We start from the raw sequence: 362,346 nt of genomic DNA, 5'->3' as shown, positions 1-362,346 counted from the left end.
GTCCGGAAGGGATAAACGCTGAAGGCATCTAAGCGTGAAGCCCCCCTCAAGATGAGATGTCCCATTCGAAAGAAGTAAACCCCCTTGAAGACGACGAGGTAGATAGGGCAGGGGTGGAAGTGCAGTAATGCACGGAGCTGACTGTTACTAATAGGGTGAGGGCTTGACCAACTAGTGAGAAAGCGGTCAAGACAGTATGGGAACTGACCGGAGCAAGTTTACTTGCAGAGGGAAGTTCACAGGCTGGCTTGAACATTTGCGAGCAAATGTCACTGAGCAACGGAGTTGCGAAGTGACCGCATTCGAACGGACGCATGGTAAAATGATTCCATTAGGATGTAGCATGTATGTAGTTTTGAAGGTACAGTAATGAAGACGGTAGCCGGTTGGTTATCGTTTTTTTTATTTAAAAATTTCCAATCATAAAAGCCAATCATTATAATGTAAGAAATCCCAAAGAATGTCAATTTAGGTTGCCTGTAAAATGGATTTGTAATATAATGGGAACGTTGAAAAAAGAAAAGCTGCCATTGTCACATATTGATACAATTAATACACTGGCAGAAAAGAGGATGAGAAATGAGCAGATTATCAGTGGTTCTGCCAGCTTATAATGAAGAATTGATGGTAGGTAAAACATGCAGGGTCCTACATGAAATTCTTTCAGAAGCTGGTATTTCTTATGAATTGGTTGTTGTAGACGATGGTTCAAAAGATAAAACCTGGGAAGAAATAACGAAAGCCGGAACGAGAGATGAAAATGTACTTGGAGTTCATTTTTCTAGAAATTTCGGAAAAGAAGCGGCAGTATACGCAGGCTTGGCACAGGCAACAGGAGATGTGGTTGCAGTTATGGATTGTGATTTGCAACACCCTCCGGAAACTTTGGTTGAGATGTATCATCTCTGGGAACAGGGATGGGAGGTAATTGAAGGAATTAAGAAATCAAGGGGAACAGAGAGCTTATTGCATAAAGAAAGCGCAGGATTTTTCTATGGAATTATGTCAAAAGCAACTGGTGTAAATATGCAGAATGCTTCCGACTTTAAAATGATGGATCGCAAGGCAGTGAAAAGCATACTTTCCATGCCAGAGCGTAATATGTTTTTCAGGGCGACATCTTCCTGGGTGGGATTTAAAACTACATATGTAGAATTTGAAGTTCATGATAGAGAAGCTGGACAATCCAAATGGTCTACCTGGTCTTTGATTAAATATGCATTTACGAATATTGTTGCATTTACTACAGTACCCCTGCAGTTTGTAACAATTGTAGGTGGATGTTGCTTTGGATGCTCGTTGATTCTGATAATATATTCCCTGATCCAGTTTTTTGGAGGCCGGGCAGTGGAAGGTTATACCACAACTTTAATTGTACTTCTACTGATTGGAAGTGCTATCATGCTGAGTCTTGGAATTATTGGATACTATATTGCAAAAATATATGAAGAGGTGAAGCGGCGTCCACGTTATATTATTTCTCAGATTGTCCGTGGAAAACGGGATGTTTATGAGGAGGTTAATCATGACAGCGCTCATTAAGAAATTATATGCCAGTGATGTGGTACGCTATGTATTTTTCGGAGGTTGTACCACATTGGTAAATCTGATCAGCTTTTTTATTTTACGGAAAGCTGGAGTGCAAAGAGATATTGCGAATGTTATATCCATTATTCTTGCAATTCTTTTTGCCTATGTAGTGAATTCGAAATTCGTTTTTCAGGATAAATGCGAGACTTTAAGAGATCATATCCAGCCATTTTGTAAATTTGTAGGAGCAAGACTTGTTACTATGGTTGTTGAAGTGGGTGGTGTATGGTTCTTTGCTGAAATCATGCATATGAATGATATGGTGGGCAAATTTATAACTCAGTTTGTGGTTCTGGCATTAAACTATATATTTAGCAAATTTCTGGTATTTACCAGTGGGAGAAAGTAATGACATTAGAAGAAACCGTGAAAAAGATAAAACCTTTGGATGAAGAAAAAATGGAAACTGCCAGAAGACGTTGGGACAGTATAGCCAAACCTCTTCATTCCCTGGGGAAAATGGAAGACCTGATCACACAGATCGTTGGAATTACTGGCGAGATTAAAGTAGACATCAGCAAAAAAGCTTTGGTTGCCATGTGCGCCGATAATGGCGTGGTAGAAGAGGGAGTTACCCAGACAGGTCAGGAAGTTACCGCAATTGTTGCAGATAATTTTGTAAAAGAAACCACTACAGCATGTGTGATGTGCCACCAGTGTGGTGTGGCTGTGAAGCCAGTGGATGTAGGGATGGTAAGAAACACTACAGCACGTACTGATCTTAAAGTGATGTATGGAACCCGTAATATGACAAAAGGTCCTGCCATGACAAAGGAAGAGGCTATAAAGGGAATCGAAGCAGGAATCGCTATGGCAGAAGAGTTAAAAGCAGAGGGATACCGTTTACTGGCTACTGGAGAGATGGGGATTGGAAATACTACCACAAGCAGTGCGGTGGCGTCTGTTCTTTTGAAGCAGCCGGTGGAAACCATGACCGGACGTGGAGCTGGGCTTTCCAGTGATGGGCTTAACCGCAAAATCGAAGCAATAAAAAAAGCAATTATTATAAATAAACCAGATGAGGAAGATCCTGTAGATGTACTTGCAAAAGTGGGTGGTCTTGATATCGCTGGAATGGCTGGTGTATATCTTGGAGGTGCCGCTTTACAGATTCCTGTTCTGATCGATGGATTTATTTCCGGAGTAGCCGCTCTTGTAGCTGCTGCAATCTGTCCGGCATCTGTAGATTATATGATTGCAAGCCATGTATCCAAGGAGCCGGCAGCACATCTTATTCTGGAAAAATTAGGAAAAGAAGCAATACTTCATGCGGATATGTGTCTGGGAGAAGGCACCGGTGCCATTGCGCTCTGCCCGTTTTTGGACATGGGAGCGACTCTTTATAATACCTTAAGTACCTTTGAGGATATTCATGTAGATCAGTATGAGGAGCTGAAATAATATGATGACGGTTGTGACCGGAGGCAGCGGAAGTGGCAAGTCTGCTTTTGCAGAGGATAAAATTCTATCATTTGGTCCTGGAAGGCGGATTTATATTGCTACTATGCATCCTTATGATGAAGAAAGCCATAGACGTGTGGCACGCCACCGCCAGATGCGCGCCGGAAAAGGCTTTGAAACAGTGGAATGCTATACCGGACTAAAAAGTCTGGATTTTCCAGAGGATGCGGTGGTTCTGCTGGAATGTATGTCGAATCTTGCTGCAAACGAAATGTTTGAGGAATATGGTGCCGGGGAGAAAACAGTAGAAGCAATTCTGGAAGGCGTAAAGAAGCTGAAAAATCAGGTACGTCATCTGGTAATTGTTACAAATGAGATTTTCTCCGAGACAGCTTCTTATGAAGGAGATACAGTGCGCTATCAGAAATATCTGGGAAAAATCAATCAGAGCATTGGTAAAATGGCAGATGAGCTGGTGGAGGTTGTATATGGAATCCCGGTCTGGTACAAAGGAGGAAAAAGCGTTGAAAATGCTGTGGAATAATTTTAAGGTTGCGTTTGCCATGTACTCGAAAATTCCAATGCCAAGAGCTGACTGGAATAAGGAGAATATGAAATATACCTTCTGCTTTTTTCCGTTTATAGGTCTTGTGATAGGTGCATTGTCCTGTCTGACTGGCTGGATCGGAAGCAGCTTCCAGTTCCATCCCTCTTTTATATCCACAGCGTTGGTCCTACTGCCAGTGTTTGTGACAGGGGGAATCCACGTGGATGGGCTTCTTGATACATCAGACGCATTAAGCTCCTGGCAGGAGAAAGAGAGAAGATTGGAAATCCTGAAAGATTCCCATGCAGGAGCATTTGCAGTTATCACAGCCTGTGTCTATTTTCTGGCCTGGTATGGTGCTTACAGCCAGCTGTGGACAAACAGACCGGCTCTTTGGATCATGGCGCTTGGTTTCATGGTATCCAGGTGCTTTTCAGGAATCAGTGTTATGACTTTTCCAAAAGCACGGAAAGATGGAACGGTGGCAGAATTTTCCAGGAAGGCAGAAGACTTAATTGTAAGAAATGTGCTGATTGTTTATCTTGGAATCCTTTTGCTGTTAATGATATGGATTCAGCCAGTACTAGGGCTGCTGGCATTTGGTACGGCGATACTTATTTTCCTTTATTATCATCACAAAGCCATGAAATATTTCGGTGGCATCACAGGTGACCTGGCAGGTTATTTCCTCTGCCTTTGTGAGGTGGGAATGGCTGTGGTACTGGCAATTGCTTCTGTGTGGATTTAAGTGCTGAAAATCAGGGAGGAATACACGGATGGAAATGATTATCGGAGGTGCTTTTCAGGGGAAAAGTGCTTATGTAAAGGAACAGTATTCGGAAATTGTCTGGAAAAATGGAGCGGATATAGAGAAAGAAGAACTTATGACTGCAGAAGGTGTTCTTGATTTTCAGGAGTTCATTCGAAAGGAATTAAAAGCCGGGAATGATCTTTCAAATTTTGCAGAGGAACTTGCAGTAAATAATCCAGATATTATTCTGGTCAGCCTGGAAGTAGGATATGGAGTTGTTCCAATGGATGCTTTTGACCGGAAATATAGAGAAGCAGTAGGAAGAATCTGTACCAGTCTGGCGGCGAAGAGCCAGAAGGTGATACGGGTTGTCTGCGGAATCGGGATGGTGATAAAAAATGCTTAAGCTTTTATTGATCCGCCATGGTGAGACAGAAGGGAATAAACGAAAAAGATACATTGGAAAGAAGACAGATGAGCCGTTATGCCAGGAAGCAGGGGAAATGCTGGAAAAATTGAAATATCCAATGGTACAGGCTGTTTATGCAAGCCCTATGATACGCTGCACCCAGACGGCAGGAATTCTTTTTCCAGAGAAGAAACTGAACATTATAGATGAGCTTGCAGAATGTGATTTCGGGGAATTCGAAAATAAAAATTATCTGGAACTGGATGGAAATGAAAATTACCAGGCATGGATCGATTCTGGTGGGCTTCTTCCCTTTCCTGGTGGGGAAAGCCGGGAAGAATTCAAGCGGCGTAATGTGATTGGTTTCCAAAAAGCAGTAAATAGCTGTATCCGTAAGGAGATTAAAAGTGCAGCACTTGTGGTGCATGGTGGGACGATCATGAATATTATGGAAGAGTACGCAGACGAAAAACGTCCGTTTTATGACTGGCATGTACAAAATGGACGGGGATTTGAAGTAGAAATTGATACAGAATCATGGAAAAAAGGCCAGAAGGCTTTGCATATGACACGGGAATTATAGGAAAGGGCAGTCCACGTAAGCGGGCTGCTTTTTTATGCTATAGGAAATTCCGTTGGAATTCCCTATAGCATAAAAAGCCCTGCCGGGCAGGATCGCACTGCGGCGGAAAGGTAGATGTCGCTTATAGCGACCCGCCGCAGGCGGAGAATTGATAATAGTGAATTTAAAAGTGCAGTGGTTAGTTTTGATGAACAAAAAAATTAGAGCACCAAAATCATTTTTTGAATTTCTATTGAAATTTGTATAAGATTATGGTACATTATCTGTATAAAATATCCTAAAAAACGAGAAATTGTGTCTTTTGTTTCAACAATTTGAACAAGTGAAGGAGGAATCCATATGCTTATTATCGGGAATGGAAGAATGATCACGCGGGATGCATCCAATGCATTTATAGAGAATGGTGCAGTTGCAATAAAGGATAACACCATAACTATGGTGGGAACTACCGATGAGGTAAAGCGGGCATATCCAGATGGAGAATTTGTGGATGCCAGAGGCGGAGTGATCATGCCGGCATTTATCAATACGCATGAGCATATCTACAGCTCCTTTGCCAGAGGTTTAAGTATCAAGGGGTATCATCCCCAGGGATTTCTGGATATTCTGGATGGACAGTGGTGGACCATTGACCGTCATCTCACTCTGGAGCAGACCAGACTTTCTGCAATGGCAACCTATATAGACAGTATCCGAAATGGTGTGACCACAGTATTTGATCATCATGCAAGCTTTGGACATATTACAGGATCTCTGGAAGCGATAGAATCTGCCGCGAAGGCGCTTGGTGTCCGTACCTGCCTTTGTTATGAAATTTCTGACCGTGATGGCATGGAGAAGTCCAGGGAATCTGTAATGGAGAATGTGAATTTTATCCGGCATGCATTGGAAGACGACAGCGATATGATCGCTGCCATGATGGGAATGCACGCTTCTTTTACCATTTCCGATGAGACTATGGAATTATGTAATGAATTAAAGCCGGATGGTGTTGGTTATCATATCCATGTTGCAGAAGGAATTTATGATCTCCATCAGTGTCTGAAGGAACATAGCAAACGGATCGTGGACAGACTCTATGACTGGAATATTCTTGGTCCGAAGACGCTTCTGGGACATTGTATTTACATAAATGAGCATGAAATGGACCTGATAAAAGAAACAGATACTATGGTTGTCCATAATCCGGAATCTAACATGGGGAATGCCTGTGGCTGTCCGCCTACCATGGAGCTGGTACATAAAGGAATCGTTACCGGACTTGGAACTGACGGATATACCCATGATATGCTGGAGTCCTGGAAGGTGGCCAATATTCTTCATAAACATCATCTCTGCGATCCCAATGCTGCATGGGGAGAGGTTCCGAAGATGTTATTTGAGAACAATGCCATTATTGCCAATCGGTATTTTAAAAAGTTACTTGGTATTCTGAAGGCTGGTGCTGCGGCAGATGTGATCGTGCTGGATTATAACCCGCTGACACCTATGAATGCAGATAATGTAAATAGTCATCTTTTGTTTGGAACTACAGGGCATGATGTAGTAACTACCGTATGTAATGGCAGAATCCTTATGAAAGACAGGGAAGTGCTGGTATGCGATGTAGATAAGGTTATGGCCGACTGCAGACAGTCTGCCAGGGAACTGGCTGATGATATTAACGGAGGAAAATAGATATGAGTGATATTATGACGTGTATGCCATTCGGGCAGCTGATGGACTGGGTCCTTCAGGAGAAGAAAAAACAGGACACTGTATTTGGGGTACACCGTCCTTATACAGCTGATGGGAAGAAGGCACTGCAGATTTTTGGAAGAAATCTGGAGACACCTGTAGGCCCGGCAGCTGGTCCTCATACCCAGCTGGCTCAGAATATTATTGCTTCTTATTATGCAGGAGCACGATTTTTTGAGCTGAAGACGGTTCAGAAGATGGATGGGGCAGAACTTTCTGCCTGTGTGAATAAACCCTGTATCCTCGCAGAGGATGAGGGTTATAACTGCGAATGGTCTACGGAGCTGACCGTTCCGGATGCTATGGGGGAGTACATTAAGGCGTGGTTTATCCTTCATGTAATAGCGAAGGAATTTGGAATTGGTGCGCAGGATGGTTTTCAGTTTAATCTTTCGGTAGGATATGACCTTGAAGGAATCAAAGGAGACAAGGTGAATGCCTTTATTGATGGAATGACAGAGGCGAAGGATACTGCCATTTTCCAGGAATGCAAAAAATGGCTTCTGGATAATACGGATAAATTCCAGAAATTTACCCGGGAAGACATTGAAGCCATTCCATCTAATGTCTGTAATTCTGCTACCATATCCACGTTGCATGGATGTCCGCCACAGGAGATTGAGAGTATTGCAGATTATCTTCTTACCGAGAAGCATTTAAATACATTTGTGAAATGCAACCCGACCCTTCTTGGCTATGATTTTGCACGAAAAACTATGAACCAGATGGGATATGATTATATGGTGTTTGGTGATTTTCATTTCAAGGATGACTTGCAATATGAAGATGCAATTCCTATGCTTACCCGTCTGATGAAATTATCCGAAGAGCTGGGACTTGAATTTGGTGTGAAGATCACGAATACATTTCCTGTTGATGTTACCAGAAAGGAACTTCCAAGTGAAGAAATGTATATGTCTGGTAAAGCATTGTTTCCGTTGTCAATTTCCCTTGCAGCTAAGCTTTCCATGGAATTTGCAGGAAAGCTTAGAATTTCCTATTCCGGAGGTGCAGATTATCACAATATTGACAAAATTGTTGGCTGTGGCATCTGGCCGGTAACAATGGCAACTACACTTCTAAAGCCTGGCGGATATCAGCGCTTTACCCAGGTAGCAGTTAAGACTGAGGGGATTGCGGCAGAAAAATGGGCCGGAATTGATGTGGATGCATTAAAAGCCCTGGCAGAATCCGCAATCACAGATGGGCACCATATGAAAAATATCAAACCGCTTCCTGACAGAAAGAGTTCCCAAGAAGTACCTCTTCTGGACTGCTTTTATGCTCCATGTACAGAAGGTTGTCCGATTCATCAGGACATTCCCCAGTACATAGCTCTTGCCGGTGAGGAAAGATATAAAGAAGCATTGGAGATAATTCTTGAGAAAAATGCATTGCCATTTATCACAGGAACATTATGTGCACATAACTGTATGACAAAGTGTACCCGCAATTTTTATGAGGAGTCTGTAAATATTCGTGGCACCAAGCTTTTAGCCGCCAGGGCTGGCTATGAAGAATTGATCGGGGAAATAAAAGCGGCCAGACCAAATGGAAAGAAGGTTGCGGTAGTAGGTGGCGGTCCTGCCGGCATTGCAGCAGCTTATTTCCTTGCAAGAGAAGGTACTGCTGTTACAATTTTTGAAAAAGAAGAAAAGGCAGGCGGTGTGATCCGCTATGTGATTCCAGGCTTCCGCATTGGAGAGGATGCGATTGATAAGGATCTGTCTTTCATTGAGAAGATGGGAGTAGAAATCTGTATAAATACAGAGATCAAGTCAGTGGCAGAGCTTAAATCACAGGGATACGATGCTGTTATCCTGGCAGTGGGTGCAGGCAAACCAGGTACCCTGAAGCTGGAAAAAGGCGAGACTGTAAATGCCCTGGAATTTCTCCGGGATTTTAAAGCAAAAGATGGGAAGCTTAATATTGGTAAAAACGTTGTGGTAATCGGTGGAGGAAATACGGCCATGGATACTGCAAGAGCGGCGAAACGTACAGAAGGTGTGCAGCATGTTTACCTGGTTTACCGGAGAACCAAGCGCTATATGCCGGCAGCAGAGGATGAACTTCTGGAGGTTCTGGAAGAGGGAATTCATTTTAAAGAGCTTCTTTCCCCGGTAAGCTTAGAAGATGGCAGACTGATCTGCAAGAAGATGAAGCTGGGACAGATGGATGCTTCTGGACGTGCCAGTGTAACAGAAACTGCAGATATTGCAGAAGTTCCGGCTGACACTGTGATCGTAGCTGTTGGCGAGAAAATTGATACTGATTTTTACAGAGCAAATCAGATTGAAGTAGATGAAAGAGGAAGAGCAAAGATTAATGATAAAACTCTTGAAACCAGTGTAAGTGGCGTATATGTTGCCGGAGACGGGGCACGGGGGGCTGCGACTATTGTAGAGGGTATCCGTGATGCGCAGCTGGTTGCCAGAGACATTCTTGGGAAAGAGATTGTCAGGAATGCAGCTGTGAGCGGCGAGGAAAAAGACTGCTTTGCAAAGAAAGGAATCCTTGTGCACAGCAAAGAGGTAAAGACAGAGGAAGAGAGATGTCTGTCCTGCAATAAGGTTTGTGAGAACTGTGTAGATGTCTGTCCGAACCGTGCAAATATTTCCATTAAAGTTCCAGGCATGGCGATGAATCAGGTGATCCATGTGGACTATATGTGCAATGAGTGCGGCAACTGTAAGAGCTTCTGCCCATATGCCAGTGCACCATACAAAGCTAAATTTACTTTATTTGCCAATGAAAAAGATATGGCAGACAGTAAGAATGATGGGTTTGTTGTCCTGGATAAAGAGACGAAGACCTGTCGGGTAAGACTGGCAGGCAATACAGCAGATTGTAAGGCCGGTGATCCGGGCGATAAGCTGTATGCTGGTCTGAAAAAGCTGATCTGTGCAGTAATCGATGATTATGGATATCTGATAACAGAATAAAAATGTAAATGCTGTCCACAGCTTTTTCAGGTTGTGGACAGTGTCTGTATTTATTGAAAAGATCAGCGCAGATAGATCCTGTAACCAGACTTTGGAGCTGATCTGGAAAATGCGGGCAGAAAGGAGAGTCCAACATGGCAGTATTTACAGTTAATGGGCAGAACGTAAAAGCAGAAAAAAACCAGAAACTGCTTCGGTTTCTGCGTGATGAATTACATCTGACTTCTGTAAAGGACGGCTGTAGTGAGGGCGCCTGCGGAGCCTGTACCGTTATTATTGAGGGCAGAACCTGCAAAGCCTGTGTACCGGATACTGATTTACTGGATGGCAAAAATATCATTACAGTAGAAGGTCTTACAGATTGGGAGAAGAAAGTATATACCTACGCTTACGGGAAAGCAGGGGCAGTACAGTGCGGATTCTGCATTCCTGGAATGGTGATGTGTACGAAAGCCCTGCTGGACACAAATAAAGAGCCAACGGACGAAGAAATCAGGTATGCCCTGCGTAACAACTACTGTCGTTGTACAGGATATGTAAAAATCATAGATGCAGTACGGATCGCTGCCAGAATTATGAAAGATGGCGAGCTTCCAAAAGAAAGCAATGAGAGCTGGAAGATCGGTTCCCGTGTGGCAAGGATCGATGTGGAAGAAAAGGTGCTTGGCACAGGCAGATATCCGGATGATATTTATCTGGATGGTATGCTTTATGGTGTTGCTTTAAGAAGCAGATATCCCCGTGCACGGGTACTTTCCATTGATAAAACGAAAGCTGCTGCACTTGCCGGAGTGGAGGCGGTAGTCACAGCTGAGGATATTCCGGGAGAAAATAAGATTGGTCATCTGAAGCATGACCAGTACACGCTGATTCCGGTAGGTGGGCTTACCCATTATCTGGGCGATGCAATTGCACTTGTGGCAGCCAAAGACAAAGAAACAGCAGAAAAGGCGGCCCGGCTGATCCAGGTAGAATATGAAGTCCTTCCGCATATTCATACGATCGAAGAGGCAGCAGCGCCGGACGCGCCGAGGGTGTTTGATGAAGAAGAAAATAATATTTGTGCATATAAACATATCAGCAGGGGAGATGCCGGGGAAGCCATAAAAAATTCCAAATATGTGATTTCCCGCCATTTTGAGACGCCATGGACAGAGCATGCATTCCTAGAGCCGGAATGTGCTGTTTCTTTTTATGACGAAGATGGCGATATTTTTATATATTCTACAGATCAGTCCGCACACCAGACCCTGCATGAGTGCAGCCTGGTTCTTGGAACGGACAAGGTGAAGGTACAGAATGCACTGGTCGGCGGCGGTTTCGGAGGTAAAGAAGATATGACAGTGCAGCATTTAAGTGCACTGTTGACGTATGTGACTAAGAAACCGGTTAAAATGAAGCTTTCAAGAGCTGAGTCCTTACTGGTTCATCCCAAGCGTCATCCATTTTATATGGATATGACAATGGGATGTGATGAAAATGGAAACATTATGGGAGTCAAGGCAAAAGTGACTTCTGATACAGGGGCATTTGCTTCTCTTGGAGGTCCGGTTCTGGAGCGGGCTTGTACTCATGCAGCAGGGCCTTACCATTATGAGAATTTTGAAATCGAAGGAACTGCTTATTATACCAATAATCCACCTGCTGGGGCTTTCCGGGGATTTGGGGTTACCCAGACCTGCTTTGCGACAGAGACACTTTTAAATATGATGGCAGATAAAGTGGGAATCACTCCATGGGAAATCCGTTACCGGAATGCCATCCGTCCAGGAGAAACCCTTCCAAATGGCCAGATCGTAGATGCGTCTACAGGACTTGTGGAAACTCTGGAAGCTGTGAAAGAGAAATATGAGGCTGCGCTTGCCAAAGGCATGCCTGTTGGGATTGGCTGTGCCATGAAGAATGCAGGGGTAGGCGTAGGAATCCCGGATACCGGCAGAGTGAAGCTGATCTATGAAAAGGACAGAAAACTCCATATTTATTCCGGTGCTTCCTGCATTGGGCAGGGGCTTGGTACTGTGCTGACCCAGATGGTGGTAACGAATACAGACATAAAAAGAGAAGATATTGTTTATGAGAGAAGCAATACCTGGATATCTCCGGATTCCGGGACTACATCTGGTTCCAGGCAGACTCTTATTACAGGGGAAGCCTGCAGAAGAGCCTGTGAGAAGCTGATGGAGGACAAAAAGGCGGGGCTTACCATAGAAGATATGATGGGAAAGGTTTACTATGCGGAATATCTGGCAAAAACAGATCCGCTGGGGGCGAATGTGCCGAATCCGGTTTCCCATGTTGCTTATGGGTATGCGACCCAGGTTTGCATTCTGGATCCGGAAACTGGCAGGATCGGGCAAATGATAGCTGCTCATGATGTGGGAAAGGCAGTAAATCCATTGTCCTGCGAGGGACAGATCGAGGGTGGTGTGGTAATGTCAATGGGGTTTGCCCTGAGGGAAAGCTATCCTATTGATGAAAATTGCAGGCCTATCTCCAAATACGGATCCTTAGGGTTGTTCCGGGCTCACGAAATTCCCAAAATAGATGCCATTGTCATTGACAAGCCAGGACTTGAAGTTGCCTGTGGAGCCATTGGCATCGGTGAGATCACATCCATTCCCACCGCACCTGCAATTGCAGATGCTTATTTCCGAAGAGATGGTATAAGGCGTTGCAGCCTGCCACTAAGTGGGACACCATACGAAAGGAAGGGATGAAAGATGGCAGCAAAAAAGAAATTTCCATATAAATCAGCCGTTGTAGCCTGTAATGGAGGCTGTCAGAGATCTGCTGGTGAAGCAGGCTGTAAGGATGGCTGTACTGGCTGCAAATCCTGTGTCAGTAAATGCAGAGTTGGGGCTATCTGTATAAATGAGCGGGGGGTTGCCCTGGTGGATGAAGAGAAATGTATCGGTTGTGGAGCATGCGTAAAGGCTTGTCCACAGCAGATTATCCATATACATGAATGTGCAAACTGGATCGTAGTGAAATGCTCTAATAAAATGAAAGGCCAGGAGGCAAAAAAACAGTGCAAGGTCAGCTGTATCGGCTGTGGCATCTGCGAGAAAACCTGTACAGCCGGGGCAATTAAAGTAATTGATAAGTGTGCCGTGATCGAGGAGGCAATCTGTTTAAGCTGTGGGATGTGTGCAGTAAAATGTCCAAGACATGCTATTTATGATCTGAGAGGAATCCTGACAGCAAAGATGTAAGCCTGTATATGCTAGAGCGTGTTCGAAAAATCATTCCTGCAATCTGCACGCCCCACTTTGCGGTATATTTTGCCCTCTTTCAGTCAGCGTAGCCCGCTACGCCTCCCTCAATAGGACAAAATCTCCCACAAATTGTGACGCACATCTTGCAGAAAGCCTTTTTCAAACATGCTCTAGAGCGTGCCCCCAAAATCATTCCTGCAATCTGCACGCCCCACTTTGCGGTATATTTTGTCTGATTTCAGTCAGCGTAGCTGGTAAAAAAGAAAAAGAAGGTGAAGCATATGATTGGAAAAAGTGTTCCAAGAGTAGACGCTTATGAGAAAGTAACAGGACGGGCGAAATTTACAGATGATCTCATTCTGAATAAGTGTCTGATCGCAAAGGTTTACCATGCAAAAATAGGAAATGGTGTTGTGAAGTCTATTGACACCAGCGAAGCCGAAGCTCTGGATGGTGTAGTAAAGGTTGTGACCTTTAAAGACGTACCAGATCACTGTTATCCTACGCCAGGGCATCCCTGGTCTGTGGAACTGGCTCATCAGGATGTAGCGGACCGTAATCTGCTCACAGGAAGAATACGGTATTACGGAGATGACATAGCAGCTGTTGTCGCAGAAGATGAGGTAAGTGCTTCCAGGGCCTTAAAACTGATCCGGGTAGAGTACGAAGAATATCCGGTGGTAACAAGTCCGAAGCTGTCCATGAGGGGAACACAGCATCCCATTCATCTTGATAAGAAAGACAATATCCTGGCCCGTTCCAGCTTCGCCATCGGGGATGTGGACAAAGCTATGGAAGAAGCAGCTGTCACAGTTAAAAGAAGCTATAAAACACCAATCGTCCAGCATTGTCATATTGAGAATAATATTTCTTACGCTTATATGGAAAAAGGCAGAGTAGTGGTGGTATCATCCACGCAGATTCCCCATATTGTCCGCAGGGTAGTAGGTCAGGCACTTGGAATCCCCTGGGGACAGGTCCGGGTGATCAAGCCCTATGTTGGAGGAGGTTTTGGAAATAAGCAGGAAGTGCTTTATGAGCCCCTGAATGCGTTTCTTACCATGCAGGTAGGCGGCCGCCCGGTAAAGATGGAACTGACAAGGGAAGAGACATTTACCAATACCAGAACCCGTCATTCTATCGAATATGAGATGGAAGCAGGAGTAGATAAAGAGGGGCATCTTCTGGCCAAGGAAATGACCGCTTATTCCAACCAGGGTGCTTATGCATCCCATGGTCATGCAATCGCGGCCAATGGTCTTACCGCAAGCAGGCTTCAATATGCATGTCCGAACATCCGGGGAGAAGCATATACCGTTTATACCAACTGTCCTACAGCAGGTGCCATGAGAGGCTATGGAATTCCCCAGGTCTGCTATGCAATGGAAAGCTTTATGGATGATATAGCCTTTGAAATTGGCATGGATCCGTTGGAGTTCCGCAGAAAAAATCTGATCCATGGCTATTATGAGGACGCGTATCTGAAGCCGATCGCAGCGAATACCAATGGTATTTTTGAATGCCTGGACAAGGGGGCTGCATACATTCACTGGGACGAAAAGCGTAAAGCCTATGCAGATCAGACCGGTTCCGTCAGGCGCGGCGTTGGTATGGCACTGTTTTCTTATAAGACTGGTGTATGGCCGATTTCCCTGGAAATTGCAGGAGCCAGGCTATCACTGAATCAGGATGGAAGTGTGCAGCTGCAGGTAGGAGCCACAGAGATCGGGCAGGGAGCTGATACCGTGTTTTCCCAGATGGCAGCAGAAACCTTGCATATGGATATTTCCAAGGTGCATATTGTAAGCCAGCAGGATACAGATGTAACACCGTTTGATACCGGCGCCTATGCCTCCAGGCAATCCTTTGTTACAGGTACAGCTGTAAAGGAGTGTGCCCAGCAGCTGAAGCAGAAAATCCTGGAATATGCCAGAACCCTGGTTCCGGGAAATGTAGACCGGCTGGAGCTGGAAGACGGGTATATTCTGGCTGATGGCAGTCCGGCACTTTCCCTGGAAGAGCTAGCGATGGAAAGTTATTACAGCCTTGGCAATTCTTCTGTCCTTACAGCTGAAGTTTCCAGGCAGGTAAAGAAAAATACCATTGCCACCGGCTGTTGTTTTGCAGAAGTGGAAGTGGATATGAAGCTTGGCAAGATCAAGGTTCTGGATATCGTAAATGTACATGACAGTGGAACACTTCTGAATCCACAGCTTGCCCAGATGCAGGTACATGGCGGAATGTCCATGGGAATGGGCTATGGGCTTTCCGAACAGCTTCTTCTGGATGAAAAAACCGGAAGACCATTAAATGGTACTTTGCTTGATTATAAAATGATGACAACTATGGATACCCCGGATCTTACGGCAGAATTTGTGGAATTAAATGATCCCATGGGACCATATGGAAATAAGGCACTTGGAGAGCCACCTGCGATTCCGGGAGCACCTGCGATCCGTAATGCGGTATTAAATGCCACCGGTATTGGCTTTTCGGAAATTCCTCTTACACCGCAAAGACTGATTGAAGGCTTTACAAAGGCCGGACTGATCTGAGAAAGGGGGCATGAGGAATGTATGATATTGAAAATTACTATAATGCGGAAACAATCGGGGAAGCAGTAACACTTTTGAAAGAACATCCGGATGCAAGGGTGATCGCTGGAGGAAGTGATGTACTGATCAAGATCCGTGAAGGAAAAATGGCCGGTACTTCTTTGGTGAGCATCCGGAATGTGAAAGAAATCCAGGGAGTCCAGCTGATGGAATCCGGGGATATTTATATTGGTGCTGCGACCACATTTTCTCATGTAACCAATGATCCGGTGATCCAGGAACGGATTCCGGTTCTGGGAGAAGCAGTAGACCAGGTTGGAGGTCCCCAGGTCCGCAATATAGGAACAATCGGGGGAAATGTATGTAACGGAGCGGTCAGTGCGGACAGTGCGCCTACGTTATTTTCCCTGAATGCCATGCTGCGGATTGCAGATGGTACTGGTGGCCGCATGGTTCCGATCAGAGATTTTTATCTGGGACCTGGACGTGTAGATCTTTATCAGGGAGATGTGCTTACCCATATTGTGATCCCTGGAAAAGATTATCAGGGATATCAGGGATTTTATATTAAATATTCCATGCGGAACGCAATGGATATCGCCACTTTAAGCTGCAGTGTGGTAAGTAAAGTCAATTTGACCGATAATGTTCTCGAGGATGTAAGGATTACTTTTGGCGTGGCAGCTCCTGTACCGTATCGCTGTCAGAAGACAGAGGAAGCCCTGAAAGGAATGAAAATTGGAGAAGAATTGTATCAGAAGGTGGAAGAGCTGGTAAGAGAGGAAATCAACCCAAGAGATTCCTGGAGAGCATCGAAGGCCTTCAGACTGCAGATAGGTGGGGAGATTGCGAAGCGTGCACTTAAGGAGAGTATCCGGCGTGGTATGGTAGCGGGAGTAATGTTCACGGACAGTGGTACTGTTAAAGAACAGATGTCTGGAATAACTGAGAATTTATCTGACAGTGAAAATGTAACAGGGGGTGAGCCGCTATGAAAAAGGATATGCGTCTGGTACAGTGTATTGTAAATGGAAAAGAAGTGGCTGAGTATGTGGATGTAAGAGAGTCACTTCTGGATATGCTGCGCAACCGCCTTGGGCTGACTTCTGTGAAAAAAGGCTGTGAAGTAGGGGAGTGTGGTGCCTGTACGGTGATCATTGATGGAGAGACCATTGACTCCTGTATTTACCTGGCAGTGTGGGCAGAGGGCAAAAATATCCGTACCCTGGAAGGGCTGGAGAAGAATGGGGAGCTGACCAGGATCCAGGAGGCTTTTATTGAAGAAGGAGCCATTCAGTGTGGTTTTTGCACACCTGGCTTTGTAATGTCTGCTACGGTATTATTGGAACGTGGGGAGCCGCTTACAAGAGATGCGATCCGCAAACATATGGCTGGAAATCTCTGCCGCTGTACCGGGTATGAAAATATTGTGAATGCGGTGGAGAAGGTAAATAAGGAGAATATCCAGAAATCTGTTTAGGGCGTGCAGATTGCTGGAATGATATTTCAAACAGGCTCTAGGACTGTACTACTTGGAAAAAGAGTGTTATAATATGATTTCTTGAGAGGGTGGGGAGCTTCCCCGCCTTTTCTAAAATGATAAAAACGGATGGGACAAAATATGAAAGACAACTGTGTAATAGTTCGCGGCGGAGGAGATCTTGCAAGTGGAGTAATCCACAGATTATATCGCTGTGGCTATCGTGTATTGATATTGGAATGTGAAAAACCAAGCGCAATTCGTAGACGGGTTGCGTTTTGCGAAGCTGTATATGATGGAGAAGCAGCTGTGGAAGGTGTAATATGCAGACGGTTGGATTCTCTTTCTGAATGTAAAACTGTCTGGTGTAAAAAAGAAATTCCTCTTATAGTAGATCCATTAGGTAAGTGTATCGATGAGATGGCGGCACAGGGAAAGGTGTCTGCTCTTGTGGATGCGATTCTTGCAAAGAGAAACCTTGGAACTACAAAGGATATGGCACCTGTTACAATTGGCCTTGGTCCTGGATTTTCTGCTGGAGAAGATGTTGATTATGTTGTGGAGACCATGCGAGGCCATGACCTTGCAAGAATTATAACGGAAGGTCCGGCCATTCCAAACACTGGGGTACCCGGAATGGTAGGCGGTGTCAGCAAAGAACGCGTGATCCATTCCCCAGGCACTGGAAGAATCCATAATATCGCCCATATCGCTGATATTGTGGAAAAAGGACAGATCCTTGCCTACGTAGGAGAAACACCTGTAGAAGCCTCTATAACAGGCGTTCTAAGGGGAATTATACGAGAAGGCTACAATGTTCCGCTGGGAATGAAAATCGCGGATATAGACCCGAGAAAAGAGGAGAAAAAGAATTGCTTTACTATCTCAGATAAGGCAAGATGTATTGCCGGAAGTGTGGTGGAGATTCTGCTCAGCGAGGGAGTTTTGCCGGATGCAGGTTATGCTGGCTGAAGGGGAAAATTAAAAAGTTTATGAGAGGAAGCTCAGGATGAAAAAAAATGGATATTTTCTGGATTTACTAAAGCTTGATGTAGAGAAATATCCTGTAATCGCTGTAGTTGGCGGCGGAGGGAAAACCAGCCTGATATATCGTCTGAATGAAGAATTACAAACGATAGATAAAAAGGTGATCATTTCTACAACCACCCACATGGCTTATGATCCCACGCTGCCACTTGTAGGAAGCGCAGACCTTGCGAAAGTTCCGGAAATACTGAATGAGCAAGGCTTTGTGGCAGTTGCTGATATTGAGAAAAAATCGGGAAAAATGTGTTCCATAGAGGAACGGGAATTGAAAAAGCTGGTTCCTCTTTGTAATGTTATGTTGATCGAGGCAGACGGGGCGAAGAGGAAGCCTTTGAAAGTTCCGGCTGACTGGGAACCGGTAATTCCGGAATTTGCTGATGTGGTAATAAGTGTAATTGGACTGGACTGCCTTGACAGACCCATCTGTGAAATTGCCCACCGTGCAGAAGACATCAGTGCTTTTCTAAAAAAAAATCCGGACGCCCCTGTCACAGCAGAAGACATTGAGAAAATAGCAACTTCTGTTTATGGGCTGTATAAAAATGTAGACCATAAAGTATACCGGGTGTATTTAAACAAAGTAGACGTATTACCTGATCCGGAAGCTGCAGAGCAAATAGTAAAAGATCTTACGAAACAAGGAACGGCAGCTGCCTGTGGAAGTCTGAAAGAGGCAGAAGAATTATGAGGATAGCATTGATCATGTTAGCAGCCGGAAACAGCCGCCGGTTTGGAAGCAATAAACTATTATATGAAATTGACGGAAAACCGATGTATCAGCATATTCTGGATAAGCTGCTTGCAGTAGCCCAAAAACTGGAAGAAAAAGAGTCAGGCAGCCTGGAAGACCATAAGAGACAAAATGAAGAGAGTGACAGGAGAAGTGCTGGTACTGCCTGCACGAAAATAAAGGGCACAGAGCTAACAGTAGTCACTCAATACGATGAAATAGAGCAGGAAGCCGGATTGTCAGGTGTCAGAGTATATATGAATCCACATCCGGATGAAGGAATCTCGTCTTCTCTAAAAATCGGTCTAAAAGCCAACCTGGATGCAGATGCCTGTCTTTTTTCTGTATCTGACCAGCCTTGGCTCACAGCAGATACCATAGAAAAACTGATCGAGCTGTTACAAACTTCGGGGAAAGGAATCGCCTGCGTCTCCTGTCAGGGAAAGCTGGGAAATCCCTGCATTTTTACAAAAAAATATTACGAAGAACTGCTTGCTGTTACTGGGGACAAAGGTGGAAAATCGGTAATCCGGGCACATAAGGATGATACAGCTGTTCTGGATGTGGGAAATGCAAAAGAACTTACAGATGTAGATCGGAAAATAGATTTCACCAATTGAGAATAAAAATGTGGGATTGTGTTGGATTATGTGAATTTGTGTGAGATTTTGATGCAAAGATGCTTGTAATTTAATGAAAAACAAGGTATACTGGTAAGAAAGAAAACAGTCGGGAGAACCATTTTATGTTACTGTGAAATAGTAGCCGGTAACCCATTTTCCCGTCATATAAGGAGGATAAAATGGCAGAAAACTATGATGGCCTGGCAGTCGGGGTATTTGAACTGGATAACCTGGTAGCCTGCTTTGTAGCTCTTGATGCAGCATCTAAAGCTGCGAATGTTAAAATCCAGAGTGTGGAGAGAAACCGACTGAAAAGCGGAGCTTGTGTGAAAATGCGCGGCAGTATTTCGGATGTAAATGCAGCGATGGAGGTTGCCCTGGAGACGGCGAAGCCTCTTGGTAAGGTTGTTTCCCATACAGTGATCGCATCCCCTACGGCAGATACAGAAATCGCACTTAAGATGACCATTAATAAATAGAACATGTCAGGAGGAAATAGAAGATGTCTTATGGAGCATTAGGATTAGTGGAGGTTCTTGGAAGCTGTAATGCAGTCGTTGTCCTTGACCAGATGCTGAAAACATCAGATGTAGAATTCCGTACCTGGCATACCAAGTGCGGAGGTCATGCAACTGTATTTTTAAGCGGTGACGTGGCAGCTGTGAAAGCAGCTGTGGATCATGTAAAGGAGAATCCTCCATGTGAGATCGTGGCAGCAGCTGTGATATCCGCACCGTCGGAAGAGACTTCCAGACTGGTGGAAGAAGAGGAAGAGAAACATCATAAATAAGAAACAAAGAACCCGGATTTCACTTGACGCGTGTGAATCCGGGTTTTGTTTTTGGCATTACAGGTGAATCTGTGTTCCGGTTTTTCCCATAATTCCATCTTTGGCCTTTTCCAGCAATGTGATCATGGCTGTTCTTCCGGTTCCGGAGCTTGCAAAATCTACGCAGGCCTGTACCTTGGGCAGCATAGAACCGGCTGCGAATTGACCTTCTTTTATGTATTTCTTAGCCTGGGAGACAGTGAGGTCGTCCAGCCATTTCTCGTTCTCTTTTCCAAAATTAACAGCAACTTTTTCTACCGCGGTAAGAATGACCAGCATGTCCGCATCCAGCTGCTTTGCCAGCAGACAGCTGGCGAAATCTTTGTCAATAACTGCAGAAGAACCTCTCAGATGGTGACCATCCAGGATGACCGGGATACCTCCGCCGCCACAGCATATGACAATCTTATTGGCATCCACAAGACTTCCTATGGCATCCTGCTCCACAATCTCCACAGGTTTTGGAGACGCAACCACACGACGGTAACCGCGGCCGGCGTCTTCTTTCATGATATGTCCATACATCCTGGCCTGAAAATCTGCTTCTTCTTTTGTAAGAAACTTGCCAATGGGCTTGCTGGGATTGTCAAAGGCAGGATCATCCGGATCTACACGAACCTGAGTGACAACGGTAACAACCGGAGTCCGCATAAAACCACGTTTGCGAAGCTCCTCGCGAAGAGCATTCTGGAGATCGTAGCCAATATACGCCTGACTCATTGCCACGCAGACGGAGAGCGGCGTGTTTGGCTGTGCTTCATCTTCATGGGTAAGTGCAGTCATGGCGTTGTTGATCATGCCTACCTGTGGCCCATTTCCGTGGACGACAACTACCTGATGACCTTCTTCAATAAGGTCACAAAGTGCCTGGGCGGTGGATTTTACGGCAATCATCTGTTCTGGAAGAGTATTACCAAGGGCATTTCCTCCAAGGGCAACTACGATTCGTTTTCGTTGATATATCATAATACCTCCATTCTGCCATAAATACTCTTTCTATTTTGCAATAAAGGGACTGTATGCTACAGTCCCTTGTGAAAACGGATTATTCCATAATTCTCGGAGCAGCCTTTACTTCCAGTTTTTTCAGGATATCCTGCGGATTCTTAAATTTGGAGAGTATGATCATTGCTGCAATGATATATGGTTTGAAGCTTGCCTCTTTGTAAAGAGGAACACGGTAACGGTCGAATACACTTGCATCAACCTCACCAGTCTCGCAGCTTACGCCGGTAATATCTGCTGGCAGGCAATGGAGGTAAAGAGCCTTGCCGTTTCTGGTTGTTTTCATAAGTTCTTCTGTACAAGCCCAGTCTTTATGTTCTGCGTTCTGTGCAAGAAGTTCTTTTTCAAGTTTATCAATTCCGTCAAAGTCACCCCTGCCATACAGATCGGTACGTTTTTCCATTGCTGCAAATGGAGCCCAGCTCTTTGGATAAACAATATCTGCATCTTTGAATGCTTCTTCCATGCTGTTTGTTTTGGTGAAAGAACCACCGGATTTCTCAGCGTTTTTCCTAGCAATCTCTTCAACTTCCGGCATTACATCATATCCTTCCGGATGAGCCAGAACAACGTCCATGCCGAAACGTGTCATCAGTCCGATCACACCCTGGGGAACGGAAAGTGGTTTGCCATAGGAGGGGGAATAAGCCCATGTCATAGCAATTTTTTTGCCCTTCAGATTCTCGGCACCACCAAATTCGTGAATGATGTGAAGCATATCTGCCATACACTGGGTTGGATGGTCAACATCACACTGAAGGTTTACAAGAGTCGGTCTCTGCTCCAGAATACCGTCTTTGTTTCCTTCGGTTACAGAATCCATAAATTCTTTCTGGTAAGCGTGTCCTTTGCCAATGTACATGTCGTCGCGGATACCGATCACATCGGCCATGAAAGATACCATATTGGCTGTTTCACGGACTGTTTCCCCATGTGCGATCTGGGATTTCTTTTCGTCCAGATCCTGTACCTCAAGACCAAGAAGGTTACAGGCAGAAGCGAAGGAGAAACGGGTACGTGTGGAATTGTCACGGAAAATGGAAATTCCAAGACCGCTTTCGAACACTTTCGTGGAAATGTTGTGCTCTCTCATATAACGAAGGGCATCTGCAACTGTAAATACTGCTTCCAGTTCCTCGTCTGTTTTATCCCAGGTCCAGAAAAAATCATTATTGTACATTTCTTTAAAATTAAGGCTGTTCAGTTTATCAATGTAATCCTGTAATGTTTTCATGGGTTGTCTCCTTATTATTTAATATATAAATGTAAGTCGGGCGAATTAAAATATGAATGCGGTTATGGCGTGAATTATTTTAGTGTTCGAATGGGAATATTATACCTATTGGATTTCTTACTTACAGTATACAGAGGGAAGTGCTGCATATACAGCGGCGCATCTTACCAGGTCATCCTTCCAGGTCTTCTCATTGGGGGCATGGGCCTGTGCTTCTGCACCAGGGCCAAATCCGATACATGGGATTCCGTTACGTCCCATGATGGAAACACCATTGGTAGAGAAGGTCCACTTATCTGTAAGAGGACGTGTTTTTCTCATAGGCTCTGTCTCGGCATTTCCCATACGTTCTGTGCCATACAGATTATGATAAGCTTCCTCAAGAGCAGCCGTAACCTTGTGGTCTTTGGGGATGACCCATGTAGGGAAGTAGCATTCAATAGGGTATACAAGGTCTGTCCAGGATGGGCGGGAATACTCATACATGGAAACTTTGACATCATCCCCATATTTCTTAACAGATGGAAGTGCACGGATCTCATCCAGACAGCTCTCCCAGGTTTCACCGGCTGTCATACGGCGGTCAAGAGAGACTGCGCATGAATCAGCAACTGCACAGCGGCTTGGGGAGGTGAAGAAAATCTCGGATGTGGTGATGGTACCCCTTCCGAGGAAGTTTGCTTCTTCCCATTCCGGGTTATATTTCGGATCAAGCATTTTAACAAGACCTTTGATCCTGGTGGTTTCTGCTGCATCATTTTCGTTTAAGGCGCGTACATCCTGGAGAATATCAGCCATTTTGTAGATCGCATTGTCGCCGCGCTCCGGGGCAGAACCATGACAGGAAACACCCTTTACGTCCACGCGGATCTCCATACGTCCACGCTGTCCGCGATAGATACCGCCATCTGTAGGTTCTGTGGAAACCACAAATTCCGGACGGACTTTATCTTCGTTGATAATATACTGCCAGCAAAGGCCATCGCAGTCCTCTTCCTGAACGGTTCCGGTGACAACAACCTGGTATTTGTCACTTAGAAGACCAAGATCCTTCATGATCTTTGCACCGTAAACAGCAGATACGATACCGCCCATCTGGTCAGAGGTTCCACGACCGCCGATCTCAGTTTCAGTTTCGTAGCCTTCATATGGATCAAAGCTCCAGTTCTCTCTGTTTCCGATACCTACGGTGTCGATGTGTCCGTCAAAGCCAATGAGTGTGCTTCCGGTGCCCATGTATCCTAAGATATTTCCCATAGGGTCGATCTGGACTTTATGGAAACCAAGCTTCTCCATTTCTTCTTTGATGCGCATTACATGATCCTTTTCACCGCAGCTCTCCCCTGGAAAATGAACCAGGTCGCGAAGAAAACGGGTCATATCGGCTTCGTAATTCAGGGCAGCTTCTTTGATTTTGTTATAATCCATAGCTATTTACCTCCGTGTATTTATAAAAAAAGCAATATTGTTATTAATTACTTAAGGATTCGCTTGTTCCATATAAACCATCCCATAGGATTTCACGGTAACGGACGGGATCTGTGTCACCCTCTGTAGAGATTACCAGAATATTGGAATTCTCATCCAGCTTCAGGGCTTCTTTCAGGTCCTGGGCATCCTCATCATGAAGAGCTGTATAAGCAAGTCCAAGTGGGACAGAACCGGATTCGCCGGATATGATGTGCGGATCATTTCCAAGAGGATTGGCATAGATCCGGGTGGCTTTGGCGCTCATCCAGTCCGGGCAGGAGGCGAAAACAGTAACATGGTTCTTAAGGATATCCCATCCTATGGTGTTTCCTTCACCACATGCAAGACCTGCCATAATCGTGGAAAGGTCTCCGGTAACATTTACCAGACTGCCATCTGCTTTTACCGCAGAGCGGTAAAGACAGTCTGCTGCGCTTGCCTCGCAGACAACCATTACAGGTGGATTCTCCTTGTATTTGTGGGCAAAATAGCCGACAACTGCACCAGCCAGGGAACCTACACCAGCCTGTACAAATACGTGGGTAGGGCGGTCAATGCCATTCTCCTTCAGCTGTCTGTCTGCTTCGAGAACCAGTGTTCCGTAGCCCTGCATGATCCAGGAAGGAATCTCTTCGTATCCGTCCCATGCAGTATCCTGGACGATGATTCCGTGTGGTGTCTTAGCCGCTTCGGCAGCAGCCATTCTTACGCAGTCATCATAATTGACTTCCTCGATGGTAACCTGGGCACCTTCTTTCGCAATGTTGTCAAAGCGGGTGCGGGTGGTTCCCTTCGGCATTCTGATGACGGCCTTCTGTCCAAGACGCTTCGCAGCCCATGCAACACCCCGGCCATGATTGCCATCTGTAGCGGTAAAGAAAGTAGCCTGACCGAATTCTTCTCTTAATTTATCAGAGGAAAGGACATTATAAGGAAGCTGGCTGATATCGCGGCCAAGCTCCCTGGCTATGTAGCGTCCCATGGCGTAGGAGCCTCCAAGAACCTTGAAGGCGTTTAGTCCGAAACGATAGGACTCGTCCTTGCAGTAGATACCTTTTACCCCGAGATAAGAAGCAAGAGAGGAAAGCTTCTGCAGTGGTGTGACACTATACTGGGGGAAGCTTTTGTGAAATTCGTTTGCCTTAATTACATTCTCTTCGGACATCAGATCCAGGAATTTATCATCCGATCCAGGAACATGATTCACTGTCCATTTCAGTCCTTCTGTCATGGGAAAAACCTCCTTTATACTGGTTATATCCTGATCATGTTTAACAGCTGGGAATCAGGTAAATCCGATTTTCTTTATAAATATAATATCATAAATGAATGGATTTGCAATAGAAAAATACAAAAATATTTAGCTTTCTCAAAAAATATTTAGTTCGATTGCGCTGGCTATAGAATTGTGATAAAATGAAGTTTATGGTGCCTGATAATTATTTTAACAGATAAGCAGGCAATGGAAAGGAGCAGGATACATATGGCAGTATTCCGTGCATTTAAAGCACTAAGACCCGTAAAAGAGAAGGCAGCGGCTGTAGCGGCGCTTCCATATGATGTGGTGAATAGAGAAGAGGCAGCGAAGATAGGAAAAGAGAATCCGGATTCTTTTCTTCACGTGGACAGAGCGGAGATGGACCTGCCTGTGGACACTGATCTCTATGATAAGAAGGTTTATGAGAAGGCGAGAGAGAATCTTCTTCAGATGGAGGAGAAGGGGATTCTGGCGTTGGATCAGAAGCCTTGTTACTATATATATGAACTGGTGCGGAAGGGAAAAGTCCAGACAGGTATTGTGGGCTGTGCTTCCATTGATGATTATCTGAATGATGTAGTGAAGAAGCATGAGCTTACCAGATCCGATAAAGAACTGGACCGTATCCACCATGTAGATGTGTGTGATGCAAATACAGGCCCGATCTATCTGGCCTGCCGTTATACGGCTGCTTTGTCTTCCCTTCTTGCAAATTGGAAGAAGGAACATCCGGCTGTATATGATTTTACGGAAGAGGATGAAATCACCCATCGCGTGTGGGTAATTGACCAGGATGAGATGATTGCCAGGATAAAGGGAGAAATGGAGCAGATTCCGGCGCTTTATATTGCGGATGGCCATCATAGGGCAGCGTCTGCTGTGAAAGTGGGGCTTAAGCGTCGTGAGGAGAATCCGGGATATACAGGAGAAGAGGAATTTAACTATTTTCTTTCCGTGGTTTTCCCATATGACCAGCTCACCATTCTGGCTTATAACCGTGTTGTAAAGGATTTAAATGGACAGAGTGCAGATGAAGTCCTGGGCAGGATTAAGGAGAATTTTGATATGACGATCGTACCAGGCTTTCCCGCAAAGCCTGTTGAGAAGCATTGCTTCGGAATGTATCTGGATGGTTTCTGGTATCTTTTGAAAGCGAAGCCAGAGCTTTATGAGGAAAAAGATATAGTAGGACAGCTGGATTCCCAGATTCTCCAGGATAAGGTACTAGGACCTGTGCTTGGCATTGGTGATCCAAGAACGGATAAACGGATCACTTTTGTAGGTGGAAGCCATAAGTTAAGAGAACTTCAGTCTATGGCAGATGAAACCTGTGGAATTGCATTTGCCCTTTATCCGACTTCAATGGAAGATCTTATGCAGATCGCAGATGAGAAGAAGCTTATGCCGCCGAAATCCACCTGGTTCGAGCCGAAGCTGCGCAGTGGAATCTTTGTACATAAGTTATAAGATGGAGGATTGTTTATTGCCAGGCGCATTACCTGGCATCATTTGCGACGATCGGAGAGCAGAAAATGGAAACAGAAGAATTTATCTCAGGTTTTTGCAGAACCTGTAATGGTGCACAGACAGTCTGCTGTGAGTATGAGGAAAAAGATGGCAGAAAAATACTTACTTTTATGGACTGTGCATATAAAAGATGTGTGAACCAGGGAGCCTGCGAAATTTACAAAGAGGCGCATGACCTTGAGAGTGAGTGAAGAAGAGGCATAAGGCCTTGAGCGTGAATAAAAAAGAGACAGTTGCAAACACGCTTTAAAATCCAAAATAGATAGAAGCCATATAACGTTTCCCTTTGTAGTTCCTGGAAATGCACGGGGAAAAGTATTATATGGCTTTTTTTGTTATTTATTTACATCGATATAACTGTAAAGGGTATACTTGGAAATTCCGAAATAATTTGCTACCTTATCACCTGATTTGGTAATAAGGAAAGCACCTGAGTCATTGAGAAACTGGATAGCAGTAACTTTATCTTCTTTGTTCATAAGGGCAACTGGTTTGCCTACAAGCTTCACGGATTCCTCAATAAGCCGGTCCAGAAGGTCATTGACACTGTGTGTGATCTGCTTCGGCTTCTCTTCTTTATTCTTCGGGGTGATCAGGTCATTAAGGGCACTGTTGATCAAAGTCAGCTTGGTGATGTCATAGTTGATTCCAAATACATAATGAAGGCTGTCATCCTCATCCTTTATATAGGAAGTGCTGCATTTTAAGATTTTGCCGTCGGCTGTTTTCATCAGGTAACCATTGTGATCGGCAGGAGCACAGTTGCTTCCCCGTCCCTTCTGGCGGATTCCGTCGAAAACGGCATCTGACGGGCCATCGCCTACACTTCGTCCGGTTACGTGGCCATTTACAATATAAACGATAGAATGCTCTGGTTCTTTTGTTTTCAGATCGTGGATTACCACTTCGCAGTCCGGTCCGAACTCAGCTGCGATATCCTGTGCAATCTGCTGTAAGATCGTTAATCTTCCCATGTATGTTCCCTCCTGTTTTGGAAGCTGGTTATTTATTATAATAACATGGCAGAAAAAAAATAGAAAGATGTTTTACAAAAAAATTATTGACTACTGAAAAAAATTAGGCTTTGATTGATTGAATACTGCAGTGATATATGTTATATTTACTTCAAATAGAGAAAAGAAAAATGTATATTTGTCTATTCTGCACAAACTATGTGAAAGGAGGACGTGTATGAAGTATCTTTTGAAAAATGGAACTGTCATATCCGGCACATCAGCAAAGAAGCTGGATGTATTAGTGGAAGGGGAAAAGATCGTAAAAACCGGGGAGAATCTGTCTGATCCGGAGGCGGTATTGATTGATGTCTGCGGAAAGCTTCTTTTTCCAGGATTTATTGATGGTCATACCCATTTCGACCTGGAAGTTGCCGGGACTGTGACTGCTGATGATTTTGAAACGGGAACCAGGGCAGCCATTCTTGGAGGAACTACATTGGTGATCGATTTTGCTTCCCAGGACAAAGGTGGCCATACGTTGAAGGAAGGCCTTGAAAAATGGCACAAAAAAGCAGATGGGAAATGTTCCTGTGATTATTCTTTCCATATGTCCATTGTGGAGTGGAACGAAGAAACCAGAATGGAAATCCAGGATATGATCGACGAGGGCATTACCAGTTTTAAACTGTATATGACGTATCCTGCCATGATCGTGAATGATGGAGATCTCTATAAGATATTGAAAGCTTTGAATGAAAAAGGCTGTTTTGCAGGGGTACATTGTGAAAATGCAGGGGTTATAGACGCCTTGATCCAGGAAGCCAAATCACAGGGAAGACTTGGCCCGGAAAATCATCCTCTGGTCCGGCCGGACACGATGGAGGCAGAAGCAGTACATCGTCTTCTGGTAATTGCAAAGGAAACGGGTGCTCCGGTTATGATCGTGCATCTTACCAACCGGAAAGCTTATGAGGAGATCATCCGCGCCCGTGCAGGTGGCCAGATTGTGTTTGCAGAAACCTGTCCCCAGTATCTGCTTCTTGAAGACAGTGTCTATTCCAGAGAAAATTTTGAAGGGGCAAAATATGTCTGTGCGCCTCCGATCCGTAAAAAAGAAGATCAGGACTGCCTGTGGAAGGCATTGGCAGATGGTGCGATCCAGACGGTAGCTACAGACCAGTGCAGCTTTACTCTTGCACAGAAAGCACTTGGTAAGGATGACTTTACCAGGATTCCAGGTGGATTGCCAGGTGTTCAGACAAGAGGGACACTTCTTTATACATATGGTGTGCGTACAGGCAGGATCACAGTGGAGAAAATGTGCCAGCTTTTATGCGAAAATCCAGCCAGACTATACGGCGTCTATCCAGAGAAAGGGGTAATCCGGGAAGGCAGCGATGCGGATATTGTTGTGTTTGATCCGGAAAAAGAAAGTGTGATCTCTGCAAAGACCCATGCGTATCATACTGATAACAATCCGTATGAAGGCTTCCGGCTTCATGGGGATATTGATAAGGTATTTCTCCGTGGGAGTCTTGCTGTGGATGATGGAAAGCTGATTCAGGAGAAGCTTGGAAAATATATAAAAAGAGGACTGAGACAGCCGCTTAATAATTAGTAAAAAAGCCAGAACGTGTTTGAAAAGAGGTATCTGCAAAATTTCCCACAAAGTGGGGGTGCAGATTGCGGGAAAGATTTTTCAAACATGTTCTGGCTTTCTTTCTATCAAATGTAATTATCTGTATTTCTGGAATTCTATATCGGTTTCATGCCGCTTGACATAACCATTTAGAAATAGTATCAATGCACCATCACAGGTGGCATTGCAGGCGGCGGCAAAGGCATCGTGAAGAGCGAATGCTGCAAACATAAGAGCGATGCCCGAGTCACCGAATTTCAGGATTCCGGTGAGGACTCCAAGAGATACCATCACAGTTCCCCATGGAAGCCCTGGGGTACCAAGGGAACAGGTGGCAAGCAGAAGACTGAAAATTACCATTGTTCCTGGTGCAGGCACAGAGCCATAAAGGATCCGGGAGATCATCATGGCAAAAAATACTTCAGCGAGCACAGAACCACAGTGATGAATCTGTGTAAAAAGAGGGATTACTTCCCCAGCAAGCTTCGGGGAAAGCATTTCGCATTTTGTAGCAGCCTCCTGGGAATATTTTTCTGTGGCTGTGGAAGATGGATTTTTCAGTGCTGTTTTACATGTGGGCATATAATTTTTCAGGATCTTCCAGGGCTTTTCCCCGGAATAGGAGCCTGCAATATGATACAGGATTACTACCCATAGGCAATAGGCCGGTATGACGATGATAAGAGCCAGAAGCAGCAGAGGCAGATACTTAATAAAATACCCCTGATAAGCCAGTGTGCACAGGGAAAGCCCGATATAGGCCGGCAGCAACGGCAGAAGAATCCGTGACATCAGGGAAAGTGTGATTCCCCGAAGTTCATTTATAAGCTCTTTGGTTCGTATGGCATTTGTCCAACAGGCACCAAATCCCAGAAGCACCGAGAGCATCAAAGCACTGAGGGCAGAAACAGGTGCCGGGATCGGAAGCTCAAACAAGGTGTCCGGTAAAAAACGGAAAGAAAGACTATCTGTAGATACGGGAAGCCTTGGGATGATCAGATAACCAAGGATGGCTGCAAATGCTGCAGCTCCAAGCATGGAAAGATAAGTAATGCGGATGACTGGGGCAGTAGCCGGTGTAGGGTCTTTTTTGGCGGAAATAATGGAAGAGGCCATAAGACCTATGATGATCACAGGTGCCAGAAATGTGATCAATTGGCTGAGTACATAACGGGCGGTGACTACCAGATTTAGTATTCCTGAAGTCAGCCCCATAGTACGTGTGGCATTAAAAAACAGGCCTGCAAGTAGGCCAGGTATACTGACTGCCAGAATCCGGAATGGAAAACTGGCCATAATTCTTTTTTTCTTCATTGTGAAAATTCCTCCGCATGTATTATAATATACAGAAAAGAAAGGTGCAATGAAAACTTGGCAGGTATCTGGGGGAACATTGTCCGATCCCTGCAGGCGATAATTATAAAAGAGGTGACAGGTAATGTATAATAAAATCTATGAAATTCTGGATAAAAAAGGAAGAGTCAGAACCGGAACTTTTCTGGATGGTCCATACATGGGAAAGAAATGTATTTTACCATCTGGTATGACAGTACAAGAGGAAAAAGATTGTGAAACAGCTAAAAGTAATTCACGTATGCAGCTGCTTACAGAGAACCCGGAAGAAAAATCAATATGGACTCCGTATTTAAATATACTGGAAGAGACCAGGGAAACAAAAGTGATAGAAGCAGAAGGACAACAGCTTTTTATAGAAGATTACCGCAAGAATCCACATCTTGTGATCTTTGGGGGAGGGCATGTATCCCAGCCAACAGCCCATCTTGGGAAAATGCTTGGCTTTCATGTGACGATCATGGATGACAGGGAAGAATTTGTAACGAGAGAACGTTTTCCAGAGGCAGACGAGCTGGTTTTTGGTGATTTTAAGGAACTGGACAAGTATATTCTGCCTTATGAGAATGCTTATTACGTGATACTCACCAGGGGGCATATTGGGGATGCGGACTGTCTTCGGAGGGTGCTAAACCGTCCTTATGAATATCTTGGAATGATCGGAAGTAAGAATAAAGTACGGATCACCAGGGAGAATCTTCTTAGTGAAGGGGTCAGCAGGGAAAAACTGGATGAAGTGCATGCACCTATTGGAATTCCCCTTGGAGGCCAGCTTCCAGAGGAAATTGCGGTGAGCATCATGGCAGAGATCATCAATGTGAAAAACATGCATTATTCTGCATACTGTGATGAAAAAGTAGAGGCCGCAGTAATGGAGGGACGTCATGGAGTGATGGTTACCATTGCGAAGAAGTCAGGTTCTTCCCCGCGAGGTGTGGGAAGCAAAATGTTCGTGGAAGCTTCCGGGCATATAACAGGAAGTATCGGTGGAGGTAAAGTGGAGTTTGAAGCAATCCGTCACTGTAAAGAAGTGGAAGAAAAAGATGTGAAGCATTACGCACTGACAACAGATGGAAAGGATAGTCTGGGAATGATCTGCGGAGGACAGGTGACAGTAGTATTTGAGAGAATCTAGAGCCTTTTTCAAACAGGCTCTAAGGCAGAAAGCATGGATAATGATTATCTGTAACAGGAGAAAACGATCGACAAAACGATCGGCTGCACTTAGGGCTTGCATATTTTGTAATAATACTGTATATTAATTGTAACGATTCGCAGAAAGAGTCTGTTTTTGTAATGTAATTATAATGTAATTAAGAGAAGATGAATCAATTCAAAGCAGCGATGCTTTGTAAAGGAGGAATACTATTATGAAAAGAGCAGGTTTGGCAGTTTTGCTTCTTGGTGCAGCACTTTGCATCCCGGGATGTGGATTTGAAGAAGGCGCAGGAGCAAGCGTTACAGTTATACAGGCAACCCCTACACCGATTCCCACTCCCACACCAGAGGTTACCCCGACTCCAGAGGCAACTCCTACACCTGAGGTTGTAGTGGTACAGACTGCAAGCGGTGTAAATGTAACCAAACAGGATGGTACATATGTTGCAAATGCAGATGTAAACCTTCGTGCAGATGCCAGTGCAGACGCAGCACTGATCGCAAGCGTAGCAAATGGCACTCAGCTCACCAGCACAGGTGTATGTGATAATGGCTGGGTTGAGATTTCCTATGAAGGACAGACTGCATATGTATCTGGCGATTATGTAAGTGCAGTGGCAGCAGATACAGCAGCTGACGGTGCAGCCGCAGATGGTGCTGCAGCAGACGGAAGTGTAGACCAGGCAGCATTTACAGATGGCAGCGCAGATGCTTCAGCAGAGGCAGTAGCAGGCTGATACAGTAATCTATGGTTACTGTAGAGATAACGCTCTTTACCTTGTAACGCATTGGATGTCTGGCTATGAGCCAAACGGTGATGCATATACTGGCCAGCGAGAATGAGAATGGAAAACGCTATGTAATGGATTTTGAATCTGTTATGTAGCGTTTTTTGTGCAAATAAAAAGAACCCTTTCCGAAAAATCAGAAAGGGTAATCAGAAAACGTTATTTAGGATAAACCAGTCTGTCTGGCTGGATATCATAGAGTACTTCATCCAGGAACTTTTTGGCAAGGTATTTGGCCATGCCAAGATTCATATCCAGGTAATTTCCACAATCTTTAGCAGAAGCGCCAGGTACTTCACCCTCGAAGTCCCGGATAAATTCAAAGGTCTCGATCATAAGTGGAACGATATCTTTGGATTCATAATCTCCATTCAGCAGCAGATAATTGCCTGTGCGGCATCCCATAGGACCCCAGTAGATCATTTTCGGACCGAATTCCTTATGGTTGCGCAGAAAAGTGGCTGCAAGATGCTCAATGGTGTGAAGCTCTGCGGTATTCATAACCGGTTCTTCGTTGGGGGAAGTCATGCGGATGTCAAAAGTAGTGATCATGCTGTTTCCAACCGGATCTTTACGGGAAACATAAACGCCCGGCTGAAGCTTGATATGGTCTATTGTAAAACTGGTGATTTTTTCCATGAAAAAGGCCTCGCTTTCTTAAATAAAAAATTAGATAATCATTTTTCTTGATTTTAACAGACATTCCAGAATGTGACAAGACACAAATGCCTGGAAAATCAGATTTATACTTGACAACGGAGCGTATTCATTTTATCATCTTTGTAAATATTGATGTCCCGTAGATAGCCGGACTATTTACGGGACATTATGCTGAGTATAAAGCTATAGGGAACAGGCTGTCTTTTGCTGAAGCATCAAATGGTGAACTATTGCAAAAGAGGGCTTTTTTTACGGAAAAATCCGCAGAAGAAAGGGATGGAGGAACTTAGGATGAAAAACTGGGAAAATGTAAGGCTGGTCAGGGAATTTTCTGAGCAGGGAGTAGACTGCTATAAGCTGGCAGGGGGCGATTATGTAAATGAATATTATGTGGTGTCAGAAGCGGAGACGAGGAAGCTGATGAACACCCCGGAGGTAGTTGGCTATGAGGTATATCACTGTCTGATCCCGGCTACTTCACAGATGCTTTATTATTTCAAAGAACAGAAGAAAGTGACAACTGCCAATATTTTATCCATCCTTCGCGGTGCCTTAAATTATCCGTTGGAGGAGAGCTGCTACAGAGAACATATCCGTGTGCATGATATCAGTTTTTTGTCCAGTGAGCGTGTATTTAAAGAAGATGAAATTGCAGGACTTGAGATCAAGTACAGCAAGCTGACCATGGTACCGGGAAGCACCCTGATGATCGGGGATATCATAGCATCTGGTGAGACGCTGATTCATTGTCTTCGTTATGTAACTGATTTTTACCGTGCACACAATGCACAGCTTCGGAATATTATTATCTTCACAATTGGTGGAACCAAGGGAATCGACATTCTGGAGAAGCTTACCGGCGAGATCCGGGAATACTGGCCGGATTTCGAGGGATTTATTACTGTATATTATGAGGGCATCTTCAGTACTTACCAGGATAAAGGTGTTTCCGGAATCAATCTTCCAGATGTGGATTTCTACTGGAAGGATGGAATTATCGCACCGGAATTCCGCAGAGAGACTCTTTCCATGCGCAATCCTCTGTTTGAGAAATGTATTATCTATGATGGCGGGGCAAGAAGATATGAGATCCATGAACATGTGGAAGAGGTGTTGGATTTCTGGAAAGGCATGTTAGAACGCTGTGACCAGATCAATATGAACGATTTAATCGAAGAAAAACTTGGTTACGATCTGCCAATCAGTTATGAAGACTGGCTTAGCTGCTGTCATTTCCAGGAAATCGAATCTCCTGAGACAAAGTGGCTTTATGAAATGGAGATGCGCTTTGCAGACTGTCTGAAAAATGTTACCCTGAAAGAGATCGCAGAACAGAGAATCGAAGAATTCACAACAGCTTTACGCAAATATATTCTGTAATACACGGATAACCTGATGCCGGGAGTAAAGGATGTTTTGCTCCTGAGATCATAACATGTTTATACAAAAAGGAGAAAGGAAACGTTACTGCTGCAATTCAGTAACCAGGTAAGAAAATGGCAAAAGAGAAAAAAGTAAAAGACGTTGACTTTGCGGGAAAAGCCGTACCGGCAGACAGCCGTAAGGGAATGGTTACCATGTTTATGATCATGCTGGGATTTACATTCTTTTCCGCAAGCATGTGGGTAGGACAGGAGCTTGCAGAGGGGCTTGATTTCTGGGGCTTTGTAAAATCCCTGCTTCTTGGTGGTGTGATTCTTGGCGCGTATACCGGAATGCTTGGATATGTAGGTGCCAAAACCGGCCTGTCACTGGATCTTCTTTCTAAGAGAGCCTTTGGGGAAAAGGGCTCTTACCTTCCCTCTGCGATGATCAGCTTTACACAGATCGGATGGTTCGGTGTTGGTCTGGCAATGTTCGCAATTCCTGTCTCAAAAGAGCTTCTGGGTGGAAGCAACGGGGCAATGTGGGGCCTTGTAATTCTGGCTGGCGTGTGCATGACTGCTTCCGCTTATTTCGGAATTGATTCTTTGACCATTGTCAGCTACATAGCAGTACCCCTTGTGGCAATTCTTGGTACGGTAGCGATGATCATGGCAGTAAACCAGGGAGATGGAACCATTATTGACCAGTTTGCGAAATCCAGCGGAAGTCTGACGATTATCGGTGGAGCAGGACTTGTGGTAGGTTCATTCGTGTCCGGTGGAACTGCAACCCCCAATTTTGCACGATTTGCAAAAAATGGAAAAGTAGGTGCTATTACAACAGTAGTTGCATTTTTTATTGGTAACTCATTGATGTTTTTCTTTGGTGCTGTGTCTTCTATTTTTGTAGGTGGAAATGATATTTTTGAGGTTATGATCCGCCTGAACCTGTTTTACCTGGCCGTACTGGTGCTTGGCCTTAACATCTGGACAACCAATGACAATGCCCTGTATACTGCAGGACTTGGACTTGCCAATATTTTCCATCAGAAAAAGAAGCCTATGGTATTGATTTCCGGTCTGATCGGAACTGTAGCTTCTGTATGGCTGTATTACAATTTCTGTGACTGGCTGAACATTCTGAACTGTACCCTTCCGCCAGTTGGTATTATTGTAGTCATTGATTATTTCATGAATAAGAAGGACTATGAAACAGAAGAACAGCAGTTTAAAACTGTAAACTGGTTTTCCGTTGCAGGTGTCATCCTTGGCGCAGTTGTTGCCAATGTGCTGAAATGGGGCGTCGCTTCTATCAATGGTATGGTCGTAGCAGCAGTGTGCTATGCAGTGGGGCAGATGGTTTTTAAGAAGACAAGATAAGAAAAAAGAAATTGAACAATCTGTGAAATCAATTGTATTTTACCGGAAGTTCGTTATAATGAAGAAAGATGGCGTCGGGAATTGCCTGGCGTCATTTTTGCGTAATAGACAAAATGTTTTATTGGAGGCATAATCATGAAGAGAAGAAAAATCCTGTCAATGCTTATGGTGGCAACCCTTTCTGTGGGAATGCTTGCAGGCTGTGGCACAGATGATGCAAAAGAAGAGACAGAAAATACTACGACTACAGATGAGAAGACAGAGGACAATAAAGAGACAACAACAGATAGCACGGAAGCTGCTGATGGAGAAGAAGGAACAGATGAGGAAATTTCTGGCTTCACAGATGGTTCTGATGAGGACAGTACAGGAAATCTGGCCGAGGATGCCAGTGCAGTGCTGGATACTTCACAGCCTCTGACAGGTCTTCATCATGCAGAGATCGAGGTAAAAGACTACGGTACCATCAAAGTAGAACTGGATGCAGACACAGCTCCCATCAGTGTGACCAATTTTGTAAAACTGGCGCAGGAGCACTTCTATGACGGGCTTACTTTCCACCGCATTATTGATGGATTTATGATCCAGGGCGGTGATCCGGAAGGAACCGGAAGAGGTGGTTCCGATGAGACGATCAAGGGCGAGTTCTCAGAGAATGGGGTAGAGAATAATATTTCCCATGAGAGAGGCGTTATTTCCATGGCGAGATCCTCCGACCCGGACAGTGCGAGCTCCCAGTTCTTTATCGTCCAGTCTGACAGCACGTATCTGGATGGTCAGTATGCAGCATTCGGACATGTCACAGAGGGAATGGACATTGTAGACCAGATCTGTAAGGATGCAAAGCCAACGGATAATAACGGTACTATTTCAGCAGATGAGCAGCCAGTGATGACAAGTGTTGTCATTACAGATTGATGAACTGGATTTCTCCAGCGTAGTATCTGCAGAATCTGGAAGCAAACAGAAATAATCCTTACTGCTTTACTACAAGCACAGGAATCGGCGGATTATTGGGTCGGTTATAGTAGTCTGTTTTGATCACCAGATAGCTTCTGGAATCCAGCTCCTTCAGCCAGGCAAGAATGGCATCACGCTCCTCGAATCCGGAATCTCCGCCGCTGTAAATGCACAGCATAAGGATGCCGCCCTTTTTTAAAAGAGAAAGAGAGGTCTCAAGGGCCAGAATGCTGGAATCCGGTCTGGTGGCTAAAGCGTGGTCGCCTCCAGGCAGATAACCGAAATTAAAAACAATGCAGCTTACACTCATGGGCTTCGCATAATTTCCCATATTTACGTGGGAATCCAGAAGAAGTTCGTAGTTGTGGGCTGCATTTTCCTTTTCCAGGCGTTCCTTTGTGTGGGTAAGGGCCAGCCTTTGGATATCAAAGGCAAGTACATGACCGGTTTTGCCACAGAGACGGGAGAGAAGCAGGGTATCGTTTCCATTTCCCATGGTAGCATCGATGCAAAGGTCACCTTCTTTTACATGCTGGGTAATCAAGTGGGCACACCACTGTGTGATCTGATAGTTCATGATAGTTCCTTTCTTAGAGTGTGTTTGAAAAATGTTTTCTGCAAAAAATAAGCAAAAATTAATTTTCATTATAACAAATGGCGGCAAAAAGAAAAGTAAAATCATGTACGAAAACTTAAACATATAAAAAATACATTGCATTCCTATAAGGATTTGCTTTATAATAAGCGTTACGGATAAACGGTACGAAATGACGTATCGCCTTTTACCCGAAAGCGTTTGAAGAGAGATGAGGGAAAATAATGTTAGAGGGAAAGAACATTCTTCTGGGAGTTACAGGAAGTATTGCAGCATATAAGATCGCATATCTTGCAAGTGCGCTGAAGAAGCAGCATGCAGATGTCCATGTGCTTATGACCAGAAATGCCACTAATTTTATCAATCCCATCACGTTTGAAACCCTTACCGGGAATAAATGCCTTGTTGATACCTTTGACCGGAATTTCCAGTTCCAGGTAGAGCATGTGTCTATTGCGAAGAAGGCGGATGTGGTGATGATCGCACCGGCCAGTGCAAATGTAATTGGTAAGCTGGCCCATGGAATTGCAGACGATATGCTGACCACTACCATTCTGGCATGCAAATGTAAGAAATTTATTTCCCCGGTCATGAATACCAATATGTTTGAAAATCCCATTGTCCAGGATAATTTAAAGACTCTGGAGCATTATGGGTATGAAGTGATCGATCCTGCTGTAGGATATCTTGCATGCGGCGATACCGGCGCTGGCAAAATGCCGGAGCCGGAGACTCTTTTATCTTATATTCAAAGAGAGTGCGCCTGTGAAAAAGATATGAAAGGACTGAAAGTACTGGTTACTGCAGGCCCTACCCAGGAAGCCATTGATCCTGTCCGTTATATCACCAATCATTCTTCTGGTAAAATGGGCTATGCCATTGCGAAAATGGCAATGCTGCGTGGGGCAGATGTCACACTGGTAAGTGGACGTACTGCGCTTACACCGCCGCCCTTTGTGAAGGTGGTTCCGATAGTGACTGCGAAAGAGATGTATGAGGCAGTTACTTCTGTCAGTCAGGAACAGGATATTATTATCAAGGCAGCTGCAGTGGCTGATTATCGTCCAGCCAGTGTCAGCGATGAAAAAATCAAGAAAAAAGATGACGATATGTCTATTGCCCTTGAGAGAACAGATGATATTCTGAAGTATCTCGGGGAGCATAAACCATCTGGCCAGTTTCTGTGTGGATTTTCCATGGAGACCCAGAATATGATCGGTAATTCCAGAGTCAAGCTTACAAAGAAAAATCTGGATATGGTAGCCGCCAATAATGTAAAAATGGCAGGCGCCGGATTCCAGGGGGACACAAATGTACTGACTCTGATTACACAGGACGAGGAAGTATCACTCCCGCTTATGAGCAAGGAGGACGCAGCCTGTAAGCTCCTGGATAAAATACTGCTGGAAAGAGCCTGCAAATAATCTCCTGGATGGGTGACCACTGGGCACTAAAGTGAACAGTACTGATTTTTGCGAAGCTCCAGGCAGTAGCACCGGTGTTAGGATTCGCAGATCCCATTTGGGGTTCTGGAGAATGATAACCCACTGATTTCAGAGTGGCGGGTAAATAAAAAGAACGATGCCCGCTGTTCCATACCGTATTGTATCCCGGAAGGGAACGATAACAAGGAGGACAATATGAACAAAAAATTTACAACATCCCAAATCACGTTACTCGGTCTTATGATCGCAATTCTGCTTCTTATGGCTTACACACCTCTTGGCTATCTGAATATCGGGCCTCTTGCCATTACCTTTAATATGATTCCGGTTGCCATCAGCGCCATCACAATGGGACCTGTAGGTGGAGCTGTTGCTGGAGCTGTGTTCGGACTTACCAGCTTTGGACAGTGCATCGGCATTGGCGGTACAAGCATTATGGGTGCGACTTTATTTGGAATCAATCCGCTTTTTGCATTTATACAGAGATTTATCCCAAGACTTGTTGACGGACTTCTTCTTGGATATATTTTCCAGGGTGTCCGCAAAAAATCTAAAAATATATATGTTTCCTGTGCTGTTACAGGATTTCTTTCTGCATTTTTAAATACATTATTCTTTATGGCCTTACTGGTAGGACTTTTTGGAAATACAGAATATGTGCAGGGACTGATGGGCGGAAAAAATGTACTTCTGTTCATCTGCACATTTGTAGGAATCAATGCAGTATGCGAAATGCTTTCTGCTACAGTCATCACAGGAGCAGTAGGAGCTGCCCTTTATAAAGCGAGACTTCTTCCTGGTACAGAGAAGAAATCAGAGAAAGTGGCGAAAGCGGCTGAAGTTTAAGAAAAACAGAAATAGAGAGACTGTCCCTGACCCGGTCACTGAATGTGACGGGAAACAGCCTGCGGAATGTGAAAAACTATGGAGGAAAATTATGATCTTAGCAATTGATATTGGAAATACAAATATTGTAGTAGGATGTATCGACCAGGAAAAAACATATTTCATCGAGCGGCTTTCTACTGTCCGTACAAAAACAGAACTGGAATACGCAGTTGACCTGAAAACAGTTGTGGACATTTACCATATTAAACGTACCGATATTGAAGGCTGTATCATTTCCTCTGTAGTTCCGCAGATAACAAATGCAGTGAAGCTTGCGGCAGAGAAGGTTTTGAAAAAAGTACCTATGGTTCTGGGACCTGGGGTAAAAACAGGATTGAATATCATGATGGATAACCCGGGACAGTTAGGAGCTGACCTGGTGGCAAATGCAGTAGCCGGAATCCATGAATATCCACTGCCTCTGGCAATTATCGATATGGGAACTGCAAGCACGGTAAGTGTGGTAGATGATAAGAAACATTATGTGGGCGGTATGATTTTTCCTGGAATGGGAGTGTCCCTGGATGCCCTCACAGCCCACGCTTCCCAGCTTAGCGGCATCAGTATCGAGGCACCGAAGCGGATCATTGGGAAAAATACCATTGAGTGTATGAAAAGTGGCATGATCTATAGTAATGCTGCAGCACTTGATGGAATCATTGACCGGATCGAGGAGGAGCTTGGACAGAAGATTACAGTAGTTGCCACCGGAGGTCTTGCACGTAAGATCGTGCCTCATTGCAAAAGAGAGATTCTCCTGGACGAGGATCTTTTGTTAAAGGGTCTTCTGATCATTTATGAGAAAAACAGATAAAAGCAAATAAAAAGCAATTCAAATGATCATTTTATTGATACATTGAGTTGCTTTTTTGTTTGGGATGAATCCTCTTGGGAATTAAAAAGTGAGGCTGCGGGGTGTCTCGCTCAGTGTTTCGTTTACAGTTCCTCAGATACAGGCTGCGGATGAAATGCCATGGCGAAATCCCGGGGTACCGGAGCCGTGATACACATAGCTTTTTCTGTGACTGGATGGGTGAATTCCAGCTGAAAAGAATGGAGCGGCTGTCTTTTTATGATCCTATAGTCTGGGTTATAGAGAAAATCACCGGGAAGGGGATGCCCAATGTATTTCATATGTACCCGGATCTGGTGGGTACGGCCGGTTTCCAGGTGAAGCTCGATGAGGGAGTAGGAATGACAGACTGCTAACCGTTCATAATGGGTAACGGCATATTCCCCATTTACGGGGTCTACCTGTCTTTCAATCGTAGAATCCTTTACCCGTCCGATAGGTGCGTCAATGGTTCCACATTCTGGCGTAATTCCCTGAACGATTGCCAGATAAGTCCTGCGAATCTTCCGCTGTTTCATCTGGGCAGAAAGTACCGCGGCACTGTAGGGATTTTTGGCCAGGATAAGGGCACCGGTAGTATCCCGGTCAAGGCGGTTGATGCAGCGATAGACAAAAGCTTGTCCTTTTTCTTTAAAATACCAGGCAGTCCCATTGGCTAATGTATTATCGTAATTGCCAATGGAAGGATGAACTGGCATGTCTGCTGGTTTGTTTATCACCAGAATATCCTCATCTTCATAGAGAATAGAAAGATCCATTTTTACAGGAAGGATATTTTCGCTGGTGTCTGTTTCCGGAATATGGATGCGAAGGAAGTCGCCGCTGTGAAGAATGGATTTTCCGAAGCCTCGCTCCCCATTTAGGGAAATGGCACTTTTATCCGGTTTCATGGAAGAAAGGATTCCACGGGAAAATCCTTTGCTCCGGAGAAAATCGAGAAGCTGCATTCCTTCCTGCTCTGTTGGTATGGTGTATGTGAGAATTCTGTCCAAGATGTTCCTCCTGTTGGAAATAGTAGGGTCTGATGTTTATAATAAAATACTGTAATTTTTTTATCCAGGGTGTATAATAGCACAGATGATATCCACATGGAAGCATTTGTTGCTTGGAAGGTCATAAGCAGTGACAAGTATGTTGCCATGTGGGAATTTATACATTTAGAGAAAGAGGAAACATATGGAGCAACAGCAACACCTTTTTACTAACAAAATGCTCCGGGCACTTCTTGTCCCGATTATCATGGAGCAGTTATTAAATGCACTGATGGGTACTGTGGATACCATGATGGTCAGCAATGTAGGTTCCGCAGCGATTTCCGCAGTCTCTCTGGTGGATTCGATCAATGTATTGATCATTCAGGCTTTTTCGGCACTGGCGGCAGGAGGGACCATTATCTGTACCCAGTACCTGGGACAGAAGAACCATGAAATGGCTAATAAATCTGCCAGACAGGCACTTTTTATCATAACTGCAATTTCTGTCTGCATTGTAGCAGTAGGACTTCTGTTTCGCGCGCCCCTTCTTGGTTTTATTTTCGGAAAAGTTGACGCAGATGTTATGGATAATTCCATGGTATATTTCTTTTATACCGTATTGTCTTATCCGTTCATTGCACTTTATGATGCCGGTGCCTCTATTTTTCGTGCCCAGGAAAATACCAGGGGGCCTATGGTTATTTCCATTATTTCCAATGTGATGAATATTGTAGGAAACGGAATCCTGATCTGGGTATTTCATATGGGAGTTGCGGGAGCAGCGATTTCCACACTGGTTTCCAGGAGCTTCTGTGCGGTGGTTGTACTGTATCAGCTTCGTAAGGACAGACAGCCGATCGTTGTGCGGGATTATCTGAAAATCCGGCCAGATGGAAAAATGATCGGAAGGATCCTGGCTCTTGGGATTCCTTCCGGTATAGAAAATAGTATGTTCCAGCTTGGAAAGCTGGCAATCCAGTCTACTGTTTCCACATTGGGCACCACTGCGATCGCTGCTCAGGCCATGACTAATATGCTGGAAATGTTAAACGGAACTGCAGTGATCGGCGTAGGAATCGGACTTATGACTGTAGTAGGACAGAGCCTTGGCGCAGGAAGGCGAGACGAAGCGGTTTATTACATGAAGAAGCTGATGATTTTCGCAGAAGTCTTTTTGATCGCATGCTGCGCTATTGTGTATGCGTTTACGAAACCAATTACAGTGATTGGGGGAATGGAGCCGGAAAGTGCCAGAAAGTGCCTGGACATGATGTTCTGGATTACCATTGTGAAGCCAATCGTCTGGATGCCGGCATTTATTCCGGCTTACGGCATGAGGGCTGCCGGGGATGTGAAATTTTCCATGGTCACTTCCTGCACCACCATGTGGGTATTCCGTTTCTGTCTGTGTGTTTATCTGATCCGGGTAGCCGGAATGGGACCTATGGCTGTGTGGATCGGTATGTTTACGGACTGGACGGTGCGGGCGGTTATATTTTCCCTTCGGTTTAAGAGTGGGAAATGGATGGAGCATAAAGTTGTATAATAATTGACTTTTACACCGCAAAATTATATAATGTAACGGATTAAAACAGGGAAAAAGTACATTCAGGAAGCAGGTGGAAGTCCTGCACAAGTCCGTTACTGTACAGTCAGATACTGGGTGCTTTTTCAGGAACAGAATTTCCTGCGGCAACCGGGATAAGACTGATGAGAGAGGAGCTTTGTTGTCATGACAGGGCTCCTTTTTGTTAGCAGTGTAAATTTCTGTTGCTGTTTATAGAAGATATTTAACAGCGTGATAGTCTGCTTGGAAAAGGCTTTCGTATTCAGCATTTTAATTAAATTCTGGGAGGCAAGGGGATATGGAACATAAAACCGGATTAGAAGATTATTATGTGATCCGTGGACAGAAGAAAATGCGTTTCGGCTACACTACAGGTTCCTGCGCCGCAGCAGCCTGCAAGGGAGCCTGCCTTATGCTTCTGGGAAAAGAAAAGTTAACCTCTGTCCCCCTGATGACGCCAAAAGGAATTCTTCTTGACCTGGAATTACATGATATACAAGTTAGCGATGAGCAGGTTGCCTGCGCTGTGAAAAAAGACGCGGGAGACGATCCGGATACGACAAATGGAATTCTGGTATATGCCACAGTGTCGAAGACTGCCACTCCTGGAATTACGATAGATGGTGGAATCGGTGTGGGCCGGGTTACAAGACCGGGACTTTCCCAGAAAGTAGGAGAGGCGGCAATTAATCCTGTGCCCCGTGCCATGATCCTTCGGGAAGCAGAAGAAGCAGCTGTTTCCCATGACTATGAGGGAGGACTGAAGATTGTGATTTCAGTGCCGGAAGGGGTAGAAATCGGGAAGAAGACCTTCAATCCAAGGCTGGGAATTACAGGAGGAATCTCCATTCTGGGAACTTCCGGAATTGTGGAGCCTATGAGTGAAAAAGCCCTTGTAGAGAGCATCCATGTGGAAATGAAGCAGCATTTTACCCAGGGAGAAAAGTATCTTCTTGTGACACCTGGAAACTATGGGGCGGATTATCTGCGCGAGCATATGACCTTGCCTTTTGAACGGAATATCAAGTGCAGTAATTATGTGGGCGAGACGATCGACATGGCTGTAGATATGGGCGTGAAAGGAATACTTTTTGTAGCTCATATTGGCAAATTTGTAAAAGTAGCAGCAGGGATTATGAATACCCATTCCCACAGCGCAGATGCCCGGATGGAGGTGCTTGCGGCGAATGCTCTCCGGGTAGGAGCAGACGGAGATACGGCCCGGGATGTCCTGAATTGCAACACCACAGATGAGGCTCTTGATATTTTGCGTGAAAAAGGATTATTAGAATCTGCAATGAAAGAAATTATGGAGAAAATCCAGTTTTATCTGGATCACCGGTCTTATGAACAGATTAAGCTTGGTGCGGTAGTTTTTAATAATGTATATGGTTATCTGGGAAAAACCAGAGATGCAGATGAACTGATTCAGGAAATCCAGAAGCAAGATGGAGAGTTAAAGTAAAAACCCGTTGTTGTGTACAGCAAATATTTCATGGGAAATGATCTACATGAAAATAAGCGTTTGATTTATATGACAGATAAAACAGAATGGAAATGCAAACAAACAGATATGGCATTCCGGAAAGAGAGCGTTATGACAGGAAAATTATATGGTGTGGGAGTCGGTCCGGGAGATCCGGAGCTGGTTACCTTAAAAGCTTTAAGACTTACAAAAGAGGCAGATATACTGGCTTTTCCAGGGGAGAATCCCAAAGAATCTGTTGCATACAAGATTATGAAGGGCGCATATCCGGAAATTGACAGCAAGCAGATGATTTCCCTGCCAATGCCCATGATCAAAGAGAAGGAAGCCCTGAAGCGTGTTCACGACGAAGGTGCCAGAATCATTGCAGAATGGCTGGAGAAGGGAAAAAACGTAGTGTTTCTCACTTTGGGAGATCCTACGGTATATTCTACCTACATTTATGTGCACAAAAGAGTAGAACAGCTTGGGTATGCCACGGAAATTGTCAGCGGTATCACATCTTTTTGCGCAGTCAGTGCCAGATTAAATGAAGGTCTGGTAGAAAAATCCCAGCAGCTTCATGTGATTCCGGCATCCTACCAGGTGGAAGAAGCCCTGAAGCTTCCTGGAACGAAAGTTTTGATGAAGGCTGGTAAAAAAATGCAGGAAGTAAAAGCGCAGATTAAAGCTTCCGGGAATAAGGCTGTAATGATTGAAAACTGTGGAATGCCAGATGAGAAAATATACAGAAGCGTGGAAGAGATTCCAGAGAACGCAGGCTACTATTCCTTAATCATTGTGAAGGATGAGAAATGATAAGTAGCATTTTTAGCTGAGGACAAATCCATGACAGCAAAGTGGAAGTAGAAAATATGTTGATTTTAATATAATGATGTAGTTTTTTATAGAAAAGGAGAGAAAGTTATGATTCATTTTGTAGGAGCAGGTTCCGGAGCACCGGATCTGATCACAGTAAGAGGTAAAAAATACCTGGAAGAAGCGGATGTGGTAATTTATGCAGGTTCCCTGGTAAATCCGAAACTTCTGGAGTATACCAAGGACATTTGTACCATCTACAACAGTGCCAAAATGACACTGGAAGAAGTCCTTTCCGTTATGGAAAAAGCAGAGGCAGCAGGTAAGACAACCGTTCGGCTCCACACAGGTGATCCATGTATTTACGGCGCAATCCGGGAACAGATGGATGTGTTGGACGAGAAGGGAATTGCTTATGATTACTGTCCAGGTGTCAGTGCATTTTGTGGTGCCGCCAGTGCATTAAATCTGGAGTACACGCTTCCGGATATTTCCCAGAGCGTGATCATCACCCGTATGGAAGGCAGAACCCCGGTTCCGCCAAAGGAAAGCATTCAGTCCTTTGCAGCCCATCAGGCAACTATGGTTGTTTTTCTTAGCACGGGAATGTTGGAAGAGCTGAGCAGAAGACTGATTGAGGGTGGTTACACCGCAGATACTCCGGCAGCCATTGTTTACAAGGCCACCTGGGAAGATGAGAAAAAATTTGTGTGCACAGTGGGAACCCTGGCACAGACTGCGAAAGAGAACAATATTACAAAAACTGCGCTTATGATCATCGGAGACTGTGTAAATGCAGCTCATTATGATCGTTCCAAATTGTACGATCCTGGATTTACCACAGAATTCCGTGAGGCAACAAAATAAGTGTAAGATTAATAAATCTGTTAAAAAGACACATTATCCAAACCAGAAGATGTGACGCAGATGAAAGGGAAACGGATGAAGATTTCCATGATATGCTACACCCTCACAGGGCAGCAGACTGGGGAAAAATTAAAAAAGGAACTGGAAAAAGAGGGGCATTTGGTTTCTCTTTTTACCAAAAGTAAATACATACAGGATTCTATAAAGGAAAGCTGCAGAGACTGGACAAAAGAGCAGTTTGAAAGTGCTGATAGCATTATTTTTATTGGGGCCACCGGAATTGCAGTACGCAGCATAGCTCCTTTTGTACAGAGTAAAAAGAAAGACCCGGCAGTGCTGGTGGTCGATGAATGTGGAAAGTTTGTGATTTCCCTGCTGTCAGGACATCTTGGAGGGGCAAATGAGCTTGCACATATGGCGGCAGATATTCTTAAGGCAATTCCTGTGGTGACAACTGCTACGGATCTTGAGGGTAAATTTGCAGTGGATGTATTTGCGAAGAAAAATAACTGTCATATCTTTCGGATGAAAGAGGCAAAAGAAGTCTCTGCCGCACTTCTGGCAGGTGAAAAAGTGGGGTTCTACAGTGAATTTCCGTGGGATGGGAAATTGCCAGACGGACTGATTGGTTGCAAGGCTGGTACAGCGTTTTCAGAAGTGCAGGTTGAAAGCGCGGCTGATAAATTGTTTCCGGAAATGCAGATGAAAACTGTGGACGGTTCCTCTCTTCCCAAAGTGGGAATTGCAGTGACCATACATAAAAACTGCATTCCATTTCTTTCAACCACTCATGTAGTTCCGCCAGCTGTTGTTTTGGGAATGGGCTGCCGGAAAAACAAAGAACCGGAAGCTGTGGAAAGTGCAGCATATAAATGTCTGGAGAAAAATGAAATTTATCCGGAAGCGGTTGCTGCATTGGCAAGTATTGACGTAAAAAAAGAAGAACCCGGGCTTCTTGGGCTGGCAGAGAAATTAGGAGTGCCATTTGAGACATATTCCAGTGAACAGCTTCTGGCAGTACAGGGTGATTTTACTCCATCTTCTTTTGTAAGCCAGACAGTGGGCGTGGATAATGTATGCGAAAGAAGTGCAGTGAAAGCTGCAAAAGATCTGTTTCCATGCAGGAAAGAAAACAGATCTGCCCAAGATACAAAGAATATTTCCAATGAAACAAATAATTATAAAACAGATAAACAAGCAGATGTTACGATCATACAGAGAAAACATGGTGCAGAGGGCGTGACAACGGCCCTTGCTCTTGGAGATTGGAGGTTTCGTTTTGAATAAAGAAAAGAAAATTTATGTAGTCGGAATTGGTCCTGGTTCTTATGATGGAATGACAGGAGCCGCCGCATCAGCTCTTGAAAGAAGTGACGTAATCGTAGGATATACCGTTTATATTGATCTGGTAAAAGATCATTTTCCAGGAAAATCTTTTCTCACCACACCAATGAGAAAAGAAGTAGACCGTTGTGTGATGGCTTTTGATGAAGCGATGAAAGGACAGACGGTTTCCATGATCTGCAGTGGCGATGCTGGTGTATATGGAATGGCTGGGCTTATGTATGAAGTTGGGGCAAATTACCCGGATGTGGATCTGGAAATCGTACCTGGGGTTACAGCTGCTACTGGCGGCGCTGCAGTTCTTGGCGCACCTTTAATCCACGATTTCTGTCTGATCAGTCTCAGTGATCTGCTTACACCATGGGAAAAAATCGAGAAACGTCTCCTTCTGGCTTCTGAGGCAGATTTTGTCATCTGTCTTTATAATCCGTCCAGCCATAAAAGACACGATTATCTGAAAAAAGCCTGTGAGCTTATGCTTCAGTACAAGTCTCCGGAAACTGTGTGTGGCACCGTGCAGAACATTAACCGTGAAGGGGAAACAGCCCGGGTTATGACATTAGGAGAACTGAAGGATACACAGGTTGATATGTTTACCACGGTATTTATTGGAAACTCACAGACCCGGAACATGAATGGAAAAATGGTAACGCCTAGAGGATATAAAAATGTCTGATGTGGTTGTGTTTGCAGGTACAACAGAAGGCTGTGAGATAAGCAGCTTTCTGGCAAAACATAAAGTAAGTGTGATTGCCTGTGTTGCCACGGATTATGGCAGTAAATCCTTAAAAGAGGACGAATACCTGAAAATCCATGCAGGCCGTCTGAATAGTGAGGAAATGGAAGCTTTGCTGAAAAAGCATAGCCCCCGGCTGGTGCTTGACGCTACTCATCCCTATGCAGCGGAAGTGACGGAGAATATCCGGTCAGCCTGCAAAAATACAGGCTTTTCCTATGAGAGAGTACTTCGCGAAAAAGGCGTTCATCAGAATCAGGCTGTGTATGTGGAAGATACAGAGGCAGCAGTGAAATTTCTGGAGGGTACCAAAGGGAATATCCTGCTTACCACAGGCAGTAAGGAGTTGGGAAAATTTACCGCTTTGCCGGATGCTGGCGAGCGTATTTATGCAAGAGTGCTGTCTTTGCCATCTGTAATGGAAACCTGTAAGGGTTATGGATTTGAGGGTAAGCATCTGATCGGTATGCAGGGGCCTTTTTCCATGGAGTTAAATGCCGCCATGCTTCGTCAGTATGACTGCAGATATCTTGTGACAAAAGATACAGGAAAAGCAGGTGGCTTCCAGGAGAAGATAGATGCTGCACTTATGAATGATGTGATTCCTGTTATAATCGGAAGACCTTTGCAGGAAGAGGGGCTTTCTGTAGCAGAATGTAAGCATATGCTGACAGAACGTTTTGGAATTGCCATGAAGTCACATGTTACACTTCTTGGGATTGGAATGGGAAGTGAGGAAACTCTTACCATTCAAGGCAAAAAGGCAGTTCAGAAAGCTGACCTGATCATTGGAGCCAAACGTATGGCGGATTCTATCCGGGAACCCGGGCAGCCAGTGGTATATGAATATCGTAGTGACATGATTGGAAACTATATTAAGGACCATCCGGAATATGAGAATATTGTTATAGCACTGTCTGGAGATGTAGGATTTTACAGTGGAGCGAAGAAGCTGCTGGATGTATTGAGAAAAGGGAATCAGGAAGAACACTTTGCAGAGGTTGAGATCATTTGTGGAATTTCCTCAGTAGTGTACTTTATGTCTCGTATAGGTCTGTCCTGGGATGATGCAAAAATCACCAGCGCCCACGGCAAAAACTGTAATCTGATTTCCATGATCAGACAGAACCAGAAAGTGTTTTCCATCCTTGGAACCAGAAGCGCAGTGGCAGAGCTGGCGCAGAAGCTGGTGAATTATGGGATGGGAGAGGTGGTTCTTCATGTGGGAGAAAACCTTTCTTATCCAGAGGAAAAGATTTTCCAGGCGAAAGCAAGAGAACTGACTTTTTATGAAGGACAGGCGTTAAGCGTTGTGTGTGCATATAATGAAGATGCCAGATGCGCTTTTTCCACCCATGGAGTTCCAGATGAGGAATTTATCCGGGGAAAAGCACCTATGACAAAGGAAGAGGTGCGTTGTGTATCCCTTTCTAAGCTAAGGCTTCATGAGGATTCTATCTGCTATGATGTAGGAGCTGGAACTGGTTCTGTTTCCGTGGAGATGGCCCTTCGTGCAGATCAGGGGAAAGTGTTTGCTGTTGAGAAAAAGGATGATGCTGTGGCGCTTCTGTATGAAAATAAACAGAAGTTTGCGGTAGATAATCTGGAAATTATAAAAGGAGAAGCGCCGGAGGCGCTTAAAGAACTGCCAGTTCCTACACATGCGTTTATCGGTGGTTCTTCCGGAAACCTGAAAGAAATCATTGCTTTACTTCTGGAAAAGAACCAGAATGTGAGAATTGTGATCAACTGCATTACTTTGGAGACTATCAGTGAGGCACTGGATGTATTAAAAGAGTATGATTTCGCAGAGCGTGAAGTGGTGCAGCTTGCAGCTTCCAGATCGAAAGAGATTGGCAGATATCATCTGATGATGGGAGAGAATCCCATTTACATTATTACTTGTCAGAATCCCCAAAATAAGTTATGAGTCATGAAAGACAGTCTCAAAACTGATTTTTTATCTGCGGCGTTGTCGTTAATATAACAGAAAATTAATTTTCGCTGTGTCAGGAGTGCATAGGGCGGTAAGGAGGAATTGCATGGAAAAAAGAATACCTAGGATTTTGCTTGCGGCAGGAGCCAGCGGAAGCGGAAAAACCCTTCTTACCTGTGGCCTTTTGCAGGTGCTGGTGAACAGAGGTTTAAGGACCGTGTCCTTTAAGTGTGGACCGGATTATATCGATCCCATGTTTCATACTCAGGTCATTGGTACGAAATCCCGCAATCTGGATACCTTTTTTACAGAAGAAGAGATTACGAAATATCTTCTTGCAAAAAACAGCGCAGACTGCGAGATCGCTGTGATGGAAGGGGTTATGGGATTTTATGATGGTGTGGCAGGAACTACAACAAAGGCCAGTGCTTACGATCTGGCGAGAGTGACGGATACACCTGTCGTTCTGATTGTGAACAGCAAGGGGATGAGTGTTTCTCTTGCGGCTTACATAAAGGGATTTATGGAATACAAAAAGGACAGCCATATCAAAGGTGTGATCTTTAATCAGATGTCCCCTATGCTGTATCCCAGAATGAAGAAGCTTGTGGAAGAGGAGCTTGGCATTAAAGTGCTTGGCTATGTGCCCAAAGTGGAGGACTGCGTGATCGAGAGCAGACATTTAGGGCTGGTTCTTCCCGAGGAAATCCCGGAATTGAAGGGGCGTCTGCTAAAGCTGGCTGAGATTCTGGAAGACAGTCTGGATGTTGATGCAATTTTGCACATGGCGAAAGAGGCTCCGGCTGTGGAGTATCCTTCTCTGGAGAAATTCAGCCCGGCATTTACGTGGAAGAGTTCGCGAGGGGTTCGAATCGGCCTTGCCAGGGATGAAGCATTTTGTTTCTTTTACGAGGATAATCTGGATCTTCTCCGTGCTATGGGAGCCGAACTGGTTCCGTTTTCGCCTATCCACGACAAGCATTTACCTGAAAATCTGGACGGCATTCTTCTCTATGGAGGATATCCGGAATTAAACGGAAAAGCGCTGGAAGAGAATGTTTCCATGCGGCAGGAAATTGCCGGGGCAATAAAAATCGGAATGCCTTGTCTGGCAGAGTGCGGCGGTTTCATGTATCTCCATGAAAAAATGGAGGGAATGGACGGAAACTTCTATGAGATGGCAGGCGTTATCCCGGGAAAGGTGTGGCGTACCCCAAGACTTACCAGGTTTGGATATATCACATTGGAACAGAACTTATCAGCATTGAGAGGGGAGGACAATGTAAAGAATAAAATCCAGGTTCTGGGACAGGCGGATTTAGGTCTAAGTCCAGCCCATGAATTCCATTATTTTGATTCAGAAAACTGTGGAACGACCTTCCATGCTTCAAAGCCCCAAAGCAGTCGTGGCTGGGACTGTATACATGGAACAGACCGCCTGCTGGCTGGTTTCCCTCATCTTTACTATTATGCCAATCCGCGAATCCCTCAGGCATTTCTGAAAAAATGTCTGGAATACAAAGAATCTGCAAAAGGCTACAACAATAAGTCATGAGAATAATTTTTGAATAAAATAATAATCTTTTGGTATTTCAAAATGGAATACTCCAAAGAAGATATAGCGCCTGGAAAACAGGTGCGCATAAGGAGTTATTAAAATGATACGATTACTAACCCTCCCTGCAGGTTTTATCCTAGACCTGATCATGGGAGACCCAAGATGGCTATATCACCCGGTATGTCTTATTGGAAAACTGATCAGCATACTGGAAAAAGGAATCCGCAAAATTTTCCCCAAAACAGAGAAAGGGGAATTGGCAGGAGGCATTCTGGAAGTAATTCTTGTCTGTCTGATCACTTTTTTTGTTCCTTATGGTGTGATCCATCTGCTTTATAAATGGAATTTCTGGCTTGGATTTGCACTGGAAACGTTCTGGTGCGGACAGCTTCTGGCAACGAAATCCCTGAAAACTGAGAGTATGAAGGTATATGACCGCCTGAAAAACGGAACGATCGAGGAAGCCCGTTATGCAGTTTCCATGATCGTAGGACGTGATACCCAGGCACTTTCAGAAGTGGGAGTAACGAAAGCTGCAGTGGAAACCGTTGCGGAAAATTCTTCCGATGGGATTATTGCGCCCATGCTTTATATGGCAATCGGTGGAATCCCTCTGATGTTTTTGTACAAGGGAATCAATACCATGGATTCCATGCTTGGATATAAAAACGACAAATACCTGTATTTTGGAAGATGTGCCGCAAAGCTTGATGATGTGGCAAACTTTATCCCAGCCAGAATTTCCGGCTGGCTGATGGCTTTGTCCACGGTGTTTGTAGGTATGGACACCAAAAATGCAGTGAAAATATACAGAAGAGACCGCCGCAATCATGCAAGCCCTAATTCAGCGCAGACAGAAGCGGCTATGGCAGGTGCACTGGACGTACAACTGGCAGGAAACGCCTATTACTTCGGAAAACTCTATGAAAAACCAACCATCGGAGATCCGATCCGTCCGGTTGAGATTGAGGATATAGAAAGAGCGAATAAGCTGCTTTATGCGACCTGTATTGTGGGTGCAGTTCTCTTTTGCGGATTTAGTGCACTTTTGAAGATTTTGTTCTGAAATGGAGATAACAATGGAAAAACATATACATGGCGGTGATGTTTATCATCACCAGGGGTGTATCGACTTCTCTGCAAACTGTAATCCTCTTGGCACCCCTGAGGGAATCAAAAAGGCGATCATCAAAAGTCTGGAGCATATAAACGATTATCCCCAGGTTGGCTGTACTCCCTTAAAAGAAGCCATTGCAGAATATGAGAATACGAAACCGGAGCAGGTGATCTGCGGAAATGGTGCGGCAGAGGTGATCTTTTCTCTTTGCCGGGCTGTGAAGCCAGGTAAAGCCCTGGTTCCGGCGCCAACTTTTGCGGAGTATCAGCAGGCATTATATAGTGTAGACTGTCAGGTGGATTTTTATTCTCTGGATGAAAAAAAACAATTTGTATTAGACGAGGATTTTATCCAGAGTCTGACTGCGGAGCTTGATATTATTTTCCTGTGTAATCCCAATAATCCTACCGGGCTTCTGGTGGAGAAGCCATTGCTGAAAAAAATCCTGAGACGATGCCAGGAACTTGGTATTATTATGGCAGTGGATGAGTGTTTCCTGGATTTCGTTCCGTCACCCGAGAAATATACCTTAAAGGAATATCTGGAAAGCTATGACAATCTGTTCCTTTTGAAAGCGTTTACAAAGCGGTATGCCATGGCAGGTGTGCGGCTTGGCTATGGCCTTTGCGGAAACCAAAAGCTCTTGGAAAAAATGGAAAGTGTGTGTCAGCCCTGGAATGTTTCTTCTATGGCACAGGCGGCTGGTCTGGCAGCTTTACAGGAAACCGAATATGTAGAAAAGGGAAGACAGATGACCTTTCGGGAACTGGATTATCTGAAGAAGGAATTGACCGCACTTGGGTATCCGGTTTATCCGTCACAGGCAAATTATGTTTTCTTTACAGGTCCGGTGGATTTGTATGAAAAATTGGAGCAGAAGAAGATTTTGATCCGTGATTGCAGCAATTATACAGGGCTTTCTAAGGGATATTACAGAGTGGCAGTAAAAAATCATGAAGAGAACAGGCAACTGATTAAAGCACTGAAAGAACTTTCGTGATAGCAGTTCACCGTATTATTATAGAGGAGGAACACATTTTGGCAAAAGCGATTATGGTGCAGGGGACAATGTCCAATGCCGGAAAAAGCCTTCTGGCAGCTGGCCTTTGCAGAATTTTCAAGCAGGATGGATACCGGGTGGCACCCTTTAAATCCCAGAATATGGCGTTGAATTCCTTTATTACAAAAGAAGGGCTTGAAATGGGACGTGCCCAGGTGATGCAGGCAGAAGCAGCCGGAATTGCTCCTTCTGTCCTTATGAATCCTATTTTGTTAAAGCCTACAAATGATGTAGGCTCCCAAGTGATTGTAAATGGAGAGGTCCTGGGAAATATGAGCGCCAGGGATTATTTTAAATATAAGAAAAAACTGGTGCCGGATATTATGAAGGCTTACAATACACTTGCCGCCGAAAATGATATTATTGTTATAGAAGGAGCCGGAAGTCCGGCTGAAATTAATTTAAAAAGTGACGATATCGTAAATATGGGTATGGCAAAAATGGCAAAGGCTCCGGTGCTTCTGGTTGGGGATATCGACCGTGGAGGTGTTTTTGCCCAGCTGATCGGAACGGTCATGCTTCTGGAAGAAGATGAAAAGGAGATGGTAAAAGGTCTGATCATCAATAAATTCCGTGGAGATAAAACCATTCTGGATCCTGGTGTGGAAATGCTGGAGGAGAGAAGCGGCATTCCGGTTGTGGGGGTAGCTCCGTATCTGAATATCCAGGTAGAGGATGAGGACAGCCTGACTGAGCGTTTTGAAACCAAACGTACCGTGGATCTTATTGATATTGCAGTGATCCGTGTGCCGAGAATTTCCAATTTTACGGATTTTAATCCGTTGGAAAGCATTCAGGGTGTTTCTCTTCGCTATGTGAAAAATCCATCGGAGCTTGGCAATCCGGATATGATCATTTTGCCGGGAACAAAAAATACCATGGAAGACCTTCTGTGGATGCGGGAAAATGGTCTGGAGGCACTGATCTTAAAAGAAGCGGCAAAGGGTAAGCTGATTTTTGGAATCTGCGGTGGTTATCAGATGATGGGGGAAAGCTTAAGCGATCCTCATGGAGTGGAAGCTGGTGGAACCATTAAAGGCATGGGGCTTCTGCCCATGGATACGGTTTTTGCCAGGAAAAAAACAAGAACCAGAGTGGAAGGTTCTTTTGGTCCGCTTACAGGCGCTTTTGCAAAGCTAGGTGGTACAGCCCTGGAAGGCTATGAGATCCACATGGGTGAGACGGTCCTGAAAGGAGAAGCAAAGCCATCTACTGAAATTCAGGATAGCGTAACCGGTGAACGTAAGTCAGATGGAGCGTACCTGGATAATGTGTGCGGAACCTATGTACATGGTGTTTTTGATAAAGAGGCGGTTGCTGAGGCAATTGTGCAGATCATAGGAGAAAAGAAAGGTCTGGATGTATCCGGAATGACTGGAATGGATTTTCAGGCATTTAAAGAGACCCAGTATGACATTCTGGCGGCAGAGCTTCGGAAACATCTGGATATGGATAAAATTTATAAGATTCTGGATGAGGGAATTTAGAAAGGACATAAAGATGAAGGTAGAACTGGAAAATGTAAAACCTATGGATATAGAAAAAAGAAGCTTTGAGATCATCACAGAGGAGCTTGGTGACACTCCTCTGATTCCTGGTACGGAACTGGTGGTAAAGCGATGTATTCATACAAGCGCGGATTTTGATTACGCGAAGAATCTTTGCTTTTCTGAAAATGCAGTGGAAAAGGCAATCCAGGCAATCAAAGAGGGGGCCTGCATTGTAACCGATACCCAGATGGCAAAAGCAGGAATCAATAAGCGTGCCCTTGCAAGATACGGAGGAGAGGTTTACTGCTTTATGTCTGACGAAGATGTAGCCAAAATTGCAAAGGAAAATGGTTCTACCCGTGCTACAGCAAGCATGGATAAGGCAGCAGGTCTTGACAAAAAGCTGATCTTTGCCATTGGAAATGCACCTACTGCATTGGTTCGGCTTTATGAGCTGATCGAGGATGGCAAACTGAATCCGGAGCTGATCATCGGTGTGCCGGTTGGCTTTGTAAATGTGGTGCAGTCCAAGGAACTGATCATGCACACAGAGGTGCCATATATCGTGGCCCGGGGACGTAAGGGAGGGTCAAATATTGCGGCATGTATCTGCAATGCACTGCTGTATATGATCGACAATAACCGGGGATAAACCTGTTCCAGGAAAAGGAACACTTGATTTTAATTCTTTGTCTATGAAATAACAGATTTCAAAAGTTCACACGCTGGAACAAAATCCTGTACCGGCATGGATGAGCAGGACATAAGTATGGTCACAGCGCCCGCTGTTTCTTTTAAAATCTGTAGATGCAGGCCTTTTTCATGGGCCTGCTTTTTTATTTCTTCCCCATTTTTAGAACAAGGCAAAGTAAGGGCCAGACTGGTGCCAGCGGCTCCAACCTGAATTTGGCACCCGGAGCAAAATACCTGGCGGACTGCACTGCGAAGCTGTTTTAATTTAGAAGAATACAGTCGTTTCAGCCTTCTGGTCTGTGCGGCAAGGTGACCGTCACGGATAAACTGGCAAAGCGCGATTTGTTCTGCCTTGGAGGCAGTCTGGTTATAGAATCCTGCTTTATTTTTATAAGCTTCCAGAAGTTCTGGAGGCAAAATCATAAAGCTGATTCGGATAGAAGGCAGCAGCAGTCTGGAAAATGAACCGATATAAACCACACCCTGCCCTCCGGAAAGTCCGAAGAGGGAAGGAGTAGGCTTCTGGAAATAGACGAATTCGTTTTCGAAATCATCTTCGATGATCAGGTGATGGCGTTCGTCTGCATATTTCAGAAGCTCCAGACGGCGTTTTACTGGCATGATCTCGCCCCATTTTGTCATGTGCGCAGGGGAAACGTAGACCACATCGCAGTCTTTATCACGATAATGGATATCATATCCGTAATCTTTGAAAACCGTGCTTCCGTGAACGAAAGAGGGGGTAGGGAAGGATACCTGGTGAAACTCTGGATATACTTCATGGATAAGAGGACACAGGATCTGCAGAAGGCTCTGGAAGCTGGCGCCGACTACAATATCGTCCGGGGAACAGAGGATGTTTCGACGCTCCCGGATATAATCTGCCAGAGTTTCCCGGAAATCAGCTTCGCCCTGGGGCTCTCCATAAGTGAGCATCCTTTCATTCTGGCGAAGGGCGCTTTTCATATAACGGCTCCACAGATCGAAACGGAAACTCTCTTTATCTACGCCGGAAGAGGCCAGGTCGTAACGGTAGTGAGGTTCATCATGTCTGCCCGGCTGGCTGCTTTTGTGCTGATGAAAGGCAATTTCTGTAACGTAGTAGCCGCTTTGGGCTTTTGCCATAATATAGCCGTCTGCGGCAAGCTGGAGGTAGGCAGTCTCGATAGTGGTACGGGAGAGCTTCAGCTCCTGGGAGCATTTCCTGAGAGAGGGCATTTTGCTTCCTGGTGTCATTTTTCCATCCAGGATCAGCTTTTTGTAGTATTCATAAACTTCCATATAAAGATGTGTGGTACGCTTCTGATTTTTTTCAATGTCTAACATAAAACTGTCCCCTCTAAAATACTTTAATTTGGATATTTCGATATATACACATAGGTGTTATTCTACAATATAAACGAAAAATTTACAATAGAAATCGTGGCGGAAACGTCAGATTATTGGAAACTGGAGTGATGTATTTGAAGAAAATAGCGGTAATTCAGGACTTGTCCGGCCTGGGGAAATGTTCTCTGACAGCGGCAATCCCGGTGATCTCGGTCATGGGCGTACAGGCGGTACCTTTGCCAACGGCAGTGCTTAGCAACCAGACTGGTTATCCTTCTTATTACTGTGATGATTATACAGAACATATGGAACAGATCATGGAAGAGTGGGAGAAACGGAAGTTTTCTCCAGATGGAATATATACCGGCTTTCTGGCTGACGAGGAGCAGGTAGATAAGATTCTGGATTTCCTCAGAAGATTTCAGAAAGAGCATACCATGGTGCTGGTAGATCCGGTTATGGGAGACAACGGCAAGGCTTATGGAATCTACACCAGGGGCTTGCGGGAAAAGATGATCCAGCTGGTGAAAAGTGCACAGGTGATCACGCCGAACCTTACGGAAGCACTGCTTCTTTTATATGGGAAAGAAGAGATGGAAAAAAGGTATGCAGAGCTTCTGGAACTGGATGGGGAAAAACGTCTGGAGCAGATTGAAAAGGTTGGGGAGCAGCTGGCAAAAGAATATGAGCTGCAGGCTGCAGTGATTACTGGTGTAGAATCTCAGGCGGAATTATGTGCACAGCAGATGGGAAATCTGGTAGTGGAAAATGGTCAGGCTTCCTGGTGCTTTGCTCCAAAGCTTGGCGGCAGCTATTCTGGAACAGGAGATTTGTTTGCTTCTGTACTTAGTGCAGGACTGGTAAAGGGAATGTCCATGATGACTTGCGTGGAACTTGCAGTGAATTTCCTCTCTAAAGCCATTGCCCAGACCGTGCAGGAGGGGACGGACCGGAATGATGGAGTCTGTTTCGAAGCGTATCTTGGGGAATTATGTAGAAATTGATAAAGAGAATAACAGAGGAGAGTGTGAATAATGGCTGATATCGTTTATTGCTATAATGATGAGGTATATTTTAACCTGACAAATAAATGCCCCTGCAACTGTACTTTTTGCATCCGCAATAACGGAGATTCCGTAGGCGGGGCGAAGACCTTGTGGTTTGACAGGGAACCAACAATGGAAGAAATTTACAAGGCCATTGATGCCTTTGATTTCTCCGGATACAAGGAGGTAGTATTCTGCGGCTACGGAGAGCCTACCATGGCGCTGGACAAGCTGATCGCTGTCAGTGAATATATGAGAAGCAAATATCCGGCGCATTTAGACCGTGATGGGAAACCCTGCCCAGGAATTAAACTTCGTCTGAATACCAACGGTCTCGGAGATTTGATCAACAAGCGTTCCATAGCCAAAGAGGTCTGTCAGGCTGTAGATATTATTTCCATTAGTTTAAACATGCCAGATGCCAAGTCCTACAATGAAGTGGTACGTCCGGCTTATGGAGAAAAAGCATTTGACGCTATGCTGAAATTTGCACAGGATTGCAAACAGTATACAGAAAATGTGAAATTCACGGTTGTAGACTGTATCGGCAAGGAAAACATTGAGAAAAGCCGTAAAGTAGCTGAGAAGCTTGGAATTCCGTTGAGAGTACGGGAGTATACGGCTGAATAAGATTAAGGGAAGAAAAAGACATCAATGCAGATGTTTCATAAAATCCAATAGAGCCTTTGTTAACAAGTTTTAGATTTATCTATGAGATTTTATGAAGTACGGAAAAATCTGCAATGGTGTCTTTTGATATGTGTAGGTTATTTTTGGCAAAAATTTTAACTGTTAGATTTGCGAAGTGTTTGAATTAGCAACTCTGTTAAGTGGTTGAACAGTCAGGCTTATTTTTTAATAAAGGTTTGCAAAACTTCTCGGAACTGGGGTACACAGGCCAGGATATCCGAATTCGCAAGATAAGGCGGTTCTTTATTTTCCCAGTCCGTGATGACGCCGCCGGCTTCTTTTAAAATAACGGTAGCCCCGCTGTAATCCCAGGGTTTCAGATTCTGTTCCAGATAAGCGTGCTGTCTGCCACAGGCTACATAGCAAATGTCAAGGGCAGCAGAGCCGGTACGCCTGAAATCTGCACAGTTCATAAAGATATTGTAAAATACCGGGAACAGTTCCTTTGCCCTGTCTTTTTCATAAGGTGAGGAGCCGAAAGATACCACAGCATCTTTGAATTCCGGCTGGTTGGACACATGGATAGGAGCTCCGTTCAGGTAGGCACCTTCACCCTTGGCACCATAGAAGAGCTCTTCCGTAAAAGGATTATAGACAACTCCGAAAGTGATTTCTCCATTTTCATAAAGTCCCAAAGAAACTGCGCTTAAATGATAATCCCGGATTAAATTGGTGGTTCCGTCTATAGGATCCAGAATCCAGTAAGATTTCCGGGAATCCAGTCCAAGATTCTCCTTCTCTTCAGCAATCAGTGCAATGTCCGGAAATTCTTTTCCAAGAGCCTCTTTCAGGTAATTTTGGACGGCAACATCTACATTGGTAACGTAATCGGCAGCCCCCTTTTCTGTAACCTTTTCATGAGCCATTTCCTGAAGAATCAAGGGCTTTGTTTGTTTCACCAGTTCTATGATTCTGGATTGGTTTTCTTTGTTCATATAAAAATACCTCCTAACGCTTGTTAAAAAACTTCAATAATCTGGGTGTTCTAGGGAAAATTTACCATAAACAGAAAGAAAGGGCAAATGAAAAATTAAGTTGCAAAAATATAAAAAAATTGAAACTGAGAAGTACAAATTTTATAAAAAGGACTAAATAAAAATGGAGAGACGAAATGTCCCTCCTGAAAGTTCAATTGTTGTTAACGCTATTTCAGCGGTGTCATTCGAATTGATAGTCATTCCGGTGTCTTTGAGTTTCTGAATTAGTTGTGTAATGGATAAAAAATTCTTAGGATATGTATACATAGCTCACCTCTGGATATAAAAAGTCCCGCCGGGTTGCGCATTCTTGCCGAAACAAGACTAAGCGTGGCGGGTTCTGTTACATATATTCTACTTGGAACGAACCAATCTGTCAATACTTTGGGACAGGTTTGCCAAGATTATTTTTGGGCTGCTATATAGAATGCGAATTAAAAAAAGATTAAATATCGGTTCTTAAAGTCAGAGTTACTTTGCGGAATATTGCAAAAATCACTGAGCCCACATCTGGACTCAAAGCAATGAGTGCGATATGCTAAACCGCATTGTGATTGGAATTTCGGCAAAGTAGTTCAGGCTTGCCAACGGTATTGAAAAGAGAAAAAACATCCGACCATATCTGAATAAGTAGCAGATTGATATGTTGGAAACACTGCAGAAAGTAGAAGTTGCCTTGGATATGAGAAAGAACCAGACGGAATGATTGTAGTTGTGCCGAAGTAGGCAAAAACGATAAAGCTGATTTATAAGCTGTTCCTGGACGGCATGACCGTGCATACCATTGCCGGAGAACTTACCAAACGAGGCATCAAGACACCCGGCGGCAAGGATAAATGGAATCAGTCAACAGTGCGGAGTAATCTTGCTAACGAAAAATATAAAGGCGATGCTCTACTGCAGAAATCCTGCACAGTAGATTTTTTGACAAAGAAAACGAAAACCAATGAAGGTGAAGTGCCGCAGTATTATGTGGAAAATAACCACGAAGCAATCATTGCTCCGCAGATTTACTGCTGCATCATCTACCAGTGCAATAATAAGTTTCGGAATAAAACTTACTTTCTATTTCAGTTTTTTGCAGTAAACTGCAAAAATCTTTTGCTACACAGATTGATTTTATTCGCACTTTAGCGTATGATAAATTCGGTTGTTTATGTCCTGCTTAGAGAGCGATTTAACATGAAGAATTCAAACCCTGTGTTCAATAGAGCAAATTACCGATGCTAAAAAGTCAGCTACTTATGGATTATTTCTGACAATGCAAAAAGCTTTTAAAGGAACTTTCAGCGTATCTGACGGGCATGCTCGAAGGCCATTCTGCTGAAAATTTGAAACATATGGAGTGCTTCTATACCATTTATTCGCATGACTGAATTGGGGAAACAGTGTTTACCCAATTCGAGAATCGTTTAATGCAAAAATCGGGAAAATGAGAATGTAATATGTATTATTGAGAATATGCAAAGTATTGGGACTTAATTTGAATGATATAGTCGAAAGCGTGTCAGACGACGATATAGGAGAATAAAAATTACAATTGATGGAGGAAAACATATGGCGGATAAAACAAATGCAAACATTGGCTTTGAAAAACAGCTGTGGGATGCAGCTTGTGTATTGTGGGGGCATATCCCGGCAGCAGAATATAGAAAGGTTATTATCGGATTGATTTTCCTGCGGTACATTTCTGCTGCGTTTGATAAACGGTATCAGGAACTTATAGCAGAAGGTGACGGTTTCGAGGATGATCGTGATGCTTATGAGATGGACAATGTTTTTTTTGTTCCGGAAGAAGCTCGCTGGAGCAACATTGCATCCAAAGCACACACCGGAAATCGGTACAATCATTGATAATGCAATGAGAGCTATTGAAGCAGAAAACAAAAAGCTGAAAAATGTATTGCCGAAGAATTATGCGAGTCCAGATTTGGATAAGCGAATCTTAGGTGATGTGGTAGATATTTTTACAAATAACATTGACATGAGTGACACGACTGCAAGTGAAGACCTGCTCGGTCGTACTTATGAATACTGCATTGCTCAGTTTGCAGAAAAAGAAGGTGTCGGTGGCGGTGAATTCTATACACCGTCCAGTGTTGTAAAAACTCTGGTTTCCATTCTTCGTCCGTTTGATAACTGCCGAGTATACGATTGCTGCTGCGGCTCAGGCGGTATGTTTGTGCAGAGTGAAAAGTTTATTGAAGCACACGGTCACAAACGTGGCGCAATTTCTGTGTATGGGCAGGAAGCAAATCCGGATACGTGGAAGATGGCAAAAATGAACATGGCAATCCGAGGTATTGATGCTGATCTGGGACCATACAATGCGGATACATTTACAAGTGACCTGCATCCAACACTGAAAGCAGACTTTATTCTCGCTAATCCCCCATTCAATTATCATCCGTGGGGACAGGAAAAGCTGACAGAGGACAAGCGTTGGAAGTACGGTCTGCCGCCTGCCGGTAATGCCAACTACGCATGGATTCAGCACATGATTTATCACCTTGCACCGAACGGAAAAATTGGTCTGGTACTGGCGAATGGTGCGTTGTCTACGCAGAGCAGCGGCGAAGGCGAAATCAGAAAGAAAATCATCGAGGACGATCTGATTGAAGGTATTATTGCAATGCCTACCCAGCTTTTTTACAGCGTAACGATTCCTGTTACCCTGTGGTTCATCACAAAGGGTAAAAAGCAGTCCGGCAAGACACTGTTCATTGATGCTCGTAAGATGGGACATATGGTTGACCGCAAGCATCGTGATTTTACCGATGAAGATATTCAGAGATTGGCAGATACCTTTGAAGCATTCCAGAATGGCACACTGGAAGATGTGCAGGGATTCTGCAAGGTGGCTACCCTTGAGGATATTGCAAAACAGGATTATATTCTGACACCTGGACGCTATGTAGGCATTGAAGAACAGGAAGATGACGGAGAGCCGTTTGAGGATAAAATGAATCGATTGACTTCCGAACTGTCGGAAATGTTTGCAAAGTCTCATGAATTGGAGGACGAAATCAGAAAGAAGCTGGGGGCGATTGGATATGAAATCTAAGTTATCGGATATTTGCTTCTATGCTAAAGGAAAAGTTGATGTATCCGGTTTAACAGATACAGACTACATTTCAACAGAAAATATGCTGCCTAATAAGGGCGGTATAACTACTGCGTCATCGCTCCCAAGTACTGCTCAAACACAGGCTTATATGAAAGATGATGTTTTGGTATCAAACATAAGACCGTATTTCAAGAAAATATGGTTTGCTGATTGCAACGGTGGCTGTTCAAATGATGTGCTGGTATTCAGAGCAAAAGAGGACACAGATTCCAGATTCCTTTATTATGTGCTTGCTGATGATGCGTTCTTTGATTATTCAACAGCAACATCGAAAGGCACAAAAATGCCTCGTGGTGACAAAACCGCAATAATGCAATATGATGTACCGCATTTTGAGTTGCAAACCCAAAAGAAAATAGCGGGGATTTTGGCAGATATAGATGACAAAATTGCTTTAAATATCAACATAAACAAGAATTTAGCGGCTTAAAGGTCGATGCCTGAAACATCAAGCTCGCCGGACATCAGTTTTGGAAGCAATGCATCTCTCAATGCAGCTAACCGTTTGTTTTCCAATCGGTTAGTTACAATTTGATCAATCATTGGAGCTGTAATTTCATCGAATCGGTCAAGTGATGTTTTGTCTGGAAGCGTAATTTCAAATGCATCATAATCTTTTTTCCCGATATGGATAACCGTAGTTGCTACTTGTGTCTGTTCAATCACATTCAGCAATGGTTTTATGGCAAAAAAGACAAAGGCTTTTCCTTTAGGACGTTTATTTTCAAAAATGCAAACTCGCTGATTTAGCCAAGCTGATTCATTTCCCCAAATATATGGGCGAAATTCACCATCCATACCTACTATAATGTCACCTGGCTGAATTAGATGCCCTTTAGGGTGTTCCTCGGTGGTATATGTAACAAACTCCTGATTTTTTAAATCACGAATTCTAATGATAGGTTTTCCGATTCCATCCGTGTTGAACAACTTTGAAGAAAATGGTGCGCCATAAATAATATCTGCAATGGAATATATGTCGGTCTTACTCCAGTTTTCTGGCTGTGCCCCATTGAAGGGTTCAAAGTCAATAAACCAAGACTTATAAAGTGCTTCCATTTGCTGCTCTAAATTCTTGTTTGCCACGAAAAGTATAACGAAAAAAGGAGTGTGATTAACCTATGGCTGGCTTTTATACCGAAGCAGACTATGAAAATTCTGTCATAGAGCTATTTCAGAATATGGGGTATCGGTATGTCTATGCTCCAGATTTGGAGCGTGACTTCAAAAGCCCCCTGTATGAAGATGAATTAGATGAAGCGTTGCATCGTCTGAATCCGGATATGCCGGAGGACGCAATCCTTGATGCTTTGTATAAGCTGAAAAACTTTGAAAATGCGGAACTGGTGCAGAAAAACGCTCTTTTCATGGATTATATTCAGCACGGCGTGGAAGTACGTTATTTTGTCAAGGGCGAGGAACGCTCCGGCTTGGTGTATCTTGTCGATTACAAGAATCCGGATAACAACTCTTTTATCGTGGCGAACCAGTGGACATTTATTGAGAACAGCAACAAACGCCCCGATGTGCTGCTGTTTTTGAATGGTCTGCCGGTGGTGTTGATAGAGCTGAAGTCCCCTTCTCGTGAGGAAACGGACGCATCCGAGGCATACACCCAGATTCGCAACTATATGCATGAAATTCCGTCCATGTTCATTTATAACTGTATCTGCGTTATGAGTGATCTTATGACATCGAAAGCAGGTACAATTACATCCGGCGAAGACCGTTTCATGGAATGGAAAACAAAGGACGGCAGCTACGAAAATACACAGTATGCACAGTTTGATACATTCTTTGAGGGTATTTTTGAAAAAGAGCGTCTGCTGGACATCATCAAGAACTTTATCTGCTTTTCCAATGAGGGAACAAAGCAGTTCAAGATTTTAGCAGGCTATCATCAGTATTTTGCAGTCAATAAGGCTGTACTTTCCACGAAACACGCAACGGAAACGGACGGCAAGGGTGGCGTGTTCTGGCATACACAGGGCAGCGGCAAGTCGCTGTCGATGGTGTTTTATGCCCATCGCCTGCAAGATGCACTGGATAGCCCGACCATCGTAGTTATCACAGACCGTAACGATCTGGATGACCAGCTTTACGGGCAATTTGCCAAGTGCAAGGATCTTCTGCGTCAAGAGCCAGTTCATGCTGAAAGCCGGGTGCATTTGAAAGAATTACTGGACGGTAGAAAAGCAAACGGCATTATTTTTACCACAATGCAGAAATTTGAGGAATCCTTTGATTGCCTTTCTGAGCGCAGAAATATTGTGGTTATGGCGGATGAAGCTCATCGTGGGCAGTACGGTTTGAAAGAAAAGGTCGATGCCAAGACAGGTGAAATCAAAATCGGTTCTGCCCGTATTATCCGCAATGCTCTGCCGAATGCAACTTTTATCGGATTTACCGGAACACCGATTTCTATGAAAGACCGTAATACTCGTGAAGTGTTTGGTGACTACATAGATATTTACGACATGACACAGGCAGTTGAAGATGGTGCTACTCGTCCGGTATATTACGAAAGTCGTGTTATTAAGCTGAAACTGGATGAGCAGACGTTGAAGCTCATTGACCAAGAATATGATATTATGGCAAACAATGCCGACCCGGAGGTTATCGAAAAGAGTAAAAAAGAACTGGGTCAGATGGAAGTCATTCTTGGTAATGAGAAAACTATTAACTCCCTTGTGGATGATATTCTGAACCACTACGAAAATTATCGTGCAAATTTGCTTACAGGAAAGGCAATGATCGTGGCGTATTCCCGTCCTATTGCTATGAAGATATATAAGCGTATCTTGCAGCTTCGTCCAGGATGGACAGATAAGGTTGCTGTTGTTATGACAAGCAGTAACAAAGATCCGGAAGAATGGAATAAAATCATCGGCAATAAACACCATAAGGATGAGCTGGCAAAGGAATTTAAGGATAATGACAGTCCGTTGAAGATAGCCATTGTCGTGGATATGTGGCTGACGGGATTTGATGTGCCGTCTCTTGCAACCATGTATGTGTACAAGCCGATGCAGGGTTATAATCTGATGCAGGCTATTGCCAGAGTCAACCGTGTATTTGGAGATAAGGAAGGCGGTCTAGTTGTCGATTATGTTGGCATTGCTTCAGCACTGAAGCAGGCAATGAACGATTACACTGCCCGTGATAAGAAAAATTACGGAGATACCGATGTTGCCAAAGTTGCCTATCCGAAGTTCCTTGAGAAACTGTCTATTTGCCGGGATTTGTTCCACGGTTATGATTATTCCAAGTTTATGACGAGTACGGATTTGGAACGTTCCAAAGCAATCAGCGGTGCGGTTAACTTTATTGTCGGCGTTGATAAGGAACAGGAGCGAGAGGATTTCCAGAAGGAGGCATTACTGCTCAGGCAGGCTTTATCGTTGTGTTCCTCCTTAGCAGAAAAAGAACTGCGTGTGGAAGCAGCATTCTTTGAATCCGTTCGTGTGCTTGTCACAAGGCTGATGAATCAGGGCGAAGGTAAGAAAATATCTTTACCGGAAGTGAATGCTCGTATTAATGAATTGCTGAAAGCCAGTGTTCAGAGCGAATGTGTCATTAACCTTTTCTCGGATGTAAATCAGGAATTTTCACTCTTTGATCCGCAGTTCCTTGAGGAAATCTCCAAAATGAAGGAGAAAAACCTTGCTGTAGAACTGTTGAAAAAGCTGATTGCAGAACAAGTGCAGATTTACCGTCATACGAATGTGGTGAAGTCACAGAAATTCAGCGAGATTATCCAGCGCGCCATGAATGCGTATCTGAACGGAATGCTGACCAATGAACAAGTTATTGAAGAACTGCTGAACTTGGCAAAGCAGATTGCAGCTGCCCATAAAGAGGGAGATCAGCTCGGTTTGACGGCGGATGAGTTGGCATTCTATGATGCTCTGACAAAGCCGCAGGCCATTAAGGATTTCTATGAAAACGAAGAACTGATTGCCATTACAAAAGAATTGGCAGATACGCTTCGTAAAAACAGAACGATAGATTGGCAAAAAAGGGATTCTGCCAGAGCGAAAATGCGTATGATGATTAAGCGACTGCTTAAAAAGCATCGTTATCCGCCGGAAGGAATGGAAGATGCGGTGCAGACCGTTATGACGCAATGTGAGCTGTGGACGGATAATAATGATATGGAGAATCACACTGAAAATAGCAAGGTGTATACCTATTCTCCGAAACCAGAATTGAGTATGGTTGCTGAAGACCCAGCACCGTATGGGAAATAGATGTATAAGGAGATATTTGAGCAATTCGAAACATAAAATCGGTAGCAGTACCAACTCAACAAAGGTCAGAAAAGCAGCCCTTACGAATAAGAACTGCCTTTTAGTTAGTCATGCAGATTCATGTTTTTCAATGCTTTGAGCTGATTCCGCTTTGCGTAGATTACATTCAGAATATATACCTTGCCGGATGCATCATCCGGTCTGTAGTAGATATAAAAGTTCTTGGCTATGATTTTTCGCACGCCTCTGGAATGCCAGGGTTCCCGCTCTATGGGAGCGATACTGGAAGCCATGTATGTCAGCTTTTGTATCTCGCTGCGAATAACGCGAATGTAATTCAGTGCGACATCAGGGACTAACAAGGTGTATGCGATGTAGTCCCTGATTTCAAAAAGGTCAGCTTCTGCATCTGGTGTAATGATGATTTCATAGGAATCCACTTATTTAAGGCTCCTTTCCAGATCGTCAAACACATCGCTCATTAGTCGACCCTCACCGGCAATTGCCTGTGCGTAACTATGCTGAAGTTTTGCATCAAGTTCAGCATCAGACATTGCATCAACGGTTCTTGGTTCTGCCGGAATCGTCAGAGAGAAAGGAATACCATGATGATAAATGATCTGACGGTAAAGGGAATTGATTACAACAGAAACAGGAACACCGAGTTTCTGCAGGATGTCTTCTGCTTCGATTTTTACATTATTTTCAACGCGGGCACTTACGGTTGAATCTTTCATCTTAAACACCTCCTGTTGACTACATTGTAATTCATTGTTATGCAGATTGCAAGACATATTATATGAATAATAGGCAATTGAACGAAACTCATTCCTATGATATGATAAATTACACTTACAGTGAAATATGCTTCAAATCTTTCGGAGTATCATCAGAGTAATTGCAAAATCAGCTATATTTACCCGATAAAAAGCTTTTGCAGCCTAAACTGTAAGAATGGTTAGAGTTAGAAAAATGGAGGTAAAAAATGAACAGTCTCGCAAAAAAAGCAATCCTTGTGGTAAGTTTTGGAACCAGCCATGAGGACACCAGGAAAGTGACCATTGACGCTATTGAGGAGGCGATTGGAGCCGCTTTTCCTGATCACAGGATTTACCGTGCCTGGACCAGCAAGATGATCCTGGCCAAAATTGAGAAAAGGGATCACATTCATTATGACAATGTGAAAGAAGCTATGGATCACATGGCACAGGATGGAATCACAGATGTGATCGTTCAGCCCACCCATGTCATGAATGGCGTAGAGAATGATCTGATGAAAGCGGATGTTCTGGCATATGCCGATCGTTTCCAGTCTGTGAAATTCGGAGATCCGCTGCTTACCACAGAAGAGGACAATGAATATGTGGTAAAAGCAATCACAGACGCACTTCTGGTAAAGGATGAGGAAACAGCACTGGTACTTATGGGGCATGGAACGGAACATTATGCAAATACCGTTTATGCAGCCTTAGATTACAGATTCAAGGACATGGGTTATGAAAATGTGATCGTTGGTACCGTGGAGGCTTACCCGGGAATGGAACAGGTTTTGAAAAAGTTGGAAAAATCTGCTCCAAAGAAAGTAATGATCGCGCCATTTATGATCGTTGCCGGTGACCATGCCAAGAACGACATGGCAGGAGAGGAAGAAGATTCCTGGAAAAATATCATTGGGGCAAAAGGCTATCAGGTAGAAACTGTTTTGAAAGGTCTTGGCGAATACAAGAGTATTCGAAATTTGTTTGTAGAGCATGTAAAAAAAGCAAAATGATAAGAAACACGATTGGTTCGTTGCTCACGGAAATAAATGAGAATTGATAAATAGTTGACAATTTATTTAATCAGCGAATTATTTTGTTGTTTTTAAAGAAGAGATATGCTAGACTGTTGAAGTAATTGAATACCAGTTAAGTGAACAGCAATTCTGCTGTGAGAGGGAATCAGGTGTAAGACCTGAACGGTTGCGGCCACTGTATACAGGAAGGCAGGCTTAAAGAAACCATTGCGCATATGCGTGAGAAGGAAAGCCATGCTGCTAGAGTTTATTTGAAAAAGGCTCTGGGACCTGTGAGCCAGGAAACCTGCTTGACAAGGGTAAGAGAAGGAGCTTCCGTAAAAAGTGCCTTTTAAGTCACTGCCAGCAGTGACGCTTTTTGAAGCCCCATCTTTTCGGTTACAGAAAACAAACGAAAAGAGAGGAAAAGAAATGAAAAACAAAGTTTTAACCACAAGAATCATGGCTATGATGATGGCAGCTGCTATGACTATGTCCGTATCACCTGCAGTTTATGCAGCAGAGCGTGCTGACTCCGAGACCATCAAGGAGGACAATCAGCCTGCAGAGGAAACCACAGATGCTTCTGAGGAGAACGCAGATGCAGCTTCTGAAGGAGAGACCAGAACAGAGTATCCTTTGACCATCACAACCTATGATTACGATGGAAACGAAATCGAAACCACCTATGAAAAAGCACCGGAAAAGGTTATCGCTGTATACCAGGGTAGCATCGAGACAATGCTTGCACTTGGTCTTGAGGACCGTCTTGTAGCAACAGCTGGTCTTGATAATGAAGTTCCGGATGCTCTCAAAGAAGCATTTTCTAAAACAAATTATCTTGATGAATTTACCCCATCTCTTGAAACTGTTACTATGCTGGAGCCAGATATGATCCTTTCCTGGAGTTCTCTGTTTTCTGATAAGAACCTTGGAAATGTAACCAACTGGATCGACAAAGGCTGCAACACCTACTATAACTCCAATACCCGTCCAGGCGGTGAGAGAACCCTGGAAAACGAATATACAGATATCCTGAACCTTGGTAAAATCTTCGACGTGCAGGATAAAGCGGAAGCAATCATAGATGACATTAAAGCAGTTATCGACAATACACTTGAGGCTACAAAAGACGTAGAAGAGAAGCCTACCGTAATGGTTCTGGAGCCACTGGGTGAGGATATCACAAACTATGGCGCAATCAGCCTTGGCGGAGATATGGTAACCAAGTTAGGCGCCACTCTTGCAAATCCGGATGCCTCTGCTGTTGGAAAAGAGGATATCATTGCTGCAAACCCGGATGTAATCTTTGTTGTATACATGCCATACGCTGGTGATGACCCACAGAGCGTTCTGGAAAGCCAGATGGCAGTTATCCAGGATGACGAGGCACTTCAGAGCCTTGACGCTGTAAAGAACGGCCGTGTATACCCGATCATGCTCAGCGAAATGTATGCAAGTGCAACACGTACCCAGGACGGAGTAGAGACATTTGCAAAGGGATTATATCCTGACGTTACAATTGACTAAACTTTGTCTGGTAACGGATATTGATTGAGGAAAAAACAGTGAAAAAAGATAAAATTTTTCGTTCTTCGATATATGCCACAGCCCTTATTGGACTTATAGCATTTCTGATTTTTTCCATACTGGCAGCTGTTACATTTGGAAATGCAGATCTTTCATTGAAGGATGTATACAGTGTGATCCTGTACAAAATATTCCACATCAAAAGTATGGCCTCCTATTCTGAGGGGGCCATTCATGATGTTGTATGGCTGATTCGTCTTCCGAGAGTTCTCCTGGCACTTGCAGTAGGAATGGCACTTTCCGTGTGCGGTGTGGTCATGCAGGCAATTGTGCAGAATCCGTTGGCAGATCCTTATGTGCTTGGTATTTCTTCCGGTGCTTCTTTGGGAGCCACTCTGGCGATCATGCTGGGAATTGGTAGTTTCCTTGGGGGAAATTCCGTAGGAATCTGTGCGTTTATAGGAGCTATGCTCACCTCCTTTGCTGTTATAGCAATTGCCAATATGGGTGGAAAAGCTACATCTGCCAAGCTGATCCTTGCCGGAATGGCTATCAGTGCGGTATGTTCTGCTTTTTCCAACTTTGTACTCTACATAACAAATGATAAAAATGGTGCTACAGAAGTTATGAAGTGGACAATGGGAAGCCTTGCAGGTGCAAACTGGTCAAGAGTAACTGTTATGCTTCCTGTTACCTTAATATGTGTAGTGCTTTTCTGGACGCAATACAGAAACCTGAACCTGATGCTGCTTGGAGATGAAGTCTCCATTACCTTGGGAACTGATCTGCACAGATTTCGGACTGCATATCTGGTCCTGTCTTCTGTGATGGTAGGATTTGCTGTATACTGTGCCGGTGTGATCGGTTTTGTGGGACTGGTGATTCCACATGTGGTGAGAATCCTTTTTGGAACGGATCACAGCCATCTGATTCCACTTAGCGCACTTCTTGGAGGTTCCTTTCTGATCTGGTGTGATGTAGCATGCCGTGTCATCCTGAAAAATTCAGAAATGCCCATCGGAGTACTGGTATCCATCATAGGTGCTCCTTGCTTTATCTATTTGCTGGTCCGCAGATCTTATGGATTCGGAGGGAAAAAGGGATGAAAATAACCACAGAAGATATCCGCGTCAGTTTTCAGGCAAAGGAAATCCTAAAAGGAATCTCAATTGAAACCAGGGATAAAGAGCTGGTAGGAATCATTGGACCCAACGGAAGCGGAAAATCCACTTTGCTGAAATGTATTTACCGGGTGTTAAAGGCAAATTCCGGGGCAGTGTATCTGGATGGTGAGGAGCTTTACTCTATGAATGCCAAAAGCTCTGCGAAAAAAATGGCAGTAGTGGCCCAGCATAATTACTATAATTTTGATTTCAGTGTAAGAGAAGTGGTTCTGATGGGGCGTGCCCCTCATAAAAAAACGCTGGAAAGAGATAATGCAAATGACTACAGGATCGTTGAGGAAGCACTGAAAACAGTGCAGATGGAGAAGTTCGCAGACCGCAGCTTTTCTACTTTGTCAGGTGGAGAGCAGCAGCGTGTTATCCTGGCGAGAGCTCTTGCCCAGCAGACACCTGCGCTGATCCTGGATGAACCGACCAATCATCTTGACATCACCCATCAGATCATGTTAATGAAACTGGTGAAGAATCTGGATGTTACTGTGATCTCTGCAATTCATGATCTGAATATTGCAGCTGCTTATTGTGATAGAATTTATGTTATGAAAGATGGTGTGCTGGAGGGACAGGGTACACCTAAAGAAGTATTGACCCCGGAACTGATCCGGAGGATTTATAAAGTGGAATCCGAAGTTGTTTATGACAGCCAGGGAAAGATGCATATTTTATTTTTATAAATAACCGGTCCGAGAAGCACCTAAAGAAGATTGTTTTGAGAGGATGCTTTAAGCCGGAAAGGATGAAAAGACAATGACAAAGATTGGAATTCTGACCTGCCTTCATTCCAATGATGTCTGTGCCAGGGTGGGGTGCCTGAAAGAATTTATGAACCGGGATGCCTTTTTTAAGGATTATTCCAAGGATACCGCCTTGGCAGCTATGATGACATGCAATGGATGCAAAAGCATGAATCCCACAGAACCAGATGAGGATAAGGGGATTTTAGAAAAAATGGACAGGCTGGTCAGTGAGAATATTGACATTATGCATGTCGGAGTGTGCCGTCTGACAGATGAAAAAAAAGAGTGCCCCAGGATGACTAAAATCTGTAAAATGATAGAAGACAGGGGCATTCAGGTAGTAAGAGGTACACATAGGGAATAAAAAGATACGAAAAGATACGAAAAGATACGAAAAGAAGAAAAACTTCCGGACAGATAAACGGGAAAGCAAAAGCTGTTGTTTACTTCGTGACATTAAAATCTGCCTGGAAGTTTTTGTTTTGTGGTTTTATTGACAATATCCAGATGAGTTAGTAAAATTAGCGTTGGCGGAAAAATGATAGAAATATAAAACGCTGTAGTAAGAAAGTATTAAGGAGATTTACATAAGATGAGTATTTCCATGATTGGAATCGACCATAGTATGGCTCCCATAGATATAAGGGCCTTATTTGCATTTACCAAAAAGAATGCAGGGGAGGCAATGGAGAAAATAAAAGAACAGCCTGGAATAAACGGCTGCATTATCCTTTCCACATGCAACCGCCTGGAGGTCTGGGCAAGTGTGGAGGAAGAAGCAGAGATTTCTTTGTATGAAGAGCTTTGTAATATAAAAAAGATACATAACAGGGAATATGAGAAATATTTTATAAAACGGGAAGGGCATGATGCCGCAGAGCATTTATTTTATCTTGCCTCGGGACTGAAATCCCAGATTCTGGGCGAAGACCAGATCCTGACCCAGGTAAAAGATGCCCTTGGCATTGCCAGAGAGCATTTCACCACAGATGGAGCCCTTGAAGTGCTTTTTCGGATGGCTGTGACGGCAGGCAAAAAAATAAAAACAGAAGTCCCATTTTCCCACGGGAATCCTTCTGTGATCCATCAGGCCATACAAATGCTGGAGAAACAGGGATATTCTGTGAATGGTAAAGTCTGTATGGTGATTGGAAACGGTGAGATGGGAAAAGTGGCAGCGCAGACGTTGATGGAAGCCGGTGCGGATGTGACGGTAACGGTGCGCCAGTACCGGAGCGGTATGGTAAGTATTCCATTTGGATGTAAAAGAATCAATTATGGGGAGAGAATGGAGTATTTGCCCAAATGCGATCTGGTGGTAAGTGCTACCGCAAGTCCCAATTTCACATTACGTGAAGAACTTTTTGAAGATCTGGAACTGGAAAAAAGCATTGTTCTTATTGACCTGGCTGTACCAAGGGACATTGAGCCGGAGGTAGGAAGATTCGAAGGTGTTACTCTGTTTGATATGGATAGCTTCAAAACAGAGGAAAAGCCTGCCGAACTTCAGGAAAATCTGGAAGCAGCAGGAAAAATCGTCCGGGAGCAGATGGAAGAATTTTTTAAATGGCTGGAAGGCAAGGATCTGATTCCGCGTATACAGGAAATCAAAGAAAAAGCGGTAAATGATTTTAATTTAAGAATCAGGAAACCACTGAAAAATGCTCATATGGAAGAACAGGAAAAAGAGCAGCTGATAAGTGCAGTGGATCTTGCAATGGAGAAGGTTGTAAACAAAATGCTGTTTGGATTAAGGGACAGCATGAATGAGCAGGCATTTGTGGAATGTGTAGCAGGACTGGAGAAAACATATGAAAAATAAACGTTATTTTCCACTGTATGTGGACTTATCTGATAAAAATATTGTGGTAGTGGGTGGGGGATCCATTGCCACAAGAAGAGTAAAGGCATTATTATTATTTACCAGGAATATTACAGTAATTGCACCGAAAATGACAGCAGATCTGTGGGAACTGGGCAAGCTGGGTAAAATTCAGATCCAGCCCCGCCCTGTGAAAAAATCAGATTTTTCCATGGCATATATGGTGCTTGCTGTTACCAATAATAGAGAGTTAAATGAAGAAATCTACCGGATCTGCAAAGAAGAGGGGATTTATGTAAATGTTGCAAGTGATAAGAGTTTATGTGACTTTTATTTCCCTGGAATCTGCCTGAAAGATGACATTGTGGTGGGAATTACGGCCAGCGGGGTCAACCATAAGAAGGCGAAGGCGGTAAGAGAAAAAATGCAGGCACTTCTGGAAGAACTGGAAAAAGATGAGGATAGTTATGAATAAGAAAGTTGTGATCGGAAGCCGGGAAAGCAAGCTTGCTGTCCTGCAAAGCCAGATGGTGAAGAATTTTATTGTCTGTAACCATCCGGAAATGGATGTGGAAATTCTCACCATGAAGACCACAGGGGATAAAATTCTGGACCGGACTCTGGATAAAATCGGTGGAAAGGGCCTGTTTGTAAAGGAACTGGACCGTGCTCTTCTGGAAGGCAGAAGTCAGCTGTCCGTCCATAGCCTGAAGGATATGCCAATGGAAATTCCAGAGACGCTGCCGATACTTGCTTTTTCCAAAAGAGAAGATGTAAGGGATGTGCTGGTTCTTCCAAGAGGCTGTGATACCTTGGACACATCTAAGCCTATTGGTTGCTCCAGCCTTCGCAGAAAGCTGCAGTTAAAAGAGATTTTTCCGGATATGAAGGTGAAAAGCATCCGTGGAAATCTTCAGACAAGGCTGGAAAAGCTGGACAACGGAGAATATTCCGCACTGGTTCTTGCTGCCGCAGGTCTGAAGCGTCTGGGACTTGAAAAGAGGATCAGCAGGTATTTTGATACAGAGGAAATGATTCCGGCAGCAGGCCAGGGGATTCTGGCGGTTCAGGGAATCAAAGGGCAGGATTATGATTATCTGAATGGATATGATGATCCTGAGGCGCATCAGGCTGCCACAGCAGAGAGAGCTTTTGTAAGCTACCTGAATGGAGGCTGCACTTCTCCGGTAGCGGCCTATGGAGAAATAAAAGACGGTCAGTTGAAACTTACCGGCCTTTATTATGAAGAAGAGACGGGGCATTATCTGAAAGGCTGCAAAGCAGGAAGTCCTTCCCAGGCAGCAGAATTGGGAATTTCTCTGGCAAAGGAGCTGCAGCAGCGCTGTAAAGTAGAATACAAAGAGTCCAGCTTACAGGAGGATAACAAAAAAGAAATGGGAAAAGTCTGGCTGGTGGGAGCCGGCCCTGGAGATGTAGGACTTTTTACCATGAAGGGTGCCCAGGTCTTAGACCAGGCAGATGTGGTTGTTTATGACAGCCTGGTAGGCCAGGGAATCCTGACCCGGATCCCGGCTTCTGCGAAACTGATCAATGTTGGAAAACGTGCCGGACACCACACCATGTCCCAGGAGATGATCAATCAGGTACTGGCAGATGAGGCAAAAAAAGGCAACCGGGTAGTACGCTTAAAAGGCGGCGATCCTTTCCTGTTCGGAAGAGGCGGTGAAGAACTGGAGCTTCTCACTAAAGAAGGGGTTCCCTATGAGGTGGTTCCAGGAGTGACTTCTCCTATATCTGTGCCTGCTTACAATGGAATTCCAGTAACACACAGGGATTTCTGCTCTTCGGTGCACATTATTACCGGACATAAGCGTCAGGGAATGGAATATGACATTGATTTCCAGGCACTGGTACATACAAAAGGAACTCTTGTTTTCCTTATGGGAATCACAGCCATGGAGGATATCTGTAATGGTCTTATGAAGGCTGGTATGGATCCGGATATGCCGGCAGCTGTTTTATCAAAAGGAACTACTGCCGGACAGAAGAGAGTGGTAGCAACTGTTGGCACACTAAAAGCTGCGTCTGACCAGGCGAAGATCCAGACTCCGGCGATTATAGTGGTTGGAAAAGTATGTACTCTGGCAGATGATTTTGCCTGGTATGAGAAGCTTCCTCTTGCAGGCTGGAAAATTCTTGTTACAAGACCGAAAGAGAATATTTCCAGAACAGCAGCTCTTCTTCGGGAAAAAGGAGCGGAAGTGTTGGAGCTTCCATCCATTTGCATTACCCCGCTGGAAGACCAGAGCAGGCTTTATCAGGCATTTACTGATATCCGAAGCTATCACTGGCTTATTTTTACCAGTCCGGCAGGGGTGGAGGTATTCTTCCGGCAGATGGCGAAAAAGAAGATTGACCTGCGCTCTCTTGGAAATGCCAGAATCGCAGTGATTGGGGAAGGTACCCAAAAGAAACTTCTGGAAAGAGGAATCTATCCGGATTTTATGCCATCTGTTTATGATGGGGATACCCTTGGAAAAGAACTTGGCAGTCATTTAAACGGAACGGAAAAGATCCTGATTCCAAGAGCTTCCCTTGGAAATAAAAAGCTGGTAGAAGAATTAGAAAAAACGGGCGCGCAGGTGGATGACGTACCAACCTATGAGACCGAGTACGTGAGCTGTCCGCTGATCAATGAGAAAAAAGAATTTGAAGAGGGAGCCATTGACCTGGCAGTATTTACCAGCGCATCCACGGTAAAAGGATTTGTGGAGAGTACGAAAGGACTTGATTATTCCAGGGTCCGTGCTGCATGTATCGGAAAACAGACACGTGCGGCAGCGGATTCTTACGGAATGCAGACATATATGTCAGAAAAAGCAAACATCGACAGTCTGATTGAACTGGTGGTGGAACTGAAGAGGAGTGAAGAAAAATGGAACTGATTAAGAGACCGAGAAGATTAAGAGGCGGGGAAGTTTTGCGTAAAATGGTGAGAGAGACCAGGATGGACAAATCCTCCCTTATTTATCCTCTGTTTGTGATGGAGGGAAATGGAATCCAGGAGGAAATCCCTTCCATGGAAGGACAGTACCGCTACAGCATTGACCGCCTTCCTTATAAACTGGAACAGCTGGAAAAAGCCGGAGTAAGCAGCATTATGCTGTTTGGAATCCCGGAGCACAAGGACGAAGTTGGAAGCGGTGCTTACGCACAGGATGGAATCGTACAGAAAGCACTTAGAGAGGCGAAAGCAAGATTTCCAGAAATGTATTATGTGACAGATGTATGCATGTGTGAATATACCTCACACGGTCATTGTGGCGTTCTTTGCGACCATGATGTGGACAATGATAAAACCCTGGAGCTTCTTGCAAAAACAGCCCTGTCCCATGCGCAGGCCGGATCTGACATGGTAGCGCCTTCTGACATGATGGACGGTCGTGTGGCTGCAATCCGTAAGGTACTGGATCTGAGCGGATATACCAATGTGCCGATCATGTCCTATGCAGTTAAATATGCTTCCGCATTCTATGGTCCGTTCCGTGATGCCGCAGGAAGTGCGCCTGCTTTTGGAGACCGCAAGAGCTATCAGATGGATTTCCACAACAGAAGAGAGGGCATGAAGGAAGCCCTTATGGATATTGAGGAAGGGGCAGACATTATCATGGTGAAGCCGGCTATGTCTTATCTTGACATGGTTTCTGAGATTTCCAAGGCTGTGAATGTTCCGGTGGCCGCATACAGTGTAAGTGGTGAGTACGCCATGGTGAAAGCTGCTGCCAAGATGGGCTGGATCGATGAAGAACGGATCATTGGAGAAATGGCAGTTGGCGCATATCGTGCCGGCGCCCAGATCTATATTACATATTTTGCAGAAGAAATTGCAAAAATGATGGAGGAAGGGAGAATCGGATGATGACAAAGTCTGAGCGGCTTTTTGAGAGAGCGGTAAAAAGGATTCCCGGAGGAGTAAACAGTCCGGTTCGTGCTTATGGAGCTATCGGAGAGGCTCCGAGATTTATTGAAAAAGCTGACGGCTGTTACATTTATGATGTAGATGGCAACCGTTATATTGATTATATTGATTCCTGGGGACCGATGATCCTGGGGCATAATTTCCCGGCAATCCGGGAAAGTGTCCTGAAGGCATGTGAAAATGGCCTGAGCTTTGGCTGTGCTACAGAAATCGAAGTGGAGATGGCAGAGTTTATCTGCGAAAGAATCCCACATGTGGATATGATCCGTATGGTGAATTCCGGAACAGAGGCAGTTATGAGTGCTATTCGTGTGGCAAGAGGCTATACCGGGAAAAATAAGATCATTAAGTTCGCAGGCTGTTATCATGGACACAGCGATGCCATGCTGGTAAGCGCCGGCTCTGGTGTAATGACAAGTGGCGTGCCGGACAGTGCCGGTGTGCCAAAGGGATGTACAGAAGACACGATGCTGGCTGTTTACAATGACCTGGGTAGTGTGGAAGGCCTTTTTGAACAGGCTGACGGTCAGGTGGCAGCTGTGATCGTTGAGGCTGTTGGGGCAAACATGGGAGTGGTTCCGCCTAAGGATGGTTTCCTTCAGGGACTTCGTTCTCTTTGTGATAAATACCATGCGCTTCTGATTTTTGATGAGGTCATTACCGGATTCAGACTTGCCTTTGGCGGTGCTGCCCAGTATTTTGGTGTGACTCCGGATCTGGTTACTTATGGAAAGATTATTGGAGCGGGAATGCCGGTTGGTGCATACGGTGGAAGAAGAGATGTGATGGAACTTGTCGCTCCGGCAGGAAAGGTTTACCAGGCTGGTACCTTGAGCGGAAATCCGGTAGCTATGGCTGCCGGGCTTACCCAGCTGAAATACCTGTATGACCATGCGGAAGTCTATACGGAACTGGAGAAAAAAGGAGAGCTTCTTTACGGTGGAATGGAAAAAATCGTAAAAGAAAAAGGTCTGGATTATCAGATGAACCATGTAAGCTCTCTTGGCAGCCTGTTCTTTACAAAGCAGCCGGTTGTAGATTATGTTTCTGCAAAATCTTCGGATACAGAGGCATTTGCAGGATATTTCAAAAAAATGCTGAATATGGGAATCCACATGGCACCGTCCCAGTTTGAAGCCATGTTCCTGTCTGCTGCTCATACAGAAGAAATTATTATGGAAACTCTGGATGCAGTAAAGCTTGTTCTTTGAAATTGTGTGTGGTATAATTTAGACACAATTACATAAAAAGAAACCAAATCCGGGTTGCTGTAAAAATGCAACCTACAGTGCTGTAAATGAGATCGGAATAAACAGCGCGAAAGAACGGTTTCCTTAAAAGAGACTGTAGGAGGCTAGACAAATGGGTAAGAAATATGTGGCTTATGTAGGAACCTATACTCACGGAACCAGTAAGGGAATCCAGGTTTACGATGTGAACCTGGAAGAGGGAACTCTCACAGAGAGAAGCGCAGTAGAAGTAAGTAATGCGTCCTATACCGCAGTATCCAAGAATGGCAAGTATCTTTACTCCATTGAGGATGAAGGTGTTGCGGTATTTAAGCGTGATCATAATGGTGATCTGACACGTATCAATAGTGTTGACATTGATGGTATGAGAGGTTGTTTCCTTGCTACCGATGTAGATGGAAAATACCTTTATGTAGCAGGTTATCACGATGGTAAGGTAACGGTTGTGCATACGCACAAGGATGGACGTCTGGGAAGTGTTATGGACGGCGTGTTCCACACTGGTCTTGGAAGTGTGGCAGAGCGTAACTTCCGTCCACATGTAAACTGTGTACGTCCTACCCCTGATAATAAGTATCTTTGCGCAGTAGATAACGGAATTGACCAGATTAAGGTTTACCGTATCAACAAACGCACAGATAAGTTGGAGCTTGTAGATATTGTCCGTTGTCCGAGAGAGAGCGGTCCGCGTATTATCCGTTTCAGTGCAGATGGACGTTTTGCATATGTTCTTTTTGAACTGAGCAATGAGATCAAGGTATACAGCTATGATGGAAGCGGTGATGTTCCCGAATTTGAGCTGCTTCAGAGCGTATCCACTCTTGCGAAGAAGGAAGACGGAAGCGTATCCCATAATGCAGCTTCCGGACTGGCACTTGCACCGGATGGCAAGCATTTGTTCTGCACCACTGCAGGTGAGAATACCGTTGCTATGTTTGAAGTAGATGGTGAGACAGGTCTTCTGGATCGCAAGTTCGTACTTCCTGTAAGCGGCGACTATCCGAAAGACCTCGTAATCTTCCCGGATAACCAGCACATTGCGGTTGCCAATCATTCCAGCAACAGTGTTACTACTTTCAAGGTTGACTATGAGAAGAACATCATTATGATGAAAGGCAAGCCACGTAAGATCGAGACTCCGAACTGTATCAATATCTGGCCGGTACCGGATGGGGAGGATATTGAGAACATAGATGCGTAAAGCATTTAAGAGGCGTAACGCTTTTAAGCTGTACAAAGTATCCGAAAAATAAAGAAATATAAAGAGGACAGTTATCCGAAAAACGAATTCAGATAATTGTCCTCTTTTTTTGAAAAATCCGAGGTTAATACGTATGACTGAAAGAGAGAATCAAGACGTTTACTTATGGTATTTAAAGATAAAAATCCCGGATATAATCCATTCTTGCACTCATATTAGAAAACATGGCATCAACAAGTGTAATGGCAGCCATGGATTCCACTACGACAACAGCCCTTGGTACGATCACGGGATCGTGGCGTCCTTTGATCTCAATAGAGATATTTTCCCCTGTTGTGGTGACGGTCTTCTGTGGCTGGGCAATGGAAGGGGTTGGCTTTATGTGGGCGCGGAGCAGGATCTCGCCACCATCACTGATTCCCCCCAGAATACCACCGGAATGGTTGGTGTTTTTGGTGATCTTTCCATTTTCCATATGGAATCCGTCGTTGTCCTGGGAGCCCTTCATGGTGGATACGTTTACTCCGTCTCCGATTTCCACGGCCTTCACGGCCCCAATGGACATAAGTGCCTGGGCAAAAGCTGCATCCAGCTTGCCAAAAACAGGATCCCCGATTCCGGCAGGAACACCGTTTATGCGGCATTCGATGACTCCGCCGGCACTGTCTTCTTCTTTCATGCATTGCTCCAGATACTGGGAGGCCTTTTCCGCTGCAACCATGTCCGGCATATAGAAAGAATTTTCTTTGATCATTTCCGGATGATAGCTGTGGCAGGAAACAGGTCCAATAGACTTGGTATATGCCTGTAGTGTAATGCCAAGCTCTTTTAGAATTTTGGCAGCAATAGCACCTGCGGCAACTCTGCCAATTGTCTCACGTCCGGAGGAACGTCCACCGCCTCTGTAATCCCGGATACCGTATTTGCTGTCGAAACCAAAATCTGCATGTCCAGGACGGTATGTTTGGGCTATATTGCCATAATCACGGGAACGCTGGTCCTTATTCCGTACGATCATGGAAATCGGAGTGCCGGTAGTCTGACCTTCAAAGACACCAGAGAGAATTTCTACCTCATCGCCTTCGTTTCGCACTGTAGTGTAGCGGCTCTGGCCAGGTTTCCTTCTATTGAGATAAGCCTGTATATCTGCTTCAGTAAGAAAAAGCCCTGCCGGGACCCCGTCCACAACGGCACCCAATGCCTTGCCATGGGATTCTCCCCAGGTTGTAACCGTGAATTTTTTCCCAAATGTTGACTGACTCATAGGCCTAAAATCCTTTCTGCTTCAATTGTATCAAAATGGTTCTTTGTTAAAGCCATTATAGCGAAATGCAAAAAATCTGTAAAGTCAATCTATTAGAATTGACAAAATTTCCTGTACAAATTATAATGGAAACTGTATTTTTTGAGAAACAAGAGATGGAAGGAGTGCAGCTTGTGGTAAGGATTTTTAAGACGATAGAGGGTGCGATTCACGAGATCCAGGAGCCACAGGAGGATTGCTGGGTCGCAATGACCAATCCCACTGCAACCGAGATATTTGAAATGTCCGAGCGGTTTGGAATTGAAGTGGATGATCTTCGGGCGCCGCTGGATGAAGAGGAAAGATCACGTATTGAGGTGGAGGATAATTACACCCTGATCCTTGTAGATGTTCCTATGATCGAGGAGCGCAACGACAAGGACTGGTATGGCACTATTCCTCTTGGCATTATCGTTACCAAGAAGATGATCTTTACGGTATGTCTGGAGGACACCCAGGTATTGACCCGGTTTATGGAAGGAAGGGTACGTAATTTCTTTACCTATATGAAGACCCGGTTTATTCTGCAGATTCTGTACCGCAATGCTACCATGTACCTGCATTATCTGCGTATCATAGATAAGAAGAGTGAACAGGTGGAGGAGAAGCTTCACATGTCTACACGTAACCAGGAACTGATGGAGCTTCTGGAACTGGAGAAATCACTGGTATATTTTACCACGTCCCTTCGGTCAAATGAGGTGGTGCTGGAGAAGCTTCTGAAGGTGGAGAGCATTAAGCAGTACCCGGAGGACACCGATCTTCTGGAAGATGTTATCATAGAGAATAAACAGGCCATCGAGATGGCCAATATTTACAGTGGCATCTTAAGCAGCATGATGGGAACTTTTGCATCGGTTATTTCCAATAACCTGAACGTTGTCATGAAAGTTTTGTCCGTCATTACTATCGTAATGAGTATCCCGACAATTGTGTTCAGTGCCTATGGAATGAACCTGAATCCTGCCGGAATGCCGTTCTCTGCTGATAAATGGGGATTTTTAGTGGTGATTCTGTTGTCCATACTGGTAAGTATTGTGGCAGCTGTGATTCTGTCCAAAAAGAAATTTTTCTAATAATTAATGAATGAAGAGAAAAGAGGATTACATGAAATTTATTGATAAGCTGGAACGCAAATATGGAAGATTTGGGATTCCCAATCTGACAGTGTACATTGTCGTATGCTATGTGATCGGTTATGCACTGATGACGGTGAATCCAAGTATGTTGAGATGGCTTAGTCTGGAGCCGGCTTATATTTTGCGGGGACAGGTGTGGAGACTTGTGACATGGGTATTATACCCGCCGGATTCTTCGAATGTAATATTGTTTGCCTTGATGGTTTTGTTATTTTATTACCCGATTGGAACGTCTTTAGAGAGAACGATCGGTACCTTTAAATATACCTTATATATTCTTTCAGGTATGGTATTTACTATTTTAGGTGCGTTTCTTTTATATTTCATCCTTGGAGGCAATGTCCTGGTAGGAAGTGTATTTTCTACTTACTATATCAGTTTGTCAACCTTTCTTGCATATGCAATGTGTTATCCGGATATGCAGGTTCTGCTTATGTTCATCATTCCGGTGAAGATGAAATGGATGGCAATTTTCTATGTAGTGATCGTTGCATACGAAATGATTCAGTACATTATGGCTGGTGCATGGTATCTGGTGATCCCGATCGTGGCTTCACTGTTGAACTTCATTATTTTTTACTTTGGAACAAAGGATTTCAGCCGTTACAATCCAAAGGAAGTACACAGAAGGAATGAATTCCGCAAGGCAATGGAGCCGCAGGGGCGCATGAAATCAGGCGGCGGAGCTGTGACCAAGCATAAATGTGCGATCTGTGGACGTACAGAGCTTGATGACCCGAATCTGGAATTCCGTTTCTGTTCCAGATGCAATGGGAATTACGAGTATTGCCAGGACCATCTTTTTACACATACACATGTAAAATGATAACAATGACCATCTAACTAATTAGAAACAGAGGGATAGACTGCTTATGAAGAGAACAAAAATTATCTGTACTCTGGGACCGGCATCCAGTAAGAAAAACATCTTAAGATCCATGATGCGTGCCGGAATGGATATTGCCCGCTTTAATTTTTCACATGGTTCTCATGAAGAGCACAGGGAAAGAGTGGATATGATCAAAAACCTCCGTGAGGAGTTAAATATTCCGGTTGCCATGCTTCTTGATACCAAAGGACCTGAGATCCGGACGAAGCTTTTGAAAGATCATAAAAAAGTTACATTGGAAACGGGCAGTGAGTTTACACTTACCACTGGTGACATTGAAGGCGATGAGACCAGAGTTGCCATCACATACGAGAATCTCTATAAGGATGTGAAAAAAGGCGGCAAGATCTTAATTGATGATGGTCTGATCGAGCTGGAAATAGAGAATATTAAAAATGGAGATATTGTCTGTCGTGTCTTAAATGGCGGTGAGCTTGGAGAACGCAAGGGAATCAATGTCCCTTATGTAAAGGTGAAACTTCCGGGAATTACAGAGAAGGATAAAGACGATATTCTGTTTGGTATTACCCAGGAGTTTGACTATATTGCAGCTTCTTTTGTCCGTGATGCGAAAGCAATCAAAGAAATCCGTCAGCTTCTGAATGAAAATGGCGGCCACGATATTGGAATCATTGCCAAGATTGAGAATGCAGAGGGCGTTGAGAATATTGATGAGATCATCAAGGCAGCAGATGGTATTATGGTTGCCAGAGGTGATCTTGGAGTAGAGATTCCGCCAAGCGAGGTTCCCTATATCCAGAAGATGATCATCCGTAAATGCAATGAGAATTACGTTCCGGTTATCACAGCTACCCAGATGCTGGATTCTATGATCCGCAATCCGCGTCCGACGAGAGCTGAGGTTGCGGATGTTGCCAATGCAATTTATGACGGTACAGATGCGATTATGCTTTCCGGAGAGACTGCAGCTGGAAAATATCCGCTGGAAGCGCTGAAGATGATGGTGGAGATCGCGCAGACTACTGAGCCTCACCTGAATTATGAAGATTATACCCATAATCGTAACATGTGCGGCGAGAGCAAGGTATCCAGTGCTGTAGGACTAGCTGCTGTACAGACTGCAAGAGATCTGAAGGTGAAGGCCATTGTGACACCTACCTTTGGTGGACGAACAGCCAGACTGATCTCCAACTTCCGCCCGGAGGTTCCTATTTATGCAGTCACCCCGAATGACACTATCCTGCACAGATTGCAGCTTGTATGGGGAGTTACACCGCTGAAAGGATACGAGAAGGATTCCACAGAGCATATTATTTCCCAGGCTATGAGTGTTGTACGCAGAAAGCGGTTAGCTAAAAAAGGAGATCTGATCGTATTTACAGTCGGGGACCCTGCTACCAATATGACACGCGAAGGTGCTGTAACTAATATGCTTCATGTGATTGAAGCCAAATAAAGAGTTGTTGTGCATTGGTATAACAGCTGAAAAAGCGCTACTTTTTATCACAGCCAGGTGCTGTATTTTACAAACGAGGAGAAACTATTATGAAAAAAACACCTTTTGTGACACTGGAGAAGGTACAGGAAATTGCCCAGAAATACCCAACACCATTTTATCTCTATGACGAGAAGGGAATACGTGAGAATGCGCAGGCTTTGAAGGAAGCTTTTGCATGGAATAAGGGTTTTAAGGAATTTTTTGCGGTAAAGGCAACCCCTAATCCATTTCTGATCAAGATTTTGCAGGAGTATGGCTGCGGATGTGACTGCTCTTCCATGACAGAGCTGATGCTTTCCAAGGCAATCGGATGCAAGAAGGGAGATATTATGTTCTCCTCCAATGACACTCCGGATAAAGAATTTAAATATGCTGATGAGATTGGCGGAATCATTAACCTGGATGATATCACCCATATTGAGAGTGTGGAGAAAGCAGTTGGAAAAATTCCGGAGATCATCAGCTGCCGTTATAACCCAGGCGGAGTTTTCAAGATCAGCAATGATATTATGGACAATCCTGGAGACGCCAAATATGGTATGACTACCGAGCAGATTTTTGACGCATTCCGTATCCTGAAAAGTAAAGGTGCAAAAGAGTTTGGTATTCATGCATTCCTTGCCAGCAACACGGTAACCAATGATTATTATCCAATGCTTGCAAAGGTAATGTTCGAGCTGGCTGTGAAGCTTCAGAAGGAGACTGGCGCACATATTAAATTTATTAACCTTTCTGGTGGAATTGGTATTCCTTACCGTCCGGAGCAGACTCCAAATGATATCCGCGCCATCGGTGAGGGAGTGCGCAAGGTGTACGAAGAGGTTCTTGTTCCGGAGGGAATGGGAGATGTTGCCATTTATACAGAGCTTGGACGTTTTATGATGGGACCGTATGGCTGCCTGGTAACAAAGGCAATTCATGAGAAACATACCCATAAGGAATATATCGGTGTAGATTCCTGCGCAGTAAATCTTATGCGTCCGGCTATGTATGGTGCTTATCATCATATTACTGTTCTTGGAAAAGAAGACCAGGCATGTGACCATTTGTATGATATTACCGGATCACTTTGCGAAAATAATGATAAATTTGCCATCGACCGTTATCTTCCGAAGATTGATATGGGTGATTACCTGGTTATCCATGATACCGGGGCCCATGGCTTTTCTATGGGATATAACTACAATGGCAAGCTGAAATCCGCAGAGATCCTTCTTCATGAGGATGGAAGCTTTGATATGATCAGACGCGCAGAGACACCAAGAGATTATTTCGCTACCTTTGACTGCTTCCCGATTTTTGAGAAGATGCTGGAAGATGAAGATAAAGCGTGATTGATAAGTGATAAAAGAGGAATTACCGGAAGAATATTCTGGTAGTTCCTTTTTGCTATAGTAAACTCTGCGGAATTTCAGGTAACAAAAAATCCCGTAAAATCAAGGATTTCACGGGATTTACATATCTTATGAAATAGAAAGAAGTGCCGGCAGTGGGACTTGAACCCACACGTAGTTGCCTACAACAGATTTTGAGTCTGCCTCGTCTGCCATTCCGACATGCCGGCGCTAAATTGACAATAGTTATAATAACACAATCTGATATTTTGCGCAAGAGCATTTCTAAAATAAATTGTTACTGTTCAGAGCCAAGCGGATTCTTGTGAAAAAGGGGGAGCCATGCTTGCATGAACGAGCGCTTTTTCACAAGAATCCATTTGGCGGATACGCCACACCGACAAAATGCGAAGCGTTTTGGAGGTTGGCTCTGAACAGCAACAATAAATTTACTTAATTGCATTAAAAATTCATACAATGAGTAAAAATAAAAAGTTTATAAAATTTCGGGAGAGAATATTGATATTCCCATTGAGAAATGCTAAAGTATTCACCAAGTTGACAGAAAATGGAGGAAATGCCAATGAACATTGACCATAAAAAACCAGAGAACCGGCCATTGTATATTTTTGTAATGGTTGCGGTAGTGGTAATTCTTTTCCTGAATTTATTTGCGATTCCTGCCATGCAGGAGCGCTCAGTGGAGAAGACGGATTACAGCACCTTCCTCAGCAATGTGGAGAGAGGAAATGTGTCCAAGGCAGAAGTGCAGGATGATTACATCTATTATGTTGTCCGCAAGAATGGGGAGGATACGGTATGTAAGACAGTCCGGATGGATGACCCGGACCTGGTGAGTCGTCTATATGAAGCCGGAACCAGCATGGAGGCTGTGGAACCGCAGAAACAGTCTATTTTTCTCAGTCTGGTAATCGGATATGTGATTCCAATCGTGATCTTTATTTTCCTTGGAAGATGGCTGAGCAAGAAGATGATGAGTTCCATGGGTGGTGGCCCTGGCGGAGCAATGTCCTTCGGAAAAAGCAATGCCAAGGTATATGTGAAATCTTCCACGGGAATTAAGTTTACAGATGTTGCAGGTGAAGATGAGGCGAAAGAGCTTCTTACCGAAATCGTAGATTATCTTCATAATCCACAGAAATATACAGAAATCGGCGCATCCATGCCGAAAGGTGCCCTTCTTGTAGGCCCTCCAGGTACAGGTAAGACATTGCTTGCCAAGGCAGTTGCCGGAGAAGCAGAAGTACCGTTTTTTTCCATTTCCGGTTCTGAATTTGTGGAGATGTTTGTAGGTATGGGAGCTGCAAAGGTCCGTGATCTGTTTAAGCAGGCAAACGAGAAAGCACCGTGTATCGTATTTATTGACGAAATTGATACCATTGGTAAGAAACGTGATAATGGTGGCTTTACCGGTGGAAATGACGAGCGTGAGCAGACATTGAATCAGCTGCTTACAGAGATGGATGGATTTGATGGATCCAAAGGTGTTGTGATCCTTGCAGCTACGAACCGTCCGGATTCCCTTGATCCGGCCCTCCTTCGTCCAGGTCGTTTTGACAGACGTATTCCGGTCGAGCTTCCTGACTTAAAAGGCCGTGAGGAAATTCTTAAGGTTCATGCCAAGAAGATCAAAATTGCGGACAGCGTCCGTTTTGATGATATCGCCAAGGCTGCTGCGGGAGCTTCTGGTGCAGAGCTTGCCAACATTGTAAATGAGGCGGCGCTGCGTGCGGTGCGTGATGGCAGGAAATTTGCCACCCAGGCAGATTTTGAGGAGAGTATTGAGGTTGTTATCGCAGGCTATCAGAAGAAAAACCGTGTACTTTCCAACAAGGAGAAGCTGATCGTGTCGTATCATGAAGTGGGACATGCGCTTGTGGCTGCTAAGCAGACGGATTCTGCGCCAGTACACAAGATCACCATTATTCCACGTACCTCCGGGGCACTTGGCTATACCATGCAGGTGGATGAGCAGGAGCATTTCCTGATGTCCAAGGAAGAACTGGAGAACAAGATCGCCACCTTTACAGGCGGTCGTGCTGCAGAAGAGCTGATCTTCCACAGCGTTACAACTGGCGCTTCCAACGATATCGAACAGGCTACGAAGATTGCCAGGGGAATGATTTCCCGTTACGGTATGAGTGACGAGTTCGACATGGTTGCAATGGAGAGCATGAGTAATCAGTATCTGGGTGGTGATTCCAGCCTTAGCTGTTCCTTCGAGACACAGACACTTCTGGATAAGAAAGTTGTGGAACTGGTACGCAGACAGCATGAGAAAGCTTATAAGATCCTGGAAGATAATATCGAGAAGCTTCATGAACTGGCCAAATATCTGTATGAACATGAAACGATCACTGGTGAAGAATTTATGAAGATTTTAAATGATCCGCCGAAGGCTCTTACAGCAGAAGAATGAAGGTCATGAATTCAGCAGGATCAGGAAAACAAACAGAGAAATAAACAGAAAAAGAGAACATTGAAAATGAGAGACAGTGAATATGGCGTCTCCTTGAGAAATTTAAGGAAGATCAGTCAAAAGTTGCTGTCTCTTGTTTTTTTTACAGGATTCGGATATAATACCCCATATGGGTTGAAAAAGAGAGGTGTGTTTCCATGAATTGTCAGACAGCAGAGAGTATGGTAAACCGATATATTGAACATGACCTGTCCGTAGATGAACTGGAGGCTTTTCTGGAGCATGTGGAGAATTGTCCTTCCTGTTATGATGAACTGGAAACGTATTTTATTGTTCATGCTGCCATGCAGCAATTAGATGATGAAGGTAAGGATTCTACTCTGGATCTTCGGGAACTTCTGGAAGAGGATATCCGTAGAGCGAAACATCATATACTGAAAACAAAATTCCGCCGGGCATTAAGCGGAGTGGGATTTTGCGCGTTGATCGCCGGACTGGGCGGTTTTCTGATCTATATTGTGATGCAGATGCTATGAGAAAATGCAAGGTGCTTATCATCTTCTATAGAGCGTGTTTGAAAAACAGATAGAAAATCAGTGTCATACAGGAGGCATTTATGTGTGAGAAAATTTTATTGATAGATGGTTACAGCATTTTAAACAGGGCATTTTATGGCCTTCCAGACCTGACGAATTCAGAAGGAATGCATACAGGTGCTGTGTATGGCTTTTTAAATATTCTGTTTAAAGTGCTGAGTGAAGAAGCTCCAGAATATCTGGCAGTTGCATTTGACAGAAAGGAGCCAACCTTCCGGCATGAGAAATATCCCAAATACAAAGGTACACGTAAGCCGATGCCGGAAGAACTGAAAGTGCAGATTCCTCTTCTGAAGGAAATGCTTGAAAAAATTGGCATTGAGATAGTATCTCTTGCTGGTTTTGAGGCAGATGATATTCTCGGGACGCTTGCAAAAAAAGGCGAAGAGAACAATCTGGATGTGACGGTTCTTTCAGGAGACAGGGATCTTTTACAGCTTGCAACGAAGAAAATTATGATCCGTCTTCCCAAAACAGCCAGAGACCAGACGGTTATAGAAAATTATAAGGATGAACAGGTGCAGGAGCATTACGGGATTACGCCTGTCCAGATCATAGATCTGAAGGCACTTATGGGCGATCAGGCAGATAATATTCCGGGGGTCCCGGGCATAGGGGAGAAGACAGCGACCAAACTGATCGTGGAATATGGCTCCTTAGAAAATGCATATGCCCACGCAGATGAAATTTCCCAGAAACGTGCAAGAGAATCTTTGAAAGAAAATTATGAACTGGCAAAGCTTAGTAAAGAGCTTGCCACCATCAATACAGATTGTCCGGTGAAATTTGATCTGGAAAAATATAGAACCGGCGATATTTACAGCAAAGAAGCCTACGAGCTTTGCCGGAAACTGGATTTTAAAAATTTCCTGCTGAAATTTGATCCGGCCCAGGTAAATGAGAACAATATGGAGCAGGACTTCTTTACCTGTAATGATTTTGGCGGTTGTGAAGCGCTTTTTAAAAAAGCGGGACAGACAGAAGCTGTTGGAATTTCCCTTCTGTGGGATAAAGAAGGCGTCTACGGAGCTGGTATGGCTTTAAGCGATGATGAGATCTACTATATTCCTGTGGAAGGAATGATAACTGCCGGATATCTGGGAGATAAGATCGGCCATCTGGGCGAAAAGACCACCGTATGTGCCATGGATATAAAAGCGTTGCTGAAACGTGCCAGCTTAAATAGGAACGCGGCCATTTTTGACTGTGGGATTGCGGCATATCTCCTGAATCCGCTGAAAAGCACTTACACATATGACGAGCTTGCGAAGGATTATCTGGATGGAAAGCTTCTTCCGGCCAGGGAAGAGCTCCTGGGGAAAACATCCCTGAAAAATGCCTGGGAAGAGGGCAGGGTGGAACTGGAACATCTGGGATGCTATATGGCATATACCGCTCTTTCGGTGAAGAAACCACTGGAAGAAAAGCTTCATGAGCAGGATATGTGGAAGGTATATAAAGAAATCGAACTTCCCCTTGTGTTTACACTGGATTCCATGGAAAAATATGGGATTAAAGTGCAAGGGGACGAGCTGAAAAATTACGGGGACAGGCTGACTGGCCGTATCCAGGAACTGGAGAAGCAGATCTGGCAGCAGGCAGGGGAAGAATTCAATATTAATTCTCCCAAACAGTTAGGCGTGATCCTTTTTGAAAAAATGGGAATCCCAGGTGGGAAAAAGACGAAGACAGGATATTCCACATCTGCTGATATCCTGGAAAAGCTGGCAGCGGAGAATCCTATCGTAACGGATATTCTGGAATACCGTCAGCTGACGAAACTGAAATCCACTTATGCAGATGGTCTTGGGGCTGTGATCGAGGCAGATGGAAGGATCCATTCCACATTTAACCAGACAATCACTGCTACCGGGCGGATCAGCAGTACAGAGCCAAATCTTCAGAATATACCGGTCCGTATGGAACTGGGAAGACTGATCCGTAAAGTGTTTGTACCGGAAGAGGGTTTCGTATTTCTGGATGCGGATTATTCCCAGATCGAGCTTCGTGTATTGGCCCATATGTCCGGAGATGAGAAGCTGATCGAGGCTTATAAGGAGGCCGAGGATATCCACAGACTGACTGCATCACAGGTTTTCCATATTCCATTGGATGAGGTCACACCGCTGCAGAGAAGGAATGCGAAGGCAGTAAACTTTGGGATTGTCTATGGAATCAGCTCCTTTGGTCTTAGCCAGGATCTTAGCATTACCAGAAAAGAAGCAGCGGCTTATATCCAGAATTACTTTGAGACTTATCCAAGCATCAAAGGTTTCCTGGATGGGCTTGTGGAGCAGGGAAAAGAAAAAGGCTATGTATCTACCATGTTTGGCAGAAGAAGACCGGTTCCGGAACTGAAATCCAGCAATTTTATGCAGAGATCCTTTGGAGAGCGTGTGGCAATGAATTCACCGATTCAGGGAACCGCAGCAGATATTATCAAAATTGCTATGAACCGTGTATACAAGCGGCTACAGGAAGAAAATCTAAAGTCCAGACTGGTGCTCCAGGTTCACGATGAGCTGTTGATCGAGACCTGGAAAGAGGAAATTCCCCAGGTTTCCAGAATCCTGGAAGAGGAAATGAAAGGAGCCGCTGATCTGGCAGTAGAACTGGAAGTAGATATGCACCAGGGAAATAACTGGTATGAAGCAAAGTGATGCAGACTAGAGGCACATACAATGAAGATAATAGGAATTACAGGAGGAGTAGGCGCTGGGAAAAGCACGGTGCTTGCTTACCTTGAGGAAAAATACAATGCTTTTGTGATACAGGCGGATGAGGTGGGACATATTGTAATGGAACCAGGACAGGAATGTTATGAGCAGGTGATCCGTCTGTTTGGAAAAGATGTGATAAAAAAGGATAAAACTATTGACCGGAAGAGGGTTTCGGATGTAGTATTTGGACAACCGGATTTATTAGAACGATTAAACCGAATCATACATCCGGCGGTAAAACGGTATATTTTGAGAAGCCTGGAAGAGCAAAAAGAGGAAAAAAGAGAGCTTTGCGTTGTAGAAGCCGCTCTTTTTCTGGAGGAGCATTACCAGGAATTTTGTGATGATGTATGGTATATTCATACAGATGAAGAAATCCGCATCCGGCGGCTTATGGAAAACCGTGGGTACACAAGGGGAAAATCCCTTGGAATCATTGGAAACCAGGCCAGCGAAGCGTATTTTCGTGCCAACACAGATTATACGATAGAAAATAACGGTGATCTGGAAAAAACGTGGAAACAGATCGATGAAGGAGTAAGAAGGAATGAGACTTTGTAGTATTGCCAGCGGAAGCAGCGGGAACTGTATTTATGTGGGATCAGAAGAAACACATGTTCTGGTAGATGCAGGAATCAGCGGCAAACGGATCGAGCAGGGACTGAACCAGCTGGAGCTTACTGGCAGGGACATAGATGCTATTCTGGTTACCCATGAACACTCTGACCATATCAGCGGGCTTGGTGTGATGGCGCGCAGATACCACATTCCGGTTTATACCACAGGAGGAACTGCAGATGCGATCAGCAGAATGAAAAATATGCAGAACCTTCCGGAAGATACATTCCACGAAATTGTGGAAGACCAGGATTTTCACATTAAGGATCTGACTATACATCCTTTTTCCATTCCCCATGATGCGGCGCAGCCGGTAGGATACCGGGTGGAATGCCAGGATAAGGCAGTTGGCATTGCTACAGACCTTGGGAAATATAACGATTACATAGTAGAGAATTTACAGAATCTGGATGCCCTTTTGCTGGAATCCAACCATGACATCCGTATGCTTCAGGTGGGAAGCTATCCATATTACCTGAAACAGCGTATTCTGGGAGACAGGGGGCATCTTTCCAATGAAAACGCAGGAAGGCTGCTCTGCAGGCTTTTGCATGATGATATGAAGGCAATTTTTCTCGGCCATTTAAGCAAGGAAAATAACTACGAGGCGCTTGCCTATGAGACGGTCTGCTCAGAGGTAACCCTTGGAGATAATCCATATAAATCCAAAGATTTCAAGATACAGGTTGCGAAACGGGATAGTATTTCAGAAGTGGTTGCACTGTAGCGGTACAGTGCTTGCGCCATTTTGGGATATGTCTGGTTTTTACATACAGGTCATGGGAAAGAGAAGAACAGACAAATTTCCCGGGACAGTCAAATAAGGGCGTCGGCCCCAAATACAGGAGGAGTATCATGAAAAAAACAATCATCACAGTTGTAGGAAACGACACAGTTGGTATCATTGCAAAAGTATGTACGTATCTTGCCCAGAACCAGGTGAATATTCTGGACATTTCCCAGACTATTGTACAGGGGTATTTTAACATGATGATGGTAGCGGATACCAGCGCTTCAGACAAGGAAATTGCAACTCTTTCAAAAGAACTGGCTGCTCTGGGGGATGAGATCGGCGTAGTGATCCATTGCCAGCACGAGGATATTTTCAACGTAATGCACCGTATATAATGCTTGGAACGGAAGGCTTTTGGACCCTGACATTATATAATCTTATCTGGAGAAAGGAACACGAAACGCTATGATTAATATGTTTGAGGTAAATGAGACCAATAAAATGATCGAGCAGGAGAACCTTGATGTGCGTACCATCACTCTTGGAATCAGCCTGCTTGATTGTATTGACAGTGATCTTGCCAAATTAAATGAGAAAATTTATAACAAAATTACCACTTATGCCAAAGATCTGGTGGCAACTGGCGAAAAAATTTCTGCACAGTATGGAATTCCTATTGTGAACAAAAGAATCTCAGTTACACCCATCGGTCTGGTCGGCGGCGCTGCATGCAGGACAACAGAGGATTTTGTGACGATTGCAAAGACACTTGATAAGGCAGCAAAACAGGTGGGAGTAAATTTTATAGGTGGATATACAGCTCTTGTAAGTAAGGGAATGACGCCTGCTGAGGAGCTTCTGATCCGTTCTATTCCACAGGCTCTTGCAAGCACAGAGCGCGTGTGCAGCTCTGTAAATGTTGGTTCCACAAAGACCGGAATCAATATGGATGCTGTAAAGCTTATGGGTGAGGTCGTGCTTGAGACTGCTGAGGCAACCAAGGAACAGGATTCTCTTGGATGTGCCAAGCTGGTTGTATTTTGCAATGCACCAGATGATAATCCGTTTATGGCAGGTGCATTCCACGGTGTTACAGAGGCAGACAGCATTATCAATGTTGGTGTCAGCGGTCCCGGGGTAGTAAAAACAGCCCTGGAAAAAGTAAGGGGAGAGGATTTCGAGACTCTCTGTGAGATGATCAAACGCACAGCGTTTAAGGTAACCCGAGTAGGCCAGCTGGTTGCCCGTGAAGCGTCCAAAATGCTTGGCGTTCCTTTTGGTATTGTGGATCTTTCTCTTGCACCGACGCCGGCGATAGGAGACAGTGTGGCAGAAATCCTGGAAGAAATCGGCCTTGAAAGAGCCGGGGCACCTGGAACTACAGCAGCCCTTGCTTTGTTAAACGATCAGGTGAAAAAAGGCGGTGTAATGGCATCCACAGCAGTAGGCGGCTTAAGCGGCGCATTTATTCCGGTCAGTGAAGACCAGGGAATGATCGATGCTGTGACAGCAGGCGCCCTTACTATCGAGAAGCTGGAAGCTATGACCTGTGTCTGCTCAGTAGGTCTTGACATGATCGCAGTACCAGGAGATACGAAGGCTTCCACGATTTCCGGTATTATTGCAGATGAAGCAGCCATCGGAATGGTGAATCAGAAGACGACAGCAGTCCGCCTCATCCCTGTTATTGGAAAAGGCGTGGGAGAGACAGTAGAATTCGGCGGTCTTCTTGGCTATGCACCGATCATGCCGGTGAATAACTTCTCCTGCGAAGCATTTGTAGCACGCGGAGGACGCATTCCCGCCCCGATCCATAGCTTTAAAAATTAAGCCTGCGAAGCAGGCGCTACTTCTTGTAATTGCACAAGCAGGTTCCGATTTTTTGCGAAGCATTAAAAATGACTTGACATTTTTACATTACTGTGCTAAAGTATAAACCAGTTAAACCGATGAGAAAGAGTAGTAAATCAGATGTGACATCTGGTCATTATGAATGGACTGATTAGTGACCACACAGAGAGCGAAGGATGGTGGGATCTTCGTATGAAGCGGCTGATGGAATGGACTTTCGAGGGCGGCCCGAAATTATGATCGAGGAGAGTAGGCGCCGACGGGAACCGAACCCGTTACCAATCAGGAGTGTATGTTTGTACATGAGAAAGTGGACGATTTGTCAATTTGAGTGGCACCGCGATAATAAGATTTTATTACCGTCTCAAAGAACAACAGAGATGTTGTTTTTTGAAGACGGTTTTTTATTTACCAGAAAAGTCTGGAACAGACAGATACCACTCATTCTTTCTCGCAGACAAGATGCAGGGGATCGGCTCAGTTATCCCTTAGCCAATTTTAAGAGAGAGAGGAAAAAACTATGAAAAAAAGAATGATCGCAATCGCAGCAGCAACAATGGCAACTATGATGATGGCAACACCTGTTCTGGCAGAGGATTACAAGATCGGCATCTGCAACTATGTTGATGATGCTTCCCTGAATCAGATCGTAGACAATCTGGAAAGCCGTCTGAAAGAGATCGGGGATGAGAAGGGTGTTAATTTCGAGATCTCCTATGACAACTGTAATGCAGATGCCAATGTTATGGAGCAGATCATTTCTGATTTCCAGGCAGATGGTGTAGATCTTATGGTTGGCGTTGCTACACCGGTAGCTATGCGTATGCAGGCAAGCACAGAGGGAACAGACACACCGGTTGTATTTTCCGCAGTATCTGATCCGGTCGGCGCAGGACTTGTGGAATCCCTGGACGCACCAGGCGCAAACCTTACCGGAACAAGCGATTATCTGGATACCGCTTCTATTATGAAACTGATCCAGGCAGTCAATCCAGATACAAAGAAGATCGGACTTTTATATGATATTGGACAGGATTCCTCCACAGCAGCCATTGAGGCAGCCAAAGCTTACATGGATGAGAATGGAATCGAATATGTAGAGCGCACCGGAACGACCACAGATGAGGTACAGCTTGCAGCAGATGCACTTGTGGCAGATGGCGTTGACGCAGTATTTACTCCAACTGACAATACGATCATGACAGCAGAGCTTTCCATTTATGAGAAATTTATTGATGCTGGAATCCCACATTATACAGGTGCTGATTCCTTCGCATTAAACGGAGCATTTGCAGGATATGGTGTTGATTATGCAAACCTTGGCTCCAAGACAGCAGATATGGTTGCAGACATTCTTTTAAATGGTGCTGATCCGGCGTCTACTCCTGTAGAAACCTTTGATAACGGTACTGCAACTGTCAATACAGAAACCTGCGAGGCACTTGGCCTTGATTTTGAAACTGTCAAAGCAGCTATGGAACCTCTTTGCACACAGGTAAATGAGATCACCACAGCAGAAAGCTTTGATGAACTGGAAGAAAATTAACCGGAGGAAAAAATCGTGACACTGGCTACTGCACTCTCCTTAGGAGAAACTGCCCTGAAACTTGGACTGATCTGTTCTTTGACTGTCCTTGCGTTGTTTTTAAGTTATTCCATGCTGAATGTCTGCGACCTTTCTACAGACGGCTGCTTTACCTTAGGCGCCGCTGTAGGAGCTGCCGTGGCAGTTAGCGGACATCCTTTTTTATCCATTATAGCTGCAATGCTGGCCGGAATCTGCTCTGGTTTTATAACCGGATTTTTGCAGACGAAAATGGGCGTGGACAGCCTGCTTGCGGGAATTATCGTGAATACAGGTCTGTATTCCATTAATATTGCGGTGATGGGAGGTTCTTCCCTGATCAATATGAACCGTACAGATACGGTGTTTTCCATGATGAAGGATGCCCTGGCAGATACTCCGTTAAAGGGAAGGTCAGACATTATTGTTGCACTGATCGCGGTAGCAGCAGTGATCGCATTTCTGGTATTCTTCTTGAAAACCAGACTTGGCCTTGCAATCCGGGCTACTGGAAATAATGCGGATATGGTAAAATCCTCCTCTATTAACCCTGTATTTACAACGATCATCGGACTTTGCATTGCAAACTCTTTTACAGCATTGTCTGGATGCCTGCTTTCCCAGTCACAGAAGTCTGTGGATATCAACATTGGACAGGGAATGGTTACTATTGCCCTCGCTTCCTTGCTGATCGGAGGAACGATCCTGGGAAAAGGCGGAATTTTTATAAGGGCGGTCGGAATGGTACTTGGATCTTTTATTTTCCGTCTGGTTTATACAGTTGCATTAAGATTTAATATGCCGGCATTTATGCTGAAGCTGGTATCTTCTGTGATCGTTATTCTGGCGATTTCCGGCCCGTATCTGAAGAGGCAGTGGCCGCAGCTGAAACGGAGAATGACACACAAGAAGGGAGGAATCTGATCCATGCTGAAGCTTTCACATATTTCCAAAACCTTTAATCCGGGAACAGTAAATGAAAAAGTGGCAATCAAGGACTTGTCCCTTCATCTGGAAAAAGGGGATTTTGCAACGATCATCGGCTCTAACGGAGCTGGCAAATCTACCATGTTTAATGCTATTTGCGGGGACTTTTTTACAGATTCCGGTTCCATTGTGCTGGATGGGGAGGATATTACCTTTATGCCACAGCATGCCAGAGCAAAAAATATTGGCCGGCTGTATCAGGACCCTATGAGAGGGACGGCTCCTGGAATGACTATTTTGGAGAATCTTGCCCTTGCAGCAGGCAGGGGAGGATGGCTCTCTGGCATTTCCAGAAGTGATAAACAGCGTTTCAAAGAGCAGCTGGCCCTTCTGGATATCGGGCTGGAGGACAGGATGAATCATCCGGTGGGATTGCTCTCGGGAGGACAAAGACAGGCACTTACCCTTTTGATGGCGACCATGAATCCGCCGAAGCTTCTCCTTCTGGATGAGCACACAGCGGCCCTTGACCCTGGGACGGCTGAGAAGGTGCTGAACCTGACCAAGAGAATTGTGGAAGAACATCATCTGACCTGTCTGATGATCACCCATAACATGCAGTCCGCACTGGAGCTTGGAAACCGGATACTGATGATGGACTCGGGAGATATCGTTCTGGATATTAAGGGAGAAGAGAAGAAAGGACTTACAGTGGAAGGTCTGCTTGATAAATTCAAGGTGGGAGCAGGTAAGAAGCTGGATAATGACCGTATTCTTCTTTCAAATGAATAACATACAAAAATGCCCCAATTGTCAGATCTTAAGTCTGGCTTTTGGGGCGTTTTAGTAGTAGGAGAAAACTGATTAAATGGAATATCAGAGGATGAATGGCTTCTAGAGCGTGCAGATTGCAGGGATGACTTTGGGGGCAGGCTCTGGGTTTTGGGCCAGCGGCATCATACAATAACAATCTGCTGACGGTATTCGTGAATATAAGCTTTGTTATTTTTTTGCGCCAGGATGCTTTCGTAAAGATTGGAAGCAAAAGTTGTTTCATTTAGTAAATCAATAGCTTCAGAATTTCCATCCAGTTGTTTAGGGGCATCTGGTAATTTTGTAAGAAGAGGAATCCGGCTCTTCTTTTTTATTTCACCAAGAAGGGCAGAGCTATCCCTGCGAAAACCCAGGACCCTGGCATAGGGAATCTGTTCGGGAACTTTACGGATGTGAAGAAGCATGTGCAAAAGAGCCCGCTGGATCCTGGTGCGGGTGATCTCTTTGGTTTTCAGAACCTCTGTAAATTGGGAAAAGGTTTCGTACTGGTCCTTGCAGGAAAGGATTCTTCTGGCAAGGGAATGGGACAGATCCAGGTAAGTGCACAGGCTGTCTTCTGTTTCAGAAAGGAGGCAGTAACGGTAAAGGGCATCCAGGTCGTTTTCCAGAATAAAATGATTCCGGGAAATTTCCCGGAGAAATAATTCCCTGCAGGAGGCCGGAAGAAACTGGTCTGCCACATTATGCGGCAGGGCAGAGCTTAAATCCGGTGCATTTGTGATGGCGCTGCGGATCGCGGAAGCAGAAGGGAAAATACGCTCTGTCAAAGTGGTGTCGTGATATTCATTTCCCTCACGTTTTATGGCTACTGGTCTGATGGGGCTCTTTTCACGTAAAATAGCCTTGCAGTATTCAATTCCAAGAATATTATTGGGAGAAGAAAGAATCTGCTGATAGTCGCTGAATCCGGGAAAAAGTGCAGAAAGTGCCAGGCTTCTGGCTTTGGGAAAAGTGAATCCTTCTTTTAACTTCTGGCGGAGCATATTCTGAAAGTCCTCTGGTTCCCGGGTGAGGATTTCTGCCAGATCCATTAAAACGTTAGTATCCCCACATTCGCTTCCAAAACAGAGAAAATCAGTGACTCCAAGCCGGTCAAGAAGCTGAATACCGCCTCTGGCAAAAAACTCTGCGCTGGCAGTGGCGGCAGCGACAGGAAGCTCCAGAACAAGATCAGCTCCACATTTTAGCGCCATTTCTGCACGGGTATATTTGGAAAAGAGAGCAGGGGTGCCTCTTTGGACGAAATCGCCGCTCATGGCGATGATCACGTAGTCTGCACCAAGTGCTTCCCGTACCTGGCTGATCTGATATTCATGTCCCGTATGAAAAGGATTATATTCCGCAATGATTCCGGCAGTTTTCATAAAATTGCACCTCAAAAAATACGTTGTTCTTCCATATTCTAACATTGAAAAGCTTGAAATACAAGGCCAGGTGGCGTATAATGGAAGCAAGTTACTGGATACTGTAACAAATGAAAGGAGCCATTTAATCATGGGATTTATTGATGTAATCAAAGAAAGAGCAAAATCCAGCATTAAGACAATCGTTCTGCCAGAGACAGAGGATATGAGAACTCTTGAGGCAGCAGACAAAATTTTAAAAGAAGGAATTGCTAAGCTTGTACTTGTAGGTAATGAAGAAGCTGTTAAGAAGAGCGCAGCTGAAGGCGGTTTCGACATTTCCGGTGCACAGATCGTAGATCCTGCAACATCTGAGAAAACTCAGGGATATATTGACAAATTAGTAGAGTTAAGACAGAAAAAAGGCATGACACCAGAGCAGGCTAAGGAGATTCTTCTGAACCAGTATCTGTATTATGGTGTTATGATGGTTAAAATGGGCGATGCAGACGGTATGGTTTCCGGTGCATGCCATTCTACAGCTGATACCTTAAGACCGTGCCTTCAGATCCTGAAGACCAAACCAGGAACCAAGCTTGTTTCCGCATTCTTCCTGATCATTGTTCCGGACTGCGAGTATGGCGCTAACGGTGCATTCGTATTTGGTGATTCCGGTCTGAACCAGAACCCGAATCCGGAAGAACTTGCAGCAATCGCAGCTTCTTCTGCAGAATCCTTCAAGCTTCTGGTACAGGAAGAGCCTGTAGTAGCTATGCTTTCCCATTCTACCAAGGGAAGCGCTAAGCACCCAGATGTTGATAAAGTTGTTGAGGCTACCAAGATCGCCAAAGAGCAGAATCCAGATCTTGCACTTGACGGAGAGTTCCAGCTTGATGCAGCTATCGTTCCGAGCGTAGGTGCTTCCAAAGCTCCGGGAAGCCCGGTTGCAGGTAAGGCTAACGTACTTATCTTCCCAGACCTTGATGCAGGAAACATCGGATATAAGCTTGCACAGCGTCTTGCAAAGGCAGAAGCTTACGGACCTATCACACAGGGTATCGCAAAACCTGTAAATGACCTGTCCCGTGGATGCTCCGCTGACGATATCGTTGGTGTTGTAGCTATCACATCCGTACAGTGCCAGGCTCAGGATTGATGAAAGATCAGTCAGCAATCATACATATAATCATGTAAACAGGAGAGTAAAAAAATGAATGTATTGGTAATTAACTGCGGTAGTTCTTCTTTAAAATACCAGCTGATCGATTCCGACACAGAAGAAGTTCTTGCAAAAGGACTTTGCGAGAGAATCGGAATTGACGGAAGACTGGTATATCAGAAAGCCGGAAACGACAAAGAGATCACAGAGGCTTCCATGCCGACTCATAAAGAAGCAATCCAGATGGTTCTGGAGGCACTTACAAATGAGAAGACAGGTGCGATCAAGAGCCTTGCAGAAGTAAATGCAATCGGTCACCGTATCGTACATGGTGGCGAGAAATTTGCTTCCTCTGCTATTATCACAGATGAGATGATCAAAGCAGTAGAAGAGTGTAACGATCTTGCACCACTTCATAACCCGGCGAACCTGATCGGTATCCGCGTTTGCTCTGAGCTTATGCCGAACGTTCCTCAGGTTGGTGTATTTGATACCGCTTTCCATCAGACAATGCCTGCAAAAGCATATCTGTATGGACTTCCGATCGAGTATTATAAGAACTATAAAGTAAGAAGATATGGTTTCCATGGAACCTCCCACAGCTTCGTTTCCAAACGTGCTGTTGAATTCCTTGGCCTTGATAAAGATAATTCCAAAGTTATCGTCTGCCACCTTGGAAATGGTTCTTCCATCAGTGCTGTACAGAATGGCAAATGTGTAGATACTACAATGGGTCTTACTCCTCTTGAAGGTGTTGTAATGGGTACCCGTTCCGGAAGCATTGATCCGGCTATCGTTGAGTATATTGCAAAGAAAGAGAACCTTGACCTTGCAGGTGTTATGAACGTGCTGAATAAGAAATCCGGTCTTCAGGGAATGTCTGGCGTATCCAGCGATATGCGTGACCTTAGAGCAGCTGCTGCTGAGGGTAACGAAGACGCTAAGAATGCGATCGAAGTTCTCTGCTACGGTATTGCGAAATATGTTGGCGGCTATGTAGCAGCTATGAATGGTGTTGACGCAATCGTATTTACCGCTGGTATCGGTGAGAATGTTGGTATGATTCGTGAGAAAGTATGCTCTTATCTTGGATTCCTTGGTGTTACCATTGATGCTAAGGCAAACGAGGCTATGGGCGAGGAAGTTGTTATTTCCGGAGCTGACTCCAAGGTTAAAGTTGCAGTTATTCCGACTAATGAGGAGCTTGCAATCTGCCGTGATACAGTAGCACTTGTAAAATAATTTAAGTGCGTTCAGGATTGCATGAGCAAAGGCGGCTGCTAATAGACGGACGGCTTTGTGATAATGCAGTATCACTTTATACGAATGTACTGATCCTGCCGGAGTGTATGATTCTCCGGCAGGATTTTATATGAAAAGAAATATTATGTTAGTATTTAACCTGAAAATTTGGCAGCTATTCTAACTTTTTTGAAAAATTATGTTAGATAAGAAAAAATTCAAGTTGACAAATAATGACAGGGTATGTATAATTGATTAAGTGTGAATAGGGAGACGATTATGCAGATACATTTATCAGACATTTCATCCAGCGAAGGTAAGAGCCAGCACTACAGTGTTGCTATCGAAATGGATACTATTACCTTCCAGCAGGGGACTTTTCCAGTACTGGATAAGAAGCCTGTAGAGCTTACTATTACGAATACCGGAGACAGAGTACTGGAGCTTGAAGGAAGCGGTCTTGTGACTGTTGGAATTCCATGCGACAGATGCCTGGAACAGGTTGAGACAGAGATTCCTTTTACGTTTAAGAGGAAGCTTGATATGAAGCTTACAGATGAAGAGCGTGTGAATGATCTGGATGAGAGCAGCTATCTCACCGGCTATGACCTGGATGTGGACCGTTTGGTCTATCTTGAGGTACTGATGAGCTGGCCTTTGAAGGTCTTATGTAAAGAGGACTGCAAAGGGATATGTAGCAGATGCGGGAAGAATCTGAATGATGGTCCCTGCGGATGTGCCGAGGAGCCTAAGGATCCCCGTATGGCAGCTATCAGTGATATATTCAGTAAATTTAAGGAGGTGTAACCGAAATGTCCATCTGCCCAAAGAATAAATCTTCCAAAGCAAGACGCGATAAGAGAAGAGCAAACTGGAAAATGAGCGCTCCGAACCTTGTAAAATGCAGCAAATGCGGCGCACTTATGATGCCACACAGAGTTTGCAAGGCTTGCGGAAGCTATAACAAAAAAGAGATCGTTAAAGTTGAAGACTAATAGCGAACTTTTAAAGAACATCTGAGTTGATCGGGTGTTCTTTTTTTGTGCAGAAACGTAGCTGGAAATATTCTTGTTTTTTGTACAATTTTCATATATAATGATACCAGTGTCAAAAGGTCAAAAAGCTGTTCGTGCTTGCACGATAAAGCTTTTGATCTTGGGACACGCCAAACATGAGGAAGTAGCGATTTACGCAGTAAATCAGCGGATTCCGAATGTTTGAAGGATTGTGGGAGCAGCGTAGCTGCGGAACAATCCGTGGTATCAAGTTAGTGTCAAAATACCTTTTGACACTAACATCATATATAATGATGAGAAGAACAAAGGTTTAAATGCTGTGGTATCAGATATGACAACCACAGAAAACAATACAATGGAATCATTGGAGGAACGAAAATGTCTGAATTAAGCGATAAGATCAGATCAGAGTTTAAAAAATCAGATGATGAGCGCGATGCTCTTATGAATACACCAGAGGATGTAGACCGCTGGGACAATATTGTGTATGGACATGATGACAGGGAAATGCAGAAGCTGGATGTTTACAGACCGAAACAGGCCCAGGGTGAGGATCTTCCTGTTATCATCAGTGTTCACGGCGGAGCCTGGATGTATGGGGATAAAGAGCGGTATCAGTATTATTGCATGAGCCTGGCCCAGCGTGGATTTGCAGTTGTGAACTTTACCTATCGCCTGGCTCCGGAGTACAAATTTCCGGCCCAATTAGAGGATCTGAACCTGGTGTGTAAGTGGGTGATGAAGCGCGCTGGCAGATTCCATTTTGACACAGAGCGTATTTTTGCGGTTGGTGACTCAGCAGGAGCCCATCTTCTTGGACTTTATGCAGGAATCTGCACGAATCCTGCATGTGCAGCCAGATATCCGTTTACAGTGCCAGAAGGCTTTGCACTTACTGCGATCGCCCTGAACTGTGGTGTGTACCAGGTTATAAAAGAAGAGCCGGAAAGTCTGACCATGCAGATCATGAAGGAACTTCTGCCTGAAGGCGGTACCGAGGAAGAGCTGCAGGCTATTAATGTACTGGATGGGATTACCGATGTATATCCCCCGGTATTTTGTATGACCTCTGTGGCTGATTTCCAGAAAGCACAGGCACCTGCGCTGGTACAGAAGTTGATGGAGAACAATGTGCCCTTTGTATATCGTGTGTTCGGAGATAAAGTCAATAAGCTTGGACATGTATTTCACTGTGATATTAAAACGATTGACGCTGCACAGTGTAATGACGCGGAATGTGACTTCTTCAGAGAGTTTTGTTTCTAATGTATTTGAAAAAGGGCTCTGAATAGTTACCTTTTTTCACGGAAACCTGCGGTTCGCCACAGGTTTCTTGTTTTATAAGGAAAAATCCTATATGCTCTGGGAAAGGGGAAAACAAATGAAGAAAAATAGAATTGCCTGGATGGCAGTATGGGTATTGCTGTTTTTCGCTTCCTGCTGTTTTGGCGGAAGAAAAGTGCTGGCAGCGGATAAGGTGATAACAGATTTTTCCAGGATTTTTTATATCCCTGCGGGAGCGATTCAAAAAGGACAGGATTTACAGATGCTTCGTGAAACCTATGACGGTATGGGATGTACTGCATACACGGAAGATGGGGAAGAATTGTATCTGGATGTGATCTGGGATTATTCTGGAATCAATATGCAGACAATAGGGGCGTATGAGATTACAGGAACAGTAAAGCTTCCGGAAGGTTATACGAGTAAGGTGAGCCTGCCTGTGTGGAGGGTGGGAATTTCGGTGCAGAACCAGGGGCAGCCGGAGCTTCATGTGTATTCCAGAATGATTTCTGCCGGTATTTATTATTTTCCATGGATTACAGATCAGGATCCGGATACGATGGAAATCTGGCTGAAAAAAGAAGGCGAAGACTGGGCAAATGTAAGTGAGGAAGGATATGGCATCTGTGATACGGATGGAATGTATCTTTCCTGTCAGAGCATGGTGCCTGGAAACGTATATACATTATCTGTTACCTATAATGGGGGTAAAACCAGAAATCTTACTTATCGGTATCAGTCAGATGGTGTTCTGGACTTGATAAGCTATCAGCCAGGAGCCATTAGCGGCACCATGCAGAAGGACACTACGATCCGTTCCTGCGAATACATAGATGAAAAAAGTCTGCAGCGCTGTATGGTTTATGCGGTGAGAAAAGGACAGAACCTCCGGGAGATAGAGAAAGATCTGGAAGAAACGTTCTATATTCTTGGAAGTACCTGCACAGAATATGAAGATACTGCAGCAAATCCATCTGTAGTTTTGCAGTCTGTGTGGGACTTTAGCCAGGTGGATACAGCTGTTCCGGGAGTGTATAAGGTGACAGGTACCTTTGTGGCACCAGAGGGCTATGCTTTGGAGCAGGAGCTTACGGTACCTGAGGCAGTTGCCTGGATCACAGTTCAGAGACCGGATAAGCCGGAAGTACAGATCTGTTATCTGGAAAGAACGGATACACTGCTTTTTCCGATGATATTGGATGCTTTTACAGATAGCCAGTTAAATGATATGGAGGTATATCTGAAAGAAAGTGGAAAAGACCAAAGGCTGGAAAAGGAGAACTACTATTTTGACAGAAGAGGACTGCATCTTGGAAGGAAAGCGTTACGCCAGAATCAGGAATATGGCGTATATGTGGTTTATCCAGGGGGCAGTACAGGTATTTATACATTTCAATATAATGAAGATCTGATCACCAATGAACACTGGTATGAGCGGAACTATGCGGACAGAGACGGAAAGGATTTCCCGGATATTGATAATGGTCAGGAAAAAGTAACAGATACATCCACGGTTCTTGTGGGAAACCGTTTGTCGGATCTTATGAGCGCAGGGGCAAGCCAGATTCCCTTTGAAAAGGATGGCGTTCTCATAAAGATTCCTTCGGAAGATGTGAAAGACTGGGAGGTAGGAGCTGACGATGAAATCCAGGTGGATATTTCCAAAGAGAATGAGAAAGTATCCATAAAGGTTTCCCAAAATGGAGAGGAAATCACCCGGATTCCAGGTATGACCATAGAAGTTCCGTATACTTCTGGCAGATATACAACGATTCTCACAGATGAAGACGGAAATTCTTATACTGGTACTGAAAATGCGGTACAAGGTGTCGCAGTGATTCCGGTGGATAAAACCGGAGAGTATACCGTGCAGCAGGTACCTGAAGAGAATTCGCAGGAAAAAGAGGAAAGCTCTGACGGAAGCGAAAATTCAGATGGTGACGAAAATCCAGAGGAGGTGGAGAATCTGGATGCGACTGGAAATTTAGATGGAGATGAAAATCTGGCTGAAGCAGAGGATACAGATTCTCTGGAAATCTCCACAGAAGAGTTATCGGGGGATGGAGAAGGCTCCGCTGATATGGAAGAGAAAAACAGTACAGGAACGAAAGATGGAAAATTGGCAATACAGCATAAGAAAACAGCTGCTATTGTTGCAATAACTGCAATTTTGTTAATATTGTTATGGTATTTGCTGGCGAAACGCAGCAAAAAGCTCCGAAAGGGGGACCGGGGTGAAGGAGAACAAGGCAAATAAGAAAAACAGAAAGCTACTGTGGGGAACAGCAGTCATAGCATTGACGTTGTCTCTTATGTTTTTTTATGTATTGTATTGCTCCAATAATAAATACACCACAAAGGAAGAAAAGGCGATACACGGACTTCTGTATGCAGATGGCTCCTATGAAGATCTTCCGGTCTATTATCTGTCCAGAGAGTGGGAATATTATCCAGATGTACTTCTTACACCAAAGGATGATCTGGAAACGTATTATTTCCGGTACATTTCCATAGGGGAATATGGCGGGATGGAGCTGGATGACCGCGAGGGAAATCCGTATGGAAGTGGTACGTACCGTCTTCGGATCATGCTTCCATCGGAGGAACACACATATGGACTGTATCTGCCGGAAATCTATTCTGCATATAATCTGTATGTAGATGGGAATCTTATTGAGCAGGTGGGAAATCCGGATCCGGATCATTATGTGGAGCGGATCCAGCACAGAATGTTTACTTTCAAAGCGCATACCTGTGTGGATATTATGATCGCTGTGACAGATAAGGATTCAGCGTCTCCTGGAATCCAATATGTTCCCTTTTTTGGAAATCCGGTGAAGGTAAATATGGTAAGAGGAATCCCGGTGTTTATTAATTCCTCTGTATTTACCCTGGTTCTCCTGGTGCTTATTTTTTCCATATGGGCATTTTTCAGAACCAGAAGCAGGGCAAATATTCTGTTTTCGGGTGTCTGCATCTGCGTGCTGGGTTACACCTGTTATCCTCTTTTACACACCTATGCTGCACTTCGGGTCCAGCCCTGGTTTTCCCTTGAGATGCTGTTCTATTTTCTGATGTTTCCGGCGATGCTGCTTCTTGAGTATGAGATTACAGGGCAAAAATATAAATGGATAGGCTGGACGACGCTTTTTATGACAGCAGCGGGAATTGGCATCACCATTGCCGGGATATTTGCCGGTGGTATGGAAACAGCTGCTTTGTCTTATGGGATTTCCTGGATGACAGATGGGTTGAAATGGTTTACCGCCCTGTGTCTGGTGGGAACGGCATTTTTTTACACAGAAAGCAGGGATGGAATCCCGCTGCTGGCTGGAACTGTGGTCTATGCGGTATCTCTGGCAGCAGACCGGATCTGGCCCTTGTATGATCCTGTCATAGGTGGATGGTTTCCGGAATGGGGAGGTACGATCCTGGCTGGTGTATTCGGAATGCTTCTTTGGAAAGAACTGACAGACGGGTATCGTATGCGTCTGATTTATGAGGAACAATCCAGACAGATGGAAGTGCGCCTGTTGATGCAAAAAGAGCATTACGAAAAACTGACGGGAGCTCTGGAAGAAGCCAGCCGTACGAGGCATGACATGCGCCAGTATATCCGCACTGCCTCCATGCTCCTTGAGCAGGAACATTATGACGAGCTGAAAGATTATTTTCACAGGTTTGCCAAAGAGAGCAATGAGAAAATGCAGGCTCCTGTATGTTACAGCAAGAATCTGGCAGTGGATGCTCTCCTGCATTATTACGGTTCCCAACTGGAACAGATGGGAATTCGTTTTATGCGCTCAGTGGAAGTGCCGAAAGAAATGAAGATCACAGATCTTGATATCTGCCGGATTTTTGGAAATCTTCTGGAAAATGCTGCAAGAGCAGTGGAAACGGAAGGGAAAAAAGAATCTTATGTTAAATGTATCTGTAAAGTAAGAATGGGGAAACTATTGATCAATATTGAGAATACCTATAGCGGGGAAGTGCGCCGGAAAGGAGATGTGTTTTATTCCACTACTCATAATGGGCAGGGGATTGGAACAGCTTCAGTAAGTAAGGCAGCAGAAAAATACGGCGGGTATGCCGATTTTTCTGCTGAGGACGGAATCTTCCGGGCCAATGTATTTATCCCCTTGGATGAGACAGATGCGGGTGAATAAGGAAACGTGTTATTAACATGTAAACAGATAGTTCAGATATTCTTTTTTTATGGCGTTGGCACCACGCTTACGAATCTGGACGATCTCCTCATTGTCCAGAAGGAAGCCTTCTTCCAGAGCCTTGTGAATGCGGTCCATGTTTACAAGACAGCCCCGGTAGCAGGAAAGAAAACAGGGAAGATCCAAGATCATCTCTTCGAATTTCTGGAAAGTAAGGTAGGTGCGGAGCACTCCTGCGTCAGTATGGAGCTGGACAGCGTTGTGATAGGTATCTGCATATAAAATAGTTTTTATGGGAACACGCACAGGCGTACGGTCACAGATTACTTCAATGTACCGCATGTCCTGTGCGTTTTTTATCTGAATAGAGTCCAGTACTTTTGTAAGCTTGGCAGTATCAAGAGGCTTCAGGAGGTAATAGGCAGCCTGGACATCATAGCTTGCAACAGCGAAAGCATCGCTGCTGGTGACGAAAATCAGGGAACAGGAATCTCCCTTTTCCCGAAGCCGGAGTGCAACATCCATTCCGTTGGACTGATCCATATAAATATCAAGGAAAATCAGATCATATCTTCCCGGGGTATAGGTTTGCCAGAATGCATCTGGAGTGCGAAAGGTGTATAATTGTATTTCCAGCTGCCGGGCGGCATAATATTCCCTTGTGGCAGAGGAAAGAATATCAAGATCAAGCTGAACGTCGTCGATAATCGCAATTTTCAATGTAAAAATCCTCCGTAAGAAGTGGCATAGCTTCCAAATATCACCGAAAGTGTCATCTCATCCCATGTGTATTGTTTTTCGAAAATAAATCCGATATAGTTATCTCAAGGTGATGAGGTGCTTAAAGATGCTGATTCCTTTCCTTTGGCAATTCTGAAAGACCTTTATATCATATCACAAAATACGAAAAAAGTGAGGTAGAAAAATGAAAAACTGGAAAAAAGCTATGGCTATGTTATGCACCGCAGCAATGATCACAGGAGTTAGTGCACCTGTATGGGCAGAGGCTGAAGCATCCGAGGAAACAGAGACAGCAGCAGAAGCTACCGAGATCACAGAGCTGACAAGCGATATGCTGCAAGAAGCAGCATATGAAGGAAGCTGGTTAACTTTTGAACCAGGATTTGATCTGTATGTGCCAAGTAACTGGAACGTACTGGAAGTTACAGACGAGGATCAGGAAAATGGCGTTATGTTCCAGGCTCTGGATCCGGACTCCGAAGAAGGAGTGAACATGGTTGTTACAGCTACAGATGTAGGAACAGAGTATGACCTGGATTCCATGGCTCAGGAGCTTATTGACGCAGAATATATCGATGTGGAGAAGGTTTCCATTAATGGAATCTATGGTGTTTCTTTTGAGACAGAGAATACATACGGAATCGCATTCCTGGATGATCAGGGAATCATGTACAATGTTCAGATCGGACCGAAATCCGAAGAGCTTCAGCCGACAGCAGAGACACTTTTCATTTCTCTGACCAAGACAGAAGAAAATACAGCAAATACTGGTGATGCAGCAGAAGAAACTACAGAGGCTGCTGATGAGGAAGCTGCAAACTAAAATGTGCTTGAAATGATAATACAATTAAACAGGAGACATGTAACAAATCTGATCCAGTATGGATGAGCGTTGCATGTCTCCTGTTTTGTTGCAAGAAAAAATTCCCTGGATACGGAAAAATCGTCGCTAAATCATCGCTTTCCTTAGCTTCGCATTCCATTTCTGCACGATCAGGGGATTCATTTTTATTTTTCTGCGGTCGTAAGTGATCAGGCCGTTGGTTTCCTCTTCAATGTCGGAAAGCTGGGTGTAAACTGTGGCAGAGTATCCTTTTTTTACGGAAGGGACAATGGTATTTTCCATTAGTCTGGAAAAACCATCAGTAAGTGCTTCGGATGTAGAGAATTTCTTATATCCGTAAACTGTCTGGCAGGCACTATGCTTCGGGATGCGTAAGGAATAACCGCCGAATTCGGAAAGTGCAAGCACGCGGTTCGATTTCGGGATGGGAAGGCCCAGGAAATAATAGTGGAGACTGTTAATATCGCCGCATCCCTGGTCAAACCAGCCGCTGGCGGAATCTACCAGGCGGGAAGAATCCAGTCTGTGAATGAAATTCGTGATCTTTCTGGTAGAAAACTGTCCCCAGCCTTCGTTAAATGGAACCCAGGTGACGATAGAAGGGTGGTTATACAAGGTTTTTATCATGTCACGGATATCATCAATGTATTCCTGACGGCCATCTTCATCTGTGCGGGACAGAAGACGGCTGTGGGTATCTTTTACCGGAATGCGCATCCAGTTCATAAGGGTGGCAAGATAAGTGACAAACCAGTGGCGGTAAAAAGAGCCGCCATTTGGCATGTCCTGCCATACCAGCATCCCAAGGCGGTCGCAATGGAAATACCAGCGGTCAGATTCAATCTTGCCATGTTTGCGGAGCATATTAAAACCAAGCTCCTTCATGGAACGGATATCATAAATCAGAGCCTCATCAGACGGGGCGGTATAAAGGCCATCCGGCCAGTATCCCTGATCTAGGACGCCGCTTTGGAAACAGGGCTGGTTATTCAGGAAAAAGCGGGGATAACCATCCTCTGCCATCTGTACATCACATTTGCGGAGGGCAAAGTAGCCAAGAACCCGGTCGTTACCATACTCCAGAGAATAGGGATAGAGCCAGGGTTCCTTGGGAGACCAGGAACGTCTGGAATTCTCCGGGATGGAAATAGTAGCTTCTTTTCCTGGACGGACAGATACGGAAATGATTTCATTATGACACAATTCATCTCCCAGTCCATCGGCATCCAGAAGAGCCGGAGGGTAAATCCGGCAGGTGACGGTATCGGAAGAATGGGTGCCGGGAGCTGCTGACTTGTCTGGCCCCACGGCTGTGCGGACCCGGAGCCGTATCTGTCCATTGTCATAATCCGGAGTGGTGCGGATATCCTTTATGTATTTTTCTGGCACGATTTCCATCCATACTGTCTGCCAGATCCCGCTCTGTGCAGTGTAGAACATTCCCCCTCGGTCTAACTGCTGTTTGCCTCTGGCGTGGTAGGAGGTGTCGCTAAAATCGTGTACACTGATCAGAATGGAAATAGTGAGATCATCAGGAACAAAGTCTGTTATATCAACAGTAAAAGGAAGATAACCACCTTTATGGTAAGTTGCGAATTTTCCATTAATATATACACTGCAGATCTGATCAACTGCACCAAAATGAAGAAGGAGCCGTTCCTTCCTGATATCCAGGCTGTTCTGGGGCAGCTGGATGATACGGGAATACCACAGGGTTTCGTCGGGCATCAGCTGCCTGTTCACCATGGAAAGAGGTGCTTCCGGCGAAAATGGCACCAGGATCTGTCCGTCAAATGGGAAATAATCGTTTTCGTAAAACTGCCATGGAAGGATACGGCTGTCGGTAATGAGATAATCCCACATTCCGTTCAGATTGATCCAGTGCCTGCGGACCATGGAAGGGCGTGGATATTCTTTTAAGGTCTGTCCCTGGGCGGCAGCTTCGGTCCAGATGGTTTCCAGATTTTTCAAATATGATTCCTCCTATTTACGAAAAATAATAAAAAATAATGATCGTGATATTTCTATTATACATGAAAACTGATTGTTTGCAATTGTCGGAATCGGTTTAGAAAAGGCTTTTTTGAAGACGGTTTTGAAACATACTTCAGGCATAACTTTCAATTGAAAAAGTGGGGAGGGTATGATAAGATAGAAAGGATTAATGGAGGGGAAGAAATGAATAATTCACAAAACAAAAACCTGTTGACAGAGGGTTCTATCTGGAAAAAGCTGATGGGATTCGCCTTCCCGCTTTTTCTTGGAAACCTGTTCCAGCAGCTATACAATACAGCAGACTCCCTGATCGTGGGAAATTTTCTGGGAAGTGATGCACTGGCAGCAGTAAGCTCATCTGGAAGCCTTACCTTTCTGCTGGTGGGCTTTTTCCAGGGACTTGCCATGGGTGCAGGTGTCATTATCGCAAGGTATTTCGGCGCAAGGCAGAGAAAGGAGCTTCACAGGGCGATTCATACCACAGTGGCTTTTGGTATTCTGTGTGGGATCATTCTTACCATTGCAGGGGTGATACTGGCACCGAAGATTCTGATCCTTATGAAGACACCGGCAGATATTCTGCCAAAATCCACCTTATATTTCCAGGTATATGCAATGGGCTCACTGGGACTGGTCCTGTATAACAACTTCGTTGGAATTATGCAGGCAGTGGGAGACAGCCGTCATCCTTTGTATTATCTTATTTTTTCGTCAATTCTTAATGTGACCCTGGATATGCTTTTTGTAGGGGCGCTTGGAATGGGGGTGGAGGGTGCAGCCCTTGCAACCATTATTTCCCAGTTTGTCAGCGCGTTTCTGTGCTTATACCGTCTGATGAAAAAAAGTCCGGAGGAATACACGGTATCTTTTAGGGAGATCTGTCTGGATCCTTATATGCTGAAGCAGATCGTATCCAACGGTCTGCCTGCCGGAATCCAGAATTCAGTGATCGCCATTGCCAATGTGGTAGTGCAGTCGAATATCAACAGCTTCGGCAAGCTGGCTGTGGCTGGCTGTGGGGCTTATTCCAAAATCGAAGGATTTGGATTTTTGCCGATCACCTGTTTTTCCATGGGACTGACCACCTTTATCAGCCAGAATCTTGGGGCGAAGAAATATGACAGGGCTAAAAAAGGTGCGCGTATCGGTATCCTTTGCAGCATTTCCATGGCTGAAATCGTAGGGATTATCGTATATTTAGCCAGTCCGGTTCTGATCGCGGCTTTTAATAATGATCCAGGTGTGATCGAGTACGGGGTGAAACAGGCACACGTGATCACACTGTTTTATTTTCTGCTGGCATTTTCCCATTGTATCGCAGGGCTTATGCGAGGTGCAGGAAGGGCTACCGTGCCGATGTTTGTTATGCTGGCCTGCTGGTGTCTGATCCGTGTAACATACATAACAGTTGCGGTAAAAATACATCCGGTGATCCAGACGGTGTTCTGGGCGTATCCGCTGACCTGGTCGCTAAGCTCCATTCTGTTTTTGCTTTTTTATCTGAAATCAGACTGGATCCACGGATTCGAGAAGAAAAAATAAGGCTGCTGCAGATGAGGCTCTGGGACAGCAAAAGGAGTAATACGAAATGAATGTACTGAACATTGAACATGTAAGTAAAGTCTTTGGAGATAAAAAGATTTTTGACGATATTTCTTATGGAATCCATGATGGGGACAAGATCGGAATCATCGGGATCAATGGTACGGGGAAAAGTACCCTGCTGAAAATCATTGCAGGGGAAGAGGAGGCTGACGAGGGACAGGTGATTTCCCAGAATGGTCTGCGTATCACATATCTGCCCCAGATGCCCGATTTTCCCAAGGGCGCTATTGTGCAGGATTATGTAGCGGATGGAAAATGGCAGAAGGACTGGAGTACAGAAAGTGAAGCCAGAAATATTCTGAACAAGCTTGGAATCACAGAACATGATGTACCGGTGGAGCAGCTTTCCGGCGGTCAGAAAAAGCGGGTTGCCCTTGCACGCACCCTGGTAAATCCTTCTGATGTGCTGATTCTGGATGAGCCTACCAACCACTTGGATAATGAGATGGTGACCTGGCTGGAGGACTATCTGAACAGGTTTAAGGGAGTGGTGATCATGGTTACCCATGACCGTTATTTCCTTGACAAGGTTACCAATAAAATTCTGGAGATCAGCCATGGAAAGGTGTATTCCTATGATGCCAATTATTCCGGATTCCTGGAGCTGAAGGCACAAAGAGAAGAGATGGAGCTGGCTTCCGAGCGCAAAAGGCAGAGTGTTCTTCGGATGGAGCTGGAATGGGCGAAACGTGGCTGCAGGGCCAGAAGCACCAAGCAGCGCGCCCGTCTGGAACGTCTGGAGGCACTGAAAAACGGAAAAGCACCGGTTCAGGAGCTGGATGTACAGATGGATTCTGTGGAAACCAGAATGGGAAAGAAAACCGTGGAGCTTCACCATGTGTCCAAAAGTTATGGGGATAAAGTGATCCTGGATGATTTTGATTATATTGTACTCCGGAATCAGAGACTTGGAATCATCGGTCCAAATGGCTGCGGCAAATCTACCCTGATCCGGATCATTGATGGTATGGTCCAGCCGGACAGCGGTACGGTGGAAATCGGGGAAACCATTAAGATTGGCTATTTTGCCCAGGAAGTGCCGGATATGGACGGGAACCAGCGTGTTATCGATTATATCCGGGATGTGGCGGAATTTATTCCCACCAGGGATGGCAGAATCAGTGCTTCCATGATGCTGGAGAGATTTCTGTTTGACTCTGCTATGCAGTATACACCGGTCGCCAAGTTGTCAGGAGGAGAGAAGAGACGTCTGTATCTTCTGAAAGTGCTGATGGAGGCTCCTAATGTACTGCTTCTGGATGAGCCAAGTAATGACCTGGATATTCCTACGCTGACTATTCTGGAGGATTATCTGTCTACTTTTTCCGGAATTGTGATCACAGTATCTCACGACCGTTATTTCCTGGATGATGTAGTTGACCGGATTTTTGCCTTTGAGGGGAATGGAAAGCTGACCCAGTATGAGGGCGGATATACGGATTATGTGGAAGCCCGGGAACGCAGATATGGTGCAGCCGGTGTAAATGCAGGAGCGTCTGGAAAGGGAGCGCCCGGATCGGAAAGTGCTGCTTCAGAAGAAAGCGGCAGCACAGAGGACGAATCCATAAAAACTACAAGAAAAGACTGGAAGCAGGGACAGAAGTCTGAAAAGCTGAAATTTTCATATAAAGAAGAACGGGAATATGCTACCATTGATGATGACATTGCAAAGCTGGAAGAAAAAATCGCCAGCCTGGAAAAGGATATGATGGCAAATGCCACAAATTCCATGAAGCTGCGTGAAATTATGGCAGATAAAGAGGCAGCAGAACAGCAATTGGAGGAGAAGATGGATCGCTGGGTTTATTTAAATGATCTGGCAGAGAAAATCGAGGCGCAGAAAAACAATGGATAAAAGTGGCAGGGATGGGACGAAAAATGCGCTGTTCCGCCAGATTCCCAGAATCGATAAGATAATGGAAACAAAAGAAGCGAAAGAGCTGACAGAAAAATATGGATATGCCATGGTAAAAGAAGCCGCCAGGAACGCGGAAGAATTGCTGCGGATGAAACTGAAGGGGAAGATGAATCCGAAGGCAGATCAGAAGACAGAGCAGCAGAGAAACGGGAAGACAGACCTGGTTCTGGAGCAGCCGGCTGAAATAGATTATCAAGATGTCATTTTACAGGAAATGAGAGACAATCTCAACCGTAACAGCCAAAGGCAGATGAAAAGAGTAATCAATGCTACCGGGGTGATCCTCCACACAAATCTTGGAAGAGCACCCTTAGGGAAGAGGCTGGTATCGGAGCTGGTTCCTCTGATGACCGGATATACGAATCTGGAGCTGGACCTGGAGAGCGGAAAGCGAGGCAGCAGATACGGGCATTTCGAGGAAAATCTGTGCAGGGTCACTGGCGCTGAGGCTGCGGTGGCAGTAAATAATAATGCTGCAGCTGTGCTGGTTATGCTGACTGCGCTGGCTTCTGGCGGCGAGACTATTGTGTCCAGAGGGGAACTGGTAGAAATCGGCGGTAAGTTCCGCATTCCGGATGTGTGCAGCCAGAGCGGGACTGTTCTTGTAGAAGTGGGAACCACGAACCGTACTTATCTGGAGGATTACGAAAATGCAGTAACAGAGAATACGGCTGCGTTTCTGAAGGTTCATACCAGTAATTACCAGATTACGGGATTTACTCATGAACCAGGGCTGGAAGAGCTTGCAGAGGCAGCTCATAGCCATGGAATTCCCCTTCTGGTGGACTTTGGAAGCGGGGGGCTGCTGGATATGGCTCCTTATGGAATCGAGGTGGAAAAGACCGTACAGGAGCTTCTGAAAAAGGGCGCTGATCTTGTATCTTTCAGCGGGGATAAGCTTCTGGGAGGGCCACAGGCCGGAATCCTGGCAGGCCGCCGGGATCTGATCGAAAAGATTTCCAGGCATCCTCTTATGCGGGCGGTGCGGATTGATAAATTTACGGCAGCTGCCCTGGATAAAACCATCAGCATTTATCTGGATGGAAGGAAGCTGGAAGAAGAAATTCCCATTTATCAAATGATGGGAAGAAGCGTAGAAGAACTTAAAGAAACTGCATATAGACTCCTGGATGCCCTGAAGGAACATACGCAATTTGAGTGTAAGGTGATCTGGACAGGAAATGAGGAGGATATACAGCCATCCCTGAATCCCATCGGAGGTGGGACGACACCAGGGAAAACATTGCCGGGAGCTGCCCTGGCGATAAGAGACCGGAACAAAAATGGCTGGTGCGCCCAGGAGATCAGTAACCGTCTGCGCCAGCTGAAGGTTCCGGTGATCGGACATATAGTGGATGACTGGGTTTATCTGGAAATGCGGACGGTATTGCCGGAAGATGTTGAAATACTGGAAACAGAATTAAAATATGGGATTGAGTGTGTTTGAAAAACCATTCCTGTAAGACGGGATCTGTTTAAGCTTTCACTTGGTTCTAAGAGAGACACCCGGAACGTGCAGCCGTGATTTGTTACGGTGGCACGTTCCGGGTGTCTCTGTGTAGCAATAAAGTAAATTACTGTCCCATATGCCATGCCAGTCTGACACTTGCAGGGTGATGTTCATTGGTAAGCCAGTCGCAGTCGTTGGTGATCCAGTCCATGATGCCAAGCTGGCGTGTTTCCCAAGCAACGGTAGCTTCGTGTGCTTCTGGGGTTTCTTCTGTTTCCATGGTGGTATCAATCTCATCGTAACCGAAAATGTATCCACCGGCACTCCAGATGCTGAAATTGCTGTCCGGACCCGGATCAATCTTTCCTTCTCTGGCAGCAACAAGTCCGTCATGTCTTGCTTTATATTCTTCCTCACAGCCTGGTTTCAGTCTGGTCATAAACATTCTGTGACGGATCAGCTCTTTGTTTTCGCGGACAATACCGAAATTATGATACATCAGGCGCATGTTTTCCCCAGGTGTGGAAATCCAGGTGAAGGTATCGTCAATTCTGGAAGTAAAAGCCTGGATCTGAGCCTTTTTCTCTTCTGAAAATGCTTTATTTTCGTCTGCTTCGTAATATCCGAAAATCAGGGAACTGCAATTCCAGATGCTGAAATTATGTACCTGCTCCTGATCGAGAAAAGCAGTAAGCTCCGGCCAGATTTCCCCTAATTTCTGGCGGTACTCATTCATCTTCCCCTCTTTGATCTCCATAGCAAAGCTGTGTCTTTCCATAAGAAAATTCCTCCATTTATAAAAATAAAATTAAAGTAGCAGTTCAGAGCCAATCTCCCAAATCTCTCGCATTTCGTCGATGTGGCGTATTTGCCCGCAATATTACCTGCGAACACTAACAGAATATCATAATTTTTTACAGAAATCCACCCTTATATTGACATATGTCTTGTACTTATATACAATAAGAGGACTGGTCCTTTGGGGCGGCAGTGATGGTATTATATACAAGAGAGGGGATTATTATTTGGAAAAAGAAGTAAAGATTCAGGAAAACAAAATGGGCGTTATGCCAGTGGCGAAGCTTCTGCTTACCATGTCAGTGCCTATGATGATTTCCATGCTTGTCCAGGCACTTTATAACATTGTGGACAGTATGTTTGTGGCGAAGTTAAGTGAGAATGCACTGACTGCAGTTTCTCTTGCATTCCCGGTGCAGAACCTTATGATCGCAGTAGGTACCGGTACAGGTGTCGGTATCAATGCGCTGGTATCGCGCTCCCTTGGAGAGAAGAAACGGGAGTATGCAAACAGTGCGGCGAATAATGGTATTTACCTTGCCATATTCAGTTTTATCGGATTTGCAGTTGTGTGTGGATTATTTGCGCCAGCATTTTTTAAAGTGCAGACCACGGATCCGCAGATCATCGAATACGGTATCGATTATGTGAGAGTGATCGGCCTTATGTCATTTGGCCTGTTTATCCAGCTGACCTGCGAGAAGCTTCTCCAGTCTACAGGAAAAACCATATATTCTATGGCAACACAGCTCCTTGGCGCGATTATTAATATCGTGCTGGATCCGATTATGATCTTCGGTCTTCTGGGATTCCCGAGAATGGAAGTAACAGGTGCAGCGCTTGCTACCGTAACCGGTCAGATCATTGCTGCCATTGCTGGTGTGATCGTAAATATGAAGCTGAATAAGGAGCTTCACATTTCCCTTTTCAAATATAAAATTGACGGGGATGTGATCCGCCATATCTATAGCGTGGGCTTTCCATCCATTATCATGGCCTCTGTAGGTTCTGTTATGACCTTTGGAATGAATAAGATTCTTATGGGCTTTACCTCTACGGCAACGGCTGTATTTGGCGTATATTTCAAGCTTCAGAGCTTCATCTTCATGCCTGTGTTTGGTCTGAATAATGGAATGGTTCCGATTGTTGCCTATAACTATGGGGCAAGAAAGCCGGAGCGTATTACGAAAGCGATCAAATTAAGTATTATCTACGGTGTTTGTATCATGCTGGCTGGTTTCGCAGTGTTCCAGTTGATGCCGGGAACGCTTCTTGGAATCTTCAGTGCTTCTGATGATATGCTGGCTATCGGTATTCCGGCACTCCGTACCATCAGCATCAGCTTTTTGATCGCTGGATTTTCTGTTGTGGCATCTTCTGTGTTTCAGGCACTGGGACATGGTTTCTTAAGCCTGGCAGTATCGGTACTTCGTCAGCTGGTTGTACTTTTGCCGGCTGCATTTATCCTTGCAAAGGTTGGTGGACTTGGAGTCTGCTGGTGGGCATTCCCCATTGCAGAGGTGTTTTCCGGCGCGATCTGCCTGGTGTTCATCCGCTATGCATATAAAAAAGAGATTCATCCCCTTTACGAAAAGTAGGATGTGTTGCAGAAAGGCCTCTTGGGAGCCACGGCTCCTGAGGGGCTTTTTACTATGAAAGTCCTGTGCGGCAGACATGAATTCACCATGCTTGCATGGTGGATTTATGGATATCGCACAGGCTAGACTGTATGAGTAAGTAGGGCGATAGCCCGGATTACGAATACAGTCGGCGATTGTGGGAGCGCCAAGGGGCGCGGAACAATCGACTTTCATTCATGGTGATGTCTGCGTAAGCAGACATGTCCGTTTAGTTACTGCAAAAAGAAAGCAGGGAATCCTGTAAAAGATTCCCTGCTGGGTGCACAACGAAAAAATTATGCCATATGCACAGTCACATGATATTCCGTTTTACCATCTTCAACCGGTACCACATTGCCTTCTACACGTCTGCCATCCACTTCCAGGTAAGCAACACCCTTCTGGACATTGCCAGGATTCTTCACATCGAAGTGATAAGTAGCACCACGGAAACGGCGGGTGAGAGTGAAGTCACCGAAGCCTTCCGGAATACAAGGATCAATGGAAAGACCATCATAAGATGGCTGTACACCAAGGATTGCCTGGGAAAGGTTTACAAAAGTCCAGGCTGCGGTTCCGGTAAGCCAGCTGTTTTTGGCTTCGCCATGGCGGGCTGCATCACGTCCTGCGATCATCTGGGAATAAACATAAGGCTCGGTCCGGTGGATTTCGCTGATGTTTTCGATATAAGACGGGCAGGTCTTTTTGTAAATCTCGAAAGCACGGTTTCCTCTGCCGATAACGGTTTCGGCAATGGAAATCCAAGGATTGTTATGGCAGAAGATTCCGGCGTTTTCTTTGTATCCCGGTGGGTAGGAGGAAATTTCACCAAGATTCAGGTAATATCTGGTGTAAGCGGGCTGGTGAAGCATGATACCATATTTGGTATCCAGACGCTCTTTTACAGAATCCAGTGCTTTCTTGGCGAGACCTTCTTTTACGCCGATTCCTGCAATGATGCAGAAGCCCTGTGGCTCAATGAAAATCTGTCCTTCTTCACATTCATGGGAACCAACCTTCTGGGAGGTGGCATCATATGCACGGAGGAACCACTCTCCATCCCAGCCGGCATCAAGAACTGCCTGGTACATTTCATCAACTGCCTTCTGTGCGATGGCAGCGTCCTCATCTTTGCCAACACGTCTGCAGATCTCTGCAAATTCATTGCCATATTTTACATACATTCCGGCAATAAATACGGATTCCGCAACTGGCCCTTCGGATGGACCGGTGGTCTGGAAGGATTCTCCTGGTTCATTAGAGAAACAGTTCAGGTTCAGACAGTCATTCCAGTCTGCGCGGCCGATCAGCGGAAGCTTGTGCGGTCCAAGGTGGGTGCGGCTGTATTCGAAGGAACGGCGGAGGTGCTCAAAAAGTGGAGCTGCTTTTTCCATATGGCAGTCAAAAGCAACCATCTCATCCAGAATGGAGTAGTCTCCGGTTTCTTTTAAGTAAGCAGCTACAGCTGCGATCAGCCACAGCGGGTCATCGTTAAAGCCGCTTCCGATATCCAGGTTGCCCTGTTTGGTAAGTGGCTGATACTGATGGTAAGCGCTTCCGTCCTCAAACTGGGTAGCGGCAATGTCCAGGATTCTTTCTCTTGCGCGTTCTGGAATCAGATGAACGAAGCCAAGAAGATCCTGGCAGGAATCACGGAAGCCCATTCCACGACCGGTACCGGATTCATAGTAGGATGCGGAACGGGACATGTTAAAGGTTACCATGCACTGGTACTGGTTCCAGATATTGGCCATACGGTTTACGTGAGGATCCTGGCTCTCAACATGGTAGCGGGAGAGCAGGTCGTCCCAGTATGCGTTTAATGTGGCAAATGCTTCATTTACCTGCTGGGAGGTGGCGAATTTTTCCATGATCTTTTTGGCAGGAGCTTTCTTGATCACGTTTAAGGCTTCCCATTTATCATCCTTCGGGTTTTCACAATAGCCAAGAAGGAAAACAAATTCTTTCTCTTCGCCAGGTGCAAGGGAGACATTGATCTGCTGGCTGGCGATCGGGTACCATCCGCTGGCAACGGAGTTATGGCTCTTGCCTTCTTCTACCACGATTGGATTGTTATTGCCACGGCCAAGACCTAAGAATTCATCACGGCTGGTGTCGTAACCATCTACCGGGGTATTTACGGTAAAGAAACTGTAATGGTTGCGGCGCTCGCGATACTCTGTTTTGTGGTAAATGGTGCTTCCGATGATCTCAACCTCGCCGGTACTTAAGTTTCGCTGATAGTTGGTCATATCATCTACTGCATTCCACAGACAGAATTCTACATAAGAGAACAGCGAAACGTCTTTCGCTTTATCAGAGTTGTTCTTAAGGGTCAGCTTGTTGATCTCGCATGGGGTATCAACAGGAACAAATGCCAGAAGATCGGCTGCAAGACCGTTTTTCTCTCCGTGGAAACGGCTGTAGCCAAGTCCATGGCGGCATTCATAAACATCAAGAGGAGTACGGGTAGGCATGGCACCTGGATTCCAGATGGCATCCCCGTCTTTGATATAGTAGTATTTTCCATTGGAATCTACAGGGATGTTATTGTAACGGTAACGGGTGATGCGGAGCAGCTTGGCATCTTTATAGAAGCTATAGCCACCGCAGGTATTGGAAATCAGTGTGAAAAAATCCTGGGAGCCAAGGTAGTTGATCCATGGCAGCGGGGTGTCTGGTGTGGTAATGACATATTCTTTATTGACGTCATCAAAATGTCCGAAATTCATAGCGGCCTCCTTAAATGAAATGTTATTTCTTAAAAAATGTTGATTCTTAAAATCTGCTAAATGTTATTGCCTGAAAATTTTGTGCTGCGAAAATATCGTTGTACATTATAAGGCATGTTGTAATGAAACATTGTAGTTATGCTCAGTTAGGGTACTGCATTTGTTGTTAATAAAATAGTTGGATTAAATTGTGAGATAATTAACACGCGAAAACGAATAAGTTAAGGCAATAAGAAATAATAGTAAAGAATAATGGTATATATTTGCTCTTAGTATAATAGAAAGACGGATTAAAAGCAACAAAAAAATTACAATAAATATGAAATCTATTATGTATTACCAATTAGAGATTTAAAGCACGAAAGTTTTCGCGAAACATTTTCGCAAAGAAGCGAAAACTGCAAATAAACTGTTGAAAACGGATAGATTCAAATTGTGCAAAAGGTAGAATGGGGTTAAAACGCACAAAAAAAGCAAAAAACCACTTGATTTTTTGTGCACAAGGGGGTACTATAAGCTCACGAAAACGATTTAGAGATGACAGGAAAGAAAAACAGGAAAGAGTGAGGCAGACATATGGTTTCCATGAAAGAAATCGCTAAACAGTGTAATGTCTCAGTCGCTACTGTCAGTAAAGCATTAAATGGTTACTCCGATATCGGAGAAGAAACTAAAAACTACATATTAAGAACGGCTTCAGAGAGGGGATATCTTCCCAACTCGTCGGCAAGAGCTTTGAAGACGAAGCGGACCTTTAACCTGGGAGTCCTATTTGTGGATGAGGCCAGAAGCGGTCTCACACATGATTATTTCAACCGGGTACTGGAAAGCTTCAAAAGCACCGCAGAAGCGAAAGGTTATGACATCACTTTTACAAGCGGAAATGTTTCCGGTAAGAGGATGACCTACCTGGAGCACTGCAGATACCGGGGCGTTGATGGAGTGGTAATGGCCTGTGTGGATTTTACCGCAGATGAGGTTCAGGAACTTCTCCTTTCAGACATTCCGGTGGTGACCATCGATCATATCTGTGATGGAAGAATCTCGGTAGTATCCAACAACATCCAGGGAATGGAAGAACTTGTTACCTATATATATAAGAAGGGACACCGCAAGATCGCTTACATTCACGGAGACGACACATCCGTTACCAAGAATCGTCTGGGAAGCTTTTACCGCACCCTGCAAAGACTGGGGATTGAAGAACCGGATGAATATGTAAGACCAGGTTTATACAGAGATGCTGATCTGGCAGGTGAGAGAACCGGTGAACTTTTGGATTTGAAAGATCCGCCAACCTGTATTCTCTATCCTGACGATTATGCAGCGATGGGAGGGATAAACGAGATACGGGAGAGAGGACTTCGGATACCGGAAGATATTTCAGTAGCCGGGTACGATGGAATCAACATCGCACAGATTCTTGAACCCAAGCTGACAACCCTTTGCCAGGACACAGCGGCAATCGGAAGGATAGCAGCAGAAAGGCTGATTGAGCTGATTGAGCACCCGAAGACAACCGTTATTGAAAAATACACAGTAGATGGAACTCTTTTCAAAGGAGCTTCCGTAAAAACCGTGTATCCGCCGAAAGGCTTTAAGTAGTTATTAAAAAAATTAAAAGATATAATTTAAAGGAGGAAGTAACATGAAGAAAAAAATGGTGAGCGTTTTGTTAACAGCTTCTATGGTAGCAGGAATGACAATGTGTGCGATTCCGGTTATGGCAGAAGATGCAGAGACACCGGAGAATACCGTTACCGGTGACGCTTCCGCAGATGACTCTTTCGTAGTATGGGGATGGAATGATGATATCAAGAAAATCCTTGATGGACCATTCAAAGATGCTTATCCGGATGATTATGAGAGAATCGTATTCGTAAACACAGGCGGATCTGACTACTATCAGAGCAAACTGGATCCTGTACTGGATGATCCGTCCAACGAACTGTATCCGGATATGATGGGTCTGGAAGTTGACTACGTTCAGAAATATGTAAATAGTGACTGGGTACAGAATGTAGCTGATCTTGGAATCACAGCTGATGATTATGCAAACAGCTATCAGTACAACCTGGATCTTGGATCCGATGTTGATGGTAATGTAAGAGCTCTGTTCTGGCAGGCAACACCTGGATGCTACGCAGTTCGTGCAGATCTGGCTGAGAAATATCTTGGAACAACAGATCCGGCTGCAATCGCTGAGAAATTCAAAGATCTGGATACTATCGTTGCTACAGCAAAAGAAGTTAACGATGCTTCCGGCGGAAAATGCAAACTGTTCTCCGGTTATGATGAGATCAAACGTAGCCTGACCGGTTCCAGAACCCAGGGCTTCTATGATGAGAACGATAAGATCACAATTGATGACAACATCAAGACATACATGGAAACCGCTAAAACTCTTTATGATGAAGACCTTACCTTCAACACAGATCAGTGGAGTGCTGACTGGAGCGCAAACATGAGCGGTGATGGCGTTGATTCCAATGCAGCTCTTGCTTATATGGGATGCCCATGGTTTGTATACTGGTGCTTAACAGATGAGTGGAAAGACAACACAATTCTTGTTCCTACTCAGACAAAATGCTACTGGGGCGGCACAGGACTTGCAGCTACAACAAATTGTGCAGATACCGATCTTGCAGCTAAGATTATGAAATTCTTCACCTGCGACGAAGACGGAATGGTTGCAATCAACGCTCTGAACTCTGATTATGTAAACAACACAGCAGCTGTCAGCAAGATTATCGAGGCTGGTACATCCGCAGATGGTAACGGATATCTGTATCCAGACGCTGGACAGAACTTCATGGAGTTCTTCCTTCCATTAGCAGACGGACTTGATGCTTCTATGGTAACAGCAGAAGACCAGCAGATCCTTTCCCTTATGGATACTCAGGTTAAGTCTTATGCTACAGGCGAAAAAGACCTTGATACTGCAATTGCAGATCTGACCGCTTCTATCCATGACACATTCTCTTACCTGAGCGCAGAATAATCTGATCTGGTAAGGATGGTGGATGAAAATCCATAAATAAGTAGTAGTGAATGTGCTGCTTCTTCCCCAAAAGAAGGAGCAGCACATTCTTATATACAGAATATGCGAGCTGTTGCTTTTACTAAAATAGCAGAATGACTGCCAGTGGCAGGGATGCGATGTAAAAGCTGCTGGGTGTATACTCACAGTAAAAGATATTACAGGCGGGACTTTTCCCGTCAGTGTCAGGCATTCTGCCTGGGAAAAGCAGGCAAAGTTCAGACAGGAGGCTGTTATGAATAAGAAAAAGAAAAAAATGATCAATTATGGAAGGTACGGCTACTTCTTTATTGCACCGTTTTTTATCACTTATCTGGTGTTTCAGTTATGGCCATTGATCAATACCTTCTATTACAGTACTTTATCTTACTACAAACGTAACGGACGTGAATTTATGGAATTTGCAGGGATGCAGAACTTCCTTAATATTCTTGGTATGACTGCTGGTGAGAGAGGATATGTGCTCAGCTATCTGAAGAATACCCTGGTAATGTGGGGCTGTAACTTCGTTCCTCAGATCCTGGTTTCCCTTCTTCTGGCTGTCTGGCTGACAGATGAGAAGGTTAAGGTAAAGGGAACCGGAGCCATGAAGGTTATCGTATACCTTCCAAGTGTTATTACAGCAGCATCTGTTTCCGTACTGTTCAAATCCTTGTTTTCCCAGTATGGACCGATTACCCAGACTTTGAAGGACTGGGGAATCTTAAGCAGCAATTTTGATTTTATGTCCAGCGTAGCAGGAAGCCGTGGACTGATCTCCACAATCCTGTGGTGGATGTGGTTTGGTAATACGACCCTGCTTCTGATCTCCGGTGTGCTTGGTATTGACCCGGGACTGTTTGAAGCAGCCGATATTGATGGTGCAACAGGCTGGAAGAAATTCCGTTACATCACATTACCGCTTTTGAAACCGATCATGCTGTATACACTGGTTACATCCGCAATCGGTGGTCTGCAGATGTACGATATCCCGGCATTGTTCAATGTTCCGGAAACAGGACTTGTAGGTCTGCCGGATGATAAGACGACCACAATGGCAATGTATATTATGCGTCTGTACAACAGTGATGTCGGAAAGGCAGCAGCTGTTTCCGTAGTACTGTTTATTATCACACTGGTTGTCAGTCTGGTTCTTTTCGCTACTATGAGCGACAGTGAAGACAGACGTATGAAGAAAGAGCAGAAACAGCGTAGAAAGGCAGGTGGAAGATAATGAGTAAAGCTACAACTACTGACAGCTACAGCAAAAATATGCTGCACCAGAAAATCTTCCGTACAGTGATTTGTGTTTTGTTCTGTATCATTGCATTGTTACCATTCGTTCTCCTGGTTATGAATGCCACAAGAGATTCCGAGTCCATTAAGGCTGGTGTTTCTCTGATCCCATCTACACACCTGATTGAGAACTGGAAAAACCTGATGATCAAACAGAATGGTATGCAGATTACATTGCAGAAAGCGATTATCAACTCTGCAACGATCACCATTCCTGGAACCTTCCTGTCCGTTTATTTTTCATCTTTGACAGCATATGGTATCCATGTATATGATTTCAAATTTAAGAAATTCGCATGGGCTTTCATTATGGCAGTTATGATGGTTCCAAGCCAGATTTCCATCATCGGTTTCTACCGTTTTATGCTGGATCTGAAGCTGATCGATACATACATTCCGCTGATCATTCCTACCATTGCAGCTCCAACCGTTGTTTTCTTTATGAAACAGTACATGGAAAGTACGTTATCCCTGGAAATGATCGAGGCAGCCAGAATTGATGGTTCCAAAGAGTGGAATACCTTTAATAAGATCATTCTGCCAATCATGAAGCCGGCAGTTGCAACACAGGCGATCTTCCAGTTTATCGCACAGTGGAACAATCTGTTTACACCTACGATTTTGCTGACAACAGATTCCAAGAAAACACTTCCTATGTTCGTACAGCTGCTGAGCTCCAACCAGTTCCGTACAGACTATGGTGTAGTTTATGTGGGACTGTTTGTAACCATTATCCCGCTGGTTGTTGTATATCTGGTTCTGTCCAAATATATTGTTGCTGGTGTAGCACTTGGTGGTGTTAAGGGCTGATGGATAATTGCAGATTCGTTATTAAAAGTATGAAAAAGTTGAAATAAGAATGGCCGGAGGAGAAATCCCCCGGCTGTTTTTGTGTTGTAGGAAGTAGATTCTGAATAGTTACCATGATTTTTTTACAGGATTGAAAATTTCATATTTAATAGGTGGCAAAAGTCCTGTTTTGTGATATACTAGTTTAGCTCCTTTCTGGAAAAAATTCGGATATTTCTATATACAGTGGAGCAAAGTGTAAGAGAACAATTGGGAAAGGTTATTATTTTATGAATTATCAGGAAACTATAACATTTATTCTGGAGCTGATCGGGACGATCGCATTTGCCGCGTCAGGTGCGCTGGTAGGATCAGAGCAGAAGATGGATATTTTCGGAGTGTCCGTACTGGGCGTGATCACAGCTGTGGGAGGTGGAATGATCCGTGATGTGACACTTGGAATCATTCCTCCGGGAGTTTTCCAGAAACCAGTTTATGCGGCAGTGGCAGTATTGACGTCTGTGGTGGTGTTCTTTCTTCTCTATTTCAAGAGAGAGCTGCTTAAGGGAAATGTCACTTACGATAAGGTGATGCTGGTGATGGACTCTGTAGGGCTTGGCATTTTCACAGTAGTGGGTGTCAATACAGGAATCCGTCAGGGATTTGCAGACAATACCTTTTTATTAGTATTTGTAGGAACGATCACTGGTGTTGGCGGAGGCCTTCTTCGTGATATGATGGCAGAAGTGCCGCCTTACATTTTTGTAAAGCATATTTATGCATGTGCCTCTATTGTCGGGGCAATCGTGTGCGTATACTCCTACCGCTGGTTTGGGGTGGTGGCATCTCTGTTTTTCGGATCTGTCGCCGTGATATTGATGCGGTATCTGGCTGCACATTACAGATGGAATCTGCCGAAGCTGAAATAAGAAGGATAAGGCAAATGCACTGAAAGGAGTTCATATGATTAAAGCGGAAAATTTATCCTATTCTTTTCCACATAAAGAATTATATAATAAAATATCTTTCACCCTGGAGGATGATGTACATTGCGCCTTTATCGGTACCAATGGGACAGGGAAGAGTACCCTGGTGAACATGATCCTTCACCCGGAGGAATATTTATACGATGGGAAGCTGATCATCGACGTACCTGGGAGGATTGGATATGTCAGTCAGTTTTATACCGTTGACGAAGAGAAAGAAGTAACAGTATTTGATTACCTTAGTGAAGAGTTTGTGCGCCTGCAGGATAAGATCAATCAGCTGTGTGAAGAGATGGGGGTTACAGAGCATCTGGAAGAGGTAATGGAAGAGTACCAGACTACTCTGGATGAGTTTAACGCTATTGACGGGGATTTTTATGAGAGCAACATCCATAAGCAGTTAAAAGTGGCAGGGCTTGCCGGATATGAAGACCAGCTGCTGACCAGCTTAAGCGGCGGGGAGTTTAAACTGGTACAGGCAATCCGGGAAATGATGATCAGCCCGAAATTTATTATTATGGATGAGCCGGATGTATTCCTGGATTTCGGACATTTAAATGCCCTTTGTGACCTGATCAATTCCCATAAGGGAACGCTCCTTGTGATCACACACAACCGTTATCTTCTGAATCATTGTTTTAATAAGATTCTTCATCTGGAAAATACGGAAATGCAGGAATTTGACGGCAATTACGTGGATTATAATTTTGCCCTTCTGCAGATGAAAATCGAGCAGCAACAGCTGGCAGCTGCGGATATGGAGGAGATTGAGCGTAACCGTAAGATCGTGGAGCGTCTTAGAAACAGCGCCACAGCAATCGACAGTGCCACAAGAGGCAGAAGTCTTCATGCCAGGGTCTCCCTTCTGGAGCGCCTGGAAGCCAGAAAGACCAGATCCCCGTTTGTGGATATCAAACAGCCAAAGATTGTGCTTCATGCAGAGGAGAAAGAAGAAGGAGAAGGGGAAACTGTGCTTCAGGTAGAGGATTACAATGTGACCTTTGACCGTGAGATCATGGAGCATGTATCTTTTTCTTTGCAGGCCGGGGAGAAGGTAGCAATTGTGGGACCAAACGGTACCGGTAAGACCACTCTTTTAAGAGACATTATGAAAGGGGAAAATCCGGCTATCCGGTTGGGAGAAAATGTAAAAATGGCATATCTTTCCCAGATGCATGGGGAGGTATTTGACGAGAAAGCTACCGTTCTGAAGAACTTTGAAGATGCAGGCTTTGACACGGATGCACAGGTGATTTCTTATCTGGAAACTTATGGATTTGAGAAAGAGCTGATCTACAGTCCGATAAGTGAGCTGTCTGGTGGAGAGAAGAATCTTCTTCAGCTTGCGAAGATTTCCAGGACAGGAGCAGGTCTTCTCCTTCTGGACGAGCCCACCAGCCATCTGGATACCTATTCCCAGCTGGCCCTGGAGCAGGCGATTGCAGACTATAATGGGACGGTTCTGATGGCTTCCCATGATTTCTATACGGTTGCGAATTGTATGGATTATGTGCTCCTTACAGAGAATAAGGGCCTTCGTAAGGTAAGCATGCGGAAATTCCGTAAGATGATCTATGCAGATCATTTTGACAAGGATTATTTGGAATATGAGCAGAAGAAAAAAGAGCTGGAGAACCGGATCGCATTTGCCCTTCAGGCTGGCAAGTATGAGGATGCAAAACGGATTTCGGAAGATCTGGAGAAGCTTCTGCAGAAATACAACGGATAGTAGGAGAAAAACAGGAAATCCATCTGAGATTGCTTCAGTGGATTTCCTGTTTTAAGATAAGGGAAACAAAAATGTAGTATGATGTCTAAGTAAGTGATTACTCCTCGTGAGTATCCTGCAATGCCAGATAACCTTCCTCGCCAGTTCTGATCTTGACAACGTTTTCGATATCGTAAACGAATACTTTTCCATCACCGATCTGGCCGGTATGAAGAACTTTCTTGGCTGTTTCAATGACTTTCTGTACGGGAACAAGGCTGACAACGATTTCAATCTTAACCTTTGGAAGCAGGTTCATATCCATCTCAACGCCACGGTAATAAGCCGGAGCACCTTTCTGGACGCCACATCCAAGGACATTTGTGATAGTAATACCAGTTACACCGATTTCGTTCATGGCCTGCATAAACTCTTCCAGTTTGTTCTGACGAGTGATGATAACCACCTTTGTCAGCTTGTGAACACCATCTGCAGGAATCTCAGGAACAAATTCAGCAGGAGCGGAAGGTCTTGGAACAGAGGTGAACTCTCTGGAGGTTCCCATAGGAGTTGGTACAGAACCAACGGCATCGCGGATAGTGAATCCGTCATAAGCGCTTGCAAGGCCATGTTCTTTCATATCAAGACCCTGAATCTCTTCTTCAGCGGATACACGAAGACCGATGGTGTGTTTGATCACCTGGAAGATGATGGTCATGGTTACTACAACCCAGGCGATTGTGATCAGCATACCTGCAAGCTGTACACCGAATCCGTGGACGCCGCCGCCTACAAGAAGTCCTTTCCAGTCAGTACCGGTTCCATCGGAGAAAAGACCAACTGCAAGGGTACCAAATGCACCGTTTAAACCGTGGACGCCGACAGCACCAACCGGGTCATCTACTTTTAACACTTTATCAATAAACTCAATACCAAATACAACTACGAAACCTGCAAGGATACCAATGATAGCAGCAGATGTTGGGGATACAGTATCACATCCTGCTGTGATTGCTACAAGACCAGCAAGGGAACCGTTCAGTGACATGGAAACATCTGGCTTTTTGTAACGAATCCATGTGATCAGCATAACGGTTACAGTGGCAACAGCTGCAGCAAGGTTAGTAGTAACGAAGATCTTACCTGCACTTACCATAGCATCCCCTTCCATGGATACGGTGGAAGCGCCGTTGAAACCAAACCAGCAGAACCAGAGGATAAATACACCAAGTGCACCAACGGTAAGGTTGTGTCCTGGGATGGCCTTTGATTTTCCGTCTTTTGTATATTTGCCAATACGTGGTCCAAGGATGATGGCACCGATAAAGGCTGCAACACCACCTACCATATGTACGGCACAGGAACCTGCGAAATCATGGAAGCCCATCTGGCTGATGAAACCGCCGCCCCAGATCCAGTGACCGGAGATCGGATATACGATCAGGCTGATCATAAGACTGTATACACAGTAAGATGAGAATTTGGTTCTTTCAGCCATGGCACCGGAAACGATGGTAGCAGAAGTAGCACAGAATACGGTCTGGAAAATCAGAAATGCCCAGAACGGAACTCCGTCAGGAAGCATTGCGCTTCCGTAATTTGCTTCAGAAGCAATACCGCCGATTCTGCCAAAGAAGCCGTTGCCTGCACCAAACATGATGCCGAAGCCCACCAGCCAGAATGCCGGGGTACCGATACAGAAGTCCATCAGGTTTTTCATAATAATGTTACCTGCATTTTTTGCTCTGGTAAAGCCTGTCTCTACCATTGCGAATCCGGCCTGCATGAAGAAGACCAGCGCGGCACCAACAAGTACCCAGATCGTGTTTACTGCTGAATAATCCATAACAATTTCCTCCCTCGTATAGTGTCAGTTCCTGTAGATGGAAGAGACACTTTTTTAATATAAAAAACGCGAAAGAGAAAACAATTCTGTTTTTCCTTCGCGCCTTTACGATCATGGTATATGTCTGCGTCAGCAGAACTATAAAGTTGTAAAAAAGGATACCTGCCCATCAGATGGACAGGACCTTAATATGTAAAACAGGGGATATCCATATCGTGTGATTAATGGATGAGGAAATCGATAATGAATTATGAAGTAGAGTTTCATAAAAGATATCCCCTGTATTTACCGTTATTGGAAGCAGAATCCGAAAAACGGATCGTTTCCTTAGCAGAGCTGCTTAAATGTAGAAGAGGAGCTTTCCATATGTAGGATATGGAAGCAGGTCATCCGGAATAAGTGTTTCAGCCTCATCAGCAGATTTTCTAAGCTCTGCCATATCTTCAAGTACCTCGGACTGATATACCTTTGCATTTTCAAGAACATCCTCAGTAGCTCTTGCCTTAGCAGTATCAGCTTTCAGTTTTTCAAGGCCTTTGGTCATGGCATCCTGAAGTCCGGAAAGCTTGACAAGAAGAGCTGTTTCGCTTTCACAGGAAATTCCAGGAACTACAGAAGCCTTCAGGCTTGCAGTACTTGCGATTTCTTCGATATAAGACATAACAGATGGAAGCAGGTCTTTCTGGACCATTTCAACCATAGTGTTAGATTCAATATTAATGGTCTTGGAGTAGTTCTCAAGCCAGATCTCATAACGGGAATGGATTTCCTCGCTGGTATAAATGCTGTGCTTGGTGAACAGGTCGATATTCTTCTGTGCAATCCACATCGGAAGTGCATCCGGAGTAGATTTCAGATTGTAAAGACCACGTTTTTCAGCCTCTTCGATCCACTCATCTGTGTAACCGTTGCCGTTGAAGATAACACGTTTGTGTTTCTTGATGGCTCTCTTGATCAGTTCGTGGACTGCATGCTCCATATCCTCAGGAGCTACACCATCCAGCTCCTTTGCAAACTGGTCAAGTGCTTCTGCAACAGCAGTGTTCAGTACGATATTTGGGTTTGCAACAGAAGCTGCGGAACCAAGCATACGGAACTCGAATTTGTTTCCGGTAAATGCAAATGGTGAAGTACGGTTTCTGTCGGTATTGTCTTTGGTAAAGTGAGGCAGTACAGTTGCTCCGATATCCATCTGGACAGCAGCATGTGAGGTAAAGTAAGTATCGTTCTCAATGGATTTCAGAATCTCTGTAAGCTCATCGCCAAGGAAAATGGATACAACAGCTGGCGGAGCCTCGTTGGCACCAAGTCTGTGGTCATTTCCTGCGCTTGCAACAGAAATACGGAGAAGATCTGCATATTCATCAACTGCTTTGATAACGGCCATAAGGAACACCAGGAACTGGATGTTCTCAGATGGAGTTTTACCAGGATCCAGAAGGTTTACACCGTCATCTGTGATCATGGACCAGTTGTTATGCTTACCGCTTCCGTTGATTCCATCAAATGGTTTCTCATGAAGGAGGCAGACAAGATCATGTTTGTTCGCAACCTTTTTCATGATCTCCATGGTCAGCTGGTTGTGGTCAACGGCAACATTGGTGGTATCAAATACAGGAGCCAGCTCATGCTGTGCAGGAGCAACCTCGTTATGTTTTGTTTTTGCCGGAATACCAAGCTTCCAGAGCTCCTCATCAAGGTCATGCATATAAGCTGCAACCTTTGGCTTCAGAGTTCCGAAGTAATGATCCTCCATTTCCTGTCCTTTTGGAGCAGGAGCACCAAGTAAGGTACGTCCGCAGAATACAAGGTCTTTTCTTTCTTTATAAAGCTCCTTAGGAACCAGGAAGTATTCCTGCTCAGGTCCTACGGTGGTGGAAACATGTTTGATTCCCTTGTTTCCAAGAACATGGAGCATATTTACAGCTGCTTTATTTAAGGTATCCATGGAACGAAGAAGAGGAGTCTTCTTATCAAGAGCCTCGCCGCTGTAAGAACAGAAAGCAGTAGGAATGTAAAGGGTTCCATCTTTAATGAATGCCGGTGAAGTAGGATCCCAGGCAGTATAGCCTCTTGCCTCGAAAGTAGCACGAAGACCACCGGATGGGAAACTGGAAGCATCCGGCTCGCCTTTTACAAGCTCTTTACCGGAGAAATCCATAATCACCTGTCCATCACCTGTAGGGGAAATGAAACTGTCGTGCTTCTCAGCCGTAACATTTGTCATAGGCTGGAACCAATGTGTATAATGGGTAGCACCGTTCTCAATTGCCCATTCCTTCATGGCTACTGCAACTGAGTTTGCAACATCAAGCTCCAGATGAGTACCATTTTCGATGGTTTTCTTCAGTGCCTTGTACATGTCCTTAGGTAATTTACTGCGCATGATCCTGTCGTTGAAAACAAGACTTCCATAAATCTCGGGAATATTCTGTGTCATAACGGATACGCTCCTTTCATCTTTCATTTTCTTTCTTCATCCTGATTGATTCTGATAAAAAGAAAAAGGCGCCTTGGATCCATTTCTGTAATCCAAAGCGCCTTTGCTTTATGTCCTGTAGTATACTCGAAAAAATTAAGTTGTCAATAGATTTTTTGAAAAAAATCCCAAAAGATTTTTGCAAAAACCTAAAAAAAGTTCTTGACAGAAATTGGGTTGGCGCACTTGACAAATGGGTTTCTTCCATTATAATTTTTTTGTGAATTGTATCTGAATAACCATTAAATTCAGTACCGAGGAGGAAAACAAATGGCAGAGATTAAAGAAGAATGCGGTGTCTTCGGAATCTATGACCTGGATGGAAATGATGTGACATCTTCCATTTATTATGGTCTTACAGCCCTGCAGCATCGTGGCCAGGAGGCCTGTGGCCTGGCGGTATCAGATACCAAAGGCCCTATCGGAAATGTGAAATTCCATAAGGATCTTGGTCTGGTGAGTGAAGTGCTCCGCAAGGAGACCCTTCAAAAAATGCAAGGTGATATCGGAATCGGACACGTACGTTATTCTACTACCGGAGCTTCTGTAGCAGAGAATGCACAGCCGTTGGTTTTATCTTATGTAAAAGGCAGCCTGGCGCTTGCACATAACGGAAACCTGGTGAATACCAAAGCCCTGAAGTGGGAACTGATCCAGAGTGGGGCTGTTTTTCATACGACTACGGATTCAGAAGTGATTGCGTTCCATATTGCAAGGGAGCGGGTTCATACCAGAAGCGTGGAAGAGGCTGTGTTAAATACAGCGAAGAGGCTTCAGGGAGGCTACGGCCTGGTGATCATGAGCCCGCGTAAGCTGGTTGGTGTCCGGGATCCATACGGCCTGAAGCCACTGTGCCTGGGCAAAAGAGACAATGCCTACGTCCTGGCATCAGAGAGCTGTGCGCTTACTTCTGTTGGTGCTGAATTTATCCGTGATATAGAGCCAGGGGAGATGATCACCATCAGCCGTGACGGCATCAAGTCTGATCTGACCCTGTCCCAGATGGTAAAGAAGCGTGCGCACTGTGTTTTTGAATATATCTATTTCGCAAGACTGGATAGTACAATGGATGGAGTGAAGATTTATGATGCCCGTATCCGTGGCGGTAAATCCCTTGCCAAATCTTATCCGGTTGACGCTGATCTTGTTACCGGTGTTCCGGAATCTGGACTTCCGGCAGCCAAGGGATTTTCAGAAGAATCCGGGATTCCCTTTGGCTTCGCCTTTTATAAAAATTCCTATATTGGCAGAACCTTTATCAAGCCAACCCAGAAGGAACGGGAATCCAGTGTCCATATGAAGCTGAGTGTATTGGAAGCAGTGGTAAAAGGCAAGCGTATCGTACTTGTAGACGATTCCATTGTCCGCGGAACCACCATCGCCAATCTGATCCGCATGCTGAAGGAGGCTGGCGCACTTGAGGTTCATGTAAGAATCAGCTCCCCGCCGTTTTTACATCCCTGTTATTTCGGAACAGATGTGCCAAGCAACGATCAGCTGATCGCCGCCCAGCATTCCACAGAGGAAATCCGTAAAATGATCGGCGCAGATTCCCTTGGCTATATGGAAATCGATTATCTGGAAGGAATGGCAGGAGGACTGCCAATCTGCAAAGCATGTTTTGATGGAAAATATCCGATGGAAATACCCGATGAGAATAATTTACAAAATGATTTTGAAATTCATAAGATCTGAAAGAAAAATCTGGACTGTATTTTCCATGATAGAACAAATCCAACAGTAAATATGTATATAATATCCAATATACCGGCTGCAAAATTGTGCAACCGGTATATTTATTGCCAAAATGTTACGAAAAAATGTACGAGAAAAAACTTGACAAAAATCGAGTCTGGGTGCATAATTTGCCTCAATCAAGGGAAAACGTTTTCTGGTAATCCCATGATCAATAAAGGATAGGATATTCCTGTAAAGCAGAAAGGGTGATAACGATGTGTCAGAAGCAGATCAAGCTGAATGCAAAGGAAGATGTTCAGGAATTTGTGAAGGCAGCTGGTAAATGTGATTTCGACATAGATGTTTTCTATAACAGAATCATCATTGATGCAAAATCCATTCTGGGAGTTCTGAGCATGGATCTTACACAGGTTCTTACTGTGCAGTGCCATGGCGAGAGCAAGGAATTTAACCGTACATTACAGAAATTTGCAGTTGCCTGATTTTTTGCAGCCGCAATCGGCACGATCTAAGTGCCGCACCACAATTGTTAAAAACAGATATTGCCGGGAATGACTTTAGAAGTGAGACAGCATGGGACCTGGCGGTGTCTGTTTTTTTATATAATAGGAAATCATTACATTAAATATCATTACATTAAATCACAAAAGTGCATTGACAAAGCAGAAAAAATGATTTATTATAATCCATATTTTGAATAAGAAATTGTTTTGACAAAGGCGTCAAAGAGAGATGGACAGGTCAAGTGCCCCCTGAAATCCTCTTTGGCGCTCTTTTTATTGGAAACAAAAGCATTTGGAGGAGGAAATCGAAAGATGGCAGTAAAATACGTTTTTGTCACTGGCGGTGTTGTGTCAGGACTTGGAAAGGGAATCACGGCAGCTTCACTTGGAAGACTTTTAAAAGCAAGAGGATTTCAGGTAACCATGCAGAAATTTGATCCTTATATCAACATTGACCCGGGAACCATGAACCCCATCCAGCATGGAGAAGTTTTCGTAACAGACGATGGAACAGAAACCGACCTGGATCTGGGACACTACGAGCGATTCATTGATGAAAGCCTGGACAAAAATTCCAACGTGACTACTGGAAAAATTTACTGGTCCGTTTTACAGAAGGAACGTCACGGAGACTTCGGCGGAGGTACCGTGCAGGTAATCCCTCATATTACCAATGAGATTAAGAGCCGTTTCTACCGTGCGAAATCACCGGACGAAGACCGGATCGCCATTATTGAAGTAGGTGGAACTGTGGGAGACATTGAGAGTCAGCCATTTCTGGAATCCATTCGTCAGTTCCAGCATGATGTGGGACATGAAAATGCGATCCTGATCCATGTTACCCTGATCCCATATCTGAAGGCTTCCGGAGAGATGAAGACCAAGCCAACCCAGGCCAGCGTAAAAGAGCTTCAGGCAATGGGAATCCAGCCGGATGTGCTGGTATGCAGAAGCGAATATCCGCTTACCGATGATCTCCGTGCAAAGATTGCCCTGTTCTGTAATGTACCGGTAAGCCATGTGCTTCAGAACCTGGATGTGGAATACTTATATGAAGCGCCGCTTGCCATGGAGCGTGAGAAGCTGGCTGATGTGGTGATGCAGTCACTTGGCCTGGAAAAACGGAAACCAGATCTTTCTGACTGGGAGGAAATGGTAGAAAGCCTTCGCCATCCGGACAAAACCGTGAACATTGCCATGGTAGGAAAATATACACAGCTTCATGACGCATATTTAAGCGTTGTGGAAGCATTGAAGCATGGAGGAATTGCATGCAAGGCGAAAGTAGAGATCACCTGGATCGATTCCGAAGAGCTGAATGAGAAAAATCTGGACCAGAGACTTTACAGCGTAGACGGAATCCTGGTGCCAGGCGGCTTCGGCGGCAGGGGAACCGAAGGCATGATCCTGGCTGCGCAGTATGCCCGGGTTCATAAAATCCCATATCTTGGAATCTGCCTGGGAATGCAGATGGCCATTGTGGAATTTGCCCGCCACGTGCTTGGCTATGAGGATGCGAACAGCATTGAGCTTGCTCCGGAAACCACCCACCCGGTGATCGCACTGATGCCGGACCAGGAGGATGTGGAGGACCTGGGCGGAACCCTTCGTCTTGGAAGTTATCCTTGTGTACTTTCAGATGGTTCCTTATCCCTGGAACTTTTCGGACAGAAGGAGATCCAGGAGCGTCACAGACACCGCTATGAGGTCAACAACGCATACCGGAAGGAACTGGCAGAAAAAGGAATGACCATTGCCGGAACTTCCCCGGATGGCCATATTGTGGAAATGATCGAGATTCCGGCCAACCCGTTCTTTGTAGGAACCCAGGGACATCCGGAATTTAAGTCAAGACCGAACCATGCTCACCCGCTGTTCCGTGGATTTATCCAGGCAGCTGTAGATAAAAAGAAGAAAGAGGAAGCTCTTAATCAACAATAGAAAGGATGAGGAAAATGAAAGAAGTGATAAAGGAAAGGCAGGGACTTTACCGCCAGGAATTTGAACATGATAACTGTGGTATCGGTGCAGTTGTCAATATCAAAGGCAAAAAATCCCATGATACGGTTGCAAACGCATTACGGATCGTAGAGAATCTGGATCACCGTGCCGGAAAAGATGCAGAAGGCAAAACAGGTGATGGCGTTGGTATCCTCCTTCAGATTTCCCACAAGTTTTTCAAAAAAGCCTGTAAAAAAGAGGGCATCGAGATTGGACAGGAAAGAGAATATGGCATCGGCCAGTTCTTTTTCCCACAGCATGAGATCAAACGTGCCCAGGCAAAGAAAATGTTCGAGATTATTGTGGAAAAGGAAGGACTTGAATTCCTTGGCTGGAGAGAGGTTCCGGTAGTTCCGGAGGTTCTTGGACACAAAGCGAGAGAGTGCATGCCATATATTATGCAGGCATTTATCAAAAAGCCAGATGACCTGGAAAAGGGAATCGCATTTGACCGTAAGCTGTACATTGCCCGCCGTGAGTTTGAGCAGAGCAATGACAATACTTACGTATGTTCCATGAGCAGCCGTACCATTGTATACAAAGGTATGTTCCTGGTTGGACAGCTTCGTACATTTTTCTCTGATCTGCAGAGCCCGGACTATGAATCTGCCATTGCGCTGGTTCATTCCCGTTTCAGCACCAATACAAACCCAAGCTGGGAGAGAGCACATCCGAACCGCCTGATCGTACACAATGGTGAGATCAACACCATTCGTGGAAATGCAGATAAGATGCTGGCAAGAGAGGAAAACATGGAGTCCCCGTATCTGGAAGGGGAAATGCAGAAAATCCTTCCTGTTGTAAACCGGAATGGTTCCGACTCCGCTATGCTGGATAACACCCTGGAATTCCTTACCATGAGTGGCATGGATCTTCCTCTTGCCGTAATGATCACCATTCCGGAGCCATGGGCAAACAATGATACCATTTCCCAGGAAAAACGTGATTTCTATCAGTATTATGCCACTATGATGGAGCCGTGGGATGGCCCGGCGTCCATTCTTTTCTCAGATGGAGATGTGATGGGTGCAGTGCTTGACCGTAATGGCCTGCGTCCGTCCAGATATTATGTGACCTCTGACGGATGTATGATCCTTTCCTCTGAGGTAGGTGTCCTGCCTGTACCGGAGGAGAAAATCGTATTAAAAGAGCGTCTTCATCCTGGAAAAATGCTTCTGGTGGATACCGTTCAGGGCAAGATCATCGATGACAACGAATTAAAGGAAATGTACGCAAAGAAACAGCCATATGGTGAGTGGCTGGACAGCAATCTGGTACATTTGAAAGATATTAAGATTCCAAACGAGAGAATGGAAGAATATACAGAAGAGCAGCGTTCCCGTCTGCAGAAGGCTTTCGGATACACCTATGAGCAGTACCGTACCTCCATCCGCAACATGGCATTAAATGGTGCGGAAAGTATCGGTGCAATGGGTGTGGATACCCCTCTTGCAGTATTTTCCAAACAGAACAGACCGTTATTCGACTACTTCAAGCAGCTTTTTGCCCAGGTTACAAACCCGCCAATCGATGCGATCCGTGAGGAAATTGTTACCAGCACAAGCGTTTATGTAGGAAAAGACGGAAACCTTCTGGAGCAGATTCCGGAAAACTGCCAGGTATTAAAGATCAACAACCCGATCCTGACCAATACAGATATGCTGAAGATCAAGGAAATGCATCATGAAGGCTTTAAGGTAGCAGTGGTATCCACACTGTATTATAAGAGTACCAAGCTGGAGCGTGCCATTGACCGCTTGTTCGTAGAGGTTGACAAAGCCTACAGAGATGGTGCCAATATCCTGGTGCTTTCCGACCGTGGAGTAGATGAGAACCATATGCCGATTCCGTCCCTCCTTGCAGTTTCCGCAGTCCATCAGCATCTTGTAAAGACAAAAAAGAGCACTTCCCTTGCCATTATCCTGGAGTCCGGCGAGCCAAGAGAGGTTCACCATTTCGCTACACTTCTTGGCTACGGTGCAAGTGCGGTTAACCCATATCTGGCACTGGAAACCATCCATGAGCTGATCGATACTCATATGCTGGATAAAGATTATTATGCAGCTGTAGATGATTATAACCATGCAGTGATCAGCGGCATTGTAAAGATTGCGTCCAAGATGGGTATTTCCACCATCCAGTCCTATCAGGGCTCCCAGATCTTTGAGGCGATCGGCGTATCCCAGGATGTAATTGACAAATACTTTACAGGAACAGTCAGCCGTGTAGGCGGTATCACCCTGGAGGATATTGAGGACAATGTAGAAAAGCTCCATTCTGAAGCATTTGACCCGTTGGGACTTACCACAGACCTGACACTGGACAGTGTAGGTGCCCACAAGATGAGAAGCCAGGGAGAAGAGCACCGCTACAATCCGGCTACCATCCATCTTCTGCAGCAGTCCACAAGAACCGGCAGCTACGAGATGTTCAAACAGTATACAGACCTTGTAGATAAAGAAAACCACGGCAATCTCCGTGCACTGATGGATTTTAAATATGCAGAAAATCCAGTTCCGATGGAGGAAGTAGAGAGCGTAGATGAAATTGTGAAACACTTTAAGACAGGTGCCATGTCTTACGGCTCCATTTCCCAGGAAGCCCATGAGACTCTGGCCATTGCCATGAATCACCTTCATGGAAAATCCAATACCGGTGAGGGTGGTGAAAGTGACGAAAGACTGGACTCAGCTGGAACAAAGGATGACAGATGTTCTGCCATCAAACAGGTAGCCAGCGGACGTTTCGGTGTTACCAGCCGTTACCTGGTATCTGCAAAAGAGATCCAGATCAAAATGGCACAGGGCGCAAAGCCTGGTGAAGGAGGACATCTTCCGGCGAAGAAGGTTTACCCGTGGGTAGCCAAAACCCGTCACTCCACACCTGGCGTATCCCTAATCTCCCCGCCGCCGCACCACGATATCTATTCCATCGAGGATCTGGCAGAGCTGATCTACGACCTGAAAAATGCAAATAAATATGCGGATATTTCCGTAAAACTGGTTTCTGAGGCTGGTGTTGGTACCGTTGCAGCAGGTGTTGCAAAGGCCGGTGCGCAGGTAATCCTGATCTCCGGATATGACGGTGGTACCGGTGCCGCACCAAGAAGCTCCATCCACAATGCCGGACTTCCATGGGAGCTTGGACTTGCCGAGACACACCAGACCCTTCTTATGAATGGCCTGCGTAACCGTGTACGCATTGAGACAGACGGTAAGCTGATGAGCGGTCGTGACGTTGCGATCGCAGCCCTTCTTGGTGCAGAGGAATTTGGTTTTGCTACAGCTCCTCTTGTAACTATGGGCTGTGTTATGATGAGGGTATGTAATCTGGATACCTGTCCGGTGGGCGTCGCAACCCAGAACCCGGAGCTTCGTAAGAGGTTCAAGGGAAAACCGGAATATGTAGAGAACTTTATGAGATTTATCGCCCAGGAGCTTCGGGAATATATGTCTAAGCTGGGTGTGCGCAGCCTGAAGGAAATGGTAGGACGTACCGACCTTCTGGTAGCTACAGACGCTGTAGATGAGCCGCACAAGGGTAAGGTAGACCTTAGCGCGATCCTGAACAATCCATATGCCAAAGAGGGCAGCAAGGTAACCTTTGATCCGGAAGCGAAATACAATTTCCAGCTGGAGAAAACCCTGGATGAGAAAGTACTGGTGAAGAAATGCAGCCGTGCCATTGCAAATGGGGAAAAGACACAGCTTTCTGTAGAGGTAAAAAATACAGACCGTGCCTTTGGTACTATCCTGGGAGCTGAGATTACCAGAAAGAATAAAAACGGACTGCCAGAGGATACAGTAGAGATCGACTGCATCGGAGCTGGCGGACAGAGCTTTGGAGCATTTATCCCCAAAGGACTTACTTTGAAGCTGACTGGTGACTGCAACGATTACTTTGGCAAAGGTCTTTCCGGTGGTAAGCTGATTCTGAAAACTCCGGAAAATGCAGGCTACAAGGCAGAAGAGAATATCATCGTGGGTAACGTAGCTCTTTATGGTGCCACAAGTGGAACTGCTTTCATCAATGGTATGGCAGGCGAGCGTTTCGCAGTCCGTAACTCCGGTGCCAATGCAGTTGTAGAAGGTGTTGGCGAGCATGGCTGTGAGTATATGACCGGCGGCCGTGTGGTTGTTCTTGGAAGAACTGGTAAGAACTTCGCAGCTGGTATGAGCGGTGGTATCGCTTATGTCCTGGATGTGGACAATGTTCTTTACAAGAACTTAAATAAAGCAATGATTTCTATTGAAAAAGTAGATAACAAATATGATAAAAAAGAACTGAAGGATCTGATCGAGGCACATGTAGCTGCAACAGGCTCCAAGCTTGGAGGGAAGGTTCTGGATCAGTTCGACGAGTATCTGCCTCACTTCAAGAAGCTCATTCCAAATGAGTACAAGAAGATGATCACATTAAGTGCAAAACTTGAGGAAAAAGGTCTGAACAGTGAGCAGGCGCAGATGGAAGCATTCTACGAAAGCATAGGAGTTAAGCATTAAGGAGGCAGAAGATCGTGGGAAAACCGACTGGATTTTTAGAATATAACAGAGAGACGGCAAAGGTTCTGCCGCCAAAAGTGAGAATTGCCAATTTTAAGGAGTTCCGTACACCACTTAACAAAGAGAAACAGAAGCTCCAGGGAGCGCGCTGCATGGCCTGCGGCGTTCCTTTCTGCCAGGCAGGAATGATGATCGGAGGCATGGCTTCCGGATGTCCCCTTCATAATCTGGTACCGGAGACAAATGACCTTGTGTTCACAGGAAACTGGAAGCAGGCATATCTTCGCCTTAGCAAAACACACAGCTTTCCGGAGTTTACCTCCCGTGTGTGCCCGGCTCTTTGTGAAGCAGCCTGTACCTGTAACTTAAATGGAGAGCCTGTTTCCACAAAGGAAAATGAACGTGCCATTATCGAAACTGCTTATGCAGAGGGCTGGGTAGTGCCACAGCCGCCGAAGATCCGTACAGGCAAGACCATTGCAGTAGTTGGAAGCGGTCCATCTGGACTTGCGGCTGCACAGCAGTTAAACAGAAGAGGCCACAATGTAACCGTATTTGAGAGAAGCGACCGGATCGGCGGACTGCTCCGTTATGGCATCCCGAATATGAAGCTTGAGAAATCTGTGATCGACAGAAGACTGAAGCTGATGGAAGCAGAGGGTGTGAAATTTGTCACCAATACAAACGTAGGTGTTGACATTACCGCAGAAGAGCTTCTGAAGAAATTTGACCGTGTGATCTTATGCTGCGGCGCTTCCAATCCAAGAGACATCAAGGTGCCGGGAAGAGATGCCAAGGGAATCTATTTCGCAGTGGATTTCCTGAAAAAGGTTACCAAAACCCTTCTGGACAGCGATTTTACTAAAGCTCCTTATGAAGAAGCAAAAGGAAAACATGTGCTGGTAATCGGTGGTGGTGATACCGGCAATGACTGTGTGGGAACCTCCATCCGTCTTGGCGCCAAATCTGTGACACAGCTGGAGATGATGCCAATGCCGCCAGTAGAACGTGCTGCATCCAATCCATGGCCGGAGTGGCCCAAGGTGTTAAAGACCGACTATGGCCAGGAAGAGGCAATCGCCGTATTTGGACATGATCCCCGTGTTTACCAGACAACGGTGACAGAATTTATCAAAGATAAAAATGGTAACGTATGCCAGGCCAAGATTGTGAAGCTGAAAGGGGAAAAAGACCCGAAATCAGGCCGTATGATGATGGTACCGGTAGAAGGAACCGAAGAGGTGATCCCGGCTGATCTGGTGCTTATCGCAGCGGGCTTTCTGGGAAGCCAGAAATATGTGACCGATGCATTTAAGGTTGCAACCACTGCACGTACCAATGTGGAGACGAAACCGGAGGCTTACGAGACAAGCGTACCGAGAGTTTTCACAGCAGGTGACATGCACAGAGGCCAGTCCCTGGTAGTCTGGGCAATCCGGGAAGGCAGGGAAGCAGCAAAAGCTGTGGATGAATCGTTGATGGGGTATTCTTATCTGTAAAACATGCTGGTACAGCGAATATTAAGTAACCGCCATATTGACTTGTCTGAATTTTTATCTGCGTCAATATAGCAGAAACTTAATTTTCGCTGTACTAGATAGGAAAGAATATGAACTATTCATCAATTAGAAACAAGAAAGAATGACAAGTGTAAATATATCACAAAGAGACAGGATGTACCTGACAGATGGCCAGGATGATCCTGTTTTTTTGTGTTTTTTAAAATTTTTTTCTTTTTTTCCAAAAACCGCGAAATATGTGAAACTTTTGTGATGGTTGGTATGCTAAAATGACCCAAAATGGAAAATAGGTTTACTGTCTGGGTGCCTTAATCTGCCCTGACGGAAGAATTCAAAATAGAGGTTGATGAAATGAAAAATACGTTAAGAAAAAGAATCATGAGTGGTCTTCTAGCGGGAGTTTTGTTCTTATCCAATACCAATGTCACAGCCGGGGCCGAGGATATGGGATTTATTTCCGGGGATAGCTGGGAAAGCCAGGAGGCGGAAGAAGGAAATGTAACTGGGGAAGAAGATTTTTCTTCAGGAGAAACTGGAAAAATAACGGAAGATGCGAACGGACAGGAAAATGATGATGAACAGGAGTCTGGAGAGTTGGATTCTGATCAGGCGGCAGATTCCATGGAAGGAGGACAGGCATCCCAGGAAGTGTCTGCTACAGTGACACCAGAAGAGGGATTCTCAGCTGGAGAGGGAGATGCTGAAGGTCCCATGGTGCTGGATGAAGAAGGAGATACTCCGGAGAGTAATGTGGCTTCCGGATATTTCCGGGTAACTGGAAGTATTGCTTATGATGAAACGTTAGATGGAACAGACTGGAAATCCCTGGTGCGGCCATCTGAATTTGAGCAGCCGATTACCGTGACTCTGACGTATAAGGATAGTGATGGTAATTCCCATGATATTGATTATAATGCACAGAGTGATTTGTCTAAAAATGATTTTTACCTGAAATTTGTCCATGATGGAGATGGCGGTGGTGATTTCACGATTGAGAATGTGCCAAAAAATGTGACAGTAGATGGTGTATCATATAATGTTACATTTTATTCGGTCAATGTAAAGCCAAACCTTCCATATTATGAGAGTGGCACTCCGATTTCTGGTGCTATTACGGATTCTACTACAGCAGGAGCAGGAACCCTGTATCTTAAACTGAAATCACAGACATTAACCTTGAATCCAACCGTTACGCCAGAGGGAACGGATAATCCCAGCTTTAATATGAAGGTTTCCTATCACAATCAATATTTGACGGATGGAGATAGAAAACTTGAATTATCTTATAACCCTGTAACGGGAAATCTTACAACAGTTTATGTTCCGATTGGTATTAAATATGAAGTTACCCAGGAGAAAAAAGAGGGGTATCGTTTAGATGCAAAGTACAGCACTGTTAAAACTGAAAATGGAAAGCAAAGTGATCCAATGGAATCGTCAGGTGGTGCGGAGGGAATCATAGAGGCCGGAACTGATGTCAAAGTTACTACCGTCAATTATGCACAGAATGTTTCTGTAGATTTTGATGTAAAATGGATTGACAACAATAATGTGAACCGGCCAACGCTGACCCGGGATAATTTTGTTTTAAAGGTTAAGACGGATACTGGTGAATGGACGGAAGTGACCAGTGAGAACTATTCATCTTTGCTGAATATAGAGAAAGAACCTGGCTGGGTGCAGTCTACGACAGAACCTGGGAAATATTCCTTTACAGGACTTCCGGCGGTAGATGCCAATGGAAAAAACCTCAGTTATCAGGTGGAGATAAAAGATATTGAAAACGAAAATTATCTTGCGGTCAGCAGTGACGATGAGACTACGGGAAAGCGTACGTTCACTCTGGAAGAACAGACGGACTTTTCGGCAACAATCGTATGGAATGACAGTGCTGATGGTGATAAAAGACCCAAGGATGGAATTGATAGTCTGAAGCTGTATCGTAAAACTGGAAATGGAAATTATGAACCGGTATACGATGAACTGCCAGAGGGTGCGGTTACGATGGGAGCCGGTGGGACATGGTCTGTGAAACTGTCAGGTATTCCAAGATATGACGAAAATAACCAGGAATATGATTATGTACTGGTGCAGGGATCCATTACAAATGAAAACGGAAAAGATGTGGTGAATCAGAACTCGGTGGACAATTATAAAACTTACTATAATAACGGAACCGGAAGCTTTGGAAATGATACCGCATTGTGTCACAATAATGGAACAATCACAGAGGTGCTTTATGAAGAGGTAGATTTCTCTGCGAACAAAGTATGGAAAGATCCAGATGGTGCTAAACATAACAATACCAGACCAGATGCGACGGTTAAGCTCTGGCGTTATATAAAGTCGGAAGCAAAGGATATTGACGAAGCTTATTCCAAAGGCGTTGCAGCTCAGGTGGTATTCCAGACGAAAACAGCAGATGGCACTGTAAAAGAAAATATTGTTTCCTATAATATTAGTAAGGAAACAGATTCAGCAATCAGTTTTACAAATAAGACCGTTCCCAGTATGCCGGAAGGGTATCAATTCCCTGCATATGATGATCAGGGCCGGCAATTTGTTTATTTTGTACGTGAAACACTTTCCGGAACAAATGAAGAAGAATATGATATCCAGTATACAGCGCAAGGTTCTGATGGAAATACAGTGACATACAAAAATGGTGCGCCGATAAATGGCACAATATCCAATGTACGCCGTAAAAAAGAAGCAGTTGCCATTACAAAGCTGTGGCAGAACAGATCCGGGCTGACAGAGATTGATGGTGCATCTGTAACCTTGAAAATTCGAGCCAGTGCAGATGGTGGAAAAACATATGATGATCTGATCGTCTATTCAGACAAAAATGGTTCTTATGATGTACTGACTGAAGGCGAACAGAAACAGGCACAGACGATTACTGGCTTCACAGCGGGTATGCCAGAACAGGAAATCATTTATTATGTGAATACCTGTAATAGTGAAGGTGCGCCCTATGATATGACGACAGCGAAGCTGATTGAAACTGTGAAAATAGGGAATAATATTTGTAATGTAGTTTATGATGCAAATGGCGACGGCACACTGGAGTTAAATGGAAAGAAGTACATTGTAAAAACTTCCTATGAGGGCGAAGCTATACGTGGCGATAATATGCAGCAGTACCGTTATAAACAGACCAATACCATTTCTGAACCGAGGGATTATACGCTGATTAAAGCGTGGGATAATAGCATTACAGACGAAGCTATGAAGGATATTATTTCGGTAAAATTCAAATTGGAACGTCGGACAACAAAGGATAAAACAGATGGGACGGAAGCTGCTTATGTAGAGGTTCCAAATGGAAATTCCAATCTTTGGACGGTGAACCGACCGGCTTCAAGTGGAACCACGAGTACGACTGAGCGTACCTGGACAAGTACAATTTCAGATCTTCCCAGATATGATGATGAAGGATATGAGTATTACTATCGGGCTACAGAAGTTAGTTTTGTAAAAGAAGATGGCACAATACTTACGGTTGAACAGGCGAGGGAAAATTCAAAATGGTATGGCAGCTATTACCGTACCGTTGATCAGACAAAAGTTACCAATTATGTTTCTGGAAAAGGCAGTAGATTTTTCACTGTGAGCAAAATCTGGCAGGATAATGGTGATCTTTCCAATCGTAAAGAAGTAACAATCCGGGTATATAAAAAATCAGATTTGAAAAAAGAATTACAAACGAAATTAGGTCAGACAAATGAAGGAGGGAACACAGAGAATCAAGAAGATACAGATGATTCAGAAGACACAGACGGTCCGGAAGATATAGGCACTTCGGAAGACAGTGTAGATTTGACAGATATCGTAGATTTTTCAAAACTGAATTCCAAATATCTTGAAGCAAAAATCAGCACTTCTAATCAAAATACTACTTATATTTATTATAAGGATTTGGAAAGGGCAATCGAGGGAAAAGAGTGGGCGAATGTTTCTGAGGATACCTGGGCTAATTATGTTGTGCTGGAGTATTGTGTAGGAAATCCAGATACAGATGGGGCCTTACCAGCACAATACAGCTATAGCCAGCTGATGGATGCTGTAAACAGCTCTACAACCTATAATCTTTCTGGAACTGTAGAAAATACTACAAGGAAATACAACACCCGTCTTTCTTTTGACGATAACAATGGAAGTGTTGCGTTTCTTACAAATACCCGTACAGGAATTGCGAATATTGATGCAGTTAAAACTTGGAAAGATAATAATAACTCCAGCGATACCCGTCCAGAATCTGTCAAATTCCAGTTATATCAGGATGGAAGTGCTTATATGAGTGTTCCAGATGGAGTAAGTGTGGAAATTGTAACAGATGTGAAAGCAGATGAGAACCAGGATAAAAAGGAAGAAGAAAATCAAAGCGGAAATAACGAAGCAGAAATAGAAAATACATGGAAGGCAGAGTTAGATCATGCTACAGGCATTATTACAATAACTGCCAATGAGCACGATAATTCCTCGAAATGGCATTTTGCCATAAAGGGATTGCTGCGCTTTTCTTCAACGGGCATTCCACACACCTATAATCTGGAAGAAGTAGCACTCACAAATCCAGGCACAGATGAAGATGGTGCAGGTAACACAGAAACAACCTATACATATATTCAGAAAAAGACTGCTACAAGCATTACAGACGATAATAAGACACAGAGTTACACCTTTGCTTTTGAAAATACAGTAACAGGAACTGTGAGCCATGTGGCCTATAAGTATTGGAATGATGCAGGCGTAGGAGCTTCCAATCGTCCGGATCTCTACCTGAATCTGTATCAGTATTTGAAGAAAGATCAGCAGAAAAATAAAAATACATCTTTGAAAGACCTGCCCTCCTATAAACTTTACAAAGATTATAAAGATCAGATCTGGACAACAAAGCCGGAAAATCCAGATTCCAGTGAACCGGAAAAAGGATATAACTGGAAAATTACGATTGAAGGGCTTCCACAGTTTGATGAAAATGGAAATGAATATGGTTATGTATTTACCGAAACCATGAATAATGGTGGTAAAACAGTACTTGGTAATTATGTTCCTACGTCTGAAACGAAGTCTGGTCAACAAAGAAAACAAAGCTACGAAGTGTTTACTAATACGATCACCGATTACATGACCATTACTGGTAAGAAAACATGGACCGGATTGTCTGGATATCAGACTGGTGAGAACGAACTTCCGGATCCGGTGATTACTCTTTATCGTACTACAGATTCTTTGATAACAGAAATTCAGAGTAAAACAGATGATGAAGTAAACACATTAATTAAGGCAGGTAAGCTTACAAAAGTAGATACCACCCATTTAACAGGAAGCAAAGCGGAAAGCAACGATAAAACACGCTATCAGTTTCCAGATGCCGAGGTAACAGAGGGTGAAATAAATGCTGGTTTCATCTATATGGTGGATGGAAAACCAATGCTTCCCAAATTTGATTCAGACGGGAAACGTTATACCTATCTGGTAAGGGAGAGCATCACAGATACGATTTCCAGCCAGCTGTATATTCAGGTAAATACCAACGGAACCCTTTCCAATGTTTTCCGTAGTGATGTGAACCGGCGAAATATTACAGTTACGAAGACATGGGAGAGCAGAAATAACCTTAAAGACGGTGAGAATAAATATCCGTCAGTAACCTACACTCTGTATCGGTATGAACCAGCAGGACTGGATGAAAAGGGAAAAATTGTAGAGAAGCAGCTGACTAAGATTGAAACACATACCATCAATCCAGGTGAATTTACAGGCCCAAATGGAGAAGCAAGTTATACCTTCCAGAATCTTCTGGTTTATTCGCCAACTGGTGTGCAGTATTGCTATTATATAGTAGAAAATTCAATTAATGGTTATAGCATTACCTATACAGATGAACCTGGGGTTGAAGATGGCACACTTGTAGGGGGGAAAATCAGAACAGGTCAGACCGCAGATGGACAGGTTGGAGAAATCACAATTACTGAGGAAATTCTTAATTCCTTAAAATACAACAATCGGATTGACATCATCAGCCTGCCGGAAAATTGGAATAAAAAAGATGCAGAGAATACGGTTTCCGTAGGTACGACAAATACTTATGATCAGAGAGGAACAGTGAAGCTGTCTGGTGAGAAAAAATGGAACGATTATGATGATGAGGAGGGATTGCGACCACCTAACATTACAGTTACGTTGACACGCCGCACAAATAATGAGACAGGGCAGAATAATAAAGTTGATAGTACAGCTGTTACACTTAAGGAAAGAACGAGTGAAGATACATATGTAACAACTCCTTATATTGTTTGGGATAAAGGAACGGATTCAAAGACATCTGATAAGTGGAGTTATACAATTTACAATCTGGAGCGTTACGCACCAAATGGCATGCCTTATATTTACACGCTGGCTGAAGAAGCGGTAAATGGCTATAAAAAGCCAGATGCGATTAGCAAGCAGGCAGATTCTAATACGGTCAATATGGATCCGATGACCAATGGCTTCGCAGGTTCCTACTATGTGCGCAAAAACTGGATGGATGGAAATAATAAATACAATCTTCGTCCCGGAACCATAACCATTCAGCTTCAACGCTCGACAGATAACGGTAATACATGGAAAGATTATAGAGATCCTGTTACATTGGATAAAACGAAAGTAATCAAAAACACCAAGAATAATTCCTGGGAATACCAGTTTACGAATCTTCCTGTAATTGATAAAAATAACAATCCATATACTTACCGCTGCGTGGAAACTCAGATCGGCGGAGTTGCAGTGAAGGAAATAACTGAGAGTGATGGTACAAAGAAGCTTACAGCTGGTGCATATGAATGCAGGTACACAACACAAAATAAGGAGAGAACCGTAATCGAGAATACACTGGACTCTACGTCACTTGTTGTAACGAAAAAATGGAAAGGAGATCAGAATAACCTGTATCAGTCCCGTCCAGAGCAACTGACCTTTGTCCTTCAGAAACGAGGAGTTACAGTTAAAAATGAAACCGGAGGAAATGAAACCGGAGGAAATGAAACCGGAGGAAATGAAACCGGAGGAAATGAAACCGGAGGAAGTGAAACCGGAGGAAGCGAAAGCAGTGAAACCGGAAACGCGGAAGATGAAGTAACCGGAAACGAACCAGATTCACCTGGGTCAACGCCGTCAGAAGAAGATGTGCTAAGTGACTGGAACGATGTATTGGACGAAAATGGGAAACCATATACCTTTACCATATCTGCCGCAGATAACTGGACGAAGAAACTGGAGGATCTTCCTACTGCGGAAGTCTATGTAGGGGAAAATGGACAGAACTATACGGTGTACTCCCTTTATTTCCGGGCTGTTGAAGTACATACGGATGACCAGATAGATAGTAGTACTGGGAAAACGAATTATGGTTCTGGTTCCATCGCTGCAGGAGCACAAAACTATAAAGATGTAACGAAATATGCAACACTTGATAACAATCCAAACCATAAATATGATGAGCAAGCCGGTTGTAACGAGAGTATAATTACCAACCAGCTGATTCTGGATAATCCACCGAAATCCATTAGCGTGACCAAACAATGGTACCGGACGGATGGTGACTCCATGACGGCTACATTTGAGCTTCTGTATAAAACAACGGATGAAAATGAATGGCACAGTTATGGAGAACAAAAGCTTCAGTCTGTATCTTCAACAAAATATGGACCTTCAGCTGTGATTACCTGGACGGATCTCCCCAAGTATGACCGGGACGGAAACGAGCTTGAATATAAGGTAATCGAGCAGCCCGTGTCTGGTTACAAAACTAATATTAGCACAAATAATGCGGAAAATGGAGAAAATGCAAATTCCGCAGGAAAATCGACACAATCCGCAGATTATCCTACGAATTATACGTTTACGAACATTGAATTGCAGGATTACACGGTCCAGAAAATCTGGCAGAATACGGATTATGCGGAGAAAACAGCAACCGGCGAATATACAGCTACTTTTCAGCTGCAGCAAAAAATAGAAGGGACTACGGATAGCGGAAAAGATGAGTGGACAGAGGTAAAGGCATCTGATGTGGGCCTTTCCAGTGAGAAGTTTACTGCCAATGTTACATTAAGTTCCAAGTCTGCAAATGACAAGCTCCAAAGCTATACTTGGACAAACCTTCCGAAATATACAGATGATGGAAAGGCGATTACCTATCGTGCTCTGGAAACGAAGATTAATGGAATAAACGTAGTAAATGACAGCAATGGAGCTTATAACGTTTCCTACCAGTATGAGAGTAAACAAATGAACCAGTCTGGGGAAGGGAACGAAACAAACGCTGAAGACCAAACAGATTCTGTAATAAATCTGACCCCATCCTTTGGTAATATTAAGACCATTGCAACGAACCGCATGATTTATGGATTCGTGAATCTAAGTAAAACAGCAGCCTATTTGGCACCGGGAGTAACTGAAGACGGAAAACTTCAGGGAATAAAATTTGACATTTACACAGTTGATTCAAGCACAACAGAAGGAGAAGCGCTGTATGTTTCTGATGTTGAAACGGATTCAAATGGAAATTTGATTAATTCCAATGGGAAATACGGAGGTGATACGCAGCAGCAAAAATATTTGATTTCTGGAACATATCTGTTAAAGGAGAAAGCTGCTGGTTCTGACTTTAGTGTGTGGAGTAAAGGAATAACCTTTACTGTAGGAAATGGTAATACAAATGATAAGGGTGAGCTGCTTGATACTGGAGAACATGGAACTGCATGGATTAGCACGACTACAACTAGCCAGAGCGATAGTTCTGATTCTAATCTGAGTACTCGCTTGCAGTTGAAAACCAATTACAAAGCATCAACAACGGAATCAACGCATTACTTTAATGATAAATGCAAAGAGCAGAGTGAGGATAGTATCGCAGTAAACCTGGAAAGCCGCGGTGTACTCAGCTTTACCAAAACCGGACCAGAAAAATCTGAATCAGGAAATAAGACTTATACTTCATTGGATACTCATAATGGTGCCACGGGAGAGAGCAGTGCTTATTTCGGAGTTTATCTGGAAGCAGATTGTAACACACAGGTCGCAGGTATGGTGCCAAAGGCAAACGTAGTCAATGGTTCTACCGATAAGACAACTATGGTGCTTACAAATTTGAAGCCAGATGGAACAGAAATTGCTGAATCGAAAAATGTTAACGGCATTCCGTATCTTCGCGCATACAAAGCAACCAGCGGAAATACTGGTTACGACAATTATCCATTCACTCTTTTATCCGGAACCTATTACATAAAAGAGCTGGTAGCTCCAGCAGGCTATAAGCTTGATACAAAGGTACGAAAAGCGGTTATCAGTAAAATCGAAAGTACCGCAATGGATATTGACCTGTCAGAGGTTTATCCAAGTAATAAAGCAGTAATTTCTGCAATGTCATCTGAAGATGGAAATGCAGAAACAGGAACTGGAATAACAGAGTATCAGTGGAGCAACACACCAAATGTTGTAAAAATCTATAAAATGGATCAGTTCGGAAGACAGGTTCCGTTAAAGAAAAATGGTTATCTGGAACTGAAAGTGGAAGGAGATGGAAATACTTTCCCAGCTGGCGACAAAACGTCAGGAGACGGTTCAACCAGCGGAGGTACAGCTGGTGGCGATGCGGCCAGCGGAGCGACAGCTGGTGAAGATACCATTAGGCTGTATCAGAATCCTGAATGCCCGGCTACCATGAAAGATGGAAAAACAAAGCTAGACTATGTATCTTATGATACCGAGTCAGGAGCTTGGACGATTACCGGTCTTTTGGATATTAATAAAACGTATGTATTGTCTGAGCCGGAAAATTGTGTTCATGACAATTACATTCTTGCGAAACCGATTCGTTTTCAGGTAAATGCAGATGGAACGATAAAGCTTGTTGCGCAGGGAAGTAATGGAAACAGTGAAGCGGACAATAATGGCAATAATACAGGAACTGAATCTACAGCAGATACAGTTCAGAAAAATGATCCGTTGACTGCAAATGGTAATGAGGCAGATGGTGCCTATAAAAATGCCTGTAAGCCAGATGCAAATGAGAATATTCTGGTATTGCGTGACCCTTGCCGTTACTTGAAAACACTTTCTCTGACGAAAAAAGATTCAGAAACGAATAAGCCAATTGCAAATATTTCTTTCCAGCTTTTCAAATATGATGGAAAAGGCTCCAATAGAGAACTTATAAACAACAGACCAGTTCTCATGAAAGGTGGAAAAACAGATGACGTTTATCTGACGACAGGTGCAGATGGAAAAATAGACCTTGCAAATCTGGATGGCAGTATTATGAACAAAATCACAGGCTGCGCCCTGAAATACGGTCTGGATGTTGGTAAATATTATTGGAAAGAGGTAGAACGAGGAGCATCAGACGGCTATCGCCTGGCAGCAGATATTTTCTTTGAAATTAAACCTAATACACCGACTACATCGGAAGGTGCAACGGTTGGTTATGAGGATTATGCGAAGATAACCTATGAGGTATCAGGCCGCACAGATGTAGAAGTGGCTAATGCAAGTGGAGACACCGGAGGTACTGACTCTGATACTGGAAGTGCAGGCAGCATAGATGCGAAAGATATAATTGTAAAAAATACTCCTGTGACAAAGGTGCCAAAGACGTTAGGGCTCGTTAAGGTGGACAGTAAAGATAATAGTAAGCTTGCAGGAGCAAAATTTACCCTAACCTATAAGTCTATAAATCATGGACAGGCTGGTTCAGCAACTGGTACAGACGCAGAAACGATTGTTCAAAATTGTATCACTGGTTCTGATGGTGTTCTTTACCTGGTTGATGAGAAAACTGGAGAACTTCCTGCTGATACTCAGGAAAGGAAGAAACCGGACATTTCTCGAAAGGGTAGCTACATCTTAAAAGAAACACAAGCACCAGAAGGTTATATGACCAGAACCAAAGATGGTATTTCAAACGTAGTAACGATGGTAACTTTTGCTGTGAACTCAGAAAATGAGATTATAGATATCCATTATTACAATGGTGCAGGAGAACGTGTAACAAATCCAGCTCCTGTGGTGTCAGCTGATAGCACAGGAGAACACATTGCCCTAAACCTTACCGTCAAGAATGAAAAAACAAAGGTTTCCATTGCAAAACGCAATGACATTAAGAGTAGTGGAAGTGATACTGATGCTGGCACCAAGACTTGCAACCAGAAAGATTTAAGCGGAGAACTTCTTACCGGTTCAACCCTGGAAATTTATGAAGGAACTGACGTAAGCAATGCAGATAATAAAAAAGCAGTGCTTGGAAAGAACCAAAGTGAATGGAATTGGATATCTCCTGCTGGAGCAGATGACTCTGGCAATACTGGTGATTCAGGTAATTCAGATGGTTCTGGTTCCAGTGGAACAGACGATTCCAGTAGTACAGATAGTATCAGTTCTGGTGGAAACGGCGATTCAACTGACGGTGATACTTCCAGTGGAAGCCTCACAGCCAGCGCAGTAATCGAGGAAGGGTGCTTAAAGGAGAATACCATTTACACCCTGCATGAAAGCCAGGCACCAGTAGGCTATCTGGCAGCAGACGATATTTACTTTATGTTATCCGGAACAACTACAAAAGAAATTCCCGGAACATCTACGGTTGTTTCCCAATTGTATGTATGGACAGGAACGAACAAACCGACTGAACAGGACATCAATTTGAATAGCGGTAATTGGAAAATCACAGATAGCACAAGTGCAGTTCCTACGAATTTGAATAACAATGTCCTGACAATGGTAGATGAAGCAATCATCGCTCCTGTAGATATGCGAAAAGTTGTGGGAACGAGTGACAAATTTGAAATTTTACCTGGGGCGAAGTTTGAAGTAAAGCTCGGAAAAACCGGAATAGCAGGAGAAACGGGTGAAAATACAGGAACTGTTCTCGGTACTGCAATATCATCTGCGGAAGGTTATCTGGTATGGGACTCCATTACGCAAGCTGGATACGATTCAAAATTGATTTTCAATGCAGATGGAAAACGTGTTGCCCAATCTGACGAGAACCCTGATGCCTCTGTAATTGGAAAGACGATTATCCTTCAGCAGAATGCCAGCGGTTATACATTCACAGAAACCGATGCACCAGATAACGCTTATAACGAAGGCAAAAGCTTTACTGTGAACATTACGGCAGAGAATTACAAAGAATACCGTAATGGAAACACAACGACACAGGATGCTTCTAAGGTAACGTATGATACGACCGCCTATGTGAATATTTTGGAGGCAAATCAGGCAAAAGATACAGATGGAAAAAATACTTATACAGTAGCAACGCTTTCCCACAGAACGACAGAAACGGACAAAGCTACGGCTTCTGACCTTGTCAATCCAGCATTTGAGGCACATTTCCAGCTTTATAAATATGATGCTGAAAATAGTGAAATAGCTGCAACGCATGATAATTATGACAAGATTGGAATGCAAGGTGTTACGTTTACTCTGTCAAAGAAGCAAACAGATGGTTCATATCGTAAAGTAGATGATTACACAACTGGTGAAAATGGTTTGCTGTCAATTGATATTGCGCAAAAAGGTACTTATCAGTTGCAGGAAACACAAACACTGACTGGCTATCTGCTAAATGACAAGGTTATGGAATTTACCATCACAAATGACGATTATAAAAAGACACTGACCTACGAGGAGCCTACTACAGATGAGGGGACAAGTACCAGCACACAAAACTGTCATACAAAGGTGGTAAAATATGCAGATGGTAATGAGATAAAAAATGCTATTACTTATGATCTTCCAAACTACCGAAAACATGGAACGATAACGCTTACGAAAACGGATTCGGATTTCAGGGAGAAACTGAATGGAGTTAAATACAAACTGACGAGAACTTCACCTATTGTAAATGCGGTTGTGGATAAATATTTCCCGTCATCAACGGTAAAGGAACTTATTGTAGAGACAGGAAAAACTTATTCCAATATAGCAGGAGCAACACAAGAAAAAGAAATCACTATTACGAAAGGTAATGATGGTGTCCTTACGCTTTCTGATCTTCAGTGGGGAACTTACACATTAACAGAAGTGACAGAATTGCCGGGATATAAGCTGGAATTAGACCAAAATAATAACGTGATAAACACTCATACATTTACCATTGGTGGAACAAATTATGCAGATGGCGCTAGTTTAACGTTTGATTTTTCAGATACCAACACTAAAAACAGTGTAGTCTTTTATAAAACCAATCAGGTAGACACAGAAGCAGGTGTTAAAGAAGCGGATATCAAAGGTCTTGAAGGTGCTGTATTCGAGGTACATGAAGGCGAATCCTGTACAAATGATTCGTCAGGACATAACAATTGTACAAAAGTAGAATTTTTTACTTCTGCGAAGGACATGAGTAATGGCAAAAAGGTATCAACTGTAACGACAGGAGCAGACGGTAAAGTAACAATATACGGGCTGCCGACCAATACAGGAGATTCAACAGATCCAGCCAATCCAACTGCTGCTAAAACTTACCACCTGGTAGAGGTAACAGCCCCGAAAGGCTACAAGCTACAGTCGAATCCTGTGGCGTTCACCATTGACCGCCAGGGAAAAGTACAGATTCAAAAGATGGATGCAAGTGGAAATCCAGTAACAGATGCAAATGGAAAGCTAGAATATGAAGATGCCCCATTAGATTCAAAAACGCAGATCGGGCAGGAGACACCAACGATTCAGATTGGCCGCGTTACCATGACCGACGAGCTGATTAAGCTTTATATCAAAAAAGTTGGGGAAAATGGAAGTACACCACTTAAAGGTGCGGTATTTGAACTTAAGGATACCTGTAATGACCAGTCTGGTATTTCGAATTGTGATCACAAGCTGGCAAATGGAGCTGATAGTGAGAGCATTGAAATTACAGCAGATGATGGAACAATCCTGATTCAAATCGAGCGCGTAATCGGTGGACACACCTACACCCTAACGGAAACGAAAGCACCAGATGGATATGAGAGTACAGCAGTAGTTACCTTCAATGTGAAAACAGATGGAACGATTGATGAGAATAGCTTAAAAACCAGTGGTGGATATACCGAAAGCACCGATGAAGGTACGACAACTTCGTGTGCGTCTCTTGATAACAATCGTACAACAGTAAGCATTAAGGATGAATTAATCCGTATGAGTCTTACGAAAGTGGATTATGAAAATGCTGAAACGAAGCTTGGAGGCGTAATCTTTACCCTGACTCCATATGGAAAGGTCAGTGATGGAAAGACAGACAGTTCTTTTAGGGCATATCCGACTGAAAGTGTACCAGAAGGTCTTAAGTATGATGATGTGAAAAAGACATATGTATACACAGCAACTACAAAAGCTGACGGAACGATTACGTTCCCTGACGGTCTGCTAAAGCATGATAATTCCTATCTGTTACAAGAAACCGCTACAATCAACGGCTACTACCTGGGAAAGGAAGCCAAAGCAGGTGTAATTTTAAAAGTCGGAAAAGATGGAAACATTACCATTTCCAGGTTAGATGATTATAAAGATAAGAAAATCACCATAACCTCTGGATCTGATACAACCACTGTAAGTTCCTGCCCGGTAACCGTAACAGCCGGCGATGGAAAGGGCTGTGAGCTTCTTTCCCGTAACATGAAAGCCGCCTCCTTTGACCTGACGAAAAAGGTAGAAGGAAATATGGGTGACTTAAACGGAACCTTCCAGATTAATATGAAGGTATATGAGCCAGATGGCACTGAAATTGGAGAAAGAACCATTAACCTGAAAATGAATGAGAAATACGATTCAGAAAAAGGTCTTACAAGTGCTTCTGCTACAGGAGATGACAAGCAGGCATTTGGAGTAGGTGCAATCCCGGTAGGGGCCACTCTTGTGATCAGCGAGGACAATGACCTTGATTATACCGCAGTGGTAACAATCAAAGGTGCAGATGGCAAAGATACTGTGATTTCACATGAGTCCAATAACAAGGGTGTGGTAAGAGTACCATTAAATACCTCAGGTACCAACAACAAAATTTCCATAGAACTGACCAACAAGAAAGAGGTCACAATTGATGTAGGTGTCGATACCCAAAATCAGGCACCATTTGCAGTACTTTCGTTGATAATTCCAGCTATCTGGCTGGCTTATCGATACAGAAGAAAACGCAAGGGAGGTGAGATTGGCTAATGCTAGAATTACGATTTCACTTTCCATGCGCGAAAAGAGGGGAGGTGCCTCCTTAGTGAAAAAAGAAATAACCAGCAAAACCCATGAGGATATCACAAACTGGGTGAAAAAGCTGAAATTTAAAAAGAAGTTGTTTGGAGGCGTAGACGAGGAAGACGTATTAAAAAAAATATGGGAGCTGAACGGCCTTTATGAAAAGGCATTGTTAAATGAACGCGCCCGTTATGATGCACTTCTGAAAGAGTATCAGGGAGGTGATACCAGAAATGATGGATGATGACAGCCTGCATCCTTTGGCGGATGTAAGTGAGCAGATCCGGAAAAAAAGGTATCGCCTTGCCACCAGGCGGGGCTATCTGGAACTGGTAAAAAATATAGGAATCATGGCTGTTTTGCTCTGGTTCGCACTCAGTCAGGTATTTTTTATCACAAGTGCCAGTGGAACAGATATGTATCCCGCCATACTGGATGGCGATATTGTACTGGGCTACCGCCTGGACAAACGGTATCTGAAAAATGATGTGGTAGTGTGCAGCGTGCAGGGAAAAGAAGTGATTGGCAGAATCGTTGCGAGAGAGGGTGACAGCGTGGATATTACAGATGAGGGAACACTCTTTGTAAACGGAACCCAGCAGACCGGGGAAATCGCATTTCCCACAGATCCGGGAAAACAGACCTATCCTTATACGGTTCCGGAAGGCTGTGTGTATCTGCTTGGCGATTACCGGACCAACACCACAGACAGCCGAGACTTCGGCCCTGTAAGCACAGCCGACATCAAAGCAAAGGTAGTTAGCATCTTCCGGAGAAGAGGAATCTAAAAGATGCACACTATAAAAACGAAATCCCGAAGTAAGGGAAAAGGAAGCAAAGAAAGGAAACTTAAAATGAATAAATTACTTAGAAAAGTGATGGTGCTTGCCCTCGCAGGAACCATGACTGTGGGGATGAACGCGACGGTGTTCGCGGAGGATACTCAGACACCCACAACGAAAGAAACAAATAGTCGATTGAAAAATGGTGGAAATAATGTAGCAAGTGATACTGCTACAATCAATCTTATTAAAGATTATGTTCGTGGATCTGGTTCTGACCAAGAAAGCAGTAGTCCGGCAGAAGATTTTGTCTTTACAATTACTCCTTATGGTGTTTGGAATGCGGGATCAAGTAGTGGTTTAGCTGATGGAAATGCATATGATGCGGGTAATATGCCTGCCTTAGCTGTTGCATCTGGAGATAATACAGTTACAGTAGAAAGTGATAATAAGACTAATATTGTTACTATAAAAGCGGAAGTTGGAGATGCTGGAAAGAATACTAAAAAAAGTGCAACAATTACATTAAGTGAATATAAATCGGTTGGAGATTTCTGGTACAAAGTGGTTGAAACACAGACCAAAACTACTGGTGTATTTTATGGAACAAATGATGCTAAAGGAAGTTCTGATATAACTGTGTCAAATGGTAGACATGAGGCTGTCTATTATATTCATGTGCAGGTGGTAAATAATCCTGATTATGACACTGCTAATAATTCTAAAAAGTTCCTTCGTTCGGTGACGATGCATAAAACGGCACCTACTGATGAATTATCTAATAGTCAGTATAATACATGGGCTGAAAATACTACTGATAATAATTATGCGGCATCTGCAAAAGTCAACGATATTCAAAATACCTATTATGCTGGCAAGCTTTCCATTAAAAAAGAAGTTACCGGTAATGCAGGTGATAAGGAAAAGAGATTCCAAGTTACTGTAACATTTACAAAACCAGCAGGGACTATTATTACAAGTGATATTACATATAGTGCTGTATTTTCTGAAAAAGGTACTTCATCATCTGGCCAAACAATTTATGGACAGAATAATGTTGAAACTAGTGGATGGATGACGTCTAAAGGCGGAACTAGTAAAGTTGAAGCAAATGCTACTGATGCAGCATATGCAAGAGTAAGTTTTTTTATTAAGGATGGAGAAACGGTTATTTTTAAAAACATTCCTTATGGAGTTAGCTATCAAGTAGTAGAAACAGAACCTTCCGATAATACATATACAAATAAATTAGTGTTTTCTTCACCAGATGTAGCAACAAGCTTTAATGGTCAATCTGTAATTGGAGATACGGGAAAAGTTAATTCGGATGCGAGCGCAAAAGATAAAACTGGTAATTTCTTTGTAGAAGAAGATAAAATAGCAGGAGATATTTCTGCTGATAATGCAGCAACAGGTTCCATTTCAGATGCATCAGATGAATTAGTTATTACGAATAACAAGGATGTTAAAATCGACGTCGGTGTCATCACCTCCAACGCCCCATACATTGCCATGCTGCTTCTTGTGGCTGCCGCAGCATTTGTGTTTGTTCACCGCCGCAAAAACATGATCGAGGAGTAAAGAATCTATGAACAGGGTTGTCCTGAAACTTCTGAATGGAATATATGGATGGATCATCAGTTCCCTGGTCATGGTGTCGGCTGTGTATGCAGGCTATTCCATATGGGATAATTCCCAGATTTACAAGTCCGCAGAGAATGTTCAGGACCAGATCCGTCAGCTGAAGCCGGATGAGAATGCCAAGGACGGTCCTGGTTTTGATGAACTCCGGGCGTTGAACGGGGATGTAGTGGGCTGGATTACCGTAGACGGAACGAACATTGACTATCCGGTTTTGCAGGGCGAGACCAATCTTACCTATATGAATAAGGATGTATACGGGGATTTTTCATTGGCAGGGAGCATTTTCCTGGATGTGAGAAACCAGCGGGACTTTTCCGATAATTATTCCCTGATCTACGGCCACAATATGGACGAGCATCTTATGTTCGGAGATTTGGCATTGTTTAAGGAAAAAGACTTTTTCCAGAAAAATACCTCAGCGACGTTGATGGTTCCCGGGGAGAGCCGGAAGCTTCGTGTGGCAGCTGTATTGCAGATTCCGGCAGGAACGGAAGAAATCTTTAATCCGGATAAATGGAAAGATAATCTGGACGGTCTGGGAAAATACCTGGAAGAAAACAGCATCTGGTATCACCAGGAGCTGATCAACCAGCTGAAAAATTCGCCAGACCGGATGGAGGCCGTTTCTCTGGTTACCTGTTCTGACGGAAGCACCAATGACCGTACTGTGCTGATCCTGGTACGGGAAAATCCTAAGAAACCTCAGAATCCGCAAAATCCGGATACTCCTGGTGGCAATGATACCAATGGCGGTGATGATATCTCTGGAAATGGAACTCCTGGAAATAGTACAGCAGGCGGCACATCTGGTGATGATATCTACGGAAACGGACCGAAGAAAACAGGGGATACCCAGAACCGGGATCTCTGGATGTATCTGATCGGGGGAATCATTCTCTTTATCATTGGTTTTGAAACCGTGGACCGTATCAGAGAAAAACGTCATAAGGATTAGAGCCCTTTTCAGACAGGCTCTAAAGTGCAGTAGATTATGAAAAAACTTAAAAAAATACTGTATCCTGTGTGTGCAGTGCTTCTTCTTATTGCAATATGGAATGTGTGGAAGATAGATGCCTCCACAAAGCAGACTAAGGAGCTTTATGATAAGTTGTCCAGCCAGGCGCAAGCCGGGCTGGACAACAAACATGAAGGAAATGAGCAGGGGACAGATAATCAGGAAAATGTCTCACAGCAGGAAACGCAGAAGGATACTCCCAGTGAAGAGGAGGCAGAATCAGAAACTTCTCTTGCCAATCCCTGGCTTGTGGAGTTACAGGAGCAGAACCCAGAGCTTACAGCATGGATCCGGATCCCTGGCACAGTGATCGACTATCCGGTGATGCAGACCAAAGAGGACAACGACTTCTATCTGAATCACGATTTTGAAGGAAATGAAAATCCCCACGGGGCTTTATTCCTGGATGTAAACTGTCAGGAAGATTCCGAAAACCAGATCATTTACGGCCATCATATGAAAGATGGAACCATGTTCCAGAATCTGATGCTATACAAGGATCCGGACTTTTGCCAGACAAACGGGATCATCTGGTACGATACTCCGGAGGCGAGTAACTGTTATCAGGTGATATTTGTGATGCTTCTGTCAGATACGGATGCACAGAAATTCCCCTATTACAAATGTATCGATCTGTCAGATGAGCAGATCTACCAGGGCTTTTTGAAACAATGCAGCCGCTATGCCATCTGGTCAGCAGACAGTCTTCCCGACTCTGGCACCAGTCTTCTTACTCTTTCCACCTGTGAATATTCCCAGAATGATGGCAGACTGGTTCTGGTTGCCGCAGAAACCGAAACCGGAGAATCTGAGAACTGACCGGAACCGGACAAAAATCACAAGACTATGGCAAATCGCCACGGTAAAGCACGAAAAATTCAGTTGACAAAAGAAGGGGTTGTTGCTATAATAACCTCCATGAACAAGGGCGTTCTTCAGAAGGGTAGCTTTCTGAAGTGCGCCTTTTTTGTTTAAATAAAGAATCATGCAAGATTGGATGGATGAGGGCATGAGAATGAAAAAGGAGAGAGCACGATGGGGAATTATACCAGAGAAGAAGTGTTACAGATGGCAGAGGACGAAGATGTAGAGTTCATTCGTCTTCAGTTTACCGACATGTTCGGTACGTTAAAGAATATTGCAATTACCGCGAGGGAGCTCCCCCGGGCACTGGATAACGAATATGTAGTTGACAGTTCCTATATTGCAGGAATCGCAGGGGAGAAGGAGCCGGATATGTACTTACATCCGGATTACGATACCTTTACCATTCTTCCATGGCGCCCGCAGCAGGGGAAGGTTGCCAGACTGATCTGTGACATTTATCGTTCCGACGGAACACCTCTTGAAAAGAGTCCCAGATATATCCTGAAACAGGTAGTGAATATGGCAGCAGAGCAGGGCTATGTATGCGAGGTGGATCCGGAATGTGAGTTTTTCCTGTTCCACACAGACGATAATGGCATTCCTACCACAGTGACTCATGAAAAAGCAGGATACCTGGATATCAGTCCCCTGGATCTTGGGGAAAATGCAAGACGTGATATGGTTCTGAACCTGGAGGATATGGGATATGAGATCGAATCCTCCCATCACGAGACAGCCCCGGCACAGCATGAGATCGATTTTAAATTTACCGGTGCAAATGAAATGGCTGACTGTGTTATGACTTTCAAAATGGCAGTCCGTACCATTGCCAAACGCCATGGGCTTCATGCCACATTTATGCCGAAACCACGGGCTGAGGTCAATGGTTCCGGTATGCACATTCATTTTGCATTATATAAAGACGGCAAAAATATATTTGCAGATCCTTCCGATGTAAACGGACTGAGCGAGGATGCTTACCATTTCATCGGAGGACTTCTGGCACACAGCCAGGAAATGGCTGCGATCACCAATCCTCTTGTAAATTCTTACAAAAGACTGGTGCCAGGCTATGATGCTCCTACAGAGCTGACCTGGACAAAGAATAACCAGAACTCTCTGATCCGTATTTCCAATCTGAGAACAGACAGCCTGGCAATCGAGCTTCGAAGCCCGGACGCAGCAGCCAATCCTTACCTGGTATTTGCAGTCTGCATTGCTGCCGGACTGGACGGAATCCAGAGAAAATTATATCCCACCAAAGCTTCTGACCGTTCTTTCTCAGAATCGGACCAGAAGGCGATGAATATTGGAAATCTTCCACTGAATCTGGATGATGCCATTTCTTATTTCGAGAAGAGCACCTGGATTCAGTCCATACTTGGCAAAAAGTTCTGTGAGGAATATGCAGCTGCCAAGAAGGAAGAATGGCTGAATTATATGAGACAGGTAAGCGAATGGGAAATCAGCCAGTATTTATATAAGATTTAAGATAAGAGAGTGGCATTCATATGAACAGCAGCATAGTGATTGCATTACCAAAAATCGACGACGCAAAGAAAATTCGTACCATACTAAACCGGCACGGTTTTCCAGTAGCTGCGGTATGTTCAACTGCTTCAACAGCACTTGCCAGCATGAGTGAGCTGGACGGAGGGGTACTGATCTGCGGATATAAGCTGCCGGACCGGTATTACCGGGATGTGCTGGAAGATATTCCTTCCTGCTTTGAAATGTTGCTGCTGGCGTCTGGAAGAGTGATCGCAGAAGCGCCTACATCAGTCCTGACTGTGGAAATGCCAATGAAAGTCAGTGATCTGGTGAACACGGTGGATATGATGCTGTCCCAGATCGAGCGGCGGATCAGAAAAGAAAAGAAGAAGCCCAAGCCCCGTTCCTGGAAAGAGCAGAATTATATTTCCAATGCGAAGCTTCTTCTTATGGAACGAAACCACTTAACAGAAGAGGATGCATACCGGTATATTCAGAAATGCAGTATGGATTCCGGGACGAATATGGTAGAGACAGCACAGATGGTTCTGATGCTGTTATATGACGAAGTATAAGGTTTATAAAGAAATAGATGAAATGGAGGATGAGGAAATGGAGTTTTTGGATGGAAGTTGGAAAAAAGAAGTGAGCAGCTGGGATGCACTGATTGGAGAAGAACTTCTGAATCAGGAAGCCATCCTGGAAGGCGCCATTCACAGTATCCGTAACATGGGTGATGTTGCATTTGTAATCATCAGAAAAAGAGAAGGTCTGTTCCAGACCGTATTGGTAAATGAGGAAGCAAATCTTACCGTGCATGAGTTAAAGGAAGGAATGACCGTAAAGGTAAAAGGAACCGTGAATAAAGAGGAGCGCGCGCCTCATGGCAGAGAGCTTCATATTCAGGAAATCCAGGTGTTATCTGCACCGGCAGAGCCTCTTCCTCTTGCCATTGACAAATGGAAACTGAATACTTCTCTGGAAGCCAAATTAAATTACCGTTCCCTTTCTCTCCGTAATATCCAGGAACGTGCCAGATTCAAGATCCAGGAAGCACTGACAAGGGCATTCCGCGATTATCTTTATGAGAATGGATTTACAGAGATCCATACCCCGAAGATCGGAGCGAGAGGCGCAGAGGGTGGTGCGAACCTGTTTAAGCTCAGCTATTTCCACAAACCGGCTGTTCTGGCACAGAGTCCCCAGTTCTATAAACAGATGATGGTAGGTGTTTTTGACCGTGTTTTTGAAACCGGTCCTGTTTTCCGTGCAGAGAAGCACAATACCAAGAGACATCTGAATGAATATACCAGCCTTGATTTTGAGATGGGCTATATCGATGGCTTCGAAGAAATCATGGCGATGGAAACAGGATTTTTACAGTATGCCATGAAGCTTCTGAAGGAAGACTATAGCAAAGAGCTGGAAATCCTGAAAGTGGAGCTTCCGGATGCGTCCCGTATTCCGGCAGTCCGTTTCGACGTAGCCAAAGAGCTTGTTTCCAAGAAATACAACCGTCAGATCCGCAACCCATTCGACCTGGAGCCGGAAGAGGAAGCTCTTATTGGCCAGTATTTCAAAGAAGAATATAACGCTGATTTTGTATTTGTCACCCATTATCCTTCCAAGAAGCGTCCATTCTACGCAATGGATGACCCGGAGGACACCAGATTTACCTTAAGCTTTGACCTGCTTTTCCACGGTCTTGAGATCACCACAGGAGGACAGCGAATTCATGATTATAATGCCCTTTTGAAAAAGATCGAAGACAGAGGCATGGAGACAGAAGGCATGGAGCAGTATCTGGATACCTTCAAATACGGCATGCCGCCTCACGGTGGCCTTGGAATCGGTCTGGAGCGTCTCACCATGCAGCTCCTTGGCGAAGAAAACGTCCGCGAAGCCTGCCTGTTCCCAAGAGACTTGAACCGTCTTGAGCCGTAGTTAGTCATTTGCTTGCCGGAACGTTGCTCCGCACGGCGGTGAATATACATTGTCAGACCGCGTACGGGAAACCAATAATTAGCACATTAAACAGCGATTTATAGATGATATAGTGTAGATAGAGAAAGGCAGGATGAGGAAATGGCAAAACAGATCGATGACGAAACCATGGAAAATGTCTGCATTCTTGCAAAACTTTCCCTTACAGAAGAAGAGAAAGAAAAAGCCAAAAAAGACATGCAGGAAATGCTTGATTATGTAGATAAACTGGATGAACTGGACACATCCGGGGTAGAACCAATGTCCCATATTTTCGGCGACCAGAACGTATTCCGTGAAGATGTGGTTACCAACGGCGACAACAGCCAGGCAATGCTTGCAAATGCGCCAAAAGCCAAAGATGGACAGTATCAGGTTCCAAAGACCATAGGATAGGAGACATTTACATGGAATTAGAAAAATTAACAGCCTTACAGCTGGCAGATAAGATCAAAAAACATGAGATCAGTGTCCTGGACGGAGTGAAGGAAGTTTTTTCCAAAATAGAAGAAAAAGATGACCGGATTCACGCCTATCTGGACACCTATAAAAAAGAGGCTTATGCACGGGCAAAGGAAGTACAGAAAGGCATTGAGGACGGAACCTATACCGGACCTCTTGCCGGTGTGCCCATTGCCATCAAGGACAATATCTGTGTGCAGGGAAAGCCTACCACCTGTGCCTCAAAGATCCTGGAGGGCTTCGTGCCCCAGTACCAGGCAGAGGTAATTGACCGCCTGGAAAAGGCAGGGATGATCATTATTGGAAAGACAAATATGGATGAATTTGCCATGGGAAGTACCACTGAGACTTCCGCATATGGGATCACCCGCAATCCATGGAACACAGAGCATGTACCTGGCGGTTCATCAGGAGGCTCCTGTGCGGCCGTAGCAGCGGGAGAGACCTATCTGGCACTTGGTTCTGATACCGGTGGCTCTATCCGTCAGCCAAGCTCTTATTGTGGCGTTACAGGCTTGAAACCGACTTATGGTACTGTTTCCCGTTATGGACTGGTTGCCTATGCCTCTTCCTTGGACCAGATCGGACCGGTAGGAAAGGATGTGGCTGACTGTGCCGCACTTCTTCAGGTGATCGCCGGCCATGACCCGAAAGACAGTACCTCCATTGACAGACAGGATCTGGATTTCTCCGATGTGATGACGGATAAGATCGCAGGGATGAAATTCGGCGTTCCCAAGGAATATCTGGCAGAGGGAATTTCACCGGAGGTAAAGGATGCGTTTATGGAGACACTTAAAGTGCTGACCCAGCTTGGCGCTATTGTGGAGTTTTTCTCCGTGAAAACCATGGAATATATGATTCCGGCTTATTATATCATTGCCAGCGCAGAAGCCAGCTCTAACCTGGAGCGCTTCGACGGTGTCAAATATGGCTACCGTGCCAAAGAGTATGAGGGGCTTCACGATATGTACAAGCGCTCCCGTACAGAGGGCTTTGGGGAAGAGGTAAAGCGCCGTATCATGCTTGGTTCCTTCGTCTTAAGCTCTGGTTATTATGATGCCTATTATCTGAAAGCTTTGCGTACAAAAGCTCTTATCAAGAAAGAGTTTGACCAGGCTTTTGAAAAATATGATGTTCTCCTTGCTCCGGCAGCTCCTTATACAGCGCCGAAAATCGGGGAGAGCTTAAAAGACCCTATGGCGATGTATCTGGGCGATATCTATACCGTTGCCGTGAATCTGTGCGGACTTCCGGGAATCACCGTTCCCTGTGGGAAAGACAGCACCGGTCTTCCTATTGGCATCCAGATGATCGGAGACTGCTTCATGGAGAAGAAAATCCTCCGTGCAGCTCACGCTTACGAAACAGCAAGAGGGGATTTCGGAACACCAGAGGAAGGAGGTAAGAGAGCATGAAACAGTATGAGACAATTATCGGACTTGAGGTTCATGTAGAGCTTGCCACCAGAACAAAGATTTTCTGCGGCTGTTCCACAGCCTTTGGAGGGGCGCCAAATACCCATACCTGCCCGGTATGCACCGGTATGCCAGGTTCTCTTCCTGTATTGAACAAAAAAGTGGTAGAGTTTGCCCTTCGTGCAGGTCTTGCTACTAACTGCAGCATTAATCAGTACTGTAAATTTGACCGTAAGAATTATTTTTACCCGGATAACCCGCAGAATTACCAGATTTCCCAGCTGTATCTGCCAATCTGCCACGACGGTTTTGTGGAGATTGAGACAGAGGCTGGCAAAAAGAAGGTGCGGATCCACGAAATGCACATGGAGGAGGATGCAGGTAAGCTGATCCATGACGAGTGGGAGGACTGCTCTCTTGTGGACTATAACCGAAGCGGCGTTCCGCTGATCGAGATTGTTTCCGAGCCGGATATGAGAAGCGCAGATGAGGTAATCGCTTATCTGGAGAAGCTTCGCTGCACCATGCAGTATCTGGGCGTTTCCGACTGTAAGCTCCAGGAAGGTTCCATGCGTGCAGATGTAAACCTTTCTGTGCGGGTTGCAGGAAGTGATACCCTTGGAACCAGAACCGAGATGAAGAATCTGAACTCTTTTAAGGCTATTGCACATGCCATTGAGGGAGAAAGGGAGCGTCAGATCGAGCTCCTGGAAATGGGCAGAAATGTTGTTCAGGAGACCAGAAGATGGGATGATAACAAAGAGTCTTCCCATGCAATGCGTTCCAAAGAGGATGCAAAGGATTACCGTTATTTCCCGGATCCGGATCTTCCGCCCATTCATATTTCTGATGAGTGGATCGCAAAGATCAGAAGTGAGCTTCCGGAATTCCGTGAGGAGAAGGCTGCCCGTTATCAGCAGGAATTTGGCCTTCCAGAGTACGATTCCCAGATCCTTACCGAATCCAGACATCTTGCTGCACTTTTCGAAGAGGTGGCTACTTTATGCGGCAATCCGAAAAAAGCTGCGAACTGGTTTATGGTGGAAGTGCTCCGCCTTATGAAGGAAAAAGGAGTAGAGGCTGAGAAAGTAAGATTTACACCTCAGCATCTTGCTGACCTTCTTACCCTGGTTGACAAAAAAGAGGTCAGCCCCCAGAATGCCAAGAAAGTATTTGAAAAAGTATTTCACGAGGATATTGACCCGGCGGCTTATGTGGAGGAGCATGGCCTTAAGATCGTGGAGGATACCGGGCTTCTTACCAGCACCATCAGCCGCATTCTGGATGAGAACCCGGGACCGTTGTCCGAGCTTCTTGGAGGTAAGGAGAAGGTTATGGGCTTCTTCGTGGGCCAGATCATGAAAGAGATGAAGGGCAAGGCAAACCCGGCCAGTGTAAGAGAGGCATTGCTGGCTGAGGTGGAGAAAAGAAAATAGATTAAAATTTAACTTGATTCAAAGTTAGAACATATATACAATGATTAGAGAAAACAAACTGTTAAGGAGGAAAAACAGATGGTTACTGTAAATCATAATTATCTGAAATTACCAGGAAGCTATCTTTTTTCTACGATTGGAAAAAAGGTGCGTGCATATAAAGAAGAAAATCCGGAGAAGGAAGTGATCAGCCTTGGAATCGGCGACGTGACCCAGCCTCTTGTTCCGGCTATCATTGAAGCGCTTCACAGTGCCGTAGAGGAAATGGCACATGCGGAGACGTTTCACGGTTATGCACCGGATCTTGGTTATGAATTTCTGAGAAATGCCATTGCAAAAAATGATTACCAGGACAGAGGCTGCGACATTGCGGCGGATGAAATTTTCGTTTCCGATGGTGCCAAAAGTGATTCCGGAAATATCCAGGAAATTTTCGGAACTGATAATAAAGTGGCAGTATGCGACCCGGTTTATCCGGTTTATGTAGACACCAATGTTATGGCTGGCCGTACCGGCGAGTACAATCAGGCCCGTGAGAACTTTGACGGTGTGATCTATATGCCATGCCGCAAGGAAAATGGCTTCCTTCCAGAGTTCCCGAAGGAAGTGCCGGATCTGATCTATCTTTGTTTCCCAAACAATCCTACCGGATCTGCCATCACTAAGGATGAACTGCAGAAATGGGTGGATTATGCGAACAAAAATGGCTGCGTGATCATCTATGACGCTGCTTATGAGGCTTATATTTCTGAGGCGAATGTTCCTCACAGCATTTATGAATGCGAGGGTGCAAGAACCTGTGCCATTGAGCTTCGCAGTTTTTCCAAAAATGCAGGCTTTACAGGTGTCCGCCTTGGTTTTACCGTAATTCCAAAGGAGCTGGTAAGAGATGGGGTATCTCTTCACAGTCTGTGGGCAAGACGTCATGGCACTAAGTTTAATGGAGCTCCGTACATTGTCCAGAAAGCAGGCGAGGCTGTTTATTCTGAGGCTGGCAAGGCACAGCTGAAGGATCAGGTGGGCTACTATATGAGAAATGCCAAGCTGATCCATGACGAGCTTGCAAAGGCTGGTTTCTCCGTATCCGGCGGTGTGAATGCACCATATATCTGGCTGGAAACACCGGATAAAATGACCTCCTGGGAGTTTTTTGACTATCTTCTGAAAAATGCCAACGTGGTTGGTACACCGGGATCTGGCTTTGGTGCCCATGGAGAGGGTTATTTCCGTCTGACTGCTTTTGGTACTTACGAGAATACCCTGAAAGCCATTGACAGGATCAAGAGTTTGTAATTATAATGAAATAAAGCCAAAACAGGGCGTATCTCTGGCTGGAACCTGCCTGAAAAGAATTGCTTTTCAGGCGAGGCTCCGGGGCTGGGGATACGTTTTTTGTTTTAGAAAAAACTTGTTGTTCTTTATTGTGGTAAGGGCAATTTTTGTTATACAAAGGAGGAAAATAAAAGATGAAGATCAGTCGTGTAGAACATATGTGTGAAGGAAATGGACATGTTATCATAAAAGAACTGCTGGATGAGAAGCAGCTCAATGGAAAGTGTGGGCTTTATGCAGAGGTAACCTTAGAGCCGGGATGTTCCCTTGGTTTTCATATGCATTATGGGGAAAGTGAGACCTATTATATTCTGACTGGAGAGGGCGAATATAATGACAATGGGACTTCCTGGAGACATGTGAAGGCAGGAGACATTACCTTTACGCCAGATGGAAGAGGACATGGGCTTGCAAACACAGGGAACACAGATCTGGTGTTCATGGCACTGATTATCAAGGACTGAGAATTTCTTGAAAGTAAGGGGATTCTGAAAATAAGAATGTCTGGAAATTGAGCAAATAATAAATTAAAAATCGAGTTGTGAGGAATTGGAGTTAGAAATGAATCATACAGCAGAGAAATTACTTGAATTTATCAAAGAGAGCCCTACTGCATTCCAGGCAGTGGAGCAGATGAAGAAAAGATTTACAGAAAATGGATTTACCGAGCTTAAAGAGGAAGAACATTGGAAAATCCAAAATGGCGGGAAGTATTTTGTGATCCGGAATCATTCTGCCATCATTGCATTCACAGTACCGGAGGTTTCCTGTGATGTCTTTCACATCATTGCCAGCCACAGCGATTCCCCGTCCCTGAAGATCAAAGAAAATCCGGAGATGGTGGAAAATGGTTATGTGAAGCTGAATGTGGAGCTTTACGGAGGTGCTCTTCTTGCACCATGGTTTGACAGACCGCTTTCCGTAGCCGGACGTCTGATCGTGAAAGAGAATGGACAGATCTGTGAGAAGCTGGTGACTGTGGATAAGGATATGCTGATGATCCCGAATCTTGCCATTCACATGAACCGTGAGGCAAACAGCGGTTATAAGTACAATGTTCAGAAGGATATGCTGCCACTTTACGGCCTGGAAAGTGCAAAGGGCTCTTTCTTTAAGACAGTAGCAGAGGCAGCAGGAATCCAGGAAGAGGATATTCTGGGCCATGACCTGTTCCTTTATAACCGCATGCCAGGTTCTGTATGGGGCGGGGAGAACGAATTTGTTTCCGCACCGAGACTGGATGATCTGCAGTGCGCTTTTTCCTCTATGGAAGGCCTGATTGCAGGGAAAAATGAGAAAAGCATCTGTGTACATATGGTGATGGATAATGAAGAGGTAGGAAGTGGCACCAAGCAGGGAGCTGCCTCTACGTTTCTCCGTGATACCCTGCTCCGTATTAATCTGGGACTGGGCAGAAGCTACGAGGATTATCTGATCTCTCTTGCAAAGAGCTTTATGATTTCAGCAGACAATGCCCATGCGATTCATCCAAATTACCCGGAGAAAGCAGATCCAGTGAACCGTCCTCATATTAACGGCGGTATTGCGATCAAATATAATGCAAACCAGAAGTATTGTACAGATGGTATTTCAGCAGCAATGTTTAAAGAACTTTGCAAAGAGGCAGGAGTGTCCTGTCAGGTCTACGTGAACCGGTCCGATGTGGCAGGAGGTTCTACCCTTGGCAATATTTCCAATACCCAGGTGGCGTTAAATACAGTGGATATCGGGCTTCCACAGCTGGCTATGCATTCCCCTTATGAGACAGCAGGAGTGAAGGATACCTGCGATTTCGTCAAACTTGCGGAGGTGTTTTATGCTTAAGAAAAAGGCAGTTTTCTTTGATGCAGATGGAACGATCTGCGACATTGAGAAAGGGACTCCGGCAAGTGCCATAGAGGCGATCACAAGGCTTGTGCAAAATGGTCATGAGGCCTGGCTTTGCACTGGCAGAAGTCGTGCTTTTGTACCGGATTATCTGGAGCAGATCCCGTTTACCGGCATGATCACAGCCTGTGGATGCACCATTGAGAAAAATGGGGAACGTCTTTTTAACAAAGAGATGACGACACAGGAAGCATGGCGTTCTGTGGAGGTGCTCCGCAAGTATGGCTTGGTTCCGGTCATGGAAGGTGCCGACTGGATGTATTACGATAAAGAGGAGTATAACACTGATGTGAACTGGTATGCGGATCTGATCACAAAGGCACTTGGCAGAAAGTGGCGCCCGATCAGAGGTTATGAGCAGGATCTTCATATCAATAAGATCAGTTCTAAAATTCTTCCTGGAAGCAATCCGGAGCAGGCCTGCAAAGAGCTGGCAGATTATTATGAATTTATCGGCCATGTGGGGGAAGGTCTGGCAGGAGATACTATTGAGATGATCCCAAAGGGCTTTTCCAAAGCTGTGGGAATTGCAGCTGTGTGCCGGATCTTTGACATTGCCCATGAGGACACCATTGTGTTCGGTGACAGCAATAACGATCTGTCCATGTTCGAGTATGCAAAGACCAAGGTGGCAATGGGCAACGCTGCGCCAGGAATCAAGGAACTGGCAGATTACGTGACAAGTGATATTTTCCATTATGGGATCCGCAATGGATTGGAGCATCTTGGGCTGATCTGACGGATGCCTGAATAAGAAATCCTATTTGAAAGGAAAAAGGAGAGGGTTAGAGGAAACAGAGAATGGAAAAGCAATTTGGCTATGAATGTAAATTTGCAGACTATAAGGAAGAACTGATCTATTTGCGCCGATATTTTCACCGGCATCCGGAGCTTGGACTTAAGGAATATGAGACCTCTGAATTTATCTGGAATTATCTGGAACAGCTTGGTTACCGTCTGAGAAAGGTTTCACCTACCGGGATCATTGCAGAACATCCTTGCCAGGATGGCGAAATTTTTGCATACCGGAAAAAAGTGGTGCTTCGTGCAGAAATGGATGCCCTTCCCATACAGGAACAGACGGGGCTTGACTATGCATCGGAAAATGCCGGAGTCATGCATGCCTGCGGACATGACGGGATCGTAGCAGTGGCGCTGATGCTGGCGAAGATACTGGCAGAACAAAAAGAGACATTCCCAGTGCGGATGCGTTTCCTGTTTGAACCGGCAGAAGAAATTGGCGAGGGAGCCAGAAGAATGCTGGAAGCTGGCGCGTTGGAGGGAGAACCAGATGCTTTTCTGATGTTTCATTATGCAGTAGATCAGTCTCTTGGAATGGCAGTTCACAAGGGACAGGCTTCTGCAATGATCAATGGGATGGAAATCCGTGTTCACGGTAAGTCAAGCCACTGGTGCGAGGCAGAAAAGGGAATTGACAGTATTTATGCGGCATCTCTTGTAGTAAAAGCCCTTCATGACCTGAATGAAAATTACAGGGGAAAAGGTCCCTGTCTGGTGGGAACCGGCACAATTCATGGCGGAGAATACCCGAATATCATTACAGATCTTGTAACATTGCGCGGAAATATCCGGGCTGCCTATGAAGAGGATTATTGGGCGCTTGACCGGGAAATGCGTAAAGCGGTGAAAGAAATCGAAACTGTGACAGGAACCGGCATAGAGGTTATATATCCCAAGCCTGCGGTCCTCCCTATTATCAATGATGCTGGGCTTACAAAGGCAGCAAAAGCTGCTGGGAAAAAGGTTTTCGGGGATCGGTTTATTCTTGAAAATGAAGAACAGCTGTTTCTAAGTGGGGATAACGCTTACCGGTATTTTTTACAGGCAAAAGGTGTGTTCCTGGTATTTCTTGCCAGACCAGAAGGAGAGGTATATCCCTTCCATCATCCGAAATTCCAGTTTGATGAGGAGATATTGCTGTACAGCCTGGAAGCGTTATATGAGACATTAAAAGGTGTGTGAGAGAGAATTGAAACTGACAATATCCTTTGGGAAATCGGCAGATCGATCATAATGACACAAAACAAGTATATTTTGAGGGCCGGCATTGAACCGTTGAGGTATAGAGAATTGTTGTATAAGGCAGAGGAAAATTCTGCAGAAAGGCGTGTATATGGAAACTTTATATGTTGGAAGTTCAAAGGAAAAATATCATCAGATTATGTGTGCTTTGGAAAAAGCCCATATCAAATATAAGTTTCAGACTATCAGTCATGAAAAGAATGTGTTTGCGCCTGGAATTGGCACTGGCAGGGATTTCGGGTTAAACCGCGCAGATTCAGACAAGTATGCGGTATATGAGGTAATGGTGAGCGGGAAAGACTTGGAGGAGGCGAGAAATCTGGTACGCGGGCTCTAATGAAAAATCATATATATTGCTATTTAATGTGATGAAAGCACTTAAGGATTGTAGTTTGTCGAAATCGGACGCAGTTGGACAATTGTTATTACCGCGGGCCGGTGCAACGCTACGGCGAACTAACTGCTAACTACGACTAAGACGCTCGGGAAAGCCCTCGCGCCTAAGTCTCCGTAAGCAGTGGATTTCACCTTCGCTAATGGCGCACCTGAAATGGCCCGCTAGGCAATAACAGTTGTCCAACTGCTGTGAACTGGCTAGAACTAATTGCTTTCAGTCGTGGGTAACTGAAAGTTTTCCACCACAATTAATAGCTGTGCGATGCTTGTATTCCAGTCGATAAACTCCTGTTTGGTTAGTTGCAGTTGTCCATAACCAGCGGTTTGGCAATGTATATTCACGTAGCCGTGCATTTCAGGAGCGATTTTAGTGGAGACGAGATCCATGACTTACGGAGACTTAGGCGCGAAGGCTCTCCTGAGCGTCTTAGTCGTAGTTTGTCATTAGCTCGCCGGAACGTTGCTCCGCACGGCGGTGAATATACATTGCCAGACCGCGTCCGGCAATCGACATCCAGCACATTATATAGCAATTAAATAAGCCCTAAACTTCGGCATATAAACAGCCATCCCGTCAAGGTGAAAGCGCTGAGCAATGTAGTCAGCATGATAACACTGGAGGAAAAGGAGCCCTCGTGCCCCATATTTTTTGCCATAATATAACAGCTTACGGTGGTAGCAGAACCAAGCATGATCAGAATGGATACCAGTTTATCATGAGTGAAACCAAGTTTAATGGCAATTGGAAGGAAGATCGCAGCGAAGCCAATAAGCTTCATGAAAGTACACGCGATTGTTGCCTTTAACCTGGAAAATGCTTTTCCAAAATGTAAAGCGCCACCCATTGCCATAAGACCTAACGGTGTGGCTGTTTTTCCCAGATTGTTTATAGTACTGCTAAGTATGGTTGGAAGAGGCAGGCGCAGCACAGACCAGATAAGACCGGCCAGAATACCCAGGATGATCGGGTTTGTGGCGATTCCCTTTAGTGTTTTCAGAATCATTTTTTTATTCATGCCATGGCTGCCTGGTTTCATAAAGGACAGCACGGTTACGGCCATGATATTGTAAAGGGGCACACTTGCGATGATCATAAGAGGTGCCATTCCTGCATCTCCATACAGGTTCTGTATAATGGCAATTCCCAGAATGGCAGCACTGCTGCGGTAAGAGGCCTGGACGAATTCTCCCTGGATATCCCTTGGCTTCAGAAGAAACGAAAGTCCAATGGAGATGGCAATGCTGCAAAATGTGGTGATAAAGCAGAAGATGACCATTTTGGTATCCCATACTTCGTAGAAATCTGCTTCAGCGATATTCATAAACAGAAGTGCTGGTAAAGCAGCCTTGAAAACGAATTTGTTCATCTGGGAGACAAAAGAATCGTCATACAGACCAATCCGCCGGAAAAAATAGCCAAGCATAAGAGTTATAAAAATGGGGATGGTTGCGTTCAGACAAAATATCAGATTTTCCATAATAAAGATTACCTCGCATTGTATTATCTTGTTTTGATTATAAACACTTTCCAATAATTGTCAAATTATGTTTTCTGTGGTATCGTAATAATGAAAGGCAACGAATGGAGGAGAATTATGAGATACGGTAAGATTCGCGTAGAAGATGGAAACCTGGTCTTTTTCAGGCATATGATACAGAATAATCTCCCATGCCGGGATATTATCTGGGCATATATCCATCGGGAAGGCGAAAGCACAGAGACAGCAGTGAAGCAGATGATTTCTAATTATCTGGTTATCATTACCAGACGTAAGAAACGTTATCAGTTTGAAATGACAGAGCATGAGGCGCAGGATTGCCTGCGTATTCTGAAGCTTTTTAATCCGGAGATGGCGACAGGATTTCCAAAGGGCGGCAAGATCGCACTTGAGAGTCTGCCGAATACCAGGGATCTTGGTGCGATTGCGACAAAGGATGGCCGTCACGTTCTTCCCAGGAAGCTTCTTAGAAGCGGCAACCTTTACCATGCTTCCATGGCTGATCAGCGTGTTTTGCAGGAAGAATGCAAGCTGAAAACTGTGATTGATCTCCGGGATCATACGGAACGGAAGGAAAGACCGGATATTGTTTTGAAAGGTGTGGAGTATTACCATATCCCTATGATTGATGAGGAAACCATCAGTGATTCCCCTGAGAGCGTTCTTGGAATGCTTCAGGCAAATGGAATGCTTCAGCAGGTACTGGCGTATGATGGTGATATTGAAGAGCTGATCAGGATACAATATGAAAATTTTGTAAAGGATCAGTACTCGGTTAAGCAGTGTGCACGGTTTATGGATGTGTTGCTGCATCACGAAAATGGCGCTGTATTGTGGCACTGCAGTTTTGGAAAAGACAGGGTAGGAGTGACCACAGCACTTCTTCTTTGTGCACTGGGTGTGCACAGGGATGAGATACGCGAGGATTTTATGCGTTCGAATGTATGTCTGGTAGGGGAACTGGATTATATGCTCCGGTATCTGGAAGCAAACAGGCTGGACAGTATTGCAAATGTAAATAAAGTGTCGGCGCTTTTTAAAGTAAAAGAGGAATATCTCGACCGGATGTTCCGGGTTATTTATACAGAATATGGGAATGTGGACAGGTTTCTGAGGAGAGGATTATACCTGAATCCTAAGACAGTTACGGATCTGCAGGGGAAATATTTGATATAAAAAATGGTTCGGAGCGGTGCATTACCAAGTGTCAGGAATTGGGTTGTTAGTTGGAATTTTATAACCTTATCCAACTATGGTAGATTTTTATGCGGACACAGACACATTAAATGTTTGCGTGAGAAAGACAGATATGCATAAATATGCTTTAATACAATAAAACATTAAATTTTTTTTGAAGTGTGGCATTGACAAAAAAAATTATGTTGCTATAATGGTAACCATATCAATCTGAAGCACGAAAGCAGGATTATTTTTATGCAAAACAAGATTTTATCTTTATTAGTTGATAACACGTCGGGTGTGCTCAGCCGTATTGCCGGAATGTTCAGCCGCCGTGGTTATAATATTGACAGCATTACTGCTGGAGTTACAGCAGATGTGAATTACACCCGTATTACCGTGGTGTGCAGTGGAGATGACGCGATTCTTGATCAGATCGTGAAACAGCTTGCGAAGCTGGTAGATGTAAGGGATATCAAGGTTTTGGATCCATCTGACAGCGTTGTTCGCGAGACCGTTCTTGTGAAGGTTGCAGCAGCACCTGAGCAGAGACAGGGAATTGTTTCCATTGCAGATATTTTCCGTGCCAAGGTGGTGGATGTGAGCAAGGATTCTCTGATCGTGGAGATGACTGGCTCCAAGACTAAGCTGGAGGCGTTTATTGATCTTATGGGAGACTACGAGATCCTGGAGCTGGCAAGGGCCGGTGTCATGGGACTTGAGAGGGGCTCTCATGGAGTAAAATTTCTATAGTTTGCTAAGGGGTATGCATGGATGTAATGAATAACCATACACAGAATATGCATATATATACCCTTAACGATACATATTTTTAAGTTTTAACACAGTAGGAGGAAACGAAAATGTCAGCAAGAATTTTTTACCAGGAAGATTGTAATCTCTCTTTATTAGATGGAAAGACAATCGCAATTATTGGCTACGGTAGCCAGGGACATGCTCATGCACTGAACCTGAAAGAGTCTGGATGCGATGTCATTATCGGTCTTTACGAAGGCAGCAAATCCTGGAAGAGAGCTGAAGAGCAGGGATTTAAAGTATATACAGCAGCAGAGGCTGCAAAGAAAGCTGATATCATCATGATCCTGATCAATGATGAGAAACAGGCTGATATGTATAAGAAAGATATCGAGCCAAACCTTGAAGAGGGTAACATGCTTATGTTCGCTCATGGTTTCAACATTCATTTCGGATGCATCGTTCCGCCAAAGAACGTAGATGTTACTATGATCGCTCCAAAAGGACCTGGACATACAGTAAGAAGCGAGTATCAGGCAGGCAAAGGTGTTCCGTGTCTGGTAGCTGTTGAGCAGGATTACACAGGAAAAGCTCTTGATGTTGCACTTGCATATGCACTTGGCATCGGTGGAGCAAGAGCTGGTGTTCTTGAGACTACATTCCGTACAGAGACAGAGACAGACCTTTTCGGTGAGCAGGCAGTACTTTGCGGTGGTGTTTGTGCTCTTATGCAGGCTGGTTTTGAGACTCTTTGCGAGGCTGGATATGATCCAAGAAACGCATACTTCGAGTGTATCCATGAGATGAAACTGATCGTAGACCTGATCTACCAGTCAGGATTCGCTGGAATGAGATATTCCATCTCCAACACAGCTGAGTATGGCGATTACATCACAGGACCGAAGCTTATCACAGAAGAGACTAAGAAGACAATGAAGAAAATCCTTTCTGATATCCAGGATGGTACTTTTGCAAAAGAGTTCCTGCTTGACATGAGCCCAGCTGGACGTCAGGTACACTTCAAAGCTATGAGAAAGAAAGCTGCTGAGCATCCGTCAGAGAAGGTTGGCGAAGAGGTTCGTAAACTTTACAGCTGGAACGGCGAAGACAAGCTTATCAACAACTAAGCAAAAAAATCCGGGGTAACCCGGATTTTTTTGCGCTACTTTAACGGAGCGGAAGCGAAGTTAAAGGGACCCGGTTGAAAAATCCGGGGTAACCCGGATTTTTTTGCGCTACTTTAACGGAGCGGAAGCGAAGTTAAAGGGACCCGGTTAAAAAATCCGGGGCAATCCGGATTTTTTTATGTAAGAAAAAATTGGACAGGAATCTTTACTGTCAGGGAAATTATATGGCGAATATGTATTGTTATTGTGACGGAAAATATGTTAAAATAACTGCATATTACGAATCAGGAGGAATACTATAATGGGAATGACAATGACTCAGAAGATCCTGGCAGCTCATGCAGGTCTGGATCATGTAGAAGCGGGACAGCTTATAGAGGCACAGCTTGACCTTGTTCTTGGAAACGATATCACGTCTCCGGTTGCAATCCATGAGATGGATAAGATGACCGTAGATACTGTATTTGACAAAGATAAAATTGCACTGGTAATGGATCATTTTATCCCGAACAAGGATATCAAGTCTGCAGAGCACTGCAAATGTGTCCGCGAATTTGCCTGTCGTCATGATATCACCAATTATTTTGATGTAGGACAGATGGGTATCGAGCATGCGCTTCTTCCGGAGAAAGGTCTTACAGTAGCTGGCGATGTGATCATCGGCGCAGATTCACATACCTGTACATATGGAGCTCTTGGAGCTTTTTCCACGGGTGTTGGAAGTACAGATATGGCAGCTGGTATGGCTACTGGAAAAGCATGGTTTAAGGTTCCGTCTGCTATCAAATTTAACATTGTAGGGAAACCGAAGAAATGGGTAAGCGGAAAAGATGTTATTTTACATATTATTGGCATGATCGGCGTGGATGGTGCCCTTTACAAATCTATGGAATTTGTAGGAGAGGGTATTAAGAACCTGTCCATGGATGATCGTTTCACGATTGCAAATATGGCAATCGAGGCTGGCGGAAAGAATGGAATTTTCCCAGTTGATGATCTTGCAATCGAATATATGAAAGAGCATTCTAAACGTCCATATACAGTATATGAAGCTGATGAGGATGCGGTTTATGAGGCAGAGTATACAATTGATCTTAGCACACTGGAGCCAACGGTTGCATTCCCTCATTTACCAGAGAATACCAAAACGATTTCCGAGATCAGTGAGCCGGTGGCAGTGGATCAGTCTGTGATTGGTTCCTGTACAAACGGACGTATTGATGACCTTCGTGTTGCAGCAGAAATCCTGAAAGGACGCAAGGTTAAGAAGGGACTTCGCTGTATTGTAATTCCTGCTACACAGGCAATTTACCTGCAGGCTATGGAGGAAGGACTTCTTAAGATTTTTATTGAAGCAGGGGCAGTAGTAAGTACTCCTACCTGTGGACCGTGCCTTGGCGGATATATGGGAATCCTGGCTGCTGGTGAGCGTTGCATTTCCACTACTAACCGTAACTTTGTAGGACGTATGGGACATGTGGATTCTGAAGTTTATCTTGCCAGCCCGGCAGTTGCAGCAGCAAGTGCAGTAACTGGCTATATCTGCGCACCGGAAGAATTAGGATTATAAGGAGGAACTTATCATGCAGGCAAAAGGCAGAGCTTTTAAATATGGAGACAATGTTGATACAGACGTTATTATTCCGGCACGTTATCTGAATTCCTCAGATCCGGCTGAACTGGCGACTCACTGTATGGAAGACATTGACAAGACCTTTGTGAAGAGAGTGCAGAAGGGTGATATTATCGTAGCAACTAAGAACTTTGGCTGCGGTTCTTCCCGTGAACATGCGCCGATCGCAATTAAGGCAGCTGGAGTAAGCTGCGTTATTGCAGAAACATTTGCCAGAATTTTTTATCGTAATGCGATCAATATCGGGCTTCCGATCATTGAGTGCCCTGAGGCAAGCAAGGGAATTGAAGAAGGAGATCAGGTTGAGGTAGATTTTGATTCCGGTATGATCTATAACCGTACGAAGGGAACCCAGTTCAAGGGGCAGGCATTCCCGGAATTTATGCAGAAGATCATTAAGGCTGAGGGACTTGTGAATTATATTAATGCCCAGCAGTAAAATTAAAATTTTGCAATAGGAAACAAACTTTTGTAAAAATGGAACGTGAAGTCTTGGAAACTGAAGAGACTTCACGTTCTTTTCTTTATGGGATGTTAAGCTGTGGGATGTAAATTGGCTAAAAAAGCTTTGATTTCTCTGGTGTCATTTTCTACACAATTTAAACGGATCTCGAAAAGATTTCTCTCTGTTTTGAGCTTTAAGACATCATCAAGCTTATGACTTAAGGCCAGATGGTTTTCAGCTATGATACGTATGTTTTTATCAGTGGTATTTTCCAAATGAAGCTGTATTCCAGACACAGTCCTTTTTAAATCGTTTATATCGGCTTTCATGGAACCCATTTCGGTTTTCATGGAACCCATTTCGGTTTTCATGTAATCCAGGTTATCTCTTAGTGGCTGTAATAAATTGTTAATTGCTTGCAAATCGTTTTTATCTAGCATTTTACACTCTCCTTTACATATATACTATATAATAAATATACTATATCACAAAAAGAACATGAAGTCTATTCAGTTTTCAAGGTTCGGGTTCTTGGGAAATAATAAAATGATTATAAAGATAATAGATTATAAAGATAATAAATGATTAAAAGAAAATAAATTGATGATTATTATACATAAGAAAAACATAAAATCGGGGCAACAGGATTTGAACCTGCGACCTCACGGCCCCCAGCCGTGCGCGCTACCAAGCTACGCCATACCCCGTAACAGATGATATTATATCAAATGTGCTTTGAAAAATCAACTGTTTTTTCTGAAAATTTTGGATTGACAAACGGCATTGAAAATGTTAAGGTAATAACCACAGGGAAAATATAAGAGAAATGCTTTGATAAGGAGTAGTACACAGAAACTGGAGCGCAGAGAGTTACCGGATGGTGTGAGGTAACGGAAGGAAACTGTAGAACTCGCCTTGGAGCAGCTGTCCGAAATTACTTATCTGATCATTTATACTGTTAAGTAAGAGTAGACGCAGACGGATTCCACCGTTACAGGGAGAGGATATAAGGAATGATCCCGTATCCGTTAAGTGTATGGATTTTATTCATGAAATAAGAGTGGTACCGCGTAGGACATATGTCTTCCGTCTCTTGCATTGATGTATGCAGAGCTGGAGGGCTTTTTTTATGCAATGGGGAATTTTGTTCTAATTGCTTATTGTATAAAAGCTCTGCAGGGTAGGATCTAAAGCAGCCAAAAGAAAGACACAATTTATAATATGGAGGACAAAAGAAATGATGAACGCAAGCAAATACAAAAAACAGTATTATCTTCCGCCAGAAACCTGCATGGACTGGGCAAAGAAAGATTATATCGATAAAGCACCCATCTGGTGCTCCGTAGATCTTCGTGATGGTAACCAGGCTCTTGTGATTCCGATGAGTCTGGAGCAGAAAGTTGAATTTTTTAAACTCCTTGTACAGATTGGCTTTAAGGAAATTGAAGTTGGTTTCCCGGCAGCTTCCGAGACAGAGTACACCTTCCTTCGTACTTTGATCGACAACAATCTGATTCCTGAGGATGTTACCATTCAGGTACTGACCCAGGCAAGAGAGCATATTATCCGCAAGACTTTTGAGGCTGTAAAAGGTGCACCAAAAGCAATTGTCCACGTATACAATTCCACATCTGTTGCACAGCGTGAACAGGTATTTAAGAAATCAAAAGAAGAGATTTTAAAGATTGCAGTAGAGGGTGCCAGATTATTAAAAGAACTGGCTGAACAGACAGAAGGAAACTTCCAGTTCGAATACAGCCCGGAGAGCTTTACAGGAACAGAGCCGGAATATGCTCTTGAAGTCTGCAATGCAGTAATTGATGTATGGCAGCCGACACCGGATAACAAATGTATTATTAATCTTCCGGTAACAGTCGAGCATTCCATGCCGCATGTATATGCAAGCCAGGTTGAGTATATGTGCAAGCATATGCTTCATCGTGAAAATGTAATCGTATCCTTACATCCTCATAATGACAGAGGCTGCGGTGTAGCAGATTCCGAGATGGGAATTCTGGCTGGTGCAGATCGTATTGAGGGAACTTTGTTTGGAAACGGTGAGCGTACAGGTAATGTTGATATCGTAACACTTGGAATGAACATGTACTCCCAGGGAGTAGATCCTAAGCTTGATTTCTCAGACATGCCTCACATCTGTGATGTATACGAGCGTTGCACCGGAATGACAGTAGGAGAGAGAAGCCCGTACAGTGGAGCCCTTGTTTTTGCAGCATTCTCCGGTTCCCATCAGGATGCGATCGCCAAAGGTATGCATTGGATCGAAGAGAAAGATCCGAACCGTTGGACAGTTCCATATCTGCCAATTGACCCTACTGATGTTGGCCGTAACTATGACGCAGACGTTATCCGAATCAACAGCCAGTCTGGTAAAGGTGGTGTAGGCTATATTCTGGAAACCAAATATGGCCTGAATCTTCCTCCAAAGATGCGTGAAGCAATGGGCTACACAGCAAAGGGTGTTTCCGATCATCTTCATAAAGAGCTTCACCCAGATGAAATTTTCGAATTGTTTAAGAAAACATTCGAAAATGTGGTACAGCCATATAGCATTAATGAAGTTCATTTCCAGCAGAAGGATGGAGGAATTACAACAAAAGTTACTTCTACATTTAATGGAAAGACGATTACCACAGAGGCTTCTGGAAACGGACGTCTGGATGCAGTAAGCAATGCTTTGAAGAAAGCATATGAGCTGAAATATTCCCTTGAGGTATATCAGGAGCATGCGTTGGAGCGTAGTTCCAGTTCCAAAGCAATCGCATATGTCGGCATTAAGAAACCAGACGGAACGATGGCATGGGGAGCTGGCGTAGATCCGGATATTATCCGTGCTTCTATTGATGCACTTGTGACAGCAATCAATAACCGCTGATTTGTAAATTGTTATAATCGACTATCATTTTTAATAGGAAAGAATATTCACTGCAGAATTTATGAAAATATTGATTCTGCAGTGATTTTTTTGTCATAATAAGGCGATGGGAAAAACTTGACGAAGCACTAGAGACGACGCTATAATAATATATGTAAAAAGAAAAAACAAAGGGGAGAAATTAAAACAGACTTTTGCAAAAATGTTACGACGTTTTTGCAATGTGGAAGTTGTTTTAATGTCTGGCCTCTATTTTTTTACCAGTTTTTGGGGAAAATGGGACGATTATAATAAAAATTACTTGACATTTCAGCGATTATTAAATATAATTTTCTCATACATTACAAAAATGTTACGAAAAATATAATTAAAGAAATCAAAACATAACAAAAGTGCAAGGAAAGAAGAATATGAAATTAAAAATAAGTTTACAGAATGTAACGACTTGCAAGGGCAAAAACCAGAGGAAAAAGAATGGGAATGTTCTTGTACATAATTTTGTAGCTCTTAGTGCCTGCGCCACGTTGGCGATGATTTTGGCAATTGGATCAAAAGTAGCAGAATCAGGTAATCGAAGCCAGGTATATGCGGCATCAGATTCAGAGAATGAATCAGCAGATCTGGGAACTTCTTCCGGAGTAATAAGCTATACGCTGCCCACGGGAATTGCAGGTATGGTTACCAGTGTGGCAGACAGTCCGGCGGCTGGAACGAAGGTGACACGTATTGGGACCTCCTGTGAAAAGGTGATGGTTGGACAGCGTGTGAAGAAAGTCAAGGGAAATGCGGATGAACTGAATGTGGGAGATTCCATGGCGGATACAGTTGACAGTTTTGATGCGGCAGTATCTGTGTCAGCGACTCCGAAACTGATGTCGGATTCGGATTATGATAATCTGCTCCACATTGTAGAGGCAGAGGCCGGAACAGAAGATGTGAAAGGACGTACCTTGATCGCAAACGTTATTATGAACAGGGTATCCAACAGCGAATTTCCGGATACAGTCACAGATGTAATTTTCGATCAGAAAAATGGTGTTCCACAGTTTTCTCCTGTTTACGACGGAAGATTTTATGAAGTGACTGTTTCAGATGCGACCAGGGAAGCAGTAAAACAAGCCCTGGAAGGCGTTGATTATTCAGAGGGAGCGCTGTTTTTTATTCAGCGTTCTGCAGCAGAAAAGCAGAATGTAAGCTGGTTTGATAAAGACCTGAAGAAATTATTCAAATATGGCGTCCATGAATTTTATACTTATCCGGAGGAAAAAGATTCAAAGGGGAGCTCAGATTCTAAGGATGCTGCCACAGAAAATGCAGTCCAGATGGTGAAAAAATAATATTCAGAAGGTACTGCATATCGGTGAAATTCAGAAAATAATGGGTGAAAAGCCGTCTGAAAGATATTATTTCAGATGGCTTTTTCAAATTTGGTGTTGATTTAGCACGGTGAAGTATGTATAATACCTTTAAAGTCGAAATAAGATAAGAACGAGGCATTTGTCTCATAACAATAAGCGAAAGGCAGGAATAACAAATGCAGGTAATGTACCAGAGCACCAGGGGTAAAGGAGAGCCGGTAACCGCTTCCCAGGCTATTTTGAAGGGACTTTCTGAGGATGGAGGACTGTTTGTACCAACACAGATTCCGGCACTTGATGTTTCCATGGATGAGCTTTCACAGATGACCTATCAGGAAACTGCTTATCAGGTGATGAGCCGTCTTCTCACAGATTTTACAGAAGAGGAGCTTCGCAGCTGTATCAACAGCGCATATGATAAAAAATTCGATACGGATAAGATTGCGCCTCTTAAGGAAGCGGATGGAGCTTATTATCTGGAGCTTTTTCATGGCCCTACGATTGCATTTAAGGACATGGCACTTTCCATTCTGCCATATCTTATGACTACCGCAGCAAGAAAGAATAACGTAAAAAATGAGATCGTGATCCTGACCGCTACTTCCGGAGATACCGGAAAAGCAGCACTGGCAGGATTTGCAGATGTCCCAGGCACCAGGATCATTGTATTCTATCCGAAACATGGAGTAAGTCCGATCCAGGAGAAGCAGATGGTAACCCAGAAAGGTGCCAATACATATGTAGTGGGTATCACTGGTAACTTTGACGATGCTCAGACTGCCGTAAAGAAAATGTTTAATGATAAAGCGATGGCAGAAGAGCTTGCGCAGGCAGGCTTCCAGTTTTCCTCAGCAAATTCCATTAACATTGGCCGTCTTGTTCCCCAGATTGTTTATTATGTGTATGCATATGCAAGCCTGGTACGTCAGGGTGCAATCAAGTCTGAACAGGAGATCAATGTGGTGGTCCCAACCGGAAACTTTGGAAATATTCTGGCTGCATTCTATGCCAAACAGATGGGACTTCCGATTAAGAAGCTGATCTGTGCTTCTAATGAGAATAAAGTATTATATGATTTCTTTACCACAGGTACCTATAACCGTAAGAGAGACTTTATTCTTACCAGCTCTCCATCTATGGACATCCTGATTTCCAGCAATCTGGAGCGTCTGATTTACCGTATTGCAGGAAATGATCCGGAAGAGTGTGCGAAGCTTATGGGAAATCTTTCCCAGGGAGGAGAATACACGATCACTCCGCAGATGAAAGAGCAGTTGAAGGATTTCTATGGAAATTACTGTACAGAAGAGGAAACGAAAGAAGCAATCCGTGAAGTATATCAGGCAAGTGACTATGTGATCGATACACATACTGCAGTTGCAGCAGGCGTATACAAGAAATATGTGTCTGATACAAAGGATAAAACACCGGCTGTGATCGCATCTACAGCAAGTCCATATAAATTTACAAGAAGCGTTATGGATGCAATTTCTGAAGGCCATGAAGATCTGGATGATTTCGGTCTTGCAGATGCACTTGAGAAGCTTTCCGGTGTAGCTGTTCCGAAGGCTGTTAACGATATCCGTACTGCACCGGTGCTTCATGACCGGGTAGTGGATGCAGAAGATATGCCGGCCACTGTGAAGAATATACTTGGAATCCACTAATGTGAATCGTGTATTTTTAATCCGGTTTGTTTAACTATGAATCAAAAAAGGCTGTCACCCAGGTAGTGGCAGTCATTTTTCTGTGTGGGAAAATATTTTTATTATCAAAGTACATTTTGGAGGAAAGATGAAAAAGAGGGTAAACTATCTGCTATGGACGCTTTTGGCGCTGCTTACAGCAATGTCGTTTTCTATGACTGGGGAACTGCAGCGAAAAGGTACATTTCTACAAAAACTGGCGAAAGAGATGGATGGACGGAATGCGGAATTTCTGCTGATTTTTATTGGCGCCGTTCTTTTGTATGCAAAGACATGGGAAAGCTTTAAACGCACAAGTAACTGGGTTACACATCTGCTTTCCGCTTTTTTTGCCGGCTGCATGGTAATAGGACTTAGTTTTACCGCCATTGAAAGCTGGGAATTTATTTTTTACAACAAAAAGCAGCTTTTGATCGCACTTATGACGTTTTGCGGTTTCTGGATCCTGCTGGATTTTTTGCTTTCTCTTTTGTACAGTTATTTGGCAAATAGAAAAATTGCAGAAAACAGGATGAAATTGCCACTGGTTATGCAAAAGCATCCGTTGTTGTTTGCTTTTCTCATAATCGAAATTTGCTGGGCGCCTTATTTTATATTATGTTTTCCGGGAAGCGTTCCATTTGATGGCTGGAGACAGATCTGGATGTATAATGGGTACAGCGAGTTTTATAACCTGCATCCATGGCAGACCACTCTGCTGATTGGCTGGTTAATGGATCTGGGCTGCCACATCAGCGATAACATAGGTGTTTTCACGGTGGTTCTTGTGTTTTCCCTGATAGAATCATTTTGTTATTCTGTGGCGTGCAGTAAAATATACAAGTGGAGAAAGTCAGCTGCGGCATATCTGTTATCCGCCTTGTTTTTTGGCTGTGTTCCTTTATTTGGTTCTTTTGCCCAGGCAATATTAAAAGATAGCCTGTTCACTGGCCTTTTATGCTGTTATGTAGCAGTTTTGCTGGATATCTGTATTACGGGAAAGAATGGAACCGTAATCAGCCAGTGGCTGTGCCTGTTTATATCAGGCTTAAGCGTCTGCATTGGCAGAAAGAACGGAATTTATATTGTACTTCCTTCCATGATATTAACTGCGGTTTATGTAGAGAGAAAAAAGTGGAAAATTATAGTGATAACAATGATAAGCCTGTTCCTTTTACAAGGAGTGGTGAGTCCTAAAATTGCAACTGCTATTGGAGTGGCACCAGGTTCTGTGAGAGCGATGCTTGCTATTCCACTGCAACAGACAGCCAGATATGTAAGAGCATATCCGGAAGATGTAACAGAGGAAGAGAAAGCGGCAATTAATGCAGTAATGGACTTTGACCAGTTAGGAGCTATTTATAACCCGGAGAATTATGATCCGGTAAAATTGAATTTTGCTGCAAAAATGGATGCCCTTTCCCAGGAAGAGCGTAACAGCCGGTTATCGGAATACTTTAAAGCATGGCGTTCCATGTTTTTGAAGCATCCGGGTATATATGTGGAGGCTACATTACATGGGTCTTATGGATACTTTTATCCATTTCATGAGTGTGGAGTACAGAAATTGTTTCAGTTTGGAACTAAGAAAGAGATACGTAAACATTTCGCTGTAAAATATGTATTTCCAAGGAGAATCCGAAATATCATAACTGGCTGGTCATATTTATGGTTGAAGTTCCCTGTGACGGCACAGCTGATGAATCCGGGCATGTATACGTGGATTTTACTGATAGCGGCAGGATATCTGTTTTATAGGAAAAAGGGACTTGGGATTTTTGCACTTGCGGCACCTGCACTAAATGTTGCGGTATGCGTCGCGTCACCTATAAATGGGCTTGTCCGCTATGCTATTCCTTTGCTGGCGTGTCTTCCGGCAATTGTGTGCTGGTCTCTGGCATATTCAGAAAAAGAGAGCGCAGAGAATAATTGACAGATTTTTCGCGGCTAAAATATACATTTTCTGTTGAAAAACCGTATATACTAGAGTATAATAACTTTTAGAAAAAATGAATCCTGGGATGTGCGAGGCCCCTTTTATTTTTGAACCTACATTGACATCAAGGGAATCCAAGATCGCAGTACGGATGTCAGACCTCTCGTCGTGGTAGGCAGAAGTCCTGTTGAGGATACCCACCTAGCGGTTCGCTAGGCGTCAAAAGAAAGGGAACGGCATTCTGGGATTTTTTAGAACAGGGAGGCAGGTAACATGGGTGTTACAGCAAAGAAATTTGGAGAATTAACCTCGGGGGAGGAGATTACATTATATCATCTGGAGAATCAGTCCGGTGCTTATGCAGAGGTGATGGACTACGGTGCTATTCTTGTGAAGCTTGTGGTTCCGGATAAGGACGGGAAGCTGACAGATGTAGTACTTGGCTATGATGATGTCCAGCAGTATGAAGTGAATGGCTGTTTCTTTGGAGCAATCATCGGAAGAAGCGGTAACCGTATTGCAGGAGCCAGATTCTCTCTTTATGGTCAGGAATACCATCTTGGTAAGAATGAGAATGATAACAATCTTCACAGTGGCCCTAACGGCTTTGAGAAGAAGATCTGGACAGTGAAGAATACAGATGAGAAGAAAAATGCCATTACTTTTTCCAGAATCAGTCCGGATGGCGAGAATGGATTCCCTGGTGAATTCCAGGTGTCTGTCACATATGAATTTACAGAGGAGAATACCCTGCAGATTTATTATGAAGGTGTCAGCGACAAGGCCACACTGGCGAACATGACCAATCACTCTTACTTCAATCTTACAGGTGAAGGGAGCGGTAAGGTACTTGATACATATCTTACGATCCATGCGAAGGATTATAATCCGGTTGATGAGTTTTCCATCCCTACAGGCGAGTATGCAGCCGTAGAGGGAACTCCTATGGACTTTAATAAGGTGAAGAAGATCGGCCAGGAGATTGAAGCAGATTTCCAGCAGCTGAAATTCACAGGTGGATATGACCACAATTATGTGGCAGACAACTACGCTAAGGGAAACAGAAGGACTATCGCATCTGCATATAATGAAACTTCTGGAATTACTATGGATGTGATTTCTGATTGTCCATGTGTACAGTTTTATGCCGGTAATTTCGTAATTGATGAAAAGGGTAAGAATGGACATGTTTATAATAAACGTGATGGCTTTTGTCTTGAGACACAGGTTGAGCCGAATGCAGTAAATGTAGAGGCATTCCATTCTCCAATCCTGGAAGCAGGGGAGAAGTACCAGTCCTTTACCGCTTATAAGTTTGGTGTTCGGAAATAATTGATTGCCATATAGATATTTTTATCTGGTTTTCTTCATATATTTTACATATGAAGAAGACCAGATTTTTTTATGAAATGAATTATTTTTTGATTGTACTGCTGGGATGGCTGCTATTGTTTGGAAAAGCGGGAGAAGTGAATAGAAAAGAAAAAAATAAGGGGATGGCTGAAGAGACGATCAGTATGGAAGGAAAAAGGGAGCAGGATAAAGAAGAGCGGTTTAATATCCTGCAGAGTTTTGGAATTTCCAGCGCCGGAATCGGGCTTTCCCTGAAATGGACAGAGGCAGAAGATGGAAAAACAGACGGAAAGACAGGTGATCGTCTGATCCGTGTCCTTCTGACTGATTCTGATCAGAAGTCCTATTATCATCCATCTGTAACTTTACAGATCCATGGAGAAGAGCGAACCTATACATTTGATTCGCCGGAGGTTCAGGGGAAAACGCTGATTTTAAAAGGTGATGAAGACGGCATTGCTGTGCCTTCTATTAAAAGGGCACAAAATCCACCGGTTTATTACGGAACCCTGGAAATAAAAAAGACAGGCCAGGGCCTATTGCTTATTAATGAACTGCCCCTGGAAACTTATCTGAAAGGTGTTGTGCCAAGCGAAATGCCTTCGGCTTATGAGGAACAGGCATTGATGGCCCAGGCTGTATGTGCCAGAACCTATGCAGTGTGCCAGATGGAAGAAAACAGTCTGCAAGAGGAATATGGGGCAGATGTGGATGATAGTGTGAACTATCAGGTGTACGGCAATTTTGCAGCTGACGAAAAAACAAATAGAGCAGTGGAGAAAACGAAAGGCCAGATTCTGTGCCAGAACGGGAAGCCGATCACCGCGTATTACTTTTCCACATCTGCCGGGCAGACCAGCACAGATGAGATATGGGGAGCGGATAAGGCTGCCGCTTATTTGAAAAGTGTGGAATGTGATTTTGACCAGGATATGCCCTGGAGCAGCTGGAATGTGGAAATTCCCTGGCAGATATTGGAAAACAGGGCGGCAGAATCTGGGGGAGATGGATCCCTGAAGGGCATTCAGATTGAAAAAAAGAGTACAAGCGGAGCTGTCACTGGGATAAAAGTTATCGCAGAAAACAGGACGATACAGATTGAAGGTGAGTATGAGATCCGCCAATTTCTATCGCCTGCAGGGCTTTCTGTTACCGAAAAAGATGGAACGGTTGTGAAGGGTGGAAGCCTTCTTCCAAGTTCTTATTTTGATTTGAAAGTGAAACTAGATCAGATGGTGCAGATTTTGGGAAAGGGATACGGACATGGCATTGGAATGAGTCAGAATGGAGCCAATGAGATGGCAAAAGAAGGATATACCTGGCGGGAAATCCTGACTTATTTTTTTCAGAATATCACTCTGGAAAGCATGGAATAAGAGAACCGTTGAGGGAAAAAGTAGACAGAAAGCCTGTTTCGTGATATGATACAAAAAATGCAACTGTTCAGAGGCTGGTTCTGAACAGTTACAAAAAAATATTGTAATGCTCCGGATTTGTTTCATCCGGAACTATTACAATAGCTACAAAATGCAACAGGAGCAATCGTATGGATAAGAAGAAAGAAAAGCAAAGTGTTCTTCAGCTGCTGCTGGGCTTTATGGACAGAGCAAATGGAGACCATGTGGGAGCGTATGCGGCACAGGCAGCGTACTTTTTGATCATGTCTTTTATTCCCTTTATTCTGTTTCTTACGACTATAATTCGTTATACACCACTGACCTATAATGTGGTCAGTGAAGCAATCCGGGCTTTTGTGCCACACAATATACAGAATTTCGTATTAACCATTGTATCTGAAGTATATGGAAGAAGCACTGCTGTGGTACCGATATCAGCGATTATGGCATTGTGGTCAGCTGGGAAGGCGATGCAGTCTCTGACAAATGGACTGAATACCATTTACCATGTGCATGAGACACGAAACTGGCTGGTTACCAGGCTTTATGCAGTGGTTTATACATTTTTATTCAGCGTTGCGATCATTGCAAGTCTCTTTCTGCTGGTTCTGGGAAACCAGATCCAGACCATGGCAGGGAAATACGTTCCGTTCCTTGGCAGGGTGATCGGGAAGATCATCGGAGCCAGAACGGCACTTGTATTTGCAGGTCTGTTTCTGATATTCCTGATTTTGTATAAAATGCTGCCGAACCGGAAGGCGACTTTTAAGAGTCAGGTGCCAGGGGCGATTCTGATCGCAGCGGGATGGTCCTTGTTTTCCTATTTCTTTTCCTTGTATTTTGAATTGTTTCCAGGCTTTAGCAATATGTATGGAAGTCTTACTGCGTTGATCATGGTTATGCTCTGGCTTTATATCTGTATGAATCTTTTGCTTTATGGGGCTGAGATTAACGCTTATTTTGAGAAACAGTTCAGAATGGCCCAGGCATCTATGCGGGAAATGCTCAGCCGTGAACATGATGAAGGGGAGAAGGAAGTAGACAAAGAAAAGAAGAAATTCAAAGAAAAAGAAACAGAGAAGAAAAGAAAATCTTCGAAGCGTACTTGACAGATTTGCCCTGATGTGGCATAGTATTGAAAGAGAAAAAGCCAGGAAGGTGTTTTTAGGAGATTATTTTCTTTCAGAGAGAGGAAGCCACCGGCTGCAAGCTTCCTTAAGTTCAGATAATTTCTGAGTTTCGCACCGGAGCCGCGTTTCTGAAATTTCCAGTAGGAAGCGACGTGATGCTGCGCGTTAAGCGGCGAGAGAGCCTGTATATACAGGAATCAGGGTGGTACCGCGGAATATGCTTCGTCCCTTTTGGTAAGGGACGGGGCTTTTTTATTTTCCATTTATCAATTACTGCTCTTTGCCTGGCGGATCATAAGAATAAAGGAGAAATGAACCATGGATATGAAAGAAAGACTTCAGGAACTGGCAGAAAATGCCAGAGCACGGATTGAAGAATCTGAAGGCCTGGACAAATTAAATGATGTGCGTGTTGCATATCTTGGAAAAAAAGGTGAACTCACTGCAATCTTAAAAGGAATGAAGGATGTTTCCCCAGAGGAGAGACCGAAGGTTGGACAGCTGGTAAATGAGACAAGAGCCAAGATCGAGAGTCTTCTGGAAGAGTCCAGACAGAAGCTGGAAGAGGCTGTAAGAGAAGAGAAAATGAAGGCTGAGGTAATTGATGTTACCCTTCCTGCAAAGAAAGCAAGAATCGGTCACCGTCATCCAAACAGCATTGCCCTGGAAGAGGTAGAGCGTATTTTCATCGGAATGGGCTATGAGGTTGTAGAAGGACCGGAGGTAGAGTATGCAGATTATAACTTTACCAAACTGAACATTCCGGAGAACCATCCGGCCAGAGATGAGCAGGATACTTTCTTTATCAACGATTCCATACTTCTCCGTTCCCAGACTTCACCGGTCCAGGCACGTACCATGGAGAAAGGCAAGCTTCCGATCCGTATGATCGCACCTGGAAGAGTATTCCGTTCTGATGAGGTGGATGCAACACATTCCCCATCCTTCCATCAGATTGAGGGTCTTGTAATTGATAAGAATATCACATTTGCAGATCTGAAGGGAACTCTTGAGGTATTTGCCAAGGAGCTTTTCGGACCTGAGACCAAGACGAAATTCAGACCCCATCATTTCCCATTTACAGAGCCAAGTGCTGAGGTTGATGTTTCCTGCTTTAAATGTGGTGGAAAAGGCTGCCGTTTCTGTAAAGGATCCGGCTGGATCGAAATCCTTGGCTGTGGAACTGTTCATCCTAATGTACTCCGTATGTGCGGCATTGATCCTGAAGAATACACAGGCTTTGCATTCGGTGTAGGTCTTGAGCGTATCGCCCTTCTGAAATATGAGATCGATGATATGCGCCTGCTTTATGAGAATGATATCCGTTTCCTGAAACAGTTCTGATAAAATTGTTATCAAATAGCTATAGAAGACATAACTGTCTGGAAAAAATGTGAACAGTTACGGATATAGAATATAAGTGGATAGTAGATAGAATAAAGTGAGAAGAGGATTAAAAAATGAATACTTCATTATCTTGGATGAAAATGTATGTGCCGGATCTTGATGTAACCGCACAGGAATATACAGACGCGATGACTTTGTCAGGTACAAAGGTAGAGGGCTTCACCAAGCTTGACGCTGACCTTGACAAAATTGTGATCGGCCAGATCGAGAAAATCGAGAAACACCCGGATGCAGATAAGCTGATCATCTGCCAGGTAAATATCGGATCAGAAGTGATCCAGATCGTTACCGGTGCGCCGAACGTAAAAGAAGGAGACAAGGTACCGGTTGTTCTTGATGGCGGCCGTGTGGCCGGTGGCCATGATGGCAAAATGACTCCTGGCGGAATCAAGATCAAAGCCGGAAAGCTTCGTGGAGTGCCGTCAAATGGCATGATGTGCTCTATTGAAGAACTGGGAAGCAACCGCGACATGTATCCGGAGGCTCCGGAATATGGAATTTATATTTTCCCGGAGGATGCAGTTGTAGGAGAGAGTGCGATCAAAGCTCTTGGACTGGATGACGTGGTTTTCGAGTATGAGATCACATCTAACCGTGTAGACTGCTATGGAGTCCTGGGAATCGCAAGAGAGGCAGCAGCTACTTTTGTCAAGAAATTCTGCCCTCCGGAAGTAAAGGTGACTGGAAATAATGAGCAGGCTTCTGACTACGTGAAAGTAACAGTAGAAAAACCGGAGCTTTGCCCGCGCTATTGCGCAAGAGTTGTAAAAAATGTAAAGATCGGACCATCTCCTAGATGGATGCAGCGTTGCCTGGCTTCCAATGGAATCCGTCCTATTAACAACCTGGTAGATATTACCAACTATGTAATGGAAGAGTTTGGACAGCCAATGCACGCTTATGATCTTGACACCATTGCCAATCATGAGATCGTGGTACGCTGTGCTGGAAAAGATGAGAAATTCGTTACCCTGGATGGACAGGAACGTACTATGGATGAGAACGTACTGATGATCTGTGACGGTGAGAAGCCGGTAGGAATCGCAGGTATCATGGGTGGCGAGAACTCTATGATCACAGAGAATGTACACACCGTTCTTTTTGAGGCTGCATGCTTCGATGGAACCAATATCAGACTTTCTTCCAAGAGAATCGGACTTCGTACAGATGCTTCCGGTAAATTTGAGAAGGGCCTTGATCCCAATAATGCAAAAGCAGCAATCGACAGAGCCTGCCAGCTGATGGAAGAGCTTGGTGCTGGTGAAGTTGTCGGAGGTATGGTTGATATCTGTAACAAAGTAAGTGAGCCATCCCGTGTGAAATTTGAACCGGAACGTATCAATGGTCTTCTTGGAACCAATCTTTCCAAAGAAGAGATGCTTGGATACCTTGCAAAGATCGAGCTTGCTTATGACGAGAAGACAAATGAGATCGTAGCTCCTACTTTCCGTCAGGATATCCATTGTATGGCAGATGTGGCAGAGGAAGTTGCCCGTTTCTATGGTTATGACAAGATTCCGACCACTTTACCATCTGGGGAAGCTACAGCAGGAAAAATGCCATTCAAGCTCCGCATCGAAAATATTGCAAGAGACATTGCAGAGTACTGCGGATTTTCCGAGGGAATGACCTATTCCTTCGAGAGCCCGAAGGTATTTGACAAGCTGAGAATTCCGGAGGATGATGTGCTCCGCAAGGTGATCACGATCAGCAATCCTCTTGGCGAGGACTACAGTATAATGCGTACCAGTACACTGAATGGTATGCTTTCATCCCTGGCAACCAATTACAACAGAAGAAACAAAGATGTACGTCTGTATGAGCTTGGAAATGTATATCTTCCAAAGGCACTTCCGCTTACAGAGCTGCCAGATGAGAGAACCATGTTTACACTTGGAATGTATGGAAATGGAGATTTCTTTGACATGAAGGGTGTCTGCGAAGAATTCTTCGAAAAGATCGGTATGAAGAAGAAAATGGAATACGATCCGGCAAGTGAGAAATCATTCCTTCATCCTGGAAGACAGGCAAATATGATTTACGAGGGTACTGTTGTAGGTTATCTTGGTGAGATTCATCCACTTGTTGCAGAAAACTATGGAATCGGTGACCGTGCATATATTGCAATGATCGACATCAAGAGTGTACTGGAATTTGCAAACTTCAATCACAAATTTACCGGTATTGCCAAGTATCCGGCTGTAACACGTGATCTTAGTATGGTAGTTCCGAAACATGTTCTTGCAGGACAGATCGAGGATGTTCTTGTCCAGAGAGGCGGAAAAATCCTGGAGAGCTATCAGCTGTTTGATATTTACGAAGGCAGCCAGATCAAGGGAGGTTATAAGTCTATGGCTTATGCCCTTGTATTCCGTGATCATGACAAGACTCTGGAAGAGAGTGAGATTTCAGCAGCAATGAAGAAAATCTTAAATGGTCTGGAAGGACTTGGAATCGAGTTGAGAAGCTGATGCTTTTATATATTGTAAGACATGGTCTGACACCCTGGAACCATCTTCATAAGGCCCAGGGGTCAGCTGATATTCCACTTGCCCAGGAGGGAATTGACCTTGCCAGAAAGACAGGCGAGGCTTTAATGAATGTGGATTTTGATATCTGCTTCACAAGCCCGTTGATCCGTGCGAGACAGACTGCCCAGCTGGTTCTCGGCGGCCGGGATATTCCGACCATACCGGATGAAAGAATCCAGGAGATTAATTTTGGCGTTCTGGAAGGACACATTATGAGAACGGGAAATACAATGGAATCAGATTGTGAAGAGTTTGATCTGTTTTTCAGAGATCCCCTTTCCTTTCCACGGCCGGAAAATGGAGAAAACATCCAGGATGTCCTGAAACGCACCAGGGATTTCTGGCTGGAGAAAACCACAGATCCCGCTCTGGCAGATAAAACGATCCTGGTGTCTTCCCATGGTTGTGCTGTAAGAGCGCTTCTTCAGAATCTGTATCAGGATCCAGAGCATTTCTGGCATGGCTGTGTACCGCCTAACTGCAGTATTAACCTGGTAGAAGTGAAGGATGGAAAAGCAAGCTTTCTGGAGGAAGATAAGGTTTACGCTTGAAAATATAGAATATGATATAATACCCCTGTTAAATCCTTTTGATTAGACAGGGGTATGTTTTTTCTTGTTATTATGTGTAAATTGTGATATTATGATAAAAAATTCAAAAAATACAAATGGGGAGGCAGACAATGAAGAAAAAAATCACGCATTCTGTATTGTTTGTTGCGGTCCTTGCAGGTACCACTGCTTTGACCTTGTTTGCAGGCAGGGGGAATTTATCATCTACGATCTATAATTTCGTATTTCTGGCGGTGATCGCAGTCCTGTATCTGATCGCAATGTTTGGTGGAATGTTCCGTATGAATAATCTTAGTACAGCATTTCACAGGGCAGTTGAAGAACTGAATGGTATGTTCAAGATTCCGGGTAAGACAGAGCCTAAGAATCTTACGTATCTGGGAGAGCTGTTTGATGATAAATATCTGGATCAGAAAATGGACAGCTTTACAGACAGTATAAACAATAGTAAAGAGGGACTTGGGGATATTGAAGAGTTCATTAATGAGGATGAGCTTGACATTCATGTACATAAAAAGCTTCTGGAAATGGTACCGGATATTTTTACCAGTCTTGGTATTCTGGGTACATTCCTTGGCCTTGTATGGGGACTTCGTGATTTCCAGCCTACAGATTACAGTGCCATGACTTCTTCTGTTGCAGCATTGGTAGAGGGTATTAAAGTGGCATTCCTCACCTCTATTTATGGTATTTCTTTCTCAATTATTTATACTTTCGGAATGAAGGGCGAGTATTCTTCCATGACAGAGGAGCTCCAGGGATTTCTGGAGAAATTTCATTCTTATGTAATGCCTACAGCTGAGAATGAGTCAAGAAACCTGCTCCTTGCAAGCCAGAAGCTGCAGACAAGTGCTATGAAACAGATGGCAGAGCAGTTTTCCGTCCAGATGGCAGACAGCTTTGAGAAGGTCATTACTCCTACATTCCAGAAGATGAATGATTCCCTGGATATGCTGGTAGCTTCTGTGACCAGATGCCAGGAGGATGCGATCCGTGAGATTTCGGACGAATTCCTGAAACAGATGAATAATTCCTTCCATCTGCAGTTCCGCGATTTTAATATGGCACTGGATCAGCTGAAAAAGGCTCAGAAGGAGAATACTGCATATACTTCCGCGATGTATCAGACGATGAGCCAGAAGCTGACAGAGACTTACGACAAGCAGGATAAGGCCATTACCGATATGGTGAAGGAAATGGGGGGCATGCAGACCCGGTACATGTCTACGGCCAACCGCATTCTTTCGGAAAACCAGGAAATCCAGAAGATGCAGCAGCAGGATTATCAGCATGTTGTGGATTATCTGAAGGATGCAGAGAAATCAGCAGCCAAGTTCTGGGTTGCATGCAATCAGGCTATGCAGAAATATGTGGAGACAGCAGCGGCTTCCATCGAGAAGGTTGGCAGCACCAGTCAGGCTGGTACAGATCTGATTCATGCTAATCAGAAGATGGCAGAAGAGTTTACTGCGCAGATGGAGGATTTCGCCCAGTATCAGAGACTTTCCTATAAGACCATGGAGCAGGTGCGTAAGCTCCTGAGTGAAGTCACAGCAGCCAACACCAGAGATGTGTCCCTGATCGCAAGTGGAAGAAATGATTCCGTAGAGAAGCTTGGCAATCTGATCGCACAACAGAATGAAGGCCAGCAGGCGCTTCTGGAAGAAATCAACAAGAACATGAAAGAACTTTCCAAAGCAGCACAGAAAGGAAAATTCGGTTTATTCAGATAAGAGGAGATTGACATGCGCAAAAAAAGAAAATCAGGAGATGGAGGCTTTAATGTATGGCGTTCCTACTCCGATGTTATGGCTGGCGTTCTGCTTCTTTTCATACTGATCATGTCATTGACACTTTTCCAGGCCCAGAAGAGCTATGATGAGAGTATTCAGGAAAGAGACGAGAAGCTGGCTCTGCAGGCAGAGTATACAGCAGATCTTCTTGCCAAGCAGAATACCATTGAGGAACAGGAAGGAACCATTAAAACAAAGGATGAGAAGCTGACTGCGCTGGCTCAGACGCTGGCCGAGCAGGAAGCGAAATTAAAAGAGCAGCAGGCACTTCTTGCCCAGCAGCAGACGGACCTGGATGAGAAAACCACACTTCTTACCCAGCAGCAGACTAAAATTGATAATATTATCGGTGTCAAAGCTGAGGTTGTGGAAGCACTTCAGAAAGAGTTTCAGAAGAATAATATCAATGTTAACCTGGATTCCCAGACCGGAGCGCTTACTTTGGATGCAAGTGTATTATTTGATGTAGACGAATCCGAGCTTACAGATGCTGGTAAGGAAGCTCTTCGGAATGTACTTCCAATCTACTGTAAAGTACTGATGGAAGATACTTATAAGAATTATCTTGCTGAGATCATCATTGATGGTTACACAGATACAGATGGAGATTATGCATATAACCTGCAGCTGTCCCAGCAGCGTTCTCTGGCGGTTGCACAGTATCTTCTTGATATTCAGGGAGAGTTCCTGACAGAAGAACAGAGTCTGAACCTGCAGGATTACCTGACCGTAAATGGACACTCTATGGCGAATCCAATCCTGGATGCAGATGGAAATGTGGATAAAGATGCATCACGTCGTGTAGAGGTTAAGTTCCGGCTGAAAGATGATGAGATGATTGATGAGCTGAGTAAGATCATGTCTGGAACAGAAGAAGGCGGGGAGACAGCAGCTTCTGGGGACGCAGCCCAGTAACGGGCCAGAAGATGCCAGCAGATAGCTTTTTTCACTTATTTTAGGACAAACAAAAAGAGTATTTCATAGTTCTTTTGTAATGAGAACTGGAATACTCTTTTTTATATGGTCAAATATTATTGCAATTGTTCAGGCGATAAGATTTGAAATACTTTGGACTTCTTTTGAACAGTTTATTGTCATCCAAGCTTCGCGAGTGCTTCTTCAGAAACAATCTTTTTACGTACGCAAAGAAAGATAACAAATGCTGTGGTGGCAGCTGTGATGTCAGAAATCGGTTCTGCATAATAGATTCCCATAACACCGAAGAATTTCGGAAGAATCAATGCAAGTGGAATCAGCAGGATCACTTTACGGAGCAAAGCAATGAAAAGGGAAATTTTCGCCTGGCCAAGTCCCATGAAAGTGGTCTGGCAGCCCATCTGGATTCCAAATACTGCGATTCCTGCCATGAAAATAGGCATTACCTTTTGAATCAGCTCAAGCAGCTCGGTGTCTGTGGTGAAGATTCGGGCAAAAGTACCTGGGAAGAATACAGTCAGGAGACAGAAAACAGAAGCAACGATAAAGGTAAAACTGATGGTAAGACAATAGGTCTTTTTTACACGGTCAAACTTCCGGGCCCCAAAATTATAACTGATGATCGGCTGGACTCCCTGTGTGAATCCCTGAATGGGAACTACTGCAAGCTGCATAACACTTTGGAGAATGGTCATGGAACCTACATAAAGATCACCGCCATAAATGGAAAGTCCCCGGTTGAGTACAATATTGATGGCGCTTTCTGTTGCCTGCATGATAAAAGGTGAAATTCCAAGTGCCATGATATTTTTCAGAATGTCAAGATCAATGGCCATGTTTTTCCTTTTGATCCGGATGGCGGATTTTTCTGAAAGAAGAAAGCGGACCACCCAGATGGCACTGACGGCCTGTGAGAGAATAGTAGCAAGAGCTGCTCCCTGTACATTCATATCCAGGACAAAAATGAATATCGGATCAAGTACAATATTGATCACAGCGCCGATCAGCACGGAGAACATGGCGGTACGGGCCTGTCCCTGGGAGGAGATAAACATGTTAAGGCCTAATGCAAGCTGCACGAAAACAGTACCTATAAGGTAGATCGTAATGTAATTTACTGCATAGCCGATAGTCTGTTCACTTGCACCAAACATAAACAGAAGGGGCCGCTTAAAAATCATAAAAATAATTGTCAGGGAAATGGAGAAAATAAGAAGAACACTGACACCGTTTCCGAGAATTTTCTCTGCACGGTCTTTGTCCTTCTTTCCAAGGGCAATGGAAGCGAGGGGTGCACCACCTGCGCCGATAAAGGCGCTGAAAGCAGAGATCATCATAATAATGGGAAAGGTAAGCCCTACACCGGTGAGGGCGACGGATCCAGCGTCTTTGATATGTCCGATATACATTCTGTCAATAATGTTATAAAGAACATTGATCAGCTGGGCGATCACAGATGGAATTGCCAGGCTGGCCATAAGACGGGGAAGCTTTTCGGTACCTAATTTTTCATCTTTTGTCTGGTTCATGAATTACCTCTTTTCTGAAAAAATGGCTTTCTGCAAAATATACCGCAAAGTAGAGTGCGCGGATCGCAGAAATTTTTTATAAACAGAATCTAGTATAACATGGCAGAAACTATTCAGCAAGAATTGATGATAGAATTTACCATTAAATAGTGTAGGAAAAAAACAAAAAGTGTGTTATGATAATATAAAAGTTAGGAGACACTAACTAAATGAATATGCCTGCTTACGCAGTCATCACCATGAACAAAAATCATAAATTGTAAACTAAATAAGGAGAGAGAAGCATGAATATATTCTGGGGATTGCTGATTCCTTTCGCAGGAACTACGCTTGGGGCAGCCTGCGTGTTTTTTATGAAAAAAGAACTAAATCCATTGGTGCAAAAGGGGTTCCTGGGGTTTGCGGCAGGGGTTATGGTTGCGGCCTCTGTATGGTCACTTCTGATTCCGGCAATGGATATGAGTGCAGATTGGGGAAAAATGGCTTTTGCCCCCGCTGCCGTTGGTTTTTTGTTTGGAATCGGATTTCTGCTTTTTATGGACAGATATGTGCCGCATTTGCATCTGGATAGCGAAGAAAACGAAGGCCTGAAATGTAATTTAAAAAAAACAACCATGCTTGTCCTTGCCGTGACCATTCACAATATACCGGAAGGACTATCAGCAGGAGCTGTTTTTGCCGGGGCATTATCAGGCAATGGGACGGTGACCATGGCAGGAGCCTTTGCACTGGCCATTGGTATTGCAATACAGAATTTTCCGGAGGGAGCGATCATTTCCATGCCGTTGCGAGGAAATGGGATGAGCAGACGCGGATCATTTGTTTACGGAACTGCTTCCGGGGCAGTGGAACCGCTGGCAGGAGCTCTGACGCTTTTGCTGGCGAAATATATTACACCTGTACTTCCTTATCTTCTGGCATTTGCAGCTGGTGCAATGCTTTATGTTGTTGTGGAGGAATTGATTCCAGAGACCAGTGAAGGAGAACACAGCAATGTCGGAACACTGGCGTTTGCAGCAGGTTTCGTGCTCATGATGTCACTTGATGTGGCACTTGGCTGATTGGTGGTTGCAATTTACCGGTTTCAAGTATAAAATAATAGTTACGGTTCAGAGCAAAAAGAAGTTTGTGCGAAATCGGTTCCAGATAAGATACATGCGGTTAAGCGCATTTTACAAAAGAGAAAGACTGGGGAGAAATAACCCAGGGGAAAAGGAGAGAATAAAATGTCAACAAAAATCGGACGTAATGATCCATGCTGGTGTGGCAGTGGAAAGAAATATAAGAAGTGTCATGAGGCCTTTGATGCGAAAGTGGAACAGCTTCGCCAGAAAGGTTATCCTGTATTGGATCGTAAACTGATCAAGACTTCGGAACAGATTGAGAAGATCAAAGAGAGTTGCAGAATCAATGTAGCGGTACTTGATTATGTGGCAGAGCATATTAAGGCTGGAATTTCTACCGCAGAAATTGACCGGTGGGTACATGAAGAGACGGTACGCCACGGCGGAATTCCGGCGCCGCTTGATTATGAAGGCTTCCCGAAGAGCGTCTGCACTTCTATCAATGAGGTAGTATGCCACGGGATTCCTTCCGAGGATGAGATCCTGAAAGACGGCGATATTATCAACGTAGATGTTTCTACGATTTATAATGGTTATTTTTCTGATTCATCCCGTATGTTCTGCATTGGAAATGTAAGTCCTGAGAAGGAAAAGCTGGTACGCGTTACCAAAGAGTGCGTAGAAATCGGTATTTCCAAGGTGAAACCATGGGAACCAATTGGAAATATGGGACATGCAGTCCACATGCATGCCCTTGAAAATGGATACACAATTGTAAAAGAAATTGGTGGCCACGGAGTAGGCCTGGAATTTCATGAGGACCCCTGGGTCAGTTACACGTCTGAAGAAAACAGCGGCGTGATCATGGAGCCGGGAATGATGTTCACGATTGAGCCTATGGTCAATATGGGAAGTGACGAAGTTTATACAGATGAAGTGGATGACTGGACAGTCCGCACGGAGGACGGAATGCCTTCCGCACAGTGGGAGGTAACGGTATTGGTAACAGAGAACGGCTGCGAAGTGATCTGCTGGTAATAACAGTATAAATCTAACGATGGTAACTGAATCTGGACGAAATACGAAGTATTCTGCGTTTGATCCTGAATAAGGCCGACTCTGAATAAGGTATGAAATATACGTTGCAAAATATAATGTAAAATATGAAAAATAGTAGTTGCAATCAGGAAATAACTATAGTATAATCACTTATGTTGTGAAAAAAGATGGTCCGCTGTTACCGTGATGGGTATTAAGAACATCCAGAGAATAAGGAGAGAATAACATGAACGAAATTATTAAAAACATCGAAGCAGAACAGCTGAAAAAAGAAGTACCGCAGTTTAACGTAGGTGATACCGTAAGAGTACACGCTCTGATCAAAGAGGGTAACCGTGAGCGTATCCAGATCTTCGAGGGAACTGTATTAAAGAAACAGGGCGGAAGCACCAGAGCTACTTTCACAGTAAGAAAAGCATCCAATGGTGTTGGCGTTGAGAAGACATGGCCGCTTCATTCCCCACACGTAAAAGAAGTAGAAGTTATCCGTCGTGGTAAAGTTCGCCGTGCGAAACTGAACTACTTAAGAGACCGTGTTGGTAAAGCCGCTAAGGTTAAAGAGCTTGTTAAATAATTTCAATCAGAAATGAAAATTGCTGCGCAGATGGCCATTATGACTGTCTGGGCAGCATTTTTTATGTAATAGGAAATTTTTTTATTCTTTTTCTTTTCCATGATATGTGGTAAAATGAAAAAGTATCCGTTCAGAGTGCCTGCTGCAAATGCAGCACGTGTTTATATGGCATCTGACTGAAACAGGATTGGAGTGGAAGATGAGCGACAGAAGAAATAAGAAAGAAAAAGAACAGCTTTTTAACATGCCGGAGATCACCAGAATGGAGAAAAAGGCACTTTCCGGTGCCAGGGAAAAGCTGGAAGACAGCAGACTGAGGAATATACTGACCTGGGTATTTGAGATAGCAGTTACACTGGCTTTTGCAGTGCTGACATCTATGATGCTGTTTCAGTCAGTGACTATGCAGGAGAGCTCTATGGAGCCAACCCTTGCAGTTGGCAGCCGCTATTTTATAAATAAGCTTGCTTATAAAGCATCCTCCCCAAAGAGAGGAGATATTATCGTATTCCGCACAAACGGAAGCGATGAGGCGGCCCTTCATATCCGCCGGGTGATCGGACTGCCAGGAGAGACGATCCAGATCGTAAATGGCAGAATCCAGATCAATGGAGAGGTCTATAAAGAAGGGAAGGATTTTCCTATCATTAATAATCCGGGAATGGCAGCCAATGCGATCACCCTGGAGGCAGGGGAATATTTTGTCCTTGGAGATAACCGGAATAACAGTGAAGACAGCCGGTATGGGGATATTGGAAGGGTAAATAAGAAGTACATAACAGGGAAACTATGGTTCCAGATTTATCCCCAAAAAGAAATCGGACCTTTGAAAAATTAATTTTAAACAGAATTGAAAATGAGGTAATTATGAACGTACAATGGTATCCGGGTCATATGACCAAAACGAAACGACAGATGCAGGAGGATATTAAACTGATCGATCTGATCATTGAACTTGTAGACTCACGGGTTCCCCTTGCAAGCCGTAATCCGGATATAGATGAGCTTGGGAAAAATAAGGCAAGACTGATCCTTCTGAATAAATCAGATCTCGGTGATGAACGCCAGAATGAAGCCTGGAAAGCATATTTCCAGAAGAAGGGTTTCTACGTGGTGAAAGTAGATTCCCGCAGCGGCTCTGGCATGAAAGCCATTCAGGCTGCTATTTCGGAGGCATGCAAAGAGAAAACGGAACGTGACAGAAGAAGAGGAATCAAGAACAGGCCGATCCGTGCTATGGTAGTGGGAATTCCCAATGTTGGCAAGTCTACGTTTATCAATACGTTTGCAGGAAGAGCCTGTGCCAAGACTGGAAATAAGCCTGGTGTGACCAAGGGAAAGCAGTGGATTCGCCTGAATAAGAATGTGGAACTTCTGGATACACCAGGAATCCTGTGGCCGAAATTTGAAGATGAGACAGTGGGAATGCGACTGGCGTATATTGGCTCTATCAAGGATGATATTCTGAATATGGAAGAGCTTGCCCTTACCCTTATTGAATTTATACGGGGAAAATATGCCGGTGCTTTGGAGAAACGTTATCAGATACTGGAAGAAGGGACTCCGGTACAGATCCTGGAGGCAATCGCCCGTTCCAGGGGCTGCCTGAAAAAGGGCGAGGAGCTTGATTATGCAAAGGCTTCCCTGATTTTATTTGATGATTTCCGCTCTGGCAAAATTGGAAGGATCACTTTGGAGTGGGCACCTCAAGAGGAAAAATAATATGCAAAAGATTACTGAGATAAAAAACGAGATTCAGGCTGCCAGGCCGGAAGAATATGCGTTCCTTTTTGAAAAATATAAGGATGATGCAAGGAGCGGCGTCAGAAAGCTTCTGGAGCAGCTTCAAAAGAAAGAGACTGCGTATCGGAAAGAACTTGCCCGTACAGAAAAAATGAAGGAATTTGAGCACAAATATGAAGACCTGGGCTATGTGTGCGGAATTGATGAAGTTGGAAGAGGACCGCTGGCTGGCCCGGTAGTGGCGGGTGCAGTCATTCTGCCAAGGGACTGTAAGATATTATATCTGAATGATTCCAAACAGTTAAGTGCAAAGAAAAGAGAAGAGCTGTACGATGTGATCATGGAGAACGCGGTTGCTGTTGGAATTGGAATGGCAAGTCCAAAGAGAATTGATGAGATCAATATTTTACAGGCTACCTATGAGGCGATGCGGGAAGCAATCAGTAAGCTTGATCCTGTTCCACAGATCCTTTTAAACGATGCAGTGACCATTCCCCGGGTAACTATTCCCCAGGTTCCAATCATAAAGGGGGATGCGAAAAGCATATCCATAGCAGCTGCCAGTATTGTAGCTAAGGTTACAAGAGACCGGATGATGGTGGAATACGATAAGGTGATGCCAGAGTATGGGTTTGCGTCAAATAAGGGTTATGGTGCTGCGTCACATATTGAGGCTCTGAAAAAATATGGCCCAAGCCCGATACACAGAGCAACCTTTATTAAGAATTTTGTGACGGTTTAGAAACTGCATACGTCCTGTATTATAGTATATTTTGCTAGTGCAGTTAATTACAATCTCCCTGGATAAGATAAAATCTTCCACAAGTTGTGCTGCACCTCTTGCTGGACTTCTAAACTACAAAGGATACCTACACACAGATATATTGGAGTTTCTATGGAAAAGAACAGACGGAAAGTAGGGGCCTGTTACGAAAAGATTGCCGCTGATTATCTGATAGCCCAGGGGGTGATGATTCTGGACCGCAATTACCGGAACCGGCATGGCGAGATCGACCTGATCGGAATGACAGATGATGGCTGGCTGATCTTTGTGGAGGTCAAATACAGAAGTTCGGAATGTTCAGGAAATCCCCTGGCTGCTGTGGACTGGCATAAGCAGCGGATGATCTCCAAAGTGGCTGTGGAGTACCTGAAAAATCGCTATAGAAGCATGGATGTAAGGTGCCGGTTCGATGTAGTGGGAATCGAAGGCAATAAAATCTGCTGGGTGAAGAATGCATTTGATTTTTGCGGCTGAGCGCCTGGAAAGAAGACATATTGATTTTCGTAATAATTTTAAAGGGGCAATAGGTTTCAGGGCGTATTTGAACAATAAGGAGAAGATGATGACCATAAGATGGCAAAATGAACAACATATGCGTATCAATGAAAATAATGGGGTGACCTATCTTACTTATCCTTCCCTTGAACAGTTTCCCGATATTGTGCATTGTTTCAGCACAAGGCTGGGCGGTGTAAGCGAAGGAATCTTTTCCTCTATGAATCTTAGCTTTACAAGGGGAGATGATGAAAATGCGGTCCGGGAGAACTACAGAAGACTTGGCGAAGCTGCAGGATTTTCTGTGGAGGACATTGTGGCGTCAGATCAGACGCATACTACCAATGTGCGGCTGATAGGAGAAAAAGCCCGTGGCAATGGGGTAACACGGCCGAAAGAGTTTCATGATGTGGATGGAATGATCACAAATGTTCCCGGGATTGTGCTATGCACTTATTACGCGGACTGTGTGCCACTTTATTTTGTGGATCCTGTTCATAAGGCGATTGGTCTTTCCCATTCTGGCTGGCGTGGGACAGTTGGAAAAATAGGAAAAGTGACCATTGAAAAAATGAGACAGCAGTTTGACTCAGATCCTGAGGATATCATTACTGCCATTGGTCCGTCTATCTGTCAGGAATGCTACGAAGTAAGCGAAGATGTGATTCTGGAATTTCAGAATGGGTTTGATGAAAAATACTGGAAACAGCTTTTTTACAAAAAAGAAAATGGAAAGTACCAGCTGAATCTGCAGGAGGCGAATCGAATCATTTTTCTGGAAGCGGGAATAAAGGAAGAGCATATTTCCATGCCTGGAATCTGCACCTGCTGTAATCCGGAATTCCTTTTTTCACATAGGGCATCCCATGGCAAGAGAGGAAACCTGGCGGCGTTTCTGGGAATACGGCAGAAAATCTGAATGGACGATCTGGTGAAGAACAGGTCATCAGAATACTTCTGTAAGAGAATAGAAGGCAGAAGAAAACATAAGAGTAAATAAAAAGGCTCTGCACCGCAACTAACTGAATTTGCGGTACAAAGCCTTCTTTTATATCTGATCTGTAATTTATTCCTGATTTACACGCTTCATCAGGTCCATGATCTTCTCGTTGCTGGAACGAACTTTTTCAACGGAAACATCATGGTTAATGATATCAATGATGCTTGCAAGATATTTGCTCATATTAGCTTCTACATAATAAGGTTTTGTGAGAAGCTCTGGAATACGATAGTTCAGGTTGGTGGTGATAACCTTGTCAATCCAGCCTTTTTCATAGTATGCGTCAAATTTATCCATGCCCTCTGTAAACAGACCATAGGTAGTACAGATGAATACACGGTTGGCATGACGTTCTTTGATCTGTTTGGCAACGTCAAGCATACTTTCACCGGAAGAAATCATGTCGTCGATGATAACTACATCCTTGCCCTCTACAGAGTCACCAAGGAATTCATGGGCTACGATAGGGTTCTTGCCGTTTACAACGGTGGAGTAGTCACGTCTCTTATAGAACATACCCATATCAACTCCAAGGATATTGGAGAAATAAACAGCTCTGGACATAGCACCCTCATCTGGGCTGATGATCATAAGGTGGTCATTGTCTACCTGGAAATTGTCAACATTCTTCACCAGTGCTTTTAAGAACTGATAGGTAGGGAAGAAATTGTCAAAACCATTTAACGGGATAGAGTTCTGGACGCGTGGGTCATGGGCGTCAAAAGTGATAATATTGGATACACCCATATCGCTTAATTCGCGGAGCGCCAGTGCACAGTCCAGGGATTCTCTCTTCTTACGTCTGTGCTGACGGCCTTCGTAAAGGAATGGCATGATTACATTGATTCTGTGTGCCTTACCTGTAGCTGCGGAAATGATTCTCTTCAGATCCTGGAAATGATTGTCTGGAGACATATGGTTCTCGTGACCGCAGACGGTATAAGTGGAACTATAGTTGGTAACGTCTACCATAATGTAGAGGTCGGTTCCGCGGACGGATTCTTTAATGATTCCTTTGCCCTCACCGGTACCAAAACGGGGACATTCACAATCTACAATAAAAGAGCTTTCGCTGTAGCCTTGCGGGATATTGTCCAGACCTTTCTTCTCTACAAGTTCCTTACGGAATTTTACCAGGTTTCTGTCTACCTCGTCTGCAAGTTCGCGGCAGCCTTCCAGTGCTGCGATGCGGATAGGCGCAACAGGCATAGATTTCTCAAGTAATTCTATGTTCGGCATGATATTCCTCCTAAGTAGTATGCTGATTGTCATTCAATTGTCTGCAGATATAGGGACACGTGTCCTTTCTATTTACAGATCTCTTCTTTATATTTATAACATTTGCCCTAAATGACGTCAAGGAATTTATTGATTTTTACTTGAAAAAACGCAAATGCCAGTATCTGAATAAAATTTTTGGTTGTGTTTTTGGAAAAAACTTGGTATAGTAAAAATAATGGCTATAGTGTGGCCATACTTACTCGTAAGGTTCAGCCTGGATTATATTTATGATCTGTTCATGTCTGGCATGGCTGGTTATGGTTGTATTCAGGACTTTCGTAGTATATATGGAGAGAAATGTGAAGAAAAAAAATAAACATGTGATTTCAATTGTGCAGGAGGGCAGTATTGCGCAGGAGCTTGAGCTTGTACCTGGAGATGTGCTCCTTTCCGTAAATAGACAGCCTGTTGAGGATATATTTGATTACCGCTATCTGATGAATGAGGAATATGTGGTTCTGGAAGTTGAAAAGGCCAATGGAGAAATCTGGGAGCTTGAAGTGGAGAAGGAATATGAGGAGGATCTGGGGGTTACCTTTGAAAAGGATCTGATGGATGATTACCGTTCCTGTTCCAATCATTGTATTTTCTGTTTTATCGACCAGATGCCGCCTGGAATGAGAGATACTCTTTATTTTAAGGATGATGATTCCAGACTCTCTTTTATTCAGGGGAATTATGTGACACTTACCAATATGAGTGACCACGATATCGACAGGATCATCCGGTATCATCTTGAACCCATTAATATTTCTTTTCAGACCATGAATCCTGAGCTTCGCTGTAAAATGCTCCATAACCGTTTTGCAGGAGATGCCCTTTCTAAGGTGCAGAAGCTCTATGAAGCCGGGATTACCATGAATGGACAGATCGTTCTGTGCAAAGGGGTAAACGATGGTAAGGAGCTGGATGACAGTATCCGGAGGATGTCTGCGTATGCACCAGTGCTGCAGAGCGTTTCTGTAGTACCTGTGGGACTGACGAAATTCCGTGAAGGGCTGTATCCTATGGAGCCTTTTGGAAAAGAGGATGCGAAGAAGGTTCTGGAGCTGATTCATTCCTGGCAGAAGAAAATGATGGATGAATATGGCATTCATTTTATTCATGCTTCAGATGAATGGTATATTCTGGCTGGAGAAGAATTACCCCGGGAAGAGTCTTATGACGGATATCTTCAGCTGGAAAACGGTGTGGGGATGTTACGGCTTCTGGGAACAGAGATACAGGAGGCTCTTGATGCGCGGCCGGGAGATGACAGGAAGATAAATGCTGTCAGTGCCACCGGAGCGTTGGCTGCACCTTTTATCAGGAAATATATGGGAATGATCCGGGAGAAATTTCCTAATGTGGAAGTGGATGTCATTCCAATAAGAAATGAATTTTTTGGTGAGAGCATTACGGTATCCGGGCTGATAACCGGGCAGGATCTTCTGAAACAGCTTCAGGGAACTGATCTTGGGGAGAAGCTTCTGCTGCCTTGTAATATGCTGAAGAATGAAGAGGATGTTTTCCTGGATGACATTACTGTAGAAGAGCTTTCCAGGAAGCTGAATACAGAAATCGTAATCGTAGATGAAGGCGGCGCAGATCTTGTGTCAGCAGTACTTGATCCGCCAGAACATAAGAAACAGAAAAGGAGACAAATGTATGAGCAAACCGGTAGTGGCAATTGTTGGAAGGCCTAATGTGGGCAAATCTACATTGTTTAATGTGCTGGCAGGAGATAAAATTTCCATTGTAAAAGATACGCCAGGTGTAACAAGAGATCGAATTTATGCAGATGTATCATGGCTGGATAATGATTTCACCCTGATCGATACAGGCGGTATTGAGCCTGACAGCGGGGACATCATTCTTTCCCAGATGAGAGAACAGGCACAGATCGCCATCGATACGGCAGATGTTATTATTTTTATTACGGATGTACATCAGGGGCTTGTGGATTCTGATTCCAAGGTCGCTGATATGCTCCGCCGCAGTGGCAAGCCGGTGGTTCTGGCTGTTAACAAAGTGGACAGCATTCAGAAATATATGATGGATGTCTATGAATTTTATAATCTGGGAATCGGAGAGCCATTTGCTATTTCCGCAGCGAACCGCCAGGGGCTTGGAGATATGCTGGATGAAGTTGTAAAGCATTTCCCGGAGGATGCAGGTGAAGATGAAGATTCTGATATCCCGAAAATTGCCATTGTGGGGAAACCAAATGTGGGAAAATCCTCCCTGGTGAATAAGCTTCTTGGTGAAGACCGCGTGATCGTGTCTGATATCGCAGGTACTACCCGTGATGCTGTTGATACCAAGGTTACCTGGAATGAAAAGGACTATATCTTTATTGATACAGCAGGACTGCGTCGTAAAGCAAAGGTAAAAGAAGAAATCGAGCGCTTTAGCGTTATCCGTACAGTGACCGCGGTGGAGCGTGCAGATGTTGTGGTTGTGATGATTGATGCAGCTGAGGGCGTTACTGAGCAGGATGCAAAGATCGCAGGAATTGCCCATGAAAAGGGGAAGGGTGTGATCATTGCGGTCAATAAATGGGATGCCATTGAGAAAAATGACAAGACCATTTATAAGCATACGAACCGTATCCGTGAAGTTCTTTCTTTTATGCCATATGCAGAGATTGTATTTATTTCTGCCAAGACAGGACTTCGTATTTCCAGAATGTTTGAGACACTGGATGCGGTAATTGAGAACCAGACTATGCGTATCCAGACCGGTGTGCTGAATGAAATCCTTGCAGAAGCAGTTGCCATGCAGCAGCCGCCGTCTGACAGGGGCCGCCGCCTGAAAATATTCTATATGACACAGGTTGCAGTAAAACCGCCTACATTCGTTATTTTTGTAAATGATAAAGAACTTATGCATTTCTCCTATACCAGATATCTGGAGAATAAAATCCGCGACGCCTTTGATTTTGGCGGTACACCGTTGAAGTTCATTGTAAGAGAGCGTGGAGAGAAGGAATAATCATGGAACGTATTATTTGTCTGGCTATCGGATATGTGTTTGGAATGTTCCAGACATCCTACATTATCGGGAAAGCACATCACATGGACATAAGACAGTATGGAAGCGGTAATGCAGGAACTACAAATGCACTGCGTACCCTTGGGAAAAAGGCCGGCGCGATGACACTGGTAGGTGACATGCTGAAATGCGTGATCGCGATCCTGGTGGTGGATGCTGTTTTTAAGAACCATTATCAGGATATCCTTCCGCTGCTTGGAATGTATACGGCGGCAGGCTGTGTGCTTGGACATAATTTTCCATTTTATCTTGGATTTAGGGGCGGTAAGGGAATCGCAGCATCAGCAGGAATGCTTCTGGCACTTGATTGGAAAGTGTTTCTGATCTGTGTGCTGCTTTTTATCGGCATTGTTGCGATTACCCGTTATGTGTCGTTAGGCTCGATCGTGACTTATGTGGGGGCACTGATCTGCTTTATTGGTTTTGGGACAGCTGGAAATTATGGAATGGATCTGTTTCATACCATTGAAATGGATGTGATCATGGGACTGCTGACAGTGCTTGCAATTTACAGACACAGAGCGAATATTTCCCGCTTATTAAATGGAACAGAGAATAAGCTTGGAGCAGGTAAAACTGCATCCAGATAAGACGAGGTGACGAAATGGCAAAAATCAGCGTAATGGGAACCGGAAGCTGGGGAACAGCGCTTGCGATATTGCTCCACAACAATGGCCATGAGGTTATGTTGTGGTCTGCACATCCCCAGAAGGCGGTAAGTCTGAATGAGACGAGAGAAGATCCTTCCAAGCTTCCTGGAATTAAGATCCCGGAGGAAATTATTATAACAGGCGATGAGAGGGCTGCACTGGAGGCGCCAGACGTAGTCGTGTTTGCATCTCCATCTGCGTACATCCGGAATATCAGTAAAAGACTTTCACCTCTGATGCACCAGGGACAGATTATCGTAAATGTGGCAAAGGGTGTGGAAGAGCAGACGCTTATGCCTGTGTGCGACATTATCAAAGAAGAAATTCCTCAGGCAGATGTGTGCGTACTTTCAGGACCAAGCCATGCGGAAGAAGTCAGCCGGGGTCTGCCAACCACCTGTGTGGTCAGCGCCCGCAAAAAAGAAACAGCAGAATATCTCCAGGGACTTTTTATGAGTCCGGTTTTCAGAGTGTATACGACACCGGATATGCTTGGCGTTGAACTTGGCGGTGCCCTTAAGAATGTAATTGCCCTGGCAGCAGGTACCGCAGATGGACTGGGCTATGGGGATAATACCAAGGCAGCGCTGATTACGCGTGGAATCGCAGAGATGGCAAGACTTGGGGCGAAAATGGGAGCCAAGCTGGAGACCTTTGCAGGCCTTTCCGGAATTGGGGATCTGATCGTTACCTGTGCCAGTATACACAGCCGTAACAGGCGAGCTGGTTACCTGATGGGAAAAGGGTATACCATGGAACAGGCAATGGATGAGGTACAGATGGTCGTAGAAGGCGTTTATTCCGCCAAAGCAGCCAAAGCCCTGGCCGAGAAGTATGATGTGGAAATGCCGATCATTATGGAAGTGAATAAACTTCTATTTGAAAATAAGCCGGCCTCTGAGGCTGTAAAAGATCTTATGCAAAGAGAAAAACAGGGCGAGATTTCCTGGGAGTGATCTGGATGAAGGGGATTCTGATCTGCATTTGACGGATATACCACACTGGCGGAATGCGTAGTGTTTTGAAAACTGGCGCTGGGCCATTACAATGTTAGAATATAATAAAAAAGAAAAGCCGGACATGTGTATGAACATATCTGGCTTTTCTTTTTTTGATTATGTGGGCTCCCTACCTTGCAGGGGACTGCAAAAAAATAATGCGGTCAGGAAAATCAGAAGATAACATCTTTCAGATCATCTGGCACATGGGAAGTATGCAGGTCTTCATTTAAGGTATCCATGATCTCCATGTCTTCTTCTTCGATATTAAAATCAAAAATATTGGCATTGGAAGCGATACGGTCTGGATTCACAGATTTCGGGATTACGGAAATTCCCTTCTGGATAGCCCAGCGGAGTCCTACCTGGGCAGGAGTATGTGCATATTTAGTGCCAAGTACACACATAACATCATTATCAAGATAGGCACCTCTTGCCAATGGGGCATAGGCCTGAACCTGTATTCCCTCTGACTGGCAGTATTCAATAAGCTCTTTCGGATAGCAGAGAGGATGACATTCTATCTGGTTGACTGCTGGAACAATACCGGAAAACTTCTTCAATTCTTCCAGATGATGGATTTGGAAATTGCTCACTCCGATAGAAAGAACACGCCCGGTCTCCAACAGCTTGGCCATCTCAAGCCAGGTACCCATGTAGCAGCCGGGAACAGGCCAGTGAATCAGGTAAAGATCCAGATAGTCCAGCTTCAGCCTTTCCATGCTGCGGTAAAATGCACCGTCTACATCCCCAAGGCGCTGGGCGTTATTCCAGATTTTGCTTGTGATAAAGAGCTCCTTACGGGGAATGCCGCATTTAGCGATGGCTTTGCCTATGCTTTCCTCGTTCTTATAGGCGGAAGCCGTATCAATGAGACGGTAGCCGGCATTTACTGCGGCTGTGATGGCTGTCTCTGCTTCGTTATCTGCTGTTTTATATACACCAAGCCCTAAAAGGGGCATTTCTCTGTCGTTATTCAGGAATACGGTTTCTCTCAAAGCTAATTCCTCCTCACTTAAGACTTAACTTGAATTATTATACCATATAATTACGAAACATTCACCTTTTTTTTACTTAAATATCAGTTCGTTAAACTTTAAACAACTCTCATGGAAAATTGGCGAAATTGTACAGAGATTAAAACATATATTTGTATGGTAAAGCATTGAAATTTGGTAAAATTTTATAATTATATCCTTGCGTAACAGAGAAAAAGGATGTATAATAAAGAAAAAATTGATAAATTTATGTCATAAGTCTGCACTTTTTCAGGTAGAAGAAAGGAATTGCGTTATGCATGATATGGAGATAAGCGGAATCTCACCAACGGGTAAAGAATACCCTGATGTCCATACTCACGCCACCTGCGTGAGCCTTTTTCATGCCTAGAAATAATTTAGACGGAGGGATTTGTGCCATAAAGAATCTGCCTTTTACAGGCGGGAAGGAGTATTCAATGCATTTGATCAAAGATGAAAATGGTAATGTGATCCAGCATGGTCATGAACATACTCATGAGCACACTCATGCAGATGGAGTAAGCCATACCCATGCACATACTCATGATGGATCTGAACACCATGACCATACACACGCTGAGGGACAGAGCTGCGGTACAGACTGCGGCAGCTGCCAGGGAGGAGACTGCAAGAATGAGACAGTAGCTCTTCTTACTTATATGCTTCAGCATAACGAGCATCACGCAGCTGAACTTGACCAGATGGCTGATAATCTGGCAAAACTGGGAATGGATGCTGCTGCGAAGACGATTAAGGAAAGTGTTTCTGATTTCCAGAAAGGCAATATGCGTCTTGGACTTGCCCTTACTCTTGTAAAAGAAGAAATGAAATAAGAAGTTATACCAGATATTTTTTTCTGGTTGTCAGCAATAGGGAGGCATCATTATGTGTTTAGCAACTGTTTATAAGGATAACGATGATTCTGTGATCTTTAAGAATGTCAGCCGGATCAATGTAGAGGGAGATAAGCTTGTTCTCCGTGACATTATGGGGGATGAGAGAGTCGTTGAAGGTACTATCCTTATGGTAGATCTTGCGAATAGTATTGTTAAAGTGAAATGTGATTAAAGAAATGACTGTACATCTGTACAGTTATTGTCAGGACTTTTACATGATCTTGAGGCGTTACGCCTTTAGAATAAAAATTACTTAATACGTGGAGGTATGTAATTATGAAATTGTCAGAAGCTATGAAAGAAAAAATGCTTCTGTCTTTCGAGCTTTTCCCGCCGAAGACAGAAAAAGGAATGGAGAATCTTCCTGGAACAATCGATCATCTTATGAAGTACAAACCGGAGTATATCTCCTGTACATATGGTGCAGGCGGCGGAAACGTTGGTGCTAACAGAGAAGTATGTCAGATGATCAAAAAAGCTGGAACAACTCCTGTTACCCATTTCACAGTAATCAAGAACACCAAAGAAGGAATCAAAGAGCAGCTGGATCAGTATCTTGCAGAGGGCGTTGACCATATGCTTGCACTTCGTGGAGATATTCCGCTTGGTGAGACAACTACCTGTGGCGATTTTAACTATGCTACAGACCTTGTAAAATTCGTTCGTGATGAGTTTGGTGACAAATTCGAGATCGCAGTTGCAGGATCCCCGGAGGGACACATTGCATGCCGTAGCCTTGATGCTGATATCGCAGTTCTCAGACAGAAACAGGACAATGGCGCTGATTACATTATGACTCAGCTCTGCTGGGATATGGAGCAGTTCAAATACTGGCTGGATGCAATCCGTGAGGCTGGTGTTACAATGCCTGTAGATGTTGGAGTTATGCCAATTCTTGACATGTCCGCTACAATTAACATGGCACTTTCCCGTAACGGCTGTGTAATGGACCGTGAGCTTTGCAGACTCATTTCCAGAAACTGGCTGTTCCCGAACCCATTTGCAGCAAAAGATGCAGATGGCAAGCCATTTGATATGTTCTATGATGATAAGATCAAGAGATTCAAAGAAGAAGGAATCGAGTACACCATCAAACAGATCGATGAGTACCGTGCACTTGGCGTAGATGGTATCCATCTGTATGCTCTTAATAAGTGGAAAGATGTATCCGAGATCATCGACAGATCCGGACTTCGTACACTGATCTAATTGGTTTTGACTTAAATTTTTCAGGAGGCAATTGATTTTATGGCACATGTAATTGCTGTCGCAGGAAAAGGCGGCGTTGGTAAAACCACATTATGCGGAATGCTGATCCAGTATCTCTGCGAGAAGGGCAAGGGCCCGATCCTTGCAGTTGATGCTGATGCGAACTCAAATCTGAATGAGGTTCTTGGAGTGGAAGTAGAAACTACACTTGGTGACGTGAGGGAAGAAATTGCTCGCGCAGAAATGGCAAGTGAGAACCCGATTCCAGCCGGAATGTCCAAAGCTGATTATGCAGAGAGACGTTTTGAGGATGCTCTTGTAGAGGATGACGATTTCGATCTTCTTGTTATGGGAAGAACCCAGGGCAAGGGTTGTTACTGCTTCGTAAACGGACTTCTTCAGACCCAGCTGGCAAAATATCAGAACAATTATCCTTATATTGTAGTGGATAATGAGGCTGGTATGGAGCATATCAGCAGAGGTGTGCTTCCGTCTATGCAGACAGCGATCCTGGTCAGTGACTGCTCCAGAAGAGGCGTGCAGGCTGTTGGCCGTATTGCAGAACTTATTAAGGAATGCGATATGCACCCGGATGAAGTTGGCCTTATCATCAATCGTGCTCCTGGCGGCAAGCTGAATGATGGAATCAAAGAAGAGATTGAGAAACAGGGACTTCATCTTCTTGGGGTAGTACCACAGGATGAAACTGTTTACGAGTATGACTGTGAAGGAAAACCAACAGTTGGACTTCCAGAAGATAATCCGGTTAAAATTGCTCTTCGTGAAATCGTGGACAAGCTTGGTTTATAAGTGAGATTCCCGTGCCCATATGGTGATAAAACAAGAGCCTGGAGTATTCAGAAATGATTCTTTTCAGACTCTGGAAATACTGTGTCTTACACAGTATGGAATTGGATGATGAATTCCGCAGTAGGCGGAAACGTCGCTGCGGAATTTTTAAACAGAAAAATATCCCATGGGAGGGGATGGGTTCCGGTTACCGGAACAAAATAAAAATGATTGAAAGTAACACATACTTAGAGGAGGTCAATAATGAGTGAATTCAAATTAACTACAGTGGAAGAATTCGAAGCTGCCACAGCCCGTCTTCTTGAGACTGGTGCAAAGGTAGGCGCTGATTCCTGGCAGATGCGTGTTAAGAATCAGACTCCACACTGTAAATTCGGTGAGCAGGGCGTATGTTGCCGAATCTGTGCTATGGGTCCGTGCCGTATTACACCTAAGGCACCGAGAGGCATCTGCGGATGCGATGTACATGGTATCGTAGGAAGAAACTTCCTTCGTTTCACAGCAGGCGGCGCAGCTACACACTCTGATCACGGACGTGAGATCTGTATCACACTTGGACATGCAAAAGAGGGCGGCGATTACCAGGTAAAAGATCCTGAGAAGCTGATCCGCATTGCAAAAGAGTGGGGCGTTGAGACAGAGGGTAAAGACATCTATGATCTGGCTCATGAAATTTCTGATCTTGCCCAGGAAGAGTACGGAAAGATCAGAGGATATTCCAGATGGCTGAAGAGAGCTCCCCAGCATACACAGGATCTGTGGCATGAGGCTGAGATCGAGCCAAGAGCAATCGACCGTGAGGTTTCCTGTGCAATGCACATGACTCATATGGGTAACACCAGCAAACCGGAGGCTCTGATCCGTCAGGCTCTTCGTAACGGACTTTCTGATGGATGGGGCGGTTCCATGTGCGGAACTGAGTTTTCCGATGTCCTTTTCGGAACTCCGAAGCCAATCGAGACTGAGGCAAACCTTGGTGTTATGAATGCTGAGAACGTAAACATCGTTGTTCATGGACATGATCCCAGTCTTTCTGAGATGATCTGTGAGTATGCAGACAGCAAAGAGATGATCGACTATGCGAAATCCATGGGCGCTAAGGGAATCACTGTTTCCGGTGTATGCTGTACATCAAATGAAGTTGCAATGCGCCGTGGTATTCCGATGGCTGGTAACTTCTTACAGCAGGAGAACGTTGTACTGACAGGTGCTTGTGAGGCAATCGTAGTTGACGTTCAGTGTATTTTCCCGGCACTTGGACCTCTTTCCAAATGCTTCCATACAAAATTCATCACAACTTCCCCAATCTGCCAGATGCCTGATTCTGATTTCATCAGATTCAACGCTGATACAGCAGGAGAGAATGCAAAACAGATCGTTAAGCTTGCTTGTGAGAACTTTAAGAACAGAAATCCAGAGCTTGTACATATCCCGGATATGAAACAGAAGGCAACTGTTGGATATTCTGTAGAAGCAATCGTTAAGACACTTGATGGTGTAACAAACTCTCAGGTAGATGAGACCGGTACCACCAAGCCTCTCCTTGAGTGCATTACCTCTGGTGTTATCCGTGGTGCTGTAGCTATGGTTGGATGTAACAACCCGAAGGTAAGACCTGATACAGCTCACATTGAACTTATGAAGAAACTGATCGCAAACGATATCGTGATCATCGCTTCCGGATGCTCCGCACAGGCAGCTGCACGTGCAGGACTTATGGATAAAGCTGCAAAAGATCTTTGCGGTGCTGGTCTGAAACGTGTTTGCGAGCTCGCAGATATCCCGCCAGTATTACATATGGGATCTTGTGTTGATATCAGCCGTATGATGATCCTTGCTTCTGAGCTTGCTAAGGATTCCGGACTGAACATTTCCCAGCTTCCAGTAGTAGGATGTGCTCCTGAGTGGATGTCTGAGAAGGCTGTTTCCATCGGAAACTATGTAGTAGCAACTGGTATCGATACCTTCCTTGGCGTAGATCCATATGTATCCGGATCTTCTGAGGTAGCTGGTCTCCTTACAGAGGGTGTTCGTGACTGGGTAGAAGCTGCTTATACAGTTGAGAAAGATATTGATAAATTAGGCGATCTGATGATCGAGAGAATCGAAGAGAAACGTGAAGCTCTCGGAATCTGATAGCAGGAAAGGCGCGATTAACTTATGAAAATAGCAGTAACCGGTAAAGGCGGAGTAGGAAAGACAACTTTTGCGGCAACACTTGCCAGACTTTATGCAGATGAAGGAAAGAAGGTCCTTGCAGCTGACGTTGACCCGGACGCAAACCTGGGACTGGCTCTTGGATTTGATGAGGAAACACTGGACTCTATTGTTCCCATTTCAAAAATGCGTAAGCTGGTAGAAGAGCGTACCGGCGCCAACAGCCAGAATCAGTTTTATACACTGAATCCGAAGGTTGACGACATCCCAGATACCTATGGAAAGGTATGTAATGGTGTAAAGCTGCTTGTCCTTGGAACCGTGGAAACAGGCGGAGGCGGATGTGTCTGCCCTGAACATGTCATGTTAAAAAGAATCATCAGCAATCTTGTGGTACACAGGGATGACGTGGTGATCATGGATATGGAAGCCGGTCTGGAGCATCTGGGCCGGGGAACCACGGAAAGTATGGATGAATTTATTGTAGTGATCGAACCAGGTGCAAGAAGTGTACAGACTTATAAGAATGTAAAACGTCTTGCAAAGGATCTTGGCATTACCCAGGTTAAAGTGGTTGCCAATAAGGTACGGAATGAAGAGGATGAGGAATTCATCCGTGCTAAGATTCCGGCAGAAGATCTTCTTGGTATGATCCATTACAATGTAGAGGTTATGGACGCAGACCGCCAGGGCAAATCTCCCTATGATTTTAGTGAGACCGTAACATCCGAAATCAGAAAGATTAAAGAAAAGATAGACAACGAATCAAGTCTGTAAATAATAGGAGGTACTACAGTGACTTTATTTGATAGAGTATTCAGCGGAAACGACGCTGTTTATGGATTAACAGAGGGTGCTATTGACGCAGCCATCGCAAAATATGGCGAAGACAAAGCAGTAAGCTTCCCTGATACCGCTTACAGCCTTCCTTGCTACTATTCTGTAACAGGAACCAAAATCACAACCTTAAAAGAGTTAAAAGATGCTCTTGGTGTTGTAAAAACTCTTATGACAAGAGAAAAAAGACTGAACGATGCATTCATGTCCGGTATTGCTACCGCACTTTGCGCAGAGTTCATCGAAGTTCTGAAATATATCGACGGAGCTACACCATACGAGGAGCCATGCTATGGTCACCTTGCAGATGCTGTTATCCGTGAGCTTGGTGTACCGCTTGTAACAGGAGATATTCCTGGTGTTGCAGTTATCCTTGGATCCGCTCCATCTGTAGAAGAGGGTGTTGCACTTGTAAAGAGCTACCAGGCACAGGGTATCCTTGTAACACTGGTTGGCGGAATCATTGACCAGGTAAAAGAAGCTGGAATGAATACAGGAGCAAACGTACGTGTTATTCCTCTTGGAAAAGACGTTACAGCAGTTATCCATGTTGTATCTGTTGCACTTCGTGCAGCCCTGATCTTTGGTAACGTAACACCTGGAGATGCAGGTACTCTTATGAAATACACAATGGATCGTGTTCCGGCATTTGTTAACGCATTCGGACCTCTGGATGACGTTGTAGTTGCTTGCGGAGCTGGCGCTATCGCACTTGGCTTCCCGGTAATCACAAACGAGACAGAGAACATCTTCCGTGTACCGAAGAGCCTTATCGTTCAGGAGGATGTAAGCAAATTCAACGCTACTTCCCTTGAAGCACGTGACATCAAGATCAAGATCACAAACATCGATATCCCGGTTGCATTTGCATCTGCTTTCGAAGGTGAGATCATCCGTCGTAAAGACATGCGTGTTGAGTTCGATGGTTCCCGTGTGGACTGTGCAGAGCTTGTACATACCTGTGATGCTTCTGAGGTGGAAGACCACAAGATCACAGTTGTAGGACCGGAAGTTGATGAGATGGAAGACGGAAGCAAGAACAGCATCGCATATGTTGTTAAGGTTGCCGGCAAGAACATGCAGCCAGACTTTGAGCCTGTTATCGAGCGTAAATTCCATAACTATATCAACTGTATCGAGGGTGTATACCATACCGGTCAGAGAGATATGCAGCGTATCCGTATCAGCCATGCAGCATTTGATGCTGGCTTCCGTATCAAACATATCGGTGAAGTTCTTTACTCTCAGGTTAAGAATGAATTCGATGCTGTTGTTGACAAATGTGAGGTTGTGATCTATACAGATCCTGCTGAGTGTACCAGAATCCGTCATGAGGTTGCAATCCCGATCTTCGAGAAACGTGATGACCGTCTTGCAAACCTGACTGATGAGTCTGTAGATGTATATTACAGCTGTATCCTCTGCCAGGCATTCTCCCCGTCTCATGTCTGCGTTGTTACACCAGAGAGACTTGGACTTTGCGGTGCAGTTTCATGGCTGGATGCAAAAGCTACCAACGAGCTTGATCCGAACGGTCCTTGCCAGGTAATCACCAAAGAGCGTCCGATCAATGAGGAGCTTGGTGCATACGAGGATGTTGATGAGGCAGTTCAGAAATTCTCCCAGGGTGCTCTTGAGCATGTTACTCTGTACTCCATCATGCAGGATCCTATGACCTCCTGTGGATGCTTCGAGTGTATCTGTGGTATCGAGCCATTCTCCAATGGTGTCGTTATCGCAAACCGTGAGTATGCAGGCATGACACCTCTTGGAATGACCTTCTCTGAGATGGCTTCCATGACAGGTGGTGGTGTTCAGACTCCTGGATTCATGGGACATGGTAAACACTTTATCGCTTCCAAGAAGTTCATGAAGGCTGAGGGCGGTATCGAGCGTATCGTATGGATGCCAAAAGAATTAAAAGAGTTCATCGCAGACAAGCTGAATGCTACTGCAAAAGATCTCTATGGAATTGATAACTTTACAGATATGATCGGTGATGAGACAGTTGCTACAGATCCTGAGACTCTGGTAGGATTCCTTACAGAGAAAGGACATCCGGCACTTGGACTTGACCCGATGATGTAATTTTTAATATATCCTGTTGCAAAGTGGAGATAATTTCTCGAAGCCTGTCTGAAAGGGCAGGCTTTGGGATAAATATTTCTGGCAGGAATATTAATTTATATTTCGCTGCGGAGGGCGAATATAACGGATCATTTTGATTGCGGAAAGAAATGATCTGTATCTGATAATTTATTTAGCAGCAAATCCACAATAGGGACGAGATCCTTCGTGGTTTGTGATAGAAGATTAACAGAAAAGGAGATGCAGAAAATTGTTGATCAACAGGATTTTCAGCGGAAATGATGCAGTATACGGTCTGACAGAAAAAGCCGTAAACGATGCTGTACAGCAGCATGGTGCAGATAAAGCAGTGGGATTTCCCCATACGGCGTACTGCCTTCCATGCTATTATGCAGTAACAGGTGTTAAGATTAAGACACTTGGAGACTTGCAGACAGCTCTTGGCGTCGTGAAATCTCTTATGACAAGAGAGCATGCTCTGGATGATGCTCTTATGTCTGGCGTAGCCACAGCCCTCTGTGCGGAATTTATTGAAGCATTGAAATATCTTGATGGGGCAGAGCCTTATCAGGAGCCTTGCTATGGTCATCTTCCGGATTCTATTATCCGTGAACTTGGTGTACCGCTTGTAACAGGGGACATCCCTGGTGTAGCTGTAATTCTTGGCAGTGCGCCTACCCCACAGGAGGGTGTAGATCTGATCAAGAGCTATCAGGCACAGGGTATTCTTGTAACACTGGTTGGCGGTATCATTGACCAGGCACAGGAGCTTGGCCTTAAAATGGGCTACAACTTACGAATCGTTCCTTTGGGAAAAGACGTAACGTCTGTTATCCACGTTGTATCTGTTGCACTTCGTGCAGCTCTGATCTTCGGTAATGTAACACCTGGCGATGTAGCAAGCCTTCTTACATACACCAAAGACAGGGTCCCGGCATTTGTAAATGCGTTCAAGCCTGTTGATGATGTAGTTCTTGCAGCTGGTGCAGGTGCGATCAAGCTTGGCTTCCCGGTTATCTCCAATGAGGATCAAAATATTGTGGAAGTACCTGGCGCACTGATCGCATGCCCGAATGTTGCTGATTTCAATAAGGTTTCCCTGGAAGCCAGAGGAATTAAGATCAAGATCACAAAAGTGGATATTCCGGTAGCGTTTGCGTCTGCCTTTGAAGGTGAGATCATTCGTCGTAAAGATATGCGTGTGGAATTTGACGGTTCCCGTGTGGACTGCGTAGAGCTTGTGCAGACTAAGGAAATGAGCGAGGTCGAAGATCACAAGATTACTGTCGTAGGTCCGGAAGTCGATAGCTTTGAGCCTGGAAGCAAGCACAGTCTTGCGTATGTGGTAGAAGTAGCAGGTAAGAAGATGCAGCCGGATTTTGAACCGGTTATCGAGCGTAAATTCCACAATTATATAAACTGCATTGAAGGTGTATATCACACAGGACAGAGGGATATGTTCCGTATCCGTATCAGCAATGATGCTTTTGCAGCGGGCTTCCGTGCAAAACACTTTGGCGAAGTTCTTTACACGCAGGTAAAGAATGAGTTCGAGGCAGTTGTTGATAAGTGTCAGGTAACGGTTTATACAGATCCTGATGAGTGTACCAGAATCCGTCACGAAGTAGCAATTCCTACATTTGACAAGCGTGATGCCCGTCTGGAAACACTGACAGATGAATCTGTTGATGTATATTACAGCTGTATCCTGTGTCAGGCATTTTCTCCGTCACATGTCTGCGTTGTTACACCTGAAAGACTTGGACTATGCGGAGCCGTTTCTTGGCTGGATGCAAAAGCCACCAATGAGCTGGATCCAAACGGACCATGCCAGATCATCACAAAAGAGCGTCCGATTAATGAAGAACTTGGTTCTTATGAGGACGTAGATGAAGCAGTGAAAAAATATTCCCAGGGTGCTCTGGAGCATGTAACTCTGTACTCCATCATGCAGGATCCTATGACTTCCTGCGGATGCTTCGAGTGTATCTGCGGTATTGAGCCATTCTCTAATGGTGTCGTTATCGCAAACCGTGAGTATGCAGGCATGACACCTCTTGGAATGACGTTCTCCGAGATGGCTTCCATGACCGGCGGCGGTGTTCAGACACCAGGCTTTATGGGACATGGAAAACACTTTATTTCTTCCAAGAAATTCATGAAGGCAGAGGGCGGAATTGAGCGTATCGTATGGATGCCAAAGGAATTAAAAGAGACCGTGGCGGAGCGACTCAATAAGACTGCAAAAGAACTCTATGGCATTGACAATTTCACTGATATGATCGGTGATGAGACAGTAGCCACAGATCCGGAAGTTCTTGTTGCATTTTTGACAGAACATAACCATCCTGCATTGTCAATGGATCCGATGATGTAGTATAATGGTTCTGTATAATTTTTACAAATTTTTAAGGAGGCTTTAAGAAATGCCATTTAATCAGAAACCACAGAAGTTCAACGCAAAGATCAACACTGTTACGGTTGGAACTGGCGATAAAGCGGTTACTATTGGAGGAAATTCTACATTTCCTTTCTACACATTTGACGCACCAACCGAAAACCGTCCGAAAATCGGTGTAGAGATCACTGACCTGGGACTGGATGACTTTGCGCCTGGAATCAGAGCTTATTATGAAGGATGCACCACTATGGCTGAGATCGCTAAGAAAGCAGCAGCCATGGAAGGTGGAGATTTTGTTGTACTCAACCTGGATGGCGGAGATCCAAACGGAGTTAACAAATCTACAGAAGAGCTTATCGCAGTAGTTAAAGAGGTTGCAGAAGCAATCGACTGTCCATTAGTAGTTGAAGGCTGCAAGAATGTGGAGAAGGATGCGGAACTTCTTCCGAAGGTTGCAGAGGCTCTCCAGGGCAGAAACGTAATCGTTATGTCTGAGAAAGAGGAAAACTACAAGGCAATCGGTGCAGCAGCAGGACTTGCTTACAATCAGATCGTAGGCGCTGAGTCTGCTGATGATATCAACCTTGCAAAACAGCTGAACGTAGTTACAACACAGTTGGGTGTTGATGCGAAGAAGATCGTTATGAACGTAGGTACCGCTTCCGTTGGTTACGGATACGAGTACGTTGTATCTACTATGGACCGTATCAAAGGTGCAGCTTTATCCCAGAATGATAATATGCTGCAGATGCCTATTATTACACCGGTTTCTTCTGAGACATGGGGCGTTAAGGAATCAGTTGCAACTGAGGAAGATATGCCTGAATGGGGATCAGAGGACGAGCGTGGTATCGACATGGAAGTTATGACAGCAGCAGCAGACCTGGCAGCAGGATCTGATGCAGTTATCTTAAGACATCCAGAGTCTGTAAAAACCATCGCTAAGATGATCGACGCACTTGTGTAATAATTTTTAGGAGGAAAAATTGATATGGCACTGAATGGTATTCAGATTTTTAAATTAACACCAAAGAAAAACTGTAAGGAATGTGGATGCCCGACATGTATGGCTTTCTCCATGAAAGTTGCACAGGGCGCTATGAAAATTGAGCAGTGTCCACATATGTCCGAAGAAGCTTTAGCATCTCTTTCTGAGGCAACTGCTCCGCCAATGAAGACAATCAAGATCGGTACTGGCGCAGAGGAGCTTACCCTTGGTGGTGAGACTGTTCTTTTCAGACATGAGAAGACATTTGTAAACAAATCCAGATACGCTGTAGAGCTTTGCACATGCATGGATGATGCTACAGTAGAAGCAAAGCTTGCTGAGATCCCGAAGGTTGATTATGACCGTATCGGTGAGAGAATGTACACAGAGATCGTATATGTAAACTGTGATGCAAATGCAGATGCAGACAAATATGTAGCTCTTGTACAGAAAGCAGCAGGTCTTGGACGTACTCTTGTACTTGGATGTACAGATGTAGAGATCGCGAAAGCAGCTGTTGAAGTATGTAAAGACAGCAAACCGGTATTAAACGGAGCAAACGCTTCCAACTATGAGGCAATGAACACTGTTGCAACAGCAGCTGGAGTTGTACTTGGAGTATCCGGTAAAGATCTTAACGAGTTATATGACACAGTAGCAGCACTTGAGAAGCTTGGAAACAAGAACCTGGTACTTGATGTAACAGGTGCTGATGTGAAAGAGACTTTCGGAAATGCTGTTCAGGTTCGCCGTGCAGCTCTGAAAGATCAGGACAGAACCTTCGGATATCCGTCTATCGTAAACCTTGCAAAAGTAGCTGGTGGAGATTATCACCTTCAGGCAGCACTTGCAGCTGTATTTACCATGAAATATGGTTCCATCATCGTTATGGAGCGTATGACATATGCAGAAGCTCTTCCATTATACGGACTGCGTCAGAACGTATTTACTGACCCGCAGAAGCCAATGCGTGTTGAGCCAGGCATCTACCCGATGAATGGTGCAGATGAGAACTCTCTTGTTGTTACAACTGTTGACTTCGCTCTTACATATTTCCTTGTAACAGGCGAGCTGGAGCGTTCCGGTGTTCCGCTTAACCTTGTTATCAATGATGCAGGCGGATTATCCGTACTGACATCCTGGGCTGCTGGTAAATTCTCTGGAAACAGCATTTCCGCATTCTTCAAAGAGAACGTAGAGCCTAAGGTTAAGAGCAGAAGACTTGTTATCCCAGGTAAGGTTGCCGTACTGAAAGGTGATCTGGAAGCAAAACTTCCGGGATGGGAGATTATTGTAGGACCAAGAGAAGCTGTACAGCTTGTTAAGTTCTTAAAAGATCTTGACGCATAATATTGCTGTTTCTTATTAACAGCAGGCTTTATACAACTAAATCTTAAATAAAGGAGAACACTACAATGGCAAAATTTATTACTATTGGTGAAAGACTTTCCACAACAGCACCATCTGTAAACAAAGCATTTACAGAGAGAGATCCTGAGCCGATCTTAAAAAGAGCAAAACAGCAGCTTGATGCTGGTGCTGTATATCTTGATGTAAATATCGGACCAGCTGAGAACGATGGAGAAGACCTGATGAAATGGGCTGTTAAGCTTCTTCAGGAGAACTTCGACAATGTTCCGCTTGCACTTGATACTTCCAATAAGAAAGCTATCGAGGCTGGTATTTCCGTATACAACAGAAGCAAAGGAAAACCAATCGTTAACTCCGCAGACGCTGGCGGAAGAATCGAGAACATCGATCTTGCAGCTGCAAACGATGCAATCGTTATCGCACTTTGCTCCGCTGACGGTATCGCAGCAGACAATGATGAGCGTATGATGCACTGCCAGAACATGCTTGAAAGAGGTATGGGACTTGGTATGGATCCTTCAGATCTGTGGTTTGACCCGTTATTCCTGGTTGTAAAAGGAATGCAGGAGAAACAGATGGAGGTTCTGGAGGCTATTAAAATGTTCTCCGATATGGGACTGAATTCTACAGGCGGTCTGTCCAACAACAGTAACGGTATGCCGAAGAACATTCGTCCTATCATGGATTCCGCATTAGTTGCGATGGCTATGATGCAGGGTCTTACATCCGCAATTGTTAACCCTAACGACCTTCGTCTTATGGAAACAATCAAATCCTGCGATGTATTCAAGGGCAACACCCTGTATGCTGATTCCTATCTTGAACTGTAATATACAATGAAAGTCCCGGACGGCAGTCATGAACGAGTCATGCTTGCATGAGCGAGTTCATGACTATTGGACGAGCTAGACCGTATGAGTAAGTAGGGCGATAGCCCGGATTACGAATATGGTCGGCAGTTGCGGGAGCGCAGTAAGCGCGGAGCAACTGACTTTCAGGAGATGTCTGCGAAAGCAGACATTTCCCTGTTTCAATAGGGACGTAAGATACAATGAGGGGCTGGGGCTTGGGCCTCAGTCCCTTTTTCTACTAATGGAGATGTCTGCCAGGCAGACACTACAATGAAAGGTGAGTGCCGGATGTTTAAGGTTACATTTTCTTTTGAAGATGGCAGTGTGGTAGAGCATTTTGCCAATGCGGGGGACAATTTACTTGAATTAGCGAGAGAGGCCAATGTGGCCATTGACGCTCCATGCTCCGGAAATGCTTCTTGCGGAAAGTGCCGGGTGCAGTTAAAAAAAGGAGAACTGGACAGCAAGAAAACCTTGCATATCAGTGATGAAGAATATCAGGAAGGATGGCGTCTTGCCTGCGTAAGTAAGATTTGTGCGGATGTGACGGTACTGGTGCCTGATATTGCATCTGCTTACAAGAGCAGAATGAAAGTTGCGGATCTCAGCTCCAAAGAGGAAATTGCCATTTTTGAAAATTCAAAAAGAGACGTAGAAATGACCGGTATTGAGCTTAGAAACAATCTGGATATAATAGAACTGGATATGAATGAGCCAAGCCTGGATGACACTATGCCGGACAATGAGCGCCTTACAAGAGCTTTAAAGAAATACATGAATCTGAAACAGGTAAGAATTCCTTACGCTGTGTTAAGAAAATTGCCGGATGTACTCCGGGAAAATCATTTTAAGGTAAAATGTGTGGTTCGTACAGCACCAAATGATCTTTTTGTATATGATATTTTTGGAAAAGACGAGGATGTGGTAGTTGGCGGACTGGCAGTAGATATTGGTACAACGACTGTTTCGGCAGTCCTGATCAATATGGAGACTGGCGAAATTCTGGCCAAGGCTTCCTCTGGAAACGGTCAGATCCGTTTTGGCGCTGATGTTATTAACCGTATCATCGAGCAGCAGAAGCCAGGTGGAAAGAAGAAACTGCAGGATGCAGTAATTAAAGAGACTATTAATCCAATGATCGCACAGATGTGTAAAAGCGCAGGTATTCCTGCCAGCCATATTTACAGAATGTCTGTGGGAGCAAACACAACCATGAATCATCTGTTTGCAGGAATCAATGCGGATCCGGTCCGTATGGAGCCTTATATTCCTGCATTCTTCAAGACCAATTCCCTTTTTGCTTCTGATGTGGGAGTTGCGATCAATAAAGATGCGCATATTATCATTGCGCCAAATATCGGAAGCTATGTAGGTGGTGATATCACTGCCGGAACTTTAGTAAGTATGATCTGGAACAGACCAGAGTTTTCCCTGTTTATCGACCTTGGTACCAATGGAGAGCTGGTATTCGGTAATTCTGACTTTATGATGAGTTGTGCATGTTCAGCAGGACCAGCCTTTGAGGGTGGAGATATCAGCTGTGGTATGCGTGCAACAGATGGTGCCATTGAAGCCTGTACCATTGACAAGGAGACCATGGTGCCGACTTATAAGGTAGTAGGTGAGCCAGGGACTAAACCAGTTGGACTTTGTGGCTCCGGAATCATTGATGTGATCAGTGAGCTTTTCATGTGCGGAATCATTAATCCTAAGGGCAAATTTGTTCGTGAAGGAGATCGGATCAGGCATGATAAATACGGAATGGGAAGCTATGTGATCGCATTTGAGAGCGAGGCGGGCTCTGTAAAAGATATTGAAATAACAGAGGTTGATATTGATAACTTTATCCGTGCCAAAGGTGCGATTTTCTCAGCAATCAGAACAATGATAAACAGTCTTGATTTTGATGTGAGCATGATCGATGACGTCTATGTCGCCGGTGGTATTGGAAGCGGAATCAATATGAGAAACGCTGTAAATATTGGAATGTTCCCGGATATTCCGTTGGAAAAATTCCACTATATCGGTAACTCTTCACTGACAGGCTCTTATCTGATGCTTCTTTCCACTGAGGCAGAGAAGAAGACATACGAGCTTGCTGCAAATATGACGTACATGGAGCTTTCCACAGTGCCAACTTACATGGACGAATTTGTTGGGGCATGTTTCATTCCTCATACAGATACCGGGATGTTCCCTGATGTTATGAATGACTTACAGAACAGGAAGTAATTAACAAAATGCCATTTACAATTGATGACTTAAATTATGATAAAGACAGCAAAGAGAGAATGCCCTGGGAGCATTATCTTGAACTGTACAAAAAAGCGGATCCAGGGGAGATCGCTTCCAGACTTTCTATTCCATATGATGAGAATGCAGGAGAGTTTACCCTTACCTTTCTGGGGTCGGACTATAAGATCACATATCCGGATTTCCAGGTAAGGCATTTGGCTGATGAGAAAAAATGCTATCCTCTTGAGGATATGATCTATGCGAAGATTCTCACCATCCGTTTTCTGTTAAATGGATCTTCTTCTGTGGGAACCGGCAAATTTAAGACTTACCGGGAAATGCCATGGGGAGAAGTTTATTTAAGACAGTTTGACGGGCGTTGTATCAAACGTCTTGCATTTACTTATGGAAATAGGTTGGATGATTTCCGGCTGGTAATGGATCATATGAAATGTACTCCGGTGAAATTCGGAGATGTGGCATATGAGTTATCCATTTATCCAGGCTATCAGATCCAGATGATCCTGTGGGAAGGGGACGATGAATTCCCGCCGTCCTCCCAGATTTTGTTTTCCGATAATTTTCCGGTATCTTTTGCTGCGGAAGATATGGCAGTTATGGGGGATGTGATCATCGGCTCTTTAAAAGCCTTTTTAAAGGCAGCGAAAGAGCAGTGATCTTTATGAAATATCTGTATATTTAAGATTAAAGCGGACTGGTGCATAAAGGACGAACCTGTTACTTTTACACCAGAAGCCGTTTTGATAAAACCAAATTAAGCGGAGGCGTCCTGCCAGATGGTGGAGACGTAAAAAGGAGGTAAGTTACAATGGGATACAAGAGTGACATTGAAATCGCACAGGAATGCGAAATGCTGCCGATTACCCAGATTGCAGAGAAAGCTGGTATTGATGACAAATACCTGGAGCAGTATGGAAAGTATAAGGCAAAAATCGACTACAATCTCTTAAAAGAGAGCGACAAGAAAGACGGTAAACTGATCCTTGTAACAGCAATTAACCCGACCCCGGCTGGTGAGGGAAAAACAACTACAACAGTAGGTCTTGCTGATGGAATGCAGAAACTTGGAAAGAGTGTTATGGTTGCACTTCGTGAGCCATCCCTTGGACCGGTATTCGGCGTAAAGGGTGGTGCAGCAGGTGGCGGATACGCGCAGGTTGTTCCGATGGAAGACATCAACCTTCATTTCACAGGTGATTTCCATGCAATCGGAGCTGCAAACAATCTTCTTGCAGCAATGATCGATAACCACATCTTCCAGGGCAATGCACTGAACATTGATCCGCGTAAGATTACATGGAGAAGATGTGTGGATATGAACGACCGTCAGCTCCGTAACGTGATCGATGGTCTTGGCGGAAGAACAAACGGTATGCCTCGTGAAGACGGTTATGACATCACGGTTGCTTCTGAAATTATGGCAGTTCTCTGTCTTGCAAGTGATATCAAAGATCTGAAAGAAAGACTTTCCAAGATCATCATCGGATATACATATGGCAAGCCATCTGAGCAGAAACCGGTAACTGCTGGAGATCTTCATGCAGAAGGTGCTATGACAGCATTGTTAAAGGATGCGCTGAAGCCAAACCTGGTTCAGACATTAGAGCATGTACCAGCAATTGTTCATGGTGGACCATTCGCAAACATTGCACATGGATGTAACTCTGTAACAGCTACCAAAATGGCTATGAAGCTTGCAGATTATGCAATCACAGAAGCTGGCTTTGGTGCTGATCTTGGTGCAGAGAAGTTCCTTGATATCAAATGTCGTATGGCAGGACTTCATCCAAACGCAGTTGTTATTGTAGCAACTGTACGTGCTCTGAAATACAATGGTGGTGTTGCTAAGGCGGATCTGAACAATGAGAACCTTGAAGCTCTTGAGAAAGGTCTTCCGAACCTCCTGAAACATGTAAACAACATTAAAAATGTATACAAACTTCCATGTGTTGTTGCCATTAATGCATTCCCGACTGATACAAAGGCAGAGCTTGACCTTGTAGAAGCAAAATGTAAAGAGCTTGGCGTTAATGTTGCACTTTCCGAAGTATGGGCAAAAGGCGGCGAAGGCGGTCTGAAGCTTGCTGAGGAAGTAATCCGTCTCTGTGAAGAGCCAAACGATTTCTCCTATGCATATGAACTGGAAGGTTCTATCGAGGATAAGCTGAACCAGATCGTTCAGAAAGTATATGGCGGCAAGAAAGTTGTTCTTACAGCAAATGCCCAGAAACAGGCAAAACAGCTGGAAGCTCTTGGATTTGGCAATTGTCCGATTTGTGTTGCTAAGACACAGTACAGTTTAACTGATGACCAGACCAAGCTTGGTGCTCCAACTGATTTTGAAGTAACCGTTCGTAACCTGAAGATTTCTGCAGGTGCAGGCTTCATCGTAGCTCTTACAGGCGAGATCATGACCATGCCAGGTCTTCCAAAAGTTCCGGCGGCTGAGAGAATCGATGTTGATGAGACCGGTAAGATCACAGGTCTGTTCTAATATCCGTTTAAGGTAAGATGTAAGGCTCTGATCTGCTTGCAATAGCAGGTCAGAGTGAATGATAATGTTGTAAAATGATTAGACGGATGCTGATGTTCGTCTGATCTTATTAAAACGAGCACAGCTTATATGTTGTACTGTGATGAACACACAATTAAGGAGACAAGAAAATGGGATTTTCAACAAGTACATGTACAGAATTTGTAGAAGTTCTTGCTTCTAAAGCCCCGGTTCCAGGTGGCGGCGGAGCATCCGCACTGGTAGGTGCCGTAGGAACTGCACTTGGAAATATGGTAGGAAGCCTTACTGTTGGCAAGAAAAAATATGCAGATGTAGAAGAGGAAATGTGGGAGCTGAAAGGCAAATGTGACCAGCTTCAGAAAGATTTTCTTCGTCTGATCGAGCGTGATGCTGAAGTTTTCGAGCCTCTTTCCAAAGCATATGGTATGCCGAAGGAGACCGAAGAGGAGAAGGCTGAGAAAGCAAGAGTTATGGCGATCGTATTAAAAGATGCCTGCTCTGTTCCTATGGAGATTATGGAGAAATGCTGTGAAGCACTTGATCTGATCAAAGAGTTTGCTGCAAAAGGCTCCAAGCTTGCAATCAGTGATGCCGGTGTAGCAGCAACATTCTGCAAGGCTGCATTAAAAGGTGCCAGCCTGAACGTTTACATCAATACCAAATCTATGGCTGACAGGGAGTATGCAGAAGAGTTAAATGCAAAAGCAGACGCTATGCTTGAGAAATATTGTAAGCTGGCTGATGAGACATTTGACAGTGTACTTGCAAGATTGAAATAAGCTACTAATGGAAAATTCAGTATTACTGTGAATGGAAATATCAGGTATGGCTGGATTTATCATAAAATAAGGAGACAACTTAAAAATGGCAAAACAGTTATTAGGTAAAGAAGTAACTGCAGCATTGAACGAGCGCATCAAAGGCAATGTAGCAGCACTTCAGGAAAAAGGCGTAAACCCTACACTTTGCATCATCCGTGTAGGTGAGAACCCAAGTGATATTTCTTATGAGAAAGGTGCAACAAAACGTTGCGAGACTTTAGGAGTTGCATGCGAGAAAATTCTTCTTCCAGAGGATGTTGCCCAGGATGAGCTTCTTGCAGTGATTGACAAAGTAAACAAAGACGACCACATCCATGGCGTTCTTCTGTTCCGTCCGCTGCCGAAACATCTGGATCAGGCAGTGATCGAGAATGCACTTGCTCCGGAAAAAGATGTTGACTGTATGACAGATCTTTCCATGTCTGGTGTATTTACTGGTAAGAAGATTGGCTTCCCACCATGTACCCCACAGGCATGTATGGAGATTCTGGATCATTATGGAATCGACTGCACCGGAAAGAAAGCAGTTGTGATCGGAAGAAGTCTTGTTGTAGGAAAACCTGCAGCTATGATGCTGGTTAAGAAAAATGCAACTGTGACCATCTGCCATACTAGAACTGTAGATATGCCATCTGTAGCACGTGAGGCAGATATCATTATCGTAGCAGCTGGCCGTGCAGGCGTTGTTGGTGCTGATTATGTGAAAGAAGGACAGGTTGTAATCGATGTAGGAATCAATGTAAACGCAGAAGGAAAGCTTTGCGGAGATGTTGATTATGCAGCAGTAGAGCCAATCGTAGATGCAATCACACCGGTTCCTGGCGGAGTTGGAAGTGTAACCACATCTGTTCTGGTAGGTCACGTGGTAGAAGCTGCTATGCGTAAGGTGAACGCTTAATCGGCGGCCAAGAGAATAAAATATAAGATGCACTTATTAGTGTATCCTGTGTACAAGCGTAAGAAGGGCTCTCCAGTGTTGCTGGAGAGCTTTTTTGAGCTGCTGACGATTTCATTTCATTCATGTTAACTTAAGGGTGAATTGAATGATATCCGGGCCTAACTTGTCATTGCTTTTCCTGGCAGAATAAGGTACTATTAAAGATACGATTTACACGGAGGTAACACAAGATGGGAAAAGTAATGGCAGTGAACATCAGTGAGAAGAGAGGAACACAGAAGGTCAATGTCCACACTGCAAAGCTGATCGAGAATTATGGACTGGAGAAGGATGCCCATGCAGGAAACTGGCATCGTCAGGTCAGTCTTCTGTCCTTTGAAAAAATAGAAGAATTTAAGGCGAAGGGAGCTCCGGTTCAAGATGGAGCCTTTGGGGAAAATCTGATCGTACAGGGCTTTGATTTTAAGACACTGCCGGTTGGAACACGGTTGAAATGCAATGAGGTAATCCTGGAAATTACCCAGATCGGCAAGCAATGCCACAATGGCTGTGAGATCTTTCAAATCATGGGAGACTGCATCATGCCAAGAGAAGGGGTGTTTGCAAGGGTCATTCATGGCGGTGTGATCTCTGAGGGAGATGAAATGGATTATGCTTGATCGGTATGGAAGAACGATTGATTATATGCGGATTTCACTTACGGATCGCTGTAATCTGAGATGTATCTACTGCATGCCTGAAGAGGGAATCCATCACATTCCGAGAACGGAATTACTGGGGCTGGATGAAATTCTCAGAATCTGCAGTCTTGCCAGTGAACTTGGAATTTCCAGAATCAAGCTGACCGGAGGAGAGCCTCTGGTTCGTAGAATTTGTGTCCCCCTTGTTAGAGAATTAAAAAGGCTTCCAGGAATCCGGCAGGTTACCCTGACTACTAATGGTGTTCTGCTGAAGGAACAGCTTCCGGGACTTGTGGAAGCCGGACTTGATGCAGTAAATATCAGTCTGGATACGCTGGATAAAGAGACGTTCCAGAAGCTTACCAGAAGAGAAGAACTGGATCAGGTACTTATGGGAGTTGAAGCTGCCCTTTCTTACCATTCTTTGAAAGTAAAGCTGAATTGTGTTCCTACTTTTCAGTGTGAAGAGGATCTTGTAAAGCTGGCTGCTTTTGCCAGGGAGAAGCCGCTTCATGTTCGGTATATCGAAATGATGCCTATTGGTTTAGGAAAGGAATTTACAGCAAAGAATGAAGAGACGGTGAAAGAGCTTCTGGAGAAGACTTATGGACCTATGCGGCCCACGCAGGAGACTCTTGGAAATGGTCCCTGTCATTATTATACACTTGAGAATTTTCAGGGCAGGATTGGCTTTATCAGTGCCCTGTCCCATAAGTTCTGTGACCAGTGCAACCGGATTCGTCTGACATCTACCGGTTATCTGAAAGGATGTCTTCAGTTTGAGAACGGAGCTGACCTGAAAGCGAAGATCCGTAAGGGCTGTTCGGATGAAGAACTTCGCGAGACGATTAAAAAGGTAATCTATGAAAAACCGGCAGGCCATAATTTCCAGGAAAAAAAGAATGGAAAAGAAGAATCCCATATCATGGCACAGATTGGTGGATGAGAAAATAGAATGCCAGATATAGCTAAAAATGTGAAAACATAGGCTATATCTGGCATTTTAACATTTTTTATTAAATTCGAGCTCTTTAAATTGTGCATATATAATTGTTAATTAATAAACTTATCAGGAATTGCTTGCTAAATTAAACAAAAAAATATATAATAATGAATACAAAACTAGCAATATTCGTTAAAAATACGCAATGCCGGAAACCTTATGGTGAAATATTCACAAAAGGGCCAGAGGTAGAACTGGCAGGTAAGGAGGATTAACAGGAATGTTGGATCAGTCATGTTACACAAAGACAGATGAGATTATCGGGCACTACGAGCCATGTGCTGCTTCTTTAATTCCCATCATGCAGGACATTCAGGCAGAGTACCGGTATCTGCCTGCAGAGCTTCTGACCTATGTTGCCAAGAAGATTGGCGTTACAGAAGCCAAGGCGTTTAGTGTTGCTACCTTTTACGAGAACTTTTCCTTTGAGCCTAAGGGGAAATATATCATTAAGGTGTGCGATGGAACTGCCTGCCATGTAAGGAAGTCAATCCCGGTTAAGGAAGCCTTTATGAAGGAACTGGGACTTAGCAACAAGAAACATACCACAGATGATATGCTGTTCACTGTGGAGACCGTATCCTGTCTTGGAGCCTGCGGACTTGCTCCGACATGTATGGTCAATGACGAAGTACACCCTAAGATGACCCCAGAGAAGGCGGTTGAGCTTATTAACAGATTGAGAGGTGAGAATGGATGAGGATTAACAGTAAAGAAGATCTGCTGAATAAAAAAGCCGAGATCGAACAGAATATCCAGAGCTATACATGCCGCGTTCTCGTCTGTTCCGGTACCGGATGTATGGCTTCCGGTGCACAGAAGATCTATGATGAGATGGTAAGACTCTGTGAGGGAATTGATGGTGTACAGATTGAGATGCAGAAAGACATTCCACATGTGGGTGTGATCAAGACCGGATGCCAGGGACTTTGTGAACTGGGACCCCTGATGAGAATTGAGCCTTATGGATATCAGTATGTGCATGTTCAGGAAGAAGACTGTCTGGAGATCGTAGAGCGTACCGTACGTTTGGGACAGCCGGTGGATCGTCTGTTTTACCGTCATGGGGACGAAGTCTGTCCCAAGCCTGAGGATATTCCATTCCTCAGCCGTCAGACAAGAATCGTTCTGGAGAATTGTGGTAAGATTGACGCAGAATCCATTGATGAATATATTGCAGCAGGAGGCTTTCAGGCGCTTGCCAAGGCAGTCACCCAGATGACTCCCCAGGAAGTTATTGATGAGATTACCAGATCCGGTCTTCGTGGACGTGGAGGTGCCGGTTTCCCAGCCGGCAAGAAATGGTCCCAGGTAGCAAGACAGGTGGAGAAAACACGCTATGTAGTATGTAATGGTGATGAGGGAGATCCTGGTGCATTTATGGATGGTTCCGTTATGGAAGGTGATCCATATAAGATGATCGAGGGTATGATTATTGCCGCATACGCAGTTGGCGCCGAGAATGGATACATTTATGTACGTGCAGAATATCCTCTTTCTGTAGCAAGACTCCGCCTTGCCATTTCCCAGGCTGAGAAATACGGTCTGCTTGGTGAAAACATCCTTGGAAGCGGTGTGAATTTCCACCTTCACATTAACCGTGGTGCAGGAGCTTTCGTATGCGGTGAAGGTTCGGCACTGACCTCTTCCATAGAAGGAAACAGAGGTATGCCCCGTGTGAAACCGCCGCGTACAGTTGAGAAAGGTCTGTGGGGTAAGCCTACTGTATTAAATAACGTAGAAACCTATGCCAATGTTCCGAAGATTCTTCTTCAGGGTGCTGACTGGTTCCGCACTATCGGAACGGAAGGAAGCCCGGGAACCAAGACCTTTTCCCTTACAGGAGCCATTGAGAACACAGGTCTTATCGAAGTCCCGATGGGAACAACGCTTCGGGAGATCATTTATGATATTGGCGGCGGATTGAAGAGTGGTGCCGCATTTAAAGGAGTCCAGATCGGTGGACCTTCAGGCGGCTGTCTGGTGGAAGACCAGCTGGATGCGCCTCTTGACTTTGATTCTGTGAAGAAACTGGACGCGATCATGGGCTCTGGAGGTCTGGTTGTAATGGATGAAAATACCTGTATGGTAGAAGTAGCCCGTTTCTTCATGAGCTTTACCCAGCGTGAGAGCTGTGGCAAATGTGTACCATGCCGTGAAGGTACCAAGCGTATGCTGGAGATCCTGGAGAAAATCGTTGCAGGAAAGGGCGAAATGTCCGACCTTGATGAGCTGGAAGAGCTTGCTACCATGGTTCAGAGTATGGCTCTTTGCGGACTTGGTAAAAGTGCGCCCCTTCCGGTTCTCAGTACCATGAAGCGTTTCCGCGAGGAATACGAAGAGCATATCCGGGACAAGAAGTGCCGTGCAAAGGTATGTACTGCACTCCGCCAGTTCCATATCAATCCGGAATTCTGTATCGGTTGTGGAAAATGTGCCAAGAACTGTCCTGTCGGAGCAATTTACGGCAAGATCAAATCACCTTATCATATTAATAACGATGTATGTATCAAGTGTGGCAGCTGTAAAGACAACTGTAACTTTGATGCAGTATATGTGGAAATGTAGAGGGAGGACAGATTATGGGTACAATGACAATTGACGGCAGAAAAGTCGAATTTACAGATGAAAAAAATGTCCTGACCGTTATCCGTAAGGCAGGCATTAATATTCCCACGCTTTGTTATCACTCGGAGGTTTCCACATTCGGAGCCTGTCGTCTGTGTACGGTAGAGGATGACAGAGGCAGGACTTTTGCATCATGCTCTGAGGAGCCAAGGGATGGAATGGTAATTTATACCAACTCAGGAAAAATCAAGAAATACCGGAAGCTGGTAGTGGAACTGCTTCTTGCAGCACATTGCCGTGACTGCACCACCTGTGTAAAGAGCGGAGAGTGTGTCCTTCAGGAGCTGGCGCACCGTCTGGGTGTACATAATATCCGCTTCCAGAATACAAGAGAGCATTACGAGATTGACGACAGTTCACCATCTTTGATCCGGGATCCGAATAAATGTATTCTCTGCGGTAACTGCGTACGTGCCTGCGAAGAGCTTCAGGGCATTGGTGCACTTAATTTCGCATATCGTGGAACGGAAGCTATTGTAATTCCTGCTTTTAATAAAAAGATTGCAGAAACACAGTGCGTGAACTGTGGGCAGTGCCGAGTATTCTGTCCGACCGGAGCAATTTCCATCAGAACACATATGGACGAAGTCTGGGATGCGCTTGCTGATCCGGATGTCCGTGTGGTTGCGCAGATTGCACCAGCTGTCCGTGTGGCAGTTGGCGATCATTATGGACTGACCAAGGGCCGCAGTGTAATGGGCAAGATTGTCAATGCTCTTCACAGAATGGGCTTCGATGAAATTTACGATACTTCATTTAGTGCTGACCTTACGATCATGGAAGAGTCCGCTGAATTCCTGAACAGGATCGAGAAAGGGGAAAACCTTCCATTACTTACCTCCTGCTGTCCTGCATGGGTGAAATTCATTACAGACCAGTATAAGGATTATATCCCGAATCTGTCTACCTGCAGATCACCTCAGGGAATGATGTCAGCTGTGATCAAAGAATACTTCCGTGATCCGGAAAATGCCAAAGGCAAGAAAACAGTCATGGTATCGATCATGCCATGTACAGCCAAGAAGGCAGAGGCAATCCGTCCGAACAGCTTTACAGAAGAGCTGCAGGATACAGATGTAGTTATCACAACTACTGAGTTGCTCCGTATGATTGACAACTTTGGAATCGATTTTGCCACTCTTGAACCGGAAGCATGTGACATGCCATTTGGTTTTGGATCTGGTGGCGGTGTTATCTTCGGTGTTACCGGTGGTGTTACAGAGGCTGTTCTCCGCCGCTTAAGTCCGGATCATACCAAGGAGACCATGCGTGAGATCGCAGAGTGCGGTGTCCGTGGAGATGAGGGCATTAAGGAATTTTCTGTTCCGTATAAGGGAATGGACATTAATGTCTGTGTAGTTAGTGGTCTTGCGAATGCAAGGATCGTTATGGACAGAGTGAAAAATAAAGAAGCAAGCTATCACCTGATCGAGGTTATGGCATGCCGCAGAGGCTGTATCATGGGTGGAGGCCAGCCGGTACGTGCCGGAGACAGAACCAAGGCTGCAAGGGCCAAGGGCCTGTATAATGCAGACAATACCATGCTGATCAAGAAATCTGATGAGAACCCTATGGTGCAGGAATTGTATCAGGGACTTCTGAAAGGAAAGGAGCACAAGCTTCTGCATAATGAGTTTTATTGATCGTAACTAAAGAATAATAAAAAGCCCGACTGCATAATATTTAGAGGAAGAGTGTATGCTTATGCGAAGAGAACAATTTCGCAGATCCTTTCAACTATTATGCAGGAGGGCTTTTTTATATGGAGAATTTTCAGATTTACCGCGATATACAGGCCAGAACCGGCGGAGATATTTACATAGGCGTTGTAGGCCCTGTCCGTACTGGAAAATCTACTTTTATCCGTAGATTTATGGAGCTTGTAGCGCTTCCGGAAATGGATGAAAAAATGCAAAAAGAGGTGCGAGACCAGCTCCCTTTAAGTGGCTCTGGTAAAACGATCACAACAGTAGAGCCGAAATTCATTCCGAAAGAAGCGATACCAGTCAATCTTGGGGAAGATCTGGAAATTCAGGTTCGGCTGATCGATTGTGTGGGATTTCTTGTAAAAGATGCCGGAGGAAACATAGAAGAGGGAAAAGAACGCATGGTCAAAACCCCATGGTTTACAAAAGCCGTTCCTTTTTCAGAAGCTGCAAAAGTGGGAACAGAGAAAGTGATTCAGGAGCATTCGACCATCGGTCTAATGATCACCACAGACGGAAGCTTTGGGGAAATTCCAAGAGAAAATTTCGTTCAGGCGGAGGAACAGACAGTAGCAGAACTTAAGAAACAGGCGAAACCATTTCTTATAATTGTAAATTCCCAGCTCCCCCATAAAGAAGAGACGATGCAGCTTGTGAATTCCCTTCAGGAGAAATACCAGGTGCCTGTACTGTCCATTAATTGCGAACAGCTGAAAAAAGAGGACATTGCCAGGATCCTGGAGAAAATCCTTTATGAATTTCCAGTCACCCAGCTACAATATTATATCCCCAAATGGGTGGAGATGCTGCCAGCAGTCAGCGAATTGAAAAGCCAGATCCTTTCCCAGATAAAATCCTGTATGAAAAAGCTTCTTCATATCCGTGATATTACCAGGGAAGCAGTAAAACTGGAAGGCCCTTATGTGCAGGATACTCTTCTGGACCGTGTGAATCTGTCTGATGGCACAGTCCAGATACGGGTACAGGTAGATGATAAATACTATTACAAAATGCTCAGTGACATGAGCGGAATTCCCATGGAAAGTGAATATGAGCTGATCCATACCATGAAAGAGCTTGCAGCGATGAAAGAAAAATATGTAAAAGTAAAAGATGCCCTTGATGCAGTGACAGGAAGCGGTTATGGAGTAGTTGTGCCTGAACTTTCCCAGATCCAGTTAGAAGAGCCTGCTGTGATCCGCCAGGGAAATAAATATGGGGTAAAAATTAAGTCGAAAAGTCCATCCATTCATATGATCAAAGCAAACATTGAAACCGAGATCGCTCCAATTGTAGGTACGGAACAACAGGCGAAAGATCTGATTACCTATATCGGAGAAAGTGAAGCGCGGGGAGAGAGCATCTGGGAGACTAATATTTTTGGAAAATCCATTGAACAGCTGGTTCAGGATGGAATCCGGAATAAATTAGCTGTGATCAGTGAGGAAAGCCAGGTGAAGCTTCAGGACACCATGCAGAAAATTGTAAACGACAGCAAAGGCGGACTTGTGTGTATTATCATATGAAATTCGCATGAAAGATTTTACGGCAGTTCAGATATATTTTTATACCAGAATGGAGCAAAAAGACAGTGCATTTTAAGCAGCTGCCTTTTTGCTCTTCCTCTTATCTGTAATCATGCTCCTTTTTCCACCGCTTCAGGTATTCCATCTGTTCCTGGTCGGAAAGAAATTGTGAATATGGATCATTCCCTGCAGCCAGGCAGCAAAATAAAACTAATAGTTGTAGTGCGAAAAACAATATAATTAATAACACAGCTAATACCATTGTAAAAATCCTCCTTGTCTGTATGAAAAAGTCTTTACAGAAAAGTTAAATTTATACATTTTACGCGGCAAAAGTAGAAAAAAGTATTAGATTTTGATATAATAATGAAAATTGTTTTTACAGCATGAAATTTTTTTGCGTTATAATAAAAACAGTTTTAAGACTACACTGTCAGAGCAAGACACGGTATTGAGTCTCCTGACAGAATAAAAGTATATTAAAGGAGAATATGAAAATGAAAAAATGGAAAAAATTACTCATTCCGGCAATGTGTGTATTTATGCTTCAGACACCAGTGATCGCAAATGCACAGACTGGCACGAACGATGCTGTTACATCTACGATAAAAGATCCTGCAGCAACACCGGCACCAACTGTTAAAAAGAATGGCATCTACACAGAGAAAGGTAAGAAATACTATTACGTAAATGGCGTAAAGAAGAAAAACTGCTGGGACAAAAGTAAGAAATACTACTTTGGAAAAAACGGAGCTGCCTATGCTGCACCGAAGGCTTATGATTGCAAGAAGAATGTTGTAGTAAAGAAAATCGGTAAGAAATATTACGGATTTGACAGAAACGGCTGTAAAGTGAAAAAAGGCGAGTACGCGGATACGAAAGGAACACCTTACTATTTTGACAAAAATGGTGTTCGTGTAACAAATAAAAGTACACAGCTGAAGAAAGCATCTAAATACATGGCAAATGCCAAGAACCTGCGCAAGCTTCTCGGCAAGCCATCACGTACCAAAACTGCTTCCAGCTGTATGCCTGGTGTAAAGAAAGACCTTACCTTAACCTATGCGAATATCACTGTACAGCTTGGCAGAAAATCAAATGGCAGTGAGATCGTTTATGGTATCCAGGCACGCTAAGTTCTGTTTGAAAATGTTTCCTGTAAGATGTTATTTCGGGAGGCTTTAAAAAGTATTTAACAGCTTGTGCAGATTATGGACGGCTGTGAGATTTAGAGAATAAGGAGAAACGAGTATGAGGAAATTTACAAAATCAATGGCAGTGATTCTTTCACTGAGTATGACACTTACAATGGGAACACCTGTATTTGCAGCTGGTGAGACTACAGGAACCGTAGTGAAGAGCGAGCAGACAGTGACACCTGCTCCGGCGCAGCAGACCAAGATTCCGAAGACTGGCTTCTATAAGAAAAATGGTAAAACATACTATAACAAAAAAGGCAAGCTTGTCAAAAATAAATATGGTTATAAGATCGGTAAAAATTACTATCGCATCAGCAAAACTGGTGTTGCAACAAAGGTATCTACCGTGGAAGGGCTTGCAGGAGCACGTCTTGATAAATGTGGCGGGAATCTGAAGAAAGCGTTCAAATGGAGTTCCACTAAGATCAAATACTGGGGCAATGTTGGAAAACCGAAAAAAGGTCAGAAAGAAGTGGAATATTACGCAACTTATGGTTTCAAAAACGGAAAAGGTGACTGCTATGTTATGGCTGCAACTTTCTGCATGATGGCAAAGGTGAAAGGCTATAAGGTAAGATTCGTAAAAGGCAGTGTACCTCAGAGAAATGGTAAAAATGGTGCACATGCATGGTGTGAGATCAAATCCGGAAGTACCTGGTACGTATATGACCCGAACTTTGCATATTCCTATAAGAATAATCCAAAGGCTCATAGCGGATATAAATTCAAATACGGAACAAAAGGAACTTACAAATATAACGATAAGAGAGTTAAAACAACTGTCTGAGATATGAGAGACTAAAAAGCGGACATAAGGAGAAAATCATGAAGAAAAAATTATTAATCGCATTATTAGCAGGTTTGGTAGCTGTTGCAGCACCGGTAAGCTGCTTTGCAGCTGAAGCGGCAGACACTACAGAAGAGGCACAGGAAATCACAGATGAGGACGGTGCAGAAGCAGAAGAATCTGCATCTGAAGAGTCTGCTGACGAAGAGTCAGATGAGAAGGAAACAGCTTCTGACAAGAAAGAGGAACTGAAAACCGTTGGAGAGAAAAAAGATGGCTGCATTACCTTTAAAATGAAAAATGCCACTTCCAAAAAAATTACCGGTCTTGCCATTAAGACCGCGGAAGAAGCCGATTATCCTGAAAATATGATGACAGCAGATGATTCTTTTGACTTAAAAGAAAAGAAAAAAGTATTTTTCTCAAAAAGTGAGAATACAGCTGAGGAAACAGCAGAAGAGGTTGATCCTTCCCAGAAGATGTATGATCTGCACATTACATTTGAAGACCAGACAACTGCAGATGTTCATAATATAGCTCTTGAAGATCTGGGAACTCTTACCATCCGCGAGAAAGATGGAATCACCTATGGTACTTACAAAACAAAGAGTACCAAAGAAAAGAAGAATACTTATAGTGCAGAGAAAGCCGCTGCTGATCAGGCAGCAGCAGATGCAGCTGCAGCACAGGTTGCTTCCCAGCCTGTTGAGAGCTATGACAGCAGCAATGATTATTCTTATGACTATAGTGATGATTCTTCCTATGATGACAGCAGTGATTATAGTTACGATAACAGCGGTGACGATGGCGGTGACGGCTGCCTGGATGACGGCCTTTTGAATTAAGCAAAGATGTTACCTTTATGGTGACTGCATTGTAATATGAACAATTACAGGACGGGGCTCGTGCACTGTACAGTGCAGTGCGGGCCCCTGTCCGGTTTTAGGAGAAAAATATGTCGCTAGTATCTAATCTGTTTTTAATTTTTGTGGCGGCAAGTGTACTTGTTTATTACATAGTGCCTCACAGATTCCAGTGGATCGTTCTTCTTATTTTCAGTTATATCTACTACATAGCAGGTGGTCCACGTTATGTTGTCTTTATTCTGTTTTCTACCCTTGTAACATGGCTGATGGCTCTTTTTATCGAAAAAAGAGAAGAAAATGGCAATCACAAAGGAGCAAAGAGATTTCTGATTCTTGGACTGCTCCTTAATTTCGGAATGCTTGGAGTTGTAAAATATACGAATTTTGCGGTGGAAAACATCAATTCCCTGTTTCATCTGAACTTAAGGGGAATGGAACTTCTTCTCCCGCTGGGAATCTCATTTTATACCTTCCAGTCTTCCGGATATCTTCTGGATGTTTACTGGAAAAGATGTAAGGCAGAGAAACAGCCTTTTAAATATGCTTTGTTTGTATCCTTCTTCCCGCAGATCCTGCAGGGACCTATAGGCAGATACAGCCGTCTTGCACAGCAGCTTTATGCAGAGCATAAATTTGATGGCAGGAACATTACCAGAGGCTTTGAGCGTATCATTTGGGGCTTTGCCAAGAAGATGATCCTGGCTGACTGGGCTGCTGTTTTTGCGGATACTATTTTTGATGATCCTGCGAAATATAACGGGGTTGCACTGCTTGGCGTTCTGTTTTATACCATACAGCTTTATGCGGATTTTTCAGGTGGAATGGATGTGGTGATCGGTATTGCCTCCATGTTTGGAATTGAGTTGGATGAGAACTTCAAACGTCCATTTTTTGCCGTATCCATTACAGACTTCTGGCATCGCTGGCACATCACCCTTGGAACCTGGATGAAAGATTATGTATTTTACCCTGTTACCTTATCTGGCTGGATGGGAAAATTTGGAAAATGGGGCAAGAAAACTTTTGGCAAGAAAATCGGCCGTACACTTCCAATCTGTATAGCGAATCTGATCGTGTTCTTTGTGGTAGGTGTATGGCATGGGGCAGCATGGAAATATATCGTGTACGGTATGTACAATGGTATTATTATCGCATTCAGCGGATTAATGGCAGACAACTACCGAAGCTGGAAAAAGAAGCTGCATATTTCTGGTAAAGAAAACTGGTATTATATATTCACAATCGTAAGAACATTTATCCTGGTTGTGATCAGTATGTATTTCGACCGTGCAGACAGCGTGGGACAGGCATTCCATATGATGAAGCAGTCTGTCACACATTTTGCTCCGTCACAGCTGCTTCTGATCCCTGCGGGACGTCAGGGCACTGCCTTTACGCCATATGCGCTTCTGATCATTGGAATCGGATGCGTGATCTTATTTGTTGTAGGTGTACTGCAGGAGCGTGGAGTGAAAATCCGGGAATCACTGGCGAAGCTTCCCCTTCCTGTCACAGTTGCCATATATTTCTGCATGCTGGTATCCATCGGATTATTTGGTTCCACTGCAGTAGCGAGAGGTTTTATTTATGCACAATTTTAAGAAAATCCTAAAAACAATTGTAGTGCTGGCAGTGTGCGTAGCGCTTCTGGCCAGCCTGGATATGGCACTTTATCCCTGCACTTTTATGCGGAATGATATTCACGCAGTGGTAAGTGAACCGTATGATGATATTATCCTCGGTACTTCTCATGGAATGACAGATATTGACCCTGCTGTAATGGAAGAAATCACAGGGAGAAGTGGGCACAATGTCTGCGTCGGAGGAGAATATGGGATTGACGCATATTATATTGCAAAGCTGATCGCAGAGAAGCAGAAGCCCACAAGAATTATTTATGAGGTCGATCCTGGATATTTTGTTTCCGAAAAAGAAGAAGGAAACAATTACCTTTTGTTCTACCACGAATTTCCGTTTTCAAAGGCGAAGCTGGAGTATTTCTGGGATTCCATTGCGAAATGCAATTTCAGGACTGTTCTTTTCCCATGGTATGAGTATTCCCTGGGATATGAGCTTGGAAAGGTCAAAGAGACATTTACCCAGAAATGGAACAAGGATTATGATGTTTCCCATCTGAAAAGTGATACGCAGGAATATCACGAAAGTGGTCTGATCGAGCGTTATCCGGTAGATACTACCAAACTGAAAATGAAGAATATAAAGCTCTTTGAGGAAGACCAGGTAAATCCCCAGAATATGGAATACCTGGGCAGATTAATCGATTTCTGCCAGGAAAACAATATCGAATTTGTGGCGGTGACTACACCGATTCCTATTAATACACTGAAAGCATACAGTGATAATTACAATGCAGCATGGCAGTATTTCGGAGAGTATTTCGATCAGAAAGGAATTACCTATCTGAATTTTAACACCCAGTATTTCAAGGCATTTTCCCATGATCTGAAGGATTATACAGATTATGATGGACATATGAATGGGGAAGCTGCTTCTGATTATTCAAAGGTTTTGGCAAATATACTGAAGGGAGAGGGCGTATGATGACAAATATTCTGGAATATCTTGAAAATTCATCTGTAAAGTACCCGGATAAAACGGCGTTTGCGGATCTGGATTCTGCATGCACATACGAGGAGTTACGTCTTCGGGCCAGAAAGATCGGTACCGCACTGACAAAATGGTTCCAGCCAAGAACTCCAGTACCAGTATTTATGGAAAAAAGTGTGGATACCATTGGCGTGTTTATGGGGGCCGTTTATGCAGGCTGCTTTTATGTTCTTTTGGATACGAAACAGCCGGCAGCCAGGATACACCAGATTCTGGAAATCCTGGATTGTGATGTGATCGTGACTTCTGAAAAATATCTGAAGGATCTGGAAAAACTGGGATTTGAAGGGAAGGTTCTTCTTACAGGAGAACTGGATCAGCAAGTGGAAGATCCGGTGATATTGGATCAGATCCGCAGTCAGGCGGTAGATACCGATCCCCTCTATGGAATCTTTACTTCCGGCTCTACAGGAGTGCCCAAGGGGGTTGTAGTAGGACACCGTTCGGTAATTGATTTTATTGACTGTTTCACGGAATTGTTCCATATTACTTCCGAAGATGTTATGGGAAACCAGGCTCCCTGGGATTTTGATGTATCTGTGAAGGACATATATTCTGGCTTGAAAATCGGCGCGACGGTGCAAATCATTCCGAAACAGTATTTTTCTATACCTAAGAATCTTCTTGATTTTCTTGTGGACAGGGAGGTTACGACGATCGTATGGGCGGTTTCCGCACTTTGCATTATCAGTACTTTAAATGGCTTTACATATAAGGTGCCGGAAAAGATCAAAAAGGTTTTGTTTTCCGGTGAGGTGATGCCCATCAAGCATCTGAACATCTGGAGAAAATATCTTCCGGAAACCATGTTCGTAAATATTTACGGTCCCACAGAGATTACCTGTAATTGCACCTACTATATTGTGGACAGGGAATTTCAGCCAGGAGATGTGCTTCCTATGGGAAAAGCTTTTCCAAACGAAAAAGTATTCCTTTTGGATGACGAAGACAAGCTTGTGACAGAAGCTGGTGTAAATGGTGAAGTCTGTGTGGCAGGAAGCGCGCTTGCACTTGGTTATTACAGGAACCCGGAGCAGACGAAGAAAGCATTTGTGCAGAATCCGCTAAATGACCGGTATCTGGAGCCAATCTACAGAACCGGTGATCTGGCATTCTATAACGAAAGAGGGGAATTATGTTTTGCCACCCGTAAGGATTTCCAGATTAAGCATATGGGACACAGGATCGAGCTTGGGGAAATTGAAACTGCAATGGATAAAATCCCGGAAATCCGCAGAAGTTTGTGTATTTACGACCAGTCCAGGAATAAGATCGTGGCATTTTATGAGGGAGAGATCGACCGCAAAGCCCTTTCCCGTGCGTTGGTACAGTATGTACCGAATTTTATGGTGCCAAATGTGTTTGTCCAGGTAGATTCCATGCCTCTTACCAAGAATGGTAAAATCGACAGAAAAGAACTGACAGCCAGATATCAGGAGGGAAGGTAATGGCAGGTTATGATTTTTTACAGAAATTTATAGAAGAAAAAGGTGCGACTCCTTCTTATATTTTTGATCTGGATATTCTGTCAGAGCATGTGGAGAAAGTGAAACGGCTTCTGAAGGGAAAAGCAAGGATCTGCTATGCCATGAAAGCAAATCCGTTCCTCACCAGACCGATGGACAGCCATGTGGATCTTTTCGAAGTGTGTTCCCCTGGTGAATTCCGCATATGCGAGCGAGTGGGCATACCAATGGATAAGATCGTACTCTCCGGCGTATATAAGAATCCGGCAGATATTCAGTATGTGCTTGAAACTTACGGCGGAAAAGGGGTCTATACAGTAGAATCCTGGGAACATTTAAAACACTTAAACAATACTGCTAAGGGGCTGGGGCTGAAAATCTCAGTACTGATCCGTATGACCAGTGGAAATCAGTTTGGAATGGATGAAGAAGACATCAGGCAGATTATTTCCATGCGTGATAATTATGAAGCCCTTCATATTCTGGGAATCCAGTTCTATTCCGGAACACAGAAGAAAAATTTATCCCAGATGGAAAAAGAGCTTCAGAACCTGGATGGATTTCTGACAGAACTGAAACAGTCCTATGGATATCAGGCCGAAGAACTGGAATATGGTCCGGGATTGTTTGCCCCATATTTCCTGAAGGACAAAGAAGAACCTGTAGAAGAGGTTCTGGGGCAGTTTGGAAAATTACTGGATGGTCTTATATTTGGGGGAAATGTGATCCTTGAGATGGGACGTTATCTCACTTATCTGTGTGGTTTTTACCTCACTTCCATTGTGGATATGAAAGTAAATCACGGACAGTCATACGCGATCGTAGATGGGGGCATTAATCATCTGAATTATTACGGACAGGCGATGGCTATGAAACTGCCTTATTGCAGCCAGACAGATTGCAAGGGAGTGTTAAAAACAGAAGGGGAAGAAGAGCAGTGGAATCTATGTGGATCACTTTGTACGGTAAGCGACGTGATCGTGAAGCTTTTCCCATTGAAAAAACCACAGATTAGTGATATGCTCATATTTGAGCGTGTAGGTGCATATTCCGTAACAGAGGGAATTTATCTGTTCCTTAGCAGGCCGATGCCAAGAATTTATTTCTGGCAGAATAAAAGCCTGACCCTGGTGCGGGAAGCCGTGCATACGGACGAATTAAATTCAGAAAGAGAGGAAATGTAAAAATGGACAAATTAATTGAAATTCTTGAGGAGATTCAGCCAGACGCAGATTATGAGACATGCGAGACCCTGATCGATGATGGCATTCTGGATTCTTTTGCTATCTTATCTATTGTCAGCGAGCTTCAGGATGAGTTTGATATTACCATCACACCAGCGGATATTGTTCCAGAGAACTTTAACTCTGCAGCAGCACTCTGGGAAATGGTCTGCCGTCTGAAAGGCTGATCGGGAAAGGTTACATACATACGAGGGAGAGAAAAGGATGCAGAAGATAAGAAGACTGCTTGCAATCGGGGTTGCCAGTGCAATGGTTGTATGTACGGTACCTGTTCAGGCTGCGGAGTCTGCGGCAAATACAGCACAGGCTACTACAAATCCTGCCCAGTCTGCCACAAATACACCGCAGGATACCTCTGGTACAACACAGCCTCAGCAGCCGTCAGCTACAGTAAAGAAAATTGGCCTTGTAAAAGAAGGTACCAAATATGTTTACTATGATAAAAAGGGCAGGAAAGTAAAAAATAAATGGTTAACCATTAAGAAGAAACGCTATTATTTTAAAGCGGATGGAACTGCAGCTATCGGTGGAAATAAAATTGGAAAATATATTTATGTTTTTGACCTGCAGGGCAGGCTGATCAAGCCATCAAAGTCTAAAATCGTAACCGTTGGCAAAACATCATATTATGTCAATAAGAAAGGGCAGGCATATAAGGGATTTTTCAAAATTGGAAAACGCCTTTACAGAGGAGATTCAAAGGGGCGTCTTACGAAAAATAAAACCGTGTCCAATATTACCTTTAACAGTAAGGGATATGCGAACAATGATATAAATGCCAAGTTGAAAATGAAGCTGATGTCTATAATGTCTAAGATAACCACTCAGGGAATGAGCAAATCGAAGAAATTATATGCCTGTTGGCGATATCTCACCAGTGGCGGAAGATTTTATTATTCCACTTACTGGCCGGATTTTGATCAGGAAGGATGGCAACAGGCGCTTGCTTACCGTATGCTTACAAAAGGCTGCGGTGATTGCTATGCATTTGCATGTACTTTTGCAGCAATGGCAAAAGAATTGGGGTATAAACCATATGTAATTCTGGGAAGAGTACCTGGTACAAGAGATGGAGCGGCAGATGGTATGACCAGTCATGGATGGGTAATGATCGGTGGCAGATATTACGATCCGGAAGCCGAATTTGCCGGCTGGTATCGTGGAGTATATGGAAACAGCAGTTACGATATCAGACATACGGTTAGCCGCCGGGTAAAATTCTGATGAAAAAAAGAAGAAAACATTCCGTGAAGGGAGTTTTCTTCTTTTTTATACGCTGAATTGTATATTCCTAACGAATGTAAATGACTGCTTATGCAAACCCATAAATGAAATCTGATTGCTTCACTCCTTTGATTTGCTTTATAGGGAATATATTATTTAGCAAGGAATGAAGTAAAAGACATATGCTTATCCATCCAGTCTCCTGCAATTCCAACTCCTTTTCCCATGGTAAAGGCAGCCACAACCGTACCGATTCCAAGTCCCTTAACATGTCCAAGGCCAAAACCTGTGAGAGCAGCTGTGACGATCAGACAAATCACATCGAAACTGATCTTGATCTTCGGATAGGACACAGAAGTAATCTGGGATAATTCCCTTGGGAAAAGATCCGTTGGTACGATCGGCATTTTACAGCGGTTTGAGATTGCAATTCCGATGCAAATAAGAATATAACTTGCAATGAAATAAAAGACACGCCATCCAATCGCAGTAGGAAGGACGTTTATCCATAATTCATGTACATCAAGTAACTCGCCGAAAATGAAACCGACCACAAAGCTGAACAGATATTGTGTGACGAACTTTTTTCGCAGGATCATAAGTGTCAGAACCAGAAGACCCTGAAATATGTATGTCCAGGTTCCAAGGCTGACCTTTGGAAATACGCAGGAAAATGCGTAAGGAACGCTGGAAATGGCGGAAATTCCTGTGCCGGAATAAAGCATGAGAACAACGCCAAAGCTGTTAATGGTGACTGCAAGAAGAAGTGCAAGTTCTCCACGGAAAACAGGGAGAGATTTTTGGGTGGTTTTCGTATTCAAGTTAGAATGCCTCCTGTGGTGTTTGGTAATCGTTATATGTGAAACACAAATGTTCTATCTGGTGAGTAACTGTACTGGTTTGATAGAGTATTGGTCCACAAACGGTAATTATTATACTACGAATATATAAAAAAACAAATGTTATTTTAAGAGAAAAACAAATATGTTGTTAAAACAACAGAAATTAAGAATGCTTTATGGTATAGTTTTAACAGATTATGGAAAAATAAAATCATAGGAGGTTTTAACCATGGAAAAAATAAAAAATATCAGCAAAGCAGAAGTTCTGGTATTAAAGGATCAGGTAGCTTATCAGGAGGGACAGGTAGTAAGTCGTACTCTTGCCCAGAATAATGCAGTCAGTGTTACTCTTTTTTCTTTTGATAAAGGTGAAGAGATCAGTACACATGAATCCGGCGGAGACGCATTTGTAACCTGCCTGGATGGAGTAGGTGAGATTACCATCGACGGAGAGAAATATGAGCTGCACGAAGGCGAATCCATTGTAATGCCAGCGAAACATCCTCATGCGGTTATGGGAAAAGAAAGATTCAAAATGCTGCTGGTAGTTATTTTCTGAAAAATATTATCATGTAAAATGGTTGTAATTCATTCTGAATTAGTGTATACTAACCAACATAGTTAGAAATAGCTAACCTAACGGTGTAAATCATTTGGACTCCTGGTTATGACAGAAAGACCGCTGTCATAAAGCTTTAGAGCTTTTTAAATTGACTCTGAAGTTTCCAGGGGTTCTTTGAAAAATGAAAGGAGTATACATATTATGGATTACTTGGAAATTGAGAAAGTCATTGGAAGAGAGATTATGGATTCCAGAGGAAATCCTACCGTAGAAGCAGAGGTTTATCTGGTTGATGGTACCATTGGCAGAGGAGCTGCTCCAAGTGGGGCTTCTACAGGTGAATTTGAAGCTCTGGAGCTTCGTGATAATGATAAGAACAGATATCTTGGAAAAGGTGTTACAAAAGCAGTGGAGAACATTAATACCTCCATTAACGATGTAATTTCAGGAATGGATGCGTCTGACATTTATGCAATCGACAAAGCCATGATCAAAGCAGACGGAACCAAAGATAAATCAAATTTTGGTGCAAATGCTATTTTAGCTGTTTCTATTGCTTGCTGCCGCGCTGCTGCAACTTCTCTTGATATTCCGTTGTATCGCTTCCTTGGCGGTATTTCAGGGAATCGTATGCCTGTTCCAATGATGAATATAGTAAATGGTGGCTGCCATGCGCTTTCTTCCGGGCTTGATGTGCAGGAATTTATGATTATGCCTGTTGGGGCACCAAGCTTCAAAGAATGCCTGAGATGGTGTGCAGAAGTTTTCCATGCGCTGGCAGCGATTCTGAAATCAAGAGGACTTGCGACTTCTGTTGGTGATGAGGGTGGATTTGCTCCAGCTTTGAAATCTGACGAAGAAGCAATCGAGACAATTCTCGAAGCAGTTAAAAATGCTGGCTATGAGCCGGGAAAAGATTTTATGATCGCGATGGATGCAGCTTCTTCAGAATGGAAAACCGGTAAACTTGGCGAGTACAAGCTTCCGAAGGCGGGTACTGTTTACACATCTGATGAGCTGATTGACCATTGGAAAAAACTGGTTGATAAATATCCGATCATTTCTATTGAGGATGCTCTTGATGAGGAAGACTGGGAAGGCTGGAAGAAGCTTACAAAAGAGTTGGGAGATAAGGTACAGCTTGTAGGTGACGATCTGTTTGTAACAAATACAGAGAGACTTTCCAAGGGTATTTCTCTTGGATGCGGAAATTCTATTCTGATTAAATTAAATCAGATTGGTTCTGTATCTGAAACTCTCGAGGCGATCAAGATGGCACATAAGGCCGGATATACTGCAATTTCTTCCCATCGTTCCGGCGAAACAGAGGATACTACAATTGCAGATCTTGCAGTAGCATTAAATACTTGCCAGATTAAGACTGGTGCTCCGTCCAGAACAGAGCGTGTAGCAAAATACAATCAGCTGCTCCGTATTGAAGAAGAGCTTGGTGAGGCAGCAGTTTACCCGGGAATGGGTGCATTTAACGTAAAACGATAATCCTTAATAATAAAAGTATCCCCTGCCCGGAAAGAAAAATAGCTTTCCGGACAGGGGATATTTACGTGATAGAGGTCTTTAGACAGGTGCCTATACTCATTGCAAGAAGTTTATATTTTATTACAAGAACACATACTTCAAAATAAAGATAATCGCCAGCGCATACATCAGTGCGCTGATTTTTTTCTCCTTCGCTTTACCAGTGCAGACATTGATCACAACGTAAGAGATAACCCCAAGTGCAATGCCTTCTGAGATACTGTAAAGGAATGGCATTGCAATGATAGCGATAAATGCTGGGATTGCTTCCGTGTAATCGCTGAAGTCGATTTTCGTAACAGAGGAAAGCATTAAAAATCCAACCACGATCAGAGCCGGAGCTGTCGCAAAGGACGGAATAGCCAGGAAGATCGGGGAAAGGAACAGGGAGAGCGCAAACAAAACCGCAGAAACCAGGGAAGTAAGACCGGTACGTCCTCCCTCTGCAACACCGGAAGCACTTTCCACGAATGTGGTAACTGTAGAAGTACCGCACATAGCGCCTACTGTAGTGCCTACAGCGTCAGAAAGAAGTGCACCTTTGATCTTCGGCAGCTTGCCGTCTTTGTCCAGCATATCCGCCTTGGAAGCAACACCGATCAGAGTTCCGAGAGTATCGAACATATCCACGAATAAGAACGCAAACATGATAACGATAAAATCAAGTGAAAAGACTCCTGAGAAATCCATCTTCATAAAAGTAGGTGCCATGCTCGGTACGGAAATACCTTTGGAGAAATCTGGGAGAAGGCTATAGAAGCCAGCTTCCGGATCAGGTACGTAAATTCCCAGGAACTGACAGATGATACCAAGTCCCCATGTGATCAGAATACCCCACAGAATACCGCCCTTTACATTTTTGACAAGGAGAATACCTGTGATCAGGACTCCCAGAAGGGCGAGGAGAACGGTAATTCCAACGGAATGGAAGCTTCCATCATTCATGGAGCTCTTGAAAGAGAACATGCTTACCAGGGTGGAATCGTTGTTTACCACGATCTTTGCATTCTGCAGTCCGATAAAGGCGATGAAAAGTCCGATTCCAACAGAAACAGCATGCTTCAGTGTCATAGGAATGGAGTTGAAAATAGCTTCACGCACATTGGTAAGGGAAAGCAGGATAAAAATAATACCTTCTGCAAATACAGCTACCAGAGCCTGTTCCCAGGAGTATCCCATGCCGAGGACCACTGTATATGCAAAATAGGCATTCAGTCCCATTCCAGGTGCCAGGACAAATGGGTAATTGGATAACAATGCCATCAGGCAGGTTGCGATGAAGGATGCAAGGGCAGTGGCAGTAAAGACTGCACCGCGGTCCATTCCGGCAGCGGAAAGGATGTTCGGGTTGACGGCAAGAATGTAGGCCATGGTCATAAATGTGGTAATACCAGCCATAACCTCCGTCTTTACGTCAGTGTGGTTTTCCTTCAGGTGAAAAAGTTTTTCAAGGTTCATAAATGTTCCCCCTTCTTTTTAGCACGTATGTGCTGTATTTTATTTTTACAGGACGTAATTACTGCTTTCCTGTAATTCTCATGAATAACGTTGATCATATATCTTTGGAAATCGGTTCCACCGGGCTTTTGACACTCCCGCAATCGCTGGCTGTTACATCTTCGTGTGCTTATTAATATATTTGGCCTTATATTTAGAATACACGATTGTCTGATCTTTATACAGACCATAATATCCGGAAGCAGCATAGCTGATAGACACGGCAATAAGATAGAAGGATACGCCTTTAAATCCAAACATCTCAAATGCGATCAGGATGGAAGTAATCGGACAGTTTGTCACGCCACAGAAAACAGAAGCCATTCCACAGGCGGCACAAAGGGATGGGGAAAGCCCCACCAGCTGTCCCACCATACAGCCAAAAGTAGCACCTACGCAGAAAGAAGGTACGATCTCACCACCACGGAAGCCGGCCCGCATGGTAAGGGCGGTGAGAATCATTTTCCAGAAGAATGCCATATAATCAGTTTTGCCAGTTTCCACTGCTTTTTCAATCAATTCAGCACCTGCGCCCATGTAATCGCTGGTTTCGAGAAGCAATGTGAGCACGATCACCAGAACTGCGCCGACCACCACGCGGAGATATTTATTTGGGAAAAACCTGCCGTACAATCTGGCAGTTTCATTCAGGATAATGCAAAATACAATGCTGATCACTGCACAGCCAAGGGCGACTATACCCATTTTGAGTCCTGTTTCCAGGGAGAGTGCAGGAATATTTACCACATGGAAGGCTTCTGGTGTAACTCCCATACCTGCTGCGAACTGTGAGGCAATCAAAGAAGCAATCATACAGGGCATAAGCGCCGTGTAATACATAACGCCTACACTGACAACTTCCATGGAAAAAACAGCTGCAGCCATTGGTGTGCCAAACAATGCTGAGAACGCTGCGCTCATACCACACATCACGATCACGTGACGGTCTTCTTCATCCAGATGAATCCATCTCCCAAGAAGGTTGGCGATGCTTCCTCCTAACTGGATGGCAGCGCCCTCACGGCCGGCAGAGCCGCCTGTCAGGTGGGTGAGTGCAGTGGAAATAAAGATCAACGGCCCGGATCTCCACGGCACATCATCCTGGGAGCGGACTGTGGAAAGCACCTGATTGGTACCGCCATCGTCTTTGCCAAATTCATCATACAAAAATACAATGCAAAGGCCTGACAGTGGAAGCAGGTAAAACATCCATTGATTTGCCTTACGGCAGCTGGTCACAGCAGTTAGTACAAAGGAAAACAGGGTGCTGAAAGCACCTGCGATACACCCAACAACTACTGCAAGAAACAGCCATTTAAACAGGTTTCCCATGTCACGTCTGATCGCCCCTGAATAATAATGTAATTTATCCTCCGGAGTTTGTCTGTTGTCTTTTTCCATAATTCTTTTTCTTCCCCTCATTTGAAAAGCTGGAATATTGTCGAATATTGCCAGACTTTTTTCTTACATAAACCTGAAATTTTGTGTATTTTCATTATACTATATGCATTCGGAAAATGCGACAATTTTTTTTGGAACATCAAAAATTGTCTATAAATTCAAAGCAGATCGTGAAATGCAAACATAATTTATTATAAACTTTTATTATGCGGGGGAAATGATGGGGAACTCTTTTTATACCGGGAAGGGGATTGGTGTGTGTATCCTGGATACCGGAATTTATGAGCATATAGATTTTGCAGGCAGAATATGGGCATTCTATGATTTCCTTGATTTCAAACGGCGTCCTTATGATGATAATGGACATGGAACCCATGTGGCCGGGCTTGTGGCGGGAGACGGAACAGCGTCTATGGGAAGATACAGGGGAGCGGCACCTGGCTGCGGGATCATAGCGCTAAAGGTGCTTGACCGTTATGGAAATGGAAGCCAGGAAGATGTCCTTAGGGCAATCCGCTGGATACGGGAATACAGACAACAATACCGGATAAGGGTGGTGAATATTTCTGTAGGAACTACATGCAATTCCAGGAAAGATCACGCAAGGCTTCTGGAAAGTGTAGAACAGCTTTGGGATGAAGGCATGGTCATTGTTACTGCGGCAGGGAACCAGGGGCCAAGACCTGGGAGTATTACAGCGCCAGGAAGCAGTAAAAAGGTGATCACAGTGGGCTCCAGTGACCTTATGGAAGGGAGAAGTGCTATTTCCGGCAGGGGTCCCACGGCAGAATGTGTATGCAAACCGGACATTGTAGCCCCTGGAAATAAGATTATGTCATGTATGCCAGGAAAGCCATATTCTTACGGCATCAAAAGCGGAACATCCATGTCTACGCCATTGGTAACAGGAGCCATTGCCTGTGTCCTTGAGAAAAATCCGGCACTTACCAATGCCGGGATCAAAATGCTTCTGATGAACAGTGCAGATGACATGGGGCTGCCGAGAAACCAGCAGGGATGGGGGAAATTTAATAGAAAGAGATTCTTAGAAATGGCAGACCATTATCATAAAACATAAGGTTTGCCGGCAAACACTTTGATAATTAACTAACACTTTACAGTATTAAAGAAAAAGCACTTGACGTTACCTGTTTAATTGAGTAAAATGGACTGCAAGAGTTTCAAACAATGAGGAGGAAATATATATGGAAAACAGACGTGTTTCAATGAACCGCCAGACAAATCTGCTTCAGTTAGAGGAGCACATGTATCCACTTGTGGATGTTGCTACTCCCAATGTATTCCGAAATCTTTTTCCATATTCTGAGGTACCGAAGATTGCATTCAACGACAGGGTCGTTCCACATCATATGCCAGATGATATCTGGATCACCGATACCACATTCCGTGACGGTCAGCAGTCACGGGCACCGTACAGCACCGAGCAGATCGTAAGGATTTATGATTACCTGCATAAGCTGGGCGGCCCGGAGGGAAGAATTCGTGCTTCTGAATTTTTCCTTTACAGCAAAAAGGATCGTGACGCTGTTGAGAAATGTATGGAGAGAGGTTATGAGTTCCCAGAGGTTACCAGCTGGATCCGTGCCAATAAGAAGGATTTCCAGCTTGTCCGTGATATGGGAATGCAGGAGACCGGTATCCTGGTAAGCTGTTCTGATTATCATATTTTTTATAAAATGAAAATGACACGTAAGCAGGCAATGGAGCATTATCTTAGCATTGTAAAAGAGTGCCTGGAAATTGGTGTTTCCGTCCGCTGCCATCTGGAGGATATCACAAGAGCAGATATTTACGGTTATGTTATTCCGTTCTGTCTGGAGCTTATGAAGCTGCGTCAGCAGTATGGTATTCCGATCAAAGTGCGCTGCTGTGATACCATGGGATATGGTGTCAACTATCCTGGTGCCGTGATCCCACGTTCTGTACCTGGTATCATTTATGGTATAATGGTTCATGCTGGTGTTCCATCAGAGCTGATCGAGTGGCACGGCCACAATGATTTCTACAAAGCAGTCAGCAACTCCACAACAGCATGGCTTTATGGTGCATGTGGTGTCAATACTTCTTTGTTTGGTATTGGAGAGCGTACCGGAAATACGCCTCTTGAGGCAATGGTATTTGAGTATGCACAGCTCCGTGGAAACCTTGGAGGTATGGATACCACAGTTATCACAGAACTTGCAGAGTACTATGAGAAGGAGATCGGCTATCACATTCCAGAGAGGACACCATTTGTTGGCAAGAACTTCAATGTAACCAGAGCGGGTATCCACGCTGATGGACTTCTGAAAAATGAAGAGATCTATAATGTATTTGACACAGAGAAATTCCTGAGCCGTCCTGCAGAGGTGGCTGTTTCCAATACTTCCGGAGCTGCTGGAATCGCACACTGGATCGACTGCCATTACCGTCTGAAAGGGGAAGCGAAGATTGACAAAAACAGTGAGCTTGTGAAGATGGTCAAAGCATGGGTAGACCAGCAGTACGAAGAGGGTCGTGTAACCGTTCTTTGTGATGAAGAGCTGGAAACCATAATCGGAGAGACCTGCCAGCGTCTTGGTATAACCTTGAAATAACAGATAACCGGATGAGATAAAGGTTGGCTGTGTATAATTACGATAATTTAGTACTAGGAGGAAATAATGGGTAAAATTCAAATGCAGACCCCTCTTGTTGAAATGGATGGGGACGAAATGACCAGAATTCTGTGGCAGATGATCAAGGATGAGCTTCTTCTTCCTTTTATTGATCTGAAAACAGAATATTATGATCTTGGACTGGAATACAGAAACGAGACAGATGATCAGGTGACCATAGATGCTGCTGAGGCCACAAAGAAATACAAAGTTGCGGTAAAATGTGCCACTATCACACCGAACAATGCCAGAATGTCCGAGTATAATTTGAAGAAAATGTACAAAAGCCCCAATGGAACCATCCGTGCCATTCTGGATGGAACTGTTTTCCGTGCCCCGATCGTGGTAAAGGGAATCGAGCCATGTGTAAAGAATTGGAAGAAACCGATCACTATTGCCCGTCATGCGTATGGGGATGTATATAAGAATACAGAAATGTATATTGATAAGCCTGGAGATGCCATGCTGGTATTTAAGGGGGCAGATGGAGAAGAGAGAAGTGAGCTGATCCATCATTTTGACACACCAGGTGTGATTCAGGGCGTTCATAATCTGGATAAATCCATCACAAGCTTTGCGAGATGCTGTTTTAACTATGCCTTAGATACCAGACAGGATCTGTGGTTTGGCGGTAAGGATACCATTTCCAAAACATACGATGGCAAATTCAAAGAAATTTTCCACACCATTTACGAAAATGAATTTAAGGAGAAATTCGAGGCAACAGGCATTACCTTCTTCTATAGCCTGATCGATGATGTTGTTGCCCGTGTAATGAAGGCAGAGGGAGGATTTATCTGGGGCTGCAAGAACTATGACGGAGATGTTATGAGTGACATGATTTCTTCCGCATTTGGTTCCCTGGCTATGATGACTTCTGTACTGGTTTCCCCGGATGGATATTATGAGTATGAGGCTGCACACGGAACCGTTCAGAGACATTATTACCGTCATCTGAAAGGGGAGGAAACTTCTACCAATTCAGTTGCCACTATTTTTGCATGGACAGGAGCTTTGAGAAAACGTGGTGAACTGGATAAGAACCAGGAACTTATGGAGTTTGCAGATAAGCTTGAGAAAGCGACCCTTTCCGTTATCGAAGGTGGACAGATGACAAAAGACCTGGCACTGATCACAACTCTGAAGGATGTGAAAGTCCTGAACAGCCGTGATTTTATTCTTGCAATCCGTGAAAAGCTTGAGACGATGTAAGAGCAAAATGTTAAATTTGTTATAATATGACCGCAAAATAGTAAAAAAGAAGCGGATTTCCGAAATGAAATATGTTTTCGGAAATCTGCTTCTTTTTATATTTGAAGCTGGCTTTTATACAACAAATGAAATGGAAATGTCAGGAAAACGGTTCCTTATGCCAGCTCCTCCCACTTCTCATAAAGCCCCTCCAGCTCCTCTGCGATGGCAGCCTTTTCCCTGCTAAGCCGGGTGCACTCTGCCACATTGGTACACACATCCGGAAGAACCATGGTCTCATCGATTTCTTTGTCTCTTGTTTCCAGCTCTTCGATCCGAGCTTCTACTTTCTTCAGTTCATTTTCCCTTTTTCTCTTCTGGGCCTGTTCTTCTTTTTGCTGCTGCCAGGTGAGTTTGGTCTCAGAAGCTTCTTTCACTTCTTCGGGGGCTGCTTCCTGGGCAGGAGCGTAGATCTGGGTCATTTCATCTTTCTTTTCCAGATAATAATCGTAATCGCCAATGTAATTTACGATGGCCTGATTGGTCAGATCCATGATCCTTGTGGCTGTCTGGTTAATGAAATAACGGTCATGGGATACATACAGAACCGTTCCGGTATAACTGTTCAGGGCCTCTTCCAGAATCTCCTTGGAAGCGATGTCCAGATGGTTGGTAGGTTCGTCCAGGATCAGAAAATTCGCTTCGGAGAGCATCAGCTTGGCAAGGGAAACACGGCCACGTTCACCACCGGATAAAGAAGAGATCAGCTTAAACACATCATCCCCGGTGAAAAGAAAAGCAGCAAGCATATTGCGGATCTCTGTCTCGGTCAGAGTAGGGTAAGTGTCAGAAATCTCCTGGAAAATGGTCTTTTCCATATGAAGTACATGATGCTCCTGGTCGTAGTATCCAATCTGTACTTTGGAGCCAAGGGAAAAACGTCCTGCATCTGCATCTACGATTCCGTTAAGAATCTTCAGAATTGTGGTTTTGCCTGTTCCGTTATTGCCGATCAGGGCAACACGCTCCCCGCGCTTGATTTCGAAATTAATATCTGTAAACAAAGTCTGGCCTGGAAATGCCTTGGACAGTCCTTCTACAGTAAGAACATCATTTCCGCTGATAAACCGTGGCTCCAGGGAAATACGCATCTGATTATCAATTTCTATAGGCTTTTCAATACGCTGGATCTTATCCAGCATTTTTACACGGCTTTCAGCACGTTTGATGGATTTTTCGCGGTTAAAGGAGCGCAGCTTGGTAATAACCGCTTCCTGGTGCTTGATCTCTCTTTGCTGGTTCAGATAAGCCTTATACTGGGCATCACGGAGCTGGGCCTTCTTAAGGGCATAAGCGGAATAATTGCCGTCATACATCCTCATCTGTGAAGCCTCGATCTCTACGATCTTGGTGACTACTTTGTCCAGAAAATAACGGTCATGGGAGACAATAAATACAGCACCCGGGTAATTGAGAAGATAGGTCTCAAGCCATGCGATACTCTCCATATCCAGATGGTTGGTAGGCTCATCCAGAAGCAGGATGTCAGGCTTGGAGATCAGAAGCTTTCCAAGGGCAACGCGGGTTTTCTGGCCACCGGACAGATTTTCAATCTGTTTATTATAATCCTCCTCTTCAAATCCAAGACCCTTCAGGACGCCTACGATCTCGCTTTTGTAAGCGTAGCCATTTTCTAATTCGAACTGATGGGTCAGGCGAGTGTAGCTGTTCATAAGGCTTTCCAGCTTCTCGCCGGCTACATATTTCATTTCCTGTTCCAGAGAACGGATCTTTTCTTCCATATCCAGAATGTACTGCTTGGTGGTCATCAGCTCTTCATAGATGGTGTGATGGCCGTGGATATCCTGGTACTGGGCAAGGTACCCCAGCTTTTTATCTTTGGCGATGACAACATTCCCGGAATCAGCGGAAATCTCCTGCATGATAATGCGCAGAAGAGTTGTTTTACCAGCGCCGTTATTGCCGATCAGGGCTGCCTTTTCCCGTTCTTCTATGTGAAAGGAAGCATCTTTAAGAATCACTTTTTCACCAAAGGATTTGCAGATGCTCTGACATGATAAAATCATAATTTCCTCCTTAAAAACAGATCTGTCTGGCAGTCTGTTAAATCAAATCAGGTACAAAATAGCTTCTGTCCTGACAGTATATTATACTTGAAAAATTGTTTTTTTGAAAGAATAATTGTCAATTTATAAAAAAATCCGCAAAAATTTGTAATTCTGCACAAGTTTAATTGACAAGAAAATAACATTTAGGTATAATTGACATAGTGTTACGCGGAAAGTATAGGCAGCGGAAACAAGGAGGGGAACATTTTGGAGGCGAAAGAAATCTCAAAAGCAGTGATCAAGAGACTGCCAAGGTATTACCGCTATCTGGGGGAGCTGATGGAAGAGAAAGTGGAGCGTATCTCTTCGAATGATCTGAGTAAGAAGATGCACGTGACGGCGTCTCAGATCCGTCAGGACCTGAATAATTTTGGTGGCTTCGGACAGCAGGGATACGGATATAATGTGGAGTATCTTTACACAGAGATTGGTAAGATATTAGGGCTTGACACTATTCACCCTATGATCATTCTGGGTGCCGGTAATCTGGGTCAGGCACTTGCCAATTACGGGGATTTCGAGAAGAGAGGCTTTCGTCTGGTAGGAATCTTTGATGTGAACCCGGTTTTGGAGGGCATTTCAGTCCGGGGAATTGAGATACAGATGATCAGTAAGCTCCCGGAATTTTTAAGAGAGAATCAGGTGGAAATCGCCATTCTGACTCTTCCGAAGAATAAAGCCAAGGAGATGGCGAAGATCCTGATCGAAAATGGAATCAAGGCGATCTGGAATTTTGCCCATACCGATCTGGATGCTCCTGAGGATGTGATCGTAGAGAATGTGCATCTGTCAGAGAGCCTGATGACACTGTCTTATAATTTAAGCCAGTACCGTAATGAGCATAAAGAGAAATAATAGAAGGTCAATGAGGACTGCTGCCTGTCTCGCAGAAAGATTTACAGGAGACCGGGCGGCAGTTTTGCATATGTTATAAAGGAGTGAGTCCCTTATGAAAAAAATTGTGACCTGCAGTCAGATGAAGCAGCTTGACCAAGGCACGATCCGGAATATGCATATTCCCTCCCTGGTGCTGATGGAACGGGCAGCACTTGCCACCGAGGAAGTAATACAGGATTATCTGAAAAAGAGAAGCCAGAGTGGACAGTATGGAAAAGCGCGCGTGCTGGTGGTCTGCGGATCCGGCAATAACGGAGGGGATGGAATTGCCATTGCCAGGCTCCTTTTTCTGGATGGAGTTCAGACAGAAATCTATCTTGCAGGAAATCCGGATAAAATGACAGAAGAAACCAGACACCAGTGGGAAATTGCCATGAGCTATCAGGTGCCGGTAACGAATAACCCGGTATGGGATGAATATACTGTTATAGTAGACGGGATTTTCGGCGTAGGACTTTCAAGGGAAATCGAAGGACACTACAGATCCGTGATCAGCAGTATGAACCAGTCAGAAGCTTATAAAATGGCAGTGGACACTCCATCCGGTATAGATGGAGACACTGGAGCTGTTCTGGGAATTGCTTTTGCAGCAGATGTTACAGTGACGTTTGCTTACCGTAAACGGGGACTGTGCCTTTTTCCAGGCAGAGCGTATGCAGGGGAGATTGTGGTCGCGGATATTGGAATTTATGACCGCGCACCTGATGGTGGGGAGCTTTTCGAGGCGGCCGCCAGGCACATGGAGAATATCGATGTAAAAGAACTTCCAGCCAGGCCTTCCTGGGGAAATAAGGGGACTTTTGGAAAGGTTTTGCTCATTGCCGGTTCCAAGGGGATGTGCGGAGCAGCCTATTTAAGCGCCAGTGCAGCACTGCGCGGCGGAGCAGGAATGGTGAAGCTCCAGACAGTGGAAGAAAACCGGATTCCTTTGCAGAGCCTTTTGCCAGAAGCGATGGTGACCTGTGAATTTGATCAGGAGGCAAACCTGAGAAACTTAAACTGGTGCGATGTACTGGTGATCGGGCCTGGACTTGGCACGGATGATATGGCAAAGGAAAGAATGTTCTGGTTCCTGGAAAATGGGACAAAAGCAGGAAAGCCGATTATCCTGGATGCCGATGGCCTGAATATTCTGGCAAAGCATCCCCAATGGATGAAAATCATAGGAGAGCATACCATACTGACACCACACATAGGAGAAATGAGCCGTCTCACCGGCATGGCTATTTCAGATCTGAAAAGGGATCCGGTGGACGCAGCATACAAATTTGCCTCAGAAACAGGTTGTGTCTGTGTTTTAAAGGATGCTTGTACGGTGATTGCAGACCAGAAACAGAATCTCTACCTGAACCTTTCCGGGAATTCCGGAATGGCAACAGCAGGAAGCGGCGATGTGTTATCTGGTATGATCGCGGCAGTTCTGTGTATGTATTTAAGTACGGATCAGGACAAAGCACTTTCGTATAAAGCGGCACTGGCGGTATATATCCATGGTCTATGTGGTGACCTTGCCAGCAAGAAAAAAGGGCTTCATGGCATGACTGCAAAGGATCTTACTGAGGCATTGCCAGAAGTCTTAAAAATAGCTGAAGGTATAGAAAGTGTTTGAAAAGACGGCAGAAGTTCTGTAAAGGATGTCAGTTCATCCCACAAATAGTTAATTAAGAAAAATCGAGGAAGTTATTATGGAAAAATACAGCAGAGTCAAGGCGTTGATCTCTCTTGACGCTATCCGATATAATTTTGAACAGATGAAGAAAAATATAAAAGAGGGAACCAAGATCGTGGCAGTGATCAAGGCGGATGCTTATGGCCATGGGGCCGTACCCATTGCCAGAATGCTGGAAGAATTGGATTATGTCTGGGGCTTTGCCACAGCGACTGCGCAGGAGGCTTTACAGCTTCGAAGAGCTGGCATCACAAGACCAATTCTTATCCTGGGACTTGTTTTTGAGGAATATTATAAGGAGCTTGTGGAAAATGAGATAAGAATGGCAGTCTGTGATTATGAAACTGCCAGGAAGTATAATGTGGCTGCAGAAGCAGCCGGTAAAAAGGGCCTGATCCATCTGGCTGCTGATACAGGGATGACCCGGATCGGTTTTAAGGACAGTGAAGAAAGCCTTGAAGAAATCTGTCAGATAGCAGAACTTCCAAACGTGGAAATAGAGGGACTGTTCACTCATTTTGCAAGAGCCGATGAATATGACAGGGCACCGGCTATGGTACAGCTGAAGCGTTATCTTGACTTTGCAGACCTTCTGGAGAAAAACGGAGTTCATATTCCACTGCACCATTGCTCCAATAGTGCAGGAATCATCCGTGTTCCAGAGGCAAATCTGAATCTGGTGCGTGCCGGAATTACCATTTACGGAATCTATCCTTCTGAGGAAGTGGAGCAGGATATTGTAAAGCTGCAGCCTGTTATGTCGCTGAAAAGCCACGTTTCCTATGTGAAGGATGTAGAACCCGGAACGCAGGTAAGCTACGGTGGAACCTATACCACAGAGCACCTTACGAAAATGGCAACCATTCCGGTGGGCTATGCGGACGGATATCCAAGAATGCTCTCGAATAAAGGATGGGTGCTGATCCATGGCAAAAAAGCACCCATCTGTGGAAGAGTCTGTATGGACCAGTTTATGGTAGATGTCACAGATATCCCGGATGTGAAGGTAGGGGATGAGGTGACCTTGCTTGGAAAAGACGGAAATGAAGTGATCAGTGCAGACACACTGGGAGATTTATCCGGACGTTTTTCCTACGAGTTTGTATGTGATATCAACAAACGTGTACCAAGAGTCTATATCAGAGATGGAAAAGAATGGGGAGAAATCACGTATTTTGATTGAGAAAAATCCTGTGCGATATCCATAAATCCACCATGCAAGCATGGTGAATCATGGCTGCCGCACATAAACGGACATGTCTGCTTACGCAGACATCACCATGAATGAAAGTCGATTGTTCCGCGCCCTTTGGCGCTCCCACAATCGCCGACTGTATTCGTAATCCGGGCTATTGCCCTACTTACTCATACAGTCTAGCCTGTGCGATATCCATAAATCCACCATGCAAGCATGGTGAATTCATGGCTGCCGCACAGGACTTTCATAGTAAGACACCACACATGTATACACATGAAAAAAGTTGGAAATACTTAATTTCAGAAGTGAAAAAAGTTTAACAAAACGGAGTGTGAATTGTGTGGTAATTAAACGAGGGGACATTTTCTATGCGGATCTGAGGCCTGTGGTGGGAAGTGAGCAGGGAGGAATCCGCCCGGTACTTATTATTCAGAATGATGTGGGCAACCGGCACAGTCCGACAGTGATCTGTGCGGCGATCACATCCAAAATGAACAAGGCGAAGCTGCCCACCCATATAGAGATTGACGCATCTGCCTATGGAATCGAAAAGGATTCTGTAATTTTGCTGGAGCAGCTTCGTACCATTGATAAGAGAAGACTAAAGGACAAGGTATGTCACCTGGATGGACCGATGCTTGATAAGGTAAATCATGCCCTTGAAATCAGCCTGGAGCTTACATTCTCTTGACGAAAAGAAATTTTAGTGATATAGTTGTTACGTCTCAGCGGCAATAATGCCGCATTTGCACATGGGTGCTGTTGCAGATAAGCAGGCAGCAGCCCGTTTCTTAGGAGGAATCAAGGTTTAATATATGGAAGATGGCAGTAGTATGCCCTTTGTGGGCGCTATTATTTTATTATTGCTTCTGTGGCTGAATGGGATTTTTTATGGATTTTCAGCCGCAGTACACAATCTGAGTGGGAACGAAGTGGAGAAGAAGGCCCAGGAGGGGGATAAGAAGTCTGTGTATCTTCTTTCCCTTATGAATAATCCGGTCTCCTTTGTCAATGCGATTCCACTGATTGTTATGGCTTCCGGAGTCTGCTTCGGGGCATTTATCGTTCCATGGGCTACCGAAACCTTTCATCCCTACATAAAGCATCTGGTGGCATTGATCCTGGTGCTGGCACTGGTGATCATTCTGCTTGCGTCTCTTGGCATTCTTACATTCAGGAGAATCGGAACCTATCACCCGGAGAAATACGCATACCGTTATCTGGGAGTTGTGGGATTTTTTACCAGAATCCTGTATCCCCTTACCATGTGCGTGACCTTTATTGCCAAAGTGGCAGCAAGGCCCTTTGGGGTTGCCCTGAATCAGGCAGAGGATCCGGTGACAGAGGAAGAAATCATTTCCATTGTAGATGAAGCTCATGAACAGGGTGTCATTGAGGAAAATGAAGCCGAGATGATCCAGAACATCATGGAGTTTAATGATACAGAAGCCAAGGATATCATGACTCACCGTAAGAATGTGATCGCATTTGATGAAGAAGACAATCTGCAGACCATCGTGGACACTATGTTGGAAGAGGGAAATTCCCGTTATCCAGTGTATAAGGAGACCATTGATAACATAGTGGGAATCATCCATTATAAGGATGCACTGAAATTCCTGACCAGAAATTCCTGGGCGAAGTTCAAGCCGCTTAAGGATCTTCCGGGACTTATAAGAGAAGCTTCTTTTATCCCGGAGACAAGGGGCATCAGTGATCTCTTCAAATCCATGCAGATGAAAAAGATTCACATGGCAGTGGTAGTGGATGAATACGGCCAGACATCCGGAATTGTTTCCATGGAGGATATTCTGGAGGAAATCGTAGGTGATATTCTGGATGAATATGATGAAGATGACAGTACATTCCGTACTCAGAAGGATAACAGTGTGATCATCGATGCACTGGCTTATCTGGAGGATGTGTCGGAGGAGCTTGATATTGATTTCGGTAAAGTGGAATTTGAGACATTAAATGGTTATCTGACCAACCTTTTAGGACACATTCCTACAGAGGATGATCTGGATAAAGAAATTGTTGTTAACGGCTACCGTTTCAGGATTGTTTCCCTTGGAAACAAGACCATTGGAAAAGTACGGGCCGAAAAGATAAAAAAAGAACCAAAAGGAGAGGATAAGAAATGTCAGGACATTCTAAATTCGCAAACATAAAGCATAAGAAAGAAAAAAACGACGCTAAAAAAGGAAAGATCTTTACAATTATCGGCCGTGAGATCGTAATGGCTGTTAAGGCAGGCGGTCCGGATCCAAGCAACAATGGTAAGCTTCGTGACGTTATCGCAAAAGCAAAAGCAAACAATATGCCAAACGATACCATTGAGCGTGGTATTAAGAAGGCTGCTGGTGCTGATTCTGCTGACAGCTATGAGAAAGCTGTATACGAAGGATATGGCCCGAATGGTGTTGCCATTATCGTTGAGACTCTGACAGACAATAAAAACCGTACAGCCAGCAACGTAAGAAATGCATTTACAAAAGGTAACGGAAGCATTGGTACCCAGGGCTGCGTATCCTACATGTTTGATCAGAAAGGCCAGATCATCATCGATAAAGAAGAGTGTGAGATGGACGCTGATGAGCTTATGATGACAGCTCTTGATGCTGGTGCTGAGGACTTCAATGAGGAAGAGGACAGCTATGAGGTTCTCACAGCTCCGGATGATTTCAGTGCAGTACGTGAGGCTCTTGAGGCAGCTGGTGTTCCACTTCTTGAGGCACAGGTTGCTATGATTCCACAGACAACTGTTGAGCTTACTGATGAGAAAGCACTTAAAGATATCCAGAGAATCCTTGATCTTCTGGATGATGATGACGATGTAACAGACGTATGGCATAACTGGGACGAATAATCTCCTGATGCCAGAGCTTGTTTGAAGAGGGCTTCGCTGCCTTTTTAGACAGCTTTTCATACATAGTTTTACAATAGTTGCAGATAATATCTCCATACATTACGTGTGGAGGTATTTTTTTATGCAGATAATAAACAGAACAAATGTGGTGAGTGACTATGCAGCCGTGAAATGGGACGAAAATAGAAAAGCTGACAGAAAGACAGAAAGAACAAATGATATAAGTAATCGTATAGAAGAAAAAAGTACGACAGAAGAAAATGAACAGATGGACAGTTTTGAAGTAGAGACTGAGGAAAAGAAAAGAGAAGAGGAGGAAAAGGAAGGACAGAAGAAAGAAAAACTGGAAACCGAAGATCAGCAAAATAAGCAGATCCGTGATATGGGACAGATCACTCTAAACGAAAATTCTAATAAATATAAAGTAGAGCTCCTGACGATCATAGGCGAAGTGGAAGGCCATGAATCCGCACCGTCCCACAGTAAGACCACAAAATATGAGCATGTTCTGCCAAAACTTGCCATGATCGAGGACGACGATTCTGTAGATGGCTTATTGGTTCTTTTAAACACGGTGGGAGGGGATGTGGAAGCAGGGCTTGCCATTGCGGAAATGATCGCTTCTTTAAGCGTTCCAACTGTTTCCCTGGTGCTGGGAGGCGGCCATTCCATCGGTGTTCCCATGGCTGTATCGGCAGATTATTCCTTTGTAGTCCCAAGTGCTACCATGGTGATCCATCCCGTACGCTCTAATGGAATGTTTATCGGTGTGGCGCAATCTTACCGCAACATTGAGAAAATCCAGGACAGGATTACCGCTTTTATTTCCAATCATTCCAACACTTCCCAGAAGCGGCTGGAGGAGCTGATGCTGGATACTACGCAGCTGGTAAAGGATGTGGGAACCATGCTGGAAGGCCCGGAGGCGGTGAAGGAAGGCCTGATCGATGAAGTGGGAGGAATGAAGGAGGCACTTGGAAAATTATACGAACTTATCGCCAAAGAAAAGGGTGAAACGCATAATAATTAAAGAATTATACATTTTTTGGAAAAAATATAAGAAAAACAGGAGAATTTTATTTTACTAACCCACTTTTTTGTGCTATAGTGTTAGAGGATATGACCGACACACGTGTCCGAGATACGGACATGATACAAGGAGTGTCAGTTAAATATAGTACTTCAGGAGGGAACTATGTATAAGATACTCAACGCAGAGAAACTTTCTGCAAATGTTTTTCTTATGGATGTGGAAGCTCCTCGCGTGGCTAAGCACTGTCTGCCTGGTCAGTTCGTCATCGTTAAGATGGACGAAGTCGGAGAGAGAATTCCGCTTACAATCTGTGATTATGACGCAGAGAAAGGTACTGTAACAATCGTTTTCCAGCCAGCAGGCGCATCTACAACTAAGATGGCCCAGCTGAAAGCCGGAGATTATTTCGAAGATTTCGTTGGACCACTTGGACAGCCATCTGAGCTTTGCCATGAGGACATTGAAGAACTTAAGAAGAAAAAAATCGTTTTCGTAGCAGGTGGTGTTGGAACAGCTCCTGTATATCCTCAGGTAAAATGGCTTCATGAGCATGGCATTACAGCAGATGCTATCGTTGGTGCCAAGACAAAGGATCTCCTTATCCTTGAGGACAAGATGAAAGAAGTATGTAATCTGTATGTAACTACAGATGATGGTTCTTACGTACGTAAAGGTATGGGTACAGACGTACTCCGCGACCTTGTACAGAACCAGGGCAAAGAGTATGATCTCTGTGTTGCTATCGGACCGATGATCATGATGAAATTTGTCTGCCTGTTAACAAAAGAACTGAATATTCCTACTGTAGTCAGCATGAACCCGATCATGGTAGACGGAACCGGTATGTGCGGTGCCTGTCGTCTGATGGTTGGCGGCGAAGTAAAATTTGCCTGCGTTGACGGACCGGAATTTGATGGACATAAGGTTGATTTCGATCTTGCAATGAAGAGACAGCAGATGTACAAGACCGAAGAGGGACGTGCACTTCTGAAGCTTCAGGAAGGCGATACCCATCACGGCGGATGCGGACAGTGTGGAGGTGACAAATAATGGCAGATGTATTAAAGAAGGTACCAGTCAGAGAGCAGGCTCCTAAGGTACGTGCTACAAACTTTGAAGAGGTTTGCCTTGGCTATAATAAAGAAGAGGCAATGGAAGAAGCAAACCGCTGCCTTGGCTGTAAGAAAGCAAAATGTATGGAAGGATGCCCGGTTTCCATTAATATCCCAGGTTTCGTCCATGAAGTAAAAGAAGGAAACTTTGAGAAAGCCTACCAGATCATCGGTGAGTCCAGTGCTCTTCCGGCTGTCTGCGGACGTGTATGTCCTCAGGAGACACAGTGCGAGGGTAAATGTATCCGTGGCCTGAAAGGTGAGGCTGTTTCCATCGGTAAACTGGAGCGTTTCGTTGCTGACTGGGCGAAAGAGAACGGTATCAAACCTGTTCCGGCAGCACAGAAGAACGGACACAAGGTTGCTGTTATCGGTTCCGGTCCTTCCGGACTTACCTGTGCCGGAGATCTTGCGAAGATGGGCTATGATGTAACCATTTTTGAGGCTCTTCACAAAGCAGGCGGTGTTCTTGTTTATGGTATTCCGGAGTTCCGTCTTCCGAAAGATAAAGTTGTAGCTGCAGAGGTTGAGAACGTAAAATCTCTTGGCGTTAAGATCGAGACCAACGTTATCATTGGTAAATCTGTAACAATCGATGAGCTTCTTAGGGATGAGGGCTTTGAGGCTGTATTTATCGGATCTGGAGCCGGACTTCCTATGTTCATGGGAATCCCGGGTGAGCAGGCAAACGGTGTATTCTCCGCTAACGAATACCTGACACGTAACAACCTTATGAAAGCATTCCGTGAGGATTATGATACCCCGATCGCACACGGCAAGAAAGTTGCTGTTGTTGGTGGTGGTAACGTTGCCATGGACGCTGCAAGAACTGCACTTCGTCTTGGCGCAGAGGTACATATTATTTACCGTCGTTCTGAGGCAGAGCTTCCTGCACGTAAAGAGGAAGTTCATCACGCTAAAGAAGAGGGCGTACAGTTTGATCTTCTCTGCAATCCTGTTGAGATCCTTACAGATGACAAAGACTGGGTAACCGGTATCAGATGTATCCGTATGGAGCTTGGCGAGCCGGATGCTTCCGGAAGAAGACGTCCTGTTGAGATTCCTGGTTCTGAGTTTACCATCGACGTTGATACTGTTATCATGTCCCTTGGTACAAGCCCGAACCCGCTGATCTCTTCCACAACCATCGGCCTTGATGTAAACAAGAGAAAATGTATCATCGCTGACGAAGAGTTTGGTAAGACATCCAAAGAGGGTGTATATGCTGGTGGAGATGCTGTTACAGGTGCTGCAACTGTTATCCTTGCTATGGGAGCAGGTAAAGCAGGTGCCCGCGGTATCGACGAGTATATCAAGAGCAAATATGCAAAATAATATGCGCTTTTTCTGATGAAAAGATTATGAAAAGCGTATTTCCCCGTCTGACGTTTCGGTTTCGGAACTTCAGGCGGGGATTTTGTTTGTTCTTGGTTAGAATCAGTTATTGAACTGCAAACTAATAAAAAACCGTAACAAAACAGTCGTTCGAATAAAGTTGTATCCCGGAGGGTTTTGTGTTATAATGGGTTCACTTGGTGGGTTTTTCGGCCTGCCTTATCCTAAAGAAAAGGAATTAATCATTATGTCAGTTTTACAGGCAATTTTATTGGGAATTGTTCAGGGAATCACAGAATTTCTCCCTGTAAGCAGTTTCGGACATCTGGCTGCAATGGAAAATGCGATGGGAATTACCCGTAACACCGCAGTACTTTTTGAAGTCCTTCTTCATGTGGGGACACTGGCTGCGATTTTCTTTGCATTCTGGAGTGATATCCGTAGAATAGGAGAGGAACTTCTGGGAATGACCATGGATGTGATCGGCAACGTGAATATCTATTTCCATAATAGAAGGACAGGGGAGAATCTTCCTTATGCAAGGGTGGTTCATGGCACCTACCGTAAATTTACCGCTGTTATGATCGTTTCATTTATTCCTACGGCTATGATCGGCTATATTTGCAGAAGACTTGTGACCAGGGCAGCTATTTCACCGCTGCTTCCAGGAGCATGCATTCTCGTGACCGGAGTTTTCCTTCTCGTAACCGATCTTAGTAATATCGGCGGAATCAAGACGCCTAAGGATGTTACATATGACAATGCCATGTGGGTAGGAATCTGTCAGGGGATTTCTGTATTTCCAGGCATATCCAGATGTGGGATGACCATCTGTGCCGGCCTTTTATGTGGTTTTAGAAGGAAGCTGGCCGTGAAGTATTCTTATCTGATCAGCATTCCTGCTGTTCTTGGTTCTTTGTTTCTGGAAGTGGGCCAGTTTACCACACCGAAGATGACAGTATCTCTTGGATTTACTTATATTCTGGGTATGATCGTGGCTGGAGTGGTGGGATATTTTATGATCCGTATCCTGCTTCAGACAGTACAGCATGCGAAACTGCGCTATTTCGCATTTTATTGTTTTGTGGCAGGAGCCATAGCGCTAATCAGCAATTTTGCCTGACGAAGGGGGAGCTTTTAAATGGCAGCGTCTAATACGCCAAAGAAATCGACAACAAAACGAAGTACTTCCGCGAAGAAAAAAAGCTCCGCGCGTACATCGGCTAAGAAAAATACAGCAGAAAAGCAGTCCATATCCAGCGGCTTCCAGACAGAGATCGTTCTGCTGGTGCTGATGGCAGCTGCTATCATTCTTATGGTAAGCTGCATTGGGCTTGGCGGTACGGTAGGCGGAAGCATCAGTAAGGTGCTCATGGGAGTAATGGGACTGATGGCTTACGTTTTTCCTATTGTGCTTTTTATTATGGCGGCTTTTCTGATTTCCAATAAAGGAAATGTGCTTGCATATAAGAAAACTGCTGCGGCGGCAGTTTTATTTCTTGTGTTATGCGGTGTAGCCCAGCTTTTTACGGAAGGTTACCAGGAGCGTACTACTCTTTTAGAATATTACAGGATCAGTTCGGAATACCGCACAGGCGGTGGTGTAGTGGGAGGCGCGATCTGCATTTCCACGATTTCCGCATTTGGGACCATTGGAGCCTATGTGATTCTTGTGCTTGTGATCCTGGTATGCCTGATCCTGATTACCCAGCATTCTTTCCTGGGCTTCTTATATAAGCTGTACGACCGTATTGTGGAAGAGGTGAAGGGACAGCAGGCACTTTACCAGGAAGGCGCACCAGAGCGCCAGCTGAAGAAGCAGCTGAAGGCCCAGCAGCGTCAGATTGCAGCCAGGGAGCGACGTGAGCGAAGAATGCAGGAGCTGGAAGAGGCTCTTGCAGCAGAGGAAATGGATGAGGAGCAGACAGAGCGGATGGCTCTCACTGACAGAAAACAGGGGTCCCAAAGAGGGAAAAAGCGCTCCAAAACAGCTGGAAAGGCATCTGCACGTAACAGACAGATGACCTCACAGGACCAAAGGGAGCGCAGAAGAAGAGAAAATAGTCCGGCGTCCACTGGGTTTCTTGACGGTACAGATCTGTTTGGCGACAAGGATTCTGGGGAAAATGAGGAAGCAGACATCCGGGAATTTCCACTGAATCCTGAGAATGCGATGTATCCTGGAAATGGGGAGCATCCGGAAAATGTAATGAATCCGGAAAGTAATGCAAACAGCAATGGATACCCTGTCCCGGAAGATAATCTTGCAGTAGCTGACAATGATATCCATGAAGAAGCGCAGATGAAATTTGCGATTCATCGTTCTGAACCGATGGAAATAGAAGAACCAGCCTCTTATATGGGAGAGGATTCTGCGAGAGAACCAGGCTTGTCAGCAAGTGGGATGCAGGAGGCTGACATTGAAGAAATCCATAGTAGCTTTACCGGAAACTACGAAAGCGAGGCCGAAATGGAAGCTGCTGAGGAAGACAGCTATGCCGGGGTCGATTTTAATGAAGCCATGGCAACTGTGCAGAATATGCTTTCAGCATCCGGCAGCAGAAGCAATAGTGGGGAAGCGGTAGCCAGAAGTGGAGCACATTCAGAAAGTGCTGTTGTTCCAGAGGAAAAAGCCTCCCATCAGCCTGCGAAGAATCCCAAATCCTCCAAGCAGGAGATTGCAAACGGAATCGTTAATATCCAGCATGAGATCAATACCCAGGAAGCGGCTGTGAAGAAGGAATACCAGTTTCCTCCTGTAAATCTGTTAAAGCGAGGAAACGGAAAATCCCAGGGGGATTCCGATTCCCATTTGCGCAAGACGGCCCAGAAGCTTCAGGAGATTTTGTATAATTTCGGTGTGAATGCCAAGGTTACCAATGTAAGCTGTGGTCCTACCGTTACCAGATATGAGCTTCAGCCGGAGATGGGTGTGAAGGTAAGTAAGATTGTTGGTCTTTCTGATGATATCAAGCTGAATCTTGCTGCACCGGATATCCGTATTGAGGCACCGATCCCAGGTAAGGCGGCTGTAGGAATCGAGGTTCCGAATAAGGAGAACAGTCCGGTAATGCTCCGCGACCTGATCCAGTCACCGGAATTCATGAACGCCAAATCCAAGCTTGCGTTTGCTGCAGGTAAGGATATCGATGGTAAGACGGTTGTGGCAGATATTGCTAAAATGCCACACCTTCTGATCGCAGGTTCTACAGGTTCTGGTAAATCTGTTTGTATCAATACATTGATTATCAGTATTTTATATAAAGCCAAACCGGATGAGGTCAAACTGATCATGATCGATCCTAAGGTAGTTGAGCTTAGTGTTTATAACGGTATCCCGCATCTGTTCATTCCGGTTGTCACAGACCCGAAGAAAGCAGCTGGGGCATTGAATTGGGCAGTAAATGAGATGACGAACCGTTATAACACCTTTGCAGAATACGGAGTCCGTAATCTGGATGAATTCAACCGTAAGATCGAGAAGATGAAATTTCCGGAAGGAGAGCAGCGGCCGGATAAAATGTGCCAGATCGTGATCATTGTAGATGAGCTGGCAGACCTTATGATGGTAGCTCCTGGAGATGTGGAGGATGCAATCTGCCGTCTGGCCCAGCTGGCCCGTGCAGCAGGTATCCATCTGGTCATCGCTACCCAGAGACCATCTGTCAATGTTATTACAGGTCTTATTAAGGCAAACATGCCATCCCGTATTGCATTTGCAGTTACATCCGGTGTGGATTCCAGAACCATTCTGGACATGAATGGCGCAGAGAAGCTTCTGGGAAAAGGAGATATGCTCTTTTACCCTCAGGGGTATCAGAAGCCTGCCAGACTTCAGGGAGCTTTTGTTTCCGATGATGAGGTCAGCAGCATTGTAGAATTTTTATCAGACAAGAATCCAAGATCCGACTATGACAATAAGATTGAACAGCAGATGAACAACGCTGTTCTTACAGCTGGAGGAAGCTCTGGCGGAGACGAACGTGATGTTTATTTTGAAAAGGCTGGAAGATTTATTATCGAGAAAGAGAAGGCATCCATTGGAATGCTGCAGAGGATGTATAAGATCGGATTTAACCGTGCAGCCAGGATCATGGATCAGCTGTGCGATGCCGGGGTTGTAGGACCGGAAGAGGGTACCAAGCCGCGTAAGGTATTGATGTCGATGGATGAGTTTCAGACTTATGTGGAAGAGCACTTGTAGAAGAGCATTTGTAGAAAATGCTAGATGAACCTTTATCCCAGAATCAGTATGAATCCGGACTGTTACAAAATATAAAAAAGGAGACGATTAAAATGGTAAAACATATGGTAATGTGGTCATTCAAGGAAGAAATCCCAGAAGAGAAGAAACCAGAATTGAAAGCACAGATTAAAGAACACCTGGAAGGGCTTGTAGGCGTAGTTCCTGGCCTTTTGAAGGCAGAGGTTATCACAGAACCATTGGCTTTCAGTACACGTGACCTGTGCCTGATCACAGAGCTTGAGAGTGCTGAGGCACTGGCTGCTTATGCTGTGAATCCAAATCATGTCCATGTAGCAGATACTTATGTAAGACCGAATGTCTGCGACCGTGTAGCCATGGATTTTGAGATGTAATGGAGCAATAAATATAAATGGAAATTCGTATTATCACAGTTGGCAAGATCAAAGAAAAATATTTAAATGATGGGATTGCAGAGTATGCCAAGCGCCTTAGCCGCTATTGTAAATTGAGCTTTATTCAGGTGTCTGATGAGAAAACACCAGATAAAGCGTCGGATGCATTGAACCGGCAGATTAAGGAGACGGAAGGAAACAGGCTTCTGAATCATATCAGGGATACAGACTATGTGATTGCCCTTGCCATAGAGGGCAAAATGCTGGATTCCGTAGAGCTTTCAGATCTGATCGCCAGGCTTGGAGTACAGGGAAAGAGCAGCATCGCTTTCGTGATCGGTGGATCGCTTGGGCTTTCTGATGCAGTTCTTAAAAGGGCTGATTATAAGCTCAGTTTTTCCAGGATGACATTTCCCCATCAGCTGATGCAGATGATTCTGCTGGAGCAGATCTACAGAGGGTACAGGATCATGAATCATGAGCCGTACCATAAATGATCCAAAATCATAGAGTACTAAAAAATCCCAAATGGAAGAAGTATGCAATTACTTCCATCTGGGATTTTTATTATATGAACTAAGACCTTTTAATGAAATCAGATTCCGCTCACCCGGATTGCCTCTACTGCCTCTTTAATTTTCTCTGGTGGAAGAACAAGGGCGAAACGTACATATCCTTCCCCGTGAGGACCAAAGCTTGCGCCTGGGGTAACGATAACTCCGGCTTTTTCCATCAGTTCCATGCAAAAAGCCATACTGTCAGTGCGGCCGCCTGGAATACGTGCCCATACGAACATGGTTCCCTTGCCGTTTGGTTTCTCCCAGCCGATGGAAGCAAGACCGTCGCAAAGGGCGTCACGGCGTGCCTGATACTGTCTGCACTGTTCTTTCACACTGTCCAGAGGTCCCTCAAGAGCTGCAATAGCAGCCTTCTGGATTGGAAGGAACATACCGAAGTCAATCTGGCTGCGGAGTTTCTTAAGAGCCGCGATAATTTCAGGATTTCCAATCAGGAAGCTAATTCTGGCACCGGTTACATTAAAGGATTTGGAAAGACTGAAAAATTCAACTCCAACCTCTCTTGCACCAGGAGTGGCGAGAAAACTGCCTCCCTCGACACCATCGAAGATAATATCACTGTATGCATTGTCATGGATAATGAGAATGTCATATTTCTTTGCAAACGCAACAATCTCCTCATAAAGCCCAGGAACCGCAATGCTGCCAACCGGATTGGATGGGAGGGAAACTACCATATATCGTGCCTTGCGGGCTATATCTTCCGGGATATCCTTCACAAATGGCAGGAAATCGTGTTCTGCAACAAGGGGATAATAGTAAGGGACTGCACCGCCAAGCTTACTTCCGGCTGCAAAAACCGGATAACAGGGATCTGGAAGAAGGACAACGTCTCCCTCATCACACAAGGCCATGCCAAGATGTCCCATACCCTCCTGGCTTCCATAGACTGTCATTACCATATCTGGTGTGATCTCTACATCGAAGCGCTTTTTGTAATAGGTACAGACTGCATCCAGAAGCTCTGGCAGGTCGCGGAGACTGTAGCGCCAGTTCTGGTCGTCAGCAGCTGCGTCTATAAGTGCCTTCTTAATATGGTCCGGTGTGTGGAAATCCGGAGTTCCCACACTCATGTTATATATTTTCTTACCCTGTTTCTCAAGCTCAAGCCGCCTGTCATTCAGCGCGGCAAAAATTTCATCTCCAAATAAATCCAGTCTTTTAGAAAATTTCATCGTCAGTAAGCCTTCTTTCTCTTAAAATAGCAAACCATTAAAATAACGAACCATGTGCTGTGGATCGTAAACCAGCAGGTTTGTGCTAAAATCCTGTTTATTCTATCACAGTAATATGGTAAAGCGCAAGACGAAAATGATTTTTTCTATAAAAGTCTACTAGAGCGGTTTTTAAACACGTGCGAGCCTTCTGATAACTATAAATTGAAATACTTTGTCAGATAGCATTGTCTAAAAAAAGAGAAACGTGTATAATAAACGTTATCAAACCAAGGGAGGAAAGGGAAGATGAAAAAGTTTCTCGATGAATTCAAGGCATTTATCAGCCGTGGTAATGTAATGGATATGGCAGTCGGCGTAATTATCGGCGGCGCTTTTTCCAGTATTGTTACTTCTCTGGTAGACGACATCATCAATCCGATTCTGGGTATTTTCGGAGGGATTAACTTTGATCAGCTGAGTGTGAAGCTGGTAGGGGATGCGACCCTGAATTATGGTAAATTTATCACTGCTGTGATCAATTTCCTGATCATGGCACTGATCATCTTTATTATAGTGAAAGCACTGAATAAAGCAGCTGAGAAATTTTCCGCACCGAAGGAAGAGGAAGAAATCACCACTAAGGTATGTCCGTTCTGCAAGAGTGAGATTCCTCTGGAAGCTACAAGATGCCCGCATTGTACTTCTATTCTGGAGGAAGAGAAGTAAAAGAATGGAATGTCTGCGGAAGCAGATCTCTATGTTGGGTATGAAATTTGGCTGTGCACTTCATTTGATACGGTGCCTGTCAGCGAATGGCTGACAGATGGTTGAAAAGACTCTGGTTTTAAGCTCCGTATTTATGATCTGGCACAGCCTAAATTGTGTAAAAGCCGTAATGAGGAAAGCGTACTTGAAAAAGACCCTTACGGACAATAAAGAAATTTGAGAGGAATTGCATGAAAGACTACATGGCTCCCATGGAGGGAGTGACAAATTATATATACCGCCGGGCGTATCACTGGTTTTACCATCCGATGGATAAATATTTTACCCCGTTTATTTCTGCCAAGCCGAAGAAAAATCTCAGCTTCCAGGAAATCTGCGAGGTATCACCAGAGCGAAATGAAGGAATGTACGTGGTTCCCCAGATCCTTACCTGCAATGCAGACGATTTTATCCGCACAGCCTGTCTTTTGAAGGAGGATTACGGACATGAGGAGGTGAACCTGAATCTTGGCTGCCCTTCCGGAACGGTTACGGCCAAAGGAAAAGGCGCAGGATTCCTGGCAGAACCAGAGAAACTTGACCGGTTTCTTGACCGGATTTTTTCAGAGCTGGATATGAAAATTTCCATTAAGACCAGAATTGGAACCCATTACGAAGAAGACTGGGATTATCTGCTGGCAATCTATGAGAAATATCCCATATATGAGCTGATCATTCATCCAAGGATTCAGACTGATATGTATAGAGGGCTGCCACGCCTGGGAGCCTACGAGAAAGCTGTAAACCGCCTGAAAATGCCCCTTTGTTATAATGGAAATCTGTTTTCGGCAGATGACTATAACCGGATTGTGGCGCGTTTCCCTGCCACAGACTGCTTCATGTATGGAAGAGGGCTGATTACCAATCCGGGACTGGTAACAAAGATCCGTGAGGGTGGCGCTCCGGATAAAAAGACATTGAGAGAATTTCACGACTGTCTTTTTGAAGAATATCAGCAGCTCCTTTCCGGGGAAAGAAACGTGCTGTTCCGTATGAAAGAATTATGGAGCTATATGGCAGTGAATTTTACCAATTATGAGAAATACGCCAAGAAAATAAAGAAATCCCAGCACTTGCCAGAGTATTTGTCTGTAGTATCCAGCCTGTTTGCCGAGCAGGATTTAGTGGATTGAGAGGAACAAAGATGTTAGATACAAATCGCTTTGAAGAATTTATAGCCCAGTATCCTATTTTTGAATACCGTCTTGTGGATACGGCTGAAATAGAAGTACGAGAGCGTGTGCGCACGATCTGTAAGCAGGAGTGTGAGCGCTACGGTACAACATGGGCCTGTCCGCCTGCCGTGGGCAGCCTGGAAGAATGCGGAAAGCGGATTCACAGCTACCCAAATGGGATCCTTTTCTCCAGTGTGGCAGAGGTTTCCGATGTGATGAATATGGAGGAAATGCTTGCTACCAGAGATGCCCATGAAGAGCTGACTACAGAAGTTGCCGGATTTTTGAAAGGTGAGGGCTTTGAGACTTTTACACTGTCTACGGAATCCTGCGACCTTTGCGAGCATTGCGCATATCTGGAAGGAAAGCCATGCCGTTTTCCAGAGAAAATGCATCCATGTCTGGAAAGCCACGGAGTTGTGGTAAATGAACTGGTTGAGAAGCACTCTATGGAATACAATCTTGGCGGAAATACTATTCTGTGGTTTTCACTGATACTTTTTCGATAAGAACTTAAGTATAAGCAAAAGCTTCCATAAATTGTGAAGCACACATTTGGCAGAAAATCTTTTTGGAACTTGCTCTGGAAAAGGAGATTTTGACAAATTTTAACATAGAATAAAAAGAAAACATTCCGCATAAATTAGAGAGAAAAGCTGGGAGGTTTTCTTTATGCCTGTCAATATATTTCGAAAAGAATATGTTACGGAAAGAGAAAAAAAGACTGGAGAAAAACATTGGGGCAGGAAGAAAACGGATAATTCCGTTTCAGAACGTTTTATGACAGCTATGGAACTTCCTGGTGACTTGGCATATAAAGCCCCGATTATTACCATTACCGGGCCGGCCCAGGTATTGATCGAGAACTATAAAAGCATTTTATCCTATACTACGGAAAAGCTGGTCATCGTTACCTGCCAGGGACGTGTAATTCTTCAAGGGAAAAATCTGGAAATATTTCATTATAATGTTTTAGAAATGGAAGTAAAGGGCCGGATTACAGCGGTAATGCTGGAATGCGTCTAAAGATATCAGAAGGGAAAGTTCTTAAAATAGATAGCAAAGGAGACGAAACCCAAATGGATGGTTCCCAAAAGTTTCTTAGAGGTTTCTTAAAAATCTCAATATCCGGAGACCAGATCGAACGCTTCTTAAATCTCTGTCACGCAAGAGCCATTCCATTGGAAAATGTATTTCATCAATCGGAAAACAGCATAACAGCTTATATATCAGTAAATAATTTTCGAAAACTTACCCCTATACATAGAAAAACCAGAGTTCATATCCATATATTGCAAAAAAGAGGTTTGCCATTCTGGATGTATAAAAGTAAAAAGCGAAAATGCTTCATAATTGGGATTATTTTTTGCGCTTCTTTGTTGTTCTGGCTCTCCGGTCATATCTGGAATATCCATATTGATGGAAATGTAGCCAATTCCACCCCTCAACTTTTGGAATTTCTGGATCAGCAGGGCATTATTCACGGAATAAGTCGGAAAAAAGCAAATTGTTCCCAGATTGCGTCCCTTCTTCGGAAAAAATATCCGGATATTACGTTTGTTTCTGCCAGGGTTCAGGGCACATGCTTATTCCTTTCGATTCAGGAAGAAACACTTACAGAAGATATACAAAAGTCTGAAAGTCCTTGTGACCTGATTTCAGATCTGGATGGCGAAATTGTGAATATAGTTATCAGAAGCGGGACTCAACAGGTGAGAATAGGCGATAATTGCAAGAAAGGTGATGTTCTTGTAACGGGGGAGGTGCCAATCCTGAATGACAGCCAGGAACTGGTCCGGACGAAATACGTTTCTGCAGATGCAGATATTTATGTACGCCACCAGACTTCCTACTATAAGGAAATTCCACTTCTTTACGAGAAAAGGGTTCAAAGTGGAATGCCAAAGACCAACTGGTATTTTCATACAGGAAACTGGATTTTTGGTGCTGGTACTGGAACAGAGAATCAGTGCCTCGTTTCTGTAGAAGAAATTCCCTGGAGGCTGACTGAAAACTTTGTCCTTCCCTTTTCTCTGGGGAAAATCATCAGGGTACCGTATGAGATTCAGGAGGCTGTTTATACAAAGGACGAGGCAGAACAAAAACTTATGGTACAATTAAAATCTTATAAAAAGAATTTGCTGGAAAAGGGAAGCAAAATCGAAAACTGTAGTCTGTCTGTGGTAATGGAAGAAAACAGCTGCATTATGAAAGGGACTTTAACATTGGTGGAGAAATGCGGGGTAAAATCCCTTAGGAATCCCCTATGAAAAGAGCTTGACTTAAAGTGGACTTTAAGGTCTATAATTGGTTCTGACTGATAGCCAAGGTGCTATCGCCAGAGGCGATAAGGAGTACATTTTGGCGTGTAATAGGGAAGCTGCTGAACAGCTGCATAAACAGGGTTTTAGGAGGTTTGAAATATGGATCACAAAAAAATAATACCTGGCAAAGGTGGAGAACACTATATTCCTTACAGCGAACGTACCGGAGAAGTGTCAACTGTTTATTTTACAAGAGATCTTTCTCCAGCGGGATTGCAGAAACTGTATGAGCGCGTGAATCAGAATATGACTGGAAAAATTGGAATTAAGCTTCATACAGGAGAGAAACATGGACCAAATATTATTCCTCGTTCATGGGTTGAGAATCTGATTAAGAATGACATTCCGGATGGTACAATTGTAGAGACAAATACTTATTATGAAGGAGACCGCTATACGACTGAATTGCATCGCGAGACCCTTAAGGTAAATGGCTGGACATTTTGCCCTGTTGATATTATGGATGAAGAAGGGACGATTGATCTTCCTGTAAAGGGAGGTAAATGGTTTGACCATATGACTATGGGAAGCCATATTGTAAATTACGATTCTCTTCTGGTGCTTACCCATTTCAAAGGACATACCATGGGAGGTTTCGGTGGTTCCAATAAGAATATTGGGATTGGATGCGCGGATGGCCGCATTGGTAAAGGGATGATTCATACAGTGAAAGGCTCTGACAATTTATGGAGCATTGCCGAGGAAGAGTTGATGGAGAGAATCACAGAGTCCTCTAAGGCGACAGTGGATCATTTCGGAAAGAATATCACTTTTATCAACTGTCTGCGCAACATGTCTGTATCCTGTGACTGCGAGGGCGTAGGAGCGGAACCAGTGGTGACTCCAAATATCGGCATCGTTGCTTCTTCAGATATTCTGGCTGTGGACCAGGCTTCTGTTGATCTTGTCTTTGCATTGAAAGATGATGACAGACAGGCCTTGTGTGAACGTATGACTACACGTCACGGATTGCGTCAGCTCAGCTACATGAAAGAGATTGGCATGGGAAATGATCTATATCATCTTATTGATATTGACAATGCAGATGCTGAAATTTCTCCGGCTGAAGCTGTAAAAGACGTAGTTCCGTTCACTGCTGAATAAATAAAGAGTTTTGCTGTAATACCTGTTGTGGGGGACGGTAATAAATATACAACTGCTGCAGTTTTACTTTCGAATCTGATTCGGAGTATATAATTGCAGCAGTTTTTAGTTTCCTGTTTTCATGTAAAAGTTGAAAAGCTATCCTCAGGGTGGTATAATTTTGAAAGATAAGTTACTGTTAGTAACAAAGACATATTCTTATGAGACACAAGGAGGAGCATTTTTTTGAAATCCGCGAATATAGAGATCGACTCATTAGAAATTTTACAGGAACTTTTTGGAATCAATGACAAGCTGATCAAGGTGATCGAGAACCGCCTTGGCGTATCCATCACCCAGAGAAATTCCTGTATTACGGTAAGTGGAGGCAATGATGGCAGGATACGGTCAGCTGTAAATATCATTGAAGCCATGCAGGAAGCCCTTGGAAAACAACAGCAGCTTTCCGTGGATATGATCCATCGTTTTCTGGATGAGACAGAGGAAGAAGATGACGGTGAGGAGGACATTGCAGACAGTACCCGTAAGGTATTGGGAGATGCAGTTACCCTGAATTACAAGAATATTCCGATCCGTACAAAGACGATCGGACAGAAGAATTATATAAATGCCTTGAAGAATAATACAGTAACGATCTGTATTGGTCCTGCCGGTACTGGTAAGACTTATCTGGCGGTTGCGTATGCTGCAGAGCTTTACCGGAATGACGAGATCGAGAGGATCATCCTCAGCCGTCCGGCTATTGAAGCAGGTGAGAAGCTTGGCTTCCTTCCTGGCGATCTCCAGGAGAAGGTTGATCCTTATCTGAAACCTTTGTATGATGCATTAAATGACGTATTCGGTCCAGACCAGGCAGCGAAGCTGCGGGAGCGTGGAATCATAGAGGTTGCCCCTCTTGCTTACATGCGTGGACGTACCCTGAATAACAGTATGATCATCATTGATGAAAGCCAGAATGCTACACTTCCGATTTTAAAAATGGCACTTACCCGTATTGGTACGGGCTCGAAGATGATCCTTACCGGTGATGTAACTCAGATCGACCTTTCCAAGGAGACCGATTCCGGACTTCAGAAATGTGCTTCGATCCTGAAAAATGTAGACGATATCGCGACGATTTCCCTGACGAACAGGGACGTTGTCCGTTGTAAGATCGTTAAAGATATCGTAAAGGCTTTCGAGAAAGAGGAAGCCAGGGCACAGGAGAAAACCCAGAAGCGGGCAGAGCGCAGGACGAGACGTTAGAGCGTGCTTGAAAAATCATTCCTGCAATCCTTGAAAAATGTATTTTACAGATAATTTCAGATGATTAGTAAAATAAACTATATGGTACAGGAGGAAAACATCTTGGTAACAATAGAATATGAGTGTGAGACGGATTTCGACCTTGGGCTTGATTGCCCCGCTCTTGCAAAGATGGTTGCAGAGAAAGTCCTGGATATGGAGAAATGTCCATGGGATGCACAGGTGAATCTGGTTCTTACAGATAACGAAGAAATTAAGCGGGTTAATACAGAATTTCGCGGAATAGAGAGAGCCACAGATGTGCTTTCTTTTCCTATGCTGCCTTTTGAGACACCGGCGGATTATTCTGTAGCCGAGGTTGACGAGTCCTGTTTTGACCTTGACAGTGGGGAGCTTCTTCTGGGGGACATAATGATTTCCGCAGAGCGCGCAGCTGCACAGGCAGAGGAGTATGGACACAGCGTGAAGCGAGAGTTCTGCTTTCTGGTTGCACACAGTATGCTCCATCTTTTAGGATATGACCATATGACGCCCGAGGAAGCACAGGACATGGAAGCCCGTCAGGCGAAAGCCCTGGATGAGCTTGGAATCACCCGCTGAGATCTGGAGTCGGTATGATTTGATCTTGGAACGCAAGACATCATAAATATAAGGCATAAGGAGGATATAACATGAAAAGAAAAATGTTTAAGCTTCTCACAGGAGTGTTGCTTTCCTGCGCACTTGCAGGATCTACAGTAGCGGTTCAGGCAGAAGAGAGCCCGGAAGCTGCCGTAAAGAGCTATCTTACCGGCGAGAATGTGTCCGAGAGTATCGGCAGGAGAAGACCGATTGCAGTTATGCTTGGCAATGACACCAACGGTGCCCCGCAGAGTGGTACAGAGAATGCTGGTGTTATTTACGAAGCACCAGTAGAAGGCGGGATCACCCGGCTTATGGCGGTTATTGAGGACTATGATAATATTCCAAGAATTGGCTCTGTCAGAAGCTGCCGTGATTATTTCCTGTTTTATGCTAATGAGTATGATGCCATTTATTCCCATTATGGACAAGCGGTCTATGCATTGCAGTACCTGGATCAGCATCTTATAGATAATCTGAATGGACTGACACTGGGAAATGCATATTACCGTAGTACAGACCGTGTGGCTCCACACAATGCTTACACAGATTTTTCCCATCTTCAGGCTGGTATCCAGAGCCAGGGATACAGTCAGCAGTATAAGGAGGATTATACCGGTCATTTCCAGTTTGCACCGGAGGGGACAGAGACCACTCTGGATGATGGCGTTTCTGCAAACGTTGTGAAATTGGATAATTTCGCATACAATCATCCATGGTTTGAGTATAACGCAGATACGAAGGAATACAGCCGTTTCCAGTTTAATGCACCCCATATTGACCAGAACACAGGGAATCAGCTGACCTGTGAGAATATTATTTTACAGTACTCAGACTATCAGCCATATGATCCCAATGGTTATCTGAACATTGATACCCAGTCTGGAGGAGAAGGCAAGTATATTACGAGAGGTAAGGCAATTGATATTCACTGGACCAGGGATTCCCAGTGGGGAATTACTCATTATTACGATTCCAATGATCAGGAGATTCAGCTGAATCCAGGGAAAACATGGGTAGAGATCGTGCTGAAGGATTCCGTGGATTCCGTATCTTTACAGTAGAAGCAGTGTAATTCAGCGTACAATTGCTAATAAGAATTATAAATATGAATAACAAATAATGTGTATTGCAATAATGGAAATTGCAAATAATAGGAATTACAAATGATAAGAATCGTGAAGGGAACGTTGGAAATGCAGCAACGTTCCCTTTTGCAATCATAAGCGTACGCATGCAAAGAAAACGATATGGGCACAGATATATTTTCCCTATTAAAATGTGAAAATTATTTGAAATTATATAAGTGTTTCCAGGAAACCATGGACGAATGGATAAAAATGATGTAAGATAAAAAAATGTATAACTGCTTAAAGCAGTTAGAATAGCGAAATATAATAACGGAGTTGACAGATAAAATGAATTACCGGGAAAGACTGAAAGATAAGAAGCGTATTGTAATAAAAATCGGAAGCTCGTCTCTTACCCATGCACAGACTGGCAAGCTGAATCTTCGGAAGCTGGAGATCCTGGTCAGAGAGTTAGGAGACCTGCGCAATCAGGGCAAGGATGTGGTACTGGTATCTTCTGGCGCGATTGCTGTTGGTGCAGCGGCACTTGGATTTAAAGAGAAGCCTCAGGAGCCACGGCAGAAACAGGCATGTGCAGCAGTTGGACAGGCCAGGCTGATGATGATCTATCAGAAGCTGTTCGGGGAATACAACCAGATGGCAGGTCAGATCCTTATGACTAAGAATACCATGGTAAATAATGCTAACCGTAAGAATGCAGAGAATACGTTTAATGAGCTTTTATCCATGGGGGTTATTCCCATTGTTAATGAGAATGACTCTATTTCCACATATGAGCTGCAGTCTCTTGAGAAGTTTGGAGACAATGACACGCTTTCCGCTGTGGTAGCAGCCTTGATCGGCGCAGACCTTCTGATCCTTATGTCTGATATTGATGGACTTTTCACAGATGATCCAAATACCAATCCAGATGCGAAGTTTATTGATACGGTTGAGACACTGGATGAAAAGCTTCTTGGTATGGGGAAAGGTTCTACAGGAAGCAAGGTTGGTACAGGTGGAATGGCTACCAAGCTTACCGCTGCCAGAATTGCCACTGCCGCAGGTACGGACATGGTGATTGCAAACGGTGGCGATTTCCATAATATCCACAGAATCGTGGAAGGTGACACCTGTGGGACTTTATTTGTTGGAAAAAAAGAAGAAGAGTTTTTCCTGATAGATTATATAGAGAAACTGTTATAAGATTTCAGCAGGATGCTTGTAAAGTACACAGCAGCATGCTTTTTAACACGCTTTTGCGTGTACAATTTAGATTACACAGACAATTTACAGGAGGAGTATGATTATGGACAGCACAAAAATCGACCGCATTAACACCCTTCACCATAAGGCACAGAGTGTAGGTCTTACTGAAGAGGAGAAAAAAGAGCAGGCAGAGCTCCGTAAGGAGTACATTGCCACGATCAAAATGAATCTCCGAAATCAGCTGGATAATATTGATATCAAGGAAGCAGATGGCACTGTTGTAAACCTTGGAGAGAAATATGGAAGAAAAAAGACTCATTAGGAAGCAGGTATTTGCAGCCAGGAAGCAGTACAGCGATGGGGAGATAGAAGCGTGGAGCCGCCAGATAACAGACCTGGTGACGAAGACTTCTGAATTTTCCACTGCCAGACAGATCATGGCTTATGCAGACTACAATCATGAAGTAATAACACGTTACATAATCGAGGAAGCCTGGAAGCAGGGGAAAGAAACTGCAGTCCCCAAGGTCGTGGGAAAAGATATGCTTTTCTACCGGCTCACAGATTTCTCCCAGTTAGAACCTGGTTATTTCGGAATTCCGGAACCGGTGCAGGGCGAGACCGTGGAATGGGAAGACGCACTTATGATCATGCCTGGTGTGGCGTTTGATCCGCAGAATCACAGAGTGGGCTATGGAGGCGGTTTTTATGATCGATTTCTGGAGAAGCATCCACATATATTCAGGCTTGCTGTAGCATTTGATTTTCAGATGTTCGAACAGGTTCCCACAGAATCCACGGACATTTGTCCGCAGATGATCGTGACCCAGAGTAAGATTTATACGGCTGGGCATTAGTTGGATAATATTATAGCGTGCTTGAAAATCATTCCGGCAATCGGAAGGAGGAGATTGAATGAATGAAATGCTGATAACTCTTGGCAGGAATGCCAAAGAGGCTGAAATAGTACTTCGTAATCTGGATACAGCGAAGAAAAACCAGGTATTAGAAGCAGTTGCAGATGGCCTTGTTGCCAGTTCCGGGGAACTCCTTAAGGCCAATGCAATTGATGTGGAAAATGGCAGGGCAAACCAGATGCCAGAAGGCCTGGTAGACCGTCTGATGCTGACAGAAGCCAGAATTGAAGGGATGGCAGAGGGACTTCGCCAGGTCGCAGCCCTGGAGGATCCTATCGGGGAAGTCACTGGAATGAAAAAACGTCCCAACGGGCTTCTTATTGGTCAGAAACGGGTACCGCTTGGGGTGATCGGGATCATTTATGAGGCGAGACCAAACGTGACAGCAGATGCGTTTGCCCTTTGTTTTAAGACGGGCAATGCGGTAATCCTGAAGGGTGGCAGTGATGCCATTCATTCCAATACAGCGATCGTGGAGTGCATCCGCAGGATCCTGGACGAAAATGGTGTTACGAAGGATGCAATCCAGCTCATAGCCGATACTTCCAGAGAAACAGCCGGAGAGTTTATGCGGATGAATGAATATGTGGATGTATTGATTCCAAGAGGCGGCAGGGGACTGATCAAAGCAGTGGTAAATAACAGCACCATTCCTGTTATTGAGACTGGTACAGGAAACTGTCATATATATGTGGATGAAAGTGCGGATCTTCAGATGGCGGCAGATATTGTGATGAATGCCAAGACCCAGAGAGTTGGTGTATGCAATGCCTGTGAATCTCTTCTGGTGCATGAGAAAGTGAAGGATGCATTTCTGCCGGTACTTGCAGAGCGCCTGCGTACGAAGAACGTAGAGATGCGTGCCGACGAACAGGCGAAAGCGCTGATTCCGGATGCTGTATCAGCAACAGAAGAAGACTGGGGAACGGAATATCTGGATTACATTCTTTCCATTAAGGTGGTTGGAAGCGTAGATGAGGCCATAAGCCATATTAACCGTTATAATACCGGACATTCAGAAGCGATTATTACAAATGATTATAATAATGCCCAGAAGTTCCTGGATGAAGTAGATGCAGCGGCTGTGTATGTAAATGCCTCTACCCGTTTTACAGATGGTTTTGAATTTGGCTTTGGCGCGGAGATCGGCATCAGTACCCAGAAGCTTCATGCCCGCGGCCCTATGGGACTTCTGGCACTTACTTCCACAAAATTTATCATTTATGGAAATGGACAGGTTCGTCCATAGGTTTGATTTTTTTAATGAAATGTGATATACTGGACTTCGATGTTAATACATAATACGGGGGACTCATATATAAGGAGGACTTTTAAAATGAAAAAAAAGCAACTTTTAGCATTTATAATGGCTGGAACCCTTGTAACCGGCATGGCTCCGGCTACAGCAGCATTTGCTGAGGATACCCAGACTATGACGATAGATGATGCAGCAGCCGTTGCTGTAGAGTCAGAGGAAGGCAGCGAAGCAGTTGCAGAACCGGCCGCTGATACCACTGATGGAGCAGAAGATTCTGCGACAGATTCAGCAGCTGAGCCGGATGCTCCGGCTGAACCAGATGCTTCTGCACAGACACCGGCAGCAGAGCCTACACAGGAAGCTGCAGAGACACCAGCTGCGGATAATGCTGCTGGTACAGAAGAAGCCACAGATGAAGGCTTTGGCAGCGGAGAGACAGAAGAGATGGCTATGGAGGACGCTGATATCGCAGTTCAGGCAGAAGAAAATGCTTCTGGCAAGATTTATGTTCAGACTGCTGATGGAAACCAGAAAGAGTATCAGTCCTTAAAAGAAGCGATTACAGCAGCACCAGCAGGTGTAGGTAAGGATGGTGCACTGACTCAGATTCTCGTAACTGGCTCCATTGAGATCAGTGAGACATTGGTAATTGACCAGGATAAAAATGTTTCCATTGCAGCTGCTGAGGATGGAGTTACGATCACCCGTGCTTCCGGATTTAAAGGAGACATGTTTAAAGTTACCGGGGCGAACACTTCTTTCCAGTTTGGAACTGGTAAAAGTGGGGATGCCATATTAGAGCTTACGGTAAACGGAACGATGACAGAAGGAGACGCAGATGGCTCTATCGTGTCAATGGATTCCGGTTATTTTGGAATTTCCGATGGAATTACATTGACTGGTAACCTGACGAATGCTGCAGGATCTGCAATCTGCAACAAAGGCGGATCAGGTGCCATTGCTCTTGCAGGTGGTACCATTACTGGTAACCAGTCCTTAGATGAGACTACCGGAGGAGCTATTTACAGTGAAGGTGAGATTCGTGTATCCGGTTCTGTAGTTGTAAAGGATAATAAAGACGATTCTGTTAATGACAACAGCATTGTGTTAAATGGAGATAAAGCATGTATTGTAGCGGCAGGTGCCCTTGCAGCAGATGCAGATCTTCAGGTGCGCAGAGCGGATGCTGCAGCTGGAAAGGCTCTTGTAGCCCTTGCAGAAAATGCTGGTACAACAATTGCAGACGCTTTAGCACATATCCATTATCTTGATGCCACGTATACAATCAATAGTACTACTGGTGAATTGGAGGAAGTGAAAGACCCAGTCAGCTCCATGGAACTGACCGCAGATTCTATTTCATGGAACAAGGCATATGATCATACGGTTGATATCAGTTTCCATGCCAATGATGCAGGTGAAGGTGGCAGATATTATATTGCGTGGATGAAGAAGTCTGATTCTACTCCAAGCTTCGATGAAGTTAAGAAAGACAGCACTGATTCTGGATATATTAATGGACCGGTTTCCATTTCAATCGGCGGAGTTGCTTATGATACACCGATCAAAGTGGTAGTATATGGTGAAGATGTAAATGGTTTACAGGCGGTTAAGCCATTAGTAATAACCTTAAAAGCAAAAGCTACTCCACCTACCGAGACTCCTACCACACCTACTCCAACTACACGTGCTACCATTAATCCATCTGTCAGTGAGAGTAAAGTTACCGGATTAGAAGATCCGTTAGCATTCTATCCGAATACAATGTACAATTTCAAGGTAACAGGTGCTGGTACCGATAATACAAGTCCAGTTAAGGGCGACACCAAGTGGATTCCTTACGGCTGGAGCATGTCCGCGAAGAATATCGACACCGGTTACCAGAAGAGCTGGTCTATTAAAAATGTAAATGGTATCAAACAGGCGAAGACCTTTAAGATGTACATCTTCTTCCAGAAATATATTTACAATGGATCTGAGTGGGAAGCAACCGGTGTGAAAGAGGCACTTCCGACGGAGTTCAAGTCCAAAGCAATTGACTTCACTATCACTCCATCCGGCACCATCACACCGACAGCAACAGATGGCTATGATGACGGATATGGTAATGGCGGTTCTGGAGATGGTACTGGGGACGGTACAGGTGATGATGCAGAGAATCATGATGGCACAGACAGCGATACAGGTTCTTCTTCTGCAACCAATGCAAGAACAGCTGATAATTCCCCAATTGCAACCATGATGATGCTTGCAAGCCTTTCCCTTGTAGCTGGCGGTTATGTTATCGTCAGAAAGAGAAAAAAAGAGGATGAAATCTGATAACAGAATTGTAGAAAAAATCTGATAAGAGAGTTATAGAAAATCTGGTAACAAAATCATAGAAAAGCATGTAAGGCAGGTCTTTGGACCTGCCTTTTTGCATATAATGGTATTGGCGGCGGGGGACAGGCTGGTACTTGAAATGAAATGCTGCCTGAGATTTTCCTCCGCTGCAGGAGGGATACTATGTTATCAGAAACAGGAAATAAGTTTCAACAGAAGACAATTCCAATTGAAAATAAAACCGAGATAAAAAGAGATGGGGAAAATGGGCAAAACATATCGTACGAGAAGCTTTATTATTCCTTATGGGAACTGGCTGGACGCTACAGCAGCTTCTGTCAGTTCCGGGTGATCGGAAATAGTCATGATGAGAGAATGATCCCAATGCTGGAAATCGGTACAAGTCAACAGGCAATCTTTTGTGTGTCCGGTGTTGAAGGAACCCAGAGAATCATGCCGCTGCTTTTGCTGAAGATGGCAGAAGAGTATTGCAGGGCATATGAATGTGGATGGGAGCTGGAAGAACTTTATCAGGTAAGAAATCTATTAAACAAAATAAGAATCTGTATCATTCCATTATTAAATCCGGATGGATACGAAATCACCCAGAATGGCTTCGGGACGATCCGAAATCCGATTTACAGGCAAATGCTTCGCATGCAAAGTATTCCGGCAAAAGATTTCGGGTACAATGTAAGAGGAGTGGACATTTCCCATAATTTTCCTACCTTTCACTATATCCATTCCAGAATGGGAGAAGAGCCGGCCAGTGAAAATGAGACAAAAGCGCTGGTACGTATGATACAGGAATATGAGAGCTGTGGACTTCTGACTTTTGGACAATCAGGAAGAGAAATTATTTATTTTCACAGTCAGCAGAGCCTGGGAAGTCTTCCAAAGTCTTACCGGCTTGCCCGCCATATGCAGAAATCTTCTTCCTATCATCTGGAGCGGGAACAGATGACAGAACCTTCAAGGCAAAAATACAAAGGAATGGGGACGCCGGAACAATATTACATGCAGACAAGAAAGCAACCAGCTTTCCGGATCAAGGTTCCTGTGCCCACAAACAGGGAAAATATGGGTGAAGAAGAAAGTAAAAGAATATTTGAAGAAATACATCTGCTTCCACTGGAATATATTTTTTCATTGGATCAGAAATAAAATTGGACTATTAATAAAAAAGCTTAAAAAGTTGATAAAATAGGAGATATCTGCTTTTGCAGATACCTCCAGTGTATGACTAAATATGTTTCGCTTTAGGTTAAAACTTTATTTTGCAGAGTGGGACAGACTTTCTGGGTTCTCATATTTTTTACGGATATCCTTCATAACGAAAAGATAGGAAACACCGGTGAAAACAGCGGCAGTGAACCAGGCCGCAGGATCACAGAAGCATGCAAGCGGATAGCTTGCAACAGCCATGGAAATCATTGCCACAACCAGACGGGCGATCAGCTCAGAAACACCGCCCATCATCGGGAGAAAACCATATCCACAGCCCTGCATGGTGTTACGGAAAACGAAAATTGTGCTAAGTGGGATATAGAATATAATGCTCATATAAATATACGTTCTTGCCCATGGGAACATACTGGACATATCCACATCTCCAGTGAAAAACAACCCCAGCGCCGGTTTCAGCAGAAGAACCACAAGAACTGCAGCACCAACTGCGTAAACAACAGAAGCACCAAGGGCTGCTTTCACGCCCTGACGGATACGTTTGATATCACCTTTTCCAAAATTCTGGCCGCTGTAGGTCGCCATGGTCTGTCCCATAGCCATCATACCCTGTGTAACCAGGTTCTGTAGCTTGCTGGCGGCTGTATAGGAAGCAACCGCATCAGAACCAAAAAGGTTGATAGCCGCCTGCATGATCATGGTTCCAGATGCAGTAATGGCGAACTGGAGTGCCATCGGAATTCCCATGGCAAGCTGATTGCGGCTTTCCCTGCCGTGAAGCTTCCAGTGTCTTCTGTCAGGAGCAAGATCCGGCATGCGGACATAAATATAGATCAGACAGAGAATCGCGGAAATTCCCTGGGAAAAAATAGTCGCGTAAGCAGCACCTGCCACTCCCATTTTGAAATTGATGATCAGGACAAGATCCAGTGCAACGTTTAAAACAGCGGAAAATACCAGAAAAATAAGCGGAAGCCTGCTATTTCCCACAGCACGGAGAAATGAGGAGAACAGGTTGTAAAAAATAGTGGCGATAATTCCCGCACTGATGATCATTACATAGGTATAAGCATCCTGAAAGATATTATCAGGAGTATTCATCAGCTTCAGAAGGGAATGCATACTGAGCATACTGAGGCCACTGATGAGAACTGTAAAAATCAAAGAGAGCAGAATACCATTGGCAACGCTGGCTTTTACCCCTTCGGTATCCTTCGCCCCGAAGCGCTGAGAAGTAAGGACAGAAAAACCAGCGGTGATTCCCTGTGAAAAGCCTACGATCAGAAACATGATCGTTCCTGTGGAACCAACTGCCGCAAGTGCATCGGCACCTACATAGCGGCCTACGATAATTGTGTCAGCCATATTGTATAGTTGCTGAAAAATGTTTCCGATAATAAGAGGAAGCATAAATTTCAGAATCACCGGCAAAGGCCGGCCCTTCGTCATGTCTTTTTCCATAAAACCCCTTCTTTTCCATAAATATATACTGAAAAGCTACATATTATTAATGCCTCTGTTTTCATTGATCCAGAAGCGAAAGCTATTTTATCACACTATGGCTTATCTGTCACCCTCTTATTTTTCGAAAATGCGAAGATTTTTTATGAAGTATTTTAGAGATTGGCGTATTGACCAAAGGGATTTTGTACAAATAATTGCTTCTAAGAGCAGTGAAAGACAGTGTTTTACTTGCTATTTATAAAATCAGATGGTACAATAAAATATAAAATGTGAAGATATTATTTTCGAAAGAGAGGCACTACATAAATGGCAAATGAACATGGAGAACAGATCAGAATCGTGCAGGAGACAGTAGCTGGTAAGGAGATCACCTTTGCCCACGTAATGGGCGGCCCGGCACCGATCATTTATCAGAAGCTGGGACTGAACCCACAGCTGGATTACCGTTCCTCAGCGATTGGAATTATGAATATGACACCGCCGGAATCTGCTGTTATCGCTTCAGATATCGCAGTAAAGAGTGGTAATGTTTATCTTGGATTTGCAGACCGCTTTACCGGAACCCTGATCATTACAGGTGAGATTTCGGAAGTCATGTCAGCTATGACGGAGATCGTAGATTATTTCCGTGATTCTCTTGGCTATGTAGTCTGCAATATTACGAAACGATAGGAAGTAAGAGCATGGAGCGAATAACGAAGGAAGAACTGCTGGAAATGCTGTTCCATGATAATTATGAACATCTGAAGGGCAAGAAGCTTCGTATGACCCGTGTACGTGTACCTGGCAAAGAGGTTTGCCTGGCTCATGTAATAAGCCCGTCGCAGGCATGTATTTATGAGAATCTGGGATTACACATCGGTGTTCATGAAGGGGAAGACCATACAGGAGAGTCAATCGGATTGATCCGCTTTACCCCATGGGAGGCAGTGGTGGTGGCAGCAGATGTTGCTACGAAGAGCGCAGATGTACAGATTGGATTTATGGACCGTTTTTGCGGTTCTCTTATATTGACTGGCGGGCTGTCACAGGTACAGACAGCAGTGGAAGAGGTTGTGCGGTTCTTTGACCAGGAGCTGGGATTTAAAGTTTGTGAAGTTAATAAGAGCTGAGGGAAAGATAGGGGACACACAGACAGATGAAGAAGATTTTTTTAATGGGAAGAAGTGAAGCTGGTAAAACTTCGCTGACGCAGGCACTGAAGGGCGAGGAGCTTCATTACATAAAGACGCAGTATACCAATTCAAATGACGATACCATCGATTCCCCTGGAGAGTATGCGGAGTCCAAGCATTTCAGTGTAGGACTTGCCTGCTTTTCGTTTGAAGCGGATGTGGTGGCTATTGTACAGGCAGCAGATGAACCCTTTAATCTGTTCGGAGCAAGCTGCCGTTCTTTCATTTTGCGTCCGCTGATCGGTATTATTACGAAAATCGATTCCCCATATGCCAATATTCCTATGGTAAGACAGTGGTTGATCAATGCAGGCTGTGAGCGCATATTCATGGTGAACAATGTGACAAGGGAAGGCATTGATGAATTAATGGAATATCTGCAGGACGACATGCCAAGGCTTACACTGGAGCAGGCGAAGTTCAAACAGAGTCTTGGCCTTAATGAATGGGATCCCCTTCCGAAAGGGGTGACTTATCCGGAGGGAATTTCCTGATTACAGGAAGAGATTCCAGACGATCAATGGCAGCTTTAATAAGATTAGTTTGAAATCAGGTAATAGGGAAGAAGGATAGGCATGATGGAGAAGGGCAAAGAAGAAGAGAATAAACCACTGAATCTTTTCAGGAAATTTAGAAATAGCTATATTTTTCCATGCATGATATTATGCCTGGGACTTATAGCTTTTTTTCCTGTAAAAATATGTGCAGAAAGTCAGAAGACAGTCCGGGTAGGCTATTACTTTTCTCATAATTTCCAGGAGGGCACCAGTGATGATGAGGTGAAAAGCGGATACAGCTATGAGTATCTACAGAAGCTTGCATCTTATACAGGCTGGAAATATGAATATGTGTATGGAGACTGGTCAACACTTTATGAAGAGCTGGTTTCCGGTGAGATTGACCTGATGGCTGGAATCGCGTATTCTTCTGACCGGATCCAGTTGATCCGTTATCCGGATGCGCCAATGCTTAATGAGACTTTCTATATTTACAAAAATGCTGATGATGACTCCATAAAATGTGGTGATATGAATTCCTACAAAGGGAAAAAGATCGGGACCCTGCGAAACAACCAGCGAATGACTGCTGCTCTTGAAAAATGGAAGATACAGAATTATGTGGATATTGAAATTGTCTATTATGACGATCTGCAAACCTGTGCACAGGGATTTAATAACAAGGAAATAGATGGTTTTGTAAGTGCAGACAATGTTGTCTCTTCTTATTTTGGGATTAATCCTGTGGAAAAAATAGGCAAACAGCCTTTCTACATCTGCATTGCGAAAGACCGTCCGGATCTTCTTAATGAACTGAACATGGCTATGAATATTATAAATGAGCAGGACTCAGCAGATCTGGATGACCTGAAAAATAAGTACTATACGGAAACTACAGTCAGTGTTTTTCTGTCTGAAAAAGAGCAGAAATGGATGGATGAGCATGAGAAAATCGTAGTGGGTTATCTGGATCATTATCTGCCATACTGTGATACCCAGAAAGATGGATCTGTAACGGGACTTCTTTGTGATATTGTTCCGGATATGTTTCAGGCTCTTCCTGGAAATTATAAGCCGGAAATCGTATATCAGCCATTTGAAGACCAGAACGATATGCTGGAATGTCTGAAAAATGGTGATCTAGATATGATTTTTCCGGTAAGCGACGGCAAATGGTACTCAGAGCAGAATGGTTTTGTCCAGAGTTCTGCTGTAGTGGAATTTCCCATTTCTCTCGCTTATAAAGAGCCCTATAAAGAGGGGATTACGGATAAAATAGCGGTAAACAGGAATAATCTGCGTCAATACTGGTATACTATATCCAATTATCCGGATTCTGAAATCCTTCCCTATGATTCTGTTGAAGAATGTGTCGAAGCAGTAAGCTCCGGGGAGGCAGGGAGCACATTGCTTGGAGCACTCCGTGTCAGTCAGCTCCTTCACGGGGAACGGAAAATGAATGTGATCACACTGACTGATGAAGAGAAGGTCTGCTTTGGCGTTGCCCATGGGAACAGCGGTATGCTTCAGGTCGTGAACCATGGCATAAGCGTTCTTGGCGAGAGCTATGGTCTCAATCATACTTACCGGTATCTGAATACCCTGTCTACATATACTCTGACCGATGTGATACAGGATCATGTATGGCTGTTTACAGGAATCATGTCAGCTATATTATTACTGATCATCTGGTATTTTATCCGGCGGGAACAGGCACAGCAGGCAGCTGCCAGAAAAGAGCAGAAGCATAAAGAACTTCTGGAGGAAGCTCTTGGAGCTGCCAGACAGGCATCAGTGGCAAAGAAGGTATTTCTTCAGAACATGTCCCACGATATCCGTACACCTATGAATGCAGTAGTTGGTTTTACCAATCTTGCTATTCAGTCCGGGGATGATTCCGAAAAGGTACAGGACTATTTGTCGAAAATCAAAGTATCAAGTGAACATCTTCTTGGTATCGTAAATGAAGTACTGGAGATCAGCAGAATCGAAAGCGGCCAGACGAAGCTGGACGAGAATATATGCAGCATCAGGGATATTGTAGATGAGACCAGCGTGATCATCAGCAATCAGGCACAGGAGAAGAATCAGATATTTACGATAGATATTTCGCAGATCCAGAATTATTATATATATTGTGATAAACTACGCATGAAGGAAATTCTGGTTAATCTTCTTGGAAATTCTGTGAAATACACCCAGACGGGAGGAAGGATTTCTCTTCGGATCCTTCAGTTCCCTTGTAAACACAAAGACTATGGAAATTATGAAATACGTGTAAAAGACAACGGTTGCGGCATGAGTAAGGAATTCCAGAAAAAAGTGTTCCTGCCATTTGAGAGACAATCTACCTCTACGGTAAGCGGAGTGCAGGGAACCGGACTTGGTATGACCATCATAAAAGGATTTGTGGATCTGATGGGCGGTACGATCCAGATTGATTCCGAAGAAAACAAGGGAACTGAGATCGTAGTGAAATTGTGCCAGAGACTGGCAGATGCCCCGGCAAAGATCAGCCAGACCAGAGAATTTTATCCACCTGAAATTTTTGCTGGTAAGCGAATCCTTTTGGCGGAGGATAATATTCTGAACCGGGAAATCGCAGTTGCGATTCTGGAGGATTCAGGTCTTCTGGTGGATGTGGCAGAAAATGGGGCAATTGCAGTAGAGAAAATAATAAAATCTTCTCCAGGTTATTACACAGCAGTTCTTATGGACATTCAGATGCCTGTAATGGATGGATATACAGCTACCCGCAAAATCCGCGAACTATCGGATCCGGATCTTGCAGAGATACCTGTTATTGCGGTTTCAGCGAATGCATTTGATGAAGACAGGGAAGCCTCAAAAGAAGCCGGAATGGACGGACATCTGGCGAAGCCGATCAGTGCAGAAGAGCTTATGCTTACACTTGGGAAGATTATATACAAGAAATAAAGATTGTTTAAAAGGCTCTGGAGTGTGTTTGAAACACGGTCCGGAGCCTTTTTGCGCATGGACTAATGACGCCTGCGATATTCTCTTGGGCTGCAGCCTTTTATCTTCGCAAACACCTTGGAATAGTAATTGGAATCTGTAAACCCGGCATTTTCAGCAGCATCGCTGATAGGTTCTCCGGCGTTCAGATCTTCCAGACTGCGTTCAATCCGGTATTCCTGGAGAAAAGCAAACAAAGTTGTATTCATGTGACGTTTAAACAGCCGGGTACATTCACTTTCACAAAGATGAATGTGTTTGGCAATGTCGTTTAGAGTGATTTTGTCTCTATAATGGGCTTCAATATACGATAAGATTTTTTTGATGCGGTCATATTCCAGGGAACTTTTCCGGGAAATCTGTGGTTCATAGGTTATATGCTCCAGAAGAAGTCGCCACATGGACTGAAGGCAGATGGTAATATCCAGCTCATAAAAATCCGGTTTGTTTTTATCCAGGGAAATAATATGCAAAAGATGCTCACGGAATGGTTTATGCCAAGGCTCACTCTGATCAATGCAAAGAGCAGGAAGCCTGGAATCCTGAATAACAGGATCTACATATTTACTGTTGATTGTGCTTTGGAAAAATCCATAGATCAACCGGGTATCGAAGGTTACAGGAATATAAGAACAGTCCTCCTGATTCTCCATGTTTCCGGAGTGAAGAACTCCGGAATTGTTGAACAGAATATCCCCTTCGCCTAGATGGTATACAAGATTATTGACTTTGTAGCACATGCTCCCTTTTTGCACATAGGTTATCTCAATTTCCGGATGCCAGTGCCACATAAAAGAACCGGATTCGTATTCGGAAAGCTTCTGGTAACTGACCAGGAAGGGGAAATGTTCGTCCCCATGCTGCTTTAGCTCTTTTTGAAACTGGTTGGTGATGATCTGCTCAGACATAGCCATCCTCCTTGCTTTGAATACTACATTCATTTATTTTTGCAGCTGGTTGCTTTCATTTACTTCATTTTTGAAGAATTCCATAAATTACCCATATAATTTGCCAATATTATACAATACCAAGATATAAAAGCGCAATATATTCCTTATTTTTATCATGTTAGTCAAGGTAATATTTAGTAAACAGAGGTTATAATAATAAATAACTTGATGAAGTTACATCGGACGAGAAAGAAAGTAGTAAATATTATAAGAATCTTAACAAATCAGGAGAGTGAAATTATGAATTTACCAGAAAAGACAAGCCTTGAAAAAATCTATGGAGAGAGCACCATCTGTGCAGCCCGTTTCCAGAACCTTGCTGAGAAATTTACGAAAATTTATAAACATGATCATGCAGATTTCTTTACATCTCCAGGAAGAACAGAAATCATTGGAAACCATGTGGATCACAATGGCGGCAAGGTTATTGCCGGAAGTATCAACCTGGATACTATCGGCGTGGCAGCGCCAAACGGAACAAATGTGATTCACATTACAAGTGAGGGTTACAGAGATGAAATCGTAGTGGATCTTGAACGGATCAGCCGGGCCAATTATCCGAAGGGAACCTTTGCACTGGTTGCTGGTATGATGGAGGGTGCGAAGAAAAACGGATTTCAGACAGCTGGTTTTGATGCATATGTAAGCACAAATGTTATCGCAGCAGCCGGAGTTAGTTCTTCTGCTTCTTTTGAAATGCTGGTCTGCGTAATCATTGATTATTTCTTCAATGAGAGTAAAATGACTTATACAGATTATGCAAAGATCGGCCAGTATGCAGAAAATGTTTACTGGGATAAGGCTTCCGGTATGATGGATCAGATGGCATGTGCTGTTGGCGGCCCGGTTCTTTTTGACTTTGCTGACAGAAACGACCTGAAATACAGCAAGCTGGATTTTTCCTTTGGAAAATTTGGACACAGACTGGTGATCGTAAATACAGGAAAGGGTCATGCAGACCTTAGCCAGGAGTACTCTGAGATTCCAGGTGAGATGAAAGCAGCAGCGAAGGTACTTGGCGCAGAACTTCTTCATGAGACAACTCTTGAGAACCTTCTGGCACATGTAAATGAGATCACGGATGACAGAGCTGTTCTTCGTGCAATTCATTTCTTCGAAGAGACTTCACGTGTAGAACGTGCAGCAGAAGCGATCAAAGAGGCGGATTACGAGGAATTCCTGAAGCTGCTGGATGAGTCCGGTACTTCTTCCTGGGAGCTTCTTCAGAACTGCTATTGTATCAAAGACTGCCATGAGCAGAAGATCCCGCTTGTCCTTGCTCTTACCAGACTGTTTTTGAATAAGATCGGCGGCGGTATCTGCAGAGTACATGGCGGTGGATTTGCAGGAGTAATTGCCACAGTCATTCCGGAAAAAGAGATGGATAATTATGTAGAATATATTTCCCGGTATGTAGGAAGAGACAATGTTTATCCGATGGATATCCGCGCGGTAGGAGCTGCTCATATTAACTAAACAGACATCACCATGAATGAAAGGCGATTATTCCGCGCCTTTGGTGCTCTTACAATCGCCGACTGTATTAGTAATATGGAGCCTTTTTCAAGCATGCTCCAGAAATGGGGATAAATATGGAGAATATAACTTCTGTAAAAGGGGAAAAAACCAAATACAAGCTGGCGTATTCCATGAAGGAATGTATGCGGACAACACCTGTTGAAAATATTACCGTAAAGCAGATCGTAGAAAACTGTGGACTTACCAGACAGACATTTTACCGCAATTTTCTGGATAAATATGATCTGATCAACTGGTATTTTGACAAGCTTCTTTTAAAATCCTTTGAACATATGGGACAGGGACGGACGGTATCTGATGCGTTAGTTAAGAAGTTTACTTATATTCAGGAGGAACAGTCCTTTTTTGCAGCAGCTTTTCGCTATGACAGTCAGAATTCCCTAAGACAGCATGATTTTGAGCTGATTCTTGATTTCTACGAAAATCTGATTCGTACAAAAAACGGAAAAATTCTTGATGAAGATACCCATTTCCTTCTGGAAATGTATTGCCAGAGTTCCATTTACATGACTATAAAATGGGTCCTTGGGGAACTGAATTGTACACCGGAAAAGCTTGCACAGATTCTTGTGAAAGGTATGCCAGGAGTGCTTGAGGAACTTTTCACAGAGTTAGGCATATTGAATTGAGCGAAAATTGCCAAAAAGATATATTTATATTTGTGATTAATAGACAAAGTTACAGAAAAAGTGACAATTCACCGTATCTGTAACTTTTCTTTTTATCTTAATGTTGTTAATATAATAACAAAGTTAAGGCGTAAATCGCAGAAAGGAAGCTTGTTTATTATGGCAAACAGAATTAATTTAAACGGTACTTCTTATCATGGAGCAGGAGCAATTGCAGAAATTGCAAATGAAGCAAAGGCACATGCATTCAAAAAAGCATTTGTCTGCTCTGATCCGGATCTGATCAAATTCAATGTAACAAGCAAAGTTACAGATATTCTTGAGAAAAACGGTCTTGAGTATGAGATCTATTCTGATATTAAAGCAAACCCGACCATCCAGAATGTCCAGAATGGTGTAGCTGCATTTAAGAAATCAGGTGCAGATTACATTGTAGCAATTGGCGGTGGTTCTTCCATGGATACAGCAAAGGCAATCGGTATCATCATTGCCAACCCGGAATTTGAGGATGTAAGAAGCCTTGAGGGTACTGCACCTACAAAGAAACCATGTGTTCCGATTATTGCTGTTCCGACTACAGCAGGTACCGCAGCAGAGGTTACCATCAACTATGTTATCACTGATGTTGAGAAAAAGAGAAAATTCGTATGTGTAGACCCACATGATATGCCGATCATCGCAGTTGTAGATCCTGAGATGATGTCCTCTATGCCAAAAGGCCTGACTGCTTCCACTGGTATGGATGCTCTTACACATGCAATTGAAGGTTATACAACAAAGGCAGCCTGGGAGATGACAGACATGTTCCATCTCAAAGCAATCGAACTGATCTCCAAATCTTTAAGAGGGGCTGTTGACAACACCAAAGAGGGGCGTGAAGGAATGGCTCTTGGCCAGTACATCGCAGGAATGGGATTCTCCAATGTGGGACTTGGAATCGCTCATTCCATGGCACATACATTAGGTGCTGTATACGATACTCCTCATGGTGTTGCATGTGCTATGATGCTTCCGATCGTTATGGAGTACAACCAGGAGTGCACTGGTGAGAAATACCGTGAGATTGCAAGAGCAATGGGTGTGAAAGATGTTGATTCCATGACTCAGGAAGAGTACAGAAAAGCTGCTATTGATGCAGTCAGAAAACTTTCTGTTGATGTTGGAATCCCGACGAAGCTGGAAGCAATCAAAGAAGAAGATCTCCAGTTTCTTGCAGAATCTGCCCATGCAGATGCCTGCGCACCAGGAAATCCGAAAGATGCAAGCGTAGAAGATCTGAAAGATCTGTTTAGAAAGATTATGTAAGATATCGCCATACAGATAAAATTGTAAAAGAAAAAGGGCTGTAAATACCCGGATACCAGTTTATGGATCTGGAATATTACAGTCCTTTTCTATTATTTATTACTCATCCAGTTTGATTTTTTCTTTCAAAACTACGCAGCCAGCCATGTCGCCGATAACGTTGACACAGGTAGCGCCCATATCGCAGAGGGTATTAATACTTATGTACACACCCATAACCCCTGCCGGAATACCTGCCATAGTTGCCAGGGCAGCGAAAGAAGCAATAGCACCGCCTGGAATGCCAGGAGTTCCTACAGAAAGAAGCACATTTGCCAGAAGGATCACGATCATCATGGAAATGCTCACATTGATTCCGCATGCATTTGCAAAGAACATGATCATGAAAGACATAAGGATGGAAACGGCATCCATGTTTACTGTAGCGCCAAGAGGAATAGCAATACTTGTGATCTTGTTGGATACGCCCATCTCATCCTCCATACATTGCTTGCTGATGGGAATAGTTGCAGAACTGGAGCAGGTTCCAAACGCATTCAGGGCAGCCGGAAGCATTGCCTTGAAAAATTTGACCGGGCTCTCCTTGCCAATGAATTTCACAGAACCACCGTACACAATAAAGGCAAATCCAAAGAATGCAATGTACAGAATGATCAGCTGTGTAGCCAGGGAAATAATAGTTTCAGTACCATTTGCTTCAACAACTGGAACGATGGTACAGAATACACCGATCGGTGTGAAATACATAACGGTACTGATAACCTTCAGACAAACTTCATTGCAGGAGTCAATCACCTTCAGAAGGGGTGCACCTTTTTCGCCGATGGCGATCAGGGTAAATCCAACGATTACTGCGAATACAAGAACCTGAAGCATATTGCCGTTTGCAAATGCGGCAACCGGATTAGATGGAATCAGGTTTTTGATGGTATCCAGGATACTGGTCATTTCTGTGGCCTGGATATCAGAGGTGGCCATCTCGAATTTTACATTTTTTCCAAGATTGATCAGTCTTGGAATGATCAGTCCGGCGAGACTTGCAAGAGCAGTGGTGCATAAAAAGAAGATCATGGCGCCTGCAGTGATCTTGCCTGTAGTACGTGCATTTCCGATACTTGTGATACCCATGATGATCGAACAGAATACCAATGGAAAAATCATCATATTCAGCGCATTCATATAAATGCTTCCCACCAGGCTTGTAACAGTAAGCACCGGGGCGAATCTGTCTGCCAGAAAAAGTCCGGTAAGAATACCAAGAATCAGTCCGGCAAAAATTGCGGTTGTGATATGTTTTTTATACCACGTGTAGAAATTTTTCATTTGTTCCCTCCTTGATCCCTTGGCTATTTGGCGTTTCTTATCAAATAACCAAAAATATTGATATATTTTACCATATTTAGAAAGAACAGATGTTACAAATGTTTTACACTATTATGTATACAAGGCACATATGAAAAGTATTTCCGCCTCATGTTTTTGGACCTGTTACCTCTGAAAAAGGACTATGAAAAGCCAGAATCATCTAGACGACTGGCTGTCTGCATGTTATACTAAAAACAAAAGAATTGCTGGATTATAGACGGAAAGCTGAGATGGCAATTTTCGTATATGGTCCAGCTTTTTACTATGAATGTCCTGTGCGGCAGCCATGAATCCAGCATGCTTGCATGTTGGATTTATGGATATCGCACAGGCTAAACTGTATAAGTAAGTAGGGCGATAGCCCGGATTACGAATGCAGTGGTTTAGTATCCATCTGGTAAAAACAAAGGAAGAAAACAAATGTCAAAAGATTACGAAGAATTATTTGAAAGTATCCCCTGCGGAATTCTGCATCTGGAGCTTCCCTTTGGAAATACTTGCAAGATCTACAGAGCGAATCCACGTGCGGAACAGGTTATGAAGACCGTATTAAAAAGTGGCGGCATTATGTCTGCAGAGGCCTATCTGGATGAGGATAATATGAAATATGCCCATGAGATCCTGCGGAATCTGAAAACTCCGGGAGATCAGTCCCATTTCCTGTTAAAGACCTATAACAGTGCCATTGAAGGCGATGTGAAACTGATCTGCATGGAAAATGGTCATGAATTGCTGCAATGCATGTTCATGGAAGTAGGCGAAGAAATAGAAGCCAGGAGAAGAGAAGCCCGGCAGAAGGAAGTATTGGAGAGAGTTTTAAATTCCATAAATTGCGGCGTTCTCCGTTTCACCTTCGAAAATGGGGAACAAAAGATTACACTTATCAATCCTGCCGGTGTCAGACTTCTTGGTTTTGAGAAAAAAGAACAATGCGAGAATTCAAGGATGAAATTCATGGCGAGCTGATGAAGCCCTCTGGCAGCTATTCAGAATTGATAAAGAGCTGGAATTATATGAGGGCAGTCTGCGAGTCCGCTCCAGAAAACATCGATCTTGGCATTTCCTTTTTCGAAAGTCTGTACCAGAAAGGAATCGAATCCTGGGAACAGGATTATCGCCAGACCATTCAGGGCGAAGACAAGGCCGGATATTTCCGTGTGGTACTTCTTCTTACCGGAAGCGAGGGAAAACTTAATTATGTCACAATGGCGATCAGGGATATTACGGAAATCCATAAGAAAGAGATGGATGAAAGAGAAGCGCTGAAGGCAGCATGTGAAGCCTCCAGACAGGCAAGCAGGGCAAAAACGGATTTCCTTTCCAATATGTCCCACGACATCCGTACTCCTATGAATGCAATTTCAGGCTTTACCCAGATTCTGGAGCGTCATCTGGACTCCCCTGAGATTCTGAAAGAAAACATTGTAAAAATCAAGAAATCCACCCAGATTTTACTGGACCTTATAAATAATGTTCTGGATGTGAGCCGAATAGAAAGCGGTAAGGTTGTTCTTGATGAACAGCCGTTGAAGCTTACAGAGCTTACAGAAGAAATTACAGATCTGATCCGGCCATCTGTTGCGAAGCATGGCCATCATTTTGTCACAGAGTTTAATCTGCCTGAGGAGCTGTTCCTTGGGGATGCTGTGCGCATCCGGCAGATTCTTGTAAATCTGTTGTCAAATGCTGTGAAGTTTACTCCGGATGGAGGGGAGATCCGCTTCTTAGCGTGGAGTAGTAAAAATGAAAATACCAGATACACAAGCATTCATTTTCAGGTAAGTGACAATGGGGTAGGAATGTCACAGGAATTCCAGCAGCATGTATTTGAACCATTTGAGCGCGCTCATGAGACAGAGAATCTTCAGGGAACCGGTCTTGGAATGACTATTACCCGGAATCTGATCCATCTGATGAACGGAGCAATTGAGCTTTCCAGTGAGCCTGGTAAGGGAACCTGTTTTTATGTAATGCTTCCATTAAGAGAAGCAGAACCATATCAGGAATCTCAGGAAGATCTGGAGTTAAATGACAGTGCACCTGACTGGAGAGGAAAGAGAATCCTGGTTGTAGAAGACAATGAACTGAATATGGAAATCACCTGTACATTTCTGGAAGAAACAGGAGTTTCTTATGAAAAAGCAGTAAATGGCAAAATGGCACTTGAAATGTTCGAAAATTCTTCGAAGGGCTACTATGATCTGATCCTTATGGATGTGCAGATGCCAGTGATGAATGGATATGATGCAACAAGAAGGATCCGGGAAAGCCAGCATCCGGATTCCCTTAATATTCCCATTATTGCCATGACAGCCAATGCTTTTTCCGAAGATATTTTTGCAGCCAGACAGGCTGGTATGAATGAACATCTTTCTAAACCAATTGAGCTTTCTAAGATGTATCATGTTTTGAAGCGCTGGATATCCAGGGAAAGTGCAGGAAAGGAAACAGTATGAAATACATTGTTGATGAAAACGGCAACTGGCTTTTAATGCAGACCGAAATTCGCGACCAGGAAAAAATGGGAGATTTATGCGAACAGGAGATGAAAGAAAAGGACATTTCTTTTGGCGTTATATGGGCGAAGGATCCAGCCGGATGTAAATTCAGTATCAGAAGCCAGACAAACGAGGTGCGCGCTGACGAAGTGGCCGAATATCTTGCCAAGTCTGTTGGCGCTGGTGGCGGACAGGCTGCCAATGCAGGAGGTTTCCTTGCGGAATGCCTGCTTCTGGTGCATCACCAGAACGCTGATTACGAAAACTATTTTCGAGAAAATCTGGAAAGCTATTTTTCCAGATTTGATATTGTGCGCTCTGAAGAATATAAAGCAGATCTGAAGCAGATGAAGCGCTATCAGAAGAAAAAAACAAAGCTTGGCGTGGTTCATACATCTGATTTTCTCAAGGAAGGCACACCAATCCTTGTGCGTACCATGGAAGGAGACATGGAATGTGTCAGTGCAAAAGATCTCTATATAATGATTGGAATAGATGGGGAAGTATATCCTATCCGTCAGGAGAAATTCCAGAATTCTTATGAATACACAGAAGGTGCACCGGAATATAAAAGCGAAAAAGAACCTGTGATCCATAATACGATCACAGGGGAAGAATATCAGCTTATCCCGTATATAAGAACCTGTCAGGCAAAAGGTGTGTATTCTATTTTTGCCAGACAGCTTACAGAATCCACGAAGGTCTTTACCCAGTGGGACAGGTACAAATACCTGAAAGGGGATAAGGGAGATTATATCGCGGTTCGTGAGGACGACCTGTCAGATATTTATATTATTGAAAAATCTGTATTTTTACGAAGCTACGAGAGGTGTGACTAATGGAGAACTGGAAATACACCGCCTTTATCAGTTACAGACATGGCGGAAATGATGAATTTGTGGCAAAGACTTTACATACAATGCTGGAAAACTACCGTGTTCCTGGAAAGCTTGCTGCAAAAATCGGCAAAAAGAGAGTGGGCAGGATTTTCCGTGATGTAGATGAGCTTCCAAGCTCCAGCAGTCTGTACAATAATATTGAAGAAGCTCTGGGACAATCAGAGTATCTCATTGTGATCTGCACTCCAAGGCTTAAAGAATCCAAATGGTGCATGAGGGAGATCGAGTTATTCCAGAAGCTTAGGGGAAGCGATCATATTATTGCCGTATTGGCAGAAGGTGAACCAGAGGATAGTTTCCCGTATGCGATCACTCATAGAATCGTAGATGGAGCAGAGATAGAAGTAGAGCCGCTGGCCGCAGACGTAAGAGGCGAAAGCCAGGCCAGGCAAAAGCGCAAAATGAAGGTAGAACAGCTGCGTATTCTTGCGGCTATGCTGCACTGCGAGTTCGACCAGCTCCGCCAGCGCGAGAGACAGCGTAAATTACAGAGAGGGATTACTGCTGGCAGCGTTTGTTTTGCTGTAGTCTGCGCTTTCCTGGCACAGATGGTACGGGAAAATGTGAAACTGCAGAACCAGGTGAAAAAAACACAGTCTGCCCAGTCGTACCTTCTTTCAGAATATTCGGATACCGCTTTTTCCGCAGATAATCCTAAGCTTGCAGCTATGCTGGCCCTGGAAGGGCTCCCGGAAAATCTGGGAAATGACCGTCCTTTTGAGGGTGCGGCTATGGCATCCCTTACAAATGCTTTGCAGACTTATAGCTATCAGAAAGGTTATATAGCCAGAAATAACGTTAGCACACAGACTATGGATGCCCTTAAGGTTAGTCCCTATGACGATTATGTGGCATACGTGGATCTGACAAGTGCAGATGATTATTCTATTCATTTTTATGATATAGAAGCAGATAAGACAGTAGCGGATTTCCCAGCAGACCCGTATTATTGCGGGCATCAGAGCTGTAATTCCAAGATTGCATTCTTTGGAGACCATCGCTGTGCCATTGCAGGAGAAGAGGGAATCCAGATCCTTGATATGAATACCTTTGATGTGCTCTGGGAAGGCACTTATGCAATGACGGTAAGCGTAAACAAAGATGAGACAGTGATCAGTGCTTTTGATGCAGATGCAAAAAAGCTTACCTTTTATACCACAGAGGGGGAATTGATTTCAGAGTGTAGTTTTGACTGCGATGACGGCATGTATTATGGAATGAGTGATGATGGAAAATATGCTGCATTCAGTGAATTCTGGGAAGAAGACGATGTCATGAATACTCTTTATATCATAGATGTGAAGAGCGGTGAAATTGTAAAGAAGCTGGATGATAGAAAATATATAAATATTGTATACAATGACACTTCCTGGACAGGTCATCAGTTAGTATTCCTGGATAGTGCTGATTTGTGCTATTGCAGTCTGAATATGGACGAAGGTAAGGTTTACCCTACAGATACACAGATCACAACAGATATCTGTTATGTAGATCCTGACAGGGAAATGTTTTATTACCGCAATGCGTCCGAGCTTGCCTGCGCAGACATAAAAACAGGAAAAGTACTGCATGCCTATAGGACCTCTAATAATATTACAGATGCAGAATATATTGGGGATGACGACGAGATTACTTTTGCAGTCTGCACCAGTGACGGAGCTGTGGAATATGTAGATTATACTGATATCCCCTACATAATTGGAAGTCTTCCAGGTGATGGAAACGGCTGTTCGGAAGTACGTGCAGGAAAAAAATATATTGCCACTTACAGGTTGAATTCTTATGAATTCCGTATTTATCAGCTGAATGACAGAACCGCAGCCAAGACAGGCACTATGAAAAAAGGCGCCAATGAAACCATTGACTATGTTATCCGACGGAATGACTTGATGATGGTAAATTGCAGTACCAATTCCTATGCAGTTGACCTGTCTACTTTAAAAGGCGCCCAGTTCAATCAGAAAGTATCCTATATGAATGTGGTGAATGATTCCCTGGTAAGCTGTAACAATCTGGACGGAACCATCACAGTCTATGATGCGGAAAGTGGAGAACTGGTGAAGGAACTTCCAGATGGAACAGATGGAAATCTTGAAGTTAATGGTGCGTTTATGGTAGAAGATGGTCTCTTGAAAGAGTATGACTATGAGAAATCAGATGAAAGTGCCGAAGACCTGGAACCAGCTCATACAGAAGAGGTTCCGCAGAACTGTAAAAATGCATATATTTCTGTGTCCGGTTATTTAATTGAAATACTGGGAGGAGACGATGGCGTGGATACGATATGTATTCTGGATCCAGATCGAAAAGAGATCCTTTCTCGGAAAATCACAAATTTCAGCGGCAGTGCAGTGGACGATTATGTTCTTTATCAGCCAGCTGGTGAGAAGGAATATGTTCTGTATAATTATGCAGAAAAACGGGAAATTACAAGAATTGATCTGGGTAACTTCTCCTGGGCGGATAACATTCCAGGCTATACACTTCTTTGCAGTAGTGACAAAGGTGCTTTTGTGGTGGATAATTCTACCGGAGAGGTAGTACTGACGATTGCAAAGGCAGATACTTTGTACCATTTCTCTGCACCGGAAGGTCAACCGTATTTTGCAGCTCTATATCTTTCTGATAATGGTGAGACAAGACTGGATATCTATAGCAAGGACGCTACAGCTTCCCCCATTGCAAGCATAAAGGGCGGTCTTGGAATGAATGAGGATGGCGAGGTTGTAATCTACGACGGTGTACAGACTTTATATGCTGTGACCTTTCTTTCTATGGATGAAACTTACCAAAAGGGCGAGGAATTCCTTGGAGGTCAGAGCCTGACCGAGGAGCAGAAAAGAGCTTATCACTGTGAGTGATGAATCCATAATAGATTTTGAGGCAGAGCGTGTTTCATGCACGCTCTGAAATTAAATTTTACCACTTTTTTACAATGTGATGAAAAATAAGGATGTGAGCCATATAAAACGGTTAATTTTTCATGTTGACGTGAACAGCGCATTTCTTTCCTGGGAAGCTGCCAGAAGAGTAAAGGAAGGTCTGCCGGATTTGCGGGAAATACCATCTGCAGTAGGCGGGGATCCAAAGACGCGGACCGGGATTGTAGTTGCCAAGTCCATTCCGGCGAAAAAATACGGCGTACAGACGGGAGAACCAGTTGCCATGGCCCTTCGGAAATGCCCCAATCTGGTAGTTGTTCCAAGCGATTTCCGCTTGTACACCAGGAACTCCCAGGCGTTCAAGGCAATCTGTAAATCTTATGCGCCTGCAATGGAATCCTTTTCCATTGATGAGGTATTTCTGGATATGACAGGAACCTCCCTGATCTATCCGGATCCGGTTGCAACGGCGCATGAAATAAAAGATAAGATTTATGAAGAACTTGGCTTTACGGTAAATGTAGGGATTTCCACGAATAAGCTGCTTGCGAAAATGGCCTCGGATTTTGAGAAGCCGAATAAAGTGCATACTCTTTTCCAAGAAGAAATTCCGGCAAAAATGTGGCCTCTTCCCATAAGAGACCTGTTATTCCTGGGAAAAGCCTCAGAGAAAAAGCTGATCGATTTTGGAATCCGTACCATTGGCGAACTGGCACGTGAAAAAGAATCTACCATACAGAATCTTCTGGGAGAAAAAACAGGACATCAGCTTTACCAGTATGCCAGAGGCATTGATGATTCTCCTGTTCTGGAGGTGCCTGAAGAGAGTAAGGGCTTCAGCGTGGAGAAAACCTTTAATGACGATATTGTATCCATGGAGCAGATTCAGCCAATTCTGCTGGAACAGTGCGATGTGGTAGCTACCAGAATGCGTCGCAAGGGGAAAAAGTGCACCTGCATTTCCGTCACCTTCCGCACTCTTGATTTCAAAAACAGATCCCATCAGATGAAGCTTGCCAATGCTACAGATGTGACAGATGAAATATATACCAATGCCAGGCGGCTTTTTACAGAGTTCTGGAAAGAACAGCCGCTGCGGCTGATCGGAGTGGCACTTACTGGGCTTACAGAGGATGGCTTTGAACAGATGTCCTTGTTTGAAGACACCAGGAAGAGGGAGCAGCGCCAGAAGCTGGATGCAACCATGGATGCCATCCGCATGAAATTTGGAAATGATAAAATTACAAGGGCAAGTATTATGAACAGTAATGCCGGGATTGGACGGAAGGCGAAAGCACAAATGGAGTCAGATAATGAAAAGTAAGAGCCTGTTTGTATAAGCAGGCTTTTTTCTTGACATTTTTTTTAGATAAAACTAAAATATACAATTGTGTTTTATTTGGGAAAAGAAAATTAATTACAAATCATAATGAGGAAGAGAAGACAATGAATATAATCGAGACATTTGGTCATTATGTAGAAAACCTGACAGATACAAATCCTAAAACTGCCCAGTGGCTCTTAAAAACCGGCTGGGAAGCCCAGAATCTGAAATTTCGTTTTGCACCGGACAAAAAGCTGATGCCAGCTGACCGGTATCTTGCACATCTGATGATGGACACCATGCTCCATCCACTGAAAAATCCTGACAGTTCCGCAATCGTAAGTATATTTACTCCCTGTGAAATGCTTCAGGAAGTGGATTTACATCCTTATAACGTAGAAGGCTTCTCCTGTTATCTATCTGCCAGCAAAGCTGAGAGGGCTTTTTTACAGCAAGCAGAAAACCAGGGAATCGCAGAAACCTTATGCAGTTATCACAAAACCTTTCTCGGTGCGGCGAAAAAAGGTCTTTTGCCAAAGCCGAAATGTATTGTTTATACCAATCTGACCTGTGATGCAAACCTGCTTACCTTCCGAACACTGGCTGATTTTTATCAGGTACCGTCTTTTGCAATCGATGTCCCATGGCAGCAGGGAGAAGACAGTGTCCGGTATGTGGTAGATCAATTGAAAGAACTCAGTATATTTCTGGAAAAGCATACCGGGAAAAAGATCACAGAGGAAGCTTTGATTCAAAGACTTGTACGCAGTAAGAAGACATTGGAAAATTATAAAAACTTCCAGCAGGCACGGGCTGACCGTTATGTTCCATCGGATCTGGTCACACCATTATATGCCGGCATGACAAATAACCTGTTGCTCGGAACTCCGGAAGAGGAAAAATATACCAGTCAGCTTCTGAAAGATATTCAAAAGGCACCGGTTGCAAAAGGAAAACATATTTACTGGATGCACACCATTCCTTTCTGGTCGGATGCAGTACGCCAGGAATTATGTTTTAGTGAAAAAGCGCAGATTGTAGGCTGTGAGCTGGCAGAAACCTGTGAACCGGATTTTGACCCTGAAAAACCTTTTGAAGCAATGGCAGGAAGAATGGTTTATCATTCCCTGAATGGCAGCGCACTTAGAAGAATCGAAGCAGGAATCCGCCATGCGAAACAGGCCGGTGCAGATGGCGTAGTCTGGTTTGGGCACTGGGGCTGCAAGCATACACTGGGATCCGCACAGCTGGCGAAAAAGAAATTTGAGGAAGCAGGTCTGCCATTGTTGATCCTGGATGGGGACGGCTGTGACAGAAGCCACGGAGGAGAAGGCCAGACCTCCACCAGACTGGGTGCTTTCCTGGAAATGCTGGGAGGTAACAAAAATGAATAAAACCTATTATGTCTGTAAATACACCCCTATAGAGCTTCTTGAAGCTTTTGGGGGCGAAGTGGAAAACTTTAATCACATGCCAGATGGCTTTGATCTGGCAGACCAGGTAGCCCATCCTAATATCTGCGGCTTTGGAAAAACACTTCTGGAAGCTGTAATGGAGGGAAAAATAAAGGAACTGGTACTGGTAAGCTGTTGCGATACCATTCGAAGCGTATATGATATTTTGCTGGAAAGTGGAAAACTGGACTTCCTCTATATTCTGGATGTACTTCACTGTGACAGTGCCTGCAGCAGGGAGCGTATGGCAATGCAGTTAAAGGGACTGGCAAAGGCATATGGAGAATATAAAGGAACTACTTTTGATCCGAAGGCTTTTAAAGCAGCATTTCGTGCCCCGAAGAAGATCACGGAGCCGCATATTGCAGTACTGGGAGCCCGGATGGGACAGGAACTGTTTGAAATGACCAGCAAGGCAATGCCGCTGCCTGTAGAAAATGATACCTGTGTACATAACCGTTCCCTTGGAGATTGTCTGCCGCCTGAAGAATACCTTTCAACAGGAGAAGAAAGTACAAAAAGGACACCCCAGGACAATGAACTGTTAGCTGAAAATATTTCAGAGGAACAGTTTGACAGACTTATGGAATGGTATGCCGGGGAGCTTCTTGGCCAGATCCCATGTATGCGCATGCTGGATCCTGCCGGACGAAAAAAGCTTTATAATGACCCGTCTATAGCCGGGATTATTTACCATACTGTGAAATTTTGTGATTTCTATAGCTTTGAATACGCAGATATCAAGAATCACACAGATGTACCTCTTCTAAAAATAGAATCCGATTATACCATTCAGAGCAGCGGGCAGCTCCTTACCAGGCTGGAGGCATTTGCAGAGAGCATACAGCCGGAAACACTGGAGCAGACAGATCAGGGAGACAGAAAGGAAAAAAAGAAAATGGGAAAAGGATATTTTGCAGGAATTGACAGTGGTTCCACCAGTACAGATGTGGTGATCTTAAATAAAGAGCATGAAATTGTAACCAGTATTATTCTGCCGACAGGTGCAGGCGCTGCCATTGGTGCAGAAAGGGCATTGTCTGAAGCGCTTGACCAGGCTGGCTTACAAAGAGAGGATATTGATGCCCTTGTTACCACAGGTTATGGACGTACCGCGATCAAAAGCGGAGATAAAAGTATCACAGAAATTACCTGCCATGCGAGAGGAGCGCATTTCCTTGATCCAGATGTGCGTACAGTCATTGATATCGGTGGACAGGACAGCAAAGTGATCCGTCTGGATGAAAACGGAGCTGTTGCCAATTTCGTCATGAATGATAAATGTGCTGCCGGAACAGGCCGATTCCTGGAAATGATGGCCCGGACCATGGAAATGGATCTGGATCAGATGAGTGAGTGCGGCCTGAAATTTAAAGAAGATATTACCATTTCCAGTATGTGTACCGTATTTGCAGAGTCTGAGGTGGTTTCCCTGATCGCACAGAATAAGGCGACAGATGATATAGTCCATGGTCTGAATAAGGCAGTGGCAGTCAAGACCGCGGCTCTTGCCAAGCGCGTAGGCGGAGAGGAAAAGTATATGATGACAGGTGGCGTTTCCAAGAACAGAGGGCTTGTAAAGACTCTGGAAGAGAAGCTTGGAACAAAACTGGTGATCAGTGAGAAAGCGCAGCTTTGCGGAGCGCTTGGAGCAGCATTGTTTGCAGCAGATATGATGTAGGAATGCAGCAGCTGCGTTTGAAGGCTGCCCTGAAAGATTTTTGAAACAGATTTAAGATAATATATGACAGGAAAGGAATTATCTGGAAACGGGAAATGGAACAGGTAAAAAAATCAAAGGAAATGGATATGCTCAATGGTGGTCTGGCAGGCAAGCTGATCCTATTTGCCATCCCCCTTGCATTCAGCAGTATTTTACAGCAGTTATTTAACTCCGCAGATGTGGCTGTGGTTGGCCGTTTTGCAGGAGACCGGGCATTGGCAGCAGTGGGAAGCTGTGTGGCACTTGTAGGTATTTTTGTTAATCTGTTAGTTGGAATGTCTGTAGGACCGAACGCTGCACTGGCTACACTGATCGGGCAGAAAAAAAGAGAACGGATCAGTGGGATGCTTCATACCATACTGACATTTGGTGCAATCCTTGGCTTACTTCTTATGATTGTCGGTATGCTTTCTGCGCGTATCGTGCTGGAGGCTTCCGGAACACCGGAAAGTGTTATGGTTGAGGCTCTTTTGTACATCCGGATTTATTTTAGCAGTCTGCCTTTTATGACAATTTATAACTTTGGCTCCGCAATTCTCAGAAGCTATGGAGATAGCAGAAGACCCATGTATTACCTGCTGGCATCTGGAATTGTAAATGTTATTTTGAACCTGTTTCTGGTGATCTGCTTTAGGCTTGGTGTTTCCGGTGTTGCGATTGCTACAGTGATCTCCAATGTGTTAAGTGCATTCCTTGTAACCAGACATTTACAGAAGCGTGACGATGAATTTCAGTTCTGCTTCCGTAAAATGCACATTAATAAAAAAGAACTGTCGAAGGTTCTGGCAATTGGGATTCCGGCGGGAATACAGGGAGCTATTTTCTCTGTCTCCAATGTATTTATCCAAAGTGGAATCAATTCTTTCGGAGAGGATGCAATTGCAGGTTCTTCCCTGGCTCTGAATTTCGAGTATTTTACATATGATATTGCAGCTGCTTTTGCTCAGGCTGCAGTAACATTTACCAGCCAGAATTTCGGCGCCGGAAATTTAAAGCGTTGTAAAAAGGTATTCTGGCTGTGCCTTTTATTTGGAATGGGATTTACGGAAATCCTCAGTATTGTATTTATGATCTGGGATGATTTCTTTGTAAGCATTTACACCACCAGTGCAGGAGTGGCAGCATTTGGCCTGATCCGTATGCACCGGGTATGCTCCTTAGAGGGGCTTACTGCTACCTATGAAGTTGAGAGTGCAGCACTTAGAGGAATGGGAAAATCTCTGGAACCCTCTGTTATCACGATCCTTGGAACTGTAGTTTTCCGTATGATCTGGCTGGTAACCATCTTCAAACTGGTGCCCACTTTCGACATGCTGATGAATGTCTATGTAGCTTCCTGGATATTTACTGGCGGTGCAATTATGATCGTGTATCTGTGGCATATGAGGAAGCTGGAGCGGGTTTGAGGGAAAGTGCAGATGACAATCTCATTTTGTTATTAAATGAAATCCTTCTAAGGCAGATTTCTATCATAAGGATCTGCTTTAGAAGGATTTTTATATGTGATCATTTTTGTAATCTTGTTTCATTTAGTAAATTTAATTTCTGTGCTGAAAGCACAAGCTCTGCCTGCAGGTATGCAAGATTGCTGGCTGTTAAAAATGAATCCATAAGTAAATCTATACTGATTGCTAATGCAATTCCTGCAGTTGGAATTCCCAATTGGGTAAATAAAATTGTATAACAGGATAAAGCTCCACCTGGAATTGGAGGGGTTGCCAGTGCCAGGATCGTACTGGTTAAAATTGATGTTATGATCCAGATGACCGTGATTTCAATTCCATAACTCTGCCCAATACATAATGATGAAATAAAATACATAATAGCAGAAGCTGGCATAAAGATAACCTGTCCTATAGATACACCAAAATTAATTAGTTTTGTATCTATACCCATCTTTTTACAACTTTCTATATTCGTTCCGAAAGCTGCGGACGAAGAAGCTGTGGAAAGTGCTATTAAAAAAGTGGGAAGTAATTTGGAAATTAAAATTGCCGGCTTTACGCGGCACTTCCAGCAGACCAGGCCAATATAAAATACAAGAGTTATACAAGTAACAGCTGCAACAATGATAATCTGTTTTATAAGTCCGGATATATTATTCAGGCTGCCTGATAAAAACAGATTCATTATGCAGACAAACACAAACACTGGAATAAGCCTGCCAATATAAGTCATTAGTAATTGTATTAATGTATTTATCTGGGAGATTATTTTAGATATTCCTGATACGGAATCTCCCAACACCAATGTACCAGTACCACATACACATGCAAGAAAAATAATCTGCATTGCATTTCCAGTCTGAAATGGAGAAATAATATCACCAGGAATAATGTTAAGTACCATTTTGTAAAGCTCCATAATAGAATTTCCTGAAATATTATTTTTTCCAGAGGAAGAAATAAAAAGCCAGGAAACCATCAGACCTGCTGCAGCTAAAACGAGAAAAGCGAACAATAAGAAACGGATGATCAGGCTTTTTCCGATTTTTCCAAAGGTCGCAGCATCCCCCATTTCATATATTCCGCAATACACAGCCAGAAAAATCATTGGACCTGCAATAAGGGTTAAAAGATTCATGAAAGTATCAAATATTGGCGAAATAATCCATGTCTGTATCACGTTTCCCACATCAGGCAGTCCAAATGTCAGAACAGCTCCACTTATGATGCCAAGAAGCATGCCCAGGATAACTGGAGTTAACTGTCCGGATTGTTTCTTTGGCAAAGTCAGTTTCAGGAAATTTTTGCCATCTTCATAATGGTATTCCAGAAACAGACCCAGAGTTGCCAGAAAAGAATTTCCATTACTGATCATGGTTGTTAACTCATCCTGATATTCATTGGGATTTACCATTCTTCCTTCTGCGGATAAGATAATATATGTTCTGCCAAACCTGGAACCGCTGGCAAATGTACAATTGGTGTTTTCTCCAAGTTCATTCATCCAAATCTCCATAACATTTTCGATACTTAATCGAAAACGTAAAATATCTTTGTGATTAATCTTCATTTGCTGTAATAAATCATTTGTTAATTGGCTGAAACGGTCAATCTCACCTGCATGAAGAAGAAATTTTTCCATTATCTTTTGCATTTTTGGCTCCTTTATCTGTTTATGATCGTATCTATTTTTTTCGGAACAAAATACTGGTGTAGTGCAGAATTTTTTCAATTATAACTTTTGTTGATATTTCTTGTCAACAAACATTTTAGACAAGAGCTCGAGATATAAAAGCAGAAATAGATTTCGTTCCCTATACTCACATTTTGTTCCCTGGAATCAGAATGCAGTTTTCTTTATGCTATGATTTATTAACGAAATTTGTAGAATATATGCAGAATTGTTTTGGATTACCACAATTGAAAGGAGATGAAAATATGGAGAAAAAACTATTCAGAGAAAAAAGCATTAACAGGATCTCATCTCCTGATCAGTTAAATGATTATATTCATGTAGCGAATCCAGGAGTATGGTTAATCCTGCTGTCAGTCATTTTTCTTTTATCCGGAGTATGTGTATGGGGAGTCTTTGGACATCTTGACACAAAGGTAGAGACTGTTTGCAGGGTTGCGAACGGAAAGGCTGTCTGTTATATAAAGGAGGCAGACATTTCCGGAATCGAGATAGGAACACCAGTTTCTATTAATGGTGCAGAATATAAAACCATTGGAATCTCTGATTTTCCGGAAAGAATCACAGATAATACGTTGCAGGAAGCCGGACATTTTTCAGAAGCCGAGAAAATATATGCTGTTACCGTAAACGCGGAACTGGATGCTGGTATTTATAAGGCTGATTTTATTACGGAGAGAGTATCTCCCATGTACTTTGTGCTGAATTGAGGTGACATCTATGAGTCGGAAAAGTAATATAAAACATCCTGTCACCAAAGGTGCAGCAAAAGTACCGGTGGTTATGCAGATGGAAGCTTTGGAATGCGGTGCAGCCAGTCTGGCAATGATCCTTGCATATTATGGAAAATGGCTTCCCCTTGAGCAGGTGAGACATGATTGCGGAGTGTCCCGGGATGGTTCCAGCGCCAAAAATATTTTGCGGGCGGCAAGGAATTATGGTCTCATTGCAAAGGGATACCGTTATGAACCAGATGTTTTGAAAAAAGAAGGGAAATTTCCCTGTATCATTCATTGGAATTTTAACCATTTTGTTGTCTTAGATGGATTTAAGGGCAATAAAGCATACATAAATGATCCGGCAAAAGGAGCGTATTCTGTTTCAATGGACATATTCGACCAGTCGTTTACCGGTATCTGCCTGATGTTTGAACCAGGAGAGAGCTTTGAACCCGTACTTCCATGCTTTCCTATGCCAGGAAACGTCTGAAAGGAACTGGTACAGCCATTGCTTTTGTAGTACTGACCACTCTTATATCAGCTTTAATTGGAATCATCAATCCGGCATTTTCCAGAATTTTTCTGGACAGATTGTTAACCGGAGTAAATCCTGGATGGGTGGTTCCGTTTCTGACAGGCTTATCTTGTCTTTGTGTGCTTCAGATCATCGTCATGTGGATTCAGGTAGTCTATTCTTTAAAAATCAATGGAAAGCTGGATCTGGTAGGAAGCACTACTTTTATGTGGAAAGTATTCAATATGCCTATGGATTTTTTTTCACAGCGTATGGCTGGGGATATCCAGCTGCGGAAAAATACCAACGCAACCATATCATCTGATTTTGTAAATACGTTTGCACCTCTGGCGTTGAATACAGTAATGATGGTTTTTTATCTTGTGGTAATGTTAAGATACAGCGTTATTCTTACCATAATGGGTATAGGTTCTATCATTTTAAACCTTATATTTTCAAATATTATTTCCAGAAAGAGAATTAATATTTCCCGTATGCAGATGCAGAATGCGGGTAAGCTTGCAGGAACTACTGTTTCGGGAATTGAGATGATCGAAACGATAAAAGCAAGTGGTTCAGAAAATGGATTTTTTGAGAAGTGGGCCGGATATCAGGCAGGTGTAAATACCGGGCGGGTGAAATTCGCAAAACTGAATCAGATGCTTGGCATTTTACCCCAGCTGTGTAATTCCCTATGTAGTACGCTGGTATTGATGACAGGTGTATTTCTCGCTATGCAGGGACAGTTTACAGTGGGTATGATCATGGCGTTTCAGAGCTTCTTAACATCATTTATGACTCCGGCAAACACATTGATATCGGCGGGACAGACATTGCAGGAAATGCGTACTGAAATGGAACGTGTGGAAGACGTGATGAATTATCCCTGTGAATCAGTATTTCATGAGGACACAGAGAATGAAGAATATAAAAAACTGTCTGGTTCTATTGAACTGAGACACATAACGTTTGGATACTCCAGATTGTCCGAGCCCCTGATCGAGGATTTTAATCTTTCACTGAAACCAGGAAGCAGAGTTGCCTTTGTAGGAGCATCAGGATGTGGGAAATCTACACTGTCAAAGCTGATCAGCGGACTATATAAGCCATGGAGCGGCGAGATCCTTTTTGACGGCAAAAAGATGTCAGAGATAAACAAAAGCGTATTTACCGGTTCCCTTGCTGTTGTGGATCAGGAGATCACTCTGTTTGAGGATACCATAGCCAACAATATCAAAATGTGGGACAGTTCAATAGAAGATTTTGAAATGATCCTGGCTGCAAGAGATGCCCAGCTTCATGAAGACATCATGCATCGTGACGGCGGTTATCAGTACAGACTCAAAGAAGGCGGGAAAGATTTTTCCGGAGGCCAGCGCCAAAGGCTGGAGATTGCAAGAGCGCTTGCCCAGGATCCGACGATCATTATTTTGGATGAAGCTACCAGTGCTCTGGATGCAAAAACCGAATATGATGTAGTAAAATCCATAAAAGACAGAGGAGTCACCTGCATTGTTGTGGCACACAGACTTTCCACAATCCGTGATTGTGACGAGATCATTGTGCTGGACAGAGGAAAAGTTGTAGAGCGTGGTACACATGATGAGCTGATAAAGCTTGGTGGAATGTATACGAGACTGGTATCAAACGAATAGGAGGCAGAGCATTGGGCTGGTTTGATGAACAGATAAAACTAAGAAAAGAAAATGATGATAATGCTTTTGCAGATTCGTTTGTAAATATGGCGGGTGCGGTTATGGGCAAAAGGGTTTCTGCCGCGCTTAAGGATGACCGTGTTGTAACGAAAGATGCAATTGATGAAATTATGAAATTTTATCATGTAAAAAGCCGGGAGGTGCCGGATTCCATCACAGATATGAATGAACAGCTTGAATACCTGATGCGCCCTTATGGGATTATGCGAAGAACTGTATATCTGGAAAAAGGCTGGTATAGGGATGCAACCGGTGCGATGCTTGGTGTTTTGAAAGAATCAGGAAGGGTTGTGGCACTGATTCCGGGCAGAATCTCCGGCTATACATATTTTGATTACACGGCTGGAAAGCCTCGGAAAGTCAATTCAAAAAATCAAGAATTGTTTGAAAAAGAAGCAATTGCTTTTTACAAACCGTTTCCACTGAAAAAAATGGGAATTTCCACACTTGTGAAATATATATTTGAAAACCTCTCTACGTCGGATTATGTAATGATGGTTATGGCTACACTGGCAGTAACTCTGGTGGGGATGCTTACTCCAAAGATTAACAACATTGTTTTTTCACAGGTTCTTCCTTCCGGAAGCAGGAAACTATTATTTGCAATCACTATTTTTTCAGTCTGTGTATCAGTGAGCAGTATTTTACTTACTGCAGTGAATAAGCTGGTTACAGCAAGAATCAATACAAAATTAGGACTTTTTGTGGAAGCTGCAACTATGATGAGAATCCTGTCACTTCCGGCGGATTTTTTCAGGGAATACAGTGCCGGTGAATTAGCAAGCAGGGCGAGGCAGACCAATGTTCTTTGTGAAATGCTGGTGAGTGCTGTTTTCACTACAGGACTTACCTCTGTGCTTTCCCTTGTTTATATTTCGCAGATCTTCCGGTTTGCTCCTGCACTTGTGGTTCCTGCATTTATCATCATAATTGTGACTGTGCTTTTTTCAATCATTTCTTCCTTTGTCCAGATGAGCATCAGTAAAGAACAGATGGAACTGTCCGGTAAAGAAAATGGATTGACTTATGCACTCATTACCGGTGTGCAGAAAATCAAGCTTTCAGGTGCAGAAAAAAGAGTATTTGCAAAATGGGGAAATTTATATGCAAAAGAGGCGAAACTGCTATATAATCCTCCGTTATTTCTAAAAATTAATACGGTGATCAGTACCGGTATCTCTCTTGCAGGTACTATAGTAATATATTATTCAGCTATAAAATCAAATGTTTCAGTTGCAGATTATTATGCTTTTAACACTGCTTATGGTATGTTGTCAGGTGCATTTATGTCACTTGCAGGAATCACACTGACAACGGCTAAGATAATGCCTACTCTTGAAATTGTTAAGCCTATTTTCGAAACTGTTCCGGAGGTGTCTGAAGGAAAGCAGGTACTTACCAGAGTGTCTGGTGCAATTGAGTTAAATAATGTTTCTTTCGGATACAGGGATGATATGCCGCCTGTAATAGACGATATGTCTTTAAAAATCCGTCCGGGGCAGTATGTGGCGATCGTAGGAAAGACAGGCTGTGGAAAATCTACACTTATGAGACTGCTTCTTGGCTTCGAAAAACCACAGAAGGGTGCAATCTACTATGATGGAAAAGATCTTCAGCAGATTGATCTGAAATCCCTCAGACGCAGAATTGGCGTAGTTATGCAGAATGGAAAGCTTTTTACCGGTGACATTTACTCGAATATTATAATTTCAGCTCCATGGCTTACAATGGAGGATGCCTGGGAGGCTGCACGCCTTGCAGGAATTGCAGAAGATATCCAGAGAATGCCTATGGGAATGCACACCATGATCGCAGAGGGAGCCGGCGGTATCTCCGGAGGGCAGAAGCAAAGGCTTATGATTGCCCGGGCCATAGCCCCGAAGCCTAAAATCCTTATGTTTGACGAAGCTACCAGTGCACTTGATAATCTGACGCAGAAAAAAGTTTCAGAATCCCTTGACGGGCTTAAATGTACAAGAATCGTCATCGCCCATCGCCTGTCAACAATTAAACAATGTGACCGGATTCTTGTATTTGATCATGGAAAAATCATAGAAGATGGAAACTATGAGGAATTGATCGCCCAAAATGGATTTTTCGCAGAACTGGTAGAAAGGCAACAGCTGGATAACTGAAAAATGGACAGAAAAAGACGCTGAAAGCTTAAGAGTACAGGCTGTTACAAAAAGACTTTAAAGTGGAGGGGAACCGTGCAAAAGAAATCTACATTATGCGTGGGAAGTGCGGTAATTTTATCTGTAATTACCGCAATCGCAATTCGGAATTTGACTTTTACAAATCCTTACCTTGATGCCATGTGCTGCTTCTTAAGACCTTTTATTTATATAGGACTGTATTCGGCCTGGGCATTTTCCTTTCAGAAGAGGATTATGCAAACAAATACACGCCGTTGTCTGATCTTAATTGCAGCTCTGATGCTTTTCTGGATGTTCATCCGCATGTGCAAATACCAGATGCCATATGAATTGCCGACAGCCTTACGCTATTGCTGGTATCTCTACTATATTCCAATGCTGATGATTCCAACCGCCAGTCTCTATCTGGCATTTCACATGCGGCAACCTGAAAATTACCAGCTTCCACGGTGGACATACTTGCTGTTTCTTGTTGCGCTGATTCTGATAGCACTGGTATTAACAAACGATCTGCATCAACTTGTGTTCTCTTTCCCAGATGGAAGACTGGGAGAAGTAGCGTCTTATGAAGTGGGCGTATACAGATATGGGCCAGTATATTATTTGATTGTTGCATGGGATATCGGGTGCACATTGGCGGCTGTTTGTATAATTTTGTTTAAATGCCGGGTAATCAGGAATAAAAAGCTGCTCTTATTTCCCTTCAGTGCGTATGGACTGGCCGTATTATATGCGATCACTTATTGTCTGGATCTCCTTTTTGGAAAATGCTTACAAGGGATATGACGGCTGCTTTCTGCCTTCTGTTTGCCGTGATTATCGAGAGTTATATTCAGTGCGGCCTGATTCCCTCCAATACAGGATATACACAATTGTTCGAATCCTCTGCTATTGCAGCACAGATTATAGACACAGACGGGAATGTATGCTATCGTTCAAAAAATTCCGGAGAAATCAAAGCAGAAACCATACATCGTGCACTGGAGAGTCCAGTGATGATGGAAAATGGAATCCGCTTATCAGGAGCACCGATCTGTGGCGGTTATGTGCTGTGGAAAGAAAATCTGTCAGAGCTGCAAGATATATTACAAGAATTATCTGACATGAAAGAAGAATTAAAAGATGCAAATGTGATAGAAGAAGAAAATCTGAAAGCAAAAAAACAGATGGCAAAGCTGTCTGTAAAGAATCAGCTCTATGATAAAATGCAGAAGCAGACTTCCAGGCAGATTATTCTTCTGAGCAGCTTGATCGATGAGTATTCTCTGGCAGAAAATGCGCAGCAAAGAAAAAAGATACTGGGAAAGGTTGTTGTCATCGGCGCATATATTAAAAGGCGCAGCAATCTTATATTTATTGCAGAACACAATTATTTCATACCGATAAGAGAACTGGAATTATGTTTTCAGGAAACCATAAGAAATCTGGAATTGAGTGGTGTAACTGCAGGCTTTCTTATGATAGGGGAAAATAATCCCTGTTCTTTATCGCAAATGACTGGGAAAATAATCTCAAGTGAAACTGCGATGCGAATCTATGATTTTTCTGAAGCAGTCATTGAAGAATCACTGGAGAGTTTATCCGCACTTTTTGTAACACTGAAGCAGGAAAATGAAAAGCTGGTGTTATCCATAAGTGCAGAATGTGAAGCGAACCTGACGAAAATTGCCGAACGCTATGATGCAGAAGCGGAACAGGATTTTGATGACACATGGTTACTTTCTTTCTCTGTAAAAGGAGGGGAAAACAGATGATGAAATCTTTTGGAAATAATTCATTGGAATTTCAAATGATTTTGGTTGTTTTTTTCTGATGACGGCTTTGGCATATTTTCTATTGATCATATATGAAATTATCTGGAAACAGACATGGAAGCGTATCATAATAAATATTGCATTGTTCACTGGGACTTTTTTCACAGCTTCATGTCTTCGCGTGAGATATCTTCTCTATGATTGGGAGAAAAACTCATTTATGCTTTTTAAAATTCCTTATATTGTCTATGTTTTCTCTGGAATTTGCGGGGGCGCATATGCCGTAATACAGATCATGGTGGCTCTCAGACAAGGGAAAAATCATTTACAGGTAAATGCGATTCAGGAAAGCCTGGACAACTTACCAAGTGGAGTGGGATTCTTTGATGAACAGGGGATGCCTGTACTGCTCAATCGACAAATGCACAGAATCAGCAGATACTTGACAGACCGGGATATTCAAAGTGAAACAGAGCTTCGGGAAACATTGGAACATCCGCTTAAAAACCGTGTGTCTTACGATCCTGATTTTCAGGCATATTGTTTTTCAGATGGAAGTGTATGGAAATTTTCAGAAGATTACATAATTGCAGAAAATGGGGAACGGTTCCTGCAATTTCTGATTTCAGAAGTATCTGAATTATATCATAACAAACAGCTTCTGGAAAAAGAAAACAGGAAGCTTCTGGAAATGTCTGCGGCAATGAAAGAGCTTTCCAAAAATATTGTGATACTGACCAGGGAGGAAGAGACTCTGGCCATGAAAATGCGAGTGCATGATGATCTTGGATACAGTGTACTGGCTGCACATCGTATGCTGCTGCAGGATTCTGAAGATAACAGAGAGGCGTTTCTTTCACAATGGAACAGGATTTTAAGCTTATTAAGAAAAGATAATGAACCTACGGCAGAGACCCTTCATCAGATGGTGCAGGAAAGGGCCGATGCTCTTGGATTAAAAGTCCTTTATATTGGAAAAATCCTGGATGATCCGGAAGCAGCCAAACTACTGGATGTGATTCTTTTAGAGGCGATTTCAAATAGTGTACGCCATGCCGGGGCTACGGAACTTTATGTAAATATAAGCAGCGGGATTCATGAGTGGATGCTTGTGATTACAAATAATGGCAGGAAGCCGGACAGGGAGATTGAGGAAGGAGGCGGTCTGTCTGCAATACGAGAAAAGGTGGAAAATTGTAATGGTACTGTCAGTATCCGTTCTTTTCCGGAATATTCCCTGATAATTAATATCCCCAAAATGGAGGAATATATATGATCAGTGTACTTATTGTGGAAGACCAACGAATGGCGCGTGAGGATATGGAAAACTATATCCAGTCAAGCGGCAGATATTCTCTGGCAGGTTCTATCACGAATGCGGCTATGGCGGAAACCATATGTCGCCAAAGTGGATGTGATCTTGTTCTGATGGATGTCTGCACAGAAAACGATGCAAGCGGCCTGATTGCTGCCCAGAAGATCAAAACAGCGATGCCTCAGATAAAAGTGATCATTGTTACTTCTATGGCAGAATGCAGTTTTATTGACCGGGCACATAAAGCAGGTGCAGACAGCTTCTGGTATAAGGATGCCAGCAAAGAAGAATTACTGGAGGTTATGGACCGTACCATGCAGGGGGAAAGTATTTATCCAGATGCTCTTCCGGAAGTATTGATCGGAACCGCAAAAAGCAGTGAGTTTACCCTGGCAGAAATAGAGGTTCTACGGCTTGTAGTAGAAGGCCAGTCCTATAAAAAAATCGCGGAGACTTTGTCTATATCGCCGGAAACAGTAAAATGGCATATCAAAAATATGCTTCAGAAAACGAATTTTGACTCAAAAACAAAACTGGCAGTAGCAGTTACAAAGAAAAATTTAATCATCAATGGGTTTTAGAAAATCCTGTCGCTTTCTTTCATAGAAGGCGGCAGGATTTTTGCGTTATTATAGGAAATTTCTCCCCATATAATATGTTATGTGATTTGTGCCACCCCACCCATATGGGGAGTGTGTGAATTTTATAAAAACGATATAATACATTATATAAAGACTGAGATTATATTTCACAACAACAGGGGGCTATGTTTTTTATAAAAACGGAAGACATCTGAAAAAAGGAGGGAGGATAATATTTATGAAAAAGACATTTTACATGTTGTGGGTATTGCTGCTTTGTATTCCTGCTGTGTCTGTTCGGGCAGAAAAAAGCACAGTATGGAATTATACAAGACTTTACAGGCAGACACTGTTAGACACCAATAGTATCTGCGGTGTAATTTTCCTTGGTTATATAGATGGAAGTGCAAATGACAGAGACTGTTTGAAACAGGTATTATATGACGAAGGTAATATGAATGAGTTTCCGTTTTTATCAGACATTCCAGATGAACATATCGTGGAAATTGAATATGGAAGTGAGCTTTATTGTATTTTCCCTTCTGATCAGAATGCATCTGTGGCAGTAAATGAATATGTTTATGATGGACCGGATGATTATCTTGGAAGAACAGGAAATGTATTGTATCGGAGTGAATATGGAGATCCGATTATTCTTCGCTGCAACGCAAGTGATATCATAAGAGACACCGAAATCACAGTTGTGGATTCTCAGGGAAATGTGCTGGTATGGCAGCCAGGCCTCAACCTCAACGATGGAAGTGTAGATGTGCCATGGGAAGAGCCTTACGTTTATGATATGACATATAGAAATCAAGCCAATGGAGATACCAATGGAAAGTTTGGCTTAAGTGTTATGCAGGCAGTAAATTGTCAGGAATGGGTTTCCCTGCGGCAGGAACCTGATGTGAATTCAACATGTGTGGACAGGGTGCCGCTTGGAACAATTTTACGGAATTGCTTTAGAGCTTCAGAGAAATTCTATTATGTTGAATACAACGGTCTGAGTGGGTATGTACATGGAGATTATCTGAAAGAGCTTCCTTCCTTGCAAGGGAAAACAGGATCTGAGTATCCAAATAGAGAGAATGGGTATCTTTTTGGAATGGAAGGAGAATGGGAGACAGATGTTCTTGTGCAGGAAAATGGAACAGATATGGTTTATACGCTTCAGTTTTTGACCGATGAAAGTGGAGTGGAGGGGGAATTGGTTTTTTCCTTCGATGATCCATGGTCAAATGGTGTTTCCACCTGGTCAGGAACGTATTTTGCTTATAATCCTGCAGAATATACCTGTGGAACGTATATGTTTTTTCTTGATACACCGGATGGGCAACGCTCTGGAGAAATATATGTTGTATTGGAAGACAATACGTTGACGATTACAGATGTGTCAGGTGATGCATTCTGGCCATTTACTTCCGGTTCAACGGAAACGTTGAGGTTCTACCCATATTAAGGTTCTACCCACATTGACGGCAATACAATAAGTGTATTCAGAACTGAAAACAATGGATTTTGACAGTTGGATTTGTCATGCTTGGTGAAGTGCAATGATATTTTTGATAGCAATGATGTAAAGCAACTAGAAAAGGAGGAATGCTTCTATGGGATTTTTTGATAAGAAATATTGTGATATTTGTGGTGAAAAGATCGGTTTATTGGGAAATCGCAAACTGGAAGATGGGAATCTCTGCAAGAGCTGCGCCCAAAAGCTCTCGCCTTGGTTCAATGAGCGACGTACCAGTACGGTGTCGGAAATCAAGAAGCAGCTTGACTGGCGCGAGGCGAATCGCGAACGGGCTGCCAAATTCCGGACTACCCGCTCCTTCGGAGAGCGAACAAAGTTGCTTCTTGACGAAAACCACCAATGGTTTACTGTTACAAGGGCGATAAATCCAGCAGATGACAATTCCGATGTGTTAGACTTCTCGACCATCACTGGCTGCCGCATGGACATCGATGAAAGCCGTACCGAACTAAAGGTGGAAACAAAGGACAGCGAAGGAAAAATTGTTCGCCGGAGCTATAACCCACCGCGATATGAGTATGACTACGATTTTAACATTATTATTTCAGTAAACAATCCGTATTTCAATGAAATGAAATTCAAGCTGAATGACTGCCGTGTACATATTCCTTTCCAGCCTACAGCAATCAGATGGACTGGCGACAGCTTCTTTCAGGATCGCCATGAACAGCCTCTTTATGATCCCTGCTACCGGGGCTTTAGGGAAGCATGTAATGAGATTTGCAATCTGCTTGATCATATCCGTACCGGTGCGGTGAACGGACAGCAGGCAAGTGCGCCCACGCAGGGGGCATTTTCAATTACATCTCTTATTCCCGGACTTTCTTCCTCGCCGGCTGCTCAAAAAGCGGTTACGGATGCACTGAAACTTACTACATGGGTATGCTCGAACTGTAACTGGCCCAACAACGGCACCACTACATGCCAGCACTGCGGCGCACCATTCTCGGACGAAAAAGTTCTGGAAAACCTTAAAAATCTGGCGTTTGCAGCTGCAATGGCAGAAGGTGTTGCAGGTAATGCCACTATGCCGGCCAGTACTTCCGTACAGAATAGTGCAGTCACGCAAAGTTGGAATTGTCCCTTTTGCGGTGCGGTAAATTTAGGAAATTTTTGTGAGAGCTGTGGCTCAAAAAGGCCTTAAAGACTTTTTTAAACACGCTCTGGAATTTACAAAAAAGTTCAAAGTAGAGAAAGGAGAAATGAAGCTATGAGTAAAAAAATGAGTAAATGGATGTTAGGAACCTGTGGAATTCTACTTGCAGGGGCAATGGCTGTGAATGTATATGCTCTGGAAGAGAAGGATGTGGTAGGTACCTGGTATCTCAATGGGATTTCCATGGGCGAAGCCTCTTTCCATCCGGAAGCTATGGGAATGAATGGCATTCTTGATCTGAAAGACGGTGGAAATGCAGTCATGGACTTCGGGGAGGATAACACTAACTCAGGAGACTGGAAAATTGAAAATGACAAGCTTTTCATCACCCAGGATGGGGAAAGTGTTGAAGCAGAATTTTCAGATGGAACAATCAGTTTGGACACTGGCGATATGCGAATGATCTTCGGACAGGAAAAAGAAGAATATACTCCGTATGAGCCAGGAAAACCTGTAGCGGAACCTGAGATGAAGGATTTCGAAGGAGAGTGGGACGGAACTCTTATGGATGCTTTTGGCATGCAGCTTCCGATGGTATTGGCAGAAATGGAATTTCATGTTTCCATTTCTGACGGTAAGGCAGATGCAGTAATCGTGGAAAGCGGACAGGAAACAACACTTTCCCTGGCAGCGGAACTCAATGGAGATACACTGACTTTAAAACCTTCTGCAGATGAAGAAGAGCCTCCTATGGGATTACTTGTAGATATGAGCATTATGGATTTCCAGCTTCTGGATGACGGTAAAATGTGTTACATCAGCAATTCAGATGCAAGCGAAAGCGCAGAGGCTGAAAATACGGACGACTCCGATATACAAGATGGCACTACAGACAGTGGAGTCAGAATCTATTTTGATAAACTGCAAGTGACAGAATGATGTATCAGAACAGGGCATTACCTGCTTCTCGCGAAGAAGCAGGTAATGCCCTGTATTTTTTTCTAAAAAGGAAATATAATTTGTATTGGCCTGAACAGTTCTTGACATTATCATATATGAGAATATAATGATAATTAAGAATGTTTAAAGGAGAGTGATCTGAGATAGAACTTTCCCAGATAATGGAATAAGACTTTTTAGAATCGGCTTATGTAAAGTACCATAAAATAGACACATTCTCCTATAATATACAACTATATCTGTATTATACATTGCAGTATACTCTTCTCATAAAGAAAAAAAGAAACGCCAAAAAAGAATCCCGAAATGGAAAGGAGAAGAGTATTATGATTCTGGATTTTATCCTTGCAGCACTTCCCTGGATCATATGCGGCATTGCAGTTGCCGTGATCTGTATTGGAAATGACCGGGCATGTTCCCCAAAGAAGCAGGCACTGGAAGAAAAACATATTGGAATCGGGGCTGGGATTGGTTTTGTGGCAGGAGCTGTCATTGCCATACTTGTTCCGGAAAAGGGAGATCATACAGGGATTCTGATCGCTATGGGACCATTAGTGGGGATGGCAATTGTAACTGTCATTGACAATTTTGACAGTTTTTTCGGTAAGAATAAGAAAAAATAGAGGAGCAATTGGAGCGTGTTATGAGTCAGAATGTAATTGAAGTAAAAAAACTGAGCAAAAGCTTTGGAACGGTAAAAGCAGTCCGGGATTTAAGTTTTCAAGTAAAAAAAGGCGAGCTGTTTGCATTTTTAGGGGTAAACGGAGCTGGAAAGAGCACTACCATTTCCATTCTCTGCGGTCAGCTGCAAAAGGACAGCGGAACTGTGAAAATCAACGGAATGGAAAATGATTCTCTTGGAAAGGGAATCGGCTGTCTCCTTGGAATTGTGTTCCAGGATAGTGTACTGGATAAGCCTCTTACCGTAAAAGAAAACTTAAAAAGCAGGGCAGCCTTATATGGAATAACCGGAAAGGCATTTGATAAACGTCTGAAAGAGCTGATCGGCCTTTTGAAATTTGAGGATTATCTCAACCGTCCGGTTGGAAAATTATCCGGCGGGCAAAGACGGCGGATCGACATTGCCAGGGCTTTGCTCCATAGACCGGAGATTTTGATTCTGGATGAACCAACCACAGGCCTTGATCCACAAACACGGAAAACGCTCTGGCATGTGATTGAAAAACTACGGGAAGAAGAACATATGACAGTATTTTTAACCACCCACTATATGGAAGAAGCTGTCGCCGCCAGTTATGTGGTCATTCTGGATAAAGGCAGCATCATTGCGGAAGGAACCCCTCATGAATTAAAAGAGAAGTATGTGGAAGATACCATTTCCCTTTATGGAGTTACCGAAGAAGAAGTAAGATCTCTTGGAAAACCTTATAAGCCAATCCGTGACGGCTACCAGCTGACGGTCTCTTCCACGCTGGAAGCAACGGAGCTGATCGCGGCAAACCGGGGGCTTTTCCGGGATTATGAGGTGGTAAAAGGCGGCATGGATGACGTATTTCTTGCGGCAACAGGAAAAGTGCTTGGAGGTGACGAGAAATGAAAACTGTTTTTGCTTTAATGAACCGAAATCGGAAGCTGTTCTTCCGGGACAAAGGAATGCTGTTTTCCTCACTGATCACGCCAGTGATCCTGATTGTACTGTATGCCACCTTCCTGGCAAATGTTTACAGGGACTCTTTTACCTCATCCCTGCCGGAATTTATGCAGATTTCCGAAAAACTCATTAATGGAACTGTGGCAGCACAGCTGGGAGCAGCACTTCTGGCTGTTACCTGTGTAACCGTAACCTTCTGTGTGAACCTGACCATGATCCAGGACCGGGCAAATGGAGCAAGGAGGGATTTTGATGTCTCACCTGTCTCCAAGCCCGTTCTTTACATAAGTTACCTGCTCTCAACAGTCTGCAATTCTCTGATGGTAAATGCAGTGGCACTTGGAATGTGCCTTCTTTACATTGAAAAAATGGGCTGGTATTTGTCTGAAACAGATATCTTAAAACTGATTCTGGACGTGGTTTTGCTGGTTTTATTTGGTGCGGTCCTTTCTGGGATCCTCTGCTATCCATTAAAAACACAGGGACAGTTATCCGCAGTGGGAACGATCGTCAGTGCTGGTTATGGATTTATCTGTGGAGCTTATATGCCCATATCCAACTTTGGAAAAGGATTACAGAAATTTCTCTCTTACCTTCCAGGGACTTATGGTACAGCCCTTTTGAAAAATCATATGCTAAGAGGTGTATTTGAAGAAATGAAAAGCAGTGGATTCCCTGATGAAGTCGTAACAGGGATTGCGGATTCCCTGGACTGTAATCCGGTATTTCGAGGAAATGTTATGGGGACTACAGAAATGGTATGCATTATGATTGGAAGCATCTGTCTGTTGGGAATTATTTATTTCGTTCTGACAGGGCTAAAAAGAAGGAAATAAAATTTTAAGCCTGTTTATTACAGAAATCGTTATTAAAAACGAAATTATAATAAGGGAAAGTTTTTGGGAAGGACTGAGAAAAATTATGCTGAGAATTGAACATTTAACAAAAATTTATGGAGAAAAGAAAGCAGTGGATGACCTGAATCTGCATATCGCTCCCGGTGAGATTTATGGTTTTATTGGTCACAACGGAGCTGGTAAAACCACAACCCTGAAATCCATTGCCGGTATCCAGCAGTTTGATGCAGGGGAAATCTTTATTGATGGGAAATCCATCCGGACACAGCCCCTGGAGTGTAAGCGCAGCTTTGCCTACATTCCGGATAACCCCGACCTGTACGATTACATGACAGGTATCCAATACCTGAACTTTATCGCAGATATTTTTGGTGTCAGTGCCGCCGACCGGAAGGCACGCATCCGCAAATATGCCGATCTCTTTGAGCTGACGGACGATCTGGCGCAGCCCATCGCCGCCTATTCCCACGGCATGAAGCAGAAGCTGGCGATTATTTCCGCGTGGCTGCATCAGCCAAAGCTGATTCTGATGGATGAGCCTTTTGTGGGCCTTGACCCCAAGGCTTCCCATTTGCTCAAAGGGATGATGCGGGAAGTTTGCGACGAGGGCGGCGCAATTTTCTTCTCTACCCATGTCCTGGAGGTGGCAGAAAAGCTCTGTGATAAAGTGGCCATTATCAAAGGAGGAAAGCTGATCCGTTCCGGCACCATGGAGGAGGTTAAGGGAGACGATTCTCTGGAAGATGTATTCTTGGAACTGGAGGGAGAATCATGCTGAAACTTCTGCTGAAAAAGCAATTATTTGAGATTTTTAGTCCCTATTTCTACGATGCCAAGAAGAATAAAGTGCGGTCTAAAGTTTCTACAGCGCTGTATTTTGCTTTGTTTGCGCTGTTGATTGTCAGTCTGCTAGGTGGAATTTTTACCTTTCTTTCTGTAAAACTCTGCGCACCTTTGGTATCGGCGAACTTAAGCTGGCTCTATTTTGCGCTGATGGGACTTATTGCCGTGCTGCTGGGTGCTTTTGGCAGCGTGTTCAATACTTATGCGGGCCTGTATTTGCCCAAGGATAATGATTTGCTGCTGTCCATGCCGATTCCGGTATCAAGTCTGGTGGCCGCACGATTGTTCAGCGTCTACCTGATGGGACTGATGTATTCTATCGTTGTGATTCTTCCGGCAGTCATCGTCTACTGGGTGATAGCGGGTATTACTCCATTTTTGTTTTTGGGCGGTCTGGTACTGACTTTTTTGATTTCTGTCTTTGTACTGACGCTTTCCTGCGTCCTTGGCTGGGTTGTAGCAAAAATCAGCCAGAAGCTCAAACATAAGAGCGTGATTGCCGTACTGGCCTCGCTAGCCTTTATTGCCCTGTACTACTTTGTGTATTTCAAAGCGCAGAGTATTCTTCAGGAGTTACTGGCCAATGCAGCAGTGTACGGTGCGCAGATCAAAAGCAGTGCCTACCCGCTATATCTGTTCGGCAGCGTCGGTATGGGAAATCCAAAAGCAATGCTGATCGTCGCCGCCGTTATGACCGTCCTGTTCGGCCTGACGTGGATGCTGCTTTCCCGCAGCTTTTTGAGCCTCGCAACCTCCACGGGGAAAACCAAGCGCAGGAAATACCGGGAAACCACCAGCCGGCAGCGGAGTATTGATGCGGCACTGCTGGGCAGAGAGCTGGCACATTTCACTGCCAGCCCCAGCTATATGCTCAACTGCGGTCTTGGCACCTTTTTGATGCCGGTTTGCGCAGTTGCCGTGCTGTGGAAAGGAAAAAGCCTCTTTGCTATGCTGGACGCCATGTTTGTGGACACTCCGGGCAGCGTGCCCGTTCTTCTATGCGTGATACTCTGTGGCCTTGTGTCTATGAATTTTATGGCAGCACCCTCTATCTCTCTGGAAGGAAAAAGCTTGTGGCTCATGCAATCGCTTCCGGTGGATACGTGGAAGATTTTACGGGCAAAAATCCGGATGCAGATGCTTTTGACAGCCCTGCCGTTACTGCTGTGTATTGCGTGCACAGCGATTATATATCCTCTGCCTCCAATTTGGCTTCTGGTAATCGCCCTTTTTGCGGTATCTTACACGCTGCTGGCTGCACTGTCCGGCTTGATGCTTGGCGTGAAAATGCCGACGCTGACATGGACAAATGAACTTATGCCCATCAAGCAGAGCGCACCAGTTATGCTTACTTTATTCGGTGGCATGGGCTACACGGTTTTGCTGTTTGCCGGTTTTCTGCTCCTGCCGGGATGGATGCTGGGATTTCCTGTTTATATGTGCTGCTTTGTGGGAGTAAATCTTATCCTAGATGTTATGCTTTACCGTTGGCTGAAAAACACCGGATGTGCGCGGTTCGCCGCATTATAATGGAAATACAAAATAAGGGAGCATTTTTATGATTCGTATGGAAATTGCACTGTTTCTGGTGCTTGCTATGGTGGCATTTATCTATTTTACATCTGAGAAAAAGCTTACAAAGCTTCATAGAACGTTTTCCGTCCTGCTGGTTACTGTTCTGATCTATATGGCATTTGACGGGATCACGATTTATACTGTAAATCATCTAGATACGGTGCCGCTTTTGTTAAACAATATTTTTCACCGTATTTTCATGGGAAGTATGGCTTTTGTGGTTTTTCTGTTTTACCGGTATATTGCAATCCTGGTAGAAGAGGAGACTGGAAAGCCCAGAAAACTGGATAAAGCAGCCCTGGTTGTGCTGGTGATGTCGGAGATTGGAGAACTGTTTCTTCCCATCTATTATACCCAGACAGAACAGGGAAATTATTCGGATGGCATTTATACTTATGTCCTGTATGCAAGCGTGGTATTTTACCTGGCACTGTGTACCGGCCTGCTGTTTGGAAACTGGAAAAAAATCGACCGGAAAAAGAAGTCAGCAATTGGTGCGGCTCTTATTGTGGAGCTGACCATCTGTGCACTGCAGGCGATGCATCATACCTGGCTGATCAGCGGAATGGGGATCACCCTGATGACAATGTCTTTTTATCTCACACTGGAAAATCCGGACATTATCAGGGCGGAGCTGACCGAACAGAAGATGTCTATGCTATATCTGAAAAGCCAGGTAAATCCACATTTTCTCTATAATACCCTGGATACCATCCGGATCCAGGCACAGCTGAACCAGGATAATAAGGTGGCAGAGCTTCTTATGCACCTGTCAGATTTTTTTAGGATGAGTATTAAGGTGAAACGGCAGATGGTGGAACTGGATGATGAACTGGATCTTTTGGAAGCCTATATGGATCTGATGTGCTGCCGCTATCCCTCCATTCATTGTGAATATGATATTGATCCGGATCTTGGAGGAATGCAGGTTCCGAACTTTATTCTCCAGCCTCTGGTCGAGAACAGTCTTCTCCATGGGCTGAAGAACAAAGGCTACAAAGGAGATGTTGTCATTTCTGCAAGGAAAGAAGGAGAAGATGTACAGATCACAATTCGGGACACGGGAAGCGGTTTTGCCCCGGGAAAAATGGAGCAGGTAAATGAAATGCTTGCCAATTATGCGAAACAGAAAACAAGCCTGGAAGGAAACAGTATCGGGATTTTGAATGTGCAAAAAAGGATCAAGCTGCTCTGCGGCAGAAAATATGGACTGTGGTATTCCAAAAATGAAGGAGAAGGTGCGACAGCCCATCTTCTTCTGCCACTTAAGGAGACTGAAAAATGAAAAAAATGCGGGTAGTTCTTGTAGATGACGAGATTATGATAAGAGAAGGTTTTAAGCAGCTGTTTGACTGGGAAGCCCACGACTGTGAGGTGGTAGGGGGAGCAGCTGATGGAATGGAGGCATTAGCAAAAATTGAAGAGCTGCAGCCGGACATCGTGATTATGGATATCAACATTCCGATTCTGAACGGACTGAAAGTGATTCAGACCAGCCGGATTCGATTTCCGGAAATGGCATTTATTATTGTGTCAGGATATGATGATTTTTCTTACTGTCGGGAGGCTTTGCGTCTGCAGATTACCGATTATATCCTGAAACCTGTAAACTATGAGGAATTTGGATCCTGTATTGACCGGCTGAAGATTGCATTATATGAAAAAAAGAAAGCCGAAAGCCCGGAAGAGCAGAACGACAGAACGATTACCGGAATCCTAAAATTTTTGCAGGAGCATCTGGAGGAAGAAATCAGTCTGAATATACTTGCAGCTGAATTCCATCTCAGCCCTCAGTATATCAGCCAGCTTTTTAAAAACGAAATCGGGGTAAACTTTCTGGCATATCTTACCAATATCCGTATGGAGAAGGCCAAGAAGCTGTTGATCTCTACCTCCCTGTCTGTTGGAGAAGTATCGGCACAATGCGGATATGGGGATTACCGGGTATTTACAAAAGCATTTAAGAAAGCAGAAGGGTGTACACCTTCGCAGTACAGAAGGGATTTTTATATAAAAGATATGTCTAGATAAAAAGCTTTTCTTTATAAAGAAAAATGATGGAGGAAGTAGGCGCTTTTAAGGAAGTTGAGTTGCCAATGCCACAACTATGTGTATCTTAAGCCCAGTTCTTTTAATGATTCTGGGAACTATGGCAGATGGAGTGCAACTTCAGCCTGAAGAGGCAGAAGGATCTGATGAAGCCCATAAAATATTTGTTGAGAAAATAGAAGATGAGTATTATGTGTAGAGCGAGCATGAAATGACTAGAACACATTACATTTCTTTCCTTGCAGCTGTTTCCATAGACCAGCTTCAAATGGTGAAACTGTATCCGGAAGGAAATGCAGAAGCCAGATTTAAGATTAGGGGAGTGAAAAAAATTACTGGAAGAATGAGACTGAAATACAGACGTATTTTTGCAATTGAATTCCTTATGAAAAAAGAAAAGTTATACAGATTCCATCTTGCAAAGCAAGATATCTCTAATTATAATGAAACTGGATCCCATAGCAAAAGATCCATACGCAAAGCCAGATGCGGAGGTTGGCTTCAAAATACAAGAAAAGGAGCAAATAGAAATGGCAAAAGTGTTAATCAGCCCATCTAAATATATACAGGGCTCAGGTGAAATGAAAAACATTGGAACATATGCTGCTAAATGCGGAAAGAAAGCACTTGTTCTGATCAGTAAGGGTGGTTATAACCGAATCGGCAAAATGATTGAAGACAGCTTTGCCCAAAGTGACTGTGACCTCATTTTTGATTACTTTAACGGAGAATGCTGTAACAGTGAGATCGACCGTCTGGTTAAAATCGTAAACGACAACAATTGCGATCTTACTATCGGCATCGGTGGTGGTAAAATATTTGATACAGCAAAAGCAGTTGGCTATTATGCCAAAACGCCTGTGTTCGTTTGCCCGACCATCGCTTCCACAGATGCTCCATGCAGCGCTTTATCCGTTATATATACAGAAGAAGGCGTTTTTGAAAAATACCTGTTTCTACCAGCCAATCCAAATCTGGTACTCATGGACACCGACATTATTACGAAATCTCCGGTGCGTCTGACTGTAGCCGGTATGGGAGATGCCCTTGCAACCTACTTTGAAGCAAGAGCCTGCCAGCGAAGCGGCGCAACCTCCTGCGCAGGGGGCAAAACCACAGAAGCAGCCATGGCCCTTGCAAAGCTGTGTTTTGATACCTTAATGGAAGAGGGTGTAAAGGCCAAAATTGCCCTGGAAGCCGGTGCCTGCACACCTGCCGTGGAAAAAATTATTGAAGCAAACACCCTGTTATCCGGAATCGGTTTTGAAAGTGCTGGCCTTGCAGGCGCACATGCTATCCATAACGGTTTTACTGTTCTGGAAGAATGCCATAAAATGTATCATGGAGAAAAAGTCGCTTTCGGAACTCTTACTCAGCTTGTGCTTGAGAATGTTTCCCAGGAAGAACTGGAAGACATCATTTTATGGTGTATTGAAGTTGGACTTCCTGTTACTTTAAAACAGCTTGGTGCCCAGGATGTTACAGATGATCAGCTCATGGAAGTTGCCAAAGCAGCCTGCTCCCCAGACGATACCCTTCATAATATGCCATTTACCGTTACCCTGGAAACTGTTTTCGCAGCCATCAAAGCGGCAGATGCATACGGAAAATATTATCTGGGAGAATGATCATCCCTACTGAAATCATATTCTTCTGATGCGTGCCCTGATCGCAGGGGATATCCTGTACAGTGCCCCGGCAGAAGCCTTCCACAGGGCACCCCTTTCTGAGATGATGTGGTTCTTGTGGAACGACTGTGGAGACAACACAAAAGCGAAAGACCTGCTGGCATCCTGGAAAAAGAAAATGCAGGAAATCGGAGCGGCATTAAAAGACCGCAGCAGTTTTGCAAAAGACCCAAAACAGCTTTTCGAAACAGCAGATCAGTACCTGGCAGATTTCTCTGGTGCCAACGGAAGATACCGTTATGCCAAAACACTTCTCCTTGCCTCCAGGTGCAATGCTATGATCACTATGGCACCAAGATACGAAAATACCTCCATGGTATTAAACATGCGTGGCCTTCATGACAACTGCAAAGTACCAGTGTACGACCTGTCACTGGACGGGGATTTCGATGAATCCGGATGGGAGAGACTGAGATCCTTCCTGTATTATTGTGGATAAAAAAATCCAGGATAAAACATTGTAACAAATCATATTATACAACCGTATTAAAAAGGTGTATGAGGCGAAGGCTTCATACACCTTTTGTTACTTGTTATTTACAAATAATAATGTTAAAATCATTTCATAATTGGAAAACAGATGTATCTTCCAGGTGAGAGGATGTGTGAAATGAAAAATAAGAAAAAACTATCAGTTGGAATGGACGACTTTACAAAATTGCGAAGAGAAGGTTTTTATTATGTGGATAAAACCCAGCTGATTGCAGATCTTCTGCATAATTGGGGTGAAGTAAACCTCTTCACCCGCCCCAGGCGTTTTGGAAAAAGCCTGAATATAAGCATGTTAAAGGCTTTCTTCCAGATCGGATGCGACAAGACTTTATTCGATGGTCTTGCAATCTCCAGGGAAACAGAGCTCTGCGAAAAATACATGGGGAAATTTCCTGTTATTTCCATCAGTCTGAAAAGTGTAGACGGATCAACCTTCCAGGCCGCACGCAACGCACTGACCTCCCTGATCGGAAAAACTGCCATGGAGTTTTCCTTTCTCTCCGAAAGCAGCCGATTAACTGAAACCCAGAAGAAAACATATGAACAGTTGATCCAGGTTGGAGCACCTGGGGAAAGTATGTTCATTATGTCAGAGGATATTTTAACCAACAGCCTTCAGACCCTTTCCGGGCTCCTTGCCGCTCATTACGGACAGCAGGTGATCCTTCTGATCGATGAATATGATGTTCCGCTGGATAAGGCTTTCCAGAATGGATATTATGAGGAAATGGTCACCCTGATCCGCAACATGTTTGGAAGTGCGCTGAAAACAAACGCAAGTCTTTATTTCGCCGTTCTGACCGGATGTCTGCGGATTGCAAAAGAAAGCATCTTTACCGGACTGAACAATTTTAAAGTAATGTCCATTACAGATGTCCGTTTTGACGAGTATTTCGGATTTACAGATGAAGATGTGAAAACGATGCTTAAATATTATGGTCTTTCAGAACATTATTGTTCTATGAAAGAATGGTATGACGGTTACCGTTTTGGAAAAACAGAGGTGTATTCTCCCTGGGACGTAATCCTGTACTGTGACAAGCTTTGCGCAGATCCAGAAGCCCTCCCGGAAAACTACTGGCTGAATACCAGCGGAAACAACATGGTCCGCCGCTTCATCGACAAGGCAGACGGAAAAACCAGAAACGATATCGAACGCCTGATTGCAGGAGAAGAGATCCGAAAGGAAGTACACCAGGAACTGACCTACAGCGAACTGGACAGCACCATTGAGAATCTGTGGAGTGTTCTGTTTACCACCGGTTATCTTACTTCAAGGGGCAGGGCAGAAGGAGAACAGCTTCGCCTTGTAATCCCGAATAAAGAGATCCGTAATCTGTTTATCCGCCAGATCCGGGAATGGTTTCAGGACACTGTAAAAAAGGATACCCCTAAGCTGAACCATTTCTGTAATGCGTTCCCCTCTGGAAATGCGACCCTCATCGAAGACCTTTTCAATGAATATCTCTGGAATACCATCAGCATCCGCGACACCGCTGCCCCTCATGGAAAAAAAGAAAACTTTTACCATGGGATTCTTCTGGGCCTGTTATCCCACCGGGAGGAATGGCGGATCAGTTCCAATACAGAGTCCGGAATTGGTTACAGTGACATCCTGGCAGAGATCTTTGAAAATCGGACTGGTATCGTGATCGAGGTGAAATATGCCGAAAATGGTAATCTGGATGCCAGCTGCAAGGAAGCACTAGAACAGATTGAAAAGAAGAAATACGAGGCAAAACTGCGGGATGATGGCATGCGAAATATTCTGAAATACGGTATTGCGTGCTATAAAAAAGAATGTAAGGTGATGCTGGCAGAAGATTGTCGCTGACAGCCATCATAAAATGGGAGGCTTTATTAAAATAGTGAACAAATATAGAATGATTCGTATTCCAAGTTGAATCCGAATGGATACTTATAAAATACTCCACAACTATTAAAGGGTGTATGAGGCGAATGCTTCATGCACCTTTTATCAGTTACTGCCGAAAAAAGAAAAATGGACACATTTTCCTACATTTTTGACCTGTTTCATGATTATAAATGTGTTATACTGTTCTTAGTGCGAAAAATATAGCAAGCGTGAGAAAAATGGATAATTGAACAATATATATTTGTTATAGGGAAAGGATCATTATGTTAAAAACCAAGAGACTGATATTAAGAAAATGGACAGAAAAAGACGCTGACAATTTATTTGAATATGCGAAGGAGCCAGAGGTTGGTCCAGCGGCAGGATGGCAGCCACATAAATCAAAAGAGGAAAGCCTGGAAATTATTCGGAATGTATTAAATGGTGCCGAGTGCTATGCTATCTGTGAGAAGGGAACAGATAAAGCAATTGGTTCCATAGAATTGCGATTAAACGGACATACAGATATGACAGAGCGTGATGATGAATGTGAACTAGGGTATTGGCTTGGAAAACCTTTCTGGGGAAAGGGGTATATGCCTGAAGCAGTAAGAGAAATGCTACGGCACGGATTTGAAGACCTTGAGATGACGACAATCTGGTGCGGATATTATGATGGTAACCAAAAATCCAAAAGAGTGCAGGAAAAGGTTGGATTTTTATATCATCATACATGTGAAAATGTACCGGTGCCATTAATGAATGAGGTTCGTATTGGACATACAAATGTAATGACGAAAGAGCACTGGATGTTACAAAAAGACTTTGAACTTTAAAAATCTGGTTTGTGGATGAAACAAAATTGATATGTGCATAATCAGTACAAAATTGATATGTGTATAATCAGCCCTTGACATTATCATATATGAGAATATAATAGTATTTAAGAACATGCAAAGGAGAGTGCTCCATATGGAAATGGTGGAGGTTGTAATGAATCCTGTCAGACAAAGAATCTTTCAGTATCTTCTGATTCATGAGAAAGGAACGGTAAAAGAGATTAAAAAGGAACTGCAGGATATTCCAAGTGCCAGTTTATATCGTCACGTGAAGGTTCTGGCGGATCATTCTCTTATTATAGTTGTGGAAGAAAACAGGATCCGGGGAACTGTCGAAAATGTCTATCAGATTAACAAAAAAGCGTTTGAATCAGGAGATCAGGATGGTACAGCTGTTCAGATGGCCTTGCTAAGTATCTGTGCGAAATTTGCAAAGTATTTCTTCGGTGCCCATGTTGATCCGAAAAAAGATATGTTATTACTGACAAACTGTACGTTGACACTGGACGATGATGAATTTATGCGTTATCTTTCGGAAATCAATGAGATCACAATGAAGTATATGAAAAAGAAAAGTAGTGAAAAAAGCAAGATAAGACAGATAACACTTATCTCTGCTCCAACAAATGAGTAGGGGATGATATGATGGAAAAACAAGGGAGATGGCTGTTGTGTCCGAATTGTCATGGTAAGACACGAATCTGGGTGCGTGAAGATACCACCCTTTCCAATTTCCTTCTTTTTTGTCCGAAATGCAAAAAAGAAGAATTAATTGATTTAAGACAATATCATATAACACGCTTGAAAAAGCCAGACGCTAAGACGCAGAGCTGAAACTGATACTATCAGATTTACTCTGCGTTTTTTTTACGAAAAGACAACTAAAATTCAGATTAAAATGCCCGAATGCTACAAAGAAACTGACCGTACTGGGTTTGCGCATATCGCATTTAGTGTTGGAAGCAAAGAAAAAGGAGATGGTTATTATGAAAATTCCATTAGAAGAGTATTTCCCATATGCAGGGCTGGCGCTTTTGGTTTTGGCAATTTTTTACGGTACATATTTTGGAAAGATGCTGACGCAAAAGCGAAAAGGCATCCAGACAAGACAGATCGGACGAAGAAAAGAGGCAGGCATTCATATGGTAGAAATGTTCATGAGCATAGCGACTCTGAGTACTCCTGTGGTTCAGCTATTCTCGATTGTCTCTGGATGGAATTACTTTCCTGTAAATATGCGTTTTACCGGATTCTGTATTGGTATGACAGGTGACCTCATATTTCTGATTTCAGTCCTTTGCATGAAGGACAGCTGGCGGGCAGGCATTCCAGATTGTGACAAGACAAAGCTTGTCACTACGGGGATTTACAAATACAGCCGTAATCCGGCCTTCCTTGGATTTGATTTTATGTACATCGGGGTACTGTTCATGTATGGAAACCTGTTGACCTTTGTTTTTTCTTTATTTGCGATTTTGATGCTCCATTTGCAGATCTTGCAGGAGGAACAGTATCTTGAGAGCACATATGGATTGGCTTATACCAAATACAAAAATCAGGTTTTTCGATATCTCGGCCGAAAATCGCTAATCCGGAGGAAATAATTATGTCAAAAAGAGTCCGCCAATATATCAGTATACTGGCAGCGGTTGCAGCCTATTATCTTGTTCATGAAGGAGCGCATCTTTTATATGCGCTTTTTACCGGAGCCTTTAAGCAGATTAACATTATGGGAATCGGGATGCAGAAATAAAGAACTGTGAATAAATGGACATGTAATGAAAAAGGAACACCGGATGTTAAGGAAGGCCATGCTGGTAGAGAATTCCAGCGTATAAAATATGTGAAATTCTGATAAAAAAAGATGCGGACACACTTAAAGGAGAAAGATTATGGTTATTGAAACAGAACGCTTATACCTAAGAGAAATGACGGAAAATGATTTCCATGCACTTTACAGGGTCTTAGCGGACTCGGATATCATGAAGCATTATCCATATACTTTTGACGAAAACAGGGTAAGGAACTGGATCGAGCGGAATATAGAAAGATACCGGATATTTGGATTTGGGCTGTGGGCTGTATGTTTGAAAGAGACTAACGAAATGATTGGAGACTGTGGATTGACAATGCAGCTTATTGGCGGACAGATAAAACCTGAAATCGGATATCATATACGTGCCGATAAGCAAAGAAAGGGATTTGCCAAAGAAGCAGCGATTGCAGTCAGAGACTGGACATTTCACAATACACCATTTAACATTATATATTCTTATATGATGCATACAAATGTGCCATCCTATAAAACTGCGATTTCTTATGGATGTAAACAAGTTGATGAGTTTAAAGACGACGTGAATGAAATCACAAAGGTATTTGCAATTACAAGAGATGACTGGACCAATCAATAACTTTTTGCTTGAATGCACGGCGTAGTAGAACTCATTTGCGTATATATGGCAATGAAGGGACTGGAAAAATTGAAATTATTAGTTTTTCTGAAGGAGGGGCGCTTTGATGCTCACAAAGCATTCGAAAAATATTTACTGTAATACATTTAAACCTGATTTGATTGGTAATCTTGGAACACTTGATTATAAAATCGCAGGCAGCCAGGAAATCATTGCATCGTATGAAAGATAATGCGATTGTTACAAAAAGTTAATTTGAAGAGAACACAGAAGAAGCTTAGCTTCAAGGTTGGAAAAATGGAAGAAATTAAACTGCCAGACGCTTAGACGCAGAGCAGAATCTGATAGGAAAATCGGATTCGATCTGCGCCTTTTTATTTCAGGAAAAGGAGGAAAAAGGAATGAACTATATTCAAATCACCAAAGAAAACATCGACAAGGAACATATCTGCTGCGCCATGTCCGGCAAGCAGAGCCTCGTAAAAAAAGAGTGGCTGAAGCAGCAGTTTGATGAGGGGCTTGTTTTCTATCGAAGTGCAGAACGGGGCAAGTGTTTTACCGAATACATCCCAGCAGAAAATGCATGGGTACCCATTGAGGCGGACGGGTATCTCTACATCAATTGCCTGTGGGTTTCAGGCTCCATGAAGGGGCATGGTTACTCCACCGACCTGCTGAATAAGTGTATCTGTGATGCCAAGACACAGAGCAAAAAAGGCATTTGTATCCTATGTGCCGACGGACGCAAGCGGGAGTTTCTTGCAGACCCGAAATTTCTTGCCCACAAAGGCTTCTTGCTGGCAGATACCTCGGATTGTGGTATTACGTTACAGTATTTGCCGTTGATGGTAGACGCCAAACCACCAAAATTTAAGGACTGTGCCAAGCATCCGAAAACCGACGGCGAAGGCTTTGTTCTCTACTATTCCGATCAGTGTCCCTTTACCTACTACTGGGTGCCGCGCGTGGAGGAAACGGCAAAGGAATACAATATTCTGCTGAAAACGATCCACATCACTACGAAAGAAGCTGCGCAGAATGTGCCTGCCCCTGAGACCACTTATGCCTTGTTCCGAGACGGCGAATTTGTCACGCAGGGGATTCAGTCGGATAAAAAATTTTTAAAACTGGCGGGTATAAAGAAGTGACAGATAACTTTGCACCTGAAATTTAAACATGTAGGAAACTTTTATGAATAGTGCATTGGTCGTGAGCGACCTTCAAAATGACAACTGAGAAAGATATTTCTAAATAAGTAGAGGTGCGTTTGAATGGAGAGTATGCTTGCGCAATGTCGATATCTTCGACAAGCTATACGGTCAACCAGCGGAAATAGAGGCATTACTGGGGTACGATTTTCTGGAAGGTCGAGACTGGCTGTTTGATCAAGAATTTAGATTTCTTTCGTAATCAAAATTTCTTGAAGGTGAGCATAAGCGGAAAATCGCCGGATTGACAGGAGAAACATTTGGTAATTGGCTTTGCATTCAATTCCTTTTTGTCAGCGAACAGCTCAGAGGCAAAGGAATCGGGGGCAAACTGCTGGAGGCTGTGGAGGCAGAAGCCAGACAGCGTGGCTGTAAATATGCTTTTGTGGACACCTTTTCCTTTCAGGCTCCCGCATTTTACAAAAAACATAGATACCGGGAAGCTTTTGTCCTCGAAAAATATCCATATACTGGGAAAAGATACTATTATACAAAAGAACTATTTTGATTTAGATTTATGGAGGTAATTATGCAGGCCGCTAGGAATAGTTTGTTCATTATTGAACGCGCACAGCCAGAAGAAGCCGCCGCGCTGCTGGATTATTTGAGAATCATCGGAAGAGAAACCGACAATCTCAGTTTTGGAGCAGAGGGTGTACCGCTCAGCCTTGAAGCAGAGCAGGACTATCTGCGGTCGCAATGCGAATCGACCGATAATGTTCAGTATTTTGCCAAGGTGAATGGCGAGATCATTGGTACAGCAAGTCTGAACCGAAGAAGCAATCGCATGAGTCATCGTGGGGTATTCGGTATCAGCCTGAAAAAGGCGTGGTGGGGCTGCGGTGCGGCATCTGCTCTGATGGAAGCAATTCTTGCCTTTGCGAAGGAAAACGGCTTTGAGCAGTTGAATCTGGAGGTGCGCAGCGACAATGCCCGCGCCATTCATCTATATGAGAAATACGGCTTTCGGAAGCTGTGTACGTTTCCGAATTTTTTCAAAATAAATGGTGAGCCGATTGATTTTGATTTGATGAATCTTGAACTGAATACAGACAATAACAAAATAAAGAGAGAAAAACAATGAAAATCAGACATTTGGAAAAAGAATCATTTGCCGGAAAGCGGTTTACCGCCCGCTACCTGACAAAAGGCTATTATGATATCTGTGCAGCAGAAAACGGCTTTAATTTCAACTATGTACCGTTCGATATGGCGGTCGAGCGGAGCTTTGAGGATGAATTTTCCAGTGAATGGCTAGGTGTATCGGTGGCTTACGGTGCATTCGACGGTGAAAAACTGCTGGGCTTTGCAGAGGGAGCAGCAATCGTGTTCCATGTTGTCTATCAGAATTGGGTCACATTTTGAAAAGGAATGTAATGGAGGAGACTTTTTATGAAACATAAATCAAGATTTAGGATAGCACGGTGTTTCTTGATTTTCTGGACGCTGTTTATCGGCATCGGCGCCGTAGCGGGAGCGCTGGCTATGATCATTGACTCGTCAGGAAAATTCATGGGCATGGACGCCATGCTGCCCTACTTTCAAGTGCTGCCATTTGCAGACCGTGTTTTTCAGGATTTCACCTTTTCCGGCTGGGCGCTGTTGATCGTCAACGGTCTGACCAATCTGACGGCAGCTGGATTGCTGCTGGCAAAAAAGAAAGTCGGGACTGTGCTGGGCGGAATATTTGGCATAACGCTAATGCTGTGGATTTGCATCCAGTTTTACATTTTCCCGCCCAACTTCATGTCCACCATTTACTTTATTTTCGGCGCAGCGCAGGCCGCCACCGGCTATGCCGCATGGGTATTCGCCAAGCAGGAAGCATTCCATGTTGCTTTGACGGATTACCCCAACATTGGCACGAATGAAAAACGTCTGGTGGTTTTCTTCTCCCGCATGGGGTATGTTCGGAAGATTGCATATGAAGAAGCAAATCGCAGCGGCGCAACGCTGTATGAGGTAAAGTCCACCGAGCGGACGGAGGGGACCCTTGGCTTCTGGTGGTGCGGAAGATACGGAATGCACAAATGGAAAATGCCGATTGAACCTGTCTCCGTGAACCTGGCAGACTATGACTGAGTAACAATCTGCACGCCAATCTGGGTATTTTCATTGGCAGCCCCTATGCGTAGCTTCTGCACGCAGGCGGCAGGCAAGATCAAAGAGGCTGATTATATTCTTGTCCATCATCAAGGCAGCACCTATGAAAACGCCGCCGATGAGATGAATCGCCTTCTCAGGCTGAAGCGCACAGGCTTTCGCAGCGTACAGTGCAGGAAAGGGCGATACAAGGTTGTTTATAACGATGTAACCAAGGAGAAATAGAAAATGCATACGCTATTGGAAGAAAAACTATGTTATCCTGCTTTGGCGCTGATCGTGCTGGCAGTGTTTTACGGCATCTTCCTACTTTCCGTCCTCTGCATGAAGGACAGCTGGCGGGCAGGCATCCCGGACAAGGACAAGACAGAGCTTGTCACAGGCGGCATTTATCGCTACAGCCGCAACCCCGCGTTTCTGGGCTTTGATTTCATGTATATCGGTGTGTTGCTGATGTACGGAAATCTGCTAACCTTTTGTTTTTCCGTATTTGCTATGTTCATGCTGCATCTGCAAATTTTGCAGGAGGAGCGGTATCTGGAAAGTGCTTTTGGAACAGCATACACGGAATATAAAAAACAGGTTTTTCGTTATCTTGGCAGGAAATCATTTTGAGAATGCGGAAGTGAAAGAAGATTGACATATTTTACATTCTGATATATAATTTGCGTTATACATAATTAGAGTTATATATGGAGGTGTGAATATGCCCGCAAAAGCAAAAGTCACAAAAGAGATGATTATTGACGCGGCCTTTGCGATTGCCCGTGAAGCTGGCGTGGAAAACATCAATGCAAGGACGGTATCGGTACGGCTGCATTGCTCCACACAGCCCGTTATGTATCATTTTTCAACCATTGAAGAACTGAAAAGGACGGTCTATGCGAAGGCAGACAGCTATCACTCAGACTATCTGATGGATCTAAAGAGTCCTCAAAAAGGCGTTATGCTTGGAATTGGGATGAACTATATCCGCTTTGCCATTGAGGAGCCGCATTTGTTTCGATTCCTGTTTCAGTCGGATTGTTTTAGTGGAGCAACACTGCTGGAGCTGATTGACGCAGATGAGTTGATTCCAGTCCTTTCTGCTATGCAGAAAGCCTTGAATATGAGTATGGAGCAAACCAAAAAGGTTTTCCTGACGATTTTTCTGTTTGCACATGGGTACGCAAGTATCATTGCCAACAATTCCATGCAGTACGACGAAGAACTCATACAATCCCATTTGGAACAGGCATATCAGGGTGCAATATTAGCGGCACAGGAGGAATGTACATGAAACAGTTAGATAGGAAAGACGAGTTGTTAGAATGGCTTCGCTGCCCCAGATGCGGCGGCAAAACAAGAATACAGATACGAGCACACACGGTCTTAGAGGACTTTCCTCTGTTCTGCCCCAAGTGCAAATACACCTGTGTAATCTGTTTCAAGAATGGAAAAATGGAAGAAAGCAAAATGCCAGACGCTTAGACGCAGTGCAATCCGAGAAAATCGGTTTGTGCTGCGTTTATTGTTTTATGTTGCTTAATAAAAAGGCGCGGAGGAAAACAAAATGAAAAAACTATATGAGAAAAATGAGCTGACCTTTGCAATTGTATGGATCGTGGTTTACTGCGTTCTGCAATCACTGGCGAATCCGTGGGGTAAAGTAATCGGTATCGAATACACTGCAAGCGCGGTCTTTTGTATTTTGCAGTCCATTGTTCTTTTTGCCTTTATCCGAAAGAACAACTTGATGAAAAAGTATGGACTTTGTAAATCTTCTGTTCCCGCATGGCGATTTCTGTTCTACTTGCCGCTGATTATCCTGGCATCGGGAAACCTCTGGAACGGTGTTGCGGTCAACTACACGCCGATGAACACGGTTTGCCGCATCGTATGCATGCTCTGTGTCGGATTTTTGGAAGAAGTGATCTTCCGCGGCTTGCTGTTCACAGCCATTGCAAAAGATAATGTGAAATCGGCCATCATCATTTCCAGCTTGACCTTCGGCATCGGACACATCATCAACCTGTTCAACGGTAGCGGTATGGATTTGATCAGCAACCTGTGCCAGATCGTCTTTGCCATTGCGGTAGGCTTCCTGCTGGTCACGATTTTTTACCGTGGCGGCAGCCTGATTCCTTGCGTTCTCGTCCATTCAGCAATCAATACGCTTAGTACATTTGCTAATGATGCAAATCTTACTACGGAAATGCACCTGATTCATCTCGGCATTTTAATTGTCATTACGATCGTCTATACACTGATCCTTACAAGAATGCTGCCGAACAGGCAGTTGACAATGCTTCAAGGTGAAAATACCGATGGGATAAAGGAGCGTTGAGATGCATATCAGTCAGTTTTTTCTGAATGGGGATATCAAAGGCGCGATTGCATATATGCGCGAACACAAGGAATTTCAGGATGTTCTCCCGGATTATATTGCAATTTTTGAAAATTGCGAATACCGCATCTATGATGTGCCGGAATCACTCAACCAAATCCTGCGGCTATATCAGAAATATTATCGGGATGTGTTTTATTGCGGGCTACCAGAGATGGAGGCCGCAGATAAGCTGCTGACGGACCTGCAGACACTTCTGGATATGCCGGATACCGAGGAAGGAGCACTGGCGGAGCGGCTTCAAGCGTTGTTCGAAGCGGAGGGCTATTATGCGCTGTTTGGGAAAACGCAGGGCTATTACGGCCCTTATATCTGGCGGGAAACGATTCCGACTGCTTATCAAGTAGAACTGCCCAGCGGAACGGCAAACTATACCGTCAATATCCTGAAAGGTTTTATATTCCGGAGTTGGATGGACTACCTGACCTTTGGACGATACGGTACAGGCGGCTGGGCTTCGATAGATGGCACAATCAACTGCATTGAGCAGGCATATAACTTTGAAAGTGAGCGGGTCCTTGTTTCTCTTTTGAAGCATGAAGCGCAGCATACCGTGGATATGAAGCAATTTCCGAACATTACCCCAACGGAGCTGGAATACCGGGCAAAGCTGGTAGAACTGCATTACGCCAATGCTTTGGGCTTGCTTCAAAAGTTTTTGTCACAAGCGGACGAAAACAGGGAAAGTGACAGCCATGCGGTTGCTTCAGCGCGGATCAAGCGCGAGTTTGCGAACACGGATCAAAGGTCGCTGCCCTGCATCCAGAAACGGGCGTTGGAGTTGTTTCATACACATACCAAAGAACTGGAAGGAAAGTATGGAAAACCGAATGCGGTGTAAAGCGAAATGTTGATTGAAAATATTGACCGGCTTCACACCACCCCGATGGGAGTTGACCTGATAAAAAGAAATTTGAAATTAGATACATATGATGTGGTCGGCTACTGTAAGAATTTGATTCTGAGTCCTCAATGTCATATAACGCAGCAAGGAAAGAATTGGTATTGTGAAATCAGAAACACAAGGTTACTGTTAATTCTTACAGCTATACGATTATTACCGCACACATCATTGAAGAAAAAACGGAAAGCAACTTATAGTGAGTGCGGTAATGAAAATTTGCCGTAAGAAAGCGAAATTGCTCAGAGAAAGGATTCGTGTGCGAAATGACAGTGCGAGTTGTTGATAATGAGATCAAGCTAATTCCATATTATCGAAACGACGCGGTATCACTTCCGTGGTGTCAGGATTTAGATGTCTGCAAGCAGGTGGACAACCGGAACAATTCTCAAAAAAAGAAAGGTGGGCAACAAGAATGAATAACAAAGCCAGTATTACCGCCCTGATGAGTTCCTTCGGACGGGCGTTTCACACAGAAAATGAAGATCATCCGGTTTTTACGGATCATCTTGCCAAAGAACTGATGACGGCAGAAGAATATGACGCCGTTCAGGGATATGTTCTCTGCGGTGCGCAGTTTTTTGAGCCGGAGATCGACCCTGCTAAGCAGGAACCGAACGCACTGGTGCACAAGCTTGTAAATACACATATTGCGCCGTCACCGCTGTGCCGTGCGGCCTACACGGAGTGGGCACTGAAAACTGCTGTCCTGACCGGCACAAAGCAATATGTCATCCTCGGCGCAGGGCTGGATACCTTCGCTTTCCGTGAGCCGGAGTTTCTATCAAAGCACAAGGTTTTTGAGGTGGATCATCCACTGACGCAGAAGGATAAATTAGAGAGAATCCATCGTGCTGGTTGGACGGTTTCCGACAATCTCACCTTTGTCCCCGTGGATTTTGTAAAGGACAGCCTGACAGAACGGCTGACCGCCGCCGGGTTTGACCTGTCCGTAAAGTCCTTCTTCTCCTGGCTGGGCGTGACCTACTACCTGTCGGCGGAGGCCATCGGCAAAACGCTTGCCGAGCTTTCATCGCTTTGCGCAGATGGTAGCACGCTGATGTTTGATTATCCGGACGAAAACTTTTTTGACGCGCGCGAGAAGCGTGTGCAGAACACCATTATGATGGCAAAAGCAGGCGGTGAACCGATGCAGTCGGCTTTTCCTATGGAGAGCTTGAAAAGCTGCTTCAGAAACACAGCTTCCTGATTTATGAGTTGCTGACACCGAATGATATTCAAAGGGACATTATCGGCAAGGCTGGGGCAGACTTGAAAGCCTTTGAGCATGTCAATTACTGTCTTGCGGTCAGGAAAGATTTATGGAGATAACGATGAAAAACGCAAACCAGCTGATCGGTTACTGCAGACTGACCGCTGATAGAGGAATGCCAATAGATCTGAATTGAAGACGCAGCGCCGATTCGCAAAGCGACAAGTTCCGAGTTTACGGAGGAAGTTATGGGAAACACCAATCAACTTATTGGAACGCCCTTCTGTGATAAGCTTTGCACCGTACATAACTGCGTCCGAGAAAAGGGGCTGAAAACAGGAGGAGATATATGATACCGACATGGAAAATCTATCCACGTAGTCAGGGGCATAGCACGGTATACCTAAAGAATGTGATCACGGATCCGATGATTGAAGTGGGAGATTATACGATTTATGATGACTTTGTAAACGATCCGCGGGATTTTCAACGGAACAATGTACTTTACCACTATCCAGAGTGCAACCATGACAAGTTGAAAATAGGTAAATTTTGCTCCATTGCCTGCGGAGCGAAATTCCTTTTCAATGCTGGCAATCACACGTTGAACAGCATGTCAACTTATACTTTCCCCATCTTCTTTGAAGAATGGGAGCTTTCATCGGATGTTGATTCCATTGCACAAGCATGGGACAATCACGGAGACATTATAGTTGGCAATGATGTGTGGATTGGTTATGAGGCAGTTATTATGTCTGGCGTAAAAATTGGAAATGGCGCAATCATTGGCACGCGTGCCGTGGTGACGAAAGACGTTCCACCCTATACCATTGTAGGAGGTATTCCTGCGAAAATAATCCGTCGCCGTTTTGACGATGCGACAATTGAGCGGCTTGAAGCTTTGCACTGGTGGGATTGGGACTATGAAAAAATTAAACGCAGTATTCCAGCCATTCAGTCTGGTGATCTTGCGATGTTGGAGAGTATGGTATGAAACAATATAGTTATATTACACTGAGACAAAGACCTGACTTAAAAGAAGCTGCTGCATGGTTTCATGATAAATGGAAAGTGCCGCGAGAAGCTTATCTTGAATGTATGGAAGCCTATCTTAATAACAGAACAGATCTTACCCCAAATGTATGTGCGGTATATACCGATAAGGAATATCGTTGTCAGGGAGTTGCAGGACAACTGCTTGATAATGTTGTGAAAGATATGAAGTCCAAGGGAATTACACCTATCTATTTAATTACAGACCATATAAATTTTTATGAAAGATATGGTTGGGAATTTTTGTGCATGGTTCAAGGAAATGATGGGCCTAATATGACAAGAATGTATATTCATAGGTAAAATCTAGCTTATAGTACCCAAAAAAGAAATTTGAATGGAGTGGAATCAATGATTCATTTAAGAAAAATTACGGAAGACAATTTTCTTGATGCCTTTCAACTGAAACTGGCTGTGGAACAGGAAAACTATGTTTCTCATCCGATTCGAAGTCTGGCGCAGGCTTATGTCTACCGGGAACAATGCCAGCCGTTTGGAATCTACAATGGAAATGAAATGGTGGGGTATGTGATGGTAATCTACGATTATGATATTCCGGAATATGATATCTGGCATATGATGATTGATAGTTCCAAACAAGGGAAAGGGTATGGAAGTGCAGCCCTGAAAGAAGTAATGAATTATATCAGAACAAAACCGTTTGGCACCTCAAACAAAGTGACACTTACCTGCAACCGTAATAACCAAAGTGCACTTCATCTTTATCATAGGGCAGGGTTTGTAGAAACAGGTGCCAACGATGGAGATGAAATAGAACTTTCCCAGATAATATACCCGTCCGGTATTCAAAAAAATTGAATGACTTATTAGATGAGGTCATGTCACATGAATATCCAGCTGAACATATCTAGGTAAAAAGCTTTTCTTTTTAAAGAAAAATGATGGAGGAATTTTGTTATGAAACAGGAATTGTGGAGCCGTTTATTAAGGATCTCCAGTTTAGGACTTGCAGCAGCTGCAATGATCTTTGTTTTACTTGCCGTTTTTGAAAAGGCAGAGAGAGGATGGATGATTCCTGCAGGACTCTGTCTTGTTCTTTTAAGTGGTCTGTTTCAGGTTGTTCTTATGGCGCTTTTAAGGAAGAATTGAAAAAAAGGAACAAATATTCTGCAAAAGAGAAAGAAAAGCCTGCCAACACGCTTGTACAGATATATAAGCATGCTGGCAGGCTTTTAATACTATCTTTATCAATCAACGGGATAAAAACTGCATCCATCTTTTCCATGGTATTTGGTATAGTAAAGTGCCTTATCTGCATCCGTGAACAGACTCTTCCCTGGCTTCTCGCGGTCTGTAAAGGCAACTCCCACACTTAGAGACACCGCAGGAATCCCACTATCTGGTACTGAGAGCTGACGGTTTATTTCCTGAATCTTGTCTGTGATCGTATAACTGAGATCCGTTGTCATGTCAACCATGATAACAGCAAATTCATCACCGCCAATGCGGCAGATATAATCAATGTTACGGAAAGCGGTTGTCAATAGTCTTGCAACCTTTTGATATTGTCAATATTGGTTGACACATTTATCTCAAAGATATCACTGACTATGCAGCCAGGTCCAAAGATTGATAGTATCTCTGGCGCTTGATGATCGGAGGAAGCCCACC

Annotated in this window: 300 protein-coding genes, 2 tRNA genes, 1 rRNA gene, 1 other RNA gene, 7 pseudogenes, 1 riboswitch and 2 other annotated features; of the genes and pseudogenes, 271 read left to right on the top strand and 40 right to left on the bottom strand. The window is 44.0% G+C overall.

Annotated features, from left to right (window positions below; translation table 11 throughout):
• From ACTQWB_RS03560 to ACTQWB_RS03505, 12 genes are all read left to right on the top strand, one after another.
• Positions 1-171 (top strand): 23S ribosomal RNA (locus ACTQWB_RS03560); the annotation flags it as partial.
• 408 nt (positions 172-579) lie between these two features.
• Positions 580-1,542: a glycosyltransferase family 2 protein gene (locus ACTQWB_RS03555; protein ID WP_441500383.1), complete on the top strand. Its 963-nt coding sequence runs from the start codon at positions 580-582 to the stop codon at positions 1,540-1,542.
• Entirely contained in the window at positions 1,526-1,939 is a 414-nt protein-coding gene (locus ACTQWB_RS03550) for a GtrA family protein (protein ID WP_441500382.1), read from the top strand. The genes ACTQWB_RS03555 and ACTQWB_RS03550 overlap by 17 nt, the downstream gene beginning before the upstream one ends.
• Positions 1,939-2,991 (top strand): nicotinate-nucleotide--dimethylbenzimidazole phosphoribosyltransferase, encoded by a 1,053-nt coding sequence (cobT, locus tag ACTQWB_RS03545; RefSeq protein WP_441500381.1) that lies wholly within the window; start codon positions 1,939-1,941, stop codon positions 2,989-2,991. The genes ACTQWB_RS03550 and cobT overlap by 1 nt, the downstream gene beginning before the upstream one ends.
• Before the next feature lies 1 nt (position 2,992).
• Positions 2,993-3,535 carry a bifunctional adenosylcobinamide kinase/adenosylcobinamide-phosphate guanylyltransferase gene (locus ACTQWB_RS03540; protein WP_441500380.1) on the top strand — a complete coding sequence of 181 codons (543 nt, stop codon included), beginning with the start codon at positions 2,993-2,995 and terminating at the stop codon, positions 3,533-3,535.
• Complete coding sequence (cobS, locus tag ACTQWB_RS03535) at positions 3,480-4,286, top strand: adenosylcobinamide-GDP ribazoletransferase (protein ID WP_441500379.1); 807 nt, start codon at positions 3,480-3,482, stop codon at positions 4,284-4,286. Before ACTQWB_RS03540 ends, cobS begins: the two co-directional genes overlap by 56 nt.
• A 28-nt stretch (positions 4,287-4,314) precedes the next feature.
• Positions 4,315-4,695 (top strand): bifunctional adenosylcobinamide kinase/adenosylcobinamide-phosphate guanylyltransferase, encoded by a 381-nt coding sequence (locus ACTQWB_RS03530; protein WP_441500378.1) that lies wholly within the window; start codon positions 4,315-4,317, stop codon positions 4,693-4,695.
• Positions 4,688-5,281, top strand: coding sequence for a histidine phosphatase family protein (locus tag ACTQWB_RS03525; protein ID WP_441500377.1), 594 nt, complete (start codon positions 4,688-4,690; stop codon positions 5,279-5,281). The genes ACTQWB_RS03530 and ACTQWB_RS03525 overlap by 8 nt, the downstream gene beginning before the upstream one ends.
• Before the next feature lie 339 nt (positions 5,282-5,620).
• Positions 5,621-6,958: a putative aminohydrolase SsnA gene (gene ssnA / locus ACTQWB_RS03520; RefSeq protein WP_441500376.1), complete on the top strand. Its 1,338-nt coding sequence runs from the start codon at positions 5,621-5,623 to the stop codon at positions 6,956-6,958.
• Positions 6,959-6,960: 2 nt separating this feature from the next.
• Complete coding sequence (ygfK, locus tag ACTQWB_RS03515) at positions 6,961-9,960, top strand: putative selenate reductase subunit YgfK (RefSeq protein WP_441500375.1); 3,000 nt, start codon at positions 6,961-6,963, stop codon at positions 9,958-9,960.
• Between the two features lie 134 nt (positions 9,961-10,094).
• Entirely contained in the window at positions 10,095-12,677 is a 2,583-nt protein-coding gene (gene xdh / locus ACTQWB_RS03510) for a selenium-dependent xanthine dehydrogenase (protein WP_441500374.1), read from the top strand.
• Positions 12,678-12,680: 3 nt separating this feature from the next.
• Positions 12,681-13,172, top strand: a complete 492-nt coding sequence (locus ACTQWB_RS03505) for a 4Fe-4S binding protein (RefSeq protein WP_441500373.1) — start codon at positions 12,681-12,683, stop codon at positions 13,170-13,172.
• Here the strand turns inward: ACTQWB_RS03505 and ACTQWB_RS03500 are convergent.
• A pseudogene (locus ACTQWB_RS03500) lies at positions 13,132-13,368 on the bottom strand (DUF6783 domain-containing protein). The gene ACTQWB_RS03505 and the pseudogene ACTQWB_RS03500 sit on opposite strands and share 41 nt — an antisense overlap.
• On the opposite strand from ACTQWB_RS03500, the pseudogene ACTQWB_RS03495 reads away from it, so the two are divergent.
• The 10 genes and pseudogenes from ACTQWB_RS03495 to ACTQWB_RS03450 all read left to right on the top strand — a co-directional run.
• Positions 13,258-13,494 (top strand): annotated as a pseudogene (locus ACTQWB_RS03495) (DUF6783 domain-containing protein); the annotation flags it as partial. The pseudogenes ACTQWB_RS03500 and ACTQWB_RS03495 sit on opposite strands and share 111 nt — an antisense overlap.
• Positions 13,457-15,730 carry a xanthine dehydrogenase subunit XdhA gene (gene xdhA, locus ACTQWB_RS03490; protein WP_441500372.1) on the top strand — a complete coding sequence of 758 codons (2,274 nt, stop codon included), beginning with the start codon at positions 13,457-13,459 and terminating at the stop codon, positions 15,728-15,730. The pseudogene ACTQWB_RS03495 and the gene xdhA, both read left to right, overlap by 38 nt.
• Before the next feature lie 17 nt (positions 15,731-15,747).
• Positions 15,748-16,725 (top strand): xanthine dehydrogenase subunit XdhB, encoded by a 978-nt coding sequence (gene xdhB / locus ACTQWB_RS03485; RefSeq protein ID WP_441500371.1) that lies wholly within the window; start codon positions 15,748-15,750, stop codon positions 16,723-16,725.
• The gene (gene xdhC, locus ACTQWB_RS03480) at positions 16,722-17,210 is read left to right on the top strand and encodes a xanthine dehydrogenase subunit XdhC (protein ID WP_441500370.1); all 489 of its coding nucleotides are present in this window, start codon (positions 16,722-16,724) and stop codon (positions 17,208-17,210) included. The genes xdhB and xdhC overlap by 4 nt, the downstream gene beginning before the upstream one ends.
• A pseudogene (locus ACTQWB_RS03475) lies at positions 17,211-17,282 on the top strand (DUF6783 domain-containing protein); the annotation flags it as partial.
• Between the two features lie 69 nt (positions 17,283-17,351).
• The gene (gene yqeB / locus ACTQWB_RS03470; protein WP_441500369.1) at positions 17,352-18,182 is read left to right on the top strand and encodes a selenium-dependent molybdenum cofactor biosynthesis protein YqeB; all 831 of its coding nucleotides are present in this window, start codon (positions 17,352-17,354) and stop codon (positions 18,180-18,182) included.
• A 37-nt stretch (positions 18,183-18,219) separates the two neighbouring features.
• Entirely contained in the window at positions 18,220-18,945 is a 726-nt protein-coding gene (yqeC, locus tag ACTQWB_RS03465; protein WP_441500368.1) for a selenium cofactor biosynthesis protein YqeC, read from the top strand.
• The gene (locus tag ACTQWB_RS03460) at positions 18,942-19,607 is read left to right on the top strand and encodes a nucleotidyltransferase family protein (protein ID WP_441500367.1); all 666 of its coding nucleotides are present in this window, start codon (positions 18,942-18,944) and stop codon (positions 19,605-19,607) included. Before yqeC ends, ACTQWB_RS03460 begins: the two co-directional genes overlap by 4 nt.
• A gap of 182 nt (positions 19,608-19,789) precedes the next feature.
• The gene (locus ACTQWB_RS03455; RefSeq protein ID WP_441500366.1) at positions 19,790-20,089 is read left to right on the top strand and encodes a BMC domain-containing protein; all 300 of its coding nucleotides are present in this window, start codon (positions 19,790-19,792) and stop codon (positions 20,087-20,089) included.
• A 23-nt stretch (positions 20,090-20,112) separates the two neighbouring features.
• Positions 20,113-20,400 carry a BMC domain-containing protein gene (locus ACTQWB_RS03450; RefSeq protein ID WP_441500365.1) on the top strand — a complete coding sequence of 96 codons (288 nt, stop codon included), beginning with the start codon at positions 20,113-20,115 and terminating at the stop codon, positions 20,398-20,400.
• 57 nt (positions 20,401-20,457) lie between these two features.
• Here ACTQWB_RS03450 and arcC read toward each other — a convergent pair whose 3' ends face one another.
• The 4 genes from arcC to dpaL all read right to left on the bottom strand — a co-directional run bounded on the left by arcC (position 20,458) and on the right by dpaL (position 25,379).
• A complete protein-coding gene (gene arcC, locus ACTQWB_RS03445; RefSeq protein ID WP_441500401.1) occupies positions 20,458-21,402 on the bottom strand; it encodes a carbamate kinase in 945 nt (314 codons plus the stop codon).
• Between the two features lie 82 nt (positions 21,403-21,484).
• Complete coding sequence (ygeW, locus tag ACTQWB_RS03440; protein ID WP_441500364.1) at positions 21,485-22,678, bottom strand: knotted carbamoyltransferase YgeW; 1,194 nt, start codon at positions 22,676-22,678, stop codon at positions 21,485-21,487.
• Between the two features lie 117 nt (positions 22,679-22,795).
• Positions 22,796-24,106, bottom strand: a complete 1,311-nt coding sequence (locus ACTQWB_RS03435) for a YgeY family selenium metabolism-linked hydrolase (RefSeq protein ID WP_441500363.1) — start codon at positions 24,104-24,106, stop codon at positions 22,796-22,798.
• A gap of 43 nt (positions 24,107-24,149) precedes the next feature.
• A complete protein-coding gene (dpaL, locus tag ACTQWB_RS03430) occupies positions 24,150-25,379 on the bottom strand; it encodes a diaminopropionate ammonia-lyase (RefSeq protein ID WP_441500362.1) in 1,230 nt (409 codons plus the stop codon).
• A gap of 252 nt (positions 25,380-25,631) precedes the next feature.
• On the opposite strand from dpaL, the gene ACTQWB_RS03425 reads away from it, so the two are divergent.
• Together ACTQWB_RS03425 and ACTQWB_RS03420 are read left to right on the top strand one after the other, a co-directional pair.
• Entirely contained in the window at positions 25,632-26,873 is a 1,242-nt protein-coding gene (locus tag ACTQWB_RS03425) for a DUF1015 domain-containing protein (protein ID WP_441500361.1), read from the top strand.
• Positions 26,874-26,938: 65 nt separating this feature from the next.
• Positions 26,939-27,124, top strand: a complete 186-nt coding sequence (locus ACTQWB_RS03420; RefSeq protein WP_441500360.1) for a hypothetical protein — start codon at positions 26,939-26,941, stop codon at positions 27,122-27,124.
• A 144-nt stretch (positions 27,125-27,268) separates the two neighbouring features.
• On the opposite strand, the gene ACTQWB_RS03415 is transcribed toward ACTQWB_RS03420, so the two are convergent.
• Positions 27,269-27,907 (bottom strand): helix-turn-helix transcriptional regulator, encoded by a 639-nt coding sequence (locus ACTQWB_RS03415; protein ID WP_441500359.1) that lies wholly within the window; start codon positions 27,905-27,907, stop codon positions 27,269-27,271.
• 217 nt (positions 27,908-28,124) lie between these two features.
• Here ACTQWB_RS03415 and hydA point away from each other — a divergent pair, with 217 nt between their 5' ends.
• Positions 28,125-29,507: a dihydropyrimidinase gene (hydA, locus tag ACTQWB_RS03410; RefSeq protein ID WP_441500358.1), complete on the top strand. Its 1,383-nt coding sequence runs from the start codon at positions 28,125-28,127 to the stop codon at positions 29,505-29,507.
• 117 nt (positions 29,508-29,624) lie between these two features.
• Here the strand turns inward: hydA and ACTQWB_RS03405 are convergent, their stop codons facing one another.
• Positions 29,625-30,842, bottom strand: coding sequence for a cation:dicarboxylate symporter family transporter (locus ACTQWB_RS03405; RefSeq protein WP_441500357.1), 1,218 nt, complete (start codon positions 30,840-30,842; stop codon positions 29,625-29,627).
• A gap of 124 nt (positions 30,843-30,966) precedes the next feature.
• Here ACTQWB_RS03405 and ACTQWB_RS03400 point away from each other — a divergent pair, with 124 nt between their 5' ends.
• The gene (locus tag ACTQWB_RS03400; protein ID WP_441500356.1) at positions 30,967-32,016 is read left to right on the top strand and encodes an XdhC family protein; all 1,050 of its coding nucleotides are present in this window, start codon (positions 30,967-30,969) and stop codon (positions 32,014-32,016) included.
• Between the two features lie 235 nt (positions 32,017-32,251).
• Entirely contained in the window at positions 32,252-32,776 is a 525-nt protein-coding gene (locus tag ACTQWB_RS03395; RefSeq protein WP_441500355.1) for an SH3 domain-containing protein, read from the top strand.
• 210 nt (positions 32,777-32,986) lie between these two features.
• Here ACTQWB_RS03395 and ACTQWB_RS03390 read toward each other — a convergent pair whose 3' ends face one another.
• Positions 32,987-33,466 (bottom strand): S-ribosylhomocysteine lyase, encoded by a 480-nt coding sequence (locus tag ACTQWB_RS03390; protein ID WP_441500354.1) that lies wholly within the window; start codon positions 33,464-33,466, stop codon positions 32,987-32,989.
• Between the two features lie 312 nt (positions 33,467-33,778).
• Here ACTQWB_RS03390 and ACTQWB_RS03385 point away from each other — a divergent pair, with 312 nt between their 5' ends.
• The 3 genes from ACTQWB_RS03385 to ACTQWB_RS03375 all read left to right on the top strand — a co-directional run bounded on the left by ACTQWB_RS03385 (position 33,779) and on the right by ACTQWB_RS03375 (position 37,149).
• Positions 33,779-34,867, top strand: coding sequence for a hypothetical protein (locus ACTQWB_RS03385; RefSeq protein WP_441500353.1), 1,089 nt, complete (start codon positions 33,779-33,781; stop codon positions 34,865-34,867).
• Between the two features lie 116 nt (positions 34,868-34,983).
• A complete protein-coding gene (gene codB / locus ACTQWB_RS03380; protein WP_441500352.1) occupies positions 34,984-36,231 on the top strand; it encodes a cytosine permease in 1,248 nt (415 codons plus the stop codon).
• Between the two features lie 135 nt (positions 36,232-36,366).
• Entirely contained in the window at positions 36,367-37,149 is a 783-nt protein-coding gene (locus ACTQWB_RS03375; protein WP_441500351.1) for a peptidylprolyl isomerase, read from the top strand.
• 58 nt (positions 37,150-37,207) lie between these two features.
• Here ACTQWB_RS03375 and ACTQWB_RS03370 read toward each other — a convergent pair whose 3' ends face one another.
• Complete coding sequence (locus ACTQWB_RS03370) at positions 37,208-37,771, bottom strand: tRNA (mnm(5)s(2)U34)-methyltransferase (protein ID WP_441500400.1); 564 nt, start codon at positions 37,769-37,771, stop codon at positions 37,208-37,210.
• Between the two features lie 239 nt (positions 37,772-38,010).
• Here ACTQWB_RS03370 and coaBC point away from each other — a divergent pair, with 239 nt between their 5' ends.
• From coaBC to ACTQWB_RS03355, 3 genes are all read left to right on the top strand, one after another.
• Complete coding sequence (coaBC, locus tag ACTQWB_RS03365; protein WP_441500350.1) at positions 38,011-39,210, top strand: bifunctional phosphopantothenoylcysteine decarboxylase/phosphopantothenate--cysteine ligase CoaBC; 1,200 nt, start codon at positions 38,011-38,013, stop codon at positions 39,208-39,210.
• Positions 39,211-39,426: 216 nt separating this feature from the next.
• Positions 39,427-40,077, top strand: a complete 651-nt coding sequence (locus tag ACTQWB_RS03360; RefSeq protein ID WP_441500349.1) for an ECF transporter S component — start codon at positions 39,427-39,429, stop codon at positions 40,075-40,077.
• A 91-nt stretch (positions 40,078-40,168) separates the two neighbouring features.
• On the top strand, positions 40,169-40,933 hold the full coding sequence (locus tag ACTQWB_RS03355) for a type III pantothenate kinase (protein WP_441500348.1): 765 nt from the start codon (positions 40,169-40,171) through the stop codon (positions 40,931-40,933).
• A gap of 122 nt (positions 40,934-41,055) precedes the next feature.
• Here ACTQWB_RS03355 and ACTQWB_RS03350 read toward each other — a convergent pair whose 3' ends face one another.
• Positions 41,056-41,964, bottom strand: a complete 909-nt coding sequence (locus tag ACTQWB_RS03350; protein WP_441500347.1) for an RluA family pseudouridine synthase — start codon at positions 41,962-41,964, stop codon at positions 41,056-41,058.
• Positions 41,965-42,148: 184 nt separating this feature from the next.
• Between ACTQWB_RS03350 and ACTQWB_RS03345 the strand changes: the two genes are divergently transcribed.
• From ACTQWB_RS03345 to ACTQWB_RS03290, 12 genes are all read left to right on the top strand, one after another.
• Entirely contained in the window at positions 42,149-43,492 is a 1,344-nt protein-coding gene (locus tag ACTQWB_RS03345) for an MATE family efflux transporter (RefSeq protein WP_441500346.1), read from the top strand.
• A 319-nt stretch (positions 43,493-43,811) separates the two neighbouring features.
• Positions 43,812-44,978, top strand: coding sequence for a cobalt-precorrin-5B (C(1))-methyltransferase CbiD (gene cbiD, locus ACTQWB_RS03340; protein ID WP_441500345.1), 1,167 nt, complete (start codon positions 43,812-43,814; stop codon positions 44,976-44,978).
• A gap of 132 nt (positions 44,979-45,110) precedes the next feature.
• On the top strand, positions 45,111-45,797 hold the full coding sequence (gene cobI / locus ACTQWB_RS03335) for a precorrin-2 C(20)-methyltransferase (protein ID WP_441500344.1): 687 nt from the start codon (positions 45,111-45,113) through the stop codon (positions 45,795-45,797).
• A 108-nt stretch (positions 45,798-45,905) separates the two neighbouring features.
• Positions 45,906-46,664 (top strand): precorrin-4 C(11)-methyltransferase, encoded by a 759-nt coding sequence (gene cobM, locus ACTQWB_RS03330; RefSeq protein ID WP_295305571.1) that lies wholly within the window; start codon positions 45,906-45,908, stop codon positions 46,662-46,664.
• A gap of 60 nt (positions 46,665-46,724) precedes the next feature.
• The gene (locus ACTQWB_RS03325; RefSeq protein ID WP_441500343.1) at positions 46,725-47,951 is read left to right on the top strand and encodes a cobalt-precorrin 5A hydrolase; all 1,227 of its coding nucleotides are present in this window, start codon (positions 46,725-46,727) and stop codon (positions 47,949-47,951) included.
• A complete protein-coding gene (cobJ, locus tag ACTQWB_RS03320; RefSeq protein ID WP_441500342.1) occupies positions 47,944-48,684 on the top strand; it encodes a precorrin-3B C(17)-methyltransferase in 741 nt (246 codons plus the stop codon). The genes ACTQWB_RS03325 and cobJ overlap by 8 nt, the downstream gene beginning before the upstream one ends.
• Complete coding sequence (gene cobK, locus ACTQWB_RS03315; protein WP_441500341.1) at positions 48,677-50,674, top strand: precorrin-6A reductase; 1,998 nt, start codon at positions 48,677-48,679, stop codon at positions 50,672-50,674. Before cobJ ends, cobK begins: the two co-directional genes overlap by 8 nt.
• Before the next feature lie 112 nt (positions 50,675-50,786).
• Positions 50,787-52,235: a cobyrinate a,c-diamide synthase gene (locus ACTQWB_RS03310; protein ID WP_441500340.1), complete on the top strand. Its 1,449-nt coding sequence runs from the start codon at positions 50,787-50,789 to the stop codon at positions 52,233-52,235.
• A 103-nt stretch (positions 52,236-52,338) separates the two neighbouring features.
• The gene (gene cbiB / locus ACTQWB_RS03305) at positions 52,339-53,304 is read left to right on the top strand and encodes an adenosylcobinamide-phosphate synthase CbiB (protein ID WP_441500339.1); all 966 of its coding nucleotides are present in this window, start codon (positions 52,339-52,341) and stop codon (positions 53,302-53,304) included.
• A 13-nt stretch (positions 53,305-53,317) separates the two neighbouring features.
• A complete protein-coding gene (gene cobD / locus ACTQWB_RS03300; protein WP_441500338.1) occupies positions 53,318-54,355 on the top strand; it encodes a threonine-phosphate decarboxylase CobD in 1,038 nt (345 codons plus the stop codon).
• A 38-nt stretch (positions 54,356-54,393) separates the two neighbouring features.
• Positions 54,394-55,902 carry a cobyric acid synthase gene (locus ACTQWB_RS03295; protein WP_441500337.1) on the top strand — a complete coding sequence of 503 codons (1,509 nt, stop codon included), beginning with the start codon at positions 54,394-54,396 and terminating at the stop codon, positions 55,900-55,902.
• A 13-nt stretch (positions 55,903-55,915) separates the two neighbouring features.
• Positions 55,916-56,557: a precorrin-8X methylmutase gene (locus ACTQWB_RS03290; protein ID WP_441500336.1), complete on the top strand. Its 642-nt coding sequence runs from the start codon at positions 55,916-55,918 to the stop codon at positions 56,555-56,557.
• Positions 56,558-56,598: 41 nt separating this feature from the next.
• On the opposite strand, the gene pdxR is transcribed toward ACTQWB_RS03290, so the two are convergent.
• The gene (gene pdxR / locus ACTQWB_RS03285; RefSeq protein WP_441500335.1) at positions 56,599-57,924 is read right to left on the bottom strand and encodes a MocR-like pyridoxine biosynthesis transcription factor PdxR; all 1,326 of its coding nucleotides are present in this window, start codon (positions 57,922-57,924) and stop codon (positions 56,599-56,601) included.
• Positions 57,925-58,061: 137 nt separating this feature from the next.
• Here pdxR and ACTQWB_RS03280 point away from each other — a divergent pair, with 137 nt between their 5' ends.
• The gene (locus ACTQWB_RS03280) at positions 58,062-58,931 is read left to right on the top strand and encodes a pyridoxamine kinase (protein WP_441500334.1); all 870 of its coding nucleotides are present in this window, start codon (positions 58,062-58,064) and stop codon (positions 58,929-58,931) included.
• A 30-nt stretch (positions 58,932-58,961) separates the two neighbouring features.
• Entirely contained in the window at positions 58,962-59,603 is a 642-nt protein-coding gene (locus tag ACTQWB_RS03275; RefSeq protein ID WP_441500333.1) for a TIGR04100 family radical SAM protein, read from the top strand.
• Between the two features lie 218 nt (positions 59,604-59,821).
• On the opposite strand, the gene ACTQWB_RS03270 is transcribed toward ACTQWB_RS03275, so the two are convergent.
• Positions 59,822-60,598 (bottom strand): inositol monophosphatase family protein, encoded by a 777-nt coding sequence (locus ACTQWB_RS03270; RefSeq protein WP_441500332.1) that lies wholly within the window; start codon positions 60,596-60,598, stop codon positions 59,822-59,824.
• Positions 60,599-61,375: 777 nt separating this feature from the next.
• Here ACTQWB_RS03270 and ACTQWB_RS03265 point away from each other — a divergent pair.
• The 3 genes and pseudogenes from ACTQWB_RS03265 to ACTQWB_RS03255 all read left to right on the top strand — a co-directional run bounded on the left by ACTQWB_RS03265 (position 61,376) and on the right by ACTQWB_RS03255 (position 64,197).
• Positions 61,376-61,774: a recombinase family protein gene (locus ACTQWB_RS03265; protein ID WP_441500399.1), complete on the top strand. Its 399-nt coding sequence runs from the start codon at positions 61,376-61,378 to the stop codon at positions 61,772-61,774.
• Positions 61,775-62,197: 423 nt separating this feature from the next.
• Positions 62,198-63,704 (top strand): annotated as a pseudogene (locus ACTQWB_RS03260) (N-6 DNA methylase).
• Positions 63,694-64,197: a restriction endonuclease subunit S gene (locus ACTQWB_RS03255; RefSeq protein ID WP_441500331.1), complete on the top strand. Its 504-nt coding sequence runs from the start codon at positions 63,694-63,696 to the stop codon at positions 64,195-64,197. Before ACTQWB_RS03260 ends, ACTQWB_RS03255 begins: the two are co-directional and overlap by 11 nt.
• Here the strand turns inward: ACTQWB_RS03255 and ACTQWB_RS03250 are convergent.
• A complete protein-coding gene (locus ACTQWB_RS03250; protein ID WP_441500330.1) occupies positions 64,194-64,826 on the bottom strand; it encodes a restriction endonuclease subunit S in 633 nt (210 codons plus the stop codon). The genes ACTQWB_RS03255 and ACTQWB_RS03250 overlap by 4 nt on opposite strands.
• Before the next feature lie 62 nt (positions 64,827-64,888).
• Between ACTQWB_RS03250 and ACTQWB_RS03245 the strand changes: the two genes are divergently transcribed.
• Positions 64,889-68,017, top strand: a complete 3,129-nt coding sequence (locus tag ACTQWB_RS03245; RefSeq protein WP_441500329.1) for a type I restriction endonuclease subunit R — start codon at positions 64,889-64,891, stop codon at positions 68,015-68,017.
• 104 nt (positions 68,018-68,121) lie between these two features.
• On the opposite strand, the gene ACTQWB_RS03240 is transcribed toward ACTQWB_RS03245, so the two are convergent.
• Complete coding sequence (locus ACTQWB_RS03240) at positions 68,122-68,457, bottom strand: type II toxin-antitoxin system RelE/ParE family toxin (RefSeq protein WP_441500328.1); 336 nt, start codon at positions 68,455-68,457, stop codon at positions 68,122-68,124.
• Positions 68,458-68,754 (bottom strand): type II toxin-antitoxin system RelB/DinJ family antitoxin, encoded by a 297-nt coding sequence (locus tag ACTQWB_RS03235; RefSeq protein ID WP_441500327.1) that lies wholly within the window; start codon positions 68,752-68,754, stop codon positions 68,458-68,460.
• A 248-nt stretch (positions 68,755-69,002) separates the two neighbouring features.
• Between ACTQWB_RS03235 and ACTQWB_RS03230 the strand changes: the two genes are divergently transcribed.
• The 12 genes and pseudogenes from ACTQWB_RS03230 (at position 69,003) to ACTQWB_RS03175 (ending at position 81,455) form a co-directional block, all read left to right on the top strand.
• Positions 69,003-69,788: a sirohydrochlorin cobaltochelatase gene (locus tag ACTQWB_RS03230; RefSeq protein ID WP_441500326.1), complete on the top strand. Its 786-nt coding sequence runs from the start codon at positions 69,003-69,005 to the stop codon at positions 69,786-69,788.
• Between the two features lie 121 nt (positions 69,789-69,909).
• A riboswitch (cobalamin riboswitch) is annotated at positions 69,910-70,120 on the top strand.
• A gap of 103 nt (positions 70,121-70,223) precedes the next feature.
• Entirely contained in the window at positions 70,224-71,321 is a 1,098-nt protein-coding gene (locus tag ACTQWB_RS03225; protein ID WP_441500325.1) for an ABC transporter substrate-binding protein, read from the top strand.
• 38 nt (positions 71,322-71,359) lie between these two features.
• On the top strand, positions 71,360-72,427 hold the full coding sequence (locus tag ACTQWB_RS03220) for a FecCD family ABC transporter permease (RefSeq protein ID WP_441500324.1): 1,068 nt from the start codon (positions 71,360-71,362) through the stop codon (positions 72,425-72,427).
• Complete coding sequence (locus ACTQWB_RS03215; protein WP_441500323.1) at positions 72,424-73,179, top strand: ABC transporter ATP-binding protein; 756 nt, start codon at positions 72,424-72,426, stop codon at positions 73,177-73,179. Before ACTQWB_RS03220 ends, ACTQWB_RS03215 begins: the two co-directional genes overlap by 4 nt.
• 73 nt (positions 73,180-73,252) lie before the next feature.
• Entirely contained in the window at positions 73,253-73,606 is a 354-nt protein-coding gene (locus ACTQWB_RS03210) for a CGGC domain-containing protein (RefSeq protein ID WP_441500322.1), read from the top strand.
• Between the two features lie 228 nt (positions 73,607-73,834).
• Entirely contained in the window at positions 73,835-75,064 is a 1,230-nt protein-coding gene (gene hemA / locus ACTQWB_RS03205) for a glutamyl-tRNA reductase (protein ID WP_441500321.1), read from the top strand.
• A complete protein-coding gene (locus ACTQWB_RS03200; RefSeq protein WP_441500320.1) occupies positions 75,054-75,539 on the top strand; it encodes a precorrin-2 dehydrogenase/sirohydrochlorin ferrochelatase family protein in 486 nt (161 codons plus the stop codon). Before hemA ends, ACTQWB_RS03200 begins: the two co-directional genes overlap by 11 nt.
• Positions 75,520-76,395 (top strand): annotated as a pseudogene (hemC, locus tag ACTQWB_RS03195) (hydroxymethylbilane synthase); the annotation flags it as partial. The gene ACTQWB_RS03200 and the pseudogene hemC, both read left to right, overlap by 20 nt.
• A gap of 63 nt (positions 76,396-76,458) precedes the next feature.
• Positions 76,459-77,970 (top strand): uroporphyrinogen-III C-methyltransferase, encoded by a 1,512-nt coding sequence (gene cobA, locus ACTQWB_RS03190; protein ID WP_441500398.1) that lies wholly within the window; start codon positions 76,459-76,461, stop codon positions 77,968-77,970.
• The gene (hemB, locus tag ACTQWB_RS03185) at positions 77,961-78,944 is read left to right on the top strand and encodes a porphobilinogen synthase (protein WP_441500319.1); all 984 of its coding nucleotides are present in this window, start codon (positions 77,961-77,963) and stop codon (positions 78,942-78,944) included. The genes cobA and hemB overlap by 10 nt, the downstream gene beginning before the upstream one ends.
• Positions 78,944-80,215, top strand: a complete 1,272-nt coding sequence (gene hemL, locus ACTQWB_RS03180; protein ID WP_441500397.1) for a glutamate-1-semialdehyde 2,1-aminomutase — start codon at positions 78,944-78,946, stop codon at positions 80,213-80,215. Before hemB ends, hemL begins: the two co-directional genes overlap by 1 nt.
• Before the next feature lie 151 nt (positions 80,216-80,366).
• Positions 80,367-81,455: a lactonase family protein gene (locus ACTQWB_RS03175; protein ID WP_441500318.1), complete on the top strand. Its 1,089-nt coding sequence runs from the start codon at positions 80,367-80,369 to the stop codon at positions 81,453-81,455.
• Positions 81,456-81,627: 172 nt separating this feature from the next.
• Here the strand turns inward: ACTQWB_RS03175 and aroC are convergent, their stop codons facing one another.
• Positions 81,628-82,719: a chorismate synthase gene (gene aroC, locus ACTQWB_RS03170; protein WP_441500317.1), complete on the bottom strand. Its 1,092-nt coding sequence runs from the start codon at positions 82,717-82,719 to the stop codon at positions 81,628-81,630.
• 173 nt (positions 82,720-82,892) lie between these two features.
• Here aroC and ACTQWB_RS03165 point away from each other — a divergent pair, with 173 nt between their 5' ends.
• From ACTQWB_RS03165 to ACTQWB_RS03150, 4 genes are all read left to right on the top strand, one after another.
• Complete coding sequence (locus ACTQWB_RS03165; protein WP_441500396.1) at positions 82,893-83,834, top strand: magnesium transporter CorA family protein; 942 nt, start codon at positions 82,893-82,895, stop codon at positions 83,832-83,834.
• A gap of 31 nt (positions 83,835-83,865) precedes the next feature.
• A complete protein-coding gene (locus ACTQWB_RS03160; protein ID WP_441500316.1) occupies positions 83,866-84,723 on the top strand; it encodes a hypothetical protein in 858 nt (285 codons plus the stop codon).
• 46 nt (positions 84,724-84,769) lie between these two features.
• Positions 84,770-86,203 (top strand): pyruvate kinase, encoded by a 1,434-nt coding sequence (gene pyk / locus ACTQWB_RS03155; protein ID WP_441500315.1) that lies wholly within the window; start codon positions 84,770-84,772, stop codon positions 86,201-86,203.
• A gap of 89 nt (positions 86,204-86,292) precedes the next feature.
• The gene (locus ACTQWB_RS03150) at positions 86,293-87,579 is read left to right on the top strand and encodes a diaminopimelate decarboxylase (protein ID WP_441500314.1); all 1,287 of its coding nucleotides are present in this window, start codon (positions 86,293-86,295) and stop codon (positions 87,577-87,579) included.
• 147 nt (positions 87,580-87,726) lie between these two features.
• Here ACTQWB_RS03150 and ACTQWB_RS03145 read toward each other — a convergent pair.
• Positions 87,727-87,809 (bottom strand) — tRNA-Leu (locus ACTQWB_RS03145).
• Between the two features lie 353 nt (positions 87,810-88,162).
• Here ACTQWB_RS03145 and ftsH point away from each other — a divergent pair.
• From ftsH to ACTQWB_RS03095, 10 genes are all read left to right on the top strand, one after another.
• On the top strand, positions 88,163-90,019 hold the full coding sequence (gene ftsH / locus ACTQWB_RS03140) for an ATP-dependent zinc metalloprotease FtsH (protein ID WP_441500313.1): 1,857 nt from the start codon (positions 88,163-88,165) through the stop codon (positions 90,017-90,019).
• A 197-nt stretch (positions 90,020-90,216) separates the two neighbouring features.
• Complete coding sequence (locus ACTQWB_RS03135; RefSeq protein WP_441500312.1) at positions 90,217-90,555, top strand: anti-sigma factor family protein; 339 nt, start codon at positions 90,217-90,219, stop codon at positions 90,553-90,555.
• Between the two features lie 80 nt (positions 90,556-90,635).
• Positions 90,636-93,275: a DNA polymerase I gene (gene polA / locus ACTQWB_RS03130; protein WP_441500311.1), complete on the top strand. Its 2,640-nt coding sequence runs from the start codon at positions 90,636-90,638 to the stop codon at positions 93,273-93,275.
• Positions 93,276-93,296: 21 nt separating this feature from the next.
• Complete coding sequence (gene coaE, locus ACTQWB_RS03125; RefSeq protein ID WP_441500310.1) at positions 93,297-93,896, top strand: dephospho-CoA kinase; 600 nt, start codon at positions 93,297-93,299, stop codon at positions 93,894-93,896.
• The gene (locus ACTQWB_RS03120; RefSeq protein ID WP_441500309.1) at positions 93,883-94,680 is read left to right on the top strand and encodes an MBL fold metallo-hydrolase; all 798 of its coding nucleotides are present in this window, start codon (positions 93,883-93,885) and stop codon (positions 94,678-94,680) included. The genes coaE and ACTQWB_RS03120 overlap by 14 nt, the downstream gene beginning before the upstream one ends.
• Positions 94,681-94,808: 128 nt before the next feature.
• The gene (locus ACTQWB_RS03115) at positions 94,809-95,081 is read left to right on the top strand and encodes an ACT domain-containing protein (RefSeq protein ID WP_021925040.1); all 273 of its coding nucleotides are present in this window, start codon (positions 94,809-94,811) and stop codon (positions 95,079-95,081) included.
• Positions 95,082-95,151: 70 nt separating this feature from the next.
• On the top strand, positions 95,152-96,516 hold the full coding sequence (locus tag ACTQWB_RS03110) for a PFL family protein (protein WP_441500308.1): 1,365 nt from the start codon (positions 95,152-95,154) through the stop codon (positions 96,514-96,516).
• Between the two features lie 541 nt (positions 96,517-97,057).
• Positions 97,058-98,083: an ABC transporter substrate-binding protein gene (locus tag ACTQWB_RS03105; RefSeq protein WP_441500307.1), complete on the top strand. Its 1,026-nt coding sequence runs from the start codon at positions 97,058-97,060 to the stop codon at positions 98,081-98,083.
• A 15-nt stretch (positions 98,084-98,098) separates the two neighbouring features.
• Positions 98,099-99,025, top strand: coding sequence for an ABC transporter permease (locus ACTQWB_RS03100; protein ID WP_441500306.1), 927 nt, complete (start codon positions 98,099-98,101; stop codon positions 99,023-99,025).
• Between the two features lie 3 nt (positions 99,026-99,028).
• The gene (locus tag ACTQWB_RS03095; protein WP_441500305.1) at positions 99,029-99,820 is read left to right on the top strand and encodes an ABC transporter ATP-binding protein; all 792 of its coding nucleotides are present in this window, start codon (positions 99,029-99,031) and stop codon (positions 99,818-99,820) included.
• 164 nt (positions 99,821-99,984) lie between these two features.
• Here ACTQWB_RS03095 and ACTQWB_RS03090 read toward each other — a convergent pair whose 3' ends face one another.
• Entirely contained in the window at positions 99,985-101,226 is a 1,242-nt protein-coding gene (locus ACTQWB_RS03090) for a nucleotidyltransferase (protein ID WP_441500304.1), read from the bottom strand.
• 130 nt (positions 101,227-101,356) lie between these two features.
• Between ACTQWB_RS03090 and pta the strand changes: the two genes are divergently transcribed.
• From pta to ACTQWB_RS03055, 7 genes are all read left to right on the top strand, one after another.
• Complete coding sequence (pta, locus tag ACTQWB_RS03085; RefSeq protein WP_441500303.1) at positions 101,357-102,361, top strand: phosphate acetyltransferase; 1,005 nt, start codon at positions 101,357-101,359, stop codon at positions 102,359-102,361.
• Between the two features lie 54 nt (positions 102,362-102,415).
• On the top strand, positions 102,416-103,606 hold the full coding sequence (locus tag ACTQWB_RS03080; protein WP_441500302.1) for an acetate/propionate family kinase: 1,191 nt from the start codon (positions 102,416-102,418) through the stop codon (positions 103,604-103,606).
• 279 nt (positions 103,607-103,885) lie between these two features.
• Entirely contained in the window at positions 103,886-104,413 is a 528-nt protein-coding gene (locus ACTQWB_RS03075; RefSeq protein ID WP_441500301.1) for a YceD family protein, read from the top strand.
• Between the two features lie 5 nt (positions 104,414-104,418).
• Positions 104,419-104,601, top strand: coding sequence for a 50S ribosomal protein L32 (gene rpmF / locus ACTQWB_RS03070; RefSeq protein ID WP_077610953.1), 183 nt, complete (start codon positions 104,419-104,421; stop codon positions 104,599-104,601).
• A gap of 399 nt (positions 104,602-105,000) precedes the next feature.
• Positions 105,001-105,888 carry an alpha/beta hydrolase gene (locus ACTQWB_RS03065; RefSeq protein ID WP_441500300.1) on the top strand — a complete coding sequence of 296 codons (888 nt, stop codon included), beginning with the start codon at positions 105,001-105,003 and terminating at the stop codon, positions 105,886-105,888.
• A gap of 115 nt (positions 105,889-106,003) precedes the next feature.
• Positions 106,004-108,163, top strand: coding sequence for a hypothetical protein (locus ACTQWB_RS03060; RefSeq protein WP_441500299.1), 2,160 nt, complete (start codon positions 106,004-106,006; stop codon positions 108,161-108,163).
• Positions 108,141-110,072, top strand: a complete 1,932-nt coding sequence (locus tag ACTQWB_RS03055) for a GHKL domain-containing protein (RefSeq protein ID WP_441500298.1) — start codon at positions 108,141-108,143, stop codon at positions 110,070-110,072. Before ACTQWB_RS03060 ends, ACTQWB_RS03055 begins: the two co-directional genes overlap by 23 nt.
• A 12-nt stretch (positions 110,073-110,084) precedes the next feature.
• On the opposite strand, the gene ACTQWB_RS03050 is transcribed toward ACTQWB_RS03055, so the two are convergent.
• Positions 110,085-110,792, bottom strand: coding sequence for a LytR/AlgR family response regulator transcription factor (locus tag ACTQWB_RS03050; RefSeq protein WP_441500297.1), 708 nt, complete (start codon positions 110,790-110,792; stop codon positions 110,085-110,087).
• Between the two features lie 205 nt (positions 110,793-110,997).
• On the opposite strand from ACTQWB_RS03050, the gene ACTQWB_RS03045 reads away from it, so the two are divergent.
• On the top strand, positions 110,998-111,636 hold the full coding sequence (locus ACTQWB_RS03045; RefSeq protein ID WP_441500296.1) for a DUF4367 domain-containing protein: 639 nt from the start codon (positions 110,998-111,000) through the stop codon (positions 111,634-111,636).
• A gap of 126 nt (positions 111,637-111,762) precedes the next feature.
• On the opposite strand, the gene ACTQWB_RS03040 is transcribed toward ACTQWB_RS03045, so the two are convergent.
• Complete coding sequence (locus ACTQWB_RS03040; RefSeq protein WP_441500295.1) at positions 111,763-113,628, bottom strand: glycoside hydrolase family 2 protein; 1,866 nt, start codon at positions 113,626-113,628, stop codon at positions 111,763-111,765.
• 207 nt (positions 113,629-113,835) lie between these two features.
• Here ACTQWB_RS03040 and ACTQWB_RS03035 point away from each other — a divergent pair, with 207 nt between their 5' ends.
• Genes ACTQWB_RS03035 through selA form a run of 3 tightly spaced genes read left to right on the top strand, consistent with a single transcriptional unit; the run spans position 113,836 to position 118,622 of the window.
• Complete coding sequence (locus ACTQWB_RS03035; protein WP_441500294.1) at positions 113,836-115,194, top strand: MATE family efflux transporter; 1,359 nt, start codon at positions 113,836-113,838, stop codon at positions 115,192-115,194.
• A 46-nt stretch (positions 115,195-115,240) separates the two neighbouring features.
• Positions 115,241-117,112, top strand: a complete 1,872-nt coding sequence (locus ACTQWB_RS03030; RefSeq protein WP_441500293.1) for an ABC-F family ATP-binding cassette domain-containing protein — start codon at positions 115,241-115,243, stop codon at positions 117,110-117,112.
• Positions 117,105-118,622 (top strand): L-seryl-tRNA(Sec) selenium transferase, encoded by a 1,518-nt coding sequence (selA, locus tag ACTQWB_RS03025; RefSeq protein WP_441500292.1) that lies wholly within the window; start codon positions 117,105-117,107, stop codon positions 118,620-118,622. Before ACTQWB_RS03030 ends, selA begins: the two co-directional genes overlap by 8 nt.
• A 127-nt stretch (positions 118,623-118,749) precedes the next feature.
• On the opposite strand, the gene ACTQWB_RS03020 is transcribed toward selA, so the two are convergent.
• The gene (locus ACTQWB_RS03020; protein ID WP_441500291.1) at positions 118,750-119,403 is read right to left on the bottom strand and encodes an L-rhamnose mutarotase; all 654 of its coding nucleotides are present in this window, start codon (positions 119,401-119,403) and stop codon (positions 118,750-118,752) included.
• A 280-nt stretch (positions 119,404-119,683) separates the two neighbouring features.
• Between ACTQWB_RS03020 and ACTQWB_RS03015 the strand changes: the two genes are divergently transcribed.
• Positions 119,684-121,021, top strand: coding sequence for an MATE family efflux transporter (locus ACTQWB_RS03015; RefSeq protein WP_441500395.1), 1,338 nt, complete (start codon positions 119,684-119,686; stop codon positions 121,019-121,021).
• A gap of 317 nt (positions 121,022-121,338) precedes the next feature.
• Here the strand turns inward: ACTQWB_RS03015 and ACTQWB_RS03010 are convergent, their stop codons facing one another.
• Positions 121,339-123,774, bottom strand: a complete 2,436-nt coding sequence (locus ACTQWB_RS03010; RefSeq protein ID WP_441500290.1) for a GH36-type glycosyl hydrolase domain-containing protein — start codon at positions 123,772-123,774, stop codon at positions 121,339-121,341.
• 576 nt (positions 123,775-124,350) lie between these two features.
• Here ACTQWB_RS03010 and ACTQWB_RS03005 point away from each other — a divergent pair.
• The 6 genes from ACTQWB_RS03005 (at position 124,351) to ACTQWB_RS02980 (ending at position 131,593) form a co-directional block, all read left to right on the top strand.
• Positions 124,351-125,379: a LacI family DNA-binding transcriptional regulator gene (locus ACTQWB_RS03005; RefSeq protein WP_441500289.1), complete on the top strand. Its 1,029-nt coding sequence runs from the start codon at positions 124,351-124,353 to the stop codon at positions 125,377-125,379.
• A 43-nt stretch (positions 125,380-125,422) separates the two neighbouring features.
• Positions 125,423-126,775, top strand: a complete 1,353-nt coding sequence (locus ACTQWB_RS03000) for a hypothetical protein (RefSeq protein ID WP_441500288.1) — start codon at positions 125,423-125,425, stop codon at positions 126,773-126,775.
• Between the two features lie 274 nt (positions 126,776-127,049).
• Entirely contained in the window at positions 127,050-128,027 is a 978-nt protein-coding gene (locus tag ACTQWB_RS02995; protein ID WP_441500287.1) for a carbohydrate ABC transporter permease, read from the top strand.
• Complete coding sequence (locus ACTQWB_RS02990; RefSeq protein ID WP_441500286.1) at positions 128,027-128,899, top strand: carbohydrate ABC transporter permease; 873 nt, start codon at positions 128,027-128,029, stop codon at positions 128,897-128,899. The genes ACTQWB_RS02995 and ACTQWB_RS02990 overlap by 1 nt, the downstream gene beginning before the upstream one ends.
• Before the next feature lie 269 nt (positions 128,900-129,168).
• On the top strand, positions 129,169-129,807 hold the full coding sequence (locus ACTQWB_RS02985; RefSeq protein ID WP_441500285.1) for a trimeric intracellular cation channel family protein: 639 nt from the start codon (positions 129,169-129,171) through the stop codon (positions 129,805-129,807).
• Positions 129,808-129,841: 34 nt separating this feature from the next.
• Positions 129,842-131,593, top strand: a complete 1,752-nt coding sequence (locus ACTQWB_RS02980; protein WP_441500284.1) for an ABC-F family ATP-binding cassette domain-containing protein — start codon at positions 129,842-129,844, stop codon at positions 131,591-131,593.
• Between the two features lie 97 nt (positions 131,594-131,690).
• On the opposite strand, the gene ACTQWB_RS02975 is transcribed toward ACTQWB_RS02980, so the two are convergent.
• Together ACTQWB_RS02975 and ACTQWB_RS02970 are read right to left on the bottom strand one after the other, a co-directional pair.
• Positions 131,691-133,418, bottom strand: coding sequence for an ammonium transporter (locus ACTQWB_RS02975; protein ID WP_441500283.1), 1,728 nt, complete (start codon positions 133,416-133,418; stop codon positions 131,691-131,693).
• Positions 133,419-133,758: 340 nt separating this feature from the next.
• The gene (locus ACTQWB_RS02970) at positions 133,759-135,858 is read right to left on the bottom strand and encodes a glutamine synthetase III family protein (RefSeq protein ID WP_441500394.1); all 2,100 of its coding nucleotides are present in this window, start codon (positions 135,856-135,858) and stop codon (positions 133,759-133,761) included.
• 309 nt (positions 135,859-136,167) lie between these two features.
• On the opposite strand from ACTQWB_RS02970, the gene purF reads away from it, so the two are divergent.
• The 23 genes from purF to ACTQWB_RS02855 all read left to right on the top strand — a co-directional run bounded on the left by purF (position 136,168) and on the right by ACTQWB_RS02855 (position 178,037).
• Positions 136,168-137,592, top strand: a complete 1,425-nt coding sequence (gene purF, locus ACTQWB_RS02965) for an amidophosphoribosyltransferase (protein ID WP_441500282.1) — start codon at positions 136,168-136,170, stop codon at positions 137,590-137,592.
• Between the two features lie 257 nt (positions 137,593-137,849).
• Positions 137,850-138,077: an HPr family phosphocarrier protein gene (locus tag ACTQWB_RS02960; protein ID WP_441500393.1), complete on the top strand. Its 228-nt coding sequence runs from the start codon at positions 137,850-137,852 to the stop codon at positions 138,075-138,077.
• Between the two features lie 333 nt (positions 138,078-138,410).
• The gene (locus ACTQWB_RS02955; protein WP_441500281.1) at positions 138,411-140,039 is read left to right on the top strand and encodes a CTP synthase; all 1,629 of its coding nucleotides are present in this window, start codon (positions 138,411-138,413) and stop codon (positions 140,037-140,039) included.
• Positions 140,040-140,053: 14 nt separating this feature from the next.
• Entirely contained in the window at positions 140,054-144,601 is a 4,548-nt protein-coding gene (gene gltB, locus ACTQWB_RS02950) for a glutamate synthase large subunit (RefSeq protein ID WP_441500280.1), read from the top strand.
• Between the two features lie 14 nt (positions 144,602-144,615).
• Positions 144,616-146,100 (top strand): glutamate synthase subunit beta, encoded by a 1,485-nt coding sequence (locus tag ACTQWB_RS02945; RefSeq protein ID WP_441500279.1) that lies wholly within the window; start codon positions 144,616-144,618, stop codon positions 146,098-146,100.
• A 372-nt stretch (positions 146,101-146,472) separates the two neighbouring features.
• Complete coding sequence (locus ACTQWB_RS02940; RefSeq protein ID WP_441500278.1) at positions 146,473-161,307, top strand: SpaA isopeptide-forming pilin-related protein; 14,835 nt, start codon at positions 146,473-146,475, stop codon at positions 161,305-161,307.
• Positions 161,308-161,362: 55 nt separating this feature from the next.
• The gene (locus tag ACTQWB_RS02935; protein ID WP_441500277.1) at positions 161,363-161,584 is read left to right on the top strand and encodes a hypothetical protein; all 222 of its coding nucleotides are present in this window, start codon (positions 161,363-161,365) and stop codon (positions 161,582-161,584) included.
• On the top strand, positions 161,574-162,128 hold the full coding sequence (gene lepB / locus ACTQWB_RS02930; protein WP_441500276.1) for a signal peptidase I: 555 nt from the start codon (positions 161,574-161,576) through the stop codon (positions 162,126-162,128). The genes ACTQWB_RS02935 and lepB (ACTQWB_RS02930) overlap by 11 nt, the downstream gene beginning before the upstream one ends.
• A gap of 66 nt (positions 162,129-162,194) precedes the next feature.
• A complete protein-coding gene (locus ACTQWB_RS02925) occupies positions 162,195-163,703 on the top strand; it encodes a DUF7601 domain-containing protein (protein ID WP_441500275.1) in 1,509 nt (502 codons plus the stop codon).
• A gap of 7 nt (positions 163,704-163,710) precedes the next feature.
• Positions 163,711-164,721, top strand: a complete 1,011-nt coding sequence (srtB, locus tag ACTQWB_RS02920) for a class B sortase (protein ID WP_441500274.1) — start codon at positions 163,711-163,713, stop codon at positions 164,719-164,721.
• 36 nt (positions 164,722-164,757) lie between these two features.
• Positions 164,758-165,600, top strand: a complete 843-nt coding sequence (locus tag ACTQWB_RS02915; RefSeq protein ID WP_441500273.1) for a class B sortase — start codon at positions 164,758-164,760, stop codon at positions 165,598-165,600.
• Positions 165,601-165,816: 216 nt separating this feature from the next.
• A complete protein-coding gene (locus ACTQWB_RS02910) occupies positions 165,817-167,139 on the top strand; it encodes a glutamine synthetase family protein (RefSeq protein ID WP_441500272.1) in 1,323 nt (440 codons plus the stop codon).
• Between the two features lie 20 nt (positions 167,140-167,159).
• Positions 167,160-167,714: an ANTAR domain-containing response regulator gene (locus ACTQWB_RS02905; protein ID WP_441500271.1), complete on the top strand. Its 555-nt coding sequence runs from the start codon at positions 167,160-167,162 to the stop codon at positions 167,712-167,714.
• A 37-nt stretch (positions 167,715-167,751) separates the two neighbouring features.
• Entirely contained in the window at positions 167,752-169,083 is a 1,332-nt protein-coding gene (gene aspS, locus ACTQWB_RS02900; RefSeq protein ID WP_441500392.1) for an aspartate--tRNA(Asn) ligase, read from the top strand.
• 141 nt (positions 169,084-169,224) lie between these two features.
• Positions 169,225-169,518 carry an Asp-tRNA(Asn)/Glu-tRNA(Gln) amidotransferase subunit GatC gene (gene gatC, locus ACTQWB_RS02895; protein ID WP_441500270.1) on the top strand — a complete coding sequence of 98 codons (294 nt, stop codon included), beginning with the start codon at positions 169,225-169,227 and terminating at the stop codon, positions 169,516-169,518.
• 11 nt (positions 169,519-169,529) lie between these two features.
• Complete coding sequence (gene gatA, locus ACTQWB_RS02890; protein ID WP_441500269.1) at positions 169,530-171,002, top strand: Asp-tRNA(Asn)/Glu-tRNA(Gln) amidotransferase subunit GatA; 1,473 nt, start codon at positions 169,530-169,532, stop codon at positions 171,000-171,002.
• Positions 170,999-172,438, top strand: a complete 1,440-nt coding sequence (gene gatB / locus ACTQWB_RS02885) for an Asp-tRNA(Asn)/Glu-tRNA(Gln) amidotransferase subunit GatB (protein WP_441500268.1) — start codon at positions 170,999-171,001, stop codon at positions 172,436-172,438. Before gatA ends, gatB begins: the two co-directional genes overlap by 4 nt.
• A gap of 78 nt (positions 172,439-172,516) precedes the next feature.
• Positions 172,517-173,731, top strand: a complete 1,215-nt coding sequence (locus ACTQWB_RS02880) for an LL-diaminopimelate aminotransferase (protein ID WP_441500267.1) — start codon at positions 172,517-172,519, stop codon at positions 173,729-173,731.
• Between the two features lie 173 nt (positions 173,732-173,904).
• Positions 173,905-174,234 carry a cupin domain-containing protein gene (locus tag ACTQWB_RS02875; RefSeq protein WP_441500266.1) on the top strand — a complete coding sequence of 110 codons (330 nt, stop codon included), beginning with the start codon at positions 173,905-173,907 and terminating at the stop codon, positions 174,232-174,234.
• A gap of 97 nt (positions 174,235-174,331) precedes the next feature.
• Entirely contained in the window at positions 174,332-175,594 is a 1,263-nt protein-coding gene (locus ACTQWB_RS02870) for a M18 family aminopeptidase (protein WP_441500265.1), read from the top strand.
• Positions 175,587-176,396, top strand: a complete 810-nt coding sequence (locus tag ACTQWB_RS02865; RefSeq protein WP_441500264.1) for an HAD-IIB family hydrolase — start codon at positions 175,587-175,589, stop codon at positions 176,394-176,396. The genes ACTQWB_RS02870 and ACTQWB_RS02865 overlap by 8 nt, the downstream gene beginning before the upstream one ends.
• A 62-nt stretch (positions 176,397-176,458) precedes the next feature.
• The gene (locus ACTQWB_RS02860; RefSeq protein ID WP_441500263.1) at positions 176,459-177,640 is read left to right on the top strand and encodes a M20 metallopeptidase family protein; all 1,182 of its coding nucleotides are present in this window, start codon (positions 176,459-176,461) and stop codon (positions 177,638-177,640) included.
• A gap of 151 nt (positions 177,641-177,791) precedes the next feature.
• Positions 177,792-178,037, top strand: a complete 246-nt coding sequence (locus ACTQWB_RS02855; RefSeq protein WP_441500262.1) for a hypothetical protein — start codon at positions 177,792-177,794, stop codon at positions 178,035-178,037.
• A 592-nt stretch (positions 178,038-178,629) separates the two neighbouring features.
• On the opposite strand, the gene ACTQWB_RS02850 is transcribed toward ACTQWB_RS02855, so the two are convergent.
• Positions 178,630-179,574 (bottom strand): AEC family transporter, encoded by a 945-nt coding sequence (locus tag ACTQWB_RS02850; RefSeq protein WP_441500261.1) that lies wholly within the window; start codon positions 179,572-179,574, stop codon positions 178,630-178,632.
• A 117-nt stretch (positions 179,575-179,691) separates the two neighbouring features.
• Between ACTQWB_RS02850 and ACTQWB_RS02845 the strand changes: the two genes are divergently transcribed.
• The 5 genes from ACTQWB_RS02845 to leuD all read left to right on the top strand — a co-directional run bounded on the left by ACTQWB_RS02845 (position 179,692) and on the right by leuD (position 184,729).
• Entirely contained in the window at positions 179,692-180,771 is a 1,080-nt protein-coding gene (locus tag ACTQWB_RS02845) for a tyrosine-protein phosphatase (protein ID WP_441500260.1), read from the top strand.
• 258 nt (positions 180,772-181,029) lie between these two features.
• Entirely contained in the window at positions 181,030-181,527 is a 498-nt protein-coding gene (gene ilvN, locus ACTQWB_RS02840; RefSeq protein ID WP_173736605.1) for an acetolactate synthase small subunit, read from the top strand.
• Between the two features lie 110 nt (positions 181,528-181,637).
• The gene (ilvC, locus tag ACTQWB_RS02835; protein WP_441500259.1) at positions 181,638-182,657 is read left to right on the top strand and encodes a ketol-acid reductoisomerase; all 1,020 of its coding nucleotides are present in this window, start codon (positions 181,638-181,640) and stop codon (positions 182,655-182,657) included.
• A 301-nt stretch (positions 182,658-182,958) separates the two neighbouring features.
• Positions 182,959-184,227: a 3-isopropylmalate dehydratase large subunit gene (gene leuC / locus ACTQWB_RS02830; RefSeq protein ID WP_441500258.1), complete on the top strand. Its 1,269-nt coding sequence runs from the start codon at positions 182,959-182,961 to the stop codon at positions 184,225-184,227.
• Positions 184,228-184,240: 13 nt separating this feature from the next.
• Positions 184,241-184,729: a 3-isopropylmalate dehydratase small subunit gene (leuD, locus tag ACTQWB_RS02825; protein ID WP_441500257.1), complete on the top strand. Its 489-nt coding sequence runs from the start codon at positions 184,241-184,243 to the stop codon at positions 184,727-184,729.
• Positions 184,730-184,824: 95 nt separating this feature from the next.
• Here leuD and ACTQWB_RS02820 read toward each other — a convergent pair whose 3' ends face one another.
• Both ACTQWB_RS02820 and ACTQWB_RS02815 read right to left on the bottom strand, forming a co-directional pair.
• Positions 184,825-185,175 (bottom strand): hypothetical protein, encoded by a 351-nt coding sequence (locus tag ACTQWB_RS02820; protein ID WP_441500256.1) that lies wholly within the window; start codon positions 185,173-185,175, stop codon positions 184,825-184,827.
• Positions 185,176-185,368: 193 nt separating this feature from the next.
• A tRNA-Pro gene (locus ACTQWB_RS02815) sits at positions 185,369-185,442 on the bottom strand.
• A gap of 115 nt (positions 185,443-185,557) precedes the next feature.
• Positions 185,558-185,832, top strand: a binding site (T-box leader).
• 140 nt (positions 185,833-185,972) lie between these two features.
• Between ACTQWB_RS02815 and ACTQWB_RS02810 the strand changes: the two genes are divergently transcribed.
• The 13 genes from ACTQWB_RS02810 (at position 185,973) to ACTQWB_RS02750 (ending at position 203,705) form a co-directional block, all read left to right on the top strand.
• Complete coding sequence (locus tag ACTQWB_RS02810; RefSeq protein ID WP_441500255.1) at positions 185,973-187,628, top strand: 2-isopropylmalate synthase; 1,656 nt, start codon at positions 185,973-185,975, stop codon at positions 187,626-187,628.
• Positions 187,629-188,038: 410 nt separating this feature from the next.
• Entirely contained in the window at positions 188,039-188,965 is a 927-nt protein-coding gene (locus ACTQWB_RS02805) for a cell wall hydrolase (RefSeq protein WP_441500254.1), read from the top strand.
• 197 nt (positions 188,966-189,162) lie between these two features.
• Positions 189,163-190,653, top strand: coding sequence for a threonine synthase (gene thrC, locus ACTQWB_RS02800; RefSeq protein WP_441500253.1), 1,491 nt, complete (start codon positions 189,163-189,165; stop codon positions 190,651-190,653).
• A 127-nt stretch (positions 190,654-190,780) separates the two neighbouring features.
• Positions 190,781-192,604, top strand: coding sequence for a DUF6020 family protein (locus ACTQWB_RS02795; protein WP_441500252.1), 1,824 nt, complete (start codon positions 190,781-190,783; stop codon positions 192,602-192,604).
• Positions 192,605-192,681: 77 nt separating this feature from the next.
• Positions 192,682-192,859: non-coding RNA, 6S RNA (ssrS, locus tag ACTQWB_RS02790), on the top strand.
• A gap of 21 nt (positions 192,860-192,880) precedes the next feature.
• Positions 192,881-193,939, top strand: a complete 1,059-nt coding sequence (locus ACTQWB_RS02785) for an aldose epimerase family protein (protein WP_441500251.1) — start codon at positions 192,881-192,883, stop codon at positions 193,937-193,939.
• Positions 193,940-194,076: 137 nt separating this feature from the next.
• On the top strand, positions 194,077-195,336 hold the full coding sequence (locus ACTQWB_RS02780; RefSeq protein WP_441500250.1) for a SpoIID/LytB domain-containing protein: 1,260 nt from the start codon (positions 194,077-194,079) through the stop codon (positions 195,334-195,336).
• A 170-nt stretch (positions 195,337-195,506) separates the two neighbouring features.
• Positions 195,507-196,466 (top strand): YihY/virulence factor BrkB family protein, encoded by a 960-nt coding sequence (locus ACTQWB_RS02775; RefSeq protein ID WP_441500249.1) that lies wholly within the window; start codon positions 195,507-195,509, stop codon positions 196,464-196,466.
• 34 nt (positions 196,467-196,500) lie between these two features.
• Positions 196,501-196,720 (top strand) — a binding site (T-box leader).
• Between the two features lie 91 nt (positions 196,721-196,811).
• A complete protein-coding gene (gene pheS, locus ACTQWB_RS02770; protein ID WP_441500391.1) occupies positions 196,812-197,831 on the top strand; it encodes a phenylalanine--tRNA ligase subunit alpha in 1,020 nt (339 codons plus the stop codon).
• 116 nt (positions 197,832-197,947) lie between these two features.
• On the top strand, positions 197,948-200,365 hold the full coding sequence (gene pheT, locus ACTQWB_RS02765; protein WP_441500248.1) for a phenylalanine--tRNA ligase subunit beta: 2,418 nt from the start codon (positions 197,948-197,950) through the stop codon (positions 200,363-200,365).
• Positions 200,365-200,976 (top strand): histidine phosphatase family protein, encoded by a 612-nt coding sequence (locus ACTQWB_RS02760; protein WP_441500247.1) that lies wholly within the window; start codon positions 200,365-200,367, stop codon positions 200,974-200,976. The genes pheT and ACTQWB_RS02760 overlap by 1 nt, the downstream gene beginning before the upstream one ends.
• A gap of 131 nt (positions 200,977-201,107) precedes the next feature.
• On the top strand, positions 201,108-202,730 hold the full coding sequence (locus ACTQWB_RS02755; protein WP_441500246.1) for a MotA/TolQ/ExbB proton channel family protein: 1,623 nt from the start codon (positions 201,108-201,110) through the stop codon (positions 202,728-202,730).
• Positions 202,731-202,742: 12 nt separating this feature from the next.
• A complete protein-coding gene (locus ACTQWB_RS02750; RefSeq protein WP_441500245.1) occupies positions 202,743-203,705 on the top strand; it encodes an OmpA family protein in 963 nt (320 codons plus the stop codon).
• 179 nt (positions 203,706-203,884) lie between these two features.
• Here the strand turns inward: ACTQWB_RS02750 and ACTQWB_RS02745 are convergent, their stop codons facing one another.
• On the bottom strand, positions 203,885-205,255 hold the full coding sequence (locus tag ACTQWB_RS02745) for an MATE family efflux transporter (RefSeq protein ID WP_441500244.1): 1,371 nt from the start codon (positions 205,253-205,255) through the stop codon (positions 203,885-203,887).
• A 284-nt stretch (positions 205,256-205,539) separates the two neighbouring features.
• On the opposite strand from ACTQWB_RS02745, the gene ACTQWB_RS02740 reads away from it, so the two are divergent.
• From ACTQWB_RS02740 to pgeF, 8 genes are all read left to right on the top strand, one after another.
• Complete coding sequence (locus ACTQWB_RS02740; RefSeq protein WP_441500243.1) at positions 205,540-206,316, top strand: ZIP family metal transporter; 777 nt, start codon at positions 205,540-205,542, stop codon at positions 206,314-206,316.
• 165 nt (positions 206,317-206,481) lie between these two features.
• On the top strand, positions 206,482-207,357 hold the full coding sequence (locus tag ACTQWB_RS02735) for a methionyl aminopeptidase (protein ID WP_441500242.1): 876 nt from the start codon (positions 206,482-206,484) through the stop codon (positions 207,355-207,357).
• Positions 207,358-207,604: 247 nt separating this feature from the next.
• The gene (gene rplS / locus ACTQWB_RS02730) at positions 207,605-207,952 is read left to right on the top strand and encodes a 50S ribosomal protein L19 (protein WP_441500241.1); all 348 of its coding nucleotides are present in this window, start codon (positions 207,605-207,607) and stop codon (positions 207,950-207,952) included.
• A 199-nt stretch (positions 207,953-208,151) separates the two neighbouring features.
• Positions 208,152-208,790, top strand: a complete 639-nt coding sequence (gene lepB / locus ACTQWB_RS02725; RefSeq protein ID WP_441500240.1) for a signal peptidase I — start codon at positions 208,152-208,154, stop codon at positions 208,788-208,790.
• Positions 208,791-208,819: 29 nt separating this feature from the next.
• Positions 208,820-209,674, top strand: a complete 855-nt coding sequence (gene ylqF / locus ACTQWB_RS02720) for a ribosome biogenesis GTPase YlqF (protein WP_441500239.1) — start codon at positions 208,820-208,822, stop codon at positions 209,672-209,674.
• A 1-nt stretch (position 209,675) separates the two neighbouring features.
• Entirely contained in the window at positions 209,676-210,437 is a 762-nt protein-coding gene (locus ACTQWB_RS02715; RefSeq protein WP_441500238.1) for a ribonuclease HII, read from the top strand.
• A 153-nt stretch (positions 210,438-210,590) separates the two neighbouring features.
• Positions 210,591-210,953, top strand: coding sequence for a YraN family protein (locus tag ACTQWB_RS02710; RefSeq protein WP_441500237.1), 363 nt, complete (start codon positions 210,591-210,593; stop codon positions 210,951-210,953).
• Between the two features lie 88 nt (positions 210,954-211,041).
• Positions 211,042-211,893 carry a peptidoglycan editing factor PgeF gene (pgeF, locus tag ACTQWB_RS02705; protein ID WP_441500390.1) on the top strand — a complete coding sequence of 284 codons (852 nt, stop codon included), beginning with the start codon at positions 211,042-211,044 and terminating at the stop codon, positions 211,891-211,893.
• Between the two features lie 147 nt (positions 211,894-212,040).
• Here pgeF and ACTQWB_RS02700 read toward each other — a convergent pair whose 3' ends face one another.
• A complete protein-coding gene (locus tag ACTQWB_RS02700) occupies positions 212,041-213,213 on the bottom strand; it encodes a ribose-phosphate pyrophosphokinase (RefSeq protein ID WP_441500236.1) in 1,173 nt (390 codons plus the stop codon).
• A 329-nt stretch (positions 213,214-213,542) separates the two neighbouring features.
• On the opposite strand from ACTQWB_RS02700, the gene ACTQWB_RS02695 reads away from it, so the two are divergent.
• Genes ACTQWB_RS02695 through ACTQWB_RS02680 form a run of 4 tightly spaced genes read left to right on the top strand, consistent with a single transcriptional unit; the run spans position 213,543 to position 217,894 of the window.
• Positions 213,543-214,940, top strand: a complete 1,398-nt coding sequence (locus ACTQWB_RS02695) for a DUF512 domain-containing protein (protein ID WP_441500389.1) — start codon at positions 213,543-213,545, stop codon at positions 214,938-214,940.
• Positions 214,903-216,228, top strand: coding sequence for a ribosome biogenesis GTPase Der (gene der, locus ACTQWB_RS02690; protein ID WP_441500235.1), 1,326 nt, complete (start codon positions 214,903-214,905; stop codon positions 216,226-216,228). Before ACTQWB_RS02695 ends, der begins: the two co-directional genes overlap by 38 nt.
• Before the next feature lie 2 nt (positions 216,229-216,230).
• On the top strand, positions 216,231-216,878 hold the full coding sequence (gene plsY / locus ACTQWB_RS02685) for a glycerol-3-phosphate 1-O-acyltransferase PlsY (protein WP_441500234.1): 648 nt from the start codon (positions 216,231-216,233) through the stop codon (positions 216,876-216,878).
• Between the two features lie 14 nt (positions 216,879-216,892).
• The gene (locus tag ACTQWB_RS02680) at positions 216,893-217,894 is read left to right on the top strand and encodes an NAD(P)H-dependent glycerol-3-phosphate dehydrogenase (protein ID WP_441500233.1); all 1,002 of its coding nucleotides are present in this window, start codon (positions 216,893-216,895) and stop codon (positions 217,892-217,894) included.
• A 215-nt stretch (positions 217,895-218,109) separates the two neighbouring features.
• On the opposite strand, the gene ACTQWB_RS02675 is transcribed toward ACTQWB_RS02680, so the two are convergent.
• A complete protein-coding gene (locus tag ACTQWB_RS02675; protein ID WP_441500232.1) occupies positions 218,110-218,934 on the bottom strand; it encodes an aldo/keto reductase in 825 nt (274 codons plus the stop codon).
• Between the two features lie 458 nt (positions 218,935-219,392).
• On the opposite strand from ACTQWB_RS02675, the gene ACTQWB_RS02670 reads away from it, so the two are divergent.
• The 31 genes from ACTQWB_RS02670 (at position 219,393) to ACTQWB_RS02520 (ending at position 256,010) form a co-directional block, all read left to right on the top strand.
• Positions 219,393-219,788, top strand: a complete 396-nt coding sequence (locus ACTQWB_RS02670; protein ID WP_441500231.1) for a cobalt transporter — start codon at positions 219,393-219,395, stop codon at positions 219,786-219,788.
• Positions 219,789-219,840: 52 nt separating this feature from the next.
• Positions 219,841-220,023 (top strand): CooT family nickel-binding protein, encoded by a 183-nt coding sequence (locus tag ACTQWB_RS02665; RefSeq protein WP_441500230.1) that lies wholly within the window; start codon positions 219,841-219,843, stop codon positions 220,021-220,023.
• A 104-nt stretch (positions 220,024-220,127) separates the two neighbouring features.
• A complete protein-coding gene (locus tag ACTQWB_RS02660; RefSeq protein ID WP_441500229.1) occupies positions 220,128-221,060 on the top strand; it encodes a methylenetetrahydrofolate reductase in 933 nt (310 codons plus the stop codon).
• Positions 221,061-221,099: 39 nt separating this feature from the next.
• Positions 221,100-221,870, top strand: a complete 771-nt coding sequence (locus tag ACTQWB_RS02655; RefSeq protein ID WP_441500228.1) for a nucleotide-binding protein — start codon at positions 221,100-221,102, stop codon at positions 221,868-221,870.
• Between the two features lie 243 nt (positions 221,871-222,113).
• Positions 222,114-224,006 (top strand): anaerobic carbon-monoxide dehydrogenase catalytic subunit, encoded by a 1,893-nt coding sequence (gene cooS / locus ACTQWB_RS02650; protein WP_441500227.1) that lies wholly within the window; start codon positions 222,114-222,116, stop codon positions 224,004-224,006.
• 24 nt (positions 224,007-224,030) lie between these two features.
• Positions 224,031-224,804 carry a nucleotide-binding protein gene (locus tag ACTQWB_RS02645; protein WP_441500226.1) on the top strand — a complete coding sequence of 258 codons (774 nt, stop codon included), beginning with the start codon at positions 224,031-224,033 and terminating at the stop codon, positions 224,802-224,804.
• Between the two features lie 18 nt (positions 224,805-224,822).
• Complete coding sequence (gene acsB / locus ACTQWB_RS02640) at positions 224,823-226,952, top strand: acetyl-CoA decarbonylase/synthase complex subunit alpha/beta (protein WP_441500225.1); 2,130 nt, start codon at positions 224,823-224,825, stop codon at positions 226,950-226,952.
• A 250-nt stretch (positions 226,953-227,202) separates the two neighbouring features.
• Complete coding sequence (gene acsB, locus ACTQWB_RS02635) at positions 227,203-229,329, top strand: acetyl-CoA decarbonylase/synthase complex subunit alpha/beta (RefSeq protein ID WP_441500224.1); 2,127 nt, start codon at positions 227,203-227,205, stop codon at positions 229,327-229,329.
• Between the two features lie 49 nt (positions 229,330-229,378).
• Positions 229,379-230,320, top strand: coding sequence for an acetyl-CoA decarbonylase/synthase complex subunit delta (gene acsD / locus ACTQWB_RS02630; protein WP_441500223.1), 942 nt, complete (start codon positions 229,379-229,381; stop codon positions 230,318-230,320).
• A gap of 24 nt (positions 230,321-230,344) precedes the next feature.
• A complete protein-coding gene (acsC, locus tag ACTQWB_RS02625; RefSeq protein WP_441500222.1) occupies positions 230,345-231,691 on the top strand; it encodes an acetyl-CoA decarbonylase/synthase complex subunit gamma in 1,347 nt (448 codons plus the stop codon).
• A 65-nt stretch (positions 231,692-231,756) separates the two neighbouring features.
• Positions 231,757-232,542, top strand: a complete 786-nt coding sequence (gene acsE / locus ACTQWB_RS02620) for a carbon monoxide dehydrogenase/acetyl-CoA synthase methytransferase subunit (RefSeq protein WP_021926205.1) — start codon at positions 231,757-231,759, stop codon at positions 232,540-232,542.
• 309 nt (positions 232,543-232,851) lie between these two features.
• Entirely contained in the window at positions 232,852-234,795 is a 1,944-nt protein-coding gene (gene acsV / locus ACTQWB_RS02615) for a corrinoid activation/regeneration protein AcsV (protein WP_441500221.1), read from the top strand.
• Positions 234,796-234,803: 8 nt separating this feature from the next.
• The gene (locus ACTQWB_RS02610) at positions 234,804-235,475 is read left to right on the top strand and encodes a DUF3786 domain-containing protein (RefSeq protein WP_441500220.1); all 672 of its coding nucleotides are present in this window, start codon (positions 234,804-234,806) and stop codon (positions 235,473-235,475) included.
• Positions 235,476-235,627: 152 nt separating this feature from the next.
• Complete coding sequence (locus ACTQWB_RS02605; RefSeq protein WP_441500219.1) at positions 235,628-237,313, top strand: formate--tetrahydrofolate ligase; 1,686 nt, start codon at positions 235,628-235,630, stop codon at positions 237,311-237,313.
• Between the two features lie 170 nt (positions 237,314-237,483).
• Positions 237,484-238,113, top strand: coding sequence for a cyclodeaminase/cyclohydrolase family protein (locus ACTQWB_RS02600; protein ID WP_021926209.1), 630 nt, complete (start codon positions 237,484-237,486; stop codon positions 238,111-238,113).
• An 85-nt stretch (positions 238,114-238,198) separates the two neighbouring features.
• Positions 238,199-239,053 (top strand): bifunctional 5,10-methylenetetrahydrofolate dehydrogenase/5,10-methenyltetrahydrofolate cyclohydrolase, encoded by an 855-nt coding sequence (locus tag ACTQWB_RS02595; protein ID WP_294674342.1) that lies wholly within the window; start codon positions 238,199-238,201, stop codon positions 239,051-239,053.
• Between the two features lie 230 nt (positions 239,054-239,283).
• Positions 239,284-239,712, top strand: coding sequence for an MOSC domain-containing protein (locus ACTQWB_RS02590; RefSeq protein WP_441500218.1), 429 nt, complete (start codon positions 239,284-239,286; stop codon positions 239,710-239,712).
• Positions 239,705-240,679 carry a GTP 3',8-cyclase MoaA gene (gene moaA / locus ACTQWB_RS02585; protein ID WP_441500217.1) on the top strand — a complete coding sequence of 325 codons (975 nt, stop codon included), beginning with the start codon at positions 239,705-239,707 and terminating at the stop codon, positions 240,677-240,679. Before ACTQWB_RS02590 ends, moaA begins: the two co-directional genes overlap by 8 nt.
• Before the next feature lie 277 nt (positions 240,680-240,956).
• A complete protein-coding gene (locus ACTQWB_RS02580) occupies positions 240,957-241,436 on the top strand; it encodes a complex I 24 kDa subunit family protein (RefSeq protein ID WP_441500216.1) in 480 nt (159 codons plus the stop codon).
• The gene (locus tag ACTQWB_RS02575; protein ID WP_441500215.1) at positions 241,433-243,304 is read left to right on the top strand and encodes an NADH-ubiquinone oxidoreductase-F iron-sulfur binding region domain-containing protein; all 1,872 of its coding nucleotides are present in this window, start codon (positions 241,433-241,435) and stop codon (positions 243,302-243,304) included. The genes ACTQWB_RS02580 and ACTQWB_RS02575 overlap by 4 nt, the downstream gene beginning before the upstream one ends.
• 14 nt (positions 243,305-243,318) lie before the next feature.
• A complete protein-coding gene (locus ACTQWB_RS02570; RefSeq protein ID WP_441500214.1) occupies positions 243,319-245,007 on the top strand; it encodes a [FeFe] hydrogenase, group A in 1,689 nt (562 codons plus the stop codon).
• A 119-nt stretch (positions 245,008-245,126) separates the two neighbouring features.
• Positions 245,127-246,596, top strand: a complete 1,470-nt coding sequence (gene spoIVA / locus ACTQWB_RS02565) for a stage IV sporulation protein A (protein WP_441500213.1) — start codon at positions 245,127-245,129, stop codon at positions 246,594-246,596.
• 497 nt (positions 246,597-247,093) lie between these two features.
• A complete protein-coding gene (locus ACTQWB_RS02560) occupies positions 247,094-247,732 on the top strand; it encodes a hypothetical protein (protein WP_441500212.1) in 639 nt (212 codons plus the stop codon).
• Between the two features lie 115 nt (positions 247,733-247,847).
• On the top strand, positions 247,848-248,582 hold the full coding sequence (locus tag ACTQWB_RS02555; protein ID WP_441500211.1) for a transglutaminase domain-containing protein: 735 nt from the start codon (positions 247,848-247,850) through the stop codon (positions 248,580-248,582).
• 38 nt (positions 248,583-248,620) lie between these two features.
• On the top strand, positions 248,621-249,427 hold the full coding sequence (locus ACTQWB_RS02550; RefSeq protein WP_441500210.1) for a hypothetical protein: 807 nt from the start codon (positions 248,621-248,623) through the stop codon (positions 249,425-249,427).
• Positions 249,428-249,537: 110 nt separating this feature from the next.
• Positions 249,538-251,049, top strand: coding sequence for an MBOAT family O-acyltransferase (locus ACTQWB_RS02545; RefSeq protein WP_441500209.1), 1,512 nt, complete (start codon positions 249,538-249,540; stop codon positions 251,047-251,049).
• Positions 251,036-252,010, top strand: coding sequence for a hypothetical protein (locus ACTQWB_RS02540; RefSeq protein WP_441500208.1), 975 nt, complete (start codon positions 251,036-251,038; stop codon positions 252,008-252,010). Before ACTQWB_RS02545 ends, ACTQWB_RS02540 begins: the two co-directional genes overlap by 14 nt.
• Positions 252,007-253,524, top strand: a complete 1,518-nt coding sequence (locus ACTQWB_RS02535) for an amino acid adenylation domain-containing protein (RefSeq protein WP_441500207.1) — start codon at positions 252,007-252,009, stop codon at positions 253,522-253,524. The genes ACTQWB_RS02540 and ACTQWB_RS02535 overlap by 4 nt, the downstream gene beginning before the upstream one ends.
• Entirely contained in the window at positions 253,524-254,726 is a 1,203-nt protein-coding gene (locus ACTQWB_RS02530; RefSeq protein ID WP_441500206.1) for a diaminopimelate decarboxylase family protein, read from the top strand. Before ACTQWB_RS02535 ends, ACTQWB_RS02530 begins: the two co-directional genes overlap by 1 nt.
• A gap of 2 nt (positions 254,727-254,728) precedes the next feature.
• On the top strand, positions 254,729-254,953 hold the full coding sequence (locus ACTQWB_RS02525; protein WP_118578418.1) for an acyl carrier protein: 225 nt from the start codon (positions 254,729-254,731) through the stop codon (positions 254,951-254,953).
• Between the two features lie 37 nt (positions 254,954-254,990).
• Positions 254,991-256,010, top strand: coding sequence for a transglutaminase domain-containing protein (locus ACTQWB_RS02520; RefSeq protein ID WP_441500205.1), 1,020 nt, complete (start codon positions 254,991-254,993; stop codon positions 256,008-256,010).
• Between the two features lie 152 nt (positions 256,011-256,162).
• Here ACTQWB_RS02520 and ACTQWB_RS02515 read toward each other — a convergent pair whose 3' ends face one another.
• On the bottom strand, positions 256,163-256,831 hold the full coding sequence (locus ACTQWB_RS02515; RefSeq protein ID WP_441500204.1) for a DUF6198 family protein: 669 nt from the start codon (positions 256,829-256,831) through the stop codon (positions 256,163-256,165).
• Between the two features lie 250 nt (positions 256,832-257,081).
• Here ACTQWB_RS02515 and ACTQWB_RS02510 point away from each other — a divergent pair, with 250 nt between their 5' ends.
• Both ACTQWB_RS02510 and eno read left to right on the top strand, forming a co-directional pair.
• The gene (locus ACTQWB_RS02510; protein WP_441500203.1) at positions 257,082-257,411 is read left to right on the top strand and encodes a cupin domain-containing protein; all 330 of its coding nucleotides are present in this window, start codon (positions 257,082-257,084) and stop codon (positions 257,409-257,411) included.
• A gap of 204 nt (positions 257,412-257,615) precedes the next feature.
• Positions 257,616-258,914 (top strand): phosphopyruvate hydratase, encoded by a 1,299-nt coding sequence (eno, locus tag ACTQWB_RS02505; protein WP_441500202.1) that lies wholly within the window; start codon positions 257,616-257,618, stop codon positions 258,912-258,914.
• Positions 258,915-259,034: 120 nt separating this feature from the next.
• Here the strand turns inward: eno and ACTQWB_RS02500 are convergent, their stop codons facing one another.
• Both ACTQWB_RS02500 and ACTQWB_RS02495 read right to left on the bottom strand, forming a co-directional pair.
• Positions 259,035-260,411 carry an NCS2 family permease gene (locus tag ACTQWB_RS02500; RefSeq protein WP_441500201.1) on the bottom strand — a complete coding sequence of 459 codons (1,377 nt, stop codon included), beginning with the start codon at positions 260,409-260,411 and terminating at the stop codon, positions 259,035-259,037.
• A gap of 153 nt (positions 260,412-260,564) precedes the next feature.
• Positions 260,565-261,854, bottom strand: coding sequence for a chloride channel protein (locus ACTQWB_RS02495; RefSeq protein ID WP_441500388.1), 1,290 nt, complete (start codon positions 261,852-261,854; stop codon positions 260,565-260,567).
• Positions 261,855-262,071: 217 nt separating this feature from the next.
• Here ACTQWB_RS02495 and ACTQWB_RS02490 point away from each other — a divergent pair, with 217 nt between their 5' ends.
• The 3 genes from ACTQWB_RS02490 to ACTQWB_RS02480 all read left to right on the top strand — a co-directional run bounded on the left by ACTQWB_RS02490 (position 262,072) and on the right by ACTQWB_RS02480 (position 265,720).
• The gene (locus tag ACTQWB_RS02490; RefSeq protein WP_441500387.1) at positions 262,072-262,929 is read left to right on the top strand and encodes a S8 family peptidase; all 858 of its coding nucleotides are present in this window, start codon (positions 262,072-262,074) and stop codon (positions 262,927-262,929) included.
• 127 nt (positions 262,930-263,056) lie between these two features.
• The gene (locus tag ACTQWB_RS02485) at positions 263,057-264,448 is read left to right on the top strand and encodes a 2-isopropylmalate synthase (protein ID WP_441500200.1); all 1,392 of its coding nucleotides are present in this window, start codon (positions 263,057-263,059) and stop codon (positions 264,446-264,448) included.
• A 66-nt stretch (positions 264,449-264,514) separates the two neighbouring features.
• Complete coding sequence (locus ACTQWB_RS02480; RefSeq protein WP_441500199.1) at positions 264,515-265,720, top strand: NADP-dependent isocitrate dehydrogenase; 1,206 nt, start codon at positions 264,515-264,517, stop codon at positions 265,718-265,720.
• A gap of 155 nt (positions 265,721-265,875) precedes the next feature.
• Here ACTQWB_RS02480 and ACTQWB_RS02475 read toward each other — a convergent pair whose 3' ends face one another.
• On the bottom strand, positions 265,876-267,786 hold the full coding sequence (locus ACTQWB_RS02475; RefSeq protein WP_441500198.1) for an ABC-F family ATP-binding cassette domain-containing protein: 1,911 nt from the start codon (positions 267,784-267,786) through the stop codon (positions 265,876-265,878).
• Positions 267,787-268,035: 249 nt separating this feature from the next.
• On the opposite strand from ACTQWB_RS02475, the gene ACTQWB_RS02470 reads away from it, so the two are divergent.
• The 13 genes from ACTQWB_RS02470 (at position 268,036) to rlmH (ending at position 283,037) form a co-directional block, all read left to right on the top strand.
• Positions 268,036-268,683, top strand: coding sequence for a redox-sensing transcriptional repressor Rex (locus ACTQWB_RS02470; RefSeq protein WP_441500197.1), 648 nt, complete (start codon positions 268,036-268,038; stop codon positions 268,681-268,683).
• A gap of 94 nt (positions 268,684-268,777) precedes the next feature.
• Complete coding sequence (locus ACTQWB_RS02465; protein WP_441500196.1) at positions 268,778-270,334, top strand: NAD(P)H-hydrate dehydratase; 1,557 nt, start codon at positions 268,778-268,780, stop codon at positions 270,332-270,334.
• Positions 270,335-270,410: 76 nt separating this feature from the next.
• A complete protein-coding gene (alr, locus tag ACTQWB_RS02460) occupies positions 270,411-271,577 on the top strand; it encodes an alanine racemase (protein WP_441500195.1) in 1,167 nt (388 codons plus the stop codon).
• 355 nt (positions 271,578-271,932) lie between these two features.
• Entirely contained in the window at positions 271,933-272,283 is a 351-nt protein-coding gene (locus ACTQWB_RS02455; protein ID WP_021926628.1) for a type II toxin-antitoxin system PemK/MazF family toxin, read from the top strand.
• Between the two features lie 124 nt (positions 272,284-272,407).
• Positions 272,408-273,763: a hemolysin family protein gene (locus ACTQWB_RS02450; RefSeq protein ID WP_441500194.1), complete on the top strand. Its 1,356-nt coding sequence runs from the start codon at positions 272,408-272,410 to the stop codon at positions 273,761-273,763.
• Positions 273,733-274,461, top strand: a complete 729-nt coding sequence (locus tag ACTQWB_RS02445) for a YebC/PmpR family DNA-binding transcriptional regulator (RefSeq protein ID WP_441500193.1) — start codon at positions 273,733-273,735, stop codon at positions 274,459-274,461. The genes ACTQWB_RS02450 and ACTQWB_RS02445 overlap by 31 nt, the downstream gene beginning before the upstream one ends.
• A 268-nt stretch (positions 274,462-274,729) precedes the next feature.
• Positions 274,730-275,491 (top strand): ClpP family protease, encoded by a 762-nt coding sequence (locus tag ACTQWB_RS02440; protein ID WP_441500386.1) that lies wholly within the window; start codon positions 274,730-274,732, stop codon positions 275,489-275,491.
• Between the two features lie 165 nt (positions 275,492-275,656).
• A complete protein-coding gene (locus tag ACTQWB_RS02435) occupies positions 275,657-276,544 on the top strand; it encodes a sulfide/dihydroorotate dehydrogenase-like FAD/NAD-binding protein (RefSeq protein WP_441500192.1) in 888 nt (295 codons plus the stop codon).
• On the top strand, positions 276,544-277,941 hold the full coding sequence (gltA, locus tag ACTQWB_RS02430; RefSeq protein ID WP_441500191.1) for an NADPH-dependent glutamate synthase: 1,398 nt from the start codon (positions 276,544-276,546) through the stop codon (positions 277,939-277,941). The genes ACTQWB_RS02435 and gltA overlap by 1 nt, the downstream gene beginning before the upstream one ends.
• A gap of 247 nt (positions 277,942-278,188) precedes the next feature.
• Entirely contained in the window at positions 278,189-279,064 is an 876-nt protein-coding gene (locus ACTQWB_RS02425; RefSeq protein ID WP_441500190.1) for an undecaprenyl-diphosphate phosphatase, read from the top strand.
• 18 nt (positions 279,065-279,082) lie between these two features.
• On the top strand, positions 279,083-282,145 hold the full coding sequence (locus ACTQWB_RS02420; protein ID WP_441500189.1) for a DNA translocase FtsK 4TM domain-containing protein: 3,063 nt from the start codon (positions 279,083-279,085) through the stop codon (positions 282,143-282,145).
• Between the two features lie 92 nt (positions 282,146-282,237).
• Positions 282,238-282,540: a Dabb family protein gene (locus ACTQWB_RS02415; protein ID WP_441500188.1), complete on the top strand. Its 303-nt coding sequence runs from the start codon at positions 282,238-282,240 to the stop codon at positions 282,538-282,540.
• Between the two features lie 17 nt (positions 282,541-282,557).
• Positions 282,558-283,037 carry a 23S rRNA (pseudouridine(1915)-N(3))-methyltransferase RlmH gene (rlmH, locus tag ACTQWB_RS02410; protein ID WP_441500187.1) on the top strand — a complete coding sequence of 160 codons (480 nt, stop codon included), beginning with the start codon at positions 282,558-282,560 and terminating at the stop codon, positions 283,035-283,037.
• A 98-nt stretch (positions 283,038-283,135) separates the two neighbouring features.
• Here the strand turns inward: rlmH and ACTQWB_RS02405 are convergent, their stop codons facing one another.
• On the bottom strand, positions 283,136-284,293 hold the full coding sequence (locus ACTQWB_RS02405) for a pyridoxal phosphate-dependent aminotransferase (RefSeq protein WP_441500186.1): 1,158 nt from the start codon (positions 284,291-284,293) through the stop codon (positions 283,136-283,138).
• A 288-nt stretch (positions 284,294-284,581) separates the two neighbouring features.
• Between ACTQWB_RS02405 and mscL the strand changes: the two genes are divergently transcribed.
• The 15 genes from mscL (at position 284,582) to ACTQWB_RS02330 (ending at position 299,449) form a co-directional block, all read left to right on the top strand.
• Complete coding sequence (mscL, locus tag ACTQWB_RS02400; protein ID WP_441500185.1) at positions 284,582-285,001, top strand: large conductance mechanosensitive channel protein MscL; 420 nt, start codon at positions 284,582-284,584, stop codon at positions 284,999-285,001.
• Positions 285,002-285,231: 230 nt separating this feature from the next.
• Complete coding sequence (locus ACTQWB_RS02395; protein ID WP_441500184.1) at positions 285,232-286,173, top strand: tRNA dihydrouridine synthase; 942 nt, start codon at positions 285,232-285,234, stop codon at positions 286,171-286,173.
• A gap of 11 nt (positions 286,174-286,184) precedes the next feature.
• Positions 286,185-286,724 carry a DUF2284 domain-containing protein gene (locus ACTQWB_RS02390; RefSeq protein ID WP_441500183.1) on the top strand — a complete coding sequence of 180 codons (540 nt, stop codon included), beginning with the start codon at positions 286,185-286,187 and terminating at the stop codon, positions 286,722-286,724.
• A gap of 163 nt (positions 286,725-286,887) precedes the next feature.
• Positions 286,888-287,241: a YabP/YqfC family sporulation protein gene (locus ACTQWB_RS02385; RefSeq protein WP_441500182.1), complete on the top strand. Its 354-nt coding sequence runs from the start codon at positions 286,888-286,890 to the stop codon at positions 287,239-287,241.
• A complete protein-coding gene (locus tag ACTQWB_RS02380; RefSeq protein ID WP_441500181.1) occupies positions 287,232-288,485 on the top strand; it encodes a sporulation protein YqfD in 1,254 nt (417 codons plus the stop codon). Before ACTQWB_RS02385 ends, ACTQWB_RS02380 begins: the two co-directional genes overlap by 10 nt.
• A 153-nt stretch (positions 288,486-288,638) precedes the next feature.
• Positions 288,639-289,643, top strand: coding sequence for a DUF362 domain-containing protein (locus tag ACTQWB_RS02375; RefSeq protein ID WP_441500180.1), 1,005 nt, complete (start codon positions 288,639-288,641; stop codon positions 289,641-289,643).
• Between the two features lie 225 nt (positions 289,644-289,868).
• Positions 289,869-290,888, top strand: coding sequence for a PhoH family protein (locus ACTQWB_RS02370; RefSeq protein ID WP_441500179.1), 1,020 nt, complete (start codon positions 289,869-289,871; stop codon positions 290,886-290,888).
• A gap of 102 nt (positions 290,889-290,990) precedes the next feature.
• Complete coding sequence (ybeY, locus tag ACTQWB_RS02365; protein WP_441500178.1) at positions 290,991-291,488, top strand: rRNA maturation RNase YbeY; 498 nt, start codon at positions 290,991-290,993, stop codon at positions 291,486-291,488.
• Positions 291,489-291,559: 71 nt separating this feature from the next.
• Entirely contained in the window at positions 291,560-292,573 is a 1,014-nt protein-coding gene (locus ACTQWB_RS02360) for a DUF3048 domain-containing protein (protein WP_441500177.1), read from the top strand.
• 354 nt (positions 292,574-292,927) lie between these two features.
• Positions 292,928-293,785, top strand: coding sequence for a glutamate 5-kinase (gene proB, locus ACTQWB_RS02355; RefSeq protein ID WP_441500176.1), 858 nt, complete (start codon positions 292,928-292,930; stop codon positions 293,783-293,785).
• Positions 293,786-293,888: 103 nt separating this feature from the next.
• Positions 293,889-294,110, top strand: coding sequence for a DUF896 domain-containing protein (locus ACTQWB_RS02350; protein WP_441500175.1), 222 nt, complete (start codon positions 293,889-293,891; stop codon positions 294,108-294,110).
• A complete protein-coding gene (locus ACTQWB_RS02345; protein ID WP_441500174.1) occupies positions 294,088-294,645 on the top strand; it encodes a 5-formyltetrahydrofolate cyclo-ligase in 558 nt (185 codons plus the stop codon). The genes ACTQWB_RS02350 and ACTQWB_RS02345 overlap by 23 nt, the downstream gene beginning before the upstream one ends.
• Positions 294,646-294,712: 67 nt before the next feature.
• Positions 294,713-295,954 (top strand): glutamate-5-semialdehyde dehydrogenase, encoded by a 1,242-nt coding sequence (locus ACTQWB_RS02340; RefSeq protein WP_441500385.1) that lies wholly within the window; start codon positions 294,713-294,715, stop codon positions 295,952-295,954.
• A gap of 87 nt (positions 295,955-296,041) precedes the next feature.
• Complete coding sequence (locus ACTQWB_RS02335; protein WP_441500173.1) at positions 296,042-298,282, top strand: hypothetical protein; 2,241 nt, start codon at positions 296,042-296,044, stop codon at positions 298,280-298,282.
• A 186-nt stretch (positions 298,283-298,468) separates the two neighbouring features.
• Positions 298,469-299,449 (top strand): M14 family zinc carboxypeptidase, encoded by a 981-nt coding sequence (locus ACTQWB_RS02330; protein ID WP_441500172.1) that lies wholly within the window; start codon positions 298,469-298,471, stop codon positions 299,447-299,449.
• Between the two features lie 108 nt (positions 299,450-299,557).
• Here the strand turns inward: ACTQWB_RS02330 and ACTQWB_RS02325 are convergent, their stop codons facing one another.
• Positions 299,558-300,931: an MATE family efflux transporter gene (locus ACTQWB_RS02325; protein ID WP_441500171.1), complete on the bottom strand. Its 1,374-nt coding sequence runs from the start codon at positions 300,929-300,931 to the stop codon at positions 299,558-299,560.
• Positions 300,932-301,240: 309 nt separating this feature from the next.
• Between ACTQWB_RS02325 and ACTQWB_RS02320 the strand changes: the two genes are divergently transcribed.
• The 4 genes from ACTQWB_RS02320 to ACTQWB_RS02305 all read left to right on the top strand — a co-directional run bounded on the left by ACTQWB_RS02320 (position 301,241) and on the right by ACTQWB_RS02305 (position 305,543).
• Positions 301,241-301,606 (top strand): BMC domain-containing protein, encoded by a 366-nt coding sequence (locus ACTQWB_RS02320; protein ID WP_441500170.1) that lies wholly within the window; start codon positions 301,241-301,243, stop codon positions 301,604-301,606.
• Between the two features lie 11 nt (positions 301,607-301,617).
• Positions 301,618-302,046: a BMC domain-containing protein gene (locus ACTQWB_RS02315; RefSeq protein WP_441500169.1), complete on the top strand. Its 429-nt coding sequence runs from the start codon at positions 301,618-301,620 to the stop codon at positions 302,044-302,046.
• A gap of 26 nt (positions 302,047-302,072) precedes the next feature.
• Positions 302,073-302,603 (top strand): EutP/PduV family microcompartment system protein, encoded by a 531-nt coding sequence (locus tag ACTQWB_RS02310; protein ID WP_441500168.1) that lies wholly within the window; start codon positions 302,073-302,075, stop codon positions 302,601-302,603.
• An 81-nt stretch (positions 302,604-302,684) separates the two neighbouring features.
• Positions 302,685-305,543 (top strand): ATP-binding protein, encoded by a 2,859-nt coding sequence (locus ACTQWB_RS02305; protein WP_441500167.1) that lies wholly within the window; start codon positions 302,685-302,687, stop codon positions 305,541-305,543.
• A 62-nt stretch (positions 305,544-305,605) separates the two neighbouring features.
• On the opposite strand, the gene ACTQWB_RS02300 is transcribed toward ACTQWB_RS02305, so the two are convergent.
• Positions 305,606-306,490 (bottom strand): AraC family transcriptional regulator, encoded by an 885-nt coding sequence (locus tag ACTQWB_RS02300; RefSeq protein ID WP_441500166.1) that lies wholly within the window; start codon positions 306,488-306,490, stop codon positions 305,606-305,608.
• 282 nt (positions 306,491-306,772) lie between these two features.
• Here ACTQWB_RS02300 and ACTQWB_RS02295 point away from each other — a divergent pair, with 282 nt between their 5' ends.
• From ACTQWB_RS02295 to fucO, 3 genes are all read left to right on the top strand, one after another.
• Positions 306,773-308,008: a galactokinase gene (locus ACTQWB_RS02295; RefSeq protein ID WP_441500165.1), complete on the top strand. Its 1,236-nt coding sequence runs from the start codon at positions 306,773-306,775 to the stop codon at positions 308,006-308,008.
• 116 nt (positions 308,009-308,124) lie between these two features.
• A complete protein-coding gene (locus ACTQWB_RS02290) occupies positions 308,125-308,700 on the top strand; it encodes a TetR/AcrR family transcriptional regulator C-terminal domain-containing protein (protein WP_441500164.1) in 576 nt (191 codons plus the stop codon).
• 159 nt (positions 308,701-308,859) lie between these two features.
• Positions 308,860-310,005: a lactaldehyde reductase gene (fucO, locus tag ACTQWB_RS02285; RefSeq protein WP_441500163.1), complete on the top strand. Its 1,146-nt coding sequence runs from the start codon at positions 308,860-308,862 to the stop codon at positions 310,003-310,005.
• A gap of 99 nt (positions 310,006-310,104) precedes the next feature.
• Here fucO and ACTQWB_RS02280 read toward each other — a convergent pair whose 3' ends face one another.
• Complete coding sequence (locus tag ACTQWB_RS02280) at positions 310,105-311,328, bottom strand: dicarboxylate/amino acid:cation symporter (protein WP_441500162.1); 1,224 nt, start codon at positions 311,326-311,328, stop codon at positions 310,105-310,107.
• A gap of 462 nt (positions 311,329-311,790) precedes the next feature.
• Between ACTQWB_RS02280 and ACTQWB_RS02275 the strand changes: the two genes are divergently transcribed.
• The 8 genes from ACTQWB_RS02275 (at position 311,791) to ACTQWB_RS02240 (ending at position 323,556) form a co-directional block, all read left to right on the top strand.
• A complete protein-coding gene (locus tag ACTQWB_RS02275) occupies positions 311,791-312,336 on the top strand; it encodes a PAS domain-containing protein (RefSeq protein WP_441500161.1) in 546 nt (181 codons plus the stop codon).
• The gene (locus ACTQWB_RS02270; protein ID WP_441500160.1) at positions 312,300-313,826 is read left to right on the top strand and encodes an ATP-binding response regulator; all 1,527 of its coding nucleotides are present in this window, start codon (positions 312,300-312,302) and stop codon (positions 313,824-313,826) included. The genes ACTQWB_RS02275 and ACTQWB_RS02270 overlap by 37 nt, the downstream gene beginning before the upstream one ends.
• Entirely contained in the window at positions 313,823-314,707 is an 885-nt protein-coding gene (locus ACTQWB_RS02265; protein WP_441500159.1) for a hypothetical protein, read from the top strand. Before ACTQWB_RS02270 ends, ACTQWB_RS02265 begins: the two co-directional genes overlap by 4 nt.
• Positions 314,707-317,628 carry a toll/interleukin-1 receptor domain-containing protein gene (locus ACTQWB_RS02260; protein WP_441500158.1) on the top strand — a complete coding sequence of 974 codons (2,922 nt, stop codon included), beginning with the start codon at positions 314,707-314,709 and terminating at the stop codon, positions 317,626-317,628. Before ACTQWB_RS02265 ends, ACTQWB_RS02260 begins: the two co-directional genes overlap by 1 nt.
• Positions 317,629-317,722: 94 nt before the next feature.
• Positions 317,723-318,973, top strand: coding sequence for a DNA polymerase Y family protein (locus tag ACTQWB_RS02255; protein WP_441500157.1), 1,251 nt, complete (start codon positions 317,723-317,725; stop codon positions 318,971-318,973).
• 122 nt (positions 318,974-319,095) lie between these two features.
• Positions 319,096-320,367 carry a 2-hydroxyacyl-CoA dehydratase subunit D gene (locus tag ACTQWB_RS02250; RefSeq protein ID WP_441500156.1) on the top strand — a complete coding sequence of 424 codons (1,272 nt, stop codon included), beginning with the start codon at positions 319,096-319,098 and terminating at the stop codon, positions 320,365-320,367.
• Entirely contained in the window at positions 320,360-322,108 is a 1,749-nt protein-coding gene (locus tag ACTQWB_RS02245) for an acyl-CoA dehydratase activase (protein ID WP_441500155.1), read from the top strand. The genes ACTQWB_RS02250 and ACTQWB_RS02245 overlap by 8 nt, the downstream gene beginning before the upstream one ends.
• A gap of 95 nt (positions 322,109-322,203) precedes the next feature.
• On the top strand, positions 322,204-323,556 hold the full coding sequence (locus ACTQWB_RS02240) for an MATE family efflux transporter (RefSeq protein WP_441500154.1): 1,353 nt from the start codon (positions 322,204-322,206) through the stop codon (positions 323,554-323,556).
• 100 nt (positions 323,557-323,656) lie between these two features.
• On the opposite strand, the gene ACTQWB_RS02235 is transcribed toward ACTQWB_RS02240, so the two are convergent.
• Positions 323,657-325,327, bottom strand: coding sequence for a dicarboxylate/amino acid:cation symporter (locus ACTQWB_RS02235; protein WP_441500153.1), 1,671 nt, complete (start codon positions 325,325-325,327; stop codon positions 323,657-323,659).
• 206 nt (positions 325,328-325,533) lie between these two features.
• Between ACTQWB_RS02235 and ACTQWB_RS02230 the strand changes: the two genes are divergently transcribed.
• The 44 genes and pseudogenes from ACTQWB_RS02230 (at position 325,534) to ACTQWB_RS02015 (ending at position 361,824) form a co-directional block, all read left to right on the top strand.
• Entirely contained in the window at positions 325,534-325,998 is a 465-nt protein-coding gene (locus ACTQWB_RS02230; protein WP_441500152.1) for a hypothetical protein, read from the top strand.
• Between the two features lie 10 nt (positions 325,999-326,008).
• Entirely contained in the window at positions 326,009-326,497 is a 489-nt protein-coding gene (locus tag ACTQWB_RS02225; protein ID WP_441500151.1) for a cysteine peptidase family C39 domain-containing protein, read from the top strand.
• Entirely contained in the window at positions 326,470-328,176 is a 1,707-nt protein-coding gene (locus tag ACTQWB_RS02220) for an ATP-binding cassette domain-containing protein (protein ID WP_441500150.1), read from the top strand. Before ACTQWB_RS02225 ends, ACTQWB_RS02220 begins: the two co-directional genes overlap by 28 nt.
• 11 nt (positions 328,177-328,187) lie before the next feature.
• Positions 328,188-330,371, top strand: a complete 2,184-nt coding sequence (locus ACTQWB_RS02215) for an NHLP bacteriocin export ABC transporter permease/ATPase subunit (RefSeq protein ID WP_441500149.1) — start codon at positions 328,188-328,190, stop codon at positions 330,369-330,371.
• Positions 330,372-330,551: 180 nt separating this feature from the next.
• Positions 330,552-331,178: a histidine kinase N-terminal 7TM domain-containing protein gene (locus tag ACTQWB_RS02210; RefSeq protein WP_441500384.1), complete on the top strand. Its 627-nt coding sequence runs from the start codon at positions 330,552-330,554 to the stop codon at positions 331,176-331,178.
• Positions 331,160-332,146 carry a hypothetical protein gene (locus tag ACTQWB_RS02205; protein WP_441500148.1) on the top strand — a complete coding sequence of 329 codons (987 nt, stop codon included), beginning with the start codon at positions 331,160-331,162 and terminating at the stop codon, positions 332,144-332,146. Before ACTQWB_RS02210 ends, ACTQWB_RS02205 begins: the two co-directional genes overlap by 19 nt.
• 220 nt (positions 332,147-332,366) lie before the next feature.
• Positions 332,367-333,422, top strand: coding sequence for a sensor histidine kinase (locus ACTQWB_RS02200; protein WP_441500147.1), 1,056 nt, complete (start codon positions 332,367-332,369; stop codon positions 333,420-333,422).
• A complete protein-coding gene (locus ACTQWB_RS02195) occupies positions 333,419-334,042 on the top strand; it encodes a response regulator transcription factor (protein WP_441500146.1) in 624 nt (207 codons plus the stop codon). Before ACTQWB_RS02200 ends, ACTQWB_RS02195 begins: the two co-directional genes overlap by 4 nt.
• A 238-nt stretch (positions 334,043-334,280) precedes the next feature.
• Positions 334,281-335,501 (top strand): hypothetical protein, encoded by a 1,221-nt coding sequence (locus ACTQWB_RS02190; protein ID WP_441500145.1) that lies wholly within the window; start codon positions 334,281-334,283, stop codon positions 335,499-335,501.
• 148 nt (positions 335,502-335,649) lie between these two features.
• Entirely contained in the window at positions 335,650-336,717 is a 1,068-nt protein-coding gene (locus ACTQWB_RS02185) for a DUF4428 domain-containing protein (RefSeq protein ID WP_441500144.1), read from the top strand.
• 66 nt (positions 336,718-336,783) lie between these two features.
• Positions 336,784-337,608: a hypothetical protein gene (locus ACTQWB_RS02180; protein WP_441500143.1), complete on the top strand. Its 825-nt coding sequence runs from the start codon at positions 336,784-336,786 to the stop codon at positions 337,606-337,608.
• Between the two features lie 347 nt (positions 337,609-337,955).
• Entirely contained in the window at positions 337,956-338,252 is a 297-nt protein-coding gene (locus ACTQWB_RS02175; RefSeq protein ID WP_441500142.1) for a hypothetical protein, read from the top strand.
• A 20-nt stretch (positions 338,253-338,272) separates the two neighbouring features.
• Complete coding sequence (locus ACTQWB_RS02170) at positions 338,273-339,187, top strand: ABC transporter ATP-binding protein (protein ID WP_441500141.1); 915 nt, start codon at positions 338,273-338,275, stop codon at positions 339,185-339,187.
• On the top strand, positions 339,184-340,077 hold the full coding sequence (locus ACTQWB_RS02165; RefSeq protein WP_441500140.1) for an ABC transporter permease: 894 nt from the start codon (positions 339,184-339,186) through the stop codon (positions 340,075-340,077). Before ACTQWB_RS02170 ends, ACTQWB_RS02165 begins: the two co-directional genes overlap by 4 nt.
• An 85-nt stretch (positions 340,078-340,162) precedes the next feature.
• A complete protein-coding gene (locus ACTQWB_RS02160) occupies positions 340,163-340,876 on the top strand; it encodes an ABC transporter ATP-binding protein (protein WP_441500139.1) in 714 nt (237 codons plus the stop codon).
• The gene (locus tag ACTQWB_RS02155) at positions 340,870-342,471 is read left to right on the top strand and encodes a hypothetical protein (protein ID WP_441500138.1); all 1,602 of its coding nucleotides are present in this window, start codon (positions 340,870-340,872) and stop codon (positions 342,469-342,471) included. The genes ACTQWB_RS02160 and ACTQWB_RS02155 overlap by 7 nt, the downstream gene beginning before the upstream one ends.
• Before the next feature lie 28 nt (positions 342,472-342,499).
• Positions 342,500-343,801, top strand: a complete 1,302-nt coding sequence (locus ACTQWB_RS02150; protein WP_441500137.1) for a sensor histidine kinase — start codon at positions 342,500-342,502, stop codon at positions 343,799-343,801.
• Positions 343,798-344,547: a response regulator transcription factor gene (locus ACTQWB_RS02145; RefSeq protein WP_441500136.1), complete on the top strand. Its 750-nt coding sequence runs from the start codon at positions 343,798-343,800 to the stop codon at positions 344,545-344,547. The genes ACTQWB_RS02150 and ACTQWB_RS02145 overlap by 4 nt, the downstream gene beginning before the upstream one ends.
• Positions 344,548-345,095: 548 nt before the next feature.
• On the top strand, positions 345,096-346,193 hold the full coding sequence (locus tag ACTQWB_RS02140) for a glycerol dehydrogenase (protein ID WP_441500135.1): 1,098 nt from the start codon (positions 345,096-345,098) through the stop codon (positions 346,191-346,193).
• Positions 346,194-346,221: 28 nt separating this feature from the next.
• On the top strand, positions 346,222-346,692 hold the full coding sequence (locus tag ACTQWB_RS02135) for a hypothetical protein (protein WP_441500134.1): 471 nt from the start codon (positions 346,222-346,224) through the stop codon (positions 346,690-346,692).
• Positions 346,693-346,863: 171 nt separating this feature from the next.
• Entirely contained in the window at positions 346,864-348,579 is a 1,716-nt protein-coding gene (locus ACTQWB_RS02130; RefSeq protein ID WP_441500133.1) for an AAA family ATPase, read from the top strand.
• 305 nt (positions 348,580-348,884) lie between these two features.
• Positions 348,885-349,436, top strand: coding sequence for a GNAT family N-acetyltransferase (locus ACTQWB_RS02125; RefSeq protein ID WP_441500132.1), 552 nt, complete (start codon positions 348,885-348,887; stop codon positions 349,434-349,436).
• A gap of 136 nt (positions 349,437-349,572) precedes the next feature.
• Complete coding sequence (locus tag ACTQWB_RS02120; RefSeq protein ID WP_441500131.1) at positions 349,573-350,073, top strand: helix-turn-helix domain-containing protein; 501 nt, start codon at positions 349,573-349,575, stop codon at positions 350,071-350,073.
• 8 nt (positions 350,074-350,081) lie between these two features.
• The gene (locus ACTQWB_RS02115) at positions 350,082-350,273 is read left to right on the top strand and encodes a cysteine-rich KTR domain-containing protein (protein WP_441500130.1); all 192 of its coding nucleotides are present in this window, start codon (positions 350,082-350,084) and stop codon (positions 350,271-350,273) included.
• A gap of 152 nt (positions 350,274-350,425) precedes the next feature.
• Positions 350,426-351,043 carry a methyltransferase family protein gene (locus ACTQWB_RS02110; protein ID WP_441500129.1) on the top strand — a complete coding sequence of 206 codons (618 nt, stop codon included), beginning with the start codon at positions 350,426-350,428 and terminating at the stop codon, positions 351,041-351,043.
• Between the two features lie 2 nt (positions 351,044-351,045).
• Positions 351,046-351,192 carry a hypothetical protein gene (locus tag ACTQWB_RS02105; protein ID WP_441500128.1) on the top strand — a complete coding sequence of 49 codons (147 nt, stop codon included), beginning with the start codon at positions 351,046-351,048 and terminating at the stop codon, positions 351,190-351,192.
• A 139-nt stretch (positions 351,193-351,331) separates the two neighbouring features.
• Positions 351,332-351,850, top strand: coding sequence for a GNAT family N-acetyltransferase (locus ACTQWB_RS02100; protein WP_441500127.1), 519 nt, complete (start codon positions 351,332-351,334; stop codon positions 351,848-351,850).
• 401 nt (positions 351,851-352,251) lie between these two features.
• Entirely contained in the window at positions 352,252-352,998 is a 747-nt protein-coding gene (locus ACTQWB_RS02095; RefSeq protein ID WP_441500125.1) for a YoaP domain-containing protein, read from the top strand.
• A gap of 304 nt (positions 352,999-353,302) precedes the next feature.
• A complete protein-coding gene (locus tag ACTQWB_RS02090) occupies positions 353,303-353,566 on the top strand; it encodes a GNAT family N-acetyltransferase (RefSeq protein ID WP_441500124.1) in 264 nt (87 codons plus the stop codon).
• 21 nt (positions 353,567-353,587) lie between these two features.
• On the top strand, positions 353,588-354,142 hold the full coding sequence (locus ACTQWB_RS02085) for a GNAT family N-acetyltransferase (RefSeq protein WP_441500123.1): 555 nt from the start codon (positions 353,588-353,590) through the stop codon (positions 354,140-354,142).
• A complete protein-coding gene (locus ACTQWB_RS02080) occupies positions 354,139-354,423 on the top strand; it encodes a hypothetical protein (RefSeq protein ID WP_441500122.1) in 285 nt (94 codons plus the stop codon). Before ACTQWB_RS02085 ends, ACTQWB_RS02080 begins: the two co-directional genes overlap by 4 nt.
• A 27-nt stretch (positions 354,424-354,450) precedes the next feature.
• On the top strand, positions 354,451-355,140 hold the full coding sequence (locus tag ACTQWB_RS02075; RefSeq protein ID WP_441500121.1) for a hypothetical protein: 690 nt from the start codon (positions 354,451-354,453) through the stop codon (positions 355,138-355,140).
• 45 nt (positions 355,141-355,185) lie between these two features.
• Entirely contained in the window at positions 355,186-355,386 is a 201-nt protein-coding gene (locus ACTQWB_RS02070; RefSeq protein ID WP_441500120.1) for a hypothetical protein, read from the top strand.
• 3 nt (positions 355,387-355,389) lie between these two features.
• A complete protein-coding gene (locus tag ACTQWB_RS02065) occupies positions 355,390-355,776 on the top strand; it encodes a methyltransferase family protein (protein ID WP_441500119.1) in 387 nt (128 codons plus the stop codon).
• A gap of 91 nt (positions 355,777-355,867) precedes the next feature.
• The gene (locus ACTQWB_RS02060) at positions 355,868-356,440 is read left to right on the top strand and encodes a TetR/AcrR family transcriptional regulator (RefSeq protein WP_441500118.1); all 573 of its coding nucleotides are present in this window, start codon (positions 355,868-355,870) and stop codon (positions 356,438-356,440) included.
• Positions 356,437-356,631, top strand: coding sequence for a cysteine-rich KTR domain-containing protein (locus ACTQWB_RS02055; protein WP_441500117.1), 195 nt, complete (start codon positions 356,437-356,439; stop codon positions 356,629-356,631). Before ACTQWB_RS02060 ends, ACTQWB_RS02055 begins: the two co-directional genes overlap by 4 nt.
• Positions 356,632-356,713: 82 nt before the next feature.
• A complete protein-coding gene (locus ACTQWB_RS02050; protein WP_441500116.1) occupies positions 356,714-357,487 on the top strand; it encodes a CPBP family intramembrane glutamic endopeptidase in 774 nt (257 codons plus the stop codon).
• Position 357,488: 1 nt separating this feature from the next.
• Positions 357,489-358,388, top strand: a complete 900-nt coding sequence (locus ACTQWB_RS02045) for a hypothetical protein (RefSeq protein WP_441500115.1) — start codon at positions 357,489-357,491, stop codon at positions 358,386-358,388.
• Positions 358,389-358,394: 6 nt separating this feature from the next.
• A pseudogene (locus ACTQWB_RS02040) lies at positions 358,395-358,648 on the top strand (DUF3781 domain-containing protein).
• 215 nt (positions 358,649-358,863) lie between these two features.
• A complete protein-coding gene (locus tag ACTQWB_RS02035; RefSeq protein WP_441500114.1) occupies positions 358,864-359,658 on the top strand; it encodes a class I SAM-dependent methyltransferase in 795 nt (264 codons plus the stop codon).
• A gap of 352 nt (positions 359,659-360,010) precedes the next feature.
• Positions 360,011-360,655 carry a CatB-related O-acetyltransferase gene (locus ACTQWB_RS02030; protein WP_441500113.1) on the top strand — a complete coding sequence of 215 codons (645 nt, stop codon included), beginning with the start codon at positions 360,011-360,013 and terminating at the stop codon, positions 360,653-360,655.
• Positions 360,652-361,017, top strand: coding sequence for a GNAT family N-acetyltransferase (locus ACTQWB_RS02025; RefSeq protein ID WP_441500112.1), 366 nt, complete (start codon positions 360,652-360,654; stop codon positions 361,015-361,017). The genes ACTQWB_RS02030 and ACTQWB_RS02025 overlap by 4 nt, the downstream gene beginning before the upstream one ends.
• 48 nt (positions 361,018-361,065) lie before the next feature.
• The gene (locus tag ACTQWB_RS02020) at positions 361,066-361,533 is read left to right on the top strand and encodes a GNAT family N-acetyltransferase (RefSeq protein ID WP_441500111.1); all 468 of its coding nucleotides are present in this window, start codon (positions 361,066-361,068) and stop codon (positions 361,531-361,533) included.
• 99 nt (positions 361,534-361,632) lie between these two features.
• Positions 361,633-361,824 carry a hypothetical protein gene (locus ACTQWB_RS02015; protein WP_441500110.1) on the top strand — a complete coding sequence of 64 codons (192 nt, stop codon included), beginning with the start codon at positions 361,633-361,635 and terminating at the stop codon, positions 361,822-361,824.
• 98 nt (positions 361,825-361,922) lie between these two features.
• Here the strand turns inward: ACTQWB_RS02015 and ACTQWB_RS02010 are convergent.
• Positions 361,923-362,225, bottom strand: a pseudogene (locus ACTQWB_RS02010) (GGDEF domain-containing protein); the annotation flags it as partial.
• Between the last annotated feature and the right edge of the window lie 121 nt (positions 362,226-362,346).

The sequence above is a fragment of the Blautia sp. HCP3S3_H10_2 genome, from assembly GCF_052122375.1.
Taxonomy (GTDB): domain Bacteria; phylum Bacillota; class Clostridia; order Lachnospirales; family Lachnospiraceae; genus Blautia_A.
Note: the sequence above shows the minus strand (reverse complement) of the source record. Positions and strands in the feature narration are given on the sequence as shown.

Coding starts and splice junctions, on each gene's coding strand:
- ACTQWB_RS03555 (WP_441500383.1), top strand. CDS start 580: ATGAGCAGATTATCAGTGGTTCTGCCAGCTTATAATGAAGAATTGATG.
- ACTQWB_RS03550 (WP_441500382.1), top strand. CDS start 1,526: ATGACAGCGCTCATTAAGAAATTATATGCCAGTGATGTGGTACGCTAT.
- cobT (WP_441500381.1), top strand. CDS start 1,939: ATGACATTAGAAGAAACCGTGAAAAAGATAAAACCTTTGGATGAAGAA.
- ACTQWB_RS03540 (WP_441500380.1), top strand. CDS start 2,993: ATGATGACGGTTGTGACCGGAGGCAGCGGAAGTGGCAAGTCTGCTTTT.
- cobS (WP_441500379.1), top strand. CDS start 3,480: ATGGAATCCCGGTCTGGTACAAAGGAGGAAAAAGCGTTGAAAATGCTG.
- ACTQWB_RS03530 (WP_441500378.1), top strand. CDS start 4,315: ATGGAAATGATTATCGGAGGTGCTTTTCAGGGGAAAAGTGCTTATGTA.
- ACTQWB_RS03525 (WP_441500377.1), top strand. CDS start 4,688: ATGCTTAAGCTTTTATTGATCCGCCATGGTGAGACAGAAGGGAATAAA.
- ssnA (WP_441500376.1), top strand. CDS start 5,621: ATGCTTATTATCGGGAATGGAAGAATGATCACGCGGGATGCATCCAAT.
- ygfK (WP_441500375.1), top strand. CDS start 6,961: ATGAGTGATATTATGACGTGTATGCCATTCGGGCAGCTGATGGACTGG.
- xdh (WP_441500374.1), top strand. CDS start 10,095: ATGGCAGTATTTACAGTTAATGGGCAGAACGTAAAAGCAGAAAAAAAC.
- ACTQWB_RS03505 (WP_441500373.1), top strand. CDS start 12,681: ATGGCAGCAAAAAAGAAATTTCCATATAAATCAGCCGTTGTAGCCTGT.
- xdhA (WP_441500372.1), top strand. CDS start 13,457: ATGATTGGAAAAAGTGTTCCAAGAGTAGACGCTTATGAGAAAGTAACA.
- xdhB (WP_441500371.1), top strand. CDS start 15,748: ATGTATGATATTGAAAATTACTATAATGCGGAAACAATCGGGGAAGCA.
- xdhC (WP_441500370.1), top strand. CDS start 16,722: ATGAAAAAGGATATGCGTCTGGTACAGTGTATTGTAAATGGAAAAGAA.
- yqeB (WP_441500369.1), top strand. CDS start 17,352: ATGAAAGACAACTGTGTAATAGTTCGCGGCGGAGGAGATCTTGCAAGT.
- yqeC (WP_441500368.1), top strand. CDS start 18,220: ATGAAAAAAAATGGATATTTTCTGGATTTACTAAAGCTTGATGTAGAG.
- ACTQWB_RS03460 (WP_441500367.1), top strand. CDS start 18,942: ATGAGGATAGCATTGATCATGTTAGCAGCCGGAAACAGCCGCCGGTTT.
- ACTQWB_RS03455 (WP_441500366.1), top strand. CDS start 19,790: ATGGCAGAAAACTATGATGGCCTGGCAGTCGGGGTATTTGAACTGGAT.
- ACTQWB_RS03450 (WP_441500365.1), top strand. CDS start 20,113: ATGTCTTATGGAGCATTAGGATTAGTGGAGGTTCTTGGAAGCTGTAAT.
- ygeW (WP_441500364.1), bottom strand. CDS start 22,678: ATGAAAACATTACAGGATTACATTGATAAACTGAACAGCCTTAATTTT.
- ACTQWB_RS03435 (WP_441500363.1), bottom strand. CDS start 24,106: ATGGATTATAACAAAATCAAAGAAGCTGCCCTGAATTACGAAGCCGAT.
- dpaL (WP_441500362.1), bottom strand. CDS start 25,379: ATGACAGAAGGACTGAAATGGACAGTGAATCATGTTCCTGGATCGGAT.
- ACTQWB_RS03425 (WP_441500361.1), top strand. CDS start 25,632: ATGGCAGTATTCCGTGCATTTAAAGCACTAAGACCCGTAAAAGAGAAG.
- ACTQWB_RS03420 (WP_441500360.1), top strand. CDS start 26,939: ATGGAAACAGAAGAATTTATCTCAGGTTTTTGCAGAACCTGTAATGGT.
- ACTQWB_RS03415 (WP_441500359.1), bottom strand. CDS start 27,907: ATGGGAAGATTAACGATCTTACAGCAGATTGCACAGGATATCGCAGCT.
- hydA (WP_441500358.1), top strand. CDS start 28,125: ATGAAGTATCTTTTGAAAAATGGAACTGTCATATCCGGCACATCAGCA.
- ACTQWB_RS03405 (WP_441500357.1), bottom strand. CDS start 30,842: ATGAAGAAAAAAAGAATTATGGCCAGTTTTCCATTCCGGATTCTGGCA.
- ACTQWB_RS03400 (WP_441500356.1), top strand. CDS start 30,967: ATGTATAATAAAATCTATGAAATTCTGGATAAAAAAGGAAGAGTCAGA.
- ACTQWB_RS03395 (WP_441500355.1), top strand. CDS start 32,252: ATGAAAAGAGCAGGTTTGGCAGTTTTGCTTCTTGGTGCAGCACTTTGC.
- ACTQWB_RS03390 (WP_441500354.1), bottom strand. CDS start 33,466: ATGGAAAAAATCACCAGTTTTACAATAGACCATATCAAGCTTCAGCCG.
- ACTQWB_RS03385 (WP_441500353.1), top strand. CDS start 33,779: ATGAAAAACTGGGAAAATGTAAGGCTGGTCAGGGAATTTTCTGAGCAG.
- codB (WP_441500352.1), top strand. CDS start 34,984: ATGGCAAAAGAGAAAAAAGTAAAAGACGTTGACTTTGCGGGAAAAGCC.
- ACTQWB_RS03375 (WP_441500351.1), top strand. CDS start 36,367: ATGAAGAGAAGAAAAATCCTGTCAATGCTTATGGTGGCAACCCTTTCT.
- coaBC (WP_441500350.1), top strand. CDS start 38,011: ATGTTAGAGGGAAAGAACATTCTTCTGGGAGTTACAGGAAGTATTGCA.
- ACTQWB_RS03360 (WP_441500349.1), top strand. CDS start 39,427: ATGAACAAAAAATTTACAACATCCCAAATCACGTTACTCGGTCTTATG.
- ACTQWB_RS03355 (WP_441500348.1), top strand. CDS start 40,169: ATGATCTTAGCAATTGATATTGGAAATACAAATATTGTAGTAGGATGT.
- ACTQWB_RS03345 (WP_441500346.1), top strand. CDS start 42,149: ATGGAGCAACAGCAACACCTTTTTACTAACAAAATGCTCCGGGCACTT.
- cbiD (WP_441500345.1), top strand. CDS start 43,812: ATGGAACATAAAACCGGATTAGAAGATTATTATGTGATCCGTGGACAG.
- cobI (WP_441500344.1), top strand. CDS start 45,111: ATGACAGGAAAATTATATGGTGTGGGAGTCGGTCCGGGAGATCCGGAG.
- cobM (WP_295305571.1), top strand. CDS start 45,906: ATGATTCATTTTGTAGGAGCAGGTTCCGGAGCACCGGATCTGATCACA.
- ACTQWB_RS03325 (WP_441500343.1), top strand. CDS start 46,725: ATGAAAGGGAAACGGATGAAGATTTCCATGATATGCTACACCCTCACA.
- cobK (WP_441500341.1), top strand. CDS start 48,677: ATGTCTGATGTGGTTGTGTTTGCAGGTACAACAGAAGGCTGTGAGATA.
- ACTQWB_RS03310 (WP_441500340.1), top strand. CDS start 50,787: ATGGAAAAAAGAATACCTAGGATTTTGCTTGCGGCAGGAGCCAGCGGA.
- cbiB (WP_441500339.1), top strand. CDS start 52,339: ATGATACGATTACTAACCCTCCCTGCAGGTTTTATCCTAGACCTGATC.
- cobD (WP_441500338.1), top strand. CDS start 53,318: ATGGAAAAACATATACATGGCGGTGATGTTTATCATCACCAGGGGTGT.
- ACTQWB_RS03290 (WP_441500336.1), top strand. CDS start 55,916: ATGAAGGTAGAACTGGAAAATGTAAAACCTATGGATATAGAAAAAAGA.
- pdxR (WP_441500335.1), bottom strand. CDS start 57,924: ATGTTAGACATTGAAAAAAATCAGAAGCGTACCACACATCTTTATATG.
- ACTQWB_RS03275 (WP_441500333.1), top strand. CDS start 58,962: ATGGCTGATATCGTTTATTGCTATAATGATGAGGTATATTTTAACCTG.
- ACTQWB_RS03270 (WP_441500332.1), bottom strand. CDS start 60,598: ATGAACAAAGAAAACCAATCCAGAATCATAGAACTGGTGAAACAAACA.
- ACTQWB_RS03255 (WP_441500331.1), top strand. CDS start 63,694: ATGAAATCTAAGTTATCGGATATTTGCTTCTATGCTAAAGGAAAAGTT.
- ACTQWB_RS03250 (WP_441500330.1), bottom strand. CDS start 64,826: ATGGAAGCACTTTATAAGTCTTGGTTTATTGACTTTGAACCCTTCAAT.
- ACTQWB_RS03245 (WP_441500329.1), top strand. CDS start 64,889: ATGGCTGGCTTTTATACCGAAGCAGACTATGAAAATTCTGTCATAGAG.
- ACTQWB_RS03235 (WP_441500327.1), bottom strand. CDS start 68,754: ATGAAAGATTCAACCGTAAGTGCCCGCGTTGAAAATAATGTAAAAATC.
- ACTQWB_RS03230 (WP_441500326.1), top strand. CDS start 69,003: ATGAACAGTCTCGCAAAAAAAGCAATCCTTGTGGTAAGTTTTGGAACC.
- ACTQWB_RS03225 (WP_441500325.1), top strand. CDS start 70,224: ATGAAAAACAAAGTTTTAACCACAAGAATCATGGCTATGATGATGGCA.
- ACTQWB_RS03215 (WP_441500323.1), top strand. CDS start 72,424: ATGAAAATAACCACAGAAGATATCCGCGTCAGTTTTCAGGCAAAGGAA.
- ACTQWB_RS03210 (WP_441500322.1), top strand. CDS start 73,253: ATGACAAAGATTGGAATTCTGACCTGCCTTCATTCCAATGATGTCTGT.
- hemA (WP_441500321.1), top strand. CDS start 73,835: ATGAGTATTTCCATGATTGGAATCGACCATAGTATGGCTCCCATAGAT.
- ACTQWB_RS03200 (WP_441500320.1), top strand. CDS start 75,054: ATGAAAAATAAACGTTATTTTCCACTGTATGTGGACTTATCTGATAAA.
- cobA (WP_441500398.1), top strand. CDS start 76,459: ATGGGAAAAGTCTGGCTGGTGGGAGCCGGCCCTGGAGATGTAGGACTT.
- hemB (WP_441500319.1), top strand. CDS start 77,961: ATGGAACTGATTAAGAGACCGAGAAGATTAAGAGGCGGGGAAGTTTTG.
- hemL (WP_441500397.1), top strand. CDS start 78,944: ATGACAAAGTCTGAGCGGCTTTTTGAGAGAGCGGTAAAAAGGATTCCC.
- ACTQWB_RS03175 (WP_441500318.1), top strand. CDS start 80,367: ATGGGTAAGAAATATGTGGCTTATGTAGGAACCTATACTCACGGAACC.
- aroC (WP_441500317.1), bottom strand. CDS start 82,719: ATGAGTCAGTCAACATTTGGGAAAAAATTCACGGTTACAACCTGGGGA.
- ACTQWB_RS03160 (WP_441500316.1), top strand. CDS start 83,866: ATGAAATTTATTGATAAGCTGGAACGCAAATATGGAAGATTTGGGATT.
- pyk (WP_441500315.1), top strand. CDS start 84,770: ATGAAGAGAACAAAAATTATCTGTACTCTGGGACCGGCATCCAGTAAG.
- ACTQWB_RS03150 (WP_441500314.1), top strand. CDS start 86,293: ATGAAAAAAACACCTTTTGTGACACTGGAGAAGGTACAGGAAATTGCC.
- ftsH (WP_441500313.1), top strand. CDS start 88,163: ATGAACATTGACCATAAAAAACCAGAGAACCGGCCATTGTATATTTTT.
- ACTQWB_RS03135 (WP_441500312.1), top strand. CDS start 90,217: ATGAATTGTCAGACAGCAGAGAGTATGGTAAACCGATATATTGAACAT.
- polA (WP_441500311.1), top strand. CDS start 90,636: ATGTGTGAGAAAATTTTATTGATAGATGGTTACAGCATTTTAAACAGG.
- coaE (WP_441500310.1), top strand. CDS start 93,297: ATGAAGATAATAGGAATTACAGGAGGAGTAGGCGCTGGGAAAAGCACG.
- ACTQWB_RS03120 (WP_441500309.1), top strand. CDS start 93,883: ATGAGACTTTGTAGTATTGCCAGCGGAAGCAGCGGGAACTGTATTTAT.
- ACTQWB_RS03115 (WP_021925040.1), top strand. CDS start 94,809: ATGAAAAAAACAATCATCACAGTTGTAGGAAACGACACAGTTGGTATC.
- ACTQWB_RS03110 (WP_441500308.1), top strand. CDS start 95,152: ATGATTAATATGTTTGAGGTAAATGAGACCAATAAAATGATCGAGCAG.
- ACTQWB_RS03105 (WP_441500307.1), top strand. CDS start 97,058: ATGAAAAAAAGAATGATCGCAATCGCAGCAGCAACAATGGCAACTATG.
- ACTQWB_RS03095 (WP_441500305.1), top strand. CDS start 99,029: ATGCTGAAGCTTTCACATATTTCCAAAACCTTTAATCCGGGAACAGTA.
- ACTQWB_RS03090 (WP_441500304.1), bottom strand. CDS start 101,226: ATGAAAACTGCCGGAATCATTGCGGAATATAATCCTTTTCATACGGGA.
- pta (WP_441500303.1), top strand. CDS start 101,357: ATGGGATTTATTGATGTAATCAAAGAAAGAGCAAAATCCAGCATTAAG.
- ACTQWB_RS03080 (WP_441500302.1), top strand. CDS start 102,416: ATGAATGTATTGGTAATTAACTGCGGTAGTTCTTCTTTAAAATACCAG.
- ACTQWB_RS03075 (WP_441500301.1), top strand. CDS start 103,886: ATGCAGATACATTTATCAGACATTTCATCCAGCGAAGGTAAGAGCCAG.
- rpmF (WP_077610953.1), top strand. CDS start 104,419: ATGTCCATCTGCCCAAAGAATAAATCTTCCAAAGCAAGACGCGATAAG.
- ACTQWB_RS03065 (WP_441500300.1), top strand. CDS start 105,001: ATGTCTGAATTAAGCGATAAGATCAGATCAGAGTTTAAAAAATCAGAT.
- ACTQWB_RS03060 (WP_441500299.1), top strand. CDS start 106,004: ATGAAGAAAAATAGAATTGCCTGGATGGCAGTATGGGTATTGCTGTTT.
- ACTQWB_RS03045 (WP_441500296.1), top strand. CDS start 110,998: ATGAAAAACTGGAAAAAAGCTATGGCTATGTTATGCACCGCAGCAATG.
- ACTQWB_RS03035 (WP_441500294.1), top strand. CDS start 113,836: ATGAATAATTCACAAAACAAAAACCTGTTGACAGAGGGTTCTATCTGG.
- ACTQWB_RS03030 (WP_441500293.1), top strand. CDS start 115,241: ATGAATGTACTGAACATTGAACATGTAAGTAAAGTCTTTGGAGATAAA.
- selA (WP_441500292.1), top strand. CDS start 117,105: ATGGATAAAAGTGGCAGGGATGGGACGAAAAATGCGCTGTTCCGCCAG.
- ACTQWB_RS03020 (WP_441500291.1), bottom strand. CDS start 119,403: ATGGAAAGACACAGCTTTGCTATGGAGATCAAAGAGGGGAAGATGAAT.
- ACTQWB_RS03015 (WP_441500395.1), top strand. CDS start 119,684: ATGGGCGTTATGCCAGTGGCGAAGCTTCTGCTTACCATGTCAGTGCCT.
- ACTQWB_RS03010 (WP_441500290.1), bottom strand. CDS start 123,774: ATGAATTTCGGACATTTTGATGACGTCAATAAAGAATATGTCATTACC.
- ACTQWB_RS03005 (WP_441500289.1), top strand. CDS start 124,351: ATGGTTTCCATGAAAGAAATCGCTAAACAGTGTAATGTCTCAGTCGCT.
- ACTQWB_RS03000 (WP_441500288.1), top strand. CDS start 125,423: ATGAAGAAAAAAATGGTGAGCGTTTTGTTAACAGCTTCTATGGTAGCA.
- ACTQWB_RS02995 (WP_441500287.1), top strand. CDS start 127,050: ATGAATAAGAAAAAGAAAAAAATGATCAATTATGGAAGGTACGGCTAC.
- ACTQWB_RS02990 (WP_441500286.1), top strand. CDS start 128,027: ATGAGTAAAGCTACAACTACTGACAGCTACAGCAAAAATATGCTGCAC.
- ACTQWB_RS02985 (WP_441500285.1), top strand. CDS start 129,169: ATGAATTATCAGGAAACTATAACATTTATTCTGGAGCTGATCGGGACG.
- ACTQWB_RS02980 (WP_441500284.1), top strand. CDS start 129,842: ATGATTAAAGCGGAAAATTTATCCTATTCTTTTCCACATAAAGAATTA.
- ACTQWB_RS02975 (WP_441500283.1), bottom strand. CDS start 133,418: ATGGATTATTCAGCAGTAAACACGATCTGGGTACTTGTTGGTGCCGCG.
- ACTQWB_RS02970 (WP_441500394.1), bottom strand. CDS start 135,858: ATGACACAGAATATTCCCGAGATTTATGGAAGTCTTGTTTTCAACGAC.
- purF (WP_441500282.1), top strand. CDS start 136,168: ATGGCAGAGATTAAAGAAGAATGCGGTGTCTTCGGAATCTATGACCTG.
- ACTQWB_RS02960 (WP_441500393.1), top strand. CDS start 137,850: ATGTGTCAGAAGCAGATCAAGCTGAATGCAAAGGAAGATGTTCAGGAA.
- ACTQWB_RS02955 (WP_441500281.1), top strand. CDS start 138,411: ATGGCAGTAAAATACGTTTTTGTCACTGGCGGTGTTGTGTCAGGACTT.
- gltB (WP_441500280.1), top strand. CDS start 140,054: ATGAAAGAAGTGATAAAGGAAAGGCAGGGACTTTACCGCCAGGAATTT.
- ACTQWB_RS02940 (WP_441500278.1), top strand. CDS start 146,473: ATGAAAAATACGTTAAGAAAAAGAATCATGAGTGGTCTTCTAGCGGGA.
- lepB (WP_441500276.1), top strand. CDS start 161,574: ATGATGGATGATGACAGCCTGCATCCTTTGGCGGATGTAAGTGAGCAG.
- ACTQWB_RS02925 (WP_441500275.1), top strand. CDS start 162,195: ATGAATAAATTACTTAGAAAAGTGATGGTGCTTGCCCTCGCAGGAACC.
- srtB (WP_441500274.1), top strand. CDS start 163,711: ATGAACAGGGTTGTCCTGAAACTTCTGAATGGAATATATGGATGGATC.
- ACTQWB_RS02915 (WP_441500273.1), top strand. CDS start 164,758: ATGAAAAAACTTAAAAAAATACTGTATCCTGTGTGTGCAGTGCTTCTT.
- ACTQWB_RS02910 (WP_441500272.1), top strand. CDS start 165,817: ATGGGGAATTATACCAGAGAAGAAGTGTTACAGATGGCAGAGGACGAA.
- ACTQWB_RS02905 (WP_441500271.1), top strand. CDS start 167,160: ATGAACAGCAGCATAGTGATTGCATTACCAAAAATCGACGACGCAAAG.
- aspS (WP_441500392.1), top strand. CDS start 167,752: ATGGAGTTTTTGGATGGAAGTTGGAAAAAAGAAGTGAGCAGCTGGGAT.
- gatC (WP_441500270.1), top strand. CDS start 169,225: ATGGCAAAACAGATCGATGACGAAACCATGGAAAATGTCTGCATTCTT.
- gatA (WP_441500269.1), top strand. CDS start 169,530: ATGGAATTAGAAAAATTAACAGCCTTACAGCTGGCAGATAAGATCAAA.
- gatB (WP_441500268.1), top strand. CDS start 170,999: ATGAAACAGTATGAGACAATTATCGGACTTGAGGTTCATGTAGAGCTT.
- ACTQWB_RS02880 (WP_441500267.1), top strand. CDS start 172,517: ATGGTTACTGTAAATCATAATTATCTGAAATTACCAGGAAGCTATCTT.
- ACTQWB_RS02875 (WP_441500266.1), top strand. CDS start 173,905: ATGAAGATCAGTCGTGTAGAACATATGTGTGAAGGAAATGGACATGTT.
- ACTQWB_RS02870 (WP_441500265.1), top strand. CDS start 174,332: ATGAATCATACAGCAGAGAAATTACTTGAATTTATCAAAGAGAGCCCT.
- ACTQWB_RS02865 (WP_441500264.1), top strand. CDS start 175,587: ATGCTTAAGAAAAAGGCAGTTTTCTTTGATGCAGATGGAACGATCTGC.
- ACTQWB_RS02860 (WP_441500263.1), top strand. CDS start 176,459: ATGGAAAAGCAATTTGGCTATGAATGTAAATTTGCAGACTATAAGGAA.
- ACTQWB_RS02855 (WP_441500262.1), top strand. CDS start 177,792: ATGGAAACTTTATATGTTGGAAGTTCAAAGGAAAAATATCATCAGATT.
- ACTQWB_RS02850 (WP_441500261.1), bottom strand. CDS start 179,574: ATGGAAAATCTGATATTTTGTCTGAACGCAACCATCCCCATTTTTATA.
- ACTQWB_RS02845 (WP_441500260.1), top strand. CDS start 179,692: ATGAGATACGGTAAGATTCGCGTAGAAGATGGAAACCTGGTCTTTTTC.
- ilvN (WP_173736605.1), top strand. CDS start 181,030: ATGCAAAACAAGATTTTATCTTTATTAGTTGATAACACGTCGGGTGTG.
- ilvC (WP_441500259.1), top strand. CDS start 181,638: ATGTCAGCAAGAATTTTTTACCAGGAAGATTGTAATCTCTCTTTATTA.
- leuC (WP_441500258.1), top strand. CDS start 182,959: ATGGGAATGACAATGACTCAGAAGATCCTGGCAGCTCATGCAGGTCTG.
- leuD (WP_441500257.1), top strand. CDS start 184,241: ATGCAGGCAAAAGGCAGAGCTTTTAAATATGGAGACAATGTTGATACA.
- ACTQWB_RS02820 (WP_441500256.1), bottom strand. CDS start 185,175: ATGCTAGATAAAAACGATTTGCAAGCAATTAACAATTTATTACAGCCA.
- ACTQWB_RS02810 (WP_441500255.1), top strand. CDS start 185,973: ATGATGAACGCAAGCAAATACAAAAAACAGTATTATCTTCCGCCAGAA.
- ACTQWB_RS02805 (WP_441500254.1), top strand. CDS start 188,039: ATGAAATTAAAAATAAGTTTACAGAATGTAACGACTTGCAAGGGCAAA.
- thrC (WP_441500253.1), top strand. CDS start 189,163: ATGCAGGTAATGTACCAGAGCACCAGGGGTAAAGGAGAGCCGGTAACC.
- ACTQWB_RS02795 (WP_441500252.1), top strand. CDS start 190,781: ATGAAAAAGAGGGTAAACTATCTGCTATGGACGCTTTTGGCGCTGCTT.
- ACTQWB_RS02785 (WP_441500251.1), top strand. CDS start 192,881: ATGGGTGTTACAGCAAAGAAATTTGGAGAATTAACCTCGGGGGAGGAG.
- ACTQWB_RS02775 (WP_441500249.1), top strand. CDS start 195,507: ATGGATAAGAAGAAAGAAAAGCAAAGTGTTCTTCAGCTGCTGCTGGGC.
- pheS (WP_441500391.1), top strand. CDS start 196,812: ATGAAAGAAAGACTTCAGGAACTGGCAGAAAATGCCAGAGCACGGATT.
- pheT (WP_441500248.1), top strand. CDS start 197,948: ATGAATACTTCATTATCTTGGATGAAAATGTATGTGCCGGATCTTGAT.
- ACTQWB_RS02760 (WP_441500247.1), top strand. CDS start 200,365: ATGCTTTTATATATTGTAAGACATGGTCTGACACCCTGGAACCATCTT.
- ACTQWB_RS02755 (WP_441500246.1), top strand. CDS start 201,108: ATGAAGAAAAAAATCACGCATTCTGTATTGTTTGTTGCGGTCCTTGCA.
- ACTQWB_RS02750 (WP_441500245.1), top strand. CDS start 202,743: ATGCGCAAAAAAAGAAAATCAGGAGATGGAGGCTTTAATGTATGGCGT.
- ACTQWB_RS02745 (WP_441500244.1), bottom strand. CDS start 205,255: ATGAACCAGACAAAAGATGAAAAATTAGGTACCGAAAAGCTTCCCCGT.
- ACTQWB_RS02740 (WP_441500243.1), top strand. CDS start 205,540: ATGAATATATTCTGGGGATTGCTGATTCCTTTCGCAGGAACTACGCTT.
- ACTQWB_RS02735 (WP_441500242.1), top strand. CDS start 206,482: ATGTCAACAAAAATCGGACGTAATGATCCATGCTGGTGTGGCAGTGGA.
- rplS (WP_441500241.1), top strand. CDS start 207,605: ATGAACGAAATTATTAAAAACATCGAAGCAGAACAGCTGAAAAAAGAA.
- lepB (WP_441500240.1), top strand. CDS start 208,152: ATGAGCGACAGAAGAAATAAGAAAGAAAAAGAACAGCTTTTTAACATG.
- ylqF (WP_441500239.1), top strand. CDS start 208,820: ATGAACGTACAATGGTATCCGGGTCATATGACCAAAACGAAACGACAG.
- ACTQWB_RS02715 (WP_441500238.1), top strand. CDS start 209,676: ATGCAAAAGATTACTGAGATAAAAAACGAGATTCAGGCTGCCAGGCCG.
- ACTQWB_RS02710 (WP_441500237.1), top strand. CDS start 210,591: ATGGAAAAGAACAGACGGAAAGTAGGGGCCTGTTACGAAAAGATTGCC.
- pgeF (WP_441500390.1), top strand. CDS start 211,042: ATGACCATAAGATGGCAAAATGAACAACATATGCGTATCAATGAAAAT.
- ACTQWB_RS02700 (WP_441500236.1), bottom strand. CDS start 213,213: ATGCCGAACATAGAATTACTTGAGAAATCTATGCCTGTTGCGCCTATC.
- ACTQWB_RS02695 (WP_441500389.1), top strand. CDS start 213,543: ATGGAGAGAAATGTGAAGAAAAAAAATAAACATGTGATTTCAATTGTG.
- der (WP_441500235.1), top strand. CDS start 214,903: ATGAGCAAACCGGTAGTGGCAATTGTTGGAAGGCCTAATGTGGGCAAA.
- plsY (WP_441500234.1), top strand. CDS start 216,231: ATGGAACGTATTATTTGTCTGGCTATCGGATATGTGTTTGGAATGTTC.
- ACTQWB_RS02680 (WP_441500233.1), top strand. CDS start 216,893: ATGGCAAAAATCAGCGTAATGGGAACCGGAAGCTGGGGAACAGCGCTT.
- ACTQWB_RS02670 (WP_441500231.1), top strand. CDS start 219,393: ATGCATTTGATCAAAGATGAAAATGGTAATGTGATCCAGCATGGTCAT.
- ACTQWB_RS02665 (WP_441500230.1), top strand. CDS start 219,841: ATGTGTTTAGCAACTGTTTATAAGGATAACGATGATTCTGTGATCTTT.
- ACTQWB_RS02660 (WP_441500229.1), top strand. CDS start 220,128: ATGAAATTGTCAGAAGCTATGAAAGAAAAAATGCTTCTGTCTTTCGAG.
- ACTQWB_RS02655 (WP_441500228.1), top strand. CDS start 221,100: ATGGCACATGTAATTGCTGTCGCAGGAAAAGGCGGCGTTGGTAAAACC.
- cooS (WP_441500227.1), top strand. CDS start 222,114: ATGAGTGAATTCAAATTAACTACAGTGGAAGAATTCGAAGCTGCCACA.
- ACTQWB_RS02645 (WP_441500226.1), top strand. CDS start 224,031: ATGAAAATAGCAGTAACCGGTAAAGGCGGAGTAGGAAAGACAACTTTT.
- acsD (WP_441500223.1), top strand. CDS start 229,379: ATGCCATTTAATCAGAAACCACAGAAGTTCAACGCAAAGATCAACACT.
- acsC (WP_441500222.1), top strand. CDS start 230,345: ATGGCACTGAATGGTATTCAGATTTTTAAATTAACACCAAAGAAAAAC.
- acsE (WP_021926205.1), top strand. CDS start 231,757: ATGGCAAAATTTATTACTATTGGTGAAAGACTTTCCACAACAGCACCA.
- acsV (WP_441500221.1), top strand. CDS start 232,852: ATGTTTAAGGTTACATTTTCTTTTGAAGATGGCAGTGTGGTAGAGCAT.
- ACTQWB_RS02610 (WP_441500220.1), top strand. CDS start 234,804: ATGCCATTTACAATTGATGACTTAAATTATGATAAAGACAGCAAAGAG.
- ACTQWB_RS02605 (WP_441500219.1), top strand. CDS start 235,628: ATGGGATACAAGAGTGACATTGAAATCGCACAGGAATGCGAAATGCTG.
- ACTQWB_RS02600 (WP_021926209.1), top strand. CDS start 237,484: ATGGGATTTTCAACAAGTACATGTACAGAATTTGTAGAAGTTCTTGCT.
- ACTQWB_RS02595 (WP_294674342.1), top strand. CDS start 238,199: ATGGCAAAACAGTTATTAGGTAAAGAAGTAACTGCAGCATTGAACGAG.
- ACTQWB_RS02590 (WP_441500218.1), top strand. CDS start 239,284: ATGGGAAAAGTAATGGCAGTGAACATCAGTGAGAAGAGAGGAACACAG.
- moaA (WP_441500217.1), top strand. CDS start 239,705: ATGCTTGATCGGTATGGAAGAACGATTGATTATATGCGGATTTCACTT.
- ACTQWB_RS02580 (WP_441500216.1), top strand. CDS start 240,957: ATGTTGGATCAGTCATGTTACACAAAGACAGATGAGATTATCGGGCAC.
- ACTQWB_RS02575 (WP_441500215.1), top strand. CDS start 241,433: ATGAGGATTAACAGTAAAGAAGATCTGCTGAATAAAAAAGCCGAGATC.
- ACTQWB_RS02570 (WP_441500214.1), top strand. CDS start 243,319: ATGGGTACAATGACAATTGACGGCAGAAAAGTCGAATTTACAGATGAA.
- spoIVA (WP_441500213.1), top strand. CDS start 245,127: ATGGAGAATTTTCAGATTTACCGCGATATACAGGCCAGAACCGGCGGA.
- ACTQWB_RS02560 (WP_441500212.1), top strand. CDS start 247,094: ATGAAAAAATGGAAAAAATTACTCATTCCGGCAATGTGTGTATTTATG.
- ACTQWB_RS02555 (WP_441500211.1), top strand. CDS start 247,848: ATGAGGAAATTTACAAAATCAATGGCAGTGATTCTTTCACTGAGTATG.
- ACTQWB_RS02550 (WP_441500210.1), top strand. CDS start 248,621: ATGAAGAAAAAATTATTAATCGCATTATTAGCAGGTTTGGTAGCTGTT.
- ACTQWB_RS02545 (WP_441500209.1), top strand. CDS start 249,538: ATGTCGCTAGTATCTAATCTGTTTTTAATTTTTGTGGCGGCAAGTGTA.
- ACTQWB_RS02540 (WP_441500208.1), top strand. CDS start 251,036: ATGCACAATTTTAAGAAAATCCTAAAAACAATTGTAGTGCTGGCAGTG.
- ACTQWB_RS02535 (WP_441500207.1), top strand. CDS start 252,007: ATGATGACAAATATTCTGGAATATCTTGAAAATTCATCTGTAAAGTAC.
- ACTQWB_RS02530 (WP_441500206.1), top strand. CDS start 253,524: ATGGCAGGTTATGATTTTTTACAGAAATTTATAGAAGAAAAAGGTGCG.
- ACTQWB_RS02525 (WP_118578418.1), top strand. CDS start 254,729: ATGGACAAATTAATTGAAATTCTTGAGGAGATTCAGCCAGACGCAGAT.
- ACTQWB_RS02520 (WP_441500205.1), top strand. CDS start 254,991: ATGCAGAAGATAAGAAGACTGCTTGCAATCGGGGTTGCCAGTGCAATG.
- ACTQWB_RS02510 (WP_441500203.1), top strand. CDS start 257,082: ATGGAAAAAATAAAAAATATCAGCAAAGCAGAAGTTCTGGTATTAAAG.
- eno (WP_441500202.1), top strand. CDS start 257,616: ATGGATTACTTGGAAATTGAGAAAGTCATTGGAAGAGAGATTATGGAT.
- ACTQWB_RS02500 (WP_441500201.1), bottom strand. CDS start 260,411: ATGAACCTTGAAAAACTTTTTCACCTGAAGGAAAACCACACTGACGTA.
- ACTQWB_RS02490 (WP_441500387.1), top strand. CDS start 262,072: ATGGGGAACTCTTTTTATACCGGGAAGGGGATTGGTGTGTGTATCCTG.
- ACTQWB_RS02485 (WP_441500200.1), top strand. CDS start 263,057: ATGGAAAACAGACGTGTTTCAATGAACCGCCAGACAAATCTGCTTCAG.
- ACTQWB_RS02480 (WP_441500199.1), top strand. CDS start 264,515: ATGGGTAAAATTCAAATGCAGACCCCTCTTGTTGAAATGGATGGGGAC.
- ACTQWB_RS02475 (WP_441500198.1), bottom strand. CDS start 267,786: ATGATTTTATCATGTCAGAGCATCTGCAAATCCTTTGGTGAAAAAGTG.
- ACTQWB_RS02465 (WP_441500196.1), top strand. CDS start 268,778: ATGAAAAAAATTGTGACCTGCAGTCAGATGAAGCAGCTTGACCAAGGC.
- alr (WP_441500195.1), top strand. CDS start 270,411: ATGGAAAAATACAGCAGAGTCAAGGCGTTGATCTCTCTTGACGCTATC.
- ACTQWB_RS02450 (WP_441500194.1), top strand. CDS start 272,408: ATGGAAGATGGCAGTAGTATGCCCTTTGTGGGCGCTATTATTTTATTA.
- ACTQWB_RS02445 (WP_441500193.1), top strand. CDS start 273,733: ATGTCAGGACATTCTAAATTCGCAAACATAAAGCATAAGAAAGAAAAA.
- ACTQWB_RS02440 (WP_441500386.1), top strand. CDS start 274,730: ATGGACAGTTTTGAAGTAGAGACTGAGGAAAAGAAAAGAGAAGAGGAG.
- ACTQWB_RS02435 (WP_441500192.1), top strand. CDS start 275,657: ATGTATAAGATACTCAACGCAGAGAAACTTTCTGCAAATGTTTTTCTT.
- gltA (WP_441500191.1), top strand. CDS start 276,544: ATGGCAGATGTATTAAAGAAGGTACCAGTCAGAGAGCAGGCTCCTAAG.
- ACTQWB_RS02425 (WP_441500190.1), top strand. CDS start 278,189: ATGTCAGTTTTACAGGCAATTTTATTGGGAATTGTTCAGGGAATCACA.
- ACTQWB_RS02420 (WP_441500189.1), top strand. CDS start 279,083: ATGGCAGCGTCTAATACGCCAAAGAAATCGACAACAAAACGAAGTACT.
- ACTQWB_RS02415 (WP_441500188.1), top strand. CDS start 282,238: ATGGTAAAACATATGGTAATGTGGTCATTCAAGGAAGAAATCCCAGAA.
- rlmH (WP_441500187.1), top strand. CDS start 282,558: ATGGAAATTCGTATTATCACAGTTGGCAAGATCAAAGAAAAATATTTA.
- ACTQWB_RS02405 (WP_441500186.1), bottom strand. CDS start 284,293: ATGAAATTTTCTAAAAGACTGGATTTATTTGGAGATGAAATTTTTGCC.
- mscL (WP_441500185.1), top strand. CDS start 284,582: ATGAAAAAGTTTCTCGATGAATTCAAGGCATTTATCAGCCGTGGTAAT.
- ACTQWB_RS02395 (WP_441500184.1), top strand. CDS start 285,232: ATGAAAGACTACATGGCTCCCATGGAGGGAGTGACAAATTATATATAC.
- ACTQWB_RS02390 (WP_441500183.1), top strand. CDS start 286,185: ATGTTAGATACAAATCGCTTTGAAGAATTTATAGCCCAGTATCCTATT.
- ACTQWB_RS02385 (WP_441500182.1), top strand. CDS start 286,888: ATGCCTGTCAATATATTTCGAAAAGAATATGTTACGGAAAGAGAAAAA.
- ACTQWB_RS02380 (WP_441500181.1), top strand. CDS start 287,232: ATGCGTCTAAAGATATCAGAAGGGAAAGTTCTTAAAATAGATAGCAAA.
- ACTQWB_RS02375 (WP_441500180.1), top strand. CDS start 288,639: ATGGATCACAAAAAAATAATACCTGGCAAAGGTGGAGAACACTATATT.
- ACTQWB_RS02360 (WP_441500177.1), top strand. CDS start 291,560: ATGAAAAGAAAAATGTTTAAGCTTCTCACAGGAGTGTTGCTTTCCTGC.
- proB (WP_441500176.1), top strand. CDS start 292,928: ATGAATTACCGGGAAAGACTGAAAGATAAGAAGCGTATTGTAATAAAA.
- ACTQWB_RS02350 (WP_441500175.1), top strand. CDS start 293,889: ATGGACAGCACAAAAATCGACCGCATTAACACCCTTCACCATAAGGCA.
- ACTQWB_RS02345 (WP_441500174.1), top strand. CDS start 294,088: ATGGAAGAAAAAAGACTCATTAGGAAGCAGGTATTTGCAGCCAGGAAG.
- ACTQWB_RS02340 (WP_441500385.1), top strand. CDS start 294,713: ATGCTGATAACTCTTGGCAGGAATGCCAAAGAGGCTGAAATAGTACTT.
- ACTQWB_RS02335 (WP_441500173.1), top strand. CDS start 296,042: ATGAAAAAAAAGCAACTTTTAGCATTTATAATGGCTGGAACCCTTGTA.
- ACTQWB_RS02330 (WP_441500172.1), top strand. CDS start 298,469: ATGTTATCAGAAACAGGAAATAAGTTTCAACAGAAGACAATTCCAATT.
- ACTQWB_RS02325 (WP_441500171.1), bottom strand. CDS start 300,931: ATGGAAAAAGACATGACGAAGGGCCGGCCTTTGCCGGTGATTCTGAAA.
- ACTQWB_RS02320 (WP_441500170.1), top strand. CDS start 301,241: ATGGCAAATGAACATGGAGAACAGATCAGAATCGTGCAGGAGACAGTA.
- ACTQWB_RS02315 (WP_441500169.1), top strand. CDS start 301,618: ATGGAGCGAATAACGAAGGAAGAACTGCTGGAAATGCTGTTCCATGAT.
- ACTQWB_RS02310 (WP_441500168.1), top strand. CDS start 302,073: ATGAAGAAGATTTTTTTAATGGGAAGAAGTGAAGCTGGTAAAACTTCG.
- ACTQWB_RS02305 (WP_441500167.1), top strand. CDS start 302,685: ATGATGGAGAAGGGCAAAGAAGAAGAGAATAAACCACTGAATCTTTTC.
- ACTQWB_RS02300 (WP_441500166.1), bottom strand. CDS start 306,490: ATGTCTGAGCAGATCATCACCAACCAGTTTCAAAAAGAGCTAAAGCAG.
- ACTQWB_RS02295 (WP_441500165.1), top strand. CDS start 306,773: ATGAATTTACCAGAAAAGACAAGCCTTGAAAAAATCTATGGAGAGAGC.
- ACTQWB_RS02290 (WP_441500164.1), top strand. CDS start 308,125: ATGGAGAATATAACTTCTGTAAAAGGGGAAAAAACCAAATACAAGCTG.
- fucO (WP_441500163.1), top strand. CDS start 308,860: ATGGCAAACAGAATTAATTTAAACGGTACTTCTTATCATGGAGCAGGA.
- ACTQWB_RS02280 (WP_441500162.1), bottom strand. CDS start 311,328: ATGAAAAATTTCTACACGTGGTATAAAAAACATATCACAACCGCAATT.
- ACTQWB_RS02275 (WP_441500161.1), top strand. CDS start 311,791: ATGTCAAAAGATTACGAAGAATTATTTGAAAGTATCCCCTGCGGAATT.
- ACTQWB_RS02270 (WP_441500160.1), top strand. CDS start 312,300: ATGCGAGAATTCAAGGATGAAATTCATGGCGAGCTGATGAAGCCCTCT.
- ACTQWB_RS02265 (WP_441500159.1), top strand. CDS start 313,823: ATGAAATACATTGTTGATGAAAACGGCAACTGGCTTTTAATGCAGACC.
- ACTQWB_RS02260 (WP_441500158.1), top strand. CDS start 314,707: ATGGAGAACTGGAAATACACCGCCTTTATCAGTTACAGACATGGCGGA.
- ACTQWB_RS02250 (WP_441500156.1), top strand. CDS start 319,096: ATGAATATAATCGAGACATTTGGTCATTATGTAGAAAACCTGACAGAT.
- ACTQWB_RS02245 (WP_441500155.1), top strand. CDS start 320,360: ATGAATAAAACCTATTATGTCTGTAAATACACCCCTATAGAGCTTCTT.
- ACTQWB_RS02240 (WP_441500154.1), top strand. CDS start 322,204: ATGGAACAGGTAAAAAAATCAAAGGAAATGGATATGCTCAATGGTGGT.
- ACTQWB_RS02230 (WP_441500152.1), top strand. CDS start 325,534: ATGGAGAAAAAACTATTCAGAGAAAAAAGCATTAACAGGATCTCATCT.
- ACTQWB_RS02225 (WP_441500151.1), top strand. CDS start 326,009: ATGAGTCGGAAAAGTAATATAAAACATCCTGTCACCAAAGGTGCAGCA.
- ACTQWB_RS02220 (WP_441500150.1), top strand. CDS start 326,470: ATGCTTTCCTATGCCAGGAAACGTCTGAAAGGAACTGGTACAGCCATT.
- ACTQWB_RS02210 (WP_441500384.1), top strand. CDS start 330,552: ATGTGCTGCTTCTTAAGACCTTTTATTTATATAGGACTGTATTCGGCC.
- ACTQWB_RS02205 (WP_441500148.1), top strand. CDS start 331,160: ATGCTTACAAGGGATATGACGGCTGCTTTCTGCCTTCTGTTTGCCGTG.
- ACTQWB_RS02200 (WP_441500147.1), top strand. CDS start 332,367: ATGCTTTTTAAAATTCCTTATATTGTCTATGTTTTCTCTGGAATTTGC.
- ACTQWB_RS02195 (WP_441500146.1), top strand. CDS start 333,419: ATGATCAGTGTACTTATTGTGGAAGACCAACGAATGGCGCGTGAGGAT.
- ACTQWB_RS02190 (WP_441500145.1), top strand. CDS start 334,281: ATGAAAAAGACATTTTACATGTTGTGGGTATTGCTGCTTTGTATTCCT.
- ACTQWB_RS02185 (WP_441500144.1), top strand. CDS start 335,650: ATGGGATTTTTTGATAAGAAATATTGTGATATTTGTGGTGAAAAGATC.
- ACTQWB_RS02180 (WP_441500143.1), top strand. CDS start 336,784: ATGAGTAAAAAAATGAGTAAATGGATGTTAGGAACCTGTGGAATTCTA.
- ACTQWB_RS02175 (WP_441500142.1), top strand. CDS start 337,956: ATGATTCTGGATTTTATCCTTGCAGCACTTCCCTGGATCATATGCGGC.
- ACTQWB_RS02170 (WP_441500141.1), top strand. CDS start 338,273: ATGAGTCAGAATGTAATTGAAGTAAAAAAACTGAGCAAAAGCTTTGGA.
- ACTQWB_RS02165 (WP_441500140.1), top strand. CDS start 339,184: ATGAAAACTGTTTTTGCTTTAATGAACCGAAATCGGAAGCTGTTCTTC.
- ACTQWB_RS02160 (WP_441500139.1), top strand. CDS start 340,163: ATGCTGAGAATTGAACATTTAACAAAAATTTATGGAGAAAAGAAAGCA.
- ACTQWB_RS02155 (WP_441500138.1), top strand. CDS start 340,870: ATGCTGAAACTTCTGCTGAAAAAGCAATTATTTGAGATTTTTAGTCCC.
- ACTQWB_RS02150 (WP_441500137.1), top strand. CDS start 342,500: ATGATTCGTATGGAAATTGCACTGTTTCTGGTGCTTGCTATGGTGGCA.
- ACTQWB_RS02145 (WP_441500136.1), top strand. CDS start 343,798: ATGAAAAAAATGCGGGTAGTTCTTGTAGATGACGAGATTATGATAAGA.
- ACTQWB_RS02140 (WP_441500135.1), top strand. CDS start 345,096: ATGGCAAAAGTGTTAATCAGCCCATCTAAATATATACAGGGCTCAGGT.
- ACTQWB_RS02135 (WP_441500134.1), top strand. CDS start 346,222: ATGCGTGCCCTGATCGCAGGGGATATCCTGTACAGTGCCCCGGCAGAA.
- ACTQWB_RS02130 (WP_441500133.1), top strand. CDS start 346,864: ATGAAAAATAAGAAAAAACTATCAGTTGGAATGGACGACTTTACAAAA.
- ACTQWB_RS02125 (WP_441500132.1), top strand. CDS start 348,885: ATGTTAAAAACCAAGAGACTGATATTAAGAAAATGGACAGAAAAAGAC.
- ACTQWB_RS02120 (WP_441500131.1), top strand. CDS start 349,573: ATGGAAATGGTGGAGGTTGTAATGAATCCTGTCAGACAAAGAATCTTT.
- ACTQWB_RS02115 (WP_441500130.1), top strand. CDS start 350,082: ATGATGGAAAAACAAGGGAGATGGCTGTTGTGTCCGAATTGTCATGGT.
- ACTQWB_RS02110 (WP_441500129.1), top strand. CDS start 350,426: ATGAAAATTCCATTAGAAGAGTATTTCCCATATGCAGGGCTGGCGCTT.
- ACTQWB_RS02105 (WP_441500128.1), top strand. CDS start 351,046: ATGTCAAAAAGAGTCCGCCAATATATCAGTATACTGGCAGCGGTTGCA.
- ACTQWB_RS02100 (WP_441500127.1), top strand. CDS start 351,332: ATGGTTATTGAAACAGAACGCTTATACCTAAGAGAAATGACGGAAAAT.
- ACTQWB_RS02095 (WP_441500125.1), top strand. CDS start 352,252: ATGAACTATATTCAAATCACCAAAGAAAACATCGACAAGGAACATATC.
- ACTQWB_RS02085 (WP_441500123.1), top strand. CDS start 353,588: ATGCAGGCCGCTAGGAATAGTTTGTTCATTATTGAACGCGCACAGCCA.
- ACTQWB_RS02080 (WP_441500122.1), top strand. CDS start 354,139: ATGAAAATCAGACATTTGGAAAAAGAATCATTTGCCGGAAAGCGGTTT.
- ACTQWB_RS02075 (WP_441500121.1), top strand. CDS start 354,451: ATGAAACATAAATCAAGATTTAGGATAGCACGGTGTTTCTTGATTTTC.
- ACTQWB_RS02070 (WP_441500120.1), top strand. CDS start 355,186: ATGCGTAGCTTCTGCACGCAGGCGGCAGGCAAGATCAAAGAGGCTGAT.
- ACTQWB_RS02065 (WP_441500119.1), top strand. CDS start 355,390: ATGCATACGCTATTGGAAGAAAAACTATGTTATCCTGCTTTGGCGCTG.
- ACTQWB_RS02060 (WP_441500118.1), top strand. CDS start 355,868: ATGCCCGCAAAAGCAAAAGTCACAAAAGAGATGATTATTGACGCGGCC.
- ACTQWB_RS02055 (WP_441500117.1), top strand. CDS start 356,437: ATGAAACAGTTAGATAGGAAAGACGAGTTGTTAGAATGGCTTCGCTGC.
- ACTQWB_RS02050 (WP_441500116.1), top strand. CDS start 356,714: ATGAAAAAACTATATGAGAAAAATGAGCTGACCTTTGCAATTGTATGG.
- ACTQWB_RS02045 (WP_441500115.1), top strand. CDS start 357,489: ATGCATATCAGTCAGTTTTTTCTGAATGGGGATATCAAAGGCGCGATT.
- ACTQWB_RS02035 (WP_441500114.1), top strand. CDS start 358,864: ATGAATAACAAAGCCAGTATTACCGCCCTGATGAGTTCCTTCGGACGG.
- ACTQWB_RS02030 (WP_441500113.1), top strand. CDS start 360,011: ATGATACCGACATGGAAAATCTATCCACGTAGTCAGGGGCATAGCACG.
- ACTQWB_RS02025 (WP_441500112.1), top strand. CDS start 360,652: ATGAAACAATATAGTTATATTACACTGAGACAAAGACCTGACTTAAAA.
- ACTQWB_RS02020 (WP_441500111.1), top strand. CDS start 361,066: ATGATTCATTTAAGAAAAATTACGGAAGACAATTTTCTTGATGCCTTT.
- ACTQWB_RS02015 (WP_441500110.1), top strand. CDS start 361,633: ATGAAACAGGAATTGTGGAGCCGTTTATTAAGGATCTCCAGTTTAGGA.